Source organism: Pseudomonadales bacterium, from assembly GCA_024234615.1.
GTDB lineage: Bacteria > Pseudomonadota > Gammaproteobacteria > Pseudomonadales > IMCC2047 > JAJFKB01.
The window spans coordinates 635,514-1,096,886 of record JACKNY010000001.1 but is presented as its reverse complement, the minus strand read 5'-3'; the positions used below and the strand labels follow the sequence as shown (position 1 = coordinate 1,096,886).

The 461,373-nt window shown below is 47.0% G+C and carries 415 protein-coding genes, 10 tRNA genes, 4 pseudogenes and 1 riboswitch (1 of these 430 cut by a window edge); of the genes and pseudogenes, 168 read left to right on the top strand and 261 right to left on the bottom strand.

What is annotated here, in order from left to right; all coding sequences use genetic code 11:
* Nucleotides 1–38 precede the first annotated feature (38 nt).
* The 9 genes from H6995_05185 to H6995_05145 form a co-directional block, all read right to left on the bottom strand.
* A complete protein-coding gene (locus H6995_05185) occupies nucleotides 39–1,040 on the bottom strand; it encodes a rhodanese-related sulfurtransferase (GenBank protein MCP5214381.1) in 1,002 nt (333 codons plus the stop codon).
* Between the two features lie 104 nt (nucleotides 1,041–1,144).
* On the bottom strand, nucleotides 1,145–1,456 hold the full coding sequence (locus H6995_05180; GenBank protein ID MCP5214380.1) for a BolA/IbaG family iron-sulfur metabolism protein: 312 nt from the start codon (nucleotides 1,454–1,456) through the stop codon (nucleotides 1,145–1,147).
* 58 nt (nucleotides 1,457–1,514) lie between these two features.
* Entirely contained in the window at nucleotides 1,515–1,829 is a 315-nt protein-coding gene (locus H6995_05175) for a hypothetical protein (protein MCP5214379.1), read from the bottom strand.
* A 135-nt stretch (nucleotides 1,830–1,964) separates the two neighbouring features.
* Entirely contained in the window at nucleotides 1,965–2,549 is a 585-nt protein-coding gene (locus tag H6995_05170; protein ID MCP5214378.1) for a uracil-DNA glycosylase family protein, read from the bottom strand.
* Between the two features lie 18 nt (nucleotides 2,550–2,567).
* Nucleotides 2,568–2,828 carry a DUF5062 family protein gene (locus H6995_05165; GenBank protein MCP5214377.1) on the bottom strand — a complete coding sequence of 87 codons (261 nt, stop codon included), beginning with the start codon at nucleotides 2,826–2,828 and terminating at the stop codon, nucleotides 2,568–2,570.
* A gap of 82 nt (nucleotides 2,829–2,910) precedes the next feature.
* Nucleotides 2,911–3,507: a DJ-1/PfpI family protein gene (locus H6995_05160; protein MCP5214376.1), complete on the bottom strand. Its 597-nt coding sequence runs from the start codon at nucleotides 3,505–3,507 to the stop codon at nucleotides 2,911–2,913.
* Between the two features lie 24 nt (nucleotides 3,508–3,531).
* Entirely contained in the window at nucleotides 3,532–4,509 is a 978-nt protein-coding gene (locus H6995_05155) for a GlxA family transcriptional regulator (protein ID MCP5214375.1), read from the bottom strand.
* A gap of 313 nt (nucleotides 4,510–4,822) precedes the next feature.
* Nucleotides 4,823–5,287, bottom strand: a complete 465-nt coding sequence (locus tag H6995_05150; protein ID MCP5214374.1) for an Rsd/AlgQ family anti-sigma factor — start codon at nucleotides 5,285–5,287, stop codon at nucleotides 4,823–4,825.
* Between the two features lie 150 nt (nucleotides 5,288–5,437).
* On the bottom strand, nucleotides 5,438–6,892 hold the full coding sequence (locus H6995_05145) for a YdiU family protein (GenBank protein MCP5214373.1): 1,455 nt from the start codon (nucleotides 6,890–6,892) through the stop codon (nucleotides 5,438–5,440).
* 84 nt (nucleotides 6,893–6,976) lie between these two features.
* Here H6995_05145 and H6995_05140 point away from each other — a divergent pair, with 84 nt between their 5' ends.
* Nucleotides 6,977–8,080, top strand: coding sequence for a 3-deoxy-7-phosphoheptulonate synthase (locus H6995_05140; protein ID MCP5214372.1), 1,104 nt, complete (start codon nucleotides 6,977–6,979; stop codon nucleotides 8,078–8,080).
* 35 nt (nucleotides 8,081–8,115) lie between these two features.
* On the opposite strand, the gene sthA is transcribed toward H6995_05140, so the two are convergent.
* From sthA to H6995_05090, 10 genes are all read right to left on the bottom strand, one after another.
* On the bottom strand, nucleotides 8,116–9,570 hold the full coding sequence (gene sthA, locus H6995_05135) for a Si-specific NAD(P)(+) transhydrogenase (GenBank protein MCP5214371.1): 1,455 nt from the start codon (nucleotides 9,568–9,570) through the stop codon (nucleotides 8,116–8,118).
* 107 nt (nucleotides 9,571–9,677) lie between these two features.
* Nucleotides 9,678–9,896: a (Na+)-NQR maturation NqrM gene (gene nqrM / locus H6995_05130; protein MCP5214370.1), complete on the bottom strand. Its 219-nt coding sequence runs from the start codon at nucleotides 9,894–9,896 to the stop codon at nucleotides 9,678–9,680.
* A gap of 32 nt (nucleotides 9,897–9,928) precedes the next feature.
* On the bottom strand, nucleotides 9,929–10,960 hold the full coding sequence (locus H6995_05125; GenBank protein ID MCP5214369.1) for an FAD:protein FMN transferase: 1,032 nt from the start codon (nucleotides 10,958–10,960) through the stop codon (nucleotides 9,929–9,931).
* Nucleotides 10,960–12,189: an NADH:ubiquinone reductase (Na(+)-transporting) subunit F gene (gene nqrF / locus H6995_05120; protein MCP5214368.1), complete on the bottom strand. Its 1,230-nt coding sequence runs from the start codon at nucleotides 12,187–12,189 to the stop codon at nucleotides 10,960–10,962. Before nqrF ends, H6995_05125 begins: the two co-directional genes overlap by 1 nt.
* A gap of 33 nt (nucleotides 12,190–12,222) precedes the next feature.
* Nucleotides 12,223–12,834 carry an NADH:ubiquinone reductase (Na(+)-transporting) subunit E gene (gene nqrE, locus H6995_05115; protein ID MCP5214367.1) on the bottom strand — a complete coding sequence of 204 codons (612 nt, stop codon included), beginning with the start codon at nucleotides 12,832–12,834 and terminating at the stop codon, nucleotides 12,223–12,225.
* Entirely contained in the window at nucleotides 12,834–13,505 is a 672-nt protein-coding gene (locus H6995_05110; GenBank protein MCP5214366.1) for an NADH:ubiquinone reductase (Na(+)-transporting) subunit D, read from the bottom strand. Before H6995_05110 ends, nqrE begins: the two co-directional genes overlap by 1 nt.
* Nucleotides 13,506–13,507: 2 nt before the next feature.
* Nucleotides 13,508–14,278 (bottom strand): Na(+)-translocating NADH-quinone reductase subunit C, encoded by a 771-nt coding sequence (locus H6995_05105; GenBank protein MCP5214365.1) that lies wholly within the window; start codon nucleotides 14,276–14,278, stop codon nucleotides 13,508–13,510.
* Complete coding sequence (locus H6995_05100; GenBank protein MCP5214364.1) at nucleotides 14,271–15,467, bottom strand: NADH:ubiquinone reductase (Na(+)-transporting) subunit B; 1,197 nt, start codon at nucleotides 15,465–15,467, stop codon at nucleotides 14,271–14,273. The genes H6995_05105 and H6995_05100 overlap by 8 nt, the downstream gene beginning before the upstream one ends.
* Nucleotides 15,468–15,470: 3 nt before the next feature.
* The gene (locus H6995_05095; GenBank protein MCP5214363.1) at nucleotides 15,471–16,820 is read right to left on the bottom strand and encodes a Na(+)-translocating NADH-quinone reductase subunit A; all 1,350 of its coding nucleotides are present in this window, start codon (nucleotides 16,818–16,820) and stop codon (nucleotides 15,471–15,473) included.
* Between the two features lie 203 nt (nucleotides 16,821–17,023).
* On the bottom strand, nucleotides 17,024–18,481 hold the full coding sequence (locus tag H6995_05090) for a glyceraldehyde-3-phosphate dehydrogenase (GenBank protein MCP5214362.1): 1,458 nt from the start codon (nucleotides 18,479–18,481) through the stop codon (nucleotides 17,024–17,026).
* 501 nt (nucleotides 18,482–18,982) lie between these two features.
* Here H6995_05090 and mfd point away from each other — a divergent pair.
* Complete coding sequence (gene mfd / locus H6995_05085) at nucleotides 18,983–22,420, top strand: transcription-repair coupling factor (protein ID MCP5214361.1); 3,438 nt, start codon at nucleotides 18,983–18,985, stop codon at nucleotides 22,418–22,420.
* Nucleotides 22,421–22,479: 59 nt separating this feature from the next.
* Nucleotides 22,480–23,607: a hypothetical protein gene (locus tag H6995_05080; protein MCP5214360.1), complete on the top strand. Its 1,128-nt coding sequence runs from the start codon at nucleotides 22,480–22,482 to the stop codon at nucleotides 23,605–23,607.
* Here H6995_05080 and H6995_05075 read toward each other — a convergent pair.
* From H6995_05075 to H6995_05055, 5 genes are all read right to left on the bottom strand, one after another.
* Nucleotides 23,564–24,310, bottom strand: a complete 747-nt coding sequence (locus tag H6995_05075) for an S-methyl-5'-thioinosine phosphorylase (GenBank protein ID MCP5214359.1) — start codon at nucleotides 24,308–24,310, stop codon at nucleotides 23,564–23,566. The genes H6995_05080 and H6995_05075 overlap by 44 nt on opposite strands.
* Before the next feature lie 19 nt (nucleotides 24,311–24,329).
* The gene (locus H6995_05070) at nucleotides 24,330–25,451 is read right to left on the bottom strand and encodes a mechanosensitive ion channel family protein (protein MCP5214358.1); all 1,122 of its coding nucleotides are present in this window, start codon (nucleotides 25,449–25,451) and stop codon (nucleotides 24,330–24,332) included.
* Nucleotides 25,452–25,515: 64 nt separating this feature from the next.
* Nucleotides 25,516–26,523: a beta-N-acetylhexosaminidase gene (gene nagZ / locus H6995_05065; GenBank protein MCP5214357.1), complete on the bottom strand. Its 1,008-nt coding sequence runs from the start codon at nucleotides 26,521–26,523 to the stop codon at nucleotides 25,516–25,518.
* Nucleotides 26,524–26,709: 186 nt separating this feature from the next.
* On the bottom strand, nucleotides 26,710–27,201 hold the full coding sequence (locus H6995_05060; GenBank protein ID MCP5214356.1) for a L,D-transpeptidase: 492 nt from the start codon (nucleotides 27,199–27,201) through the stop codon (nucleotides 26,710–26,712).
* Between the two features lie 20 nt (nucleotides 27,202–27,221).
* The gene (locus H6995_05055) at nucleotides 27,222–27,878 is read right to left on the bottom strand and encodes a TIGR00730 family Rossman fold protein (protein ID MCP5214355.1); all 657 of its coding nucleotides are present in this window, start codon (nucleotides 27,876–27,878) and stop codon (nucleotides 27,222–27,224) included.
* A gap of 182 nt (nucleotides 27,879–28,060) precedes the next feature.
* On the opposite strand from H6995_05055, the gene lexA reads away from it, so the two are divergent.
* Nucleotides 28,061–28,675 carry a repressor LexA gene (gene lexA / locus H6995_05050; GenBank protein ID MCP5214354.1) on the top strand — a complete coding sequence of 205 codons (615 nt, stop codon included), beginning with the start codon at nucleotides 28,061–28,063 and terminating at the stop codon, nucleotides 28,673–28,675.
* A gap of 93 nt (nucleotides 28,676–28,768) precedes the next feature.
* Here the strand turns inward: lexA and H6995_05045 are convergent, their stop codons facing one another.
* The 3 genes from H6995_05045 to topA all read right to left on the bottom strand — a co-directional run bounded on the left by H6995_05045 (nucleotide 28,769) and on the right by topA (nucleotide 33,727).
* The gene (locus H6995_05045) at nucleotides 28,769–29,005 is read right to left on the bottom strand and encodes a hypothetical protein (GenBank protein MCP5214353.1); all 237 of its coding nucleotides are present in this window, start codon (nucleotides 29,003–29,005) and stop codon (nucleotides 28,769–28,771) included.
* A gap of 303 nt (nucleotides 29,006–29,308) precedes the next feature.
* The gene (locus H6995_05040; GenBank protein ID MCP5214352.1) at nucleotides 29,309–30,757 is read right to left on the bottom strand and encodes a tryptophanase; all 1,449 of its coding nucleotides are present in this window, start codon (nucleotides 30,755–30,757) and stop codon (nucleotides 29,309–29,311) included.
* Nucleotides 30,758–31,090: 333 nt separating this feature from the next.
* Nucleotides 31,091–33,727 (bottom strand): type I DNA topoisomerase, encoded by a 2,637-nt coding sequence (gene topA, locus H6995_05035; GenBank protein ID MCP5214351.1) that lies wholly within the window; start codon nucleotides 33,725–33,727, stop codon nucleotides 31,091–31,093.
* Between the two features lie 371 nt (nucleotides 33,728–34,098).
* Between topA and H6995_05030 the strand changes: the two genes are divergently transcribed.
* From H6995_05030 to H6995_04985, 10 genes are all read left to right on the top strand, one after another.
* Nucleotides 34,099–35,529, top strand: coding sequence for a nodulation protein NfeD (locus tag H6995_05030; protein ID MCP5214350.1), 1,431 nt, complete (start codon nucleotides 34,099–34,101; stop codon nucleotides 35,527–35,529).
* Nucleotides 35,526–36,272, top strand: a complete 747-nt coding sequence (locus tag H6995_05025) for a slipin family protein (GenBank protein MCP5214349.1) — start codon at nucleotides 35,526–35,528, stop codon at nucleotides 36,270–36,272. Before H6995_05030 ends, H6995_05025 begins: the two co-directional genes overlap by 4 nt.
* 173 nt (nucleotides 36,273–36,445) lie before the next feature.
* Entirely contained in the window at nucleotides 36,446–37,399 is a 954-nt protein-coding gene (locus H6995_05020) for a Gfo/Idh/MocA family oxidoreductase (GenBank protein ID MCP5214348.1), read from the top strand.
* A gap of 19 nt (nucleotides 37,400–37,418) precedes the next feature.
* On the top strand, nucleotides 37,419–38,516 hold the full coding sequence (locus tag H6995_05015; protein ID MCP5214347.1) for a DegT/DnrJ/EryC1/StrS family aminotransferase: 1,098 nt from the start codon (nucleotides 37,419–37,421) through the stop codon (nucleotides 38,514–38,516).
* Between the two features lie 93 nt (nucleotides 38,517–38,609).
* Nucleotides 38,610–39,341, top strand: a complete 732-nt coding sequence (locus H6995_05010) for a DUF1499 domain-containing protein (protein ID MCP5214346.1) — start codon at nucleotides 38,610–38,612, stop codon at nucleotides 39,339–39,341.
* A gap of 27 nt (nucleotides 39,342–39,368) precedes the next feature.
* Nucleotides 39,369–39,767: a hypothetical protein gene (locus tag H6995_05005; protein ID MCP5214345.1), complete on the top strand. Its 399-nt coding sequence runs from the start codon at nucleotides 39,369–39,371 to the stop codon at nucleotides 39,765–39,767.
* 5 nt (nucleotides 39,768–39,772) lie between these two features.
* Nucleotides 39,773–40,390, top strand: a complete 618-nt coding sequence (locus tag H6995_05000; protein ID MCP5214344.1) for a class I SAM-dependent methyltransferase — start codon at nucleotides 39,773–39,775, stop codon at nucleotides 40,388–40,390.
* 238 nt (nucleotides 40,391–40,628) lie between these two features.
* Nucleotides 40,629–40,838 (top strand): cold-shock protein, encoded by a 210-nt coding sequence (locus H6995_04995; protein MCP5214343.1) that lies wholly within the window; start codon nucleotides 40,629–40,631, stop codon nucleotides 40,836–40,838.
* Nucleotides 40,839–40,855: 17 nt separating this feature from the next.
* Nucleotides 40,856–41,335 carry a peptidylprolyl isomerase gene (locus tag H6995_04990; protein MCP5214342.1) on the top strand — a complete coding sequence of 160 codons (480 nt, stop codon included), beginning with the start codon at nucleotides 40,856–40,858 and terminating at the stop codon, nucleotides 41,333–41,335.
* A gap of 294 nt (nucleotides 41,336–41,629) precedes the next feature.
* Nucleotides 41,630–42,907 (top strand): aminotransferase class I/II-fold pyridoxal phosphate-dependent enzyme, encoded by a 1,278-nt coding sequence (locus H6995_04985; GenBank protein ID MCP5214341.1) that lies wholly within the window; start codon nucleotides 41,630–41,632, stop codon nucleotides 42,905–42,907.
* Nucleotides 42,908–43,164: 257 nt separating this feature from the next.
* Here H6995_04985 and H6995_04980 read toward each other — a convergent pair whose 3' ends face one another.
* The gene (locus H6995_04980) at nucleotides 43,165–43,923 is read right to left on the bottom strand and encodes a sulfite exporter TauE/SafE family protein (GenBank protein MCP5214340.1); all 759 of its coding nucleotides are present in this window, start codon (nucleotides 43,921–43,923) and stop codon (nucleotides 43,165–43,167) included.
* A gap of 102 nt (nucleotides 43,924–44,025) precedes the next feature.
* Between H6995_04980 and H6995_04975 the strand changes: the two genes are divergently transcribed.
* From H6995_04975 to H6995_04945, 7 genes are all read left to right on the top strand, one after another.
* The gene (locus H6995_04975) at nucleotides 44,026–44,790 is read left to right on the top strand and encodes an alpha/beta fold hydrolase (protein ID MCP5214339.1); all 765 of its coding nucleotides are present in this window, start codon (nucleotides 44,026–44,028) and stop codon (nucleotides 44,788–44,790) included.
* 105 nt (nucleotides 44,791–44,895) lie between these two features.
* Nucleotides 44,896–44,971: transfer RNA gene (locus H6995_04970), tRNA-Gly, on the top strand.
* 49 nt (nucleotides 44,972–45,020) lie between these two features.
* A tRNA-Cys gene (locus tag H6995_04965) sits at nucleotides 45,021–45,094 on the top strand.
* Nucleotides 45,095–45,128: 34 nt separating this feature from the next.
* A tRNA-Leu gene (locus H6995_04960) sits at nucleotides 45,129–45,215 on the top strand.
* A gap of 199 nt (nucleotides 45,216–45,414) precedes the next feature.
* On the top strand, nucleotides 45,415–46,644 hold the full coding sequence (locus tag H6995_04955; GenBank protein ID MCP5214338.1) for a tyrosine-type recombinase/integrase: 1,230 nt from the start codon (nucleotides 45,415–45,417) through the stop codon (nucleotides 46,642–46,644).
* A 125-nt stretch (nucleotides 46,645–46,769) separates the two neighbouring features.
* Nucleotides 46,770–47,018 carry a type II toxin-antitoxin system ParD family antitoxin gene (locus H6995_04950; GenBank protein ID MCP5214337.1) on the top strand — a complete coding sequence of 83 codons (249 nt, stop codon included), beginning with the start codon at nucleotides 46,770–46,772 and terminating at the stop codon, nucleotides 47,016–47,018.
* The gene (locus H6995_04945; GenBank protein ID MCP5214336.1) at nucleotides 47,015–47,302 is read left to right on the top strand and encodes a type II toxin-antitoxin system RelE/ParE family toxin; all 288 of its coding nucleotides are present in this window, start codon (nucleotides 47,015–47,017) and stop codon (nucleotides 47,300–47,302) included. Before H6995_04950 ends, H6995_04945 begins: the two co-directional genes overlap by 4 nt.
* Nucleotides 47,303–47,333: 31 nt before the next feature.
* On the opposite strand, the gene H6995_04940 is transcribed toward H6995_04945, so the two are convergent.
* Nucleotides 47,334–47,516, bottom strand: a complete 183-nt coding sequence (locus tag H6995_04940; GenBank protein ID MCP5214335.1) for an AlpA family transcriptional regulator — start codon at nucleotides 47,514–47,516, stop codon at nucleotides 47,334–47,336.
* 1,195 nt (nucleotides 47,517–48,711) lie between these two features.
* Here H6995_04940 and H6995_04935 point away from each other — a divergent pair.
* From H6995_04935 to H6995_04920, 4 genes are all read left to right on the top strand, one after another.
* Nucleotides 48,712–49,080, top strand: a complete 369-nt coding sequence (locus H6995_04935) for a hypothetical protein (protein MCP5214334.1) — start codon at nucleotides 48,712–48,714, stop codon at nucleotides 49,078–49,080.
* Nucleotides 49,081–49,143: 63 nt separating this feature from the next.
* Nucleotides 49,144–50,184: a hypothetical protein gene (locus tag H6995_04930; protein ID MCP5214333.1), complete on the top strand. Its 1,041-nt coding sequence runs from the start codon at nucleotides 49,144–49,146 to the stop codon at nucleotides 50,182–50,184.
* A gap of 175 nt (nucleotides 50,185–50,359) precedes the next feature.
* Nucleotides 50,360–51,217 carry a hypothetical protein gene (locus tag H6995_04925; GenBank protein ID MCP5214332.1) on the top strand — a complete coding sequence of 286 codons (858 nt, stop codon included), beginning with the start codon at nucleotides 50,360–50,362 and terminating at the stop codon, nucleotides 51,215–51,217.
* A 267-nt stretch (nucleotides 51,218–51,484) separates the two neighbouring features.
* Nucleotides 51,485–52,687 carry a toll/interleukin-1 receptor domain-containing protein gene (locus H6995_04920; GenBank protein ID MCP5214331.1) on the top strand — a complete coding sequence of 401 codons (1,203 nt, stop codon included), beginning with the start codon at nucleotides 51,485–51,487 and terminating at the stop codon, nucleotides 52,685–52,687.
* Between the two features lie 508 nt (nucleotides 52,688–53,195).
* On the opposite strand, the gene H6995_04915 is transcribed toward H6995_04920, so the two are convergent.
* On the bottom strand, nucleotides 53,196–53,513 hold the full coding sequence (locus H6995_04915; GenBank protein ID MCP5214330.1) for a multidrug efflux SMR transporter: 318 nt from the start codon (nucleotides 53,511–53,513) through the stop codon (nucleotides 53,196–53,198).
* Between the two features lie 593 nt (nucleotides 53,514–54,106).
* Nucleotides 54,107–54,183, bottom strand: a tRNA-Arg gene (locus tag H6995_04910).
* A 333-nt stretch (nucleotides 54,184–54,516) separates the two neighbouring features.
* On the opposite strand from H6995_04910, the gene H6995_04905 reads away from it, so the two are divergent.
* From H6995_04905 to nhaD, 6 genes are all read left to right on the top strand, one after another.
* Nucleotides 54,517–55,743, top strand: coding sequence for a hypothetical protein (locus tag H6995_04905; protein ID MCP5214329.1), 1,227 nt, complete (start codon nucleotides 54,517–54,519; stop codon nucleotides 55,741–55,743).
* A 172-nt stretch (nucleotides 55,744–55,915) separates the two neighbouring features.
* Nucleotides 55,916–56,806, top strand: coding sequence for a protease HtpX (htpX, locus tag H6995_04900; GenBank protein ID MCP5214328.1), 891 nt, complete (start codon nucleotides 55,916–55,918; stop codon nucleotides 56,804–56,806).
* A 122-nt stretch (nucleotides 56,807–56,928) separates the two neighbouring features.
* Entirely contained in the window at nucleotides 56,929–57,891 is a 963-nt protein-coding gene (gene arsS / locus H6995_04895) for an arsenosugar biosynthesis radical SAM protein ArsS (protein MCP5214327.1), read from the top strand.
* An 18-nt stretch (nucleotides 57,892–57,909) separates the two neighbouring features.
* Nucleotides 57,910–58,617, top strand: coding sequence for a TIGR04283 family arsenosugar biosynthesis glycosyltransferase (locus H6995_04890; GenBank protein ID MCP5214326.1), 708 nt, complete (start codon nucleotides 57,910–57,912; stop codon nucleotides 58,615–58,617).
* A complete protein-coding gene (locus tag H6995_04885; GenBank protein ID MCP5214325.1) occupies nucleotides 58,614–59,279 on the top strand; it encodes a TIGR04282 family arsenosugar biosynthesis glycosyltransferase in 666 nt (221 codons plus the stop codon). The genes H6995_04890 and H6995_04885 overlap by 4 nt, the downstream gene beginning before the upstream one ends.
* 220 nt (nucleotides 59,280–59,499) lie before the next feature.
* Nucleotides 59,500–60,882 (top strand): sodium:proton antiporter NhaD, encoded by a 1,383-nt coding sequence (gene nhaD, locus H6995_04880; protein ID MCP5214324.1) that lies wholly within the window; start codon nucleotides 59,500–59,502, stop codon nucleotides 60,880–60,882.
* A 50-nt stretch (nucleotides 60,883–60,932) separates the two neighbouring features.
* Here the strand turns inward: nhaD and H6995_04875 are convergent, their stop codons facing one another.
* The 4 genes from H6995_04875 to flgA all read right to left on the bottom strand — a co-directional run bounded on the left by H6995_04875 (nucleotide 60,933) and on the right by flgA (nucleotide 63,541).
* Nucleotides 60,933–61,685 (bottom strand): flagellar brake protein, encoded by a 753-nt coding sequence (locus H6995_04875; GenBank protein ID MCP5214323.1) that lies wholly within the window; start codon nucleotides 61,683–61,685, stop codon nucleotides 60,933–60,935.
* Between the two features lie 133 nt (nucleotides 61,686–61,818).
* A complete protein-coding gene (locus tag H6995_04870; protein ID MCP5214322.1) occupies nucleotides 61,819–62,298 on the bottom strand; it encodes a flagellar protein FlgN in 480 nt (159 codons plus the stop codon).
* 53 nt (nucleotides 62,299–62,351) lie between these two features.
* On the bottom strand, nucleotides 62,352–62,657 hold the full coding sequence (flgM, locus tag H6995_04865; protein MCP5214321.1) for a flagellar biosynthesis anti-sigma factor FlgM: 306 nt from the start codon (nucleotides 62,655–62,657) through the stop codon (nucleotides 62,352–62,354).
* A 152-nt stretch (nucleotides 62,658–62,809) separates the two neighbouring features.
* A complete protein-coding gene (flgA, locus tag H6995_04860) occupies nucleotides 62,810–63,541 on the bottom strand; it encodes a flagellar basal body P-ring formation protein FlgA (protein MCP5214320.1) in 732 nt (243 codons plus the stop codon).
* A 466-nt stretch (nucleotides 63,542–64,007) separates the two neighbouring features.
* Between flgA and flgB the strand changes: the two genes are divergently transcribed.
* The 11 genes from flgB (at nucleotide 64,008) to flgL (ending at nucleotide 74,235) form a co-directional block, all read left to right on the top strand.
* Complete coding sequence (flgB, locus tag H6995_04855) at nucleotides 64,008–64,403, top strand: flagellar basal body rod protein FlgB (GenBank protein MCP5214319.1); 396 nt, start codon at nucleotides 64,008–64,010, stop codon at nucleotides 64,401–64,403.
* Between the two features lie 3 nt (nucleotides 64,404–64,406).
* Nucleotides 64,407–64,838 (top strand): flagellar basal body rod protein FlgC, encoded by a 432-nt coding sequence (flgC, locus tag H6995_04850; protein MCP5214318.1) that lies wholly within the window; start codon nucleotides 64,407–64,409, stop codon nucleotides 64,836–64,838.
* 72 nt (nucleotides 64,839–64,910) lie between these two features.
* The gene (locus tag H6995_04845; protein MCP5214317.1) at nucleotides 64,911–65,582 is read left to right on the top strand and encodes a flagellar hook assembly protein FlgD; all 672 of its coding nucleotides are present in this window, start codon (nucleotides 64,911–64,913) and stop codon (nucleotides 65,580–65,582) included.
* Between the two features lie 23 nt (nucleotides 65,583–65,605).
* Nucleotides 65,606–66,904, top strand: a complete 1,299-nt coding sequence (gene flgE, locus H6995_04840) for a flagellar hook protein FlgE (protein ID MCP5214316.1) — start codon at nucleotides 65,606–65,608, stop codon at nucleotides 66,902–66,904.
* 44 nt (nucleotides 66,905–66,948) lie between these two features.
* Complete coding sequence (locus H6995_04835) at nucleotides 66,949–67,686, top strand: flagellar basal body rod protein FlgF (GenBank protein ID MCP5214315.1); 738 nt, start codon at nucleotides 66,949–66,951, stop codon at nucleotides 67,684–67,686.
* Between the two features lie 52 nt (nucleotides 67,687–67,738).
* Nucleotides 67,739–68,524, top strand: a complete 786-nt coding sequence (gene flgG, locus H6995_04830; GenBank protein ID MCP5214314.1) for a flagellar basal-body rod protein FlgG — start codon at nucleotides 67,739–67,741, stop codon at nucleotides 68,522–68,524.
* A 14-nt stretch (nucleotides 68,525–68,538) separates the two neighbouring features.
* Entirely contained in the window at nucleotides 68,539–69,315 is a 777-nt protein-coding gene (gene flgH / locus H6995_04825) for a flagellar basal body L-ring protein FlgH (GenBank protein MCP5214313.1), read from the top strand.
* A gap of 35 nt (nucleotides 69,316–69,350) precedes the next feature.
* Complete coding sequence (locus H6995_04820) at nucleotides 69,351–70,451, top strand: flagellar basal body P-ring protein FlgI (GenBank protein ID MCP5214312.1); 1,101 nt, start codon at nucleotides 69,351–69,353, stop codon at nucleotides 70,449–70,451.
* Nucleotides 70,451–70,834 carry a rod-binding protein gene (locus tag H6995_04815; GenBank protein MCP5214311.1) on the top strand — a complete coding sequence of 128 codons (384 nt, stop codon included), beginning with the start codon at nucleotides 70,451–70,453 and terminating at the stop codon, nucleotides 70,832–70,834. Before H6995_04820 ends, H6995_04815 begins: the two co-directional genes overlap by 1 nt.
* 30 nt (nucleotides 70,835–70,864) lie before the next feature.
* On the top strand, nucleotides 70,865–72,883 hold the full coding sequence (gene flgK / locus H6995_04810; protein MCP5214310.1) for a flagellar hook-associated protein FlgK: 2,019 nt from the start codon (nucleotides 70,865–70,867) through the stop codon (nucleotides 72,881–72,883).
* A 101-nt stretch (nucleotides 72,884–72,984) separates the two neighbouring features.
* Entirely contained in the window at nucleotides 72,985–74,235 is a 1,251-nt protein-coding gene (flgL, locus tag H6995_04805) for a flagellar hook-associated protein FlgL (protein ID MCP5214309.1), read from the top strand.
* Nucleotides 74,236–74,316: 81 nt separating this feature from the next.
* Here the strand turns inward: flgL and H6995_04800 are convergent, their stop codons facing one another.
* From H6995_04800 to H6995_04780, 5 genes are all read right to left on the bottom strand, one after another.
* Nucleotides 74,317–74,643, bottom strand: a complete 327-nt coding sequence (locus H6995_04800; GenBank protein ID MCP5214308.1) for a hypothetical protein — start codon at nucleotides 74,641–74,643, stop codon at nucleotides 74,317–74,319.
* A 2-nt stretch (nucleotides 74,644–74,645) separates the two neighbouring features.
* On the bottom strand, nucleotides 74,646–75,068 hold the full coding sequence (gene fliS, locus H6995_04795; GenBank protein MCP5214307.1) for a flagellar export chaperone FliS: 423 nt from the start codon (nucleotides 75,066–75,068) through the stop codon (nucleotides 74,646–74,648).
* 21 nt (nucleotides 75,069–75,089) lie between these two features.
* Nucleotides 75,090–76,526, bottom strand: a complete 1,437-nt coding sequence (gene fliD, locus H6995_04790) for a flagellar filament capping protein FliD (protein ID MCP5214306.1) — start codon at nucleotides 76,524–76,526, stop codon at nucleotides 75,090–75,092.
* A gap of 103 nt (nucleotides 76,527–76,629) precedes the next feature.
* Nucleotides 76,630–77,010: a flagellar protein FlaG gene (locus H6995_04785; protein ID MCP5214305.1), complete on the bottom strand. Its 381-nt coding sequence runs from the start codon at nucleotides 77,008–77,010 to the stop codon at nucleotides 76,630–76,632.
* A gap of 82 nt (nucleotides 77,011–77,092) precedes the next feature.
* Nucleotides 77,093–78,976: a hypothetical protein gene (locus H6995_04780; protein MCP5214304.1), complete on the bottom strand. Its 1,884-nt coding sequence runs from the start codon at nucleotides 78,974–78,976 to the stop codon at nucleotides 77,093–77,095.
* Nucleotides 78,977–79,179: 203 nt separating this feature from the next.
* Between H6995_04780 and H6995_04775 the strand changes: the two genes are divergently transcribed.
* The 10 genes from H6995_04775 (at nucleotide 79,180) to katG (ending at nucleotide 91,218) form a co-directional block, all read left to right on the top strand.
* On the top strand, nucleotides 79,180–79,785 hold the full coding sequence (locus H6995_04775; protein MCP5214303.1) for an alpha-ketoglutarate-dependent dioxygenase AlkB: 606 nt from the start codon (nucleotides 79,180–79,182) through the stop codon (nucleotides 79,783–79,785).
* A gap of 132 nt (nucleotides 79,786–79,917) precedes the next feature.
* Entirely contained in the window at nucleotides 79,918–82,515 is a 2,598-nt protein-coding gene (gene alaS / locus H6995_04770; protein ID MCP5214302.1) for an alanine--tRNA ligase, read from the top strand.
* A 164-nt stretch (nucleotides 82,516–82,679) separates the two neighbouring features.
* Nucleotides 82,680–83,912, top strand: coding sequence for an aspartate kinase (locus H6995_04765; protein ID MCP5214301.1), 1,233 nt, complete (start codon nucleotides 82,680–82,682; stop codon nucleotides 83,910–83,912).
* Nucleotides 83,913–84,022: 110 nt separating this feature from the next.
* Nucleotides 84,023–84,220 carry a carbon storage regulator CsrA gene (gene csrA, locus H6995_04760; protein MCP5214300.1) on the top strand — a complete coding sequence of 66 codons (198 nt, stop codon included), beginning with the start codon at nucleotides 84,023–84,025 and terminating at the stop codon, nucleotides 84,218–84,220.
* 61 nt (nucleotides 84,221–84,281) lie between these two features.
* Nucleotides 84,282–84,372, top strand: a tRNA-Ser gene (locus tag H6995_04755).
* Between the two features lie 23 nt (nucleotides 84,373–84,395).
* Nucleotides 84,396–84,472 (top strand) — tRNA-Arg (locus H6995_04750).
* A gap of 279 nt (nucleotides 84,473–84,751) precedes the next feature.
* Complete coding sequence (locus tag H6995_04745) at nucleotides 84,752–85,174, top strand: HIT family protein (protein ID MCP5214299.1); 423 nt, start codon at nucleotides 84,752–84,754, stop codon at nucleotides 85,172–85,174.
* A 196-nt stretch (nucleotides 85,175–85,370) separates the two neighbouring features.
* Complete coding sequence (locus tag H6995_04740) at nucleotides 85,371–87,926, top strand: phosphoenolpyruvate carboxylase (GenBank protein MCP5214298.1); 2,556 nt, start codon at nucleotides 85,371–85,373, stop codon at nucleotides 87,924–87,926.
* Between the two features lie 87 nt (nucleotides 87,927–88,013).
* Nucleotides 88,014–88,685, top strand: a complete 672-nt coding sequence (locus tag H6995_04735; GenBank protein MCP5214297.1) for a 2OG-Fe(II) oxygenase — start codon at nucleotides 88,014–88,016, stop codon at nucleotides 88,683–88,685.
* A gap of 271 nt (nucleotides 88,686–88,956) precedes the next feature.
* Nucleotides 88,957–91,218: a catalase/peroxidase HPI gene (gene katG, locus H6995_04730; protein ID MCP5214296.1), complete on the top strand. Its 2,262-nt coding sequence runs from the start codon at nucleotides 88,957–88,959 to the stop codon at nucleotides 91,216–91,218.
* Nucleotides 91,219–91,412: 194 nt separating this feature from the next.
* Here the strand turns inward: katG and H6995_04725 are convergent, their stop codons facing one another.
* The 4 genes and pseudogenes from H6995_04725 to H6995_04710 all read right to left on the bottom strand — a co-directional run bounded on the left by H6995_04725 (nucleotide 91,413) and on the right by H6995_04710 (nucleotide 93,240).
* Complete coding sequence (locus H6995_04725; protein ID MCP5214295.1) at nucleotides 91,413–91,862, bottom strand: EVE domain-containing protein; 450 nt, start codon at nucleotides 91,860–91,862, stop codon at nucleotides 91,413–91,415.
* Between the two features lie 8 nt (nucleotides 91,863–91,870).
* On the bottom strand, nucleotides 91,871–92,401 hold the full coding sequence (locus H6995_04720; protein ID MCP5214294.1) for a hypothetical protein: 531 nt from the start codon (nucleotides 92,399–92,401) through the stop codon (nucleotides 91,871–91,873).
* Nucleotides 92,402–92,427: 26 nt separating this feature from the next.
* Nucleotides 92,428–92,775 carry a nucleotide pyrophosphohydrolase gene (locus H6995_04715; protein MCP5214293.1) on the bottom strand — a complete coding sequence of 116 codons (348 nt, stop codon included), beginning with the start codon at nucleotides 92,773–92,775 and terminating at the stop codon, nucleotides 92,428–92,430.
* Between the two features lie 219 nt (nucleotides 92,776–92,994).
* A pseudogene (locus H6995_04710) lies at nucleotides 92,995–93,240 on the bottom strand (Fic family protein).
* Nucleotides 93,241–94,052: 812 nt separating this feature from the next.
* Between H6995_04710 and H6995_04705 the strand changes: the two are divergent.
* Entirely contained in the window at nucleotides 94,053–96,485 is a 2,433-nt protein-coding gene (locus H6995_04705) for an acyl-CoA dehydrogenase (protein ID MCP5214292.1), read from the top strand.
* 198 nt (nucleotides 96,486–96,683) lie between these two features.
* A complete protein-coding gene (locus tag H6995_04700; GenBank protein ID MCP5214291.1) occupies nucleotides 96,684–98,345 on the top strand; it encodes a DUF885 domain-containing protein in 1,662 nt (553 codons plus the stop codon).
* Between the two features lie 79 nt (nucleotides 98,346–98,424).
* Here the strand turns inward: H6995_04700 and H6995_04695 are convergent, their stop codons facing one another.
* From H6995_04695 to H6995_04640, 12 genes and pseudogenes are all read right to left on the bottom strand, one after another.
* Nucleotides 98,425–99,519 carry a chemotaxis response regulator protein-glutamate methylesterase gene (locus tag H6995_04695; protein MCP5214290.1) on the bottom strand — a complete coding sequence of 365 codons (1,095 nt, stop codon included), beginning with the start codon at nucleotides 99,517–99,519 and terminating at the stop codon, nucleotides 98,425–98,427.
* Between the two features lie 14 nt (nucleotides 99,520–99,533).
* Nucleotides 99,534–100,154: a chemoreceptor glutamine deamidase CheD gene (locus H6995_04690; GenBank protein MCP5214289.1), complete on the bottom strand. Its 621-nt coding sequence runs from the start codon at nucleotides 100,152–100,154 to the stop codon at nucleotides 99,534–99,536.
* Nucleotides 100,151–100,987 carry a protein-glutamate O-methyltransferase CheR gene (locus H6995_04685; protein ID MCP5214288.1) on the bottom strand — a complete coding sequence of 279 codons (837 nt, stop codon included), beginning with the start codon at nucleotides 100,985–100,987 and terminating at the stop codon, nucleotides 100,151–100,153. Before H6995_04685 ends, H6995_04690 begins: the two co-directional genes overlap by 4 nt.
* Complete coding sequence (locus tag H6995_04680; GenBank protein ID MCP5214287.1) at nucleotides 100,984–101,451, bottom strand: hypothetical protein; 468 nt, start codon at nucleotides 101,449–101,451, stop codon at nucleotides 100,984–100,986. Before H6995_04680 ends, H6995_04685 begins: the two co-directional genes overlap by 4 nt.
* A 45-nt stretch (nucleotides 101,452–101,496) precedes the next feature.
* Nucleotides 101,497–101,847, bottom strand: coding sequence for an STAS domain-containing protein (locus H6995_04675; protein ID MCP5214286.1), 351 nt, complete (start codon nucleotides 101,845–101,847; stop codon nucleotides 101,497–101,499).
* Nucleotides 101,828–102,364 carry a purine-binding chemotaxis protein CheW gene (locus H6995_04670; protein ID MCP5214285.1) on the bottom strand — a complete coding sequence of 179 codons (537 nt, stop codon included), beginning with the start codon at nucleotides 102,362–102,364 and terminating at the stop codon, nucleotides 101,828–101,830. Before H6995_04670 ends, H6995_04675 begins: the two co-directional genes overlap by 20 nt.
* Nucleotides 102,365–102,385: 21 nt before the next feature.
* Nucleotides 102,386–104,553 (bottom strand): annotated as a pseudogene (locus H6995_04665) (chemotaxis protein CheA).
* A 10-nt stretch (nucleotides 104,554–104,563) separates the two neighbouring features.
* On the bottom strand, nucleotides 104,564–104,929 hold the full coding sequence (locus H6995_04660) for a response regulator (protein ID MCP5214284.1): 366 nt from the start codon (nucleotides 104,927–104,929) through the stop codon (nucleotides 104,564–104,566).
* A gap of 7 nt (nucleotides 104,930–104,936) precedes the next feature.
* The gene (locus H6995_04655) at nucleotides 104,937–105,422 is read right to left on the bottom strand and encodes a hypothetical protein (GenBank protein ID MCP5214283.1); all 486 of its coding nucleotides are present in this window, start codon (nucleotides 105,420–105,422) and stop codon (nucleotides 104,937–104,939) included.
* A gap of 5 nt (nucleotides 105,423–105,427) precedes the next feature.
* The gene (locus H6995_04650) at nucleotides 105,428–105,790 is read right to left on the bottom strand and encodes a response regulator (protein MCP5214282.1); all 363 of its coding nucleotides are present in this window, start codon (nucleotides 105,788–105,790) and stop codon (nucleotides 105,428–105,430) included.
* A gap of 122 nt (nucleotides 105,791–105,912) precedes the next feature.
* Entirely contained in the window at nucleotides 105,913–108,021 is a 2,109-nt protein-coding gene (locus tag H6995_04645; GenBank protein ID MCP5214281.1) for a nitrate- and nitrite sensing domain-containing protein, read from the bottom strand.
* 332 nt (nucleotides 108,022–108,353) lie between these two features.
* Complete coding sequence (locus H6995_04640; GenBank protein MCP5214280.1) at nucleotides 108,354–108,758, bottom strand: hypothetical protein; 405 nt, start codon at nucleotides 108,756–108,758, stop codon at nucleotides 108,354–108,356.
* A 227-nt stretch (nucleotides 108,759–108,985) separates the two neighbouring features.
* Here H6995_04640 and H6995_04635 point away from each other — a divergent pair, with 227 nt between their 5' ends.
* The 4 genes from H6995_04635 to H6995_04620 all read left to right on the top strand — a co-directional run bounded on the left by H6995_04635 (nucleotide 108,986) and on the right by H6995_04620 (nucleotide 113,561).
* On the top strand, nucleotides 108,986–110,032 hold the full coding sequence (locus H6995_04635; protein ID MCP5214279.1) for a lipid A deacylase LpxR family protein: 1,047 nt from the start codon (nucleotides 108,986–108,988) through the stop codon (nucleotides 110,030–110,032).
* Nucleotides 110,033–110,058: 26 nt separating this feature from the next.
* Nucleotides 110,059–110,649: a pyridoxamine 5'-phosphate oxidase family protein gene (locus tag H6995_04630; protein ID MCP5214278.1), complete on the top strand. Its 591-nt coding sequence runs from the start codon at nucleotides 110,059–110,061 to the stop codon at nucleotides 110,647–110,649.
* 106 nt (nucleotides 110,650–110,755) lie between these two features.
* Nucleotides 110,756–112,774 carry a DNA helicase Rep gene (gene rep, locus H6995_04625; protein ID MCP5214277.1) on the top strand — a complete coding sequence of 673 codons (2,019 nt, stop codon included), beginning with the start codon at nucleotides 110,756–110,758 and terminating at the stop codon, nucleotides 112,772–112,774.
* Between the two features lie 76 nt (nucleotides 112,775–112,850).
* Nucleotides 112,851–113,561: an SIMPL domain-containing protein gene (locus H6995_04620; GenBank protein ID MCP5214276.1), complete on the top strand. Its 711-nt coding sequence runs from the start codon at nucleotides 112,851–112,853 to the stop codon at nucleotides 113,559–113,561.
* Nucleotides 113,562–113,577: 16 nt separating this feature from the next.
* Here H6995_04620 and H6995_04615 read toward each other — a convergent pair whose 3' ends face one another.
* The 3 genes from H6995_04615 to H6995_04605 form a co-directional block, all read right to left on the bottom strand.
* Nucleotides 113,578–114,774, bottom strand: a complete 1,197-nt coding sequence (locus H6995_04615; GenBank protein MCP5214275.1) for a Bcr/CflA family multidrug efflux MFS transporter — start codon at nucleotides 114,772–114,774, stop codon at nucleotides 113,578–113,580.
* A gap of 143 nt (nucleotides 114,775–114,917) precedes the next feature.
* Nucleotides 114,918–115,397: an LEA type 2 family protein gene (locus H6995_04610; GenBank protein MCP5214274.1), complete on the bottom strand. Its 480-nt coding sequence runs from the start codon at nucleotides 115,395–115,397 to the stop codon at nucleotides 114,918–114,920.
* Complete coding sequence (locus tag H6995_04605) at nucleotides 115,398–116,108, bottom strand: glutathione S-transferase family protein (protein ID MCP5214273.1); 711 nt, start codon at nucleotides 116,106–116,108, stop codon at nucleotides 115,398–115,400.
* A gap of 140 nt (nucleotides 116,109–116,248) precedes the next feature.
* Between H6995_04605 and msrA the strand changes: the two genes are divergently transcribed.
* The 4 genes from msrA to msrB all read left to right on the top strand — a co-directional run bounded on the left by msrA (nucleotide 116,249) and on the right by msrB (nucleotide 119,214).
* Entirely contained in the window at nucleotides 116,249–116,854 is a 606-nt protein-coding gene (msrA, locus tag H6995_04600; GenBank protein ID MCP5214272.1) for a peptide-methionine (S)-S-oxide reductase MsrA, read from the top strand.
* A 90-nt stretch (nucleotides 116,855–116,944) separates the two neighbouring features.
* Nucleotides 116,945–117,670 (top strand): carboxy-S-adenosyl-L-methionine synthase CmoA, encoded by a 726-nt coding sequence (cmoA, locus tag H6995_04595; protein ID MCP5214271.1) that lies wholly within the window; start codon nucleotides 116,945–116,947, stop codon nucleotides 117,668–117,670.
* On the top strand, nucleotides 117,667–118,641 hold the full coding sequence (gene cmoB, locus H6995_04590) for a tRNA 5-methoxyuridine(34)/uridine 5-oxyacetic acid(34) synthase CmoB (GenBank protein MCP5214270.1): 975 nt from the start codon (nucleotides 117,667–117,669) through the stop codon (nucleotides 118,639–118,641). The genes cmoA and cmoB overlap by 4 nt, the downstream gene beginning before the upstream one ends.
* A gap of 138 nt (nucleotides 118,642–118,779) precedes the next feature.
* The gene (msrB, locus tag H6995_04585; protein ID MCP5214269.1) at nucleotides 118,780–119,214 is read left to right on the top strand and encodes a peptide-methionine (R)-S-oxide reductase MsrB; all 435 of its coding nucleotides are present in this window, start codon (nucleotides 118,780–118,782) and stop codon (nucleotides 119,212–119,214) included.
* On the opposite strand, the gene H6995_04580 is transcribed toward msrB, so the two are convergent.
* Nucleotides 119,204–119,614, bottom strand: a complete 411-nt coding sequence (locus H6995_04580) for a nuclear transport factor 2 family protein (protein MCP5214268.1) — start codon at nucleotides 119,612–119,614, stop codon at nucleotides 119,204–119,206. The genes msrB and H6995_04580 overlap by 11 nt on opposite strands.
* Before the next feature lie 250 nt (nucleotides 119,615–119,864).
* Between H6995_04580 and H6995_04575 the strand changes: the two genes are divergently transcribed.
* The 4 genes from H6995_04575 (at nucleotide 119,865) to H6995_04560 (ending at nucleotide 123,773) form a co-directional block, all read left to right on the top strand.
* Nucleotides 119,865–120,398, top strand: a complete 534-nt coding sequence (locus H6995_04575; protein MCP5214267.1) for a YkgJ family cysteine cluster protein — start codon at nucleotides 119,865–119,867, stop codon at nucleotides 120,396–120,398.
* 46 nt (nucleotides 120,399–120,444) lie between these two features.
* Nucleotides 120,445–121,878: a UbiD family decarboxylase gene (locus tag H6995_04570; protein MCP5214266.1), complete on the top strand. Its 1,434-nt coding sequence runs from the start codon at nucleotides 120,445–120,447 to the stop codon at nucleotides 121,876–121,878.
* On the top strand, nucleotides 121,869–122,186 hold the full coding sequence (locus H6995_04565) for a GIY-YIG nuclease family protein (protein ID MCP5214265.1): 318 nt from the start codon (nucleotides 121,869–121,871) through the stop codon (nucleotides 122,184–122,186). Before H6995_04570 ends, H6995_04565 begins: the two co-directional genes overlap by 10 nt.
* 219 nt (nucleotides 122,187–122,405) lie before the next feature.
* Nucleotides 122,406–123,773: a UbiD family decarboxylase gene (locus tag H6995_04560; GenBank protein MCP5214264.1), complete on the top strand. Its 1,368-nt coding sequence runs from the start codon at nucleotides 122,406–122,408 to the stop codon at nucleotides 123,771–123,773.
* Between the two features lie 13 nt (nucleotides 123,774–123,786).
* On the opposite strand, the gene H6995_04555 is transcribed toward H6995_04560, so the two are convergent.
* The 5 genes from H6995_04555 to H6995_04535 form a co-directional block, all read right to left on the bottom strand.
* Nucleotides 123,787–125,100, bottom strand: a complete 1,314-nt coding sequence (locus H6995_04555) for an MATE family efflux transporter (GenBank protein MCP5214263.1) — start codon at nucleotides 125,098–125,100, stop codon at nucleotides 123,787–123,789.
* An 80-nt stretch (nucleotides 125,101–125,180) separates the two neighbouring features.
* On the bottom strand, nucleotides 125,181–126,053 hold the full coding sequence (locus H6995_04550) for an NAD(P)-dependent oxidoreductase (protein MCP5214262.1): 873 nt from the start codon (nucleotides 126,051–126,053) through the stop codon (nucleotides 125,181–125,183).
* A gap of 68 nt (nucleotides 126,054–126,121) precedes the next feature.
* Entirely contained in the window at nucleotides 126,122–126,541 is a 420-nt protein-coding gene (locus H6995_04545; protein MCP5214261.1) for a regulatory protein RecX, read from the bottom strand.
* A 44-nt stretch (nucleotides 126,542–126,585) separates the two neighbouring features.
* Nucleotides 126,586–127,617 carry a recombinase RecA gene (recA, locus tag H6995_04540; GenBank protein MCP5214260.1) on the bottom strand — a complete coding sequence of 344 codons (1,032 nt, stop codon included), beginning with the start codon at nucleotides 127,615–127,617 and terminating at the stop codon, nucleotides 126,586–126,588.
* Between the two features lie 74 nt (nucleotides 127,618–127,691).
* The gene (locus tag H6995_04535) at nucleotides 127,692–128,189 is read right to left on the bottom strand and encodes a CinA family protein (GenBank protein ID MCP5214259.1); all 498 of its coding nucleotides are present in this window, start codon (nucleotides 128,187–128,189) and stop codon (nucleotides 127,692–127,694) included.
* Nucleotides 128,190–128,330: 141 nt separating this feature from the next.
* Between H6995_04535 and mutS the strand changes: the two genes are divergently transcribed.
* Together mutS and H6995_04525 are read left to right on the top strand one after the other, a co-directional pair.
* On the top strand, nucleotides 128,331–130,877 hold the full coding sequence (gene mutS, locus H6995_04530; GenBank protein ID MCP5214258.1) for a DNA mismatch repair protein MutS: 2,547 nt from the start codon (nucleotides 128,331–128,333) through the stop codon (nucleotides 130,875–130,877).
* A gap of 83 nt (nucleotides 130,878–130,960) precedes the next feature.
* On the top strand, nucleotides 130,961–131,284 hold the full coding sequence (locus H6995_04525) for a ferredoxin family protein (protein ID MCP5214257.1): 324 nt from the start codon (nucleotides 130,961–130,963) through the stop codon (nucleotides 131,282–131,284).
* Between the two features lie 120 nt (nucleotides 131,285–131,404).
* On the opposite strand, the gene rpoS is transcribed toward H6995_04525, so the two are convergent.
* The 41 genes from rpoS to rpsB all read right to left on the bottom strand — a co-directional run bounded on the left by rpoS (nucleotide 131,405) and on the right by rpsB (nucleotide 180,370).
* Nucleotides 131,405–132,361, bottom strand: a complete 957-nt coding sequence (gene rpoS / locus H6995_04520) for an RNA polymerase sigma factor RpoS (GenBank protein ID MCP5214256.1) — start codon at nucleotides 132,359–132,361, stop codon at nucleotides 131,405–131,407.
* Between the two features lie 157 nt (nucleotides 132,362–132,518).
* The gene (locus H6995_04515; protein MCP5214255.1) at nucleotides 132,519–133,274 is read right to left on the bottom strand and encodes a peptidoglycan DD-metalloendopeptidase family protein; all 756 of its coding nucleotides are present in this window, start codon (nucleotides 133,272–133,274) and stop codon (nucleotides 132,519–132,521) included.
* Nucleotides 133,258–134,175 (bottom strand): DUF368 domain-containing protein, encoded by a 918-nt coding sequence (locus H6995_04510; GenBank protein ID MCP5214254.1) that lies wholly within the window; start codon nucleotides 134,173–134,175, stop codon nucleotides 133,258–133,260. The genes H6995_04515 and H6995_04510 overlap by 17 nt, the downstream gene beginning before the upstream one ends.
* A 138-nt stretch (nucleotides 134,176–134,313) precedes the next feature.
* Nucleotides 134,314–134,949, bottom strand: coding sequence for a protein-L-isoaspartate(D-aspartate) O-methyltransferase (locus H6995_04505; GenBank protein MCP5214253.1), 636 nt, complete (start codon nucleotides 134,947–134,949; stop codon nucleotides 134,314–134,316).
* Nucleotides 134,950–134,978: 29 nt separating this feature from the next.
* Entirely contained in the window at nucleotides 134,979–136,019 is a 1,041-nt protein-coding gene (locus H6995_04500) for a tRNA pseudouridine(13) synthase TruD (protein ID MCP5214252.1), read from the bottom strand.
* An 18-nt stretch (nucleotides 136,020–136,037) separates the two neighbouring features.
* Nucleotides 136,038–136,526, bottom strand: a complete 489-nt coding sequence (gene ispF, locus H6995_04495; GenBank protein ID MCP5214251.1) for a 2-C-methyl-D-erythritol 2,4-cyclodiphosphate synthase — start codon at nucleotides 136,524–136,526, stop codon at nucleotides 136,038–136,040.
* Nucleotides 136,527–136,532: 6 nt separating this feature from the next.
* The gene (ispD, locus tag H6995_04490) at nucleotides 136,533–137,276 is read right to left on the bottom strand and encodes a 2-C-methyl-D-erythritol 4-phosphate cytidylyltransferase (protein MCP5214250.1); all 744 of its coding nucleotides are present in this window, start codon (nucleotides 137,274–137,276) and stop codon (nucleotides 136,533–136,535) included.
* The gene (ftsB, locus tag H6995_04485) at nucleotides 137,269–137,574 is read right to left on the bottom strand and encodes a cell division protein FtsB (protein MCP5214249.1); all 306 of its coding nucleotides are present in this window, start codon (nucleotides 137,572–137,574) and stop codon (nucleotides 137,269–137,271) included. The genes ispD and ftsB overlap by 8 nt, the downstream gene beginning before the upstream one ends.
* Before the next feature lie 37 nt (nucleotides 137,575–137,611).
* Nucleotides 137,612–138,907, bottom strand: coding sequence for a phosphopyruvate hydratase (gene eno / locus H6995_04480; protein MCP5214248.1), 1,296 nt, complete (start codon nucleotides 138,905–138,907; stop codon nucleotides 137,612–137,614).
* A 117-nt stretch (nucleotides 138,908–139,024) separates the two neighbouring features.
* Nucleotides 139,025–139,870 (bottom strand): 3-deoxy-8-phosphooctulonate synthase, encoded by an 846-nt coding sequence (gene kdsA / locus H6995_04475; protein MCP5214247.1) that lies wholly within the window; start codon nucleotides 139,868–139,870, stop codon nucleotides 139,025–139,027.
* Nucleotides 139,871–139,878: 8 nt separating this feature from the next.
* Nucleotides 139,879–141,516: a CTP synthase gene (locus tag H6995_04470; protein ID MCP5214246.1), complete on the bottom strand. Its 1,638-nt coding sequence runs from the start codon at nucleotides 141,514–141,516 to the stop codon at nucleotides 139,879–139,881.
* A 256-nt stretch (nucleotides 141,517–141,772) separates the two neighbouring features.
* Nucleotides 141,773–145,933: a tandem-95 repeat protein gene (locus H6995_04465; protein ID MCP5214245.1), complete on the bottom strand. Its 4,161-nt coding sequence runs from the start codon at nucleotides 145,931–145,933 to the stop codon at nucleotides 141,773–141,775.
* A 517-nt stretch (nucleotides 145,934–146,450) separates the two neighbouring features.
* Nucleotides 146,451–146,687 carry a hypothetical protein gene (locus H6995_04460; GenBank protein ID MCP5214244.1) on the bottom strand — a complete coding sequence of 79 codons (237 nt, stop codon included), beginning with the start codon at nucleotides 146,685–146,687 and terminating at the stop codon, nucleotides 146,451–146,453.
* 1,454 nt (nucleotides 146,688–148,141) lie between these two features.
* Nucleotides 148,142–148,369: a hypothetical protein gene (locus H6995_04455; GenBank protein ID MCP5214243.1), complete on the bottom strand. Its 228-nt coding sequence runs from the start codon at nucleotides 148,367–148,369 to the stop codon at nucleotides 148,142–148,144.
* Between the two features lie 336 nt (nucleotides 148,370–148,705).
* Entirely contained in the window at nucleotides 148,706–148,792 is an 87-nt protein-coding gene (locus H6995_04450; GenBank protein MCP5214242.1) for a hypothetical protein, read from the bottom strand.
* 1,418 nt (nucleotides 148,793–150,210) lie between these two features.
* Entirely contained in the window at nucleotides 150,211–150,330 is a 120-nt protein-coding gene (locus H6995_04445; GenBank protein MCP5214241.1) for a hypothetical protein, read from the bottom strand.
* A 631-nt stretch (nucleotides 150,331–150,961) separates the two neighbouring features.
* Entirely contained in the window at nucleotides 150,962–151,270 is a 309-nt protein-coding gene (locus H6995_04440; protein MCP5214240.1) for a hypothetical protein, read from the bottom strand.
* 427 nt (nucleotides 151,271–151,697) lie between these two features.
* Nucleotides 151,698–152,414, bottom strand: a complete 717-nt coding sequence (locus tag H6995_04435) for a hypothetical protein (GenBank protein ID MCP5214239.1) — start codon at nucleotides 152,412–152,414, stop codon at nucleotides 151,698–151,700.
* A gap of 457 nt (nucleotides 152,415–152,871) precedes the next feature.
* Nucleotides 152,872–153,270, bottom strand: coding sequence for a tRNA(fMet)-specific endonuclease VapC (vapC, locus tag H6995_04430; protein MCP5214238.1), 399 nt, complete (start codon nucleotides 153,268–153,270; stop codon nucleotides 152,872–152,874).
* Complete coding sequence (locus H6995_04425; GenBank protein ID MCP5214237.1) at nucleotides 153,270–153,500, bottom strand: antitoxin; 231 nt, start codon at nucleotides 153,498–153,500, stop codon at nucleotides 153,270–153,272. Before H6995_04425 ends, vapC begins: the two co-directional genes overlap by 1 nt.
* A 170-nt stretch (nucleotides 153,501–153,670) precedes the next feature.
* Complete coding sequence (locus H6995_04420; GenBank protein ID MCP5214236.1) at nucleotides 153,671–155,071, bottom strand: HlyD family type I secretion periplasmic adaptor subunit; 1,401 nt, start codon at nucleotides 155,069–155,071, stop codon at nucleotides 153,671–153,673.
* Complete coding sequence (locus tag H6995_04415; GenBank protein ID MCP5214235.1) at nucleotides 155,071–157,254, bottom strand: type I secretion system permease/ATPase; 2,184 nt, start codon at nucleotides 157,252–157,254, stop codon at nucleotides 155,071–155,073. The genes H6995_04420 and H6995_04415 overlap by 1 nt, the downstream gene beginning before the upstream one ends.
* 132 nt (nucleotides 157,255–157,386) lie before the next feature.
* Complete coding sequence (locus tag H6995_04410) at nucleotides 157,387–159,732, bottom strand: EAL domain-containing protein (GenBank protein ID MCP5214234.1); 2,346 nt, start codon at nucleotides 159,730–159,732, stop codon at nucleotides 157,387–157,389.
* Between the two features lie 127 nt (nucleotides 159,733–159,859).
* On the bottom strand, nucleotides 159,860–161,209 hold the full coding sequence (gene tilS, locus H6995_04405) for a tRNA lysidine(34) synthetase TilS (protein MCP5214233.1): 1,350 nt from the start codon (nucleotides 161,207–161,209) through the stop codon (nucleotides 159,860–159,862).
* 154 nt (nucleotides 161,210–161,363) lie between these two features.
* Entirely contained in the window at nucleotides 161,364–162,317 is a 954-nt protein-coding gene (gene accA / locus H6995_04400) for an acetyl-CoA carboxylase carboxyl transferase subunit alpha (GenBank protein ID MCP5214232.1), read from the bottom strand.
* 124 nt (nucleotides 162,318–162,441) lie between these two features.
* The gene (gene dnaE / locus H6995_04395) at nucleotides 162,442–165,930 is read right to left on the bottom strand and encodes a DNA polymerase III subunit alpha (protein ID MCP5214231.1); all 3,489 of its coding nucleotides are present in this window, start codon (nucleotides 165,928–165,930) and stop codon (nucleotides 162,442–162,444) included.
* A 23-nt stretch (nucleotides 165,931–165,953) separates the two neighbouring features.
* Nucleotides 165,954–166,562, bottom strand: a complete 609-nt coding sequence (gene rnhB / locus H6995_04390) for a ribonuclease HII (GenBank protein MCP5214230.1) — start codon at nucleotides 166,560–166,562, stop codon at nucleotides 165,954–165,956.
* Complete coding sequence (lpxB, locus tag H6995_04385; protein MCP5214229.1) at nucleotides 166,559–167,704, bottom strand: lipid-A-disaccharide synthase; 1,146 nt, start codon at nucleotides 167,702–167,704, stop codon at nucleotides 166,559–166,561. Before lpxB ends, rnhB begins: the two co-directional genes overlap by 4 nt.
* Nucleotides 167,705–167,793: 89 nt before the next feature.
* A complete protein-coding gene (gene lpxA / locus H6995_04380; GenBank protein ID MCP5214228.1) occupies nucleotides 167,794–168,564 on the bottom strand; it encodes an acyl-ACP--UDP-N-acetylglucosamine O-acyltransferase in 771 nt (256 codons plus the stop codon).
* Nucleotides 168,561–169,004, bottom strand: a complete 444-nt coding sequence (gene fabZ / locus H6995_04375) for a 3-hydroxyacyl-ACP dehydratase FabZ (GenBank protein MCP5214227.1) — start codon at nucleotides 169,002–169,004, stop codon at nucleotides 168,561–168,563. The genes lpxA (H6995_04380) and fabZ overlap by 4 nt, the downstream gene beginning before the upstream one ends.
* 2 nt (nucleotides 169,005–169,006) lie before the next feature.
* A complete protein-coding gene (gene lpxD / locus H6995_04370) occupies nucleotides 169,007–170,044 on the bottom strand; it encodes a UDP-3-O-(3-hydroxymyristoyl)glucosamine N-acyltransferase (GenBank protein ID MCP5214226.1) in 1,038 nt (345 codons plus the stop codon).
* Nucleotides 170,045–170,056: 12 nt separating this feature from the next.
* Nucleotides 170,057–170,503 (bottom strand): OmpH family outer membrane protein, encoded by a 447-nt coding sequence (locus tag H6995_04365; GenBank protein ID MCP5214225.1) that lies wholly within the window; start codon nucleotides 170,501–170,503, stop codon nucleotides 170,057–170,059.
* A 109-nt stretch (nucleotides 170,504–170,612) separates the two neighbouring features.
* Nucleotides 170,613–172,946, bottom strand: coding sequence for an outer membrane protein assembly factor BamA (bamA, locus tag H6995_04360; GenBank protein MCP5214224.1), 2,334 nt, complete (start codon nucleotides 172,944–172,946; stop codon nucleotides 170,613–170,615).
* A 45-nt stretch (nucleotides 172,947–172,991) separates the two neighbouring features.
* Nucleotides 172,992–174,347 carry a sigma E protease regulator RseP gene (gene rseP / locus H6995_04355; GenBank protein ID MCP5214223.1) on the bottom strand — a complete coding sequence of 452 codons (1,356 nt, stop codon included), beginning with the start codon at nucleotides 174,345–174,347 and terminating at the stop codon, nucleotides 172,992–172,994.
* Complete coding sequence (locus H6995_04350; GenBank protein MCP5214222.1) at nucleotides 174,348–175,535, bottom strand: 1-deoxy-D-xylulose-5-phosphate reductoisomerase; 1,188 nt, start codon at nucleotides 175,533–175,535, stop codon at nucleotides 174,348–174,350.
* 6 nt (nucleotides 175,536–175,541) lie between these two features.
* Complete coding sequence (locus tag H6995_04345) at nucleotides 175,542–176,357, bottom strand: phosphatidate cytidylyltransferase (GenBank protein ID MCP5214221.1); 816 nt, start codon at nucleotides 176,355–176,357, stop codon at nucleotides 175,542–175,544.
* Nucleotides 176,351–177,118, bottom strand: coding sequence for a di-trans,poly-cis-decaprenylcistransferase (gene uppS, locus H6995_04340; protein ID MCP5214220.1), 768 nt, complete (start codon nucleotides 177,116–177,118; stop codon nucleotides 176,351–176,353). The genes H6995_04345 and uppS overlap by 7 nt, the downstream gene beginning before the upstream one ends.
* 91 nt (nucleotides 177,119–177,209) lie before the next feature.
* Nucleotides 177,210–177,767: a ribosome recycling factor gene (gene frr, locus H6995_04335; protein MCP5214219.1), complete on the bottom strand. Its 558-nt coding sequence runs from the start codon at nucleotides 177,765–177,767 to the stop codon at nucleotides 177,210–177,212.
* Between the two features lie 22 nt (nucleotides 177,768–177,789).
* Complete coding sequence (pyrH, locus tag H6995_04330) at nucleotides 177,790–178,515, bottom strand: UMP kinase (protein ID MCP5214218.1); 726 nt, start codon at nucleotides 178,513–178,515, stop codon at nucleotides 177,790–177,792.
* Nucleotides 178,516–178,590: 75 nt separating this feature from the next.
* The gene (locus H6995_04325) at nucleotides 178,591–179,457 is read right to left on the bottom strand and encodes an elongation factor Ts (protein ID MCP5214217.1); all 867 of its coding nucleotides are present in this window, start codon (nucleotides 179,455–179,457) and stop codon (nucleotides 178,591–178,593) included.
* A gap of 139 nt (nucleotides 179,458–179,596) precedes the next feature.
* Nucleotides 179,597–180,370, bottom strand: coding sequence for a 30S ribosomal protein S2 (rpsB, locus tag H6995_04320; protein MCP5214216.1), 774 nt, complete (start codon nucleotides 180,368–180,370; stop codon nucleotides 179,597–179,599).
* A gap of 431 nt (nucleotides 180,371–180,801) precedes the next feature.
* On the opposite strand from rpsB, the gene map reads away from it, so the two are divergent.
* Genes map through dapD form a run of 4 tightly spaced genes read left to right on the top strand, consistent with a single transcriptional unit; the run spans nucleotide 180,802 to nucleotide 185,705 of the window.
* Nucleotides 180,802–181,578 carry a type I methionyl aminopeptidase gene (gene map / locus H6995_04315; protein MCP5214215.1) on the top strand — a complete coding sequence of 259 codons (777 nt, stop codon included), beginning with the start codon at nucleotides 180,802–180,804 and terminating at the stop codon, nucleotides 181,576–181,578.
* A gap of 3 nt (nucleotides 181,579–181,581) precedes the next feature.
* On the top strand, nucleotides 181,582–184,293 hold the full coding sequence (locus tag H6995_04310; GenBank protein ID MCP5214214.1) for a [protein-PII] uridylyltransferase: 2,712 nt from the start codon (nucleotides 181,582–181,584) through the stop codon (nucleotides 184,291–184,293).
* A 9-nt stretch (nucleotides 184,294–184,302) separates the two neighbouring features.
* On the top strand, nucleotides 184,303–184,662 hold the full coding sequence (locus tag H6995_04305) for an ArsC family reductase (protein ID MCP5214213.1): 360 nt from the start codon (nucleotides 184,303–184,305) through the stop codon (nucleotides 184,660–184,662).
* A 2-nt stretch (nucleotides 184,663–184,664) separates the two neighbouring features.
* The gene (gene dapD / locus H6995_04300; protein MCP5214212.1) at nucleotides 184,665–185,705 is read left to right on the top strand and encodes a 2,3,4,5-tetrahydropyridine-2,6-dicarboxylate N-succinyltransferase; all 1,041 of its coding nucleotides are present in this window, start codon (nucleotides 184,665–184,667) and stop codon (nucleotides 185,703–185,705) included.
* A gap of 50 nt (nucleotides 185,706–185,755) precedes the next feature.
* Here dapD and H6995_04295 read toward each other — a convergent pair whose 3' ends face one another.
* Nucleotides 185,756–186,445, bottom strand: coding sequence for a lamin tail domain-containing protein (locus H6995_04295; GenBank protein MCP5214211.1), 690 nt, complete (start codon nucleotides 186,443–186,445; stop codon nucleotides 185,756–185,758).
* A 451-nt stretch (nucleotides 186,446–186,896) separates the two neighbouring features.
* Between H6995_04295 and H6995_04290 the strand changes: the two genes are divergently transcribed.
* On the top strand, nucleotides 186,897–187,328 hold the full coding sequence (locus H6995_04290; protein MCP5214210.1) for a nuclear transport factor 2 family protein: 432 nt from the start codon (nucleotides 186,897–186,899) through the stop codon (nucleotides 187,326–187,328).
* A 62-nt stretch (nucleotides 187,329–187,390) separates the two neighbouring features.
* Here the strand turns inward: H6995_04290 and H6995_04285 are convergent, their stop codons facing one another.
* From H6995_04285 to H6995_04235, 11 genes are all read right to left on the bottom strand, one after another.
* Nucleotides 187,391–188,221: a hypothetical protein gene (locus H6995_04285; protein MCP5214209.1), complete on the bottom strand. Its 831-nt coding sequence runs from the start codon at nucleotides 188,219–188,221 to the stop codon at nucleotides 187,391–187,393.
* Nucleotides 188,218–189,258: an LLM class F420-dependent oxidoreductase gene (locus tag H6995_04280; GenBank protein ID MCP5214208.1), complete on the bottom strand. Its 1,041-nt coding sequence runs from the start codon at nucleotides 189,256–189,258 to the stop codon at nucleotides 188,218–188,220. Before H6995_04280 ends, H6995_04285 begins: the two co-directional genes overlap by 4 nt.
* A 156-nt stretch (nucleotides 189,259–189,414) precedes the next feature.
* Nucleotides 189,415–190,593, bottom strand: a complete 1,179-nt coding sequence (locus H6995_04275; protein MCP5214207.1) for an acetyl-CoA C-acetyltransferase — start codon at nucleotides 190,591–190,593, stop codon at nucleotides 189,415–189,417.
* A gap of 138 nt (nucleotides 190,594–190,731) precedes the next feature.
* Nucleotides 190,732–192,684: an acetate--CoA ligase gene (gene acs / locus H6995_04270; GenBank protein ID MCP5214206.1), complete on the bottom strand. Its 1,953-nt coding sequence runs from the start codon at nucleotides 192,682–192,684 to the stop codon at nucleotides 190,732–190,734.
* 161 nt (nucleotides 192,685–192,845) lie between these two features.
* On the bottom strand, nucleotides 192,846–195,341 hold the full coding sequence (locus H6995_04265; GenBank protein MCP5214205.1) for an FtsX-like permease family protein: 2,496 nt from the start codon (nucleotides 195,339–195,341) through the stop codon (nucleotides 192,846–192,848).
* 329 nt (nucleotides 195,342–195,670) lie between these two features.
* A complete protein-coding gene (locus H6995_04260; protein MCP5214204.1) occupies nucleotides 195,671–196,867 on the bottom strand; it encodes a hydrolase in 1,197 nt (398 codons plus the stop codon).
* Nucleotides 196,868–197,031: 164 nt separating this feature from the next.
* The gene (locus H6995_04255; GenBank protein MCP5214203.1) at nucleotides 197,032–197,523 is read right to left on the bottom strand and encodes an aromatic-ring-hydroxylating dioxygenase subunit beta; all 492 of its coding nucleotides are present in this window, start codon (nucleotides 197,521–197,523) and stop codon (nucleotides 197,032–197,034) included.
* On the bottom strand, nucleotides 197,520–198,827 hold the full coding sequence (locus H6995_04250) for a Rieske 2Fe-2S domain-containing protein (GenBank protein ID MCP5214202.1): 1,308 nt from the start codon (nucleotides 198,825–198,827) through the stop codon (nucleotides 197,520–197,522). Before H6995_04250 ends, H6995_04255 begins: the two co-directional genes overlap by 4 nt.
* Before the next feature lie 144 nt (nucleotides 198,828–198,971).
* The gene (locus H6995_04245; protein MCP5214201.1) at nucleotides 198,972–199,298 is read right to left on the bottom strand and encodes a DUF1330 domain-containing protein; all 327 of its coding nucleotides are present in this window, start codon (nucleotides 199,296–199,298) and stop codon (nucleotides 198,972–198,974) included.
* 163 nt (nucleotides 199,299–199,461) lie between these two features.
* Nucleotides 199,462–201,297 carry a feruloyl-CoA synthase gene (locus H6995_04240; GenBank protein ID MCP5214200.1) on the bottom strand — a complete coding sequence of 612 codons (1,836 nt, stop codon included), beginning with the start codon at nucleotides 201,295–201,297 and terminating at the stop codon, nucleotides 199,462–199,464.
* A 138-nt stretch (nucleotides 201,298–201,435) separates the two neighbouring features.
* Complete coding sequence (locus H6995_04235) at nucleotides 201,436–203,772, bottom strand: TonB-dependent receptor (GenBank protein ID MCP5214199.1); 2,337 nt, start codon at nucleotides 203,770–203,772, stop codon at nucleotides 201,436–201,438.
* Between the two features lie 306 nt (nucleotides 203,773–204,078).
* On the opposite strand from H6995_04235, the gene H6995_04230 reads away from it, so the two are divergent.
* Nucleotides 204,079–204,528 carry a MarR family transcriptional regulator gene (locus H6995_04230; protein ID MCP5214198.1) on the top strand — a complete coding sequence of 150 codons (450 nt, stop codon included), beginning with the start codon at nucleotides 204,079–204,081 and terminating at the stop codon, nucleotides 204,526–204,528.
* Nucleotides 204,529–204,534: 6 nt separating this feature from the next.
* Here the strand turns inward: H6995_04230 and H6995_04225 are convergent, their stop codons facing one another.
* From H6995_04225 to H6995_04185, 9 genes are all read right to left on the bottom strand, one after another.
* Nucleotides 204,535–205,902: a hypothetical protein gene (locus H6995_04225; protein MCP5214197.1), complete on the bottom strand. Its 1,368-nt coding sequence runs from the start codon at nucleotides 205,900–205,902 to the stop codon at nucleotides 204,535–204,537.
* Between the two features lie 87 nt (nucleotides 205,903–205,989).
* A complete protein-coding gene (locus H6995_04220; protein MCP5214196.1) occupies nucleotides 205,990–208,005 on the bottom strand; it encodes an enoyl-CoA hydratase/isomerase family protein in 2,016 nt (671 codons plus the stop codon).
* A 22-nt stretch (nucleotides 208,006–208,027) separates the two neighbouring features.
* Nucleotides 208,028–209,236 carry a thiolase family protein gene (locus H6995_04215; protein ID MCP5214195.1) on the bottom strand — a complete coding sequence of 403 codons (1,209 nt, stop codon included), beginning with the start codon at nucleotides 209,234–209,236 and terminating at the stop codon, nucleotides 208,028–208,030.
* Between the two features lie 210 nt (nucleotides 209,237–209,446).
* Nucleotides 209,447–210,463 carry an AraC family transcriptional regulator gene (locus H6995_04210; protein MCP5214194.1) on the bottom strand — a complete coding sequence of 339 codons (1,017 nt, stop codon included), beginning with the start codon at nucleotides 210,461–210,463 and terminating at the stop codon, nucleotides 209,447–209,449.
* Nucleotides 210,464–210,582: 119 nt separating this feature from the next.
* A tRNA-Glu gene (locus tag H6995_04205) sits at nucleotides 210,583–210,658 on the bottom strand.
* Nucleotides 210,659–210,772: 114 nt separating this feature from the next.
* On the bottom strand, nucleotides 210,773–211,441 hold the full coding sequence (locus H6995_04200) for a DNA-3-methyladenine glycosylase I (GenBank protein MCP5214193.1): 669 nt from the start codon (nucleotides 211,439–211,441) through the stop codon (nucleotides 210,773–210,775).
* On the bottom strand, nucleotides 211,441–212,445 hold the full coding sequence (locus H6995_04195) for a ferrochelatase (GenBank protein MCP5214192.1): 1,005 nt from the start codon (nucleotides 212,443–212,445) through the stop codon (nucleotides 211,441–211,443). Before H6995_04195 ends, H6995_04200 begins: the two co-directional genes overlap by 1 nt.
* The gene (locus H6995_04190; GenBank protein ID MCP5214191.1) at nucleotides 212,438–213,769 is read right to left on the bottom strand and encodes a M18 family aminopeptidase; all 1,332 of its coding nucleotides are present in this window, start codon (nucleotides 213,767–213,769) and stop codon (nucleotides 212,438–212,440) included. Before H6995_04190 ends, H6995_04195 begins: the two co-directional genes overlap by 8 nt.
* On the bottom strand, nucleotides 213,762–214,466 hold the full coding sequence (locus H6995_04185) for an FKBP-type peptidyl-prolyl cis-trans isomerase (protein MCP5214190.1): 705 nt from the start codon (nucleotides 214,464–214,466) through the stop codon (nucleotides 213,762–213,764). Before H6995_04185 ends, H6995_04190 begins: the two co-directional genes overlap by 8 nt.
* A 215-nt stretch (nucleotides 214,467–214,681) precedes the next feature.
* On the opposite strand from H6995_04185, the gene H6995_04180 reads away from it, so the two are divergent.
* The 3 genes from H6995_04180 (at nucleotide 214,682) to H6995_04170 (ending at nucleotide 217,530) form a co-directional block, all read left to right on the top strand.
* Complete coding sequence (locus tag H6995_04180) at nucleotides 214,682–216,733, top strand: carboxy terminal-processing peptidase (GenBank protein MCP5214189.1); 2,052 nt, start codon at nucleotides 214,682–214,684, stop codon at nucleotides 216,731–216,733.
* A gap of 20 nt (nucleotides 216,734–216,753) precedes the next feature.
* Nucleotides 216,754–217,071: a heat shock protein HspQ gene (hspQ, locus tag H6995_04175; protein ID MCP5214188.1), complete on the top strand. Its 318-nt coding sequence runs from the start codon at nucleotides 216,754–216,756 to the stop codon at nucleotides 217,069–217,071.
* Between the two features lie 213 nt (nucleotides 217,072–217,284).
* The gene (locus tag H6995_04170; protein MCP5214187.1) at nucleotides 217,285–217,530 is read left to right on the top strand and encodes a hypothetical protein; all 246 of its coding nucleotides are present in this window, start codon (nucleotides 217,285–217,287) and stop codon (nucleotides 217,528–217,530) included.
* An 83-nt stretch (nucleotides 217,531–217,613) separates the two neighbouring features.
* On the opposite strand, the gene H6995_04165 is transcribed toward H6995_04170, so the two are convergent.
* The 4 genes from H6995_04165 to H6995_04150 form a co-directional block, all read right to left on the bottom strand.
* On the bottom strand, nucleotides 217,614–218,546 hold the full coding sequence (locus H6995_04165; protein MCP5214186.1) for an NAD-dependent epimerase/dehydratase family protein: 933 nt from the start codon (nucleotides 218,544–218,546) through the stop codon (nucleotides 217,614–217,616).
* Nucleotides 218,547–218,692: 146 nt separating this feature from the next.
* Nucleotides 218,693–218,971, bottom strand: coding sequence for a hypothetical protein (locus tag H6995_04160; GenBank protein MCP5214185.1), 279 nt, complete (start codon nucleotides 218,969–218,971; stop codon nucleotides 218,693–218,695).
* Nucleotides 218,972–219,197: 226 nt separating this feature from the next.
* The gene (locus tag H6995_04155) at nucleotides 219,198–219,620 is read right to left on the bottom strand and encodes a hypothetical protein (GenBank protein MCP5214184.1); all 423 of its coding nucleotides are present in this window, start codon (nucleotides 219,618–219,620) and stop codon (nucleotides 219,198–219,200) included.
* 100 nt (nucleotides 219,621–219,720) lie between these two features.
* The gene (locus H6995_04150; GenBank protein MCP5214183.1) at nucleotides 219,721–221,049 is read right to left on the bottom strand and encodes a TIGR03013 family PEP-CTERM/XrtA system glycosyltransferase; all 1,329 of its coding nucleotides are present in this window, start codon (nucleotides 221,047–221,049) and stop codon (nucleotides 219,721–219,723) included.
* Nucleotides 221,050–221,473: 424 nt separating this feature from the next.
* On the opposite strand from H6995_04150, the gene tviB reads away from it, so the two are divergent.
* On the top strand, nucleotides 221,474–222,751 hold the full coding sequence (tviB, locus tag H6995_04145) for a Vi polysaccharide biosynthesis UDP-N-acetylglucosamine C-6 dehydrogenase TviB (GenBank protein MCP5214182.1): 1,278 nt from the start codon (nucleotides 221,474–221,476) through the stop codon (nucleotides 222,749–222,751).
* Between the two features lie 101 nt (nucleotides 222,752–222,852).
* On the opposite strand, the gene H6995_04140 is transcribed toward tviB, so the two are convergent.
* The 26 genes and pseudogenes from H6995_04140 to H6995_04015 all read right to left on the bottom strand — a co-directional run bounded on the left by H6995_04140 (nucleotide 222,853) and on the right by H6995_04015 (nucleotide 250,934).
* Nucleotides 222,853–223,866, bottom strand: coding sequence for a glycosyltransferase family 4 protein (locus H6995_04140; GenBank protein ID MCP5214181.1), 1,014 nt, complete (start codon nucleotides 223,864–223,866; stop codon nucleotides 222,853–222,855).
* Nucleotides 223,859–224,821 (bottom strand): SDR family oxidoreductase, encoded by a 963-nt coding sequence (locus H6995_04135; protein MCP5214180.1) that lies wholly within the window; start codon nucleotides 224,819–224,821, stop codon nucleotides 223,859–223,861. Before H6995_04135 ends, H6995_04140 begins: the two co-directional genes overlap by 8 nt.
* A 13-nt stretch (nucleotides 224,822–224,834) precedes the next feature.
* Nucleotides 224,835–225,584: a glycosyltransferase gene (locus H6995_04130; protein ID MCP5214179.1), complete on the bottom strand. Its 750-nt coding sequence runs from the start codon at nucleotides 225,582–225,584 to the stop codon at nucleotides 224,835–224,837.
* A gap of 5 nt (nucleotides 225,585–225,589) precedes the next feature.
* A complete protein-coding gene (locus tag H6995_04125) occupies nucleotides 225,590–226,561 on the bottom strand; it encodes a GDP-L-fucose synthase (GenBank protein MCP5214178.1) in 972 nt (323 codons plus the stop codon).
* Between the two features lie 4 nt (nucleotides 226,562–226,565).
* On the bottom strand, nucleotides 226,566–227,696 hold the full coding sequence (gene gmd, locus H6995_04120) for a GDP-mannose 4,6-dehydratase (protein ID MCP5214177.1): 1,131 nt from the start codon (nucleotides 227,694–227,696) through the stop codon (nucleotides 226,566–226,568).
* A 74-nt stretch (nucleotides 227,697–227,770) separates the two neighbouring features.
* The gene (locus H6995_04115) at nucleotides 227,771–229,042 is read right to left on the bottom strand and encodes a glycosyltransferase family 4 protein (GenBank protein ID MCP5214176.1); all 1,272 of its coding nucleotides are present in this window, start codon (nucleotides 229,040–229,042) and stop codon (nucleotides 227,771–227,773) included.
* A 49-nt stretch (nucleotides 229,043–229,091) separates the two neighbouring features.
* The gene (gene wecB, locus H6995_04110; GenBank protein MCP5214175.1) at nucleotides 229,092–230,156 is read right to left on the bottom strand and encodes a UDP-N-acetylglucosamine 2-epimerase (non-hydrolyzing); all 1,065 of its coding nucleotides are present in this window, start codon (nucleotides 230,154–230,156) and stop codon (nucleotides 229,092–229,094) included.
* Nucleotides 230,153–231,232, bottom strand: a complete 1,080-nt coding sequence (locus H6995_04105; protein MCP5214174.1) for a hypothetical protein — start codon at nucleotides 231,230–231,232, stop codon at nucleotides 230,153–230,155. Before H6995_04105 ends, wecB begins: the two co-directional genes overlap by 4 nt.
* Before the next feature lies 1 nt (nucleotide 231,233).
* Complete coding sequence (locus H6995_04100) at nucleotides 231,234–232,778, bottom strand: MBOAT family protein (GenBank protein ID MCP5214173.1); 1,545 nt, start codon at nucleotides 232,776–232,778, stop codon at nucleotides 231,234–231,236.
* Between the two features lie 527 nt (nucleotides 232,779–233,305).
* Nucleotides 233,306–233,992 carry a hypothetical protein gene (locus H6995_04095; protein MCP5214172.1) on the bottom strand — a complete coding sequence of 229 codons (687 nt, stop codon included), beginning with the start codon at nucleotides 233,990–233,992 and terminating at the stop codon, nucleotides 233,306–233,308.
* Between the two features lie 123 nt (nucleotides 233,993–234,115).
* Nucleotides 234,116–234,838 (bottom strand): annotated as a pseudogene (locus H6995_04090) (ISL3 family transposase).
* A gap of 53 nt (nucleotides 234,839–234,891) precedes the next feature.
* Entirely contained in the window at nucleotides 234,892–236,421 is a 1,530-nt protein-coding gene (locus tag H6995_04085) for a glycosyltransferase (GenBank protein ID MCP5214171.1), read from the bottom strand.
* A 148-nt stretch (nucleotides 236,422–236,569) separates the two neighbouring features.
* The gene (locus H6995_04080) at nucleotides 236,570–237,568 is read right to left on the bottom strand and encodes a hypothetical protein (GenBank protein MCP5214170.1); all 999 of its coding nucleotides are present in this window, start codon (nucleotides 237,566–237,568) and stop codon (nucleotides 236,570–236,572) included.
* Between the two features lie 621 nt (nucleotides 237,569–238,189).
* Nucleotides 238,190–239,137: a Gfo/Idh/MocA family oxidoreductase gene (locus H6995_04075; protein MCP5214169.1), complete on the bottom strand. Its 948-nt coding sequence runs from the start codon at nucleotides 239,135–239,137 to the stop codon at nucleotides 238,190–238,192.
* 173 nt (nucleotides 239,138–239,310) lie between these two features.
* Nucleotides 239,311–239,387 (bottom strand) — tRNA-Pro (locus H6995_04070).
* 161 nt (nucleotides 239,388–239,548) lie between these two features.
* On the bottom strand, nucleotides 239,549–239,905 hold the full coding sequence (locus H6995_04065) for a MerR family transcriptional regulator (GenBank protein ID MCP5214168.1): 357 nt from the start codon (nucleotides 239,903–239,905) through the stop codon (nucleotides 239,549–239,551).
* The gene (ihfA, locus tag H6995_04060; GenBank protein ID MCP5214167.1) at nucleotides 239,886–240,188 is read right to left on the bottom strand and encodes an integration host factor subunit alpha; all 303 of its coding nucleotides are present in this window, start codon (nucleotides 240,186–240,188) and stop codon (nucleotides 239,886–239,888) included. Before ihfA ends, H6995_04065 begins: the two co-directional genes overlap by 20 nt.
* 2 nt (nucleotides 240,189–240,190) lie before the next feature.
* Nucleotides 240,191–242,569, bottom strand: a complete 2,379-nt coding sequence (gene pheT, locus H6995_04055) for a phenylalanine--tRNA ligase subunit beta (protein ID MCP5214166.1) — start codon at nucleotides 242,567–242,569, stop codon at nucleotides 240,191–240,193.
* Between the two features lie 95 nt (nucleotides 242,570–242,664).
* Entirely contained in the window at nucleotides 242,665–243,681 is a 1,017-nt protein-coding gene (gene pheS, locus H6995_04050) for a phenylalanine--tRNA ligase subunit alpha (GenBank protein MCP5214165.1), read from the bottom strand.
* Between the two features lie 140 nt (nucleotides 243,682–243,821).
* Complete coding sequence (gene rplT / locus H6995_04045) at nucleotides 243,822–244,181, bottom strand: 50S ribosomal protein L20 (GenBank protein ID MCP5214164.1); 360 nt, start codon at nucleotides 244,179–244,181, stop codon at nucleotides 243,822–243,824.
* A gap of 31 nt (nucleotides 244,182–244,212) precedes the next feature.
* The gene (gene rpmI / locus H6995_04040) at nucleotides 244,213–244,407 is read right to left on the bottom strand and encodes a 50S ribosomal protein L35 (protein ID MCP5214163.1); all 195 of its coding nucleotides are present in this window, start codon (nucleotides 244,405–244,407) and stop codon (nucleotides 244,213–244,215) included.
* Between the two features lie 47 nt (nucleotides 244,408–244,454).
* Nucleotides 244,455–244,982, bottom strand: coding sequence for a translation initiation factor IF-3 (gene infC, locus H6995_04035; protein ID MCP5214162.1), 528 nt, complete (start codon nucleotides 244,980–244,982; stop codon nucleotides 244,455–244,457).
* Between the two features lie 39 nt (nucleotides 244,983–245,021).
* A complete protein-coding gene (gene thrS, locus H6995_04030) occupies nucleotides 245,022–246,941 on the bottom strand; it encodes a threonine--tRNA ligase (protein ID MCP5214161.1) in 1,920 nt (639 codons plus the stop codon).
* A 101-nt stretch (nucleotides 246,942–247,042) separates the two neighbouring features.
* The gene (locus H6995_04025) at nucleotides 247,043–248,137 is read right to left on the bottom strand and encodes a malate dehydrogenase (GenBank protein MCP5214160.1); all 1,095 of its coding nucleotides are present in this window, start codon (nucleotides 248,135–248,137) and stop codon (nucleotides 247,043–247,045) included.
* A gap of 359 nt (nucleotides 248,138–248,496) precedes the next feature.
* The gene (locus H6995_04020; protein MCP5214159.1) at nucleotides 248,497–249,282 is read right to left on the bottom strand and encodes an alpha/beta hydrolase; all 786 of its coding nucleotides are present in this window, start codon (nucleotides 249,280–249,282) and stop codon (nucleotides 248,497–248,499) included.
* Nucleotides 249,283–249,347: 65 nt separating this feature from the next.
* The gene (locus tag H6995_04015; protein ID MCP5214158.1) at nucleotides 249,348–250,934 is read right to left on the bottom strand and encodes an AMP-binding protein; all 1,587 of its coding nucleotides are present in this window, start codon (nucleotides 250,932–250,934) and stop codon (nucleotides 249,348–249,350) included.
* Nucleotides 250,935–251,299: 365 nt separating this feature from the next.
* On the opposite strand from H6995_04015, the gene H6995_04010 reads away from it, so the two are divergent.
* The 3 genes from H6995_04010 (at nucleotide 251,300) to H6995_04000 (ending at nucleotide 256,400) form a co-directional block, all read left to right on the top strand.
* Nucleotides 251,300–252,217 carry a helix-turn-helix transcriptional regulator gene (locus tag H6995_04010; GenBank protein MCP5214157.1) on the top strand — a complete coding sequence of 306 codons (918 nt, stop codon included), beginning with the start codon at nucleotides 251,300–251,302 and terminating at the stop codon, nucleotides 252,215–252,217.
* 331 nt (nucleotides 252,218–252,548) lie between these two features.
* Nucleotides 252,549–254,900 (top strand): TonB-dependent receptor, encoded by a 2,352-nt coding sequence (locus H6995_04005; GenBank protein ID MCP5214156.1) that lies wholly within the window; start codon nucleotides 252,549–252,551, stop codon nucleotides 254,898–254,900.
* A gap of 351 nt (nucleotides 254,901–255,251) precedes the next feature.
* Nucleotides 255,252–256,400: an MFS transporter gene (locus H6995_04000; protein MCP5214155.1), complete on the top strand. Its 1,149-nt coding sequence runs from the start codon at nucleotides 255,252–255,254 to the stop codon at nucleotides 256,398–256,400.
* 2 nt (nucleotides 256,401–256,402) lie between these two features.
* Here H6995_04000 and boxA read toward each other — a convergent pair whose 3' ends face one another.
* From boxA to H6995_03980, 4 genes are all read right to left on the bottom strand, one after another.
* A complete protein-coding gene (gene boxA, locus H6995_03995) occupies nucleotides 256,403–257,617 on the bottom strand; it encodes a benzoyl-CoA 2,3-epoxidase subunit BoxA (protein MCP5214154.1) in 1,215 nt (404 codons plus the stop codon).
* A 138-nt stretch (nucleotides 257,618–257,755) separates the two neighbouring features.
* The gene (gene boxB / locus H6995_03990) at nucleotides 257,756–259,219 is read right to left on the bottom strand and encodes a benzoyl-CoA 2,3-epoxidase subunit BoxB (GenBank protein MCP5214153.1); all 1,464 of its coding nucleotides are present in this window, start codon (nucleotides 259,217–259,219) and stop codon (nucleotides 257,756–257,758) included.
* Between the two features lie 15 nt (nucleotides 259,220–259,234).
* Complete coding sequence (gene boxC / locus H6995_03985) at nucleotides 259,235–260,884, bottom strand: 2,3-epoxybenzoyl-CoA dihydrolase (GenBank protein MCP5214152.1); 1,650 nt, start codon at nucleotides 260,882–260,884, stop codon at nucleotides 259,235–259,237.
* 229 nt (nucleotides 260,885–261,113) lie between these two features.
* Entirely contained in the window at nucleotides 261,114–261,587 is a 474-nt protein-coding gene (locus tag H6995_03980; protein ID MCP5214151.1) for a hypothetical protein, read from the bottom strand.
* A gap of 187 nt (nucleotides 261,588–261,774) precedes the next feature.
* Here H6995_03980 and H6995_03975 point away from each other — a divergent pair, with 187 nt between their 5' ends.
* The 3 genes from H6995_03975 to H6995_03965 all read left to right on the top strand — a co-directional run bounded on the left by H6995_03975 (nucleotide 261,775) and on the right by H6995_03965 (nucleotide 264,540).
* On the top strand, nucleotides 261,775–262,272 hold the full coding sequence (locus H6995_03975; GenBank protein MCP5214150.1) for a DUF4863 family protein: 498 nt from the start codon (nucleotides 261,775–261,777) through the stop codon (nucleotides 262,270–262,272).
* 67 nt (nucleotides 262,273–262,339) lie between these two features.
* The gene (locus H6995_03970) at nucleotides 262,340–263,248 is read left to right on the top strand and encodes a helix-turn-helix transcriptional regulator (protein MCP5214149.1); all 909 of its coding nucleotides are present in this window, start codon (nucleotides 262,340–262,342) and stop codon (nucleotides 263,246–263,248) included.
* Nucleotides 263,249–263,349: 101 nt separating this feature from the next.
* The gene (locus H6995_03965; GenBank protein ID MCP5214148.1) at nucleotides 263,350–264,540 is read left to right on the top strand and encodes an ISL3 family transposase; all 1,191 of its coding nucleotides are present in this window, start codon (nucleotides 263,350–263,352) and stop codon (nucleotides 264,538–264,540) included.
* A 101-nt stretch (nucleotides 264,541–264,641) separates the two neighbouring features.
* Here the strand turns inward: H6995_03965 and H6995_03960 are convergent.
* The 18 genes from H6995_03960 to gyrA form a co-directional block, all read right to left on the bottom strand.
* Nucleotides 264,642–264,718: transfer RNA gene (locus H6995_03960), tRNA-Val, on the bottom strand.
* A gap of 117 nt (nucleotides 264,719–264,835) precedes the next feature.
* Complete coding sequence (locus tag H6995_03955) at nucleotides 264,836–265,843, bottom strand: NAD-dependent epimerase (protein ID MCP5214147.1); 1,008 nt, start codon at nucleotides 265,841–265,843, stop codon at nucleotides 264,836–264,838.
* Nucleotides 265,844–265,942: 99 nt separating this feature from the next.
* On the bottom strand, nucleotides 265,943–267,955 hold the full coding sequence (uvrB, locus tag H6995_03950; GenBank protein ID MCP5214146.1) for an excinuclease ABC subunit UvrB: 2,013 nt from the start codon (nucleotides 267,953–267,955) through the stop codon (nucleotides 265,943–265,945).
* Nucleotides 267,956–268,089: 134 nt separating this feature from the next.
* A tRNA-Asn gene (locus tag H6995_03945) sits at nucleotides 268,090–268,165 on the bottom strand.
* 76 nt (nucleotides 268,166–268,241) lie between these two features.
* Nucleotides 268,242–269,111: a UTP--glucose-1-phosphate uridylyltransferase GalU gene (gene galU / locus H6995_03940; protein MCP5214145.1), complete on the bottom strand. Its 870-nt coding sequence runs from the start codon at nucleotides 269,109–269,111 to the stop codon at nucleotides 268,242–268,244.
* A 49-nt stretch (nucleotides 269,112–269,160) separates the two neighbouring features.
* On the bottom strand, nucleotides 269,161–271,104 hold the full coding sequence (locus H6995_03935; GenBank protein ID MCP5214144.1) for a polysaccharide biosynthesis protein: 1,944 nt from the start codon (nucleotides 271,102–271,104) through the stop codon (nucleotides 269,161–269,163).
* A gap of 152 nt (nucleotides 271,105–271,256) precedes the next feature.
* Nucleotides 271,257–272,693, bottom strand: coding sequence for a mannose-1-phosphate guanylyltransferase/mannose-6-phosphate isomerase (locus H6995_03930; GenBank protein MCP5214143.1), 1,437 nt, complete (start codon nucleotides 272,691–272,693; stop codon nucleotides 271,257–271,259).
* Nucleotides 272,694–272,706: 13 nt separating this feature from the next.
* Nucleotides 272,707–274,353, bottom strand: coding sequence for a glucose-6-phosphate isomerase (gene pgi / locus H6995_03925; GenBank protein MCP5214142.1), 1,647 nt, complete (start codon nucleotides 274,351–274,353; stop codon nucleotides 272,707–272,709).
* Nucleotides 274,354–274,495: 142 nt separating this feature from the next.
* On the bottom strand, nucleotides 274,496–274,783 hold the full coding sequence (locus H6995_03920; protein MCP5214141.1) for a ComEA family DNA-binding protein: 288 nt from the start codon (nucleotides 274,781–274,783) through the stop codon (nucleotides 274,496–274,498).
* A gap of 79 nt (nucleotides 274,784–274,862) precedes the next feature.
* The gene (pyrF, locus tag H6995_03915) at nucleotides 274,863–275,573 is read right to left on the bottom strand and encodes an orotidine-5'-phosphate decarboxylase (GenBank protein ID MCP5214140.1); all 711 of its coding nucleotides are present in this window, start codon (nucleotides 275,571–275,573) and stop codon (nucleotides 274,863–274,865) included.
* 58 nt (nucleotides 275,574–275,631) lie between these two features.
* A complete protein-coding gene (gene lapB / locus H6995_03910) occupies nucleotides 275,632–276,810 on the bottom strand; it encodes a lipopolysaccharide assembly protein LapB (GenBank protein ID MCP5214139.1) in 1,179 nt (392 codons plus the stop codon).
* Between the two features lie 11 nt (nucleotides 276,811–276,821).
* Nucleotides 276,822–277,121, bottom strand: a complete 300-nt coding sequence (locus tag H6995_03905; protein ID MCP5214138.1) for a LapA family protein — start codon at nucleotides 277,119–277,121, stop codon at nucleotides 276,822–276,824.
* Between the two features lie 221 nt (nucleotides 277,122–277,342).
* The gene (locus H6995_03900; protein ID MCP5214137.1) at nucleotides 277,343–277,627 is read right to left on the bottom strand and encodes an integration host factor subunit beta; all 285 of its coding nucleotides are present in this window, start codon (nucleotides 277,625–277,627) and stop codon (nucleotides 277,343–277,345) included.
* A gap of 85 nt (nucleotides 277,628–277,712) precedes the next feature.
* Complete coding sequence (gene rpsA / locus H6995_03895) at nucleotides 277,713–279,404, bottom strand: 30S ribosomal protein S1 (protein MCP5214136.1); 1,692 nt, start codon at nucleotides 279,402–279,404, stop codon at nucleotides 277,713–277,715.
* Between the two features lie 136 nt (nucleotides 279,405–279,540).
* Nucleotides 279,541–280,239: a (d)CMP kinase gene (gene cmk, locus H6995_03890; protein MCP5214135.1), complete on the bottom strand. Its 699-nt coding sequence runs from the start codon at nucleotides 280,237–280,239 to the stop codon at nucleotides 279,541–279,543.
* Nucleotides 280,236–282,482, bottom strand: a complete 2,247-nt coding sequence (locus tag H6995_03885) for a bifunctional prephenate dehydrogenase/3-phosphoshikimate 1-carboxyvinyltransferase (GenBank protein MCP5214134.1) — start codon at nucleotides 282,480–282,482, stop codon at nucleotides 280,236–280,238. The genes cmk and H6995_03885 overlap by 4 nt, the downstream gene beginning before the upstream one ends.
* Before the next feature lie 42 nt (nucleotides 282,483–282,524).
* On the bottom strand, nucleotides 282,525–283,634 hold the full coding sequence (pheA, locus tag H6995_03880) for a prephenate dehydratase (protein MCP5214133.1): 1,110 nt from the start codon (nucleotides 283,632–283,634) through the stop codon (nucleotides 282,525–282,527).
* Nucleotides 283,635–283,656: 22 nt separating this feature from the next.
* Complete coding sequence (gyrA, locus tag H6995_03875; GenBank protein ID MCP5214132.1) at nucleotides 283,657–286,242, bottom strand: DNA gyrase subunit A; 2,586 nt, start codon at nucleotides 286,240–286,242, stop codon at nucleotides 283,657–283,659.
* A gap of 294 nt (nucleotides 286,243–286,536) precedes the next feature.
* Between gyrA and H6995_03870 the strand changes: the two genes are divergently transcribed.
* From H6995_03870 to H6995_03850, 5 genes are all read left to right on the top strand, one after another.
* Nucleotides 286,537–287,883, top strand: coding sequence for a TRZ/ATZ family hydrolase (locus tag H6995_03870; GenBank protein MCP5214131.1), 1,347 nt, complete (start codon nucleotides 286,537–286,539; stop codon nucleotides 287,881–287,883).
* Between the two features lie 30 nt (nucleotides 287,884–287,913).
* A complete protein-coding gene (gene ubiG, locus H6995_03865) occupies nucleotides 287,914–288,660 on the top strand; it encodes a bifunctional 2-polyprenyl-6-hydroxyphenol methylase/3-demethylubiquinol 3-O-methyltransferase UbiG (protein ID MCP5214130.1) in 747 nt (248 codons plus the stop codon).
* 26 nt (nucleotides 288,661–288,686) lie between these two features.
* A complete protein-coding gene (locus H6995_03860; protein MCP5214129.1) occupies nucleotides 288,687–289,343 on the top strand; it encodes an HAD-IA family hydrolase in 657 nt (218 codons plus the stop codon).
* 41 nt (nucleotides 289,344–289,384) lie between these two features.
* The gene (locus tag H6995_03855) at nucleotides 289,385–290,125 is read left to right on the top strand and encodes a YciK family oxidoreductase (protein ID MCP5214128.1); all 741 of its coding nucleotides are present in this window, start codon (nucleotides 289,385–289,387) and stop codon (nucleotides 290,123–290,125) included.
* A gap of 227 nt (nucleotides 290,126–290,352) precedes the next feature.
* Nucleotides 290,353–291,267 (top strand): GGDEF domain-containing protein, encoded by a 915-nt coding sequence (locus H6995_03850; GenBank protein MCP5214127.1) that lies wholly within the window; start codon nucleotides 290,353–290,355, stop codon nucleotides 291,265–291,267.
* Here H6995_03850 and H6995_03845 read toward each other — a convergent pair.
* The 9 genes from H6995_03845 to H6995_03805 form a co-directional block, all read right to left on the bottom strand.
* On the bottom strand, nucleotides 291,264–291,731 hold the full coding sequence (locus H6995_03845; protein ID MCP5214126.1) for a MaoC family dehydratase N-terminal domain-containing protein: 468 nt from the start codon (nucleotides 291,729–291,731) through the stop codon (nucleotides 291,264–291,266). The two genes, H6995_03850 and H6995_03845, sit on opposite strands and share 4 nt — an antisense overlap.
* 35 nt (nucleotides 291,732–291,766) lie before the next feature.
* Nucleotides 291,767–292,216 (bottom strand): acyl-CoA thioesterase, encoded by a 450-nt coding sequence (locus H6995_03840; protein MCP5214125.1) that lies wholly within the window; start codon nucleotides 292,214–292,216, stop codon nucleotides 291,767–291,769.
* 26 nt (nucleotides 292,217–292,242) lie between these two features.
* On the bottom strand, nucleotides 292,243–292,749 hold the full coding sequence (gene tpx, locus H6995_03835; protein ID MCP5214124.1) for a thiol peroxidase: 507 nt from the start codon (nucleotides 292,747–292,749) through the stop codon (nucleotides 292,243–292,245).
* A 53-nt stretch (nucleotides 292,750–292,802) separates the two neighbouring features.
* Entirely contained in the window at nucleotides 292,803–293,621 is an 819-nt protein-coding gene (locus H6995_03830) for a pseudouridine synthase (GenBank protein MCP5214123.1), read from the bottom strand.
* An 83-nt stretch (nucleotides 293,622–293,704) separates the two neighbouring features.
* Entirely contained in the window at nucleotides 293,705–294,388 is a 684-nt protein-coding gene (gene scpB, locus H6995_03825) for an SMC-Scp complex subunit ScpB (protein ID MCP5214122.1), read from the bottom strand.
* Between the two features lie 35 nt (nucleotides 294,389–294,423).
* Nucleotides 294,424–295,290, bottom strand: coding sequence for a segregation/condensation protein A (locus H6995_03820; GenBank protein MCP5214121.1), 867 nt, complete (start codon nucleotides 295,288–295,290; stop codon nucleotides 294,424–294,426).
* A 14-nt stretch (nucleotides 295,291–295,304) separates the two neighbouring features.
* The gene (locus H6995_03815) at nucleotides 295,305–296,519 is read right to left on the bottom strand and encodes a tryptophan--tRNA ligase (GenBank protein MCP5214120.1); all 1,215 of its coding nucleotides are present in this window, start codon (nucleotides 296,517–296,519) and stop codon (nucleotides 295,305–295,307) included.
* Nucleotides 296,520–296,661: 142 nt separating this feature from the next.
* A complete protein-coding gene (locus tag H6995_03810; GenBank protein MCP5214119.1) occupies nucleotides 296,662–297,282 on the bottom strand; it encodes a threonylcarbamoyl-AMP synthase in 621 nt (206 codons plus the stop codon).
* Between the two features lie 136 nt (nucleotides 297,283–297,418).
* Nucleotides 297,419–298,246, bottom strand: a complete 828-nt coding sequence (locus H6995_03805; protein ID MCP5214118.1) for a PHP domain-containing protein — start codon at nucleotides 298,244–298,246, stop codon at nucleotides 297,419–297,421.
* 117 nt (nucleotides 298,247–298,363) lie between these two features.
* A riboswitch (cobalamin riboswitch) is annotated at nucleotides 298,364–298,548 on the top strand.
* A gap of 106 nt (nucleotides 298,549–298,654) precedes the next feature.
* Between H6995_03805 and H6995_03800 the strand changes: the two genes are divergently transcribed.
* The 14 genes from H6995_03800 to pntB all read left to right on the top strand — a co-directional run bounded on the left by H6995_03800 (nucleotide 298,655) and on the right by pntB (nucleotide 312,324).
* On the top strand, nucleotides 298,655–300,493 hold the full coding sequence (locus tag H6995_03800) for a TonB-dependent receptor (GenBank protein ID MCP5214117.1): 1,839 nt from the start codon (nucleotides 298,655–298,657) through the stop codon (nucleotides 300,491–300,493).
* Nucleotides 300,494–300,518: 25 nt separating this feature from the next.
* A complete protein-coding gene (gene cobO, locus H6995_03795; protein ID MCP5214116.1) occupies nucleotides 300,519–301,139 on the top strand; it encodes a cob(I)yrinic acid a,c-diamide adenosyltransferase in 621 nt (206 codons plus the stop codon).
* Between the two features lie 14 nt (nucleotides 301,140–301,153).
* Entirely contained in the window at nucleotides 301,154–302,650 is a 1,497-nt protein-coding gene (locus H6995_03790; protein ID MCP5214115.1) for a cobyric acid synthase, read from the top strand.
* Nucleotides 302,643–303,170: a bifunctional adenosylcobinamide kinase/adenosylcobinamide-phosphate guanylyltransferase gene (gene cobU, locus H6995_03785; GenBank protein ID MCP5214114.1), complete on the top strand. Its 528-nt coding sequence runs from the start codon at nucleotides 302,643–302,645 to the stop codon at nucleotides 303,168–303,170. Before H6995_03790 ends, cobU begins: the two co-directional genes overlap by 8 nt.
* Nucleotides 303,170–304,234: a nicotinate-nucleotide--dimethylbenzimidazole phosphoribosyltransferase gene (cobT, locus tag H6995_03780; GenBank protein MCP5214113.1), complete on the top strand. Its 1,065-nt coding sequence runs from the start codon at nucleotides 303,170–303,172 to the stop codon at nucleotides 304,232–304,234. The genes cobU and cobT overlap by 1 nt, the downstream gene beginning before the upstream one ends.
* Nucleotides 304,231–304,860, top strand: coding sequence for a histidine phosphatase family protein (locus tag H6995_03775; GenBank protein MCP5214112.1), 630 nt, complete (start codon nucleotides 304,231–304,233; stop codon nucleotides 304,858–304,860). The genes cobT and H6995_03775 overlap by 4 nt, the downstream gene beginning before the upstream one ends.
* 11 nt (nucleotides 304,861–304,871) lie before the next feature.
* The gene (locus tag H6995_03770; GenBank protein MCP5214111.1) at nucleotides 304,872–305,615 is read left to right on the top strand and encodes an adenosylcobinamide-GDP ribazoletransferase; all 744 of its coding nucleotides are present in this window, start codon (nucleotides 304,872–304,874) and stop codon (nucleotides 305,613–305,615) included.
* 69 nt (nucleotides 305,616–305,684) lie between these two features.
* Complete coding sequence (locus tag H6995_03765; protein ID MCP5214110.1) at nucleotides 305,685–306,539, top strand: cobalamin-binding protein; 855 nt, start codon at nucleotides 305,685–305,687, stop codon at nucleotides 306,537–306,539.
* Nucleotides 306,540–306,732: 193 nt separating this feature from the next.
* Nucleotides 306,733–307,314 carry a septation protein A gene (locus tag H6995_03760; GenBank protein ID MCP5214109.1) on the top strand — a complete coding sequence of 194 codons (582 nt, stop codon included), beginning with the start codon at nucleotides 306,733–306,735 and terminating at the stop codon, nucleotides 307,312–307,314.
* Nucleotides 307,315–307,323: 9 nt separating this feature from the next.
* On the top strand, nucleotides 307,324–307,623 hold the full coding sequence (locus H6995_03755; protein MCP5214108.1) for a YciI family protein: 300 nt from the start codon (nucleotides 307,324–307,326) through the stop codon (nucleotides 307,621–307,623).
* Nucleotides 307,624–307,633: 10 nt separating this feature from the next.
* Nucleotides 307,634–308,296, top strand: coding sequence for a TIGR04211 family SH3 domain-containing protein (locus H6995_03750; GenBank protein ID MCP5214107.1), 663 nt, complete (start codon nucleotides 307,634–307,636; stop codon nucleotides 308,294–308,296).
* A 48-nt stretch (nucleotides 308,297–308,344) separates the two neighbouring features.
* The gene (locus H6995_03745; protein ID MCP5214106.1) at nucleotides 308,345–308,974 is read left to right on the top strand and encodes a peptidylprolyl isomerase; all 630 of its coding nucleotides are present in this window, start codon (nucleotides 308,345–308,347) and stop codon (nucleotides 308,972–308,974) included.
* 377 nt (nucleotides 308,975–309,351) lie between these two features.
* Nucleotides 309,352–310,908 carry a Re/Si-specific NAD(P)(+) transhydrogenase subunit alpha gene (locus tag H6995_03740; GenBank protein MCP5214105.1) on the top strand — a complete coding sequence of 519 codons (1,557 nt, stop codon included), beginning with the start codon at nucleotides 309,352–309,354 and terminating at the stop codon, nucleotides 310,906–310,908.
* A gap of 12 nt (nucleotides 310,909–310,920) precedes the next feature.
* Complete coding sequence (gene pntB, locus H6995_03735) at nucleotides 310,921–312,324, top strand: Re/Si-specific NAD(P)(+) transhydrogenase subunit beta (protein ID MCP5214104.1); 1,404 nt, start codon at nucleotides 310,921–310,923, stop codon at nucleotides 312,322–312,324.
* A 100-nt stretch (nucleotides 312,325–312,424) separates the two neighbouring features.
* Here pntB and gloA read toward each other — a convergent pair whose 3' ends face one another.
* The 3 genes from gloA to H6995_03720 all read right to left on the bottom strand — a co-directional run bounded on the left by gloA (nucleotide 312,425) and on the right by H6995_03720 (nucleotide 315,093).
* Nucleotides 312,425–312,823, bottom strand: coding sequence for a lactoylglutathione lyase (gene gloA / locus H6995_03730; protein MCP5214103.1), 399 nt, complete (start codon nucleotides 312,821–312,823; stop codon nucleotides 312,425–312,427).
* A gap of 12 nt (nucleotides 312,824–312,835) precedes the next feature.
* Nucleotides 312,836–314,056, bottom strand: a complete 1,221-nt coding sequence (locus H6995_03725) for an argininosuccinate synthase (GenBank protein ID MCP5214102.1) — start codon at nucleotides 314,054–314,056, stop codon at nucleotides 312,836–312,838.
* A 137-nt stretch (nucleotides 314,057–314,193) separates the two neighbouring features.
* Entirely contained in the window at nucleotides 314,194–315,093 is a 900-nt protein-coding gene (locus tag H6995_03720; protein MCP5214101.1) for an OmpA family protein, read from the bottom strand.
* A gap of 211 nt (nucleotides 315,094–315,304) precedes the next feature.
* Here H6995_03720 and pyrC point away from each other — a divergent pair, with 211 nt between their 5' ends.
* Complete coding sequence (gene pyrC / locus H6995_03715; protein ID MCP5214100.1) at nucleotides 315,305–316,342, top strand: dihydroorotase; 1,038 nt, start codon at nucleotides 315,305–315,307, stop codon at nucleotides 316,340–316,342.
* Nucleotides 316,343–316,352: 10 nt separating this feature from the next.
* Nucleotides 316,353–317,015, top strand: a complete 663-nt coding sequence (gene rnt, locus H6995_03710) for a ribonuclease T (GenBank protein ID MCP5214099.1) — start codon at nucleotides 316,353–316,355, stop codon at nucleotides 317,013–317,015.
* Between the two features lie 99 nt (nucleotides 317,016–317,114).
* Here the strand turns inward: rnt and H6995_03705 are convergent, their stop codons facing one another.
* Nucleotides 317,115–317,720, bottom strand: coding sequence for a peroxiredoxin C (locus H6995_03705; GenBank protein ID MCP5214098.1), 606 nt, complete (start codon nucleotides 317,718–317,720; stop codon nucleotides 317,115–317,117).
* 126 nt (nucleotides 317,721–317,846) lie between these two features.
* Entirely contained in the window at nucleotides 317,847–318,182 is a 336-nt protein-coding gene (grxD, locus tag H6995_03700; protein MCP5214097.1) for a Grx4 family monothiol glutaredoxin, read from the bottom strand.
* 304 nt (nucleotides 318,183–318,486) lie between these two features.
* Between grxD and H6995_03695 the strand changes: the two genes are divergently transcribed.
* From H6995_03695 to H6995_03685, 3 genes are all read left to right on the top strand, one after another.
* Nucleotides 318,487–319,728 (top strand): aspartate aminotransferase family protein, encoded by a 1,242-nt coding sequence (locus H6995_03695; GenBank protein ID MCP5214096.1) that lies wholly within the window; start codon nucleotides 318,487–318,489, stop codon nucleotides 319,726–319,728.
* Nucleotides 319,729–319,735: 7 nt separating this feature from the next.
* On the top strand, nucleotides 319,736–320,653 hold the full coding sequence (gene argF / locus H6995_03690) for an ornithine carbamoyltransferase (protein ID MCP5214095.1): 918 nt from the start codon (nucleotides 319,736–319,738) through the stop codon (nucleotides 320,651–320,653).
* A gap of 185 nt (nucleotides 320,654–320,838) precedes the next feature.
* Nucleotides 320,839–321,726, top strand: a complete 888-nt coding sequence (locus H6995_03685; GenBank protein ID MCP5214094.1) for an HDOD domain-containing protein — start codon at nucleotides 320,839–320,841, stop codon at nucleotides 321,724–321,726.
* Nucleotides 321,727–321,835: 109 nt separating this feature from the next.
* On the opposite strand, the gene H6995_03680 is transcribed toward H6995_03685, so the two are convergent.
* Nucleotides 321,836–322,027: a hypothetical protein gene (locus H6995_03680; protein MCP5214093.1), complete on the bottom strand. Its 192-nt coding sequence runs from the start codon at nucleotides 322,025–322,027 to the stop codon at nucleotides 321,836–321,838.
* Between the two features lie 365 nt (nucleotides 322,028–322,392).
* Between H6995_03680 and H6995_03675 the strand changes: the two genes are divergently transcribed.
* From H6995_03675 to H6995_03665, 3 genes are read left to right on the top strand one after another with little or no spacing between them, the layout of a single operon-like run.
* A complete protein-coding gene (locus H6995_03675) occupies nucleotides 322,393–323,208 on the top strand; it encodes an ATP-dependent zinc protease (protein ID MCP5214092.1) in 816 nt (271 codons plus the stop codon).
* Complete coding sequence (locus tag H6995_03670) at nucleotides 323,205–324,746, top strand: inactive transglutaminase family protein (protein MCP5214091.1); 1,542 nt, start codon at nucleotides 323,205–323,207, stop codon at nucleotides 324,744–324,746. The genes H6995_03675 and H6995_03670 overlap by 4 nt, the downstream gene beginning before the upstream one ends.
* Nucleotides 324,733–325,671 carry an alpha-L-glutamate ligase-like protein gene (locus H6995_03665; GenBank protein MCP5214090.1) on the top strand — a complete coding sequence of 313 codons (939 nt, stop codon included), beginning with the start codon at nucleotides 324,733–324,735 and terminating at the stop codon, nucleotides 325,669–325,671. Before H6995_03670 ends, H6995_03665 begins: the two co-directional genes overlap by 14 nt.
* Nucleotides 325,672–325,712: 41 nt before the next feature.
* Here H6995_03665 and H6995_03660 read toward each other — a convergent pair whose 3' ends face one another.
* Nucleotides 325,713–326,474 (bottom strand): AsmA family protein, encoded by a 762-nt coding sequence (locus tag H6995_03660; GenBank protein MCP5214089.1) that lies wholly within the window; start codon nucleotides 326,472–326,474, stop codon nucleotides 325,713–325,715.
* Nucleotides 326,475–326,668: 194 nt separating this feature from the next.
* Between H6995_03660 and H6995_03655 the strand changes: the two genes are divergently transcribed.
* The 5 genes from H6995_03655 (at nucleotide 326,669) to H6995_03635 (ending at nucleotide 331,447) form a co-directional block, all read left to right on the top strand.
* A complete protein-coding gene (locus H6995_03655; GenBank protein ID MCP5214088.1) occupies nucleotides 326,669–327,346 on the top strand; it encodes a GNAT family N-acetyltransferase in 678 nt (225 codons plus the stop codon).
* A 92-nt stretch (nucleotides 327,347–327,438) separates the two neighbouring features.
* Nucleotides 327,439–327,849 (top strand): PilZ domain-containing protein, encoded by a 411-nt coding sequence (locus tag H6995_03650; GenBank protein MCP5214087.1) that lies wholly within the window; start codon nucleotides 327,439–327,441, stop codon nucleotides 327,847–327,849.
* A gap of 92 nt (nucleotides 327,850–327,941) precedes the next feature.
* Entirely contained in the window at nucleotides 327,942–328,586 is a 645-nt protein-coding gene (locus tag H6995_03645) for a DUF502 domain-containing protein (GenBank protein ID MCP5214086.1), read from the top strand.
* 136 nt (nucleotides 328,587–328,722) lie between these two features.
* On the top strand, nucleotides 328,723–330,129 hold the full coding sequence (locus H6995_03640; protein MCP5214085.1) for a M48 family metalloprotease: 1,407 nt from the start codon (nucleotides 328,723–328,725) through the stop codon (nucleotides 330,127–330,129).
* Between the two features lie 112 nt (nucleotides 330,130–330,241).
* A complete protein-coding gene (locus tag H6995_03635) occupies nucleotides 330,242–331,447 on the top strand; it encodes an NnrS family protein (GenBank protein MCP5214084.1) in 1,206 nt (401 codons plus the stop codon).
* 130 nt (nucleotides 331,448–331,577) lie between these two features.
* Here the strand turns inward: H6995_03635 and H6995_03630 are convergent, their stop codons facing one another.
* The gene (locus tag H6995_03630) at nucleotides 331,578–331,928 is read right to left on the bottom strand and encodes a DMT family protein (GenBank protein ID MCP5214083.1); all 351 of its coding nucleotides are present in this window, start codon (nucleotides 331,926–331,928) and stop codon (nucleotides 331,578–331,580) included.
* A gap of 309 nt (nucleotides 331,929–332,237) precedes the next feature.
* Between H6995_03630 and H6995_03625 the strand changes: the two genes are divergently transcribed.
* The 3 genes from H6995_03625 (at nucleotide 332,238) to H6995_03615 (ending at nucleotide 338,073) form a co-directional block, all read left to right on the top strand.
* Nucleotides 332,238–335,165: an EAL domain-containing protein gene (locus tag H6995_03625; protein ID MCP5214082.1), complete on the top strand. Its 2,928-nt coding sequence runs from the start codon at nucleotides 332,238–332,240 to the stop codon at nucleotides 335,163–335,165.
* A gap of 395 nt (nucleotides 335,166–335,560) precedes the next feature.
* Complete coding sequence (locus tag H6995_03620; protein MCP5214081.1) at nucleotides 335,561–337,033, top strand: glutamate--cysteine ligase; 1,473 nt, start codon at nucleotides 335,561–335,563, stop codon at nucleotides 337,031–337,033.
* Nucleotides 337,030–338,073, top strand: a complete 1,044-nt coding sequence (locus H6995_03615; protein MCP5214080.1) for a succinylglutamate desuccinylase/aspartoacylase family protein — start codon at nucleotides 337,030–337,032, stop codon at nucleotides 338,071–338,073. The genes H6995_03620 and H6995_03615 overlap by 4 nt, the downstream gene beginning before the upstream one ends.
* A 144-nt stretch (nucleotides 338,074–338,217) precedes the next feature.
* Here the strand turns inward: H6995_03615 and H6995_03610 are convergent, their stop codons facing one another.
* From H6995_03610 to H6995_03595, 4 genes are all read right to left on the bottom strand, one after another.
* Complete coding sequence (locus tag H6995_03610; protein ID MCP5214079.1) at nucleotides 338,218–339,276, bottom strand: histidinol-phosphate transaminase; 1,059 nt, start codon at nucleotides 339,274–339,276, stop codon at nucleotides 338,218–338,220.
* Between the two features lie 132 nt (nucleotides 339,277–339,408).
* The gene (locus H6995_03605) at nucleotides 339,409–340,017 is read right to left on the bottom strand and encodes a response regulator (GenBank protein MCP5214078.1); all 609 of its coding nucleotides are present in this window, start codon (nucleotides 340,015–340,017) and stop codon (nucleotides 339,409–339,411) included.
* Nucleotides 339,929–341,227 (bottom strand): sensor histidine kinase, encoded by a 1,299-nt coding sequence (locus H6995_03600; GenBank protein ID MCP5214077.1) that lies wholly within the window; start codon nucleotides 341,225–341,227, stop codon nucleotides 339,929–339,931. Before H6995_03600 ends, H6995_03605 begins: the two co-directional genes overlap by 89 nt.
* A gap of 12 nt (nucleotides 341,228–341,239) precedes the next feature.
* Nucleotides 341,240–341,449: a hypothetical protein gene (locus tag H6995_03595; protein MCP5214076.1), complete on the bottom strand. Its 210-nt coding sequence runs from the start codon at nucleotides 341,447–341,449 to the stop codon at nucleotides 341,240–341,242.
* Nucleotides 341,450–341,617: 168 nt separating this feature from the next.
* On the opposite strand from H6995_03595, the gene bioA reads away from it, so the two are divergent.
* The 3 genes from bioA to H6995_03580 all read left to right on the top strand — a co-directional run bounded on the left by bioA (nucleotide 341,618) and on the right by H6995_03580 (nucleotide 344,114).
* A complete protein-coding gene (bioA, locus tag H6995_03590) occupies nucleotides 341,618–342,922 on the top strand; it encodes an adenosylmethionine--8-amino-7-oxononanoate transaminase (protein MCP5214075.1) in 1,305 nt (434 codons plus the stop codon).
* Nucleotides 342,923–343,084: 162 nt separating this feature from the next.
* Nucleotides 343,085–343,723 carry a phosphoadenosine phosphosulfate reductase family protein gene (locus tag H6995_03585; GenBank protein ID MCP5214074.1) on the top strand — a complete coding sequence of 213 codons (639 nt, stop codon included), beginning with the start codon at nucleotides 343,085–343,087 and terminating at the stop codon, nucleotides 343,721–343,723.
* A gap of 142 nt (nucleotides 343,724–343,865) precedes the next feature.
* The gene (locus H6995_03580) at nucleotides 343,866–344,114 is read left to right on the top strand and encodes a GlsB/YeaQ/YmgE family stress response membrane protein (protein MCP5214073.1); all 249 of its coding nucleotides are present in this window, start codon (nucleotides 343,866–343,868) and stop codon (nucleotides 344,112–344,114) included.
* A 45-nt stretch (nucleotides 344,115–344,159) separates the two neighbouring features.
* On the opposite strand, the gene H6995_03575 is transcribed toward H6995_03580, so the two are convergent.
* Both H6995_03575 and H6995_03570 read right to left on the bottom strand, forming a co-directional pair.
* Nucleotides 344,160–347,216, bottom strand: coding sequence for an efflux RND transporter permease subunit (locus tag H6995_03575; protein MCP5214072.1), 3,057 nt, complete (start codon nucleotides 347,214–347,216; stop codon nucleotides 344,160–344,162).
* A complete protein-coding gene (locus H6995_03570) occupies nucleotides 347,203–348,357 on the bottom strand; it encodes an efflux RND transporter periplasmic adaptor subunit (GenBank protein ID MCP5214071.1) in 1,155 nt (384 codons plus the stop codon). Before H6995_03570 ends, H6995_03575 begins: the two co-directional genes overlap by 14 nt.
* A gap of 166 nt (nucleotides 348,358–348,523) precedes the next feature.
* Between H6995_03570 and H6995_03565 the strand changes: the two genes are divergently transcribed.
* Nucleotides 348,524–349,186, top strand: coding sequence for a class I SAM-dependent methyltransferase (locus H6995_03565; protein ID MCP5214070.1), 663 nt, complete (start codon nucleotides 348,524–348,526; stop codon nucleotides 349,184–349,186).
* 67 nt (nucleotides 349,187–349,253) lie between these two features.
* Here the strand turns inward: H6995_03565 and H6995_03560 are convergent, their stop codons facing one another.
* Together H6995_03560 and H6995_03555 are read right to left on the bottom strand one after the other, a co-directional pair.
* Nucleotides 349,254–350,126, bottom strand: a complete 873-nt coding sequence (locus H6995_03560; protein MCP5214069.1) for an alpha/beta hydrolase — start codon at nucleotides 350,124–350,126, stop codon at nucleotides 349,254–349,256.
* Entirely contained in the window at nucleotides 350,119–351,732 is a 1,614-nt protein-coding gene (locus tag H6995_03555) for an AMP-binding protein (GenBank protein ID MCP5214068.1), read from the bottom strand. Before H6995_03555 ends, H6995_03560 begins: the two co-directional genes overlap by 8 nt.
* A gap of 422 nt (nucleotides 351,733–352,154) precedes the next feature.
* Between H6995_03555 and H6995_03550 the strand changes: the two genes are divergently transcribed.
* Nucleotides 352,155–354,560, top strand: a complete 2,406-nt coding sequence (locus H6995_03550; protein MCP5214067.1) for a TonB-dependent receptor — start codon at nucleotides 352,155–352,157, stop codon at nucleotides 354,558–354,560.
* A gap of 23 nt (nucleotides 354,561–354,583) precedes the next feature.
* On the opposite strand, the gene H6995_03545 is transcribed toward H6995_03550, so the two are convergent.
* Nucleotides 354,584–355,966 (bottom strand): sodium:solute symporter family protein, encoded by a 1,383-nt coding sequence (locus H6995_03545; GenBank protein ID MCP5214066.1) that lies wholly within the window; start codon nucleotides 355,964–355,966, stop codon nucleotides 354,584–354,586.
* A gap of 199 nt (nucleotides 355,967–356,165) precedes the next feature.
* Here H6995_03545 and H6995_03540 point away from each other — a divergent pair, with 199 nt between their 5' ends.
* The 6 genes from H6995_03540 to H6995_03515 are packed head-to-tail and all read left to right on the top strand — an operon-like array spanning nucleotide 356,166 to nucleotide 360,079.
* Nucleotides 356,166–356,828, top strand: a complete 663-nt coding sequence (locus tag H6995_03540) for a TetR/AcrR family transcriptional regulator (GenBank protein MCP5214065.1) — start codon at nucleotides 356,166–356,168, stop codon at nucleotides 356,826–356,828.
* Nucleotides 356,829–356,852: 24 nt separating this feature from the next.
* A complete protein-coding gene (locus tag H6995_03535; protein ID MCP5214064.1) occupies nucleotides 356,853–357,479 on the top strand; it encodes an HAD family phosphatase in 627 nt (208 codons plus the stop codon).
* 55 nt (nucleotides 357,480–357,534) lie between these two features.
* Nucleotides 357,535–358,326 (top strand): acyl-ACP--UDP-N-acetylglucosamine O-acyltransferase, encoded by a 792-nt coding sequence (gene lpxA, locus H6995_03530; protein MCP5214063.1) that lies wholly within the window; start codon nucleotides 357,535–357,537, stop codon nucleotides 358,324–358,326.
* 18 nt (nucleotides 358,327–358,344) lie between these two features.
* Nucleotides 358,345–358,884, top strand: a complete 540-nt coding sequence (locus H6995_03525) for a hydrolase (GenBank protein ID MCP5214062.1) — start codon at nucleotides 358,345–358,347, stop codon at nucleotides 358,882–358,884.
* Between the two features lie 31 nt (nucleotides 358,885–358,915).
* A complete protein-coding gene (locus H6995_03520) occupies nucleotides 358,916–359,083 on the top strand; it encodes a rubredoxin (GenBank protein ID MCP5214061.1) in 168 nt (55 codons plus the stop codon).
* A gap of 9 nt (nucleotides 359,084–359,092) precedes the next feature.
* Nucleotides 359,093–360,079, top strand: a complete 987-nt coding sequence (locus tag H6995_03515) for an oxidoreductase (GenBank protein ID MCP5214060.1) — start codon at nucleotides 359,093–359,095, stop codon at nucleotides 360,077–360,079.
* A gap of 1 nt (nucleotide 360,080) precedes the next feature.
* Here the strand turns inward: H6995_03515 and H6995_03510 are convergent, their stop codons facing one another.
* On the bottom strand, nucleotides 360,081–360,947 hold the full coding sequence (locus tag H6995_03510; protein ID MCP5214059.1) for an alpha/beta hydrolase: 867 nt from the start codon (nucleotides 360,945–360,947) through the stop codon (nucleotides 360,081–360,083).
* Nucleotides 360,948–361,018: 71 nt separating this feature from the next.
* Nucleotides 361,019–362,161 (bottom strand): tetratricopeptide repeat protein, encoded by a 1,143-nt coding sequence (locus H6995_03505; GenBank protein ID MCP5214058.1) that lies wholly within the window; start codon nucleotides 362,159–362,161, stop codon nucleotides 361,019–361,021.
* Between the two features lie 111 nt (nucleotides 362,162–362,272).
* On the opposite strand from H6995_03505, the gene H6995_03500 reads away from it, so the two are divergent.
* From H6995_03500 to H6995_03480, 5 genes are all read left to right on the top strand, one after another.
* Entirely contained in the window at nucleotides 362,273–363,004 is a 732-nt protein-coding gene (locus H6995_03500; protein ID MCP5214057.1) for a YceI family protein, read from the top strand.
* A 117-nt stretch (nucleotides 363,005–363,121) separates the two neighbouring features.
* Nucleotides 363,122–363,889, top strand: coding sequence for a hypothetical protein (locus tag H6995_03495; protein MCP5214056.1), 768 nt, complete (start codon nucleotides 363,122–363,124; stop codon nucleotides 363,887–363,889).
* A 17-nt stretch (nucleotides 363,890–363,906) separates the two neighbouring features.
* Nucleotides 363,907–364,500 carry a YceI family protein gene (locus H6995_03490; GenBank protein ID MCP5214055.1) on the top strand — a complete coding sequence of 198 codons (594 nt, stop codon included), beginning with the start codon at nucleotides 363,907–363,909 and terminating at the stop codon, nucleotides 364,498–364,500.
* Nucleotides 364,497–364,691 carry a hypothetical protein gene (locus H6995_03485; protein ID MCP5214054.1) on the top strand — a complete coding sequence of 65 codons (195 nt, stop codon included), beginning with the start codon at nucleotides 364,497–364,499 and terminating at the stop codon, nucleotides 364,689–364,691. The genes H6995_03490 and H6995_03485 overlap by 4 nt, the downstream gene beginning before the upstream one ends.
* On the top strand, nucleotides 364,692–365,711 hold the full coding sequence (locus tag H6995_03480; GenBank protein ID MCP5214053.1) for an aminopeptidase: 1,020 nt from the start codon (nucleotides 364,692–364,694) through the stop codon (nucleotides 365,709–365,711).
* Between the two features lie 7 nt (nucleotides 365,712–365,718).
* On the opposite strand, the gene H6995_03475 is transcribed toward H6995_03480, so the two are convergent.
* The 4 genes from H6995_03475 to H6995_03460 all read right to left on the bottom strand — a co-directional run bounded on the left by H6995_03475 (nucleotide 365,719) and on the right by H6995_03460 (nucleotide 371,841).
* On the bottom strand, nucleotides 365,719–366,498 hold the full coding sequence (locus H6995_03475) for a hypothetical protein (GenBank protein MCP5214052.1): 780 nt from the start codon (nucleotides 366,496–366,498) through the stop codon (nucleotides 365,719–365,721).
* Between the two features lie 99 nt (nucleotides 366,499–366,597).
* The gene (locus H6995_03470; protein MCP5214051.1) at nucleotides 366,598–367,608 is read right to left on the bottom strand and encodes a PEP-CTERM sorting domain-containing protein; all 1,011 of its coding nucleotides are present in this window, start codon (nucleotides 367,606–367,608) and stop codon (nucleotides 366,598–366,600) included.
* Between the two features lie 276 nt (nucleotides 367,609–367,884).
* On the bottom strand, nucleotides 367,885–370,611 hold the full coding sequence (locus tag H6995_03465) for a PAS domain S-box protein (protein ID MCP5214050.1): 2,727 nt from the start codon (nucleotides 370,609–370,611) through the stop codon (nucleotides 367,885–367,887).
* A 153-nt stretch (nucleotides 370,612–370,764) separates the two neighbouring features.
* Nucleotides 370,765–371,841 (bottom strand): AraC family transcriptional regulator, encoded by a 1,077-nt coding sequence (locus H6995_03460; GenBank protein ID MCP5214049.1) that lies wholly within the window; start codon nucleotides 371,839–371,841, stop codon nucleotides 370,765–370,767.
* Nucleotides 371,842–372,025: 184 nt separating this feature from the next.
* On the opposite strand from H6995_03460, the gene H6995_03455 reads away from it, so the two are divergent.
* From H6995_03455 to H6995_03395, 13 genes are all read left to right on the top strand, one after another.
* Nucleotides 372,026–373,492: a TonB-dependent receptor gene (locus H6995_03455; GenBank protein ID MCP5214048.1), complete on the top strand. Its 1,467-nt coding sequence runs from the start codon at nucleotides 372,026–372,028 to the stop codon at nucleotides 373,490–373,492.
* 26 nt (nucleotides 373,493–373,518) lie between these two features.
* On the top strand, nucleotides 373,519–374,376 hold the full coding sequence (locus H6995_03450; protein ID MCP5214047.1) for a TonB-dependent receptor: 858 nt from the start codon (nucleotides 373,519–373,521) through the stop codon (nucleotides 374,374–374,376).
* Nucleotides 374,377–374,430: 54 nt separating this feature from the next.
* A complete protein-coding gene (locus H6995_03445; GenBank protein MCP5214046.1) occupies nucleotides 374,431–376,014 on the top strand; it encodes a long-chain fatty acid--CoA ligase in 1,584 nt (527 codons plus the stop codon).
* A 104-nt stretch (nucleotides 376,015–376,118) separates the two neighbouring features.
* The gene (locus H6995_03440; GenBank protein MCP5214045.1) at nucleotides 376,119–376,748 is read left to right on the top strand and encodes an NAD(P)H-dependent oxidoreductase; all 630 of its coding nucleotides are present in this window, start codon (nucleotides 376,119–376,121) and stop codon (nucleotides 376,746–376,748) included.
* Nucleotides 376,745–377,164, top strand: a complete 420-nt coding sequence (locus tag H6995_03435) for a VOC family protein (GenBank protein MCP5214044.1) — start codon at nucleotides 376,745–376,747, stop codon at nucleotides 377,162–377,164. Before H6995_03440 ends, H6995_03435 begins: the two co-directional genes overlap by 4 nt.
* A gap of 62 nt (nucleotides 377,165–377,226) precedes the next feature.
* On the top strand, nucleotides 377,227–378,243 hold the full coding sequence (locus H6995_03430) for a DUF2235 domain-containing protein (GenBank protein ID MCP5214043.1): 1,017 nt from the start codon (nucleotides 377,227–377,229) through the stop codon (nucleotides 378,241–378,243).
* A 289-nt stretch (nucleotides 378,244–378,532) separates the two neighbouring features.
* A complete protein-coding gene (locus tag H6995_03425; protein MCP5214042.1) occupies nucleotides 378,533–379,105 on the top strand; it encodes a DUF4202 family protein in 573 nt (190 codons plus the stop codon).
* 31 nt (nucleotides 379,106–379,136) lie between these two features.
* The gene (locus H6995_03420) at nucleotides 379,137–379,613 is read left to right on the top strand and encodes a hypothetical protein (GenBank protein MCP5214041.1); all 477 of its coding nucleotides are present in this window, start codon (nucleotides 379,137–379,139) and stop codon (nucleotides 379,611–379,613) included.
* Between the two features lie 9 nt (nucleotides 379,614–379,622).
* Nucleotides 379,623–380,327: a hypothetical protein gene (locus tag H6995_03415; GenBank protein ID MCP5214040.1), complete on the top strand. Its 705-nt coding sequence runs from the start codon at nucleotides 379,623–379,625 to the stop codon at nucleotides 380,325–380,327.
* Between the two features lie 25 nt (nucleotides 380,328–380,352).
* Nucleotides 380,353–380,955, top strand: coding sequence for a DUF3365 domain-containing protein (locus H6995_03410; protein ID MCP5214039.1), 603 nt, complete (start codon nucleotides 380,353–380,355; stop codon nucleotides 380,953–380,955).
* Nucleotides 380,956–381,056: 101 nt separating this feature from the next.
* On the top strand, nucleotides 381,057–381,524 hold the full coding sequence (locus tag H6995_03405; protein ID MCP5214038.1) for a hemerythrin domain-containing protein: 468 nt from the start codon (nucleotides 381,057–381,059) through the stop codon (nucleotides 381,522–381,524).
* 26 nt (nucleotides 381,525–381,550) lie between these two features.
* Nucleotides 381,551–382,504 carry a DUF1722 domain-containing protein gene (locus tag H6995_03400; GenBank protein ID MCP5214037.1) on the top strand — a complete coding sequence of 318 codons (954 nt, stop codon included), beginning with the start codon at nucleotides 381,551–381,553 and terminating at the stop codon, nucleotides 382,502–382,504.
* Nucleotides 382,501–383,004: a hypothetical protein gene (locus H6995_03395; protein MCP5214036.1), complete on the top strand. Its 504-nt coding sequence runs from the start codon at nucleotides 382,501–382,503 to the stop codon at nucleotides 383,002–383,004. Before H6995_03400 ends, H6995_03395 begins: the two co-directional genes overlap by 4 nt.
* Nucleotides 383,005–383,113: 109 nt before the next feature.
* Here H6995_03395 and H6995_03390 read toward each other — a convergent pair whose 3' ends face one another.
* Both H6995_03390 and H6995_03385 read right to left on the bottom strand, forming a co-directional pair.
* Nucleotides 383,114–384,259 (bottom strand): DUF1570 domain-containing protein, encoded by a 1,146-nt coding sequence (locus H6995_03390; GenBank protein MCP5214035.1) that lies wholly within the window; start codon nucleotides 384,257–384,259, stop codon nucleotides 383,114–383,116.
* Between the two features lie 81 nt (nucleotides 384,260–384,340).
* On the bottom strand, nucleotides 384,341–385,132 hold the full coding sequence (locus tag H6995_03385; protein MCP5214034.1) for a M48 family metallopeptidase: 792 nt from the start codon (nucleotides 385,130–385,132) through the stop codon (nucleotides 384,341–384,343).
* 30 nt (nucleotides 385,133–385,162) lie between these two features.
* On the opposite strand from H6995_03385, the gene H6995_03380 reads away from it, so the two are divergent.
* The 5 genes from H6995_03380 to H6995_03360 all read left to right on the top strand — a co-directional run bounded on the left by H6995_03380 (nucleotide 385,163) and on the right by H6995_03360 (nucleotide 391,605).
* Nucleotides 385,163–385,861, top strand: coding sequence for an ABC transporter ATP-binding protein (locus H6995_03380; protein ID MCP5214033.1), 699 nt, complete (start codon nucleotides 385,163–385,165; stop codon nucleotides 385,859–385,861).
* A gap of 8 nt (nucleotides 385,862–385,869) precedes the next feature.
* Complete coding sequence (locus H6995_03375) at nucleotides 385,870–388,440, top strand: ABC transporter permease (protein ID MCP5214032.1); 2,571 nt, start codon at nucleotides 385,870–385,872, stop codon at nucleotides 388,438–388,440.
* Between the two features lies 1 nt (nucleotide 388,441).
* A complete protein-coding gene (locus tag H6995_03370; protein MCP5214031.1) occupies nucleotides 388,442–389,602 on the top strand; it encodes a carotenoid 1,2-hydratase in 1,161 nt (386 codons plus the stop codon).
* A 348-nt stretch (nucleotides 389,603–389,950) separates the two neighbouring features.
* On the top strand, nucleotides 389,951–390,304 hold the full coding sequence (locus H6995_03365) for a helix-turn-helix transcriptional regulator (protein ID MCP5214030.1): 354 nt from the start codon (nucleotides 389,951–389,953) through the stop codon (nucleotides 390,302–390,304).
* Nucleotides 390,301–391,605: a type II toxin-antitoxin system HipA family toxin gene (locus H6995_03360; GenBank protein MCP5214029.1), complete on the top strand. Its 1,305-nt coding sequence runs from the start codon at nucleotides 390,301–390,303 to the stop codon at nucleotides 391,603–391,605. Before H6995_03365 ends, H6995_03360 begins: the two co-directional genes overlap by 4 nt.
* 153 nt (nucleotides 391,606–391,758) lie before the next feature.
* On the opposite strand, the gene H6995_03355 is transcribed toward H6995_03360, so the two are convergent.
* From H6995_03355 to dinB, 5 genes are all read right to left on the bottom strand, one after another.
* Nucleotides 391,759–393,030 (bottom strand): hypothetical protein, encoded by a 1,272-nt coding sequence (locus tag H6995_03355; GenBank protein MCP5214028.1) that lies wholly within the window; start codon nucleotides 393,028–393,030, stop codon nucleotides 391,759–391,761.
* Between the two features lie 69 nt (nucleotides 393,031–393,099).
* Nucleotides 393,100–393,732: a thiopurine S-methyltransferase gene (locus H6995_03350; protein ID MCP5214027.1), complete on the bottom strand. Its 633-nt coding sequence runs from the start codon at nucleotides 393,730–393,732 to the stop codon at nucleotides 393,100–393,102.
* A gap of 12 nt (nucleotides 393,733–393,744) precedes the next feature.
* Complete coding sequence (locus H6995_03345) at nucleotides 393,745–394,692, bottom strand: ABC transporter permease (GenBank protein ID MCP5214026.1); 948 nt, start codon at nucleotides 394,690–394,692, stop codon at nucleotides 393,745–393,747.
* Between the two features lie 79 nt (nucleotides 394,693–394,771).
* Nucleotides 394,772–395,656: an ABC transporter ATP-binding protein gene (locus H6995_03340; protein MCP5214025.1), complete on the bottom strand. Its 885-nt coding sequence runs from the start codon at nucleotides 395,654–395,656 to the stop codon at nucleotides 394,772–394,774.
* A gap of 149 nt (nucleotides 395,657–395,805) precedes the next feature.
* Complete coding sequence (gene dinB / locus H6995_03335; GenBank protein MCP5214024.1) at nucleotides 395,806–396,885, bottom strand: DNA polymerase IV; 1,080 nt, start codon at nucleotides 396,883–396,885, stop codon at nucleotides 395,806–395,808.
* A gap of 302 nt (nucleotides 396,886–397,187) precedes the next feature.
* Between dinB and H6995_03330 the strand changes: the two genes are divergently transcribed.
* Nucleotides 397,188–397,334, top strand: a complete 147-nt coding sequence (locus H6995_03330; GenBank protein ID MCP5214023.1) for a hypothetical protein — start codon at nucleotides 397,188–397,190, stop codon at nucleotides 397,332–397,334.
* Between the two features lie 50 nt (nucleotides 397,335–397,384).
* Here H6995_03330 and H6995_03325 read toward each other — a convergent pair whose 3' ends face one another.
* Nucleotides 397,385–398,230: a LysR family transcriptional regulator gene (locus tag H6995_03325; protein MCP5214022.1), complete on the bottom strand. Its 846-nt coding sequence runs from the start codon at nucleotides 398,228–398,230 to the stop codon at nucleotides 397,385–397,387.
* A 254-nt stretch (nucleotides 398,231–398,484) separates the two neighbouring features.
* Here H6995_03325 and H6995_03320 point away from each other — a divergent pair, with 254 nt between their 5' ends.
* From H6995_03320 to H6995_03305, 4 genes are read left to right on the top strand one after another with little or no spacing between them, the layout of a single operon-like run.
* Nucleotides 398,485–399,975, top strand: coding sequence for an aldehyde dehydrogenase family protein (locus H6995_03320; protein MCP5214021.1), 1,491 nt, complete (start codon nucleotides 398,485–398,487; stop codon nucleotides 399,973–399,975).
* 51 nt (nucleotides 399,976–400,026) lie between these two features.
* Nucleotides 400,027–402,249 (top strand): MFS transporter, encoded by a 2,223-nt coding sequence (locus tag H6995_03315; protein ID MCP5214020.1) that lies wholly within the window; start codon nucleotides 400,027–400,029, stop codon nucleotides 402,247–402,249.
* 11 nt (nucleotides 402,250–402,260) lie between these two features.
* The gene (locus H6995_03310) at nucleotides 402,261–403,307 is read left to right on the top strand and encodes an ACP S-malonyltransferase (GenBank protein MCP5214019.1); all 1,047 of its coding nucleotides are present in this window, start codon (nucleotides 402,261–402,263) and stop codon (nucleotides 403,305–403,307) included.
* Nucleotides 403,308–403,358: 51 nt separating this feature from the next.
* On the top strand, nucleotides 403,359–404,204 hold the full coding sequence (locus tag H6995_03305) for an alpha/beta hydrolase (protein ID MCP5214018.1): 846 nt from the start codon (nucleotides 403,359–403,361) through the stop codon (nucleotides 404,202–404,204).
* 215 nt (nucleotides 404,205–404,419) lie between these two features.
* On the opposite strand, the gene H6995_03300 is transcribed toward H6995_03305, so the two are convergent.
* Together H6995_03300 and H6995_03295 are read right to left on the bottom strand one after the other, a co-directional pair.
* The gene (locus H6995_03300) at nucleotides 404,420–404,665 is read right to left on the bottom strand and encodes a cytochrome C oxidase subunit IV family protein (GenBank protein MCP5214017.1); all 246 of its coding nucleotides are present in this window, start codon (nucleotides 404,663–404,665) and stop codon (nucleotides 404,420–404,422) included.
* On the bottom strand, nucleotides 404,665–405,261 hold the full coding sequence (locus tag H6995_03295) for a cytochrome c oxidase subunit 3 family protein (GenBank protein ID MCP5214016.1): 597 nt from the start codon (nucleotides 405,259–405,261) through the stop codon (nucleotides 404,665–404,667). Before H6995_03295 ends, H6995_03300 begins: the two co-directional genes overlap by 1 nt.
* A gap of 138 nt (nucleotides 405,262–405,399) precedes the next feature.
* On the opposite strand from H6995_03295, the gene H6995_03290 reads away from it, so the two are divergent.
* Entirely contained in the window at nucleotides 405,400–405,852 is a 453-nt protein-coding gene (locus H6995_03290; GenBank protein ID MCP5214015.1) for an SUF system Fe-S cluster assembly regulator, read from the top strand.
* A 97-nt stretch (nucleotides 405,853–405,949) separates the two neighbouring features.
* On the opposite strand, the gene rnk is transcribed toward H6995_03290, so the two are convergent.
* From rnk to H6995_03260, 6 genes and pseudogenes are all read right to left on the bottom strand, one after another.
* Nucleotides 405,950–406,381 carry a nucleoside diphosphate kinase regulator gene (rnk, locus tag H6995_03285; GenBank protein MCP5214014.1) on the bottom strand — a complete coding sequence of 144 codons (432 nt, stop codon included), beginning with the start codon at nucleotides 406,379–406,381 and terminating at the stop codon, nucleotides 405,950–405,952.
* A gap of 76 nt (nucleotides 406,382–406,457) precedes the next feature.
* A complete protein-coding gene (locus H6995_03280; protein MCP5214013.1) occupies nucleotides 406,458–406,808 on the bottom strand; it encodes a hypothetical protein in 351 nt (116 codons plus the stop codon).
* A 91-nt stretch (nucleotides 406,809–406,899) separates the two neighbouring features.
* Nucleotides 406,900–408,252 (bottom strand): NADP-specific glutamate dehydrogenase, encoded by a 1,353-nt coding sequence (gene gdhA / locus H6995_03275; GenBank protein MCP5214012.1) that lies wholly within the window; start codon nucleotides 408,250–408,252, stop codon nucleotides 406,900–406,902.
* Between the two features lie 134 nt (nucleotides 408,253–408,386).
* A complete protein-coding gene (locus H6995_03270) occupies nucleotides 408,387–410,219 on the bottom strand; it encodes a cation:proton antiporter (protein MCP5214011.1) in 1,833 nt (610 codons plus the stop codon).
* A 244-nt stretch (nucleotides 410,220–410,463) separates the two neighbouring features.
* The gene (locus H6995_03265) at nucleotides 410,464–411,459 is read right to left on the bottom strand and encodes a cytochrome-c peroxidase (GenBank protein MCP5214010.1); all 996 of its coding nucleotides are present in this window, start codon (nucleotides 411,457–411,459) and stop codon (nucleotides 410,464–410,466) included.
* 167 nt (nucleotides 411,460–411,626) lie between these two features.
* A pseudogene (locus H6995_03260) lies at nucleotides 411,627–411,806 on the bottom strand (hypothetical protein).
* A 620-nt stretch (nucleotides 411,807–412,426) separates the two neighbouring features.
* Between H6995_03260 and H6995_03255 the strand changes: the two are divergent.
* From H6995_03255 to H6995_03245, 3 genes are all read left to right on the top strand, one after another.
* Nucleotides 412,427–414,709 carry a TonB-dependent receptor gene (locus H6995_03255; protein MCP5214009.1) on the top strand — a complete coding sequence of 761 codons (2,283 nt, stop codon included), beginning with the start codon at nucleotides 412,427–412,429 and terminating at the stop codon, nucleotides 414,707–414,709.
* Nucleotides 414,710–414,874: 165 nt separating this feature from the next.
* Nucleotides 414,875–415,624 carry a cytochrome b/b6 domain-containing protein gene (locus tag H6995_03250; protein ID MCP5214008.1) on the top strand — a complete coding sequence of 250 codons (750 nt, stop codon included), beginning with the start codon at nucleotides 414,875–414,877 and terminating at the stop codon, nucleotides 415,622–415,624.
* Between the two features lie 255 nt (nucleotides 415,625–415,879).
* Nucleotides 415,880–417,526, top strand: coding sequence for an NAD(P)/FAD-dependent oxidoreductase (locus H6995_03245; protein ID MCP5214007.1), 1,647 nt, complete (start codon nucleotides 415,880–415,882; stop codon nucleotides 417,524–417,526).
* 122 nt (nucleotides 417,527–417,648) lie between these two features.
* Here H6995_03245 and H6995_03240 read toward each other — a convergent pair whose 3' ends face one another.
* The 18 genes from H6995_03240 to H6995_03155 form a co-directional block, all read right to left on the bottom strand.
* Nucleotides 417,649–418,299 carry an MBL fold metallo-hydrolase gene (locus H6995_03240; protein ID MCP5214006.1) on the bottom strand — a complete coding sequence of 217 codons (651 nt, stop codon included), beginning with the start codon at nucleotides 418,297–418,299 and terminating at the stop codon, nucleotides 417,649–417,651.
* A gap of 12 nt (nucleotides 418,300–418,311) precedes the next feature.
* Entirely contained in the window at nucleotides 418,312–419,709 is a 1,398-nt protein-coding gene (gene der / locus H6995_03235) for a ribosome biogenesis GTPase Der (GenBank protein ID MCP5214005.1), read from the bottom strand.
* A gap of 138 nt (nucleotides 419,710–419,847) precedes the next feature.
* A complete protein-coding gene (gene bamB / locus H6995_03230; protein MCP5214004.1) occupies nucleotides 419,848–421,017 on the bottom strand; it encodes an outer membrane protein assembly factor BamB in 1,170 nt (389 codons plus the stop codon).
* On the bottom strand, nucleotides 421,017–421,688 hold the full coding sequence (locus H6995_03225) for a tetratricopeptide repeat protein (protein ID MCP5214003.1): 672 nt from the start codon (nucleotides 421,686–421,688) through the stop codon (nucleotides 421,017–421,019). Before H6995_03225 ends, bamB begins: the two co-directional genes overlap by 1 nt.
* 25 nt (nucleotides 421,689–421,713) lie before the next feature.
* Nucleotides 421,714–422,991: a histidine--tRNA ligase gene (gene hisS, locus H6995_03220; GenBank protein MCP5214002.1), complete on the bottom strand. Its 1,278-nt coding sequence runs from the start codon at nucleotides 422,989–422,991 to the stop codon at nucleotides 421,714–421,716.
* Between the two features lie 86 nt (nucleotides 422,992–423,077).
* Entirely contained in the window at nucleotides 423,078–423,977 is a 900-nt protein-coding gene (locus H6995_03215) for a helix-turn-helix domain-containing protein (protein ID MCP5214001.1), read from the bottom strand.
* A gap of 8 nt (nucleotides 423,978–423,985) precedes the next feature.
* Nucleotides 423,986–424,771 carry a type IV pilus biogenesis/stability protein PilW gene (gene pilW, locus H6995_03210; protein ID MCP5214000.1) on the bottom strand — a complete coding sequence of 262 codons (786 nt, stop codon included), beginning with the start codon at nucleotides 424,769–424,771 and terminating at the stop codon, nucleotides 423,986–423,988.
* 27 nt (nucleotides 424,772–424,798) lie between these two features.
* A complete protein-coding gene (gene rlmN / locus H6995_03205; protein MCP5213999.1) occupies nucleotides 424,799–425,920 on the bottom strand; it encodes a 23S rRNA (adenine(2503)-C(2))-methyltransferase RlmN in 1,122 nt (373 codons plus the stop codon).
* A 34-nt stretch (nucleotides 425,921–425,954) separates the two neighbouring features.
* Entirely contained in the window at nucleotides 425,955–426,380 is a 426-nt protein-coding gene (ndk, locus tag H6995_03200; GenBank protein ID MCP5213998.1) for a nucleoside-diphosphate kinase, read from the bottom strand.
* A 185-nt stretch (nucleotides 426,381–426,565) separates the two neighbouring features.
* Nucleotides 426,566–426,766, bottom strand: a complete 201-nt coding sequence (iscX, locus tag H6995_03195; GenBank protein MCP5213997.1) for a Fe-S cluster assembly protein IscX — start codon at nucleotides 426,764–426,766, stop codon at nucleotides 426,566–426,568.
* 24 nt (nucleotides 426,767–426,790) lie between these two features.
* Entirely contained in the window at nucleotides 426,791–427,132 is a 342-nt protein-coding gene (gene fdx / locus H6995_03190; protein ID MCP5213996.1) for an ISC system 2Fe-2S type ferredoxin, read from the bottom strand.
* A gap of 26 nt (nucleotides 427,133–427,158) precedes the next feature.
* Nucleotides 427,159–429,060, bottom strand: a complete 1,902-nt coding sequence (hscA, locus tag H6995_03185; GenBank protein MCP5213995.1) for a Fe-S protein assembly chaperone HscA — start codon at nucleotides 429,058–429,060, stop codon at nucleotides 427,159–427,161.
* A gap of 42 nt (nucleotides 429,061–429,102) precedes the next feature.
* A complete protein-coding gene (gene hscB / locus H6995_03180; protein ID MCP5213994.1) occupies nucleotides 429,103–429,642 on the bottom strand; it encodes a co-chaperone HscB in 540 nt (179 codons plus the stop codon).
* A 64-nt stretch (nucleotides 429,643–429,706) separates the two neighbouring features.
* Nucleotides 429,707–430,030: an iron-sulfur cluster assembly protein IscA gene (gene iscA, locus H6995_03175; protein ID MCP5213993.1), complete on the bottom strand. Its 324-nt coding sequence runs from the start codon at nucleotides 430,028–430,030 to the stop codon at nucleotides 429,707–429,709.
* Nucleotides 430,031–430,091: 61 nt separating this feature from the next.
* Nucleotides 430,092–430,481, bottom strand: coding sequence for a Fe-S cluster assembly scaffold IscU (gene iscU, locus H6995_03170; protein MCP5213992.1), 390 nt, complete (start codon nucleotides 430,479–430,481; stop codon nucleotides 430,092–430,094).
* Between the two features lie 33 nt (nucleotides 430,482–430,514).
* Nucleotides 430,515–431,729: an IscS subfamily cysteine desulfurase gene (locus H6995_03165; GenBank protein MCP5213991.1), complete on the bottom strand. Its 1,215-nt coding sequence runs from the start codon at nucleotides 431,727–431,729 to the stop codon at nucleotides 430,515–430,517.
* Between the two features lie 56 nt (nucleotides 431,730–431,785).
* Entirely contained in the window at nucleotides 431,786–432,280 is a 495-nt protein-coding gene (iscR, locus tag H6995_03160) for a Fe-S cluster assembly transcriptional regulator IscR (GenBank protein MCP5213990.1), read from the bottom strand.
* Between the two features lie 172 nt (nucleotides 432,281–432,452).
* Complete coding sequence (locus tag H6995_03155) at nucleotides 432,453–432,980, bottom strand: class I SAM-dependent methyltransferase (protein ID MCP5213989.1); 528 nt, start codon at nucleotides 432,978–432,980, stop codon at nucleotides 432,453–432,455.
* 163 nt (nucleotides 432,981–433,143) lie between these two features.
* On the opposite strand from H6995_03155, the gene hemN reads away from it, so the two are divergent.
* Complete coding sequence (hemN, locus tag H6995_03150) at nucleotides 433,144–434,535, top strand: oxygen-independent coproporphyrinogen III oxidase (GenBank protein MCP5213988.1); 1,392 nt, start codon at nucleotides 433,144–433,146, stop codon at nucleotides 434,533–434,535.
* Between the two features lie 10 nt (nucleotides 434,536–434,545).
* Here hemN and H6995_03145 read toward each other — a convergent pair whose 3' ends face one another.
* The 12 genes from H6995_03145 to H6995_03090 all read right to left on the bottom strand — a co-directional run bounded on the left by H6995_03145 (nucleotide 434,546) and on the right by H6995_03090 (nucleotide 449,787).
* Nucleotides 434,546–435,799: a molybdopterin molybdotransferase MoeA gene (locus H6995_03145; protein MCP5213987.1), complete on the bottom strand. Its 1,254-nt coding sequence runs from the start codon at nucleotides 435,797–435,799 to the stop codon at nucleotides 434,546–434,548.
* Nucleotides 435,796–436,362, bottom strand: a complete 567-nt coding sequence (gene moaB / locus H6995_03140; GenBank protein MCP5213986.1) for a molybdenum cofactor biosynthesis protein B — start codon at nucleotides 436,360–436,362, stop codon at nucleotides 435,796–435,798. The genes H6995_03145 and moaB overlap by 4 nt, the downstream gene beginning before the upstream one ends.
* Nucleotides 436,363–436,457: 95 nt before the next feature.
* Nucleotides 436,458–437,351 carry a U32 family peptidase gene (locus H6995_03135; GenBank protein MCP5213985.1) on the bottom strand — a complete coding sequence of 298 codons (894 nt, stop codon included), beginning with the start codon at nucleotides 437,349–437,351 and terminating at the stop codon, nucleotides 436,458–436,460.
* 60 nt (nucleotides 437,352–437,411) lie between these two features.
* Nucleotides 437,412–438,407: a U32 family peptidase gene (locus H6995_03130; GenBank protein ID MCP5213984.1), complete on the bottom strand. Its 996-nt coding sequence runs from the start codon at nucleotides 438,405–438,407 to the stop codon at nucleotides 437,412–437,414.
* Between the two features lie 12 nt (nucleotides 438,408–438,419).
* Entirely contained in the window at nucleotides 438,420–438,896 is a 477-nt protein-coding gene (locus H6995_03125) for an SCP2 sterol-binding domain-containing protein (protein ID MCP5213983.1), read from the bottom strand.
* A 31-nt stretch (nucleotides 438,897–438,927) separates the two neighbouring features.
* A complete protein-coding gene (locus tag H6995_03120; GenBank protein MCP5213982.1) occupies nucleotides 438,928–439,752 on the bottom strand; it encodes a peptidylprolyl isomerase in 825 nt (274 codons plus the stop codon).
* Nucleotides 439,753–439,859: 107 nt separating this feature from the next.
* The gene (gene narI / locus H6995_03115; GenBank protein MCP5213981.1) at nucleotides 439,860–440,543 is read right to left on the bottom strand and encodes a respiratory nitrate reductase subunit gamma; all 684 of its coding nucleotides are present in this window, start codon (nucleotides 440,541–440,543) and stop codon (nucleotides 439,860–439,862) included.
* Between the two features lie 27 nt (nucleotides 440,544–440,570).
* The gene (narJ, locus tag H6995_03110) at nucleotides 440,571–441,308 is read right to left on the bottom strand and encodes a nitrate reductase molybdenum cofactor assembly chaperone (protein MCP5213980.1); all 738 of its coding nucleotides are present in this window, start codon (nucleotides 441,306–441,308) and stop codon (nucleotides 440,571–440,573) included.
* Nucleotides 441,309–441,314: 6 nt separating this feature from the next.
* Nucleotides 441,315–442,853: a nitrate reductase subunit beta gene (gene narH / locus H6995_03105; protein ID MCP5213979.1), complete on the bottom strand. Its 1,539-nt coding sequence runs from the start codon at nucleotides 442,851–442,853 to the stop codon at nucleotides 441,315–441,317.
* A 12-nt stretch (nucleotides 442,854–442,865) separates the two neighbouring features.
* Nucleotides 442,866–446,645: a nitrate reductase subunit alpha gene (locus H6995_03100; protein ID MCP5213978.1), complete on the bottom strand. Its 3,780-nt coding sequence runs from the start codon at nucleotides 446,643–446,645 to the stop codon at nucleotides 442,866–442,868.
* Nucleotides 446,646–446,767: 122 nt separating this feature from the next.
* Nucleotides 446,768–448,444, bottom strand: a complete 1,677-nt coding sequence (locus H6995_03095) for an MFS transporter (GenBank protein MCP5213977.1) — start codon at nucleotides 448,442–448,444, stop codon at nucleotides 446,768–446,770.
* Nucleotides 448,445–448,539: 95 nt separating this feature from the next.
* On the bottom strand, nucleotides 448,540–449,787 hold the full coding sequence (locus tag H6995_03090) for a NarK/NasA family nitrate transporter (GenBank protein MCP5213976.1): 1,248 nt from the start codon (nucleotides 449,785–449,787) through the stop codon (nucleotides 448,540–448,542).
* A gap of 252 nt (nucleotides 449,788–450,039) precedes the next feature.
* Between H6995_03090 and H6995_03085 the strand changes: the two genes are divergently transcribed.
* Together H6995_03085 and narL are read left to right on the top strand one after the other, a co-directional pair.
* Complete coding sequence (locus H6995_03085) at nucleotides 450,040–451,950, top strand: type IV pili methyl-accepting chemotaxis transducer N-terminal domain-containing protein (protein MCP5213975.1); 1,911 nt, start codon at nucleotides 450,040–450,042, stop codon at nucleotides 451,948–451,950.
* A complete protein-coding gene (narL, locus tag H6995_03080) occupies nucleotides 451,947–452,591 on the top strand; it encodes a two-component system response regulator NarL (GenBank protein MCP5213974.1) in 645 nt (214 codons plus the stop codon). Before H6995_03085 ends, narL begins: the two co-directional genes overlap by 4 nt.
* A gap of 23 nt (nucleotides 452,592–452,614) precedes the next feature.
* Here narL and H6995_03075 read toward each other — a convergent pair whose 3' ends face one another.
* Nucleotides 452,615–454,153 carry an amidase gene (locus H6995_03075; protein ID MCP5213973.1) on the bottom strand — a complete coding sequence of 513 codons (1,539 nt, stop codon included), beginning with the start codon at nucleotides 454,151–454,153 and terminating at the stop codon, nucleotides 452,615–452,617.
* Between the two features lie 455 nt (nucleotides 454,154–454,608).
* Here H6995_03075 and H6995_03070 point away from each other — a divergent pair, with 455 nt between their 5' ends.
* The gene (locus tag H6995_03070) at nucleotides 454,609–455,829 is read left to right on the top strand and encodes an alginate export family protein (protein MCP5213972.1); all 1,221 of its coding nucleotides are present in this window, start codon (nucleotides 454,609–454,611) and stop codon (nucleotides 455,827–455,829) included.
* 281 nt (nucleotides 455,830–456,110) lie between these two features.
* On the top strand, nucleotides 456,111–458,081 hold the full coding sequence (locus H6995_03065; protein MCP5213971.1) for a hypothetical protein: 1,971 nt from the start codon (nucleotides 456,111–456,113) through the stop codon (nucleotides 458,079–458,081).
* Between the two features lie 44 nt (nucleotides 458,082–458,125).
* Here the strand turns inward: H6995_03065 and H6995_03060 are convergent, their stop codons facing one another.
* From H6995_03060 to H6995_03050, 3 genes are all read right to left on the bottom strand, one after another.
* Entirely contained in the window at nucleotides 458,126–459,151 is a 1,026-nt protein-coding gene (locus H6995_03060) for a zinc-binding dehydrogenase (protein ID MCP5213970.1), read from the bottom strand.
* A gap of 47 nt (nucleotides 459,152–459,198) precedes the next feature.
* Nucleotides 459,199–460,125, bottom strand: a complete 927-nt coding sequence (locus H6995_03055) for a DMT family transporter (protein ID MCP5213969.1) — start codon at nucleotides 460,123–460,125, stop codon at nucleotides 459,199–459,201.
* A gap of 138 nt (nucleotides 460,126–460,263) precedes the next feature.
* A complete protein-coding gene (locus H6995_03050) occupies nucleotides 460,264–460,416 on the bottom strand; it encodes a hypothetical protein (GenBank protein ID MCP5213968.1) in 153 nt (50 codons plus the stop codon).
* A gap of 106 nt (nucleotides 460,417–460,522) precedes the next feature.
* Between H6995_03050 and H6995_03045 the strand changes: the two genes are divergently transcribed.
* On the top strand, nucleotides 460,523–461,373 hold the 5' portion of the coding sequence (locus H6995_03045; protein ID MCP5213967.1) for an IS4 family transposase. It continues 301 nt past the right edge of the window; only the first 851 of its 1,152 coding nucleotides appear in the window; its start codon is at nucleotides 460,523–460,525; its stop codon lies beyond the right edge, outside the window.

Here is a 461,373-nt window from a genome sequence, read left to right as displayed (position 1 = left end):
TCTAGGGATTGAGATACGGGCAAACTACCCTGAAAAACCTATCTCTTTGTTAACTGACCGGCTTTAGCACGCTCCGCCAAAGCAGCCTTGCGCTGCTGTTTTTCCGCCTTTGTCCGCTGAATTTCCGCGCGGGAAACACCAATATGTACCCGTTCACGTTGCTTACCCAATTCAACCTGTTTCTGGCGCTGGCTAAAACGTGTTCTATCTTTATCTGTATATTCTTCAATACAGCGCGGACAAGAAACCCCCGTCTGGTAATGCTCAGAGGCTTTATCCTTATCTGAAATGGGGCGACGGCAGGCATAGCACATATCATAACTACCGGGCTCCAATTGATGGTTTACCGCAACTCGCCGATCAAAAACAAAACATTCTCCTTGCCAGAGGCTTTCCTGTTCAGGCACTTCTTCCAAATACTTAAGAATACCGCCCTGAAGGTGGTAAACTTCTGTAAATCCCTGCTGTAGCATAAAGGCGCTCGCCTTTTCACAGCGAATGCCTCCAGTGCAATACATAGCTACCTTTTTATGCTTCGCGGGGTTTAGATGGGTCACCACATAACTTGGAAAATCTCGAAAGCTTTCCGTATCAGGATTAATCGCCCCGGCAAAGACACCGATATCCACCTCATAGTCGTTACGGGTATCAATCAGAACGACATCAGGATCGCTAATAAGCTGGTTCCAATCCTTAGGCTGCACGTACTTTCCAACTTTCTGATTCGGATCGACACCTTCTATTCCTAGAGTCACTATCTCCTTTTTCAACTTCACTTTCATGCGTAAAAATGGATTGGTTTCACTCACGGATACTTTGTAGTCGATATCGGATAAACGCTTATCCTGCCGCAAATAATTCAACACTGTTTCGACGTCTGATTGCGTACCAGCGATAGTACCATTGATACCTTCATACGCTAGCAGCAACGTGCCGGTTACCCGCCGTTCGACGCATAAACTGAATAAGGGCTTACGCATTTTTTCGAAGTTATCAAGGGTGGCAAACTTATAGAGTGCCACAACTTGGTATTCTGCCATCGGCATCACCATCTACTGTATTGGTAGCGTCTTTTACGCAATATATAAAAAGTCCCCAGCAAAATACACCAGGGATTCACCATGAATGAATCGGAGCTTCCGCCTTATTTCGAACCGCCCCGGCAAGCAGGTGACTCAGGCTCTATTCCCCCTTTAGCACGCCATTCCTCATCTGTATAAAGATGTAGAGCAAGCGCGTGGATACCGCTGTTAAGTTCATCAGCCAAGAGTTTGTATACCATCTGATGCCGCTTGACCGCAGAACTCCCCGCAAACTCCTCGGCAACCAAAGTCACTTTAAAATGTGATTCTGAGCCAGGTGGTACGCTATGGCGAAAACTCTCATTGACTACCTGCAAATAAGTGGGCTGAAAGGCCTTGTTTAGCTTCATTTCTATAACATCTTTAACCGACATAAATTTACCCAACGAAATCATAAGAGCACGTTATTATGCCTGATTTTATTAAGATGCGTCAGCGCAAAACCTTTTCAGTGCCGACAATTTGAGTGATGTCGATGATTAAGTCGATAACTATATCGATCACCTCGGAAATGCCGGGGCTCATCATAATAACGAAAATAACTGAAGCCAAAATAATTATGATGCTGGCGATTTTTGTAATACTGCCGGTTCTGCTTGTGGTGGTAGCCACGGTGTTTGAAGGCCTTATGCCGGTTATGATCTGAACGATAATGCCGGTTGATGCCATCATTGCCGTGCGTCCATTGAAAGTCCAAGTGGTGACCATTATTGGCATGCCTGTGCTTACTGGCAAAATCGCCAGCAATTGACACACCACTGAGGCTTAACGCAACCAAGGTTAAAAAAATTGATGCTGTTAATTTCATATTGAATTCCTCCGTTAGGCTGTAGAGAAAGACTAACCGAGTAATGATGAATAGAAACTGAACGTTGGGGAAACCTATAAAAGAATCTGAGAAACCTGACGCCTCAATGCGACAACCACCTCTTCAAACCAAGAGTTTTTACGTAACCAGATATTATTGCGCGGCGAAGGATGAGGTAGCAGTATATAAGAGGGCAGATAATGGCGCCAATTCGAGACCCTTTGGGTCAATGTCAGAGCGTCTTTACCTAGATAATATTGCTGTGCATATTGACCAATTAATAGCGTTAATTCAATATTTGGCAAGCATTGATGAATTTTATTCCGCCACAATTGCGCGCACTCTTTGCGCGGGGGCAGGTCTCCCGACTTGCCTTTACCGGGATAGCAAAAACCCATCGGGACAATCGCGATTTGTGATGGGTCATAGAATGTTTGACTATCTACGCCCATCCATTCACGTAGCCGTTCACCACTTGGGTCATTCCAGGGAATTCCGGTTTCGTGGACCCTGATACCAGGTGCCTGTCCAACCACTAGAAGCTTGGCGTTGGCAGCGAACTGTAATACCGGCTTGGCACCCAGTGCTAAATCAGGCTCACAAATCTTGCAGGCGCGTACCTCCTGAAGCAACGCAACCGTATTGTCGAAGGTGTTCAATTCAATGCCACAGGGCTGCTAGCGCAGTAGTTCATGATCTTCTGGTAAGCGTTTGGAAATCCAAATTGCCAGCTTATGCTTAATATTTACGTTATCTTCATGTGCTTTCGGTAATGGCTGAATCAACTTATCCATGACCAAGAGCGTGTAAATTGCTTTAGCCTTAAAACCGACATCATCGGTAGTATCGAAGTGATCTACTCCTCTTTTCTGTAAATAGATGGTACCCACTCGAATGGCCTCTTTGAATAAGGCACTTTCGTTCTTTATTTTCTTCATGGCAGTATCCGAGATTGGTGATATCCCAGATACACTAATCCATCCAGCCGGCAAGATAAAGGTAATTATGGGCTTGCTAAAACTATACCTCGGCAGTATAGGGTGGTGCTGGATCATACTGCAGTAATTTGCGCACTTCACGTGCGTGAGCGGGGGAATGCAGTTGACCAACCAACCAAAGTGACATATCAATACCCGCAGAAATACCCTGTGAGGTAACTATATTACCATCACACACGTAGCGCATATCGGCCATCAGCTCGATACTGGGATCCTGTGCCAGCGCTTCGGTTAGCATCCAATGGGTGGTCGCCTTACGATTTTTCAACAACCCCGCTTTTTGCAGTAATAATGCACCAGTGCAAACGGCGGTCATGTATTTTACCTGACCCGCCTGCGACTTAACCCAAGCAATCGCGCTATCCATGGCCAACAGCTCATCAACACCTTCAGTCCCCGGTACTAGTACCACATCAACGGGCGGAGCATTTTCAAAGTTGTAATCCGGTATGACACGCATGCCGGAAAGGCAGGTGACGGGTTCTGTACTAGCAGCGATAGTAATTACTCTACCTTCGCCTTTCAGGAAGTTTGAGACCGTGAAAGTTTCGCTGGGTCCGACGAAGTCGAGCGCTGCTACTTTATCGTATATAAATATTCCGTAGGTGTAACTCATCATGTTCTCCTGTTCAAAAATAAAGTTCTATCTGCCGAAATGACTTTGATACAAGCCGGGAGTTACCCCTAACTCACGTATAAAAGCGCGGCGCATGCGCTCCTCGCGCCCAAAACCGCTCAGTTGTGCGACTCTGTTGATTGGCGGCTTTCCGCTTTCCAACAGCTCTCTGGCACGCTCCAGCCGTATCGATTCAACGTATTTTCCTGGCGTTATACCTGTCATCTTACTAAACACACGGGAAAAATTGCGTGGGCTCATATCCACCTGCTCCGCCATATCCTCAACAGCCACAGGCTGATCTAAGTTTTGTAACAGCCAAGAATGTAGTTTGCTAAAACGCTCGCCAGCCTTCTTTTCCAATTCAAGCGGCGCGCTAAACTGCGTTTGACCACCGGGTCTGCGTAGGTAGACAACTAAACAGCGTGAAATTTCTATCGCTAATTCGGCTCCGTAATCTTCTTCTACTAAAGCCAGTGCTAGATCGATACCGGCAGTCACACCGGCACTGGTTGATATCGCGCCGTCTCTGGTGTAGATAGCATTCGGCACAACCTTTATCCTAGGATAGCGCGCTGCTAACAGATCAGTCTGTAACCAATGCGTGGTTGCTTGGCGTCCATCAAGCAGTCCACACGCCGCCAAAATAAAGGCACCCGTACAAACAGATACTATTCGCTTTGCCTGTTTTGAAGCGTGCTTGACAGCATTGAGAAAAGCAGAGTTTTTGATGATTAATTCGGGATCAACAGTACCGGGGACAATCAAAATATCTGACTTCATGGCTTCGCCGAGGGCATGATCCGCTTGCACACAAAGACCCGAGCTTAACCGAACCAACCCTACGCTCTGTGCCCAAAATCTGGCGCGATACGCTTGCTCAATCACGCCGTTTTGGCGCAATAGTATCGACGCAGTATTTAATACTTCTAACGGTCCGGTAATGTCCAAACCGACTGCGTCATCATAGAGCAGGAAGTCCACATATTGCGTCATTCTATTTATACCTCTGACAGAGAGACTAGCAAAGCTTGAAGAAATATAGTCTGACAGGAAATTGTCTGCAATGACAAAAAACAAGCATTTTATGCCATAACATTGGGATTTAAGTAATCAAGTGCTGCTGCAAATTGAGGGCCATTAGACGATGGCATCGCTTAGGTGGGTAGCACTTAAAAATCTAACGAGGCCAAAAAAGCTAAGAGCCCCAGATATTAGCCTCTAAAGGCTTTATCTGGGGTACTATTAAGCTCATAGGGAGGAATGGATAAACCTGTTAAACCAGTATGCCAACAATGACAACTGAGGGCTCGCCAGTTTAGCCGTCACGTCTTTCGCTGCGCATTGCCTTTATCACTTTATCTTCGCATTGAATACGATCAGCTAGAATTTCGCCAATTTTAGAAAGGTCTTGCTCAATCTGATCCGCCTGTTTACGGAGGTCGGCTTCGTCACCGTAACGGTCATTAAAGGCTAAAATTTTATCGGTGGTTTTGGCAATCAAGGGATAAACGTCATCTGCCACATTGGTTACCGGCTTACGCCGCTCTTTATTTTCCGCTAGGTGTTGATAAAGGCGGAAATGTGCACTCGCTGTGTAGTCGATAAGGGCTTCACAGAAGTGTTTCAATTCCTCTTCAAAACGTTCGTTTTGGATAAATGGGCGGTGTGCCGCTAGTTCAGTATAAAGTGATAATGCCTCGGATCGGGAGGCAACAAGTGCACTGATATCCGATTGAGACTGTATTCGCCGATCAACTCCTGTTCGATTTATCTGACCCATAGTAAACCTATTTTTATTATTAACTCAGACTTCCCACCCACAAAATTATGAATAGGCAATAATTGTACCAACCCAATACTAAATCATCCGACACTAAATCGGAATATTTTAAAAGTAAATTTTTCACTATGCTCTATCGTTGAATCAGTATTAAGATGAACAACTTACCTCGAGCTCCTTTCCCCATTGCGGAGAAGCAACAGCGTATTGTTCAAACTCAGCATGTTCGTCAAATGGCGCGCTCAGTATTTGCATAAGGCGATCTATCTCACCGTAGTTTCCTTGCTGTGCTTCTGTAATCGCCTGATGCGCCAAATAATTTCTCAGAATATATTTTGGGTTAACCCGATTCATTGCTGTCGCACGCTGGCGATCCGACCCGCCCTCAACCGCTAACCGGGTCTGATAAGCACGAAACCATTCATAAAAGCCCTGCTGGTCTTTGAACAGAGTATCAATTGGGTGCGAAGAATCCTGCATCGACACCTGACTAAGCTGGCGCAGGAAGATACTGTAATCGACCTGATTGGCATGCAGTAATTCCAACATATCGGCGATAAGCCTATCATCTCCCGCCATTTCCTTAGCCAAACCAATTTTTTTGCGCATTAAGCCTTCATAGTATTTGAAATAAAGCCTTTCATATTTTTGCAGTGAAACCTTCAGCTGCTCAACGCTGAGCATCGGAGTGAACGCGTGCGCCAAGCAGTTTAGATTAAACAGGCCAATCATCGGTTGACGATTGAACGCATAACGCCCTTGCACATCGGAATGATTACAAATATACCCGGGGTCATAATCCTCCATAAACCCAAATGGGCCATAGTCCAGGGTCAACCCCAAAATGGACATATTGTCCGTATTCATAACACCGTGAGAAAACCCAACCGCCTGCCATTGCGCAATCATATAAGCAGTACGATCTACCGCTTGCTCAAAAAGCCTCTGATAACGGTCGTCTGAATTTCGCCACTCGCTAAAATGTTGGTCGATGACATAGTCCGCCAATAGTAGCGACGCGTGCGGCTGCTTGGTGTAATAAAAGTATTCAAAACTGCCAAATCGTACATGGCTCGGCGACAAGCGCGTCATCACCGCCGCCGTTTCAATTTCTTCACGATAAACCGGATCTTCACTGCCAATAATACAAAGCGCACGTGTCGTCGGGATGCCCAGTCCGTGCATTGCTTCAGAACAAAGATATTCACGAATACAGGAGCGTAACACGGCACGACCATCAGCCATGCGTGAAAAAGGGGTAGCACCAGCGCCCTTTAACTGCACATCCCATTTTTCCCCAATTTGATTTATCGTTTCCCCGAGCAGGAGCGCACGCCCATCTCCCAGTTGCGGCACGTAGACGCCAAATTGGTGCCCGGAGTAAACCATGGCTAAAGGATCAGAGCCTGGCGCAAGTTCATTACCACAGAAAAGGTCAGCAAAATTGCTCTCTTTATCCGCATTTGCTGCCAAACCTATTAGCATTGCAGCATTGGCATTAAAACTAACCACCTGTGGGTTACTTAAACCTTGCGGGGTCTTACGTCGATAAAATATCTCCGGCAACTGGCTGAAGCTATTATTGAAATTTAAACAAATGCTCATTAACCATCTATATCAAGTTAGCGTTATACTCAGCATACCAATTTTGACTATAGAATACTCACCTAACACGGAGACTTTTACTTAATGCTCGTAATTTTACACCCCAACACTGATGAGAACGGTGAAGCGTTCAAAGAAACCTGGCGACACCTTGAATCGTTACAGGGCGTTAAACTGAACAAACATGATATCCAGGGCGACAAACAAAAGCTCACTGAAATCTATTTATTGGGTGATACCCACACGGTAACAAAAGAGGATATCGAAAGTCTTCCCGCCGTAGAACGTGTTATACGTATCTCGGAAGAATACCGTATTCTGGGTCGTCATAAGGATAACCAACGCACCTTCGGTTTCGATTATAACGGCGTACACTTTGACCAAAAAGGATTAAACGTCTTCGCTGGACTTTGCGCAGTCGATAACCCTGAGCATGTGGAGCTGACACTGCGTGCGCTGCAAGAGAACAATCAACAATGTACGCGTATGGGTGCCTACAAACCGCGCACCAACCCTTATTCATTCCAGGGCCATGGTGAAGCCTGTTTGCCCTATGTATTTGAACTGGCAGGCAAATATGGCATTAAGGTCATCGCGATGGAAATTACACACGAATCGCACATCGAAGAAATTCATCGCTGCCTGGAAGCTTGCGGTAATCCTACGGGCGTTCTGTTACAGGTAGGTACACGGAATATCCAGAATTTTGAACTATTAAAATCTATCGGCCGCCAAAAAACCTACCCAGTACTACTCAAAAGGGGCTTTGGCATTACCTTAAATGAGTCATTAAACGCCGCTGAATACTTAGCCAGCGAAGGCAACTCAAATGTTATTTTTTGCTTGCGCGGTATGAAAAGTGAGTTTGGCTTACCGCATCGTAATCTGGTCGATTTCGCTCAGGTTCCAGTGATTAAACGCCTGACCCGTATGCCGGTATGTATCGACCCCTCACACTCAGTAGGTACCCGTGAAGTCGCTCCTGATGGCTTGCTGGACGTAATGCATGCCACCGCGCAAGGCATTATCGCTGGCGCCAATATGGTGCTAGTGGATTTCCATCCGGCACCAAGCAAAGCCTTGGTAGATGGGCCCCAAGCGCTATTACTGGAGGAATTACCCTTATTCCTGGAAGATGTTCAAATCGCGCATGATGCTTACAAGAAACGCTGCGCCTTGATCAGCTAGAATACGAAAAACGGCAGGGACACAAATTCTTGCCGTTATTTTCCTTTAGGCCCCGTTAAATCAATATCCCACTTATCCGGCACCCGGTGACGAATACGGTTTAACCCATCTAATGCCGCCGTACGGTAGGCTTCCGCCATCGTGGGGTAGTTAAAGGTATGGCAGGTAAAATACTTGATGGTATTACCCTCCCCCTTTTGACTCATGATAGCTTGGCCGATATGGATAATCTCCGCAGCTTGATCACCAAAACAATGAATACCGAGAATTTCCAGTGTTTCAGAGTGAAAGAGAAGCTTTAGCATACCTATTTTTTCTTCAGAAATATGACCACGCGCAGTATCTCTGAAATTGGCCTGCCCGACTTCATAGGGAATTTTTGCTGCCGTCAATTCCCGTTCATTTTTACCCACTGAGCTAATTTCAGGGATGGTGTAGATGCCGGTTGGCACATAATCCCCTTTCCAATAACTCACTTTACCCAGGATATCAAAAGACGCGGCACGTCCCTGATCGTACGACGCGCTGGCCAGACTGGGCCAACCGACAACATCACCGACCGCATAGATATTGGGTACCTTAGTACGAAAACACTTGTCGACCTTGAGCAGGCCACGTGAATCGGCCTCCAATTCGACATTCTCGAGCCCCAAATTCTGCGTATTGCCAGTCCGGCCATTACACCAGAGTAACGCATTGGCTTTAATCACCTTACCTGATTTCAGCTGTACCGCCACATATTCGTCGGCCACTTCAACCTTTTCGTATTCTTCATTATTACGAATACGCACCCCGCTACGACGCAACTGGTAGCCAAGGGCATCAGATATCTCATCATCAAGAAAGGAAAGCAGGCGATCACGGGAATTGAGCAAGTCTACCCGCGCACCTAATCCGGCAAATATCGATGCGTATTCACAACCAATCACGCCCGCACCATAAATAATCAAGCTACGGGGTGTGAATTTCATACCAAGAATATCATCGCTACTGTAGACTCGCGCATGCTGAAAATCTACATCTGAAGGACGGTAGGGGTGTGAGCCAACGGCAACAACAAAGGTATCCGCAGTGATTTCAAATTGTTTCACCTTATCTTCGGTCTGAATGTTAAGAGTATTCTGATCGACAAAGCGTGCGTGCCCACGGATTAGCTTAATACGATTATGAGGATAGAAATCAGTGCGTAAATCCACCTGCTTTTCTATCACTTTTTCCGCCCGGTTTAGCACTTCCTGATAGGTAAAAATCCGGGGCTCTCCGATACTACGGAACATTGGGTCAGTATTAAATTGAATAGTTCTTCGCACTGAATGGCGTAAGGCTTTGGAGGGTATCGTGCCGAGATGAGTACAGGCGCCGCCGACAAATTTATGACGTTCAACTACTGCGACCCGGCGACCATGCTTGGCCAGATTAATTGCCGCAGCTTCACCACCCGGTCCACTGCCGATGACAACCGTATCATAATGTGTATCTGCGTTTCCCACTCTTCCCCCTTGCTGTTTGAGAACGCTATAACGCTAAAGGTTATATGCTCATTTTTGTGCTTAAGTCACAATAACACTGGCTTGCGAGGTGATTGAACGCTGACAACTTAGGCATCATCTTCCAGTTGGCGGAGTTTGATTTTATTTTGTTGTTCTTTTTCACATTCATCATCCTTGCCGCCACAAACATCGCACGCCGACTTCATGCCAAGCGCACTGAGTCCGCCGCAGGAACCTTTAATGGCTTTACCGGTAAATAGCACACCAACCGACATCGCCAACACAATGAATAACATAAAAACAAAAACGGCAATTACGACAGACATAGAATACCTCGGATAATACTTATTGCTGCCGGCTAGTTAATCCAGCCCGCAAAGGCATCAGATGCAACTTCCGTAAAACCTGATGCTTGCTTAACAATTAAAAAAACCGGTAATTTATGGCTATTGGCAAAGACCAGAGCCCGTTCTGGCCCCATCACCATCAGCGCCGTTGCTAATGCATCCGCACGCGCACTTGTCTCTGCCAAAACGGTCACTGAGGCCAGCGCATGAGTAATCGGATATCCGGTTACCGGGTCAATGGTATGCGAATATCGCCGACCATCTTTTTCAAAATAATTCCTGTAATCACCAGATGTCGCCACCGCAATATCGGTCAGTTCTATGACACGCTGAACCGCCCTCTGTGTAGGTACTGGCGACTCTATTGCAATGCGCCAGGGTTGTTGCTCCGGTTTCATGCCCTTGGCCCTAATCTCTCCACCAACTTCAACCATGTAACTGTCAATACCAGCCAGGTTGAGCACGTCCGCCACACGATCAACCGCATACCCTTTGGCTATTGCAGATAAATCCAGCGTTAGCTCCGTAGTTTTTAACAAGGCTGAAGCGGCTTGATCAACCTGTAAAGAGGTATATCCTACTTTATCTAACTCTGCGGCAATCAATTCAGCGGAAGGTGGCTCTGGCGCTCGCTTGGTCGGTCCAAACCCCCAGAGATCAACCAAGGAGGCGACTGTCACATCAAACGCTCCCTGCGTCTGCGTGCTAATTTCTAACGCTAGGTCAATCACTGTTACCGTTTCCTTTGATACTGGAAACCATTCATTCGTTTTCGCGCGATTAAAGCGACTTAATTCCGAATCCAGTAAGTAGGTCGACATCAGCTGATTAATGTTGGCTAGCTGCGCCTCGACTCTAGATTGAATTTTCTTTGTAGAAATCGATGCAGCGGAAGGCAGAAAATATTTAATATTAAACTGAGTACCCATAGTTGGGCCGGAGATACTAACCAACTCCGACCCATTTTCCCTAGCTGAACAGCCAACCAGTAGCAATAACAGCGTTATTGCATAGAGTATTGACCTAGGCACGCCAGTGCGCATTAACCACCAAAATCGTCCAACAATATATTTTCCGGCTCTACACCCAAATCCTGCAGCATTTTAATCACCGCGGCATTCATCATCGGAGGCCCACACATATAGTACTCACAGTCTTCCGGCGCGGGGTGGTCCTTGAGGTAATTCTCATAAAGCACGTTGTGAATAAAGCCTGTGTAGCCAGTCCAATTATCTTCCGGCATCGGATCAGACAAAGCAACATGCCAGGTAAAATTCTCATTGTCCTTGGCCAGTTGGTCATATTCATCCTGATAGAACATCTCACGCATACTGCGCGCGCCGTACCAGAAAGACATTTTACGTTTACTACCAAGCCGCTTGAGCTGATCAAAAATATGTGAACGCATCGGTGCCATGCCTGCACCGCCGCCAATAAACACCATCTCAGCATCAGTTTTCTTCGCAAAAAACTCTCCGAATGGACCGAACACATCGATTTCATCGCCCGGTTTCAAGCTGAACACATAGGATGACATTTTACCGGCTGGGTAGTTAGTTCCCGGCGGCGGCGATGCAATCCGAATGTTGAATTTTACGATGCCCTTTTCCTCTGGGTAGTTCGCCATTGAATAAGCACGTATCACCTTTTCTGTCACATGGGACTCATGCTGCCAAATGTTGAATCGATCCCAATCACCGTGATACTTCTCGTCAACGATAAAATCTTTGTATTTGACGTGATGTGGTGGCGCTTCCAGCTGAACATATCCCCCAGCGCGGAAATCAACACTTTCGCCCTCTGGCAATTCCAGCACTAACTCTTTAATAAAGGTTGCTACGTTGTCGTTCGAACGAACCTTGCAGCGCCAGTGTTTAACACCAAATACTTCTTCCGGCACTTCAATTTTCATATCCTGCTTAACTGCCACTTGGCAAGATAAACGCTCTCCGGCGCGTTTTTGTCCGCGTGTGAAATGCCCTTCTTCCGTCGGCAGCATGGATCCACCACCCTCCAGCACAGTACATTTACACTGCGCGCAGGTACCGCCGCCGCCACAAGCAGAAGACAGGAAAACGCCAGCACCCGCAAGGGTTTGTAATAGTTTATCGCCCGCCGCAACCTTAATGGTATGCGCTGGATCACCGTTGATTTCAATAGTAACCGCGCCGGAGCTAACAAGTTTCGCCCTGGCCATCAGGATCACCACCACCAAAAACAGCACGATGGCGGTGAACATTCCGACCCCTAAATAGATGTCTGATAAATTCATGGTTAAATCTTTCCCATTTGCCCGTTCAGTTGATTAGAGTTGAATGCCAGAAAATGACATAAACCCAAGCGACATCAATCCAACGGTAATAAAGGTGATGCCTAGTCCACGCAACCCATGAGGTACGTCACTGTATTTCAATTTCTCCCGAATACCGGCCAACGTGGCAATAGCCAACGCCCAGCCGGTACCAGAGCCCAAGCCATACACCACGCTCTCGGCAAAATTGTAGTCACGTTCCACCATAAAGAGAGAGCCACCCATAATTGCGCAGTTCACCGTGATTAAGGGCAGGAAAACCCCCAGCGCGTTATATAGCGCGGGTACATAACGATCCAAAAACATTTCTAGAATCTGTACTAACGCCGCGATAACACCGATATAACTCAACAGGCCCAAAAAGCTCAAATCTGCTTCGGGAAAACCCGCCCAAGCCAAAGCGCCATCAGCCAGCAAGTAGGTATAGATTAAATTATTAACAGGAATTGTGATGGTCTGAACCACCACCACGGCAACCCCTAATCCAATTGCCGTTTGCACCTTCTTGGAAACTGCAAGAAAGGTACACATACCGAGGAAAAAGGCTAACGCCATGTTTTCTACAAACACAGCCTTCACGAATAGACTTAAGTAATACTCAAACATTAGTGTGCCTCCTGCATGCCAGTGGTTTGCGGTGCTAGCTCATATTCCTTTGCTTCCACTTGATTCGGTTTCCAGCTACGCAATGCCCAGATCAACAAGCCGATAATGAAAAATGCACTTGGCGGCAGTAACAACAGACCATTGGGAACATACCAACCGCCGTCATTCACCAATGAAAATATTTCTATACCAAACAACTTACCCGCACCAAATAGCTCTCGAATTACCGCCACGGAGATCAGCACGACGCTATAACCTAAACCATTACCAACCCCATCCAGAAAACTCAGTCCAGGAGGATTTTTCATGGCAAAGGCTTCGGCACGACCCATGACGATACAGTTGGTAATAATCAAACCAACAAACACTGACAGCTGTTTGCTGATGCTATAGGCATAAGCCTTAAGAATCTGGTCCACCACTATTACCAAAGAGGCGATAATGATCATTTGCACGATAATCCGGATACTACTCGGAATATGGTGACGTATTGCAGCAATCGACAGGTTTGAAAAAGCCGTTACCAAGGTCAGCGCGATACACATGACCAGGGTAACCTGTAAACTGCTGGTGACCGCAAGCGCAGAACAAATGCCAAGAATCTGCAGCGCAATCGGGTTATTCTCAAATATGGGTGTTACTACTACTGATTTTGCGGTGACTTCTGACATAATCACACCTCTCCCGCACGTAAATTAGCCAAATAGGAACCAAAGCCTTTCTCACCAATCCAGAAACGAATGAGGTTTTCCACACCGTTACTCGTTAGCGTTGCGCCAGAAAGCGCATCAACTTTGTATATTGCTCTTGGGTCGCTTGGATCTACAGACTTAACCAGCTCGATCTGAGCCTGCCCCTGCTCATCAAAAATGTGCTTGCCAACCCATTGTGATTTCCAGCGAGGATTATCCACCTCACCGCCGAGCCCAGGTGTTTCAGCATGAGAATAAAAGCCTAACCCCGCAACCGTGTTGCCATCTCCCTCCAAGGCCAGAAAGCCATAGAGGGTCGACCACAAGCCATAGCCGTGAACGGGAATGATGATACGATCCACTTTACCTTCTTTTTCCAACAGGTAGACCGTCGCATAGCGCTCACGACGATTAATACTCGCAGTATCATCAGCATCACTTAACGCGTCGGACAGTTTCGGATCTTTTGCAGCCTTGCGCTGATCATAGGTTTCCGCATCTACAACAGAGGTATAAACCCCAGCGTCCAAGTCCACGACCTTCGGCGTAAACTGATGGAACAGCGCGTCAATATCCTGGCCTTTTGTTTCAAAGCCTGCTGCAGCGAGAATATTGGTTTTACGGTCGAGCGCCTTATTGGCCAGTTGAATTGGTTTTAAGATTACCGCCGCACCGGACACCACGATCGAACACACTAGACAAAGTAGCAACGCTACTTTGACGGTTTTTTGAACGGTATCATTACTAGACATTGCGCAATGCCCTCCGCTTGATATTGGCCTGAACCACAAAGTGATCAATCAAAGGCGCAAACAGATTACCAAAGAGGATCGCCAGCATCATGCCCTCTGGAAAGGCCGGATTGACGACACGAATCAGCACCACCATCACGCCTATCAACGCACCGAAAACCCATTTACCAGTATCCGTCATCGCCGCCGAAACCGGGTCAGTTGCCATAAACAGCATACCGAAGGCAAAGCCACCCAGCACCAAATGCCAGTCCCAAGTCATGGCAAACATCGGGTTACTATCAGATCCAATCATATTAAAAATCAATGACATTGCGATCATGCCGAGCATGACTCCGGAAACAATACGCCAAGAAGCAATCTTCGTGTAAAGCAACACAGCACCACCGATAAAGATTGCCAAGGTTGAAGTTTCGCCGATCGAACCAGGAATCATGCCGATAAAAGCATCCATCCAACTGTAATTAATCGCCTCAACACCGCCTAGCGCAGCGAGACCCAAAGGCGTCGCACCGCTAAAACCGTCAACCGCTACCCAGATAGCATCGCCGGACATCTGCGCTGGGTATGCAAAGAACAGGAATGCACGACCAGCCAACGCTGGGTTAAGGAAGTTTTTACCGGTACCGCCGAACACCTCTTTTGCGATCACAACACCGAATGAGATACCCAGCGCTGCCTGCCATAGAGGAATATCGGGAGGAACAATCAGTGCGAACAAGATCGACGTGACGAAAAAACCTTCGTTCACTTCATGGCCACGAATCATGGCAAATAGCACTTCCCAGAAACCACCAACGATGAATACCACCAAGTAGATCGGCACTAAATACGCAGCGCCGTGGATAGTATTATCCAAAATGCTGTTAGGGTCATAGCCTGCGAACAACTCAATCAAGCCACCTCGCCAGCCTTCAACGGCAGCAATACCCATGCTTGCCATCGCTTCATTAGCCAGATGACCTAGATTCCACATCCCAAAAAACATGGCTGGGAATGCACAGAGCCAAACGGTGATCATGATGCGCTTAAGGTCTATGCCATCTCTAACATGCGAGGCATTTTTAGTGACCGAAGGCGGTGTGTATAAAAAGGTATCAGTCGCTTCGTATAACGCGAACCACTTTTCGTATTTGCCGCCTTTGGTGACATGCGGCTCAATTTTATCAAGTATCTTTCTTAAGCCCATGTCCTAACCCTCTTTCTCAATTCGATCAAGATTGCTGCGCAAGATCGGCCCGAACTCATATTTACCCGGACAGACATAGGTGCAAAGCGCTAAATCTTCTTCATCAAGCTCTAAGCAGCCCAAGGATTGCGCCATTTCAATATCACCGACAACCAAAGACCGCAGCAAATGTGTCGGCAAGATGTCCAATGGTACGACCTGTTCGTAGGCGCCAACAGGAACAATAGCCCGTGGACTACCATTGGTCGTCGTCGTCATGGCGAACTTCTTATTCTTGAGCAGCTTGGAAAGGTAGATATTCATGACCGAGTGCTTGTTGGCACCGGGGCTCATGTAGCCCAATAAATCACGGGTTCTATTTTCCTGAACGACTGACACTTGATTGTGATAGCGCCCCAAATAAGCCAATGGTCCACGAGCCGTGCGGCCAGAGTGGATCGAACCGGAGATAGGACGATTTTCCTGACCTGACTGTTCACACTGCCCGGCAATCAGCTCTTCCAAGTTAGCGCCAATACGGGTGCGAATAAGGCGTGGTTGTGCCACTCTTGGCCCAGCTAAGGCAACCACGCGGTCCGTATAAAGCTGGCCGGTAGTGAAGAGCTTACCTACGGCAATGACATCTTGATAACCAATATGCCACACGGTTCTTTTTTCAGAGGCTGGGTCTAAAAAGTGGATGTGTGTGCCAACCAATCCCGCCGGGTGCGGGCCAGCAAACTCTTCAACCTGGATCGAAGAGGCGTTACCACTTGGTATATCTGCACCGGGCGCTTTACACAGATAAAGTGGGCCAGACGTTAACTTCGCCAACAAATCCAATCCTGCCACGAAATCAGCCTTGTGTTCGGCGATAATAGCCTGTGGATCAGCCGCCAGGGCGTTGCTGTCCATCGCAGTAACAAAAATTGAGATCGGTTGTGTTCCTGGCTGAGGCACCTTACTAAAAGGTCTGGTGCGCAGTGCCGTCCAAAGCCCGGAGTTAACCAAGTTTTGTTCAACTTGAGCCGCTGTCAAGCCAGCAAGCTGAGCAGCATCATAACTCTCGAAAGTCTCAGCATCGTCGCCGTCAATATCAATAACGACCGACTGTAGCACACGCTTTTCACCGCGGTTAATAGCGGATACTGTGCCCGCTGCAGGTGCTGTATATCTGACACCTTCGGTTTTTTTATCCGTGAATAATAACTGCCCTTTTCGAACCCGGTCGCCTTCCCTGACCTCCATCGTGGGCTTCATGCCCACATAGTCGCTACCGATAATAGCAACGGTTCTCGCTGTTACGCCGTCATAAATCTTTTGTTCCGGCTCTCCAGCGATAGGCAGATCTAAACCTCTTTTGATCTTGATCATAAGCTTCGCCAATTATTAAATTAAAAGTAATAAAACATACATCGCACCACTACAGCCTCAGACCGAATGGCGCAAAAATCTCTTTTTGCATCAGATATTGGAGTTTATTTCAACACGTTAACGCTGTTGAAATGGAATCACCGCACTGCTTTGCCCCCACGGGGTTCTATCACTCTAACCTTAATCGCCGACCTTTCTGACGACTATTGTTCTACCGGGTATACCGGCAAGGTCGCATGAGTAATCTGTCTTAAAATCCTTACCACTTGGCACGCATAGCCAAATTCATTGTCGTACCAGACATAGAGCACACAATGGTTACCGTTAGCAATAGTCGCTAACGCATCAAAAATGCCTGCCGCTCTCGACCCTACGAAATCGGAAGAAACCGCTTCCGGTGAATTCGAGTAATCCACCTGCTTTTGCAGTTCAGAGTGCAGAGCAATATAGCGCATATAATCATTAATCGTTTCTTTATCGACTGCTTCTTCGAGGTTCAAATTTAAAATAGCGAGGGAAACATTCGGGGTCGGTACACGCACCGAGCTACCAGTCAACTTACCTTCCATTTCCGGCAACGCTTTCGCTACCGCTTTTGCTGCTCCGGTTTCAGTCAACACCATATTCAAGGGCGCGCTACGACCACGACGGTCGCCTTTGTGATAGTTATCGATTAGATTTTGATCGTTAGTATAAGCATGCACTGTTTCAACATGGCCATTAATGACGCCAAACTTTTCATGCATTGCCTTCAGTACTGGCGTGATCGCATTAGTGGTACAGGAAGCCGCCGATAAAATCTTATCGTCGTCACTGATAATATTGTTGTTGATACCGTGCACAACATTTTTAATACTGCCCTTGGCTGGTGCTGTCAGCAACACTTGTGCAGCGCCTTTCGCCTGCAAGTGCAACGAGAGCCCCTCTTCGTCGCGCCACTTTCCGGTATTATCGACAACAACCGCGTTATCAATGCCATAAGCCGTATAGTCGATAGCATCGGGGGAGTCAGAATAGATTACTTGGATTTGTTGGCCATTGACGACGAGGGAGGTATTTTCTTCATCAATATTCACGACCCCCTTAAAAGCACCGTGAACAGAGTCTTTCATGAGCAAGCTAGCGCGTTTCGCCAGATCGTTACCTTTGCCTTTGCGCACAACAATAGCCCGCAGACGAATCCCCTTGCCACCGCCGGAACGATCACAGAGCAACCGCGCCAACAAACGACCGATACGGCCGAAGCCATATAGCACCACATCTTTAATCTCAGCAGCCTCGGCTGCTCCTTCGACAAAAGCATCTGCTAAGGTATCATTTAAAAACTCCGGTAACGATTGCCCTGAATCGCTGTTCTGATAATTAACAAATAACTTGCCGATATCTATATGGGAGGGGCCTAGCGGTAATGCCGTCAGCGCTTGCAGGACTTCGAGCGTATCAAAAGGTGAAACCGTTACCTTCTCAACCTGTTGAACAAATTCATGCGCCACAAGAATATCATGCACGGTGCGCTTGACGATGAGCCGCCCAAAAATCGAAGTTTCGACCGAACGGTCTCGATATAAAGCACCAACCAATGGCACCATTGCCTCTGCAGCGCGTTCACGTTCTTCCCAGTCTTTTGAGCATGAGGTCAGTATCTCTGGAGTCACTAGCATTACCCTATATTATTGACATTTGCCAACGAAACATCATTTCCCTGGCATTAAGAATGAGTGCCTGACGAGCCATCTTTTAATCAATCAAAATCCATCAAGAAGCGCCCGATTTTTGGCGCGCGTATTCTCTCATAGAACAAAGCCATTCTCTAATATTTTTTGCCATGCAAAGCCTGTTTTTTAAACAAAATTAACTTTTCAAATACAATGATTTACATTCCATGATCTAAGTCAGTTTTCAAGCCATCTCCAGAGAACATTTTAACTTTTAAATTTACCATTTATTTAAATATAACGCCTGATCTTAAATAACCATTTTGAATCTCATTATAGATGATTTAATCTGAATATAAGTATTCACTCCATCGATATCGACTATAAATACTCAGGATCACTTTGGGCGGAAGCCTATCAATTCGAGCCCAGCTAGACTTACTCATAGACGCCCTTGTAAACTAGCTGGCTTTTCAAAGCTGTCAGGTAACCCAAGTGCCCGCAAAAATGCTCCTTAACCCGCCTCCTATCAATCAGAAACAACAAGCTTGGCACGGTCTAGTTGATGCCGCGACGGCTCTTGCGATTGCTGAGGCGACTCATAACTATGCAGGATTTTGTGTCGTCATTACACCAGATACGGAAAGTACCGAAAGACTCCATAACGAACTGGCATTTTTTTGTGACGAGTCGTTACCCTTGCTTGCTTTCCCCGACTGGGAGACTCTGCCTTACGATAGCTTTTCTCCGCACCAAGACATCGTTTCTGAACGTTTAAAAACACTCTACCAACTGCCATTCCTGAGCAGAGGTATCTTGGTCGTGCCGGCGACCACCTTAATGCACCGCATTGCGCCAAAAGAATATGTCATCAGCAATAGCCTGCTGCTGGAGCCGGGGCAAAAATTTGACCTTCAATCGATACGCACCAACCTGGTCGATAATGGCTATCGCCAAGTAGACACCGTTTATGAGCATGGCGAATTTGCAGTACGCGGTGCCATCATTGATATATTTCCAATGGGAAGCAGCACTCCCTATCGAATTGATTTATTTGACGAAGAAATCGACCAACTGCGCACCTTTGATCCAGAATCTCAGCGTACAATCGAGCGCATTGATAAAGTAAGTGTTTTGCCTGCGCATGAATACCCCTTCGACAAAACGGCTATCCAAAAATTCCGTCAGAATTGGCGTACGCACTTTGATATCGATCCACAGATTTGCAGCATTTATCAGGATGTCTCTTCAGGCTTAAATGCACCAGGCATTGAGTATTATCTGCCTTTATTTTTCTCCGAGTGCGCTAACCTGTTCGACTATTTCCCCGAATCAACGCTGCTGTTCTCGATCGGCTCGATAGACCAAGCAATGTCCGAACAATGGCAACAAATCAGCCAGCGTTATGAAGAGCGCCGGCATGATCCAGAACGGCCATTACTACCGCCCTCTTCACTGTATTTACCCGATAATGAGTTGTTCGGCGCAATTAAACGGTTCAGCCGCATCAAACTGGATCATACCTCCGGCAGTAATAAAGATCAGTCCGGTGCCTACTTCAATAGCAAAGTTACACCGAGCTTCATGTTGGATCACCATACAGATAACCCACTAGCCGTGGTAAAAACCTATATCGAGCAAACCTCCGCAAGAATACTTTTTTGTACCGAATCAACCGGTCGAAAGGAAGCTCTGCTGGCGATGCTCAAAAAGATCGATCTTACCCCAGTTGAGCAACCGGACTGGGAATCTTTTTTATCCAGCACGGCCCCGCTTTCGATCACCACGGCAAATATCGACAGAGGCTTGTATTTACCCGAATCAGGCATCGTGATCATTACCGAATCTCAACTCTTCGGTCAGCAGGTTATGCAACGGCGGCGACGCAGCCAAAGCAAGGATTATCAAGATCAAATCATTAAAAACCTGGCTGAACTGCAAGTTGACTCGCCAGTGGTGCATATCGATCATGGCGTCGGTAGATACAGGGGCCTGGAAACTATCGAGGTTAACGCTCAAGCGGAGGAATTTCTCACCCTCGAGTATGCAGGTAATGCCAAACTCTATGTCCCTATAGCGTCATTGCATTTAATCGCCCGCTACACCGGAAACGATGAGGCCAATGCGCCATTGCATACGCTCGGCAGTGACAAATGGCAAAAGGCTAAGCGCAAAGCCGCCGAGCAAGCCAGAGATACCGCCGCAGAATTATTAGAGATTCATGCCCGGCGCGCATCCAGAGAGGGCATCGCGTTTGAAATTCCTGAAAAAGAGTATCGACGATTCTGCGCAGATTTTCCGTTTGAAGAAACGGAAGATCAGCTATCGGCTATTGCGGCGACGCTGAACGACATGCGCTCGGCACAACCAATGGATCGTTTAATCTGCGGCGATGTCGGTTTTGGTAAAACTGAAGTAGCCATGCGGGCAGCCTTTATCGCCGCTCAAAATAGCACCCAGGTTGCGATACTAGTGCCTACTACGTTATTGGCGCAGCAACATTTTGATTCCTTCAGCGATCGCTTTGCAAACTGGCCGGTCAATGTCGCGGTCATTTCACGCTTTCAAACCCGGGATGAGCAGGAACGTATACAGACGCAAGTGGCCGCCGGACAAATTGACATCCTAATCGCCACCCACAAATTGATAGTCGGTAATTTTGTCTTTAAAAACCTCGGCTTATTGATTATCGATGAAGAACACCGTTTTGGCGTGCGTCAGAAGGAAAAAATTAAATCCCTCAGATCGGATATAGATATTCTCGCACTGACCGCAACACCAATTCCACGCACCCTCAATATGGCCATTGCCGGCATCCGCGATATTTCAATTATTGTCTCCCCTCCCGCCAAGCGCCTTGCCATCAACACCTTTATTCATCGCCAGGAAAATGGCGTACGCCGTGAAGCCATCAACCGTGAACTTTTGCGTGGCGGGCAGGTATACCTGCTTTATAACGATGTTAGCAGCATAGCACGCAAGGCCAAGGAAATTGCTGAGCTCGTGCCACAGGCGCGCATTGGCATTGCACACGGTCAAATGCGCGAACGCGACCTCGAAAAAGTCATGTCTGATTTTTACCACAAGCGTTTTAATTTGCTGATTTGCACCACCATTATTGAAACGGGTATCGACATCCCTTCCGCCAACACCATTATTATCGAGCGCGCAGACAAGTTCGGACTCGCTCAACTGCACCAACTCCGTGGCCGCGTAGGTCGTTCTCACCATCAAGCCTACGCCTATTTACTCACCCCACATCGCAAGAGTATGACCGCCGATGCCATCAAGCGCCTGGAGGCAATCGCTAACGCTCAAGCCTTGGGCGCTGGCTTCACTCTCGCAACGCACGATATGGAAATTCGTGGTGCGGGCGAATTACTCGGCGATAACCAAAGCGGACACATTCAGACGGTTGGCTTTTCGCTCTATGCTGAATTAATAGAGCAGGCGGTAAAATCACTGAAACAAGGTAAGGCCTTTAATCTTGAGCAACCGATTCAACACGGCACGGAAGTTAACCTGCATTTCCCCACGCTAATACCGGAAACCTATTTACCCGATGTCCATGCCCGCCTCGTCATGTACAAACGCATCGCCAATGCCGTTAATAAGAACGCGTTAAGAGAATTGCAAGTAGAGATGATTGATCGATTCGGCCTATTGCCAGATCCGATAAAAAATCTTTTTGAAGTTACCGAACTTAAACTGCTGGCACAGGCGATGGGTATTCGTAAAATTGATCTGCATACTCAGGGTGGGAAATTGGAATTTGAAAATGATACGCAGGTACAGCCTCAACAGCTGGTTAAACTGATACAAATCCAGCCTCATGTCTTTAAACTCGAAGGTGCCAACCAACTCAGAATTAAAATGCTGATGGATTCTGCACAAGCCCGAATTAATAAAACTCACGAGTTACTAGACCAATTGGCTTACCGTTAGCATAATAGCGCTTTCGGCAACCGGCACCCCGGTCACTCATGGAAAAGCCTTTACTAACGATGAGAACAAACAGAGCCGTCACACTGATTACCACTCTTATTACCTCTGTGCTGGTAATGGTCTGTCACACAAGTCACGCAGCAACCTTCAAACCCGAAAATACAGAAACCTGGTTTCAGGTTGAGGTTGTCATCTTTGCCCAAGAAGCAGGCCTTTCGACAACCTCAGAGCAATGGCCTGATAAAATTGACATCACCTACCCAGAAAATTTACAGGTGTTAAAACAGCCCCAGCTCCCAACCGTTTTACAAAACAAGCCCGAGCCAACCGGATCCTTTGTCGCAGAGGATGCCATGGTTTTTGATATCGAACCATCACTCGACGAAGAACCAGAGACCAGCAACGATACGCCATCTGCCGAACCACCAACTGCGCACAACTTTTCACAGTTTGACCCCATGCCCAGTGCTGACATTGAATCTACCCAAGCGGAGCAAACCCTGTCGCCGATGTTGACAGAAATTACCATCGCCTCATTGCCCCAAAAGCTGGCAGAACCAACCGATTTAAGAAAGACGTCATTCATGTTTTTACCGGAAAGCAAGTTCCAGCTGAACGGTATCAAGCAACGTATTGATCGCGCTTTAGATATGCGCTTACTTGCCCATTTCGCCTGGCGACAACCTGTCAAAAGTGAACTGGCTCAGCCGGTATTGGTGCAAGTCGGCAAGCAGTATGGTCTATCTTTTGAACTCGAAGGCGTCGTGACACTGTCGAAAAACCGATATCTGCATTTTGACAGTAATTTATTTTACTCAACCTTCAAGCAAGGGTTAATGCATGACCGCATGAATTGGGGAATATTTTCCGAAAACCAAGCGGCAACAGATGCAATCAACGCTGAGCATTTTAGTGCTGAGCGCGAACAGTCATTTGATTTGTTCAGACCGGTCGACACGGGCTTCGAACGAGAGTTAACTGCTAACTATAAGTCCATGCGGCGTATAAAGGAAAACGAAATTCATTATCTCGATCATCCGCTGTTTGGCGTGCTATTTATTGTCTCGCCCTACCAGCTCCCCGACCCGGTATTGGAAATGCCTGATTTTGACCTGGACGCATTACCGCTCAGAAAGCCGCTGCCTAAAGTATCGGAATTACCGCTAACAACAACTCTCGGACGTTAACCATTCCGGCATCAAGATGTACCTTGAGAGAATTGAGGGTTAACACCTCATCGCTCCTGCCTGCAGCCCAGTTAACCACTAAACTCAAGCTCGCGTACTCCAAACCCAACTCACGCGCTAAACTGGCCTCTGGCATACCGGTCATACCGACAATGTCACAACCATCTCGTTCCAACTTATTAATTTCAGCGGCGGTTTCTAAACGAGGCCCTTGAGTCGCTCCGTAAACCCCACCGGAATTGATACGCATATTTAAATTAGCGGCAGCCTCGATCAATTTATTTCGCACATTGGGATGGTAGGGCATCGTTAAGTCAATATGACTGACCCGATCCTGAGAACCATCAAAATAAGTGTGCTCGCGCCCGTAGGTATAATCGATAATTTGATCTGGCACGCACAGCTGCTGCGGCGCCATTTTTGATGTAATACCGCCTACCGCGTTCATCGCCACTATCGATCTGACCCCGGCCTGCTTTAAGGCATAGAGATTCGCACGGTAGTTAATCGTATGCGGCGGCAGATGATGATCCTTACCGTGACGCGGTAAAAATACCAGTTCACGCCCTCTGAACTTACCAAAAATGAGAGGTGACGAGGTTTCACCAAAACGGGTAGTTGGCCATTTGCTTTCGAGAATCTCAATTCCCTCCAGGTCAGCTAACCCCGTACCACCAATAACAGCAATTTCAGGTGTACGGATCATTCGCTTTGCTCCTTATTCAATTTTGTTGCGCGCCTGATTGATTCAACGACTGAGCATCCAGCCTAATGGCATCCGGCAAATGCACCGTTGAGGTAGGATAAGCCACATCTGCGTTATGATCACTGATAATAGCCAGTATCTTCAACAGTACATCCTGTTTAATTTCATGAAACTTGATCCAGTTCGTAGTCTTCGTAAAGGTATAAATAAAGAAATCTAACGAGGAAGCTCCATAGGCGTTAAAGTTTACAATGAGCGTTTGGTCAGTATCAATTTCCGGATGCTGGCTTAGCATCTTCTTAACTGCCGACACAATATTTTCTACTTGGTCAGCATCTTGATAACGCAATCCAATGGTTTCATAGATACGGCGATTGGTCATACGCGAAGGATTTTCTACAGTAATGCTGGCAAAAGTAGCGTTCGGTATATACAAGGGTCTTTTATCAAAAGTGCGAATACGCGTCAGTCGCCAGCCGATATCCTCGACTGTACCTTCAATTTGCCGGTCTGGAGAGCGCACCCATTCACCCACCGCAAAAGGTCTGTCCATATAGATCATTAAGCCGCCAAAAAAATTGGCTAGCAGATCCTTCGCAGCAAAACCTATCGCAATCCCGCCGATACCACCAAAGGCCAACACCCCTGAAATGCTATACCCCAGCGTTTGCAGCATCACCAGAGCAGCAGTAATAATGACGGATAGCCGAATCAACTTCCCAATCGCCATAACAGTCGTGGCATCCATCGCGCCTTCGGGACGATCATCCGATGACAGCGCAATTTCGGCGCGTTTGACAAAATCAACCACGAACCAGGTAAGAATGATAATCACCGACATCTTACGAAAGGGGTCGATGGCCGTAAAAATGGCCGCCTCGGATTGAGACGCCACCAACTCTGCCGCCCAACTCAAACCAAATAACCAAATAACCAGGCTCAGCGGTCGGCGTGCCGCAAGCACAAAAACATCATCCCAAAAACTGTTGGTTTTTCGAATGTGGTGGACAATTCGGGATAATAACTTCAGCGCAATAAAGTTCGTTAGCAACGTGATAAACACCAAAGCAAACACTTGCACTAATAGCAGCCACTCTTGCGTTAAACCAAATTCAGACAAGAATTCTTTTATATCCATTCAGTATTCCCAAAATCTATCTTTAAAATCGTTCACTATTCACCGTCAAAGGCATGATGGCATTTTAACCTAAAGCCAATAACGCGCTACGCGCCTCTCGCCAATGCGTATTCGCTGATAGGTTTTTCCCCATCTGCGCCTTGTGCTTTAACTGCTCCAAACGCTTCGATGGGGTTATTCCGCAGCGATTGAGGGAGGCCAACACTTCCAAGGCTCCTTTTCTATCATTACAGACCAACACCATATCACAGCCAGCTTCCAAAGCCGCCTCCGCGCGCTGGACAAACCCTCCGGCGACCGTTGCTCCCTGCATACTCAGATCATCACTAAATATTACACCCTCAAACTTTAGTTGTTGCCGTAATACCTGTTGCAACCAAATTCGCGAAAACCCTGCCGGCTTATCATCAACTGAGGGGTAAATAACATGTGCTGGCATTATCGCATCCAATGTCTGCGCTAGCCGGGCAAAAGGCTCCAGATCAGTACGCTCCAATTCGGCCAAGCTTCTATCATCAATCGGAATATCCAAGTGCGAATCCGCCACAACACCACCATGACCAGGAAAATGTTTTCCCGTCGCTGCCATCCCCGCCTCGTGAAATCCATCGATAAACGCCTGCGCCAGCGCAACGATAATGCCGGTATCGTTGGAAAAAGCACGATCACCTATCACCTGGCTTATACAATGATCTAAATCCAACACCGGGGCAAAACTAAGATCGATATCATGCACCAACAATTCAGCCGCTAATAACCACGCTACTTGTTTAGCTGTTTGTATCGCCTCTAACTGATCCTTAAGGTATAGCTCGCCTAACCGGCGCATTGCAGGCAATTGAGTGAAGCCCTCACGGAAGCGCTGTACTCTACCCCCCTCATGGTCAACCGCAATAATAAGCTCCTGGCGCAGGCTCCTAATTTCACTAATCAAATCATCGAGTTGATGTTTAGTACTGTAATTACGCGTAAAAAGAATGATCCCTCCGAGCTGGGGATCAACCAACAGTTCACGCTCTTGCGAAGTGAGACTAACGCTGGACAGATCCAACATCAAGGGCCCAATAGCCATGTATTTTCAGTCCTCATTACAATCGTTCATTTTTATCCATCGGCTATTCTAAAGACAGCAGCATGGAGAGCCAAGCTCATAGAAAAAAATAGGCATAATTGAAAAGTTAAAGATGTATGAATTCCGTCGGTTCAGATAAATTCACCTTGGGAGTCTCTGTGCAAACCATAAATTGTTAGAAGCTCGCTAGCTCTCACTAATTTCAACCGGACAGCCAATTGATACGAGTTCAAACAACTCAATGACATTACGATTACGCATACGAATACAACCATGGGATTTCGGTACGCCCATAGGCTCAGAATCGGGGGTGCCGTGGATATAAATGTAGCGGCGCATACTATCGACACTGCCTAATCGATTCCTGCCAACCTCGCGTCCACAGAGCCAGAGAATTCGAGTTAATATCCAATCTCGTCCGGGAAACCGCTGTTTCAAATGCTCACTATAGATCTCACCACTAAAACGACGACCGACAAACACAGCGTTAACAGGCCGACCAGCCCCAACTTTGGCTCGGATATAATGCTCGCCGCAAGGAGTCTGCTCACTACCTCGATGTTCTCCAGCACCCTTTGCAGCAGACGAAATCAGATAAGCATGCTGGCAAACACCATCTCGGTAATAGCGTAACTTTTGCTCTTTAAGGCATACTTTTATCAGTTCTCGAGAAGCCATTATTAATTGAGACAGTTCCTTTAGTTATTGATCGTCAAGGCTCGATGGGAAAGTATAATTTTCAGCACGTCATCCACATCATCAACCACCGTAATCAAATCCCGATCATGCTGATCAATACAGTTTTCCGCCATCATTGTCGATTCGATCCAACCCAACAAACCTTGCCAATAATCGTAGCCGACCAGAATAATAGGTATCTTGACAATCTTTTCCGTCTGCACCAGCGTCAGTGCTTCAAACAGCTCATCAAGGGTGCCATAACCGCCGGGAAATATAACAAAGGCAATCGCATGCTTAACAAACATATATTTACGTACAAAAAAGTAACGAAAATTAAGCGACAAATCCTGATATTTGTTGGCACTTTGCTCAGCTGGCAGCATGATATTCAAGCCTATCGACTCACCTTCATCTGGCCCATCCGCGGTCATGGCGCCAATGTTCGCCGCCTCCATAATACCGGGGCCACCACCCGTTATCACCGGAATACCCTCTTTGGCAATGCCGTAGGCCAACTTTTCCGCTTGGTGGTAATAATCTGAATCAGCGCCCAGCCGAGCGCTGCCGAAAATAGTCACTGCACGACTAAATTTGATTAGGCTTTCAGTGCCAACTACTAACTCCGACTGGATGCGCAAGACACGCCATGCTTCACGTACTTTATTCTCGTCCATCTTAACTCCATTGCCGCTCACAACACACAAATTTGCGTCACGTTATTGGTACTTCTGTTATTGAGTGTAGCGCTATCCGCAACGCCTCGCATTAGTATATTCCGGCAAGACGACTGATTTATTGCCTTCACCAACTCTTCCTGTATATAATCACAGCCTGTTTAAATAAACAGAGGCTCAGTATGGTTAAGCTAACCGTTCGTCAAAATGAAGTGCTTGCTTGCATCAAAAAGCATATCGACCATACAGGCTACCCCCCCACTCGCGCGGAAATTGCGCGAGATTTAGGATTCCGCTCCGCCAACGCCGCAGAAGATCATCTAAAAGCTTTGGCGCGTAAAGGGGTCATCGAAATGATCAATGGCGCATCACGGGGACTTCGCCTAGTTGTCGATGAAGAAACCATACCACAAGGATTACCTGTAATTGGGCGTGTAGCCGCTGGCTCACCGATTCTGGCGGAACAACATATTGAGCACTATGCCAATATTAACGCCAACTGTTTCTCCCCAACGGCCAACTATCTATTAAAGGTGCAGGGCGACAGTATGATCGATGCGGGTATCTTTGACGGTGATTTGGTTGCAGTAAAACAACAGCAGGATATCGCCAATGGGCAGATCGTGGTTGCGCGAATTAATGATGAAGTCACGGTAAAACGCTATAAAAAGGAACCGAAGCAAATTTTACTGATTGCAGAAAACAAGGATTTCCAGCCTATCAAGGTCGATGCACAAAGCGGAGAGTTTGCCATTGAGGGCTTGGTGGTGGGTGTTATACGGCAGCGGGTAAGCTGAGATTATTATTTGGATGTCAATCCACGAGCCCACTCAAAAATTCGCATGAGCGTAGTTCAACGATGACTCATCGAATGGATTGCTGAAACCGACCTAATGTAAAGTCCTGCCGGAATCCTCTTCCGGCATATCCTCTTCCTGAATCTGCCCGACGATCTTTATGCCCGTGTTGATCATTGCCTTGGCAACATCCACACACTGCTCCTGCAGGTAAAACTTCACCTCATCGGAAAAGCTCACTCTCACCAAGGGCTCGCCATCACCATCAACGCGCTGTAACGCTATTTCACCATCGGCTAGCTCTACGATTTCATAGTAGGAATTGGACATACAACAGACTCTTTGGAACGAAACTGCGTATCATTCTACCATTCTTTGTCTGATCTGTTGATCTTTATTTCCTATTGGCCAAAATCGCAAGCTGTGCAGGAAGATAGGGAAAAAGAAGGTCTGCACCTTTTTATGGTGAGGGTGAAAGTCGCCTCATAGCAGACCATTACTGTGCGGGCTGATAGCAAAATATCACTTAATTAAACCCCTATTAGATAAAAAAATCAGGCCTTGCGATAAACAGGGCCTGATTTCAATTTAACCGCAGTGGTAATAACCCAGCACTATTACCAGGGGCTTTTATTAGGGACTATCACCAAAATCTTGTTTGAACTTGGTGACCAATTGGCTTTGCCAATTGGAAGTGGTGGCTAGTTTTCCGAAGAAGAATCGCAAAATTTTCGGTTCTTCAACAAAGGTCAAACCACCGATAAGATTGCGGTTCTCATAGAGCCAGGCAATTCGATCAACGGCGTATTTAATATGCGACATGGTGAATACGCGACGTGGCATTGCCAGTCGTAATAGCTCAAGGTGTGCTAAAGTTTCTTCACCATTTTCTTCACGCTGCTCGGACATAGTCCCACGTTCCATACCGCGGATGCCACTGACCAAATAAAGTGCCGAAGCCAGTGCCCCGGAAGGATACTCGGTGCGCTCTAGATGAGGCAGGAAGGCCGCCGCATCGATGTGACAGCCTAAACCACCGGCAGGAGTTACTACAGGTACTTCTCTCTTTTGCAACTCTGAGATCATAAAGTCGATAAACTGCGGCCCTTGATTTACCATATCGTCGTCCATGGTCTCTTCCAAACCGACAGTAATAGCTTCCATTTCGCGCACAGACATACCACCGTAGGTGAGAAAGCCTTCCAGTAATGGAATAAGCTCGCGCATTTTTAAATACACTTCTTCATTATTGGTACAGATACCGCCACCGCGCGCGCAACCAAGTTTACGTGCCGAGAAATACATGATGTCGCAGAGATCAGATATTTCGCGAGTAATCTCACGAATGCTCTTCTGCTTACAGCTCTCCTCGCGAGCTTTAATAAAGTAGAGATTATCCGCCAACAGACTCGCATCCAGTACCAACAATAAACCCGCCTGGTCACAAACTCGGCGAATCTCACGCATATTTTCCAGTGAATGTGGTTGTCCACCAATCAAGTTCGTGCCCGCCTCTAGGCGAACAAAAGGAATTTTATCAGCGCCATGCTGCTCAATCAGCTGTTCGAGTTTAGTGATATCCATATTGCCTTTAAAGGGATGGCTGCTGGTTACCTCTAGCGCTTCGTCGATAAAGATTTCCTCGACTCTACCACCATTAAGCACGATATGCGCCTTGGTCGTTGTGAAGTGATAGTTCATCGGCACAATGGAGCCGGGGCTAACAAAAACCTGACACAGAATATTTTCACAGGCACGCCCTTGGTGGGCGGGTAAGAAAAACTTCTTGTTGAAGAGATCCTGAATTTTACTCTCCATGCGGTAGAATGTTTCAGACCCTGCATAGCTGTCATCAGCAATCATCATGGCCGACAACTGTTGGTCGCTCATTGCATTGACGCCACTGTCTGTCAGCATATCCAAAAAGACATCTCGGTTTTTCAGCAGGAAAGTATTGTTGCCCGCTTGCGAAATCGCTTCCAGTCGATGATCAATAGGGGGAAGATTTAATTTCTGGATGATTTTAGCTTTGTGCATCTCCAGTGGGATGCTCTCTCCAGAATAAAGTTTTACATCAGTCATGATTGATTACCCTCATTTGGTTAAGCGAACCTTATCCCCAAAAAGCAGTCAGCACCGGGAACGCTTCCCACATACCCTTATAAAATACATGCCTTTAGGTCAGCCGGATTTTACCCTAAAGACCTTCTGTGTTCGGGATATATTCGATATGCACTGCGATCATTCAACATTTTCTTGATGAGAGTCAAATATCTGTCAGAACAAAATAACCATTTTTAGATTGCTGGCGAATCACATCGCAGTTTCTTAGACCACGAGCCAGAATTAGAAAGGAAAGTGGAACGACGCAGGAAAGATACTGAAAAAAAGCTCTTCAGAGTGATTCACTTCATATTACTTTTTCGTCGCCTTGTGCTCTTTCCATTTGCCATCGACGTAATAGGCTTGCCAGCCGGTAGCCTTTTTATCAACTTCGCTCATCACATATTGCTCTTTCGTTTTACGGCTAAAGCGAATAATGGCCGGATTACCTGCTGGATCTTCAATCGGCGCAGACATGAGAAAATGATACTTAGGATCAATTTCATCCCGATGCGGAATCAACTCGCTCACCAATGGCGCACGGGTTTCGCGGTTTTTAGGAAATTTGCTGGCAGCGAGGAACATCCCAGCGGCGCCATCTCGCAACACATAAGTATCTTCAACTGATTCGCAACTGAGTTCTGGCATTGGTACAGGGTCCATCTTAGGCGGAGCCGCTTCACCGTTACGCAAAAGTTTTCGGGTATTTTTGCAGTTGCTGGAGGTACAACCAAAATATTTACCGAAACGACCTGATTTCAACTGCATTTCGGCGCCACACTTATCACACTCGATAACTGGGCCTTCATACCCTTTAATCTTGTAACTGCCAAATTCCACTTCAAAACCCGGGCAATCCGGACCATTACCGCAAACGTGCAATTTACGCTCAGCATCGAGCAGGTAACTATCCATCGCTGTACCACAGCGCTTGCAGCGATGCTTTTTACGCAGTAGCTTGGACTCACCTTCCTCGTCCTTCTCGACATCAACCGCTTCGTCACCTGGGGTGAGATTGATCGTTTCTTTACAACGCTCCTTAGGTTCCAAACCATACCCCGAACACCCGAGGAAAACACCAGTGCTAGCGGTTCGAATCTGCATATTGCGGCCACAGGCGACGCACTTAATATCCGTTTCCGTCGGCGAATTGGGTCGCATACCGCCTTCACTTGATTCGGCGTCGTCTAAGCGCTTCACAAAATCATGGTAAAAATCATCCAATACCTGCTGCCAATTCTTCTGACCGTTGGCAATTTCGTCGAGGGAATCTTCCATGCGCGCGGTAAAGCCATAATCCATCAGGTGGTCAAAATTTTCCACCAAACGGTCGGTCACAATATCACCCATTTTTTCGGCATAAAAACGGCGGTTCTGCTGCGACACATAACCACGATCCTGAATGGTAGAGATAATTGCAGCATAGGTGGAAGGTCGACCAATATCACGTTTTTCCAATTCTTTGACCAAACTAGCCTCGCTATAACGCGCTGGCGGCTTAGTAAAATGCTGTTTCGGCAACAACTCAACGAGACTTAAGTTACTACCAACTTTTAAGTCAGGTAGCTCAACGTCCTCATCGCTTTTATTCAGCGGCATCACTTTTAGATAACCGTCAAACTTCAAGATACGACCCTTTACTTTGAGTTCGAACTCGCTGGCTTTAACCGTAATGGTTGAGCTTAAGAACTCAGCTTTCGGCATTTGGCAGGCAACAAACTGTCGCCAGATGAGTTCATACAGACGCTCTGCGTCCCGCTCCATCCCGCTTAACTGCGTTGCCTTGACCTGCACATCGGAAGGACGAATTGCCTCATGTGCTTCCTGTGCGCCTTCTTTGGCGCTATAAGAAATCGCTTTTTCCGTCAGATATTTTTTGCCAAAGCTATCGGTAATATAATCTCGACAAGCACTAACCGCATCCGCACTAAGATTAGTCGAGTCAGTACGCATATAGGTAATGTAACCCGCTTCATACAGACGCTGCGCCATCATCATGGTTTTTTTCACACCAAACCCCAGCCGGGTGCTCGCTGCCTGCTGTAAGGTAGATGTAATAAAAGGCGCACCGGGTTTGGAACTGGTTGGCTTGTCCTGTCGCTCCGCGACGCTATAACTGGCCTGTTGCAGTAGCGCCAGCGCCGCATCTGTTTGCTCTTGGCTAGTCGGCCGGAAAGCTTTACCCTGTTGCTTGGTGACCTGAAAACGCAGTGCATTATCGGTCTGCGGCTTAAGATCCGCATGAACCTCCCAGTATTCCTCTGGAATAAAAGCGCGAATCTCGCGCTCCCGCTCCACGACCAGTCTTACCGCTACCGATTGCACTCGGCCTGCCGATAGACCACGGGCAATCTTCGCCCACAACAATGGCGACACCATAAAACCAACGACGCGATCGAGATAGCGCCGGGCATGCTGCGCATTGACTCGATCCAGATCTAACTGGGTTGGATCCTTGAATGCTTCTTGAATCGCATTTTTGGTAATTTCATTGAATATCACGCGCTTATAGCGTGATTCATCGCCACCGATAACCTGCTGCAAATGCCAGGCGATAGCCTCTCCTTCTCTATCCAAATCCGTCGCCAGATAGATAGTATCGGCATCCTCTGCCAATTTTTTCAGTTCTTTAACAACCTTTTCCTTGCCCGGTAATATCTCATAGCGCGCTTTCCAGCCATGCTCCGGATCAACCCCCATACGGGCGATCAGTTGTGTTTTCGCCTTGAGTTTTTTGTATTCCTCCTTCTCTGCCGGTGCCATTTTACGGGTTTTAGCCGCCTCCTGAGCCCGCGCCTTAGCGTCCACCGGTTTATTTTTGGCGTTGCCGCTCACCGGTAAATCACGAATATGACCAATACTGGATTTCACCACAAACTGGTTGCCCAAGTATTTATTAATAGTTTTTGCTTTTGCCGGAGACTCGACAATGACTAAGGATTTACCCATATATTAGAATTCTTCTTTTACGCAGCGGATCAATTAAATTCAACAAAACACCTATCAAGACAGAACGCCGATTCTTTCAGCACCTGCGCTTACAATAAAAACTTCTTGAAAATTAGGAATAGCAAAGATTCTAAAAATAGCGACTTATTTCCTTTACTTTCTGCGGTAATAGCGGGATTTCAGTTGAATTTTCACCGCGTTTCCTTTTTTAGCCTAAACCAGCTAAGAATCGAAACACAATAGCAAAGCTTAAAAAATAACGGATATTGAACCCATCCAGCACGGCCACGACAAATAACCTGCAATCAGTAAATTTGCATCCGTTGATCTAGAGGAGTAAGTTTTCTAACAGGCCAACAGAGCAACGGATTATGAAAATCTCATCATCTCAATGGCAAACATTCACCACCCTGCTGTTGCTATCGCTACTATTTTGTATTCCTGTCAATGCAGCTCAATACAGCGTCGATAAGATTCGGGTGCTCACCGTAAAAGGAGCCATCGGCCCCGCTACCAACGATTATATAAGCCGTTCCATTGCGACTGCAGCGTCCAACGCAGTGGATTTAATTGTCATCCAGATGGACACTCCCGGTGGCCTCGACAAATCCATGCGCAGTATCATCCAAGCCATCTTGGAATCAGACGCCCCTGTCGCCACCTACGTGACACCCCATGGCGCGCGGGCGGCCAGCGCGGGCACCTATATTCTTTATGCCTCTCATATTGCAGCGATGGCACCAGCGACTAATCTGGGTGCGGCCACACCGATACAGATTGGCGCTCCCGGCATGCCTGGCACGCCCACCAAGAAACCCATCCCTGACTCCGAACCACCAGAAACAGATAACGCCAAACCCGAAACCAAGACAACCCCCAGCGATTCGCTGACCACACTAGAGCGCAAACAGATTAACGATGCCATCGCCTACATTCGCGGCTTGGCCGAGCGACACAATCGTAATATCGAATGGGCGGAACAGGCGGTACGCTCGGCGGCAAGTCTAACTGCCAGCGACGCACTGGCACAAAATGTCATTGACCTCATTGCCGAAGATTTGAATGACTTAATCAAGCAGCTGAATGGCCGCAGCATTAACCTCAAAGGCGAGCCGATGCAGTTAGTGATCGATACGCCACAAGTAGAATATCTCGACCCTGATTGGCGCAACCAGTTTTTGGCGACGATAACCGATCCAAATGTCGCCTATATTCTAATGTTGATTGGAATTTACGGATTAATCTTGGAGTTTTACAACCCTGGCATGGGCGTCCCCGGCATTGCCGGAGCCATCTGTCTTTTGGTCGCGCTCTATGCATTTCAGGTATTACCCATCAGTTATGCCGGGATGGGACTACTCCTGCTCGGCATCGCTCTGATGATAGCGGAAGCCTTTGTCCCTAGTTTCGGTGTGTTAGGTATCGGTGGCGTCATTGCTTTTATTTTTGGCTCGGTGATTTTGATGGATACAAAACTGCCTGCCTTTCAAATAGCGCTGCCGCTGATAGCCGCGCTTGGCGTGATATCCCTTCTCATCATAGTGATAATTGCGCGAATGCTAATGCGAACGCGCCATCAGCAAAGCGTTACCGGTGCCAGTGCAATGCTAGGCCAGCTCGTTGAGGTCGCAGAGTATGAACAGGGACAGGGCAAAGTCTGGCTACATGGCGAACTTTGGAACGCTCACTCCAAAGAACTATTTAAGCCAGGCGATCGAGCCCGCATTGTAAAAGTGAGTGGCCTGAACCTGGAGATTCAAGCACAGAATTCTGAACTAAAGGAGGCAAAGGAGGACGCATGAACTATTTTCTATTGGCACTGATCGGCGGTATTTTCTTAATTTTGGTAAATGTATTCCACGTCACTCGCGAATACGAGAGAGCAGTGGTATTTTTGCTGGGTCGACTGCATAAAATCAAAGGCCCAGGACTTATTGTTATTGTTCCGATCATTCAGCAAATGGTGCGTGTCGACCTGCGCACCATCGTACTGGATGTCCCCACACAGGACGTAATTTCCAGAGATAATGTGTCCGTTAAGGTCAACGCCGTTATTTATTACCGCGTCGTCGACCCCCAAAACGCAATTATCAATGTCGAGAATTTTCATGATGCCACCAGCCAACTGGCGCAGACTACCCTGCGCTCCGTATTGGGCCAGCACGAACTGGATGAAATGTTGGCGTCGCGGGAAAAACTCAATGCCGATATTCAATCCATACTGGACAAGCAAACCGATGTTTGGGGCATTAAGGTCATCAACGTTGAGATCAAACATGTCGATCTGGATGAAAGTATGATCCGTGCTATCGCCAAACAGGCTGAAGCGGAACGGGAGCGCCGCGCCAAAGTAATTCACGCCGACGGTGAATTGCAGGCATCGCATAAATTACTCGAAGCGGCTCAAGTGCTGGCGAAGCAGGAGCAAGCATTGCAATTGCGTTATTTACAAACACTCACCGAAATTGCCGGAGAACATAGCAATACTATCGTTTTCCCAATTCCGATGGATTTGCTGAACAAACTTAAATCCAGCGGTGAGTAACACTTACCCTAGTCCTTGCAGGCAAATGCGCATATGCCTGCAAGGTGGGTTTTGAGTCACGCCGCGCGTCGGTCTTTTTGCCGATATACAAGCGCCACCATAAACCCTTATACTTGCCGCCTTAACCAGCTGCCGAAACTAGCTGTCGACGTAATGAGCCAGAATCAAGCAAAATGACGAGTCACCAATCCATTCGCACCGCTGTCGTGGGTGTAGGCTACCTGGGCAAATTCCACGCTGAAAAATATGCCTCCATTACTGGTAGCCATCTGGTTGGGGTGGTCGATCCTAACCTAGAGCAAGCCAAGGCAGTAGCCGCCCAGCATGGCGTAAAGGCTTTTGATGATTATCACGCTTTATTGGGCCAAGTCGACGCAGTCAGCATAGTGACACCCACTACCTTGCATCATGGCATTGCCAAAGCATTCCTCAATCAGGGCGTGCATGTTTTAGTAGAAAAACCGATCACGGTCAGTATTGAAGATGCCCAGGATTTAGTCACCATTGCCAAGGCCAAAGACTTGATTCTCCAGGTCGGCCACTTGGAAAGATTTAACGCGGCTATGCTCGATCTGGATCAAGTGCTGACCGAACCAAAGTTTATCGAAACCCATCGACTCGCGCCCTATAAACCCCGGGCAACCGATGTGGATGTCATCCTCGACCTGATGATTCACGACATTGATATCATTCTGGCGACAGTACGCTCCGAGTTGATTGATATCGCGGTCAGCGGCACCAGTGTGCTATCCAGCGCAACGGATATTGCCAATGCTCGCCTAACCTTTGCTAACGGCTGTGTCGCGAATGTTACCGCCAGTCGTATCAGTTTAAAGACTGAGCGCAAAATGCGGATATTCCAAACTAACGCCTATATCTCCATCGATTTTCAAAATCGAATCTTTAGCTACCACCGTAAGGGCGAGGGGGAAATGTTCCCTGGCGTCCCTAACATCGACAGCAAGGAAACTATTTACGAGGATGGCGATGCCCTGTTAGCCGAAATCACCGACTTCATCGACTGCGTTCGTCAGCATCGGCAACCTTTGGTGTCCGGCGAAGCGGGACTGAGAGCACTGCAAACAGCAACCCAAATTAGAGAAAAACTTCAGCTTAATAACCCATAGATAGAAGGACAACAAATCAATGATTCCAATGGTCGACCTCAAGCAACAATATCAGACGCTGAAACATGATATTGACCAGGGTATTAGCGACGTCTTACAGAACTGCCATTTTATTCAGGGCCCCAACGTTTCTGCTTTTGAAACCGAAGCCGCTGAATATCTCAATGTCAAACATGCCATAGGTTGCGCCTCCGGGACTGACGCCCTCCAACTCGCCTTGCTCGCGGCGGGCATTGGCCCCGGCGACGAGGTAATCACCACCGCATTTACCTTTATTGCCACAGCGGAAGCCATTGGTGCGGTGGGCGCAACACCAGTATTTGTGGATGTCTTACCGGACAGTTTTAACCTGGACCCTGCACTGGTTGAACAAGCAATAACCAAGTCGACTAAAGCCATTTTACCGGTACATTTGTTTGGCCAACCGGCGGATATGCCAAAACTAAAAGCACTCTGTGAGGCCCACCAATTGCTACTGATCGAGGATTGCGCGCAGTCCTTTGGTGCGGCCGTCAATGGGGAAATGACCGGTGCTATCGGCGACTTCGGCTGCTTTAGTTTCTTTCCCAGTAAAAATCTCGGCTGTTATGGCGATGGCGGCATGATCACTACACAATCCGACGCCATGGCCGATCGTCTTCGTATGTATGGCAATCATGGCAGTCGCCAGCGTTATCATCACGATGTAATTGGTGTGAACAGCCGGCTGGATGAAATTCAAGCGGTGATCTTACGTACTAAATTAAAACATATCGAGGACTACAACCACGAGCGTCGCCGTGTCGCCAGCACCTATCGGAAGCTATTTGCCGGCACCAAGGTGGTCACACCCCATGAAGACGGGATCGGCAACCATGTCTACCATCAATACACTACGCTCATGCCTGATCGCGCAATTGTCATGGAACACTTGCAACAACAGGGTATTGCCTGCGCTATTTATTATCCGATTCCCTTGCACCGCCAACAGGCTTTTAAGGATACATCGCAACCAACCTTGCCGGTGACAGAATCACTCGTCACACAATGCCTATCACTGCCGGTATTTCCAGAAATGACGAATGAGCAGGTCGGCCTAGTGGTCGGTGCCGTTAAGGAAGCTATAAGGAATCTCTAAATTAACGTCTTAACATAGAGAACGGCCAATTTAATGACAAGGCTAGTATTCAGTCGAAAAATGAATACTAGCCGCAACCTTTGAGGGTTAGCTATGATCAAGCAAACACTCGCTAAACTTTGTCTATGGGGAAGCATAGCTTGCCTGTTGGGCTTTCCTGTTGCTGTCACAGCCTATCGCTGGGAGCTTTGGTCGCTGGGTCAATCCTTCTTATTAATTCAAACGACCTTTTTTATTGGATTGGCGCTACTGACGCTGGCGCTTATTATATTATTGGTAGCTTGGCTTCGAAAAGACCCAACGGCGCTGCGAACCAGTACTATCGCGGTACTACTGTTGTTGATTCCTTCCATCGCCTTGTCACTACAGGTGATTAAAGGCAAGTCGTTACCCGTAATCCACGACATTAGCACCGACACAGCCAACCCACCTGAGTTCGATGTCATCATTGCATTAAGAGGAAGCGCCAGCAATCCGCTCAGCTATGAAGGCGCATCAATAGCATCACAACAGCAAGCCGCTTATCCAAAAATTCAGCCCCTGCTAACCCCGCTGAGCACTAACCAGGCATTTGCAAAAGCCCTGCTGGTCGCCAACCAACTTCATTGGGAAGTGGTTGGCCAAAACCCTGACCAAGGTAGAATCGAAGCGGTAGACACCACCCTCCTGTGGGGGTTTAAAGACGATGTAGTCATACGTGTGCAAACAAGCGAATCAGGTAGTCGGTTGGATTTACGCTCCGTCTCGCGCGTCGGCAAAAGCGATCTAGGCGCCAATGCGGCGAGAATTACGCGCTTTATCGAGACATTTAAATCCGCTAAATAATGCGGCAAACCAAGCGAGGATTCAAGCATGAATGATAGGCTCTATTTCCTTCTCGGCGATTTGTTCTCCAACATGTTAGTCGGCGCAATCGTCGCCAGCCTATGCGCCTGGATGGTGAGTACCGAATGGAACATGCTGGTAGCCATGCTGGTTGGTATGCCGTTGGGCATGCTGCTCGCACTGGTCTTGGGCCTAGTCTTACTATTCCGCTACTTTGGCGCCAATGAAGTTATGGTGCCGACGATGCTAACGGGCATGTTCACGGGCATGCTGGTATGCATGATTGCCGCTATGCAAACGCTACCCATTGGCTTATCCGCTTTGCTCGGCGCTTTGATTGGTGCATTTACGCTGTGTTTCTGTAATTACAGCGACTATTTAATCCGCGGTGCGAAAATCTCGCAAAGTCAATCCGAGCAGGAGTAACCAGTATGGATATGATCACCAAAGGCAAATGGGATCGCGCCGCCAAATCATTCGACTACATGGCTGGTATCGGTGCGGAAAAACGGTGGGCGCCGAAAAAACGGGAACTCTTCAGCCACATGGATGGCAAAATATTGTTCCTGGCACTGGGCACCGGATTGGATATCGAGTTTTTCCCGCCAGGCAAAGAGATAACCGCCATTGATATCAGCTCGGCAATGCTAAGTTTTGCTCAGCCTCGCATTGAAAAATATTCAGGAACAATAGAGGCACTGGAAATGGATGTGCATGACCTGACCTTCCCAGACAACCACTTCGATCAAATCTATACCTCCTGCACTTTTTGCTCGGTGCCAAGGCCGATAGAAGGACTCAAAGCTTTGCACCGTGTTCTCAAACCCGGTGGCGAATTACGCATGTTCGAACACACCGGCAGCCGTTATCAACCCTTTAAGCTGATGATGGACATTATGACGCCAATCAGTGGCAAACTTGGTCCAGATATGAATCGAGACACCACCAGCTATGTTGGCAAGGCCGGGTTTTATATCAAAGCCATCGACTACATCTACATGGATATCGTAAAAACCATTCTTGCAGAAAAGCCCAGTACAGCGATCTAAGCCACGCATTGTAAGCCTTCGGCCTTTAAATTTAATCAATGTGCTGTCTTCAATTCAGCTGAGACTAGACATATAATGCCAGCAGGAATCGGTGGCGTTTTACCTGCAACTATCAGCAATCCGTCAGTTTATACCTCTCGCCTTGCTCGTGTTTCTCTAAAATTTCCACTGGTTCTTCAACCAGAAAAAGCAACAACCAGACTGCATAGCTGCAGTTAAGTTAATTAGGATTTGAAACATGTCAGAGAAGCAAACCGGCACCGTAAAGTGGTTTAACGACTCCAAAGGTTTTGGATTTATTCAACGCGATGATGGCCCAGATGTATTCGCTCATTACACCAACGTAGTGGGAGAAGGATTCCGTTCTTTACAGGAAGGTCAAAGGGTTTCATTCACCATCGGTGAAGGGAAAAAAGGTCCTCAAGCGGAGAACATTGAGGCAATTTAAATTTGTTGGAAAATACTATGGTAATTAGCGAAAACTGCGTCGTCAGTATCCACTATACTCTGACCGATAAAGATGGTGATGTGCTGGATTCTTCCGAAGGACAAGAACCTTTGCACTATTTGCATGGAGCATCAAACATCATTCCCGGTCTGGAAAAAAAGCTCGTAGGCAAGAAAGTCGGTGACCAACTGAATGTGGTGGTCGAACCCGCTGAAGGCTACGGCGAACATCAAGCGCAATTGGTGCAGAGCGTTCCTCGTTCCGCATTTGATGGAGTGGATGAAATAAAACCCGGCATGCAGTTTCAGGCTCAGTCCGACCAGGGGCCGATGCACGTCATAGTGACGGAAATCAGCGATGAAACCGTCACAGTGGATGGCAATCATCCTCTGGCGGGCCAAACATTGCATTTCGATGTTACGGTTGAGCAAGTGCGTGAAGCAACCGCAGAAGAGCTTTCGCATGGCCACACCCACGAGGGTAGCCACGCCCACTAACTACCAGGTAACTCGCCGCTATCACAGGAGGCACCTGAGTAGCCACTTGTGTACTAGCTGCAATTGGGTTGGTCAGCAGGAAATCATTGAGGCTCTTCGCTGTGATTTCCTATGGCATTTGTTGCGTCAAATTAGTAGCTAAATCTTGGCATGGGCTTACGTTGTCCAAATTTATGTTGCCTGAAATAGCTACCCCCGATCTTTAGCCTATCCTGGAGAACCGCTATAATACAGCGCCCACGACCAGCAGGCACAGCATCAAATTTATTCACTTTTGTTTAGAGGACTTTCATCTTGCAACTCAATAACGCCAGCAAAGAACAACTCAGCCAATGGCAAGAGGAGCTCAAGGCGAAGCACCAGAGCTTTAAAAACCAAAACCTAAAACTTGATCTGACCAGAGGCAAACCCTCTGCGCAACAGCTTAATCTGTCAGATGGGTTAGATGGTATTCTTAATGGCAATTACAAATCTGCTGATGGTACCGACACCCGCAACTATGGTGGCCTGGACGGCATCGCTGAAGCGCGTCAATTGGGCGCTGCAATTCTTGGCTTGGAGCAAGACCAAGTCCTCGCAGGCGGCAGCAGCAGCCTGACCATGATGCACCAGACCGTTAGCTTCGCCTATTTCTTCGGTCTAAACGGCACTGCTTGGAAAAATGAAAGCAGCGTAAAGTTTCTTTGCCCTGCCCCTGGCTATGACCGCCATTTTTCTATATGCGAAGATTTCGCTATTGAAATGATTCCGGTCTCCATGACTGAAACCGGCCCGGATATGGATCAAGTCGAATCCTTAATCAAAGCAGATCAAAGCATCAAAGGAATCTGGTGCGTTCCCAAGTACTCCAATCCAACCGGGATCATCTATAGCGATGAAACCGTAAAGCGGATTGCCAAACTCGGCTTGATCGCCGCTAAAAATTTCCGCGTGTTCTGGGATAACGCCTACGCAGTCCATGACCTCGTTGATAACCCAAAACCACTAGCAAATATTATGGCGGCCTGTATAGCTGAGGGTACCGAAGACAGCGTCATCCAGTTTGCCTCAACCTCAAAGATCACCCATGCTGGCTCCGGTGTCGCGTTCCTGGGCGCATCAAAGAGTAATCTCTCCGCCTTTAAAAAACACCTGGGTATCTCCTCCATCGGCCCGGATAAAGTCAATCAACTACGCCACATGCGATTGCTTCCAGACATCAACGCCTTGAGCGCCCATATGCAACAGCATGCAGCAATACTCAAGCCACGGTTTGATACCGTATTGAATCACTTACAGGCTAATTTTTCCGATAATGACCTAGGTGAATGGCAAGCTCCCGAAGGCGGCTATTTCGTCTCTTTTGATTCTCTCCCAGGGCTTGCGAAAGAAATTGTCCGTCTAGCCGATGAAGTCGGCGTCAAATTGACTCCGGCCGGTGCTACCTTCCCCTACGGTAAAGATCCGCAGGATCGGAATATCCGACTCTCACCATCTTTTCCCAGTGTTGAAGATATTGATGCTACGATGCAGGTCTTCGTAAACTGCGTGAAGCTTGCTTCAGTCAATCAAAAGCTAACAATAATTTCCTAGCCGAACAGCAGGACTACCCCCCTTTCCTGTGGGGGATGTCGCGAAAGGCAAGAAAGAAACTCTTCCTCTCTTTATGGGAGAGGATTGAGATGAGGGAAAAGCTTGTAATATGTTGATGTGTTTGGTTTTTATTTTACCCCTCACCCTAGCCCCCTCCCCTAAAAAAAGGGGAGAGGGAACAGTGATCAGACTTTCGCGACAGCCTCTGCGGGAAACGGCCAGGGTGAGAGCTAACGATTGAGAACAGAGAAAAACACCTAACTCAACAAAGCAATGCCACTCACCACCAAAGTCATTGTAAATAACAACCACTTTAAAACCTGCTGGCTGACATTTACCGCAAACTTAACGCTATAGTGACCACCCACCATCATCCCCAACGCTAGAATCAATCCGGGCAGCCAGCTCACCTGTCCGCGCGCAATAAAAATCAGCAAGGCGGCGAAGGTGAAAGCGAGAACACAGAGCATCTTAAACGCATTGGTGCGCACCAAGTCATAACGCAAGGTCCCTGCAATCGCACCAATCAACAGAAAGCCCACCCCCGCATGCACAAACCCACCATAGAGGCCCGCAATAAACAGACCGCCCCAGGCGCCAGGCTTTTCCCTGATACGAACAATCGGCGTACCCGGTGGTGGCACAATGACAGACGGCTTTAGCAAAATAATCAAAGCCATCGTCACCATCACACCGAGCAAAATCGGTTTTAGATAGAAGTTTGGTAGGTAAGAGGCGATGACTGCACCGGCAATACCACCAACAATGGTGATGCCTACAATAGCAAATGCATCCGCAGAGTTAATCTCAATCTGCGCGCGCCGAAACCCTATGGTCGACACAATGGAGTGCATCAGTACACCAACCCGGTTAGTGGCATTGGCGATATCAGCGGGCATGCCTAAAATCATCAGCGCAGGAATGGTTAAACTGGAACCGCCACCTGCGATGGTATTAACGAACCCTGCAATCAGTCCGGTGAATACCAATAATGGGTAATAAAATATGGGGTCCATCGGCTAGATCCGTCTCAATTGCTTTATAATCACCAACCGACGCCCCACGTTTAGGATTTCTGTTGATTTCAATCACGAAAACGGATCATAGCAACAACCAAGATGAAACTGAATTTTATCCATCAAGGCCAAGGCGAACCGGTCATATTACTGCATGGCCTGTTTGGGTCGCTGCGTAACCTGAGCCAAGTCAGCAAAGCCCTGGCAGGACACTTTTCCGTATACCTTTTGGATATGCGCAATCACGGCGACTCACCGCATCATTCAGACATGGCTTTTAGTGATATGGCCGACGATGTCATTGGTTTCATGAACGCTCAGCAGATTAAGCAGGCGCATCTGCTGGGTCACTCTATGGGTGGTAAGGCCGCCATGCAGTTAGCACTGAACCACGCCGAGCGTGTCAATAAACTAATTGTGGCCGATATCGCCCCCGTCACCTACTCACGCAGACATGATCCTGTACTCAAAGGACTTACCGAAGTAAAACAAGCCCAACCAGAGTCACGCCGCGAGGCTGATCAACTCTTGGCAAAACATGTGTTGGAACCAGAAGTACGTGCATTCCTGCTAAAGAGCCTGACAAAAAATAGTAGCGGCAATTACCAATTAAAATTTAACCTCAAAGACATTGCTGCTAACTACGAAAATATCATTCTAGCGCCCTCCGGCAATCCCTTCCATGGCCCTACCCTCTTTATCAAAGGCAGTGAATCTGCTTATATTCAAGCCAAACATAAAGAAACCGTCTTGACGTTATTTCCCAACGCTAGCGTCAAAATAATCGCCGGCACAGGACACTGGCTACATGCCGAGAAGCCAGCTATATTTAACCGTATCGCCCTTAATTTTTTATTGAATGGCTAGTATTGCTAACAAAACGTGAAAGAAAGATCACCGCTAAATCACCTAGAACCAAAAAGCGTCTTGACACGAAATAGCATATGGCTACAATAGCTCACCTTGTTTTAAGCGGGAATAGCTCAGTTGGTAGAGCACAACCTTGCCAAGGTTGGGGTCGCGAGTTCGAGTCTCGTTTCCCGCTCCAAATTCAGCCTCGGTTGATCACCGAGGCTTTTTAGTTTGACGATCAAGATGGCGCGGTAGCAAAGTGGTTATGCAGCTGACTGCAACTCAGCCTACGCCGGTTCGATTCCGACCCGCGCCTCCAGCTTTAAAAAAGGCTAGCTTAGCCTACCCACCCAGCCCGGGTGGCGAAATTGGTAGACGCAAGGGACTTAAAATCCCTCGATGGCAACATCGTGCCGGTTCGATTCCGGCCCCGGGCACCATTGACATCTTCCGGTAAAATCCGAAGAAGTCCAATAAGCTGCATTAAACAAACAAAAACAATAAGTTACGACAACCCTATCTTTCTATTACGTTCAACAGCGTTTATTGACAGCCGAACCATTTGTCGGTACTTTACACGTGATTTCGTTTCAATTAAGGAATATACCGTCAACGGAATTCAAGGAAAGGTGACGTCACATGGCTCTGGTGAATATCCACATCAAGGATGCAAAACCCCGCGACAAAGATTACAAATTGTATGATGGCGGCGGTATGTATTTGCTGGTCAAAAAGAACGGCAACAAGTACTGGCGTATGGATTACCGCTTTCGCGGCAAACGCAAAACCATCGCCCTGGGCATCTATCCCCAGGTCAGCCTCAAGGACGCACGGGAAAAACTTCGCTCAGCAAAAATTCAAATCAGTAACGATCAAGACCCCAGCGCCGTGCGCAAAGAGGAAAAGCGCGCGCAGAAAATGTACCACTTTGAGGCAGTCGCCCGCCAATGGTGGGATCATTACCGCGCTACCTGGACGCCTACCCACGCGGCCCGAGTACTCAAGCGTCTTGAAGACAACGCCTTTGCTGATCTGGGATATCTGACCATCGATGAAATTACTCCCATGCAGGTAATAGCAACCATTCGAAAAATTGAAGCCCGAGATGCTCTCGACGTTGCTAATCGCGTCAAGCAGGCCATTAAAGCTATTTGCCGATTTGGGATACAAACGGGCATCGCCACCCGTAACCCAGCTAGCGATCTGGACGGCATTGTTAGACAAAGGAAAGTGCAACATCACCCTTCCCTACCCAGGGAGGAACTTCCTCAATTTCTTAGGGAGCTGGAAACCTACGGTGGCCGCTTGCTGACGAAACGAGCAATCAAACTCCTATTGCTTACCTTTGTCCGTTCCGGCGAGCTGCGCGGCGCACGCTGGGTCGAGTTCGACTTCGAAAACAAAGTATGGCGAATCCCCGCCGCCCGTATGAAGATGAGTACCGAACACCTAGTTCCCCTCGCCCCTCAGGCGTTGGATCTACTCGAACTACTGCAGGGCATGACCGGTAAATACGAACTGATTTTTCCATCCGAGCGCTACCGCGACCAACCCATGTCCGACAACACCATGCGTCAGGCCATATTTAAGCTTGGCTACGACGGCAAACATCCTGGCAAGAGTAAAGCTGTTCCCCACGGCTTTAGAGCCACCGCCTCTTCGATACTGAACGAATCTGGCTTTAACCCGGACGCTATCGAGCGCCAACTGGCCCACCAGGAGCGGAACGGCGTAAGAGCTGCCTATACCCACCACGCTCGTTACCTGGAAGAACGATACAAGATGATGCAATGGTGGGCCGATTATCTAGATGAAATGCGGGTTACCAATAAGGTGGTGCCGCTTTTTTCCAGGGTTAATAACCTTTGATTGCTGCATGCTTTGTTTGTATCGAGCTTTCTTTGATTATGAAGGGATAAAACGATTGTGGCTTTTATGGTGCATAAATGGTGTAATATTGATACATTTATACACCAACTAACTGGAGTCATATCATGCCAAGACAAAGCATCACAATTACCGAGCCCAATGCTGATTGGCTAAAAGCGCAGATAGAAAGTAAGGAGTACGGTAGCAATAGCGAAGTTGTAAACGACTTGATACGGCAAGCGAGGAGAAGAGAAAGTTCGGAAGCAGAAGCGATCCGGGCCCTGCTGCAGGAAGGTATCAAAAGCGGTTTGTCGGAGTTAACCCCTGCTCAGATCAGGCAGGATATCAGGGACGGAAAGCGGACAGGTGAATGACCTATAAACTGACCAATAAAGCAGCAGCTGATTATGCGAGACTTTATCAATATGGAATAGAGAACTTTGGCTATGAGCAAGCGGAATGTTACGCCGAAGGCATGGAGCAGCGATTCGAGGCAATAGGGAATAGCCCTTTTATGTATCCCCTCGCTGACCAATATTTGGAGGGATGCCGCCGTAGTGTGTACGGCGTGCACTCGATCTATTACCGACAGAGCCAAGCTTGTGCTGAAATTGTGCGAATAATAAGCCGTGAAGATATTGAGGAGGCATTAAAGTAAAACCGGTCGAAAGGCCAAATGTTGGAGGTGCTTACACCTGCCGCCGGGATTCAACCCACTGCACAATAACACTTTCAGGCCAACCGACAGAGCGAGCACCGGTGAGTTTCACCTGCTTGGGAAATTTACCTTTGGCGATTTCGGCATAAATAGTTGAACGGGATAATCCTGTCACCTGCTGGACCTCTTTTAACCTTAAGATTCTGAAACTCATATACGTCTCCTTGCTTTTGTCTAGCGTCTCTATGCTAGGCAATAACAAGGAGAAAACAACGGCAAAAGCCTACACAGACCGAAGCGGTTTCGAATGACTTTTGCTACCCAACAAAACAGGCGAAAGTAAATCCATGCTTTGATTGTTCGTTCCCTACAGGATCAATAAGCGGATACAGTAGCGATAGCCGGTTGGCTTGACTGTCGTAACTGTCGCTGTGGATACTACTGCACAGCGGCTTCAATTGGTGATTCAGATCTTCTCGTGTGGTTGCTTTCTGGTGAGTGTTTATGACCAATCGCAGGCTCGTAGCCTACTGACCCGCTTTCGCGGAATGGCCTCGGGACACGACTCCCGTTGCAATCTGAATATGCCTGATTTCAGGCGACATCCCCGTGCTCCTGTTGGAGCCGGTAGGATGCAAACCAATTGACTCATTAAAGAGTCCACTGTCATGGTGAAGTAATCACCTCCTCTTAAATAATGCGGAACCAACGGCCCGCTGAGTTAAAGAAACCGTTAAAACGGTGATGAGAAATATGGGCAATCAGCCTTTCGGCTGATGCATCAATGATGCCCTATAACGCCGTTCCCGTTTCGCCAAAGCAAGGGCGGGAGCCCCTTGCCACATTTCCGCTGTGGCGTGCGGATAGATTCGATAGATAGCACCAAGTATAAGAACAGAAAACTTATCCGTAACTAGGAAATTCGAGCGGCACCTGTCGTGGTTTCTGGCACGGGGCCATCGTCACTACCCCGCTGCGCTCGGCAGTGACGATGGCGCAGAGCGGAGTCTCAGCCAATAATAGCGGACACCTTGCGGATTAAATATAGTTAAAGCGATCATTCAGAACGGAAAACCTGACCACAGGATCCACAACGACGTAACCTAAACATCATCGTTCGGGCTGCGCGAGCAATGGGGTTCACTTCGCAATAAGGTAAGGGTTGTGGACTTGTGGACAGCTTTTTTCAACAGCACGTACAAACACTTGTAGCAGAACACCTATAAACCATATCACGTTGGTCAATGCTAAAATGATCTTGTACTATAGGATCTCAATTATCGAGGTATATAGGGAGGTAACCTGGTAGTGTTTCCCAAACCCCCTCCTCCCGTACCTTATAGACAAAGACTAAGTTTTGCTTTTTGACTGCAAGGGCCAGTTCTATCACGTTTTATGAGTACTAAACAATGAGTACGGAAGTTCCGACACAAGAAGGAAAAATTGTAACCACTTTGCTAATTTGTGGATTGCTTCTTTTGGGCGCAGTGGCAATACCTACTCTTGCTTATATCGGTATTTTAATGCCTGCTAACGAAACCATAGCAACATGGCTTCAACGTAGTGGCTCTATCATGGTCTTTCTTGCCCTCCTATCAGAATATATGCTATTCACCATTCATGGGCTTATTTATATGTCGGGCATATGGGATGAGCATCTATGGCCAATGAGAATTAAGTATGGCAAGTTGCATACAGCCTTATCTTTAACATCTTTTACAGCAGCAGCTATAGGCACAATTATATGGGGTTACGGTGATCTTATTAACTTCTCATAACAATGCAGGTAAATACGCACGCGAAAACGCAGCCGTTTGCTACGGCGTGAACTAGGCTGACGTATGGATAGTCTCCAAAGCATATTTGAGAAGATATTAGACGATGCACTCAAGAATGCGAAGAAAGATTTGTCAGAAAAGGAATTGTATCCCCTTGTTTCAGATGTGATTCGCGACACTGTTCCAGAAATAGCTGACGGCATTGTTGATTCACTGCAAGAAAATGCTCAAGAGACACTAAAGTTAAACCGTGACGACGCAGATGGTTTCGTAGATAGAAATATTGAAAGGTGGAAGAAGGGTTTTGATGCCATTGAAATATTGATTTCCGTATGCCTCGAGGCAGGTAGTGAATTCAATAACACGAATAGAGAACTTGCAGTCAAAGAGCAGAACATACAGTTCGATCTAGTAGTTCGCTTGCATGCCAGGGCTTGTCATATCTCTTCGGAAATACTCTGGCTTCTTAAAGGCGGTTTTGCTGATGCAGCGCATGCGAGATGGCGTGCTTTGCACGAGGTGGTAGTCACTGCTTTATTTTTAATTGATCATGGGAATGAACTTGCTATTCGGTATTTTGAGCATGAAGTAATTGAATCTTATAAAGCTATGGTCCAGTACAATAAATATGAGCCAAGATTAAATGTTGAAAGGTTTTCCGAAGTAGAGCTGCGCGAGTGCAAATTGGCACGTGACGAGGCGCTTAATAAGTACGGAAAAGATTTTAAAGAGAGCTATGGGTGGGCAGCAGAAGCATTGAACAACAAAAGACCTAATTTTTCTTGCCTGGAAGAAGCTGTCGAGCTTGATCACTTGCGCCCTTATTATAAATGGCCGAGCCAAAATGTTCATGCAAATGTGCATGGAATTAAAAATAAGCTTGGCTTGGTTGAAGCAGAGGAGGAGGTTCTATTAGTCGGCCCAAGCAATTCAGGAATGACCGACCCTGCCGACCTGACAGCCCTGTCTCTAACTCAAATTTCAATTGGATTGTTAGAAATCTACCCCAATATTGATTCACTCGTCATGCAGCATATTATTCAAAAACTATCTAAAGACGTTGGAGCATTATTTTGGGAGATTGAATGCAAAGAACGTTCATAACAAACCGCAAAAAGTGCAGCTGCTGCACTACGGCTCTTTAGCGGCTCGTTAGGTATTCTAGGGACAAGTACCTGAATTGCGTAAAGATAATTTAGTTTCAGTTACCGACAGAGCTATTTCTGGAAAATATAATTGTTGGTGTGAAAGGTATTTATCGATAAGGAGAACAATACCAATGACTGAACACCAAACCACAGCAACAGAAAAATGTGAAGAAATCCTTCGCAAATCTATGGCTTATAATATCGCGCATTCCATTTTACCTAGTGAGAATGGCGTCATCGATCGGCTGCTTAATAACAAGGAAAACATGAAATATGTATATGCCGAATTGTCCAAATCACTTAACGAGCAACAAATTGAAGTATTTCTATCGTTAGTTTTGTCTTGTGCAGCGTTTTGGAATCCGAAAAAAGCAGCCACTTACAGAACTGAAAGGAAAGAACTATTTGAAGTAAACAGACAAATTGCTAAAGTAGCACAACAGCTAGTCGGCCTATTAGAGAGGCGTGATGAACTCCATAATCATTCAGGTTTTTCTAGTGGCACCCACTATAGCATTATTAATGTTATAGAGAACGCGTCGAAAGATAATTTCTTGTACCGTAGCTACATCAAAAAGCCATTAAGTCATATAAAACACCAATTTGATCTAAAGTACTGGCCTAGTATAGAGGAGGTAGTAGCAGAAGTAGGTCTGGATGCTGGAAGTGCAGATATTTACGCTACCGATTCACTTACAGAAGCATCAACTGCTTCGAGCAGGCCATCTAAGATAGATTTTCTACGGGCTCTGTTTTCCGCACTCCAGGAGAATAGTGGACGTAAATTTGGTTTAATTCCAGAAAACTTTGAGCTTTCGGATAATTCGATCTCAGAAGTGATGAATTGTGCTCTACAACTGGATCATGAAGAATTAGTTGATGCGAGCTATGTTAAAAGAGAAAGGCAGCGACAGAGAGAGCAACAAAAGAAAATGCCTAACAAGTCAAATCGTTCGGGGTCAATCGTTCGGGGTCAGAGTAAAAATTAAATGTCTGCTCCCCGCCGTTAACTGAAGTATTCAAAAAAAGACTTTTGTTAAGGTTTTATATACCGCATTCGCTACTTTCTGGATGATCGATTTTAGTGAAGTGAAATAGCGCTATCGGTTAATTGTGAACATTCATGGACAAGCCTGTGAATATCAAGAAGGTTTTAACAACAAGAAATGATAGGCATATTTCTTTAAGAAACGTGAATGGAACAGTACATGTTTCTTTCGGTTTATAGGTAATTTTACGGAGCTGGTTACTGAGTTATGTTGACTTTTAACGGTAAGAAATTTAACGCTGGCGACTTTCAAAAAAGCATAATAGATAGAGTTACACAAATAGCTAAGGTTGAGTTTGCGGAACGCCTTCGGTCTATTCGTCATCCTAAAACAGAAGAATTCCCAACGGTTGTAGTTTATGGAAACGACTTGAATAATTTGTCTGTGAAAGTTGAAGGTTCAAAAGAGCTTATTCAGCACGTACGCAGTAAAATACCTGAAGAAGAGCTTAAAAGTGTGAATTTTGTTGAGAGGAGAAAAGTATTGTCACCAAAAGTATTCCTTAGTTTTGGTTGGGAGGATCATGATCTAGCTGGAAAAATTGCTAATGAACTTATGAGTAACCGGATCGATACGTGGTGGGCTGAATGGGAAATTGCTTCCGGTGATAGCCTTCGTCAGCGTATTGATGACGGGTTAGGTACTTGCACGCATTTTATTGTTTTGTTATCGCCAACAGCTATTCAGAAACCTTGGGTTAAACAGGAAATGGATGCAGGTTTAGTGCGCATGCTTGACAAAAAGTGCAAATTTATTCCATTACGTTTTAATCTTTCTCACGAAAAATTACCAGCTCTGTTATCGGGACATTTTAGTCCTGAGGTCACTGAAGAACTCGACCTATCTCAGTTGATAAACGATATTCATGGAATTTCAAAAAAGCCCACCTTAGGGAAAGCACCTATAGATGAAGAATTGCCAGATACCGGTTTTAGTGTGGCTGCAACAGCTATTGCTAACGTTTTTTGTTCAAAGTCAGAAACAGGAACCAGTCATGACCCAATGCTTGAGATGGATGATTTAGTTCAAGAAACAGGGCTAACCCAAAAAGACATAGAAGATGGGCTTTATGAATTGAGACCATTTTTCAAAGAAGAGCACTACAGTATTATCCCTGAAAATGAGTTATTTGTGGAGTTTGATAAAGCATTTATGGGGTGGGAGCCTGACAAAGACGCTCTAAGAATGGCCTCAGCTATTCTAAATGATGAACGTTTTCCAACAAGTCTAACTGAAATTGCAGAAAAGTTTGATTGGAGCCCCAGACGGATAAACCCTGCTGTCAATTATCTCATAAATAGAAATATATGCCGAGACGATGAAATAATGGGCATCCACCCTTGGGCACAGCACCGCATTCAAGAAAAGCAAAGTGGTTCAATTCGACGATTTGTAAAAAGTAGGTCCTAACAGAGCTAAAGAATTGATTTATAACTTCACTAGAACGTCCGCTTATGGCCGAACTGAGACACTCAGCCCCCCAATTGCCATACATAAGCTCAATAAATAAAAATCACAAGCGAAAGGTTATAAAACTACGCAATTCGATTCCCAAAAATTATTAAAATATTATTTTGACGGTATAATTGTCAGCACAAAACAATGGAAATTTTAAATATTTATCTTTTATTTCAACAAGTTGAAGTGATTTTCAAATCCGGCCCCGGCCTCTTCCGGCACCATATAAATCAATTTTAATTGTAGGCGCATAGTAGACAGATTTTTTCGTTTAGCTCCATTTTACTTTAAACCAACCCTTGCCCTAGAATCTGAAGGCCCACCAGTAATGCCCCAAATAGAGGACGCAAAAATTCGACATAGCTTTTTTGCGAAAGCAAAAGGTGTTACGGTTCGTGGAGTCCGCTGCTTTGCTTATTAACGAGGGGCGGCCATACAGAAGTTAAGTGTGCGCTTTACATCAGTGTGCCAGCTTTAATGTAGCAACGCCTGTAATGATTAATATTATGCCGAGATAGCGGGCCAAGCTGGTCGGATCACCATAGAAAATTATACCAACCAGGAACGTACCTGCAGCACCAATACCAGTCCAAACTGCGTAAGATGTCCCAATAGGAATTTCTTTCTGCGCCAACCACAAAAGTAAACCACTAGCACTCATAAAGACAATTGCTAGGAGTACACCCGTAATGCGTGTACCGTCTTCTTGAGCCATTTTTAGGCCTACAGGCCAACCTATTTCAAATAGCCCTGCAAGTATTAAATAAATCCAAGCCACACTGACTCCATTGAACACTTAACTCCTTCGGCAGAGATGTGGAGATAGCCACATCTTGCGACCGACTGGAGCAACTTCCCCAACTGATTACATGCATGTCCACACATACTAGCTGGCACCCATACCGCGAAGTATTCCAAAGGTCAAAACGACAGCATGAGCATCCGCTGCCTTTGTTTATATAAATTTTTGGTTTATTCAGCTATACCAGAGCGGTACTCACCTTATACTTAATGATTTCAAACCCTCCGTCGGTGAAAGTGGTTTCGGTTGGGTGCCTAACGTGAAACCACTTCATCTTTATGGGTAGTACCCTTTTTAAATTTCTCTGTAATTGAGTCCTTATTTTCATGGCACAGAGATTTGTTTCCAGTAGCAGCGCAGCTTGTTGCCACAATTGTGCAAAGTATTATCCTAATTTATTCTTCATTGCACTTCCTTTGACTTAGGTTTAAAAATTCATAACGAGACTGCAGGGAAAATAGGCTGCTAGTTTTCCTGCAGCTTGGTTAGTTTAAATATCAATGGATTTAATAGGGACTTAAATTTTTTGCCTGACATCCCAATTAAAAAATGTATAACCTCGATTTAATTGGCGCCCCGGGCAGGATTCGAACCTGCGACCTGCCCCTTAGGAGGGGGCTGCGCTATCCAGCTGTGCCACCGGAGCGATGCGGTAGATGAGGCGCTATTCTACTGATTCGCTTCGCTTGTCGCCACCCTCATTTTCTATTTATCGCCCTGACCAAAACCTTCCACTGCGGACACAATAATCCGGGTTAATTTTATTTCACCTTGAATGCATTATTTTGCATATAGACAACAAGCAAGATGCATTATATTATCCAATCCTCTTAAACAGCTGTCTCCAACAAGAAACCATTATTACCTTTTCAGCGTATTGGTCATAAAAAGCCATGGAGGCGGCTCCCGGAGGGATTCAGTGCTGACCTACCTTAAAAGAATAAACTGCCTATCATAAAAATATTAAAGGAGGTGTTTAGTGGAGCACTACGATGTGAAACGTGTTTTCCAAGGCAAGCTTGCAACCGGTTTTACGGCGTTGGCTTTGAGCTTTGTTGCCGCCAATTTGATTTGGCCAATTTGGTCGTTGGCAATGCAAAAGTTGTATTTAGCTATTGCCGGACCGACGCTTACTTTGCTCGATGCTCATTTAACAAGCAAGTTGACGAGCGTAGTAGCCGAGGGGACTTTTTTCTGGATGGTAATTAATACCTGGATTTGGATGACGCTGGTGATGAACAATTACGGAAAAACTTATTTCACAGACAAACAACCCTGGGCAGGTATTTGGTACACACTACTGGCTTGGTTTTTGGGCGTAGTTGCTTTCTTAGTACTAATTAGCCTGCTGGGTCTTTGGTGGAAGCCATTTAGCTTGACGCTCATGTTCACGCCTCAGTCGGTTGATGAGATTCACTTGGCCATTGAAGGATGGGAGACTTCTAACTTCTACGCGCTATCAGTCATTATCGCGCAAATCCCCTTGGTCTCGCTGTTGTTAAAATGGCCCTTTGCGGGGAAAGCAGAAAGCCCTACGGATGGTTATGGTGTGCTCGCGATGGGTATCGCTGTCACTTGGATAGTATGGATGGCGATGATCGTGCCGAGTTGGATGAATCTTAGCCTAGGACATCATGAAATAGTTGCTCCACCTTTTGGTAATTGGCCAGCTTTCATCGCCTTCTGCCAGGCTTATGTCATTTTCGCCATTATGCCAGTGGAGGGTGGAGAGCTTTACCCAATGCGCTTCTTTGCGAAAAGGCAACCCTGGATGGGTATTGCCGGATTTGTAATTGCGGTTGCCGCAGGCTTTGTGGTGCCGCCAGTCGTGCGCGCTATTATTGAACCAATGAATCTGGTAACAGGACCACCTATAGATGTGGTGGTGTCGTCTTTGGAGTTATCGGTGATCGTCTTTATGTTAGCTTGGCATCACCTGTTTGATGATTATCCTAGCTCCGAATTAATTACCAACCAGGCCGCGCGGGTGCTGATCCGTATTGCAATTTGGTTTATCGGAGGCACCATTTATGGTGTGATCTGGATTAAAACCTATACCCTCATTCCTTATGGCTCGAATGACCTTGGCATGGGCGTTTCTCCTCTTGGCATTTTAGCAGGGCAATTTGCGTTATTGATGACGCTACTATTTTTTAATACTTTCTTTGATAAATGGCCGTTAGTGCGAAAAATCGCTGTTCGTTAAAATATCTCTCGTTGTAACTCTCTTCCTAATTTGGGAAGAGAGCACAGCTCTCGCAACGGGTTACCCTATCGCCACAAAAGTAATTACAGGCTATCTGCAATTGAAAGGGATAGAATTGGCCGCATATTGTGTCAAAGGGCTTGATCATTTATCTGTGGAGTAAAGGGCTGTTATGCGCATATTACTATTCATCGCGACCAACTTGGCTATTCTATTCGTTGCCAATATTACTTTAAGTCTGCTGGGGTTTAACTCCATCATGGCAGCTAACGGTATTGACCTTGATTTACAGGCTCTGTTGGTATTCTGTGCGATATTTGGTGTTAGCGGCTCATTAATTTCACTCTTTATATCCAAGTGGATGGCCAAACGTTCGATGGGGGTAAAAATTATCGAACAGCCCGCTAACGAACCCGAGCGCTGGCTGGTGAACGAGGTTAAGCGATTAGCGGAGCAATCCGGGATCGGCATGCCAGAAGTAGGCGTGTTTCCATCGGAGCAATCTAATGCCTTTGCTACCGGCTGGAATCGAAACAGTGCTCTAGTCGCGGTTAGTACCGGGCTCCTCAGCCGATTCGATAAAGAAGAGGTCAGGGCTGTATTGGCACACGAAATCGGCCATGTCGCCAATGGTGACATGATCACACTAACCTTAATTCAAGGTGTCGTTAACACTTTTGTGATGTTTTTTTCACGCATTATTGGTCATACCGTCGATCGTGTCATCTTTAAAACTGAACGTGGGCACGGCATTGGTTATTACATTACGACCATCATTGCCGAGCTAGTTCTGGGCTTATTAGCATCCATGATTGTGATGTGGTTCTCCCGTTGGCGCGAATACCGGGCCGATGCTGCGGGTGCAAAGCTTGCTGGGCGTGGTGCCATGATCGGTGCTTTGGCGCGCTTAAAATCAGAATACGATGCCCCTAGCCAAATGGCGGATACGTTGGTAGCCTTTGGTATTAAGGGAGGCGGCATTAAGCAAGGCTTCATGCGCCTGTTTATGTCACACCCACCGCTGGATGATCGGATCAGGGCGTTGCAGCAATCCGCCAATTAACCCGGCCGACAGCATTACCGGGAATGAATAGGTCGCTTGCTGTTCATAATAAGCGAGGTGCTCTATTATGGATCTTTTGGCGACCTTAGTTCGCTCTTTTCATCATCCAAAACGGGTTTCTCATGCTCGATACTCGACCGCTTTTAGCGACAACTACATTCCCTCCACTACAGCGCAAAAAGCTGGAAACCCTCCAAGTCAACCTCGGTTATCTTTGCAACCTGAGTTGTGTGCACTGCCATGTGAACGCTGGTCCTCGACGTACCGAATTGATGGATCGAGATAATATCGATAGGGTGTTGGCTTTTATCGAACATCGCAACATTCGGTTATTGGATCTGACTGGCGGCTCGCCGGAAATGAACCCTCACTTTAAATATCTGGTGACACAAGCCCGGGCCAGAAATGCGCAGGTAATGGACCGCTGCAACCCAACCATATTGCTGGAACCAGGTTACGAGGATTACGCTCAGTTTCTCGCTGACCAGCAGGTGATTGTGACGGCCTCGTTACCTTGCTATTCGGAACAGAACGTGGATCAACAGCGTGGCAAGGGTGTTTTTAAGGATAGTATCGCCGCGCTACAGCTCTTAAACCAGCTCGGCTACGGAATGCCCAACTCTGGTCTAGTGCTCAATCTGGTTTATAACCCGACCGGGCCATTTTTGCCACCACCTCAGCAAGTTTTGGAACAGGACTACAAAAGAGAGTTACGTGAGCATTATGGTATTGAGTTTAATCAACTATTCGCGCTGGCTAATATGCCCATCAGTCGTTTCGGCAGCACACTAATATCCAAACGACAATTCGATAGTTACATTCAATTGCTAAAAAATAATTTTCAACCCGCTAATTTACCAACGGTGATGTGTCGAAGCTTAATCAGCGTGGATTGGCAAGGTTTTGTATACGACTGCGATTTTAACCAAATGTTGGATATGCCACTGTTGGCGTCAGATCGCACCAAAATCCACCTGCAAGATCTTATGAATAAAGATATCCGCGGAGCAGCCATCGCGGTCGCCGATCATTGTTACGGCTGTACCGCCGGACAGGGCAGCAGCTGTGGCGGCGCACTTTCCTGAGACACCATTGCCGACCTTATGCAGATTAGCTTCATCATCCCCACTCTTAATGAAGCGGCAGTATTAGCACAGACGCTTGCTAGCCTGCGACAAAGTACAGAGGCTCTCAATAGCGAAATCATTCTGATTGATGGTGGCAGCAAAGACCAAACCATAGCGATAGCAGCACCATTCACGGATCGAATTATTCAAACCAAAGCCGGACGTGCACTACAAATGAACGCTGGAGCACAAATCGCGCAGGGTGAATGGCTGATGTTTTTGCACGCGGACACCCTTCTACCCCAAAATATTGAATCGATTTGGCGGGATAAAATAATGCCTGCCAAGCAAGCCTGGGGGCGCTTCGACGTTCGGCTGAGTGGTTCTCACCCGCATTTGCGATTGGTTGCTCACTTAATGAACCTGCGGTCGAAAATGACAGGGATTGCCACTGGTGATCAGGCAATTTTTGTACGCAGAGCGTTATTTCAAACTATTGGTGGGTATGCCCAGATTCCCTTGATGGAAGATGTTGAGTTGAGCAAACGATTGAAACGCCTAAGCCGCCCACTTTGTATTGGCTCACCTTTAGTGACCTCAAGTCGACGCTGGGAACAACGTGGTATCTGGCGCACCATTTTGCTCATGTGGAAATTACGCTTCTTATATTTTCTGGGTGTTAGCCCTTCTCGTTTGGTTAAACAATATGATAACTCCACGAATTACCAGGGAAATTTACCGTGAAGTATCCGCAGGGCTGTATCATTCAGTTTGCAAAGACTCCGGAACTAGGTAAGGTAAAGACGCGTTTAATTCCTTCAATCGGTGCAGAAAAAGCATTGGCGCTACATCAGCATTTTTTAGAAAAAACATTAGTTACTTGTCTAACAGCCAACCTTTGTCCCGTTGAACTCTGGTTAAGTGATCCCTCCTCGACAAATGCCAGTATTGCCGCAATCGCTGAGAGATATCAGCCAGACATTCGTTGGCAACAGGGGGAGGATCTTGGTGAGCGCATGATGCATGCGATAGCAGCAGTTCTGGAATGCTATGACTTCATCATTCTTATCGGTAGTGATTGCCCTACGCTCGACAGGGCATATCTGGAAATAGCAGTGGAGCAACTTGTTACGGGTGAGCCTGAAAGTAAAGCCGTCATTGGCCCGGCGGAGGACGGCGGTTATGTCCTGATCGGACTTCGCCAAATTGACCCTTTAATCTTTTCAAATATAGATTGGGGCTCGGCTCAGGTATTTGAGCAAACCCGCCAAAGACTGATGCAGATAGGTTGGAACGTTATCCAACTACCGACGCTATGGGACTTAGATCGTCCAGAGGATCTGGCACGGCTCCTGCTGCCAACAAAAGAGATCATCGGCCTAAATAATTTTTTCGATGTGACCTAAAATGTCCAGCATAATTTATATGAATAGGTGGTGGCTCCCTCATTAGGATATATTTACGGCTTATTTCTGCCTTACAAAATACAGCAAGGATTTTCAGCCAAAGGCTTTCTTTTGTATGCTAGATTTTGGATTTTTTAACTATTTGTAAAAGGAAAATATCGTGAGATACGGGCTTTGGTTCTCGTTGTTCGGTTTACTTTTTGGTTGGTCAGATGCTTCAATGGCCTCAGAGACAGCTCAAACATTAAATCTTACATCCCACCCTGCCGGTTATTTTGCCCTCGTGATATTTGTCCTAGCCTATCTTTTGGTGATGACCGAAGAACTGACCCATTTACGGAAATCAAAACCTGTTTTGCTCGCGGCCGGTCTCATTTGGGCAGTTATCGCCTTGGTCTATGCAGAACATAATTTGCCCCATCTGGTAGAGGAAGCGGTTCGCCATAGTCTGCTCGAATATGCAGAGCTTATGCTGTTTTTATTGGTTGCCATGACGTATATCAGCGCGATGGAAGAGCGTAAGGTGTTTGACGCCCTGCGGTGCTGGCTGTTGCAACGGGGGTTTAGCTTCAGAGCACTATTTTGGATGACGGGTGTTTTATCCTTTTGTATTTCACCGGTGGCGGATAACCTGACCACAGCCTTGCTGATGTGCGCCGTAGTGTTAGCGATGGGTGGCAACAATCGAAAGTTTGTCAGCCTGGCCTGCATTAATATCGTGGTTGCCGCAAACGCCGGAGGTGCATTTAGCCCATTTGGTGATATTACGACCTTGATGGTTTGGCAAAAGGGTGTAATTGCCTTCCAGGACTTCTTTGTTTTATTTGTGCCCTCCTTGGTTAATTTCCTGATACCAGCCGCTATCATGCACTTTTTTATTCCTAATGAGCGGCCTTTAGCCAGTGCTGACAACATCGTAACAAAGCCTGGCGCGAAGCGTATCGTATTACTATTTCTTTGCACAATAGTGACCGCTGTTATCTTCCATTCAGCCTTAGGCTTACCTCCCGTCATAGGTATGTTGACGGGCCTTGCCTATCTCCAGTTTTTTGGTTATTACCTAAGTAAAACCTTACCGAAAGCTATTGCCAAGCAAAAAGCAATCGCGCGGGCAAATGGCGACGCTGTCTCCTTGGAAAGGCTGGGAGAAGCAGCACCATTCGACGTTTTTAGTGAGGTCGCCTCTGCCGAATGGGACACGCTTTTATTTTTTTGCGGTGTCGTACTCTGTGTCGGTGGCCTTGGTTATATGGGTTACTTGGCAATGATGTCGGAAGTGATGTATATACAGTTGGGAGCAACTCAGGCGAATATTTTGGTCGGCGTTCTTTCATCGGTTATAGACAACATTCCTGTGATGTTCGCGGTTTTGACAATGCAGCCTGAGATGTCCACTGGACAGTGGTTATTGGTAACAATGACTGCCGGAGTCGGAGGTAGTTTACTCTCCATAGGCTCTGCAGCTGGCGTGGCGCTGATGGGCCAAGCGCGAGGGCAATATACTTTTTTAAGCCACCTGAAATGGACACCTGTCATTGCACTGGGTTATGCCGCTAGTATTGCGGTCCACATGTGGATCAATGCATCGCTCTTTGTTAGCTAACTGGCCCGCTTTTAGTACCAGGAAACAAGCAGGTAAGATTTCCGTTACAATTATTTCGTCTCCAGACGGCGAGCTTCACGCTGTAGAAAATAAACAAACCGGTCAATGGGTTTTTGTGATGCTTTATCCAACCCTTCAAACTTAAAGCCACAGGTGGTTTCGCCCCAGTCGCGAACATAGCTGGCGTGCTTCAATGTAACCGGTACATTCAGAGTAAAATCATTGAAAAAGAAGCTACATTCCTCAAAGCTGTCGCCACGAATCAAGGCAGGTTTTATCTCGCCTTCAAAATTAATCCGACAGCCGCTAATGGATAAATCATAGAGCCTTCCAACCAGCATTTCGTCACGCTGTTTAGAACGGACAGCCACCTTAATTTGCAGCGCTCGCGCCACTGGCGCTCTGAATGCACTGCGGCGCTGCTGGTAGATCATTTCTTCAGGAAACTTTATTTTATAGAAAGCAATATCTGATTGGATGCCAGAGCCGGAAATAACGTTTGGTCGAAAAAAGAGGCTAACCCCGCCGTGGCTACCCCGAATAGAGAATGGCAGCTTACTCATGGCGAGCAAATGGCCGTCTTCAGGAGCGATCTCATCAATGATCATATAGGCTTCGTCCAGCTCAGTTCTCAGTATCAGGCTGGTATAATAACGCTCTCGGTTTTCGAACTTAATTGAGATTGGTGTTCTTGCTTTTTGTACAGCGCTAAGAATGCTAAAAATCTGATGTCTATCAGAAATCGTGCGGATTCCGATAACATCTTGGTTGTTGGTTTCAGCGATGTCGGATTCAATGACCATTGAGCCACCTGCAACTAATTGATTTTAATAATAAGTTTAGTTGGTGTCCGAAATTTTACCAGCCTAATGCTAGGGAGCCTCTAATTAATTCCTTAATATCTCTGCAAGTCTTCGGCGCGCCGGGCAATGGTTTTTAGACTTCCGCCAACGGATGGTGGCGGTTCACTGATTTGGCCTGCCCGTTCTCCGTATAAATCTTGCTTGCACCGCTATTGCCCTGAAGCAAGTTGAGCAGCACATCCACTTGCTGCCGTGAGCGATGAATAATTTTACCATTGATTAGGTTTTCGGCTTTGCAATTCTCTAGTTTTTCCTCCAAAACCTGCCATTTTTCAGCATATGATTTCGCTACATTTTGTGGCAAGGATTTGAAATAAGCTTGCACGCCACTGTCATCCGCCGACAGACCTTGGCTGACTAAGAGCTGGTTACGCTGCTGGCTGTTCTGCTCCAACAATGCCAATAGCTCAGTTTTTCGTGTAAGAATAGGTTGAGTCAGTGCAGCATTATTTTGAGATAAACTACTTCGTTCCTCCTGTAGCAGGAGAATAAGTTGGTCGAGTAGAATAGCTGCTTCCTGCATCAACGAGGAAAAGCGTTCCTGGTGAGTCATGGTCAATCTCCAGTCTGGTAGTGCTTAAGGGCAGCAACAAGATACTGCGACCTTTATTTAAACTCAAAATTGATAATATCCTGAGCTAGACTGAAGCTATCTATATCGAAATTTCCGCTGTTTATAGCATCGCGAATGGCATTCACACGGTCTTGGTCAACTTCGGGCAAACGGCTGATCGTAGCTTCCAGTTTGCTTAACAACTGCGCCTGTGTGCTTAGCTCAAAGTTATCGCTCGGCGCGTCGCTGGCGGCCTCTGCTACCGACTGAGTGTCTGCACCCACGGAATCCACGCGGCCCGATTTTTTTCCGGTACCGGTGGTGATCGTTGAGGTAAGCCCGTTTATTTCGTTAACCATCTCGTTTCTCTAGATTCCCCTAGTATGAATGCTATCGGCTGCGCCAAGAATAACTTTAGCAGAATTCAAGATAGCTGCGTCCTATATTATCAATATGCCTTGGTAATTCAAATTTTCAGTCTCGCGGCAATCAAGGGTGTACTTGGGCAGAATTAAATGGTGACCTGAACCAAGCCTTTTCGCTTTACTCTTGCCTTTACAATGCGCTTCGTTGCGCTGTTTTTAACACTGATTTGTTGACCAACACGGCCGTCGCTGAGCGCAACGCCAGGGCTCCTTACAGATAATGCCCCCTTGGTAGCGACGATCATTACCTCATCTCCTTTTTTTACCACCTTTGGTTCTTCAATCATCCTTGGTGTAATAACACCATTCATTGTTATCGAACGTTTCAATAGCTTGTTTGAGACTTGCTTGATTTGGGTGAAGTAGCCCTGCGTTAAGGACGACACTTCCTGCTCACTCAGCTGCAAATCGTTGTGCTCTAATAGCTTTCCGGCAGTGGCAGGAGCGCGAATAGTGACCACTTTCTTGAAGACCTGAATCGTCAGCGGAACATAGATAGTCCAGGGTGACGGACTTTTACACTCAACCTTGGCAGTCACACGCCCCAACAACTTGCCTGTACCTAAATCGACAGTGATGGGCGCTCCACAGTCGGCAAGACGCAGCCTTGGGTCAATTTGAGAAAGTTGGAAACTAACCCTTTGACCCGGCCGCTGCCGGATATGTTGAACTTCCAATTGTCGGGTTACTTCACCTTCCACCAATTGTTCGATGAGCTGTGGACTGGTGGTGCCCGATGAGAGAGAGGGAAGCCCCAGCAGTGCTAGCATTAGCGTGACTATTAAAGATGGGTAACCGCTTCCTTTTAGATATCGCATTGGCTTTGATAATTCTCGCTGAGCTTCATTCGCAAATTCTTTTACGCGCACTGGTGTTGGCAATGACGCCGAAAGCGGCAATATATTGGCGCTTTCTCTCCATAATTATTCATGCACTAGTGTAGAAGCAATATCCATGCCTATTAAAAAGCACCCTTTAAAACGATGCTGCTAAGCCGCTAAGTGCGCGCTAAACCGATGAGAGAGGTAAATCGGGACTTTCGATCATCGAAAAATTAGATTTCGAGAATATTGAATATTAACTCAAAAAAGCGGAAATAAACTGGCCAAAAGGCGGAAACGGCTTGCCGCTCTTATCCCATATCAAACCAACAAATCACGTAAGCATATGTTTTTAAATAAAAATAAAAGTTGGCACGCATTCTGCTTTTAGCTTCGGTGAGAAGAGTAAATACAGCCATCGAATGTAGATAGCTGAATAAGTCGATCAGTCACGAGAGCAACAATGCCAATTAACTTCGAATCAGCATTAGGAATACATGACCAAGCTCTGGCGTTGCATAGCCGTCGAGCGGAAATTCTGGCTAACAATATTGCGAACACGGACACGCCTGGATTCAAGGCCCGTGATCTCAATTTTAGTGAGCTACTCAACAGTGAAATTAAGCAGAACATAAAGCTAGCCGCGACCAATAGCCAACATATTTCGACAGCAACCCGTTCCATCGGAAATGAACAATTACAGTATCGCGTGCCAATGCAGCCCTCGCTAGATGGCAATACAGTAGAGCTGCAGATAGAACAGGCTGAGTTCGCCAAAAACGCTTTACGATTTCAAACCAGCATTACCTTTCTTAGTGGTAAATTTCAGGGCCTGAGCAAGGCTATCAAAGGAGAATAATCTATGTCGCTCTCAAATATTTTTGATGTTGCCGGATCCGGCATGACAGCGCAGACAATCAGACTAAATACAATCTCCAGCAATATTGCCAACGCCGAAAGCGTGAGCAGCAGTACTGGGGAAACCTATCGGGCAAGGCATCCTGTGTTCTCGGTGATTAAGGCGCAGTTCGATGATTTTGACTTTAGCAACCAGGGGGATGCTGGCAGCGGTGTGCGAGTCGATGCCATCGTCGAGAGTCAATCGCCGTTGCGCCAACAGTATCAACCAGATCATCCGATGGCAAATAAAGAAGGTTTCGTGTTCTACCCCAACGTTAATGTGGTCGAGGAAATGGCGGATATGATTTCTGCATCGCGCTCGTTTGAAACCAATATAGAAATGATGAACACCGCCAAGCAGTTGACGCAGCGAATACTGACCTTAGGGCAGTAACTCTCGTGATAAAAATAAAAGCCTTTTGAATACATAAAATACTAAAGACCTTTGTTGTGGAAGGATCAACTCATGAATGAAACCAGCGGCATCTCAACCCAATCAATCATTGATCAGGTAAATCAACGCTCGCAAACGGATAAAAGCGATAGTGGGGAATCGGATTTTCTTAAATTGCTGGTGGCACAGTTGAATAACCAGAACCCACTTTCGCCACAGGATAATGGCGAATTTCTCTCGCAACTCGCTCAGTTCAGTACGGTTGAGGGAGTAGAAAAGCTTAACCTCACCATGGAGAAATTCAGCTCCAGCATGCTTTCTAGCCAAGCATTGCAGGCAACCGCCCTAGTTGGGCGTAGCGTTTTGATTCCCAGCGATACCGGCCGTCTTAATTCAGGATCAGCACTGACGGGTATGGTTGAGTTACCTGCCAGTACCGGAAATCTGGCGCTCAAAATATATAACGAATCGGGCGAACTGGTACGGCAGTTACCCTTGGGCGCCCATGGCGCGGGTACGGTTAAATTCAGTTGGGATGGCATAGGCTCCAATGGGCAGGCAATGCCATCCGGTTATTATCGCATAACCGCTGACGCTAACCTGGGTGAGCAGTCTGAACAACTTGCGACTCGGGTCAACGCGAATGTCGATAGCGTTACCATGGGGCAATCGGGCGGCGTCATTCTTAATCTCGAAGGAGCACTGGGGTCAGTGGCTCTGAACGACATACTACAAATTAATTAATGGTTGAAAAATAGGAGAATATCATGGCATTTAATACCGCAATTTCAGGTTTACGAGCCGCCAGCTCCGATCTTAATGTTATCGGCAACAATATCGCCAACGCGAGCACGACGGGGTTTAAATCCTCGGTAGCTGAGTTCGCCGATGTCTACGCCTCATCGGTTGTCGGCGGCGGTCAAAACTCCGCTGGTAGCGGGGTGTTGTTAGCAGATGTGGCGCAGCAATTCAGTCAGGGAAACATTTCCTTTACTAATAATGCGCTGGATTTGGCCATTAATGGCACCGGCTTTTTTATCACCAGTGCGCAGGGTGAGCGAGGCTATACACGTTCAGGTTTGTTCAGCTTGGACCGTGAAGGCTATATCATCAGTAATAATGGTGCAAATTTACAGGGGTTTTCTAGTACTGGGGCGGGAGGCTTGGATAGTGATCTTTCAAATATGCAGATTCAGACCGGCAACCTTGAACCCATTCGTACCACAGAAATAAGAAGCCTGCTCAACCTGGATGCCTCAGCTTTACCGCCTACGACAGCACCTTTCGATCCGCAAAATACCGATACTTTTAATAATGCGACCTCAATCAGCGTGTTCGATAGTCAGGGTAACTCGCATGTAATGACACAGTATTTTGTCAAGGAAGCAGCGTTAAATACCTGGACGATGAATGTCAAAATTGACGATCAGGATATTGGCCCAGGCTCTCCAGCCACACTGCAGTCATATACTTTGGTATTCAATGATGATGGTACGCTCAGCACCACTCAACCATTAGCGGCAGTCACTAATTGGACCCCTGTCAATGCCAGCGGCAACCCCAATGGTTCCGCTGTAGGAGATGGGGCGCTGACCGCTTTTCCCTTTCCCGACCCTCTCACCAGTTCTAACTTTGTGATAAACCTTACCGGTACGACTCAGTTTGGTGGCGCGTTTTCGGTCAATGATCTGACCCAGAATGGATTTGCACAGGGTCGTTTGGCTGGTATTGATATCTCAGCGGACGGCTCATTATTCGCACGTTATACCAATGGCCAATCACGTAGTTTGGGCAAAGTGGCGTTAGCGGCTTTCAATAACGAGCAAGGATTATCACCTCAGGGCAACTCCTCCTGGGCGGAGACCTTTGAATCGGGATCGCCTAAAGTAGGCGTGCCATCGACGGCTGCGCTGGGTGTAATTCAGTCAGGCGCTTTGGAAGACTCAAACGTCGAGTTGTCGGAAGAACTTGTGGCGCTGATTGTGGCGCAACGAAATTTTCAGGCCAATGCAAAAACCATTGAGACCGAATCTGCAGTGACTCAATCAATCATCAGTCTCCGTTAATCGATTCGTCGTTAGCTCACTAGGGTATTGAGGATTTAGCTGAAATGGATAGATCACTTTATATTGCCATGACTGGCGCTGGACAGAATATGTTGGCGACAGCAGTGCATGCGAACAACCTTGCCAATGTCTCCACGACGGGGTTTAGAGGCGATTTTGCACAGGCTAAGGCAATGCCCGTCTTCGGCGGTTTAGCCAGCCGAGCCTATGCACTTACCGAAACACCGGCTACTGACATGGCTCCGGGTACGCTCCAAGAGAGTGGTCGTGACCTAGATGTTGCGATTAACGGCGAAGGCTGGATCGCAGTGCAAGCACCGGATGGTTCCGAGGCATATACCCGCGCTGGTGATTTAAGAATCGATACTAGCGGGCTACTGCTTACCGGCAGCGGCTTGCCGGTGATGGGCAATGGTGCTCCCATTTCTTTGCCACCAGCGCAATCAGTCAATATCGGTATTGATGGCACAGTTTCCGTCAGGCCCTTGGGAGCCAGTGCTCAGGAAATTGCTGAGGTCGATAGAATCAAGCTGGTTAAGCCGGAACCCCGCCAGTTGTTTAAGGGTGAAGATGGGCTAATGCACAGCCGTGATGGCGCGCCAATATTGGCGGACGCCAATGTCCGGCTCGAATCCGGCTTTCTGGAAAGCAGCAACGTCAACGCAATCTCTGCACTCACAGATCTTATTTCGTTATCCCGTCAATTCGAAATGCAGATTAAGTTAATGAAAACAGCCGAACGTAATGCGCAAGCATCGGCACAACTTTTGCAGTTTAGTTAATAGGCTAGGTTAATAGACGCGTGTTTTAGGCAGCCGTTTTGGAGTAAACAATATGTTAGCATCGCTTTGGATTAGTAAAACAGGTTTAAGCGCACAAGATACCGCTCTAGCCACCATTTCTAACAACCTGGCTAACGTCAGTACTACTGGCTTTAAACGTGACAGAGCTGTATTTCAGGATCTCCTGTACCAAGTAGAACGCCAGCCGGGAGCACAATCATCCCAGTCGGATGAGCTACCGTCAGGATTACAAATAGGTACCGGTGTACGCACCGTTGCAACCCAGAAAATACACACTAAAGGGAATTTTCAAGTCACAGAACAACCCTTGGATTTAGCCGTTAATGGCCGAGGATTCTTCCAAGTATTAACACCAGACGGAACTATTGCCTATACCCGTGATGGTCAATTTCAAACCAACTCTGATGGCCAAATCGTGACGTCGATTGGTCTGCCGTTGGAGCCAGCTATTACCATCCCCGCGGACACTATTCAGCTAACCATTGGTAGCGATGGTGTGGTTAGCGCGACCGTTGCCGGTCAAACAGCGCCAACGCAAATCGGTGACCTTCAGTTAGCTGATTTTATTAACCCCGCGGGATTACAGGCGATCGGCGGTAACCTGTTTCGTGAGACTCAGGCGAGCGGCACACCAACCATTGGTACGGCGGGCTTAGATGGTTTGGGGACATTGGAACAGGGTGTACTAGAGGGCTCTAATGTCAGCGTTGTAGAAGAATTGGTCAACCTGATTACGACACAGCGCGCGTACGAAATGAATACCAAGGTAATTGCAGCATCTGATCAAATGCTGCAATTCGTTGGACAAACACTGTAGTTGAGTGATCTGCCATGAAACCTACTAGAACTTACCAGTCCGCCGCTTCAAGTGGAGCATTCGGTAAACAACCTCACCCTGCCACCAGAACGATTCTGCAGGCTTGGTTACAGAATTTGGTGGTATTCGGGGTGTTGGGATTATTGGTCAGTGGTTGTTCTATGCTACCGACTGAGCCGAAACCGAATGACCCCGCTTATGCACCAGTCGAGCCTTCCGCCCTGGAAGCAGCGCGCTTGATTAACGGTTCTATTTACCAAGCCCCCTTACCTCGCGCTTACAGTCAGGCGACCTTTTTTGAGGATCGTACAGCGCGTAATGTTGGCGATATATTGACGATTAGTTTAGTAGAAAGCACTACCGCGAAAAAAGAAGCGGATACGGAAATCAAGAAAGATTCCACATTAACCGCACCAGAACCGACACTGTTTCAGCGCTTCACGGACTTGGGGCTGGAAACTAGCGCAAGCAATAAGCTAAATTTTAAAGGTGAAACCGATAGCGACCAGAAAAATAGTTTACAGGGCAGTATTAGCGTTACGGTCATTGATGTGTTGCCAAACGGTGTACTAAAAGTACGCGGTGAAAAATGGATGACCTTGAATAAGGGTGATGAATATATCCGAATCAGCGGACTGGTGAGGCCGGAAGATATCGCACCTGACAATACCGTGGCTTCGATTAAGCTCGCCGATGCGCGCATTGCCTATAGTCAAACGGGAACCTTGGCGCACGCCAATGGCATGGGTTGGTTTTCGAAGTTCTTTAACAGTCCGCTGTGGCCTTTTTAATCAAACCGGCCCAATGTTGCAGAAAGAGGTTTAGGATGAAAAATTATGGTTTGCTGATTATGAGTCTTGTCTTCGGATTGACCTGCCAATGGGCACAGGCGGATCGGCTCAAAGATATCAGCTCGGTAGCTGGCGTACGCACCAATCAGCTGATTGGCTATGGTTTGGTCGTTGGTCTTGATGGCACGGGCGACAAAACCCCTTTTACCAAGCAAACCTTTCGTAACATGATGGCGCAGTTCGGCGTGATTATCCCAGCCAATATTGACCCAAAGTCAAAAAATGTTGCCGCCGTGACCGTACACGCCGTGCTACCCTCCTTTGCTAAACCAGGCCAGACCATTGACGTTACCGTTTCCTCCTTAGGCGATGCAAAAAGTCTGCGAGGCGGTTCCCTACTCATGACACCGTTAAAAGGTTTGGATAATCAGGTTTACGCAATTTCTCAGGGCAATTTGGTCGTTGGTGGGTTTGGCGCCGACGGCGCCGATGGCTCCAGAATTACGGTTAACGTACCCAGTGTTGGCCGCATACCCAACGGGGCGACGGTGGAGCGTTCAGTACCCAATGCCTTTGCTCACGGCGATAGCCTTACCTTCAATTTGAATAGCCCAGATTTTACCACCGCAAAACGGGTCTCCGATAAGATGAATCTGCTATTAGGGCCTGATACGGCACAGGCACTTGACGCGACGTCCATCCGGGTCAGCGCCCCCCGCGATGCCGGGCAACGAGTGGCGTTCCTGTCTGTTCTGGAAAACCTTGAGGTCACGCCGGGAGAAGCCACCGCAAAAATCATTATTAATTCACGTACCGGCACGATCGTCATCGGCAAACACGTACTGGTGAGCCCGGCAGCGGTTACTCATGGCAGCTTAACCGTTACCATCACGGAAGATTTTGATGTGAGTCAGCCCAATGCTCTGTCTGAGGGTGGCACAACGCAAGTAACGCCGCAGACTAATATTGAAATTAATCAGGAGGCAAACCGCATGTTCGTGTTCAATCCCGGTACCTCACTAGATGCTATCGTGCAGGCGGTGAATCAGGTCGGTGCCGCTCCCGGTGATTTGATGGCAATTTTAGAAGCACTCAAGCAAGCCGGTGCGCTCAATGCTGATATCGTGGTGATCTAATGGATAATCTGGCTCTGCGTACTCACAACCCGTTACAACAGGCGCAGATATATACTGATTTTGTCGGCCTGGATAAGCTGCGCGGTGAGGCGAAAACCAATAGCAGCGAGGCACTAAAACAAATTGCAGGACAGTTTGAATCCATTTTTATCGGGATTGCGCTTAAAAGTATGCGTAGCGCTAATGAGGCATTTGCAAAAGACAACCCGTTCAACAGTCAGGAGTCACGGCTATATCGCGATATGCTGGATAACCAGCTTAGCCTCACCTTAACACAAGGTAAAGGTATTGGTTTGGCAACTACGATCGTTAAGCAGCTAAGCGCCTATTTGCCGGAAAACCAAAAGTCAGCAGCGCTACCCAAGGTGGACATTAGTCTTTAAGTAACAGCCTCTAAATAACGGAAGAGTAGTATGCCAAGTATACTGGATATTGGACTATCGGGTTTAACAGCGCACCAACGATCGTTGGCGGTGACCGGGCACAATATTGCCAACGCGTCGACCGAGGGTTTCAGTCGCCAATCCAGTGTGGTGCAGGCTCGCACTGCTGATTTTCTCGGGGGCTCTTCTTTTGGTACTGGCGTAGAGGTCACCGGTGTTCGCCGTAGCGTCAATGATTTCTTTATCAACCAGTTACGCAGTGATATCTCGGCGTTTAGTTATTCTGACAGTTTACGTGCGCAGCTGGATCAGCTGGATGCCATTTTTTCTGGCGTTAGCACAGGCCTTGCCGCTAACCAGGAACGATTTTTTAGTGCTTTGCAAGCGGCGAACGATGATCCAACCTCCATCACCGCACGTCAGGTATTTCTGGATGAGGCACAAAGTCTGGTAAAGAAATTTGAAACGCTCTCAAATCAGTTATCCGATAAAGGAAAATCACTGAATCAATTAATCGTTACAACCACTGGAGAGATCAGCGGATTAGCCAACCAAATTGCGCAAATCAATGTAGCCATTATTGAAAAATCCGGTGGTGGTAATATCGGTGAACTTCCTAATGATCTCTTGGATGAACGTGATAGATTGTTGGCTCAACTGGCAGAGTTAGTGGATATACGTACCACTCCCCAAGTGGATGGCGCTATCAATGTATTTATTGGCACAGGACAAGCACTGGTGGTAGGCGGCGAAGCGATGCAGTTGGTGACGCAGGCATCTTCATTTAATGCTGAAGTACCGGAACTTGCCATCAGAACGAAGACGGCAACGGTTGGACTAAATAATGCGATCAGTGGCGGTGTTCTTGGGGCAATGCTCGTTACCCGAGATAAGGTAGTTGGCGATACCGCAAACGAGCTTGGCCGGATTGCTATCGCCATCGCCGACACTGTTAATCAGCAGCACCAGTTGGGCATGGATCTCGATGGGAATCTCGGTGGGAATTTTTTCAATGACGTTAATAGCCCCAGCGCAGTGCTATTACGCACCAAAGCATCCGGCAATAATTCGCTACCACAGGACCAGATGGTGCAGGTCAGCATCGATAACATTAATGCGCTGAAGGTAAGTGATTATCGGGTAACCTTTACCTCGCCAACAACCTATGTGCTGACTCGTCTTAGCGATCAAAAAACCAATGCAGCGATTGATCCCAGCTTGACGGGGACCATCGGTGCCTTGCCGGCGACGTTACAGTTTGATGGCTTATCTGTGGTGCTTGATCGAACCTCAGGTAACTTTGCGACCGGCGACAGCTTTCTGTTGCAGCCCACCAAAAATGGCGCATCGGATATCGGTATAGCGATTGAGCGGCCACAGGAGATCGCACTGGCGTCGCCAATACGAACCAGCTCGAATATTAATAATCAAGGTACGGGGGCGATCGGCCCAGGGCTGGTGACCGATACAAACGTGGCGCTCTTTACCACCACACCGGGGCAGCTCAGCCCTCCTTTGCTCGTGCGTTTCACCAGCGCCACAACCTATGACATTCTTGACAATAGCGGTGGCACGCCGGTGGCGCTGGCACCACCACAAACGGGATTAACTTTCCCGCCGGTGCCCGCTAATGCCTTAATACCCTCAAGTTTTGGTGTGCAGCTTGAGATAACCGGACAGCCGCAGGCCGGGGATACCTTTACGCTCGATTTTAACAGTAATGGCTATCAGGATAGCCGTAATGGTTTGGCAATGAATACCTTCCAAACAACACGGGTTTTGGATAATGGCGCCACCACTCTACAGGGCGCCTATGGTCTGCTCATCCAAAATGTGGGTACCCAAGCAAACCAGGCGCGCTTGAATACAGATGCAGGAAAGACTTTGTTAGAACAGTCCCAAGCGAGGCGGGATTCAGTTTCAGCCGTGAACTTGGATGAAGAAGCCGCCAACCTGATAGAGCTTGAGCAAGCATACAACGCATCGGCGCAGGTAATAAATATCGCCATTTCTATTTTCGATACGCTACTAGGTGCGGTTCGACGCTAATTAAACGGGCTATATCGGTAGAGGAAAACAAAGATTATTGATCAAGCTGTGAAGGTGCTTCAAACAGTTAAAATAATACGGTTAACCAATTAGGCAATACGATGCGCTTATCAACACAACAAATATTTTTAACCAGCCTGAATGGCGTTCTCAATGGCCAGAGTAAACTTGTCGATTTGCAACAGCAGATCTCTTCCGGTAAAAAAATTGAGACACCGGCGGATGATCCGATTGCTTCTTCACAGGTGATTGCCGTCAATCAGCACATCTCCCTGACCCAGCAATATAGCAATAACGCGTCGCTGGCCGAAGGCCGGTTACACTTTGAAGAGTCTGCTCTCAATAGTATTGAAGATGTGCTTCAGCGCGTACGCCAGTTAACCGTTCAGGCCGGCGATGGCGCACTCGCTTTGCAAGATAGTAAGGCCATTTCAGTTGAAATAAAACAACGTCTGGAACAGCTAGTCAACTTGGCAAACTCTCGCGACAGCAACGATCAGTTTATATTCGGCGGCTTTCAATCGGGGCAATCCCCCATCACCAAAGGGAGCACCGGAGGCTATAACTATCAAGGCGATGAGGGCCAACTTTTTATCAAAGTTGCAGACAATACCAATGTTGCTGTTTCCGATTCCGGTAAGTCGCTCTTCATGGATATCGATGAGCCCCTCAATTTTAGTGCAACCCCGAACGGCGGCAATACCGGGTCTGTCGTCGTAAGCGATCAAGCCGTGCTGAATCAAAAAAGTTTCGAGTCGTTTCATCCCGATGGTGCCACTATCACTTTTGATACAACCGGGCCTATCACTACCTACACAGTAACCCGAATTTCTGATGGCGGCGTAATTTCCGGAGGCGACCCTGCAGCGCCCCTATCGAATGTGCCCTATGTCGCTGGTGAGGCCTTAACGTTCGAAGGGATGCATATTGAATTAAGTGGTGCCCCTGCTAACGGTGATAGCGTCAATGTGACCAGCCTTGTTGCCACAAAACTGGATGTGTTCTCGGCTATTGAAAAGCTAGCCATTGGGTTAGAAGGAAGCTCTGCCACACCCCTGACTCAATTAGGATTATCAGAATTGGTTGCCGATTCATTAATCAGCCTGGATAGCGCACTGGACAATGTACTCCAGACTGAAGCGCAAATTGGTAGCCGCTTAAATGTGATCGACGATGCCGTGGCAGTCAATGAGAATATTAAGTTAATCGGACAGCAGACTTTGTCTGATTTAGAAGATATTGATTACGCAGATGTTTTGAGCAAGCTATCACTACAAAGTTTTATTCTGGAAGCCACACAGAGTAGTTTCGTCAAAATCACTAACCTTTCCCTGTTTAATTTCCTGCGTTAAGTGCTTAAAATCGGATAAAACTGGCTCGTTTTGATTTAGCTTTAGTTAAATAGCTGCAAGAGTATAGGGTTCGAAAGTTCCTTAGCTTTGATAAGCCCTGACAGCGCTAGCGCCAGTCTGTAGGTTCTTCAGAATACCTCGTGCTTGCTCTTGTCCCCGGCGGGCGATACCAAGCACCTGTTCATCCATCGCCATGATTTGTTTGATTTGATCCTGAATACGTAGTGCATTTTCGACCGTGAGTGGTTTTGAGAAATATTCACGAATCAGTTTATCGCGATACTGCGCTTGTAGAGGCAAATCAGTCCACCGCGCTTCCTGCGCGGCATCAACTAATTCTTGGCTGGCCAGGAGAATAGCACGCCATTTTAATTCCAACGCCAATTTGCTAGAAGATTGTACTGTCATCTTTAGATTGCCGCCGCAGACACAGCGGCTTGATTGTTATGAAATTCAGTAGGAATGCCATCCCATCCGGTTTTAATTTCACGTAATAGCGCAATCACTTCATCCACGATTTCCATATTGTTATTTACACTTGCCTCCGTCAAACGACGCACCATGTAGTCATAGAGCGCATCTAAATTGGATGAAATCTGACCACCGGATTCCATGTCCAAGCAACCTTGTAGGCCACTGATAATATCAATACTTTTTCCAAGCAGCTCACCTTTGCCCGCAAAGTCCTTGCGTTCGATGCAGCCTTTGGCGCTGGATAAACGTGATAAAGCACCGTTAATCAGCATAGCAATAAGTTGATGAGGGTTTGCGTCGACGATACCAGACTGGGTGTTAACACTTTGGTACTGTTTTATCGCTCGGCGATCATTCATCGAATTCTCCAAATAGAATTATTAATTGTTTGAGGTATTGCCAGTGACGATACGGTTAGTATTCGCCAACTGTTGTGTTAAAAATTCACTGGTCGAGTTTAATTGGCCTAATAAAATATCCAAAGCGGCAAACTGTTGCCGGGTTCTTGCCTCTATGGTGGCAAGTTTTTGGTCCAACGCGACACGGTCAGCTGAGATTTCCTTCAACGTAGCATCAAAACCATCTTCTCTTACACTGATGATGCCCGTGGTGGAGAGAAAGCCTGTCGTCAAATCATCCAGTTGTTTGGCTAAGCCATTGGTACCGGCGAAAAACTCACCAATATCATTGAAGTTGGTTTCCAAGGCGCTATTCAACATGGTTTGATCCAGTTCCAATTTACCCTTTTCTCCGGTAGTGATACCTAATTGAGAGAGGTTGGTATAGGCGCCACTGCCGTCACTTATGGAGCCATAGAGTATTCTTTCCAGTTGTCGTTCAGCTGTACGAATTGTCGCATCGCCATTGAGTAGCCCTGCTTCGCCTGTGGCGGCGTTATAGTCTGATAATAAGTTGAAGGTATCTTTGAGGGCATTAAAGACAGTAACGAAAGAGGAAACCTTGCCTTGAATCGCGGTTTTGTTGAGAGCGACCGTGAGTGTCTCAGGAGGGTTATTGATCGGATCGACAGATTGCTTTAACGCGCTAATCGTAACCCCTTGGATGGCATCCTTAAATTCATTCGTAGAACTGCTGACGGTAAAACCATCGACAGTAATTTTACCATCGGTGGCGGCAGTTAATTCAGTTAAACGATTATTACCATTACCTGCCTGAAAAAATAACTGTGATAAGCCTGCCGCGTCATCATGAGTACCGTCATCATCAAGTACAGTAATTTCTATGGCGTTGCTAGCCCCTGTATTGATTGTGCTAATCACTAATTTGGATTCGCTACCACCGTTCCCGTCATCAACGGTGAGGATATTCGCTGAGACTTTTTCCCCGGCGCTAGAATTATTGATAGCGTCTTTGATGGCGCTGACAGAACCCGTGGGGATATTGATATTATAAGAACTGCCGCCAGCTTCGATAGTGATCGAGCCCGTGCCGACAATGCTATCCGGTGTCTCAAAAGCCGTTGTGGTCAGCTTATGGGCGGCGGCCAAGTTGAGTACATTAATGTTTGTCGTGCCAACGGAAGCCGTGCTATCGGCAGTAGCAGTAAATGTGTCCGGGTCGCTAGAAGTGGTCGAGCGATCTTGAAATTCAGAAAGAGTTTTAAGGTCTTTGAGTGTCGTTTGGAAATCCGATAATGCACTCTTGAAAGAGCCGAATGCAGAAATCGAAGCCTGAGTTTCTGCTTCTTTCAGATCAAGGCGATTGGTGGTAGGCCCACGTTCCGCCTGAATCAGTTTTTCCAGAATTGAATTGAGTTCCAATCCCGATCCAATACCCAATGATGTGACTGACGCCATAATTAAGCCTGCTTATCTGGTTAAACCTGCATAGTGTCTTGTCTAATAAAACACCTGTTAGTCAATAACTATGCAGGTTTCTTGCCAGCTACTGCGCAAGGGTCTAGATATTTATTTTAACGAGCAAACCTTCGCTTACCTGGGCCGCAATCGCCTCTGAAATGCGCTGCATTTCTTCGGAAGGTATTTCGCGTATCAGCTCATCGGTTTGGGCATCATAAACTTCAATAATTGTGCGCCCAGAAGATTCAGAAACACTAAAGTGAATGCTGCGCTGAATATTCTGTACAAAATTATTGACGTTATTAACTACGACTTCCAGTTCCTGTTGGTTTGGCTCATTGGTTTGAGCTTGAACAGTTGACGACGAAATGGAATCTATCGTCGGTTTTACTGCTGCATCCTTGCCTGCCGCTTCCCGGGTTTGTGATCCCTGAACCTGGTTAGAAGATAGCGAGGTAGCATTGTTAATTTGAATCGCCATAACGTGCACCTATCTAAAATATGGTTTGTAGATGAAGCCAAAGCATCCTAACTTTGGCTTCAAGCCTACTAACGCCTCGGGCTTACTGCAGCAAAGATAGTACTTGCTGAGGTAAAGCATTGGCCTGGGCCAGAATCGAGATACCCGCCTGTTGCAGAATGGTCGCACGAGTCAGATTTGCCGTTTCCGCAGCAAAATCTGCATCCAAAATCCGAGACCGCGCAGCACTAAGGTTTTCAGCGGTAGTGCTCAGGTTGGCAATGGTGGATTCAAAACGGGTTTGAACCGCACCTAGGCCAGCGCGAATACTATTTACTTGACTGAGTGCGCCGTCGAGAATCGAAATGGCATTGTTAGCACCCGTAACGGTTGAAATGTTCACGGTATTGAGCTTAGACAGTGCCGGGGACGCACTGGATAAACCGGCAAAGGCCAGATCAGCACCACCCAGAGTAAAGTTGGAAGCCGAGCTCAAAGTCAGCGTACCACGGGTGGTTTTACCATCCGCATCATCTGCTGGAACAACACCGGGTGTGGTTATTGCTGAAGTGATAGCAGCAGCATTCGTGGCCACCTCAACTGGAACAGCACCTCCAGCAGTCACTGTGTTAATACCTAAAACATTTGACGTCAATGTCAGCGTAGTGGCAGTCGTACCGCTGGTATCCACAGTGCTGCGGCCGGCCGCAACCTCCGCATCAATTGCTGCTTCAAGTGCGGTGATTGCTGCGCCATGAGCAGCCCCGCTAGCAAGCACTACAGCGACATTACCGGATGTCACATTAGCCGCATCAGTTACAAATTGATAGGTTTGACCGCCAATGACAATTGTGTCGCCAGTACCTGCCGTGTCACCGGTAACAACACCTGTTCCAGCTGGTGCGCTAGCAGCGCTTGAAACGTTTGCATCAAAAGTGAGTGTTACAACTTCATTAACCGTCGCCCCTACACCGTCCGAAGCATCCAAACCGGTGGCGTTTTGAATATTTTGAATAGCGACCTGCCTAGTTGCCGCATCTGTACCACTAGTGGTCAATGTGATATCTCTACCGTCTGCTGCGGTTAAGGTCAAAGCACCAGTGCTTGAATCGGCAGTTGCAGTAACGCCTGTTTGAGTACTAACGGCATTAATAGCGTCACGCGCGTTACGACCCTGAGTGATGGCGCTTGTGCTGGAAGCAACCGAGCCCACAGAAATACCGTTGATCACCAACTCTCCATTGCTAAGGCCAACACCCACCAAGGGTGCGCTGCCAGTAACTGAATTAGTTGCCGTTGCAGTAACACCGGTTTGGTTGGTGACGGCATTAATAGCGGTTGCTTTTGCCGCTGCACTGGCTGCAGTAACGCCAGCGGCTGATGTTTGTGCCGAAACACCGACTTCTATACCATTGATAGTGAGTCCATCGCCATCAAAAGCGCTGCTTGAGACCGCAGAGCTGGTTACCTGAAACGCACCTAAAATATCGGTTGTCGCACCGGCGACAGAAAAATTAATAGTTTGGTTCGCATTGGCCCCTACTTGGAATTGAGCGGATGAAAATGATCCATCCAGAATATTCGTGCCGTTAAATTGCGTGGTTTGACCAACACGGTCGATTTCAGCCAATAATTGCTGAACTTCCGCATTCAGTGCGGCCCGGTCTGAAGCTGAGTTGGTGGAGTTAGCGGACTGCAAGGCCAGTTGACGAATACGTTGCAGCGAATCACCACTTGCATCAAGCGCACCTTCAGCGGTTTGCGCCAGAGAGATACCGTCATTGGCGTTACGAACCGCTTGGTTCAAACCGTTAATTTGGGTGGTGAATCGTGAAGAAATTGCTAAGCCTGCAGCGTCATCCTTAGCGCTGTTGATACGCAAACCGGACGACAACCGCTCCAGCGAAGTATTCAACTGACTTTGAGAAGAGTTTAAATTTCTTTGCGCGTTAAGAGATGCAATATTGGTATTAATTACCTGTGCCATTTTAATGCTCCTTCTTTCTTACGGTCTTCTGCTCCTGTTAGTTTGAGTTAGGAGCGACCGATGAAAGTGGTTGATGAAAAGGCGATAAAATCGCCCTGCCAAACTGTTATCGACGTCAGGAGGGGAAACTTTAATAAAAAATATCAGTATGAGCGGATAGTTTTTGGTAGGGATTACAGCGCCAAATTGGTAGGCTACCAACTATGTATATAACAACGCCAATTACGACTGAAAATATCCCTGTGGAAAACGGGGCACTCACGCTTTTGCAGGGTGTTTTTCCCGAGTGGGAATCACAAAAACTGTTTGTACGGTTGCTCGATGAAATCAGCTGGCAACAACCTCTTATCCACGTTGCCGGAAAAAAACTGAGAATTCCTCGCCTGCAAGCCTGGCACGGAGATACTAAGGCTCGATACCATTACTCTGGGCTGTCGCTCGACCCAGTCGCATGGACAGAATTATTATTGCTGATTAAGACGCGGGTGGAGCAGGTTTCGAATACTGTATTCAACAGCCTGTTGCTGAACCGATATCGCGACGGTCGGGACAGTGTTGGTTGGCATAGTGATGATGAAGTGGAGTTGGGAAGAAACCCCACTATTGCATCGCTTAGCCTGGGTGCAACCAGATCATTTCGATTGCAGCATAAAAACCGACCGGAATTAAAAGTAAAGTTGGAATTGCAACAGGGTTCAGTATTAGTGATGGCAGACGAGCTGCAGCACCATTGGCGGCACCAGTTGCCAAAAACGCAAAAACCTGTGGGAGAGCGGGTAAACCTCACCTTCCGAAGAATTTATGCCTAAAGCTTGATTAAAATCCCTATTCGGGAAGTTGAAAGCAAATATTTTTGCTGAAAAATTGGATTAGCTCGATATACTGGCTCTCCTGAAAATAACGCGAAACCCTAATATAAATAACCTTTGAACAGACTCGCTATGAAAACCGCCGTCATCAGAAAATTATTTTTAGATTATTTCGAAAGCCAGCAACATGAAGTAGTCGCCAGCAGTTCGTTAGTGCCGGGCAACGACCCTACCCTGCTATTTACCAATGCCGGGATGGTGCAGTTCAAAGATGTGTTTCTGGGCAAAGACAAACGCAATTACGTGCGTGCGACCAGTTCACAGCGCTGCGTGCGCGCCGGCGGCAAGCACAATGATTTGGAAAACGTCGGCTATACGGCACGTCACCACACCTTTTTTGAAATGCTGGGCAACTTTAGTTTCGGTGATTACTTTAAAAAAGAAGCCATAGAGTTCGCCTGGGACTTTTTGACCAATGTGCTCAAATTACCGCAGGAAAAGCTATGGGTGACCGTCTATAAAGATGACACGGAGGCGGAAGCCATTTGGTTAAAAGAATTAGGCGTGTCCGCCGAGCGCTTTTCTCGGCTTGGAGAGAAAGATAATTTCTGGTCGATGGGCGATACCGGCCCCTGTGGACCTTGCTCGGAAATATTTTACGATCACGGCCCAGATGTCGCTGGCGGTCCACCAGGTAGCCCGGAAGAAGATGGTGATCGCTATATCGAAATCTGGAACCTGGTATTTATGCAGTATGACCGTTCCGCTGATGGTACTTTGGCACCCCTGCCGAAACCTTCAGTTGATACCGGCATGGGGCTGGAGCGCATTGCGGCTGTGATGCAGTCTGTACACAACAATTACGAAATTGACCTGTTTCAAAAACTGCTGCAAGCCGCCGCGGATATTGCTGGATTGGGTCAGCTAGCGAATACTTCATTGCGGGTCATAGCGGATCATATTCGTTCCTGTAGCTTCTTAATTGCTGATGGCGTTGTTCCCTCCAACGAAGGTCGTGGCTACGTATTACGCCGCATTATCCGCCGTGCAGTTCGGCACGGTAACAAGCTGGGTATTAACAAACCCTTCTTCCATCAACTAGTCAGGCCATTAGCGGCCGAGATGGGCGAAGCTTACCCCGAGCTTATAAAGATGCAGGCTCAAGTAGAAAAGATTTTGTTACAAGAAGAGGAGCAATTCGCCAAAACCTTAGATCAAGGTCTGCGTATTCTGGAGCAAGATTTGGAAAACCTGGCGGGCACACAAATTCCGGGAGATACTGCTTTCCGCCTCTACGACACCTATGGTTTTCCGGTCGACTTAACCGCCGATATTGCACGTGAGCGTGGTCTTAGCGTTGATATGGAGAGTTTTGAAAAAGCAATGTCAGCGCAGCGAGCGCGAGCGCGGGCGGCCAGCCAGTTTGATGTAGACTTGCGCAGTGATCTGGCGCTTGAAGGAGTGACAAGTTTTTCTGGCTATGAACACTTATCCGGCCACGCTCAAGTGCAATCTCTCATTCTCAACGGTGAAAATGTGGCACGGCTCCAGGCTGGCGACAAAGCAATGGTGCAGTTAGATCAGACCCCCTTCTATGCTGAGTCAGGCGGCCAGGTAGGTGATACCGGGCTGTTGAGCTGGCCCGAAGGCTCCTTTCGAGTGGACGACACCACCAAACAAGGCGATGTATTTTTACACCGAGGTGAAGTGCTGGACGGCGAGCTGCGCATAGGCAGTACAATCAACGCCGAAGTGGATCATGTCAAACGTAAAGCGACCGCACTGAATCATTCAGCAACCCATATTCTGCACTCGGCTCTACGCCAAGTGCTGGGTGACCATGTGGCGCAGAAAGGCTCTTTGGTTGACCCCGAAAGGCTAAGGTTCGATTTTTCTCACTTTGAAGCAATGACCGCAGACCAGGTTAATCAAGTTGAAGCTATAGTCAATCAACAGATACAAGCGAATACTCCGGTGGAAACGCAGGTAATGGCATTGGATGACGCCATGGAAAAAGGTGTGATGGCGCTATTTGGAGAAAAGTATGGCGAGAAAGTTCGTGTGCTGTCCATGGGAGACGGTTTTTCGGTAGAACTCTGTGGAGGAACTCATGCGGCCCGAACTGGCGATATCGGCCTGTTTAAAATTGTCTCGGAAAGCGGTATTGCGGCAGGTGTACGCCGGATAGAAGCTATTACAGCCCAGAGTGCTTTAACTTACCAAAATGAAACGGAACAAAACCTACAGGCGGTAGCCAATTTAGTCAAAGGCTCGCGTGACGGCACGGTCGAAAAAGTTCGTCACTTAGTCGCCAAAAATAAACAGCTTGAAAAGGAAATTGCTGAGCTAAAAGCTAAGCTTGCCGGCAGTGCTGGCAGCGATTTAGCGTCGCAGGCACTGGATATTCAAGGAATAAAGGTGTTAACACACGCATTCAATGGCATTGATAATAAATCGTTACTGAGCACCATGGATCAGCTAAAATCAAAGCTTGGCACTGCAGTTGTCGTTTTAGCTGGCGTCAATGGCGATAAAATAAGTCTAGTAGCGGGTGTCACCAAAGATACCACTGACCGGATAAAAGCCGGAGAGCTGGTAAATTTGGTAGCCCAACAAGTTGGTGGTAAAGGAGGCGGCAGGCCAGACCTGGCCCAGGCGGGTGGAAATAACCCTTCAGCATTGCCTAAGGCCTTAGCTAGCGTTGTTGACTGGGTAGAGCAGAGACTGTAGAACGCTATGCCAGACAAATATCGACTCTTGTAATTAATTGGCTAACTAGTAATCATTTACCACTGCTTCGAATAAAATCAATTTATTGAACAATTTATGTTCAAATTAGATAGCATTTGTTGTTAAATGCTGCCTTTTAATTTTGCTGTAAAATACAACTTAATATGGCACTTTACGTACAAAAATTCGGCGGCACCTCAGTAGGCTCAATTGAGCGTATCCAAGCTGTCGCCGATAAAATTATTAAATTCCGACAGGATGGGCATGATATCGTGGTCGTGGTGTCTGCTATGAGCGGAGAAACCAATCGGCTCATTGAGCTTGCCAAAGCCATCGACTCGGATCCATCAGCGCGAGAGCTGGATGTCTTGGTATCCACCGGGGAGCAGGTTACTATTGCCCTGCTCAGCATGGCACTCAATAAAAAAGGCTGCGCCGCCCGTTCCTATACCGGCGGCCAGGTAAAAATTCTCACCGATAATGTATATTCGAAAGCGCGTATACTGTCCATCGATGAAGAAAATATGCGAAAAGACCTGGAGGCGGGGCGTGTTGTTGTCGTCGCTGGTTTCCAGGGGGTCGACGAAGAAGGTAACATCACGACTTTAGGACGCGGCGGTTCAGATACCTCCGCTGTGGCATTGGCGGCTGCGTTAAAAGCCGATGAGTGCCAAATATATACCGATGTGGACGGTGTCTACACAACGGACCCCCGAGTGGTCGACAAAGCACGCAGATTGGATTGCATTACCTTTGAAGAAATGCTTGAAATGGCGAGCCTCGGTTCTAAAGTTTTACAGATTAGATCAGTAGAGTTTGCCGGGAAATACAACGTGCCGTTACGCGTACTCTCTAGTTTTGAGGATGGCCCAGGCACACTGATAACATTAGAGGATAATGATACGATGGAACAACCCATTGTTTCCGGAATTGCTTTTAATCGTGATGAAGCCAAACTTACGGCGCTGGGTGTGGCCGATGTACCGGGCGTGGCAGCGCAAATAATTGGCCCCATCAGCGATGCGAATATCGAAGTCGATATGATTATCCAAAATACGGCGCGGGATAAATCAACGGATTTCACCTTTACCGTTCATCGAAATGATTATGAGCGCGCCAAAAAGATTCTTGAGCAACAAGTCACTAGATTAAATATTCGTGAAATTATTGGTGACGATACCATCGCCAAGGTGTCTATTGTTGGAGTTGGCATGAGATCACATGCTGGCGTTGCAAGTAAAATGTTTCGGTGCCTCGCTGCAGAAGCAATAAATGTACAGTTGATTTCTACCTCGGAAATTAAAATTTCGGTAGTCATTAATGAGAAGTATTTGGAGTTGGCGGTAAGAGCGCTACATAGTGCTTTTGGCTTGGATGCTATGGAAACGGATAAATAGGCTAAAATTACGGAAATTAGGTGATCGAATAATTTTATTACGTATAACCGATGTAGCCCTTTTAATGAATTAACTGGTATAGTTACTGTGGTAACCGGGGAGAGATTTAGATGTTAATATTGACGAGACGAGTAGGTGAAACGCTAAAAATTGGTGACGATGTAAATGTCACCGTATTGGGCGTGAAAGGCAATCAAGTCCGCATAGGTGTTGATGCGCCCAAGCACGTATCTGTTCATAGAGAAGAGATTTACGACCGCATTCACAAAGAAAACCAAGCGGCCGATGGTCAGGACGAGCAAGACTAAATTTTTATTATATTACCGCTTTGAATTTTCCCTAAACATGGTATTATCTCGGCCCTTAATTGGAGAGGTGGCCGAGTGGCTGAAGGCGCGCCCCTGCTAAGGGTGTATGGGTTAATAGCTCATCGAGGGTTCGAATCCCTCCCTCTCCGCCACGACTAAAAAGTTTACCTAATACGCACTCGTAGCTCAGCTGGATAGAGTACTCGGCTACGAACCGAGCGGTCGGAGGTTCGAATCCTCCCGAGTGCGCCATCTTTTAAGGGTGTATACCGAGGACAAGGTTTACACTTTATACCGGAGACATAGTTGAGGTCGGTTCTACCCGGCCCTAATCCTCATCAAAGAATCCTAAATCATATTTCATAAAGCTGACAAGCCAAATCTTATCGGCAACTTCTGGCTCTACCCCAGGCTCTACCCCATTATCGGGGGATCGGCACTCATCAAACTCGGTTGATAATACCATCCCACCCGCAGTGGGCGGACTTTTGGACGATTTGGTAAACTGGTAATTTTTAAGAGAATTATAATATGGCATACGATTCAGAGAATATTTTTGCGAAAATTCTACGCGGCGAAGCACCAGCGTTTAAGGTCTACGAAAACGAATTTGCTTTAGCCTTTATGGACGTTATGCCGCAAGTTGATGGGCATACGTTGGTCATACCCAAGGATAATGCCGAAAATCTTTATGATGCAGACCCGCTGATTCTAGGCGAAACGATACAGATGGTGCAGATGGTCGCGCGTGGCGTAAAAAAAGCGTTCAAAGCCCCCGGCGTGATGATTGCTCAGCTTAATGGCTCTGAAGCTGGGCAAACGGTTTTCCACTTACACTTCCACATCATGCCAAGGTTTCAAGGGCTTGAGTTTAAAATCCACGCTCGTGATATGGCAGACTTTAGCCTGCTGGAAACTCACGCGCAAAAAGTTCGTGAGGCGTTAGGTAAGTGAAGGTTGGGCGCCAACAAAGCTGGAGTCTCAAAAGGTCGGTGAAGACTTGATATACTCAACAGCCTAACCTAGCAACATGGATTTACCCATTAAATGCACTTGATAACCTTTTCTGTTTTCAAAGCAATATTAGTTTAAAATCCCTACAACAAAATATTTTGATCTTTTCGCGTAAATCGAGAGTAGAAAGGCCAGTATGACATCTCTTTACAATCAACAGGTCGGCACCAAGTATCATATCTATAACAGCCTATTTTTAAACCTGCCATTTCGCAACGTTTATGAGACTGGCACCTTGCTACCCCTATTTCATCGGCAGTGTGAGGAAGGGTTCAGTAACGGTTTGGACGCTACCGAAATTATCGAAGGATTTTTTCGCGACTATACGCAGGATAACCTGAAGTACGAGCATATCGACCTGCTCTTCAAGTTCATTCAGTATGTCGAGCGACAAATTGCGCTATTTGATTCCATTGAAGATTCCGCTTTTGAGCAGATAAACGATATCAGTGGCAAAGGATCACTAAAGGCATTATTAACCCAAGCCAGCCAAAACGGGACCGAGCTTAAACTGAAGGAAAAGTTGCAGCACTTTAGCCTGCGCGTAGTGCTGACGGCTCACCCGACTCAATTCTACCCCGGCCCGGTGTTGGGTATTTTGACTGATTTAGAACAAGCCATTCGTGAACATGATTTAGCAACCATCAATCTGTTGCTGCAACAGCTAGGGAAAACCGGCTTTATTAAAAATGAAAAGCCGACGCCTTTCGATGAAGCTGTCAGCCTTTGTTGGTTTCTGGAAAACGTTTTCTATGGAACTATCGCAGATATCGTGCAGAGTTTGGGAAATCAATTACAAATACCGCTGGAAACCTGGAACAACGAGGGGCTGATTAAAATCGGCTTTTGGCCGGGTGGTGACCGCGACGGTAATCCGTTCGTGAATAGTGAAACCACTCTCAAGGTAGCCGCCCGCCTGCGTGAAACGATTTTAAGATGCTATTACCGCGACGTTCGCTTGCTCAAGCGTCGACTCACCTTTGCCGGCCTTGATAAAGCACTTAGTAACATCGAGCAGACGCTCTACGCCATGACCTTTGCCGGTGAAACAGGTTACAGCACAGCCGATGCGCTGCTAGAAGAACTGGGTAATGTGAGGCAACAGTTGATTGCGGAGCATGACGGTTTGTTTCTTAACTTGCTGGATGAGTACATGCTCAAAGTAAACCTCTTTGGGTTTCACTTTGCGACGCTAGATATTCGTCAGGATAGTCGTAAGCACGAACAAGTGTGGAAGGTACTGTTGGATCACTTGGACAGCCCTAACAGCGATGACTTTGAACAACTGCCTGATCAGGAAAAGATTAACCACCTGCTATCGCTGCAGCATAGCCCAGAAGATTTACAAACCCCGGATGCGTTTGCCAATGACACTCTCGCTAGCGTCGCTGCTATCAAACAAATTCAGGAAAATAACGGGCGCTCCGGTTGCGAACGTTATGTCATCAGCAACTGTCAGGCGGCACTGCATGTCATTCAGGTATTTGCGCTGTGTAAGCTCATGCATCAAACCGAACATCCCCAGGTGGATGTGGTGCCGTTATTCGAAACTATCGACGACCTCAGTCACGCCGAGAAAATAATGGCGGAGTTATACTCGCTTCCCGAATACCGCAAACATCTGCGCCAGCGAGATAACAAGCAGACCATCATGTTGGGTTTTTCAGATGGCACTAAAGACGGTGGTTATCTACGTGCGAACTGGTCGATTTTCCGAGCAAAAGAGCAGTTAACCCTTCTTTCCAAACAATACGGCATTACCACGCTGTTCTTCGATGGCCGCGGCGGCCCGCCCGCGCGCGGCGGCGGCAATACCCATGATTTTTATGCTTCTCTCGGCAACACCATTGAGCAGGATGAGGTGCAAATAACCATCCAAGGGCAGACCATCAGCTCTAACTTTGGTCGCGCAACTTCCTGTAAGTATAACCTCGAGCAACTGCTGTCGGCTGGTTTACAGAGCGTCGTTGAGACAGGTGCAGACTCCAACCTCAGCGAAGCCGACAAAGCCTTACTTGACGCCTTGGCTGATGCCGGTTATCAAGCCTATCTCGACCTTAAACATGACCCCAAATTTGTTCCTTATCTGGAAGATATCACGCCGCTAACCTTTTTTGGCGACACCAATATTGGCTCGCGCCCGGTGAAGCGGAATTCCAGCGAAGGTTTAAAATTTGAAGACCTGCGCGCAATACCCTTCGTCGGCGCCTGGGCGATGATGAAACAAAACATTCCCGGATTTTACGGTGTCGGCTCAGCCCTCGAAGCACTGCAAAAGAAAGGCCAGCTAGAAGAGTTAAAAGCCTTATACCAACGCTCTCTCTTTTTTCGCACGCTGATTGGTAACAGCATGATGTCTTTGACTAAAACTAACTTTGCAGCCACCCAAGGCCTACGGCACGACGCTGAGTACAGTGAATTTTGGCAAAAGATGCATACCGAATTTGAACGCTCGGTGCACATGGTGCTGGAAGTCTCCGAACTATCGGAACTGATGGGTAATAACCTGTTAAAACGGGATTCAGTACAACTTAGGGAATCAATCGTACTTCCTGTCGTCACCATTCAGCAATATGCACTCACCAAGCTGAGAACCCTGGGGCCAGATGAAAAGGCGGATGAATCGCTTTACCGCAAACTGATTATCCGCTGTATGTTTGGCATCATTAATGCTGCACGCAATTCTGCATGATCGCCTTACTAACCACACCTGTTGTATGATGCTTGCGGCTTTCATTTAGACCGTAATTACCGCTTAATTTTCTGAGTCGACACTCACTTGATACAAAGACTTTCCGATGGTATTTCCCAGGTTCCGCCAGCGGACGAAGACCTATTCGAGCGCATCGCCAATGGTATCGAAACCCAAGGCTACGTCATTCTGCCCACGACACTGCCCTCCCCAGTTGGCGACAGCCTGCTGCAATACCTAAGCATATTGGAGGAAGAGCGTTTTCACCAAGCCCAAATTGGTCGTGGTCAGGAACAAACGCCAAATCAATTTATCCGACGCGACAAAATCTATTGGATGGAAGAAACCCATCCCAACGCCAAAGTTTGGTTCGACTGGACACAACGACTCAAGACTTATCTGAATCGCCGCCTGTTCCTGGGTTTATTCTCCTTCGAAAGCCATTTCGCGCTATACCAACCGGGCGACTTTTACAAAAAGCACCTCGATGCCTTTCGCGGCGAATCCAACCGAGTGCTGACCCTAGTGACTTATCTGAATATGGGCTGGGAGCCAGATCAGGGCGGCGAACTGGTGCTTTACAACCCCCAAGATGACAGTGAAATCTGTAAAGTAGTACCTACCTTCGGCACCTTGATTTTATTTCTCAGCGAAGAGTTCCCTCATGAAGTCCTGGCCGCAAACCGAGACCGCTACAGCGTTGCAGGTTGGTTTAGGGTGAATACATCGATCAATCATCAGATAGATCCGCCTAGATGAGATAGGTTTATATCTTTCATCATTCTGCCCTATACACGAAAACCTAGGGTTATCTAATATTTATCAGCGCTAATTTTGCCAAGTGAATATTTTCGTTTATTCCTCGCTTCTCTTCTAAAGTAACCCAACACTGCCATAGATAAAAACTATCGACCCAATCAAAACTATTGATTGGATAGTAATAAGTTACCCTGCAAGAATGCCATCGTAACAAGTAAAACCGACTGAAAATCGGTTAATTCTGACACGAGAATATTATTAGGAGGCATCAATGTTTAAGAAACCAATACCCTTAATAGCCCTACTGGTGGTCGGATTATCTCCGATTGCTCCTATCCATACTGCGTTTGCCCAAGACAAGGCCATGGCAGCTATGACAGAGGTAACGACCAATGAATACTGGTGGCCCAACCGCTTGGATCTCAAACCACTTCGTCAACACTCACCGGCATCCAATCCGCTGGGTGAAGAATTCAACTACGCAAAAGCATTTGCAAGCCTGAATCTGGATGCCGTGAAGCGAGATCTTGAGATACTGATGACAACCTCACAGGACTGGTGGCCGGCAGACTTTGGCCACTATGGCCCATTTTTTATTCGCATGGCCTGGCACAGCGCGGGCACCTACCGCGTCAGTGACGGCCGCGGCGGTGCCGATGCCGGTATGCAGCGTTTTGCTCCGCTCAACAGCTGGCCTGACAATGCTAACCTGGACAAAGCCCGGCTGCTGCTCTGGCCGATCAAACAAAAGTACGGCGCAAGCATTTCCTGGGGAGACCTGATGGTGCTGGCCGGAACCGTGGCGATGGAATCGATGGGGTTCAGAACCCTGGGCTTTGCTGGCGGACGTGTTGACGGCTGGGAACCCGAAGTGATCAACTGGGGCGCTGAACGTAAATGGCTCGCGGACAACAAACGCTACGAAGGCAAAAGAGAACTGAAAAATCCTTTTGGCGCCGTGCAAATGGGTTTGATCTATGTGAACCCAGAAGGTCCTAACGGCAACCCTGATCCCCTTGCCGCCGCCGAGGATATTCGTCTGTCATTCGGACGCATGGCGATGAACGATGAAGAAACGGCTGCGCTGATTGCCGGCGGCCACACCTTCGGTAAAGCCCACGGTGCAGCGGACCCTTCCAAGTACGTCGGCAGAGAACCGGAAGCGGCAGGCATCGAAGCACAAGGCACTGGTTGGCATAGCAGTTACGGTAGCGGCAAGGGCGCTGATACCATCACCAGTGGTTTAGAAGGCGCCTGGACCAGTAATCCTGCGGCATGGACACACAACTACCTGCAAAACCTCTATGCTTTCAACTGGGTCAAAACCAAGAGTCCGGCAGGCGCGACCCAATGGATTCCGGACGATGATTCGGTAGCAAACCTCGTACCGGATGCCCACGATCGGTCAAAACGGCATGCGCCCATCATGTTCACCACTGACCTGGCGCTGAGGTTCGATCCCGTATATGGCAAGATCACTAAGCATTGGCTCGACAATCCGAAAGAGTTCGAAATAGCCTTCGCTAAAGCCTGGTTCAAGTTAACCCATCGCGATATGGGTCCAAGGACGCGCTATCTTGGTTCTATGGTGCCCAAGGAACAAATGATTTGGCAAGATAACATTCCAGCGGTGGACCATGAGTTAATCAACGCAGAGGATATGAGCCAACTCAAAGCCAACATCCTTAAATCAGGACTGTCCGTTTCTGAACTGGTCAGAACCGCCTGGGCATCGGCGTCAACCTTCCGTGGCACCGATTTCCGCGGTGGTGCTAATGGCGCACGTATTCGCCTTGCGCCCCAGAAAGATTGGGCAGTTAACCAACCAGCCGAATTGGTAAAAGTACTGAAGAAGCTGGAAGGAATCCAAAAGAACTTCAACAAAGCACAATCCGGCGATAAAAAAATATCGCTTGCCGACCTGATTGTGCTGGCCGGTTCCGCTGCGATTGAAGAAGCGGCGAAGAAAGCTGGGTATTCGATTGAAGTTCCCTTTACTCCGGGCCGTATGGACGCGTCGCAAGCACAGACCGATGTCAACTCCTTTGCTGTGCTCGAACCCACCGCAGACGGTTTCCGTAACTACTTCGCCAAAGGTCATTCCAGATCACCGGCAGAGATGCTAGTCGATAAAGCCGACATGTTGTCCCTGACCATTCCTGAGATGACCGTACTAGTCGGCGGCATGCGTGCTTTAAATGCTAATGCCGGAAATACCAAACACGGCGTATTCACCGACAAAGCCGGAACCCTTACCAACGACTTTTTCATTAACCTGCTCGACCTGTCGACCCAGTGGAGCAAGTCATCCAAGTCCGCTGGTATTTACGAAGGCCGTGATCGGGCAACCGGCAAAGTGAAATGGACTGCCACACCAGTAGACCTGATCTTTGGTTCCAACAGTGAATTACGCGCTGTCGCTGAAACCTATGCCTTCGACGACTCGGGTGAGAAGTTTGTCACCGACTTTGTCAACGCCTGGACCAAGGTGATGAATCTCGACCGCTTTGACCTACTTTGGGTCAAAAGCTGAACTGGTCTAAGGCTATTTAAAGTCGGAACATCAGGAACGGCGGCATTGAATTGCCGCCGTTCTTTTATGGTCTGCTTTGGCGGTTAGAGAAGGCGGCCACTAAAGGCATAATGAGTTCGCGAATTGTTGGGCTTAAGCGCTGCGTCTCGGTAAAGACGCTCAACTTATCCGCTATAAGCCTAATTTAGGCCGTATCAGCCAGCAAGAGCTTCGATCACTCGCCATTGCTCAGCCGTGACTGGCTGCACTGACAACCGCCCCTGCTTCAACAGCACCATATCCTCTAACACCGGCAATTGCTTCAATCTAGTCAATGATAACAGCTCGGGAAAAGTCGCCCGCCAACGAACATCCACGCAAAACCAACGCGGAGCATCCTTTGTTGCCTTAGGATCGTAATAACGACTCTCGGCATCAAACTGCGCCGGATCCGGGTAAGCGGTTTTAATCACCTCAGCCTGACCAGCAATCCCCGGACGGGCGCAACTGCTGTGGTAAATGAAAACGCTATCCCCCAACTTAACCTGATCACGCAGAAAATTGCGCGCCTGGTAATTACGGATGCCATCCCAGCGCGCAGTGCCGTCAGCTTTTAGATCATCGATACTGAATTCGTCAGGTTCGGTTTTGAATAGCCAGTGCATGGTTGCTCCTATCTACAAAGATTTGAACTACATTGATAGCGCTGAAATGCAAAAAGCAAATTTAAGCCAATAACGTTGGAACTGATGAGTAGCACATGTTCATCCAATAACCGCCACAAATTCGCCAATAACGTGTAACTCACCTTCACTATTCGCATCAAATTGACTTCACGTCGTCCCCTTCCTAAATAAGTTTCGACAATTGCGTCTTTGCCTGTTCGCTTCACATCAATCCATTGCTTGAGTTCTACTATAATTGCTGTATCGGTTTTGTGCTGATCATTACCAGTAAGTATAAAATCGATGCGATTAGAGGTTTGGGGAATTTTGTATTCGATGGTTACTCCCGCACTACTGAGTATATCTTTGTCACCAAGGATATTATCCATGTACATCATGGAGTTTTTCCATGAATCGATTTCTTGTTTGGTGGTCGTGTGGCCCAGTTTTTCCTGGAATTTATTCAGTATCTTGTCTGCGATGGCATTTGTTATGACATCACTATTGAATTCCGATTTTGTTGCTGAATAAACTATCATAAATTTCCCGTGGTTTGCGGTGACTTCTAATATTCAGTATATTTTTTAGGACTACCTTTTACTTTTTCTGGAGGATATTTTTTCTCGTTTATTTCGATTTTCCTATTTGCCGCACTCAATAAGTCAATATTTAACTTATCTGCGATTCTGACGAGATAAATCTGTATGTCTGCTAGCTCCTCTTCTACTTCACCCAATTTATTTTCGGACAATTTGTATGACTGTTGTTCTGTCAGCCATTGAAAATGCTCAACAAGCTCAGCCGCTTCCGCTATTAGCGCCATCGAAAGGTTCTTTGGAGAGTGAAACTGATCCCAGTCACGGTCTTCGGCAAATTTACGGAGTTTCAACTTAATTGACTCTAACTGATGCATACAAAAATCCTTTATTTCTATATTTCAAGGAGGCCAAAAAGCAGTTTTTGCCGTAGGCACCGAGGGTGACTTTGTGCGGTTTGTCGCGCTTGAATAGCAAAGTAGGTTTGTGCAAAAGCAATTTCCTGCTTCTTAAAGCCTCCGTTTTAGTCCACCAGATAACAGGCGTAGCGTGTCAACATGATATCTTCTACTTCACGGTGTCCACCAGAACCAAATTCAATTAGGGACTGCCAACATATTCATAATTAAGCGAATAATCGTTTCTTTTTGATCCGGCGCAGATTCTGCCACTAGAAGCGTGAGTGCAGCTAGGCCAGTATCGTTGATGTAGGGTTCATCATTAGCATTGAGCAAACGCCTATTCTTGTGCAAAAAATCCACGAACAGGAAGGCTCCACTGCACTTGTTACCGTCGGTAAAGGGATAGTTTTTTATAAAAAAATAGAGCAAGTGTACAGCCTTAACAAAATGGTCTGAAATAACATGTTAAGCCATTTCAAAAGCCGGCGAACCCAGCTCGCCCCAAAAGCACTGAACTACCGAGCAATCCTCTGTAGTTGGCGAGGATTCCTTGATAATTGATTCCTGGTGCTTGAAATTGGTAAATCTTTCGTTCGATTTTACCGGCACCTAGTGCGTCACAACTAACCAAACCCTTAGTTTCCAGTACTCTATTTTTGATCATCGGTAGTTGTCCGGATTTTCCGGACAACTGCATTTTTCAGTAATTTTTCTTGTTTAAAGATATTCCTTATGTGCTCGGAAATGGTTCTGCTAATTTTATCAAACTACTCAACCAGTTGTGCCGGTGACAGCCAAACTGTTTCATTGTCAAAACGTGTTATATCTCGGGTTTTAAGAATCTAGCTCCCTCTCCCGCAGGCGGGAGAAGGTTGGGGTGAGGGGTAAAATAAAAGCCAAATACATCAATATATTACAAGATTTTCCCTCACCTCAATCCTCTCCCAGAGGGAGAGGAAGCTTTTCTTTGTTGAATAAGGCAGTGCCATTCGAATAGAGCCCTTTATTCGTTTAAGCTTTAACAAAATGTCTTTAGAGCGACATTACAGCAAACCAAATCCTTTGTTTTTCTGTTTTTATCAGGTAATCGCACTATCGCCAATTTTGACCACTTTGTCGAGAGCACTCAAAATCAATGGCCACAGAATGACTACCCCTATTCACTCACCTTGCGGTATAGTCTGAGTTCAATTTTCAGCCGTACGCACTTAAGTGCTTACTCAGCCATTATCAGCTAACAGGGAAATCTCAACATGTTAATTGGCATTTTTTGGTTTTCGTTGTTTTTCATCACCTTTTTCACCCTTGCTTATCAACGCGTCGAATTGTTGCGCGCAACCACTATTATTGCCGCGCTGCTACTGGCCTATACCGGCTTTGGCAACGGTCACCCGGCGTGGCTGGTGGTGCTGTGGTTATTATTTGCGGCCTTTGCTCTGCTCAATGTTGCGGAGCTTAGACGCCAATGGATAACGCAACCGTTGATGCAGTTTGCTCGCAAAGTAATGCCGAGCATGTCGACTACGGAGCGCGAAGCGCTGGAAGCAGGAACAGTCTGGTGGGAGGGGGAACTGTTTTCCGGTTCGCCCAATTGGGCCAAGTTGAATGACACGCCTGCACCGAAATTAAGTGCAGAAGAACAGGCTTTTCTCGATGGCCCTACGGAAGAATTATGCACCATGCTCGACGACTGGGAAATCACCCATGAACTGGGGGATATGCCGAAGAATATCTGGGCCTATATGAAAAAGGAAAAGTTCTTCGCAATGATTATTCCCAAGCAATATGGCGGGTTGGAGTTTTCGGCCTTTGCGCAATCTAAGGTACTGGCGAAGCTGTCCAGCCGCAGTACGGTGGCGGCATCCACAGTGGGCGTACCTAACTCGCTGGGGCCAGGTGAGTTACTACTGCACTATGGAACGGAAAAACAAAAGAAGTATTATCTACCTCGCCTCGCAAAAGGCTCTGAAATCCCCTGCTTTGCGCTGACCTCTCCACGCGTAGGTTCCGATGCAACCGCTATTACCGATACGGGTGTCGTGTGCAAGGGCATCTATGAAGATAAAGAGGTGGTCGGTATCCGCCTAAACTGGGATAAGCGCTACATTACCTTGGCGCCAGTGGCGACCGTGTTAGGTTTGGCATTTAAGCTTTACGACCCCGATCATCTGATGGGCGATAAAGATGAATATGGCATCACCGCCGCTTTAGTTCCAACCAAGTTGGCAGGTGTGACCATTGGCCGTCGCCATTTCCCGTTGAATATTCCTTTCCAAAATGGCCCGACTCAGGGCAAGGATGTGTTTGTGCCCTTGGATGCGATTATCGGCGGCCCAGAGATGGCGGGCCAGGGTTGGCGCATGCTGGTGGAACAGTTGTCGGTAGGGCGCGGCATTACCTTGCCCTCCAATGCCGTCGGCGCAAGCAAAGCAGCGGTTTATGCGTCCGGCGCTTATGCGCGTATTCGCCGCCAATTCGGTTTGCCAGTGGGCAAGTTTCATGGCGTCGGTGAAGTCCTCGGGCGTATGGCAGGCAACACCTATATGATGACAGCGGCGCTGGAGACGACTCTGGCAGCGCTCGATCAGGGTGAAAAGCCTTCAGTGCCATCAGCAATTCTGAAATACCACAATACTGAAATGGGTCGGCAAGTCGCCAATGATGCCATGGACGTGCAGGGTGGTAAGGGCATTATGCTGGGACCGAAAAATTACCTCGGCCGCAGTTATCAATCAATTCCAATTGCGATTACGGTGGAAGGCGCAAATATTCTGACCCGTAGTTTAATCATTTTTGGGCAAGGCGCTATCCGCTGTCACCCTTTTGTTTTCAGTGAAATGCAAGCACTACAAAACCCCGATGATCAAGCGGCATTAGAAGATTTTGATAAAGCGCTGTTCGGGCACATTGGCTATGCGCTGAGTAACGCGACTCGCTCCATGCTATTGGCGCTGACGCAAGCCCGGTTTGTCGATGTCCCAGCCACAGGCACAACACGTCGTTACTATCAGCACATTAATCGCTACAGCGCCTCATTCGCACTGACCTCAGATATTGCCATGCTGTTTTTGGGTGGAGAGTTAAAACGCAAGGAATTGCTATCAGCACGTTTGGGCGATGTGCTGAGTTCGATTTATCTGGCATCGATGGTGTTGAAGCATTATGAAAACCAGGGGCGGCCAGCCGAAGATTTACCGATGGTGGAATGGGCATGCCGTAAATTACTGTATGGCGCACAGGAGCAATTACACGGCTTTTTACGTAATTTTCCGAACCGCTGGGTAGCGGGTTTATTGCGCGTAATGATTTTTCCGCGTGGCCGTACTTACTCCTCACCCGCCGATGAATTAGCCCAGGAGATCACTGACCTGATTATCAATCCGACAGAGGCACGCAACCGCCTGTGCAAGGATATTTACACTCTTTGCGAATCCAATAACCCCTTAGGCTTGTTGCAGGAAGCCTTGGAGTTGACTGAAGTAGTGAAACCGCTTGAGCGTAAAGTATTCGATGCGCGCAAATCGGGTGTGGTGACGGCGGAGGATACCCCGTCGCAGATAAATCAAGCGGAGGAAAAAGGTATTTTAACGGCGGAAGAAGCTACGCAGTTACGTGATTTCGATGATAAGGTAATGACGCTCATTGCGGTGGATGATTTTACGGCGGATGCGCTGGGAGCTAAGTAGTAGCAAAGACTAAAGAGCCTCTGATTTATGAACAGCAAAAATCGGTTTATCTATTTAAAATTAATATTTTACTCATTTATATTCATAACATTTTCGACCCAAGCGTTGATGCTTCACGCCAAAGAAAAACAAGATGATAACCAACGCTTAAATATTTTTTTTGAGGATGTTTTCAAGCAGTATTTGTCGCGTAGCCCAATGAAGCAGTCAACGCTCGGCATCAAAGATGACTACGATAAATGGGATGATATTAGTGAAAAGTTTCAAACAGAAAATTTAAGCCTAGCAGTAAATAATTTAGCGTCCCTGAGAAATAATTTCGATTACGAAAAACTGGATGAGCAGTCACAGCTTAGTTATCGATTGTTTGAACAAATGGTCGAATCTCAGATTGAAGGTTATCGCTGGCGGCATCACAACTATCCTGTTAATCAGATGTTCGGTCTGCATTCTGAAATTCCTGCTTTTCTTATTAATATTCATCAAGTGAATTCAGTCGCTGATGCTCAAGCCTATATTGCGAGACTTAAGGGCGTTCAAACCTTGCTCAGGCAATTGGTGGAAGGTTTGGAAATACGTGCACAAAAAGGCGTACTGCCACCCAAATTTGTTTTTCCTCACGTTTTGAGCGAGATTCAGAATATATTAACCGGCGCGCCCTTTGAAAAGAATCAAACCGATAGTCCGCTGCTGGCAGATTTTCGCGCCAAATTAGAAGCGCTTAAACTGCCGGAAAAGCAGTCGCAACGACTACTCGCAGAAGCAGAGCGCGCACTTTTATACTTTGTAAAACCAGCCTATCTGGCTTTGTCCGCGCTACTCAAGCAACAGCAAAAATTAGCCACAACGAAAAGTGGCGCCTGGAAATTGCCGAATGGTGATGAGTACTATAGGTTCCAGCTCCGTGAAACAACTACCACGACGTTAACTCCGGAGGAAATCCATCAATACGGCCTCAATGAGGTTGACCGTATTCATGCTGAGATGCGCGCCATCATGAAGCAGGTCGGCTTCGTAGGAACATTGCAGGATTTCTTTCAGTATGTTCGTAAAGACAGCCGTTTCTTTTACCCCGATACAGACGCGGGGCGACAAGCCTATTTAGATCGTTCTTCAGAAATTATTGAACAAATGAAACGGCGCTTAGATGAGGTATTTAATACCAAACCAGAAGCGGACATTACCGTTAAAGCCATTGAGCCGTATCGGGAAAAAACCGCTGGCTGGGCATTTTATATGCAGCCCGCTTTGGACGGCAGTCGGCCCGGAATTTTCTATGTAAATCTATATCGTATGTCGGATAATCCCCGCTATTCGGAAGAGGCGCTGGCCTACCATGAAGGCATTCCTGGACACCATATGCAAATTGCTATTGGCCAAGAATTGAAAAACCTGCCTAAATTTCGTACCGAGATGATGGAGCTTACTGCCTTTGTCGAAGGCTGGGGCTTGTATTCGGAGTATTTACCCAAGGAGATGGGCGGTTTTTACCAGGATCCCTATTCCGATTTTGGTCGACTCTCTATGGAGTTATGGCGGGCGATTCGTTTAGTGGTGGATACCGGACTGCATTACAAAAAATGGACCCGTGAGCAAACTATCGAATATCAAGTACAGAATGCGCCAGCACCACCGGAGCAGGCAATTCGTGCCACCGAACGCTATATTGTGATGCCGGGGCAGGCTACCGCCTATAAGATTGGCATGCGTAAAATATTGGCTCTGAGGGAAATGGCGAGATCCAAGCTAGGGGTGAAATTTAACTTGGGGGAATATCATGATGTTGTGCTGACAAATGGGCCTTTACCCTTGTCAGTATTGGAAGAACGCGTCAACCATTGGGTCGTTTCAAAAAACTAATCTGACGCAAAGCTGAGATTGCTAAGAAATCTTTCCGGACTGACGAAAGGTTTTTCCTTGTGGCGGTTTTTTAACAACATTACACGGCCGTACGCCTTGTTGCATTACAGCCTAAATCCGATATCAACTGAACAACGGCTCTTGGAATATCTGCTTCCGATAGCACCATGTCGGCCCCACCTAACTCCACCGCCGCGCGGGGCATACCCCAGACCACACTGGAGTTTTCATCCTGAGCGATAGTAACCGCGCCGGCCCCGTGTAACTCTAGCATCCCGTTTGCGCCATCATTACCCATTCCCGTCATTAACACGGCCACACATTGTTCTGCCGCAACTTGAGTAATCGAACTAAATAAAACATCGACGGAAGGTCGATGTCGATTAACAGGGCCCACAGAGGATAGCATGCAGATAAACTGCGCCCCCTTTTTCCTTAAAAGTAGGTGCCGCCCCCCCGGCGCCACATAAACATAACCCTTTTTAACCACTTCACCGGGCTCAGCTAATTTCACGATCATTCTGGACGACTCATTAAGCCGCTTAGCAAATGTTTCACTAAAATATTCCGGCAAATGCTGCACAATGAGTACACTGCTATTTGGGTCGTAAAAATTTTTCAACACTCTTTGTAGTGCGGGCGGCCCCCCTGTTGAAGCACCGATCGCAACGATTCGATGAGCAGTATCCGGCAACCGGTTACTGAGCTTTAACCCGTCTATTGCCGCATTGACAGGGCCCGACTTCGTCATAGGATCTTCCCTGTTGCTAGCAGGAATTTTCGCCTGTGCTGCTTGTTTCACTGCACGCAGAATCTCCCTACTATACAATTTTATATCTTCCGGTGAGGCTAAGTTCCGCTTCAGTACAAAATCAATTGCCCCACTATTCAACGCTTCTAATGCGGCGGGACTATTGGTAGCCGTGAGTGTGGATATCATTACTACCGGTAGTGGGTGCAAGCGCATTAAATTTTTCAGAAATGTGATGCCATCCATCCGCGGCATTTCCACATCCAGGGTTAAAACGTCCGGTTTCAGCTGTTTAATTTTTTCGCGCGCATCATAGGCATCTTCCGCTGAACCTACCACTTGAATGTTTCTATCCGTACTGAGTAATCGGCTTAGCAGAACACGTTGTGATCTTGAGTCATCTACTATCAAAACCTTTATCATTTCCGCATCCCTTGTTAATCAAAAAGTTCTACTTCACCGCCGACAGGCTTTTTATTAATGCTGAGTAAGTGTTGCTTCTCTTCGCGTACAACCTTATTGGTATCAATCAACCCTAATTTTTTCACTAGTACAATCCCGTCTTTTAAGCGATAAACTATGCGACGTGAAAAATTACCCCCAAGATCCTTAGCTAGCACTAACATATTTTCCGCACGCAAATAATTTTCGACAAATTCAATATTGTGCCTACCGACATCATATTTATCCTTAAACAGATTACTGCCACCAAAAAGCTTTACCTCCAAACGGTTCTTCTTACCACCCAATTTCAATACTTCATTGATCAAATGCTCCATCGCATAGTTGCCATAGCGGTTTGCATCGCTCGGATTTAATACGCTTAAGGAAGGATTCGCTGCACACTGACTGAGGGGTAACATAAAATGATTCATCCCTGCCACACCAGCATAGGGGTCTCGAATACAAGCGGCTATACAAGACCCTAATACCGTCACAATATGCTCGTCTTGGCTGGAAATGTAATAGTCACCCGGTCCGACTTTAACCATCCGTTTGCCTGTTTTATTGCAGGGCATACGATGCAGCCTTTCAAAATACGCATTTTGTCGTGTCATACTCTTCGATACGCCGTCGTATGTATCATTTTATAGGCATCGCTATATTTGTTGAGTGTTTCGGAATGGCCAATGATGAAATAGTCATTTCTTTTCTGTAATCGAGCAAACTGTTTGAACATAGTCTTCCGGTACTCCGGGTCAAAATAAATCAGAACATTACGACAGAAAATTAGATTGATATTGCCCATCTGCGGCCAAGGCTCGTTCAGGTTAAGCTGAAAAAATTTGATTCGTTCTCGTAGTTCAGGAATTACCCTTACCATGCCTTGATTGCCACCTTTACCCTTAAGAAACCAGCGTCGTAAGCGCTCTTCACCGATTCCCTGAACACGATCCAGGTGATAAGCGCCGCGCTCAGCGGTATCAAGCATTTGGGTATCAAGATCAGATGCCATGATCTCGACATTCCAGTTATCCGTCTTACCAAAAAATTCCGCCAGGGCTATGGCAATAGAATAGGGTTCCTCTCCAGAAGAACAGCCTGCGGACCAAATTCGAACCGGCTGTCTACCGCTACGTTGATGCTCTAATAAGTTGGGCATAATTTCGGATTTAAGCAGCCGGAAGTGATGGTCTTCTCTAAAGAAGGCCGTCAAATTAGTGGTTAGCGCATTGATAAAAAGCTGAAGTTCTGGGGTGTTTCTATCCGCCAGTAGATCGCAGTATTCTTTAAAACTATCTAGGCCCAGTTTGCGTAAACGTTTGGATAAGCGGCTGCGCACCATGGCGTGTTTGTGCTCATGCAGTGATATTCCCGCTTGATCCTTTAATAGCCTCGCTATTCGATTGAAATCGCTGCGTTCCAATTGAAAGGCAAGACTGTGATTCATATGTTTTGCCGACTATTTATTTGTGTTGGCACATCTTCATCATCAAACAAAATCACACTACCTTCAACACCATCAATAGCATCTACGGACGCCCCCACCCTTTCAGGCCGTTGCGTATAAAAACGACTATCCGTTGATACTGGTGACATTCTGGCTAGGTTCAGCATCATTTCATCTAAGCTATTGGGGTAATCTTCTTGGCCACCATGCTCAACCAGCTCACTGACTGAATAAAGTGCTTTTCTTAAGAACTGTAGTCGCTGCTCCATCGCATCCAAGCCTTGATAAGCTTTTACCAGAGAAGCATTTTTTACTACTGCCGGGCTGCCACACTCCTGTTCTATTTGAAGCTCCCATTCTTCCAAAGCTTCAATCAACACGCGTGAATTTTGTTGATGCTGCGAAGTTAATAAATCCATATGGTCGACCAGTGCCGCCAACAATTTGGCTAACGATTGCTTCATATAAGCACCACAATTTGGATTGTTAGTCGATTCATCCTATTTTGATCAACCCCGCTTAGGCAGCCCCAGCTCAGCGCTTAGGCCTAACCGTTGAGCACTCGCCAAAAAATCTTTCGAGACTTCTGTCCAGGTCAGAGGCCGCCCTGAAAATCTTCCGGTAATAACCGAGGCAAGCAGTACCTGTAAGATCGCAGTATCAACACGAGCTACCTCTCCGGCATCAATACGAACGGGAATTTTGTTGATGCTGCAATCTGCCAGTTGCGCTTGTAATTTTGTCGCATCAGCAATACTAAGGCTGTGAGCTAAAATGATCGTGCCTTTTGTAGCCTTCGCCTTTACGACTTTCGCTTTTGCTGCTTGCGCTTTTGTCGCTTTAGTGGGTGATATCGACACTGGACACCTCGATTGAGTCCGCCTGTTGATCGATTACGCCAAAAATACTCTCAGATATCAGCTTATCCACATCCAAGAGAATAACCATTCCATTAGGCATTGAAACTAACGACCGAACATAGTTAATGGAAACTGTCGTACCAAAATCCGGTGGTGGCTTCATATCTTCACTATTCAAGTCATACACTTCCGAAATCGCATCGGCCACCATACCCACAGTACGATTGCCAACTGCACAGTTCACCCGAACAACAATAATCACTGTCTCATCATTAAATTTCACCGGATCGGCCCCGAACCGAATACGAAGATCAACCACAGGCACGATAGTGCCACGTAAATTAATAACGCCAAGGACATAATCCGGGGTACCGGGAATAGGCGTCGTTGCAATCCAGCTTTTCACTTCCTGAACCTGTAGTATATCTACGCCATACTCCTCACCACTAAGCATAAAAGTAAGCTGTTGATTTCCATGGGTTTCATCAACCATTGTTTGAGAAAGCGCATTTTCCATAATCAGAATTCACCTCTGCTATTAGTTATGTCCGTTGACGACAAAATCATCGCTGAATTGTCTTTTCTTCGCAGATAATAACGATTTAACCTGCCAATCACCGGACAGATATTTTTTTATCAATCCGGGAGTATCAATAATGAGCGCAACAGTGCCATCACCAAGAATTGTTGCGCCTGTGACGCCTGGCACCGCCCGAAAATTCTTTTCAAGACTTTTAATCACTACCTGCTGCTGTCCTAACAATTCGTCGACCAGGATACCGACGCGCTGACCTTCACCCTCGACAATCACCAGCAATCGATCTGCGCCGGGGCGATCAGCGGGCAATTCCGCAAAGTCGGACAAATGAATAATGGGAATGTGTTCTCCGCGCAATCGATATACGTCTACATCGCCGGCAATATTATTAACAAGCGAATGGTCAACGCTGACTGTTTCGATAATTGACAACAGGGATATGATAAAGATTTGATTACCCACTCGAATCAACTGGCCTTCAAGTATGGCCAGGGTCAGGGGCAAACTGATGGTAAGGACGCTGCCCTGACCTGGGACGGATTTGACATCCACACGACCGCTAAGCTGTACAATATTGCGCCTGACGACATCCATGCCAACTCCTCTGCCGGAGACATCTGACACCGCTTCCGCCGTTGAAAACCCAGGTTTAAAGATCAACTGATCTATCTGCTCGTCAGTCAATTCCTCCGTCTCAGACACAATACCCTTTTCAATCGCTTTCGCTAGAATTCTGGTACGGTTCAGTCCCGCGCCATCATCAATAATTTGAAGAACGACGTTAGCGCCTTCGTGAAAAGCTTTCAGCGTGATAGTGCCCGTTTGATCTTTACCCGCTGCCAAGCGATCATTAGGAGACTCAATACCATGGTCCAGTGCGTTACGCACCAAATGTACCAACGGATCGGAAATTTTCTCCAGTACGGTTTTATCAACTTCGGTATTTTCACCAACCATTTCGAGATTGATTTTCTTACCCAGTTTCGCGCTCATGTCATGTACCAAACGGGGAAATCTCGCAAAACAAAAACTAATGGGCAGCATGCGTATCATCATGACACTTTCTTGAAGCTGACGGGTGTTACGCAGTAATTCTGAAACACTGTCGCGAAGTGCATCCTGATCCACTTCGCTGGCTTCTTCACCAAATCGCCGCAGCATTGATTGAGTAATCACCAGCTCACCGACCAAATCGATGAGCTGGTCAATTTTATGTGTACTAACACGAATAGAGCCTGCTTCAGGATTTGGCTTTGCTTGTTTCGATGATGACGCTCCCACTGTGACAGTTGCGCTCTTGACCACCCCACCTTCTTTACATTCATTTTCCTTTGCGCTTGTGCCAGGATTCAGTTCTGACCTCTGAACTTTTGCATTAATAGTTTCAATTTCCGGACTGAGCTCCCGGATACCATCTTCTGCTTTAATTTCTAATTCACAATCAAATTCAACCCAATCAAATACTTCAGCAATTTGATCCTCGCTAACCTCACCAATTAACTTAAGTTCCCAGTGAATAAAGCACTGATGAGGGTCAATCATCTCGATGTCCGGCACTTTGCCGGTCTTGGCTTTGACGGTTAACGTACCCAGTTTTCCAGCTCGTGGAAGAGGTTTAATGGGTCATTCCCAGTTTCCAATAAATGGGGTTTTGGCTTAAAGCGTATTGTCCAAACACGTTGAAATGCGCCTACTTGCTCTAACTCAGTTGGTAATAACCCAGTTGGTAATCCTGTCGGCAGTTGCGACGTAACCTGCTCTTCATTTTTAGTAACGCCGACACCAATTTGCCTTAACTGGTTGATATGATTTTCGATCTTGGATTGCTCCACCGCAGCGCCACCATTGGATTCCTCCATCATGGCCCTGAGCACATCGACACAGGATAACAGGATGTGGACGCTTTCAGACGAGGGCTGCAGGTTTTCATTACGCATTTCATCCAACAGGGTTTCCATATGGTGGGTAAATTCAGAAATGGGTATAAAACCGAAGGTCGCAGCACCCCCTTTAATGGAATGGGCGGCCCTAAAAATATTGTTCAGAAGGTCTAAGTCTGTGATACCCGTTTTGAGTTCAAGCAGGCCTGCTTCCAACACGTCAAGATTTTCCGCGCATTCCTCCAGAAAAATCTCATGTATATCTGCAAAATCATTTGTATCGTTCATCTTTATCAGATCAGCTGAGGATTTTATCGATGGTTGCGAGTAATACTTGCGGGTCAAATGGCTTTACTATCCATCCCGTGGCGCCCGCTTCCCGTCCTTTCATTTTTGATTCTTTACTGGATTCAGTCGTTAATATCAGTATCGGTTTGAAGCGAAATCTTTCATCCTGCCTCAGCTTTTGCACAAGCTCGTAGCCATCCATTCGCGGCATATTCACATCGACTACTGCCACATCAAAATTATGCTGATCCGCCACCTCTAACGCATCAAAACCATCGACCGCTTGGACCACATCAAAACCAGCGGAACCAAGCGTCAAGGACAACATTTTTCTTATAGATAACGAATCATCTACGGTAAGAATACAGGCCATTATTTTCGCCTCAGAACGTGACTAGTGTGATGGCGCCAGTACCATAGCCTGGCACATCGACCAAAATTCCCTTTTTATGAACACTTCCCGCAACTGCCTGGCTCATTGTTCCAGGCAGCTCACTAGGCCGATAGACTTTACTCAACCGCAAATGCGCAGACTTATCACACATAAAGGTAGTAGAAACGATATTCATGATTTCATTCAGGTTCTCAAGCACAGCCGGGAAAAAATCCTTCGTTACTACCATTTCTCGGGCGCCCCCAACCGGCAACATTGACAGGGATGCCCCCGCGTAGGCGGCAAACGCTGTATCACAACTACAGGTGGCAACCAGCTGGTCGTTATCATCCACATAGGTAGCCGTAAAGACATCGCCATCACTGGGATCTAAAACACCAGTGTCACGGGCTTCGGTAGAATTGCCAAACAACATGCCAAGAACATTTCTTAACTGCTCAGATTGCGGCAAATGGAAATTATTTGTGTTCATCATTACTTTTATCCTAAATAAGGGCTAAGAATTTGCTCAAACGACTCAGTCGTAAATGGTTTTGCGATAAGAAACTTGGCTCCCGACTCCCTCGCTAGTTCTCGCATTGGCGCTGTCGACTCCGTAGTGACAAAACCAAAATCCACATCAATTTCCGCCTCGTTGAGTTTTTCCAATAATTGTATGCCGGTCATATTTGGCATATTCCAATCACAGAGGATTAAATCTGGTACCGACTTTTGAATAACCTCGAAGGCTTGCGCACCATCCGAAGCTTCAACAAATTCCAAATCCTCAAACCCAGCACCACGTAGTGTTTTTTTAACGATCAACCTCATTGCGGTACTGTCATCTACTATCATTACTAGCATTCATTCCCCCCCGATTAACTTTGTTACTGGCAGCTAAGTTGCCCCGTTGCGGGTCAACAAGGAGTCCTAATTAACCCGTTAACCAGCCTCTTCTTTATTATTAATAGCGACCAAATCTAATACTAAAAACTTTCCCATTCGTCATCCGCCCCTCCCCCAGCAGCAACTTTTAAAGATGGCGCGCTTGACACAGGTTGAGTCTGTGACTTGCCTTTTTCAGACCAAGGTCGTTGCTGAGATCGTCGTTCTTTCGTCAAGTTTTCGTATTCTCCAAAATAGCCAGAATCTTGCTCACGCCCCTCCTCATAGCTATTGTTTACGTCAAAGAAATTCATAATTTCCGCAAGGGTGACTGATTTCCTATAGATGGCCTCACTGGTAGCAGCAGCTTCTTCGGCCAACGCAGCATTCTGCTGCGTTACGCTATCCAATTGCGTTAACGCATCATTGGTTTGCTCAATACCCAGCGCCTGTTCACGACTGGCGACAGCGATATCACTGACAATTGACGATACCCTTTTCACTGCCGTGACAATTTGCTCCAACGACTCACCAGTCTCATTCACCAAGCGAGTACCATCCTTCACCTTCTGTACGCTATCTTCAATCAGTGCTTTAATCTCTTTCGCCGCGGTTGCGCTACGACCGGCCAAGCTCCTCACTTCATTGGCAACAACCGCGAAGCCTCGCCCCTGATCGCCGGCTCGAGCAGCTTCCACAGCGGCGTTAATGGCTAACAGATTGGTTTGAAAGGCAATATCATCGATAACATTGATAATCGCCGCAATTTTCTCGCTAGAAGCGTCGATTTCCTTCATTGCATCAACCGCTTGAGCGACAACCTTGCCGCCTTTATCTGCGGAGTCGCCGGTATTATTAGCCAGCTCATTGGCATCTGCTGCATTCTCAGCGTTTTGCTTCACTGTACTGGTCATTTCTTCCATGCTCGCAGCCGTTTGCTCGACATTCGCGGCCTGTTGTTCAGTACGCTCACTTAAACCACGATTGCCTTCGGACATTTCCTCGGCAATTTCCCGCACTACAGTGGTCGCTGCCTTGGCGTTACCAATCAATTCAGCCAGCTTCTCGCGCATACTGACCATTTCACCATAGGCACCCTGAAGCTTGGCTTTCGGAATATTACTCGTGGAATAATGCAGATTGCCCCGCGCCACATTGGTAACAATTGAGAGTAATTCCCGCGGATCGGCACCTAACTGCCGTAAAGTATCTCGGATGACCCAGGCTGCGAATAACAGTGACACCAGGATTCCGAACACAGATACAAATAGCGACAAATAGAGTCCACGAATGGCATCTGTATAGCCTTTTTCTGCTACAACCATCACGTCACTGGCAAGTTTGTCTTCAATTGATTTCATGAGGTTAATTTTTTCTGTTTGGATTTGTTCCCAATGATTGGGATCAACCCGGAATAACCCGGTCCAGACTTTCCGCAGAGCCAAAGCTTCAAGGCGTGCGGCCTCAATAACAGAAGGATGCTCCATTGTCTTTTTGTAAAATTGCTTCTGCTCCTCAGTCGCTGTTGCCAAAAATGAGTTTTCAGAATTAGTTTGTGCAGAAATCAATTCCACCACTGTCTTAAACTGATCATCCTCAAAGGCGTCTTGAGCAAATACCAAAGCCAACACCGCACGCTCAACTCCGGCACTTTCTTTAACGTACATATAGTTTTTGTATGCCATGGATAAGAGGGCTATCTGTGACGAAGGGCTTGTTTTAGCGATAGCCCCGACCGCTTCAATCAGGGCATTATCCAACTCTGTATAGAATGCAATTCCATCACTATTTTTAATGTTCTGCGTAATAACTGCCGAGCGATGTGAATTAAGCTGTGCTATTTTTTCCTTAATAAAGCGCCTTGAACGCTGAATATCAGGAGTAAACAACGTAGCATCCAAACTTTCAGCGTACTCAGTAAGCGCCAGGTGCGCCTCGTCAGTCAAGCGCCGTTGAGACTGCAATTCAGCTGCAAACGATTTACCTTTTGAGCCTAAATAACCTGCTGTCATACCACGTTCAATCTGTAGCTCATGCACCAAACTACCAATACGAATGGTCAACTGCACCAAATCGGTCATCATTTTGGCGTTGTCTTTTCCCTTGGCATAGAAGCTCATACTATTCATCGCAAAGTAACTCATTGCGATCATTGGAATTGATAAGCACAAAATCAGCTTCCATTTAAGTGCTAAATTTTTCAGTTTCATAATTTATTCTCTTGGCTATCTACGTGGCCTGTATTGGCGAATACATTTATACAATGCATCGTGCTCGGAAAATCAGCATATATATGCTCTCCGCTTTAAGCATAGCTGGAATCCTTGCAGCTGCAAGTTGGGGTAGATCAGTTAGTTAGATTGTGGTAAGCGACATAGAATGGCCGCCTGATCGAGTGACAGACGAGCGTTATTATCGTCTGTTTTCAATCAGAGAAACTTCTAGAGAAGCAGGCTATTTTTCAATGAAGGGGGCGAGTCGAGTATGGACTTTAACCACGCGAAATAGAGGAAATTCACTCTACCTGATGCAACTCATTTGATTAGTACTTTGAAACCATATGTTTAACAATAAAGCCCACCACTTCCCGCCAAGCCAGCTCGACTTCTTTTGTATATTCATTATCACACTCGACAACCGTTTTAAGTAAGGATTCCAACCAATAGTCGTAGAGTTCCGGCTTAACATTCAGGTGATGTCGGTCGTGGGAAATTGCACGCTCATTTAATTGATGAACTGCCTCGGGAATACCCTCAATCGCGAGCACAATCATCTCTAAGGACTTTAACAATTTAACTTTCTGAAGGTTGATATTCGTATGGATGAACATCATCTTCACTTCATCGGCGGTGGCGAAAAACCGCGTATAGAATCGATCGATAAAATCATCATTTTTTTTGCAGCGCCTCAAGCTTTGCAAAAAAACCGTTTTCGACGTCTTTGTCATGGCTTACTTTACCACCCGCTTAACCATTCAACCGGCATCATTGCCACGAAAGTATACTCTACCATTTTATTAGCCCACGCAAGTAGTTTGTGGGGGGCTCGATATTTCAACTATTCCGGTAACACCGCAACTATTTTACGCTTAATCAAAATATTTACCTGCCTCTTTTTTCTAAGAGCCCTATAATAGGCCGCCATCACTACCAACAACGGAGTCAGATTACAGACATGAAGTTAGCTCAAAGACTCGTCATTGTGCTCTTGCCTGTGCTTTTTCCTACCTATGGTCATGCCATCGAAGACCCAAAAGATAGCTGGACTTTTAGTCTTTATTTTGAAAATGACCTATTTGCAGAAACTGACCAAAACTACACTAATGGCGTGCGACTTTCCTGGATATCCCCCGACCTGACCGATTACATAAAAGATCCGACACTACCGAACTGGATCCGTTCTGTTAACAAACGTCTAAAGTTTTTTCACCCCAAATCAAGACGACTCCAACGTAATTTAATATTTTCCATAGGCCAAACTATTTATACGCCAGAAGATATCGATGCGACGCTGATAGTGGAAGACGATCGCCCCTACGCCGGTTGGCTGTTTACCCGCTTTGCCTACCAGAGTAAAAGCCAGCGTCAACTCGATACTCTTGAAGTTAATATCGGCGTGGTCGGCCCATCCGCCTTGGGCCAAGAAGCTCAGGATTTTATTCACGACCTCCGGGGTTTCGATAAATTTAAAGGTTGGGATAACCAACTCGATGACGAACTCGGCCTCATCTTTCTTTACGAACATCGGCGTAAGCTATTTAGACATACCCCCCACGACGGTCGTTTCGGCTACGATTTTATTGGTCATGCGGGGGTCGCCTTTGGCAACGTAGCCACCTATATTAATATGGGTGGCGAAATTCGCTTGGGCTGGCTGATTCCCAATGATTTCGGGACTTCGGCAGTAAGGCCGGGTGGTGATAACAGCGCGCCAGGGGCGGTGTGGGATCCACGCATCAGCGCACCGGGTAAGATTGGCTTTCATTTTTTTACTGCCTTTGATGTCAGGGCGATAGGCAGGGATATTTTTCTCGATGGCAATACTTTTGAGGGCAGTCATCGTGTCAGTAAAAAAGAATTTGTGGGCGACGCATCCATCGGCTTGAGCACTGTATTTAAAGGCGTCAAGCTTTCAGTCGCGCAGGTCTTTCGATCGAAAGAGTTTGAGCAGCAAAAAGATGCGCACTCCTATGGTTCTATATCGATCTCTTTCAGTTACTAACAACATCTATACTTCGGGAGCCACCTATGAGCAACGATCAATCTATTGACGAACCAAGTTATCGCGCACTGTATGGCACACCGGCGGATTATGTAGCGCAAGCTCATGCACCCTGCTTGGAAGAAACCAGTAAAAATTTTATCCGCGCCAGCACCTTTATGGTGCTATCGAGCAGCAATGAAGCAGGCTATATCGATATGAGTCCTCGCGGTGGTGAGCCGGGCTTTATTCATGTACTTGACGATAAGCACATTGCCTTCCTGGATGAAATGGGTAACAAAAAACTGCACACCATAGGCAATCTTGTAAATCGTAGCAAAGTTGGCATGCTCTTTATCATTCCCAGCGTCAAGGAAGTCTTACGCGCCTACGGTGTCGCCCAGGCCATTCATGACGAAGAAACCATTCTAGCGATGGGAGGCAACCTGAAACGAAACAAATCCTTTATTCGAATCAGAATTGAAAAGATCTTCCCGCACTGTTCAACGGCACTTAGCAAAGCCAGCCTATGGGACAAAGAAAATTGGCCGCTAGCGCTTGCTAAGGAAATTCCGAGCATCCGTGAATTAGGGGCAAGTATCGCAAATGCAAGAAAGCGTATTGAGTCTTCAGATTAATTTAGGCGTCTCTGACTAATTTTTTTAATTTCAATTAGAGTGCTTTCACCGCCCACAGTGCGTTGTTACAATCGCGCACTTTTTAGCAACTGTCCTTAGAGGTTTTGTGTCTCGATTAAACACGCAGCAACAGCAAGCCATTCACCTGATTGATCGACCACTCTTGGTGCTGGCGGGCGCTGGCAGCGGTAAAACTACCGTGATCACCAACAAAATCGCCCATCTAATTAAACAATGCGATATTCAACCAAAACATATTTTTGCAGTTACCTTTACTAATAAGGCAGCGCGGGAAATGAAAGAACGCGTCGCCAAACAACTCAAAGGCGATGCCGCTAAAGCACTCACGGTGAGCACTTTCCATAATCTTGGCCTCAATATTATTCGACGTGAGCACAAATTGCTGAATATCAAACCAGGCTTTTCAATTTTTGATTCGCATGACACACAAACACTGATTAAAGAACTTATTCCAAGCAGTGAAAGTATCGACAAAGAATTGATCTATTTTATTCAACAACGCATTTCCAATTGGAAAAATGCTATGACCACGCCCGACACGGCGTTGACTCTAGCTGCCAATGGCAATGAAATGATGGCGGCGAAGGTTTACCAACTCTATAACCGTCAGCTGCGGGCCTATAACGCGGTGGATTTTGATGATCTGATTTTACTGCCTACCGAGTTATTTCAAACAAATCCAGAAGTACTGGATCGCTGGCAAAACAAGATTCGCTATCTCTTGGTCGACGAATACCAGGATACCAATGCCAGCCAGTACCTGCTGGTAAAGTTGCTGGTCGGGGTGCGCAGAACCTTTACAGTAGTGGGCGATGATGATCAATCCATCTATGCCTGGCGCGGTGCGGTGCCGGAAAATTTGTCACTGCTACAGCAGGATTTTCCTGGACTAGAGGTCATCAAACTGGAACAAAACTATCGCTCTTGCGCCCGCATCCTCAAAGCGGCTAACCAAGTCATTAGCAACAACCCCCATGTCTTTGAAAAAAAGCTCTGGAGTCAACTCGGTGTTGGTGAGGAAATCCGTATTTTGCAGTGTGACGACGATGAAGCTGAAGCCGAGCGTATTGCTGCGGATATCGTTAGCCAACGCTTGCAGAAACGTACGCAGTTTAGAGATTTCGCTGTTCTCTACCGAGGTAATCACCAAGCACGAATGCTCGAACTTAAACTGCAGCAGTTTCAAGTACCTTACAAAATCAGCGGTGGTAATTCTTTTTTTGATAAGGCGGAAATCAAAGACATTATTGCCTACCTGCGGCTGATCGTTAACCCGGATGATGACACTGCATTTTTACGTATTGTTAACGTCCCACGACGACAAATCGGCGCAACCACCTTGGAAGCGCTTGGCTGCTATGCCACAGATCGAAATATCAGTCTCTTTTCCGCCTGCAGCGAACTCGGCTTGGAGCAACAACTCAAACCCCAACAGTTGGATAAAATTCGGCGCTTTAAACACTGGCTTGAATCTATCACGCAACGCTGTTTTCAGCAAAGCCTGGAAACCGCTATGCGCGACATGATCGCAGAATTAGATTATGAAGAGTGGCTGGTGCAGAATAGCAGTAGTCGTCAAGCGGCGGAAAAACGTATGTCCAACATTTGGTTTCTGCTCGACTCATTACTGAGGAATCTACCCGACGACGAACGCAAAGAAAACGACGCTTTGCTTGCCGACGCACTGGCAAAACTGGCGCTTCAGGATATGATGGAACGCCAGCAACAGGAGGATGACGCCAACCAGGTACAACTGATGACATTACATGCCTCCAAGGGTTTGGAGTTTCCCCATGTGTTTATTATGGGTTTGGAGGAGAATCTATTGCCGCACCGCAATAGTATCGAAGCGGAAACTATCGAAGAGGAAAGACGCCTGTTTTATGTGGGCATCACGCGCGCGCAGAAATCACTGACGCTGACGTTAGCCACCGAGCGCAAACAATATGGCGAAACACATAACACTGACGCCAGCCGGTTTTTACAGGAACTCCCAGAGGAGGATCTCGCCTGGGAAGGTGGCATGAACATCTGTCCTGAGGCCAAGCGTAAACGCGGCAAGTCAGCCATTGCCGGATTGCGTGATTTAATGGGCTCCGTATAAAAGCCTCCAAATTACTGGAACTCCTTAGCGAATGTCATCTCTAACCACAGCCTACCAAGATAGAAGGATGCATCTGATGAGAAAAATATTAGCGCCAACCACTCTCTTACTTTGCTTATTTGCATTTTCGGAATTTGCTGCTGCCGACGCAAGACTACCCCCACCATTGCGACAGGTTGAAGTCAGCGGCATGGGGAAAATCACCCAACAACCCGATATGGCCACTACCTCGTTCACGTTTTCACAACGCGCCAACCAAGCTGCGCAGGGCAAAACCCTCATTGATACCCAGGTAACCAATCTGCTGAAACTCTGTCAAAAACTGGGCATAAAAGAGGCGGATATTCATGCCGCCAAGCTCAACGTTTACCCGGAATATGATTACAAACGTAATCGTGAGCTGATCGGTTACAACGTCAGTCGAGCGGTTGAGGTGAAAGTACGCGACCTACAGCAATACCCACGCCTGTTAGATGGCGCAGTTGGCATCGGCGCCAGCCATAGCGGCAGCCTTACACTGGATTTCAGTAATCGTGAGTCGCTCGAAAATGACGCCATGCTCAAGGCATTTCAAAATGCCAAACAAAAAGCCACACTGCTAGCACAGCAGGCTAACAGCAAGCTCGGCGAGGTACTCTGGATTAGCGAAACAGGTAATGCCCCGCCAATGCCTATCCACACGCCAATGCGCATGGCTGCGACGGCGGAGAGTTCGGACGCCGCCTACCCGACGGGTGACATCGAGCTAACCAAACACCTATTGGTTAGATTCAAGCTTGAGGACTGATCAGCCGGAGGATTGATTAGGGAGTCTGGCGAAAAGAACGCACTCCCGCCAGCAGTACTAGTGCGCCCAAAGAAACTAACACGCAAAAGAGCATCACGCCAGGCATCACCAGATTGCTGCCATCATGCAGAAAGCCAACAGCCGCTGATGCAATTCCGGCAATTCCAAAACGGCTAACGCTTAATACACCGGATGCCGTGCCTGTCGCTATAGTGAAGTAGCTCAACATTGAGGCGGTGGCATTCGCGCTAATCATCCCAATCATGCCGACACAGAGGATAATAGGGATAAGTGTACCAACCACACCGCCGAAATGAAAAAGACTGATGAGCATCAAACAACTACAGGCCACGACCTGAACCAATACGCTACCCAGCAATAGTGATTGACTGCTGAATCGTCCAATCAGTTGGCTGTTCAAATAGGCACAGATCATTGTCAGGACAATATTACAGCCAAATAGGTAACCATAAAACTCAGGGGATATGCCAAAGTATTCAATATAGAGGTACGGCGAGCCCGAAATAAAAGCAAACAAACAACCATAACTAAATGCTGAGCAAAGATTAAAACCCATCGCCTTTGAATGTGACAGTATATGTCGGTAGTTACTCAGCACACGGCCCAAACTTAAAGATTGGCGACGTTCTGGTGGGTTTGTCTCCGGTATTATCGCTACCACTGTCCAAGCGCAGATAAAGCCCAAGCAGACCAACAGCCAAAAAATTGCCCGCCAGCCGAGCCATATCAGCACATAGCCGCCAATAAGCGGCGCAAGTAACGGCACCACCATCATCACCATAATAACGTAGGACATAACACGTGCCGCCTGCTGTCCCTGGTAAAGATCGCGCACGATAGCGGCAACAATCACACTACCAGCACCAGCGCCTAACGCCTGCAGCCAGCGCAAATGTATCAGTTGATCGATATTAGTGGACTGCGCGCAAAATGCACTCACTAAACCAAATACGCTGACTCCGGTAAATAACACCCAGCGCCGACCAAAACGATCCGAGATAGGACCATAGAATATCTGACTGAAGGCAATCCCAATCAGAAAAACACTCAAAGTTTGTTGTACTAGCCCAAAATCAGCCTCTAAATCCTTGGCGATCTGCGGTAGGCTCGGTAGGTACATATCCATCGCCATGGCAACCAGCGCCGATAGCATGCCTAAAGCGGGAATAAAAAAGCGGCTGTTCTGAGACATTCTCGTCACAACTTCAAATACAAGTGAGCAATGGTAGGAAACTTCAGGTTAATACAATGCAAGGGAATCTCTTTATTTTAGGAGCCAGATTAGCGCCTGGCCAACGTTAGTAAACATCGTTGAAAAACAACTGCCAAAATTAATTATTGAGTCAACGCGATGTTACCCTTTTCAACGAGACGAATCGTCGGAAGCAGCCGTGAATCAAGCGCCAGCTTAGCCGCCAATTCATATTGAATCGTGCTTTGTGGTGCGGTCAGAATGGTGCGAATAAAGCGCAAGCCATTAAGCATATTGACAGTCGCTTTGACCTCAATTGGCACCTCCGAATAGGCTGGAATTTCAGGGATATTGTTGGCAACGCCATCCAGTAGATCATAGCCCTGTAGGCGGAGACTATAACTCATCCCAACAAGATTGAGCGCAAATGCATTCGGATTGGAAATACGCAATCCGATCGCAAAGCTTTGCTCCATTCCCTCCGCCGGCAAGGCCTGTAGTGAGACCACTTTAACACGAGGATCCTCAAAATCCGTACGCAAGTGGCCACAGCCGCTAACGGCCAGCAACGCCCCAACTAGAAACACCATGTAGCGAATTTTTTTAGCGCCAGTAAATCTCATTTAGCTCTCTATTGAATAGTAGGTTTTTTGAATACGGTGGCAAAAACTCACTAAATTGGGGTAGCTTTTGACCATTTTCGTCAAGGAAGATTGTAACGGCGCAAGCGCCAGCTCAGCTAGAAACCCATAGGCGACGGCATCCAAAGTCGTGGCCTGACCACCGAAGAAGAAAGATTTATCGCCCAGAAAGTCCGACAATGCCTTAAGGTCGGCCGCCAAAATCTGTTTGATTTCCTGTTCAGAATGCCGCCCTAACCCTTGCCCACGCAAACTTTTGATGACATCTTTTCTGACCTTTTTCGCCACCATATCCTTAAGAAAAAAGGGTAGCTTACCAAAGAAACTTTCTTTTAATTGAGGCCAAATTTCATTGCTGGCCCAGCGTGACCAAACCAAACACCAATAGAGATTCTCATCCATCATCTTGACAAAAGCATGTGCCGTCGCTTTTTGCTCTGGGTTTAAATGCCCATCCAGCGCATCGCCATAACGCTCCTTGAGGTAAGCAATAATAAACTCTGAATCTGCTACTATCTTTCCCTCATCTTCGATAAAGGGCAACTTTCCCTTCGGCGCCTTTTTTAAATTATCTATACCGGATACGCATTCAAAGTTGAGCCCCGCCATGCGTAAGTAAATATCGACCTTTAAGCAAAAAGGACTGGGGTCAGGTAACTCGCCAAACTGACCGAAATTGTATAGTTTGATCACGCTTGAGTCCTGCAATAGTCATAATAATCAGCCACACATGATTCAATCTTTTTCCAGTGATTGCAACTAATAGTTAGCGATGTAGTCCCATCACAGGTAACGTTATTTTAACTTGGCCAGAGCCGATTCCGGAAATACGAATGGACGTCATCAAATCAATTTGTTTCCTACTTGCCCTCACCTGCGCCGGTTTATATCCAACCCTTACCTCAGCGCAAACAAACCTAGTCAAAGCGACATTTGCCGGGGGCTGTTTCTGGTGCATGGAACCGCCTTTCGATAAATTGGAGGGGGTGGTTAGCACGACTTCCGGCTACACCGGAGGTGAACAGAAAAACCCAAATTATGAGCAAGTTTCTTCCGGCCGTTCCGGCCATGCCGAAGCAGTGCAAGTCCTCTATGACCCCGACAAAATAAGTTATCAAACATTGTTGGAAACTTTTTGGCATAACATCGACCCCACTGTTGTGAACCGGCAGTTCTGTGACAGCGGTAGCCAGTACCGTACGGCTATCTTTTACCATAATGACACCCAAAGAGAGCTAGCCGAGCAATCGAAGCAGTCTTTAATCACTAGGAAGCCCTTTACCGAGGATATTGTCACTGAAATTACCGCAGCGGATATCTTTTATCCAGCAGAAGACTACCACCAGGATTACTACATAAAAAATCCGATCCGCTACAAATATTACCGCTATGGTTGCGGTCGAGATAAACGATTAGAAGCACTTTGGGGTAAAAAGTAACCTATCAAACACTTGGCTTTTCCTTCCGCTCGGCTGTTCTGCTACAATCGCGACCCTATTGAACGCTAAGATTGAGCCGTTAAGACAACTGTGAAAAAAGACCAAATTTACGCATCACCACGTGATCAAATAGATGCCTTCCGTTTCGATGATGCGGTCGCAGAAGTGTTCAGCGACATGATCGTTCGTTCGGTGCCCGGTTACCGCATGATGCTCGAAATGATTGGCGTTATTACGCGCGAATTTGTCCGTCCAAATACACAGTGTTACGACCTCGGCTGTTCACTCGGTGCAGCCACTTTGAGTGTTCGCCATAATCTTCCCGATAGCTCCTGCAAAATAATTGCCGTCGACAATGCCCAAGCGATGACGCTGCGGTGCCAAGATATCATTAACGCCGATACCGCTGTCACACCCGTTGATATACGCTGTGAAGATATTCTCACAACAGAGATAAGTAACGCTTCCCTGGTCATCATGAATTTCACTCTGATGTTTATTTCTCCAGATCAACGCTTACCATTGCTATATAAAATATTTAATGGGCTGAACCCAGGTGGGGTTTTAGTTTTATCTGAGAAAATGAAAGAGTCGGAATACCAAGACCAGGAGATGCTGACGGACCTCTATCATCACTTCAAACGCATCAGAGGTTATTCGGAATTGGAAGTAGCACAAAAACGTAACGCTTTAGAAAATGTCTTGATCCCGGAGCCCATTGAAATTCACCAAGAGAGATTAGGACAAGCCGGTTTTCAACAAATAACCAGCTGGTACAAGTGCTTCGGATTCACCTCGCTTATCGCTAGAAAATGATTGATTTTAAAGATTTTTATAAGCGCGCCTTAGAAAATGGTTTAGGCCGATTTGAGGATGAATTTCGTTGTATTCTTGATACACGATTCCACCAGCACTATCACGGTGAGCTTAGCCATTGGCTAGAAGCAATTGCTGCGTTACCAGCAATTGCCGCACAACCGATTCAGTTTGGCGACAGCATTAGTATCTCCTCCACCAAACCAATTGAACCGCAAAGCAAAGACCAGCTGCTTGACTGCCTCAAATTGTTTCACCCCTGGCGGAAAGGGCCGTTTAATTTGTTTGGCATTGAGATCGATACCGAGTGGCGTTCTAACCTAAAATGGCAGCGAGTGCTACCTCATATTCAATCGCTCAAAAACCGTAAAATTCTAGATATCGGTTGTGGTAATGCCTATTACGGCTGGCAAATGTTAGCAGAGCAACCTCGCTGGGTATTAGGTGTCGATCCCTCGCAAAAATTTATGATGCAGTTTTTAATTATGAAGCGTTTTGCAAATAACTATCCTATCGATTACCTTCCCTTGCGGGGCGAAGACCTACCTGCTCGCATGGCTGCCTTTGATACGGTTTTTTCCATGGGAGTGCTATATCATCGCCGTTCTCCTTTTGATCACTTGGAGGAACTCAAGCAATGCCTGGTCGCGGGTGGAGAATTGGTGCTGGAAACACTGGTAATAGAAGGCGGCCAAAACCATGTTTTAGTTCCCGCCAACCGTTATGCGCAGATGCGCAATGTCTGGTTTATTCCCAGCACTACCACCCTCGCTGGATGGTTAGAGCGCGTGGGTTTTGACGAGGTAAAACTAGTCGATATAAGTCAAACGACAACTACCGAACAAAGAACTACAGACTGGATGAGGTTTCATTCGCTTGAGGACTACTTGGCCCCTGATAATCCTCATCTTACTATCGAAGGCTACCCCGCTCCGTTACGCGCAACTTTCGTTGCTCGCAATCCAAGGTAAAGGAGTTTTCGGTAATTTAATGCTGGAACTTACTGGCGCCAGACGCATCTTACTGTTACTCCTTCAACCTGAGGCTTATATGTGAATCGTCGACAGTTTATTATAAAAGGAATACTCGTTGGATTTTTACCATGCCTCATGCCGATGGGCACCTTCGCTCACCATGGAAAAATTCAGCCTATAACACTTTCGAAAGAACAATGGCGAAAAAAACTTACTCCTGAACGGTTCAGAATTCTACGCGAAGAAGGAACAGAATACCCATATAGCAGCCCTTTAAATAACGAAAAACGCGAAGGAACCTATCATTGTGCTGGTTGCGATCTGCCACTGTTTGAATCCTCTGCAAAATATGACAGCGGCACTGGCTGGCCTAGCTTTTTCCAATCCATTCCTGGCCATATGGAAACTAAAACTGATTATCGAATTATCTATCCACGCACAGAATATCACTGTGCACGGTGCGGCGGTCACCAGGGACATCTGTTTGACGACGGCCCGCGACCAAGCGGTCAGCGCTGGTGTAATAATGGTTTAGCTCTTCATTTCAAGCCAAAAGAAACTAGCGAGTAGACTTCTTTGCGCCAGCGTGTATTTGGTTCAAGTCAAAATAATCACGCCAGCTTCTAATCATAGTATTTTCAAACTCGAACACACCCATGACGGGCAACTCTATCCATTTATGATCAATTAAAAACCGATCCAGCCGCTCCACTAAAACCACGCCCATATTGGTTTCAGCCACATGCTTAACTACCCAGTCAACCCTCTCGGTTTGTAAAAAAAAGGGTTCCAACACCGCCCGAATCGCCACCGCTCCCAGGATAGGCTCAAGCGGAATGTTGTGATAGCAGCTGTTATCGTCAAAAAAAGACATCATTTTATCCGTATCACGGGCATTACAGGCCGCGATAAAATCCAATGCAAGTACCGAATTACTACCAAGCCTGCTATTTCTCAGGTCTTTATCCATTGATTTATATGCCTTATTATCGAGTTAATCTGGATCAAGTTAAGCATAGATAACAATTAAGGCAACTAAAATATGGCAGTGTATAACTCATGGAGGATACCTAAAAACGCCCCTCCAATCACAACATCATGCCTGATATCTTCTGCCAGACCCCACACAACACTCATTTGTTAACGCTATGCAAAGAGGTTAGAGTAGCCATAGATCAATATTAAGTTCCATTCCGACCAAAGTATAACAAGCTATGAGGATGACTATGCAGGTAGATGCCATTATCGCAAAAGAGATCGGCACTCTAAAGGTAGACTGTCAACCAGGTTGCTCCTGGTGCTGCCATCAATTAGTCGTATTAACCCATGCCGCCGACGGTGACGCTATTTTGGATCTTGCTCGACAACGAACGAGCGATAAAGAGTTTGCACAAATCGTACGGAAGATAAAAAATCAGGCTCGGGAAATCAACGCTCTACCACATCACCTCGCCGAACAAAAAGCATGGCCCTGCCCCCTGCTCAAAAACAAAAGGTGTCTCGTTTATGAAGTCCGTCCTATCGCCTGCCGATCAGTTGTCAGTCCTGATAACAAATGCTGTAAGGCCATGTTGAATGCCTCTGATTTTGACGAGTTACCCGTTGAATATCAGCGTATCGCCAGCGATATCATGGAGCGCGCGATCAACATTCAACTTCGTGTTAATAATCAACGTCCCATCGACGGAGCTGTCGAGTTACGCTCGCTACTTGTGTCGATCCTAGACCAAAAAAATCAGCCTGACTTACATTAACATTAACTAAAATAGCGACGCATTTTAAGATTCCGGAGGTATTTCGATGGATTATCGTCAAGCAGATTTAAGAAGTTATCTGGCGGATGTCGCAGCATTGGATAAGATAGATTCCGTCTCCAAACAAGTGAGTCTTGATACCGAAATTCCTGCGCTTTGCTCAGCGGCCAGACGACCTCTTTTGTTTAATAATATTGATGGTTATCCGGGCTGGCGTCTAGTTGATGCCCTACTGACTAATCGTACCCATCAAGCGATCGCATTAAACTCGAAACCTGACCGGGTCATGCAGGATTATGCGGCGTGTCTACTTAAAGGGCCGGGAGAGACTGTTCAAATTGCAACAGGGCCCGTTAAAGAAACCCTATGGCTAGGCAAAGACGCCGATTTGACACGTTTGCCCGCACCAACACCCAGCGAGGGTATAGAGGTTCCTCACCTAAACCTAAAGCCCTCTGACTTTCATATACCAACGATAAGTGGCGCCATTATTATTACTAAAGAACGAGGGGCGAATATACACAATTGTTCCTACTCGATGGTGCAAGTGGCAGGCCCTCAGCGCGGACAATGTTACCTATTATCGTCACACACTTGGCGTAATATCGAAAGTTACCAAGCTCATAACGAACCGATACCAATGGCTATGGTAATCGGCTGCCATCCCGCCTATGAGCTGGCCGCAGTCTATACCGGTCCGCACCCTGGGTTTAGTGAGTTACATATGGCCGCCACATTACTGGGTGAGCCAGTTCCATTGGTTAACTGTGAAACAATAGATATGCAGGTGCCGGCCTACGCAGAAATAGTGATCGAAGGTTACCTAGACCCGAATCCAGGGCCATATATCCACACATCTGCACACACGGACACCCATAGCCCGATTATTGGCGAAGAAATTTTTTTTGATGTTACTGCGATCAGTATGCGCAAAGACCCTATCTATCGACATATTCAACCCACACGATTTACCGATCATCACGGCATTTGTGAGTTTTATATCGCGCCTCTGCTTTACAACATGCTACGCAGCAAAGGTATAAACGTACATGATGTAGCCGTCCCCATGCATTCAGCCATCAACTGCGCCGCCATTCAGATGACTGCAAATTGTCGTGAAGAAGTACGTGATGCCTTACTCACAGCATTGTCGATGCCATTCCTGCCGAGAATGGCTATTGCAGTGGATCAAGACGTCAATATTCAAGACGCCAATGAGCTTATCTATGCCCTCTCTATCAGAGCCGATCCAGCCAAGGATCTCATTGTGTTGGAGGATATGCGATCTTTTGACTTGGAACCGCTAGGCAAAATGATTACCGGCTTAGAAAAAACCAAGCTTCGCTCCGGTAGTCGCTGGGGTATTGACGCCACAAAACCTCCATTGAATAAGCCTGAACAACGAATTCAGTTTGAACGACTCCGTGCCAGAGGCGAGGGTAAAATATCATTAAAAGACTTCGTTGACCCATCCCATTGAAACGTTGGTTTATTTATCTCATTAAATGCGGCAACGGTAGTCTCTACACAGGCATTACCACTGATGTCGCGCGGCGACTGTTGGAACATCAGAGTGACAGCAGCAAGAGTGCCAAATACCTTAGGGGCAAAGGCCCCCTTGAGTTAGTTTGGCAACAAGAAGTCGACGACAAGAGCACTGCCTTAAGGGCAGAGCTTAAAATTAAAAAGCTCTCCAAAGCCGATAAAGTACGGTTAATAAAAAACCAGCTTTCAGTGCAAGACCTTCAGATAAACCAACGAAAGCGGATAAGAAAAGACAATAACTGACAATAAGAGCATCTATTTAAAAATCGCTACGTTTTAGGCATAGCAAGATAAATGCCGACTCTTGTATACTCCGTTATATTGAAACAATCCCCTTAGTTATCAATCTGATACTAACTCAGCGCCAAGTTACTCCTGTCTCAGGAAAAAAGTTTGGCAGCTAACCAGAAAACTAAGGATCATTTCGCTTTAACCGCATTTAGGTATAGCAGGATAAAAAATATGGATCTCGCAGCAAGAAACCTGATAGACATTCAATCCTATATAGAATACCTCGAACAAAACAATCATCTCATGCGCGTCAAATCTGAGGTCGATCCTGTCTTTGAGTTAGCCGGAATAGCAAAGAAATTCGAAGGTGGTAAAGCGATTTTATTCGAAAAGGTAAAGGGCTCCCAATACCCTCTGCTACTCGGCCTCTATTGGAACCGGGCGATGATGGCGCAATTCTTTAATACTGATAGCGCCAAACTTCCTTTTGTGCTGGCCGACGGTATTAAGCAGTGGCGGCAAGCACCGATGGAACCCATTGTTCTAAAAAACGGCCCAGCCAATGAAGTCATCGAGGCAACACCTGATTTAACCAAGCTACCTATCCCTCACCATGCAGAAGGCGATGGCGGACGTTACCTGACCTCGAGCGTGGTTATTGCTAAAGATCCAGATACTGGTGTTCGTAACCTTTCGATTCACCGCATGATGCTGGTCGGCGAAAACAGAATGACGCTCCTACTCGAAGAGCTAGGTCATTTGATGGATTATTACAAACGCGCCGAAGCCAAAGGCGTTCCACTTGAAATTACCGTCAACAACGGTGTTGATTTTCCTGTCTGTATGGCAGGCGCTGTACCCGCTTCGGCCGCCCCGATTGAAATGGACGAGCTGGGTATCGCCAGCCAGCTTCGTGGTGCGCCCGTCGAATTAATAGAAAGCCAAACTGTCGGCGTTGAAGGTATCGCCAACGCGCAATTTATTATTGAGGGTAAAATTCTACCCAAACTGAGGGAGGAAGAAGGCCCCTACGCTGAAGTCACTGGTTATTACGCAGAACGTGACCAGCGTTGGGTTTTTGAAGCCACCGCAATCACGCGCCGTGCAAATCCGGTCTTCCACTCGATTTTGTCCGGTAAGGAAGTGGGAAATGCTTATGGCATCATAGCCGGTGCTGGAGCTTATGACAAAATTCACAGCCTGATACCAGAAGTTACCGCCGTACATTTTTCCGATGGCAGCGTACCTTACCATCTTGTTGTTCAAATCGATAAGAAATTTGAAGGCAGCCAGCGTAACGCCATGATGGCCGCTTTCGTTTCTCTCGCCTTTGTAAAAACCGTCACTGTTGTTGATACCGATGTGGATATATATAACGTCGCCGATGTCGATTGGGCTGTGGCAACACGCTGTTGTTACGAAACCGATTTACTAAAAATTCCAGACTCTATCGGCCACCGTTTAAACCCCATGGTCCAAAATGACAAGTGGTGCCGTATGGGGGTGGATGCAACCGTTCCGTTGCCGCGCCCTGATAAGTTTAAACGTGCTACGATGGCTGTGGTGGATTTGAGCAATTACGATATCGAAGGGGCTTAACAGCAGCCTTAAGCTAGCCAGTCTCAAGTGCTGTGATTCCCTGCTCACGAAATACCCGGCGAATAATCGCATAAGCGATTAAGCCTGCAATAATGTTGCCGCAGGCTGCGCCGATAAATAGTCCATTGATGCCGCCTAGCAGTGAACCAATATAGGCCAACGGCAGATAAAGTAGCAGCAATCTCACGACCGTAGTTAATAGCGCCGTGCGCGGTCGCCGCAGTACATTCAAAGACACCATCACCAAGATAACAATCCCGTGAGCACCGTAGGTTAAGGGTAACACCAACAAAAACATCTTAATGACCCCGACCACCTGTGAGTTATCGCTGAACACACTCGCGATATAGCCTGATGTGGCCAGTAGCAGGAGATAAACCCCCGTTTGAAAAATCAAAGAGAACTTTAAACCACCCATCAAAGCCCGGTAAGCTCGATGAGGCTTTCCCGCACCGATATTTTGACCAATAAACATCGGCAGGGTCGAGGATAGCGCAAACACCACTATCAAACTAATAAACTCAATCCGCGCCCCAACTCCAAAACCAGCTACCGCCTCAACGCCATACCGAGCAATCATCGCCGTGAGCACCGCCGCCGCTATCGGCGTCATAATGTTTGCAGCAATAGCTGGTACTGCAATCTTGAATAACTCGAACCAATTCGGCAGCAGATGCGAAAAACTGGGGCGTGTAAATTCCAAAAGCTGCTCACGAAAAGTCAATATCGCAATAGAGCAAAGCCAACCTGTCATGCAGGCAATCAGCGTCGCCCAGGCCGCACCAGCGACCCCTAGTTTAGGAAATGGGCCAATACCAAATATTAGCAAAGGGTCAAAAATCAGATTAATCACAGACAGTAGCGCCATAATGCTGGCTGAAAGTTTTGTGTCGCCAATTGCCCGTAGTGCATTATTACCAATCATCGTGAGCATCCACATAGGGGCAGCAATAAACCAGATACTCATGTAGCTTTTAATAAAGGGCATTACCTCTTCCGTTGCACCCAATGCTTTAAATAATGGATCAATCGCAAGAAAACCAATAAAGGCAGCAATCACCGCTATTAACGCCGCAATGATTTTGGTATCCGTAATAAAGCGTGCCGCCTTTTGATGCTGACTTTCACCGATCAGACGCGACAATAAAGCGCCTAACGCCATACCTATCCCCAGCGCTACGCTAATCAGAATATTAGCGATAGGTTGGGAAAAACTTACTGCAGCAAGCTCATGGGTACCGAGCATACTGATAAAATAGGTATCCACAACCCCCAATAGCATCATCGAAATCATGCCGAATATCATCGGCACAGTAAGACGAAACATCAAAGGGCCAATTGGCTCCGATGTAATGGCTTTGGTTCTCTTACTGGTTTTGCTATTGATATAAAATCCTTAAAAACTAACTAGGAAGTTTTTGATCGAAGTCGCGCAATCAAGCTGGAAGTATCCCAGCGATTACCCCCCATTGCCTGCACCTCAGCATAATAGCCATCCACAATCTTCGTCACTGGCAAAGACGCTCCATTAAGACGCGCCTCAGCCAAAGCAATCGCCAGATCCTTTCGCATCCAGTCAACCGCAAACCCAAAATCAAACTCGCCCTGCAACATCGTCTGATACCGGTTTTCCATCTGCCAGGATTGCGCCGCACCTTTTGCAATAACTTCGACTACCTGAGCACCATCCAGACCAGCGGCCTGGGCAAAATTTAACCCTTCCGCCAGTCCCTGAACAAGACCAGCGATACAAATTTGATTAACCATTTTAGTCAGCTGACCACTACCGGGAGGGCCCATTAGCTTAGCTAATTTGGCATAGACATCGAGTACGGGTTTAGCTCGCTCAAAATCGCCCGCGTTGCCCCCTACCATGATTGCCAACAGACCATTCTGCGCCCCCGTCTGTCCGCCCGACACGGGGGCATCAAGGAAGGCAAACTCACGACCCTGAGCTTGCTTGAATAATTCACGCGCAATATTTGCAGATGCCGTGGTATGGTCGATGAAAAGACTCCCCTTAGACATTCCTCCAAATGCACCATCTTCACCCAGAGTAACCTGGCGGAGGTCTTCATCATTTCCGACGCAGGTGAATACTATCTCAGCACCAATAGCGGCTTGCATTGGCGTCAAGGCAAGGCTTCCCCCATACTGTTCAACCCATTGCTCTGCCTTTGAAGTCGTGCGATTAAACACCACTAACTGGTGCCCGGCCTGGGCTAAATGTCCTGCCATGGGGTAACCCATCACACCCAAACCAATGAAAGCTAAATTCATGGCGTTCCTAAATTCTCAATATCAGTCAATGGAAAATTCGATTATTCTACAGACATACTAAACCTAGATCACTCGGGATAATTTCTCCGTAACACCCAATTGATCTGCTCGTAAGTATAACCCCGCTGCTGCAGGAAACGCTGGCGTTTCGCAAGAGATTTTAAGTCCTGAGTGACACCGGAACCAAATTTACGCTTAGTTAATTCCGACAACCGTTCTAACCAGCCTTCTGCTTGAGGATCCAAATATTTCGTCACCCATTGCTCAGACACACCTCGCGCTTTAAGTTCAGACATAACACGAATTGGCCCATATCCATTATTCATTCGCGAACGAATAAACGCCTCGCAAAAACGCTCATCACTAAGCAGATTATCCATAACGAGCGAGTCGAGTGACTCTTCTAATAGTGCTGGTTTTTCAACGCGTCTTTGTAGTTTTTGCAGAAGTTCCTGGCGGGAATGTTCGCGGCGGGCCAACAAGTCCATAGCGGCCCGCCGTACATCGGAAGCTTTACTCAGTTTTCCTGATTTCAGGTTTCGACCTCAGCCTCAATATCATCAGCATTCGCTGCGGGGCTACCTAACATCTCAGTACGAATTCTTGCTTCAATCTCCTGCGCAATCTGTGGGTTTTCTTTCAAGAATTGAGCAGCGTTGGCTTTGCCTTGACCAATTTTATTGCCCTGATAAGCGTACCAAGCACCAGATTTATCGATATACCCTTGTTTTACACCCAGATCAATAATCTCCCCTAACCGGAATATTCCCTTACCGTACATGATCTGAAATTCGGCCTGCTTAAAGGGCGGAGCCATTTTATTCTTCACAACTTTGACCCGGGTTTCGTTACCAACGACCTCTTCGCCCTCTTTAATCGCGCCTGTGCGTCGAATATCCAAACGTACAGATGCATAAAACTTGAGCGCATTACCACCCGTCGTTGTTTCAGGATTACCAAACATCACCCCAATCTTCATGCGGATTTGGTTGATAAAAATAACCATGCAATTGGAGCGTTTCACATTTCCGGTTATTTTTCTCAAAGCTTGAGACATCAGACGAGCCTGCAAGCCCATGTGAGAATCACCCATGTCTCCTTCAATTTCGGCCTTTGGCGTCAGCGCAGCAACGGAATCAATCACTAACACATCCACCGCACCAGAGCGCACCAGCATATCGGCAATCTCGAGGGCCTGTTCACCCGTATCTGGCTGAGATACTAAAAGGTCATCAACATTAACACCAATTTTTTCAGCATAGCCTGGATCCAAAGCATGCTCGGCATCGATAAAGGCAGCGGTACCACCAGCCTTTTGGGCCTCTGCGATGACCTGTAAAGTCAACGTGGTTTTACCGGAAGACTCGGGCCCATAAATCTCCACAATTCTTCCTTTGGGTAAGCCACCCAGGCCAAGTGCAATGTCCAGCCCCAATGAACCGGTCGATATTGAGGGGATATCTGGACGCTCTTGATCCCCCATGCGCATTACCGAACCCTTGCCAAACTGGCGATCGATTTGTGCTAACGCCATATCTAACGCTCGTTTTTTGTTTTCGTCCATCAGTTCACCTCGAAAATTAGTTTTACCGATGCAAAGACTACTGAATTTAACTGTATAAAACAACAGTATTTTATTTATTTCAAAGATTTATTTTGCAGCAGTGCTAAGAGCCCCTGATAAGCGCTGACGACAGTCAGCCAACGTACCTGTTCACGATCTCCCTGAAAATGAAAACGGTTGGCTATCGTCGGCTGTCCTTGTTTGCCCCAGGCAATCCAAACAGTGCCAACAGGTTTTTCCTCACTTCCCCCCGCCGGCCCAGCGACACCACTAACAGCGACCGCCACTTGCGCTCTTGAGGCTTTAATCGCCCCCGCTACCATTTCAATCACCACTGCCTCGCTAACAGCGCCATAGCGACTGAGCGACTCTGACGTGACCCCCAGCATAGTCTGTTTCGCTGCGTTGGAATAACTCACAAAGCCACCGTCAAACCATTCAGAGCTACCTGACAGTGTCGTTGCTTGTTGTGCAATCCAACCCCCTGTACAGGACTCGGCTGTCACCATCGACAGGCCCTGATCAAGCAAGGCTCTGCTCGTTGCTATCAACAATGGCGTGATATCATTCATTGTTTTCTTCTCTTCACATTTAACGCTTATATCTACATCATTTATCACGTAAAATCGGCTTTTTTTGCTCAACAATATTCGCTTAACAACATGGGAACAATGGTAACCGCAGCCGACGCTAAAAAGCTAGAACACACGCCGATGATTCAGCAGTATTTAAAAATCAAAGCGGCGCACCCTCATGATTTGGTATTTTATCGCATGGGTGATTTCTATGAGTTGTTTTTCGACGACGCCAAGCGCGCGGCGGATCTGCTGGACATTACTCTGACCGCACGCGGCAAAACCGCCGGACAACCGATCCCAATGGCAGGCATACCCTATCACGCTGCCGATGGTTATATAGCGAAGATCGTCAAAGCCGGTAAATCCGTGGCGATCTGCGAACAAATTGGCGACCCGGCAACAGCCAAGGGCCCGGTCGAGCGCAAGGTGGTTCGCATCATTACTCCCGGCACGCTAACTGACGAAGCCTATTTAGACGAGCGTCGCGACAGCCTATTAGTCGCTATTTATGCTAATTTAGCTGCTGCCGAACTCTATGGTATCGCCATACTCGATATCAGCACTGGCCGCTTTAATCTGCTCGAAGTCAAGGGTGCTGACGCACTCATCAGTGAGTTAGAAAGACTAAATCCCGCCGAACTGCTCATCAGTGATGATGCGGAAATTCACCCATCCATTAGCCGCCGTTCTGGTATTAGAAAACAACCGTCCTGGAATTTTGATTTTGATGCGGCTTATCGTGCGTTAACACAACAATTCAAAACCAATGATTTGGCTGGCTTTGGCTGCGATGAACTCAGCGTCGCTATCCAGGCCGCTGGTTGTCTCATGCAATACGCACGTGAAACGCAGCGTACGGCATTGCCACATATTCGCGGACTGAACGTAGAAAAACGCGAACACAGTGTTATTTTGGATGCCGCAACACGGCGTAACTTGGAGTTAGATACAAATTTATCCGGAGGCAAAGACAAAACCCTTGCTTCGGTGATGAATCGCACAGCAACGCCTATGGGTAGTCGACTCCTGTTACGTTGGCTCAACCGCCCTTTGTGCAATCAAGGCATATTAATCCAACGACAGGAATCCATCGCCGCTTTACTTGAAAATTACTGCTATGAATCCATCCATATAGTGTTGCGCCAGATCAGTGATATTGAACGCGTGTTAGCACGTGTCGCGCTAGCTTCAGCAAGACCCCGCGATCTCATCAAACTCCGGCAAAGCTTTACCCAACTTCCAGAAATTCAGCGATTGCTCAGGCTGGTGCGTGCGCCATTAGTACAAAGCCTCGCTCGACAAATCAGCGAATTTCCTGAATTAGAGGAACTGCTACAAAAAGCTATCGTTGATAATCCACCCGTTGTTCTTCGAGAAGGCGGTGTGATTGCTCCTGGCTTTGATGTCGAATTGGACGAATTGCGCGGTATTAGCGAAAACGCCGGACAATACCTCGTTGACCTGGAAACCAGAGAAAAGGAACGTACCCGTATTAGTACGCTAAAGGTGGGCTATAACCGGGTGCATGGCTACTATATCGAAATTAGCCGTGCGCAAGCTGAACAGGCACCCGCCGATTACATTCGCCGCCAAACATTAAAAAATGCAGAACGTTTTATTACTCCAGAACTCAAGTCTTTCGAAGATAAAGCACTCAGCAGTAAAAGCAGAGCATTAGCCCGTGAAAAAGCCCTCTATGAAGCATTAATCTCACAGGTGGCGGAGTATTTAGAGCCACTACAGGATTGCGCGACCGGTTTAGCCGAATTGGATGTGTTGACGAATCTTGCCGAGCGCGCAGAAGCCCTAAATCTAACACCGCCAACATTAACCCAACAGGCAGAAATTCTTATCGACCAGGGTCGTCATCTCGTGGTGGAACAGGTACAGGATTCAGCTTTTGTACCCAACGATCTTAACCTGACGGCACAACAGCGTATGTTGATTATTACCGGCCCCAATATGGGCGGCAAATCAACCTATATGCGACAGACCGCACTGATAGTTCTATTGGCGCATATTGGTAGCTATGTTCCTGCGCACAGCGCCATGATAGGACCTGTTGATCGTATTTTTACGCGCATGGGATCATCCGATGATTTGGCTGGCGGCCGCTCCACCTTCATGGTAGAAATGACAGAAACCGCCAATATACTCAACAATGCGACCCCCCAAAGCCTAGTGCTGATGGATGAAGTGGGCCGCGGCACCAGCACCTTTGACGGGCTCTCCCTGGCCTGGGCCTGTGCACAGCATTTAGCGACCCATGTTAAACCCTATACTTTATTTGCCACCCACTATTTCGAGCTGACGACTTTACCTGAATTGGCGCCAAGCGCAATTAATGTACACCTTGATGCCACCGAATATGAAGACCACATTATATTTTTGCACAAGGTACAGACAGGGCCTGCCAGCCAAAGTTATGGGTTGCAAGTAGCTCAGCTTGCAGGTGTTCCCCATGATGTTATTAGCGAGGCCCGCCAAAAACTTAGGGTTTTGGAGCAGGGAGAAACGCTAGTAAAACAAAGCAAACGAACAACCAGTGCTCGACAACCGGATTTATTCAGCGCACCAACCCCGCATCCAGTCATTGAACAAATCAAATCACTAAACATTGATCGCTTAACACCATTGCAGGCGTTGCAACTGCTCTACGATTTGCAACAATCTGTGCGCTAAAAAATAGCTTTTAACTTGTGTAATGCGGCAGTGGAAACTAGAATGTCGCGTTATTATGTCGTGCGCTATGGAGACCTTACCATATGACCTTTGTTGTCACTGAAAACTGTATTAAATGTAAATACACAGACTGTGTGGAAGTTTGCCCGGTAGATTGTTTCTATGAAGGCCCCAATTTTCTCGTGATTCACCCTGACGAATGTATCGATTGCGCACTGTGTGAACCGGAATGCCCGGCAGAAGCCATTGTCTCGGAGGATGAACTGCCTACCGATCAATCGGAATACCTGGAATTAAATGCAGAACTGGCCGAGGTATGGCCTAACATCACCGAGCGCAAAGATGCACCGGAAGATGCTGAAGAGTGGGACGGTGTGCAGGGTAAGCTCCAATACTTAGAACGCTAATTTTCTATACCTGTTTTTACCGACCGCTAAGAAATACAAAAATTTTCTATAAAAAAAGGGTGGTTCAAACCACCCTTTTTCACGTTTTCTGACAACGAATCTGCGAATCTAATTAAAGACTTAACTAAAGACAGTTTCTCCGCTTAATCCTTCTTTCTCCATAATACTACGTAGACGTTTTAGAGCTTCCACCTGTATTTGCCTCACTCTTTCCCGCGTTAAACCAATTTCCAGCCCTACCTCTTCAAGCGTACTCATTTCATAGCCCAAAAGGCCAAATCGTCGAGCTATCACTTCTCGCTGTTTATCGGAAAGCTCACAAAGCCAGTCAGTTAAGCTGCCTTGCAGATTACTATTTTGCAACAGCTCCGACGGATCAGTGATAGCCTCACCAGTGACACTTTCGACCACGGAACGATCTGAATCCGGCCCCATGGGAACATCAACAGAAGTCACTCGCTCGTTCAAGCTCAACATTCGCTTCACGTCCTGCACTGGACGGTCAAGCATATCGGCAATCTCTTCTGGAGACGGCTCGTGATCTAATTTTTGTGTTAGTTCTCGGGCGGCCCGTAAATAAACATTCAACTCCTTAACCACATGAATTGGCAGGCGAATAGTCCGTGTTTGATTCATCAAAGCACGTTCAATCGTTTGACGAATCCACCAAGTCGCATAGGTCGAAAATCGGAAGCCTCGCTCAGGATCAAATTTTTCTACCGCTCTAATCAAACCCAGGTTCCCCTCTTCAATCAGATCGAGCAGGGTTAAACCACGGTTAACATAGCGTCTCGCAATTTTAACCACCAACCGCAAATTGCTTTCAATCATACGCTTACGCGCTGCCTCGTCGCCTTTGAGCGCCAAGCGTGAAAAATAGACTTCTTCTTCCGCGTTTAAAAGTGGTGAAAACCCGATTTCATTGAGATAGAGCTGAGTGGCGTCAAAGGTTTTCTTATTGTCCATTCCAGCATCAATTTCGATCTCTTGCTCTTCGACCTCTTCCGTGACATCAGCGTCAGAGTCGTCAAGGATATCTTCTTCTATTACTATTTCATCCGACTTAGCCATCGCCATTCCTCTCTTATTATCAATCAAAGCACTTGCGCGATCTTAATACCTTAAGGGTGAGATGTGAACTATTTATTAAATTATTTTTTGAAAAACTTATTTTTTTTCACAAACTTATCTAACCCACTTAAAGTAACTTCCATGAAAATTTCTATCCCAAACATCAATTAACATGCTTCGGCAAGTAGTTTAATGGATTGACCGGATTACCGTTTTTTCTAATTTCAAAATGTAATTTTACATTTTTACTTCCCGTAGAACCTATCTCGGCAATTTTTGCCCCAACTTTAACATTATCCTTCTCTGATACCAGTATTCTCTGGTTGTGCGCATAAGCACTCAAATACTGTGCGTCATGTTTGATAATGACCAAATTCCCGTACCCAATCAGCCCATCACCCGCATAGACCACGGTTCCCGGCGCTGCTGCCAACACAGGCGACCCTTTCGGAGCAGCAATATCAATACCTTTGTTATCGGTCCAACTGGAAAACGTGCCTACGAGCTTACCTTGAGCGGGCCAACGCCATTGCAGAGGGCCCGCTACAGCGACTTTGACTGGCTCCACATTTTTTCTTACTGGGCTGTTGCCGCTGTTCTGCTTAGGTTTGGGAGGGGTCCACTTCCGTTTGGGGGCTGGCTCATTATTTTTTGCTACATGAAGCCGAATAATCTCACCCGGTTTTAGTAGGTAGGGAGCACTAATGCGATTGATTGTTGCCAAATCGCGATAATCACGACCATAGCGCCAGGCAATCGAATAAAGGGTCTCGCCTTTCTCTACCTGGTGCTTGCCCCAGTTGACAGTTTGCGGCCTTTCTAAGTCGCGTACTGGCGCATGGTTATGACTGACACAGGCCGATAGAAAGGCGAGAAAGATCAGTATCGCACAAAATTTTAAGTTAGGAAGACTTCGCATTGCCTACATAATTAACAACATAGACAGTCCAAACCCCAAATACCAGCATCAACAATACCAGAATCAACTGAGGATCTGCCTGCACCACGGCAAGATATTCACTGGGCCATAAATTTTGCTCTTTTAAGCGGCCGGATATTTCGGTTATTTGCTTCCATGGCCATACCTTATTTAAAGAGCCCAGCATAAAACCGGTCAGCAATGCTAACATCATGCCGTGATAACGATGCAGCAACCAAGATAAAAGATGGGTAAAGCTCAATAAGCCGGTGATACAACCCAAGACAAAAAAGCTGAGCAGACCCACATTGAAATCCTTAAGTGCAGTAATAATAGGTTGATACATACCCAAAATCACCAAGATAAAACTCCCCGATATTCCGGGTAGAATCATGGCGCAAATCGCCACTGCGCCTGCGGCAAAAACAGTAAAGATGGTTGGCGCAATCGATATCGTCGACATACCAGTAATCACATAAGCCACTACCACCCCTATCACAAAAAATAATAGATTGTGCCAATCTGTTAGCCTAACTTGCCGGCCAATCAAAACTACTGAAGCTAAGATTAAACCAAAAAAATAAGCCCAAATAATTTTGGGGTGATTTTCCAATACCCAGGAGATTAATTTCGCCAGGGAAATAACGCTGACCAAAATTCCAGAGAACACCAACAGCAGAAAAGTCCCGTTAATATACTCCCAGGCTTGGGTAAACTTCCCAGTAACCAGCAGCTTCAGCGCATGCAGATTTGCCGCACTAATCGAATCAATAAGCTCCTCATAGATTCCGGTAATAAAGGCAATCGTACCACCGGAGACGCCAGGCACCACATCGGCAGCACCCATCGCCATGCCTTTACAAAAGAGCGCAATATTTTTTTTATATTTTTGTTGCTGCATGAGATTTAGACTTTAAGTTAGTCACAATGAAATAATCGAGCATAAACTGTGGATAACAGCCAGCTATAACCAAGATTTACAGCGAAAAAGTGGTCGATTTTAAGCAACGAAAAATAATTCATAACTTGAACGGGTCCCTTAATTGATAGCCCCACTCAGCAGCGGCACAAAACGCACTGCCTCCAGCACGATTCGTTTAACGCCTTCTTGATTTTTTGTGACTAGCACTAATTCCTGCTGCTCATCGGGCCCCACCGGAATCACCAGTCGTCCGGGGTCAGCCAATTGCAACAGCAGATCTTCTGGAAGTTCACGCGGCGCCGCTGTCACTATAATGGCATCAAAGGGGGCTTTCTCTGGCCAACCCATACCACCGTCGGCGTGCTTCATTTTGACATTACGCAGGTCAAGCAAATCAATACGTGCGCGCGCCTGCTCCTGCAATGGCAATATCCGCTCAACGCTAAACACCTGATCCACCAATTGGGCTAGAATCGCTGTTTGATATCCTGACCCTGTGCCAACTTCCAAAACCCGTTTGACAGGCCCATTCGCCAATAAAGCTTCCGTCATGCGCGCTACGATATAGGGTTGTGACAGGGTTTGATTAAAACCGATGGGTAACGCGGTATCTTCATAAGCTCGGTGCGCCAAGGCTTCATCCACGAAAAGGTGCCTGGGGGTATTGCGGATCACCTCTAATACCGTTTCGTTTTTAATGCCTTCTTCGCGCAACCGATTAATGAGCCGATCTCGGGTGCGCAATGAGGTCATACCAATGCCCGTCACATCTATATTATTATTCAACCTTCCCCCACGTTTTCAGTCTGAGCCTGCCACCGGCTTCTATCCTCATAGATACATATTTCACGAATCACACTGGTGGCATAACAGCCAACCGGAAGTTCAAAACTTAGCTGCAATTTCTGATTTTCCCAGAACCATTGAAAATTTCTCAAAAACAAACATAACGGGCGGCGCTCCTGTTGTAAACCGGAATGCTCAAGGCCATGACACCATTGTGCATATTCCCGCGCTAACTCATTCTCCAACTCAGCAATGTGTGCACTCGTCTTTATTCGTCCACGCCCCCAAAGCGGCCCAGTCGGGGCTTCAGTATTAGCGCCAGCTAGTGGGCAGGGCAAATCACCCTCTTCCACTCGCGCCCAGCTATTCTCCGCCACTCGCGCCGACAGCAATCGATTAAACAGAAACGAACGCGCTGTGGATAGATAGATGCCGCGCAGTTGTCGACGCGGCGGACGTTTATCCACAAACCAGCCTTGTACGCCTAGCAGGTTATTACCATTGATACCAAAACGCTGCGGCCCAAAATAATTCGGCACACCCTTGCTGGCAATTGCCGTCATCCGTTCGGACAGCAAATCCAAATTACCCGACAGCTGTGTCAACGTTATATTAAACCGATTACCCTGATGCTGTCCGCGCCTCAGTTTTTGGTGATGCCGTTGCGCCGCAATTAATTTAACCCCCTTGATTTGCGCCATATCCAGCCGGATTGACTCCAACTCAAGCTGAGGCTTTTTCGGCAGATAAAGACTAAACCATTGACGAGTTACTGCGTGCTTATCCTTCATGCCGGCATAACCAACATCGAGTGGTCGAACAGCAAAAACCGCTGCCAACTGCGTGGCAACATCAGCGGTATTTAAACCCTGCTTTTCTATTTGTAAATAGAGGTGTTCGCCAACCCCCGACAGTTCAAACCCCAGTAATTCATCCACACAAAAATAGTCAGGTTGCTCCTTTAACCAGCCTTGCAAGGGCGGCACGCCATAGGCATAGTTAAACTGCAATAACGAAAGGGGTGAAAATTCTGACATTATTCAAAACAGCTCAGGTTACCCCCGAGTCAAAAGTACCACGGCATGACAGGCGACTCCTTCTCTACGACCGGTATAGCCCAAACCTTCGGTAGTAGTTGCTTTAATGTTGATTTGCGCTGGCTCACAGGCTAAATCACTTGCCAATACCTTCAGCATTCCCTGCTTATACGGAGCAACTTTAGGCGTTTGTGCGACCAGCGTGATATCCGCATTACCAACCCGCCAACCTAAACCGGCCAACTCAGTCATGACTTTTCTCAGTAACAACCGACTGTCGGCATTCTGGTACTGGATATCGGAATCTGGAAAATGCTCACCAATATCCCCCAGCCCTGCCGCACCCAACAAGGCATCGCAGAGTGCATGAATCAATACATCACCATCAGAATGGGCCAGCAGTGGCTTTTCGCTGGCGATAGTCACCCCACCCAATTTAATTTCAGCTGTGCCTGAATGAGTATCATCAAAGCGATGAACGTCGAAACCATGACCAATACGCATCATTATTTTTTAGTGCTCCTTAGCCTCGGTCTTAAGAATCAACTCAGCCAGAATCAAATCCATTGGCCGAGTAATTTTAATATTCTGTTCACTGCCCTGCAGCATTTGCGGATGATAGCCACAATGTTCCATCGCAGAGGCCTCATCCGTCACGGGTAGATTCTTATCAATACAAGTCGTTAAGGCTTTCACTAACTCGCCTAAACGAAAAATCTGTGGCGTAAAGGCGTGCCAGAGAGTGTTTCGATCCAGAGTCGCCAAAATCCGAGCAGAGTCATCGGCTTGCTTCATGGTGTCACGCACTGGCGCACCCAATACCAAGCCATCCTTGGTGTTTGCCGTAGCCAGGATTAGGCTATCTAAATCCTCATGAGAAATGCAGGGCCGGGCCGCGTCGTGCACCATGACCCATTCCTGGGTTGAGATAATTTGCGCGAGCCTGTTCAAACCATTAAGCACAGAGTGCGATCTTTGCGCACCGCCCCGAGCGATTAGAATTCGGGGGTCAGAAGCAAGATATGATTCAGTCCAATAGAGATCATCAACTCCGAGCACCAGCACGATACCCACGACTTTCGGATGTTCCAGCAATCGGCTGAGAGTCTGCTCCAACACCGTTTTACCAGCTAACGGCAGATACTGCTTTGGTTGATCAGCCAACATCCGCGCGCCCACACCTGCCGCTGGCACCACAACCCAGAACTCTTGATGAGGTCGCGTTGCAACGTTTGCTTTGCTTTGCTCGTCAGTCACTAGTCCGCACCGGAGGGTCAGTATGTTTTTCTACTACTTGATAAAAGGTCTCACCTTCCTTGATCATGCCTAACTCATATCTCGAGCGCTCTTCAATAGCTTCCATTCCCTGTTTCAGGTCAACCACTTCCGCCTTAAGTTGCTCATTGCGCTCACGTAATTTTTGATTCTGCTGTTGCTGCTCCGCGATTTTACCCTTCAGCCCCCAATATTCAGCCAAGCTACCTTCTCCGACCCACAGACGGTACTGCAGGCCTAGAAAGATAAGCGCAAGTAATATCCAGAACCATTTCATCATAAAACCCCTTCAGGGTTCTGAATAATTAAAATAGAAACTATCCCTGCCCTTTGATTTCAGAGCGTCCATGATAGGATGCCATGCCATTGAGCTCCTCTTCGATACGCAATAAACGGTTGTATTTGGCAACACGATCAGAACGACACAGGGAACCCGTTTTAATTTGTCCGGCCGAAGTCGCCACCGCCAGATCAGCAATCGTCGTATCTTCAGTTTCACCGGAGCGGTGTGAAATCACTGCCGTGAAACCTGCTGTTTTGGCCATTTTGATGGCTTCTAGGGTTTCGGTGAGCGAACCGATCTGATTAAATTTAATCAAAATAGAGTTCGCCACACCCTCATCAATACCGCGCTTAAGTATTTTTGTGTTGGTAACGAATAGGTCATCGCCGACCAACTGCACGCGATCACCTATCTTCTGGGTCAGATTGGCCCAACCTTCCCAGTCGCTTTCGTCCATACCATCTTCTATAGAAACAATGGGATAGCGTTGACTTAACTCCACCAGATAATCGGCAAACCCCGCCGAGTCAAAGCTTTTGCCTTCACCGCTGAGCTGATACATACCCTCCTTATAAAACTCTGAGGCCGCACAATCCAGCGCCAAGGTGACATCCTTATCCAGCTCATAACCTGCTTGCGCCACCGCCTCACGAATCACTTCCAACGCCGCTTCATTAGATGGCAAGTTCGGGGCAAAGCCACCCTCATCGCCGACCGCAGTATTTAAACCACGCGCCTTTAATACTGAGGCCAAGGCATGAAATATTTCCGCACCACAACGCAGGGCTTCGGCGAAACTAGATGCACCCACTGGCTGCACCATAAACTCTTGAATATCGACATTATTATCGGCATGTTCGCCGCCATTGATAATATTCATCATCGGCACCGGCATAGAATAAACGCCTGGCGTGCCGTTCAACTCCGCGATATGCGCATAAAGAGGTACGCCCTTCGCCAGAGCAGCGGCCTTGGCAGCGGCAAGCGATACAGCCAGAATCGCATTGGCGCCGAGATTGGCCTTGTTTTCAGTGCCATCCAGATCAATCATCACGCGATCAAGCTCCGCCTGTTGCGTCGCATCCATACCCAGCAGAGCTTCACGTATGGCCGTATTCACATTCGCGACGGCTGTTAAGACGCCTTTACCACCATAGCGTTTCGGGTCTTTATCCCTTAACTCCAGGGCTTCTCGCGATCCAGTGGAAGCGCCCGAAGGTGCGCAGGCCGAGCCAATCACACCACTGGCTAAAATGACATCGGCTTCAATGGTGGGGTTACCACGTGAATCCAAAACTTCTCTTGCTTTAACATCAATAATTTCTGTCACGATGACCAGAACTCCTATTATTTAACAAAAATTTTCACCTAGAATGCCGCCCCAGCAATTATTCCACCCAAATGATGACGCGCCTTATAGCTGTCAGTTACATTTTTGGGATGACAACTAAGCGGTATCCAAAGGACTAAAACTCTTTACCAACTCATCCATCGCTTTGACCTGCGCCAAAAACGGCTCCAACTGACTCAGTCGCAATGCGCAGGGGCCATCACACTTGGCCTCATCCGGATTGGGATGTGCCTCCAGGAATAAACCTGCCAACCCCTGTGACATGCCAGCTCGCGCCAATTCCGCCACGGCAGCACGCCGACCACCGGCGGAGTCCGCACGGCCACCGGGGATTTGCAGGGCATGGGTAACATCAAAAAATACCGGATAACCGAATTGCTTCATGACACCAAAACCGAGCATGTCGACCACGAGGTTGTTATAGCCAAAACTGCTGCCGCGCTCGCATAGGATCAATCGATTATTCCCCGCTTCTTTACATTTCTGCAAAATATGCCCCATCTCATGGGGTGCTAAAAATTGCGCTTTCTTGATATTAATGGCCGCTGACGTCTGCGCCATCGCCACCACCAGATCGGTTTGACGAGACAAGAAAGCCGGTAATTGTAATATATCCGCCACCTCCGCGACTGGCGCGGCTTGATCCGGCTCATGCACGTCCGTAATGATGGGAACTGAAAAAGTCGTTTTGATTTCTTCGAAGATCCGTAACCCCTGCTCCAGGCCCGGGCCACGAAAAGAAGTCACTGAGGAGCGATTGGCCTTATCGAAGGATGCTTTAAATACGTAAGGTATTCCCAGCTTGGCGGTAACCTTCACATAGGACTCAGCGACCCGCATCGCCATATCCCTTGATTCAAGCACATTCATGCCACCAAAGAGTACAAAGGGCAAATTATTCGCTATGCGAACATCGCCAACCTGGACTATTGTTTCTGTCATCGCCGCGCTCAATCTTTATTTTTAGAACTATGCTGGGCTAATGCTGCCTGGATAAAACCGGTGAATAACGGATGTCCTTCACGTGGTTTCGAGGTAAATTCCGGGTGGAACTGACAGGCTACAAACCAAGGATGGTTGGGTACTTCAACCATTTCCACCAAGCTATTGTCTTCGGAACGTCCGGCAACTCGTAACCCAGCCTGTTCCAGCCGTTCGACATAATTATTATTCACTTCATAACGATGCCGGTGACGCTCAACGATTTTTTCTTCGCCGTAACACTGGTAAGCAATTGAATCTGGATGCAAACGACAAATCTGGCCACCCAGACGCATGGTGCCACCTAAATCGGAGTGCTCATCACGCGTTATAAGTTTGCCATCTGCCTCTTTCCATTCGGTAATCAAGGCGATGACTGGATGCGGCGTGCTGCGTTGAAACTCGGAACTATGCGCCCCCGTCAGCCCCGCAACATTACGGGCGAAATCAATAACAGCCACCTGCATGCCCAGACAAATACCCAGATACGGGATATTATTTTCACGTGCAAACTGAGCACTCATCACCTTGCCTTCAATACCACGTTCGCCGAAGCCACCAGGCACTAAAATCGCATCTGCCCCACGCAGGCAATCAATACCCTCATTTTCAACATCTTCCGAATCGAGATAGAGTACTTTAACCCGAGTACGCGTTTGAATGCCCGCATGCACCAATGCTTCGTTGAGCGACTTGTAAGCATCAAGCAACTCCATGTATTTACCCACCATCGCAATCGTCACTTCTTTGTCAGGATTCAGGTGTGCATCGACCACCCGTGCCCACTCGCTTAAATCCGCTTTAGGGCATTCGAGATGAAACTTCTCCACGATGATCTCGTCCAAACCCCGCTGTTTTAATAGTCCGGGAATACGATAAATTGTATCCGCATCCTCAAGCGCAATAACGGCTTTTTCCTCAACGTTGGTAAAGAGTGAGATTTTACGGCGCGCACCATCGTCAATCTGATGATCGGAACGGCAAACCAGAATATCCGGCTGAATACCAATTGAGCGTAACTCTTTCACCGAATGCTGCGTCGGTTTGGTTTTGGTTTCCCCTGAGGTTTCAATATAAGGCACCAGTGTGAGATGCATAAACAATGCACGCTGCGAGCCTAGCTCAACCTTCAACTGCCTTACCGCCTCCAGAAACGGCTGGGACTCGATGTCACCCACCGTACCACCAATTTCCACCAAAGCGATGTCGTAGCCTTTTGCACCCAGCAACACACGGCGCTTAATTTCATCGGTAATATGCGGAATCACCTGTACCGTTGCGCCTAAATAATCACCCCGGCGTTCTTTCTGCAACACATGTTCATAGACCCGGCCTGTAGTGAAATTATTGAGCTGGCTCACCTTAGTACGCAGGAATCGCTCATAATGACCAAGATCAAGATCGGTCTCCGCACCATCCTCCGTGACAAACACCTCGCCATGCTGGAACGGGCTCATAGTACCGGGATCAACATTGATATAAGGGTCGAGCTTTAACATAGTGACGCGTAGACCTCGCGCCTCAAGAATTGCACCCAAAGATGCCGCAGCAATGCCCTTCCCAAGGGAAGACACAACGCCGCCGGTGACGAAGATATAATGCGTCATTGAAGAACCGTATGTAAGCTATATGGAGGTTGAACAAGTCTCCTTTCCGGCTATCGACAGCCAACCAGGAGACCACTTGAGATGGGAGGATAGATTACCAGTTTAGCCTGCCCACCACAATCTAAGATTGGGGGGAATTGCTGGGAAAAAGCCGGAATCAACTGGTACTGGCTCCGGCTACTACCACAAGCGTAGATGCAACTTTATTCGCACGATCCGTGCTAAAACCGAAGTCTACAGGTTCGGCCTCGTCTTTTTACTGCCAAGCGACCGCCAGCGCTGTGCTTAGATCTTCCTGGTGCTGCGCGGTTAGGTTTTCAATATTGGCGGGTTCTCCGCCGCTGATGGTAGCCATAGCCTGCACTAATTGATCGACTTGGCTGGCTAGCAATATTTGATCGCCCGCATAAATTTCATCCAGTTGGTGCTCAGCACTTAAAAACCAATCTTCGATATAAACTCTATCATCTGAACCGATATGATTAACAACCAAATCATCTCCCTGTTGATGCAACCATAGCTCGTCTCGGTCAAAATCCTCAAATAGCAGCCTATCTACCGCGATCTCCGCATCTGCCGCGTAATTCTTAATCGTATCCGAGCCGTCCCCGCTCGAAAAGTGGTAGGTATCACTACCAGACCCGCCGGACAAGGTATCAAATCCTTCGAACGCCCTAAGTTCGTCGTTACTTGACGACCCAGTAATTGAATCTATGCCGGGAGTCCCCTGTATCTCATCAATATTCAGAAGCTCAGTCGCACTAAAATCGAGTGTCAGGTAGTTGCCGGTGGCATAATAGCCTTTAATAGTGTTAATCCCCTGACCACCATCAATGCGCTCAACAGAGTGGGTTGGGGAGAAATATCTTAGCTCGATACGATCGTCAGACAGGCCGCCGGTTATGCTATCGAAACCATCTCCGCCATTATAGACTGAGTAGCCCGCATAACTGTTATCGACAACAAAGCGATCGTCTCCCGCTTGACCATACAAGAGATCATTGCCGCCCCCACTTAAGAATAAGTCTGAGCCATAGCCGCCGTAAATGGTTTCGTTCGTCTCGGATCCGACAAGGGCTCCTGCTGGAGCGTTAAGTGTAAACTCAACATTTTCAACACTCAAATAGCCCTCAGCATCTATAACCCGAACCGCTATGTTATGCGTACCCAAATACAGGCCATTCAGATCGACCGTTGCGCCGCTACCTACAACACCGCTCTTGTCAGAAACCCATTCGATTTGCTGACTGATGTCCCTGCCTTGATTGTCCCAAGCAGAGCCGATCAGCGTGATAGTTCCGCCAAAGGTACTTTCCGAAGGATTTGTCGAATCAACCATGATACTCGGCTTAACACTACCCTCCCAACGGGTAATCTTCAGATCATCCAGGCCCGCCTCTAACAATTGCCCTCCGGCATTATCGGCTGCCTCAACAAGTAGGTAGATATCTTCCCCAGAAAACTCATCTAATCCATGAAAAGACTGCACTGAGTGCCATTTTGCAGGTATTTGATCGCTATTACCTCTCTGCTCGAAAAGTATCTTGCTTTTAGTATCACTCACCGCCGTTATCCGAAAATAATCCGCTGACGTAGCGTTGCTGTACTGTGAAAAATAGTAGTTAAATGAAACACCCAGTGATGCAGTCCCAGAAACCTCCGGCAGAGAAATTAATTGCGACCGAATGGAGGTTCCCAAGTCAATGTCATTACTACCCGCTGAATACCCCGCCTCCAACCCGGTAATCAATGCATTTAAACCACTCGCAGCGGCTCCTAATTGCATCGTCACGCTATTAAACTGCGTCATTTCAGGTGCCCCTCTTTCCCACTGTCCCCCTGTTGCATTGTCGGTCGAATCGGGATTCACCACCCAACCAAGATCCGCTTCAAAAGCGTCCTCAAATACCGTATTTGCCGTGAGCTTTTCAATATGAATATCGTCGATTCCCGCTTCCACGTAACTTTCCGAGCCATGATCCGAAGCCTCGATCAAAATGCTAATCGTCTTACCGGCGAAAGCATTTAAACTACTGGAAAACTGTTCCCACGCCGCATTGGCAGAAGCAAGAAAATCTGCTCCCGTTTTTTCAAAAATCACTTGGCTTTCAGACTCACCTTGAACCGTTACCCTTAAAAAGTCACCTGAACTCGCATTGTATAAATGGGTCTGGTAGTGAGAAAAAGATAAATTTATCACTTCATTAAGTGCAACCTCAGGTAGCTGAATTTCCGGCGATATAATGGAGGTGACACCGCCATCCAAGTCATAATCCCCGGCATGCGCCCCAGCCTGAGTACCGGTAATCAACGCAAAGTCACCACTGCCGACAAAACCAAGCTGTGATAGCTTTCCATCATAGGAGATCGGTTCAGGATGACCCATTTCCCACTGGCCGCGCGTCGCTGTATCAGTCACATTTGGGTTAATGATCCAGCCATTATCCGCTTCAAAGTTATCGCTAAAAATAGCTGCTGGAACAATAGAAACTGATGCGATAACATCAGCGCCTTGAGCATCACCGACAAGGTAATCAAAAGAACTGGTTCCGGTGAAATTAATATTAGGCGTAAAGGTAATAACTTTCGTCTGGCTATCCAAAGCAACACTGCCATTTACTGCGTTTAATACGCTCAAAACACTTAACGTATCACCATCGACATCCATATCATTGGCTAGCAAATCTGAGGTACTGATTTCAATCACACCATTAGTTTGATTGGCAAAAACCTGATCGTCTTGTGCTTTTGGCGCATCGTTACGCGCCGCGATATCAACGGAAACAATATTACTCTTCGTGCCTAATCCATCAGAAACTGTATATTCAAATGAAGCATCTCCGTTGTAATCCGCACCGGGTGTAAAAATTACCATCCCAGAGGATTGGTCTAGCGTTACCACCCCATTTTGGGCATTTGAAACACCGCTAATCTCAATATGTCGGCCCTCCAAATGGGTATCATTTCCGAGCAGCTCCTCAACGCTAATCGATAGCGACTCATCCTCAGCAACAGTAAAGCTATCCTCAAAAAACACAATGGGACTCGATGTTCCGCTCTCAATAGCATACGGCGCCAAGTTGAAAAAATACTTGCCTTTGGACTCATACTCACCATCGGACACAGTAAACTCAAAGCCCTGGCTCAAATTATAAAGTGCCGCACCATTCGCCTGATATGTGATGACGCCGGTATTTTGATTGACACTAACCGTGGTGCCTGCGGGCGAAGCACTGACACTAGCAATAGCAAGCGGGTCACCCTCCGGGTCAACAACATACTGGTTAATGATATCAATACTATCGATCAATACTGCTTCATCAACTTCCCCTAGTGGCGTCATATCGAGAGTTAACGCAGAAGGTGGAAGCACCATAGGCGCATCATTAATATTGTTAACTGGCAGCACCATAACGGTTACTGTTTCATAATCTGAAAGCACGCCATCGGAAACAATATATTCAAATGAAGCGAGCCCCGAGTAACCCGGTTCCGGCTCAAATAACACGCCCTCGGCAGTTAATGACGCAGCGCCATGTTGGGGCAAGCGGACATCCGTGATACTCAGCCCTGGATAAGCCGGATGGTCATTCGCCAAAAGAATACTCCCATCAATGACAAGCGGAGTATCCTGATCGGCAACGACAACATCTTTTTGCGCCAACCATTGCGGGTTCAGATAGACAGTTGCTGTCGAGGTATCCACGCCATCAGAAACCGTGTAGTCAAAAGACGCACCCAATCCCAGCAGGTCTATTTCTACATAGGTATTCTGTCCCTCTTCGAAAACCTCCATATTAACATTCTGTCCATTGCTTACCCCAACAAAGGCAATGGAATCACCTTCCGTATCAAAATCATTTTCTAGGAAAACGTTAACGTTAAAAATGGCTCCTTCGGAAGCACCAGACCAATTTAGCTTATCCCAATTTGGGGTGGGGGCGTCGTTAACCGAATTGACGGTAATATTTACTGTTGCGAAAGAGGAGCCAGTACCATCTGACACTTCATAATCAAAGGAAGCAGGGCCATGGTAATTTGCGTTGGGGGTAAAGGTGATTTCTCCTAATTGCGCATCAAATACAACCCCCCCATTAACAGCATTCAGAACGCTGAAAATACTTAGGCTATCACCTTCAACATCAGAATCGTTAGCTAGCAAATTGATCACGTTAACTACTACTGAGGCGTCCTCAATAGTAACCACCTCATCGTCAACAGCTAAAGGTGCAGTGTTACTGGTCGGCCCAACATTGATATTTGCCTTTCCAAGTGCAATGTCAGCCCCCCCAGATACGAAATACTCAAACGTCGCTTCACCAACATAACTAGCGTCGGGTATAAATGTAACCGTCTCCGCTTGTATATTTAAAATCGCCTGCCCATTGGCTATGTTTCCTAAAGATACAACCCGCAAAGTATCGCCTTCAGAGTCTACATCATTTCCTATCAATTCTGAGAAGGCTATAACTAATTCGCTATATCAATCCAGGGCAACAAAAGTATCATCATTTGCAGTTATTATTATTTCGGAAGAGACAAGACGACAACTCTCTGCTCTTCTCGCCAAATCCTTGCCATCCCACTCATTGTATAAATCAGAGTTGTCCCATAAAAGTCCTCTTTGGTGCTTATGACCGAATATCCTTACAATTGCTTGTCATAAATCACACTACCGTTTTTTGTAGCAATACTCCAATAACAAGGTGCCTGCGGAATATAAAGTTCTATTGTAACTTTCGATATAAATCGCATAACATTATTCCCTTGTAACGTACGTTGCATGCGGAGCAACAGAGAAAACTACAATACAACCACTCCATAAATTTCTTCTAACTTCGGATTAGTCCAGATGTGACGCTATTGGGTGAACTAGCCCTCACTCTCCCTACCCTGATTGCTCCAAACCCAAGTTTCATTGGTATAGATAAATATCAATAGTAGTAAAATTTTGCCTTGCCCAGAATGGGTGTCATTAAGCGTACCGTATAAGGTTTTTTGTTTTCTGGATCGTAATTTATATACCTCTGCTTAAGCCTCTCCTCTTCAACTCCCCTGAAGTCATCTGATGGAGACAATTTCATTAAATCTGCGAGCAGTAAAGGAAAATCAATAATACCAGATTTCAGGCTTTGCTGCCAGACCAACCTTGATACGATATCAATTGTCATAGGGAATCTTAAATCGCTCACCTCTCAGAGCTCACAACCCTGATCTTTAAACTCAACTCGAGGATCTATTTCTGGACGATCACTTTTACCCCAATATCCAATAGAAAAAAATGCCTTGCCTTACGCTCAAACCCTGTGCTCCAGAAGCCTTAGGTAAAATAGGATATTACCCACCTCAAGAGGTGTGGTGCACTTTCGAATGCTTGCTCCAACAAAGGATCAATATTCCAGGCAACCATATTAACCAACACCTAATGCTTCAATTGAATACTACCTCAGTGGATCCCCTTTAGCGTCGTGATCAACAATCGTTCCGTTCGCAAGCTGAAACGATACGTTTCAGTTGTCCAAGTTAACTTCAAAATTTGGGATTATAACCCTCTAATGTAGGGACAGTGTTGGTTTCAATTTGATTTAGAATATCCCGTAAAAGGTATTTCCATTTGCCCTTTGTGACGAACGTTTCAATTACTGTTATTCTCACCATTGAATTCATATATACATCTTCGACATACATATTATTCGCATTGATATTAGAATCATCGTGCCTCCGTTAACACCTTTCGAGAAATACATATCCTCTATGGCAAGCTTTTCGAAATGAATATCTTGACCACCATCATCTCTTGCATATACGAAATTGTACGTTAATAACCTTATCTATCCTTCACCCTCTCCACCTCTCAACCCAACTGCATAGGATTGACTTCAAATCATTTCCATTACTGCCATCTAATCCCATTCACCCGCCACCTATTAATTGATCATTTCCCATCACTCTCCACGTATATAGACTATACGACCCAGGCCCACCGTTTAGATAATCGTTCCCGCACCACCGCCCACAAATAATCACTTCCTCCCGGAGCCTGCCTAATCTATCTCATCCTCCACCGCCATAAATCTGTTGTGTGTCCCAGTTAAATTGTTTGCAGCCGAACCGTGTGTTGATTCGAGTTGCTATTAAATCCGTACGAAATGACCGACTCTTCAGGGTATATGTACCGCCGTTAAAACTGATCCCAGATATTCTTGCTCCTACACTGTTGAAACCAATCGATCAAATGCAAACTCTTGGCTACCACGTCCGGTGAGGCTATTTATGTCACACTATCATCCAGTGAAATAAGCATATATAAGATTCGTATCAGAGTGTACCCGTCAATATTAATGGTTTTCAAACAACCCCATTTAGATATCGGTCTGCTATTAACACGTAGCTAAATCATTATCCTGACCAAATGATTAATGTCATCTACCGTCACCGAGCCCAAGTAACAATAATATCAGTAGGTATTGACATACAGACTATCAAAGTCCGTCTGCGAAAACTCTCTCCCGTTAGAAATTGTGTCTCCTGCTGCCAGCTCAAGATGACATTTGACAGAAAAGGGCTATTCAGTGAAAACAACATAGTCTTGTAAATTTCACCAATATGACCGATAACCGTATTGTCACTCACCTTGTATTTTATCCCAGAAATGGGCAGAGACTCCATTAAAACCAATGTTGGTCGTCAGCAGATACATCTTGCCATGTTGCATAATCGCCGTGAGAAAAAACATAACATTGGTCATTCCCCAGCGCCACCCTCTAGATAATCCAAACCCAGCACCTGGCGCTAATAATATCGTCACCTTCTTGCCAAAGATCGTCGTCCCCAGCCCCACCGCCGTGATCATTATCAAGCTCCTCCTAAAAAGAGTATCCCCACCTTACCTGTGTCACCAAAAAAGCTTATCCTCCCCCACCTTGGCCCGTAAGCGTAACTCATTTGCCTGCGTCTCAAAGACAACATCGTTACCGTGCTGCTCTGCCAATACCATCGCTCACTGTGATGATGTCGTTATCGTCGCCACCATGCACGTCCTTATCGTCGTCTGCGCGCCGTTACCAACGCGATTGTATCGCCACCATCGCCACCATAAATTTCATCAGCGGCACTACCGTGATACAGCCATCAACACTGCTGTCGCCACCATCTATAAAGTCTGCTCCCTCGTCGCAAAAGCTGATCGTCATTGCATCACCGGAATGGTGTCTACACCGGCACCGCCATGGACAGTGTCTTTTCCGTGATGTGCTTGGGCAAGTCTCCACTGAATCTGGTCATTGTCCGCACCACCATAATAGTATCATCGCCACCATTACCCTCAACATAATTCTCATAACCATCTCGGCATCGATAATGTCATTGCCGCATTGCGCATCCAGTTCTGATAATAACCAGTTGAGCTAGGTCTAACTCAGCGAAACCGCAAATCCCGTAAATTCGTAAGAAACGCGCTAACAAGTCTGAAACCAATGTCTGTCATTACGATTCACCAAAATGTCTTCACCCTCCACCGCTAATGGTGTCACTACCGTACTCGCCCAAATAAACATCAATGCCTCGCCTCCGTAAAGAATGTCATCGATCTCTAGTGGAAGGCATTTCTTGTAGTCACCAATCGTCTAAATATAAATTAATAATTTCCCCCTCTCAGGCCATGTAACCCAAATCGTGAGAAAACCGGGTCTCCAAGAATCAAGTCGTCGTCACCACCGCTGAATATCGTTGACACCACCAATAACATCACGATCAGCGCCGCGATATATGGTCAATCATTCAGGGAACCGGCGATATAATCAGAATCAGCATTTCCCTTCAAAATAGTCGATAGCGTTAGGATCATGAGGTCGACCAGCGAACATCGACAATAACCCCCATTCACCTCTGACCTATACGCCCCGAACAAGAATGTCGTTTCCTTCTCCACCGTAGAGTCAGGGCCCTACCACCATGAAGAAAGTCAACTCATCACCACCTTCTAATCAGATCGTCGCCGTCAGCCCAAACCCGTCTGCAATCACACACCACCGATCAACAGGTCGTTCGCACCTGATCCGCAGAAAAAGTAAACCCCCAAATTATGCACGCATCGTACTCCAGGAGAATAAGTTCAGGTTTTGTTGCCACTCTTGTAAACCCAGCATACCTTTCGGCCACACATGTTCTGTCACAAATAGTCAGCCGAATAGTATGAGCCCGCCAGGAGATTTCAGGCCCGCGTATACTCTCGTCAAAGCTAGCGGCGGCTCTTCGTACTGTCAAGAACCATCCTCGCCTGGCTAATCCTGAGTTTTTCGTACCACTCGGCGGTATCGCTCTCGCCTCAGCTGAATCTGCTGCAACTAAATCAATCCCAATCCCATCACTACCTGTTCAGGTGATGCAAATTGCGTCTTGCCCGTGTTGATGAGCGAAGCACCTGGGTAAAATAAACATCTGTTACTCGCATGTCCGGCGTCTTCACCGTTGTTGGCGACGCCGTGTACCATCTGCTGTTTGATGCAATGCGCCCAAAGGACAAATCCGCTTCGTCACCGATACCCGGCACATCAATCACCAATACGATCGTATCCCCAGGTCACATCGGTTATATAATCGGCCCCATCGCCTAACTCGAAAATGCATTGTCGTAGCGTTGTCATTATAGCGCCACCGGAAAGCTTATCTGTCTTTTGCACCATAAGCTTATCCTCACCTGCGCCGCCAAAAAAGGTAATCACGCCCCGCGTCACCATACAGTTCATCGTTACCCCGTTGCCTTCTACCACATGGTCTGGCCTTCCTCCACGCAGAGGTGTCTTCACCGCCCATGCCGTAAAGGTAGTCGTCACCGTTATGGCTTTCATTACTGCAATAGCGGTAACGTTAACGCCATCGCCAAAATAGATTCTATCGGTCGTATCAGTCACGCAATAAGTGAAATGGCGCCCGTGGTGAGTTTTGAGGTTTGTCTCTGATCGATGTAGGCCTTCTGATTTGCATCGAGGCTGTCAGGGTGGTGATGTCGATGTTGCAGGTAATGTGGAAATAATTCGAGGAAGACGCGTTTGCGCGCGGTCGGTAAAGGTACTCCGAGGTAAAATTGTCCGCGTCGTATGTCAGATCATCTGCGGCGGTACCCTTGAATTGGAAGTGAGGCAAAGGCAAAGTGGCTAGAGCGTAGCGGTATTGCTCTGCCAGGGTCGGTGTGTCTTGGTATGCGAAGGAGGCGATGGAATTACCTGGAATACTTTCTCTATGTCATAAGTCTTGGCAGGCCGCAATCTCTTGGTAAAAAAACTCGACATCCGATTTGATAATCCCAGCGCTAAGTTGCCGCCAAGTAAATCGCCCAACTTGTCGATGTGGTTTCTAATAGCGATTGATCAGAGGATATTAGACACCGCATCAGAATATAGATATTCCCAAACCACGCATCGATATCGAGTCCAGGAGCAAGTACTTAAGCACACAGTAGACGGAAGAGCTTTTTAACGATTTTATCAATTCCGTGATTAACTACGGCGACACCCTCTTCAATAAAGACAGGTTGGTAGGCACCAGGATAATGGAAACCACAGATTGTGGTCAACCCAGCAGCGGTCACTTCTACGCCTTTGTCGGCGAAATGTTTACATAACCCAGTTTTCAACAAGTCACTGCACAAAGTATTCCTTAAGGTTTTTTTGACACCTAGTCCCAACCATGTAACCGCACCATTGGGTGTGCTTACCTGTTCAACCAAACCTGCAAAATGCTGGGCTGCAATCATGATGTCCACGCCAGGGAATGGCCAACAAGTCTACTGAGTTTACGCTACCAATGAGTTACCTGCGGTATCTACCCTAATAATCCCACTTTGCGACCAAAGCTCAATACTATCGTTTGTCCACTTCGCGTCAGCAAAGGCTTTGCTTACCCCCAAAAGACCCAATACTTATCGATAATATCACAGAGTCTAATGAACAGTACCTCTAAATGAGACATTTTTTGCCCGTAAAATTATTAGTAGATACCATAACGCTTAAAAGCCGTTGTCCAGATTATCAATTCTACAGTATAATCAGATTCATTGTATTATTGTGGCTGTTAGTAAAGCCTTTCTTTTTCACTTAATATCGTATCTGGGTTGTCTCCAATTCCCCAATCAGCATAAGCCGCCGCTGACAAAAGTGCTTCTTGATATACAGGTTCAATTGTCATAATAAAATTTCCTTATTTAATACGATTACCTTTTTTATAAAGGCCTTATACAAACTTGGATTCTTAACGGTTACTCGTTCACCCGTTAATAGCGATGAATCACAAACATGTTGCGCCCCACCAACTGTTTTAATAACTAATGAGTAATTGATGAATTTCCCGTATTCATAATTGCTATCAAGGGATTTGATCCCATATTCATAACGGGAAATACTGAAGTCCCTTTCTATTACCATTCCTTCATCTTTGTTCAGAAAAAGCCCTAAACCCTCGGTAGGTTTTTCAATGGATTCAGCTCTAATACACTGCTCTTTTTTAAACGACACAAAAGGCTCGATGACCCGCTTAGCTATATCCTCGTCTATTTCAACATGACATTGTCCCGAATCTCTGCTGACTTTGGTTAACCGGTAACAACCCTGTTCTTTGATGGCGTTCGTCAATGGATGTCGTTCTGACTCAAGATCACAAAATTCAATGTACTTGAAAGGGCTGTTTAACAACCCATGCCAACAGTGATGACACAGTGTTGTATCATCATAATAACCATCCGCCTCAACTGTTTTATTGATAGTCAGGCCAGCATCTTTTTCACACAGCCTTTTCAGCTCCCTTAACCCGACTTTTTCCGAATCGCAGCCCGAGCAAGCTAACAAAAGAATCAAGATGATTAATTTTTTGGAGCGCAAAAAAGAAACGCATTTATTTTTCACAAACAAACTCCCGCCAACCGAGCTGGCCGTAACGAATTTGAAAGGTAAAGTTTTGCTGCACCAAGTTGAGCAATGGCGCTGAAGATTTTTGAGAGGCTGAGTTGGTTTTGAGGCTTCATGTGCATGTCCTTTGCTCAGCTTCTATGCTCAGTTGAATGGTTGTGATATAGCGTCCCTGCGGTGCAATACTAACGCTATGCCCATTAAACTGACAAGCTGAAATCTTTGATTCCTGCGCCAAATTGCTCAGTGCGACACATGGCGTCATAAAAAAATACAATATCGATTTTCTCCATCCGCTTCCTGGCAACAATACTTCTAAAGCCCCTCATCCTAGCCTTTTATTATGCCCTTTGGGTGCTCCCCAAGGAGAAGGAATTGGGTTGTTGGCTTAGCTTAAAGCAGCGCCATTTGATGTGACCCTCCCCTTTTTTAATTCTTCTTTTCGCGGTCTTCTTCATACCCAGTTGACAATCCTTAACCCCGGCACCCGCTTAAACTCATTCATGTTATTAGTCACTAGAATCAACCCCAGCGAACGCGCATGACCAGCAATCATTTGATCATATGGCCCTATCGGTTTACCCGCTTTCGCCAACTCCGCTCGTAACTGCCCAAAATGAGCAGCCGCCGTTTCGTCAAACGCCAACACTTCAAGCCTTGCTGCGAATGCTTCTACATCCGCTAGGTTGCGTTCCGGCTGGGCGGACTTTTCTGCGCCATAGATCAACTCTCCAAGGGTGATCGCGGATATCGCCATCTGTCCGGCATGTTGCTTAAATACTTTCCTGACTTTCTCCGGCCGGTTCTTGATCGTATAGATAACGATATTGGTATCCAGCATATATTTGAGCATTAGAGATCATCTCTTTCCTGTTCATTTGGCTGTTGCCGATCTTCCATGAAATCTGCCGATACACCTTCACCGTCAAACCAACTGTCCCAGGCTTCTCCCGCGGGGGTGATTAAACGGGCTTTGCCGATTTTGACGATATCCACTTTCTTTACCGAGTCCGGCAGGGCAACCGGTTTGGGCAGCCTTATCGCCTGACTCTTGTTTGTTTTAAATACTGTTGATTGTTCCATTATTAACTCCAGGTATATACTTTTGGTATATACAAATATACGCCCGCACAAAGGATATATCAATGGTATATCCCTATCGTGAAGTAGCCATTATGCGGTCACGATCTCACCTCATCCTAACCTTTCATTATGCCCTCGGGTGCTCCCAAAGGGAGAAGGGACAACGAATATCACCGCTCCCTGATGCTCTCCTGCTTATACCTAAGCAACGGACTCAGGAAGTACTCAATGATTCGCCGCTTCCCCGTCTTCACCTCCACTGTCACCGACATACCGGGGCTGAGGTTCACCAACCTTTCGTTCACCTGCATCTGCGTTGTTTCGATCAACACTTTAGCCATATACACCAACCCAAGTGTTTCATCACTGATGGCGTCGTTGGACAGGTGGATAATCTGAGCGTCGATAGTGCCGTACTTGGTGAAGTTAAAGGTGTCGATTTTCACTTCAGCAATTTGGCCCTCTTCGACAAAGCCGATGTCTTTGTTCAGTATCAGCGCTTCAACTTCCAAGGTGCTTTCTTTGGGGACAATCAGCATCAGTTCTTGCGCTGGGGTAACGACACCACCGACGGTATGCACGGCGAGTTGTTGCACTGTGCCGTCTATCGGCGAGCTAACGATCTGTTGCCGGTTGCGCTGTTTGGCTTTGATCAGTTCCTGTTCGAGTGCGGCGATTTGTTGAGTGGTTTCGTTGAGTTCGGTCAGGTTGTTTTTTTGCATTTCGGCGTTGAGTGTATTGAGCTGGGATTGGGTCGCTTTAATGGCAGCACTGAGTTCTTGATACTGTGCCTGTAGGGCGATCAGATCCTGTTCGTTTTCGATACGTTCCTGCTCCAGTTCCAGGTATTGATCTCTGGCGACCATGTGCTTTTGCATCAGCTTTTCCAACGATTGGGTACGTTCGCTGATCAGGGGTAATGTGCGCTCAAGCTTGGTCATGGTGGCCTTGGCCCGTTGCTGTTCCGCTCGGCGTTTGCTGAGTTCGTTTTCGAGGCTTTCTTTGCGATATCGGTATTCGTTAATTTGCTCGATGAGCAAACGCTGTTGAGCGGCCACTTCTTTTAGTTCGGCAAGAGGGCTGAGGCTGAGCTGCGTTTGCGCTTGACTGTGCCAATCCTTGGGGAGTGTTTTTGCCTTTAATAACTGATGAAAAATTTTCTGGCGGGCTTGTTGCAGTTCGGCGGTGTTGAGTTGTTGTTGTAGCCGATCGCTATCGGCTTGGGTGGCGGTGCCGTCGAGGGTAATCAGGGGTTCGCCAGCGCTAACCGCCTGCCCTTCTTGCACATGGATGGTTTTGACTTTGCCGATCTCCAGCGGTTGTATCGTTTTTACCCGCCCACTGGGGATGATTTTACCCTGCGCAACAGCCACCACATCCATTTTGCCGACAATACCCCAGACCACAGCAACGATGAAGACAATCACGATAGTCCAGATGATAGCCCGGCCTATTGGCGACGGTGGGGTTTCCTGTACTTCTAGCGCGGCTGGCATAAAGGCGTAGGCGCTGCGTTTGACCTGATCGGGGCTTTCGAAGCGATCAGTTAACCATTGCCAGGGCATCTGCATCAAGCGACCTCCCCTTGGCTTTCGGTCTGATGGTAATGCAGTTTGGCGTAAAGACCGTTGTGTTTCAGCAAAGATTCGTGATTACCCTGCTCGATGATTCTGCCCCGATCGATAACGATAATACGGTCGGCGTTTCTGACGGTGGAAAGGCGGTGCGCAATGATAAAGGTGGTGCGCTGGTGCGTTATCGCCTGCATGTTATTTTGAATGATGCGCTCGGATTCGTAATCCAGGGCGCTGGTAGCTTCGTCGAAGATAAGAATACTGGGATTCGTCAGCAATGCTCGGGCGATGGCGATGCGCTGTTTCTGTCCGCCGGAGAGGTTGCTACCCTGCTCTTCAATTCGGGTGTCGTATCCCTCGGGCAGTTCGAGGATAAACTCGTGGGCTCCGGCGAGCTTGGCGGCCTGAATCACGCGCTCGACCGGCATACCTGGGTCGGCCAGGGCGATATTATCCTTCACCGAGCGGGTAAAGAGGAAGTTCTCCTGTAGCACAACGCCCACTTGCCGCCGTAACCAGACAGGCTGAACCAGTGAGAGATCAACGCCGTCTATTAATATACGCCCGGACTGGGGCACAAAGAGCCTTTGAATCAGTTTGGTCAGGGTGCTTTTGCCGGAACCGGAGCGACCGACAATGCCGATCACTTCACCGGGCTTTACACTCAGACAGATATCATTCAACACCTGGGGTTGGTCGGGATGATAGCGGAAGCTGACATGCTCAAACTGCACATGGCCTTTGATTTGCGGCAGAGTGGTGCGGTTGGGGTTGTGGCTCGGCTCGGTTGGGGTGTTGAGAATATCCCCCAGCCGTTCGATGGAGATACTGGCCTGTTGAAAATCCTGCCAGAGTTGCACCAACCTGAGAATGGGGCCAGAGACTCTGCCCGCTAACATATTAAAAGCAATCAGTTGACCGACGCTAAGTTCGCCGGTAATGACTAATCTTGCGCCGAACCAGAGAATCAAAACGGTGACGACTTTGTTAATAAATTGTGCCACCTGACTGGCGATATTACCCAGGTTTTGGCTGCGGAAAGAGGCGGAGACATAACCCGCCAATTGCTCTTCCCACTTGCGCTGCATTTGCGGTTCGACGGCCATGGATTTGAGGGTTTCCACACCGGATACGGATTCCACCAAAAAAGCCTGGCTTTCAGCACCACGTTTAAACTTTTCATCCAGCCGTTTGCGGAGGATAGGTGTAATGAACGCAGAAAGTACAATATAGAAAGGTATCGAACCTAGCACCACCCAAAACAGCACGGGGCTGTAATAGTACATCACGGCAAAGAAGACGAAGGTGAAGAACAGATCAATCACCAGCGTTAGCGCGGAGCCGGTAATAAAGTTGCGGATGGTTTCCAGTTCGCGCACCCGTGCGACGGTAGTTCCCACTTGGCGCGATTGAAAATAGGCAATAGGCAGGTGCAGTAGATGCCGGAATAAACTACTGCCCAGGGTAACATCCACTCGGTTGGTGGTGTGGGAAAACAGGTAGGTGCGCAGGCCGTTGAGCACCACATCGAAGATTGAGATGGCCAATAGGCCAATGGCGAGTACGTCCAAGGTGGTTAGGCCTCGGTGCACCAACACTTTGTCGATAATGACCTGGAAGAACAGCGGTGTGACTAATGCGAATAGCTGGATAAAGAAAGAGGCTAACAGCACTTCACCGAGCAGTTTTTTATGTTTGACGATGGCGGGAATAAACCAACTGATATCAAACTTACCCGTCATGCCCGGCAGCAATGAGCGTTTGGTGATAAGGATTAGCTCGCCAGACCAGCTTGTTTCGAAATCTTCAATGGAGAGTGTTTGTGGGCTTCTTGCCGTGGGATCTTGGATTAAGACTTTTTTGTTTTCGATATCAAAGCGGCCAAGAATCAGATAGTTACCCTCCTTGTCCTTGGCAATTGCCGGTAACGCAATATCCTTGAGCTGGTCGGTACTCGGTTTAACTAATTTGGCTTTGAGTTTTAAATAGGCGGCGGCGCGCAGGATATCGGTATCGGTAAAGGTTTTACCGGATTCCCCAAATTCATGGTGCAGGGCCTGGGCGTCAGCCGCAACCTGATGAAAGCGCGCTAATAGACAGAGACTTATGCACCCTGTATCTAATGCAGTGTTTGTACTATGAGTTTCTTGACTATTGTTGTTATTTTGCTGACCTAGCAATCCATGCTTCCTTGTCAATTTTTTTATAATCAGGCGCTATAGTAAAGCCAGTCGTTAAAAGTTAAAACCCTTTTTTATTGTGGTTTATGACAAGGTAAAATAAAGGAGGCTGGACGAACTTTTCCACGACATCTAGAAGGAGCCACCCCAATCGGCAGAGCTTACCAGTTTGGGCTTTATGGCAGGAGCGGGGATATCATCTAGTAATTGATCAAACCGGTGGCTACGTAGCAATTCTTCAAACTGTTCCGCAGGCACGGGACCGCTAAAGAAAAACCCTTGAATGACCCTAACGCCCTTACTCTTTAAGAACAATAGTTGCGCGTTGGTTTCAACACCTTCGGCGACTAAGCTCAAATTTAGGCTTTTGGCCATGGCAATAATTGCGATGACCAAACCCGCGTTGTGCTCCCCTTTCTCGACATCAACTACAAAACTTCTGTCGATTTTTAATTTATCCAGCGGGAATTGACTCAGGTAATTCAACGACGAATAACCAGTGCCAAAATCATCAACCGATAAACTGATACCCATCGATTTAATCACATTTAACGCTTCAATGGTGGTTTCCGCATCCTTCATAATGACACTTTCCGTGAGTTCTAACTCTAAGGATTTAGGGCTTAATCCAGTTTCCTTTAGCAGCTGCCCCGTACGCTCAATAAAGTCCTCATCATCGAACTGAAGTGCCGATAGGTTAACCGCAATTTTCGGAATATCCAGCCCTTGCTTTTGCCAGATTTTCGTTTGTTTACAAGCCTCACGTAATACCCAGTCACCCAGTTCGACGATCAGCCCCATTTCTTCGGCAAGTGTAATGAAGTTGAGCGGCGGCACCAGCCCGTGTTCCGGGTGTTGCCATCTTACCATGGCCTCAGCGCCAACAATTTTACCCGTGCTGATATCAACCTGCGGTTGGTAATGCAACACCAGTTCCTCATGCTCCAAAGCCCGGCGTAAATCAGTCTCTAACTTCAGTCGATGCACGCCCATTTCATTCATAGAGCTCGCATAATATTGGAAATTGTTCTTGCCATTATTTTTGGCATGATACATCGCCGTATCCGCGTGTTTGAGCAAACCTTCCACATCCTCACCGTCGTTTGGTGAAATAGCGATACCGATACTGGGGGTAATGACCAATTCATGCCCCTCGATAAACATCGGACGTGCTAAAGATGTCAGTAGTCGTTGCGCCACTTTCGCTACCGTTTCACGGTCTTCGATGCGATTCAATACCACGGTAAACTCATCGCCACCAAGCCTGGATACGCCAATTTCCAATTGGTCGTCCATATAGCGTGAAATCAGATCACTGTCGCGAATACAATGGCTCAGTCGGGCCGCAACCTCCCTAAGCAGCATATCGCCTGCACTGTGTCCCAGCGAATCGTTGATGCGCTTGAAGTTATCCAGGTCAATAAACAACAGCGCAAGCTGATAGTCTTCACGCTTGGCCATGCTGAGCAGCAATTTAAGCTGTTCGGTAAAAAACTGGCGGTTGGGTAGCACCGTAAGGCTGTCGTAATAAGCCAGTCGGCGCAGGCGTTCTTTCGCCAAACTGGTTTCCTCCACCGCTTGCTTCAATTGTTCGTTGCTTTCGGAAAGCTGTTTGGTGCGCTCTTCCACTTTCATCGTCAGCAGTTGCTGATTAACATCGAGCTCGGTTTTGTAGTTGTTAAGACTACGCACAATGAAATTCAGCATCGAGGCAATTTCACGCACCTCATCCGAACCACGAACCCGGAAAGTAGTATCCAACTTGCCATTGGAAACATCATGGGCAAGCTGTACCACTTTCGCCAATGGCTCTGTTATCCGACGGATGAACACCAAAGAAATGAGTGAACACATCAGTATAAATAGAGTGGATGCCGCTATGATCCACTTGCTATATTCGACCAAATGTTGCTTCAGCGGCGTTTTACTGAGGACAAGGCGAACATAGCCCATTAAATATTGGCTGCCCTGCATACGCGGTTGCGCCAATTCGAGTATAAAATTTTCTTGCTCCACCCCCTCATAAAAGGGATTCATTGGTGAAAAAACCGGGATAGTCACATCCACAAATTTTTCACCGGATTGAAGGTTTACGTATTCATACTCACCCTGCTCCAGCGCCCCGAGACCCTGCCTGGCACTTTCTAAATCAGGGATGCCATGCAGGCTTTCCCCGTCTCGCTCAAGCCCGAAGATTCGCTTGCCATTACGATCATAAATTGCGCTATATTTGAGTGCGGGCTGGCTAAATAACTCCTGTAACAGAAGCCGGGTATTTGCATGCTTTTGATAATAAATAGCAAACTGCTGCTGGACAGAAGAGCGTTCCACCAACGCAACGCTATCCTTGATTAATTGCTGGTATGAACGTTGATACTCTTGATGAATCAGATGATAGGATACTGTGGTCGCTGCTAGAATTGACAGCAAGATAATGACACAATTTAGTTTTACCGACACCGTCAGACGCGCACGCATTTACTATTCCTTTAATATGATATCAATGCCGCTGATATATGTACTTGAATTTTCAGAATAGTCGGTATTTAGCAAAAAGCGAATTTGTAGCTGAGGCAGATAGACCAGCCCCAGACAGGACATGCTATCAGTTTAAGACCAAACGACGCCCCTGTTCGCCAGGGCTCGCGGTAAATCCTTCGCAGACCCAAAGGTCTCCGGCGGCAACCAGCTGTTCTCCACAATAAATCAATGGCATTCGGTCTCTTAACCAAGGAGGGACTTGATATTCCTGAAATAGTTTCTTTAAAGGATGAGAACCAACTCGACCTGCCGGTTGGCAGCGCTCCCCACCTTGCCGGAAGCGCACACTTAAAGGGGCCAGAGCCAGTTTAAGTACAGGCCAGCCTTCTCCATTATCCGCTTTTACAACCTCCTCATTTACAAGCTCAAGCGCCCCAACACCGGGAATATCCAAAGGTTGATCCGGCGTTAGCTCATAGACCTTCTGTTTATCAAATGCGGGTAGTGGCGCGCTCGCGTAGAGGTTATTCTGAAAACGCCGCACCGTGGCACCGCGCCAATTTACCTGCGGTTGCGCATCTTCCCTCGCCACTATGAGACCTTTAACTATTTGTTCTAATTGCTGATAGCTGGGAACCGGTAAAGCCAAGGATGCTATCCAAGCACGCACAAGGTTTAGCTGTACCTCCTGCGTATATGCCCGTAGGAGTGAAAGATTTAATTTCCCCTCATTACCAACCAGCTGCTCAAGCTCTCGTGCGAGAAAAAAATCCATGCTGTGCTGGAGTTGCTGATTGATTCGAGCGTGTCGCGTCAGCGAGTTACCGAAACCGGGCCAGCGTTCGGTAATCAAAGGTAGGACGTTCTGTCGTAGGAAGTTCCGGTCAAATTGTACGTCTACATTGCTATCGTCTTCAATCCAGCGTAGTTGTTTGGTAATCGCGTAATGCGCTAGTTCCTGCCTGGTATAGCCAAGCATGGGGCGATATAGATATGCGTTACCTAATACTCGACACGCTGGCATACCCGATACACCCTGAGCCCCAGCGCCACGTAACAGGCGTAAAAAAATAGTTTCTGCCTGATCATCGGCATGATGCGCGAGCAATAGTACATCCTGCTTGTTGAGACTTTCAGAAAAGGCTTGATATCTGGCGTTGCGCAGCGAGTTTTCCAGGCTGGCCTGGGTTCGGTCAACCTTAATTTTCTTGATGTTGAGCGGCACATCCAATAAACGACAAGTCTCGACACAGTGCTCCACCCATGCATCCGCTTCCGGGCTGATGCCATGATGAACATGTAATGCAGCGACTTCCGCGCCGCCTAGCCGTCCCCTCAGGACCGACATCGCTGCCAGTAGCACATGGGAATCCATCCCACCGCTATAAGCAACAACAAAACGCTTGGTTGTTTGGTTGGCACGTAATTGGTCGTGACTCAATTCCGCGAGTAGATTAGTTTCATTGAATGTCATGACGGATCGACGACTCGTCTGCGCGGGTAATTTGTTTTCAAAAGGCCCACCATAAGCACGAAGCGACACAACGGTGGAATCGAATTCAGAGTCCCTTGCTAGCTAAGGGTCAGCATCGCACCCATAAAGTGAAAGGCAGCCTTACTATCTCGAATCACTGACCAATTCCATAGGACATATAACGCTGGTAACGCCGCTCCAGCAGATCCTCTGTGTTATATTTTTTTAGCTTATCTAGGGCTTTCAGTATGCTCGCTTTCAAAGTATCCGACATGGTTTCCAGGTCACGATGGGCACCGCCTAGCGGCTCGGGAATGACACGATCAGTCAGTTTCAGCTCATACAGTCTGCTCGCAGTAATACCCATTGCCTGCGCGGCATCTGCGGCTCGCTCAGCACTACGCCACAAAATTGAAGCACAACCCTCGGGCGAAATGACGGCATAGGTTGAGTATTGCAGCATCATGAGTTCATCGCACACGCCAATCGCCAGCGCACCGCCGGAACCGCCTTCACCGATGACGGTGGAAATAATGGGCACTTCCAGACGTGACATGACCGCCAGGTTGTAGGCAATGGCTTCACTTTGGCCACGCTCTTCGGCACCAATACCGGGATACGCACCGGGTGTATCGATAAAGGTAATGATCGGCATTTTGTAACGTTCGGCCAGTTCCATCAGGCGACAAGCCTTGCGATACCCTTCAGGCCTCGGCATGCCAAAGTTTCTCAGAACCTTTTCTTTGACTCCTCGACCCTTTTGATGTCCGATCACCATGACTGGTTTATCATCCAGGCGCGCCAGACCGCCCACAATTGCCGCATCGTCGGCATAATGACGATCACCATGCAGTTCATCAAAATCGGTAAATATGGATTGGATATAGTCCAGTGTATAAGGGCGTTGCGGATGCCGCGCCATCTGCGCTGTCTGCCAAGAGTTAAGGTTGGCAAATATACTTTTGGTCAATTCTTTACTTTTACCTTCCAGCTTAGCGACTTCTTCACTAATATTGAGGTTGTTATCGCTGCTTACCAGCCGTAATTCTTCAATCCTCACCTGCAATTCAGCGATGGGCTGTTCAAAATCTAAATAATTGGGATTCATCGGTGATTTCGATTTTACCTTTTAACATAACGCGAAAGAGTCAATTTGACGCAATGGTATTGATATTTACCCATAATGACAAGCAAGAACGATTCATTCGAAGACAATCCTGAGCCACCGACTCTTAGTAACAAAGCGTAGCCCGATCTTCACCGAAACCCTCTTTAAGACTTAGTAGCAGTTCATCTGTGGGAAGCACTCGCCAGGTTTCACCAAAATTCAGCATACCCTGAGCCCGTTGATTCTGATAAAGCAAGGTGACAGGGCAACCTCCCCCCAGATAGGGTTTGAGCAATTCTGCAAGCTTTTCCGGTAATTGAGCATTGATTTGAGTCTGCGATGGTGAGAGCAAGATACGCTTCGCAAACCGCTGCCGGGCTTCAACAACATCATAGATAGTTTTTGCCCGCACTTTAATTGCACCAGAATAATCATCATTACCAACCTCACCTTCCACCACCAACAGGTTGTCCTTCATCAACAATTCTCTATGCCTTTCATAGGTTTCCGCAAAGACTGAAACCTCTACCCGACTGCTGCGATCGTCCAATGTAACAAAGGCTATCGTGTCGCCGCGCTTGCTTTTCATGGTACGAATTTCAATCACCAGGCCAGCGATTATTTGGTCTGTTTTTTTTGCTTGTAGTGCCACTAGCGGTTCCTTGGCGATATAACGCAGTTCCTTTTCATATTCATCAATAGGATGTCCTCTAAGGTACAAACCGAGCGTTTCTTTCTCAGCTAGCAGCCTAGCCTTTTCAGTCCAGCAGCGAATGTGCTGATAATCCGCATATATCTCTTCATGACTCTGAGCTGTATTGACCCCAGGTAGCCCACCGAACAGGTCGGTCATACCACTTTGCTTATTTTGACTATGCTGCTCTGCCGTCTTAATTGCCTCTTCAAGACAAGCCATTAAGGCCGCACGATGGAGCCCGATATCGTCCATCGCACCAGAACGAATCAAGGCTTCCAACGCACGTCGATTAACTTTACGCAAATCCACCCGTGCACAGAAGTCAAACAGATCAGTAAAGGGGCCGCCCTCATTGCGCGCCTGCACAATGGATTCAATCGGCCCTTCACCCAACCCTTTGATGGCGCCAAGTCCGTAGACTAATTGGTTTTTCTCATCGACGGTAAAACGGTATTCACCAACATTCACGTTAGGCAGCACCAAAGGTAATTCCATTTGCCGACAATCTTCGAGCAGGATCACTACCTTATCGGTATTTTGCATATCTGCAGACAACACCGCGGCCATAAAGGGCGCGGGGTAATAGGTTTTCAGCCAGGCGGTTTGATAGGACAATAACGCGTAGGCGGCAGAGTGTGATTTATTAAAACCATAACCGGCAAACTTTTCCATCAGGTCAAAAATATTACGCGCTAATTCTTCACCAAAGCCCTGTTTGCCAGCGCCCTCCATAAATATCTGCCGCTGTTTTGCCATTTCCTCGGCTTTCTTTTTGCCCATAGCCCGGCGTAACAAATCCGCACCACCAAGGGTGTAGCCACCCATAGTCTGAGCAATCTGCATCACCTGTTCCTGATACAGGATAATACCGTAAGAAGGCTCCAACACCGGCTTTAAACATTCGTGCTGATACTGCGGATGCGGGTAGGCAAGTTCAGCCTTGCCTTTTTTACGGGCGATAAAATCGTCCACCATGCCAGACTGCAACGGGCCGGGCCGGAACAATGCTACTAGGGCGATAATATCTTCAAAGGTATTGGGTTCCAACCGACGCAGCAGGTCTTTCATACCCCGCGATTCAAGCTGGAATACGGCGGTGGTATTTGCCGCCTGTAGCAATTTGTATACCTTAGCGTCTTCGAGATCGATATTACTAATGTCCAGCCGCTGTTCGCCTGCCTTTTCGCGCAACCGGTTTACATTCGCCACCGCCCAATCGATAATCGTCAGAGTTCGCAAACCGAGAAAGTCGAACTTCACCAAACCTACCCGCTCGACATCGTCTTTATCGAACTGGGTGACTAGATTACTACCGGTTTCATCACAGTAGAGCGGAGAAAAATCGGTCAACCGGGTAGGGGCAATCACCACACCACCGGCATGTTTGCCGACATTTCGGGTAATGCCTTCGAGCTTGAAGGCCATCTCCATGATTTCGGCTACTTCCTCGTTTTGCTCGACGAATTCGCGCAATGGCTTTTCCTGCTCCATCGCTTTACTTAAGGTCATACCGACCTCAAAGGGAATCATTTTCGATAGCTTATCCGCTAAGCCATAGGGTTTACCCTGCACCCGTGCCACATCCCGCACCACCGCTTTGGCAGCCATGGTGCCGAAAGTAATAATTTGCGACACTGCATCACGCCCGTAAGTTTCCGCGACATATTCAATTACCCTGTCCCGGCCGTCCATACAGAAATCGACATCGAAGTCGGGCATTGAAACACGTTCCGGGTTAAGGAAGCGCTCGAACAGCAAATCATATTCCAACGGATCGAGGTCGGTAATGTCCAGTGAGTAGGCTACCAAAGACCCAGCACCTGAGCCTCGACCCGGCCCAACGGGCACCTGATTTTGTTTGGCCCATTTGATGAAGTCCATAACGATCAGGAAATAGCCGGGAAACCCCATTTGAGTGATAATGTCGAGTTCAAAGTTCAAACGGTCAACATAGACTTGACGCTGCTCCTGGTAGTCAGGTGCTGAATTATCCAACAATTTATTCAGCCGTTTGGCTAAACCATCAAACGACAGTTTCCGAAAATAATCATCCATTGTCATGCCCGCAGGCACTGGATAATTAGGCAGATAATTTTCACCCAGCTCGATTTCCAAACTGCAACGTTTGGCGATTTCTAGAGTGTTCTCAATAGCCTCTGGAATATCTTGGAACAGCTCACCCATTTGCGCACTGGATTTAAGGTACTGGTGTTCGCTATAAAGCCTGGCGCGACGGGGATCATCTAAGGTGCGGCCATCATGTATACAAACACGCGCTTCGTGGGCCTCGAAATCCTCCGCGTGGAGAAACCGCGTATCGTTAGTGGCAACCACAGGCAAATCATAGGTTTCTGCCAAGCGTATGGCCTGCTCCAAATAAGACTGCTCACCTTCACGCCCGGTACGCTGTAATTCAATATAAAAGCGCTCAGGAAAATATTGAATCCATTGCTTGACCAACTGTTCCGCGACCTGCGGGTTATTCGATAGCAGCGCATGTCCAATGTCGCCTTGGCGGGCGCCCGACAACGCAATTAAACCCTCGCTTGCCTCTCGTAACCATTCGAATTTAATCAGTGCCAAACCTTGGCGTTGCCCCTCTAAATGCGCCCGGGAAATCAGTTTGGTCAGATTCGCATAGCCAGCCCGGTTTTGCGCCAGCAGAGTAAAGACCGCAGGTTGCGCTTCATTGAGTGGGTTTTCTAGCCAAAGATCGGCACCCAGGATAGGCTTAATACCTGCGCTAATCGCTGCTCGATAAAATTTAACCAACGCAAATAAATTTGACTGGTCTGTGACCGCTATGGCTGGCATCCCGTCTTCAACCGCAGCGTCCACCATCGAATTCACCCGCAGCAAACCATCACGTAATGAGAACTCCGTGTGATTGCGCAGATGAATAAAGGTTGCTGTCATAGACTCACTTGCTTTGTATGTTTTTAGATAATGTTAAGCTGCTCAGGCGTCATCAATAATTTTTTTACAGGTGCAAAAGAGCGGCGGTGAATGGCTGTTGGTCCGAGTAAGGACAGTGCTTTCAAGTGTGCAGCTGTCGGATAACCTTTATGGACGGCAAACCCGTAACCCGGATAAACCGCATCCAAAGCGTACATATCCCGGTCGCGCTCCACTTTGGCCAAAATCGAAGCCGCGCTGATAGCGGGTACTAGCGTATCGCCTTTTATAATGGCTTCAACTGAATATTCCAATTGCGGACAGTGATTGCCGTCCACCAGTACTTGGTCAGGCGCTATCGTCAACCCCAACACAGCCCGTCGCATTGCCAGCAGGCTGGCCTGCAAAATATTGATACGATCAATTTCTTCTACTTCCGCCTGGGCAATCGACCAGCATAGGGCTTTTTCTTTTATCTCAGCAGCCAACGTCTCGCGTTTCTTTGCCGATAATTTTTTAGAATCCATCAGTCCTTGAATGGGCCTGCTCTCATCCAAGATTACGGCGGCGGCAACTACCGCTCCGGCTAAGGGGCCACGACCTACCTCATCAACCCCGGCAACCCGTGCTATTATCGCGTCATTGCCTTTCATCTTTGCAGCAACTCCAGCACGGCCTGAGCCGCTTTTTCACTCGCATTTTGTCTGAGTTGTCGGTGGATATCGAGAAACGCTTCCGTTTGCCGGTGATAAACTGCGTCAGAAGCCAACAATGGGACTAGCGCATCGCAAAGCTTCTCCGGCGTAGCCTCATGCTGAATAAATTCAGGTACCAATGCTTTGTCGGCAAGCAAATTAGGCAACGCAATATAGTCCGTTTTCACTAGTTTTGTTGCGATGGCATAGGTCAAAGGCGCCATTTTATAAGCCACTACCATCGGTCGATTCACTAGGGTAGCTTCGAGAGTAACCGTGCCGGAGGCCACAAGTAACGCATCAGCTGCAGACATCACATTCCTGGCGTCACCCACAATAATCTGTATCGATTCCAAATCAGAAAAGGCCTTTAATTCAGCGCTCATGGCGTCGGCAATCTGGGGGTTGGCCGCCGCCACAAGGATTTTGCAATCTAAGATTTTCTGTTGCACACAGACAGCGGTAGCCAAAAAAGTCTGCGCCAACTTTTTGATCTCACTCATGCGACTACCCGGCAATAGCGCGAGCACCCGGTCTTGCGGAGATAGTGAAAAGCAGTCGCGCGCTGGCTGCTTCGGGGTTTCTAGTGGAATCTCGTCCGCTAAAGGATGGCCTACAAATTTAACGCCCAGCTGATGTCGTCGATAGAATTCCTGCTCAAAGGGAAAGAGCGCAAGAATCATATCCGCACACTGCGCGATATGCTTCACCCGTCCTTGCCGCCAAGCCCAAATCTGGGGACTAACATAATGGACAGTCTTGATATCGGCCGCTTTCAACTGCTTTTCCAGTGCTAGTGTAAAATCAGGTGCATCAATGCCAATAAATAAATCGGGAGGGTTATCGATAAAGTACTGACGCAGCTGTCGACGTATTCTCAATAATTCGAATAAACGACCAAGGACTTCGACCAAGCCCATGACAGAAAGGCGCTCCATTGGCACAAATGAATTACATCCCTGTGCGATCATACGTTGCCCGCCAATCCCTTCAAATATTGCATCAGGATAGCGACGCTTAATCGCCGCTATCAAGCTGGCGCCTAAGATATCTCCTGAAACTTCTCCGGCGACAATGCCAATGCGCAGCGGTTTCAATATCTCAGAAAACCTCTCAATGAATCTCAATTAAAGGAATGACAAAAAATAACAACATGCTTTGCTCGGAAATGTCTTAACCCTTCCGACAATCACCGTACCACGCCGCGTGAAGAGGAGATAATGGATTCAATAAACATTTCCAGCTCTCTACATTGGTGATCCAGCTCCCGCACTTTTGCCATCGCATCTTTCACCGTCAAGCCCTGCCGAAAAACAATTTTGTAGGCTTTTTGTAAGACGCTAATAGTCTGCTTGGAAAACCCGCGCCGCCGCAGGCCTTCCAGGTTAATACCATGAGAAGTTGCCGAGTTGCCGCTCACCGTAACAAACGCGGGCACATCTTTGACAATAACACTCCCGACACCGCTCATGCTATGAGCGCCAATATGGCAGAATTGATGGACTCCGGCGAAACCGCCCAGCACAGCGTAATCACCGATATGGACATGCCCTGCTATCGCGGCATTATTCGCAATAATACAGTGGTCACCCACTAGCACATCATGGGCGATATGCACATTGACCATCAGTAAGTTATCGTTACCTATGCGAGTAACACCTTGATCCTGCACTGTGCCACGGTGAATTGTGCAAGCCTCTCGAATGACATTATTATCACCTATCTCCAGCCGGGTCGGTTCGCCGTTAAACTTTTTATCCTGGCAGTCCTCGCCAATACTGGAAAACTGATAAATTTTGTTATTTCGCCCGATCCGGGTTGGCCCTTTAAGAATTACATGTGGGCCAATCTGAGTACCTTCTCCCACCGCCACATCAGGACCGATAATACTCCAAGGCCCGACTGAAACCCCTTCTCCCAATGACGCTTTGGGATCAATTAGAGCAGCGCTATTAATCAATATTGTCTTTCCCTATCTGCACAAATAATTACGCCTGAACACACCATCTCGCCATCCACAGAAGCCTTACAATCAAACTTCCAAATCCCACGTTTTTCGGCAAGCACCCTGGCTTCGAGCTGCAGCCGATCTCCCGGTTGCACCGGTCGTTTAAACCGTAGTTTTTCGGTACCTACAAAGTAATAAATAGAGCCGTCAGCTGGTTTTTTGCCCACTGTTTTAAAGCCCAGAATACCCGCCGCCTGTGCCATGGCCTCAATTATCAACACACCCGGCATCACTGGAAAATCAGGAAAATGTCCATTAAAAAAATCTTCATTTACCGTTACATTTTTGTAAGCGAGAATGGACTTTCCCAATTCCAACTCAACCACACGATCCACCAAAAGAAAGGGGTACCGGTGCGGTAAATATTCTCGAATTTCATTGATATTCATCATATCTAATTGCTCTTCAAATCCTTTAGCTGCTTTTCCAGCTCTCTGATGCGTTTGCTTAATTCATCCAAATGTTTTATCCGCACTGAATTTTTTCGCCAAAGACCGGTCGGCATCATTGCGGTGCCGGATGAGTAACTTCCGGCTTGATCGATGGATTTTGTCACCATGGTCATACCCGTCACATGCACCCGGTCTGCTAGTTTAATGTGCCCGACCAAACCCACACCACCGGCCAAAGTACAGTTACGGCCTATTTCAGTACTACCCGAAATACCGACACAGGCGGCTATCGCGGTGTGCGCCCCGATTTTAACGTTATGAGCAACCATCACCTGGTTGTCAATTTTGACACCTTCCTCAATAATTGTGTCAGCTAGCGCGCCTCGATCCACCGTGGTGTTAGCACCAATTTCCACACGATTACCAATCTGCACTCCACCTAACTGAGCAATCTTCACCCACTGCTCGCCATCATGGGCAAATCCAAATCCATCGGCACCAATCACGACGCCACTGTGAATAATAACATCCTCTCCAATTACCACACGGTGATGGATCGTCACATTTGCGGCAATGCGCGAACCTTTGCCAATACGAGAACCAACGCCAATACAGCTCCCAGCCCCCAGCTCAACTCCTTCTCCAATCATAACCTCATCAGCAATAACCGCATGCGGCCCGACGGAAACACTCTCATGAATCTGCGCACTATCGGCAATTATAGCGCTACTATGAATGCCTGAACGCGGCATTGGTCGGTTTTCAAATAGCTGTGAAACTTTGGCGAACCCTAAATAAGGGTTGCTCGAAATTAAGGCATTGCTCACTTGGTCTGCATATTGCGGCTCAAGAATAACCGCGGAAGCCTGGGTATCAGTCAGATCTGGTTCATACATCGAGTCCGACAGGAAACTTATTTGACCTTTGCGCGCTTCCGACAAACCCGCTATGCCAACAATCTCGCACTGCGGATCTCCCTTTAGCTCGGCATCAATGTAGGTCGCCAAGTCGCCCAGCAAATAACTGGAATTCCCCCTCATAAGCTCCCAACACTAGCGTTTCAGGTTTAGTTTCTCGGTAACTTTCTTAGTAATATCGTACTCTGGCTTGGCAAAAATTAACGCCCGACGTTCCAATATAAGTCCGTAGTCACCTTCTTTGATAACGGCTTGAATCGCTTCCTCTAATTTCGGGCCAAGCTCTGCTAACAACTCTTGCTGGCTTTCATTTTGCGATTTCTGTAGTTTTTTCAGGTTAAATTGATAATCAACGGCCTTATCTTCAATATCCTTGCCGAGCTTCTTCTTCTCGCTTTCGCTCATGACCGCTGCATCCTGCTCAATTTTAGCCTGTAGCTTTTGAATTTGCTCGGCTAGATTCTTAAGTTCATTTTGATCCGGCGCATATTGCTTCTTCAACTCTGCAATTTTTTCTTTCGCTTCCTCAGAACTTAAAATTGCCGTCTGCACGTCAATAACTGCAATTTTAGCCTCTGCCATCGCCATTGATCCGGCGAATAACCCGCTAAGAAATAATCCAACCAGTACTTTCTTCACTCTTTTGTTCCCCTTAATGGTCAATTACAAAATGTTTTCGATAATCTAACAATTAAAAAGTCTTACCAAAAGAAAATTGGAAAAACTCTGTATCATCCAATGGCCCTTCATTAAAGGCCTGAGCAATGCTAAAGGTGAGCGGCCCAAAACCAGATAACCAGGTCGCGCCGAGCCCCACCGAATAGCGAATTTCACTTACATCAAAATCCAGACAACTCGTACTAACTGACGGACATTCAGTATTAAAAACGTTACCCGCATCTACAAATATCGAAGACTGCACGGACCGCTGATCCTTTAAGAAAGGCAGCGGAAAGATAATATCCAAGCCACCGGTGACCAATAGATTACCACCAAAGGGGTCCTGATCTCGATCAGGGTTGATTGGGTTTGGCGTACTGCGTGGCCCAAGCTCATTATTTTTAAAGCCACGAATTGAATCAAAGCCGCCGGCAAAAAAGTGTTTATAAAAGGGTAGCGTATTGGTGTCGCCGTATGAGTCCCCATAACCTAAATCAGAGCGTAGCCGCAACGTGAGGGAGCGAGTTAATGGGAAAAATATCTGTCCTTTATAGGTAAGCTTATAATAGGTTAGATCACTACCGGGAACCGCCAACTCCAATGATAATCCCTGAGAACTACCGCGCGTTGCAAAAACACCTCGATTTAAACGCGACTGGCGCCAGGACGCGGTGAACAGAAACTCATTATAATTCTCGCCTTCCTCCGATAAAAACTCCGAGATTTCCAGTGCCGGAAATACCCCCTCGGTTATATCGGTGGCTTCATAACCAAAGTTGAACGAAATAGATTGAGTTTCGGAAATTGGGTAGCCAAAGGAAACACCACCGCCATAGGAGTCTGTAGTAAAGCTGGCGATGTTATCTTCGTCATAATCCAGCTCCCGATAGAACATATTGAAGCCACGGGTTACACCATCAACCGTGTAATAGGGGTCTAAATAGGAAAAGTTATACGCGGTCTGAAAGCGTGATCGATTTAAGCCAATGGAGACTCGCTTGCCCGTACCCAAAAAGTTATTCTGGCTCACACCAGCACCTAAAATCAAGCCACGGCCCTGGGCGAAGCCTAAACTTGCAGTGACACTGCCTGAAGGTTGTTCTTCAACCGAATAATCGACATCAATTTGATCTTCAGTCCCTGCCACCTTGGGCGTTTCAACATTGACCTCTTTGAAAAACCCTAATCGCTCAAGACGCAATTTTGATAGCTCAATCTGCCGATTCGAGGCCCAACCAGACTCCATTTGCCGCATTTCTCGCCGCAGTACTTCGTCAACAGTTTTAGTATTCCCTCTAAAATTAACACGTCGCACATAAGCCCGTTTACCGGGATCAATAAAGATGCTGACATCCACAATTCCATCTTCTTTCGGCTGCGGAATCCCATTGACGTTAGCAAAGGTGTAGCCTTCATTACCCAGACGATTGGTCAGCGCTTCCGTCGTTGCCGTTAGCAGTTCGTTAGAAAAAATATTGCCGCTTTTTACGAGCACATACTTATTCAGTTCTTCTTCATCGAGCACTAAGTCTCCCGCAAAATCAACTTCGCCGATGGTAAATTTCTCACCCTCGACAATATTGACGGTAATATAGACATTCGATTTGTCCGGCGTAATGGATACCTGTGTCGATTCAATATTAAAATTGATGTAGCCATTGTCGAGATATTTGGACTTTAATCGCTCCAGGTCACCGGATAATTTCTCCTTCGAGTATTTATCGTCATTTTTATAAAAGCTCAGCCAATGGGTGGTACGCAGCTCAAATAAATCAAGCAATTCATCATTATCATAGACACTGTTGCCAACAATATTAATTTGTTTAATTGATGAGGGCGCGCCTTCCGTAATATTGATGGACAACGCCACCCGGTTACGCGGCTGGTTTTCAACATCAGTTTCAATTTCAACACCGTAGCGGCCCTGTGAAATATATTGACGCGTCAGCTCCTGTTCCAAACCTTCCAGGGTTGCGCGCTGAAATATTTCACCCTCATCCAAACCGGCTTGACGCAAACCATCCTTCAGATCTTCGGTCTTAATCGCTTTGTTACCGTCAATTTCTATACTACTGATCGAAGGACGCTCGACCACAGTCACTACCAAGACATCGCCATCACGACCGATTTGAATATCGTTAAAAAAGCCTGTCTTAAAGAGGCTACGTGTTGCTTCCACCAGGGCATCTTCATCCACCACATCCCCTAAGCTGATCGGAAATGCGCGGAATAGGGTTCCTGCCGATACGCGCTGCAGACCTTCTATACGAATGTCCGCCACCTTAAATTGCTCGGCGAATGCTTGCTGACCTAAAAGCGTCAGCGCCAAGAGTAAACACAGGGGTATTGTTCGAAGTCTATTCATATTTTTCTTGTATGTTGATTATTATTACTTAATCTTTCGCCGACGCTAAAGCCGCGCCAAATCGTTGTATAACGCCAACAGCATCAGCGCCATAATAATGCTCATGCCAATGCGCAGGCCCATCATCTGTACTTTTTCCGATACCGGTCGGCCGCGCACAAGTTCCACGAGATAATACATCAAATGTCCGCCATCAAGTACCGGAATAGGCAGAATATTAATCAGCCCCAAGCTAATACTTAGATACGCCAAAAAGTTTAAAAAGGGCTCAATTCCTTTATCCACAGAAGCGCCCGCCACTTTAGCAATGGTTATCGGTCCACTCAAGTTTTTAATTGAAATCATGCCAACCAGCATCTTTTTTAGCGATGCTAGGGTTAACGCGGACATCTCCCAAGTTCTGCCAAGAGCGGGTGCCCAGGCAGAAAATACGGAATACTTAATGTCTCGCCGCATCTCGGCTGGCCACTCGAAGGCTTTGGCGCCAACGCCCAAATACCCGACCACTTCACCAGTTTCTAGCTGTTTAGCGTCTGGGGTTACGGTAATTAACAAGGACTGGTTATCCCGCTCAACTCCCAGGAGCACGGGCTGCTGTGGATGCGCCTTGATCTTGGCAACAAAGGTTTGCCATTCATCAATGGCATCGCCATCCAAAGTAGTAATTTTATCCTGTGCCTTTAAGCCTGCGCGCTCGCCTGCGCTTTGCTCTAAAACTTGCCCTACTATAGGCGGTATTGGCGGCACATAGGGCTTAACGCCCATATCCTCGAGTGGATCGGGTTGCTCTACGCCTCTTAACCAATTATCGAGCAGCAGTGTCGAGCGTTGCTCTATCTCACCATTGAGTGCTCGGGTTGTTAACAGCAATTCGCCGCTATCGCCAATATAGCCTAACAATTGAATATTGATGGCTTGCCAGGTAGTTGTCCTGACATCACCCACAGCGGTAATTTCCTGCCCTTTCTGTAACCCCGCACGCGCCGCCATCGAATCGGGCTTAACGTCGCCAATAACAGGTACTACCGTATTAACCCCCACAACAAAGAGCAACCAATACGCGACTATTGCAAAGAGAAAGTTCGCTAGCGGTCCGGCGACTACGACAGCGATGCGTTTCCCAACCGATTGGCGATTAAAGGCATACTTCGCATCCTCCGGTGCGACATCCCCTTCACGCTCGTCGAGCATTTTGACGTAGCCTCCTAACGGAATCGCCGCAAGCACGAACTCTGTGCCGTGACGATCACGCCAGCTATAGAGGGCGCGACCAAAGCCGACGGAAAACCGGAGCACTTTAACGCCACAGCGACGCGCCACCCAAAAATGGCCGTACTCATGAATAGTGACCAAAATACCCAGCGTTACCAGGGTGGCCAATACTATTTGAATAATATTCATTTAATGTTGCTCTATCTGCCGTAACGCCAACTCGCGCGCCAACTGATCCTGCTCTAATATATGCGCAATACTATCAGCTTGCCGCCCCTGGTACTGCTGCAACACTTCATTAACTACCTGAGCAATAGCCGGAAAAGGGATACGTCGGTTTAAAAATGCGGCTACTGCAATTTCATTCGCGGCATTGAGCGCGGTGGTAACTGTGCCACCCTCAGCGATCGCCTGTTCGGCCAGCTTCACACATGGAAACCGCACCCGATCGAGCGCCTCGAAATCCAATTGCGCTATCTGCACCAGATCCAGCGAACTGACGCCCGACTCAATACGATCCGGCCAACCTAACCCATAAGCAATCGGGGTTCGCATGTCGGGGTTACCCATTTGCGCCAACACAGAGCCATCATGATATTCAACCATTGAATGAATTACGCTTTGTCGGTGAATGAGAATCTCAATTTGTTTATAGGATGCGTTGAATAACCAACATGCTTCGATCAGTTCAAGCCCCTTATTCATCATAGTGGCGGAATCTACTGAAATTTTCTGACCCATCGACCAATTCGGGTGAGCACATGCCTGTTCCGGGGTAACATCCACGAGTGCTGTTAATGGCAAATCTCTGAACGGACCACCTGAGCCGGTAAGCACTATGCGTCTAACACCTGGCGCACTGAGACCCGACTGGTAGGTTGCTGGCAGACATTGGAAAATCGCGTTATGCTCACTGTCGATAGGCAGCAGTTCTGCTCCCGAGTCACTGGCAGCCTGCATAAATAGCTCACCAGACATAACCAATGCTTCTTTATTAGCAAGTAAAACCCGTTTACCTGCTTTGACCGCCGCCAAGGTGGGTAGCAAACCAGCACCACCTACTATTGCGGCCATCACGTAATCTACTTGTGCATCTGCCGCCACCTGCTGCAACGCTCCATCACCCACCAACAACTCTGTATCAGAGTCCGTATTGGACAAACGCTGTTCGAGAAGTTCAGCTGATTCCGCATCCCGTAACACTGCATATCTAGGACGAAAAGCAATAATTTGTTCGGCCAGCTTTTCTACGCTGATATTTGCCGTCAGCGCGAAGACCTGATATCGATCAGGATGGCGCGCGATAACATCGAGCGTACTAAGGCCAATAGACCCCGTAGACCCCAGAATCGTTATCTGTTTTAGGATGCGTTGCATTCGCTATCAGCCTATCTGTATCATGAGTAGTGTGTAGAAAGGAAGTCCCGCAACAAGGCTATCAATACGATCCATTATGCCACCATGCCCCGGCAATAACGCACCGCTATCCTTAACCCCCTGCTGACGCTTCACCATACTCTCGGTTAGATCCCCCACGATAGAAACAGTTGCTGTTATAAATGCCAGTAACGCAAACCATAACCAGTCCGTTAACCGTTCGCTCTGCATCACACCAAATACCGTCGCAAAAAGCCAGCACGCCATGAGCGCCGACAGCAAGCCGCCATAAGCACCGGCCCAAGTTTTACCCGGACTTACCCGAAACGCTAGCTTTTTCCCGCCCCAGGCGCGACCACTAAAATAAGCACCAATATCCGCGCCCCAAATAATGAGCATTAATAGCAAAATCAATAGACCATCCATACGCATCTGCTTCAATAGAGTCAGACTCGTCCAGGCGGGTAATAAAATTGCAATACCTAACAACGCCCTTCGCAAAGAGCTAGCCCAATAAACCGCACTATCCGGGTATCCAACTACCCAATAACCGATTAACAGCCAAATAGGTACCGCCACATAGAGCACCCAAAGCTGCATCTGATGATTAAATTCCGCTATCAAAAAACAGCCTACCGTCACCAGAACAAGGTAGACTATTTTCTTATAATTCGAGAAGCCAGATAATCCTGCCCACTCCCAAGCGCCCAGCAGTATTACTACCAACGCAGCAACGCTAAACATTTTAGGTGACAGGTAAATAATTCCGGCAATGACAAGCGGAGCGAGAATCAGCGCAGTGATAATTCTTTGCTTTAACACGTAGCAGTATCCGTGTCGCTGGTGCGACCGAAACGACGATCCCTGCTGCGGTAGTCCTGTAGTGCTTTTAAAAACTCGTCCTTATCAAAATCTGGCCAGAGTATGTCGGTAAAATACAGCTCGGTATAGGCCATCTGCCACAGCAGAAAATTACTGATACGCTGTTCACCTCCGGTACGAATACACAGGTCAGGTGCTGGCAAATCACCAATGGCGATTTTTGACTGGATCATCTCGGCATTAATCTCCGATAACTGCAGCTCTCCAGAGACAACCATCGATGCTATTTTCTGGGTCGCCTGCGTAATGTCCCACTGACCGCCATAATCTGCGGCGATCACGACGGTAAATTGGCTATTATTTGCAGTTAACTTTTCAGCTTCCGCCATATGTTTCTGAATCGTCTCGCTAAAACGATCGCGATTACCTATCACGCGCAGCCGGATATTATTTTTATTGAGCCGCTTTACTTCCCGCTTAAGCGCGTTCAGCAGCAAAGACATTAGGGTACTGACTTCAGCTTGCGGTCGTCGCCAGTTCTCGCTACTAAAAGCAAAGAGTGTAAGTACTTCTACCCCTTGCTCGGCACAGGCTTCCAGAACCCTGCGTACCGACTCAACACCAGCTTTATGGCCAGCGCCTCTCGGCAAGCCTCTTTTTTTTGCCCACCGATTATTGCCGTCCATAATGATAGCAACATGGCGCGGGGGCCTTACGCTAGGGGGTGCTTCTGCGGTCTGGGTAGAGGTTGTACTACGCATCGTATCCCTTTGGCTCTAACAAACACGAAACCCAGGCATAACCTGGGTTTGAAGAATTAATTTTGTTTTGTTAATTGCTTCTGATTCCCGACTAGATCTCTAGCAAATCAGATTCCTTTTGTTTCAGAAAATGATCAATTTCTGCGACATACTTGTCGGTAAGTTTTTGTACATCATCCTGTGCCCGACGTTCCTCATCTTCCGTAATGTCACTTTCCTTCAATAGTTCTTTTAGATCGCTGTTCGCATCACGGCGCGCATTTCTCACCGATACACGCGCATTCTCAGCTTCCAAACGCGCATGACGAACAAAATCTTTACGCGTTTCTTCTGTCAGGGCTGGCATGGGAACACGAATAATACCGCCGGAAGACATAGGGTTAAGCCCCAAGTCCGACTTCATGATGGCCTTTTCAATTTCCGGCACCATTTGCTTTTCCCAAGGCACAATGGCTAGTGTCCGTCCATCCTCTACTGTCACATTGGCGACTTGACCGATCGGCGTCGCAGTACCGTAATAGGATACCTGCACGCCATCTAATATACTGGGGTGCGCACGTCCTGTGCGAATTTTATTGAATGCACCGGTTAAGGCTTCTATTGCCTTGTGCATGCGTTGTTCCGCTTCCTTTTTTATTTCATTAATCATCGCTTATCTCTTTTCCATCCGGCTACTCTATCAGCGTACCTTCATCACCACCAACCACCACCGTCGCCAGCGCACCTGATTTTTTCATATTAAAGACACGTAATGGCATATTATGATCTCGCGCCAAACAAATCGCAGTCAAATCCATCACGCCAAGCTGTTTTTCAATAACCTCATCATAAGTCAGGCGGTCATACTTCTTGGCATCGGGGTTGGTCATTGGGTCATCCGTATACACGCCATCAACCTTAGTGGCTTTGAGCACCGCATCCGCATTGATTTCTATGCCACGCAAGCAGGCCGCCGAATCAGTAGTAAAAAATGGGTTACCAGTGCCAGCAGAGAATATTACCACATCTCCAGAGCTAAGGTAGCGCATTGCATTACGCCGATCATAATGTTCAACTACGCCACTCATGGGAATGGCTGACATAACGCGGGTAGCAATATTGGATCGTTCTAAAGCATCGCGCATTGCTAGCGCATTCATTACGGTTGCCAACATGCCCATGTGGTCGCCGGTCACACGATCCATGCCCGCCGCATTCAATGCCGCCCCGCGAAAAAGGTTACCACCACCGAGCACCAGCCCAACCTGCACACCGATACCCACCAGCTGCCCAATTTCCAACGCCATCCGATCAAGCACTTTTGGGTCAATGCCAAAGGCTTCGTCCCCGGTTAGCGCTTCACCACTGAGCTTAAGCAATACTCGTTGGTACTTAGCTTGGCGCTCTTGATTTGGCATAGCGTAAAAATCTCCTTTTTAAAAAATTTTTAATTCTCGGATAGAATTCGGGCAGCTCTAGCTGCCCGAAATATTTTACATACCTGCCTGAGCGGCCACCTCAGCGGCAAAATCAATCGTTTCCTTTTCTATGCCTTCACCCACTTCAAAACGAACCATGGCGAGCACATCGGCGTCGGCCTTTTTCAAAAGCGCACCGACTGTCACGTCAGGGTCTTTAACGAAAGGCTGCTCTACCAAGCTGACTTCAGAAAGGAATTTACGCATTCTACCGTCAATCATCTTTTCAATAATTTCGGCAGGCTTACCACTATCCTGAGCTTGTGCTGTATAGATTTCCCGCTCCTTGGCGATCACTTCCTGTGATACCTGATCAGCTTTCACGACCAGCGGATTAACTGCCGCCACATGCATCGCCACATCTTTGCCTAAAGTCTCATCACCCGCGCGCAAGACAACCAGCACACCAATTCGGTTATTGCCATGCACATAGGCAGCTACCACACCGCTATCCGCAGTAAATGCCTGAATTCGACGTACACTGACATTTTCACCAATTTTTTGCACCAACGCTTCTCTCGCGTTTTCCAGTTCACCAGCCATTAAAGCTGCAACATCGGTTTGCTTATCAGTAAAGGCCTTTTCCAGCACCGTGTTGACAAAGCCCTTGAAGTTATCGTCTCGCGCGACAAAATCTGTTTCGCTATTCACTTCAACCAGTATGCCAAAGCTACCATCATCGGCGACTTTTGCTGCGACAACACCCTCTGCGGCGACACGAGACGCTTTTTTCGCTGCTTTCATGCCGCTCGATTTACGCAGATGCTCAATTGCTTGTTCGATATCACCATCATTTTCAGACAGTGCTTTTTTACAATCCATCATGCCGAGACCAGTACGGTCACGTAATTCTTTCACCATTTTGGCTGTTATTTCTGCCATTTGACTCACCTCTTAGTCTTTCCAGAGACCTTCTTTTTTCACCTCGCGTCAAGCGAGTGTCCGGCCTACCTATACTTATTTAAAAAAAGGGAGCATCACCGCCCCCTTTTTTGAACCTCAACTTACTGCCCACTTAGCGTTAGTTAGCAGTAACTTCAACCTCTTCACCATCTGAGCCAGCTTCATTCGCATCTACCGGCACTTCAATAAACTCGTCAGTACCACTCATGTCAGCCGTAAGGCCATCTAGAATAGTGCCAGCAACTGCCTTAATGTAAATTTGAATAGACCGAATTGCATCGTCATTACCTGGTATCACGTAATCCACGCCATCAGGGTCACTATTCGTATCGACCACGCCAATGACCGGAATTCCCAGTTTGTTGGCTTCGTTAACGGCGATCCGTTCATGATCAACATCTATCACAAATAGCGCATCCGGTAAGCCACCCATATCCTTGATACCACCAATGCTGCGCTCAAGTTTTTCCATTTCGCGCATCCGCACAAGCTGCTCTTTCTTGGTGATCTGTTCGAAAGTACCATCTTTCTTTTGTGCTTCTAATTCTCGATAGCGCTTGATCGATTGGCGAATTGTTTTGTAGTTGGTGAGCATGCCGCCCAACCAACGATGATGCACATAGGGCATACCTGCGCGCTCAGCTTCTTCTTTAATAATTTTACTCGCCGCACGCTTAGTGCCCACAAAAAGTATTTTATTTTTGTTAGATGCGAGCTTTTGCACTACATCAAGCGCTTCATTCAGCGCCGGAACAGTGTGCTCCAGATTAATAATATGAATATTATTGCGGGCACCAAAGATGTAGGGAGCCATCTTTGGATTCCAGTAGCGCGTTTGGTGACCAAAATGCGCACCTGCCTTAAGCAGGTCTCTCATTGAAACTCTAGACATAATTACCTTCTTAGTTTGGGTTAAGCCTCCATATATCCCATACTTCCAACCACTCGCCCAAAGTCGGTGGCACCCGGAATTATGTGTCGATATATGTGTGTTTTAATAGAGCGGAAAACCGCTCTGGGTTAGTGCGCAAAAAGCCTAAAGAATAAAAATGCTTTAGCCATTCTTGGGCGGGCAGTGTTATACCACAAATACCCCGCAAGGAAAAGACATCAGACAACAAATCTCTCACCGCCCAAGCGTTTACCGCCATGCGAACCGGCCCTCCATTGAAGCGGAGAAGGCGCTACGTTATGGGTTATTCAATCCAGACAACACGATGAGTGCTTCAGCGCTCAAAAAAACGGTTAAAATGACTTCCAATTTATGGTACAAAGGTTGGTTTTTCCTGTACGACAGTCTATTTACCGGGCCCGTAAGAAGCTATGTCCATCTCAATCAAGACACCCGAAGAAATCGAAAAAATGCGCAACGCTGGCCGCTTGGCTGCAGAGGTGCTGGAAATGATCGCAACTCATGTTCAGCCTGGCATTTCCACTGGCGAATTAGACAAAATTTGCCATGACTACATAGTCAATGAACAGCAGGCCATTCCAGCACCATTAAATTATCGAGGCTTTCCCAAGTCAATTTGTACTTCGGTTAATCAGGTCGTTTGTCACGGCATTCCGAGTAATACCAAAATTCTTAAGCAGGGCGATATCGTTAACATCGACATTACTGTCATCAAAGACGGTTATCACGGCGATACCAGCAAAATGTTCTTTGTGGGTAAAAGACCGCCTCATGCCGAACGCTTGGTAAAAGTTACCCAGGAATGCCTGTATCTTGGTATCAAATTGGTCAAACCGGGCATTCGCTTGGGAGATATCGGCCACGCCATTCAGACTTATGCCGAAAGTAATCATTTTTCTGTGGTTCGCGAATATTGCGGCCATGGTATTGGCAGGGTGTTCCACGAAGATCCTCAGGTCCTCCACTACGGCAAACCCAACACTGGCATTGAATTAAAAGCTGGCATGACCTTCACTATCGAGCCCATGATTAATGCGGGCAAACGCCATGTCAAACTATCAACGCGTGACGGCTGGACCGTTGAAACAGTGGACAAACGTCTTTCAGCGCAATGGGAACATACTATTTTAGTCACACATTCCGGTTACGAAGTATTAACGAAACGTAGCGAAGAACTCAACCTATAATCGATGTCCGAACCCACAAGCCTTAGCAGCATTCAGGCGGAAATTTTCAATAACGAAAAATTTACCCGGCAACTCGCCGAGTCAGTTTCGCCTATCGCTACGTTTAAAGAGGTGCTTAAAAATTCCCAGTCTATATTGGATCAACATTTTCGAAACGATACTCCTACACGACTGCTCGTTTTCGCACGCGCCTGGTTAGTTGATCAACTGTTAACTCATGCCTGGCGTCAATTTTCATTTCGTCAGAATGATATTGGATTGATTGCGGTTGGTGGTTATGGCCGCGGCGAATTACACCCCCATTCCGATATCGATATCCTGATTCTCTACCGCGGCTTCCGTTTTAAGTCTCAGCATAAACATATTGAAAAGTTCGTAACGCTGTTATGGGATATTGGCTTAAAGGTCGGCCATAGCGTCCGTTCCACGCGGCAATGTATTGACCAAGCGCGCAACGATATCACCATTGTCACCAGTTTAATGGAATCACGCCTGCTAGTGGGTTCACAGGAGTTGTTCGCACACATGCAAAAGCGGGTCGGCCCTAAAAAAATCTGGTCAGCCAAAGCTTTCTATGCCGCAAAACGAGATGAACAAATCTTCCGACACCGCAAATTTGACGATACAGAACATAATTTAGAGCCGAATGTAAAAGAGTCCCCCGGCGGCTTGCGCGATCTACAAATGATTGGCTGGGTCGCGAAAAGACATTTTGGCGGTGACAACCTGCGCGATTTAGTCACCAATCATTTTTTAACTGAAGCAGAATTTGGCTTGTTGAGTGAAGGGCAGAATTATCTTTGGAAAATCCGTTATGGCCTGCATATGCTAGCGGGCCGAGCCGAAGATCGGCTACTTTTCGACTATCAGGAGCGGTTGGCAAAATTATTCGGCTTCAAAGACACCGAAGAGTCCCTTGCAATCGAGCAGCTCATGCAGAAATACTATCGCGTCGCACTGCGTATTCTGGAGCTGAACGATATGTTGCTACAACATTTTGACGAAGCCATTTTACGAGCGGACGAAAGTTTTATCAGCCGCCCCTTGAACACCCGATTTAAAATCACTAACGACTATATCGAAGTGGTGGATAATCAGGTCTTTCAGCGCACCCCCTTTGCGCTAATGGAAATATTTCTTTTAATGGCGCAGAACAGAGAAATACAGGGGGTTCGCGCATCCACTATTCGGCTGATTCGGGAACATCGTCACCTTATCGACCATGAGTTCCGCCAGGACATTCGTAATATCTCTATTTTCATGGAGCTACTGCGCTCGCCGGATGGTATCGTCACGCAGCTGCAACGCATGCGTCGTTACGCCGTTTTGGGTAGATACCTGCCGGAATTCGGTAGAATTATCGGCAAAATGCAATATGACCTGTTCCATATATACACGGTTGATGCCCACACGCTATTGTTATTGCAGTATCTGCGTCGCATTTACCTTGGCTCAGAGGCTGAAAGATTTCCACTTTCGGCTAATGTCATTCGACAGATTCCTAAGTTGGAACTGCTCTATATCGCCGGGCTTTACCACGATATCGCAAAAGGCCGGGGCGGTGATCACTCTTCCCTGGGTGCAGAAGATGCTCGAGCTTTTTGCGAACGTCATCGTCTTAGCGCATGGGATACTGAGCTAGTTAGCTGGCTCGTGGAAAATCATCTCATTATGTCAATTACCGCACAGCGCATGGATATATCCGACCCCAGCGTAGTACAGCAGTTTGCAGAGCGTATGCAGGACCAACTGCACTTGGATTATCTCTTTGTCTTAACCGTTGCAGATATTAATGCCACCAATACCAAGCTGTGGAATAGCTGGCGTGCATCACTTTTACACGATCTTTACCTGGAAACCAGGCGCGCATTAAGCCGTGGACTTGAAAACCCGATAGATCGTGAAATAGAAATCTCCACCAAGCAAGACAAAGCGTTGGCTCTGCTGCCTTTCAATCCCACAATAGTCACGGCACTTTGGCAGCAGCTTGGGGACGATTACTTTATTCAACACTCCGATGAGGATATCGCTTGGCACACGCAAGCCATTCTAGAGCATACTGAACCAGGCAAACCTCTGGTGATGATTAAAGACGTCTCGACGCAGCACCATGCTAGCGGCACTCAGATATTTATATACTCACAAACAGGGTATCACTTGTTCGCAACCACGGCGGCCATTTTAGAGCAACTTGAGCTTAATATTGTGGATGCCCGCATTAGCACATCACCCAATAACTTTAACCTCAACTCCTATATCGTTCTGACCGAAAATGGTCAACCTCTCGGAGAGAACCCCTCTTTAAGAGAACTCATCAAACAGACGCTGACGCAGGCGCTATTAACCCCACAGGAATACCCCACCATTATCAAGCGTCATACGCCCAGAAGATTGCAACATTTTACCATGCCGACGCAGGTCAATATTTTCAGCGATAACCACCAGCCCTATACCGTTGTCGAAGTGGTAACACCAGATAGACCCGGATTGCTAGCACGTATTGGTAGAATCTTTCTTGAAAATAGCGTGGTTTTGCAAAAAGCTAAAATTGCCACACTCGGCGAGCGCGTCGAAGACGTTTTTTTCATCACAACCAAAAATAACGAACCCATCGCCGATAACGAGCTTTGCGAAAAACTCAAGATGGCTATTTGTTCACAGCTTGATCAATGGGCTCAATTACCGCCTAATCATCAGGCAACCACGACATTATAAGGCAATCTCATGATCACGCTTTTTGGTATCAAAAACTGCGACACTATTAAAAAAGCCAGGAACTGGTTAACACAATCAGCAATTACATATCGTTTTCACGATTACCGAATAGATGGACTAGATGAGCTACAACTCAAACAGTGGAGCACCGAGCTGGGTTGGCAACAATTACTCAATACCAGAGGCACAACCTGGCGCAAACTAGCGGACGCTGAAAGGGCTGACTTGGATGAAGCAAGAGCAATCCAGCTTATGCTAACTTATCCAGCCTTAATCAAAAGACCATTACTCGATACAGGAACTGCGCGTTATTTAGGTTTTGACGCCAATACATACGAACAAATTTTTAATGAAATGAATAAGGTTTAATTATGAACAAGAATACCTACTTTAGTTTTGCAATGGGTGTCGGCACGCAATCAGGCAGCGGCGAGTGGCTGGAAGTTTATTATCCCGCGCCGCTAATTTCACCCAATTCCAAATTGATAGCGTGCGTAAAACAAACCTTAAATATTGCTACCGGCAACCAGGTAATAGCCCCTTCTGCATCACAGCTCAACCAGCTTGCCAATGCGCTGACCGAACTGGGTATGACTGAGCAGGCCGCGCTGGCGCAACAATTGAGCAAGTCCCAAAGACCAACAGCAATCATCCTCCTTGAAACTGACGAGGCGCCACAATCGACACCAGAAATATACCTGAAACTCCAATTACTTTCTCACCGTTTGCTGCAACCTCACCAAGTAGATTTGACTGGTATTTTTGGCAAACTGCCTAATGTGGCATGGACCAGCGCTGGCGCTATCGCCGTCGACGAGCTGGCACAAAAACAATTCGAGGCACGCTTGCGTGGAGAGCTGCTGGAAGTGATGGCCGTAGATAAATTTCCGAAAATGGCGAATTACGTGATTCCTTCAGGCGTCCGTATTGCGGACACCGATCGAGTAAGACTAGGCGCTTATCTAGGCGAAGGCACTACTGTCATGCATGAAGGCTTTATCAATTTTAATGCGGGCACCAAGGGAGCCAGCATGGTTGAGGGTCGCATTTCTGCTGGCGTCATGGTTGGCAACGGCACTGATCTCGGCGGCGGCTGCAGCACCATGGGCACCTTATCCGGTGGCAACTCTATCGTTATCTCTGTTGGCGAAGAATGCCTCATCGGTGCGAACGCCGGTATCGGTATTCCCTTGGGCGATCGCTGTACTGTCGAAGCAGGACTCTATGTCACGGCAGGCTCTAAAGTGGCGTTACTCGATGATAAAAACCAGTTGGTCAAAATTATCAAGGCTCGAGATTTGGCGGGTAAATCTGATTTACTGTTACGCCGTAATTCTGAAAATGGCCGAATTGAATGTAAAACCAACAAGTCGGCTATTGCCTTAAACCAAGAACTACACGCCCACAATTAGTCCTCACGAAAACCGGACGCCACAGTTTTGTGGCGTCCGGTTCGTTCTACTCAGGAAGGTAGCGTCGGCAGTGAGGACAGCTGCCGCGACCGCCCACCAGATAACGGCATTAGCAGCGCAAACAACCAAAGCATAATACTACTCGGTATCGGTACGGTCGGAACCGGGGCAGCTTCCTCTCCACTTGAAAATCGCTGCTCACTATTAATCGCTCCGAAGCTTTCCGGTAAGCTTGCTCCCCACTGAAAATCCTCGTACGCAGACCCTACACCGGATAACTGAAGTGATGAGCCAACTAAGGTATTAGCTGGTTCCTGTACCAAAATATCGATACTGCGCTGTCCTGCGGCCACCCCGGAATTAGCCTCAATCACACCTTCGTAACTTAAAAACTGTATTAACTGATTAGTGCTATCGACCAGGGCAACACCATCAGGCGAGCCGTTCTGTATACCGCTGTAGGCAAACGATAAAACACCAAAACCGCTCATCAAATCAGAGAAAATCCCTGCAAGCGAAATGGTTGAATAAGGTTGTCCATTGCCACCGTTGTACAAGACCAACTGCCAACCGCTTAAATCGGTATTGGCCGGTCCAGCAATTTCAACGCCCTCGTTCAGATCCGAACCGGCGTTATCATAGTGAATTTCGTTAATAAAGACGGGCGTTGCATTGACGGTTACGACTAGGGACAAACCGATGATGATATAGAGAAATGAAAAACGAAAAAGCTTTGGCATACTAACCTCCTTGTTAGTTAATATCATGATTTCTATCCGCTGAAATCAGTTGCCTACTATAGGTAATTTTTTGAGTAATGCAACCCCTGCTATGGTCGGAAAAGCACCGATTTATCACAGAAAAACCAACAAGCTGTGAAATCTGTTAGCCTTAGAAAGGGCCGGAATTATTGCTCGATACGTCCGTTATTTTTACAGCCTTAAAAAATCAAACGCCTAACCCATTGATTTTAAAGGCTGGCATAATGTTTGCTACCTAGTATATGGAATATTTCAAAATTATATCCACTCCAATAAAGAAAGCACTATAAAGTGCTCGTGTAGCCCGATTAAGCCCGCCTAGCGCGGGCTTCTTTATTGTATACTTTGGTAAAATTCTATTGATAACAACTCCAACCAAACCTTATACCGATGCCTTATGTCGATAAAGGGTCCTTCAGGAGAATTTTCCATGTCAGACAACCTAAATCGCCTTGAGATACTCACCGCAAACGACCGTTTTTACCTGGCATTATCGCAAGCAGATCCGACATTGATGTCTCAAGTGTGGAGACAACACAATGAGGTCTATTGTATTCATCCCGGCTGGGATAGATTAGAGGGGTGGGACGCGGTCTTCCAAAGCTGGCAAGCCATCTTTAACAATCAAGGCCCATGCTCAGTCATAGCGAGCGCGGTTAAAGTCAGTGTTTGCGGTGATATGGCATGGGTCAATTGTTTTGAAAATATAACTGCGTCAAATATCGATCTACAGATAATACGCACTATCTGCACAAATGTTTTCCAGCGTTTTGATAGGGCTTGGAAATTAGTAATACATCACTCATCAATAGCACCTCTCGCTACGCAAACATTTGGCTCGTCCGAATCAGCAGTCCACTAGCAGGCTGTTAGACCCCCATTAAACATCAGGGAGTATCTAATTGATTCCTTAATACCTTTGGCTCAGTCTGACCCGATGATGCCGACACTCCTCCGATAAAGATAATTTCTGCCATCAACGACACAGGCTATCAGCTGTTGATCTAGCAAACCACAATCACTGATGCGCAGGCCACTAGGTGTTGTTATTGTTTCGCTCACATTAATGCTTTTTTTGTCCTGCTTCAGATAGCGATACATGGTTTCAAATCGTTTATTAAAATCAACCCCTTTATCTCGTAAGTCATTGAAAAGATATTCAAAAGTACCGTAGGACATGGTCGCCCCTGCCAATCCAATATCCATCATTTTATTCACATAATGCCGGTAAGCTTTGAGTAAATAGGGCAAAAGCTTATCTCGATTCAGTGAATCGCCTGTATATTCAGGCAATTCCAATCGGCTCGATTCCTCTAATGAGCCCGGCTTGAGACGTTGATTAGATAAATTACCAAGCATTTGATAGCGCCGCGTTCCACATTCAATTAACGCATCCTGAAGCACGCAGTCGCTCATAGCGCTCGTTTTAGTTGCAGTGAGCGGAGTGGTTTTAATCGGGGATTTGATATTGGCTTCGTTTGATCTCTTTGGCATGATTACCGTTAATCCGGCGCTTTTTGCAGGGTGCTTTAACAACAACGCCTGAGTTATTTGACTATTCCTTTTAAACTCATCAAAGCGCGGCAACTTACTGCCTTTACCCTGCGCCTTCACCTCACAAAAAAGCTGCTCGTAGTAGCTCTGCGCTTGCGCAAAACAAAATCGATCTGCCAGACACAGACTGCTCAGAAACATGCCTGCAACCAGTCCTGCAATACGCATCATTAGCAACCCGGTATTACTTGTTGGGCTCATAATAATTCATCAGCCAGTAGCGACATGACCTCCGGTTGGTGAGTCCTAATCAGCATCGATCCAACATAATTTCTATGGCCTGCTTGTTTCCATACTTCCAGGCGCTCTTTGATGCGCTGTTTCGGCCCCAGCAGAGCCACCGCATCCATCAGCTCAGCTGGCACCGCAGCAGCCGCTGCCTGCTTTTTACCGGCCAAGTATAATTCCTGTATTCGATGTGCGGCCTCCTCATACCCGAGGGCTACCGTATAGTCATAATAAAAATTTTTACCCTTCGCACCCATGCCGCCTATATAGAGCGCTAAATGTTCTCGCAGCGGAGCGCGACATTGCTCCAGGTCATCCCCCATAGATACCGATACAAAGGGAGCAACGTCAAAATTTGATAAGTTTTTGCCGCCACCCGCTTTAGCGAAACCCGCATCAAGATGAGGAGCCAACAGATCAAAACGCTTTGGATCCATCCAAACAGGAAACACACCATCGGCCACTTCTGCGGCTAAGCGCAGCCCTGCGGGAGTAATTGAAGCCATATAAATGGGGATATCAGGCGCCGCTGACAGTATGCTTTTGAGAGGCCGTCCAAGACCAAGACTTCCTTCGCCTTGGTACGGCAACTGATAGTGCTCTCCGTTAAAACAGACTGTTTGTTCACGCGCCATAATTTGACGCACGATAGCAATGTATTCTCTGCTACGACTTAAGGGCTTAGCGTAGGGTTGTCCATGCCAACCTTCTACCACCTGTGGCCCGGAAGCGCCCAACCCTAAAATAAAACGACCACCAGAAAGTTGCGCCAGCGACATGGCTGTCATGGCACACATTGCAGGGGTACGGGCAGGTATTTGCATGATAGCGGTGCCCACTCGAAGGCGTTGAGTGCGTGCCAAAATCCAGCTGGCGACAGTGACGGCGTCTGAGCCGTAGGCTTCCGCTGTCCAAATCGAGTCAAACCCTAACTGTTCTGCCTGTTCTATCAGAGCAAAAGGCAAAACAATACTTTTACCGGAATAACCTAGTATGAGGCCAAGTCGCATGTTTGCTCCTTATTCAATCAGTCAAGAGCTTTGCATTGCATAGCGAGCGGCGCCAGGATAAGGCGGCCACCATGCGCAAAGCTTAAAATCAGCTGATTATGAATGCTGGATCAATACAATACCAAATGAGGTTATCGAGTAATCAGAGATCCTTAATTATCGCTCCACTGCCAGAGCGACGCCCATGCCGCCACCAATACAAAGCGTAGCCAGACCTTTTTTGGCATCTCGCTTAATCATTTCATGAACCAGCGACACAAGAATTCGACAACCTGATGCGCCAATCGGATGTCCGAGCGCAATTGCTCCACCATTCACATTGACTTTGTTAATATCCCAGCCCATTTCTTGGTTAACAGCGATAGCTTGTACAGCGAAGGCTTCGTTAGCTTCGATTAAATCCAACTCTTTCGCCTTCCAACCAGCTTTTTTCAAACACAGCTTACTCGCAGGAATGGGACCAGTGCCCATAACTTCTGGATCGACCCCAGAATTGGCATAGGCTTTAATACTGGCTAATGGCTTTAATCCCAGTTGTTTGGCTTTTTCTTCACTCATTAAAATTACAGCAGCTGCGCCATCATTAATTCCAGAGGCATTACCGGCGGTAACTGTGCCATCTTTTTTGAAAGCTGGTCGTAATTTTCCGAGAGACTCTGTTGTAGTGCCATGTTTAGGGTATTCATCCACAGCAAAAATTATCGGGTCTTTTTTGCGCTGCGGGATGCTGACTGGAATAATTTCTTCCGCAAACCGATTTGCCTGTTGCGCAGCTTCTGCTTTCTGTTGTGAGTTGGCGGCAAACTCATCCTGTTCACTACGAGAAATATCATAGCGTTGTTGAATATTTTCCGCAGTGTTGCCCATGTGGTAATCATTAAAGGCATCCCATAAACCATCGTTGATCATCGTATCAACTAATTGCCAGTTGCCCATCCGCTGACCTTCGCGTGACTTAGGCAGTACATGCGCCGATTGACTCATGCTTTCCTGACCGCCGGCAATAATCACATCAGCATCACCGAGCGCAATCGCTTGAGCCGCTAGATGCACGGCCTTCAGACCAGACCCACAGACTTTATTGATCGTCATTGCTGGGATGTTGCTGGGTAACCCGGCATTAATCGCCGCTTGGCGTGCTGGGTTTTGCCCACAGCCGGCAGCAAGAACCTGCCCCAGCAAGACCTCATTGATTTCTGAGGCGTCGATACCCGATCGTTCGAGCAGTCCCTGAATCACTGCACTGCCCAGCTGATCCGCCCTCAGCGATGCCAACATACCATTAAAACTACCAATTGCGGTGCGCCCAGCGGCGACAATGACAACCTTATGCATATTTCTTTACACCTTATTTTTGTAAGTACCACTTAATAATATTTTGCGTTGCATAATTTACACCGAAACAACCCCAGTTGGCAAATCAGTCATTCTTCTCTGCTTAGCTATTATTTGCCAAGTGTAACGCCAAGAGTGTCATACCTTGCCGTTTAAGCGATTAGCTATTAAGTCTTGAACAACTGATGGGTCAGCTAGTGTAGAGGTATCGCCCAGCTGTTCATAATCATTCGCAGCAATTTTACGTAAAATCCGGCGCATAATTTTGCCGGAACGGGTTTTTGGCAGCCCTGGCGCCCATTGAATCAAATCGGGGGTGGCAATTGGCCCAATTTCTTTACGCACCCACTGTTTCAGTTCATTTGCTAACACATCACTCGGCTCTTCCCCGTGATTAAGTGTTAGATATACATAGATTCCCTGCCCCTTAATGTCATGGGGAAATCCGACTACGGCAGCTTCGGAAACTTTTTCATGCAGAACCAGCGCACTTTCTACTTCCGCAGTTCCCAGCCGATGTCCGGACACATTCAAGACATCATCCACCCGACCGGTAATCCAGTAATAGCCATCCTCATCGCGACGAGCGCCGTCACCAGAAAAGTATTTACCCGGAAAGTCAGAAAAATAAGTCTTCACAAAGCGGTCATGATCGCCATACACGCTGCGGCTTTGCCCTGGCCAGCTATCCAGCATCACCAAATTCCCTTCCGCCACCCCTTCTAGAATATTACCTTCGCCATCCACTATTGCTGGTTGTACCCCGAAAAACGGTAAGGTCGCAGAACCGGGTTTCAAATCAGTCGCGCCCGGCAGCGGCGACAATAGAATACCTCCGGTTTCGGTTTGCCACCAAGTATCTACTATCGGGCATTTACTATTACCGATGGTTTTGAAATACCACTCCCAGGCTTTAGGGTTAATGGGCTCTCCAACCGAACCTAACACTTTCAGGCTGGAACGATCTGTGCCTTCAACTGGCAAATCACCGTCAGCCATCAGGGCCCGAATTGCCGTTGGCGCAGTGTAAAGAATATCCACTTGATGTTTGTCTACCACCTGGCTCATACGGTTGACACCTGGCCAGTTAGGCACTCCTTCAAACATTAAAGTGGTTGCGCCGTTAGCCAATGGGCCGTAGATAATATAGCTATGCCCGGTTACCCAGCCGATATCCGCAGTACACCAATAGATATCACCATCATGGTAATCAAACACGTACTGATGGGTCATGGCCGCAAATACCAAATAGCCGCCAGTAGTATGCATCAAGCCCTTGGGTGCGCCTGTTGAACCCGATGTATAAAGAATAAACAATGGGTCTTCCGCATTCATTTCCGCCGCCGGACAATCGCTTGAGGCCAGCGCCACGATATCCTGATACCAGACATCCCGACCTTCCTGCCAGCCCACCTGATTTCCGGTGTATTTTACTGTAATCACTGTTTCTACGCAGTCCATCCCTTCCCGACTGAGCGCAATGTTTACATTTTCCTTCAGCGGAATGGTTTTCCCACCACGCACACCTTGGTCGGCCGTGATCACTGCGTTGCTATGACAGGTTTTTATACGAGTGGCGATGGCCTCCGGCGAAAAACCACCAAAGATCACTGAATGAATAGCGCCGATGCGGGCACAGGCCAGTATCGCCACCGCCGCTTCTGGAATCATCGGCATATAAATAGTGACTACATCGCCTTTTTTAATACCCCTGGCTTTCATCGCATTGGCGAACTGGCAGACCTGCTTATGTAGTTCACGGTAAGTGATTTTCTTATCAATAGAGGGGTCATCACCCTCCCAAATGATCGCCACCTGATCACCACGCTCAGCCAAATGCCGATCAAGGCAATTAATGCTAGCGTTGAGCGTGCCATCTGCAAACCAGCGAATATCGACATTATCTTTAGCGAAAGAAGTGTTTTTTACTTCGCTATAAGGCTGTATCCAATCCAGCCGCTTGCCCTGTTCGCCCCAAAATTGCTCTGGATTTCTAATCGACGCCTTATACATTTCATCGTATTTATTTTTATCAATCCAGGCGCGTTGCGCTACCTCGGGCATGACCGGATGAATGTGCACTTCTGACATAGGTATCCCCCTTAAATAACCACCCTAACCGCCCAAATCGGGACAATATTAGGATCTTAGACAATAGTAATATTGGTGCTGTATCAGGCGGTTAATCATACTCGTAACCATCCTATAAAAACAAATAACCATGTTTAAAATCATACCGCTACGCTAAAGCACTACTCATACTGTTGCAGAATAGATTTCGGGCTTTGGGTGATAGTTCGGCGTGTCAAAAAATAGCCTACTAAGGAGATTAAAAACGCTGCCATCAACGGAGCCACTATCCACACCTTGATAACAAGCTGTCGTTCAATTTGAAATACTTGGTGATAGAGATAGGTATTGATGGCTTCTGCGCCGAGAACCGCAAGCACACCACTGATGAAGCCAAGCAAAGCAAATTCAATCAGATTATTCTGCTCTAAATATTGGCGTTTTGCACCTAAGGCACGCATCAGCGCTCCCTCTCGCAACCTTTCATCCAAGCTCGTTTGGACAGCGGCAAATAGTACAGCGAATCCAGCCAACAACACGAATAACAGCATAATCTCCACCGCCATTGTCACTTGTCGTAAAACCGTCCTAAATTGCTGAATAATCACCTCTACTTCTAATACCGTCACCGAGGGAAACTGGCTAACCAACTCCGCGAGCAAAGCCCCTTGCTGCCCGTGCAAACGAAAACTAGTGATATAGGTCGTAGGCATTCCATCCAAAGTACCAGGCGGAAATATCATATAAAAGTTCGGGGAAAAGCTTTCCCACTGCACCGAACGTAAGCTAGTGATATCCGCCAGTAATTTTTCACCGCCAATATTAAATGTCAATTCGTCTCCAAGTTTTAGACCCAGCCGCCGCGCCAGCTCCAATTCTACTGAAACTTCCTGTTTCTGCGTTTCTTGTTTATGAGTTCCATCCAACCAACGCCCTTCAATAATGCGGTTATCATCGGGCAGTCTATCCGTCCAGGTTAAATTTAGTTCGCGATTAAGCGCCTCATCAGTTTTATCCTGGCGTTCATTCTGAGGCTTTACCGAAACCCCGTTGACCTGGGTCAAACGACCACGCACCATCGGGTAAAGGGGTTGAGCCTCTATTCCCTCCTTCACTAACCACCGTTGAAGTGCATCCTTTTCCTGCGCCAATATATTAAAGGCAAAATGGTTTGGCGCATTTTCCGGTAGCTGAGTGCGCCAATTATCCAATAATTCCGTCCTCAACAGCATAATGACCAGCATTAGCATCATAGTGACAGCAAAAGCGATAATTTGTCCGGCGCTGCTACGGGCGTGCCGGGATAAGCTAGCGAAACCGCGACCCAACAAAGACCGTCGTGAACGACGATGATGAAGTTTGACGCGCATCAGAATATAGATGGCCAGGTAAAGCAGCAGAACAATGACTGCAACAACAACAAAAATGACAAGGGTTAACCAAACATCCTGTGACAGCAACAGAATCAGCAGACAAATAGACACGGCCGCCATCAGATAGACAGACCAGATCCGAGCCGACAATGGCGCAAGGTTGCGCCGAATAACACGTAACGGCGAAATGTTTTTCAATCGCAATATAGGTGGTAACGCCGTACCCAACAGGATAATCAGCCCGGCCAAAAAACCCGTCACTATCGGTCTTATTCCGCTGGCAGGTAAGCCTGCTGGTATGAGTTCATCCAGCACTGACATTAGCAGCGCCTGCGTGATCCAACCGAAAAAACTCCCCAGCAAACCAGCCACACAGGCAATGATGGCAAGTTGCCCCAAATAAATATTAACAATGGTTCTTTGTGTTGCGCCAAAACAGCGCAGCATCGCGCTCACATTATAATGGCGCTCGCTATAGCGTTGGGTCGCGACGGCAATCGCCACAGCAGCCAGCATGATTGCCATCAAAGAAATCAAACGCAAATAGTGCTCAGCATTATTTAACGCCTTACTGGCACCGCCCCTTTCAGACTTCACCGTCAACAATCTTTGACCTGGGCCTAATTGCGGTTTCAACCAAGCGGTAAAATCTTCGATTTTTGCTCCAGCAAATAAATAGCCATAACGAACACGACTGCCCGGCTGCACCACACCAGTGCTATCAAGATCCTGGTAATTCATCAAAACGCGAGGTGATAGGTTAAAAAAATCACCACCTCTATCAGGCTCAAAGGTTAAGACTTTAGCGACTTTAAAGGATTGCCGTCCAATTTTAACGCGGGCTCCCAGCGCTAGATTAAGTCGATTCATAACTCGTCGATCCACCCAGATTTCCCCAGCTACAGGTGGTTCTTGTATAGAATAATCATCACCATACAGGCTGTCGGCAACACGTAATTGGCCACGTATCGGATATAACTGAGACACCGCTTTTATGCTGACTAATAGAATTTCCTCAGTGTGCATCAGGACACTACCAAACTCCGCTAGCTCAACCGTTTCAAGGCCTACCTCTTGCCCATGATGCAGCCAACCCTGGGGCAACGGACGTGAGCTGCGCAACACTAAATCACCGCCGATGAGTTCAGCAGACTGGGTCAGTAGAGCGATTTTTAAACGTTCCGTAAAAAAACTAATAGTCGTGGTGGCAGCTATTGCGGTAATCAAGGCAAACAAAAGAATCCGTAACTCGCCGGAGCGCCATTCGCGTTTTGATAGTCGCCAGGATAACTTGATACTTTGCATATTTACTTGTTATATCGTGGACCAGCCACTGATACTCAGGTCATTTTCCGTTTCTTAACATTGTCTCTATTTGTCGTCACATTATCATCAACGCACATAATATTCATAAAAACCGACCTTGGTTATGTCTGATGATATTAAGAATGACAGCTTTGATGAGGTCGAGCTTCATGCACAACCCAGGAAGGGGTTTACATAGAAAGGGACTCTCACTCTGGATTTAGCTACACCCGAGCGCCCTCTTACACAGCCGCGCCAACCTCTTACGCGAGAGGTGGAGTGCAAACACATCGGTTTCGAAATATATGGAGGAACTTCTGATTAATTTCTTAGCTCCAGTCACCCCAAAGTTGCTGCTTTAACTCCTGCCAGGAAGGTTTTTGTAGATCCTCCTCGTCCTCTGCTAATCGAGCACCATCGTATTTCATTGCAGGTCGCGTCCAAGTGCCTCGTTGATAGAGCTTTTCGATATTTTCCCGGTAGATGTCGTCAACTTCAGCATGGTGCTTGGGTTCCTGGTTCAGCCAAAGATTCTTTGGATGGATAGGCTGTTCGTACATACGCTTGAACAGTTCCGTGCGTAAATCTTTCAACCAATTGCTATTGAGGTTCATCGCGCGAAACTGCCGCAATGCTTCAATATCAATCACTGCAGAAATCATTGTGTTATTTGTGGTCGCACTGTAAGCCGCAATATTGCCGCGATAATCAACAATATGAGAATTCCCTCCCGCTATGTCTACTGCATGTTTAGAACTTGCCGATAAGTACACCGGGCCAGAGTTAGGGCAAAGCATATACAACGAATTAAACTCAGCATGGCCTCGGTTCTGTACCATCCAGCTACCGCCACCGGGATAACTGGAGTTAGTCATTGGTGCCGCCTCGCTGGGGCGATAGACCACCTCCGCACCGTTGAAGGTCAATGCCCGCACCGCCTCCGGGTATTCGCCGTCGCTACAGCAAATAGTCCCGATATTGCCAATATCCTCAGTTTTAAGAACAGGATAAAATGCCTCAATACCGTCACCAAACAACTCCACCCAGCGATCATAAATATCGTGCGGCATACAGGAACGCTCACGACACCAAACATGGTTTTTTGCCGCCTTATGCACTACTTCTCCATTAGGATCAATCACGAATAACGTATTAAAAAAGCGATCCTTCATCACCTCCGGCCAGCGCGCTTTGCATTGTGCAATGATATAAGTGCGATACTGCTTCGCCAGCCGCCCTAACCACTCGGATTCTTCACCGGGAATATCGATAAAGAGTTCTTTTGCCGCCAGTTTGTGTGGTAAGTCAAAAATCTCATCGGTGAAACCCGTCAAAGCGCCTTCGGTCAGTGCAATGATTTTTACTGGCATATTAATACCAAGAATGGAAACAGCTGCATGAATCGCTTCTTCAATAGTTTCCAGGTTATGCCGAATATGCTTGCGTTCAGCAATGCCATAAATGGGGGTGGATAAACCAACCGCCAAATAGGGTGCAATGGGTTTCGTGGTTTTTGATTTCGCCATAACCTGCTCTCCAAAAATCGATACGATGACAAGTTACTAGCTTAGCAGGTTTAATTTTGCTTTTGATCAACCAAAAGGACTAGAAATAGCTCACCAAGTAACAATGACATGAGTGGATTTATGGGGCGATTGTGTCTTTCCAAAAGCCAAATAACACCCAGGGATTAAATATAAATCATAATCGGCAACAGCGGCATATCGGCATTCAGCAGATCGACACGCTTTCGTTTAATCAAATAACCTACTTCGCTTTTAACCAAGTGATGCTGGCACGTGCCCGCATAGAGCGTTTGTTCTTTATAGAGAATAACCGCCTGAAAACTCGAATTGACGATAGTGATATTGGTATCAGGGTCATGTCGCTCCAAATGTACATCAGAAATAATCCGTGAGGAACGAACAGGGTACTGCATAGACAACGAAAGTTTATGGCCGAAGTTTCGCCTGCGTATTGCCATGAGCGTCCGATCTTCATAAAAGATAGAATCGTGCGCCTCCGGGTCGGTCTGCTCAGCATCCAGAGGCATCCAGTAAATTCCATCTTCAGTATAGAGCTGCATCCAGCTTTCCAGATCAGCTTTATTCAAATAGCGCGCTTCCAGATTAAGCAATTCCCGAATGGCGCCCATGTCAGGCACGGACTGATGATCGCTCATACTGCTTTGCTCATATAGTTCAACCAAGCTTTATACTGATTGCGAATCGACAGGTCGCTGGTACCAGGCGCAGTCACCTTGCCATTAGCTTCGTCTTCTTGGCCCAAATAACGGTGCAGATCAACCCATTTAATTGAACCTGTTTTAGCAGACTCCTGAATACGGTAATAACAATCGAGATCATCCGGTCCTACCATGGAACCCGGTGAATTAATCAATCGGGAATAGCGCAAGGTACGTTGCAGTAATTTCTCCGGCGCGCCTTTAAGGCGGAAAGTCCAGGATTCAAGAATAGTGCTATCCACCGAGACGGGGCGCATCACCCGAATCGACTGGACTGCATCGCGAATCGTACAGGAGGGATAACAACAGGCATTGTGCCGATTAAAGGATAAAATTTCCTGTGCACCCTCTTCACCATAGGCCGCTCGCATCGCCGCCAAGTATTCCGGGTACATTTCGTAATGGCTGAAAATACTTTTCTTACCACCCATATAACCGTGCCCATACTCTAGCGCGGTAACACCCATGCCATCGAAAAACTCATAGCTGCCACTAAAAGGATCGATAACTTCCGCCTCCGGCGACGCGGCGGTACCTTCCGGTAAACTCGATAAATAACTTTGCACCGCCGCACTGGTACCCGCGTGAGCGCACATAGGGTGCATTGCGTCATGCAGGTTTTCAATAAAAAATTTCCAGTTACAGGGGTGTAAAAAGCGATGGCAGTTTTTCCCGGTCACTTCCACCTCACCCTCTGGTGAGCGATCACACATGTTATCAATGGTGTCTTTGATCTCGCCCAAAAATTCAAATAGATCGGGAACATCATCCGTTAAACAAGCAAAAACAAAACCACGATAAGTCTCAACACGCGGTAGTTTTGGCATTGAATACTGCGCTTCGCACTTATCAAAGCCAGTATCCTCATAGCCCTTGGGATGGGGAATAGCATGGATACCACCGTCAGTGCGATAGGTCCAACCGTGATAAGGGCAACGCAACAATTTGGCATTACCATACTGCTGTTGCGCGACAATCGCACCTCTGTGCCCACAGCGATTCTGAAGCACGTTTATTACTTTTGATTTGGCGTCACGAATCATAATAACGGGTAAAGTAGCTAAAGTGGTGGTGTAAAAATCGCCGGGGTTTTTAACCTGGCTTTCGTGACCGACATAGATCCAACTGCGCCCCCAAATACGCTGCATTTCCAGTTGGAATATCTCTGAATCCACATAGACGCTGCTATGCACCCGTGCTGGCTCAACCAGACTTTGAATTTGTTCAACGCTTAGGCTCATGGCTAATCTGGATATCCCATAAAAAATTTCTTGGCGGTTGGCATTGACCTTGATTATCCAACATTACCGCCATCAAAAATCTAGAAACTTAGACTAAACGCCCTAATTTTTTTAGACAAAAAGTCACACACCAACTCTTGGATTCTATCCCTTACCCAAATAGGCAATAGTCCCTGCCACATCTGTATCATCAATAACATTGAGTTTACTCACACTTCCCGCTTGGCGCGCCTGCGCATATTTGGCGTAGTCGGGATCGTCGGCAAAGGCTTTGACTGACTCCATAGAGGGGAATTCCAGCAAAGCGATGAGCGTCGTGTCCAAAGGTTCGCCTTCAACATTGATGATGTTACCGCTACGAGAAAGGTATTTACCGCCGTGCCGGTGCACAATTTCATGCACATGTGCGGCGTATTCTGGAATCCAGGAGTCATCGGTTACTTTAACATCAGCTATCACGTAAACGGCCATCGTTTTTCTCCAGTTTTAGATGGGGTTAATATATAAATGCCTTTTGCACGAAGCCGCCCACCGAGCTTGTTTCGGTTTTGCCAAAAAGGCGAACGGAACGATAAAAGAGCCGAGCACCGTAATGCGTCCAAAGCTAAACCTAAAAGCCTGTTGAATCGACCCTCTAAATTGAAATAACCTCCTCCGCACAATTTGCAGCATACAACTTCATGACATCTTCTGCACGATGCGTCAACACCCCACGCTGGTTCAAATAGCCTTTATCCGTAATTTCGTTGTCATCAAAGGATGGTGGCGAAGCCAGTAGCAGCGCCTTTCTAATCTGCTTAGATGACCCAGAATTTTTTAAATTATGTGCAGTTAACCTAGCGATGATTTCTGCCTGTAATTTCTGGTTGAGTATTAAGCTGCTCCCACCAGCACCACCTATCAATTTTTCACATTCGGCCACGTTAGGGAAAATCAGCACAGCAAGATAGTATTCGTTATGCCCGCAGATAACCACATCTGTCGCCAATGGCGACAGCGCTTCAACAACTGCCACCCGTAGTTCACCCACGTTTACCCAGGTGCCGGTGAGTAGTTTGAAATTTTCATTAACCCTACCCTTAAACATCAACCCCAGCATTGGATTATTGCGATCAATCAGTTCGACCGCATCGCCGCTACAGAAGTAGCCCTCCTCATCAAAAACTTCCTTGGTTTGTGCCTCATTTTGAAAATAGCCCGGCATGATGTTGGGGCCTTTCACTCTCAGTTCGATGAGATCGCCGACTGGCGCCAGTTTGACATCGGTACCGGGTACGGGCAGCCCAATATTTCTCGCTAATTGATTAGAAAAATAAACGGAGGTACAAAGTGGTGAGGTTTCTGTGGCACCCCAACTACTGGTAATCGGAATTTCGCAAGAGGCGTATTTATCGATTAAAGCTTGTAGTCTGTTCCAGGTCGAATTAGGTAACGCTGCCGCTGCGAAAAAAAGCAATTTCAGTTGGCTAAAAAACTTTACTGCCAGCACATCGTCCTGCTCCAACTCGCTGACTAATAACTCATAGCCCGCCGCTACGTTAAAATAGAGGGTGGGAGATATATCGGCCATATTACGCAGTGTCGTTTTTATACCTTCGGAGGTGGGTTTTCCACCATCAATATACAACGAACCGCCATTGCGCAGTGCCATATTAAAGTTATGGTTACCGCCAAAGGTATGATGCCAAGGCAACCAATCGAGAAAAACTTGCCCAGGTTGCTGAACAAAAGGCCAGATTTTGGCGATAGCTTCCTGGTTGCTGACCAGCATTCTATGGGTATTCATAACGCCCTTGGGCATGCCGGTCGAGCCGGAGGTGAAGAGTATTTTTGCCAAGGTATCGGGGTTGATCGTTGCGGCTCTAGGTAAAAACTCAGCCCCCTCCTGCGACGCTATTAATCTGGCCAAATTAAGCACACCATTGCCAGATAATGCTGAATCGGCGGTAATCACTGGAGTGCCCATACCCTGGAATAATTCCAACACCGGTTTGAATGCCTGAAAGTTCTCCGCAAACACCAGGCCGGGGGTAATCAGTTGTTGTATGTGTTTTACCTTGCTGAAATCCTTTGATAGCAACGAATAGGATGGTGAAATGGGTGCCACTGGCACGCCAATCATCATGCAGGCCAGTGTCATCAATCCAGATGAAATACTGTTACCACTAACAATCATCAGCGGCCGCTCGGCCGAAAGTTCTGTGCCACTTAACGCCTGCGCCAATTGGCTGACCCGCTGGAGTGTTTGCGCATAGGTAATGCAATCCCACCGAGACGGATCGAACGGGTTACGCTCGGCAAGAAAAACAGTATCAGGGCGTTGCTGTGCCCAGCTTTCTAGATAAGTCAAAATGGAGGGAGGCAAAGTACCGAGCGGCTGATTCGAGCTCAGGTAAATGGCACCCTCCTCCGTTTCTACGAAGCGTATATCCGGTGTTAAAAATAACGGCTCGGAAGACTCAGGGCGCATAATTATTCCTTATGGAACAAGCTGTTAACAATGAAGTGTTTTGAATAAATTTGCAACAATTTCAGTTGCGTAGGCTCTTTTATAATCCATCGCCAGGGGTATTGCTTCAGCGATACCCCTGGTTGATTTCAGCCTTGTTTAAAACTCATATTGTAGATTTAGGAACCAAGTGCGCGGCCGCAGATAGGCAATCTCCGCATAGCCTGTTGCGGTCGTCAACGATGAATTCCCCGCCACGGGATAAGTCTCATCCGTGAGGTTAGTCACACCGGCAACTGCCCGCCAGGTTTGGTTGGCACTTTCCAGAGTTAAGGAGAAATTGAGCAACCCTTCTGCGTCCGACTGGGCAATTTCTGCCGTATTACCGGCATCGAAAAACTGCTCGTCGGTATAAGAATAATCCAGGCGTGGCGTCAACCTCATCCCTTCCAAATGAAAGGCATAGCCAACACCCAGGTTTGCGGTTACATCGGGCGTGTAGGGTAGCGAGTTACCCGCCGTCACCACCGCTGTGACGGCTCCCGCGGAGCTGGTGATATTCGACACCGAATCCACCGACGCATCCAAGTAGCCTAGGCTGCCTTCGATAATCAGGTTTTCATTGGGCGCGTAGGTAAACTCCAGTTCAGCGCCGTCTATTGAAGCCTCTCCAGCGTTAAACAACAGCGGCACGATGCCAACCCGGAAGGTAAATTGCAGATCGGTATAGTCCGTTGAGAATATCGCACCGTTAACCCGCAAGCTGTCAGAAATATCGGCTTTAAAACCAAACTCCAACGTTTCCGCCGTTTCCTCGTTAAATGCAGTCGGCTCCAGGTTCGGCTGAACCGCGTTATAGAGAGGATTCCAACCGCCACTCTTAAAGCCTTCGGAATAACTCAGATAGGTCATAAATGCTTCCGTCCATCGGTACTGAATACTCGCGGAAATGGACGCATCAGTAAAATCCAGTATCCGTTCATCCTGGGTGACAAAGCGCTCGGAAAAGCTAATCGCTCCAACTTCCTGGAATGCGTTTAACTTTACGGCTTTAGTTTCGTCGGTATAGCGTGCCCCTAAGGTAAGTGAAAGCTGATCGTTAAAATCATAGGTAAATTGCCCGAACACCGCCCAGTTTTCGTTATCGAGTCGAGCATTGTTAGTGACATCAACAAAATAGGGGGTGGCAGCGAACGGCGGCGGAGTGTAATCGACAAAGAGCGTTTCGTCGTATTCGTCTTCGTAGTAGAACAAACCCAGAACGCCATTCAGACCTTCGCTCGAATAGTTAAGCTGAAGCTCCTGGCTGAGCTGCTCACCTTCACTTTCCATAATGGTATGCAGTATGAGAAAGCCAGTATTATCAGCATCACGCTTACCACCCCAATCCAGTTCACGATAAGAGGTGATGGATTTTAAAGACCAGTTTTCACTCAACTCCCAATTGGCAATAGCCGCAAAACCCCAGCTTTCCAAGGTGCTTTCCAGTTCTGCTGTACCCGCATTTTTGAACTCCCCGCGTTGCCAGGTTGCATCGTTGGCACAGCGAGAATCAACCATCCCTGTTGGTACTGATGGCGGGGGAAAAGTTGCACCAGGACACCCTGCGGCAACACTCAAGGCGGCAGGAAATGCAGCATTTTCATTGATCGCCGCAAACACCAGCGGCACGCCGTTCTCATCCTCTTCAGAGTAGTCTAGTTTGATGGTCAGGTTAAAATCATCAGACGCTTCCCACAGCAATTTACCGGTTAGGGTGTAGGTATCGTCATCACCCAGATCAGTACCGTCTTCACGAAAAACATAGCCCTCTCGTTTTCTGGTGCCGTAGGTAAAACGTGATTTCAGCGTATCCGTCAGGGGGATATCCACCGCTCCGGAGAATTCGATCAACTCATCTTCTCCGAGACCCAGCTTCACTTTGCCGCCGAAATCATCACCTGGTTGCGCGGTGGTCAGAAGCACAGCACCACCAATGGTATTACGGCCAAAAAGCGTACCCTGTGGGCCGCGTAGAATTTGTACATTGGCGATATCCCGGAAATCCATTGCACCGCCCACCGACTGCCCGATATAGACATCATCAATATAAAGGCCAACACCAGGATCAACCGAGGAAGTCGCATCTGTTTGCCCGATACCCCGGATAAACACCTGGGACGCCGAACTATTACCCGTAATCGGGCCATAGGTCGCAAACTGCAGATTCGGTGAAACTTGGTCCAACTGTTCAGTGCCGCCAATCATTCGGCGATCCAAAGTCTCACTCGACATAGCGGTAATGGCAACTGGCGTGTCTTGCAAATTCTCCACCCGTTTTCGTGCAGTAACAACGACTTCCTCAATACCAAATCCAGCGGATTCGGCGGCGCTCAGACCGGGTGTAACGAATACAGCGGTAATGCCTAGCTGAATAGCATTCTTCGCAAATACTTTAAGATTAAATACCTTATCCTGATTTCTCATATAATTATCTCCCATAATTTTACAACTCATTTTTGCTTCCTCTCTTTTTCAAATCTCTTATTTCGCTTGAAAAAACCAAGCTTCTATCTACTTACTTGCCCCTATCAAATCCCCCTCCTCTACTCTGTAATTTAATACTTTTCCATCACAACCCAGCACAACAAGTTAATTATGTTTATTAACTATTTATGCTGTATCACCACCTATGATCTATACCTATTTAACGCGTTAAATTCGTCGTGCTCGTGTTTTATAGGCCGTTAGAATATACTGCCGACTAACGCCGTTGCGACTCGATTCCACCTGTTTGCTCGCCTAGAGACTGCCACCACTAGCATGAAAAACTCTCCACTTAACGATATTGATTATGGTGATTTACCCAACCATCTCGGTTTCCATATTCGTCGCACTTATACTGCCTATTTGCGGGTATTTACCACGCTTGTCGGCAGGCGTTTCGCCCTAAAAAGTCAGCAGTATTCAATTCTGGTGCTGACTAAACACAATCCCGGCATTACACCCTCGGCCATTGCCAGCGCCATTGAAGTTAAACGCTCCTTAATTGCCGTGCTAACAGAAGATTTACGCCAACGTGGTTTTATCAATATCAAAACCTCTGCTACCGACGGGCGCGAAAAACGTCTGCACCTGACGAAAAAAGGCCACACTTTCATTGACGAAGTCCGGCAACTGCTTCTCACTGAATTCGGTCCAGCACTTGCCAAAAAACTTTCTGCCAATGAAATCGCCACGCTGAACAAGATTCTTCCCAAGATTTATTCATAATAAACCTCATAGCTCATCTGCCTCTCTTTCCTGCTGAATATCCTCAATCCCTATTAGCAATATCGCACCCATCACGCCAACCAGTATGCCAACCCAAGGCATATTGAAGGTCACTAAGCTAAAGGCGGTTATTAGCGCCACTCCCATCTGTATCGATTTGCTCACCAGCCTGATAGCAATGCTGGCGCAGCCGAAAGCCGTCAAGGTTAGGGTTAGCGCTAAGGCAATTTTCATCAGTGGTGTTAACAGCGTGATCGCCGGCAAAAAGAAAAAGAACACGGGAAATCCAAGCAAGTAGAAAGAAGAAATACCGCTGTAAATCGAATCCATTTTCGCTCGGCCTTCACGCCAGCGTTTCAGAACAATGACCTGGGTCCCCGTCCACAGAAAGCCCTGCGTCGAGAAGAAAGGTGATGTTAAGGCCATCAACACATTACGCACCGCCAACGCTAAATGTGAGCGATTATTATTAATGAGAACCTTCTCGTCTGGCCGACTGGGAGCTGCGTCCTTGATTAACTCTGTACCGGTAATCAAATCGCCAAAGGTAGCGATATAGGCGATAAAAACAATGGGTAGGCCCTCAATGAACATATCCAGACTCGGCCATCCGATATAGAAAGGTGACACCTTTTGCCAAAGGCTGACGAAAGGTAAGCCAGTAAAACCCCAGGCTAGGTCAAATTTTAACTCACCGATCAGATACCCTGCGATCGCTGCCACCACGAGTGCTGGTAGCAAACCATAAGACCCAATAAAAGCCAGATACGAATGCTGACGGCAAAGTTTGATAAAGGGATGAGAAAAGGCGACGATAATACAGAGCGCTAACGCCAAGGTCATAGCGATAGGTTGGGATAGGTACGTTTCCCAATCCGCCACAAAGATACGATCTAAGGCCGCTAAACTGGCGCCCAATAACACGCCCGCCTTCACACTTAAGGGTATCAACTCAACAAATTTTTTGCCCAAGCCGGTAATGCCGAGCACCCCCACCAACAACGCAAAGTCGAGTGACATCGCCGTCATTGCCTGAAACCGCTCGTCGTAGCTATCGTAGGTTGAGAGGCTGAACGCCAACACAAAGGGCAAAGCTGGCGTCGTCCAGCCCGGACTAAAGGGTTCGCCAAATAAGATTGGAGACCAGTAGATCAACAGGGCGTGAATAAAACACATCGCCAGCGCTTCATTAAAGCTCAACCCAAATGACGCTTGCAAAATAGGCACCAGGGCGAACCCGATCGAGGTAGTTATAAAACTACCCTGCACCAATTCTGGCCATTCCACGCGGGTATGAATTAAGGGTATCCGGGCCGTAAAAGGGCCCCATTGATAACCTGGATGAACCTGGCCTTGATTACGCTGTTTGGGCATTTTTATGCTTCTCTGTATCACCACTAAAGGGATGTTAGCGCCAACAAACTACCGTACTTCAATAACCACTTTGTTAGTGGTAAAACTTTATTCCCCAATAAAAACCGCTGGTTTGCCAGTAATTATTCCGGTCAAGCCGACATAGGCGTCTTTGCTGGAAAAAATATCGAACAACCCATCAAGCTCTAACTGCAAAGCCCGATCAAGAGGAAGTTCGGCACCCTGATCAATTAGTTGCATGGATTTTTTAAGCGCCAAAGGTGCTTTGCGCCGCAACACCTTTTCATACTTTTGAAACATCGGATCGGCGAACAGCTCGGAGGACAATTCACCGTCAAAACGTTCAAATGCTTGCTCTTCAATAGCCATGGCTGGGGCTGACTGCTTGCTCACCACTAGCGCCGCAATTTCTTCCAAACTATTTGCTTCTGCTGCGATTGCATCCACCAGGCCATAACCTAGAGCGGTTTCAGCATTCACCATTGCACCAGTCGCAATCAGGTATTTTGCGAGGCCTTTACCAATCAGTCGCGGCGTACGCTGGGTTCCCCCCAAACCTGGGTAGATGCCGATACCGGTCTCTGGAAATGCTACAGCGAGACGTTGCGTCGCAATGCGATTGTCACAGGCCAGCGCCAGCTCCAAGCCACCGCCTAGCGCTAAACCGTCCAAAAATGCGATAGTCTGCTTTGACGAGTTGGCAATTTTGGATAACAGCGACTGCCCTGCCACCGTGAAATCGTAGGTCAACTGCAGATTCTGTTGCTCAATGTTATCGACAAAAAACTTAATATCCGCACCGGCCACAAAAGCTTTGCCACGGCCGAATAAAATAATTTTTTCTATAGCCGGATCCGAGTCCAACGTTGCAAAAGCCTTAGCCAAACAGTCGACTACCGCCGGATTGAGTGCATTCATGGCATCAGGACGGTTAAACTCAATCAAGCCAGTCGCGCCGATAACATGGGCTTTAACATGTTCAATCGTAAAACCTTTGGACTCATCTATTGCTGAAAATATCTTAGGCAGTGGTTGATCCCACCGCGCAAATACCCGCGTAATGATCTCTTGGCTTTTTGCCACCCCCAACTGATTCATTACTTCAAATGGGCCTAACGGCCAACGTAACCCTAATCTCGCGCCAAGGTCTGTATCAGTAGCGCTGGCAACACCTTCGCTTACTAGCTGTGCAGCTACACCCAGTGACATGGCTAATAGCCGGTCGGACACTTGCTGTTCGTCGTCCACTTTGCTCAAAGTCGAACTACAATCCCAATCTACAGCCTTGGCAACCTGGTCCTTTAGCGCTATTGAGGGCGCGTACATTGGTCCAAAGCGATCGGCCAGCGTTCGCGCAGAATGCATCGCAATAGGCACACCCGTGGCATTCATCAACGCAAAGGGGCCCATGCCGATATTGAATAGTCGCATAGCAACGCTATCGATAAACGCAATACTGCCCAGTCCTTCTTCCCATAACCGAGTCGCTTCGTTCAGCCAGGGCACAAAAAACCGGTTTACCGCAAAGCCGTCCACATCAGCAACCACAATCGGTGCCTTATCCTTGGCGTAGTAAAAATCAGTTAGCTGCGCTACTTTCGCCGCAACGGTATTCTGCCCCGGAATGATTTCAATTAGCTTGTTTTTTGCCGCATGATAAAAATAGTGAACCCCCAAAAAGCGGCTCTGGTTTGCCAACACGGAACCCAGCTCCGTTATCGAAAAGGAGGAGGTGTTGGACGCAATAATACAATCTGGCGAAACATTGGCCTCGATGTCTTTAAACACCTTCTGTTTGACGGCCATATCTTCAAACACAGCCTCGACCACAAATTCGCTCTCCTTTAAATCAGCATAATCAGTGGTGCAGTTTAGATTACAGATCAATGCGGCTTGTTTTTCCGCAGATAAAATGCGCCGCGTAACTGCCTCCTGCAATGAGCTGTCGATATTCGCTAACCCTCTATCCAAGCCCTGCTGGTTCATGTCCAGCAAAGTCACCTGCAGCCCTTTCATTAAAAAATGCTGACTGATCGCTGCACCCATCGTGCCCGCACCAATCACCGCAACCTTTGTTATTTCACTCGTCCTACCTAAAGACATTCTCATCTTCCTTCGCAATTATTTAGCTACGGCTATCGACTTGAATCACCACCGCCATCGCCGAATCTCCGGCAGCACAGCCTTCAAACAATCCATAACCACCGCCGCGCAGCACTAACTCTTCAATCATTTCAATAATGGCGCGTAATCCGGTCGGCGCCTGTGGGTGCCCCCAAATCAGTGAGCTGCCATAGTTATTCATGCTGTTCACATCCACACCCATCTGCTGAGCAAACAGGATATCGTTCACCGCGAAGGGATTATGCGACTTAATCACATCTATTTGCTGGATATCCAATTGTGCATTAGCGAGAGCCATGCGCGCCGCCGGTACCGTAGCTTCCGGCATATGCGCCAACTTTACGCGGGCGGCGCCAAAACCTAACAAACGAATGCGAATGGAGGGGTCTCGACTTAATCGTTGTGCAGTATCTGGGGATGCCAGCAGTAGCGAGGCGTTGCCGTCCGCTGGATGGGTTTGGCTACCAAAGGTGACCGTGCCATCCGCTTTAACCGGGCGTAGCGATGCCAACCCTTCAGCGGTCGATACAACAATACCTTCATCTCCCTCTATCGACGCAACAACCTTCTTGTAATTAGGTGTAGGCACTTCGAATGGCAAGCTCATGTAACGTTTCTGAAACGCGCTGTCATCAGCAAGCGCCATGGCATATTGCTCCTGTCGCCGTAGTACTAGATCATGCTGCTGCTCTTTACTAATACCATGCTTTTTAGCCACGTTCTCAGCCGTATCCAGCATTGCGTGCCGTCCCAGCGGATCACAGGAGAAATTATCCATCACCCAGTTTTCCTGATCGCCAGTACCACCTGGCCCTTTCGGGTTGGGATAATAGAGATGAGGACCATTAGAACAACGGTCTGCGGTAACGACCAAAGAACAATCCGCCATACCGGATTCAATTTCCTGCGCGGCATTCAACAGCGCCCTTGCCCCGGTCGCGCAAGCCTGCCCGATAGTCGGGCCACTGACTTGATGCGCGCCCAGCATCCCCATCAACCAGGGCACCCCATAAAATGAATGCTTTTGCGGAACCGAGGTACCTAACACGGCATGGTCAAAGATTTCCGGAGCAATCTCGCGTTTAGCTAACTCGCGCTTGGCCACCCAGGCAGCAAACTCCAGGCTATGGAGTGAGGACAGGCTACCCTGCCATTTACAAAAAGGAGTGGACCAGTAGGCTCCGTAAGGAATTTCGGCTTGAAAAGACACTTTGCACCCTCATTTAATCCAAATATCTAGCGCCGGAATAACCAGCACAATTATAAGCGACAGGGTGATTTTGTTGGTTTTATGCCGTAATAACAATGGCATAAAAGAACTGATAAATTAGCAAAAAAGATCACTACACACTTGGCATTGGTGCAATCAAAGGGATTATGAACAGGTAGCCTGTAGCATGAAGAAGTGCAAAAAGTACATCTACGCTACAACCGAATGACGGTATTCACCAGGGGTAACCCCCGTCCAACCTTTAAACGCGCGCACAAAGACACCAGGATCAGAATAGCCTACCAACTGCGCCACTTCGCTGACCGAAAGGGACTGTTGCGTTAAATGGTAGATAGCGACATCACGTCGCACCAGGTCCTTAATGCGCTGATAGGAAGTGCCCTCTGCTTTGAGTTTACGCCGCAGCGTTTGCTGGGTCAGATTCAGTCTTTGCGCGACCTCTTCCATTTCAGGTAAACCACTGTTGACCCTTTTTTCCAACAACAAACGAATTTGCTTGGTAACACTATCATCGGTGCGATGGCGCAAAAATAACTCAACCGGACAACGTGAGACAAACTCCTTCAAACTTGCCTCATTCTGAACCACGGCACGACTTAGATATTGTCGATTAAAACTGAAGCTAATTCGTGCGTGATCAAAGCGATGCAGCGTTGGAAACAGGAAGCGGTATTCATCGACATGTTCCGGAGGCGGATAGCTAAAGGTCGCTTCCTGTAGCAGCAGGTTCTCACCAATAAGCCAAGAGCTGTAACGGTGCCACGCCAACAGGATCAACTCAGTTAAAAGATGATCGGCATCGCGTTCCAAATCCTTTTGTTCCAACAGCAAGGTTGCTCTATTTTTGTCAACGATCAAAGACAGCTTATAGTCATCAAGCATCAAATCATAAAATCGAAAGCCTAATCTTAGCGCCTTCTCCAGATTTGGCTGAAACACCGTGAGTTTCCCCATCATATAGAAGGTACCCGGTTTACAGGGTGCACGACTTATGCCCAGGTTTTCATCCTGCAAGGCGCCCCACATTAACTGTACCAGACGAGCTAAGTTTTCTGTTCTAACTTTGGCCCCCGGCGCATCGATGACACCTGGGTCTATTGCTGATTCAGACAATAACGCATCAGCGTCGATACCACGTTTCTTGGCCTGATTGATAAGTGCCGAGACGTAATGATTGGTGGTGGTGTATTTTTCGATGGCATCCATTCGTGCATTTTACTGGCAAGTGCTATTAATTGGGAAATAACTGCGCCAGTCGCAGACGGGGTCTACTTAGAACTATAAGCTTGAAAAAAAAAGCCCAGCACATGGCTGGGCTTTCGAAATGGCGTCCCCTAGGGGGTTCGAACCCCTGTTACCGCCGTGAAAGGGCAGTGTCCTAGGCCTCTAGACGAAGGGGACGTTGTGACAAAACGGTGGTAAACCTTCAAAGAGGCGCGCATTGTATGAATACAATTCTCCAAGGTCAAGCTGTAGCGCATAAAATCCAAAATTTTTGCGCTTACCATAACCTTTTTAGCCGACACAAAAGGCCAGCATGCGACTAATCTGACAAAGTGGTCGCCCACTTTGCTCTTGCCACTGATTAAAAGCGGCTTGTACCAACTGCAAATCTGTCTGGCTGGTCGGCTTTTTGTCAACAATCCCCTGCGCTACCAGGGCCGCCACCACATCGTTAGTCAGCACAAAGGTATCTTTGCCCACCATCCGCAGAAAATAGGGGCCGGAGTTGCCGCCCAATTGCTTTCCCTGCTTGACCAGCCACTTCCATAAACCCACGATATCAGTTGTTGGCCACTGCGCCAGAAACTTTCCGAAGCTGCCGTATTGCTGTGCTACTTCAACGAGCATGAGTGCATTGTGGCGAATTGATTTAATTTTCCCCCAATGCCGAATAATACGTTTATCCTGCAAAGTGTTTTCCAACGCTTCGTCACTCATTAGCACCAGTTTATTGGGCTCGAAGTTGTAAAAGACTTCCTCAAACGCCGGCCACTTTTTATCGACCATTTCGTGTTTGAGTCCGGCGCGGAAGACGCGGCGGGATATTTCCGACAAATAGCGATCATCGCTGACAACAGCCAACTCTGCGGCTGACTTTGCTTGTGGTAGCAAAGCCTCCAACGCTTTTACGCCACCCTTTTGCTCCAGCGCGTGCTGATAAATCCATTCATATTTTCGCATCACCACCCTCCACTGTTGTTTTCCACCAGGGAAGCCAGACATTGTATAAACGCAGCGCGATCATTGAGTGCTGGAATATAACGGTACTCTTTGCCCCCCGCTTCGAGGAAAAAATCACGATTTTGAATCTTAATTTCTTCCAGGGTTTCCAAGCAATCCGCAGCAAATGCGGGGCAAATCACATCGACACTTTCGACACCCTCTTTGCCCCAGGCTTGCAAAACTTTATCCGTATAGGGTTTCACCCATTCCGCCGGGCCAAAGCGGGATTGGAAACTGCACAGCCATTGATCATCACTCAGGGCTAATTTGTCGGCGAGTGCTTGTGCCGTTGCTCGACATTGCCCAACGTAGGGATCACCCGCATCAACATAGCGCTCAGGCACACCATGAAAAGACATCAGCAAACGCTGAGCCTGCCCGTTTGACTGCCAGTGCTCTTGCACCGACTCTGCCAACGCTTCTATATATCCATCCAACAGGTGATAATCCTTGATAAAGCGCAATCCCGGTATATCCGGCTGCTGCCGTAAAGCTTTCGCTACCGCATCATATACAGCAGCAGTGGTGGTGCCGGAATATTGTGGATACAGTGGCAGCACCAATATTTTTTCACAACCTTGGTCACGCAAATCGTCAAGCGCCTGGGACACGGATGGGTTGCCGTAAGTCATGGCTAACACCACGGGGATTTTTGCTGATGTGCGCTGCTCAAGCTCCAACTGTAGTGCTTGCGCCTGGCGCTTACCGATGGCGAGCAAGGGCGAACCCGCTTCTGTCCAGACGGCCTGATAGAGTTTTGCCACCTTAGCCGGGCGCACCAGTAAAATTATGCCATTGAGGATAAACCACCAGAGTAGTCGGGGAGTATCGATCACACGCGGATCGGAAAGGAATTCACGAAGGTAACGCCGGACAGCGGAACTGGTAGGCTGATCTGGCGTCCCTAAATTAACCAGCAGCACACCAACGTTAGGCGTTCGCTGCTCGCGCTGCTCAGACACAGCTGCTCCGAGGAATACTATCGAGCTGATAAAAGGCGCTAAGTGCTTTGAACAGGTGAACCGTATCCTGACTACCGGCCAGCTCACGAATGGAGTGCATGGCAAAAGTGGGGATACCGATATCCAGCGTTCGTACGCCAATTTCAGTGGCAGTGATGGGCCCAATGGTAGAGCCGCACCCCATATCCGACCGTACTACAAATGACTGTACTGGCACTTCTTGACTAGCACACAACTGCCTAAACACTGCGCCCGTTTCACTATTCGTGGCATAGCGCTGCGAGGCATTGACCTTGATCACCGGCCCCGCGTTAAACAATGGGCCGTGATTATCATCATATTTCGCGGCATAGTTCGGATGAATACCGTGAGCGTTATCCACCGAAACCATCATTGAGTTAGCAACGGTTTGATGACGAGATTGCGACTCGGGGGCCAGGCGCTCTAACACGGTTTGCAACAAATTACCGCGTGCGCCCGCAGCAGAGCCACTACCGACCTCTTCATGGTCAGAGCAGACTAAAAGACTGGGACGGCACTGTTCATTACTCTGTGCCTGTAACAGCGCCTGCAATCCCAGATAACAGCTCAACAGGTTATCTAACCGAGCGCTCGCGATAAATTCCTGATTTAATCCGGTAATTGCCGGAGCTTCGGTATCGTAACAATAGATTTCATAATCCAGCACATGACTAGCTTCCAGACCATCCTTTGTTAACTGTTCTAGAACGAGCTCCTTAAAACTCCAAGGCTCATCCTGTGGCCACAGCCCAAGCACGATCGGTATATCGGTCTGCGCATTAATACTGCGCGCCGTGTTCGCTTCTTTATCCAGATGGATGGCGAGACTAGGTATAGTTGCGACCGGCTGCTTAAAATCAATCAGAGCATTTTTGATCGCGCCCGTTTTATCTGCATAAGTAACCCGCCCGGCTAAAGATAGATCACGATCAAACCAAGGATTTAATAGCGCACCACCGTACACTTCAACACCGAGTTGGCGGAAGCCTTTAATACTCATTTCAGGATTAGGCTTGATTTTTAAACAGGGGCTATCGGTATGCGCACCAACCATACGCAAGCCCGACTGACGCAGGTCTTGGCCGCTAAGATTAAATGCGATGATCGACGAGTCGTTGCGCGTCACATAATATTTACCAGCAGCCGACAATGCCCATTCATCCTGCTCGAATAGGCGCTGATAGCCCACCTGAGACAAGGTTAACGCCATTTCCCGAACCGCATGAAATGGCGTCGGTGATGCTTGTAAAAAGCGAATTAAGCCTTGATTTAACTCCGCTTGATTTAATGCGTTTTTATTCACTAGCGGCGGTTTTCTCTGGTTTCACAATTTCCAGTAACTCCACGTCAAAGATAAGCGTTGAATTTGGCGGGATAGCTGCGCCAGGACTCATTTCGCCATAGGCTAACTCGGCGGGAATATAAAGGCGCCATTTACTACCAACTTTCATGAGTTGTAACGCTTCGGTCCAACCTGGAATAACCTGATTAACGGCAAACTGTGTCGGCTCTCCCCGGTCGACAGAACTGTCGAAAACCGTACCGTCAATCAAGGTGCCATGATAATGGGTTTTAACTAGGCTATCTGAGTTGGGTTGAGCACCTTCACCAGCGGTGAGCACTTCATACTGAAGTCCGGACTCAGTGGTTACCACTCCTTCACGAGAGCCATTTTCAGCTAAAAAGCTAGCGCCCTTAGCCGCATTTTCTTCTGCCACCGCATCAAGTTTAGCTTGTTCTCTGTCGCGTAGGCGTCCTAACACCTGCTCCAATTCTTCTTGATTAACCATCGGTTCGGCGCCGCTCAAGGAATCTCTAATGCCTTGAAATATGGCCTCGCTATTGATGCCGGGCAACCCCTGCTGCACCAAGCCACCACCGATGTTGAGGCCAACACCATAACTTAATTTGTCTTCATCCGACGCCAAGGTCAAGGCTTCTTCAGTCTTGGTCGAATCGGTATTTTTGTTATCACAACCAACCAGAGTGAAAACAAGCATTGCTAAAATAAGATAAAAAGTGCGAATCATGAGATTATTCCCTAAACTTAATAACGCGAAACCGCTATGATCATTTTGGTAGGTGGGTTTTATCTTACATTCAGCAATAACGACAAGTGCTGTTTTAAAGACAATGAACTCCCATTACCGGCGAAAGTCCTAAAATAGGAGCGGGCTATTGTAGCGCGAGCGTCAGCGTAACTGGAACAGGATTTATGGCTATTTTTAATTTTTATAAACGTAACACTAGGTTAAGTCTTTTATTATTCGTTTTTACAACACTAATATCGAATAGCCATGCGGCTAATTTATCAGCCCTTGGCAACGAATCGCTCAAGCAAACCAGTATTGAAATAGTTAATCAGCTAAGATTGCACCACTACCGCTATATCAGTATCGACAATGATTTTTCCGCCAAATTATTGGATAAGTATTTAGCTCGTCTTGACTCTACCAAAAGCTATTTACTGCAAAGTGATATCGAGCAATTTGAAATTTATCGCTATGGTCTTGATAACGCCCTTAATAAGGGTGATCTCGAGCCCGCTCTGGCAATTTTCAACCAATACCAACAACGTGTCGCTGACCGACTCAATTGGCTAATCATCCAATTAGAAACAAATAACCCTAAAATTTTTGATTTCAGCACTCAGGATGATATAGAAGTTGATCGTAAAAACGCCAGTTGGGCTAATACCAAAGTCGAGCTTGACGAACTCTGGTTTAAACGTCTAAAGCACGCAGCGCTGAACCTCAAACTCGCCAAGAAGGAACCAAATGAGATCGGAGAGCTATTGATCAAGCGTTATCGCAACCAATTGCACCAATTGGATCAAACTAATTTAGAGGATGCTTTTCAGCTATACATGAATGTTGTTACGCAAAGCTACGACCCTCATACCGAATATTTTGCGCCCAGACGTTCAGAGAGCTTCAATATTAATATGAGCCTTTCGTTAGAAGGTATCGGTGCGGTGCTGCAAGCGGAGGAAGAATTCACCAAGGTGGTGAGGCTTGTCCCTGGAGGCCCGGCAGATCTGACCAAGCAATTAAACCCTGCCGATCGTATTGTCGGTGTCGCCCAGGATCAAGAAGAAATGGTTGATGTTATTGGCTGGCGTCTGGACGAGGTGGTCGATCTAATCCGTGGCCCTAAAGGCACTACCGTTAGACTGGAAATCATTCCTAAAGACGCCGAGAATGAACAGCCTAAAGAAATCGTGATTGTCCGTAACAAGGTGCTATTAGAGGAACAGGCAGCTAAGAAGCAAGTTTTAAATATTAAATCGGGAGATGCCAGCCATAAGATTGGTGTCATCGATATTCCAACTTTTTACGCTGATTTTGACGCTTATCAAGCAGGCGATCCAAACTACAAAAGCACCACACGAGATGTTAAGCGGTTATTGAAAGAGCTAAAGGAAGAACAGGTTGAAGGAATTATTATCGATCTTCGCAATAATGGTGGAGGTGCTTTGAGCGAAGCTAATGCGCTAGTCGGGCTATTCATCAAAACCGGCGAGACAGTACAGGTACGGAGCGCCCGTGGCCAGGTTAACGTTTTAAAGGACTCCGACCCGGAAATTGTTTACAGCGGTCCACTAGCTGTTATGGTTAATCGGCTCAGCGCCTCGGCTTCTGAGATTTTTGCCGGTGCGATCCAGGACTATCAAAGAGGCTTAGTTATTGGCGGGCAAACCTTCGGGAAAGGTACGGTACAAACCTTAGTACCCCTCAAAGAAGGGCAGTTAAAAATAACTCAAGCTAAGTTCTACCGCATATCGGGAGAAAGCACACAGCACCAGGGTGTCATTCCCGACATATCTTTCCCTTCAATAATTGATCAATCAGAAATTGGCGAGGATGCGCTTGAAGACGCGCTGCCCTGGGATACGATACGTCCCGTATTGTATAAAAAAGCTGGTTATGTCAGCCTGTTAACAGCGGATCTTAAACAGCTACACGCAGCCAGAGTCGAACATAATCCGGACTATATACATCGCTTGATACAAATCGAACACTTGCAGGAAAATCGTGCTAAAACACGGGTTTCACTGAATGAGGCACAGCGTCTCGAGGAAGAAAAGAAAATTAAAGAATGGCGGCTAGCCAGCGAAAACAAGAGACGTCAAACCAAGGGCCTGGCGCCGATTGATAATCTTGAGGACATCACACAAGACGAAGAGGAAGACCCATATCTTACCGAAAGCGGCCAAATTCTCATTGATTACATTAATTTATCCGGTAGGCAGCTGGCACATCAATAACCAACTTGGACTATTAGAAGATGTCTAAACAGGCCAAATTCTTTGTCGGCCAACTTGTCGAGCACGAACTGTTTGACTATCAAGGCGTGATTATCGATGTCGATCCCTATTTCATGCTAACAGACGAATGGTATCAATTAATGGCGAAAAGCCGACCACCCAAAGATCACCCCTGGTACCGCGTACTCGTTCATAACTCAAATCACGAAACCTATGTTGCAGAGCAAAATCTGAGAATTTACCCTGCACCAGAACCTATCAATCATCCGGATATTGACACCTACTTCAGCCAGTTCGATGGAAGTAAATATTTACTGTATGAAACTAAATCCAATTAATCTCCTCATTCGCACTCAAAACACTAAAATTATCGATTGTAGGATATATATTACGTAAATATAGCTATTTACTTACATGTGGTTGAGATACAGAACAATATTAAGTAATATCTATCTGAACACGCGCTTTCATGTCTAGATTGAGAGTGATTGTGTAATAAAGCAGCATTAGACAAACGAAGTTTCATGTTTAGATCGTTAGAGGGATAGAAAATGAAGGTGAATCGCCAAGGCGAAATAGGTCAACCTCCTCCTCGCTCCACCAGGATTTTCAACATGGAAAGTCATTGGTATTTTTCCACACGCGAAGGAACCGATGTTGGCCCTTTTGATAGCCGCGACGAAGCCAGCAGTGGATTACAGGATTTTATTCAGTTCATACAGCTCGCAAATCATCGTACGCTGCATAACTTTTTAAACACCCTGGCTAGCAATCGCAGACATAAACTAACCGCTTAATATCAGCCGGATAGTCATTTTGCTGAAGCAGGCAAAGGGGTATTTTTCCCTCTACTTTTACCCTTCTGACTAGGCCAACTAGCTCAAGACAACCACTCTTTAAGCTTGCAAAGCCCTTCGTTTAGTGAGGTTTCTGGTTTATCTCCCAGTATATTTTGTAGCATTTTTATATCCGCACAGGAATATAAAATATCACCCGCACGCGCGGGGAGGTGTACAACAGGAGCATCTCTGTCATAGACAATTTTCATTAGCTCTGCTAATCGATTAATGGAAATCGCGGTACCCGTGCCAATATTAAGCACGCCTTGATAAGAGCTGGCGATACCCTGACGAAGCATTTTTACCAGATCACCGACATAGACAAAATCCCTTACTTGCTCACCGTCACCATATATACCAATCTGCTCTCCTCTCGAAGTTCTATCCATGAAAATGGAAATCACTCCTGAATAATCAGAGCTCGGATCCTGCCGCGGCCCGTAAACATTGAAAAATCGAAATCCGAGAGTACTCAAACCAAAAAGATCTGCATACAAATTGGCATAGAGTTCATTCGCATATTTGTCCACCGCATAGGGAGAGAGCAGTTGCCCAGGCGCATCAACCTCTCTTAATGGCTGTGCTGTTCGTTGTTCCCCTCCATACACTGCAGAGCTGGAAGCATAGATAAAACGACCTTTAAAGTCTTGTGAACGCAGTTGGTTCAATACATTTAAAAACCCTAAAAGATTAATTGACGCGGACTTGGCTGGCTGCTGAATTGACACGGGCACCGACACAAGAGCGGCCAGATGCACCACATCGCTTACATTAATACAGGCCGTCTCTACGCAATTACAGTCCTCGATGGAACCTTGCATGAATTCAAGCTTGGGATTGTCTAAAGGGAGATTATCAATTTTTCCGCTACTCAAATCATCTAATACCCTTACCTCACGGCCATCGTGCAATAAAAGATCAACTAGGTGAGAGCCTATAAACCCAGCACCACCCGTCACTAAAACTTTAGCCATAAGATAATCCTAAAACTTGCACCCGAGATAGATGAGTTTAATTTATTAGAACGGATTGAAAGGAAACATGCTTAATGAGCGACTAAACGAAATTACTCGCTTGTCATAGTAAATCAAGAATGGCGGGCGTAAAGCCTACCATATCACTAAGCGCTGACCGCTCGGCGATCGGTCGCGCTACGCCTATCAAATCGAACTACCTCCCCTGTTGGAAGGGTTATGGGGAACTTGGTGTTCCCAGTAAATTGTCTACGATCATGGTGAGTGCGCACGACATATAATCTTTTTTGACCTTCGTCTTCAACCACCTCTAATGAAGAGTTTGAATCGGAGATATAATTTCGGGCTGCAACGGTAAACACATAAGCCGCAATCAGGATGGCACCAATACCTAGAATTCCCAGTATTAATAGCACTGTATTCATTAATTTTATTCCTCGCAGTGATTACCTGTCTGCTCAACTCGAATGCTCTTTTCGTTCATCCTAACCCTCATGCTCTGACCCTTTTATAGTTGTACGCAATTTTCGCGCCAAAAAAATATGTGGTCATTTAACAATGGGTTACTAAACTAGTATCAAATACAAGCACCAAACGGCAACATTATTGTAATATTTTTTGACAGTCCTATCTAATATATCTTACAAAGGATTAATCTAATTCCTGTTGCGATGATTCGGTGTTGCTAATTTTTGGCACTCCCTCGTTTGTCACCACCTCCACACATCTATCATCCCACAGGCAAATCATGCCAAAATCCTTCTCATTAGTCACTCTTAAACTGCGCAATCCTTGCTTTTCCAACCATTGTTTTACATAGGGCACGTACTCTGGCACTGATGCTCTCGCTGTAAAAATGCGCACCTCTACTCCTTGCGCCAACCATTCGTTTACACGTCGCAGCATTGGCTCAATCGGCTCGCCTATATATGCCGGACCATACCATCCATCATAACTCGCTAAAGTGCCGTCTAGATCCACTCCTATCCAGCCTTTACTAGTCTCAGCCAAAGCAGGGCCTTCTTCTAACAGCATGCTTTTATTGAGTAACTTTTTAAATAAGCGCTTAACCATCCGCTAAACATCTCTTCTCAATGGAATACAGTAAAAACTTTCCTGCCACCTTTTAACCGCACTTTACTAGGTGACACAGGTAAATTATTTTCCTCATACGCTACCGCGCACCCTTACCAAATAAAACAACTTCAACAGTTTGGAGAAGTATCATAAAGTCGAAAATCAAACTATGGTTTTTTACGTAGTAAAGGTCATATTGAAGCTTCTGCTCAGCGTCCTTATCACTTGCCCCATAGGGATAACAAAGCTGAGCCCAACCCGCAATACCTGGCTTTACTTGATGACGAGCGGCATAGTGAGGAATCCGCTGTCTCAATTCGTTGACAAATTCAGGTCTCTCGGGTCTAGGGCCTACAAACCCCATATCTCCCGCTAACACATTGATAATTTGTGGTAATTCGTCAATACGAAACTGTCGAATAAATTTACCTACCCGAGTAATTCTATTGTCATTTTTCTGGGCCCAAACCGCCTGCCCATCTTTTTCTGCATTAACATGCATACTGCGAAATTTGAGCACGTCAAACTTTTCTCCATTTAAACCTATACGCTTTTGACGATAAACCAGAGGTGCGCTGAAACCGTCTTCAAACCATATAGCCAGGATAGTAATCAGCATTATCGGCCATGTGCCCATCAATAAAATAAAGCTCGCTACCAAATCAAAGCAACGCTTGCTCATCGAGCGAAATGCGCCAAATTGAAATCCATCCGAAAAAACCATCCAGCCAGGCGTAACAAACTCCAGCATGATTTTACCGGTTTCGCGCTCAAAAAAGTTGACGACATCCACAACGTCAATAGCGTTTAATTTGCATTCGAGTAAATCATTTATGGGTAACCCGCGCCGACGATCATCAACCGCTACCAGCACCTCATCAATCTCATGCTCCAGCGCATAGCTATATACTGAGCCATTTAGTCTGATAATACTGTTAGGATCAACCACTTCCTCATCTCCAGGAACAGGCGCGAATCCAACAAATTTAAACCCACGTCGATCCGATTTACGGCGCAATCGACTCAACACTTGGTTGGCGCGATGCCCAGCACCAAAAACCAACACCCGCCTTTTTAGGCGATCTTGATCCACCAGATGTTGGAATATCGAACGCGATATCAGAACAAATAAAAATGCAGTGGCGACAATAAATGCCAAGGCTCCACGCCAAAGCAATAAAGCAGGGAATAAATAAAATATCGCCGACATCACTAAACTCATGGCGATAAAAGCGCCCATCAATCGAATCAGAATGCCACCCGACCCCTCTCGCATTCGAGGCTGGTAAAGACCCATTGCGGCCATTGATATGGCCAGCACGGCAGCGAAAACTAATGCTCTCGGCAGGATAGGACCGATGTGATCCTCAACTGAAGAATTATCCCCGTGAAAGCGTAAATAAGAGCCTATCAGTACTGATAGCATAAAGAGCACTACTTCAACACTGGCCAGCCAGATGAAAGCGGTGTGCACATGATGTTTAAATAAGCGAACGGTGCCCACTAATTATTTCCTTGTCGGAAGGGATGGCATATATAAAAATTTGAAAATTGAACCGATAGAACAGGATTGACCACATTAAATTTTTCTACGCAAGCACCCATATACTCTGTCAGTTTGTAATAACCATAGTCCAATTTTTCTCTTCGAATTTAACAATAGTAGCACAGAGACCTGTACACGCTAGTATCGATAGCCAGTACGACCGCCATTGTAAGTTACCACCCCAAGAAAAATAGCGGTTTAATGTAATCTTGCGTCCTCTCAGACTTTTTATTCACCGAATCAGTGACTACACTATAAGCCAACTATTTACCTGTTGTTGAAAATGATCGAATAAGGACACTGAATGCGCGATATCACTACCTCCAAAATTGCCATCATCGGGCTGGGCTATGTGGGACTTCCTCTGGCAATAGAGTTCGGCAAAAAATTCTCGACCCTGGGGTTTGATGTAAACTCCGCGCGAATCGGTGAATTAGAAAACGGTGTTGATAGCACACTTGAAGTTGGCTCTGGCGACTTCGCCTCGGCAAAAATGCTCCGTTTCAGTGATGACCTGGAAACACTTCGCGAATGCAATTTTTATATCGTGACCGTTCCAACACCGATCGACAAACACCGGCAACCGGACTTATCCCCATTGCGCGCCGCCAGTAAAACCATCGGAACAGTCATCTGCCCTGGCGATATCGTAGTGTATGAATCAACGGTTTACCCCGGCGCCACGGAAGAAGTCTGTATTCCGATCATTGAACAAACATCAGGGTTAACCTTCAATCAAGACTTCTATGCAGGCTATAGTCCTGAGCGCATTAATCCCGGCGACAAAGAACACCGCGTTTCCACTATTATGAAAGTCACCTCCGGCTCCACTCCCGAAATAGCCGATTTTGTTGACTCAATCTACGCCAGCATTATTACCGCTGGCACCCATAAGGCCAGCAGTATTAAAGTCGCCGAAGCAGCAAAAGTCATTGAAAATACCCAACGCGATTTGAACATTGCATTAATCAACGAACTCGCCCTCATCTTCAACCGGCTCAATATCGATACGCTGGAAGTATTGGAAGCAGCGGGCACCAAGTGGAATTTTTTACCCTTCCGCCCTGGTTTAGTTGGCGGCCACTGTATCAGTGTTGACCCCTACTACCTTACCCATAAAGCACAGGAAATAGGCTACAACCCTGAAATTATTCTCGCGGGACGACGTATCAATGACGGCATGGGGGCCTATGTTGCCGAGCGGGTTATTAAGTCATTAACCAAAAAGCGTGTACATGCCGTCGGCTCCAACATCCTTATTATGGGACTCGCCTTTAAAGAAAACTGCCCTGACTTACGCAATACCCGCGTCATTGATGTTATTAACGAACTGAATTCCTACCATGCTAACGTTGATATCTATGACCCCTGGGCCGACCCGGAAGAAGCCATGCATGAATATGGGTTGCACTTAATTGACTCACCCAAAACGAACCATTACGACGCCATTATACTGGCTGTCGGACATAGAGAGTTTAAGGAATTAGGTACTAAGGGAATTCGGGCACTAGGCAAACCCGATTCAATCCTGTTTGACGTCAAATATGTACTGCCCAAAAATGAAGTTGATGAACGCCTGTAACCTTTAACTAAAGGTTACACAAGCAGGAATGTTGAGTTCTAACAGCAAGTTATTTTTCACTAAGGGATGGGCCTATATAAAACCCATCTCTCGGTTGAACCTCAATCATTAGTCGTCCCGGCCCCTAACTTAACAATAATAAAAATAAGGGGTAGGTAAGCCAAAACTGCCAAGCTAAAACCCAATGTTGGCCAGTGTGTACTAAGTCCCGCTAACGGAAGTAACCAGATAACATTAACCACAAGAACAACCATCGACACTTTTGCATGGGAGCACCAGCGCCGGGATAAAATCTGATAGCCGTGGCTGCGATGCGGCTGATGAATTTTCTCTTGCCGTAAGGCCCGTCGTATCAGCGTTACTGTTGAATCGGCAATAAATACCCCTAACAGAATAACCCAACTCCAAATATTAATTGCACCGGAGGCCGAGGTGGTAAGAGCAAATCCCCCCAGCATGAAACCAAGAAAACCGCTCCCGATATCACCCATAAAGATCTTCGCGGGAGCCCAATTTAAAATTAAAAACCCACCGACACTAAACGCTAAAACAATCAGGTAGTTAATATATTCCTGTTGGTTGTTCATCCATAAAAGTAAGGCAACCCCAAACAGAACGGATACCGCTTCAATGCTAGCAATGCCATCAATGCCATCCATAAAATTAAATAAATTGATCAGCCAGACTAGCCCCAATATATAGAGTCCCGTTAGTAACGCCTGATTCTCAATCGACCAGCCAGAGAAATTGATTGTTGGCAAAAAACCTAACTCTGTCACGAGCACCATCGCTGCAACAAAATGTATTAGCAGTCTCCAGTGCGGTGCGACAGGTGATCGGTCATCGATGAACCCCAACAACCCGATCAAACCGCCAAGGCCGACCAGCATTATAATTTCTCCATTTAGCTCAGCATGAGCAAAATAACGCCAACAAAGGAAGGCAACATAAGCGACAAGAATGGCAATACCACCCGAAGTAGGCGTCGGTTCTGAGTGTGAGCTACGTTCATTCGGATTCACTAAAAGCGATCGCCGATGCCCATAGGCAACCAGCGCAACGGCTAGTAACCCACTTATCAGGGACACAAATATTAAAGGCAAAAGTTCAGTCATCTGTAGTTCTATTTAGCTCACTATCCAAAGCAAAAGCTTTCAATACACCCGCCTCAAAAGCCACTGGTGGTTCCCAGCCTAGCACCGCCTGGGTATCCGTCATCTCAATTCTTAGGTCGCCGAACAGACGCTCACAGAGACCTTGCTTGCCAACAATAGACAATAACCTTACTAATATCGTCGCTGGCAATTTAAATAACCGAAGCTTCTTACCCCGTGCCTTCGCAATCCATGTTATCAACTCTGATGTGCTGACTGGACAGCCATCACTACAGAGAAATGTATGTCCGCTTGCCCTGGGATGATCCACACAGGTCACAATCAAATCCGTTAGATTATATAAACTGATTAAATCGCGTCGGTTCGTAATGCCCCCCAAGGGCAACGGTAACCCTGAATCGATTGCCTGTGTTAATTTTTGCAAATTCCCCTTAACCCCAGGGCCATAAACCAAAGGAGGCCGAATGATAACCAGCTCCATTTTCAACTCTTCACAGAGCTTGTTAAGCCCCTGCTCTGCCTCCCATTTGGAAATCCCGTAGTGATCTTCAGGGGCTGGCACATCATCACAACGAAAAGCATGATCGGAGGTTCTCTCGCCATTGACTTTAATTGAACTCAGATAAATAAAACGCTTGGCACCCGCTTCTGCTGCCTGCCTTGCTAGGTTCAACGTTCCCTCCACGTTTACCTTTCTATATTCAGAAAGTGCATCAACCGCTTTATGATTAAAGCTGTGCGCACGATTCGCAAGATGGATCACAACATCCTGATTCGCGACAGCCGGAGTCCAGTCAGTGTCGTCAGAGATAGCACCTACAGAGAAAGTCAAAGGATCAGTATTCTTTACGGGATAAGTTCTTGAGGCCAGGGTCGTCACATGACCGGCTCTTTTTAATGCGGGCAAAAGTCCTCTGCCTATAAATCCGCTGGCTCCAGTGACAAGGCATTTCACGAGCTGCACTACGCTAGATTTTTAAAATCAGGCCCAATATCTTTCGAGGATATTTGGACAATACTTTTAACCAGTTTGTTTTTATTCCCTGTGCTTTGCAAATTTTAATAATCTCTGAATTTAATTCAATATTACTTCTCAGCCCTTGCGTACTTATGCCTCCAAGCCTCATCTTAACCATCAGTTCAGGGTTATAGATAGACCGAAGCTGATTGTTTTTATAAACTCTGGCGACAAAATCAAAATCTGCTGCTATTCGGTATTTGCAATTATAATTTCCGTATTCATCAAAAACAGTTTTTCGAACAAACATTGCTGGATGGGCTGGCATAATGCCTCTTGAAATATTTTTAGGTGAAAACTGCCCTGAACTGTAATACCTAAAAATTTTATTGAAGTTACCATCTCTATAAAAGGCTACATCACCATATAAAATATCAAAGCCCTTAATCTTCATTACCACATTTGAAATAATACCTTTATTAGCAAAAACATCATCAGAATTAAGTATTGCTATTACATCACCAGATGACACGTCAATTCCTTTATTCATCGCATCATACAAACCTCTGTCGGGCTCGGAAATAATTATATTTATTCCACGGTATTTATGCTTATTGATGATATCTAACGTCCGGTCACTTGAAGCTCCATCGACAATGATGTATTCGATGTTGTTATAGTCTTGCTGCAAAACAGACTCAATGGTATCCCTAATGGTCGACTCAGCGTTAAAACATACTGTAATAATACTAACCTTCATTAAATCTATTTTCTCACTGGAGATTTATGTTTTACGAACCACTCGTAGGTTTCTCGCAATCCATCATCCAGCTGAATCTTTGCAACCCAACCCAAATTATTTATTTGTGATATATCCAATAATTTTTGTGGTGTCCCTTCTGGCTTTGATGTATCCCATTTAATTTGTCCCGTGTACCCAATAGTTTTCTTTAAAGTATCAGCCAGTTCAGCAATAGTGATGTCTACACCGGTTCCAATATTAAGATGGGAATTCATCGGTTGGACTTTTTGAGAATACAGCTCTTTATCTAAAAACAAAATATGGATACAAGCCTCAGCCAAATCATCCACATGCAAAAACTCCCTACGTGCCAAACCGGTCCCCCAAACATCAACCGAAGGAGCATCGTCGATCTTAGCATCATGAATTTTTTTCATCAGAGCAGGGATAACATGACTACTTTCTAGATTAAAGTTATCACCAGGGCCATATAAATTCGTGGGCATCAAAGAACGATAATCAGTACTATACTGGCGATTATAGGACTCACAGAGTTTAATCCCTGCTATTTTAGCTATTGCATAGGGCTCGTTTGTTGGTTCCAACTTTCCAGACAGCAGTATTTTTTCACCAATCGGTTGTTCCGAGTACTTTGGATAAATGCAGGAACTGCCAAGGAACAAAAGCCTATTTACGTTGAATTGATGAGAGTAATGAATAAGATTTGCTTCAATCATCAAATTTTCGTAGATAAAATCAGCGGGGTAACAATTATTAGCTTGAATACCGCCCACTTTAGCTGCCGCGATAATTACGTATTCTGGCAAATTTTTCTTAAAAAAATCTTGTACGTTAGATTGAGATGTCAAATCCAAACTACTTCGAGAAACTGTTAGAAGATTATTAAAACCTTTAGCTTTTAAGTTACGAACAATAGCAGACCCCACCATGCCTTGGTGCCCAGCTACAAAAATCCGCTTATTCTTAACATTCATTGTGCTATTCATTGTAGCTAAATGATTTGAATCCATGCCTTTGCACTAACGCATCTCTTTTCGCCAACTCAAGGTCATGCTCCATCATCTCGGATACCAATTCAAAAAATGTGATTTTAGGCTCCCACCCGAGATTCTTTTTAGCTTTTTGCGGATCTCCTAATAAAGAATCAACCTCAGCCGGTCGGTAATACCTGACGTCCACTCGTACCAGTGTTTTTCCAATAACATCTTTATTGATACATGGACTATCCTGATCCAGTGCTACAATAATTCCAACCTCATTCTCATTGCTATGCTCCCAACCTATATGAATACCCAAAAATCTAGCAGCTTTCTCCACAAAGTCTCTAACGGAATACTGGATTCCCGTAGCTATAACATAATCATCCGGTTGTTCTTGCTGCAGCATTAACCACTGTGCCACCACAAAGTCTTTTGCATGCCCCCAGTCACGTTTGGCATTTAAATTACCCAGATATAAACAGCCTTGAAGCCCCTGGCTAAAACGAGCAAGTGCTCTGGTAATTTTGCGGGTAACAAACGTTTCACCCCGAACCGGAGATTCATGATTAAATAAGATTCCATTACAAGCATAAACCCCGTAAGCCTCTCTATAATTTACCGTAGTCCAGTATGCAAACTGTTTGGCAATCGCGTAGGGGGATCTTGGATAAAAAGATGTCGTTTCTTTCTGTGGTACTTCTTGCACCTTTCCATATAGTTCAGAGGTAGATGCTTGATAAAACCTCGTTTTATTCTCTAAACCTAAGAGCCTAATCGACTCCAATATTCTTAATGCTCCCAAAGCATCAACTTCAGCCGTATATTCAGGCTCTTCAAAGGAAACTGCCACATGAGATTGAGCACCCAAATTGTAGATTTCATCAGGTTGTATACTCTGAATAATACGCGTGAGATTTAAACCGTCCGTTAGGTCTCCATAATGAAGGATCAGTTTCCTATCTTGTTCGTGGGGGTCTTGGTACAAGTGATCAATCCGATCGGTATTGAATAGAGAGGAACGTCGTTTTATGCCATGAACTGTATAACCCTTTTCCAGCAAAAATTCCGCCAAATAGGCACCGTCCTGGCCTGTTATTCCTGTAATTAAAGCTACTTTATTTTGATTCAAAGCACGTTTCCTATAAGTTCATTTTCTGCTCATGGATCAAACCTTAGTCACAAATAAATCGTAATGCTAAGATTTCATACTCCAACCGATCGCGCGCATGAGTTAATAACTTCGTTATATATGCTGATTATTTTTTTTGTGTTTGTACTGCAATTGAAGTTTTTATTCGCCAACTCATATGCGATTTGCCCCATCCTTTCACGCTCTTGCGGATGCCAATATAAATATTTCATCGCATTAGCAAGGTTTTCCGGCTTTTTGGGGGGGACGGCTAAACCTGTCTCATTGTGTTTAAAGGTATCCGACGTGGGATTTAATATCGCCACAATGCTGGGCACCTTAAAAAAGGCTGCCTCAAACACGGGTCTCCCTACAGCCTCCAAATGCGAAGGAAAACAAAGAATATCAATGTCACGGTAAATACGTTGAACATCAAAACTAAAACCCATTAATTTTATATTCTCCCCAAGCTCATGTTCAGCAATAAACCCTTCGCACTCACTATAAACATCTCGGGAATACCCCATTTTTCTTAATAAAAACCCTTTTATTCCTGGTTCATTTCTAACGTTTTCACCAACAATGACAAATTCAATATTTAACCCCGAATCCAAGCAGATTTTTGCTGCCTGTAGAAAATCAAATATTCCTTTAAGCTCTAACAAGCTACCGATCATTGCTATCTTTATCTTATTGTCCTTTCGCTGTTTGGGCTTTTGTTGAGTATTTTCAACAGAATCGTAGTTAAAACTGTTATGTACTACTTTCACATCGCAAAGATAGGATAGACTTTGCTTAACCGTTTCATCTATGGCAACAACTTGATTGATAAATCTGCGAATTAAATAACCTAAAGTTCTGGTTCGCAACCTGGTTAACGCAGGATCAGCTTGAACGGATCTGACATGTAAAATAATCGGTGCACTAAAAAGCATTCTAGCCAACAAGGCCGGAAGCAATGCAGTAATTTCATTGACATGAATGCAATCGACCTTTCCTATTTTACATTTAGCTTGGATTAAAGCTGTCATAAAGAAAGGCATATAAAACAACTCTCTAACCAAGATTAACCATCTCTGCTTTCGGTAATAACCAAACCTCGTATTATCAAATTGTGGCACTCCTTTTGTCAGAAAAGTTCTTTTCGATATACCACGAAAATAATCTATGGATTTACCATTAGGCGAGATGATGTAAGGTACAACGGTGTTTTCTGGAATAGCCCTGATTAGCTCTATTAAGCTACGAGACGCTCCTCCCAAGACACCTATGGGGACAATATAAAGAACAGTTTTCTTTATCAATTTTACTAACCAAGTTCCTTTACCAGAGAGAAGTACTCTCAAACAGCAATTTAACTTCCCTGGCACATAAACAAAATATTTTAAATCGATATTATTTAACTATAGATTCAACAACCCACCGAGCAGCACTACCACCACCATATGTATCTTTGTTATAAGCGATATCTTTGGTCAGCATACTATTAACCTCTGTAATAATAGAGTCGACACCGGCACCCACCAGCACGTTAGCTTGTTGATCAATCAGTTCTGTCCACTCCGTCTGATCCCGCATAGTAACGCAGGGCTTTGAAAAAAAGTAAGCTTCTTTCTGTAACCCCCCACTATCTGTGAGGACTAAACTAGCTGCTTTGAGCAAATAAAGCATTTCAAAATACCCTACCGGTTTTATGATATTTGCATTTAATTTAATTTTGGCCTTTTCTATAGCTTTTTGTGTTCTAGGGTGCAAAGGAAGAACGACATGATATCGCTCCGACAATTGGGATATAGCGTTACAAATATTTTCTAATCGTTTTTCATCATTTGTATTTTCAGCCCTGTGCAAAGTACAAAGAATAATTTTTTGTGATTTATTAGCGAATAACCCTTCTGGTTTTACGGACTTATCTGCAAAATAATAGGCAACGTCCTGCATGACATCGCCAGTATTAACAATTTTCACATCCTTAGTAAAAAAACCCTCATTTTTAAGATTTTTTATTGCCGTTTCTGTGGGGCAGCACAAAAGACTACTGACTTGGTCGGTTAATATTCTATTAACTTCCTCCGGCATCGCCATATTGAATGATCTAAGCCCCGCTTCAACATGGACAACCGGTACATGTAATTTAACTGCCGCAAGAGCACCAGCAAGTGTAGAGTTTGTATCTCCATAAACCATAACCTTATCAGGATTTTCTGAATTAATTATCTTTTCTATATTCTCTAGCATACGACCGGTCATAGCCCCCTGAGACAAACCTCCAGTTTCTAAACGGTGATCAGGGTATGGAATTTCCATTTGCCGAAAAAAAATATCACTCATATTCGTATCGTAATGTTGTCCGGTATGGACTATCGATTCCTTTATGAATGGATATTGCCTGAACTCTCTACTAACCGCTGCAGCCTTAATAAATTGAGGGCGAGCTCCCAATACCGTTAAAATTTTCATATTCCAATTATCCTCTCACATCGTTTATGGTATTCTGAAATAAATTCCTGACTCTCTAACCTCATCAGGATTAATTGTTTATATTGCTCATAACCCATTGATTTAATGTCTACAGCCAGGACTTCAGCCCCAGCCTTTTTAGTTAAAATTTTCCCTATTTTTTCATAGGTGGCAGATGAGAAATGACTTCCATCATAGGTCAAGTCACCATCGTTTGTTATGGTACTTGGTAACGAAAAATCAAAGAACACATCAAACAATTCCGCTGTCTCATAAATATTATTCAGATAACCCTCCAACGTCCCTAATAAATAAATTTCGAAAAGGCGATCTACTGATATTGGAGGGACAAAACCAATTGTTCTTGCACTGGGAAATTCAGCTATTAATTTTTTATAATATTTAATATTGTCTGGAGAAAAGTTTTTCCCTAACCTTATCGGTTTCAAGTAATTACAACCTTCAATATTCTCAGCGATTACTTTGACCTGTTTATCTATAGATAATCTCTTATTTGTATTAAAGACTGCTTCAAAATTTTGATTATAAACTCGAGGACTCTTCCTGCTTTTTGAGTTTTTATTGGCAACTTTATGTGTAAATTCAATGGCTTCTAAAGATATGTAACGGCTATACCAGGGTGGAGGTTTTTTTAGTTGCCTAACAAATTCCGGTATATTTGTTGAGGGGGGTCCTTGGAAGTTAAATTCCTCCACCCCAACTATTAATAATTTAGGCACCGAGGAATATTTATTAAAATAACGACCAAAATAATATAGTTCTCCTACCTGCCCCACGCTAGCGGATACAGCCATATTAAAGCAAGAATAGCCGTTGATATACCTTGCTGCCAAAAAGGTAACTCTTGAACTACCTAAGATCAGACAATCATATTTCTGAGGAGACTTTAAAAATAAATTTATCTTCGTTTCTCTTTCATTAAAATAGGGATTTACTTGGTCTAAAATATTTCCATTAAAGTACCACCAAGGGTCATATAAGATATTTGGAATGGTGACAGCACCCAGCAACATAGCTGCCAAAAAACTACTCGCTATTAAATATTTTTTATACATATCAAAACTGGAAATATAAAAATTCAGAACTGTTTTCAGCCATCATTAATAAAGACAAAACAAAAGCACTTGTTATCAATATCGACCATCTTAGATTTGGTGTCCAAGTCAGCAAACTTATCTTTCGATTCTCAAATAATTCAATTACGGGGTTATATTTTGCAAATATTTGTTGTGTATTAGGCAACAACAAGGCAATTACCCCCGTGGACATAATCAAAATCCATGACCCAATTTTCAAACTATTTAACTTGGGCAAGTCCCAAATCGAATTAATATCTAAAATTGGAGGCCATTGAAATACTAAATACTTATCCAGGTCTCCATCGGAAATTGTTAATTGGCTAAAGTCGAACATTGCATTCAATATCAGAACCGCACCGCTAATACTGTCCGATCTAAAAAACACCCAGCCAATAACGACAGCAGTAAAAGTAAGCAGCCATGAAAGTAAGCGCCACAGTAATATATTTTTTATCGTGGAGCATAGCTCTGTTTTATGCCACAAGTGATTAATTACCAGATAAACACCATGCAGCCCTCCCCACACAACAAACCCCCAACCTGCACCATGCCATAACCCACCAATCACCATTGTAATCAGTAAATTTCTATAACGTAGTAATGTCCCGTTTTTATTTCCCCCCAGAGGTATGTATAAATAGTCTTTTAAAAAGGTGGATAGTGTTATATGCCATCTTCGCCAAAACTCCACGATAGAACCAGCTTTGTATGGCGAATAAAAATTTTCAGGCAACACAATTCCAAATATTCTTGCCAAGCCTATCGCCATATCACTGTATCCCGAAAAATCAAAATAAAGCTGAAACGTATATGCTAGAACTCCCGTCCATGCTGAGAGAGTATCCAAACCACTTGGAGATATATCCCCATCAAAAAGAGCCCTAGCGTAGACAGAAAGAGAGTCTGCAATTACTACTTTTTTTAAAAGACCAATAATGAATATGGAAACACCAATAGATAGGTTTTTACTGATGCCAACTAAAGGCCTTTCAAACTGAGGCATCATTTGTGCGTGATGGACTATTGGCCCCGCAATTAACTGAGGAAAAAAAGTTACAAATAATACGTAGTTTACTAGTGAATAAGGTTCTGCAACCCGCTTATACACATCCACTAAAAATGCAATTTGCTGAAACGTAAAAAATGATATTCCTATTGGCAAAATCACCTGAAAAACTGGAAATTTTGTCTCCCAAACACTATTGATTGATGCAAGGAAAAAACCCGTATATTTATAGTAACAAAGCAATACCAGATTAAAACTGACACCAAATATTAAAAAGAGATGCCTATTTCCTGGCGTTTTCGATAAATAGAGATTTCTTGCAATAAAATAGTTGGTTAAGATCGATACCACTATTAAGATTAAATACTCGACTTTCCAATAAGCATAAAAATAAAGAGACGCGAACGCTAAAAAAATAAATGCACTGGATGCTAGCTTTAACTTTCTGAAAAGATAAAAAATTATTAATACTAAAGGTAGAAATAAGAATATAAATTCGTGGCTATTGAACAGCATGAACTACTTACTTTTATTATGAGTTTTAGAAGTTAGAGCTTGTTCTTTGATGTTCAAAATAAACTCAGCAAGTATATTCGTAAGGTCAGGAACACCTTCACTCAAACCCAGTTGAATAAAACGGCGAAACAATAAATCTCGCACTAACTGATTCTCTAACGCCGGGTCGCTGAGTCAGTACCCGCTTTGCAGCAGCAGCGCCTTGAACATCATGAGTGGTGGCTAGGCCTGTACCTCGGCTTTTGTCGTGTATGTCCTTGAACAACCGCTCAATTTCGGACTAGTCAATGAGGGCTTCAACATCATCCAGCTCTTCCAACACTTCGGGATGTCCGGTCAGCCCATCGGCTAAGCTATTTTGTGAAAGATTTTTCCAGGCCATAACTGTTTTCTTTTTTTTACCAAAAGTGCGGTAGCATTATCACATTGAGCAGATTAACTTGTCCGCTTACAGTTTTGTGCAAAAGCCTCAATTAAGACAAAAAACCCTTCAAAAAAGTAAGTTTAGGATTAAATACACTAAATTATCACTTAAACTCTTGGCCATAAATCCTTTTATATTCCACCAATCTACTTTCCAATTCTACCTCTCTCTCTTTTGGCATTCTCATCCTTGGCTCTGACGGTTCTATATTCACATATAGATTTTGTGGGGCATTTAAATAAATATCAAAATCAGCAAACATTTCAATTTCATTTTCATAATGTCTACGAGATAAGGTATTCAAGCTATCGGTTTCATAAACATTTGTGGGTTTTACAGAGATAATTTCTCCGGCATCTACTTGTTCATTAATATAATGCAGTGTTACTCCTAAAGGCTTTAAATCTAATATTGCCCATTTAAATGAATCGAGCCCTCTACTTGTTGGTATAACACCCGGATGACAGTTAATGACATCTTTACCTTTCAAACATTCTGGAGAGAGAATACCAGCGCCTAGCACTAAATATACATCGCAAGAATTATCAATATCTTTATCGGAATCACATTTGATATACGTAATATCATGCCTTTTTGCAATAACTGCTGGCTCAATAGCATCCATTTGATTTGGACGATGGTTTACTATACAAGCTCGGTCTGGGCGTGGATTGAAAGGCAGAGCATAAATTTTATACGCATAATTTTTACACAATAGTCTCTGTAGTATCTGCTCTGTCTTCAGATGCGGGTGTTGGTATGTTATTAACCCAACATTCCTAATTTCCATATATGTATTCCTTAATATAAGCTTCACTACTATTCGAAAAACTAATATTTGTGAATGTTAATTGATTGTATTTCATAGTAAAAACTCCTGTTCATTGGTTCTTCTCCGCTTTGTTGAGTGAGATTAGGCAGCCAAATAGAACATTGATTGATCATCGGGGACCGATGACTGCCTGATCTTAAGCTTGGAATATTCCGTATCTCTGATCCCTCTTGCGTGCTTGCAGATCATTCCTATACTAATATTACCCGCTTCGATTCTTGCGCTGGTGAGCTTGTGCTTCGCATAATTACAAATGCCCACACAGTGCCTTCTTAACGACTTGGCAAATTTTCTTAGATAAAACATGCTTGATTGATCGGATATCCGACACCAGGCTTCTAATCGCTCCTGCATCAGTTCGACCGTCTCTGAATCCCACAATGCCTGAAGCTGTTCCTTCAGAATATACAACGTATTGAGATTGGCATTTGCATCCAGTAACCGTTGTAATTTTTGAGTCTGAGATTGGTCCAGTTTATCCTCATTTTTCAACACCAGATAATGCGTCCCTTTTAACAATTCTTTACCCGATTTATTGGCCTTTCTAAACTCCATTCGTCGCTGGTTACTCAGCGCCTTGCTATAGTTCTGCATAACGTGAAAACAGTCAAATACAAGGTCAGCATTAGGTAAACAGTCCCGTACTGACTTCTGATAGGATGGCCCCATGTCCATCGCCACAGCTTCTATTTTTGCCGCAGTGTCTGACGGCAGTTGCTTTAAAAATCCAGAGAAAACATCCGCCGTTCGGCCCGTTTCCACCCCAATTAAATGCCCCTCTACCATGTTGTAAATCACCGTCATGGGCACACACATCGTAAAATTTACCTCTAAAATTTCGCTTACCCATTCATTATTTATACTGACTGACTTGTACTCCTTAACAAATTTCTTGCCGAAAAATTATTTACCTGTATTTTTTCATATTCTTGTTTTAGTACGATCTTATTTTTCTCCCAAGAATTTTCTTCAACAAACCTAATACAATTTTTTTTATATTCTGCATGATTCTCACTAATTTTTTTGAGAGCACCAATTAACTCTTGCACGGTATAATTATCTTCGATTATTTCTCCGTGTCTGTATTCATGAATCATGTCTTTCATCACCACCCTTGGTGTAGCTATAAATGGAACGCCAGCCGCGGGAAACTCCCAAAGCTTATTGGGGGTGCAATACTTATGATTTATACCTTCATCTTCGTATGGAATAATTCCTACTGTTGCTCCTGCGGTCCACTTCATCAATTCATCCTGAGGAGCTGGAGGCAAAAATTTTACGAGATTATTTCCATTGTTAGATAACATCAACCTTTGTTTCATAGGCTCTTCCAAGCGCCCCCACCCCATCATAACTAAGCACCAATCCTGTGGAAGTTTAATTGCCGCATCAATTAACCTCTCAATTCCTCTATGCAAAGTAAAGCCTCCTTGAAATAACAAAATTTTTGTATCAAGTTTAAGACCTGCGGCATGATGCAACCTACCATCGTAATCTATATTCATAGGTTGATTCAGGGCGTTCATGACTACTACAGGGCTATTAAATCCTCTGTATTTCTTTTTATAGAGTTCCCCAAAATATTTATTTACTACAATAAACAAATCAACCTGTTGGTTGCATAGTGTATGTATTATTCGATATAACTTTCTATGATTACTAGGCAACCCAGCAGTGTCTTCATAATACTCATGCGCATCGTAGACTAGCTTCGCTTTGGTCTTAGCTTTTATTTTTACACCGGCTCTCAAGGTAGTTATATCGTGACAATGAACCACATCAGGTTTAAGTTTTATCGCAAAAGATGAGAACGCATTATCTCGAAACCTTCTTACTAGAAGCTGGACACCTATCGACTTAAATCTTGAGAGGAAAACTCCCCAAAAATTTGATTTATCTGCGACCACATCTTCTCTTATTGGTAATTCCTGCTCGAACGTCCTCGCATACCGCATAGAAATATTTTTATAGGCTTTGGATACCCGTAGTGCTTTCAAACAAATTAAACCGCCGAAAATTATAAATATATGCCCAATAGCTCCCATTTCTAAAAATGCTGTAACCAGTGAATTAAAAAAACTGTAAAGTTGATTATTCAGACTCTCAATTGTTTTGTTTTCCAATAACTTGTAAGCGATTACCATGGCCACCAACATGGCAAACCCTACCCAGAGAGCAAACCTGGCAACTCTTCTATAAGCATATGATTTCCAAGGTAACCGGTAGTACTCCACACCATTTTTATTTTTCTCATAAGCAACATTATTATTTTTATCCTGCAGCCCCACAACAATAACTTCATGGCCAAAATCTTTTATAGCGTTAGCCTCTTTCTGGACGCGCGCATCTTTACTAATTGGATTCGCTACTAGGCATACAACTTTCATTACTCTCACCCTTTATTTTAACAATCATAAAATTGAGCACCTACATTAATATCACAGCCCTTTCAACTCGAAGTTAATTCAATATCTCTGTGCCGCACTACAAAAATTAAATTAATATAGAGATGCATTTTTCTGCAATCTGTCTTTATTAATGCTTAATAAGAGAAAAATATTCTTTTAATTTAGGTACGAGCAAATTGAAGTTCGTTACTGCCAATACAATTGTTACGGCACTATTTAGGCTATATCTCAACGTTATAAAATATGCAATCAATAAAATAAATTGAAATTCATTTTCCTTTAATCTCAATCCAATGTATAAAATTAAAAAAGCAAAAGATAAAGCGACAAACCCTTGCATTGTAGAACGTGATTTTTCTATAGATTTGAGTCTCTCCTTAAATATTATCAACGACTTAGAATAACTCTCCAAACTAGGCTCTACCAACTCTTCTTTAATTGAAAATAAATTTGCAATTACTTCCTTTTTTTCCTTATTGGCTAGAATATTATTTTTCTCCAATTCACCCGCAGCTGCAATCCCACGCTGATTAAACTTGTATATTATTGGTAAAGCAATCCCTAAGAAAAATAAAATAATAACTGTCACAACTGAATCAATTAATAGCGCTATACAGATACAAGTAATAAACATAAATACAGGTTGGACAGAGGTAATTAGAATTTTAATAGCTCGCCCTGCTACTCTTGAATTTATATTTACTATATTAAAGAATTCCGATTCCTTATAAGGCAACTCTTCAATTATACTTTTGGCATTCAAAAACTTAATCGCTCTAACAAAACACAGCTTTTCATATTTAGTTGAAACATGAATAGAAAGTATTCGAGACAAATATCCTAACCAACTAGCGAAGCCCAGAGTTAATCCTAGAATAAGCGCCACCACCGATACTTCATATAAATAGTTATCAACTCCAAAAAGAACGACAAATAAATGACCAATCCCTTCTTGATGCGCATAAGCAAAGTACCTTAGTGATAACCAAAAACCAACAATTTGTAGCGCAACCGACAAAATAGAGGTTAATACAATCGATAAAAAAGATTTCAGATATAACCGCCGTATATCCAACAATACATTTCCAAGCAATATCACATAACTGTGAAGCTTTTGACGGATCATACTTATCGAAAGATTAATTTTGAAATCCTAAAATATGGAAAGAATTCTGACAAACATCTTATCATATGAGTTACCCTAACCACCTATTTGACCGTGTACACTAATCCAGCACACCAAACTTAATTGCCAAGCAATTCCTTTTGCTCACTTAACTTATTGTTCTGATCAAGTCCAACCGAGCACTTTCACTTGAGACAGTTAATAGTTAATCGGCGACAGACCAAGATTGACATTGTGAAACCGATCATTGTTGTAGTAACAAAGTAATCCTTTACATCTTGGGCTATATGCTCCCGTGTCGGCTTAGCAATATAAATAGCGCTCTTCTCGTTATAGCTATCACTTGAATAAAAGTATCTTTTGGAGGAATCAACATCAGTTGGACAGAGCCCACCATCACTGGCTTTGGAATTTTTTCCTAATTTCCACCTAATATTATCAAACCCTAGATTTCCCGATATTTAAGAATGATTAACTCATAATACTCTCTCTTCTAAAAATTTAAGCCACTCTTCTGCATAATGTTTGGTGGCTCCCGCCTTGGAGTTACTTTGGAACACCTATATATGTAGAATTATGAAGGCCGCAAGTCAAACAAGGGCTGCCTTTTACATGCATAAGTTAAGCAGAAACTCTCTTTAAGAATGGATGGTATTCTCCTTTTGGCCCTTGAGGTTTGAGATTTCGGATATCGGCAACTGTTTCGATAGCTACGCGATTATCCTCAAGCCCAAAACCCTTTCCGGCTAATATTCCTTCATAGCTACGGTTGTGGAGATCCGTAAAACCACCGGAAAACTCGATTTCTTCATTATTGACCGTAATACTTCGATAAGTACGCTGACCCGTCATCCTAACTTCTGCAGGAACATCATCAAGATCAACAGATAAGAACCATCTCACACGTGCATGCTCGTATTCCAGGTAGCCTGCTGTCTTGGTTTCACTGGAGTGGTGTACAACATTGCTCTGAAGTTTGCCAAAAATAAAGTGCAGCATGTCATAAAAGTGCACCCCTATATTTGTGGCGATGCCACCCGACTTCTTTTGGTCTCCTTTCCAGGATACGTTATACCAATTACCGCGTGACGTAATATAGCTCAAATCAACATCATATTTTTTATCTTTCGGTGCTCTTTCAACCTTCTGTTTAAGCTCGATAATACTTGGGTGTAAACGTAACTGCAGTATCGTGTTGACTTTTTGCCCAGAGTCTTTTTCATCATCTATTAAGACATCAATATTCCATGGGTTTAGCACCAGCGGTTTTTCACAGATAGCGTCGGCACCTGAACGTAAGGCAAAGCGAATATGAGAATCATGAAGGTAATTGGGGGAGCAGATGGATACGTAATCGATATATCTGGCTTTTCGTTGTAGTTTATCAATATGCCTATCGAAACGTTCAAACTCCGTAAAAAAATTGGCATCAGGAAAGTAGCTATCAATAATACCAACCGAGTCGTTTGGGTCGAGCGCAGCAACCAGATTATTCTGCGTTTCTTTGATAGCTTTCATGTGACGAGGTGCGATATAGCCTGCAGCACCGATCAGGGCAAAGTTTTTCATTCTATCCTTCCTGCGATAACGCTATTGTAAATACTTGATCTTTGTCGAACAGACTCGTATTAATAGTCTTAAAGCTTATTTCGCATAGAAAGTTTTGTTTTGCCAATATTTATCCAACTTAACAACACCTTCCATAAGCTTAAAATTCAACCTTCCTTTTTTATTAGAAAAATTGGTCGGGACGACAGGATTTGAACCTGTGACCACTACACCCCCAGTGTAGTGCGCTACCAGACTGCGCTACGCCCCGATATGTAACTGCGCCGCAAAGGCGGGCGCCATGATAACCTAAGATGTACTGCTTTGGAATAATTAGCGGGGAGATAAACCCAGGTTTTTCGGGAGGTCTTGTGCAAGAACGGCAAAACTCTCTAGGCGCAAAAATAAAGACAACTTAATAAGGGGTGACTATCAAGATTTCAAAACGCCTAACACGTCCTCAAGTTCGCTGATCATCTGGCGGATCATTTGCTGCGTCTGATTAGTATCTTCCTTGCTGTCTTCGCTGGTTAAGCGCAGTCGCGCACCGCCAATAGTGAAACCTTGATCATAAAGAAGGCTACGAATCTGTCTGATTACCAACACGTCCTGGCGTTGATAATAACGTCTATTACCCCGCCTCTTTACTGGCTTTAGCTGTGGAAATTCTTGCTCCCAATAGCGCAACACGTGTGGTTTCACGCTACAGAGATCGCTGACTTCCCCAATGGTGAAATAGCGTTTCCCAGGTATTGGCGGCAACTCGTCGTTATGGCTTGGTTCCAGCATAATCTTCTACTTTTGCTCTTAATTTTTGACCGGGCCGAAAAGTAACCACGCGCCGCGCCGAGATGGGAATATCCTCGCCAGTTTTTGGGTTTCGTCCCGGACGTTCTTTCTTATCGCGCAAGTCAAAATTACCGAAACCGGATAATTTTACCTGTTCATTATTAATCAAGCACTGGCTGATTTCACCAAAAAACATCTCAACAATTTCTTTTGCTTCGCGTTTGTTAAGACCCAATTCATCAAAAAGCTTTTCCGCCATTGCGGCTTTGGTTAGAGCGCCCATGACTAGCCCCTCAATTCTGCATTAAATTGTTTTTCTAAGTTGTTGATAATGCTATCAACGAGCTGAGAAATTTCATCATCCGTAAGAGTGCGTGATCTGTGCTGCCACGTCAAGCCTAAAGTAAGGCTTTTTCGATCTGGATCAATCCCTTTGCCCTGATAAAGGTCGAATAAGGTCAGATTCACTAATGACTCTCCTGCATCCTGTCGCACTTGTTTATCAATCGCCAACAGTTGTATTGATTTATCAACAATTATAGACAAGTCTCGACGAACTTCAGGAAATTTGGACAGCGGCTCAAAATAAGCGATGACACCCAACTCAATTTTTGTTAGTTCTATTTCAAACAGATAGACTGGCCCTTTTATACTCAGAGCTTGTTCTATAGACGGATGCAACGCCCCTATCCTGCCAACCGCTTCGCCTTCGCGCATAATTACAGCATTTTGACCGGGATGCAACGCATGATCTGTGGAAGGTATAAATTCATAGGAATCGATATTCCCTCCTAAACTTAAAACCGCCTCCACATCACCCTTAGCGTCATAAAAATCGCTAGCTGCTTTTGCATTCGCCCAACTTTCCGGCGCTTGACCACCAACAATTACTCCGCCCAATTTTGCAACTTGCTCGATACCCTTTTCTGATTTTCTGAACACCAAGCCCGACTCGAACAGGCGAACACGCTCCTGTTGCCGGTTTTGGTTATATTGCAGTGCTTGAATCAGGCCCGGCCAAAGCGATGTTCGCATCACCGACATATCAGCAGAAATAGGGTTAGCCAGTGTTATTCCTTGATCGCTATGATCAAACTGAGCCTGTAATTTAGGATCGACGAAACTATAGGTGATGGCTTCAAAATAACCTCGCGCTAACAGCAGGCGACGCATTTGGCTTAAGCTAGTCACAGCTTCGCTTTTGGGACGAGACTTTAAGGAAACCTGTGGCAATTTGACCGGAATAAGGTTGTATCCATAGACACGTGCAATTTCCTCTATTAAATCGGCTTCTATAGACAAATCAAAGCGGTAAGAAGGAACAAGCACACGCCAGCCTTCACCATTTTTTGTCTGAATCACCATTCCTAATCGCGTCAAGATACCTTCTATTTCATGATCTGGAAGCGCCAAATCTAATAGGCTGGTGATGCGCTGTTTTCTTAATTCGATAACTGCCGGAACCGGAAGATGCGCGTCGGATGAGACTTCAGAGACCGGCCCCGGTTCACCACCCACTATATCCATTAGTAACTGGGTGGCCCGCTCAATGGCTCTTGATTGGACTTGAAAATCCACTCCACGCTCAAAACGATGCGAAGAGTCAGTATGCAACCCATAACTACGGGCTTTCCCTGCGATTGTTAGAGGTGCGAAAAAGGCGCTTTCAAGAAATATATTCTGCGTCTTTTCTGATATACCACTATTAATACCGCCCATAATACCTGCCATCGCCAACGGCCCCGACTCATCGGCAATTAATAAGGTTTCAGCGTTCAACGCCACTTCCTGACCATCAAGCAGGGTGAGTTTTTCACCAGGCTCAGCCATTCTCACTCGAATGCCTTTTTGCAACCGCTCAAGGTCAAAAGCGTGCATGGGCTGGCCCAGTTCCAACATGACATAGTTAGTCACATCCACCACCGGATCGATGCTGCGTAATCCGCTACGACGCAAGCGCTCCTGCATCCAAAGAGGCGCACTGGCATTGACGTTGATATTACGAATCACTCGACCGACATAACGTGGGCAACCCTCCGGCGCATCAACCACCACGGGAAAGCAGTCATCAATACTTGGCGCAACCGCTGGAATATCCACTGCCGCAACCGGCAGTTTATTCAGCACTCCTAGCTCTCGCGCTAACCCTGCGATAGACAAACAGTCGCCCCGGTTTGGCGTCAGATCAATATCGATACAGTTATCATTTAAGTCTAAATAACTTCGAATATCCTGACCAACTGGCGCATCATCCGCCAGCACGATGATGCCTTCATGATTGTCGCTCAACTCCAGTTCTTTTTCGGAACAGAGCATGCCATGTGATTCCACACCGCGTAATTTTGCTTTTTTAATCTTAAAGTTACCGGGCAATATGGCGCCAACTTCCGCCAAAACAACTTTGGTGCCAGCACGTACATTGGGCGCACCACAAACTACCTGATACTCCTGCCGGCCGGTAGAGACTTTACAAAGGCTTAATTTATCTGCATCTGGATGCGCATCTTTTGTGACAACTTCGGCAACGACAACACCTTCAAACTTACCAGCAACCGACTCGATACCATCCACCTCAAGACCAGCCATCGTCAATTGTGCGACCAATTGCTGGCTATCGATGTCGGGATTAACCCATTCCCTTATCCACTTTTCACTGAATTTCATTTCTTAACCTAATGATATTGATTAACACAAGACGGACTTGTATAAACAATTTTCTAATACTGATCCTGTGTCAGCAGGTCTTATTTACATCGTTCTCAATTGAACTGCGACAAAAAGCGCAAATCATTTTCAAAAAACAAGCGTAAATCATTAACGCCATAACGTAGCATCGCTAACCTTTCCGCTCCCATACCAAAAGCAAAACCTGTGTACTTTTCAGCATCAATTCCCGCCGAGGTAAAGACATTGGGGTGCACCATGCCGCACCCCATAATTTCAATCCATCCGGTGTGGCTGCAAACACGGCATCCTTCGCCGCCGCAAATCACACATTCAATATCGACTTCTGCGGAAGGCTCTGTGAACGGAAAGTAAGAAGGCCGGAATCGCACCGCCAGTTCTTTTTCAAAAAATACCTTTAAAAACTCGGCAACCGTTCCTTTAAGGTCAGCAAAGCTAACACCTTCGTCGACTAGCAAACCTTCGACCTGATGAAACATGGGGGTGTGCGTTAGGTCCGAATCACAGCGATATACCCGACCAGGACAAATAATACCGAAAGGCGGCTCGCCGCTTTCCATCACCCGAATTTGCACGGGCGAGGTGTGAGTCCGCAACAGTGTGTGCGCGTCAAAGTAAAAGGTATCGTGCATCGCTCTGGCGGGATGGTGCGCGGGAATATTTAAGGCTTCAAAATTATGGTAATCATCTTCAATCTCCGGGCCCTGAGCGACTTCATAACCCAAGTGAGAGAAGAAGGCCTCAATACGGTCAAGCGTCTTCGTGACGGGGTGTAAATTCCCAGATTGTTGACCACGACCAGGCAAGGTCACATCAATGGTTTCTGCAGCGAGGCGCTGATTTAATAGCTGATCATTAAGACCATTTTTGCGCAAGTTGATAACTTCTTGAAGCTGTTGTTTTGCTTCATTGATCTTTGCACCTGCCTGAGGTCGTGCCTCGACAGACAGGTGACCTAAGCTCTTCAACAACTGGGTTAGCTCGCCCTTTTTTCCCAGGTACTGCACACGCACCTGATCCAATGCCTGAGCATCGGCTGCGGCATCAATTGCCGATTTGGCTTGTGCAACCAGGGATTCCAGGTTTTCCATTCATTTTCTCCGAAAAAATAGGGGGAAGAGCGACTGCCCTTCCCCCTATTCAACACAGTAGATTAGTTTCAGTAGGCTCTACCAAAATCGAACCTTATTAACACCTAAACCAATGCGAATAAAGTCGCACCTACACTCAACTAGGCGGCCAGAGCTGTTTTCGCTTTCTCAGCAATGGCGCTAAAAGCTTCTTTTTCGTAGACGGCTAAATCTGCCAGCACGCGCCGATCAATCTCGATCGATGCTTTCTTTAGACCGGCAATTAAGCGGCTATAAGACAAGCCGTTATCTCTGGCGGCAGCATTGATACGGGTAATCCAAAGCGCGCGAAACTGTCGTTTACGCTGACGACGATCGCGATAGGCATACTGACCCGCTTTAATAACGGCCTGCTTGGCGACTCGGTAAATACGACTACGCGCGCCATAATAACCTTTAGCCTGTTTTAATATCTTCTTGTGACGCTTGTGTGCCGTCACACCTCTTTTAACACGTGGCATTGATTAGTCCTCTAATTGTGTTAGCAAAAAATTAAGTATTGGGCAGCATACGCTTAATTAAGCCAACATCTGCACCATGAACTTGCAGCATTGGACGTAATTGACGCTTACGCTTAGTACTTTTTTTCGTCAGAATGTGACTTCTGAAGGACTGTTTGTGCTTAAAGCCATTCGCCGTTTTCTTAAAGCGCTTGGCGGCACCTCTGTTTGTTTTAATCTTAGACATCTTATTTAACTCGCATTTTCACTTTAGGTTAAAATATGAAACGCTAACTAGCGCCTCTTCTTAGTTGGGGTGAGCACCATTGTTATCTGACGACCTTCCGGTTTGGGCTGCAATTCGACTGTGCCGTATTCTTGCAAGTCTTCCGCCACCCTCTTCATAAGGTTCATACCGATATCCTGATGGGCCATTTCCCGGCCACGGAACCGGCAGGTTACCTTGGCCTTGTCCCCGTTTTCTAGGAAACGTATCAGGTTGCGTAGTTTTACCTGATAATCTCCCTCTTCCGTCCCTGGTCGAAACTTGATTTCTTTTACCTGCGTCTGCCGTTGTTTTTTCCGGTTAGCCGCCTGCTGCTTCTTTTCATCGAATAGCTTTTTACCATAATCCATTACTTTACAAACCGGAGGCTCCGCATCCGCCGCTATTTCAACCAAATCTAAACTTGCCGCTTTTGCCGCTGCGATTGCTTCTGCCAGAGGTACGATACCACCTTGTTCTCCGTCCGCAAGAACCAACCTCACGGTTGAAGCTTCGATCTCTTCGTTAATCGCGGCTTTATTTTTTCGGCTTTTCATATTGATGAAGCAGTACTCCTATAAAATTAACTAACAGGCCTAAGCGATCCGGCCACGACGCTCAACTTCCGTCGCCAACCGCTCGCAAAAGGCGTCTATATCCATTATTCCCAGGTCTTCACCTGAGCGGGATCGCACCGCAAGAGTTCCAGATTCCAGCTCTTGATTCCCCGCCACCAACAAATAGGGGATGCGCTGAATCGTGTGCTCGCGAATTTTAAAGCCGATCTTCTCGTTTCTCAAGTCCGAAATGACTCTAAATCCTTTATTTCTTAAGGTTTTTTCAATATTTTGGCAATATTCGCTCTGATTGTCGGTAATATTCATCACCACAGCCTGCTGCGGAGCTAACCAAACCGGCATTGAACCCGCATAGTTTTCAATTAAAATGCCAATAAAGCGCTCAAAGGATCCAAGTATTGCTCGGTGTAACATCACTGGGATCTGTCGACTGCCATCTTCGGCAACATATTGCGCATCCAATCGGCCTGGCATCGAAAAATCCACCTGAATCGTACCGCACTGCCAAACCCGCCCCAGGCAATCTTTCAGCGAAAACTCAATCTTAGGTCCATAAAATGCACCTTCGCCCGGCTGCAAATCCCATTCCATACCTTTATTATTGAGCGCCAACTCTAGTGCGTGCTCGGCCTTATCCCAAACCTCATCCGCACCGACCCTTTTTTCAGGGCGAGTAGAAAGCTTAATCAGCACCTCGTCAAAACCGAAGTCGCGATAAACGCTGTAAAGCAAGTCAATAAAGGTAGCCACTTCCTCCTGAATCTGATCTTCGGTGCAAAATATGTGCGCATCATCCTGCGTGAAGCCGCGCACTCGCATTAAGCCTTGTAAGGTTCCTGACGGCTCATTTCTATGACAAGAACCAAACTCCGCCAGACGCAAGGGCAAGTCCCGGTAGCTGCGTAACCCTTGATTGAATACCTGCACATGACAAGGGCAGTTCATTGGCTTCACGGCATAATGACGGTTTTCAGACTGAGAAGAGAACATCTCATCACCAAACTTATCGGCATGCCCGGACTTTTCCCACAGCGAGTAATCTACCAGTTGCGGCGTTCTAATTTCCTGATAGCCGTTATCTTGCTGGACCTTACGCATGTATTGCTCAACCGCCTGATAAATGGCCCAACCTTTGGGATGCCAGAAGGCCATTCCCGGTGCTTCTTCTTGAAGATGGAATAAATCCATCTTCTTCGCCAGTTTGCGATGATCACGTTTCTCCGCTTCCGCTAAAAAGTTCAGATAGTCCTTAAGCTGCTTCTTATCCGGCCACGCGGTGCCATATATGCGCTGTAGCATCTGGTTCGACGAGTCTCCACGCCAATAAGCACCAGAAACTCGCATCAGCTTAAAGTGCTCACAAAAACGCATATTCGGCACATGGGGGCCACGGCACATGTCAATGTATTCTTCGTGGTGGTAAAGCCCGGGAGAATCATCTTTGCTGATATCCCGCTCCAGAATTTCCAGCTTGTAAGGCTCGTCCCTCTCTGCAAAGGTATCGTAGGCTTCTTGCCAGCTGACCTTCTTTTTAATCACATCGTAATGGGTTTGCGCCAGCTTTTTCATGCGCTCTTCTAATAGAACGATATCCTCATCAGTAACCCGCCGCTCGAGATCAATATCGTAATAAAAGCCATTATCGATGACCGGGCCAATCGCCATTTTTGTGTCCGGCCACAACTGTTTAATCGCGTGACCTAGCAAATGCGCACAGGAGTGCCGGATAATCTCAAGCCCCGCTTGATCTTTTGACGTATAAATAGTCAAACTCGCATCTTCATGAATCAAATCATGGGCATCCACTGGCACGCCATTCACAGCCCCACCTAAAGTTGCCTTAGCCAGCCCAGGACCAATATTTGACGCCACCTCATAAACGGAAACAGGCTGCTCAAAAACTCGCTGAGAACCATCGGGAAGTGTAATAACAGGCATGATATTTCCTTACTTCAGTGGTGACCCCTACCAAAGGCCACATGAAATAAGGCGCGTATCTACGCGCCTTATTAATCGATAAATTTATGGTCGAGGCTATTCTAGCAAATACGGTCTGTTTGTACGACCGGATTGTTAATACGCAGACACTCAGCATCTAAATCATTGGTTGCATTAGCTCGACCAAAGGGATCCGCCATGCGTGCAGCCGTTTCTGCGGGCAGTAAGTCATTGATAGCCGCGCGCTCTTCCAATAATTCTTTTTCAGTTGCTTTCATTTTGCCACGCGAGAATTCACTAACCTCTAATCCCTGCACGATTTCATAACGACCATAGTTACAACGCACAGGGAAGGAATAAATGATGCCAGTTTCGACACCATAGCTACCATCACTCGGAATTGCCATACTCACCCAGTCATCACCAGTTCCTAACGCCCAGCTACGCATATGATCAATCGCTGCCTGCGCCGCCGAAGCAGAACTAGAGGCGCCTCGCGCATTAATAATGGCAGCGCCACGCTGCTGAACCAATGCAATAAATTGTTCTTTGTACCAAGCTTCATCTACTGCTTCGAGAGCGGGCGTACCATGAATAGACGCATGATGCAGGTCAGGATACTGTGTTGCTGAATGGTTGCCCCAAATAATGACGCCTTTTACATCACTCGAGTTGGTCGCCAGCTTATTACCCAAAATACCTTTTGCGCGCTGATGATCTAAACGTGTCATTGCGGTAAATTGCGCTGGACTTAAATTAGGTGCATTGCGTGAAGCAATAAGAGCGTTGGTATTAGCCGGATTACCCACTACCAACACACGCACATCAGGATTGGCATTATCATTTAACGCTTTACCTTGAACTGAAAAGATTTTTGCATTTTCAGTCAGCAAATCTTTGCGTTCCATACCGGGTCCACGAGGCCGCGCGCCTACTAATAACGCATAATGTACACCAGCAAAACCTGCGTTTGGGTCGTCATAGACATTGACCTGCTGAACCAAAGGAAATGCGCAATCTTCCAACTCCATGGCGACACCGCGCAGCGCTTTCATTGCTTGGGGAATTTCCACCAAATGCAAAATAACGGGCTGGTCAGCGCCCAGCATTTCGCCAGATGCTATTTTAAAAATCAACGAATAGGCAATACCTCCGGCCGCACCGGTTACCGCAACTCTCACCGCTGGTTTCACAATTTATCTCCTTTATTTAGAGCGCTTCTTAAATAGCGATTAAGGTTGACCACCGTTGGCTCGCCTTAATAACATCAATAAGCTATAGGTTTATTAAAGCAGAAGGGGCAGTTTGGTGAGTAGTCTAAAAACGAGGCAAGTAGCCTTAAATCCCGCTTATGCCGTCGTCACCAAACGCCGCCTTCCAGCTAAAATTCAGGGCCGTGAATTATAATGTATTTGCAAAAGAAACGCACAATAATGAAGAAAAAACTCGGACATATAAATCAATAAGTTAGGCTGGTTTAGCAAGTTAATAGCGGATATAAGAACCATGAATACTTTACGCGCCTAATCAAATAAAAAAGGTAAACTGCTTATCTTTAGGTACCAATGAGCCTCGATATATAGCGCTGCATTACACGCAATGTCTCGGCTTCCTGTTCACGATGCGGTGAATGTCCGCAGTTTTTCAACAGACAAATTTCCACTTCCGAACCCGCTTGAGAATTAATCGCCGTGAGTTGGGCCTGTGTTCCATACTGATCATCCAGCCCTTGAATTGCTAACATCGGCACCGTAATTTTTGGCAAATATTCTTCAATGTTCCAATGCATGAAATCAGGATCCAACCATGCCCTATTCCAGCCCCAGAATGCGCAGTGGGTATTTTCGTGATGGTATTTTTGTAACTTTAAATCAAGTCCATTCTGCTCAAAAGCGCGCTTAGCCGCAGCAATTGATTGCACCGAAAGTGTTTCACAAAAAACATGCGCAGACTCCGTTATGATGCCTAGAAGTCCGTTCGGCTGAGCGCCTCCAGCATTGATAATAGCAATCGACCCACCATCGGAGTGGCCGATTAAAATGTGTTTTTGTACCCCCGCTGCTATTAATACGTTTGGCAGCACTCGTAAAGCTTCGTCGTGCATATAGCAAAGCGGGCGCGGAATGGCACAGGGGTCCGAGCCGCCATAACCCTGCCGACTATAGACCAGCGCGCTACAGCCCGTCAGCTCAGCCAGTTTGCGCGGAAAATCGTGCCACATCTCGACACAGCCCAAGCCCTCATGCAGAAAGATTAGTGTTGGCGCTTGATTTGCTTGCGGCCCATGCCAGACAACCTCAAGATCGATTCCTGCAACAGAAAGACAAGGCTTCGCCGTCATATTGATCCGTATCCTAAGAGAAAATATTGCTAAAACACGTGTTGTGACGATAACCGAGCCTAGTCTTACTCACCCGCTTGAGACTCTTTCGCTAGTTCACGAAGAACAAAGTGCTGCACCTTACCTGTTGGCGTTCGTGGCAGTGCATCAATAAACTCAATCGAACGTGGATATTTGTAAGGGGCGGCATTCTGCTTAGAAAAATTTTGGATATCTTTGACTAAGGCTTCACTAGCTTCAAAACCTTCTTTCAACACCACATAGGCTCTGACGATATTACCCCGATCAGGATCAGGCACCCCGACTACCCCGCATTCAGCGACTGCCGGATGCTGACTGACCACACCTTCCACCTCTGGCGAGACAATATTATAACCAGAGGAAACAATTATTCCGTCATTACGCGCTTGATACCAAATGTACCCCTGAGCGTCCATTTTTGCCGTATCGCCAGTAATATTCCAACCATCAACCACATATTGAGCCTGCCGATCATCGCTCAGATAGCGACAACCTGTTGGACCTCGCACCGCCAAATAACCAATTTCATCAACGGGGCTATCCTTCCCATTATCATCCAGGACACGAATCTCATAACCCGGCACCGCTTTACCCAAAGAACCGATAGGGTCATCGGGATGCTGAACCGCAAGGAACACATGTAGCAGCTCCGTGGCGCCAATACCATCAATAACGCGTACTCCCGTTTTATCTAACCAAGTTTGGCTAACAAATCCTGGCAAAGCTTCTCCTGCCGACGCACATTTTTTTAATGAGGACAAACGTGGGTCATCACAAATATCAAGCAATACCTTATAGACGGTCGGCGCAGTAAAAAAAACCGTCGCTTTATATCTATCTATCGCCTCAAGCAATGCGTTAACTCGCACATCCTCCAACAGTGCAACAGCGGCTCTAGCATGCAAAGGAAATAGCAATAAGCCGCCAAGTCCATAGACAAAAGCCAATGAAGGTGTGCCAACGAAGATATCCTCCGGCACTGGTTTTAACACCTGCTTGGAAAAGGTTTCACAGACCGCAAGAATGGCATGATGTGAATGCAATGCGCCCTTTGGCTTACCCGTCGTACCCGAGGTAAACGCGATCATAGCGATGTCAGAACCTTCTGTTTGAGCATTTTCAAAAGTGACCGGATGCTTCTGCATCAAAAACTCTAATCCATTACTAGCATCCGCATCGTTAAAATAGATGACCTCCTCTAGCTCTTCAGAGAGTTTTAGTGCTGCATGCATGTCATCCTTTAAACGGTGATCACAAAGCGCAAAACGCGACTTACTTTGCTCCGCAATAGTGGCAATTTCCTTACCTCGAAGCATTGCGATTGTCGTCACAACGACACCGCCAGCTTTCACCACCGCAAGCCAGCAGGCAGCTAACATAGGATTATTCATCGAGCGCAGTAAGACACGATTGCCCGGCGCTAAACCTAAATCGTTCACGAGCACATTCGCGATTTGGTTACTCCTTTCCAGCAATTGCTGATATGTCCAATTACCAAAATCAGAGTAAATTGCCACCTTTTCTGCGTACCCTTCCTCGATGCTTCGATCTAACAGTTGCACAGCACAATTATAAGGGCTTGGAAGTTTCAACTCATGGATAAAGTCGGGCCATTGATCCCTTGGTGGCATATGGTTCGCTACAAACTGATCATTTATTATCTCTCGGGTTCCCACAGCATATCCTCTCGTGTATTTGTGTCTAGTCTTTGGCTTGCTACGCCCATCCCCCGATAGGCCACCTTAAGACTAATTTTTATAAAACCTGCCCACCATTACATGAACATATCCAGCAAAATATTAGTGTATTATATTACACTATCGTTTTAAGATAAACATCGCTATTTTTGCATTATTATGCAGATTACATACTTATAATCACTATTTATTAGGTTGATTTGACTATCTCTAACACAAAGTACGTGTTTTTGTAGACAAGCATGTACTATAATACCGCCGACTCATACGCTTAAATTTAAATATAAGATGCTTTCCTCATGCCAGAAAATGCCCTGATGCCACAAAATAATCAGCCGACCGACGCGATATCCTACACGGAATACATGTCTCAGATTGCCGATCTCGTGCGTGAAATGAGGGCGCAACGTGGCATGACACGAAAAGACTTATCAAAGCAGTCAGATATATCAGAACGATATCTCGCTCAGGTAGAAACGGGCAAGGCCAATATCTCAATTGCCCTACTATGGCGATTAGCGGCATCAATGGGTGTCACCTTTAACAGCTTTTTGCCTAAAGAAAATAGTCCCGAAATAGAACTCACACCCTTAAAAAAATTCCTAGCAGGACTTTCTCTTGAGCAGGAAAAAAATGCTTACGAAATGCTCCTTAAGCACTTTGCTAATAACAAAGGTCCAGTGCATGGTGTTGCCCTTATTGGACTGCGTGGTGCGGGTAAATCAACTTTAGGTCGGTTACTTGCCAAGGAGGTTGGGATTCCTTTTGTTTCTCTAGCAGAGGTGATCGAAAAACTTGCTGGGGTAGAACTACAGGAAATCTTATCCATGTTCGGACAGCGCGCGTACTGTCGGCTGGAGCGTGAAGCATTGGATTATGTTTTGGACAATTACGACACCATGGTGCTGGAAGTCGGTGGAAGTCTTGTCTCAGAGAAGGATACCTTTGACCATCTCCTCAGTTCTTTTTATACCGTATGGGTACGCGCCAAGCTTGAGGATCACATCAGCCGAGTGTTAAAGCAGGGCGACAACAAACCGCTTAGAGACAGCACTCACGCTATGGAGGATTTAAAACTAATCCTAACTGAACGAGAACCCCACTATATGGCGGCCAATTGGGCCATCAATACTTCCGGACGTTCGATCGATGAATGCGTAAAGGAACTGACGGCAAAATGTAAATGCTACTGCTGCCAATGGCAATGGGGCCAATAATCCGCTGGCAACATTAAAACGACTACTTCCAACTTTTATTTAGCAGCAACCCAATATCCTACCACCACTCTTCGGGTTGCGCGAAACCACACCAAGTTAACTAAAATCAAAACTTCAGGAAAGCTTCCCTCCAGTAACAATGCATTAAAATGCATTGTTACTTGATCTATGACAGGATTTATAGTTCATTCCAATTGACTAGCCCACCTTCAAATGTATAATAATGCCATTCCTTACTAGGAATAAAAAGAATTTGATGACAAAAAGTGTATTATAATACATATAAATCAGTTTGACGCATTCTAAAACATAAAACTATAGGGGCAAACCAATGATAAAGCTAAATTTGCTATCATCTGCGTTTAAAAGGGTAGGAAAAACCGTCGTTTACACCAGCGCTGCTGCCGTCATTTCTCCGGGAATAATGGCTGCTGAAAATACATCCAAAGGATTTGGCATTGAGGAAGTCGTCGTTACGGCTCGGAAAAGGGAAGAAAACCTACAGGATACACCGCTGTCAGTTGCCGCTTTTACCGCCAATGAAATGAAGGTTCGCCAGATTCACTCCTCTGACCAACTTTCACAAATTACACCTAACCTATCATTCTCATCACAGGCGCCATCATCCGGCAGCAATGCTTCATCTCAAATATTTATTCGAGGCATAGGGCAAACTGAGTTTTTACCTTCGACTGATCCAGGTGTTGGTCTCTATATCGATGGTGTCTACATGGCACGCTCCGTAGGCGGCACTTTAGATTTTGCCGATTTGGAACGCATCGAAGTACTGCGTGGCCCACAGGGAACACTGTTTGGCCGCAATACGATCGGTGGCGCCATTGATATCCATACGCGCAAACCCAGTGAAGAGTTTGGTGGCGAAGTTGAAATTAAAGTAGGTAGCGATAATCAACTCGAGCTAATGGCAGATATCAATTTGCCTATCAGCGAAAACCTCCTCACTAAAATATCAGTGGGTAAACGCGACCGTGATGGTTATGTAAAGCGCCTGGTTGATGGTGATGATTTGGGTGATGACAATACGGTTGGCGCCAGAGCCGCAGTGCTTTGGACTCCTAGCGACGATGTTAGGTTATTCTGGACCGCAGACTATAATAAAGAAGACGAAAATGGCTCCCCTCAAGTATTTAACTCCATCGCCAGCGGTAATTTGTTTGCGCTTGTTTCAAGTCAGCGTGCAGGCTGCCCGGCTCCAGGCACAGAACTGGCTGACCCACGTTGTGCTAACAATCAATGGGATGCCGGCCCCTACGCTAACAACGGCACATTCCCAGTCGCTTCCGAATTAGAGGGCTGGGGTACGCAGCTAACCGTGGATTGGGATTTAGACTGGGTAAGTATTAAATCTATTACCGCTTATCGAGATATGGAATGGTATGCATCTCGTGATGCCGATAATACACCCTTCACCATTTTGCATACTCAAAATGATGATACCCAAGAACAATTTAGCCAAGAGTTACAGTTCTCTGGTACCGCAATGGAAGATCGTCTGCAATGGCTGGTTGGTCTCTATTACTTTGAAGAAGAGGCGACAGATGATTATTACGTCCCCATCACCTTCGGAGATTTTAAAACGGGCGGTGACGTCGATAACGATACGCAAGCGATATTCGCCCAAGCTACCTATAACTTTAGCAATGCACTAAGTCTGACTATCGGCTTACGCAGTTCTGAAGAAACAAAACGGTTTACGCCGGACCAAGGTGCTTTAACAACTTATGTGTTTCCAATAGCTGATAGCGAAAAATCTGGCGGCATGTATCTGCACCCTGTTACTGGTGAGCTGTTCCCCATAGTTGCTGCCGGAGCGGCAGCGGCAGTGCCGGCCGGCACTCCTTTCTTCCCCGCAGGAGAAGTGGAAAACGATATTACAGAAACGACACCGATGATCAATTTATCCTATCGCTGGAACGATCAAATAATGACTTACGTCAGCTATTCAGAGGGTTTTAAAAGCGGTGGTTTTAATGCACGAAACGTGAAGCCAGGCCCCGAGGTTCGAGAATTTGATCCAGAGTTCGCCGAAACGATAGAAGTTGGCTTTAAAACGGATCTGTTTGACGGCACACTACGCTTAAATGGTGCGATCTTCACAACCGACTATACAGATTTACAGTTCATTATCCGCGAAGACTTCTCCCCGATCACCTTTAACGCTGGCGCAGCCACGATCGATGGGTTTGAACTGGAGTGGACCTGGGTGCCAACCTCGCAACTTCATGTCGTTGGCGGTCTTGGCTATATTGATGGCGACTATGATGAACTCAGCCCTGAACTCATCGCCAATGGTGGTGTGTTTCTCAATAGTGCGATGCCGCACTCACCTGACTGGTCAGGAAATCTTGGCGTTGCCTACTCAATTGAACTTGGCGATATGGGATCACTAACGCCACGGGTTGACTGGTCATATCGCAGTAAAGTTTACTTTAACGCGGAAAATACCGAAGAAATCGCTCAGGGCAGTTATAGTGTGGTTAACGCTGCACTTACCTGGTATTCAGCTGATGAGGCCTGGCAGGTGATAGCAGCAGTGAATAACCTGACTGACGAAACCTATCGTGTGGCGGGAAACTCCTCACTAACGGCTAGCGCCGCATATGCTGAGTCAACCTATGCCAGAGAACGTGAGTACTCCCTAAGCGTTAAATTTAACTACTAGTACAGAAAGATAGTTACTGATAAGGCCAGCAGAGTATTCTGCTGGCCTTTTTTGTGGGCACTCATTCCTGACAAATATCATGCCTACTCAGATTGCTGGTTGATTTGTAAAAAAAATCCAGTACGATCAGGAACGCTTCCAGATTCGGCCAACGCTTAATTTCACCAATTTTATCGAGTGATCCATCTTTGCGGCATAAATCATTCGACAAACAACCTTTAACCTGAAGAGAAACCTTTGGATATAAAAAATATCTCCCACAAACTTCCGTTTCATTATGGTTGGATTATTGTGGCTGCGGGCACGCTGACTATTCTGGCCTGCTTGGGTTTCGGTAGATTTGCTTTGGGTATGCTGTTACCTGCGATGGGTTCAAGTCTTGGCCTGGATTATGCTGAAATGGGGCTGATTTCCACCCTTAATTTTGTCGGCTATCTCTCCGCCGTCTTAATCAGTGGCTTACTGGTTGGCTATCTTGGCGAAAAGCGTCTTATTGTATTAGGACTTCTGCTTGTAGGTATCTCAATGATAGGTGTTTCTCAAGCGCAGGGATTTTGGGGTGTATTGACGCTCTATCTGATTACTGGCTTTGGTGCGGGAGCCGCCAACGTGCCCATTATGATTTTGGTTTCACATTGGTTCTCTCAGACGTTAAGAGGCCGAGCAGCTGGCTTGATTACCAGCGGAAGTGGACTGGCTATCGTCATTAGCGGTTGGTTAATACCATTGGTCAACCATCGTCTGGGTGTCGATCAAGGCTGGCGCTCAAGCTGGCTAATTCTTGGCGCGATTTCAATTTTAATTATGCTAATTGCCATGTTTGTTATTAAAAACCGTCCCCAACAAATTGGGCTCTCGGCATTGGGCGCGCCCCGTTCAAAGGTGGCCGGAAAACGTTTCTCCGATAAACCCCGGGCCGCTACCACCAAAATTATATACCATCTAGGCAGTATTTATTTCTTGTTTGGTTTTACCTATGTAATTTATGCCACCTTCATCGTCACAATGTTAGTCGGAGAACGCGGATTCAGTGAATCTCTCGCTGGTGAGTTTTGGATGTGGGCAGGCGCATTCAGTATATTGTCTGGACCGTTATTTGGCTCAATTTCTGATCGCTTGGGACGAAAGTGGGGGTTAGTCATCGTATTTTTACTCCACACCATCGCTTATCTATTGGTTACTCTTAACCTACCCGAAGCTTTTACCTACCTCTCCGTATTTTTATGGGGTATCTGTGTTTGGGCTGTGCCAACTATCATGGCTGCCTCGATGGGTGACTATTTTGAGCTGAAACATGCCGCGGCAGCTTTTGGTACCATTACGCTCTTTTTTGGCGCTGGACAAATTACCGGACCAGGCTTAGCCGGAGTACTTGCAAACTGGATGAATAGCTTTTCTTGGAGTTTTGCAATGGCGGCCATCATGACGACCATTGCTTTAGTACTGAGCTGGAGGCTTAAAAGACCTGACGCAACCGAACATGCTATTAGCAACAAATAAAACTAATAGGTCTCAACATGATACCGGCCTGATTCTTTCATACTTTGTTTGAGTTCCGGCCATGAAATTCCGATATCGGAGCAAATATCAGCAAACGCTTCATCAACGCCTATTTCCATATCTTTCAAACCGCAGATAAAGACATAGGTTTCGCTCGACTTCAGTAACGGCGCGAGATCGGTGGTATTTTTTCTCATGCGATCCTGCACATATTCTTTGGGCTGATCCGGTAATCGCGAAAACACTAACTGTTTATCGATAAACTCATCTTTAAGTTTTATCAGTGGCCCAAAGTAAGGCAGTTCGCCTGGAGTGCGCGCACCAAAATAAAGCTTCAACTTACCAGTGGCTTTATACATGTGGCGACGCCGATACTCGGTCATAGCTCTGAAAGGCGCAGCACCTGTGCCGGTACAAACCATAATGATATTTGCCGAGGCATGATTGGGCATTAAGAAAGTTGCTCCAAAAGGCCCGGTAACTTTGACTTCGTCACCCTTCTTTAAATCACAAACGTAATTTGAAGCAACCCCATAATTGGTCTGCCCTCCTTCCTCGTATACCACGCGCTTCACCGTCAAGGAGGCGTTGTTGTGGCCAGGGCGCTCCCCGTCTCTTGGGCTGGCAATGGAATACAGCCGCATCAGGTGCGGTTTGCCTTTGTCATCGACGCCGGGCGGAATAATCCCAATGCTTTGCCCTTCGAGTAACGGGAACGTTTTGGTATCAAAATCCAATACCACATGATGTATATCGGATTCCACCTCATCATCGGTAATACGATAGTTGCCAGCCACTTTAGCGATCAGAGGACGTTCGCGGTTATAAATATTGATATAGGGGTGCGCAGCAGAAAACGGCGGAATGACCTTGCCACTTTCTCCGGTATGAGCAATCTCCAGTATGTCATTCGCTTCCTGTTCACTGGCTTCCTGGACGGTTTCAACCACCTCATCTTCCGCAATATCCAATTCTTCAGGCAGCTCTTCCCAAGAAAATTGTTCCTCTAAGGTATAGGCCTTGTGCACAACTCGCCAGTTATCGATAGCCCCGGTCGGACAGGGCGTAATGCAATCTAGACAGGCTTTACAAATATTGACGTCTACCACATAGTTTTCGCTATCGTGAGTAATGGCATCAATAGGGCAAGTTTCTTCGCAGGTATTGCAACGAATACAGATTTCCGGGTCTATTAGGTGCTGACGTATTGCGCTCATAACTTTATCTACGTTGAGTTTTTATATCTTTCTTTAGTTAATGCGGAGCTTTCCCCGGAGCAGGTTTTGCTGACAAACCCGCCAACCTACCCCAGGGAGTGTATAAAAATACGAGAGGAATTCAATAGCCCCGTCGATTTAATCGATTTTTACATACTCAAAATCACCTGCCTGATTATTGATTCCGATCCTTGGCTCAGCAATCCAATTGGCGTATTTACCAATTTCCGTGCAGGGTTTCATCAGTGACTGAATATAGTCGCCATCGGCATCGGAACACAACCATTCTTCTTTTTTGGCGTTCCACTCTTGTTCTGACACTATTTCGCCATCAACGGTCACGAAAACAGACTCAAACTCACCTATGCGACGATTAAATGCCTTATGTGGCTGGGTGATTTCAAAATCAATATTGGCTTTTTGAATGATTTTGTTCCAACGGTTAATGCCGCCCTGACAGTCAGCAATGTAATCATCCAACAAGCGGGCATTAATGGCACTCAAGGCAGGTACCTCTTCGTCAACAAATTTCCCATCGACCACCCGAGTAACCTGATAGGTATCATTAGTCAGTTGATGATCATCGTCTATCTTGGTTTCCGCGAAACGCCCTTTCAACCCCGCATTAAAAGAATTAGCCGCATTGGTAGAAATTTCCGCACCAAATAGATCCCGTGTTACCGACGTGTGGAAATTCACTTTCTTCTGTAAGGTAGGCAAGTCAATTACGCCTAGATTACGTACCGCCTGAATATCATACGGGTCGGTAATGCCCGCTTCGTTCATCAGATCACAGGTTCGCTGAATAACCCGGCCAACACCGGTTTCACCGACAAACATGTGGTGCGCTTCTTCAGTTAGCATAAAGCGACAGCTACGCGACAAAGGATCAAAACCGGATTGCGCGAGAGACTCCAGCTGCATTTTGCCATCACGATCCGTAAAGTAGGTAAACATAAAGAAGGACAACCAATCAGGAGTCTCCTCATTAAATGCACCTAGAATTCGCGGTCGGTCGGCATCTGCAGAACGACGTTCCAGTAAACCTTCCGCCTCTTCCCGGCCATCGCGGCCAAAATATTTAACCAGTAGATAAACCATTGCCCAAAGGTGACGGCCTTCTTCCACGTTTACCTGAAACAGATTTCGCATATCATATAAAGAAGGTGCCGTTTTGCTTAGGTAGCGCTGCTGCTCTACTGAAGCAGGTTCGGTATCTCCCTGCACCACAATCAGACGACGCAGTAACGAACGGTATTCACCTGGAACTTCCTGCCACACTGGCTCGCCCTTGTGCTTACCAAAGGGAATGGTGCGCCCTTCTTCCTTAGGTGCCAATAAAATACCCCAGCGGTATTCCGGCATTTTCACATGGCCAAACTTCGCCCACCCTTTTGGGTCAACGCCCACCGCAGTGCGCAAATAAACTTCAAAATTCTGGGTATGCTCAGGACCCGCCTCATTCCACCAATCGATATATTTTGGCTGCCAACTTTCCAATGCTTTTTTTAACCGTGCGTCACTGGCCAGATCAACGTTATTTGGAATCAGTTCGTCGTAGTTAACTTCAACAATTGCGTCGTTACTTGTTTGTTCAGTCATTGCAAAATCCCCTTATTAAACTCTTTTCAGATCATATTCAGGACGGCCACCAGTGCCATAAAGCTGTAACGCGCCGGTTTGACCCACCGCATTAGGACGCTGAAATATCCAGTTTTGCCAGGCAGTCAGGCGGCCAAAAATTTTGGTTTCCATGGTTTCTGGACCAGCAAAACGTAAGTTTGCTTCCATACCGGTCAAGCAATCTGGCGAAAAGCTTGCGCGCTCTTCAATCAGCATACGCGTTTCGTCATCCCAATCGATGGCATCCATGCTGTAGGTAATCAATCCTAATTCTTGAGCGGCGTCAGAATCTAAATCTCGGCCAATCTCTGCCTTTGCCACATCAACCGACTCGGGCTCACCCAGGAAGCGTGTTTGTAGCCGGGTAATTCCATTAGACATAGGATAGGGGCCGAAATTAGCCTGCGTTAAACGTATTGCGGGAGCGGCTCGGTCATCATTATCGAACTGCCCTTCTAGCATGTAAGTACGATCGACAGAAAACAGTAGTTCAGCAAGCACGCCAACAAAACAACTACCGGGTTCAATCATCGCAAATAGCGTTCTGGAGGTCAGGTCGATACGCTTTAGCGTACGACGCCAGTACAGAGAAACCTCTCGCATCAGCCAATTACTCCGGTGCTCCGCTAAAAACTGGTCGTATGCTTCAACCGCATCAGCATCGCCTTGGGTTTTAAAAATTAGTGTGCCGACTTCTAATTCGTTGATCCGCAGATGTAAAATCGCTTCATCCAAATCCCGACATAAAGCCAACCACCAGAAATCAGCACCTTGTGCTACCGCCTCATCTAAGCTTGCTGGCACTGCAGTTTTCGGCCCTAGCAGAGTGATAGTTGCGACTCTATTGGCACGATCAAACTCCACCGTCAGATTATTATAAGCTATCGTATTTTCACCAATCTCACGCTGCAGTGGCGGCAATGAAACACCCTTTGCGTTCTCTGGGCGATCAGAGGTGCTCGCAATTTCCAGCGCTCTTGCTTGTACCGCATCATTAAACTTCGAGCCAGGTAGCACTTCATCAACCAAGCGCCAATCAACCGCACGCTGCCCTCGTACTCCCTCTTCCACGGTACAGAAAACATCTGCCAGATCCCGACGCACTTTGCGCTTATCCACCAATCGTGTCAGGCCTCCGGTACCAGGCAACACCGCCAACAAAGGCACCTCTGGCAGGGAAACGGCTGAATATCCGTCATCCGCCATCATAATGTAATCCGTCGCGAGCGCGAGCTCATAGCCACCACCGGCCGCTGTTCCTCGCACCGCACAAAGATAGCGTTGTTTAGAGTTTTCACTGGCATCTTCGATCGAGTTACGCGTTTCATTGGTAAACTTACAGAAGTTCACCTTGTGGGCATGCGCAGCACCACCCAACATACGAATATTCGCGCCAGCGCAGAAAACTTTCTCTTTACCTGAATCCATTACCACCGCACGTACTTCAGGATGCTCAAAACGCAGTCGCTGTACCGCATCATAAAGCTCAATATCTACACCCAAATCGTATGAGTTTAGCTTTAACTCATAACCCTCAAATAGGGTCTGTGACGCATCAACATCCATCGTTAGATGAGCGACTGGGCCGTCAAACGATAATTTCCAATGTTTATATTTTTCCGGGTTGGTTTGAAAATCAATCATGCTAATAATCCCCTTTCGATGTCGGTTCAAATCTGGCCAAAGCTAAAGTGTAATATATTACATAATAAGATAATTCACAGCATTATATTTCATTTCAAATAAAAGTCTAGCATTATCTTGCGTTTTAGTTGACGCTTGCTCTTGCAATTTTGAAAATACTCTGATCCATCGAAATGATTCGATATCAATATTTACCAATATAACCCCGAAGCTATTTATGCTAATTTGGCTAACCAGCCTCAGCCTGCATTACGTTTTTATATGCGTGAATTTTCTCCAAAGATTCTACAGGGATGGGAATCGATTTATTCTCACTCGTATCAACAAAACAAAATACAAACTTGGCATTAAAAACCGAACTACCGCCCCCGCCCTGACTCGGCCCTCGTGAACCTACAAGCTTTAAGGTTAACGTTGACCGCCCGATTTCACCCACTTCAAGCGTAATCCCCAATTCATCACCACCAATCAGCGGGCCGGTAAAATCAAGCTCTAAATGAACTACCGGGGTACCTCTTTGGTCACGCACGTTGATCCAATACCAATCGATACCGATATATTGTTTGAACCAGACTTCAATCGCTTCCATACAATAGTCGACAAAGCGCGGGGTATAGACAATGGCGGCAGCGTCAGTATCACCAAAGGGAATTGTGCGAAAGTGAGTAAAAGGGATTGTTTCAAAAACTTCCGTTCGATGCATAAGAATGACCCAAATTAGTACTAAAAGAGGAGAAGACTACCACAACTTATTAGCGGTATAGGCATAATCTCACCTACGTTGTAGTTCATGTTTAAATGAATTATATTACATCACTTAGTTTTATATCGGCACTCTTATGAGTGCCCCATAAATATCACTGCTCGACAAAAATGCTGTCCAACATTTCATGAGGTTATTTATCGTGAGCAATTTCTCTATCGCAGAATTTCAATCTTTACTACAGAACGTAACTAACCTGATTACCGGCCAAGCCCTAAATAAGTCATTGGAGCAACAACTCAATAACGAATTTTCTCCAAGTAGTAAATTATTTGCTGCCATTGTGGATGCTTGTCATGCAGGTATTGCCGCTGGAGCCATGTGTCAGCATGAAGCAGGTGGAATCAAATATGGCCGTGTGATTAAGCCAACTCCCGAGTTAGCCGGTTATAGTGTTGATCTGGTAGAAATGCATGATGTGAAAGGCCCGCACCACCGCCATCCTCTGGGTGAAATTGACCTCATTATGCCGATAGACAATAACGCTAAGTTTGATAACCGTGGTGCCGGATGGCTAGTTTACGGTCCGGATAGCTCTCATAGCCCTACTGTCACTGAAGGCAAGGCGCTGGTACTTTACCTCTTGCCTAATGGCGAAATTGAATTTACCCGCACTGCCAAATAACGAGCTGCGTTCCAGCTTTTCGTTTTCCAAACCAGCACCCGGCTAACAACAATAAGACACCGTCTTCATGAATAAGAAAGCTCAATCAATCAAACAAAGCGCTGACCAGTTTTTGTTGCAAGTGGGTGATAAAGTACGAAGTTTACGTGCCCGTCGCGGCATGACGCGAAAGAATCTGGCCCATGACTCAGGGGTATCCGAGCGCTATCTCGCGAATCTGGAACAGGGCAACGGCAACATATCCATTAGTCTACTTCGACAAATTGCTGGTGCACTAAACACCGAGGTTTCCGATCTGGTCAGTTCAAATGCCCAACGGAGCCCAGAACTTTCCCTTATTACACAATTTGTCAGCGAGCTGCCCCCTATGGAGCAACAGGCAGCGCTGCAACTATTGTATGAAAAATTCACAGTGCGCAGCGGTGCGCAGAAAAGAGTCGTCCTAATCGGCTTACGGGGGGCTGGCAAAACCACCTTAGGAAAACTACTCGAACAACGATCCAATCATCCCTTTATAAAGTTGGTGGATGAAGTCGAAAAGCTGGCGGGCATGAGCATCTCTGAAATATTTTCTCTCTCAGGTCAATCCGGCTATCAGCGCTTAGAAGAACGCGCGCTAATTAATACCCTGGATGAATACCAAAGCTGTTGTATTGAAACCGGTGGCAGCATCGTTTCAGAACCCAAGGCATTGAATATCCTGCTAACCAGCTGCTTTGTCGTCTGGGTTAAAGCAACACCAGAAGAGCATATGCAAAGAGTAATCAATCAAGGCGACATGCGACCCATGGCCAACAACAAAGAGGCAATGGCCGATTTACGACAAATACTGTCAGAGCGGCGACCCTTTTATAAAAAAGCCAGTGCGGTTCTTGATACCTCTGGCAAAAGTGTTGAAGAGTCCTACCTTGAGCTTGAGCAGATGATTCAGAAAAACACCCAATTTTTTAGTGCCAACCTCACCGTCAACAGTTAGTTAGTCTGATACAACGGGGCTTTTTGGCTCTTCATCATTAACGGGGGACACCGGCATTCATTAAACTGATTTTGCGACAATCAATTTAATGGAGAACACCGATGTCCCACGCAGGAAACATTATAGGCCTACCTGGCCTAGAGATTGAACGGGTAGCCCGAAATCAAGGCATAGAGGTGTGGGCAAAGCCCATCCGCAGACCGCCCTGTACCTATTGCCACGGCAATCATTTGAAGATTAAAGCTACCCACCACCGAACTATTAAGCACACGCGCCTGGGCAATCAGGTGATGACCTTGCACCTGCGGGTGCCCAAATACCATTGTCCGTGTTGTGGTAGATACTTCCGTCATGCCTTTCCCGGAATTCGCCCTCGTTTTCGTGCGTCTGAAGCCTATCGGCTGGAAGTTTTTGAAGCGCATGATGGTGGTATTACTCAGCGAAAACTGTCCCGAACACACCATATCAGTCCGGCGACGGTTGAGCGGTGGTATCAGCACCATATTGGCCAGAAGTGCTCCGAGATGAGCCATCGGCCCTGTCCTCGGGTGTTAGGCATTGATGAACACTTTTTTACCCGCAAGCAAGGCTACGCGACCACCTTCGTGGATCTGAAGAATCACAAGGTGTTCGATGTGAAGCTGGGACGATCAGAATCCAGCTTACGCCGCTACTTACGGGCACTGGAGGGGCGCGATAAGGTGCAGGTGGTGGTAATGGATATGTCCGAAACCTATCGCCGTATTGCCAAACGTTACTTCCCCGAAGCAACCATTGTGGCCGACCGGTTTCACGTTGTAAGACTAATCAATCAACACTTCTTAAAGGTGTGGCAACAATACGATCCAGAGGGCCGAAAGAACCGCGGATTAATCAGTCTGATGCGCCGGCATCAATGGCATTTAAGCGATGAGCAACACGCAAACCTTATGGTTTATCTCGCTGAATATCCGGTTTTACAAACGCTGTATGTCGTCAAACAAAAACTGATTCGTTTGATGCTTTTGAAAACGCTAACCGCTCAACGAGCAAAAAAGAAATTACCGCGCTATGTGAAGCTTCTAGAACAACTACAAGACAGCCCCTTACGGGCGTTGGCTCGGACATTAAAGTCTTGGATGGGGCCGATCATTGCCATGTGGCGATTCAGTAAAAGCAATGGAATAACGGAAGGTTTTCACAACAAGATGGAAATGATCTCGAGACGAGCGTATGGTTTTAGAAACTTTGAGAATTACCGATTAAGAGTGCTGGCCCACTGCGGGTGGGATGGTATTATCAACCGGGTTTGATGAGTGCTATCCCCCGATAATGGGGTAGAGCCGGCTTTTTGAGAATTACCGGCTAAGAGTGCTGGCCCACTGCGGGTTATGCAAGTATATACTGAGCGAATTGGTAGGCGCGATTGGAGTTGAACCAACGACCCCCACCATGTCAAGGTGGTGCTCTAACCAACTGAGCTACGCGCCTAATTCGAGCTGCGTAAGATACCACCAGAGCGGCACTTGCTCAAGCTAAAATAGATACAATCTCGCGGTATTATTGATCTTGTGGAACAAAGCCTGAGCAGATACGGTTCAGGCCTATTCAACAATGGTAATATTCTCGATACCATTCTACAAAATTAGCGATGCCTTGCTCGATTGGTGTCGACGGTTTATAACCGACATCCTGAACTAGCGCATCAACATTGGCATAGGTATCAGGCACGTCACCCGGCTGTAGCGGTAACAGATTTTTTTCCGCTTTCTTGCCCAAACAGTCTTCCAAAACCTCTATATAGCGCAGCAATTCGATCGGGTTATTACTACCAATATTGTATAAGCGGTAAGGTGAAATACTGGTAGCCGAATCAGGTGCATCACCATTCCAGGCGGAATTAGGCTCTGCGACCTTGTCGAGAGTACGGATAACGCCTTCAACAATATCATCGACATAGGTAAAATCGCGTCGATGATGCCCAAAGTTAAAAACATCAATTGGTTCGCCCGCTAAGATCTTTCGGGTGAAAATAAAGAGCGCCATATCAGGTCGCCCCCAGGGGCCATAGACCGTAAAAAAGCGCAGGCCCGCTGTAGGCAACTGGTAAAGGTGACTATAGGTATGCGCCATCAACTCATTGGCTTTTTTACTTGCCGCATAGAGGCTCACAGGATGATCCACATTGTCTGCTACAGAAAATGGCATCTTAGTATTTGAGCCATAGACAGAACTACTGGAAGCATAAACTAGGTGCTCAACACCGTGGTGGCGACAACCTTCAAGTACATTCATAAAACCCATAATGTTCGAGGATATATAGGCATGCGGGTTAATGAGTGAGTAACGAACACCGGCCTGCGCAGCAAGATTGACGACACGCTGTGGCTGGTATTTTTTGAACACTACGGACATCGCCTCCTGATCTTCGATATCAATACGTTCTTCGTGAAAACCTGCATGATCTAATAGCCGCGCCAAACGGGCCTGTTTGAGGCTGACATCATAATAATTATTCAGATTATCAACACCGATAACCTCATCACCACGCGCCAACAAGCGTGCTGAAAGTGCTGAGCCTATAAATCCTGCTGAGCCGGTAACCAATACTCTCACTAACTTTATACTCCCTTAACTTATTAACCTGGCATTGCAGGCATCTTCGCTGCTTCACGATTTTTCAGAGCTCTAGTAACTTTAGTCTAGATCAGATAATCACCCAAGTAATGCAGAATGTATTTCTGAAATTTCATCCCTATATTTGGCTGCCTGCTCAAATTCGAGGTTTTTCGCAGCTTCATACATCTTGTCTTCTAATTGGCCAATCAGTTTACCCAGCTCCTTTGGCGACATCTTTTCATAATTAACCCGATAGCTCACCGTGGTTTCTGCAACTCGCTTGGCAGCGCCTCGTGATTTACCGCCGGGTGTATGTGCACCCTCTAAAATATCTTCCACCGACTTTATGATACCCTGGGGCGTGATCCCATGCGTCTCATTAAATGCTCTTTGTTTATTACGACGTCGTTCAGTCTCGTCCATCGCCCTTTGCATTGATCCGGTAATTTTATCCGCATAAAGAATTGCCGATCCATTAAGATTGCGCGCCGCCCGGCCGATGGTTTGTATCAAAGATCGCTCGGAGCGTAAAAACCCCTCTTTATCGGCGTCCAAAATAGCGACCAATGATACCTCAGGAATATCCAGCCCCTCTCTTAGCAAGTTGATTCCAACCAGAACATCAAACTCACCAATTCTCAAATCCCGAATAATTTCAACTCTCTCGACCGTATCAATATCTGAGTGCAGGTAGCGCACCTTTACGCCATGCTCTGCATAGAACTCCGTCAAATCCTCTGCCATTCGTTTCGTCAAAACTGTGACTAAAACACGTTCACCGCAGGCGGTACGCCGATTAATCTCTGACATCAAATCATCCACCTGGGTCGATGCAGGTCTCACCTCAATAGCCGGATCTATTAATCCTGTAGGCCTAACCACTTGCTCTACTACCTGGCCAGCATGATCAGACTCATAGGTGCCGGGCGTAGCGGAAACAAAAATCGTTTGCGGCGCGCTTCCTTCCCACTCCTCAAAACGCATGGGCCTATTATCCAACGCCGAGGGTAACCGGAAACCATATTCAACCAGTGTTTCCTTGCGCGACCGGTCACCCTTATACATTGCACCCAGTTGGGGGATGGTCACGTGAGACTCATCTACGACTAATAGCCCGTTAGCGGGTAAATAGTCGAACAGAGTCGGCGGAGATTCCCCTTCGGCTCGACCGGATAAATAGCGTGAATAATTTTCAATTCCCGTGCAATAACCCAGCTCTAAGATCATTTCTACATCAAAATTGGTACGCTGCTCTAAACGTTGCGCCTCCACCAACTTATTGTTACTCCTAAGCTGGGCAAGCCGCTCCGTCAATTCCTCTTTTATCTTACCAACAGCGTCGAGGAGCGTTTCACGTGGCGTCACGTAATGGGTTTTGGGATAGATGGTAACACGTGGAATTCGCTGCAAAATTTCCCCAGTCAAGGGGTCAAACATAGCAATGGACTCAATCACATCATCAAATAATTCAATGCGTACGGCTTCTCTATCTGATTCGGCAGGATAGACATCAATCACGTCACCCCTGACTCGATAACTCGCCCGATGGAATTCAACATCGTTACGTCGATATTGTAGTTCTGCCAAACGCCGTAAAATAAAACGCTGATCGACGCGGTCACCTCGATCCAAATGTATCACCATATTTAAATACGCTGTAGGATCACCTAAGCCATAAATTGCAGAGACCGTGGCAACAATAATGGTATCCGGGCGTTCTAATAAGGCCTTAGTCGCCGAGAGGCGCATTTGTTCGATATGCTCATTGACCGAAGCATCCTTCTCAATAAAAGTATCAGATGCGGGCACATAGGCTTCAGGCTGGTAATAGTCGTAATAAGAAACAAAATACTCCACTGAATTGTGAGGAAAAAATTCCTTAAATTCACCATAGAGCTGCGCTGCCAAAGTTTTATTGGGTGCCAGTACGAGCGTTGGCCGCTGCGTACGTTCGATAAGATTGGCAATTGTAAAAGTCTTTCCAGAACCCGTCACACCAAGTAGGGTTTGATAGGCCAAACCAGCCTCAATCCCCTGGTATAATTTTTCAATAGCTTCCGGTTGATCGCCTGCAGCTTGAAATTTAGAAACGACTTGCAAGGGGTGCACTAAAATTGCTCTCTTCTAACTTCGGTGGCAAATCAGACGATTATATTGTGATCTGATTTATTTTTTAGAGGGGAAGATTTTGCCCTGATAGAAAGCAAAAAAGCCAGCAATAAATTGCTGGCTTTCACAAATATTGGCTCCCCGACCAGGACTCGAACCTGGGACCCAATGATTAACAGTCATTTGCTCTACCAACTGAGCTATCGGGGATCAGTTCAACTGAGGCGCGTATATTAATGACGTTTGCCATGGAGGTCAACCATAAAAACAGTGAAATTCGAGAGGGCTAACGATAGCGTTCCTTAAGGTATGCATCGAATTCTTCACTCAATTCGGGATGCCGTAATCCATATTCCACGGTTGCCGTTAAATAGCCCAGTTTACTGCCGCAATCATAGCGCTTACCCTCAAACTCATAGGCTAGAACCTGCTGCTTAGCCATCATCGCTGCAATTGCATCGGTTAATTGAATCTCGCCATTGGCGCCAGCCAGAGTTGACTCTAATAACGAAAATATTTCTGGCATTAATACATAACGGCCAACCACAGCCAAATTGGACGGAGCGTCCTCTTGAGCAGGCTTTTCCACTATGCCTTGCAACCGGTGTAATTGTTTTCCCATCGGTTCCGATGCAATAATTCCGTATTTCTTTACATCATTAATCGATACTCGCTCAATCGCCACGATACTGTTTTGGATATCTTCAACGATTTTCACCATGGAGGAAAGGCACCCCACACCCGGGGAATAAATAAGATCATCGGCTAACAGAACAGCGAACGGTTCTCCGCCTATTAACGGCTTGGCGCAGAGTACGGCATGCCCCAAGCCGAGTGCTTCCGGTTGACGAATATAGGCACATGACACATGCTTTGGAATGATATTACGGACAACTTCTAGAAAACGCTCTTGGCCTGCTTTTTTTAACTTATCCTCTAGCTCATAGTTTGTATCAAAATGATCTTCGATGGCCCGTTTAGTAATACTTGTGACAAAGATCAGTTCCGTAATTCCAGCCTCTACCGCTTCTTCTACCGCATACTGAATGATGGGTTTATCAACTACTGCAAGCATCTCTTTAGGGCTGGCTTTCGTTGCAGGTAAAAAGCGTGTGCCTAAGCCCGCTACTGGGAAGATTGCTTTGCGAATTCGCATCTCTGGTATATAGCTATCATTTTTAAGCGGTGATTGTAATGGGGTTTATTTAGTTCTTTTTTGGATAAAGTTGGGAAACCTTCGAGCCACCCTCAGGCTTCAATTCTACGGGTAGCATGGACTGAACAAAAATAGAATCCACAAAAGCATGACTTGGTTTAAATCCAATGATTGAGTTGAGCAGTATCTCTCTAATTTTTTTGTAATCAAACTCGTCACAGGCTTTGTTTAACTGAGACAGAATAATACTGACTTCTTCCCATGACATCTTAATCTCTTCAGCACGTAAAATTTTGCTGTGCTCAGTACCAATTAAGTTATCACCTATCAGTAACTCTTCTCTTAATTTTTCTCCCGGTCTCAAACCGGTAAATTTAATATCAATATCGCCGTGCGGGTTTTCTTCATCTCTAACTTCCAGGCCCATTAAATGAACCATCTTGTGCGCCAATTCAAGAATACTAACGTGTTCCCCCATATCCAGGACTAACACATCTCCCCCTTCCGCAATCGAAGTGGATTGGATCACTAACTGTGCGGCCTCAGTGATCGTCATAAAATAACGACTGACTTCTGGATGGGTCACAGTGATGGGGCCGCCATCGTTTATTTGTTTTCTAAACAAGGGTACGACCGACCCAGAAGACCCCAACACATTACCAAAGCGCACCATACTAAAACAGGTATCTTTAAATTCATCCGCTAGCCCCTGTAAAATAAGCTCTGCTAAACGTTTAGTTGCACCCATCACATTAGTAGGCCAAACAGCTTTATCGGTTGAAATGAGTACAAAAGACTTAACTCTCGCTTTGGCGGCGGCCTTCGCCATCATCAGGGTTCCAAAAACATTATTCCGAACACCCGCAACAATATTATGCTCCACCAGTGGGACATGTTTGTACGCTGCCGCGTGAAAGACCACATCCACTTTAAAATGGGTCAAGGCCTTCTCGACCAGCCCGCCATCCTGAACAGAACCCAACATGGAAATCACTTCTGTCTTTAATTTTTTTTCCTCCATGAAGGCTTTTATTTCCTTTTCGATGTTATAAAGCCCATACTCTGAAATCTCAAAAAGCAAAAGTCGTCGAGGTTTAGCCGTCAATATTTGACGGCATAGCTCCGAACCTATTGAGCCCGCCGCACCAGTCACCATGACATTCTTATTCTGTATGGCGCGCGCCAGTAAATCTTCGTTTGGTGGTACGGCATCGCGCCCCAGCAAATCTTCTAAATCCACATCCTGAATTTGATCCAGCGTTACTTTCCCAGAGACGAGATCAGGCATGGAGGGAACGGTTCTAACATAGAGCGGAAGATGCTCTAGTTTTTCCAGTATCGCCTGCCGTTGCGCACGGCTAATCGAAGGAACCGCCAGCAGCACTTGTTTTATCTTTAAATTATTGACTACCTGACCTAAATCATCGGGCGAGTAAACCTGGATACCATTGATGACACTACCTTGGGCTGAGCGACTATCATCGATAAAAGCAACTGGCAGATACTCGACCCCATTCGTTAGCGCCGAAGCTAGCTGCACCCCGGCACTCCCCGCTCCATATATCGCCACCAATTGACGTTCCAAATAGGTTTTTATTAACCAGTGAAAATAGGCTCTAATTAGAAAACGACTGCCTCCTACATAAAGCACAGCAATCAACCAGAATATGCCTATCACCGAACGTGGAATTCCCGGTATCCGATATAAAAAAGTAGCGACTATCAGAGCAAGTGTAACAAAGGTAACCCCTTTTAAAACGGCAAAAGCCGCTTGCGGCCCCATATAGCGAACTACCGCCCGATAAAGTCCAAGCCTCATAAAAATGGGAATGCTGATAACTGGCGTTGCGATAAACAACCACCAATACGGGGACATGTCGAAAGAAATAGAACCTAGACGCAGCGCAAAGGCAGACCAGAGTGCGAAGGGAATCATCAGCCCATCGGCCAACATCATGATAATCCGTTTCGTTCGCCGATGCAGATGCAGCATCCATGTGTGAGCAATTTTTGACACGCAAACTCCCTGTAGGTTAAGCCTCTTTGGGCAGCAATTATATACCCCTAGATAGCAAACAAACTACGCATATATATCAAAAGATAGATATTTTAGAAGGTTTTTAAATTTACAGGATCATCGGTGTTTTAACTCGTACGCCCATATTTATCATCAAAACGAATAATGTCGTCTTCACCTAAATAACTTCCTGTTTGTACTTCAATAATTTCCAATGGAATTTTCCCCGGATTCCGCAATCGATGCTTGACACCAATCGGGATATAGGTCGATTCATCTTCATTGAGTCGAAATTCTTCTTCCCCGCGGGTCACCAACCCACAACCTTTGACAACCACCCAGTGTTCCGAACGATGATGATGCAGCTGTAACGATAAAGAAGCCCCGGGGTTGACAATAATTCTTTTTACGTGGAAACGCTGTGCGTTGACGATCGATTCATACGAACCCCAAGGGCGATATACTTGGGTATGGTCTATGACCTCTGGGCGAGATTGCTGCTTCAGCTGGTCAACCACCGCCTTTACATGTTGAACCTGATCCTTATTCGCCACCAATATGGCATCTGCCGTTTCCACCACCACTAGGTTATCAACACCCACCGCTGCAATCATTCTTGATTCTGAGCGCAAATAACTATTGTGGACATTCTCTAGTACGACATCCCCGATTGCCACATTGTCCTGCGCATCGTGCTCACTGACATCCCAGATCGCCGCCCAAGCGCCAACGTCATTCCAGGTGGTCGCCAAGGGTACAACCACAGCCGCTGCCGTATGTTCCATCACGGCGTAATCAATTGACTCGCTTCTACAGGCATCGAACGTTTTACCGTCAACCCGGTAAAAATCCAGATCTTGCTTAATGCTGGCAAAGGATTTTTCACAGGATTCCAAAATATCTGGTGCAAATTTACCTAATTCCTGCAAATAGCTTTGAGCACCAAACATAAACATGCCGCTGTTCCAGTAGTAATCGCCGCTGGCAATATAGCTTTGTGCTTTAGCGAGATCGGGTTTCTCTACAAATTCCGCAACACCAAAGACTTGGCCTATGCTTTTTTCATTAGGAGTATCATTTTTTTGCTGGCTCCGAATATAGCCATAACCAGTCTCCGCTCGCGTTGGCGTTATTCCAAAGGTGACCAAGCGGCCATTATCTGCTTGCGCCCCACCCACCTTAATCGCCTGATGGAACAGATTATTATCTGCGATGAGATGATCCGCCGGCAGCACCAACAAAATCGCTTCTTGGTCTGCCGCTAACGCCTTAAGAGCGGCAAGCGCTACCGCTGGCGCTGTATTTTTTGCAGAGGGTTCTAAGATAATAGTGGGTGAAATAATCTCTAACTGACGCAGCTGTTCCGCCACCATAAAACGGTGCTCTTCATTGCAAACAACAATGGGAGAGCTGACGTCTGGAGCATTTACCAATCGCTGAAGGGTGGTTTGTAACAGTGAAAACTTCTTATCAATCAGCGGGATAAACTGTTTTGGGTAATGCTCTCTGGAAAGTGGCCAGAGCCGACTACCGACACCGCCCGCCAAAATAACCGGCACTAGCATGCTGTTAACCTCTTCATTTATTTTGTTGCTTATGATGATATCCCGCGAACTCTAGCAATCCATGGGTCGAGCTATCGAAGCGAACCTCATCTGTTAAAAAACACTTATTCCCATTATTCCGTAATTGTCCTGCCAGCTTTTTGCCCAATTCAACGCCCCATTGATCAAAGGGGTTAATATTCCAAATAACACTTTGCACAAAGACCTTATGCTCGTAACAAGCAATAAGACTGCCAAGCGTTCGTGGTGTGAGTTCCTTCATCAAAATAGTAGTGCTGGGTTTATTGCCAGGATAGTTTTTGATCAGGGCGTCCTCTTTATCCCGACCTTCAGCGATCGAGCCGCCAAACATCAAGGCTCTTGATTGCGCCAAGCAGTTGACCAGCGCCAATTCACGGTGCTTCTCCGGCACCGATGCGTTATCAGCAACAGCAATAAACTCAATAGGCACAAAACGGGTGCTCTGATGCAGTAACTGGTAAAACGCATGCTGTGCATTGGGGCCAAATTCACCCCATATAATCGGCGCAGTTGCATAATCGACGAACTTATGATCAAGAGTAACACTTTTCCCGTTACTCTCCATTTCCAACTGCTGTAAAAAAGCTGGTAACACATGTAAGCGGTGATCATAGGGCAGTACCGCTTGCGTATCCGCCTGCCAGAAGTTGTTATACCAAATACCAATTAATGCTTGGACTACCGGGATATTGCGTCGCCATTCGGTATTTCTAAAATGCTGATCTGCCGTATTAGCGCCCGCTAAAAACTGCTCAAAATCGTGCATACCAAGACTAATTGCGATCGAGATACCAACCGCCGACCAAACCGAATAGCGTCCCCCAACCCAATCCCATAACGGAATCTGGTTTGCCGCATCGATACCAAAATCTGACATTTTTGGAGCATCGGCGGATACGCCAATAAAGTGATTTGCCAATGACCTTGTATCACCTAAATTTTCACGCAACCAGGACTTGACTGTATCGGCATTCGCCATCGTATCTGTCGTCGTAAAAGATTTAGAAGATATAATAAAAAGTGTCGTTTCCGGATTCAGGTTACGTAAAGTGGCCACCACTTCATTACCATCAATACTCGAAACAAAAAGTAATTCAACATGGTCTGACGCCTTATGTTTAAAGGCCTCACATACCATGCGTGGCCCTAGATCAGAACCGCCAACACCGAGATTAACCACTGTTGTAACCGGTTTCCCTGTAGAACCCAGCCACAAACCAGCCCGTAAACGCTCAGATATCTCCCTCATTTTTTCTTTGACGGCAGAAATACCCGGCATAATATCTTGACCATCGACATAGATTGTTCCGCCTGCCTCAGCGCGAAGAGCCGTATGCAAAGCTGGTCGGCATTCAGTGGTATTAACCAAGTCGCCAGCAAACATTGCATCGATTCGTTCCCCAAGGTTTGCCGCATGGGCAAGATCAATTAGAAGAGCTAACGTCTCTTCAGTGAGGAGATGTTTGGAAAAGTCATAAAGCAAGCACTCAAATTTTAGCGAAAAATTTTCGAACCGTTTAGGATCACATGCAAATAAATCCGTTAATACGAGATTCGCTTGAGATTTACGTTGCGACTGTAGTTTTTTCCAAGCTAAGGATTGAGTTAGGCGTTGATGGGGAATTTCGGCTTGTTCCATTTTCTACCTATAAATTCATCCGCTGCATTAACAACCAAATGCTGAGTTATGCCGTGCGCAAGCAAAAGTATAATTGCCCCGGGCCAGCTTGCAATAAAAAAGGCGCATTAACTGCGCCTTTATAATTCTGACAATAGAGATTTCAGAATTTAATTCTATCGATATTTTTCTGAATGATTGCTGCACTCACCCCTTTGACTTTTTGCAAATCTTCAACACTACCAAAAAACCCATTGGCATCTCGGTAGGCAACTATCGCATTCGCTCGCTTCATCCCGATGCCTTTTAGGGTATCTGCTAAAGCTTGCGCGTCTGCACGATTGATATCCACCTGCTGCGACTCAACACTCGCCGGGGCTAGGCTAACATTATCTTTCGCAATTAAGGGGGAAGAACTGAGAACAAGAAAAGTGGCAAAAACCGCACACATCCATTTAATGCTATTCATAACAACACTCCTTTGTTGGTAATTTAAAGCTTGTCCATGCTAACAGGAGACTTTTGCCAGTTCAAGTTGAATCAATTGAAACCTCTTGCATGATGGCTTCTAAGGCTTGCAGTGGCTCGGGGCTTTGCGTAATGGGCCGACCAACAACCAGATAGTCACTGCCTTCACGGATAGCTTCTGACGGTGTCATCACCCGCTTTTGATCGCCTACTTCGGTATTAGCGGGCCGGATACCAGGTGTAACCAAGAGGAAATCATCGCCCATCAAGTTTCGTAACCGCCTGACCTCTTGAGAAGAACAGACCACACCATCGAGCCCGCAATTCTTTGTCAGCAGCGCAAGCCGCTCCACTAACTTTTCAGCACTAGTGTTAAAACCGATTTCCTCTAAATCCTTCGTTGCCAAGCTGGTCAGCGCGGTAACCGCTATCAAATAAGGCCTTCTACCGCTGCTACTGTCCAGCGCCGAACGGGCCGCTTCCATCATTGCCCGCCCACCCGATGCGTGCACATTGACCATCCAAACATCAAGTGCTGCTGCCGCTCGAACAGCCTGGGCGCAAGTGTTGGGGATATCATGAAACTTGAGGTCTAGAAATATCTCAAATCCCAACTCCCGAAGCGCCCTCACCAAAACCGGGCCGCAGCTCGTAAACAGTTCTTTTCCTACCTTTAAATGGCACTTGCTAGGATCCAACTGTCTGGCCAGCGTTAACGCTGCGTCAGCATAATGATAATCAAGAGCGACAATAATTTTTGTAGTGGTCATCATTAAGATACATCCCTGCTATCAAAAGCACCAATCTGAATAAAAGCCGTGGCCAATTTCATTACTCTCCCTCCTGCCCGTAAATAGGCTTAATTTTTCCCCATTGCTGGCACCCCGGGCACAACCAGACTAAGCTGCGGCCCGAATAACCGCAAACAGTACATCGATGTACGGGTTTCGTTTCAATGAGTTGCGCCGTAACACTACGTAATTCAGATAAATCCTCATTGCTCTGCCCTACTTTTGCCGAAGCCTCAATTTGCATATCAATTAAACGTAACAGCCCGCGTAATGACGGCCGAGATTTTAACTGCTCTTTGATCAACCGGTTCGCCTCCTGCTTTTGGCCCGCAATTCCCTGCAGTATATCGACAGCCGTGATCACCAGTGTAATTGAAGGGTTTTGCGCTATGCAATCCGTTAAATAGCTCATAAAAACGTCTTGTTTACCTAGCTGCTTATAGCAATGAGATAATTGTGGTATCGCCTCTGGCAAATAACTTATATCTTGATCTTTGACCCTTCGCAGCGCCTTGATTGCTTCCTTAAAATTACCCGCATCGGTTTCGATACGTCCTTTTAGCAAGCTTGCACGAACTGAATTTTGGTCATAGCTCAGAGCACGTTTTAATGCTCTGCGGGCAAGGTTTATTTCATTCTCTGCCAACGCTTCGAGGGCCTTCTCACAACTATAGTGTGCGAGAACGGGACGAATTTCTGCTGCTTTTCTCGGCAATAATACCAGTGCAGCCCCAATCGCTTTATCCCATTCTTTTTCACGCTGGTAAACTTGCATGAGCAACTCAGTGCTGCGCCATTTCACCTCTCCAGACTCTCGACTCAGCTCTTCAAGCAAACGTTCGGCGCGATCTAATAAGCCCGCCACCATATAATCATTTGCCAATTCAAACTGTATCAGTAATAACTTATCGCGCGGCAGGTCTGAACGCGCTAATAGGCCCTGGTGCAGATGTGTCGCTTTATCAACCTCGCCTCGAGTTCTAAACAGCCGTCCTAAAGCAAGATGAATATCGGCCGTATTTCCCTGAGGATCTAATGCGTTTAAAAACTTTTCGATGGACTCATCAGACTGCTCTTTAATAAAAATATCAAGCCCACCTAAATAGCCTTTAGAAAGCGCTAAACCACTGCGAGCCTTCCTCTTGCCTTGCTGAGAACCAAGCCACCAACCACAGCCGACGGCAACAAGCAATGCAGTTAATAGCAGTAAATCAGGCATCCCCGCACTCGCTATTCCCCTGGAGTTCCCGCTCGCAATTTCGCTAGCTGTCGATGACACTGTTCAAGTTGACGTTTCGAGATTAACAGTTGCGCTTTTTGTTTTGCAGCCAAAATTGAACTTAGCAATAAACTCAACCCAACCCCAAAGGCAAAGGCTATAACCATCCAAACCGATAAGCTGGCCTCTGGCAAGGTAAAAAACACCAGGGATAAAGGTACTTCCGACGTGTTTTCAACTCGAAATAGAAGACTCCAATAAAAGACTGTAATTAAAATTAAAGCTGTTACGATGCGCTTAATCCATCTCATAGCAAACCTTTATTTTTTGATGAAAGCCACCCCTGTAAAGCAGAGCCAATCTTACTAAAACACAGTCGTCTGCTATTTTACAGACCAGTAGGCGAACATGCGTCACAAAAAGCGCATATAACAAAACGGCACGCCAATAAGCGTGCCGTTTAGGTCTATCAAGTATCCACTTTTCGAGACTATTTTGCTAGGCCAAATGCAGCGTACCCAGCAGACAGAGTCTACTTACTGACATCTACCTGCTCTCGCAGCTCCTTACCCGGCTTGAAGTGGGGCACATACTTACCCGACAACTGCACTGAATCTCCCGTTTTTGGGTTACGGCCAGTACGTGGTGATCGGTAGTGCAACGAGAAACTCCCGAAGCCACGAATCTCAATACGCTCACCGCTAGACAAACTATGAGCCATCATGTCTAAAATCGCCTTGACCGCCAATTCTACATCTCTCACCGACAGCTGCGATTGCTTAGCCACAATATACTCTATCAATTCAGACTTCGTCATAGCTTCTTCCTGATACCTGTTTCGTAGAATACCAATAGTATAAACCAGAATAGACTGCTTAACCCAACGGGTTAAGCATTTCTATTTACTCGCTATCCTGACCTTGGTTTTCCATTTGCGCTTTGATCAACTCACCAATAGTGGTAGGTCCAGCACGCTCAGCAGGACGTTGGCGCATTTCCTTCATCGCCGTTTTCTCTTCCTCTACATCTTTGGCTTTAATCGACAGACTGATGGTACGGTTCTTACGGTCAACATTGACAATTTTACATTCAACCTGATCACCTTCCTTCACTGCCTCACGGGCATCATCGAGCTTCTCACGGCTAATTTCTGATACTTTAAGCGTACCTTCAACACCTTCCGCCAACTCAATAGTGACCAGTTTAGTATCAACCACTTTAGCGGTACCAGTGACGATGCTGCCCTTATCGCTAACTGCAACGAATTCTGCGAATGGATCGTTATCCAATTGCTTGATGCCTAAAGAAATACGCTCTCTTTCAGGATCAATTGACAGGATAACGGTTTCAATTTCATCGCCTTTCTTAAAGCTACGCACCGCTTCTTCACCGGTATCATTCCATGAGATGTCCGACATGTGCACCAGACCATCAATACCACCATCCAGGCCGATGAAAATGCCAAAATCAGTAATAGATTTGATGGTGCCAGAAATTTTTGTTCCCTTGGCATGGCCCGCAGCAAATTCTTCCCATGGATTAGGCACACATTGTTTCACACCCAGAGATATACGACGACGTTCTTCGTCGATATCCAGGATCATCACTTCAATTTCTTCACCCGCTTGTACGAGCTTTGAAGGATGCACGTTTTTATTAGTCCAATCCATTTCGGAAACGTGAATCAAGCCTTCGATACCTTCTTCAATCTCCGCAAAACAGCCGTAATCAGTAAGGTTAGTCACTCGCGCCTTGACCTTGGTATTTTCAGGATAACGCGCTTTGATTTCACCCCATGGATCGTCGCCCAGCTGTTTCAGGCCTAGGGATACTCGGTTCTTCTCTTTGTCGAATTTCAATACCTTAACTTTGATCTCATCGCCAATAGCAACGATTTCGCTCGGATGCTTAATCCGTTTCCAGGCCATATCGGTAATGTGCAACAGACCGTCAACACCACCCAAATCAACAAAGGCGCCGTAATCGGTAAGGTTTTTCACGATACCGTCGACACTCATGCCCTCTTCCAGCGTCGCCAGAAGTTGATCACGATCAGCACTGTTTTCTTTCTCTAGTACTGCACGGCGTGAGACTACGACGTTATTGCGTTTTTGGTCTAGCTTGATAACCTTAAACTCAAGCGCTTTACCTTCAAGGTGAATCGGCTCGCGAATCGGTCGAACATCGACCAAAGAACCCGGCAAAAAGGCGCGCACTTCATTTAAATCGACAGTAAAGCCGCCTTTTACTTTGCCATTGATCACACCGGTAACCATTTCGCCCGCTTCATAGGCTTTTTCCAGCACTTCCCAAGACTCGGCGCGGCGGGCTTTTTCACGGGAAAGACGGGTTTCACCGAACCCATCTTCTAAACTTTCCAGGGCAACTCGTACTTCATCGCCAACATTTAACTCTAATTCACCGGATTCAGTGATAAATTGATTCCGCGGAATAAATCCTTCTGATTTTAGGCCCGCATTAACGGTGACCCAATCGTTATCTATCGCTACCACAACCCCAGAAATAATGGAGCCTGGTTTCATTTCAACTGACTTTAAACTTTCTTCAAATAGGTCTGCAAAGCTCTCGCTCATCATATTTACCTGTATCATTACGACATAAATGACGACTAACCGCCACTTACTTAACCATGCATCCAGCTATCTGCATGGGTCTATTGGTCAATGCCCAGACGCGCACAGCTGGTTTAATTGCGCTATCCAGACCATCTTAAATAGTGCTGATTAAGACTTTTTTCTTCACCTCAATCATCACCCGTTCAAATACTTCTTCAATCCCGAGATTCGTACTATCCAACACTAGAGAATCGGGGGCAGGCCGCAGTGGTGAAACGCTCCGATTCGCGTCTCTTTCATCGCGTTTTTGGATATCCTCGAAAAGATCGCGAAGGCTAACATCAAAACCCTTTTCTTTCAACTGGTTATGACGCCTTTTTGCTCGTTCCCCAGCACTTGCCGTTAAAAACACCTTAACCGCCGCATCGGTGAAAACCACCGTGCCCATATCGCGCCCATCGGCTACTAATCCTGGCACCTCCCTGAATGCTCTTTGCCTTTCCAACAACGCCGCTCGAACCTTGGCAAAAGCCGCAACTATCGAGGCATTGTTACCACAGCCCTCCTCGCGAATATCCTCGCTGACATCCTCACCTTCTAAGATGACGCGACAAACGGGTGTATCAGTCACCGCTAAAAACTGCACATCCAAATGAGCAGCCAAAACCTCTAAAGCAACTTCATCCGTCATTTGTACTGCATGCCATTCAGCGGCCAGAGCGAGTACGCGGTAAAGTGCCCCGCTATCCAATAAATGCCAACCCAACTCCTTTGCCAACAAATAACTAATAGTTCCCTTACCAGAACCACCAGGCCCGTCAATAGTAATCACTGGTACTAAATTTTCTGTCATGCGTTTTTTGCTTCCCGAATCTGCATACCTACGCGGTTCGCCAATTCCACAAAATTGGGAAAAGAGGTGGCGACGTTGGCACAGTTACGAATGACAATCTCTCCGCTCGCCATCAACGCGGCTACCGAAAATGCCATCGCAATACGATGATCACCATGACTATCCACCATTCCACCCTTTATAACACCACCCTTAATCCGCATACCATCAGGGGTAGGCTGTGCATCAACCCCCAGCGCCACTAGGCCATCAGCCATCACCTGAATGCGATCACTTTCCTTCACTCTTAACTCTTCAGCGCCCTCTAATACAGTCGTGCCTTCAGCGCAGGCTGCCGCAATAAACAATACGGGAAACTCATCAATTGCCAAGGGTACTTGATCCTGCGGGATAGCAATTGCTCGTAACGGGGCGTAGCGCACTCGAATATCTGCGACGGGCTCACCGCCAGCGATACGGGTGCTTAAAAATTCAATATCGGCACCCATCTGCTGTAAGATATTTATTACGCCTGTGCGCGTAGGGTTGATGCCGACATGCTCCAGGGTCAAATCAGATCCTGGCACAATACTCGCTGCCACTAAAAAAAACGCCGCCGATGAGATATCCGCCGGGACATCGATAGCACCACCTTTGAGCGTCCCACCACCCTGCAAGCTAATTTCCCGTTGCGTGTCCGACAGTTGTTTAATATTTACTTTATAACCAAACCCCGTCAGCATTCGTTCGGTATGATCTCTGGTAGGTGCGGGTTCTATTACGGTGGTAATGCCTTGTGCATATAGGCCCGCCAATAATAGGCTAGATTTTACCTGCGCACTGGCAACCGGCATATCATAGTGAATGCCATGAATTGTACTGCCGCCTTTAATCCTCATCGGAGGTTTACCCGCTTGGGTGTCAATGATGGCCCCCATTTCACGCAGAGGTTTTGCCACTCGCTCCATTGGTCGAGCGGAAAGGGACTCATCCCCAGTTAATTCAACCGTAAAGGATTGAGCCGAGAGTAAACCTGCTAGCAGCCGCATGGAGGTGCCTGAATTACCTAAATAAAGCGCGCCCGGAGATTTTTTCAGACCATGTAATCCAACACCATAGATTTTCACCTTGCCCTGGTGCGGCCCTTCGATAACCACACCCATGTCACGAAAGGCTTGCAGTGTTGCCAGGCTATCTTCGCCTTCCAAAAATCCTGTAACCTCGGTTTCACCCTCGGCGATCGCGCCCAACATAATAGAACGATGAGAAATAGATTTGTCGCCCGGCACACGAATACTGCCGCTGAGGGGACGGCCTTGCTTGGCAAAAAAGGTGGTATCGCTTGCTGTCATAGACTCTACATAGGCCCGATGAGCCAATAATTTAGTGAAATGATCGCGCGCTGCTTTGGCGCGGGTAAAAATGCCCATCATGGCTTTGCTGTCTTGTTGCTCTAGCGCAACCCGCAACTCAGCCACTCCTTGCGAAAACTTATCCAGACTATGTAGCACCGCCTGCCGATTGGCCAGAAAAATATCATGCCACATGGTCGGATCACTGGATGCAATACGGGTAAAATCTCGAAAACCACCAGCGGCGTAACGGAAAATCTCCTGATTTTCATCTTGCTTAGCCAGGGTATCCACCAACGAATAGGCTAATAAATGCGGCAGATGGCTGGTCGCTGCTAATATCTGGTCATGCTGCTGCACATCCATTTCTAACACTTGAGCCCCGACGGCTTGCCATAACTCTTGGACCATGGCTAACGCATGCGCCGAAGTGTTGGGCAAAGGCGTTAAAATAACTTTGTGCCGTTGATAAAGTGCTGCATCAACTGCATCAATACCACTTTTCTCTGAGCCGGCAATGGGATGTCCCGGCACAAAGTTATCCGGTACGGTTTTAAACACTTGCTGCAGCGCCTCAACAACGATGCCCTTTGCGCTACCGGCATCGGTCACCACAGTTTGCTCACCCAGTACATCAGCAATCTGTCTTAAAACTTTTTCGATACTCAGTACAGGGGTCGCAATCACCACCAGATCAGCATCCACCACGGCATCTTTAGGATCAAGCGCATAAGAATCAATTACCCCCAGCTCAACTGCCCGCTTTAGGTTAAACTCATTGCGGCCCACACCAATGACGGTCTTCGCTGCTCCGACATGACGTGCAGCCTTCGCCAGTGAGCCGCCAATCAGCCCAATACCAATAATAACCAATCGGTTCAGGGGTAATGATGAAATAATTTCTTGAGTCATAGAACTGCGAGATATTGGCTACTATAAAATACCGCTTACGCGCTAAAGCACGGCAATGGGGTAAGAACCGAGCAGTTTGAGTTCGGCCGCTTCGTCGGCAATCTTATCCAATACCGTCTTGATCTTTGGATCCTGATAATGCCCTTCAAAATCGACAAAAAAAACATAAGTCCAGGTGCCGGTACGCGAAGGCCTAGTTTCCACCCGGGTCAACATAATGCCTGCTTCCTGAAATGGCTTAAGCACTAAATACAGAGCACCGGGTTTATTACGCATGGCAATAATCACGGAGGTTTTATCGCTACCACTGGCCGCGACTGATTGCTGTCCGACAATTAAGAATCGCGTTGCGTTATCCGGCTCGTCTTCGATATTCATCACCAGTTTATTGAGGTGATAAGTTTCTGCCGCCATATCGCCTGCAATCGCTGCCGTCAACTCCGACTCGTCGCTATCTGCCACCAGTCGTGCGGCTTCAGCATTGCTGCCAACGCTAATACGCTCAGCATTTGGCATGTGCGTATTCAACCATTTCCGGCACTGGGCCAAAGATTGTTCATGCGAATAAATACGTTTTATGTTACCGATCGTCAGATCCCGCTTAACCAGAAGATGATGATGAATGCGTAATTCAACCTCTCCACAAATTTTCAACGAAGACTTCATAAAACTATCAAGCGTCGAATTCACCATACCTTCAGTGGAGTTCTCTACCGGCACCACACCATAATTGGCAGTACCCGATTCCACTTCTCTAAATACGTCATCAATAGCCGCCAAGGGGGCGCTAACCACGGAATGGCCAAAGTGTTTAAGCGCCGCAGCCTGAGTAAATGTCCCTTCTGGCCCCAGAAAAGCAATTCGTAGCGGCTGCTCCATCGCCAGACAGACCGACATCACTTCCCGAAAGATGCGGGCCATTTCTTCGTCCGCTACCGGCCCGGTATTACGCGCCATGATTTCCCGCAGCACCTGCGCCTCACGTTCAGGACGGTAGAATACCGTTGTTTCCTTCTTGGCGTTCATCTTCACTTCTGCGACCTGCTGTGCGCAGCTTGCTCGCGCATTGATCAGACGCTGAATTTCAGCATCAATTTGATCAATCTGCTGACGTATTTGACTCAGTTGTTGTTCAGAATCAGCTTTACTCATATAGCTTCGTTCTAATTACCCGTTATTCTGTCGCGTTCGCGTCGTCACTGACGACGCCCTCAGCTGCATTTTCATCTTCTTCAGGCTCTTCGATACGCTCCACACCGACCAGCTTTTCATCTGCACTGACTTTAATCAAAGTGACGCCCTGAGTATTTCTGCCCAACACTGAAATTTCATCGGTACGCGTGCGCACCAGCGTTCCTTTATTACTGATCAACATAATTTCATCGCCATCCACAACCGGCACCGCACCCACCAGTTCACCGTTACGCTTACTGGTTTGCATGGCGATGACGCCGGACCCACCGCGATTATGCACTGGGAACTCTTCCATGTCAGTACGTTTACCGTACCCCTTCGCACTCACACAAAGTACTCGTACATTTTCTTCTGGAATAATCAGTGATATTACCCGCTGCCCTCCTTTTAGACGAATACCACGTACACCGCGGGCTGTTCGCCCCATCGGCCTCACATCGGCTTCGTTGAAACGCACCGCTTTACCGGAATTACTACACAGCATAATATCTTTGTTGCCATCGGTAATCGCAGCACCAATCAGCGTATCATCTTCATTGAGATCAACTGCAATCAAACCGGAGCTGCGCTGTCGTGCAAAATTCATCAATGCAGTTTTTTTCACAGTACCACTCGCCGTTGCCATAAAGATGAAGTGATTCTCGGTATACTCGTGCACTGGCAATACGGTAGTAATGCGTTCATCTTCTGCTAACGGCAATAAATTCACCATCGGTCGCCCCTTGGCGGTTCTGCTCGCCACCGGTATCTGGTACACCTTCAGCCAATATACTTTGCCTCGATTCGAGAAGCACAGAATAGTGTCGTGCGTACTGGCAACCAAAATGTGTTCGACAAAATCCTCATCTTTCACCGCTGCCGCCATCTTACCTTTCCCGCCACGACGCTGCGCCTGGTAGGTATCGACTGGCTGAGTCTTAGCATAGCCGCCATGCGACAGGGTAACCACCATATCCTCTTCTGTAATCAAGTCTTCCAAAGTCAGGTCTTGCTGGCTATGCATAATTTCTGTGCGCCGTTCGTCGCCAAACTGCTCTTTGACCTCCTCCAGCTCTTCACGGATCACCTGCATCAAACGCTCACGACTTTCCAATATTTCGAGCAACCCAGTGATTCGGTCTATCAGCTCTTTATACTCGGCAACCAGTTTTTCCTGCTCCAGACCCGTCAAACGATGTAAACGTAAATCTAGAATGGCTTGCGCCTGTTCCGGGCTCAGATAGTATTTGCCATCACGATAGCCATACTGAGGCTCCAGCGTGTCAGGCCGGCAAACATCCGCTCCAGACCGCTCCAGCATGTCCATTACCGCGCCAGGAGCCCAGGCTTCCGCCAATAATTTTTCCTTCGCTTCTGCAGAACTAGGCGAGGCTTTAATCAATGCGATAACCGGGTCGATATTGGACAGCGCCACTGCCTGCCCTTCCAAAATATGCCCCCGTTCACGCGCTTTACGTAATTCATAGATAGTACGCCGTGTCACTACCTCACGGCGATGGCGTACAAAAGCATTGAGTAATTGCTTGAGATTAAGCGTTTTTGGTTGCCCATCCACCAGCGCCACAACGTTGATACCAAACACGTTTTGCATCTGGGTTTGCGCATACAAATTATTCAGTATCACTTCCGGCACTTCACCACGGCGTAACTCAATAACAATGCGCATACCATCCTTGTCGGACTCATCTCGTAACTCTGAAATACCCTGCAGCTGCTTTTCTTTGACCAGGTCAGCAATTTTTTCGATCAAGCGCGCCTTATTCACCTGATAAGGTAACTCCGTCACCACCAGGGTGTGCTTGCCGCTTTTGTCGTCAGTTTCAATATGGTGTCGTGCCCGCAAATAGATACGCCCACGCCCGGTACGATAGGCCTCGACGATACCGGCGCGACCATTAATAAAAGCCGCCGTCGGAAAATCAGGTCCGGGAATATGCTCCATTAATTCCATCAGCTCGATATCGGGGTTATCCATGATGGCCAGACAACCGTTAATCACTTCGGTTAAATTGTGTGGTGGGATATTGGTCGCCATACCAACCGCTATACCGGAGGAACCATTAACCAATAAATTGGGAATACGGGTGGGCATGACCTCCGGAATCATTTCCGTGCCATCATAGTTAGGCACATAATCCACGGTTTCTTTATCCAGATCGGCCAAGATCTGATGAGAAATTTTGTCCATGCGAATTTCGGTGTATCGCATCGCCGCTGCCGAGTCACCATCCACCGAACCAAAGTTACCCTGCCCGTCCACCAGCATGTAGCGCATAGAGAAGGGCTGCGCCATGCGTACGATGGTGTCATAGACGGCAGTATCACCATGCGGGTGATATTTACCAATCACATCACCCACCACCCGTGCTGATTTTTTATAAGGCTTATTGAAATCGTTGCCCAACACGCTCATCGCGAATAACACCCGACGATGCACAGGTTTCAACCCATCGCGCACATCCGGCAAAGCCCGCCCGACAATTACGCTCATTGCATAATCGAGATAAGATTGCTTCAGCTCGTTTTCGATATTGACGGGTAAAATTTCTTTGGCTAACTCGCCCATAGAGGTCGGTATCCTGTTCCACTGATTCTTTTTAATATCCGGCTAGTAATTAGCCGATGGAAGCGGCCCACAAGTCTCAATCCGGGCCAGCTCAAAAGGAAGCGATTCTAGCATAGAAAGCGTTAAGATTTCATAATAGCCTGCGCTAAAAACTGAAATATCAAGATGCTGTTGGCATCCGTCGTCACAGGAAGTCCTGAACAGCATATTCACAAGTCTGCTGGACAGAATAATCCCCAGATGAAACAATCGCTCGCTGCCATTCCAGAAGAGCAACCAAATACGCTAACCGCAATGCCAAAGCAAACAGTCGACAATCTAATTCATGCCAAATGGGTGATCCCAGTCAACCCCAGCAACCGGATTTTAGTCAATCACGCCATTGCCATTAAGCAAGGGGTGATTTTGGATATTCTCGATTCCACCCAGGCGGAAAAAACCTATAAATCCAGTAAAACCTATCGGTTGGATTCTCACGCATTGATTCCAGGTCTGATCAATGCCCACGGCCATGCCAGCATGACGCTATTCCGAGGCTTGGCTGATGATCTACCCTTAATGAGCTGGCTGAACAATCATATCTGGCCCGCCGAACGACGCTGGGTTAGTGAAGAATTTGTCGCTGACGGCACGGAACTGGCAATTGCGGAAATGCTACTCAGCGGCACCACCTGTTTCAGCGATATGTACTTTTATCCCAATGTAGTCGCAAAAATGGCTCATAAGCATAAAATACGCGCGCATATCATGATGCCCATTCTCGAATTTCCCAGTGCCTGGGCCGAAAATGCAGAAGAATACATACACAAGGGCCTAACGATTCACGATGATTATCGGCACCATGATTTGATTAATATCGGCTTTGGGCCGCACGCTCCCTATACTGTATCGGACGAATCTTTGGAACGAATCAGAATGCTCTCGGATGAGTTGGATGCGTTTATTCATATTCACCTGCATGAAACCAGCCATGAAATAGAAGAATCAATACGCCAGTTCGGTGAACGCCCCTTGCAACGTCTCCATAGGCTTGGCCTGCTGTCACCACGGCTGCAATGTGTTCACATGACACAAATTAACGACGACGACATACAGCTGTTAAAGGAAAATGGCTGCCACGTCGTGCATTGTCCTGAATCAAACCTGAAACTGGCTAGCGGTTTCTGCCCCATCACTCAGTTAAACGAGGCAGGTATTAATGTAGCGCTTGGCACCGATGGCGCGGCCAGCAACAATGATCTGGATATGCTCGGTGAAGCCAAAACAGCAGCGCTTCTCGCCAAGGGAGTATCACAGAACGCCACATCAATTCCTGCTCATCAAGCGTTACGCATGGCAACCTATAATGGCGCGAAAGCCTTGGGTTTAGAGGCCAGCATTGGCAGTCTGGAGCCCAACAAAAGCGCCGACATGATAGCCATCGATCTAAGCCATCTTATCGACCAGCCGATCTACGATCCTATCTCACACCTCATCTACAACGGCTGCGGCCAAAAAGTGTCACATGTCTGGGTTAAGGGTAAAATGCTAGTAGATCAAGGCGAACTGATATCGATCGATATCAAAACACTGCAGTTTAAAGTATCCCAATGGCGCGACAAAATCAGAATCGCCGAGAACCAACAAAGTATGAGTTTTTAGCGACGCATAACTTTTGATAGGTAACAATCAATGCCAAAAATCCAAGCTAAAATCCAACCTGTCCGCAGCGAAAATGTTGATCGCGCCGAAATAGCCAAGTTTGAGGCTATCGCCAACCGTTGGTGGGATGCCGAAAGCGAGTTCAAGCCGCTGCACCAAATCAACCCGCTTAGACTTAACTTTATCGATCAAATTGTACAATTAAGCGGCAAAAAAGTGCTCGATGTAGGTTGTGGGGGCGGTATTCTTTCCGAGTCTATGGCTGAGCGAGGTGCTCAAGTGACCGGCATTGATATGGGCGAAACACCCATCAACGTGGCAAAACTTCACAGTTTGGAATCCGGCACGAAGGTCGAGTACTTACAAATCAGCGCCGAATCCCTCGCCGAGCAACGCGCTAATAGCCCCGATCAGCAGTTTGATGTCATCACCTGTTTGGAAATGCTCGAGCATGTTCCTGATCCCAGCTCGGTCATCAATGCCTGCGCGAGCATGCTCAAACCCGGCGGACACTTGTTCCTCTCTACCATTAACCGTAACCCTAAAGCCTATATGTTCGCCATCGTGGGAGCGGAGTACGTACTCAAACTACTACCACGCGGCACTCATGATTACGCAAAGTTTATTCGACCATCTGAGCTTGCGACCTGGGTCAGAGAGGCCCAGCTAGACCTACAGCAAATGATAGGGCTCGTTTACAACCCCCTCACGCAGCACTATAAACTGGCGGACGATGTCGATGTGAATTACATGATGCATGCGACCAAAGCCGAATGAACCATAAACCAACGTCACTCGCCAACCTGAAGGCAGTGCTTTTCGATTTGGATGGCACGTTGCTCGACACGGCCCAAGATCTCGCACAAGCACTTAATAGACTTTTGCAACAGGAAGGCAAGCCTACGCTTGCTTACGAGCAAATTCGCCAAGTCGTTTCAAATGGCGGCAACGCAATGGTGTCATTGGGTTTTAGCACCAGCCCAGGTACTGCGGAACATCAGGCACTTTATCAAAGACTACTGGATATCTACGAACAACAGCTCACAGCGCAGACCGCCCCCTTTCCCGGTATCACAGCGTTATTAGCTACGCTTGGTCAGTTTGGTCTGCCTTGGGGAGTGGTGACGAATAAACCAAGTCTTTACTCGGTGCCGATCATGGCGCAAATGAATCTCGAACCACCCTGTTCAGCATTGGTCTGCGCCGATCAAGTAGCCGAGCGAAAACCACATCCTGAATCAATGTTGCTGGCGTGCCAACAGCTTGGTTGCCCCCCCGAACAAGCTCTCTATGTGGGCGACCACCAGCGTGATATTGAGGCCGGTCGTAACGCTGGTATGATTACTGTCGCGGCATTATACGGCTATATCGAGGCCAACGATGACCCTCAGAGCTGGGATGCGGATTACTACATTAACCACCCAGACGAATTAACTGAATTGCTTCATAACTATTTATAGTGGCTTATCACTTCTCCATACAGGACTATATTTTGACTGCAATACGTGACTACCAACCTAGCAAAGAACTATTAAAAAGCCGTGTCATTCTCGTTACTGGGGCAGGTGATGGGATCGGACGCGTAGCCGCTAAAACCTTTGCTGAATACGGAGCAACCGTTATATTACTGGGCCGTACCAGCAAAAAATTGGAGGCCGTGTATGATGAGATCGTCGCACAGGGTTCGCCACAACCTTTGATTCACCCTCTCGACCTTGAACTTGCCACTCCCGATGATTATGACTTGCTCGCCAGCGCTATCAGCGACGAACTGGGGCGACTAGACGGAGTTTTGCACAACGCCAGTATTCTTGGTAAAAGAACACCTATCGCCAATTACGACATCAATAGCTGGTGTCAGGTGATGCACGTCAATGTCACCGCGCAGTTTATGCTGACCCAGGCGCTGCTGCCGCTCCTAGAAAAGTCCGAGGATGCCTCTATTATCTTCACCTCCTCTGGAGTCGGTCGCAAAAGCCGTGCATTCTGGGGTGCCTATGCCGTTTCCAAATTCGCCACAGAAGGCTTAATGGAAACACTGGCTGACGAGTTGGATGGTGTCACCAATATTCGCGTGAACTGCATAAACCCTGGGGCTACCCGTACCCGCATGAGAGCTCAGGCCTACCCCGCCGAAGATGTAAAACTCAACCCCTACCCAGAGCAGATTATGGGCACCTATCTTTACCTGATGGGGCCAGACAGTAAAACAGTACAAGGCCAGTCACTTAACGCGCAATAAAGTCCTGATGTGTGGCGACAATATTTTGTCGCCACACATCAGGACTGCTCGTCTGCGAAACGAAAATTTCTGTCAAACTATTGACAATACATCTATCCATTTGTTTTTTATGATTATTTTCTAGCATAAAAAGCTGGCACAAAATTCGCAATACCTCCTTAGACGTAACATTTAGCACTTCACACAACAATCGTTTTCGCTAAATCAGGATGGATAAAGGAATCAATATGGCCAGCTCGCTACACAGTGACAACGTTTTTAATCTCACCCAAAGATTAGAACCGGCTCGCGCCCAGTTCTCCGAAAAGCAAATGAAGAAGCGCGAGATGTTACTTAGCCTGACACGCGACCTGCAAACCTCTTTGGAAATCGATGAAATCTTACCTTTATTTCTAAATCGATTGCGTACGCTGATACCTGTTGACGGCCTAAGTTACACCCAGAGTGATTCCTCAATTCGATTTACTTCTGCCATTCAGGGTAAGCATAAAATCAGTTACCAACTCAACGCTGATCAGGGAGACTTAGGCACCCTGGTATTCACACGCCACCGCCCCTATCAGCAAAAAGAACTAGACGTGTTAGAAAACCTAATGCCATGCCTGCTCTATCCATTGCGTAATTCTTTGAAATATCATCAGGCAGTAACCGCCGCCTCTACCGACGCCTTAACCCAGTGCGGAAATCGACAAGCTCTCGACTCGGCATTGCACAGGGAAATCGATTTAGCCCAGCGCGACCAAATACCATTGTCGGTGATTCTATTCGATTTTGATCACTTTAAGCAGATCAATGATAAACTCGGGCATCAGGGCGGCGATCAGGTTCTCAAACTTGCTTGCGCGAACATTCAAAACAGTATGCGAAAAACTGATTTACTGTTTCGCTATGGCGGTGAAGAGTTTTTAATTCTGTTACACAAAACCGACCAAGAAGGCGCGCTTAAAATCGCTGAAAAAATTCGTGAGCAGATAGCAACCGCTGATATGAACTTTAAAGACCAGCCCGTTGCCGTAACCATCAGCCTAGGCGTAGCGACACTGGCAGAATACGACGGCATCAGCTCATTAATAGAGCGTGCCGATAAAGCCCTTTATAACGCCAAGCGGCGAGGCCGAAATCAAGTTTGTTTTGGCAGCTAGGCTGGCCTACAGCGCATAAACCAAGTCGAAGAAAGCTGCGAAACCAGCTCTTCGCCACGCAGAATCCGGTTATCGAGCTTGATCATGCCCTCGTGATCCCGGCTTTTGAGTTGCCGTGCTTCGGTTATTTCCGTTTCTGAGCGCAACACATCGCCCGCATAAACCGGCTTAAACCAACGGATACTATCCCAGCCCGGCGATACAATGATCTGGGCATTGGGAAAGGCATCCTTACTCATTCTGCGCCAGATCGCTGATATTTGTGGCCCTGAGGCGATAACCCCATCCCAACCTAACGCTCTTGCTTTGATTTCATCCAGATGGAATGGCTCTGGATCATAAAGACGCGCAAATGCTAGCATATCCTCTATTTTCATTTCCCAGCAACCATACTCAAAGCGGTCGCCTAGAGAAAAATCCTCTAACCATTGATGATTCAGAAATGGCGCTGATATTGTCTTCATTGTTCCCCCATCATTGACACCGACCTTAGCACCACTCACAAAGGCTTAAAGATACGCCCCAACGGTTTACGATAAACATCTGGTATAGGCTGACTTTTGAGTTTATCCGCATCTATACAGGTGGTCTTGGTTTTTGCGTCAACACAAATAACACCATTGACATCAAATACATAACGAATACCCAACGAGCTGCGGCCCAGATGAAAACAGGTAACCTTGATCACCGGACGGTCGCCAAATCGCAGCGGAGCGCGAAAATCAATTTCTGTATGCACCATTGGGAAGGCGATACGCTTTTCCTGAATTAACAGATAATAGCGCTCGCCAATATATTCTTCCCAAAGATTTTCAAAGGCCTCATGGATAAAGTTATTAATCCGCGGATAATAAGCAATTCCCGCCGGATCAACATCACCGAAGCGTACCAGCCGCCGCGTAATAAAGACTTCACCGCCGCCTTGCTGTGACTGCTCAGAATTCAACATGTTCGTTGCCTTTGACATCCTCCTGGTTAACTCGCTGCTTTCAATGCTGCAATCGCCGCTTCATAGTTTGGTTCCTGTGTGATTTCAGGCACCAATTCGGAATAAGCCACTTTGCCCGAAGAATCTATCACGACCACCGCACGTGCACATAGGCCGCGCAAAGGACCTTCAGTCAGCAAGACACCGTAATCTTTCGCAAATTTACGGGTACGCAACATTGATAGGGCGACAACATCTGGCAAACCTTCAGTGGTGCAAAACCGTCCTTGCGCAAAAGGCAGGTCCATCGAAACCACCAATACTTTGGCATTATCAACGCTCGATGCTAAACGATGAAATTCGCGCGTGGAGGATGCACAGACTGGCGTATCCAAACTCGGCACTATATTGATGAGACGTTTGCCTGGGAAATCCGCTAAACCACGGTCTGCCAGATCCGTCGCTACCAATTCAAAATCCGGCGCGACACTACCGACCGCTGGCAAATCACCATACGTATTTATTGCTGTTCCTTTAAAAGTCACTGTTGCCATAACTATTCCTCTTTTGTTGAGTTCAGATTAAAAATGTCCTGCAACCACCCCTATTAACGTCTCGGTTTGCGCCGCTGCTGCCGCTCTTGATCAGTTTTTTGCTGCTTCGATGGCAAGGAGACCTTGCGCTTCGGCAAACCCACCAAGTCATATATTACATCAACATCCTTTTGCTCCAAGTATTCCCATTGTCCAACCTTCAGTCGCGATGGCATAAATACAGGGCCGAAGCGTACCCGTTTGAGCCGGTTTACCTTAATACCTTCGGACTCCCAAAGGCGACGCACTTCGCGATTACGCCCTTCCATCAAGCAGACATAATACCAGCGATTCGCGCCTTCACCCTGCGCCTTAACAATATCGGTAAATTGCGCGGTTCCGTCTTCCAGTTCTACACCAGCCAAGAGTCGCTGTTTGGCCTCTTCTGTCACATTGCCCAGCACCCGCACCAAATATTCACGGTCAATTTGGGATGATGGGTGCATAAGTTTGTTCGCCAATTCACCATCCGTAGTAAACAATAATAATCCCGAAGTATTAAAATCCAGTCGCCCAACGGCAATCCAACGACTGTCTTTGAGCTTCGGTAAACGACTGAACACACTGGGTCTTCCCTCGGGATCTTTGGTAGTACAAATTTCACCTTCGGGTTTGTTATAGAGTAATATTTTTGTGCTCGGTTCGGCATCAGTATTTAACTTGACAAGATGGCCGTCCAGGCTAATTCTTTCATCCCCCTTCACCCGGTCGCCTAATTTTGCGACCTGACCTCCCACCCGTAATCTGCCTGCTGCAATCCAGCCCTCGATTTCGCGGCGTGAACCTAATCCCGCTCGCGCCAATACTTTTTGTAGCTTTTCGCCTTCCGTCATGAATTCTCTCTGCTGTGCTTACTGTTAGGGAGCCTTTGAATAGATACGTGTACAGCGTTTTTAGACGCCCGCCAACACAATTTTCAGTCAAGCACTTGTGGCTGTGATGTCATATCATTGTCTTCATTTTCGACAATTTCAAAGGGCTCTTCAATGTCAATCATGGCACCCTGCTCGTGCTTGGACTCTGCCTGATCCATCGCCATGTCCGCAAAATTCAATTCCGCATTAATTTTATCGAGGTCGCGAATTTCTGCGAGTGAAGGTAAATCGGATAATGTCTTCAAATTAAAGTAATCTAAAAAAAGCTTGGTGGTGACATACATTGCCGGACGTCCTGGCACATCCCGATGGCCAACAACCCTGATCCACTCTCGTTCCAGCAACGTACGAATGATATTTGAGCTGACACTGACCCCCCGCACCTCTTCAATTTCACCCCGCGTTACCGGTTGGCGGTAAGCCATCAGGGCTAAGGTTTCTAATAGTGCCCGGGAGTAACGCGCAGGTTTTTCTTCCCACAGTCGACTCACCCAGGTACCGAGATCCTGACATACTTGAAAGCGCCAGCCACTCGCCACCTCTTTCAGTTCAAATCCACGTCCTTCGTACTCTGTTACCATCTCCTTCAGCGCCGCACGAATATCTGGATGAGCGGGACGTTCGCTATCGGCAAATAACATACTCAAGCGCTCCACAGACAGAGGCTCGCCCGCCGCTAACAGCGCGCCTTCAATGATACGTTTTAACTGTGCCTGCTCGCTCATAATCAATTACTCACTATATTCTCTCATCACCCCTGTTAGCGTGCTTTAATATGAATTGGTCCAAACATCTCATTCTGGACAATTTCAATTAAAGATTCCTTGATCAATTCCATCATCGCCAAAAAAGTCACCACTACACCACGCCGTCCTTCTTCAACAGTAAACAGACTAATAAAGGGCACAAACTGATTTCCCTGCAACCGCGTAAGAATATGCGACATGCGCTCACGTGTGGAGAGCTTTTCCATCTGCACTGAGTGACTTTCAAACATTTCCGCACGTTTTAGCACCAAGGACAAACTGAGCATTAACTCCTTCAACGTCACATCTGGCAACGGCTTATTGCTCTCGAATGGCGGCACTTCGGCGCTCGCCAGGAACAGATCTCGTTCGAGGCGCGGCAGCTCATCAATGTCTTCAGCAGCCTGTTTGTAGCGCTCATATTCCTGCAATCGGCGAATCAATTCCGCACGCGGATCACCCTCGTCTTCTTCCAGAATGGCATGACGAGGCAATAGCATTCTGGATTTAATTTCCGCCAGCATCGCCGCCATCACCAGGTACTCCGCCGCCAGCTCCAACTGAATCGACTTCATTAACTCGACGTACTGCATATACTGATCCGTAATCTTAGAAACATTGATATTGAGAATATCAAGGTTCTGTCGCTTGATCAGATAGAGCAGTAAATCCAACGGTCCTTCAAAGGCCTCCAAAATAACTTCCAGCGCATCCGGCGGAATATAGAGATCCTGGGGGATTTGGGTATAGGGTTTGCCCTCAACGATCGCAAAGGGCATCTCCTGTTGTTTCTGTGGATGGGCGGCAGATAACCCCACAGCAGCCTCAGCATTTTCAACTAACTCTGTTTTTTCTGTGGAATCCTGTGCCGCACCAGTCATGGTTAATAGCCGCCTTAACGGTAAAGAAGCCCCATGGCCGCCCGTACTGTTTCCATGGTCTGGCGAGCCTCGTCCCTTGCGGCTTCACACCCCTCTGCGAGAATACCTCGTACTATATCGGGATTGTCTTCATATTCCTTCGCCCGCACCCTCATCGGCTCCAACTCCGCATTAATCGCTTCAATCACCGGCTGCTTACAATCGATACAACCGATACCCGCACTGCGACACCCTTCCTGCACCCAGTTTTGGGTCTTTTCGTCGGAATAAATTTCATGTAACTGCCATACCGGGCATTTGTCCGGATCGCCGGGATCGGTTCGCCGCACCCGCGCTGGATCCGTCTGCATGGTGCGAATTTTCTGTTCAACCATATCCGGTTCTTCACGCAAAGCAATTGTATTACCATAGGACTTCGACATTTTTTGCGCATCCAAACCGGGCATTTTAGACTCCGGGGTCAGTAGTGCCTTAGGTTCCGGTAAAATCACCTTACCACCGCCTTCAATAAAACCAATCAAGCGTTCGCGATCACTCAGAGAAATATTTTGCTGCTCCTCAACTAACGCAGCCGCTCTCTCCAGCGCCTCCAGATCGCCCTGTTGCTGAAATTGCTTTTTCAGCTGTTGATAGGCTTTGGATGCTTTTTTACCCATCTTTTTGATGGCGGCCTCCGCCTGCTCCTCAAAACCGGCATCACGGCCATACAGGTGATTGAAACGGCGTGCAATCTCGCGACACATTTCCACATGTGGCACCTGATCGGCACCCACCGGCACTGAGCCCGCACGGTATACCAGTATGTCGGCCGCCTGTAACAAGGGATAACCTAAAAAGCCATAGGTGGCGAGGTCCTTATCCTTGATCTTCTCCTGCTGTTCTTTGTAAGTCGGCACCCGCTCCAGCCAGCTCAGCGGTGTAATCATTGACAATAACAGATGCAGTTCAGCATGTTCCAATACACGGGATTGAATAAAAATAGTTGCTGAACCGGGATTAATCCCCGCTGCCAACCAGTCAATCGCCATATCCCAAACATGCTGTTGGATATCGTGCGGATTATCATAATGCGTCGTCAAAGCATGCCAATCAACGATGCAGAAAAAACATTCACTTTCGTGCTGTAATTTGACCCAGTTTTTGAGGACGCCATGATAATGGCCTAAATGTAGCTTTCCGGTCGGTCTCATACCAGATAAAACGCGGTGTTTAGATGGGGTAACGGACAAACTTAACTCCTAACCTATTAAGATATTTCGGGTGACAATTTTGACTGCCGCATTATACCGAGGATTACGTTGAATGAGCAAAGTAACTGCATCCGACAGGCGCTTTATTTAGCAGAGCATTGCGACGTAGTGCACAAAAGGACTATTCAAAAGGACTGGGGTCACCAACACCAACCCGCACCAGAGAGGGGATTTCCTCGATCAAATTCACTACCGTTGTTGCCTCCATACCGCAGTATCCACCGTCAATCACCAAATCGACGGAATGCTCCAGCACTTCTCTAATATCGTAAGGTTCAGTCAAAGGTAGATCCTGTCCGGGCAAAATTAACGAGGAACTCATCATGGGTTCGCCCAACTGTTCAAGTAACGCCTGTGTAATTCGATGATCTGGAATACGTAAACCAATAGTGCGCCGCTTCGGATGTAACAGGCGACGCGGTACTTCGCTGGTGGCACGTAAAATAAAGGTATATGCGCCGGGAGTATGAGCTTTCAGCAGACGATAAGTTGTATTGTCCACCTTGGCATAGGTTGAAACATCTGACAAATCACGACAGATCAGGGTGAAGTTGTGTTTGTCATCCAATTTGCGAATTCGACGGATACGATCTACTGCGGACTTATCACCAATATGACAGCCCAGCGCATAAGCGCAATCAGTCGGATAAACGATAACACCGCCACCATTAATAATCTCCACCGCCTGTGTAATCAAGCGGCTTTGCGGGTTATCGGGATGTATGGTGAAGAACTGGCTCATAAACGTTGATTTTCCAATTGGGCTGGCAATCTAACGATTTCGGACAATTCTGGCAAGCGCTAATTACGCAGATTTTTGCCTAAGTTAGCAGGAATTTTTTACCCCAGCAGCACCTTTGATCAAGACAACCGTGAATTTAACGCCAAAGATCCCATATCGGGACACAGGACGTGGGTATAACGGACATCTTTCCCAAATCATGCCAGGAGGAAACTGGACCATGAAAATCACTCCCGCAGGACGCATAAAAAGAGTATTTTTTACACAGCTGTTCATGATAATCGGTTACATCCTTGGTTTGCATACCAGACACTACCTCTATGCCATCACCTCCCGCGTCCTTAAAATCCCGGCAAAGCGTGTCGAGTTTGCGTCGCGTTAATTTATATTTCGCCGGATGCGCCAGAACCGCATAGCCGTTGGCAGCATGTATCCAATCCACAACCTCCTCCAGCTGTGGCCAAAAACTCTTCACATCACCAGCCTTGCCCACCCCCAAATATCTTTTATAAGCGGTCTTTAGATCCTTAACCTGTCCGGTTTCTACCAAGTACTGTGCGAAATGTGGGCGTCCAATCTGGCTCTCGGCAGCGATAGCTTTGGCCTGCGCGTAACTATCTTCGATGTTTAATTTCGCTAGACGCTCACCAATTTCCTGTGCTCGCAATTCTCTCGTTTGTGTTTGTCTTGCTACCACCTGTTGTAAAACCTCACTGTCGAGCGCGACCCCTAGCCCGACAATGTGAACTCCACTTTTGCGCCACTGACTCGACAGTTCAATACCAGCGATCAACTGGATTGACAGCGATTGTGCGATGGCACTTACCTCTGGCAATATATCAGCTCGGTCATGATCGGTAAGTGCCAGCATTTCGATATCCAAAGCGCCCGCATAGCGTACTAATTCTGTCGGCGATAACACCCCATCTGAAAGATTTGTATGACAATGCAAATCAACTTTCATATCCATTATTTTCGCTACCAACAATAGTTATAGGGCTATTGAAACATGTGACACTATGCTGGCCTAGCGATTAATTTCAATTCTTGTCATTGCTAAGCCAAAGTAGAACCTGTTATATTCACTGTCCCTGTATAAGGTGCTTAACGCTCTATTTGCCAAATTAGAGCGCTGAGTTAAACGGGAAGTTTGGTGCGCACTGGTCTGTGATTGGCTGACCTACTGCTAAACCAACGCTGCCCCCGCAACGGTGAATCGCAATATTTGTGAGAAGCCCGGAACCGGCCTTGAACAGTTCTCGAACGATGTAGCGGAGGGCTTCATCTGTAGCTGATCATGCCTTCTAAGCTTCAGCTTCAAACGATTTCCCCTCCCTCGATCGCTTAATTTTTACAGCTATTGAGGATTCTCATGAAAAATTTAATTGCAGTCGCCGTTGCCACAGCCACGGCATTTACCCCCATCATAACGCAAGCGGAACAGCGGTTGGATGATCATATTCTGGTCACCGCTACTCGCTCTGAACAAGCACTGAAAAACAGCCTTTCATCCGCGGTAATTTTATCCGAAGTTGAGATAGATAGAGCACAGGCGCAAAGCCTACCGGAACTGCTCGATCATATTCCCGGCCTCGATATCGATCACAGTGGCGGTCTAGGCAGCCTCACCTCGTTGCGCCTGCGCGGCACAGAGAATGACCACGTCTTAGTCTTGATTGATGGCGTCCGTGCTGCCAGCGCTACCAGCGGTACCACCGCATTAACACACTTGCCCGTCACTCAGATTGAACGGGTTGAATTAGTGCGCGGGCCACGCTCCAGTCTCTACGGTAGCGATGCTATTGGTGGTGTCGTGCAGATTTTTACAAAAAAAGGCAAAGGAGAATTCAAACCCTATCTCGACTTCAGCTACGGCTCACATGATACCCACATCAGCCAGGCCGGAGTGCGCGGGCTATACGGTAACACGTCCTATAGCCTGAACGGATCCTATACAGAATCGGAAGGCTATGACCGTACCTACGACAACAGTGGCGCCGACACCGACAAGGATGGCTACCGTGAATCGGCCCTATCAGCCAATATTCAACATGAGTTCGCTAACGGTATCTCCCTGGCAATGAGCTATCTGCGTAGCGAAGGCAATACCGAGCTTGACGGCAGCAATGACTCAACCGATTTCATCAACGAAAGTCGTGATCTATCGATTTCACTTCCCATCCGGGATGACCTCAAGCTTAAAGCTCAATTCGGACGCTACCGCGACAAAACCTATTCCTTCGGATTTTCCCCCGCCCTGTTCGAAACCACCCGGGATTCAGCCACGCTACAATTGGACTACTCTATGGCGGAAAACCATCAGTTAAGTTTCGGTTACGATTACCACATCGATGATGTCAGTAGCAGCGCAAACTTTATTGAGAACGAGCGCGATAATCACTCCTGGTTTGCTCAGTATCTCGGCAAAATCGAACGCTGGACCCTCGAAGCAGGATTACGCACCGATGACAATGAAGCCTTCGGCAGTTACGAAACCGGGAACCTCGCTATCGGCTATGACCTGACGGATGATATTCTGGTGAGCCTCTCCTATGGCACGGGGTTTAAATCCCCCACCTTTAATGATCTCTATTTTCCCTTCACCGATTTTGGCTGTTTCTTCGGTTCGTGCTTTACCTTTGAGGGCAACCCGAATCTCACACCAGAAGAGTCCGAATCCGTGGAGCTAATGGTGCGCGGCCAAACCGGCAACATCGGTTGGTTCGCCTCTCTCTATCAAACCGATATTGATGATCTCATTAGCCTAAGTAACGATTATTCAACTGTTGCCAACGTCGCTGAAGCCGAGATATTAGGTGGTGAAGTTGGCGCCAATCTTGATCTGTTCGGCTGGCGTACAGCAGTGACGCTAACTTACACCGACCCACGCGATAAGAGTGACGACAGCCTACTAATCAGGCGTTCACGCGCCAGTGCCAATCTGGACATCTCTAGACAATTTGGCAAACTCGATTTTGCGTTGTTTTGGCAGGTACAAAGTTATCGCCTGGATCAGGATCAAGATTTCGACGGCAGAAAAGATCGGCTGAGCGGTTATGGAACAGTCGATCTGCGTGCCCGTTATCAAATCAATAACGAACTAAGCCTAGCATTGAAGATTAACAATCTATTCGACCAAGAATACCGTTTGATCCAGCCTTTTGAAACCGAGGGAATGACAGCGGCAATTTCGGTACGTTACGAACTATAAAACAATCTCTGACCTGGAAATGACCATGACCAATGAGAAAACCAGCAAAGCCAAAGCCGACAAGCACAAACGCGCCATGCAAAAGCAAAAAGCCAAGGTCGATCAGCACATTGAAGAAGCCGCAGCAGAACGTGGTGTGCTCATTCTGCTGACCGGCAATGGCAAGGGTAAGAGCAGCTCCGCCTTTGGCATGGTGATACGCGCGCTGGGCTATGGTTTCAAAGTGGGCGTGGTTCAATTTATCAAAGGCCAGCAGCTATCCGGCGAGGAAATCTACTTGCGGGAACAATGCCCGCAGGTAGATTTTTATCAAATGGGCACAGGCTTCACCTGGGACACTCAGGATCGCGACGGCGACATTGCTGCCGCGAAAACCACCTGGGCTAAGGTCGAGCCAATGCTAAAGGATGACAGTTACCATTTGGTCGTACTGGACGAGCTCACCTACATGATTGCCTACAAATACCTGGATGAAGAACGTATTCTCAAGGCACTAAAAAACCGCCCCAAAAATCAAAGCGTGGTCATCACCGGTCGCGGCGGCGGCAGTGCTCTGCAAGAACTTGCTGATACGGTTTCTGAAATCAAGGAAATCAAACATGCTTTCAAGGCGGGAGTGAAAGCCCGTCAGGGGGTTGATTATTAACTCCTTTAGTCAATATGGGTATCAACAGCACTGTGAACGCTGAACAGCCATCCTTTACCCTAATGGTGCAAGGCACCACTTCCGATGCGGGCAAAAGTGTATTAGTTAGTGGCCTGTGCCGAGCATTAGTCCGCAGAGGTGTGTGCGTCGCCCCCTTTAAACCACAAAATATGGCGCTCAACAGTGCCGTAACTGAAGACAGCGGTGAGATAGGCCGCGCTCAAGCCGTGCAAGCGCAGGCTTGCAGGCTTGAAGCCAGCGTTGATATGAACCCGATATTACTCAAACCCAATAGCGATACGGGTGCGCAGGTTATCATCCAAGGCAAAGCGCTGACGGAAATGGACGCCATTGCCTATCATGACTACAAAGCCATTGCTAAACAGGCTGTTTTTGAGTCCTATCACCGTCTTAAGCAACGCTATAAAGTGATTATTGTTGAAGGTGCGGGTAGCCCGGCGGAAATCAATCTGCGTGACAACGATATCGCTAATATGGGCTTTGCTGAGGAGGCTGATTGCCCGGTTATTCTGATTGCCGACATTGATCGCGGCGGCGTGTTCGCTCATTTAGTGGGTACGCTCGCGCTGCTCCCCGCTTCTGAGCAAAATCGCGTGTTAGGTTTTGTGATCAATAAATTCCGTGGCGATCTGGCGCTACTGAAACCCGGCCTGGACTGGTTGGAACAACGCACCAGCAAACCCGTTTTTGGTGTCTTACCCTATTTACAAGACTTCCATTTGGAGGCCGAAGACGCCATTAGCACCCAGCAATTGATCGATCATAGCAAGGCTCAGCTTAAGGTTATTGTCCCGGTACTTTCTCGCATCAGCAACCATACGGATTTCGACCCGCTACGCCTGCACCCACAGGTAAACTTAACCTTTGTCGGGCCTGGACAAGCTATTCCCGGTGCTGACCTAATCATACTTCCTGGCAGCAAAAGTGTGATTCGCGACCTGCAATGGCTGCGCGATAACGGTTGGGAGTCCGCCATCCAAAAACATCTACGCTATGGCGGCAAACTGATGGGTATCTGCGGCGGCTTTCAAATGCTTGGTACACTCATTGAAGACCCCTTGCACATAGAAGGTTCGGTTAGCCGCGCCGAAGGACTCAGCCTTCTCGACATGAAAACCCTACTTGTCGCCGAAAAGCAATTACATCGTGTGATTGGCCGCTTAACTATTGTCGGCGACACTCCGGTGGCTGGCTATGAAATACACTGTGGTGTATCCACCGGTCCTGCCCTTAACTATCCCGCCATCCGGCTTCCCGATCGTTACGATGGTGCGGTCTCTGACGACGAACAAATCCTAGGCACTTATATGCATGGACTATTCGATAATCGCCAAGCCTGTGAAGCGCTTTTAAGCTGGGCGGGACTCAAGGCCACTCAAACACCGGATTACTTTCTGCGCAAGGAGGTTGATCTCGAAAGGCTAGCCGATACGCTGGAGGAGCACTTGGATTTAACAAAAATATTCGACTTAGCGGCAACCCATGCTTGAGCTAATTCTAGGCGGCGCGCGCTCAGGCAAAAGTCGACTGGCAGAGCAGCACGCCATCGCTAGTAAAAAACAACTGGTTTACATCGCAACCGCCGAAGAGGGAGATGCAGAAATGGCGCAACGTATCAGGCAACACCGCGAACGGCGTGATAATCGTTGGTTAGTGATTGAAGAACCCCTTGAGCTAACTGTGGTGCTCAGTCGCGAGGCTGCGAAAGACCGTTGTGTGGTGGTTGATTGCTTGACGCTCTGGGTCAGCAATCATCTTGTAAATCCAGCTGTTTGGCGCAAAGAGCGTAAGGCGTTATTTGAAACTCTGCCCAGCCTGCCGGGCGACATTATTCTGGTTGGCAATGAAGTCGGTTCTGGCATCGTCCCACTCGGCCATCTAACCCGTCAGTTCGTCGATGAAAATGGTTGGTTACATCAGGGATTAGCGCAAATTTGCGATCGCGTCACCTATGCGGTGGCAGGACTGGCGCATTGTCTAAAAGATACATCCATTTTGGAGAATAGTTAATGGGCACTTGGTTACAACTTCCGGCTAAAACAATTAACGTCGATCTGGCCATACAGGCACGACAACATCAACTAACCCTCACCAAACCTGCTGGCTCCTTAGGCCAACTGGAAGAGTTGGCAATACAACTAGCTGCCATGCAAAACAAACTCTCTCCAAATATCCGGCATATCACAATTCGTATTTTTGCTGCCGACCATGGTGTGGCTACAGAAGGGGTTTCCGCCTTCCCTCAAGCCGTGACGGTAGAAATGATTCGCAATTTCGTCCATGGCGGTGCTGCAATTAGTCAGTTAGCCGAGGAGCTAGAAGCCGATTTTGCGGTTGTGAATTTAGGTACTGCCAACTCCGCTCCCACACATGCGAAGGTGCTAAATTATATTGTTGGCCCCGGCACCAAGAATTTTTGTGTCGAACCCGCCATGTCATCGGAACAGCTTGCACAGGCTCTCAAAGCAGGGCAAACCATTGCCGCAGAAGCAATGGCCAACGGCGCTGATATTTTTATCGGTGGCGAAATGGGCATTGGTAATACCACCACGGCTGCGGCTCTAGCCTGTGCTGTATTACGCGAGCCTGCATCAGCGCTGGTAGGATCAGGCACAGGTGTTGACAATGAAGGCCTTGCACGCAAAATAGCGGCGGTAAGAAGAGCTTTGGAAAAGCACCAGGCATTATTGGCTGAGCCTATATCAATATTAGAGTGTCTGGGCGGATTTGAGATCGCCGCTTTGGTTGGCGCTTATACCCATTGTGCCCAGCTTGGGCTAGCGGTTCTGGTCGATGGTTTTATCTGTACCGTCGCAGCATTGTTAGCCGTTAAAATAAATCCCGGCGTAAGAGATTGGTTAATCTTCTCCCATCAGTCAGCGGAACAGGGCCATCAAAAGGTTTTGCAAGCATTGAACGCTCACCCTCTACTTTCATTGGGAATGCGCCTTGGCGAAGGCAGTGGCGCTGCAGTTGCCGCCCCCTTGCTGCGCATGGCTTGTCGACTACATAACCAGATGGCTACCTTTGAAAATGCAGGTGTTAGTGATAAGTCCCATGGGGCAAGCGAATGAACCTAAACAGCTTCACAACTATTGATTTATTACGGCACGGAGAATGCGAGGGTGGAGAAATCTACCGCGGCCATACCGATGTTGCGCTAACGGATTCTGGTTGGCGACAGATGCGCGAAAGCCTCTCGCTGGTAGAGCAGCCCTTACCGTGGCAGCGCATCATTACGTCACCGCTGCAACGCTGTCAGCGGTTTAGCGATCAATTGGCCGAGGAGATCGGTATCCCCGCAGAGGTCAATTCATTCTTCCGCGAAATGCACTTTGGCGACTGGGATGGCAGACCAATACAGGAGGTCTGGGATAATTATCCTGAACATGCTAAGCAGTTCATGCTTAACCCCGCCAAGCTATCACCTCCTGGTGGGGAAAATATGAGCGATTTTCAACAGCGCGTTTTGGCTGGCTGGCAGGAAACAATTAACAGCTACGAAGACGAACATATTCTTTGCGTGCAGCACGGCGGCACTATCAGAATTATTTTGGCACAGGTGCTAAATATGCCGTTAAATGCAATCGGGCGCCTGCATGTGCCCTATGCCGCGCTCAGCCGTATTCGGGTTTATCATGGCGCCGACAGTCGCCACCCTGTTCTTGTTTTTCATAACCCTGTCATTACAATTCAATGATAGCTCAGAGCCTGCGCCCGTTCCTACTGGCCTGCCAATTTTTAACGATTATTCCACTCCCCACAACAGCGACACCCGATGGGGAAGATATCGGGCAATCGTCACTCTATTACCCGCTGATCGGATTGCTGCTGGGGTTATCGCTTTCTGCAACCGCCTATGTATCAAACCTGCTGTTTACACACATACTCAGCGCGGTTCTGGTGCTCACTATTTGGGTAATACTCACTGGCGCACTGCATCTGGACGGCTTTGCTGACTCTGTCGATGCCTGGGCCGGGGGCTTAGGTTCTGGCGAGCGCACTCTCAGAATAATGAAAGACCCCCACTGTGGCCCAATGGCTGTAACCGCGTTGGTGCTATTGCTTTTAATCAAAGCGGCCACATTAGCTGCACTTCTTATGCTGAGTGGTAATTTATTACTGCTGCTAATACCTCCGGTACTGGCCCGATTGAGCATACTGGTATTGTTTCTCACAACCCCCTATGTCCGCCCCCTGGGCTTAGGTGAAGTTTTGATTAACCACTTTCCTCGTCGCACGGCCCTCGCTATTTGCCTTCTGCTTCCCACCTTCCTATTACTGGCAGCCTTTTCACTCAGTTTAAAAATAATACTGGTGAGCGGGCTATCTTTCCTGATGTTGCGAAGGATGATGATTACACGTATTGGCGGTTGTACCGGGGATACTACGGGTGCGCTAGTGGAAATGCTTGAAGTCGGAGTACTGTTAACGATGGTCGCTCATTATGGCTAATAGACAATCACTTAATAGCTCTGTGCGGACAACACTCAACTAATGCGACACCTGCTTTTTATCGCCTGTATGCTTATTATTCGCATCTCGCTTGCGCAATCAGGCTCAATTCAGGTGACTGATGACCTCGGTCATTCCATTCAGACCAGCAAACCGGCAAAACGTGTGGCGAGCCTAGCGCCACATGTCACGGAAATGTTATTTGCGGCCGGGGCCGGTAGTCAGGTAATAGCAGGCGTTAGCTACAGCGATTACCCACCTATTGCGAAAACTCTGCCACAGTTAGGAACCTATACAAAAATTGATTTCGAAACCCTTATGGCGATTAAACCCGACCTAGTGGTTGCTTGGCTTAGTGGCAATGGTGCCAACCAGATTAATCGACTTAAAGAACTAGGCCTTCCTCTCTATACCACTAACCCAGAAATTCCTGAAGATATCGCCACCAACCTCATCAGACTCGGTCGTCTGACAGGAAATACCTCCGTCGCTGACAAGGCCAGCGCTGCCTTTCTCAATGAATTACAGCAATTGCGCTTTACCTATTCCCAGCGTCGCCCGGTAACCACCTTCTATCAGGTATGGAATAATCCGCTGGTCACACTAAATGAGCGTCATTTGATCAGCCATTTAATCAAGCTCTGCGGCGGCAAAAACGTATTTTCTGATCTGCCAAATCTGACCACACAGATCAGTATCGAGGCTGTCTTAACACAAGACCCAGAAGTCATCATCTCCAGCGGCATAGATGCACAACGCCCGGACTGGCTGGATAATTGGTTAAACTGGCCAACCCTGAAAGCGGTTAAACACGGCCACCTTTTCTTTATTCCCCCAGACATCGTGCAAAGACATTCACCACGCGTGCTAGAAGGCGCTCGGCTTTTATGTCAACAACTTGAACAAGCACGAAGCGTGCGCTGAGGATATGTTAATCGGAGTTTCATCCATATCTTGCCGATAAATTTTTGTTACACATTGAAGCCACTTCCGCTATCCGGCTTTTTTTCGCTCCAAATCAGAAATTCCGCAAAAGTTGCTTTATAATACGCCGCTTTATTTCAGCGCTCAGGCTATACTTGGGCTTGTCTAAACTTCATCTGCATGTAGCCAACCCATGAAAAAACTGTTGTTCGATTTCTTTCCCATCGCCATATTTTTTGCAATCTATAAATACACCAATGACATAGTGACCGCGACCGCCATCCTGATTCCCGCTACTGTGTTCCAGGTTATTTATGCCTACTGGCGTACCCGTAAGATTGAAAAAATGTACCTGGTGACGCTATTTTTGGTCGTCACCCTTGGCGGCGCTACAGTAATTCTCCAGGACAAGGTGTTCATTCAGTGGAAACCAACCGTCGTTAACTGGTTGTTTGCGGTGGCATTTTTAGTTAGTGAATTTATCGGCTCAAAAAATATTCTTGAACGCATGATGGGCGGCCAACTTGAATTACCCAAGTCAATCTGGAGCAAACTCAATTATCTGTGGATAGGCTTTTTCCTCCTGTCAGGTTTAGTTAATATTTATGTGGCGTTCAGTGGTCACTTCACCGAAGAACAATGGGTCAACTTTAAGCTATTCGGCATGCTTGGATTGACTATTGTTTTTGTTGTCCTACAAGGACTCTACTTGAGTCGACACCTTAGCGAAGGACAAATTGAACAAATTAGCACCAAGAAAGAAAACGAGGAGTAAGTATTTAGCATGCTCTATGCCATTATCAGTGAAGATGTACCTAACAGCTTAGCGCTGCGCCAAGCCAACCGTCCAGCCCACCTTGAAAGGCTCGAGCAGTTGAAACAGCAAGGCCGGCTCATCCTGGCTGGACCACATCCGGCTATTGACTCAGAAGACCCTGGCACAGCGGGCTATAGCGGCAGTCTAGTGGTGGCCGAATTTGACTCTCTGGATGCGGCGCAGGCCTGGGCGGACATAGACCCCTTTGTGAGTGCGGGGGTGTACCAAAAAGTTACCGTAAAACCCTATAAAAAAGTTTTACCCTAAGGAAGTCAGAATGAAGAATGCTTGGTTAACTCTTACTGCTTTGCTGCTAAGTACTACGCTACAGGCAGAAACTTTTTATGTGACAGATAGTTTTCGTGTCCCATTACGCAGCGGCAATACCAACGGTTACCGTATTGTGGCAGAGCTGAAAACAGGCACCTCGGTCAAGCTTTTAGAGGACGACAAGGCATCGGGTTACAGCAAAGTTGTCACTAAAAAAGGTACCGAAGGTTGGATGTTGACCCGTTATTTAGTGTCACAGCCCATCGCTAAAGTACGGCTCGAAGCGGCGGAAGCCAAATTGAAAGAACTCTCCGAACAAAGAAACGCCTTAAAAGGCAGCCAATCAGAGCTGGAACAAATGGCTGAGAAGTTGCAACAGGACAATCAGGCGCTGAAAGAATTTAATACTAAAATTTCAGACGAACTCGCCTACATCAAGCAGGTGTCTGGCAATACCGTCGCTATCAATCAACGTAATCAGGAGCTGGTCGAAGAAAATCAGCAGTTACAAAACCAAATTGAATTAATGACGGCAAAAATTGATCGCCTAAAGGATGATACTAACAAAGAATATTTCCTCTACGGTGCCGGGGCTATTTTAATCGGTATCTTTTTAGGGCTGACCATACCCTCCATTCGCCGCAAGCGAAAAGATCCTGGCTGGGTCTAAAACACAGTAACAATTCAGTTCTTGGAAAATATCAAATAGGCACGATATATGATTTCATCCCTTCGAATTTGGCTACTTATTACAGTGTGTACAGCATTCGCTGCACCAAGCACTGCGGATTCAAACAACGCCGACTCGAACAATCAAGCCAACAATAATCCCCTGATCACCATGGAAACCAGCATGGGCACCATTCAGTTGGTACTCTACCCAGCGGCTGCTCCCATCACGGTCGCTAATTTTCTGGATTACGTCAACCAAGGCTTCTATAACGGCACGCTGTTTCACCGTGTGATTGCCTATTTTATGATTCAAGGCGGCGGTCTGGACCAAGAATTACAACTCAAACCCACTGGCGAGCCGATTGTCAGCGAAGCCAATAATGGTTTGAATAATGAGCGTGGCACCATCGCCATGGCGCGCACTCAAGATGTCAATAGCGCCAGAGCACAGTTCTTTATTAATGTAGAAGACAATACCCACCTGAACTACAGCAAAAGTAGCGGTGGCTATACCGTATTTGGTAAGGTCATAACAGGTATGGAGGTAGTTGATAAAATCAGCAATGTCGACACCACCAACTTCGAACGTAACTATGATATCCCCGTAGAACCGGTATTCATCATCTCAGTACGCGCCCAAAACCCAGAATCAAGCGCCCAGCCCAATAACCCCTAAGATCACTAAAATTAGTGCAAGGCTTTGCAAATAAATTCATTGTGGTTCATTATCACTTGGCGCTGATATTGTTGGGGGCGATACTGGCTGACGGGGCAACCTGTTAACAACTCACTTTTCGAATGTTAAAAACCTAGAAGGGCTGCACCTAAAATCAATAGGTTACACATTCACAGGCAAGACAATCATTCCCCGCAACATTATCATCTCGTCGGTCAGTCAATAAACCCCGTCACAAGGGGTGACGAAAAACAGTCCGGCAGTTTTACTTACTCGGTATTCGGTGGCCGTTGTCAATTAGCGCTGGCATTGTTCCGATGTACTCAGCGCAGTAAAAACCAAGGGCGGAAGTACTCACATTTGAGGAGAAATTAAAGATGCGAATTGGGATACCTAAAGAGATCCATGAAGGGGAGAAAAAGGTTGCTACCACCCCTGAAGTGGCGGAGCAGCTGATTAAGCTGGGGTTTGACGTAGCTATAGAGTCAAATGCCGGTCAGGCAGCTAACTTTTCTGACGATGCCTATCGAGAATCAGGCGTGACTATCGTTGAGGACACAAAAAAGCTCTGGGCAGAATCGGACATCATTTTTAAGGTCCGTGCGCCAGAGACCCATCCTGAGCTTTGTATTGACGAAGTCGAGTTGCTACACGAAGGGCAAACCCTACTGAGCTTTATCTGGCCCGCGCAAAATGAAACGCTGATGCAACGTTTAGCTGAGAAAAAAGTTACGGTGCTCGCCATGGACAGCGTACCGCGTATTTCCCGCGCGCAGAAAATGGACGCCTTAAGTTCACTAGCCAATATTGGCGGCTACCGCGCCGTAGTCGAAGCTGCCCAGCATTTTGGACGCTTCTTTACCGGCCAGATTACCGCCGCTGGTAAAATTCCTCCCGCAAAAGTATTGGTGATCGGCGCAGGTGTTGCCGGTCTTGCCGCTATCGGCGCAGCGAAAAGCATGGGGGCAATTGTCCGTGCTTTCGATACCCGCCCGGAAGTGAAAGAACAGGTCGAAAGTATGGATGCTGAATTCCTTATGCTGGAATTCGAAGGTGATGATGACGGTACTGGTGAAGGTGGTTATGCCAAAGTCATGAGCGATGAGTTTATCAAAGCGGAAATGGAACTGTTCGCAAGACAAGCGATGGATGTCGACATTATTATCACCACGGCATTGATTCCTGGCCGACCAGCACCGGAGTTAATCACCGAAGCCATGGTTAAAACCATGAAGCCCGGTAGCGTAATTGTCGATTTGGCCGCTGAAAAAGGCGGTAACTGTAAACTGACCGAAGCCGATAAGGTTGTGGTCAAGCACGGCGTGACACTAATAGGTTATACCGACCTGCCAAGCCGTTTGGCGGCACAAGCCAGTCAGCTATATGGCACCAACTTAAGACACCTGTTAACCGAATTAAGCCCCGAGAAAAATGGTGAAATTTTCGTCAACATGGAAGACGAGGCTATCCGTGGTGCGACTGTAATCAACAGCGGCGAAATCACCTGGCCACCACCGGCACCGAAGCTCTCCGCAGCACCAAAAAAAGCGGCTGAGCCAGCACCCATGGTGAAAGCAGAACCAAAACAACCCAGCAAGTTAGCGAGTTTATTGCCCTTTATAATTGGCGTTGCCGCTCTGTATGGTTTAGGTGCAGTCGCTCCTGCCGCCTTTATGGCGCACTTTACCGTGTTTGTGCTGGCTTGTTTTGTCGGCTATATGGTGATCTGGAACGTTTCTCCCTCGCTGCACACCCCCTTGATGAGTGTGACTAACGCGATTAGCAGCATCATCATTATCGGCGCTTTAATTCAAGTTTCATCAGATCAAAATTGGATCATGATCCTGTCTGGCGTCGCCATATTAATCACCAGCATTAACATCGTGGGCGGCTTTGCCGTGACCCAACGCATGTTAGCTATGTTCAGAAAGTAAGGGGAGAGAAACATGTCTACAGGAATAGTAACCGTATCCTACATCGGCGCCTCGATCCTATTTATTCTGGCATTGGGTGGCTTAAGCAACCAGGAAACCGCACGTCGTGGTAACCTTTACGGCATGATCGGCATGACCTTAGCTTTGATCGCAACACTGATCGGCATTGTCACCGCTAACTATGTGGTATTGATTGCCGGTGCCGCGATCGGTGGCTTAATTGGCTGGGTGTTAGCCAAGAAAGTTGAAATGACGCAAATGCCAGAGCTAGTGGCAATTCTCCACAGCCTGGTCGGTTTAGCCGCCGTGTTAGTCGGTTATGCTAACTTTATGGATCATAGTCTAGCCATTACCGGTGTTGAAAAGACCATTCATGATGTTGAAACTTATCTGGGTATTTTGATCGGTGCCCTGACCTTCTCCGGCTCCATCATTGCCTTCTTAAAACTGAGCGCAAAAATCAGTGGCAAACCGTTAATGTTACCGGCCCGTCACTGGCTCAACCTGGGTTTATTAGTACTGGCCGTCTGGTTTGGTAATGACTTTTTAAACCAATCCGCTACCGGCGGCGGCATGATGCCACTGATGCTGATGACTTTAGTTGCTTTGCTCTTCGGTATCCATATGGTTATGGCTATCGGCGGTGCTGATATGCCCGTAGTGGTTTCCATGCTCAACAGCTATTCCGGTTGGGCTGCAGCAGCCACTGGCTTTATGCTGAACAACGACCTGTTGATCGTGGTCGGCGCACTAGTAGGTAGTAGCGGCGCCATCTTAAGCTACATCATGTGTCGCGCTATGAACCGTAAGTTCCTTTCGGTAATTGCGGGTGGCTTTGGCACATCGGGCGGCTCCGGCGCGCCAGCAGGGCCTGCGGGTGACGTTGGTGACGTGGTTGCGGTCCAGGCCGAAGAAGTGGCCGAGATGCTGCTTGACGCTAAAGAGGTCATGATTATTCCAGGGTACGGAATGGCAGTAGCGCAAGCGCAACACACCGTGTTTGAACTGACTAAGCAACTGCGCGATAAAAAAGTTAATGTACGTTTTGGTATCCACCCGGTTGCAGGACGTATGCCAGGTCACATGAACGTACTTTTGGCAGAAGCGAAAGTTCCCTACGATATCGTGTTCGAAATGGACGAAATTAACGAAGACTTCCCTGATGTGGACGTGTCTATTGTTATCGGCGCCAACGATATTGTAAACCCAGCGGCACAGGAAGAGCCCAATAGCCCCATCGCGGGCATGCCAGTGCTGGAGCCCTGGAAAGGTAAAACTACAGTCGTATTAAAACGCGGCATGGCCACTGGCTATGCGGGCGTGGATAATCCACTTTTCTATAAAGAAAATACCCGTATGCTGTTTGGTGATGCCAAAGATAGTATTGATGCAGTACTTAAAGCAGTAACCAGTTAAGCTCTTTGTTAGCGGGCTGGTTCAATTTTCGCCAGCCTAAATCCAAAATTAAAAAAGCTGCCATTTGGCAGCTTTTTTGTTTCAAAAGAAAGTTTACTATTTAAATCTTCGCTTCCTGCCCCTTATTAATTAACTCAATCGCATAACCATCCGGGTCTTTAATAAAAGCCAGCTGCGTAGTACCACCTTTGATCGGGCCGGGCTCGCGCGTGACGACACCGCCCTGCTGCTTTACCCGATCACAGAACTGGTAGATATCATCCACTTCCAGGCAGATATGGCCGTAAGCAGTGCCATGGTCATACTTATCCACATCCCAGTTATAGGTCAGCTCAATCAATGTACCTTCGTCAAACTCATCATAGCCGACGAATACCAGCGTATATTTATACTCTGGATTTTCCATGCGCCTAATCTCGCGCATGCCCAAAATGTTAATGTAGAAGTCAACCGAGCGCTTCAGGTCGGTGACCCTCAACATGGTATGCATGATTCTCATTGGTAGACGCCTCTATTTGAGTAGATTGCGGTTCTTTTTCGCGGCAATACGCATACGTAGCGCATTCAGTTTGATGAAACCTTCCGCATCTTTTTGATTATAGGCACCCGCGTCGTCCTCAAAGGTGGCGATACTAGCATCAAACAAGCTATCTTCAGACGCCCTGCCAACGACAGTCACATTGCCTTTGTAGAGTTTGAGTCGCACCCGTCCATTGACATACTCTTGAGTTTGATCGATTAGCGCCTGCAGTGCTTTACGCTCCGGTGACCACCAGAAGCCGTTGTAAATCAGCTCGGCGTAGCGTGGCATCATTTCATCTTTGAGATGTGCGGCTTGACGATCCAGGGTAATGGACTCAATCGCCCGATGGCACTTTAACATAATGCTGCCGCCGGGGGTTTCGTAACAACCTCGCGCCTTCATGCCGACAAAACGATTTTCTACAATGTCGGCACGGCCAATGCCGTTCGCGCCGCCGACCTTGTTTAAATAAGCCAATACCGTAGCGGGCGACATGGCTTCGCCGTCAATCGCAACGATATCGCCGCACTCATAGGTAAGTTCGATGTAAGTCGGCTGATCCGGCGCCTTTTCCGGCGAGACACTCCACAACCACATATCCTCTTCCGGCTCTGTCCAAGGGTCTTCCAAGATATCCCCTTCGTAGGAAATATGCAGTAAATTAGCATCCATCGAATAAGGCGATTTGGTACCACGTTTTTTCTCGACCGGAATATTGTGGGTTTCACAGTAGGCGAGCAGAGAATCACGAGAATTCAGCTCCCACTCACGCCAGGGTGCGATAACCTTTACCCCAGGTTTAAGTGCATAGGCACCTAACTCGAAACGCACTTGATCGTTACCCTTCCCGGTCGCGCCGTGCGCAATGGCATCGGCCCCGGTTTCATTGGCAATCTCAATGAGCCGTTTCGCAATCAACGGACGGGCAATGGAAGTGCCTAACAGGTACTCACCCTCATACAAGGTGTTGGCACGAAACATGGGAAAGACAAAATCACGCACAAATTCTTCACGCAAATCATCAATATAAATTTCTTTGATGCCCATGGCCTTAGCTTTCGCTCTGGCTGGTTCAACCTCTTCACCTTGACCCAGATCGGCGGTAAAAGTCACCACTTCACACTGATAGGTTTCCTGTAACCATCGGCAGATCACCGAAGTATCTAGACCGCCAGAATAGGCTAGTACAACTTTTTTGATATCAGACATTTTCACCCCGAAACTTGGCCTCGAATCACTATCGAACGCTCAACAAATATACAAAGGGCGCTATTTTAAACCGCGACGCCATGCATTAACAGCGCCACCATAGATTAAATTAGGCTTTGAAGAGGGTAAAAAGAGTACTATTTGCGTTCTAAACGGATCGTCACTCGGCGGTTTCGCGCCCGATTTTCATCTGATGTGTTCTTGAGGGCCGGGTATTTGTCACCATGATAACGCAGCATCATTAGCTTGTTATCAACACCGGCTTGTTTGAAATAATTTTCTACTGCCGCCGCTCTAACTTTGGATAAATTAACATTATTACGCTTATCGCCTACGTCATCGGTATGACCGTCAATATAAATACGCTGGATTTTTTTATCCGCTTTGACATAACGCACAATCAAGTCCAGTTGTTGCTGGATTCCCTCGCTTAACGAGGTATCATTCGTATCAAAAAAAATGGCAGAGCGCGCAATCTGCTTATAATTAACCGGCAATAATTGTGACAAGCAACCCACATAGTCCCGATATGCCTGCTGAAAATTCACCGCAGACATCACCACCTTGACCTGCTCACCAGCAGTGATGGAGGCATCACTTAGCGCCGAAATAGTCGGCATCATACCCTGATTCAGCTGCGCTAACATAATTGAGGAGTAAGGTGTTCCTATTTGTACTGGCGTCGTGTGATCAGTCACTTCCAAAGTTGTAATTGTGCGCGCCTGTGTGTTGGGTTTCCAAGCGGGGCCCTGTGCGATCAAGGAAGCCTCACCGGGCTTCAAAATACGGCTATAGGACTTCAATCGGAATTCTAGATTTTCCCCGGCTTTTTGTAAAAAGATCCCTTCTCCAAATTCCGGAATCTGCTGGGAAAGACCACACTCAAGCTCAGAACCGGTTGTCTTCCACTCGCTATCCTCAATGTACGCGCCATAAGCACGGGCATCTCGCATAGCGTAACTGTGACAGGAATAACTAAACCCTATCACAACTAGAAAGGCTGTGAACCATTTAATCCGGTTGTTTTTTTGCTTCATATTTTGAGCGACTTAAATAATTTGATGGACTAAGAAGCGTGTCGACCGTTCGCCTAAAAACTTTAGCTGGAATATCAAAACCCTAACCAAACCAAACTGCTCAACATGACCGAATTGATCTGATAAGTAGGTTACCACTACTATCTATAAATTCGATGATAGGTTAGGATGCTGAAACGGTTTCTCTAAATAATTTAACATATAAAATTGCATGGATAAGTTAACCATTACGCGCCCCGACGACTGGCATATACACCTTCGTGACAACGAATTTCTCAATACTACCGTCGCCGATGTGGCGCGCTATTTTGGTCGCGCAATCGTCATGCCCAATCTTAAACCACCGGTCACTTCCTGCGTGCAAGCAATGGCTTATCGGCAGCGGATATTGGCGCAGTTAGATTCGTCCAGCCATTTCGACCCACTCATGACCCTGTATTTAACTGACAACACCAGTGCAGAGGAAATTACTCGTGCCTGCGATGACGCCAATATTTACGCCATCAAATATTATCCGGCGGGAGCCACGACCAATTCGGACTCCGGCGTTACGCAATTAGAGAAATGCTACCCGCTGCTGGAGATAATGGCAGAGCGCGGCTTACCGCTTTTGCTGCATGGCGAAGTGACTGACGCCGATATCGATATTTTCGATCGCGAACAGGTGTTCATCGAGCGTACCCTTGCACCGCTCGTGCGGCGTTTTCCCAGTTTAAAAATCGTCATGGAGCACATTACCACCGCAGAGGCCGTGCAGTTCGTGCAGGAATCCCCAGCCAATATCGCCGCCACCGTTACGGTTCAGCACTTACTGTTTAACCGAAATGACATGCTGGTCGGCGGCATTCGCCCGCATTACTATTGTTTACCCATACTCAAACGTAACCGCCACCAACAGGCATTACTGCAAGCGGTTACCAGTGGTAACAGTAAATTTTTTCTCGGCACCGACTCCGCGCCACACAGTCAAGAAACCAAAGAAACCAGCTGTGGCTGCGCTGGTTGCTACACGGCACCAGCGGCCATCGAATTGTATGCCACGATTTTCGAGCGGATGAATGCGCTACAGCACCTGGAGGGCTTCGCTAGCCATCATGGTCCTGACTTTTACTCATTGCCACGCAATTCAGATCAAATTACCTTAGTCAAACAGCCTTGGCAGATGCCTAAGCAGGTGACTGTTGGCGATCAACAGCTCATACCATTACTTGCCGGCGAGACCATCCATTGGCAAGTCTCCAACGTATAAGGAACTACGCTTGTCTGAACATAACAACAGATCAACCACGATCATCGCTCAGCGCTTTCGCGGCTTTCTTCCCGTAGTGATTGATGTGGAAACTGGCGGTTTTAATTCAGCAACTGACGCGCTCTTGGAAATTGCCGCTGTACCCTTGGAAATGGATGAACAGGGCATCATCTATCCGCACGAAACCGTGGCCTTTCATGTGCAACCGTTCGAAGGCTCAAATATCGAAGAGGCTGCCATTAAATTTACCGGCATCGACCCCTACCACCCGCTGCGTATTGCTCATCCAGAGTTAGATGCGCTACAGGAAATATTCAAGGTAATTCGCCGTTCGGTTAAGTCCAGTGGCTGCAAGAGGGCAATACTCGTGGGCCATAACGCACATTTTGACCACGGTTTTATCAACGCGGCGGTGCAACGCTGTGATATCAAACGCAACCCCTTTCACCCCTTTTCCAACTTCGATACGGTAAGTATGGCTGGCCTAGCCTTTGGGCAGACCGTACTATCGCGTGCCTGCGAAACCGCGGGGATCGACTTTAATAGTCAGGAAGCACATTCAGCACGCTATGACGCGGAGAAAACTGCTGAACTATTTTGTACCATCATCAACCGCTGGCAGGAATTAGGTGGCTGGGAGCAAACAGGAGGTTGGCAGCAGAATTTCGATTAAGAGGCTCTTACCGCTGACTGTATCCTTAAAAAACCAGTGCGCTTAAAAACAAAAACCCCAGCCGAAACTGGGGTTTTTTAACACCATATTAGCAAGATACTACAGGCTATCGGCATTCTCGGCTAAATAGGCCGCTACGCCATCAGGGGAAGCATTCATACCCTTTTTGCCCTTATTCCAACCCGCCGGGCAAACCTCGCCATGCTCTTCATGGAATTGTAGTGCGTCAACCATGCGAATCATTTCATCCACATCACGCCCCAATGGTAAATCATTCACCACTTGGTGGCGCACCAGGCCTTGTTTATCGATCAGGAACGAACCGCGAAAAGCCACGCCCGCCGCAGGATGTTCAACCCCATAAGCCTGACAAATACTGTGCTTAACATCGGCAACTAAGGTGTATTGCACTTGGCCGATACCACCCTTATCCACTGGCGTATTTCGCCACGCATTATGGGTAAAATGTGAATCGATAGAAACGCCAATCACTTCAACACCGCGCTCCGCGAATGCTTGATAACGGTGATCAAAGGCAATTAATTCAGAGGGACAAACAAAGGTGAAATCCAACGGATAGAAAAATATCACCGCATATTTACCATTGATTGCTTCAGATAAATTATAGCCGTCAACAATTTCACCACTGCCTAGCACGGCTGGGGCGGTAAAATCGGGGGCCGGTCTTCCTACTAGAACGCTCATGATACAAAATCTCCCTTCAGTTCTGTGTAAAGTACACCCATTGTATTACAACCTTAAACGGGGTCAACCGCTTCTCGGTAACAATTACTTTTTCGATTACGTAAGGGCTACTGGTCTACCAATTCCCTACTCGCCGCTTGCCTTCGACTCAGATACAGCGTCTTTAATCATGGTTTGTAATTCACCTTTCTCAAACAGCTCGACAATAATGTCGCAGCCACCAACCAGTTCACCATTAATAAACAGCTGAGGAAAGGTGGGCCAATTCGAATAACTCGGTAACGTCGCACGGATATCTGGGTTATCCAGAATATTAACAAAAGCAAACCTTTCACCACAGGACATCAGTGCCTGTGTGGCTTGCGCTGAAAACCCACACTGCGGCTGCTGTGGCGATCCTTTCATGTAAAGGATAATGTTGTTTGATTCGATTTGTTCTTTTATGGTGTCTAATACATCCATAATTCACCTCGTGATTAACGCTAGTTGAAATTAGGGGCGGCATTTTACAGTGATCTCAGCGGATTAGATAGTCTTTACCCCAAGTAGTCATATCGCAGCGTACGGCAGTTCACCCAGCCAGTTCGCCGATGATAGCGCTCAATAGATAGCTGAATATACCTTTAGTTCCGTTAAGATCATGTGAACAGGCTTAAAAGCAAGGATAAAGTGCGAGATCGTAGACTTCATCACGGGTTCCTATTATTATTTGCCTTTTAGTTTGGCAGCCAATGCTGCCTTTTTGCGTTTTGAGGACCCTTGAAACATGGCCGATCAACATTTAATGGCAACCTATAACCGTGCAGCCACTGAATTTGAACAAGGACAGGGAGCTTGGTTATTCGACACCGATGGCAATAAATACCTTGATCTCATCAGCGGTATCGCTGTCTGCGGGCTCGGACACTGTCACCCCACCGTGACCCGGGCGATACGCGAGCAGGCTGGACGGTTAGTTCATACCTCCAACCTGTATACTATCCCGTTACAGTCACAGTTGGCTGATCTTTTGTGTGACGTATCCGGCATGGACAACGTCTTTTTCTGCAACTCCGGCGCAGAAGCCAATGAAGCAGCCATCAAACTGGCTCGACTATACGGTCACCAACGTGAAATTTCTTCTCCAAATATTATTGTGATGGAAAATTCCTTTCATGGTCGCTCCTTGGCAACCTTGTCGGCAACCGGCAGTCGCAAAGCCCAGGCAGGCTTTGAGCCTCTGGTCGGCGGTTTCATCAGAGCCCCCTACAATGACATTCAGGCACTTGAGTCTATCGCCAAAAACAATCCCAATGTCGTTGCGATTTTACTCGAACCTATTCAGGGTGAAGGTGGCGTTAAAATCCCCGATACCGACTACCTGAATCAAATTAGAACGCTTTGCGACACCAATAATTGGCTGATGATGCTCGATGAAGTACAAACTGGAAACGGTAGAACTGGTGCTTACTTCGCCTATCAGCATAATAATATCGTACCGGATGTTGTTACCACGGCTAAGGGCTTGGGTAATGGATTTCCTATTGGCGCTTGTTTGGCGAAAGGCACGGCCGCAAAGGTTTTTCAACCAGGCAACCATGCCTCCACTTTTGGCGGTAACCCGTTAGCCTGTGCTGCGGCTATCGCAACCGTCAATACTATTATCAGCGAAAACCTAACGGCTCATGCTGCTAAATTAGGTGCGCAGATGCTCGCTGATCTAAAGGAAGAGTTAAAATTTGCCAACTACGTCAAGGACATACGTGGCATGGGAATGATGTTTGGCATCGAACTCGACGCACCTTGCACCGAGTTATTGGTACTTGCCAAAGCGAAAGGCTTGCTGCTGAACGTCACAGCGGACTCCGTTATTCGTTTACTACCGCCTCTTAATCTGACAGAAGACGAAGCCAAGCTGGCCATTAAAACCGTCGTCAAATTGATTAAAGTGTATGCGGCTGATGAACGCAGTACCGAAAGACGTGCCGCAGCACGTGCAAGTAGTGACCGGCGCAAATCATCCGACTGATACTACGATGAGCATTCGACATTTTCTTACTTTGCACGATCTCAGTGAGCTGGAGTTCAAACAGCTTTTGCTGAGGGCAACCGAGCTCAAGCAGATGCTGCATGCGGGAGTTTCCTACCAGCCTCTAAAAAGTAGCGTCATGGCGATGATATTTGAAAAATCATCTACCCGTACGCGCATTTCATTCGAAGCTGGTATGACTCAACTGGGCGGACATGCCATGTTTTTATCACCGACTGATACGCAATTGGGCAGGGGTGAACCGATCGAAGATAGCGCTAGAGTAATGTCACGCATGGTTGATATTATTATGATTCGCACCTTCGAACAAAGTAAAATTGAACGCTTTGCACGTTTCTCACGGGTACCGGTGATTAACGCTTTGACCGACCAGTTCCATCCTTGTCAGCTGCTGGCCGACATGCAAACTTATCAGGAGCATAGAGGTTCCATCCAAGGTAAAACAGTCGCTTATATCGGTGACGGCAACAATATGTGCAACTCATATATTAATGCCGCCGCGTTACTCGACTTCCACTTAAACATTGCCTGTCCACAAGGCTTTGAGCCGATGACCTCATTGTTAGAACAGCACCGGGACAGAATAACGCTGGTGCGCAACCCTCAAGAGGCGGCACATGCTGCACACCTTGTCGTTACCGATGTTTGGGCCTCAATGGGACAGGAACAGGAACAGGCTGAACGTGAGAAAAAATTTGCTGGCTTTCAGGTCACGCCAGCACTAATGGATACAGCCGATTCAGCAGCACTCTTTATGCACTGTCTACCCGCTCACCGAGGGGAAGAGGTGAGCGAAGATATGCTGGATGACCCACGCTCTGTCGTTTGGGATGAGGCCGAAAACAGGTTACACGCACAGAAAGCGTTGATTGAATTATTACTTCAGCACAGGCTGGCCATTTAAGCGTCAATTTAGTTTGGCTGGTCAAGGATCTACTCTTAGCACGACCGCGCTCACTTGGCTTACAATTCCCCCTCACTATGGCCCCAACTTATCTAAAAATTATCTTAAAGTTTCAGGAATTTTTTGTGAAAGCGTCTATGCTTATGGAAGAAACTGCCAATTAAATCAAGTAAGCGGTAATAGCCATGTTAGCAAGAGAATTAGAATTGTTCGACGAGTCAGAACACGCGAGTGACAATATCCTTTCTGAGATCGAAGATGCTCTCAAAAAGGAAGAAATCAAACTTCCTGCGATCCCCGATATAGCAATGAAAATTCGCGAGAGTTTTAAAGATGAGCAATACGATGTCGCCCAGATCGCCAAAATCGTTCAGACTGAGGCTGGATTAGCGGCTTATGTGCTAAAAATTGCCAACAGCCCATTGCATCGCGGCCCAATCCCTATCAAAACGGCAAAACACGCGATTTGCCGCCTCGGCCAGCATTCGGTACAAAATATCGTGTTGACCTATACAGTCAGATCCCTGTTTAAGTCACCCTCAATTGCACTCAAGGATCTGTTGCAGGAACAATGGCAGCAAAGCACCACGATTGCCGCCATTAGCGCGATTCTGGCGGAACGTTGTGAAGAATACGATTCCGATCAAGCACTGTTAGCTGGATTACTACAGGATATTGGATGCCTACCGCTTATTGAATGGCTAAAAAATAATCAAGCTCCTGGCGACAACCTAAAGGCTGAGTTCGAAAAACTGAAAACTCGCTATGCCGCGAGCATAGGAGAAATGATTTTGCGTTCCTGGCAGTTCGATAAAGAACTAATCGAAGTAGTGAAGTCACGTGAAGACTGGAAACGAATTTCTGATACGGAATTCGACACCGCTGATATCGTGATGATCGCTAGGCATCATTATTATATGGGTGCTGGCAACAAGAAGCACTGCCCTAATATTACGGATATCGGTTCCTACCATAAGCTTCCTTTTAAGGAACTAACGCCAGATCAGAGCTTAGCCATTTTAGAGGAATCAAAGGAAGAAATTGCCGACCTCAAACAGATGCTACTGTCCTAACCAGCCTAAATTCAAGCACTCATTAAAATGGCCAATACTCGATGTGGTATTGGCCTTTTGCTTAAACAGGAATATTCTCACCCAACTAGTTAAATTACTCCATTTAAGCTTAGGCGGCCTTAGTTCTCGCATCCTGCATCCCGGTTTCCGATAAAACCAATTGAATCTCTGTCGATGTTGCACCCCCGGCGCTAATCACAATATAACCTTCAGGGTAGTCAGGCATAATCTGGCCGAGCTCATCTGCCTGCATCAGGTCGCAAAGCTCAGTCTCCATAAAATAATTTGAAGCCGTATTCATAACCTCAACTGATAAACTGGAATAACACATAAACTATGTCTCTAAATACTGGTGAGTGATGACGCTGAGTTTAATAGATCAATATGACTAAATTATGAAATTCTATCACCAACATAGAACGCTAAAGTGACGCCCCGACAAATAGGCAACCATATGAGTATTACTGCTAAAATCACCATAAAAATTACATTTTTATCAATCAATGTCTTTGCAAAACGCTCCCCCCTAACATTTTCAAATTCTAAGCTGATGCTTATCTGCAAATATCTATGGTATCTTATGTACTTTAAGGAGCCACTGATTAATTCCTTAATGTCTAAGATGCCTTAAGGGCATTAACTCAACAGCATTGAACAGATTAAGCTATGTCGAAATTATATTTTTATTCTTTCACAAAAACCGCTTACCTAATCGGTTTGTCGCTACTCTTCAGTGGTTGCGCCTCACAATATCGAATTGATCAGGAAGCTCAGCGCAACCAGCTCCAGCAAGAACAGCAAGCACTCGAACAATTAAAAGCGGCATTGGCTGAAGAGCGCAGAGAGCTGGATCTTAAGCTCGCTCAGCTTGATGAAGAGAATGAGCAAATAGCGATAGAACGAGAGCAGTTAGAACAGAGCCAGCGAAAATTGGAAATACTGAAAACACCCTTGCACCCTCACACCAATTCAAAGCCCGTCGCCCCCCTAAAAAATACCAAACAAGCAAGGCTTCCTGCACCGAAGAAATCCTTAGCCCCTGAATACAATCAAATATCCCACACGGTTATCGGACAACTTGAGAAGGTTTACTTGGAACCGCCAGGCCTTACCTTTACCGCCAGGGTGGATACCGGCGCTGAATCTTCATCGATCAATACCCTCGATATAACTAAGTTTGAACGTGATGGTAAGCCTTACGTTAGGTTTCATGTTTCACACCCTCGTACTAGCGAACCCGTTGAGCTGGTGCGACGCATAAGGAAACACAAGCGCATTAAAGAGCCGAATGATGAGTCCCCAAAAAGGCCGCTGGTGAGAATGCGCGTCGTTATGGGCGGAATTGATCAACGTATTGACTTTTCACTGGTTGATCACGTTAATCCCGAATATTCCGTCGTCATCGGTCGCAATTTTCTTAGCGATTTCGCTATCGTGGATGTTAGCAAACAATTCCTCACTAATCCGGAAATTAATCAATGACGCCTAGGGCTAAGCTCGCTATTCTAGTGGTAATTCTGGTCAGCTCGGGTATAGGTCTCATACTCTATAAGCACTATTCTTTAGGTTTTCCGCTCTGGCCTGGCGAAAAACAACAAGTCTGGACCATTGAGGCTAAGGTGGAATTCCTTGCCTATGGGGATCCGGTGTTGATATCGTTCGCCTTGCCGGATAAACCACCGCATTTCATTAATCTAAAAGAAAACTTCGCCTCTGCCGGGTATGGATTTTCGCAGGAACAAATTAACGGTGAAAGACGCGCAAAGTGGACATCGCGTGCAGCATCTGGCAAGCAGACACTTTTTTACCGTTTGGATGTTTATGGAAAAACGGGAACCAACTTAAAAAAATCCTTCGATCCGGCTACGCCCTTAATTCCGGTTGAGCTCGAAGAGCCTTATAAAACAGCAGCACTGAACCTTATTGCCGATGTACAAAAACGCTCTGTTAATGCGGAGACCTTTGCGGCTGAACTGATAAAATCACTTAACTCTCCGAATCTTGAACAAAGTGTTCAGCTACTATTGGGCGAAAACTACAGCGAACACTTCAAAGCTCAACTGTCCATTGATTTGCTGTCGTTAGCAAAGATACCCGCTCGCATTGTACGTGGGCTTTATTTAGAAAGTGGTCGCCGCAGACAATCCTTGGTGAGTTTTATTGAAGTGCATGAGGGCGATCAATGGTTATTATTCAATCCCGTCACTGGCGTACAAGGTATACCGAAAAATTTTGTGATCTGGCAGCGCGGAGGTCAATCTCTATTAGATGTCACCGGCGGCAGCCAGTCGGTTGTACATTTTTCTATGATAAAAAATGCACGGGCATCGCGCGATCTTGCCCTGCGTTATGGTGAGGACACCAAGGCTCCGCTGATTGATTTTTCCATCTACTCTCTACCAATTGAGGAACAAAACGCCTTTAAATACATATTGCTCATTCCTATTGGCGCATTAATTGTGGTCATCATGCGCATTCTCGTAGGCATACGCACCTCCGGTACCTTTATGCCAATTCTTATCGCCCTGGCATTTATTCAAACGACACTCATTACTGGCGTAATAATCTTCTTGCTCGTGGTCGGAACCGGGCTAATCATCCGTTCCTATCTGTCACACTTAAATTTACTGTTAGTGGCAAGAATATCATCCGTAATTATCGTGGTGGCTGCACTGATGGCGGCAATTAGCATTATCAGCCAAAAACTGGGGCTAAGTCAGGCACTGACCGTTACTTTCTTCCCAATGATCATTCTCGCTTGGACCATTGAACGGATGTCCATTTTATGGGAAGAGGACGGACCTCATGAGGTTCTCATTCAAGGTAGCGGCAGCCTGATTGTGGCGGTGCTCGCATACCTTTGCATGACCAACCCTGTGGTGGAGTATTTCACCTTCAATTTCCCAGAAATGCTACTTGTTAACCTGGGCTTAATCATGGTGTTAGGACAATATACCGGGTATCGATTATCCGAACTGAGACGCTTTCGAACCTTGATGAATCAAGATGTTTCTCGCTAACCCTAGAAAACTTCGAGAGATGGGAATACTGGGCATGAATGGCCGCAACTTTAGTTATATTGCGCGCCATAACCCACGACACCTATATCCTCTGGTTGACAATAAGCTGAAATTTAAACTCCTGGCTCAAAAAGCAGGCATTGCTGTACCAGAGCTGCTAGGCACCGTAAGTGAACAGCACGACATAAAAAAACTTCGCTCAATGCTGGCTCCGCATGCCCAATTTGTCATCAAGCCCGCCAAGGGTAGTGGCGGAAAAGGTATCTTGGTCATCAACGAACAACGCCACGACCTTTATTTCAAGCCCAGCGAAGAAGCTCTAACCAATGCTCAAATTGAGTTACACGTTTCCAATATTTTGAGCGGCCTATACAGCCTGGGTGGTACCCCTGATGTGGCTATGATCGAAGCAATGGTGCAGCTGGACCCGGTCTTCACGAACTATAGCTATGAAGGTATCCCAGACCTGAGAGTAATTTTATTTCGGGGTTATCCAGTGATGGCCATGCTCAGACTGGCAACGCATGTGTCCGACGGTAAAGCCAACCTGCACCAAGGCGCTGTCGGTGTGGGCATTGATCTCGCCACCGGTACAGCGTTACGCGCCGTGCAATTCAATCGCCCTGTCTCTAAACATCCTGACACAGGCTATGCCTTTACCGAGTTAACAATTCCGCATTGGAATAATATTCTGCCCTTAGCCGCATCCTGTTATGAGCATACTAGCCTTGGCTATCTAGGGGCTGATATTGTCCTGGATAAAAATCTTGGCCCTTTAATTATTGAACTTAATGCGCGCCCCGGTTTATCTATCCAAGTTGCTAACGGCACGGGACTTGGCAATCGACTAAAAAAAATTAATACCATCGCTAATCCCAGCCAGAGCCCCGAGGAAAGATCAAAAATAAGTCAAGAAATCTTCTGAGCTGGCTAATTTTGTCCCTCAGAAGATTTCTTTGTCTCGCCTTATTTCTTTTTATCAAACAATCCCCTTAGCTTGTCGCCAGCTCCCTTAATTTTCTCTTCAACCGCTTTATCGACTGTTTCTTTAATTTGATCAGTAGGAACTATTTTACTTACCGCACCAGCCACATTTTTGGTAATCGCACCAAATACTTTTTTCGCCGCATCTGCCGGAGAGGCACCATCGCCGTCTTTACCAATATCTTCTAAATGAATATTTGGTATGCTCGCGCTTGTCCCCTTTCCACCCAACAAACTGGCGACCAGATTAACTTTGGTGCCATTGATAAAAACATCATCAATCATCAGTTTAGTATTTGAAGTATCCTCAGTTTCGAAAGAACTACTGCTGCTCCCCGCTAATGCCGCCGTACGCTCTTCAATATTGCGCTGCAGTGCGCTAATGTTTGATCCGTTTTTTCCTAACTCATAGGTTAGTTCAGCGCCTTCAACCAATATTTTGCGAATCGAAATTTTATCGGAAAAAAGGCTTTTAACATCCAACAGGATCGCCACCTCACCAACTTTAACAGCACTTTCAGACTTAAATCCTTGCGGATTACCAATCACTAAGTTCTTAATACTCGCCGATCCCGAAAGGATCGATACATTAACGTCGCTTAATACCACTTTGGTTCCGGTGATTTCCGGTCCAAACTCCTCCACTGCATGTCGAATAATTGTGCCCGACTGTGACGCGACTATACCGGCAGCGATGGCAATCAATGCAACAATAACAAGAATTACTAAAATTATTTTTTTCATCATTTTTTTCCTTCCGTGCACTATGGTGGTCAATTACTCTTTATGAGCCTAGCAACTTACTTTCTTTCTATATGCCAACCCCTTTCAATAGTCAACCTTCGAACCTTGAAATTCAACCGTGACATTCAATTGATATTGATCAATTGAATGTCTTCAGGTTTAATGCCTGTCATACAAAAATCGGGGGAATGCTTATGCCGCTTGATGATTTACCAGCTGTACGTGTCGTGAGAATTGGAAAATCAAATACAACACAGGCCCAATCAATATTTTTTCACGCCTATCGCGAAAATATTTTTTTACGCTATATGCTCAACGCCAAGCGACGCGGTTACGAGCAGCGACTCAGAGGCTTTATCCGCGAGCAACTCATGGCGCATTACAGTGGCTCAAATCTATCACTGGCCATTGCTATCAAAGATCAGTTAGTTGGCGCCGTCATGGTAAGCCGCGCCGATGACCCTAGAAATTTTACCTCAAATTGGCGCTGGCGCCTGCGCATGTATTCCATTGCTGGCATTTATTATACGGAACAACTGCGCGACTACTACGAAAGGCTTCATCACGCATTAGAACAGATAGACCATTATTGGATATCACTCATTGCCTTACACCCTAACCATCAACATCGAGGTTATGGCCACGCGCTGGTGGAAGCCGTACACCGGGAATGTGAGCAGGATAATCTTTTCCAAGGTCTTAGCATCGACACCAGCGACACTCAATCAAAAGCTTTTTTTGAGTCTCTTGGTTACTCTAAGGTTGCCGACGTACCCATCAGAGATTTTTCAATGAATGTCCTGTTTCACCCAAAGAATGGCTCAGAATGCCCATTTGTGTCGGCACCGGAGCAATGCGATAGCAAGGGTTAACTCATCGTCTCTGCCACTCGTAAAGCAGAATTTATATCCAGTGCTATACTTTTCAGGTATTTATATCGGATAGCACCTGACGAGAAACCTTAGTGCCAAGTGATAGCAGAATAGATCCCCGCGTTAAAGCACGGATTCCCACCCAGCTCAAGATAAGCGGTGGCCCTCAATTGGAAATTTGGATGGACAATATTTCCATTACTGGCCTCATGCTGGAAGCTAGCCGAGATGACTTTCAGAAAATCCTTGTTAACAGCAAAGGCCTGCATATACATGAACCCGTTGAAGTGGATTTGAAGTTTAGCTTGCCGGGCAAAGCCGTAGCACAGGTCACAGTTAACGCCCATTGTCGTGCGATCTATGTGCGCCGGCAATCCCAGAACAAATACTATATCGGTTTTAAATTTCTCAAAATCACACAGCGAAGTAAGATGGCGGTGAATCGCTACATCAACCATAAGTTGGCGCCTACAATCAATCCCATGACTTGCAGCGAAAAATAGATAGGTTTAGATTAGGCTGTGAAAAACAGCTAACTAACTGTTGCAAACAGCAATATCATCCCACCCTTTTTTCTTGCTACAAGGTGAAACTCATGCCCAAAATAAAGGCATTTATCAAACGGTCACTAATCGGCGGCGTGCTTGTTATACTCCCCATCGCCATTCTCGTATTTTTTTTCCGATGGATTTTCGATCTGGTTACTGAGTTACTCACCCCATTATCGGATCTATTGATTAAATCCTACGGTATGCCTCATTTAGCGGCAGACTTGCTGGCCGTCCTGATAATTATCCTACTGTGTTTTGTTCTCGGCACTATTATCAGCACCGGCGTCGGCAAATGGGCTCATGACCGTTTTGACAGTTATCTTGCGAAACTCGCCCCCGGTTACCGAATGATCAAAGAAATCATCAATCAATTCTTTGGCGACAATGACGACTCACCTTTTAAAAGCGGGCAAGTTGCCCGTGTTAGGTTATTTGGCAAAGCGATAGAAACCAGCGTTACCGCTTTAGTTACCAGCCAGCATACCGACGGAACCTTTTCTATTTTTATTCCCACCGGCCCGAACCCAACTTCAGGAATGATTTACCATGTCGCGCCTGATCTGGTGGAGCTTTTACCCAATATTAAAGTGGATTCTGCAATGCGTACTATCATCTCCTGCGGCGCCGGATCTAATGAACTATTCAGTGCCGCACGTACCACTAAAATTAACGAGGCAATCTCTGATTAAATCCTTAATATCTCTGCGCGCTGCATTGGAACCAACGGCTTACCACAGGATCAAAAAACCATCCTTGCAAAGGAGCACCTTGATAATGGCTAACTTGAGAACAGCATTCGCCCTCACCTGCCTTATTTCGACTGTTATGACGATGTTTGGCTGTGCCGTCAACCCCGCGACCGGCGGTTTAAATACCGTCCTCATGTCAGAAAAAAAAGAAATCGAAATCGGCAAGGAAAATCATGAGGAACTCCTTAAAAAAATGCCGATTTACAATGATCCTGAAATCACCGCTTACGTCAATTCAGTCGGTCAGAAATTAGCCGCTAACAGCCATCGTAGCGGACTTAATTACAGCTTCACAGTGATCGACAGCCCAGACATTAACGCCTTCGCCCTACCCGGTGGTTTCATCTATATTAATCGTGGCCTCTTAACCTACCTAAACTCAGAAGCGCAACTAGCCGCAGTGCTCGGCCACGAGATCGGGCACGTCACCGCACGTCATTCGGTAAGACAGCATAGTGCCGGCACAGCGGCCAGCATCGTATCGACAGTGTTAGCTGTCGGCACAGGCAGCAGCGCCATTGGTGATCTTTCCAATGTTGCTGGCGCGGCCTTAGTCAGTGGCTATGGTCGCGATCACGAACTTGAAGCGGATAGTCTTGGCGCAGAGTATCTATACAAAAGCGGATACGATCCGCAGGCAATGGTAGAGGTGATTAGTATTCTCAAGGATCAGGAACAGTTCGCAAAATATAGAGTGCGCGAAGAGGGTGGCAAAGTGCAGAGTTATCATGGGCTTTTTGCATCCCATCCACGTAACGACACTCGTCTCCAGGAGGTAGTCGGCAAAGCTGGCAAGTTGGCCGAGACTCAAAAACAAACCTTTACCGGCACTTTCAGAGAACATATTGAGGGTATTGAGTTCGGTGAAAGCGACAACCAGGGAATCAGACGTGGCAGTCGTTTTTATCACAAACCCATGAACTTTTCTCTCGCCTTTCCAAGTAATTGGAAGTTACAAAATTCACCTAATTCGTTGGTCGCTTACCCGACCAATCAGACAGCTTTTCTACAAATGCAGGTGCAAGGAGATCTTGGTGCCTTGACACCAGAATCTTTTATCAAAACTCGCTTAAAAATAGACAACCTTAAAGAGGGCGAGGTTCTCGAACAATATGGACTGCGCGGTTACACGGGCACTGTCGCCGCCACCGAAAAACGCGGCCCGGTCAGAGTTGCAGTAATCTTTCATAAGGACCAAGCATTTTATTTTAGCGGCGTTAATCGCATGGCTAAGACTAAATTAAATTTTGACCCATTCTTCCTCGCCTCCATCAAGAGCTTTCGGCCAATGAACCCGGACGAATTCAAACTCGCGGCTGGCATGAAAATCAAATATATTCGCGCCACCGCAGCCACCAGCTACGCCTCTTTAGCGCAGAATAGTAAAATTGAAAAGTATGCCGAGCAGCAGTTACGTTTGTTAAACGGAGATTATCCCAGGGGTGAACCAGAGCCTGGCCGGTGGATAAAAATTGTAGAATAATCCTTGAGCCTCATCAAAATTTAGGCGATTTCACTCAATTCGATAAAACCACCCCTGTTACCCGATAGCAATATCCTGCACAATGAGCGCTTTTAATTAGTAGGATTTACTCATGTCGTTGAACATTGATGACAATCGTATAGCACTCGCTATCTTCCCTCTTTTTCGTTTAGCGTTTCGCCCTTTATTTCTCGGCGGCACGCTTTTTTCGATCATCGTTATTGCCTGGTGGTCGTATTTTTGGCTAAACCCATCCGACTGGCAGCCCTACGGCGGCCCCATTTGGTGGCACGGTCATGAAATGCTGTTCGGTTTTGGCGTCGCCATTGTCGTTGGTTTTTTACTGACCGCCGTGCAAACCTGGACTGGGGTTCTGGGCATCAGAGGAAAGCCGTTGATTGTGCTGGCTGCTGCCTGGCTGCTCGGCCGAGTACTACTAGCCTTTGGCGCCGGTTTACCCTTCTGGCTTATTATGATCGGCGACCTGACATTCCTAGTTCTTTCCGCTATAGCAATGGCTTACCCCGTCATCCGGGCACGGCAATGGCGTAATCTAATGTTTGTCCCAATTCTGGTGCTTTTAGCCTTGCTGAACGGTGTCAGCCATTGGGGTGTAGTCACCGACCAACCCTTGATTGCACAGACATCATTGCATGGCGCAATTATGATGTTCGTGTTAATCATCTCTATTCTCGGCGGCAGAGTCATTCCTTTTTTCACCGCTAATGGCGCAGGTGTGGAAAGAAAGGCTCCTCTGAAATGGCTGGAAATCAGCAGCATCACCAGCACGATTCTACTTGTCTCCGTCGCTTTTATCGGCTTCACCCGAGTTCCGGCAGCACTGTTAGTTGTGCTTAGCACGGTTGCCGCAATCACCAACGGTTGGCGCTTTATGCGCTGGGGCGGACAACACTGCGCCAGTATTCCATTGCTATGGTCATTACATCTAGCCTACGCTTTTATTCCTTTGGGCTTTATCGCGTTGGCTTTGTACGGTGCCGGATATATGGGAAATTTAAGCGCAGCTCTGCATTGTTTTACCGCTGGCGCTATGGGCGGCATGATTCTCGCCATGATTTCCCGCGTTACCCTCGGCCATACCGGCAGGCCGTTGAAGCCACCAGCATTAATTTCGCTCGCCTATATCCTCGTACTAAGTGGAGCGTTAATCAGAGTCATATTACCCGGCTGGTTTCCCGAAACTTCCGGCTGGGCCGTAGGTACGGCTGGCCTACTATGGATTCTCGGCTATGGCATCTATTGTTTCTATTATGCACCAATGCTGGTAACTACGCGCGCCGATGGTCGTCCAGGCTAATTGCGTTATCTTCACAGGGGGTGACAGCACGGTTACCCCTTCCAATCACTATCAAGACTAATTTGCTGAACTAAAATCGAACCAGCGTTTTGCCGCTAGTTGCAGGGAATTAGATCTCCGTAGCAGGGCTCTACACCAACTTGCTTCTAAACATAAAGTAGGCAGCGCCAACCATGCACAAAGCCGCCCACAGATAATCCAGTTTAAGCGGCTCCTTCAGATACATCACTGAGAAGGGGACGAAGATACTCAGGGTTATGACTTCCTGCATGATTTTGAGCTGTCCAACATTAAGCACTGTATAGCCAATGCGATTCGCCGGAACCTGAAACAAATATTCCAGCAACGCGATTCCCCAGCTCACCAACGCGGCAATAAGCCAAGGCTTGTTGTTCAACTCCTTAAGATGCGCATACCAGGCAAAGGTCATAAATACATTACTACAAATCAACAGCAGAATGGATATTAATATTGGATGCATACTCAGCCCTAAACACGATTCTAATTATTAATTTTCACCAGACAGATTCTAAAAGGAAAGCTCTCGAAGCATATTTCGCATCGCAGAAATATAAAGATATAGCTGATCTCAATCAATTTTCAGAAAGACGTTCTAAGATAATATCCTGATCCACCACTAAGTTGCCCAACGACTCTCTTGAGAGCCAAAATCCTACGCGGCAAACGCCAATGCATTTTATTTTCTTTCGAAGGACAGGATGCTTGTACTCTATCTCAGCAATGCTATCTTTAGTAGTGATAGCTTTTAAAGTTGTGGTGACTTAAGCGTATGAGAATTCTTATCGTAGATGATCCCCGAGCGGCAAAGTCTCTGCAATCTACATTACTCGAAACAGCTGATCACAACATAAAAATCTGTAGCACCGACAGTGACGCATTGGCGCTGACCTATTCCTGGCAACCAGATTTAATAATCTCCAGTATTGAAATGCCGCATCGTGATGCCTTCTCTCTCTGCCTTGAAATCAAATCCGATCCAGCACTTAATCAGGTAGGCTTCGTTTTCTATAGTGATGTGTATACTCACCCCGATGATAAAAATTTCGGCCTGGACTTAGGCGCCTCTCGTTTTATCACAACCTCCGTGGATGATAAAAATTTTCACCAGGAAATCCAGCATATTATTAATGACCAAGCAAACCGTCGAAATACCGCTAAAAACCATCTTTCGAAAGATATTATCAAGTTAAGTCGACGTCATGTGCAATTACTCTCGCGACGACTGGAAGAAAAAATATATGCGCTGGATCGAGAGCGTAAGGCGCTGCGTGAGAGCCACAATCTTAATAAGGTAATTCTCAATACCACTACCGATGCGATTCTCGCAGCGGATGAGGAACACAGAATACGTTTCGCCAATAAAGCGGCCGTTAAGATGTTTGGGCGCTCTGAGGCGGTGCTTACCAATATGCGAATCATCGATGTCTTAGCAAACCCCTCTCGAGATGATTATCAAAGAAAACTGAATGCGTATCTCAGCAGCGGACAGCTTGAGGCAAAAGAATGGCAGGCTGTCCCCATGTGCGTTATCAATCATGAGGGCAAAGAAATTCCGGTTGAAGTCTCTTTTGGCGGACATATTGGAGCCTCATCCCGCCTCTTTATTGCCACCATACGTGATCGCAGCGAACAAAAGGAAGCCGAGCAAGCCCTTCTGCTTTCGGCTAAAATCATCGAGACCAGCAACGACCTGATCTCAACGGTAAACAGAGATTTCGTTTATACCATGGTGAACGATGCATACCTGAAAACCTTTCACCTCAAACGCGAAGAGATCATCGGTCATAGCGTCAGAGAGGTACTTGGAGAAGACAACTTCGAGCAGATTGCCAAACCTCACTACGAACGCTGCTTTGCCGGCGAAACGGTCGTCTACCATTCCTGGTTTCAAATTAAAAACGGCGCTAAGCGGCATATGGAGGTCTATTACTACCCCCATTATGATACCGAAAATAAAATCCAAGGCGCCATCGTCTGCGTGCGGGACATGACCAAACAACGCTTGGCGGAGGATACCCTACGCTTAAGGGATCGTGCGGTCGAAGCCTGTAATAACGGTATCGTCATCACAGATTCACGACAGGAAGATAACCCCATTATCTATGCGAATCCGGCATTTTGTGCAATGTGCGGCTATAGCCTGGACGAAGTGCTTGGCCAGAATCCACGTTTTCTATTCAATAATAATCTGGATCAGCCCGGACTTAACGGCATCAGAGATGCACTTCGCAACAAAGCTGGCGGCGATGCTGTTTTGCTTAATTATCGCAAAGATGGCAGCTCGTTTTGGAACCACACCCATGTCGCTCCCGTATTCGATGAAAAAGGCCAACTCACCCACTACGTGGGAATCTCCAATGACGTATCCGAGCAAGTGAGTTACGCAGATGAGCTTCGTTACCAGGCAACTCATGACACCCTCACTGGCATTGCTAACCGCAGCCTGCTCTATGATCGACTACAACAAGCAATATCCAACAGTGATCGTCGTAAGGGCAATCTCGCCGTGTTGTTTATCGATATCGATCGATTTAAACAAATTAACGATACCCTTGGCCATGGCTTAGGTGATGAGCTACTCAAACAAATTGCCGAGCGCATTGAGCACCGTTTACGCAAAGGCGATACGGCGGCACGCCTCAGCGGAGATGAGTTTGTGGCCATCTTAAATGACGTCAACGACGATAATGCAGCCAAACAGGTAGCACAGAATATTCACGACGCCATCCTCAAACCCTTCCGGTTGCAAGGCCATGAAATTATCACTACCTGTTGTATCGGTATCAGCCTTTACCCCTCCACCAGCAATGATCCAGAAACGCTGTTGCGGCACGCGGACATTGCCATGTATCGCGCGAAACAAAAAGGACGTGACGCAATCGAACTCTTTACGCAAGAAATGTCATCGGCAACTACGGAGCGTATGAATTTGGAAACGGGGTTGCGCCGAGCCATGGAGCGCAACGAGCTAAGACTCGAATATCAACCCCAGTATGAACTCGGCAGTAACCGACTGATTGGCGCGGAAGCCTTGTTACGCTGGTATAGCCCGGAATTAAACCATGTTTCTCCCAGTAAATTTATTCCGGTTGCCGAAGATACTGGCCTAATCGTGCCCATCGGGAAATGGGTATTGGAGCAAGCTTGCCTTCAGCTCAAGCAGTGGCAAGACGCAGGTTATGACATCCCCTCGGTAGCGGTTAACGTATCTGGTGTACAAATCCACCGTAGTCATTTCCCGGAGACGGTGCGCGAAACACTAGCAAAAAGCGCTTTGTCAGCAACCCATCTAGAGCTCGAAATTACCGAAAGTGCGCTGATGCGCCAGGTCGAAACAGCCATCGACGTCCTGGATGAACTCAATCAACTGGGTATCTCATTAACGATCGACGATTTTGGTACTGGCTACTCCTCGCTGAATTATCTAAAACGATTGCCGTTGAACAAACTCAAGATTGATAAATCATTTGTCATGGGTATACCCGATGATACCAACGACGCAGCGATTTCACGCTCAATTATTGCACTGGGTAAAAGCCTGCAAATGCAGGTGATTGCGGAGGGAATTGAGACCAAACAGCAGTATCAGTTTATGTCGGAATCGGGGTGTAATGAAGGACAAGGCTTTTATTTTAGCGAACCTATAAGCGCTACCGAATTCGAGCGCTTGCTATTACCTCAAAAAAGCAATTTGTGACGAGTAAATTCATTCGCACAAAAATGGAAATATTAGTGATCTCAGTCAAATAGTTTAATCTCGTAATAGGTTACCCTTTGGCACTAAATTACACTTTCTAATCAACTAATAGGAATCTACTATGAGCTGCTGTGGTGGTTGTGGCGGTCAAGCGACTGAGCCAAAAAAAGATCAGGAACAAAAGCAAGAGCAAAACAAAGCGCAGGAACAACAGCCTGCTAAATCAGAGAAGTAACTAAAACACCCCTGACTCAGGGGTGTTTTTTTATGTGTCGTAAAACGCTTAAAAATTTCTGGTGAACTCCTTATTCTGCTGTTCTCCTAGTGCACAATCCAAGTGATTTTCTTTGCGGGCTAGGGTATAACATCTCCTGTCTAACGCTTGGAAAACCGCTATGGGATCATCCATTCAGCAGCGCAGCTACAGCCCAGAAGACCGCAAAAAGTTCTCACTTCGACTGCAGCAAAACCTCAAGCAACTGTCGCAACTGCTTGCACAGCCTAACTTTGGTGTTGGTAAACCCTCTCTGGGCGCCGAACTTGAACTTTCTCTAATTGATCCGCAAGGTAATTCCAGCTGGGTTAACGCTAAAATTATCGATCTCGCCGATGATCCACAGCTAACCCTGGAGCTCAACCGCTACAACTTGGAAATTAATCTATCGCCTATCGCCGCGGCCGGTTCACCCTTCAGCACCATTGCTGAAGAAATGACTCAGAAGTTAACACAGCTGAACCAGATCGCCGCGCCACTGAATACCCGTACTGCGTCTATAGGTATATTACCTACCCTAACCCAGCGGGATGTCAGCCGCGCTGCCATGAGCGACTTCCTGCGTTATCGTGTTTTAAGTGATGCCATCAAAGACTTGCACCAAGCGCCCTTCGAAATTGATATCGGTGGCGAAGAGCCGTTATTAATGGGCTTGACCGACCTCAACGCTGAAGGCGCCAATACCTCCTTCCAACTTCATTTGCGCGTTAACCCCGAAGCCTTCGCCGATTGTTATAACGCGGCACAAATGGCTACTGCATTGGGGTTAGCTATTAGCACCAATTCCCCTCTATTTCTTGGTCATCGACTCTGGGAAGAAACCCGCATTCCTCTGTTCAAACAGGCGGTGGAAACCCGAAAAACCAACGAGAAAGCAGAACACAGAGTAGCCCGTACCGGATTAGGCAGCGACTGGGTCAAGGCCAGTGCTTATGAACTCTTTCAACGATCAGTCGATGATTTTGCCGTACTGCTGCCAGAATGCGCCACCGAGAGCAATATTACACCCGACGCGGTCCCAGAACTGTTTGAACTACGTCTGCATCATGGCACCATCTGGCATTGGAATCGCGCCATTTATGACCCGGCGGCTGGAGGCCACCTGCGTATTGAGTTTCGTGTGTTACCGAGCGGCCCAAGCCCAATCGATATGGCGGCAAGTGGCGCATTTTTAGTTGGTCTGACGAAAGGCCTAAGCCATAAAATGGCCAAATACAGTAAACTCATCGAATTTGGTCGTATCAAAACTAATTTCTACCGTGCCGCAGAACTAGGGCTTGATGCGATGATTCTCTGGCCAGATAAAAACAATCGACTGAAAGAATCATCGGCGCAGCAATTAATTCAAGAACTGTTACCCTTGGCGAAACAAGGGCTACAAGAATTGGCGGTCAGCCCTAATGAGATCGAATCAATGCTTGGTATTATTCAGCAGCGCCTCAATAAGCGCATCACTGGCGCACGCTGGCAATTACAAACACTACAGCATTTTGAAAAAAGCATGACTAGAAACGAGGCTTTACCCGCCATGTTGAATAGCTACCTGGAGCAGGCCGATAGCGGTAAACCAGTCCACCTATGGTGCAGACCATGAGCGGCACCGCCTATCCCATTCGCTACTGGGAAGCCCCTCGCAGTGATGAGATCGGTTCAACTGTCGAACAATTTCTGGAGCAACTGGAAGGCCCAACCTGGATCTATTTTCCCGGACAAGATAATAGCCGCTGCCGCGTCGTCACCACCCTGCTACATGGTAACGAGCCCTCAGGCCTGTACGCAATGCACCAATGGATACTAAGTAACGAAACACCCGTCACCGACCTCTATTGTTTTATCGGCTCAGTGAGCGCAGCCAAGCATCCTCCCGGGTACTTCCATCACCGAATGATTCCAGGTAAACGCGACCTCAACCGCTGTTTTAGACCACCCTATAATGATGAGGAAGGAGTAGTCGCCGCCGACCTGCTGCATCGCATCACCAGTGTGCAACCGGAGGCCGTGATCGATATTCACAACACCTCCGGTGCAGGCCCATCCTTCGCCATTTGCACGGAGCTCAACCCGAAACACTTTGCCATTAGCTCGTTATTCACTCACCGCCTGATTATTACCGATTTAAAACTGGGTGCGCTCATGGACTACGACGACGGAACTTTCTCCGTAACCACCATTGAATGCGGCGGCGCGCATGATCCACAGGCCCATGCCTTGGCCTACCAAGGTTTTAAACGTTTCGCCATAACCCCGTCGTTATTCTCGGAGGCGCTGGATCAGACCATTTCCGAATATCCCGGGCTCGACCTTTACCAGCACCCAATTCGAGTCGAGCTCATCCAAGGAGCCGCATTGGCCTTTGCCAACACCGTCACAGAAGGCGCGGATTTAACTCTACACCAGGATGTCGAACGCTATAACTTCGGCTTGGTGACCAAGGGCACTAACTTAGGCTGGCTAGGCGCTGGCGGGTTATCGGCACTGGTAGCGCGAGATACCCAAGGCTATGATCATGTCAGCCACTACTTTACCATGGTGGATAATTGTCTGGTCACAACGCAGGATTTAAAGCTTTTTATGATCACCAAAAATATCCCCATCGCGCTGTCGGATTGTCTGTTTTATCTGGTCCCAATTTAGTGGTGGAATATTCTTTGTGGTGGTAAGTTATGTCGTATTTGGCAAGGTATCAACATAGTTCTTCTGGTACGGCAAGGCATCGAACAAAGCTGATAAACAGATAGGCCGCCTCACCCCATACTCACTACTCACGGCCAGAATTGATTAGCCAAGTACTTGCTCCAACACTTCCACCAACCGTTCACACTCATTCTCCGTGCCGATAGTAATTCGCAGAAACTGGTTAATTCTCTGGTGCGAGAAGTGACGTACAATGATAGATTCCTGCCTTAAGGCCTGACTTAATCTTGCCGCGTCTCGATCTGCATGACGAACAAACAGAAAATTCGCTTGGGAGGGTAAAACCTCAAAACCCAGGCCAGTTAAATTTTTCGCCAGCTTGTCGCGGGTCGCTATTATTTTATTGCGGGTGGCGTCAAAGTAGGCTTTATCCTGGATTGCCGCCACTGAGCCTGCAATTGCTAGCCTATCCAGCGGGTAGGAGTTAAAGCTATTTTTTACCCGTTCCAGCGCTTCAATCAGCATTGTGTCACCCATAGCAAAGCCAACTCGCAACCCCGCCAGTGAGCGTGATTTCGACAGGGTTTGAATCACCAGCAAATTGGGAAATTGATTGATCAGGCTGACGGCAGATTCTCCGCCGAAATCGATATAGGCCTCATCAACCACCACCACTGACTCGGTATTGTTTTCCAATAGTGCAGTAATTGCCGTCAATGGCAAGCCACACCCGGTCGGAGCATTCGGGTTTGGAAAAATAATGCCACCATTTGCTTGCACGTAGTCTTGCAGATTAATCATATAGGAATCGGTGAGCGGCACCGTCGCGTATTCAACCTGGTACAGACCACAATAAACCGGATAAAAGCTATAGGTAATATCCGGAAATAAAATTGGTAGTTCGTGCTTAAGTAGCGCCTGAAACACATGCGCTAAAACCTCGTCGGAGCCGTTACCGACAAATACCTGTTCGGTTTGTATATTGAAATTATCGGCAATGGCACACTTCAGAGCGTCTGAGTTAGGGTCGGGATAAAGACGCAGGGCGTCTGTAGTTTCTCCTAACAAAGCGGCCAACACACTAGGCGCCGGCCCATAGGGATTTTCGTTAGTATTTAATTTGATTAAATTCGACACCTTGGGCTGCTCACCGGGCACATAAGGCTCTAGCTTGCTGACAATCGAACTCCAATAACGACTCATAGAAAAGGTCCGGTAAAATTTAGCTACTTTTGGGATAAGGGGTAATATCGTAGCAGGATTTTATACGCTATTCCTGCAAATATCGCATCCTGTAACGAATGCCAGTTGCTGATAACTTAGGCGTATCAGATCCTAACGCTGCACTGGCCGCTTTGACAGTTTGCGCTGTAATGTCCGCCGGTGCATACCAAGCGCCCTCGCTGTCGCGGACACATTGCCATCGTTCTCAGCGAGCACTTTTTGAATATGCTCCCACTCCAAACGATTGACTGAAACCGGATTGTCGGCGACATCGATATCCGCGGCTGCCTGTGCGCTGAACGCTGCCAAAATATCCTCAGCATTCGCTGGTTTACACAGATAGTTCGATGCGCCTAACTTCATTGCCTGTACAGCGGTGGCAATGCTGGAATAGCCAGTCAGCACGACAATATTAAGCGCTGGATTGAGTTTCAACAGCTCCGGCAATAGCTGTAAGCCCGACTCATTGATCATCTTTAAGTCCAGCGTGACTCGATCAGGTTGAAAATCTCTGACCAACTGCAAAGCCTGCCGCGAGTTATGCGACTGCTCGACTTCCAGGCCGCGCTTGCGCAACGAACGCGCAAGCACCTGGGTAAACACTGGGTCATCATCAATCACTAATACTCGGTTATTCAAACTTACTCCAAAGTTCCAGCGGCATACTGAGTTCGGCCAAGGTACCACCTTCCTCGTGATTATAAAGCGCAACCTGGCCATTAAAGCGTGCTACCGTTGCATGGGATAAAAATAGCCCCAAACCTAGGCCCTTGCGCTTGGTAGTCACGAAAGGCTTACCCATTTTATCTGCTAACGCTAAAGGGATACCGGCACCGTAATCGCGAATGGTTAAGAGCATGTTCTGCTCATCCCAGGACAGCTCGATATCCACATGCTCAGGGCTGGCGTCACCGGCGTTGTTGAGCAGGTTGATAATGGCTTGATTCATTGTCTCATCGACACGCAGATGAGGACTGGCTCCGCTTGACTCCAGACGGAACTGACTGCAAACATCCGGACGCATCAACTGCCAGCGCTCCAATATGGATTGGATATAGTCCACCAGCACAACCTTTTCACCGGTTTCGCTTGTGCTGGCGGCGGATTTTTCCAGCATATTTTGCAACGACCGCGTACAGGCTTGTACCTGACTCTCCAATATCTTCAAATCCTCCAGCAACTCCGCATTATTTGCCTGCTCGTGTAGCAGGTCGTCGATAACGACCGCCATCGTGGACAGTGGCGTATTCAACTCATGCGCCGCACCTGCCGCCAGGGTCGCCACTGCCAGCAACTGTTCATCATGTAAGGCTGATTCCCGGCTTCGTACCAGCACATCATCCTGCTCGCGGATGGCCTGTGCCATTTTCACTACAAAATAAGTGATTAAGAGCGCGCTGGCGACAAAAGTAATCCACATGCCTAAGATATGCAGACTAAAAAAACTTTCTCGTTGCAGGGTATGGTCCATCACCATCGCATTTGTGGCAGCGGTAAGTGGTTGATAAAAAAATACCAGAAAGCTATAAGCAGCGATGGTTGAGGCGGCGATCAACCAAGTATAAAGCCAAGGTAATGTCGCCGCAGAAATGGTAAGCAAGACCAGATAATAGGAAATAAAAGGGTTCGTCGACCCCCCAGCGAAATAAAGCAATAAAGTTAAGGCAAACACATCCAGTGCTAGCTGAATAAAATACTCTACATCAGTAACCGGCCAGGGTAACCGGAGTCGAAATACGCTAACCACTGCCACCAACAGCATAAGACTGATGATCAGCACAAGCAGGTGATAGTGTAACGACGCACCCAGATAACTATGAGCGTAGTAAACCCCAGCCATCAAAACCAGCAACGCAAGTGCTCGAATGGCTATCAGACGACGTAAATTTTCCTTGGCGGCGGAGAGTGGTAGTTGTTTTGAAAAACGCATCGAATAAAATAGTTATCCGCTATGACTCATGGGCCAGTTCATATGGTATAGCCGCAGCAAACAGGCGAATACCATCCCCGCGACTCCCACTAGAAAAACGGTATCTATATCGTAACCAAAAACACTACCCCAGTTCGTCAAACCCAATATTCCAGCGGCCAGACAAACCAAAAAACCTAACAGCGCGGCGACATGACTACCCCAACCAAACAGCTGTTTCATACGGACTCCTTTTTATAGCCCATTTTTGTGCTCCCGTTTAGAAAAGAGACAACGGCACATTCTAACCCAATAACCGACAACAACACATCCGGCTAAACAATCGCTGAGTATTATTTCGTTGGTTGGCAGGATAGAATGCGATTTTTCCGAATCTATAAGCTGTGTTCTATGGATAACGTTACCATCAATCATTTACTTCAGCTCGACCAGAAACATACTTGGCATCCCTATGCGTCAATGATGCAGTCGCCGCCGATTTATCTGGTGGAGTCGGCGCAGGGGGTAAGGCTGAAGCTAGCAGATGGCCGAGAACTCATTGACGGCATGTCTTCCTGGTGGTCGGTGATTCACGGCTACAATCACCCACAACTTAACCAAGCAATTCGTGAGCAACTGGATAAGACAGCTCATGTCATGTTCGGCGGTCTCAGCCACGAACCGGCCATACGCTTGGCGGAAAAGCTCGTCGAATTAACCCCTGCAGTACTACAGCAAGTATTTTTCAGCGATTCGGGTTCGGTCGCCGTCGAGGTAGCACTGAAAATGGCAATTCAATATTGGCATGCTCAGGGGCAACCTCAGAAAAACAAAATGTTAACTATTCGCTCCGGTTATCATGGTGATACATTCGCCGCCATGTCCGTCTGTGATCCAGTCACCGGCATGCACGAATTATTTACGGATGTTCTCACACCACAATTTTTTGCTGACGCGCCCCAATGTCGCTTCGATGAAACTTGGAATGAGGGCGATATTCAGTCTATGCAACAATTATTACAATCACATCATGGCGAAATTGCCGCCGTTATTATGGAACCCATCGTACAGGGTGCTGGCGGAATGCGGTTTTATTCACCGCATTACTTAAGACGTACGCGCGAACTCTGCGACGAATATGATGTGCTTTTAATTCTGGATGAAATTGCCACTAACTTTGGTCGTACCGGCAAGCTATTTGCCTGCGAACATGCCGCAGTGACACCCGATATTATGTGTCTGGGCAAGGCGCTCACGGGTGGCTATATGACCTTAGCCGCCACCCTGACCACCGACCGCGTGAGCCAGGGCATCTGTAACGCAAAACCCGGCGTTTTTATGCATGGCCCAACTTTTATGGCTAATCCCCTCGCCTGTAGCGCCGCCCTCGCCAGTATCAATTTGTTGCTTGCCAGCCCTTGGCAGGAGCAGGTGCAACATATTGAAGACCAACTCAAACAGTTGTTGGCACCCACGCTAGCTTACGATCATGTCGCAGATGTGCGTGTGCTCGGCGGTATTGGCGTAATCGAAACCCAGCGCCCAGTTAAAATGCAGGAAATTACTGCTGCCTTTGTTAATGCAGGGATTTGGGTTCGACCATTCGGCAAACTGGTCTATCTGATGCCGCCATTTGTTATTGAAGATGCCGATTTGACGTTGCTGGCTAATGGCTTGGTTAAAGTGCTGGCGGATGAATCACTGCTGATGAATTAGATAGTGCAAACTCAATAGCGCAGCCAAGCCGTAATATCCTAATAGCATAATATTCCTAAGCTGGGATGCCGTAATATTAAGATTTCCCTTATACTTGCAGGCCACTTTGATAAACCACCTGTATCGACGACGGATAATTGCGTGCAAGAACAAACCACCACTTTGGACAATACGTTAGCAGACCTGGACCTAGACAAAATCAATACCGAACTTGCGGGTAAATCTGCGCAGGAAATTATTCGCTGGGCGATTGATTTAAACAGACGCACCATTACCACCACCACCTTTGGCGACCACTCGGCCGTGCTGCTACACATGGTTTCGCGCATTCAGTACAACATGAAGGTGCTCTGGATAGATACTGGCTACAACAGTTCTGCCACCTATCGCTTCGCCAACAAAATGATCAATGAGTTAGACCTTAACATTGATGTCTTCACTCCGCTTATTACTACCGCACGGCTTAATGTCATGATGGGCGGTATCCCCGACGTTGGTGACCCACTACACGAAGAATTCACCGAACAGGTAAAGCTGGAACCCTTTAAACGTGCTACGGACACGCTTAAACCAGAAGTTTGGATCACCGGTATTCGCAAGGATCAAACGGAGTTTCGCCAATCGCTAAACATCGTCACTCGCAGCAAAGAGGGCTTTATCAAGGTAGCGCCTTTATTAAACTGGTCGGAAGCGGAAATGAATGAGTATTTGACGAAGCACGACTTGCCCAACGAACCCGACTATTTTGACCCGACCAAAGCGCAAGAAACACGCGAGTGTGGGTTACATACCCGGTTTTAAAGACCTTAGCCGCTAGATATCCATTCTTCCATCATCAACCTCAGAGCAAGGTGCCATCTTAGAACTGGCAAACTGCCACCATTTGTTTTAGGCTGGTTTCGCTCATCAAACAAATGTCTTTTAGCCTGAGAGGAGATTTATTATGGGACTGTTCAGTTGGATTATTTTTGGTTTAATCGCCGGTATTCTAGCGAAGTGGATTATGCCAGGCAAAGATGCCGGTGGCTTTATCGTCACTAGTATCATCGGTGTGGCGGGCGCTTTTACCGGTGGATTTATTGGTTCCTTTTTCGGCTTCGGCGGTGTCGACGGCTTTAATCTTGCCAGCTTTGCCACAGCCGTTTTAGGGGCAATTTTATTACTCGTTATCTATCGCGCCATCAAATCTTGAAAGATTGCTGCCCATAAGTGCTGCGCGCACTCAAGGTACACAGCACTATTGAGAAACCGCTGGAATCGCAACTGAGTTTTGATGATCCTTGGCGACATAACTGTAGACGACGGGCACTACAAACAAGGTAAACAGGGTGCCTACAGTCATACCGGTAGCAATGACCAAACCAATATTATGGCGGCTCACAGCACCCGCACCTGTGGCGAAAATCAAGGGTACCACGCCTAACACCATCGCAGCGGTGGTCATTAGTACCGGTCGTAATCGTACTGCCGCCGACTCACTAATAGCATCGATGCGTGACATCCCTTCTCGCTGTAATTGATTAGCAAACTCAACAATCAGTATTCCGTGTTTGCTGATCAGCCCGATCAGTGTAATCAGGCCTATCTGACTATAGATATTCAGCGTCACAAAACCCAGCGTAATGGGGATCAACGCACCACAAATTGACAACGGCACACTGATGAGAATAACCAGTGGATCACGAAAGCTCTCAAACTGAGCCGCTAACACTAAAAAAATAGCGATCAGGGACAGGGCAAAGGTCACATAAAGCTTGCTACCTTCAGTAATAAATTGTCTAGACTGACCATCGTAATCCACTGAAAACCCTTCCGGAAGTATTTCCCGTGATTTACGTTCGAGGAATTGCAACGCATCACCCATGCTCACTCCCGGTGTCATCATGCCCTCTAGTTTGACGGAGTTAAGCTGTTGAAACTGATTCAGGCTTACTGGCTGTGCGATTGTTTGCATACTGATTACAGTGCCTAGGGTAACCTGTTCGCCACTCACCGTTCTGACATAATAATGATTCAGCCAGGACGGATCTGTCCTCGCACCCGCAACCGCCTGTGGGATGACTTTATAACTTCGACCCTCCACCGAAAAACGGTTAAGCCAACCCTCACCAAGCAGGGTTGACAACGCTGAGCCAATGGCCTCCATACTGATCCCCATCTGAGCGGCTTTATCCCGGTCAATGGAAATACGGACTTCCGGCTTGGAAAATTTCAGATCGCTATCAATAAACATGAAAAGACCGCTTTTCCGCGCTTCTAACGCCATCTGATCCGCCAATTGTGCTAGCGAAGGATAATCGCTGGTGGTATTAATCACAAATTGGATTGGTGCGCCGCCACCCGCGCCAGGTAAGGATTCTCGGGAGAAAATAAATACATCTATGCCGGGTATTTTATCCACTTCAGCCTGCACTAAAGGTTGAATTTCCATGGCTGTCCGTTGCCGTTCATTCCAAGGGGTGAACCCGAGCACACCAAAAGATGAATTTTGCGCACCAGACTGGTTGACTCTCACCGACACTTCAAACTCGGGTAATTGTTCAAAAATCGCATCAAAATTTTCAGTATGCCGGTTGAGGTAATTGATGTTGGCGTAGTTAGGCGATTTAGATGCCAGGAATAATGACCCCTGATCTTCCTGAGGCGCCAGTTCACTACGTGCGAACATCATCAAAAAGGGAATACTGACAAACACCAATAAGGCGAACACAACCACGACAGGACGATAGTTCAGCGTACCCTGCAAAGTCCCCAGATAGCTGTTTTTTAACTTACCAAAAATAATATCCAACTTCTTTGCCAGCGCACTCTCCTCCGTCCCGCCGCGCATGAGTTTTGAACACATCATGGGGGACAGGGTCAACGCCACCACACCGGAAATGATAACTGCTCCCGCCAATGAAAAAGCGAATTCGCTAAACAAGGTTCCGGTGATACCCGTGAGAAAGCCTATGGGCGCATACACAGCGGCCAAGGTTAGCGTCATGGAAATGACAGGCGTGGCAATTTCCCGTGCTCCCTGAATCGCCGCTTGCAGAGGCGCTAACCCCTCTTCAATATGACGGTGAATATTCTCAACCACCACAATGGCATCATCCACCACCAGACCAATGGCTAATACCAGCGCCAATAAGGTAAGCAGGTTAATAGTGTAGCCCAGCGTCCACATCAGGAAAATCGTACCGACCAGCGAAAGTGGAATCGCCACCACCGGAATCACAACGGTACGAATTTCACCCAGGAACAAAAACACCACCAATATGACAATTAATGCCGCTTCCAGTAGCGTTTTCGCCACTTCGTCGATGGATGACTGAATAAACTTGGTGGAATCATAAATCACTTCCACTTCAGTGCCCCTGGGCAGCTCCGACTGCAGCTTGGCCAAAGATGTTTTGACTCGCTGACTCACCTCCAACGGGTTAGCGGTGGGCGTCGCCGACACACCAATAAAGACCGCAGGATTACCATTAAAGAATACACCACTATCAAAATTTTCTGCGCTGAGCTCAACCTTTGCAATATCTTTCACTTTCACCAATACATCGCCTTTCTGAATGACGACGATATTTTCAAATCCTGCCACCGTGCTCAGATCTGTATTGGCTTTCACTTGAGTCGCGATCCATTCGCCTTTAGTTTGTCCTGCGGTAGAAAGGAAGTGATTACGCTGGATGGCCGCATTCAGTTCATCGGCAGTGATATCATGTGCCGCCATTTTCAATGGGTCTAACCAGATTCGCATGGCAAATTTACGCGCACCAAAAATCTCGGCACTGGCGACCCCTTCCAAAGTCGCAAATTTTGGTACGACTACGCGGGTCAAGTAATCAGTGACCTGCTCATCCGTCATTGAGTCGCTATTAGTCCTGATATACATCAGGGCAGAACCTCTGCTGGTTCCCTTTTTAATAACAGGGTCTTCGGACTCCTTTGGCAATTCACCGCGAACCTCTGCAACCTTCGCCATAATTTCCGTCAACACCTGGTCAGAATCGTAGCTAGGGTTAATATGTGCAACAACACTGGAGCTGCTGTTCACACTGCTGGAAGTGATATAGTCAATACCCTCTGCACCAGCAATCGCCTGCTGCACCGGCGTAGTGATAAAGCCCTGCACCAGATCCGTACTAGCACCGACATAGACGGTTGATACTGTCACCACCGCTTCTTCAATCTTGGGATATTGACGAATACTCAGCTGGTCAAAGGCATTCATGCCCAGCAATAAAATAAAAAGGTTAATAACTGTGGCGAGTACCGGTCTTTTGATAAACAGATCAGTGAACTTCATAAGACGCTTCACCGTTGGCTGTTTCAGGGATAGCGCTGTGACTCTTCAGAGCTTCACTATTGGCAAGCGCAATCGTAGTACCATTTTTCAGTTTGACCTGCCCGTCAATCACAATCAAATCACCTGCCGCAACCCCTGACTTAATGGCAACTCGATCGCCCCTGGCATCGCCACTAACGATACTGACACGCTGTGCGATCAATTGTGGCGCACCCTTTTCGTCCGCTCCCTGTTGATTCACCTTGAATACTGATTCGCCATAAAGGGAATAGGTCACCGCCGTTTGCGGTAGTGTTACCACCCTGTCATTTTGCTTAAGCATCAATTTTACGGCGGCAAACATTCCCGGCAATAATAGTCCTTGCGAATTATCAAACTGGGCTCGTACCAGAATGTTGCGGGTGCTGGCATCGACCTTGGCGTTAAGCGCTTTGACTCTGGCTTTAAACGTCTCTCCAGGATAGGCATCGACAGAGAATATTAACTCCTGGTCCAGATAGATCTGTGTGTAATCCTGTTCGGGTAAACTAAAATCCAGATAAAAGGCATCCATCGCCTGCAAGGTCGTTAAGGCATCACCCTTGGATAGATACTGCCCCAAATTCACCCTGCGAATGCCCACCTTACCGGAAAATGGCGCCCTGATTTTCTTCTTGGCAATAGTCGCTTTGGTTTGCTCAACCAGAGCGTAGACTTCGTCCAGCTCCGCACGACTGCGGTCACTCTGCTCCTGAGAAGTCAGTCGTTTTTGAATAAGCTTTTCATCGCGCTGGAAGTTTAATTGGGCTAATTTCAGACGCGCCTGAAAACTTTTTAAATTCGCCTGCTCCACCTCATCATCAATTTCCAGCAGTAACTCCCCCTGTTTCACAAACTGGCCCGACTGAAAGTGAATTGCTTTTACCTTACCCTCTACTTCGCCGCTCAGATCAACACCATTGACAGCACTTAAGGTGCCAATGGCTGAAAGATAGGGCTGCCAGGTTTCTTCGCGGGCATACTCAGCGGACACTACTCTGGGCGGAGGCGTAAAGTTGGCAAAATACTCACCCATAAAATGTCGTTCAACTAGTTTGTATCCGAAGATGCCGCCAAATACCAAGGCAACGCCCAACAACATCAAAACCATCCGCTTTAACATAACTAATTCCGATTTAACCTCTAGTGAACCAAAACAACTGTGAACCAAGACAAATTGCTGTAAAGCCCGACATTCTATATGCTTTGAGGCTAAACCAAAAACCCTAAGACTGAGTAATTTTGGATTAATTCACTATTCTGTATATATCTACGCGCGGTACGTTTTTATGAGTCACTTCACCATTCAAGTAACATCAGAGCTACACCAATATCTTCAATCCGTTTCCGTCAGAGACAATGATCTGCTCAAAGCATTGCGCGCAGAGACGGCGAAGGAAAAACTGGCACGCATGCAAATTTCACCCGAACAAGGCCAATTCATGGCGTTGCTGATTAAATTGTTGGGGGCACGAAGAACTATTGAAGTCGGTGTTTTCACCGGTTATAGCGCGCTAAGTGTGGCTTGTGCTTTGCCTGAAAACGGCCAAATGATAGCCTGCGATATTGACGAAGGCTGGACCAATATCGCTCAGCGTTATTGGAAGAAAGCGGGCGTTGCTCACAAGATCGATTTACGCCTAGCCCCTGCACTAGAAACGCTAGACAATCTGTTGTTGGAAGGCCAGCAGGGTCAATTTGATTTTGCCTTTATCGATGCGGATAAGGAAAACTATCAGAACTATTACGAGCGTTGTTTAAGCTTGATTCGCTCCGGTGGTCTGATCGCCGTCGACAATGTGCTTTGGGGAGGCAGCGTCATCAAGCCGGAAAAACAGGATATAGACACCGTCTGTATTCGCACCTTTAATGAACAATTGTTGCGCGATGAGCGCGTCGATATCAGTTTGATCCCCATCGGCGACGGCTTGACCTTAGCGCGCAAGCGGTAATAGGGATATCTCAAATCCGCAACATGACCGCTTCCCCGAAAGCAGATGGCGCTTAGCAGGTTATAAATTAGCGAAATTCACTCTCGATCTTTTCTAAAAACCTATCGATGGCGGCAATTGCCTGCGGTTCATCCAGCATCGGCGTATGTCCTCGATTGGCGATTTCTGCCAGCTGCAAATCCGGTTTGCGCCGCTGCATTTCTTCGACGCAAGCTTTGCCCAGAATATCCGAAGTTTCCCCACGCACGACTAGGCAGGCAGTGTTTTTTAGTGCTTCGAAAGCAAACCATAAATCGGGCGAAACTGCCTGCGTTTGTGCTTCATTCATTGGCACCGCAATGGCTGGATCGTAATTTAGCACCGGGATGCCCTCGTCGTTTTCACGATAGAGTTTACGGGTAAAATTACGCCAATCCTGTTCACTATAATCCTGTAACGCAGCACCGTTAATTGCACGCGCCTGAGCTATCGCTTCATCCCAATTCGTCACCGGAGCACCTTTACCGACATAACCCTGAATGCGGGCAATACCCGCCGCTTCGATTACCGGGCCGACATCATTCAACAGCACGCCTTTAAATTTTCCCGGTAACAGGCTCGCCATAATCATGGCCATCAAACCGCCCATGGAAGTCCCGACGAGCACTAAATTATCAAGACCCAGCTGCTGAATCAGATTGAACATATCCTTCACATAAGTGCCGGGATGATAATTAGTCGCGACGGGATCATAGTCCGAGCGACCACGGCCCCGCTGATCCGCCACAACTAAGCGAAAACGCGGGTGTAAATGACGACACAGTGTTTCAAAATCTGCTGAATTACGGGTCAGCCCATGCATACAAAGGATATTGATTGAAGAGTCCTTATTGACATAATCCCGGGCGTAAAGCCTTAAGCCATCTTCCGATTGATACCAAACATCCTGATAATCAGTCATAAATTTTTTCTCCGTACTCCCGGCGCAATTCACGCTTGAGTATTTTTCCGTTAGGATTGCGTGGTAATGCGTCGATAAAAATCAGGTCAGCAATACGTTGCTGCTTACCGACGCGCTCATTGCACCATTCCAGAATTTGCGCGGATGAAAACGCTGAACCCAACTCCGGCACGACAAATGCAATCGGTGTTTCTCCCCAACGTCGACTCTCTGCACCGATCACCGCCACCTCGTTGACAGCCTCATGCTGAACCAATACTGCCTCAATATCCTGTGGGTAAATATTTTGGCCACCGGACAGAATCATGTCCTTCTTGCGATCGACAATATAAAGATAACCCTGCTCATCGATACGTCCGATATCTCCCGAACGTAACCATTCTCGTCCGGCCTGATCCCGCCAAATCGAAGCTTCCGTTGCATCGGGTCGATTGAGATAACCGGGCATACTGATCCTTCCCCGCGAAACAATTTCTCCGCTCAATCCTGCTGCTACTTCAGCGTCGTCATCATCAATGATTTTAATATCCGTACCGATCAGTGGTTTACCAACCGACGTCCAGCGTCCTTCAGCTTCTTCCGGTTCGAGCGTCGTGATAATACCTTCGGTCAGCCCGTACAGCTCGATAATACCGCAGGGGAATACTGCAAAGATCTCCTTTTTTAAGGATTCAAACAACGGTGATCCACATGCCATCATCGCCTGCATTGACGAAATATCATGGGGTTGCTCGCGATAAGCCTCAACCACCCGCTGAAACTGAATCGGTACCATGGCGGTATGGGTAATGCACTCGCGTTCTACTGTTGCCAAAAACTGCTTGGCGTCAAACTGTTTGTGGATAACCAGAGTACCACCCGCCAATACCGTCGCCAACATCGCTACCCAGGAGATATTGGAATACAAGCCGATGGTAAAGAGTGTTTTCGCCCCACCGTGATAGCGCAATGCAATTGCCAAATCATAAGCCCAATCACGACGTCCTTGATGGGTATGCACAATACCTTTCGGTGAGCCGGTAGTGCCAGAGCTATAAATCACATTCAGATAGTCACTCGGATGAATCGCTACATTAGGGAATGTAGACGAGCCGGAAGCAACAAACTCCTCATAATCGAGCCAACCTGAAAGAATTTCTTCTTCTAAGTTTCCACGCGCCAGGATACGGTTTGTACAGAGCTGGCTTGGCAATTGTGCACGAATGGCTTCAACACGCTGACACTGATCGCAGGTAACCATGATAAATTCAGCAGCCGCATCCTCAATCATATTGGTAAGGCCTTCATCTGACACCGACAAATTGATGGGAACTGAGACGCCGCCCGCTGTCATTATGCCAAATAGCGCTTCCAGCATCGGCAAGCCATTGCTCATGAGTACGATAACGCTATCGCCGGTCTGCAACCCTCGATCGATCAAACTATTAGCGACAGCATTTATGCGCTCACCAAATTGCGTCCAACTCAAACGCTGCTCGCCGCAAATTGCCGCCTCCTTATTCGCTAACCATTTACTATGCAAGGCCATAATTTCTGGTAACAAGGGGGCCGGAGCCTGTATTGATTTCACGCGGACTGTCTCCAAAAAAAGCAGGGAATCACTCATCTTAAATTCAACGCTTGTTGAAATTTTAATCTACATTATGCAAGGACTATTAAAATGTCAAGCCACAAGTACAGCCTGCCAAATTAATTTTCACTTTTTGTCTCAGCATTTATGGTCAATTGACCCGCTTAACTCAGGCATATTTAACTTCAAGCTTTACTCGATAGTCTTTTTGATGTGTCCTTTTGTGAGCCAACAGAAAAAAGGAAAGTCATGAATAATTTGCTATAAAACTTGACATTTCAACAAGCGTTGAATATCGTTCCTTGTAAATTTTCAACAAGCGTTGAATATTTTGAGTTAGAGTAGATGCCTTTGGCGCTCAACGAAAAGCTGCGGATATCTACTTTTGCGAGGGGGGCTTCGCTACAGAAATCGAGTAGCAAGCGAGTTAACATATCAGGCTCGAACACGGGTGCATTATGAAAAATTCACATTTCAGCAAGAAACCACTTGTCATTTTTATTGCTACGGTCAGTATCGCAGCAATTGAGCCAGCTGCCAGCTGGGCCAAAGAAGCCGGTAACGCCAGTCTCGAAGAGATTATTGTTACCGCGCAAAAACGCGAACAAAACCAGCAGGAAGTGCCTGTTTCTATTACGGCCTTCAGTGCTTTAGAACTCGAAAATAAGGGTTATACAAGCATTATCGACCTGGAAAAAAGTTCACCGAATACTCAGCTACGCGCGAGCCGGGCTACGAATTCAACCTTGACAGCTTATATCCGTGGCGTTGGCCAACAAGATCCACTTTGGGGATTCGAACCCGGCGTGGGCGTGTATGTTGATGACGTATACTATGCTCGCCCCCAAGCTGCCGTACTGGAGGTATTTGATGTCGAGCGCATCGAAATATTACGCGGTCCCCAGGGTACTCTGTATGGGAAAAATACCGTAGGCGGCGCCCTGAAATACATCACCAAAAAAATGAGCGGCGATGCCACTGCCAAGGTAAAGCTTGCGGTGGGTTCTTATAGCCAGCAGGATGTTATGCTCTCCGGTCAATTACCCCTGATCGAAAATCAACTCTATATCGGCGGTGCTGTGGCAAAGATGGATCGCGACGGTTATGGCGACGTCGATACAGGTTACGATATTGCGACGGGTGTTTTTACCGATAGCGAAGAAAACTACGAAAAAGACGTGATGGTTTACCGTATTAATGTTGAATACACACCCACTGAAAAATTATTTTTACGTTTCGCGGCCGATAAGACAGACGATGAATCCAATCAACTTTGCGGTTCTCAATCCAGCCAAACGTTGTTGACCCATCCCGCGACCGGCTTACCGTTTCTAGCATCCAGCGATCCATTCGATGGCGCTTGCGGTACTACGCACAAATCCAATGTTGAAAACGAAGGCTTTTCTATTACCGCGCAGTACGATATTAGCGACGCACTTTCCATAAAATATATCTACGCCGACCGCGAAGGTGAAACCCAACAGTTTATTGATTTTGAATCGACCCCGTTAGATGCCTTTGATGTTCCCGCCAAATATTCGGATGAGCAACAATCGCATGAATTCCAGGTCAATTACACGGCTGACCGTTTTGCCCTGGTAGGTGGTATTTACTATTTCGAAGGCAATTCAGCTGGCGCTTTTGATGTAGTTTTAAACGGCACCCCCTATATGGATGGTGACCATTTTGATCTAGCCATTGGCGGTGATGTGGATACAGAAAGTTTATCCGCCTACTTTAACGGCAGCTTTAATCTTACCGATACCATTACGATTACTGCCGGCGCACGGGTGACCAAGGATGATAAAAACTCCAACATTCAGCGCATTTCCTATAACACCTCGCAATCTTTTCCCTATAGCACCACCCAGGGCTCTGGCTTTACCTTTGGCGATCCAGCCAATGATATTTTTCTCGGCGCATCTACTGACATCAGCGATGATCAAGCCGATGAAGAGTGGAGCGAAGTCAGCCCGTCCATTAAGGTCGATTGGAAAATCAACGAAGATATCATGGTCTATTTGAGTTACGCCGAGGGCTTCAAATCCGGTGGTTTCGATATGCGTGGCAACGCAGCAACCAACCCGAATGTAGCAAACGGCTATGACCCAGAAACAGTAGAAACCATAGAAGCAGGTATCAAAAGCCAATTATTCAATGACCGCCTGCGTCTCAACGTGACCTGGTTCGAAATGGATTATGAGGACATGCAACTGACCGTGCAAACAGCTCAACCTGCACCGGTTTTCTTCTCATCCGATGTGGTAAATGCCGGTACCGCCGAAATCAAAGGCTTTGAAATCGAAGCCCTGGCGCAAGTCACTGAAGCATTCAACATTGCATTATCAGTCGGCCATATGAACGCTGAGTTGATTGAAGTTATTTCAGCTGGCGTCGATGTTTCCAGTACGTGGGAAATGCTCAATGCGCCGGATTGGACCGGACAACTCGCCCTAAGCTATGACCTGGATCTCGGTAGCGCGGGTACGCTGGCAATCAATACAGCAGCCTCCTTTCGCGACGCCTCACGTAACTTTAATAATGTGACCTGTAGCTGTGACCAAGATGACTCCTACACATTATGGGATGCCAGTGCCAACTGGCTTTCTGTTGATGAGCACTGGCAGATCAGTTTATACCTGAAGAACATTGAAGATAAGGAATACAAAACCGGTGGTTACAACCTTGGATCGGTGAACTGGCTTTCTACGGCCCACCCAGAACATGGACTTTGGGAGTTTCCTACCAGTTCTAATATCACCCGCAAAAAACCAGAGGGGGCTTACCAAAGCCCCCTTTTTTTGTCTTGTGAATTGTTATCGATTAGTTATCGGCCAGCTATTGAAAATAAGGGACAAATATAAGGGGCTACTTGAGTGGAAGTATTCTATTTCACCATTTTAGGCGCTACGGATTCTGTCATAAATTGTCGCAGCCAGAGTGATATCAATCCCAGCCCCAGCGAAAATAGAATCGCATAACTAGCCGACACCGCCGGATTCGCAACACCCATAAGCAGATTGAGAACAAGATGGATGCCAAGCGCGGAAAATGCACACATAGCAATAATCCATAGCGGTAATTCGCGTTTCATCATAACACCAAACAATAGCGGCACCAGCGATGCTGCCGCCAACCCATAAACACCCTTTTGCGCGAATAGCCCAACCAGTTCAGGAGGATTCCACGCCAACAACCCGGCAACAATACCAACCAGCACCAGTACAATACGCGACAGTAACAGCCCATGCTGACCACTACTACCGCCGAACAGGGGCTGATAAATATCATTGACCACCATTGCCGACAAAGAGACCAAAATTCCATCAAGTGTGCTCATACCGGCAGCGAGCAAGGTGATAAAAATAAAGGTCAAAATATATTGCCCCCAGGCTGAGCTGGAAAATTCAATGAGCAAATATTCCGTCACTACTCGATCCTGGCTCGATACGTCCACCCCTGCCATTTGTGCATAAAACCCCAACATCAGCATCAGCGCAAAGCAAAAGCCAACCACCACTGTAGTAAGAATGAATTTGCTGATATCCCCTTCATTGCGCAGATACAGGGTTTTGGTCAAAATATGCGGCTGCAACATCAGGGCAAAGGTAATAATAAAACCACTGCCAAATACCGAGAAAAAGTCGTAATAGAGATTGCTATCCGGGTTGTATACCTTAGCGTAATTGGCCCCCAGCTGTTCAAGCGAGGCAAAGACGCCAGAGTCGAAATACTTCAGCCCATTAGCAAATAAGAACAGACTGATACCCAACATCATAATACCCTGCAAGGTGTTGGTATAAGCATGCGCGTAGGTACCGCCCATGAGCACGTAAGAAAATACAAAGAGCAGAATCAGTACTAAGGCTGTCTCCCGTTGGATACCAAAAAGACTCATCATCAACAGGCTGCATCCCACTAAAATCAGCACGACAAACGTAATAGAGAGCAAATTGATAAAAGCGAAAAACAAACTAAAACCACGATGCTGATAACGATGGTAAATCCATTCAGGAATAGTTAACGCACCATGTTGATCTCCTAAGCGCAGAAATCCTCGAGTCAGGGTTAAGAAAGCCACTAAGATGCCTGATGATGCCGCCACACCGTAGTGCAGGAAGGCTGAAAGCCCATGGATGTAGACAAACCCCGGGTTGATCACAAAGGTGGCGGTGGAAGCGATCGACGCGGCCAAGGTAATGCCGATCAAATAAGGGTTCATGTCTTTATTACCAATCGAAAACCCGCGTAAATCCTTGGTACGCCGCATACCAATCCAGGAAAGAACAAAAGTGGCAATGACATACAGGCCAACGACAAGATACTTAAACAGTTCTGGAGACACCTTCTTCGACCTCTATATCAGTTGTGGTATGATGTGAGAAACCCAGTTTTCAACATTTGTTGAATTTTGTCAACAAATGGTTCGTGTCTGTATCCCAGATTCAGCAAAACTTTTGGAAAACCCGATGAACGACCCTAAAAAGATTTCAAAAAAAGACCGTATTCTTGACGCTGCGGAAGCGCTCTTTGCTCGCCATGGTTTCGATGGCGTCACCATCCGCCAGATAGCAGCTCAGGCCGAGGTGGATGTTGCGCTGGCCAGCTACCACTTCGGCAAAAAGCGCGAACTGTTTGATGCGGTATTCCTGCGCCGCGCCGAAATACTCAACGAAGAGCGTCTCGAAGCTTTACTCAAGTGCCAAGCCGAATCAGGCTCGCAAGGGCCCAGTGTGGAACAGATTATTGAGGCCTTCCTGCGACCGCTCGAAATGGAGCAGGAGAGCGCCGATCCGGGTTGGAAACACTACTTGGCCCTCGTTGCCTATATCAACAACTCTCCCATCTGGGGCAAGGAATTGATGAGTAAATATTTTGATCCTCTGGTAACGCGCTTTATTGAAGCACTTAAAAAAGCGTTACCCGAAGCCAGGGATGAGGATATTTATTGGTGCTATCACAGCCTCTCAGGAGCACTTACGCTTACCTTTGCGCAAACAGGACGTATTGATAAGCTGTCCAAGGGGCTTTGCAAATCCACCGACTTCAAGGCCGCCTACGACCACATGATTCCCTTTATCGCTGCTGGCTTTCAGCGTGTATGCAGCAATCCTTCACCCCATAATCATTAACCAAAGAGAAGCGAAAAGCGTTAAATGAATCAAACTAAGTTAAAGCCTGCCACTATTAAAAATACTGTTTTTGATCTCGGTGCCGTACTCTTCCATTGGAATCCGGAAGCCATTGCACAAGAATTTGCAGAAGATGTCACCCAGCGGCAACTGCTCTTGGATCAAGTGTTTCATCATCAAGATTGGAAACGCCTGGACTTGGGGGAAATAACCGAACGCCAAGCTATCCAGTCTTTTGCCAATAACACCGGATTACCACTCGCCAGGATGGAAGCACTGATCGACAGCATCAAAGCTTATCTAACCCCAAAAGAGGACACTGTCGCGTTACTCCTAGAATTACAGCAACAGGGGCACCGGCTATTTTGCCTATCGAACATTTGCACAGAAATATACCAGCACGTCGCCACGCGCCATACCTTCTTTGATGCGTTTGAAGATGTGATTGTTTCAGCCGAAGTTAAGCTCGCCAAACCCGATCCCAAGATATTTCAATACATGCTAAAGCGCTTTAATATCTTGCCGGAAGAAACACTTTTTATTGATGACATGCCTGCTAATGTAGCTTCTGCGAGCAGCCTCGGTATCCAAGCGATCCAATTTACAGAAATAGCCGATTGCCGACGCGCAATTGCGCGCATTATTGGTTAGACTTAATGGCGTTATCATTAACCCCCAGTCAATCCTTAGGCCAAATATCACAGACATGACATCCTCCGCTATTCACCCCACTGCCCTCGTCGCAGCCTCCGCCAACATTGGCGAAGGAACCAGCATTGGCCCTTACGCTATAGTTGGCGAACAGGTAACTGTCGGCGAGAACTGCCAACTCGATGCGCATGCAATCATCCACTCACATGTACGCATGGGCGCACACAATCGCGTTCATGCCCACGCTGTGCTAGGGGGATTGCCACAGGATCTCAGTTTCCAGTCAGAAACGGTTAGTTGGGTCGAGATAGGTGACCACAACGAATTCCGTGAAGGCGTCACGATCAGCCGCGCCACCAAGGAAAACCAAGCCACCCGTATCGGTAATCACTGCTACTTCATGAACAATGCGCATGTTGCGCATGATTGTCTGGTTGGCGATAACAATATCTTTGCGACCAGCGCTACCCTCGGCGGTCATGTCGAGGTGGGTGATCGAGTGTTTTTTGGCGGCGGCGCCATGGTGCATCAATTTTGTCGTATTGGCTCCTTCGCCATGATCGCAGGCGTGATTGGTATTCGCAAAGATGTATTACCCTATATGCTCATCGGCGGCACGCCGGTACGGCATTACCGCCTCAATAGCGTTGGGCTGCGCCGTGCCGGCATTAGCGGAGAACGTTATAAGGCGCTGTCCCAAGCATTTCGCTGCCTCAAAGAAAATAAACCCTTGTCCGGCATCATTGAAACCGTAGAAACAACCCATTTACGAGATTGGCTCGGCGCCAGCTCAAAACGTGGTATTTACGGCTTTATAGATGCCAACAGGGTAAAAGATGTAGATTAACTCACCCGCAGGTTTGATATGTTAGCACCGGAAAATTCACTGTTATTAATAGTCGACGTACAGGGCAGGCTCGCCACTCTGATGCATGAACGTGAACTCTATTTAGCCAACCTTAAAATTATAATCCAAGCCGCCAAAGTCATGGATATCCCTATACTTTGGACAGAACAAATTCCGAAAAAATTAGGCGCTACTCTGCCGGAAATTACCGAACACCTCAGCGAATTAAAACCCATTATAAAAACTTGTTTTAGCTGCTTTGGCAATGACGAATTAGTGCAAGCACTCGCCGCCAGTGGCCGGAATCAAATATTGCTCACTGGCATCGAAACTCATGTCTGCATTTATCAGTCTGCACTGGACTTAATTCGCCTACAAAAAGAAGTTCACGTCGTGTGTGATGCCGTGTCCTCACGTATTTCGGATAACAAGCAGTTGGGTTTGGCGAAAATGAAAGATGCTGGTGCCCACTTGACCAGCACAGAAACCTGCCTATTTGAGTTAATGAAAACTGCGGAGCACCCAAAGTTCAAGCAGGTGGTCTCTCTATTCAAATGAAACTTCTCAATAACACGGGTCCAAGCAAACCATGAAAAAATGGCAATGTATCGTCTGCGGCTGGATTTATGATGAAGCCAAAGGCTGTCCTGAAGAAGGCATAGCCCCAGGCACCACCTGGGAAGATATACCGGAAGATTGGCTATGCCCTGACTGCGGTACGGGTAAGAAAGACTTTGAAATGATCGCCATGAGGTAACCAGCACCAATGTTTAGAGCACTAGTCGTCAACAAAGTGGGTGGCCGGCATAGCGCCACTTTTGAAAACTGGCAGGAAGATCAACTTCCAAACAAGGCCGTGCTGGTAAAAGTGGATTACTCCAGCCTTAATTTCAAGGACGGACTTGCCGTCACTGGCAAGGGGAAAATATTGCGTGACTACCCGATGATACCGGGTATCGATTTGGCGGGAACGGTAATCGAATCTAAAGTCAGTGAGTTTGCCGCAGGCGATGATGTAGTGTTAACCGGCGCTGGCCTAGGCGAAGATTATTGTGGCGGCTATGCCCAAAAAGCACAAGTGGATGCCGATGCTCTCATCAAACTACCGCCAACTCTTAGCGCGCACAATGCGATGACCATCGGCACCGCTGGGTTCACTGCGATGCTTGCCGTGGCCGCGTTACAAGAAGCCGAGGTCACCCCAGAGCAAGGGCCTATCATAGTCACCGGTGCGGCCGGTGGCGTTGGCAGTATTGCGATCGCCATCCTCGCCAGACTCGGTTATTCCATCACGGCTGTAACCGGCCGCGAACAATTACATCAATACTTACGAGATTTAGGTGCCACGGATATTATTAGCCGAGCGGAAATGGCTCGGAATGCGCGCCCGTTGGAATCACAAAAATGGGCTGGCGCAGTAGATAATGTTGGTGGCCAAATCCTAACCAGAGTTATTGCCGAAACCAAGAGCAATGGTTCGATAGCAAGCTGCGGCCTTGCCGCCAGTCACGAGCTACATACCACTGTCATGCCCTTTATTTTGCGTGCTATTAAATTATTAGGGATAAACTCTACGCTGGTAACACGACAACATCGCTTGCATATGTGGAGCCAGTTGTCCGATCTTTTTGATACCTCTTTTTGGCAAAGTATCAGTGAAACTATTGGCTTTTCGCAAATTCCCGAGTATGCGGAAAAAATCACCAATGGCGAAATACGCGGGCGCGTCGTGGTGGACGTTAACGCCGAGTAATTTATTCCAAAAATTTATTTACGACCTCCATAAACAGCTCAAACTGATCGTGATGCACCCAATGTCCGGCACCAGGGATATTAACTGCCTGTGCGTTTTGGAAGAATTTTATGCGGCCATCTTCTACCGGATCGCTCGCCCAACTCTCCTGTCCCCAGACCAGTAATAACGGACAAACGATGTTTGACCATAATTCACGGCTGTCCTTTGCGGACATATCAAAGGGTGGGTGCACCCCGACATAGGGATCATACTTCCAGCAGAACTTACCCGCTTGATTTTTACGAATACCGCAGAGCGCCAGATGGCGCGCTCGCTCTTCCGATAGATGGCCATTCGCCTGCTGCATACGCACTATAGCAGTCTCCTCTGTGGCAAACTCTCGTAGCGGTTTTGTCGCCAGACGCTGAAACTGTTTCGCCAAGGATTGCATTTGTTCAGCAGTGCTCATCGCCGCCTCCTTTGCCAGCATCGCAGGTGCCGAGCCCAGGCCTTCAATACTCACTAGCTGACTCACCTTTGCTGGGCAAACTCCGGCATATTTGGTGGCGATACCACCGCCTAAAGAATGGGCAATGATGCTTAGCTTTTCCAATTTTAACTGATCGACCAATTCCATCAGATCATAGACATAGTCGTACATACTGTAGGCATTACCGATCGCCCAATCGGAGTCACCATGTCCACGTAAATCTGGCGCGATAATATGGAATCTAGGGGCTAACTGACGTGCCACCCAGTCCCAACTGCGGCAGTGATCCATGCGACCATGAATTAATAATAATACCGGAGCGCCCTCATTACGCCATTCGACATAATGCAATTTTAATCGTGCGGAAATATACTGATTCGAGGTCGGTTCAAGCATGGCTTCGCCTTATCCTTGAAAGAGGGTTTGCAGTGTAAATGATGATACCCTGCTGATAAACAGGTGGCACCTCAAATATTAGGCGCAACCAGCTCACCTAAACCCTTGCTATAGACACTCCTTAACACTGGGTCAGGAGCAAGCTCCTTCGCCCGCTGATAACTATCTTCCGCTTGCTCAAGCTGCCCGGCTAAATAAAATGATTTCGCTAGCGCAAAATGTAAGCGGTGCTCATTGTCCTTATGACGAATGGCTTTTCGTAAGATTTTGATCGCCTCCTGATAGCGCATATCCACCAAGGCTTTTTGGCTCAGCATCAACAGATAATAAGGATTATCTTGCCGATAGGCTTCAACCTTTTTCAACAGTGCTTGCGCCTTGTCTTGGTAACCTTGCTGAGCATAGAGGCTGGCGAGATTACTAATCGCCATTAAGGCTCGACTATTGATTCTCAGGGCTTGATGATAGGCCCAGATCGCCTGTTCGGGCTGGCCATTGCGATTGTAAAGTACACCGAGATTTGACCAAAGGTAATCCGATCCGGAATCAGCGTCGAGCGCACGCTCAAAATACCCGAAAGCGGTAGCAATTTGATTGCGCAAAAGTGCTTCCACACCCAGGTTATTATAGTACTGAGCCTTGGCGTATTGATCAGAAACAATATGCTGATCAATACTTTCTCCCACCCGCCTACGACCAATATCAACAACATAATCTCCAGATCGGAGCCGCACCAGTACATTGATATGTTTGGCTAGCAAATACGCATTGTTTTGCTCATCCCATTCCGGTACAACTCTCGCATCCTGGTAATAGGCTGTTAGTCCCGCTTCACGCGCCAGAGCAATGAACATGTTGGTAAAGGCCAGACAGTTACCCGCCCCTTTTTCAAACGCCCGTTGAGCGGTTAAAGTTTGGCCAGCATCATACTCAAAGCCTAACATACCCGGATGCACCACCGCCTGCGTCAATAATCTGAGCCTCTGCTCAGGACTTTGCTGACGATTGACATATTTTTCGACAAAGCGTTTCATTTCTGTGGAAACCGCTAAGGTATCCTGTTGGGGCACCGTTATGGTTTGGATATTTTTTAACGCAGGGAGAACACCAGGCGGCGCAGCCGGGTAAGTGGCACAGCCTGCTAGCAGGAAACTCAATAGCGCGCATAGAAATAAACGATCAGCGCGCTGCATCTTACTTATCATGCTGATCATAACGCTGGTTGGCTAAAAAATTTTATATGCCGCACATGAACGTCTTAAGCTAAACTCACTGAGTCTAGTAATTCTTTCGATAACAAATCAAGGAGTTAGTGCCCTAACACTATGTCACTCCAGCTTTCATTCCGGACTTTTCTATTCACAAGCCTCGTTCAGGTTTGTATCGTCGGTTGCACCACCGGCCCTACTCCGCAGGCCCAGCGAGAGCCATCGCCGCTTTTCACCAAAGGCGAATTACCATTTCCAAAAACGACACAAACAATTTACCTTAACCCAAAATCAATCCATATTGCCCTGAGAGTATATGCGGGAGGGCATCTCGCAAAATTCGGGCATAACCACATAATCACCGCGACGCAGGTCCGCGGCATAGTCAAACTACACCCGGAAATAACCAAAACAGGTTTCACCCTTATTTTCCCTGTTTCCGGTTTAGTGGTTGATCAACCCGCAGTGCGAGAAATGGCCGGGCCGGATTTCGCTAAAGCCGTCAGCGAAAAGGATCGGCAGGGTACGCGCCGTAATATGCTGGGCTCGAAAGTGCTGGACGCTGAAAATCATCCTTTTATTGAAGTTACCGCGCTGCAGCTTTCGGGAAAGCCTCCGAACGTCAGCGCAGAGATCGCAATCATTATCAAAGGGGTGACGCAGCGTCTAACTACGCCAATAACCTTACGTCAAAGTAACGGAGAGATCATCGCCATCGGCCATTTAAAATTATCCCAGCAGGCCTTTGGCATCACCCCGTTCAGTATTCTCGGAGGCGCCATCGCCGTGCAGGATGGGATAGGTGTAGACTATCGCTTAAGCTTCCAAGCACAATATGGAGAAGATTGACCGACTGTTAAAATCACCTAATTATGTGCTTAATTACATCACGGGTGGTTTTTCCAGATGGGCCTCGTTAGAATAAACAGCCTCTTTTATCAGCCTTAAAATAACTGGGAGTCAACCTTGCGTCATTTCATTATTGTGCTTAGCCTAATGTTCCTCGCTTCCTGCGCATCAACCGTTTCGGTTGATAGCGATACACTATATCGTTATCAGATAGATGAGGACGCTACTAATCAATCTAAACTCAAAAAAATAGTGATCGCCAGTGTTAACTACGCACAGGAAAGTCCCTCTTACCTGCGCTATGAAGAATCTCGCGTAGATACGGTGGTTGCTAACTATTTACAGGAAAACGGCTACGAAGTGGTCACCGGAAATCAATTTGATACCGTCTGGGCTAACGCCATTGACCAACATGGTGACTATTATGACCGCACTACTGCTAGCTATCGACGCGATCGATTCAATCAGATTTTAGGCGACTCTCTTACCGAGCTAAAAGATAAATATGGGGTCGACGGCATTCTGTTTACTGATCTCATCGTTCGCAAAGTTAATTTCTCCTATAAATCACCTCACTATGCCGCCTGGGATGGTGTCAAAAGAAAACCTCGATTAAAAGGCGGCAACGGTGTCCCTCGCGACTACAATTGGGCTAAAAGCTTCCGCGTTTCCTCCATTAGTCTGACGTTATTCCGCTCTGACAAAAAATTCCTTTTCAATAGCGTTGGCGGTATCGAAGTCATCGATAATTTGAACATGAAAACCGGAACGCCTAAAGCAACGCGCAACTCTAACCTATTTGACGACGAAGACATGCTGGAGGAAGGAATCAAAATTGCCTTTCATCCCTTTATCCCAATGCTTGATTACCCAGGTAAAAAATAGCACTCCAAAACTCTGCCATGAGGTATCTATCCACATTTCTGACTATCTTTTTCAGCGTTATTTTTCCAGCCCTCACAGTGGCCGACAACTGGCAGGTAGACTACCCGCAAAGTAAGCTGGAATTTATCGCCATACAGGAAGGCAGCCCTATGAGGGGTAGCTTTAAACACTATCGTGCCGATATTAACTTTGACCCTCAACGGCTGAGTAAAAGCCGCTTCCAAGTATGGGTTGAAACCAGTAGCGTGGATACCGGAGCGGACGAAAGAGATCAGATTCTTCGCTCGGCAGAGTTTTTTGATAGCACTCGCTGGCCGCAAGCAGAATTTAAGACCACCAGTATCTCGCATCTACAGGGGGCTCGTTATCAGGCCCTGGCCCTGCTCAGCATTCGCAACATTGAAAAGCCTCTGCTATTTCCATTCAGTTTAGAGATTATTAAGGAACCACACCAATCAAGACTAATGGGTAATGGCCAGATTAGCATCAACCGCTTTGATTTCGATATGGCTCAGGGTGATTGGGCAGATACCAGCCTGTTAGGGAAAACTATTACAATTGAGGTCACTATTCAAGCTACACGTGCATCTACGGTGGAGGCAACTCAATGAGCACTTGGACTAAAAATGAATTTGTCTACGAATGCGCAATGCGCGGATTTCAGGGCAGCATGGCTAATCCTAGCCAACACTCTTCCATTGCTTCTCTGGTTCGTGACGCTGAGCGATTATGGGACGAATTGCAGGAATGGGAAGTGTTGCAAGAGCAAAAGCAACATCCAACTGAACGCCAGGCCGATTAGTTGAATTACCGCAACACTTCCTGGCTTTTCATTTTATTACTGGTGTTAGGCTTAAGTGGCTGCGAGACGCTGTCATATTATGGTCAGGCTGTCGATGGGCATCTAAGGCTGTTACGCCAGAGCAAAGAGGTTAGTCATTATATTGCATCCGTAGATACGCCGACTCAGTTAAAAATCCAGCTGAAAAAGGTTATGCAGCTACGTGTCTTTGCCGAAGAGCAGCTGCTGTTACCTGTCAATAAGCAATATAGCCGCTATGTTTCACTTGATAGAAAGTATGTTGTTTGGAATGTCTTTGCGACACCAGAATTTTCCCTGCAACCCAAGACTTGGTGTTATCCCATCGCCGGCTGTACCAATTATCGAGGCTATTACGCCGAACAAAATGCCCGCAAATACGCCGCAAAATTAGTTGCGCAGGGCTATGATGTCTACGTCGCCGGTATCGCCGCCTATTCCACTCTGGGCTGGTTTAGAGATCCAATTCTCAGCAGTTTCATCCAACGTTCGGATGCAGAACTCGCCAATCTGCTTTTTCATGAATTGTCTCACCAGCTTCTCTATGTAAAAGACGACACTGTCTTCAATGAAAGTTTTGCTACTGTGGTAGCGCAGGAGGGGGTGAAACGATGGCTACAGCAACAGAATAACCCCACAGCCTATCAAGATTTTCTAGAAGATCAGCGGCAACAACGGGAATTTATTGACCTAGTGATTAGTTATCAGAAAAAACTGGCGACACTCTATGCGTCAAGCGCAATAGACAGCGATAAACGAATCCGGAAAGCCACTTTAATCGCGCAACTCAAACAAGACTACCTGGCGTTAAAAACAAGCTGGGACGGACAGTCCGACTACGACCACTGGTTTCATCAAGAGATTAATAATGCGCAGCTAAGCACGGTATCGACCTACTTTGATTTGGTTCCTGAATTAACTGCGCTGCTCTCGGAAAATGATGATGATCTAGCCCGTTTTTATGCTGCCTCCAGGGCGCTGGCGGAACAGCGAGGCGAGTAAGAATGGGCTATGGCTTCACTAAAATCGCGCGCATCAGGCACTGCCAGCCATTATCGGCTAACGCTTGTTTACCGGAAAGAAAAAACATGGAGGGCTGTTCAACAATTGGCAGTTCAATCTCCAGTTCGACAGAATGTCTCTGACCAACCCGCTGTTGTTTAGCCGCATGAATAATGAATTGATCATCAGAGCGATCAACGCTTAGTGTATCGGAACGCGCCTGCAACAGTGACAACTCTCTACTCTCGTTGGTGCCCGGACTTCGGCTAAAATAGAGCGTCGACACACCATCACTCATAAGAGTAATTCGCACTTTCTGCCCCGACTTGCCCCATATACTTTCCTGCGCAAACCAAAGTTCGGCAACATTGCAGGAGCCGTTGATTCCCTTAACACTAATGACTTTCTGCTCTGCTACCGGCAGTTCAGGACGTTGTGGGCCATTGAGCAGGCCGAGCCGCGCTCCTGAATTCTGTTTAAACTGTATCAGCCTTTCGCCGACAACCGCCTGCGCATCAACACAGCGCGTAGCCCCCGCCGCCACCACCCATTGCAGGAGGGGTTTAGCATCCACCACAGGCCAACGTCCTACCTGGATTTCACTATCCACAGATGTTCCATTTGCAACGCAGTATTGCGCTTTGCCTGCCTGCCAATACTCCTGTACAAAAATATCACTTTGCCAATTTATCCCTAGGGGAATCTTTTTAGCATACAACGATGATGCGGGCGCTAAGCTCAGGAAAAATACGCCGATCGAACCCAAAATAGTAAGCAAATTACGCATCGCTTCCCTTAAAGTAAAAGAGCCAACAAAATTGTCGGCTCTTTTATGACATCCCATCACCCAACTAATTTCAGGCGATGACTGCCCGCAGCATGTAATTTAAGAATACTGACGACGACGTACACCCAACAACAGCAACCCAGCTGTTAGCAGATAAATAATAGCAGGTTCAGGAACATCATTGGTCACAGTACGGCCAAATTCGCTATAACCGATATCACGGAACATACCGACTTCCACAGCGCTGATAGTGCGTACACCTAAGCCATCGATGGTTTGAGCTTCCATCATATAGGTGCTGACATTACCAGGAATGGTGTAACAGGCGTCATCCATATGCGAGCCGGAACTTCCACCTTCCCAAGGATTTGGGGAGTATATTTCAACTGCATTACCACCGTTTGCAGCCATCGCATTCGCACCAGTAAAGAGTAAACCTGTACCACAGGTGCCTCCTGCTACGGAAACAGCACTCCAGCGAGCCCCGTCCAATGCAAAGGTAACATCGTTAATCAGGTCACCGCTAGCGTCCGCGATAAAGTTATCAAAGGGCGTCCAGTTACCGGTTGTCCCAGCAGCATTACCATATGCGTCATTACCGTTTTGCTGGATTTCCGATGCAAAACCTAATGCGTGTAATATCTCATGTACGGCGGTAGAGAAAAAATCAAACTCTCCGGCCTGGAAATCATTCCCTAATTCCCAAGCAAAATCTTCGAAATTCCAAGTGACTGTGCCATCCGCAGCTGATGCATTCGGATCGGCTGCATCGCCACCAAGAATTTTTCGCTGCACGTCACCGGCATTACCAAAACCAGAAGCACCCACCGAATTAAAATTTGACCCGGCCGCAGCAAGCGTACTATTACCTGTCTCCGCACCATTCACATCCATAAAGATATTTGCTGTATAGCTAGTAAGAAAGGTGCTGATATAGTCACCAGCACTTTGCAATGCACCCCTTCGATCAACGCCGGTAGAACCAGCTGCATTGAAACCAATACCCGCTGCGTCAGTATAGTTAAAATTAAACATCACCGCCGAATGGGCGGGTGTGCCAATACACATTGCCAGTGTTGCCGATGCACATAAAGTCCTAATTAATTTCATGCAATTTCCCTTGTCCTATTTAGATTAAGATGACTGAGCCGCTCCTTAAAAAAAGCAATGCCAGCCTGGATAAAGCAAGCTTCATGCCGGATTACAATTATTGTTTATTTTCAGCAAGTTATATTGCTATATCATTGGGTTAAACATTCGACTGTAAATATAGCCAACAGTTGGCGTGAGCAATAACTTACACGTGGTTTGGGCAGTAGCGGACAGGATATTTCTTTGGATTTTAATAAGGGTAAAACACGACAGGTAATAACCAATCAAGACATTTTAAAAAAGCCCAGCCGGAGCGCTCTGCTGGTCATCCTCAGCATCGTCGCCTGCTTGTGTATTCACCGGTAATCGAATGATGAATTCCGTTCCTTTTCCCAATGTGCTTTCCACGTTAATACTGCCGCCATGATTCTTTACTATCACCTTATGCGCAATACTCAAGCCCTGGCCCGTACCTTTGCCCACTTCTTTGGTAGTAAAAAATGGATCGAAGATTTTCGCCTTGACTGACGCTGGCATTCCGGCGCCATTATCTGCAATACGTATCTCAGCAAAACCATGCTGATACGCCGTGCTAACGCTGATAACACCTTTCTCTTCACCTTTCTTGGCATCGCCAATAGCGTGCGCGGCGTTCACAATAATGTTCAACACCACTTGGTTGATTTCACCCAGTTCACAGTTCACCAGCGGTAGACTTTCATCGAAACTGGTCTCCACTTGCGCTACGTATTTCCATTCATTGGCAGCTACTGTGATCGTGCTTTCTATTGCTTTATTCAAATCCGACGGCGCTTTTTCTTTCGATGGATGTGAAAACTCTTTCATTGCCCGTACGATCTTCGCCACACGCGCCACACCTTCCAGACATTGCTCTATCGCCAGCGGTATTTCCTTCTGCAAATAGCTGATATCCGCTGTTTCCAGCAACTGATTAATTTGCTCTTTCGATACTTCGCCTGGGGGTAACGCTTCCAGCTTTTCGATCAGCTTACTTACATCGCCATGGGCTTCCTTCAAAAACTTGGTGTTATCCCCAATGTACTGGATGGGCGTATTAATTTCGTGGGCGATACCGGCTGCTAATTGCCCGATCGACTCTAACTTTTGTGCACTCTGGAGCTGCTGCTCTAATGCTACCCGCTCGGTAATATTGCGTTTCACTTCAATAAAGTGCGTCACCTTGCCCTGGGCATCTCTGATCGGTGATATGCTGACGTCTTCTTCCAGTATCATCCCATCCTTAGTTTGGGTACGCACTCGTCCAGACCACATCTTGCCGACATTCACCGCTGCTAAAATTTCCTGCTGTGCCGATAAGTCCGAGTGGAATCGATTTAGCTCCATCGGGGTTTTACCCAATACTTCTTCCTTACTGTAACCCGACTGCTGTTCAAACATGGCGTTGACGTACTCTATTTCCAATTTCTCGTTGGCAATCATGATACTTTCAACCGCATGTTCCATCGCCGCTGTCAGTAAGCTGCGCTCATGCACTTCACGCTCCAGATCAACGGTACGCCGCTTCACCATGCTGTCCAGATTGGCATTTAAATGGCTCAGCTCATCAGTTTGTTTTTGCAGGGCTTCTTCCGCTCTGGTGCGCTCTTCGATTTCTTTGTGCAACTGTGCGAACTGTTCGTCAATCGTCTCCTGCAAACGCATAAATTCCCGCGACAGACTACCTACTTCATCTTTGCGGTTGGCAAAATCTGCAAAGAACGCTTGAGTTCGTTTTAATTTCCATGAATGTGCAGCTAGCCCTAACTGTTCTAATGGACCTGAAACCTTACGTCTCACGACCATAAAAAGGACGATAAATTCGACCACCAACAGAATAGCTCCCAACACCAATACAGTGCGCGCTAAGTAGAAAGCCTCCCGCGAAATCAAGCTGCGCGGATACTCGGTAATCATAATCCAGCCCATTTCACCCATTTGCGTCGCTACCAGATAGCGGTCAAAAGCCTTATCCTCAACGACTACTGTGGCTATTTTATTTTGTGCAGTGTTAGCTATTGGCTGCTCTACCTGTTGTTTGCGAATCAACCTATAAATTGTTTTGAGATTTTCATCTCCGGACTGATCAATCGCAATAGCGTTGCCACTCTCAGCGATAAGTCCCATGTATTGCGGATGTGAGATTAACTCCCCCGTATTGGTAATGAGCATGTTAATTGCACCATCGGGATGGTTTCCAATAGTGCGCGCCATCAGCTCATCAAGATAGATATCATGGCCAAAATTTCCCACAAATTGATTATCGATATAAAGCGGCATAATACTGCTCACCATCAATTTGTGACTGGTGTCATCCAAATAGATCGAAGTCCACCTGTTTTCGCCTGACGGATTGTATTTGGGCGTACCTACCAAATAATAGGGCTTATCCATATGAGTAAAGTCAGCGGGTAGTCCTAAAATAAATGACTCTTCATACCAAAGTACTGTTGAGTAGTTTTCGGTGCCGATAAAATAAAGATTGGGGAACCGATTCCGCCATGCCAACCCGTATTTTGCGACTAGCTTGTCGGTCACTGTTAGAGCACGTTTTGCCTGGGCGCTAAGTTCAACATTTTTGGCAATAAAAATCTGTGTCTCGCTGTGTGTGTCAAAGTCCTCAGCACGCGTTCTTCGGGTTCCGTCAGCCAACAACTCAGTGGTATTTTGGATATATCGATCCGACTCTTCTAAAGAGATTTGCTGAAACTGTTCAATCGTATCAGCTTTGAGAGTCGCTAAGTTATCTTCCGCCAACCGAAAGATTTCCAATTCATAATTAACCCTCTGCTTTGAAAATAGTGCAAGCTCGTCAAGTTGCTGCTGTTTGATAGAGGCAAAGAACAGCGCATAAGCTAGCAGGGTTGTGATTATAATTGCCAAGGTGATGGGAGCCGCAGAACTGCGTAGCGCAACGGCTGCCAAGGAGTGCCTTACTTTAACGCCAGCATCGCTAACTGGTTCAGAATTCCAGTTTTCTAGTTTTTGAACTGCTTTATTCATAACAATACACCACCACCCCATCGGCTTCAGCGCCATGGCGCAAAGGATACTCCTTTCAGTATAGTAGGGGTTTGCTAAAACAGTAATGAACCGGACACACTAAAACATCTGCTAATGTCAGCAAACATCAAAACGGATTATCGTCATATTAAATCAATCGAAGATCTTAGTGTTTTCGCTAAATTTCTTACGATAATCTCCCGGAGTAGCACCGACTGATCGTTTGAAGGCATGTCTAAAGTTGGTCGTATCGCTATAGCCAATACGTGCGGCAATCGCATCAATCGTTAAGGCGGTTTTGGCTAGATATTTCTGTGCCAGTTCTGCTCGCAGATCAGCTACCACCTCTCTAAAACTAATACCACGTTCGGCCAGACGCCGCCTTAATGTTCTTGAAGTAATGTTGAGGCGAGAGGCGACCAGTTCAGCACTAAGGTCACCATCCAAATTCTCAAATATTATCTTACGTACAGTAATTAAAAGCCCGTCACCTTTACAAAGCTCATTCAACTCCTGTTCACAGGCCTTGAGCAAAATCTCTAAACCAAAGGGGTTACTACGAGGCAGTGGATAATCAAGCCAGGATTTCTCAATGACATATTCGTTTTCCGGCTGGGAAAATATGACGGGGCAACCAAGCAACTCGGTGTAAATTGACGCATGTGCGGGAGCATCATAAGTAACTCGCGCCTCTTTGAACGTAATGTTCTGCTTCCCAAGCATATCTCGGAACAGGGCTAGCACAATACCGAGCTGAAATTCGATATTGAAGTGAAACAAACTAGGCACTTTTAAGAGATCATTAAACCGCAGGTAAGCCAGCTCGGAGTTCGTAGACTCCACCAACTCCATCCGCACCGTGCGTGTCACCATACCGTGAAAATTTATTGAGAACATCAACGCTTCACGTATGGTGCGATAGCTGAGCAAGGCATGGCCATAAATACCATAGCAGGAAGCGTTAATTTGCTTACCTACCTTAAGAGCGATGGCCGGGTCGTTTGAATACTTTTGTACATTGGCGTAGACCCTGATCAGATCCACCATGGAAACACGTGTTTCCGCTTGCTGTAGCAACTCCACCTTTAACGCGGTATCAGCCAATACCAAATCTGGAGCCACACCCTGCGCCAGCATAGCTCGTACCAAAAAATCTACTTTATAGGCTGGCCTGACGCTATATTTATAGCCTTCCAGGTCTTCGAGACTAGTTTCTTTCCGGTCTGGCAAACTTAAGCCTCCAGTGAAAAAAAGGCGCGAATTGATACAGCGCAATCCTATCATCTTGTGTCCGAAAATCACATAATTTTGTCCACAACTCACTTCGACAACCCCATTTCATCGGCGTACATTAGGCAACAGGGATTTGTATATTAATAAGACAGAACAGGATCGCAATACAGAGGGAGTGAACATGGCCATAATCAATAAAATAGTCAGTGGTAAATATTTTGCAGTTCTAGCGATTACAATCTTTGTCACAACAGGAACAATAAATGCCGCGGAGCTTGAGGAAATTATCGTCACGGCACAAAAACGGGCGGAGAGCTTACAGGATGTCCCCATATCGGTAACCACATTAGCCGGCGTCAAAATGCAACAAGCCGGCATCAATAAGATTGAAGATTTACAGCAGTTTGTTCCCAATCTGCAAATGACCGAAACCGGCATCAGCACACAGGTTTATATCCGCGGTATCGGTACCGGTAATAGCCAAGGCTTTGAGCAATCTGTCGGCCAATATATTGACGGCATTTATTACGGTCGCCAACAGCTTATTCGAGCACCATTTCTGGATTTAGAGCGAGTGGAAGTGCTGCGCGGGCCGCAGAGTATTCTGTTCGGTAAGAACAGTATCGCAGGTGCGCTGAACATGACTTCCGCCAAACCCACCGAGGAGCTATCGGGCTATATCCAACTTAACTATGAATCAGAGTATTCCACACGCGAAGCGCTGGTTGCCGTGTCTGGAGCCCTCACTGACACTGTCAAAGGCCGGTTGGCAATACGCAGCTATGACACCGATGGCTATGTCGAAAATACCTTCCTCAACTCAGATGAACCGGAACGCGACGATCTCGCCATACGGGGCATTTTACAATGGGACGTCACTGACGATCTCGACATGACGTTAAAACTGGAGCGCGACACTTTCGATACCACTGGACGTCAAATCGAAATTATCAGAGATGATCCGGCACTGGCTGGCTCACCAATTCCTGGCGCCAATTACAATGTGATTCTAGGCTTACTCGGCCATCCTGGGGCGATTACAGAGTCGAAACTGGACTTCGAACGTCAAGCCGGTGGCTTCGGCGTGAAAGAGTCCAGTGATAACGAACTTGAGAACCTGACGCTAACTATTAACTACAACCTGGGCAAAAATACCCTCACCAGTGTAACCGGCTTCGTCAGCTACGAGTTTTTGGAGCTCTGTGATTGCGACTATGTCGCCGCCCCGGTATTCAGCGTAGTGCTCGATGAAGAGTACGATCAGTTTAGCCAGGAATTTCGTTTAACTTCGCCCGGTGGTGAAAATATCGACTGGGTCGCAGGTGTATTTTTTCAAACCAGCGAGTTGGATTTTGCCGATCGTATTGTGATACCTAGCAATAGCGTATTGGGTCTAGTCAGTGGCGGTGCCTTAGCGCCCATTAGAAGCACTCAGGTAGCGCGTGATTTTAGCTCGGATTCTGATCTTTGGGCGGTCTTTGGACAACTTACCTGGAATATTCAGGATAATTTACGATTAACGTTAGGCGCACGCTTCACTAGTGAGGAAAAAGATGGCTCACGAAAGGTGAGTGTCATAGATACCGCCACCGGCACCCCATCGAACCCTCTACTCGGTGCACCAACAATCTATGAAGCAGTTTTTTAATCATTAATGAACAGCGTAGCGGCCATATGGTTGCGAAGGATAGGGATGAGTCATCATTCACTCCGTTGATTAACCTGCAATGGGATGTGAATGAAAACATGATGGCCTATGCCTCCTATACCACCGGGTTTAAATCCGGCGGCTATGATCCACGGGCAAATAATCCAGCTTCCTTTGAGTTTGAAGAGGAAGAAGCCAGTGCCTTTGAGCTGGGTCTGAAAACCACATTTTGGGAAGGCGCGGCAGAACTAAATATTGCGCTCTACCACACCAATTATGAAGATCTGCAAATCAGCCAATTTGATGGTGCCTTTGGTTTTAATGTCAACAACGCTGCCGAAGTGACTATCGAAGGCATTGAGGTCGACGGACGAATCGCATTCACCGACAATTTCAATATTCGCTATGCCCTGGGTTTCCTCGACCACGAATTTGATAAATATACGGGTGGCAACTGTTATAATCGTCAAGTTCCTGACGGCGATTTTGGCGCCGCTGGCAATCAGCTGTGCGACTACTCCGGCAAATCCGGCCAATACACCCCGGAAGTCACGGGTAGTATCTCCTTCAATTACCATCAGCCTATTTCTGATACATTAAATATTGCGGCAACGCTTGATCTCAACTATACCGATGAACAAAACGTGCACGGCAGTTTAGATCCATTATCTGAAATCGACGCCTATACACAGGTTAACCTACGCGTTGCGTTGGAAACAGAAAGCTGGGAATTGGCTATTCTAGGCCGTAATTTGTCTGATGAGGAAATACTAACCTATGTAGATAACGTGCCACTTTCGGCTGGCACCTTTAAAACTAACACCTTCTATGGCTTCACTTTGCCACCACGCACGGTGACTTTTCAGGCGGCTTATCGATTTTAGATAACCTGTTTACCGATAAAAATAACATGGGGGTACCGAGATTTGATGGGAAATATGATGAGCATGCCGCTGACGATCACGTCAATCATGCGGCATGCAGAGCGAGTATTTGGTCATGTTGAACTGGTCTCGGTCAACCTGGATTTATCACGACATAGGTACAGTTACAAAGAATGTTTTCAGCGCGCCGCGCAACTCGCTGGTGCGCTAACAGGGGCTGGCTTAAAACAGGGTGATCGTGTTGCCACATTGGCCTGGAATGATCATCATCATCTCGAAGCTTATTACGCGATAAGCTGTGCGGGTGCCATTTGTCATACCATTAATCCTAGGCTGCACCCCACTCAAATTAAAAAAATTATTGGCAGCGCAAATGATCTTTTTTTGCTGATTAGCGCAGATCTTTATGCTGCACTTGGCAGTGATTTAGTGGCATCATCTCAGTTTAAAAAAATTATCGTATACCAATCTAAGCTTGCATTACAAAACGACAACCACGCCGATTACGAAGATTTTATCAAAGCCTATGATGGCAACTTTTCGTGGCCCGACTTGGACGAAAACCAAGCCTGCGGACTTTGCTACACCTCGGGCACCACCGGCGATCCTAAAGGCGTACTCTACAGTCATCGATCCACGGTTCTGCATAGCTATGCCATGGCTTTACCGGATTCTCTTAATATGTCGGTCATGGAAAAAGTAATGCCCGTAGTGCCGATGTTCCATGTCAACGCCTGGGGTATACCCTATTCCGCCCCTATGGTAGGCAGTCCGCTAGTATTACCCGGACGTTTTATGGGCGACGGCAAAGTACTCGCCGAACTCATTGAGCAGGAGGGCGTCACCGCCGCTGCCGGTGTGCCGACCTCTTGGATCAATTTACTCGATCAATTCAACAGTAAAGAGGATGGTATCAAAAAATTACGCTCCCTCAAGATGGTGGCGATTGGTGGCGCAGCGGCACCGGCTAAACTGGTAGAGGATATTGAAATACTCGGCCCGCTGGTTCGAACCGCCTGGGGCATGACCGAAACCTCCCCGTTAGGCTGCGCTAACGCAAATTCACCAATGCAGCCAACAACTATGAGTGACCACACCAAGGCTGGGCGACCAGTATTCGGGATCGAGTTTCGTATCGTCAATGATACCGGCGATGAGCTACCTTGGGACGGAGAAGCAACCGGGCATCTAGAAGTCAGAGGTAACTGGGTTTGCCGTCAATACTACCATCAGAAGGCCGATAATTGGGATAACCAGGGTTGGTTTAATACCGGCGATATTGCCAAGATAGACACCGAGAGCCGCATCGCCATTACCGATCGTGCCAAGGACTTAATTAAATCTGGCGGCGAATGGATCAGCTCGATCGAGCTGGAAAATATTGCCTCATCCCACCCTGCTGTGCGAGAAGCTGCTGTGATTGCTCTTCCAGACCCCAAATGGGATGAACGACCGGTATTACTGGTCGTACCGAATGCTGGCAAGAAAATAGAGGTTGAGAAATTACTGAGCTTTTATCAAGGGAAAGTCGCTAAATGGTGGATTCCAGACCGCGTTATTGAGATTGCTGAACTACCCTATACCGCCACCGGCAAGGTAGACAAAAAGCGACTTCGAAAACAGTTTGAAAATCCATAGACCTGAACCATAGACCTGAACCATAAAACCATAGCATTGGAATAAATGAGGCTTCATCATAGAATACCGACTGATACAGCAAGACACACAACAGGAGGTACTCCATGAGTAAATTGCTTTATATTGAATCTTCACCGCGCAAAGATCGATCAGCATCCATTGAGGTGGCCAACTCTTTTATCCAGGCCTTTACGCAAGCCAACCCTAATCATCAAGTCGAAACGATAGACCTTTGGAATTTGACGCTGCCCGAGCTGAACGGTGAACTGATTAATGCAAAGTACCGTATTTTGCATGGTGAGGATCACTCTCAAGCAGAAGCACAGGCATGGCGTGAGGTAGAAGAAATTACAGCAAAATTCATGGCGGCAGATCAGTATTTATTCAGCATTCCCATGTGGAATTTTTCTATCCCCTACAAGCTTAAACACTATATCGATATCGTCACACAACCCAGCCTGACCTTTAGTCATTCTCATCAAGATGGCTTTAAAGGCCTGGTAACCGGTAAGCCAGCAACCCTAATCTATGCTCGCGGCGGTGATTATGAAAGTATTGAAGCCAGCGCCATGGATTTTCAGCAGCCCTACATGGATATGATTCTTGGCTTTATTGGCTTTGAGGAAATTAATTCCGTCTTTATCGAACCGACATTAACGAATCCTGAAGCCAAAGCACGAGTGATCGCCGAGGCCAAAGAGCGAGCCATCGCATTCGCCGGAGCCTTAGCATGAAACCCCGTATTAGCATGATCTGCCTTGGCGTAAACGATCTTAAGGCCGCTATCGCTTTCTATCAAAATGGCTTAGACCTACCCCGTAAAGAACCTTTCAGCGAAGACATCGCCTTCTTTGACCTCAAGGGTAGTTGGCTTGGCCTCTACCCCTGGGACAAACTAGCGGAAGATATAACCATTGCCCAAGAGGGCTCTGGATTTAGAGGCATAACCCTCGCTCATAACGTCACCTCTAAAGAAGAGGTTCGCAGCGTCATTGAGCAAGCGGTAGCGGCTGGCGCAACCTTGCTCAAGCAACCCCAGGATGTTTTCTGGGGCGGCTATTCCGGGTATTTTTCTGATCCTGACGGCCATATCTGGGAAATTGCCTGGAATCCTTTTGACTGGATTGGCCCATTGGACACCGAAGATTAATCACCTTTTCTCAGCCTAACCGGCTACCATGGACAAATATTTTCTTTAACAAAGAGAAAAAGATGAAACGCATCGTGATCTGTGCCGATGGCACCTGGAACTCACCCGAACAAGGTGCCGCAACCAATGTATTAAAAATCGCCCGTGCCGTTCGCCCTCAGGCCAGCGGCATTGAACAGATTTGCTTTTACGACTGGGGAGTCGGCACTGATCGTAAAAAGATTGCTGGTGGCATATCCGGGGCAGGCATTGATAAGAATATTATGGATTGCTATCGCTTTATCGTACACAACTACGACCCTAACGATCAGCTCTTCTTTTTTGGCTTTAGTCGCGGTGCTTACACGGTAAGATCGCTTGCTGGTTTTATACGCAATTGTGGACTGCTCAAACGCGAACACGCTGACAAAATACCAGAGGCATTTTTACTCTATCGCAAACGCACTAAATCCAGTAGCCCCAATCAAGCCACTGCCGTTCAATTTCGCAAAAATTACGCAGTGGCTGATTTGACTCCTATTGAGTTTGTCGGCGTTTGGGACACCGTCGGAGCCCTAGGCATACCTGTCCCCTTCTGGGGCACATTGGGGGAACGCGAGTTTCTCTTTCATGACACCGAACCCAGCAAAATTATTCAGCACGCACGCCATGCGGTATCCATTGACGAAAACCGTGAAGATTTTGAACCCGCACTTTGGAGCAAAAAACCCGGCTTTGATATCAAACAAGTCTGGTTTGCCGGTGTTCATTCAGATATTGGCGGCGGTTACAAAGAGTCCGGGCTCAGTGATTGCGCCAATGACTGGATTATTAAACAAGCCTCAAGTTTCGGCCTGGAGTTCGAACCACATTTACTGAACGCCATAAAACCAGATCCTCTGGATAAAGCGCATGATGAGCGTAAAGGTATTTATTTAGCGCGCAAGAATTTTGTACGTAAAGTCAACGGGCCTGTGCATATAAGCGTCAAACAACGCTGGGATCAAAATCCGTATAACTATCAGAATAAGAGTAAAGCTTTGAGCGAGCTGCTCACATCCGTTAATCAGGTTTGGTCAAACGTTGAACTGGAAGATTAATCTAATTCTCTATTCCCACCATCAGAAAATTGTCATTCCACTTGACCTGGTCTTTGACATCAGTCTTATTAAAGGCCGTAAAATTAGCGTGTGTTCGAGTATCACTCGTTCATGTGATGCCATATTTCGGTTGGGAAGCGACGACTGCGTCTTTTTGTTGATTGAAACGAATTTGGCTCAAGCCTCGATTATCAAGAAAAATACCTGGAATCTATACAAAACAATACGCTAGATGCTCTAAACAAATCCTGCTAAATTCTCAATACTTAGTCTTAGGTTCAACATAATTATGTCTTTGTATACCTTGGTACATCAGTTCGTCACAACAGCGTTTAGCTCGGAGCCAGCGATTATCAGACATCTGGAACGAACCGAGTATTGGGCGCGAACGCTTCGCCCTAATGCCGATGAGGCCTTGCGTTGTGCTGCTGTTGCACATGACATCGAAAGGTCTGAACCCAATTCTGAGTCAAATTTGGTCTTTCGAAAGCGCCCTTTCCAAGATGCACAAGCACTGCGTTACCATCAACGCAGAGGCGCCGAAATTATTGGCGACTATCTGACCCAACAGGGTGTCGATAAAGTACAAATCCAGCGTATTCAATCCTTGGTTGCGACGCATGAAGTCGGTGGCACAGCAGACCAAAACTTTATCAAGGATGTTGATAGCTTGAGTTTTTTAGAAAATAATCTAGCGTATTTTGTAGAGAAACTCATCGGCTCACACGGCGTTACTGATGTGATTGCTAAGTTTCAATGGATGCATGGTAGGATTACTGATTCCACTATACGAAAATTAGCACAGCCTTATTATCTTGACGCCATCGCCACGTTAAATTCTGTACAGAACGCTCACCCATAAATATTTAACTCACCATTCAGGCCATCAACTTATGAAAAAACTGTTACTCATCCTCACTTGTCTATTTTCTTTTGCGCTAGCAGCCGAACCTACCACTGATCATTCACAACATCAGCATGGGGCATTACCTCTGCCTGAAGATATCCGCCCTTTGATTCAACAAGAAATGAATGAATTAAAACAGGCCATGGAATCCTTGGTATTTTTAGTAATCTCAGCACAATGGTTAGAAATTGAAAAGCTCGCGACTAGCATCGAAAATACCTTCATTATGAAAAAGACTCTCAGCAAAAAACAGATGCAGCAATTACATTCCGTGTTACCCCTCCCCTTTAAACAGTACGATAAAGCCTTTCATGGTTATGCGGGGAAATTAGCTGTCGCTGCAAAAGATCACAATATCGAGCTGGTTCAGTTTTATCGCTACAAAATGAATGAAGTCTGTACCAGCTGCCATGCGGCGTTCGCTAACCACCTATTTACTGGATTTAACCAGCCCGTGCAATAAAGCAACGCAATGCCAGACGATACTGGGGTGATTACCGCAAATAGTCTGATTTGCTGGCAAATATGTCAAAAATGCCGATTGGTTAGTTTTAACCAAGATTCGTTTGAGCGCCAGCACGCCAACACTCCCGGTAATGATAGCGAAATAAGTTGCCCAGCTTGCCATGCTGACCCAAGCCAAAAGCGTCCGTATTTCGACAGTTCGCTATCCGTTGCCCTTAGTTTTATACAGCACGCCTATCAGACGAAACAAAATCTTGAAGTGGTTGATACCTTAGCCACACAGGCTACGAATCAGTATCCAGTTTCAATCCTAGTATTTTTGGGTGTTCTACAAGAGCTTTTGCTGGATCACCTCCTGAGCCAATTAGCTCAAACACAGGAAACACCAAAAACAAACAGGTTACTCACGCAATACCAAGGCTACGAGCAAAAGCAACGTCTGCTATTTCCTCAGTTAGCCGGTATGAATTGGGAAACAGCTATGAGAAACATTCAAGAGAAGGCCACTTTCAATTGTTTAGAACTCAATCATAGACTCAAGCAACTGAATCATCTAAAACAACGTTTTATCTACCTGGCTTATGGATGGAATATCAGCCATCAACAGGCACTAGATTGTCTCAACTCGGTAGAACCTTTAATCAACTTACATGTATTATTGCATAACCATTTGGTTCACCCCTGCTACCCATCAAGTTTATTGCAGGAATGATTAATAGATTAAGCCGGAATAACCCATGACCCAGCCTTCGTTCAGACTACTAACTACACTCAAGTTAACGCTAACCTGTAGCTTACTTGCTTCCCTCATTGCCACTCCGCTGTCATTTGCACAACCGCAAAAAGAGGATATGGCGCAATTACAAACACAGGCTAAGATACTGGTACAGAAATTTAGCGGCGAGCTAAAACCCCAACTCAAAAAGGCATTACAAACAGGTGGGCCGCTCCAAGCTATTGAAGTCTGCGCAACCAGCGCACCTGAGATCGCACGCACTTTAAGCCAGGCAACGGGCTGGGATATTAAACGCGTAAGCTTGCAGCCACGTAACGATGAAAGCGCCCGACCAGATACCTGGGAGCACAACGTTTTACAAGACTTTAACCAGCGCCAGCAGGATGGCGAAGCTGTCGTCGAAATCAACTATTCTGAGCAGATAGATGGGCGCTTTCGGTTTATGCAAGCTCAGGCTGTAGAGCCAATTTGCTTGGCCTGTCATGGTCAGCATTTGTCGCCCGAAGTCGAACAGTCGCTAAAGAAGTACTACCCAAAGGATCAAGCGACCGGCTATTCGCTGGGGCAAATAAGAGGCGCATTCAGTCTGTCGAAACCGTTATAATATCTTGCGCGGGTGATACCTTACTGAGCGTTATTGACAACGACAAACGGCATAATCGCACTATTAACTCAGCCCCCAATATTCATTAGAAGACTCACCTTATGACAAACTCAGATAATTGGTTGGTACATGATCACTCAATGTACGAAGAGTTACTCTCCCAGTGCCAGGATGCCGTTGGCATGGAAGACTGGCGTAGTGCTGAGACCGCCTTTGGTGAACTGGTCTGGCATATGAAAGGCCATATGGCGATGGAGGAAGAGGTGCTCTACCCTGCCTATGACGCCCGAATCCCTACCCCTAACGGCCCCACCGACGCCTTACGGGATGAGCACGACAATATTGTTCGCTTAGTCTCTGATATGTCTCGTTTGCTTAAAAGTCACGATTCAGAGCATGTGTTTGAGTGCCTGACACATTTAGAAAACCTAATGATTAAACATCATGAAAAAGAAGAAGATATTTTTTTACCCATGGCAAGCCTGTTATTAGAGGAAAATCGCACTGACCTCATGCAGCAACTAAGCACCTTCGACGCCACTAAATCCAAAAGAAAGTGGAACGTCTAACAGGGCTGTATCTTGACAGAAACAAAATGACCCGCAGTTTACAAAAAATACAAATTGGTATCAGCAGCTGTCTACTCGGGGAGCAAGTACGTTATGATGGCGGCCATAAGAATAATAGCTATATTGTCCAAACCCTTGGCCAATACTTTGAATTCCATCCTTTCTGTCCCGAGGTATCAATCGGTCTTGGCGTACCCAGGGAAACCATCAGGCTGGTAGAGCAGCAAGAGCGCATTCTCTGTGTAGGGACAAAAACACCTGAACTGGATGTGACCGAAAAACTAATCCAATGCGCCAATGAACAGCAGTCCTGGCAACAATCTCTCTGTGGCTATATTTTAAAAAAGGACTCTCCCAGTTGCGGCATGGAAAGGGTAAAAGTTTATCGCAATGAACAACCGCAAAAGATAGGGGTCGGGTTGTATGCCAAGCAGATGATGAGTAATTTTCCACATTTACCAATAGAGGAAGAAGGACGACTCGGCGACCCCGTTTTACGTGAAAATTTTATTCACCGGGTTTTTATCTTTCAGCGCTGGAAACAAATGCTCAGCCAAAATGTTAAAGCTGCTGCCATCACCGAATTCCACGCCCGGCATAAACTGATACTAATGAGTCACGACCAGCATCAGTATCGTCGTCTAGGCCAGTTAGTCTCTACAATCAGCCAATGGGATATTGGAGAATTCTGCGCTCGCTATCTGACGACTTTAATGACGATATTGAAAATACCCGCAACTAGAAAAAATCATGTCAATGTCTTACAACACATACAGGGTTACTTAAAGCGCGACCTGGACAAAGAAGATAAAAAGGAGCTGAGTGAAACCATTGAACAATATCGGAGTGGCCTGTTACCCCTGATTGTCCCCATCACCCTGTTGCGACATCATTTTAGAAAATGTCCCAACGAGTATATTAATAATTCCTACTATATGGCTCCACACCCCGCTGAACTGATGCTACTCAATGATGTATGAGAAAAATTATTGTTAACGACCGGATGCAAAAGGGTTACGTCTATTACTTAACCGCACCGACGGGTGAGGATTTTGATGCGGAATTTAGGCCACAATTAAGCCCGCAACAGATGTTGGAACTGGGGGTTTTCGGCGGCAAATATTTGACCGATTGCAGGGCAGAGTTTCCTGCTGACTGGTTTAAACAGGCTAAACTTTCACCACGCCAAAAAAACCCTTCACTCAATTATTTTGGCGTCGATGCTTCACTACCACTGCGCGATTGGCGCAAAAAGGGTTGGATATACGCAGATGATCCACGCGGATGGTTTCAATGGTATTGCCGATATTATCTTGGCCGTCGCCTTGAACTGGAAGATCAGCGCCAGATTAAAAGATGGAAAGCGATACGCCGGCATGAAGGGGCTATACGGAAAAATTGCGAACCTTTTGATCACAACTGCCGTAAAAAGCAGCGCCAGGCCTTATTGCATTGGGCTTATGATTCCAGGCTGATTTGATCTCTGTCCCTTCTCCCTTTGGGAGAAGGCTAGGATGAGGGCTCTCACTCACTCTCTCCCTCACCCCAGCCCTCTCCCAGGGGGAGAGGGGGAATAAAGGGTACAAAACTTAGTAACGATGTGGCTGCGGCTCCTGCTCCAGCCATTTGCGCCAATCCGCTTCCAAGCCAGCCAATCCGCCGGGATAACTCTGCTCGATATAATCAACTGACGAAAACTGCCAGCAAAAATTCTCCGCTAGCTGATTCATCATACCCTGTAGCAGCTGCTTACCAGTATCTTCGGACATAAGAAAGTAAACCAGTGCCCAAGCCTGGGCATAATGATTTTGGAGATTACCGCTATACCATTGATCCGGCTTGAGCTGTATATAGTCTCGCCACGGCATCAATTGCCCGCCATTCACCAACTGGCGCAAATGTTCGACATGAAAAGTAACCGGTTCTACCTGCCGAAGCTGCCCACTAATATGCATGTGTTCAAAATATTCTGCCAGGCCCTCGTTAAACCAAACCGGTGTGTAACCATAGAGCCCCGCGACTATCACATGGGTTGCTTCGTGCCGCACCACCGCCAGCGTCTGCTGCTCGTTGTCGCCCTGAAAGACCACCGCTTCATTATGTTTGCTCGTATAAAATCCAGAGTTAGTCGATATTTGCGGCGCCACCTCGGCGCGATAGGCCTGGAATGCCTCCTGGCTGTCGATCAGTCTCACATTGAGCATTACCTGACGTAGGTGATCGAGCTGCATATCGCGCGATAAAATACCGTAAATTTGGCGCATGTCGGCGCTGACTTTGTCGCGAGTGAAAGCTGGCAGCGACGCGTTATCTTCAATCAGCTTTAAATTGAAATAGCGTTTGCGATTCGGATAGTGGACAGACATCTGTTCAGTGTTCACCAACTTTCCCGGTTCCTTATCGCTGAAATGCACCTGCCCGGCTTCATCCACCCAGCGATAGACCTTGCTACTGCTCGCTTCTTCTACCGCCAAAGTCTCAGTTTTACCGCAAGTATCGATCTGCTGAAAACCCTCTGCGCTTTGGTTGAATCTAGCCATCAACTGCTCGGCAGTAACCTGCTCTATTTCTTGCCGGACTCTAGCCACCGATTCCAACAACGGCATATCAGAGCGCTGCTGTAGCCAAGCGATATAATACGCACGCTGCTCTGGGCTGGAATAATAGAATTTCACCGCCAAAGGCAATATGAGCAAAAACACCAACACCAGAATATTTTTAATCAGCCGAAACAAACTCGCTCCTAGAGGTAGGCCCTCGCAAAGAAGAATCTCTCCCTAATTCTAGAAGCTTTATGAAAGTTTTCATCTTCGCCTTCAAAGAAAAGCACCGTATGTTCGTAACCAAGTCCTGGCGGCACGGTAATCCGGCACAAGTTGTTCGACCTCTCGCCAAAAGGCAGGACTGTGATTCATTATCCGGGTATGCGCCAATTCATGCAGGATGACATAATCACTCACATGAATCGGTGCTTTGACCAATTTCCAGTTCAGTGAAATATTTTTCTGCGCACTGCAGGAACCCCAACGCGTTCGTTGCGCACGAATAAATAGACGACTGAAGCTATAGCCATGCGTGTATGCCAGTTGTTCAATCTGCTCAGAAAGATAGGCTTTGGCAAGTTTTCTATACCAACTTTCCTGCTGTTGCTGTTGCGCCAAGTTGTATCGGCTAGTGATCATTTGCTGATCGTGGTCGATCACTTCCTCACTCGCCCTGATATCGGACAAATCATAGCCGCGACCAAACAGCAGCAGCTGACCCTCTTTAATACCTAATACCTCATGTGCAGGGCGTTGCATGCCAGCCCGTTTTTGCTCTATCCAGTGTTGTTTTTGCTGGAAAAAATGGCTGATGTCTCGCTCGGTATAGTGCAGAGGCACGACCATCTGCACCTTGCCATCGGCATGCACCTGAATTCTTGCCCACTTCACTTTGCGACGATTGATCACTAGATAGTCAGGGTATCCAACAGTGTCCGTAGGAGTTTTAAATAGAAATTTGAACAACTCAATAACATCCGTTTGAGAGAAAAATAAATCGTCACGCCGACCATTGCACAGATCATTGCACAGAAGGTGCAGTGATACCAGATTGAAGGTTATCATAGGGAACCCAGAGATCATGAGCCTATACGAATGACGCAAGCGTTAGTGGAAATCGAAAAGCTAGTTTATAGCCTGAAGGAAGGGGATATCACTCGCACCATCCTTGACCGTGTCAGTCTCGCGGTACAACCCGCTGAATCCGTCGCGTTACTCGGTCGTAGTGGCTCCGGCAAGTCCACCTTACTCAACCTTATCAGCGGCATAGACAAGGCAACCGAGGGCCGAATCCATATTGCTCAGCAAGAGATCACCCAGTTAGGCGAACCCGCGCTCACGCTGTTTAGGCGCCAACAGATCGGGGTGATCTACCAATTTTTTCATTTAATCCCCACCCTGACGGTAGCTGAGAATATTGCTTTAGCTTTGGAGTTGAATCGCTGGTCAGCGCAGGATACCAAAGCAAGAGTGGCCGAGCTATTAGAGCAGGTCGGCTTAACCGCTTATGCCCAACGCTTCCCCGATCAACTCTCCGGCGGCGAACAACAGCGAGTCGCTATTGCCCGCGCACTGGCGCACAAACCACCGCTATTGTTGGCGGACGAACCCACTGGCAATCTGGACGCACAGATTGGCCGCGACGTGATGGCGTTGCTCAATCGTCTGGTGGCGCAGGAGGGCGTAACGCTGATTCTGGTCACCCATAGTCAGGCGGTGGCACAAAGTGCAAACCGTATTTTGACCTTGGAGCAGGGCCAATTGGCGGAACGTGCCGGTGATTTCGCGTGGTAAGAACATTATTGCCAAAAACATTATTACTAAGATCATTGCTGACACGCACCAGCACCCGCCATTTAACACGCCACCCTTGGCAGACTTGGTTAGCCATATTGGGTATCGCTCTCGGCGTCGCGGTGGTGGTCGCCGTTGATCTGGCAAACGTCAGCGCCAAACGCTCCTTCGACCTCTCCCTAGAAATGGTAACCGGTAAATCCACCCACGCAATCTTGGGCGGCGTGCAGGGAATTCCAGAATCCTTTTACAGCCAATTACGCACCCAGCACGGCATCCGTCACATCGCCCCAGTCGTTTCCGGACAATTATTAATCAGCGACAGAAGCTATAGCCTGCTCGGCGTCGATCCCTTTGCGGAACAACAGTTTCGCGCCAGCGCCATTAATCTCTCGGCGCAAACGGGGCGTACTTTACTGTTAAGCCCCAATAGCATTGCGATATCCCAAGCCACTGCGGATATCTTGCAGCTTCGCGCCGGCGACCAGGTCGAGGCCAGGCAGGGCAATCAAATCCATAGCGTGCAAATTTCACGGTTGATTCCGCTCAGTCATCCGCTCGCGGCACAGGGCCTTGTCGTTGCCGATATCGCCGTTGCGCAGGAACTATTAAATCGTATTGGTTTTTTAGATCGCATTGATTTGATTGCACACAGTGACGAGGAATTAACGCGTATCAAAGCCCTGTTGCCGCCGACATTGGAAATCGTCGAGTCCGGTTCGCGTAATCAAGCCATCACCCAAATGACCCGCGCCTTTCACACCAATCTCAGTGCCATGAGCTTACTCGCGTTGCTGGTGGGCGGCTTCCTCATCTACAACACGATGACCTTTATGGTATTACAGCGACGCGCAACCCTGGGCACCTTGCGCACTCTCGGAACGACGCGGCGCCAACTCTTTGTGTTGGTATTAACGGAAGCGGCCATGTTGGGACTGGTTGGCGCCCTGCTCGGCTTAGTGCTTGGCATTCTGCTCGGTCAGGGCTTGGTACAACTGGTCACCCGCACTATCAACGACCTCTACTACAGTTTAGAGGTAACGCGTTTCATTATTTATCCCGGCTCTTTGTTGAAAGGCTTCTGTTTGGGGCTGCTGGCCAGCTTGTTAGCGGCGACACTACCGGCTTGGGAGGCGGCGCGCTCACAACCGGCCAGCGTACAACAGCACTCTAGTTTACAGCTCCGTGTGCAACGTTATTTACCTTTGCTGACTGGCTGCGGGCTAGTGTTAATCGCGCTCGGTCTCGGCCTCGCTTATGGCTCTAACACCAGCCTATTTGTCGGCTTTCTTGCCCTGGCGCTGACCATCCTGGGTTTTAGTCTCATCGTGCCGCTGCTAGTCAAGCTACTAGCCCTGGGCGTGCAAAAATCACTTGCCACTGATCGCACCGGCCCCATCGCACGCATAGCCATGCGCGGTATTTCCGCCAGTTTAAGCCGCGTCGGTTTAGCGGTGGCCGCACTGAGCATTGCCATCGCCACCACCATCGGCGTCGGTGTCATGATTGAAAGTTTCAGGGGTTCCGTGGCTGACTGGCTGGATCAATCCTTGAACAGCGATATTTATATCAGCTCTGCGGGCCGAGCGAGCAACCGCACCGATGCCGGTATACCGCAGGGGTTGACTCAAGCTATCGAACAGCATCCGGGAGTTGCCTCAGTTTGGCTCAACCGGGCAACCAAAGTCGAAAGTCAGTGGGGACCGATGCGTTTGATGGCGGTTTCCGATAACCCCGCCAATACACGCGGTTTTAATCTCAAGGCTGGCAAACCCGACCAGGTGCGCGCTGATTTTTTTGCGGGCAAAGGCGTTTTGATATCCGAACCCCTAGCGTTCCACCGCAAATTGGCGGTTAACGACCAGATTGAACTTAGCACTCATAGCGGCAAGGAATTATTCTCTATTTTAGGCGTGTTCTACGACTACACCTCCAGTCACGGTTTAATCCTTATGCCGCTTTCACTGTATCAAGAGCGCTGGCAGGATGGCGCCATTTCAGCACTGGGGGTCTATCGAAAAATATCGATAGATTCGCAACAACTAGCCGATCAAATCAGACAATTAAGCAGCCGTTACGGTATTGCTGAAAATACGGCGCTTACTGCTCAACACAGCCTGCGCATTACCGCCAATCAGGAAATCAAGGAGATTTCGCTCGCCATCTTCGACCGTACCTTTACCATCACCCATGTACTGCGCCTGCTTTCGATACTGGTGGCTTTTATCGGTATTCTCAGCGCGCTAATGGCCTTGCAGCTAGAACGTAGTCGCGAGTTTGCCCTCCTACGTGCAACCGGCGCCACGCCGAATGAGGTCAAACGCATCATCTATTTGCAAACTGGCGCTATGGGAATCTATGCCGGTATTTTGGCGATCCCTCTCGGCTACCTGATGTCAAGGTTGCTCATTGATGTGATCAACCTACGCTCCTTCGGTTGGAGCATGCAGCATCAGCTGTCGGTCACCGTTCTGCTGGAAGGTGTCGCGCTCGCCCTCGTCGCCTCACTGCTGGCGGGTATTTATCCAGCACGGCATGCTGCACGCCTTAGCATCGCACAGTCATTACGGGAGGAATAGCATGTCGTTCTCCCGCCACCATCCCCTACTCTGCTCGCCCGGAAATCCTATTACGCGGCTATTCGCTTTGCTCTGCGTCAGCTTGCTTTTGTTTGGGTGTCAGCCAACGGCGGAAGACAATTCACTACAACGTGCGCTGAGCAACAACGACATCGCCGGTTTTCAGCGTGCACTCAATCCCCGTGCTTTCACATTCCCACAGGATCATGCCGCCCACTCCGGCTACAAAAACGAATGGTGGTACTTCACCGGCAATTTAAATACCGCTGAAGGGCGGCGCTTTGGTTATCAGGTCACTTTTTTTCGCATTGCCCTCTCCGCCGAAATACCCAAACGACAATCCGCTTGGGCCGCCGATCATATCTGGATGGCGCACACCGCTGTCACCGATATCGATTCCGGGCAGCATTGGCATGATGAAAGATTTTCTCGAGAGGCTGTCGGCTTGGCGGGAAACACATCGACACCATGGCGGGTTTGGTTGGACGACTGGCAACTGTTAGCTAATTGGGATAAATTCCCTTGGCAACTGGACATCAACACTGATCATTTTTCTCTCGCATTAACCATCAGCCCCGACAAAAAAATAGTTTTACAGGGCGAGCAAGGCTTAAGCCGAAAAAGCTCCGAGCCAGGCAATGCTTCCTACTATTACTCCATCACTCGACTTGCGACCTCTGGAACAATCCGCATCGGCAAGGAAAGTTATCCGGTAACCGGCGCCAGCTGGCTCGACCGCGAATGGGGCACCAGCCTGTTAGCGCCGGATCAGCAGGGCTGGGATTGGTTCTCCCTGCAATTCCATTCCGGCGAAGAAATGATGTTCTACCAGCTACGCAAAAAAGATGGCGGCATCGATACCAACAGCCAAGGCAGTTGGATCAGCCCATCGAGCGAAAAAACCACTATTCAGCCCGAACAGATCGATCTTACCCCGCTCGATTGGTGGCAAGCGCCTAACGGCGCAAACTACCCAATTCGCTGGCGCATCAAACTTAATGCCCCCTCTGGCCTGCCCGCGAAAGAATGGATTGTTCAAGCCGCTATCCCTCGGCAATGGATGAACACCAGCATTAAATATTGGGAGGGTGCCGTGATTATTTTCGATGGTGAGGGCAAACAAGAACTGGGCCGTGGCTATTTGGAAATGACTGGGTACTGAGTGGCACTGGCTTAAGCTTAAGCTAATTCAACTACAAAATTCCTTCTCCTTGAGGAGAAGGCTAGGATGAGGGGGGGGGGTGGATTAAAGGCTCTACACAGGACTGTTTCCACCCTCACCCCGGCCCTCTCCCACCAGTGGGAGAGGGAGGTAAACTCTTAAAGCAGTGCCATTCACTGGGTATTTAGCCATTTTATCTTTAACCAGATAAGACATCATTATTGATGCCTTATGTAAAATTAGATCGTTAACCAATCATTTTTGATATCTAAAATAAAATTGCATAATTACTCATTAGTGATATATTAAAGCGTGAAATTAAACTAAACAAATCAATTTTGATGCCTTATGAATATTTCAAAAGATATGTCCGATAAAGCCACCCTGCTGGAACTAGGCGCCAGAATCTCCCGCTGTCGGCTCAATCAAAATATGACGCAGCAAGCATTGGCCATAGAAGCCGGTGTCTCCACACCAACCATACAGCGGCTGGAGCAAGGTCATTCTACCCAGCTTGCCAATTTCATTCGCATTCTGCGCGCACTGGATATGCTGGAGCAGTTTGATAGCTTGATTCCTGAGCCTAACATTAGCCCTATACAGCAGCTTAAAATGAGCGGAAAAATACGCCAACGCGCTTCTCTACCCGCCAAGGGAAAACCTACAACAACACCGACCTGGGAATGGGGAGATGAAAAATGACCATCGCCCGCGTTGAACTTTGGGGTCGCACTATCGGCGCGGTGAGTTGGGATCGGGATAAAAACTGCGGATACTTCGAATATGAACCGGCCTTTATCAATAGCAAAATCGAAATCGCGCCAATTCGAATGCCGCTCTCTAAACAAATCTATTCTTTCCCTAATTTGGCCTACCAGACATTTCATGGCTTGCCCGGCCTGCTCGCGGACTCCTTGCCGGATCGCTTCGGTAACGCCCTGATCGATACCTGGCTTGCCAAGGAGGGGCGTAGCCCTGAGAGTTTTAATCCAGTCGAGCGCCTTTGCTATACCGGAAAACGTGGTATGGGTGCGCTTGAGTTTAGTCCCGCCATAGGCCCGTCACAACAGGATTCACAACAGGTCGAGCTACAAAAACTGGTTGAACTGGCGGGGGAAATACTTACCCAGCGCAGCGCTTTGGATGGTTCCTTCAACACCCCCACCAGAGAGAAGGCATTGTTGGATATTTTGCGCGTCGGCACGTCCGCCGGTGGTGCAAGAGCCAAGGCCATTATCGCCTGGAACCCGGACAGCAACGAAGTCCGTTCCGGACAGGTGGCGGCTGGCGAAGGTTTCTCCTATTGGTTACTCAAGTTCGACGGAGTTTCTGGCAACAAGGATAAAGAACTGGAAGACCCCAAAGGGTACGGGTTGATTGAATATGCCTACTATAAAATGGCGCTGACTGCGGGTATTGAGATGAATGAGTGTCGTTTACTCAGGGAAAACGGACGCAGCCATTTCATGACCAAGCGTTTTGATCGCAGCGATAGCGGCCAAAAAATACATATGCAGTCACTCTGCGCCATCGCCCATTACGACTTCAATCAAGCGGGCGCCTATTCCTATGAACAGGCACAGCGTGTCATCCGTCAGCTTGATCTACCTATGGCGAGCATCGAGGAACAATTCCGGCGCATGTGCTTCAATATTCTGGGGCGCAACCAGGATGATCATGTAAAGAATATCGCCTTCCTGATGGACAAGGCCGGCCAATGGTCTTTGTCGCCCGCCTTTGACCTCACCTACAGCTACAACCCCAGCGGCAACTGGACCGATTCTCACCAGATGTCGCTCAACAGCAAGCGTGATAATTTTATGTTAGAGGATTTTATCGCCTACGCGGAAAATGCCGCGATGCGACGCGGCAGAGCGCAGGAAATATTAGATCAGGTTCAGCAGGCTGTGCTGGCATGGCCGAAATTTGCTCAGGAAGCCGGTGTACCAGAACAGAATAGCGCCCGTATTGCGGCAACACATCGAACCGACATCCTTAATTAATCCGACTTCAATTTTTTGAATATTCAAACACTTAAGCCGCACGATCAAACCAGCTCACCAAGAACACATCCAAACAAAACAGCGACAAGAATAGCAAAACTGCCGACACGGCAGCTTCCGTTGGTGATATGAATACTGAAGGGATAAATAACGTTACTGAATAGCCTTTGCGGCACGTTGTGTAATAAAAACCACCACCAGGGTCTCTATCGAAAAGCTTAATACCATTACCAGTGGTGCGGTCCAACTGTTGAGCCAACCCAACATCAAAAATAGCCAGCAGCAGAGCAATACAGTAGTAATTCTAAAGGCACTGCCCACCGCAATACCCTTGGTTTGTTTATACACCAGCAGAAGTCCATGGTAATAGTTTCGTACCGCAAGAATCGCTGGAGTTAACAGCACTACCATCAATGTTTGTTTAACATGAAGGTATAACATATCACTCAAGCCTAACCATTGCTTAAACACCACTTGATCCAACGGAGTGAAAATCAAACTGGCCATAACCAATGAAAAAACAACTGTCACAAACGCTATGAAACGGCGCTTTTCGCGCAGATTTTCCAACCCCAAGGACGGCAGAAGACTCCGAAATTGATTTAATGCCATCTGTGAAATCATAAAGAAATCCAACCCTACGCGCAGTGCCGCAATGGTAATCAACGCATCGGGGGTACGGCTGACGAAAGCATAAATCAACGGCCGACCCAGACCAAAGGTCATACCGGTAAAACTCACTGGCCAAAAATAGCGGAACAAATCAAGATACCTGGGCTCGGTAAAACCTTGTTCTCGCTCAGGAATATAAAATTGAGAATAGGCGAGCATGGCGCAAATCAGCATACCCGCAGAAGCACTTAGTTGGGCCGACACTAACGTAAGGTAGGCAGGCCAAGCTTCTCGATAACCGTAAAGACAGACGACTACACCTAGCCCAACGCCAACAAAGGCGCAAACTGAAACCAAGCGGGTTTGATCATTTTGGGTTAGCAATCCGGCAAAATAATGAAACAACGTGCGCAGTAATATGGTCGGAAACAAATAGACTAAATAGCGGGACACCTCAGCTAATATATCGCCCTCTATACCATAGGCTGCAGCAATCCATTGCTGCCCTAGCGCAGTGACGCCAAGAAAACAGGCAAAGGCTGAAAATAACACGCCCGTGCTGAGGCAAAAACGTAGCACCCGCCGCCGGGCTTTACGGCTACGCGCGTAAACCATCACCATCTGCGGCATAAAAGCCATGGCGACTTCGAGGAAATGGATAAAACTAATCGCGTAAGCGAATACCGCCAGCTCGCGCTCGGCATTGGGGTAGCGCGCCAGCACCGCATTGAAAACCTGTAACCCCAACAACAGAAAACAGGCGGTTAACGCCAACGGCCAATAAAATGCCCAATAGCGCCTATAAAGATGCATTTAACAACTTACCAATTGCATACGACCCAGCAAACACAGTGGGAAAAGATAGCCTGATAAAACCCAGGGCTAGCGGTAACTCAGATGAAACACATGCTCCGTTGCATCCGTACCACGCAAATCAAAATACTGGCTATCGAGAGTTTGAACCTCACAGTCATTACCAAACAAACGCGTCACGTCATCCTCACTGACAGAAAAAGGAGGCCCTTCCGCAGCGCCGGGGAGGTATTCAAAGGTAATCAGCAAGGTTTGTGCCTGAGCGGGTAGCAGTTCGGCAAGCAACCGGACGTAATCCTCGCGCATCTTAGGTGGCAACGCAACTAACGCCGCCCTATCGTAAACACCAGCCACGCCTGCCAAATCAGCGGCCGTCAAAGCAAAAAAGTCACCAACCAATAACTCTATATTTTCCATCTGGTAACTTTTGAAAGCGCCCTTTTGACTAATCTCGGGCGTCACACCAAATTCTTCGAAAAACTCCCGCACTGCAGTTTCGCTCAGCTCTATGCCGAGTATGCTGTGGCCACGCTGCGCCAACCAAAGCATATCTTTAGATTTACCACATAGCGGCACCAGCACTCTACCGCCGCTGGGTAGTCCAAGTAATCCCCAGTAATCGACAAGAAAACGATTGATTTCCATCTGATGAAATCCAATTTCCCTAGCTGACCAACGCTGATGCCAAAAATCCGCTTCCACCTTGTTTCCTCCTTACTTTTCATTCCATCTAAATAGAAAGGCTGCCACGCCAAGAAAAATCAGACTCATTGCCGCTAGCACCCAAAGGTGGTGACTGACCGCCACTATGCCTGCGCCATTAATCATAATCTCCCGCGCCGCCTTCACCATATGGGTTAAAGGCAGCAGGTTGGAAACGCTAACCAGCCAGTCGGGTGCATCATCCAACGAAAACCATACCTCCGACAACAGCATCATCGGAAAAGATAAAAAATTCAGCAGGCCATTGGCCAGTTCTTCACTGGCAATACGACTGGCCACAATTAATGCCAAAGAAATCATCGAAAAGATACCCAGCACAGCGACCAGAATAAGCGTCAAATAATTACCTAGCATCAAGAAATTCAAAAAATAATTACAGCCGGAATAGACTAACACTGCCACGATCAAAAGCACTGTCAATCGCGATACCACCTGTGCCGTTAAGAAATGCATAGGGGTGATGGGAGTCGCTTGTAGGCGTTTAAGCACACCATTTTTGCGGTAACGAACGATGACAAAACCAATCCCGAACAGCGCACCGAACATGACATTCATTCCCAGCACGCCGGGAATCACCCAGTCAACATAGCGAATCTGACGGCCACTTACCGTTTCGCGCACAAAGACTGGATCAGCGGTTGCCAGTAAAAGTTTTTCCAGCACATGGGCTTTAGTGGAGGTTTCATTAATCCAGTAGCGCTGCGGTTGCGTCGCCGAAAACAACATATCTAATTGATGATGCCTAATCCGCTCCAGTGCCTTATCAAAATCCTGATACTCAACGGTGCCGATAAATACTTCATCGGTTAACTGAAAATGATGGGTAGCCTGATCCGCCGGTTGGTAAATACCAACTTTAAATATTTCCTGATTATCCTTGGAAAAGGAAATGCTGATGGCAGCGACGACACAAACCGGAAACACCAACGCCCAAAGCATAGTGGTTCGATCGCGATAAAACTCCTTGGTACGCGCTATAGTTAACGCCCAAACCACCTGGACAAAGCTTAAGCTGGATCTAGTCACGCAAACTATGCCCCGTTAATTTTAAAAATAAGTCCTCCAGGGTAGGATTTCTGACACGTAAAGAGTGCAAACGAATATCCTGTTGGATCAAGTTTTGCAGAGTGGCTTCCACTGATTTGCTTTGAATTTCAACATGACCATTATGAGTCACCAACGGTTCGTCAAAGTAACCCTGCTTGGGATGAAAATCCTCTTTATCGATACAGACATAAAAATAGTCAAAATGAGTTTTCATCAATTTCTGCGGCGGACCTTCGGCGATAATTTTACCGTGATCAATGATCACCAGATAATCACAGAGTATTTCCGCCTCATCCATATAATGCGTCGTCAGTACGACATTTTTGCCCTTACTTTTGATGCGCTCAACCAATTTCCAGAGGTTACGCCGCGACTGCGGATCGAGACCAGTGGTCGGCTCATCCAAAAACACAATTTCAGGATCATTCACCAATGACAGCGCGAACATCAACCTTTGTTTCTGACCGCCGGAAAGTTTATCTGCGGGTGTCTTTAACAAGGGTTCCAAATCACACAGGTCAATCAGCTTCTGCATAGGGATGGTTTTCGGATACAGGCTGTGAAACAGCTCCAAAATTTCCCGCGAAGACAACCGCTCCATCACCGAGGTCGATTGAAATTGAATACCTGCCTCCAAGGTGAAGCTTTTATCCCTCGGTTTACCCCGGTAAATAATTTCACCGCTAGTAGGCTCAGTAATCCCTTCAATCATTTCAATCGTCGTGGTTTTTCCTGCGCCGTTAGGTCCTAACAAACCAAAGCAGATACCGGGCTCAATTTGAAAGGAAATATCATCAACCGCAACCAGATTCTTAAAGGTTTTTCTCAGGTTACGCACTTCTAATACTGGGGGCATTGACGAATGACTTAGTAGTATTTGGGAAACGGGGAAACAAATGTTTGCGCATTATGGCAATAAAACGAACAAAGAAAAACGGCTTTAGCCAAAATTCAGCGAATCAGCTCATAAAACCTACCCCTGGGATCGACTCTAATGGAGTCGCGCTAGCTAATCGCCAACGGTAACTCCAACTGCTCTGGATTTCCCTCTTCCTGTAAATCCACAAAACGTACGCCGACACCCAGCAATCGTACCGGTAATTCACCACGCCCGAAAGCCGTTGTCATTAACGTATGGTAATTCGCTTCATCTGCTACCGTGCTCAAACATTCAACCGTCGTCGACTGAAAATTATTAAACTTCATTTTCACATACTGCTTCGTCACCAAATAATGCTCATCCACCCGGCGCAAGCGCGAGCGCAATTGCAGCAACAGTTCCGGTAGTTGCTTTAAGCAGGCATCCAGGTTTGGTAAATCATCGTTATAGGTATGCTCTACGCTCAAAGACTTTCGGCTCTGACTCGGCTGCACCGCGCGTTCATCAATACCGCGGCACAACGCATAAAGGCTGGCGCCGAATCTACCAAAACCCTCGGCTAACTCAATAGCTGTAAAAGCCTGCAAATCCCCGCAGCTCTCAGCCCCAAAACGTAAAAGCTTTTCCGCAGTAACCTTACCCACACCGTAGATACGCCGCACCGGCAACTCCCGCACAAATGTCTCCACCTGCTCTGGCAAAATCACTGTTTCCCCGTCCGGCTTGTTCCAATCGCTTGCCACCTTCGCTAAGAACTTGTTTGGCGCCACCCCAGTGGAGAGTGTAATGCCTACCTCCTGCTTTACCCTCATCCGAATTTCCCGCGCCATCAACGTCGCACTACCTTTACACTTATCCGATTCCGTCACATCCAGATAAGCCTCATCCAGCGAAAGCGGTTCCACCAAATCCGTGTAGGTAAAAAATATCTCGCGAATACGCCGAGAGGCTTCGCGATATTTATCAAAATTGGGGGGCAATATGACTAACCCGGGACAGAGTCGTCGCGCATAAGCTGAAGGCATCGCCGAACGTACGCCCTGCTCTCTCGCCGCATAGTTACAGGTGGCGATAACACCCCGCTTATCCGCTGCACCACCAACCGCAACCGGCAACGACTTTAACGACGGATCATCACGCATCTCTACCGACGCGTAAAAGCAATCGCAGTCACAATGGATTATTTTACGAGTTAAAGCCGTCATGAAGCAGCATAGCAACCAGAGTAGAATGAACAGGAGCTGTTGTGAGTCGGCCAAAGGTGGCACCAGGACTCCTTACCCTTCAAAAACTGTACAAACAAACAGTATATTTATTCTCAAAAAAATCAATTCTTTTTATTGAAAGATTGTGGTGCCGTGTGGAATATAAGGAGATTAACCTGAACGGACAAAATGTATTTAACCTCACCATGGTCGATCGAGTGGCATTGTTGGTTTCCTTTCCATTGGAAATGACTCGGTTTATAGAACCAACCCCCTTTTCAGTATGAGCGCATAATGAATTAATGAAACATAATGTTGAAGTCGACGAAATAATCAATCTGGGAGAGTGGGTTCGATTGGCGTTTTTCAAAGATCCTGACGGTAACATTCTCGGCCTGCGGCAAAATCATGCCAATCTTCCCAAAGCGGGGAAGATAAACGCGAAATAGCAGCACATTTGGAAATATGCAGCACTCCTCGGAAGAGCTAAGGGTTTTCATTAGACAATCAACTTCATCTGTTCCTTGGCCAGTTCAATCGCGTTGATCAGTTCTAAGGGTAGTGAACGGTCGATTTTATAGGCGAGGCCTACTATGCGCTCCAATTTCAAATCTTTAACCGGGCGCGTCACAATATTCAAGTGATTCGTGGTTGAGTGGCTGGGCACGACTGAAATTCCAAGGCCAGCGGCCACCAAATCGAGCGCATACTCTTCATTTTTCACAGTCGCTTTGATGTCCAGAGTAATACCCTGTTTCTCCGTGGCAAACTTCCAAGCGTCGTTAACATCACATGGCTGACGGCTGATAAAGGGAACGCCGTTTAACTCTTTTAAAGAGATCGATGGTTTGATTGAAAGCTGATGTCCCTCTGGCATAGCAAGCACATACTGATCACGCCAGAGTTTATGAAAAATTTCGTCTTGATGGGCTTGCGTCTCGGAAATAATGCGCGCATCCGCCTGTTCTGTTAGATCTACCACCGTCAGATCAAGCCCCGGCACCGATGCCAGTAATACTTTGATGATCAAACTAATGCGTTTCCCGGATAAAAAAGGCATGAGGGCTATATTGAGTGATATTTGCGGCGAAGGCTCTTTAAACATGTGCTTAATCGCTTGCATATCATCAAATACTTTACAGGCATAGGGATAAAGACTTTCTCCACTTGGCGTAGGCGTTACCCCTTTGGTATGCCGTAAAAATAATTGGCTCTCCAAGTCTGACTCGAGCTGTTGAATAGCAGAGGATATCGATGGTTGCGCAACAAAGCATCGTTTTGCCGCCCCGCTCAGACTGGACTCCTCATAAACAGCAATAAAATAACGAAGTGCGCGAAAATCCATTGATATCATCCCTCTCTATGGTTGAGCTAAGTTATCCGCTCACGCATGGGCTGGCTAATGTTATATGCCAGCCATAGTTTACGCCTATATCCATACCAGGAAAACTATATTTTACCAATGGATGATGTTGCAATTAATATAGAGGAAATCTCGTATTAATAAGATGAAGCTAAGGGTTATCGCGAAGGGTGATGGAGTACTGGCAAGCCACATTATGACCGTTGTTAACAAAAGTCGATTTAGAGGATACCTATATGACACTGACACAAATTCTATCGCGTCTTGGAGTTGATGAGAACATCATTCAAGGCGGCGAACTCGTTGTGCACAGCCCGATTGATGGGGCTGTTCTCGGTCAGATTAAAGTCTGTTCATCCGAAGAAGTCGAGAGTGCCATTAGTGAAGCACAGGCAGCCTTCCATGAATGGAAAACTGTACCCGCACCCAAACGAGGTGAGCTGATTCGCGTCCTGGGAAATAAACTCAGGGAACACAAAGAAACGCTGGGCGAATTGGTGACCCTGGAGAGCGGGAAGATTTACCAAGAGGGCCTGGGTGAAGTACAGGAAATGATTGATATCTGCGACTTTGCTGTTGGTCTTTCCCGCCAACTCTATGGCCTGACAATTGCGTCTGAGCGCCCCGGTCACCGCATGGCGGAAACCTGGCACCCGATAGGTCCCATTGGCGTTATATCTGCCTTTAATTTTCCCGTGGCGGTATGGTGCTGGAATACCGCCTTAGCCATTGTCTGCGGCAACAGTGTTATTTGGAAACCTTCCGAAAAAACACCCATCACTGCGATTGCCTGTCAAAAGCTCTTTGAAGACGCCGCACAGGAAGTCGGCAACATCCCACCAGGATTATCACAACTGTTGATCGGGAAAGCTGAGACTGGCGCTCAATTGGTGGCGGATAAACGAGTCCCAGTGATCAGCGCAACCGGCAGCACCGCCATGGGCCGCAAGGTGGGTCCCGCTGTCGCACAAAGATTTGGGCGATCCATTCTTGAGCTGGGTGGTAATAACGCTATTATCGTCTGTCCTTCCGCCGATTTGGAGATGGCTGTTCGCGCCATTTTATTTGGTGCCGTGGGAACCGCCGGACAGCGTTGTACATCGACTCGACGTCTGTTTGTGCATGACAGCATCTATGACACATTAGTCCCCTCTCTTAAAGCCGCTTATCAAAGTATCCGTGTCGGCAATCCGATGGACCCTAAGACGCTGGTGGGTCCGCTGATCGACGAAGCGGCCTATAAAATGATGCAGCAGGCACTTTCTAACATCAGTACACCGATAATGGGCGGCAACCGCGTACTGGTTGATGAGTACGCGGAAGGCTACTATGTGACGCCAGCCTTAGTTGAAATGCCGAAATCGGACCGAACTGTTCAGGAAGAGACCTTCGCTCCAATACTTTATATTTATCCTTATCAAGATCTGAACGATGCGATCAAACAACACAATGATGTGCCACAGGGATTGTCTTCTTCCATCTTTACTAACGATATACGAGAAGCAGAGTTGTTTCTTTCCGTCGTCGGCAGCGATTGCGGTATTGCTAATGTCAATATCGGCACCAGCGGCGCTGAGATCGGCGGAGCCTTCGGTGGTGAGAAGGAAACTGGCGGTGGACGCGAATCGGGCTCCGATGCTTGGAAAGGCTATATGCGTAGAACTACATCAACGATTAATTACTCTAGCGAGCTTCCTCTAGCGCAGGGTATCGAGTTTGATCTCTAGAATTCGCTGATGAATAACTAAATGTTCTTGCGGTAACTACAGAGCAACATTATGAATCGTGCTGAAATCATCCATCAGAACTTTACCCAACGGGTACGCGCCGAGGATTTTCCGCAACCATCGGTCGTATTAACCCCCCAGGATGTCCATCTAGCATCCTGGGAAGTCGTTGACCTGTTTGAAAGTCAGGTCATGAGCCGTCTACTGGACCTGACCTCGCGCCGTCTGAGCGCACGTAAAGAAAGTTTTTATACCATCGGTAGTGCTGGCCATGAAGGTAATGCAGTTTTTGGCAAAGTCTTTCGTCATACCGATATGGCATTCCTGCATTATCGCAGCTGTGCCTTAATGATTCAGCGCAGCAAGCAGGTAATGGGGCTGGCGCCACTTTATGAAACACTATTATCCTTTGCCGCCTCATCTGAGGACCCTACCTCAGGCGGTCGACATAAGGTATTGGGAAGTAAAGTGTTATTAGTGCCACCACAGACCAGCACCATCGCCTCCCATTTACCTAAAGCGATGGGGGCTGCCCATGCGATCGGTTTGGCCTCTAGACTCCGGTTGGTTGACGCTACCATGCCCCATGACTCCGTAGTAATTTGTAATTTTGGGGACGCCTCAGCAAATCATTCCACGGCGCTGGGCGCAGTCAACGCTGCCGCCTGGGCCGCGTATCAGGGCTCTCCTATGCCGGTCATCTTTATTTGCGAAGATAACGGTATCGGCATTTCCACACAGACTCCAATGGGCTGGATTAAAGCAAAATATAGCCAACACCCAGGCCTTAAATACATCACCTGTGACGGCTTGAACATGCTCGACACACAGCGGGCGGCAACTGAAGCCGCCGGCTATGCCCGGAAAACCAAAAAACCCGTTTTTCTACATTGTCGAACCATTCGGCTGGCGGGACATGCCGGTTCAGATGCGGAAACCAGCTATTTAACACGAGAGCAACTTGAAGCCACTGAAGCACAAGACCCGCTCCTGCACTCAGCACGGATTATATGGGAAAACAGTTTGATGACGGCACCTCAGATCTGCGAGTTCTATAACAATCTTGAGGCACGAATCGAACGAATTGCCGAAGTAGCCATTCAACGGCCAAAGCTGTCAACGGCTACCGATGTCATGGCATCAATTATACCGAAACCAGCCCTCCCTGCACCTCTGCCGATACCAACCGAGGAGATGCGGCAAGCACTCTTTGGCCGGGACGTACGCTTATTTGACAAGCCCCAGCATATGGGGCGTCTGATTAACCTCGCTCTGGCGGATATCATGCTGCAATACCCCACCACCGTCATTTGTGGTGAAGATGTCGGCAAGAAGGGCGGAGTCTATGGAGTCACCCAAGGGTTACACCAGAAATTCGGTACAGCGCGAATGATTAATACCCTGCTCGATGAGCAAACCATTCTCGGTCTTGCGATCGGAATGGCGCACAATGGGCTTCTCCCAATTCCCGAAATTCAGTTTTTGGCTTACGTGCATAACGCCGAAGATCAAATTCGTGGCGAGGCCGCCACACTATCCTTTTTTTCGGATGGACAGTTCACCAACCCAATGGTGATCAGAATTGCCGGTCTAGCCTACCAAAAAGGCTTTGGTGGCCACTTTCACAATGATAACTCCTTTAATGTTTTTCGTGACATTCCTGGGCTTATTGTCGCCTGTCCCAGTAACGGTAAAGATGCCGTTCAGATGTTGCGAAGCTGCATTAAACTGGCCCATGAGGAAAAACGCGTCGTGGTTTTTCTTGAGCCCATTGCACTCTATATGACACGTGATTTACACGAAACAAACGACGGATTATGGACTTCTCTTTATGAACCCCCTGGCACTGGACAACCTATTGTGCCAGGGCAGATAGGGATTTTCGGAGCGGGTAAAGACATCGGCATCTTGACTTATGCCAATGGTTACCACCTAAGCCTGCAGGCCGCCAAAAAATTATTTGATGAACACGGAATTAATTGCCGGATTGTGGATTTACGTTGGTTGTTACCACTTAATGCAGCCGCCGTTGTCGAGGCCATTGCTCCTTGCGACTCCATATTAATCGTCGATGAATGCCGACGTACTGGGTCAATAGGTGAGGAATTAGTCACACTGTTGGTTGAAGCCAACATTACTGTTCCTATACAGCGAGTAGCCGCCGAGGACTCCTTTATTCCTCTGGGGGCAGCCGCTAACTTAGTCTTGCCCAGCGTAGAAAGCATTATTGAAAACGCACTTAAACTAGTAGTTCCCGTGTGCTGCGAACAGTGAGAATGCCTTCAATGACAGAACGGAAAAAACAAAGCGCCATTGTGGTCTGTCCTGGCAGGGGCACCTATAACAAACCGGAACTAGGATACCTCAAAAAGTATCATGCCAATAAAACTCATTTTATAGAATTGATTGATGAGTATCGCACTGAGCAGGGTCAAAAGACGGTTTCGGAATTAGATTCCGCTGACACATTTCGCGCATCGCAGCACACTACTGGAGATAACGCCGCCTCGCTTATTTACGCCTGCGCCTTAGCCGATTTCCTGACGATTAACTTGGATAAATTTGATATTACTGCAGTGACCGGGAATTCAATGGGCTGGTATTTGGCTCTCGCCTGCGCTGGCGCCTTGTCTCCTCCATCCGCCATCCATGTGGTAAACAGCATGGGGAGGCTCATGCACAAGGAAGCGAGCGGTGGCCAGGTTATCTATCCGCTGGTGAATGACCAGTGGCTACCTGATCCTGATCTCAAGCGAAATTGCGAAAACTCAGTTGAGCTTGTCTCCCGTGAGGCAGGAGCTGAAATTTATACCTCTATACATCTTGGCGGCATGCTGATACTGGCAGCCAATGATGTCGCCGTTAAACTATTATTAAAAACCCTCCCTCAGGTCCAAGACAGGTATCCCTTCGCTCTGCCCAATCATGGTGCTTTCCACAGTCCATTGATGCAGGGTATATCCGAGCAAGCAATGCAACTGTTACCCATTGATTTGTTGCAAAAACCTGTGCTTCCCATAATCGATGGGCGGGGACATATCTGGCAACCCTATGCCACTGATTTAAACGCATTACATGGCTACACGTTCGGTCATCAAGTGACAACAACCTACAACTATAGTTGCGCTATTGAAGTCGCCATCAAAGAATTCGCGCCGGACATACTCATTATTCTGGGGCCAGGCTCAACCTTGGGTGCACCGACAGCTCAAACATTATTAAAGCATACCTGGCTTGGCATGAAGACCAAGGAAGATTTTAAACAAAGGCAAAATGATAATCCTTTTATTCTTAGTATGGGAATTGAAGAGCAACGGAACCTGGTAGTTTAGTATTTAAGAATAAAACCACCGGTACTGAACACAGCTACGGAAATAAACAATATGGAACAACCTACATTTTCCAAGCCCCTACGCCGACTACAACTCAGGTCGGCCAATATCGCTTATACCGATGAGGGAGATGGTGATCCGATCCTCTGTATTCATGGATCCTGGGACGACCACCATAGCTGGGGTAATGTCGCTTTTCTACTCCGTAAGCAATACCGTGTGGTGACCTACGATCGTAGAGGCCACAGTGCCAGTACTGCACCGCCAGGACAGGGCCACCTCAGAGATGATGTCACCGATGCCCTCGAATTAATGGATAAAATTGGCCTAACGCCTGCGCACATTATCGGTCACTCCTATGGCGCTAATGTGGCCATAGCTCTTGCGATACAGGCCCCCGCTTCAACCCAGAGCCTATTTGTACTCGAGCCCCCACTGTTTGCGTTATTAAAAGGAAACCCAGAGCTTGAATATCTGCGAGAGAAAGCTTCTAAACTTATGAAACGGACGGCAAAATTGATTGAAGAAGGAGACATCGAAGAAGCGGCCAAGCTATTTATTGAGCAGGTTGCATTTGGCGAGAATAGCTGGGAAAACCTCTTCGATAAGACCGCGCGCACCACAATTTTGTCGAACGTCGATACTTGGCTAGACCAATTCCGTGATCCCGAACGACTCGCTATCGATATCAATGCCTTACATAACTTTCCTCAACCCATTACCCTTTCTACAGGTACGAATACCCTACCCGCCTATCAAGAAGTTGTACAACAGCTTATAACCGCTCTCCCCAGCCTTAAGGTTAAAAAAATTACCAATGCTGGGCATGGTGCTCATATCTCCCACCCTGCTGATATTGCTTCAGCCATTCGAGCACATATACGAGAGGTACACTGAAATACCTTGGTTATAAATCACACCTTATAAACAAAACTTATGATAATCTTCGTTTTAATTCAAAACTAGACTTTAATTGTTGTTCGAAATACTGCGGTTTGTGGCCGACTTGGTCTTCTGACTGCCAAGCTTGAAGCCCATCGCTGTTACTCACCGACTTACGAAGTAATGGTTATCGACAAAAATTCCTAAAACCCTGAAATTTTTCCAAACTGCTAATGCTTTACCAATAACCAAATAAACAAACTTAAAATGGGACAATATAAGTTCATTGCGTAGCGCATATAGCCTTTATATCCATAAAGTTCCATAAAACCGTCAATGATTAAATAGCCCTTGATGGCAGCTAAACCCAAAATAATAGCGGCAATCCAAGGCAGTGTGGAAGCGTCCGCCAGAGTATAACTACCTATCGTTAACAGGATGAGAACAAGCCAGATGAGAGGGACACGATTGATCATCAGTGAATCACATACACTATTGGAAAAAGCATAACCCAGAGTAAATCAACCATATGCCAATAACATGCACCACTTTCCAAACCTAAGGCGTCGTCAGGGCCGTAACCACCACGCCTTAATTTACGCGCGATGATGATGAGGAAAGACAGACCCAATAACACATGTAATAAATGAAAGCCCGTCAGCAAAAAGTAAACCGTAAAAAATTGATTACTTTCTAAGCCATAGCCGGCACTACCCAGTTGCCAGTATTCCCAGCACTTAACCACAACGTATACCAGCGCAGACGCAATACCTGCAAAAATCCAAAGCGCGGCTTGATTCTGTTTATTACGCCGGTTATCGACTACGGCCTGCGCCACAAACCCGCTGGCAGTCAGCAGCGCAATCGTATTAATAAGACCGGCTAAAGGATGCAGTATTTGTTGTCCGGCTAAAAATAATTCTTTGTCGTAACTTCTCACCCAGCTAAAAGCAAGAAACATCAAGGCGAAAGTCGTGATCTCCAGTAGGATTAAAAACCAGATAACCAGATCGCCAGGGAGCTCAATATTTACCGTGACTTGAGAATTATTGTTTGCGATTTGTGAATGCATTTTTATTCATAAACGGTTGTTAATACAAAGTGATGATTCGAATAATATACTGTATTGGTATAGTATTATAAAATATCAATCTCGAAAAATTCATATAATGTATATCTGATATGCTTTGAAGGAATGTGTGGAGTTATTATGTTAAGAATCAGCCGGTTTGCAGACTACGGGTTACTTGTCATTAATGCGTTATGCCAAGTAAATCAGCTGACAACACTGGAGCAGCTCTCAGAAAAGACCAAGTTGACTATGCCAACTATCTATAAAATCATGCGCTCATTGGTGAAATCCGGGCTCGTAATCTCATTACGCGGAGTTAACGGTGGTTACAAAATCACAAAAAGCGCCGACCAAATATCCATCGCCGAAATCATTGAAGCGGTTGACGGACCTATTGCTCTAACCGACTGCACAAAAGGACTAGGTTGCCAGTGTGTCCTGGAAGGTAATTGCCAGCTCAAAGGTAACTGGCAGTTGGTCAATCAGCAGGTTATCAAAACGCTTGGCAACATTACGCTCGACATGATGAACCAACCCGTCAGTCAAAACATGAATGCCGGCACGCATAATATTGCTGCCATACTGATTTGAAAGGATGCTGAGTCTCTGAATTATCGGTAACAAAAAGCTCACCTTTCGGGGAAACATTCTCCATGTTCAGCATCCTTTAATTTACTTACTATCGGCTTTAACGATGATAATCACCGGAACGCTCCGGCTGATAGATAACCTCTTCAATCCGAACTTTGAGCATTCCTCCACCGGGCTTCGGCCATGAAATTTCATCTCCTTGCGACAAGCCCAAAAGAGCACTGCCAACCGGCGCTAGAATGGAAATTGTGTCGCCCTTCTCATTGACATCTTTTGGGTAAACCAGGGTGAGGGAAAACTCTTCGTTCGAAGATGAAACTTTAAATTTTACCCGCGAGTTCATCGTTACGACGGAGGCTGGAATTTTTTTTGAATCAACTATTTTAGCTCGTTCTATTTCCATTTCTAACTCCGCTTTACCCGGAAATGCCTTTGCCGGGAGAGACTCTAAGAGTTTTTCCAATCTTTCGACATCACTCTTAGTGATAATTATCTTTGGTTTTTTATCCACTGAACCTTTTCCTATCATTAGTTAATTTAAAAATACGCAACCCACGGATATCAGAATCCGGTCAAAGTGCCACCGTAAATACTGTAAAGCTATTTTAAGTTTCTACTTTTACAATGCATTGCTCGTATTGACCATCTTTTATGAACACCCATCTGCCAAAGTAGATGGGTGTTATTCCAAGTGCTTTTAATTTTTCCGCCAGATAATCCGTAAACCCTGCCGAAAAGTGTAGGTCCTTATCAAATAGAAATACCCTTGTTCGCACATTCTTGTCTCCCAGGGGACTGGTCTGGGTGATATCTAACTTGAAATCCAATAAATCACCCGAGAGCCACTGCCAGCAAACCCCGGAATCAAAGTTAATATTGGTTAATCCTAATTGGTTGGCAAGCTCCTTAAGCCCAATATCAGCAACAAACCAAATATCCGTAATAACGGCACTCATTGTATATGACCCAATAACCAGTTAGTAGATTGTGATAAATTGCCTGATTGACCTATTCCAGCGCTCTTTGTTTGCTATAGCGGGAATGTTGTTAAACAACACCCTGCTCAATCATGGCATCTGCCACTTTACGGAAACCGGCAATATTGGCGCCGAGCACCAGGTTGTGAGGCTCGCCAAATTCGATGGCGGTATCGCGCGTACTTCGGTAAATATTCGCCATGATGACTTTCAACTTCTTATCCACCTCATCAAAACTCCAGCACTGCATACTGGCATTCTGCGCCATTTCCAGCTGACTGGTAGAGACGCCTCCCGCATTAGCTGCCTTGCCCGGGCCATAACAAATTTTGGCCTTGAGAATGGTATCCACGGCATCTTGTGTGGAAGGCATATTGGCGCCTTCAGATATCGCCAGACAACCGTTAGCAACTAACGCTTCAGCGTCAGCATCGGTCAGTTCGTTCTGGGTTGCACAGGGAAAAGCTAGATTTCCAGGGATACGCCATACCGCATGGCCATCGGGCGGATACTCATCCACTGAAATAAACTGAGCTTCCGGATGAGCTTCCAGATAAACATCAAGCTTTACCTTTCGCACTTCTTTTAACAGCTTTAATGTATCTAGATTAATCCCTTTTGCATGGTAGATTGTACCGCTAGAGTCGGAGCAGGTAACCGGGCAGGCGCCCAATTGATAGAGCTTTTCAATGGTGTAAATGGCCACATTCCCGGCACCCGACACCAAACAGGTTTTTCCCGCCAAGCAATCGCCCTTGTCTTCGAGCATATATTGTGCAAAATAAACACAACCATAACCTGTGGCTTCCTTGCGCACGAGTGAACCGCCCCAGAGTAAACTTTTCCCCGTAAGCACACCTTCATAGCGTCCTGTGAGTCGCTTATACTGACCAAACAGATAACCGATCTCTCGAGCTCCTACGCCAATATCACCTGCTGGCACATCAGTCGTGGGTCCTATGTGACGATACAATTCATTCATAAAGGATTGGCAAAACCGCATGATCTCACTATCAGATTTACCTTTTGGGTCGAAGTTTGCTCCGCCTTTACCACCACCGAGAGGTAATCCGGTTAGCGCATTTTTAAAAATCTGTTCAAATCCGAGAAATTTAATAATGCTGGCGTTGACGCTTCGGTGGAACCGCAAACCTCCTTTGTAGGGTCCTAGCGCAGAGTTGAACTCGATACGATAGCCTTTGTTGACCTGTACGTTACCTTGATCATCGACCCAGGGTACCCGAAACATAATCTGACGTTCGGGTTCGACAATACGCTCAATAATGGCATGATGTTTGTACTTTTCATTAGATTCGAGGACGGGCTGCAAAGAATCCAAAACCTCTTCGACAGCCTGATAAAATTCTGCTTGCGCTGGGCTGGTCTTCTGGAGTTTGAGGATAGTGTCGTGAATGTAAGTCATAAGGGCCCTTATTACTCTTTCGCTAGGTGCATGATCAATTTGTGCCATGATAGCAAGCTCGCACATCAACGTCGCCAGTTCGATTATCTATTAGGGACAAAATGATATTCGTCACGACAAGAGGTATTAGGGTTCTAGCTTTTTTTCGAATCAACTCCTTGGCCAGCAACATTCTCTATCGTTTTGACATTATTCCCAAGCTCATCCTCCGAAAATAACCGTTCCAACTCTTGAGCGGACTCCCGTGATGTCTGGATCAGCATTTGTTGATCCTCCCGATAGGCAAACTGTTTGTCCAGGGTGGCGCAGTCATGCGCATAAAAGCGCTCCTTTGCTGTCGTAGCCTGTTCCGGTGTAAACCCCAGTGCAGTGAGTGTTTTCTCTGCAAGATACATACTGGACAACAGGGTATCCCTGATGATTACCTCCGCGCCAAGGGCCCGCAGGCGCATTTCGTGTTTGCGTGTCCTGGCCCGGGCGAATAATCGCACGTTGGAAAATTCACGACGAACCAGCTCAGCAATTTTAATAGAGTTTTCAACATTCCCCACCGCCAACACAAAAATTTCTGCTTTTTTGGTATTAGCGACTTCAAGTAATGTCTTATTAGATGCATCGCCATAGTAAACTTGATTTCCAAGCCGACGAACGAAGTCTACATGCCCCGGATCGATTTCAATGGCGGTGAAGCGGATATGTTGCGTACGCAATATTCTTGAAATAATCTGACCGAAACGTCCAAAACCGGCAAGGACAACTTTTGAATCAGCGGTTTCGGCAGTATTAATAATATCGTAAGCCGGCACTTCAGCTGGTTGTGAAACTTTCCGCATTATTTTTTCGTATAACAGCAGAATTAATGGTGTCATTACCATAGATAGTGTCACTGCAACGACAAGTAAGTCCCTTAACTCAGCGGTTAACAGCTGATAGTCCGCCGCCAGGGTAAATAAAATAAAACCGAACTCCCCTCCCTCGCTTAAATACAGCCCCAATAACCGGGCATTATTGCTTTGTAAACTCGCTAGCCTGGCAATAACAACCAGGATCATGAACTTAACCAGGATAAGGCTGGCAACAATGAACAAAATAGTAGCTGCTTGTACGGTAAACAAGCCTAAATTGGCGGACATCCCGACCGCCATAAAAAAAAGCCCTAACAACAACCCTTTGAATGGTTCAATGTCCGCCTCCAATTGATGTCGGTATTCGGAATCAGCCACCAGCACACCTGCCAGAAAAGCCCCTAACGCCATTGATATTCCTATTGATTGCATTAGCAAAGCCGATCCCAGCACTAACAAGAGTGCGGCGGCAGTAAAGACTTCATGTATTCGCGCGGCGGCAACAAAGCGCAAAGCAGGCCGTAGCAAAAAGCGGGCAAACAACCAAAAAACAGCAATAAGTGCGATCGTTTTGACAACATCACCCAACGAAATAACTTGTCTGCCAATATCCTCGACCGCGATTAATGGCATCATGGCCAAAACCGGTATGACCGCAATATCCTGGAACAGCAGAATATGAAGCGCGGATCGTCCATACGGCGTTCCCAGGCCTCGCCTTTCTGCTAAGAGTTGAAGTGCAAATGCCGTACTGGAAAGCGATAGACCGAAGCCGATTACACTCGCAGCCATCCAGGTAGCCACAAATTGTTTAGCAATGACCGTTATGATCAGCGTGGAGAGCAATACCTGCGCAGCCCCCATACCGAAAATTGCCTTTCTTAATACCCATAGGCGCGAGGGCTTTAGTTCCAACCCAATGATAAATAAGAGTAAAACAACTCCTATCTCAGAGAAGTGCAATATACTCTGCGAATCCCTGATTAAATTTAATCCCCATGGCCCGATGATAGTCCCGGCCAAAACATATCCGAGAATTGAACCAAAACCGAACTTTCTCGAAATGGATACCACCAGAACTGCCGCAGCCATCATAATGGTAACGGGATACAACATATCCATTGGCACTTTCCTTACGAAAAATTACTGACTGCATGAATATTTCCTGGCCAGGAGATACGCTCAACCGGAAAAAATCACACAATAATGACGTTAATTATCCACTTATTTTTTTATAAATGTCATAAAGGTTACGAGAAACCTTATTTCAGTCATTTCTTTTCGGATTTGTGTGCACTGTACCCGCAATCTCTTCTAGCTCCACCCCATAAATCATCTCCCGCCCAAACTTAGAAAAGGAGACAACTTATTCAAACGGTCGAGGCCGCGGCGTATGATCCGTTGACGGCGGCAGGAGAGGTAATGCAAAAGAGGGCTGCTCACCGGTCAGTGTTTTAAGAAATGCAACGATCGCTGCATTCTCAGTCGAACTAAACTTTCTACCCAACTGTAAACGTCCCATAATATCAACGGCTTGGCTAAGGGTTTGCGCTTCACCATCATGAAAGTAAGGATAGGTGAGCTCAACATTACGTAATGTTGGAACCTTAAATTTAAAACGATCCTCGTCTTTGCCGGTAACAGCACTTAACCCTTCAGCCGGATTTGCAGTCTGGTAAGCCTTAACCACACCCATTTTTTGGAAAGAGCTCCCCCCTACCGCCGGGCCGTGATGACAGGCAACGCAACCCGAATCCTTAAACAACTGATAGCCTGACAGCTCCTCGGTGGTGAGTGCGCTTTTATCACCCAGCAACCACTGATCGAAACGGGAATTTGGTGTGACCAGCGTCTTCTCGAACTCAGCAATTGCTTCTGTCACCTGGTCAATATCGAGGCCTTCTCTACCGAATACCTGTTTGAACTCCGTCACATACTCAGGGATTGAATGCAATACCTCCACTGCCAGGGTATGGGTAAATGCCATTTCACCCGGATTAGCGATAGGTCCGCCCGCCTGTGCTTTGAGGTCGGCGGCTCGACCATCCCAAAACTGAGCGATACTCAAGCTCGAATTAAGCACCGTTGGCGCATTAATGGGACCCTGTTGCCAATTGTGTCCAATAGAGGTTTTGAGGTTATCAGTACCACCCACGCTCAAATTATGGCACGAGTTACAGGAGATAAACCCAGACTTTGATAAGCGTGGATCAAAATAGAGCTTTTTACCCAATTCAACTTTTGCCAGATTAATTTCTTTTACCGGTGCTATCGGTTCAATAGGTTCCTTGGCAACCAGCGGAGCAGCGGTAGCCAGCAACATAAGAAAAGTCGACGCACGGGCAAATACTTTTATGGTCATGTGAATATCCGATTTTGGTAAATAAATAGGCGAAAACGTGTCTTCTTTCTTGCCTGTATTGAGGCATGGTGCCGGCTGATACCACATCAGCGCGCACGGCCCCCGCCGGAGTGTTTTCCACCACCTGCCCCCTTACGGTTTCCGTATTCCATCTTTCCCCCTTTGGCTGGCGGATTGTCAGGTATCGACACACCGCGTTCTTTGGCCCGCTCTTGCATAGCCTCATGGTGCTCCTTGCGGATTTGCTCCCGTTCTTCAACAGTATTTGCTGCGCGCATTTTTGTACGGAATTCCGTGCGTTCTTTTCGCGTCATCAATTGGCTACCGTAAATTGGCTCTTGCTTTTGTACTTGCACTCTTTCTTGATCGGTTACCGGTTCGGCTGCATGTGCCTGGCTCATAACAAAAAACAGCGACGACACCATAAGGGAAGTTAATAATGCGTGTTTCATTTCGATGCACCTCTTGTTCAGTACTTTAATCATAAGGACGGTCACTCAAAGAAATTAGGATAGCTCGTGAATAAATCAGGCTAAAGACCACTAATGAATGTGGCAGATTCAGCTTTAAAAAGTCATCACTAATTTAGTATATGCTAATATATTAAATGGAGGTAGCCTTAATATCAAATTAAAAATAACCATCTTGATTATTTCTCCTCGGGACTGTTAGGTTATCGACCCGAAAGATATCTTTACATCAATTTAACCTTGATTGGTTGAATCATAACTGTCGTTAAGGCCGTACTACTTTCAACCAAGATCGTCGCCAAGATCAGGTAAAGTTCTAACCCCGGCCAGAAGATGACCACCTTATTATTCTGCATTTCCCTGCGACAATATGTCACATTCTAACCCTGGTTGATCATCATTATACTGCGCCGTTTTAAGACATTGTCCGATGAATTTCCTTTCATAAATAACTATCGACATGCATTTTAGTACGTAAACAAATAAGGCACAGAGTAATGATTTATAAGAAAAGCGTCCTGGCTGCCGCTATCGCAGCTTTCACAACTTGCCAGTTTGTACAGGCATCTCAGGAAATGAACACTGACTCTCTCGAGGAGATTGAAGTCCAGGCCACGAGCATCCACTCTCCACATTCAAACAGCATGCATAGCCTGGATCAAAAGAGCATTAAAGCCATGATCTCTTCCACCAGCGATACCGCAAGTCTTTTAGGCAAAGTACCCGGTGTCAATCTCTATAGTGCGGGAGGTGTATCCAGTCTCCCTGCGATACACGGCCTAGCGGACGATCGTTTGCGTATCAAAGTCGATGGTATGGACTTGATATCTGCTTGCGGTAACCACATGAACCCGCCTCTCTCCTATATTGGCGCTTCCAACGTCGGAAGCGCCCAAGTGTTCACCAGTATTGTTCCGGTTAGTATCGGTGGTGACAGTATTGGGGGCTCCATACAGGTTGACTCCCTGGCACCCGAATTTGCTAGCAACGGTGAATCTCTTTTTAAAGGGGAGGCAGGTACCTTTTATCGCAGTAACGGAGATGCTCAGGGAGTTAATATTGCGATGACCTTTGCCGGAGAGAGACTCAACCTGAGCTACCAGGGTTCTATGGATCAAGCCGATAACTACAGTGCTGCTGATAATTTCAAACCGGCTGGCCCTGCCGCGGCTGGCAGGGGTTCACTGGATAATGATGAAGTCGGTTCAAGCATGTATAAATCGACTAACCAGTCGCTCAAGCTGGGGCTACGCATTGACAAAAACCACCTGGTTCAGCTCAAACTCGGGGTACAGGATATTCCCTACCAGGGCTGGCCAAACCAGCGTATGGATATGACTGACAACGACAGCAAGCAGGCGAGCATCAAGTATGAAGGCCAATATGGTTGGGGCATTCTGGAGGCCCAGGCCTATTACGAACAAACCCGCCATAAAATGCAGTTTTATGATGATAAGCTCTATTGGTATGGCCCGAACAATATACCCGGTTCTGATGGGACTGCCTGCATCCCAGCCGGCGGTATGAATGGCTGTGCTGCTGGAATGCCAATGGATACCGAAGGAGAGAATATCGGCTTTTCCATCAAAGGAAATATTACGCTAAGCCAAAATAATCTATTGCGTGTAGGAATTGAAAGCCAACAATACACCCTGGATGACTGGTGGGATCCTTCCGGTAAGGGTATGTGGCCCAATGTTTTCTGGAATATCAACAACGGGCAGCGTGACCGTCTGGCTCTGTTTGCCGAGTGGGAGTCCCACTGGAGCGACCAGTGGCTGACACAGTTAGGGGTACGGCACGAAGAAGTTAAAATGAATGCCGATGAAATTCAGGGTTATAGTCCTCTGTACAGCCCAGCTGCGGAAGCGGCTTTCAACACGGCTGACCGTGACAAGACTGATCACAACTTTGACATCACACTACTGGCCCGTTTCACACCATCGCCCCGCCAAAGCTACGAGTTTGGGCTTGCCCAAAAAACCCGTTCGCCTAATCTGTATGAACGCTACAGCTGGTCAACGCATGGCATGTCGATGCGCATGATTAACATGGTGGGAGACGGCAATGGCTACGTGGGTAACCTAGCGCTGGATCCGGAAGTGGCCTACAGAGCAAGCTTTACCGCCGACTGGCATGATGTCGATCATCAACACTGGGGGATAAAACTGACTGCATACTATACCCATATCGAGGACTATATTGATGCAGAGCGTTGCGCTGTTGCGCTGGGCGGCACCTGCTCAGCTGGCAACCTGACTGAGACCAGTGAGTTTGTTTATCTACAGTTTGTAAATCAACGCGCCCGGTTGTACGGACTGGATCTTTCCGGTCACCTGGCACTGGTTGAATCGCAAAAATATGGCAACCTGGAAGCAAGCGGTGTCATCGCCTACCTGGATGGCGAGAACGATAAAACCGGTGACAACCTCTATAACATCATGCCACTGAACGCTAAATTCGCTCTGCATCACCGTTTGGCGGGATGGACCACTACCGCTGAAATGGAATTCGTCGATCAGAAAGACGAGGTATCGCAGGTTCGCAACGAACTGAAAACCAGCGGTTTCGGGCTTTTCCACCTGCGCGGCAGTTATGAATGGAAACAGTTGCGCGTCGACATTGGTATTGAAAACCTGTTCGACAAGTTCTACAACGATCCACTGGGCGGTGCCTATACCGGTCAGGGCAAGACGATGTCGGGCACTGGTATTGCTTGGGGAACCCCTGTACCCGGCATGGGAAGGTCAGTCTATGCGGGGGTCAACCTGAAGTTCTAATACGCAAGCTATCAATTGATCCGGGTACGGAAAAGTATTTGACCGAACCCGGAGGTCCGCTAAAGTGTAGGCTAAACATCTCTTCGGAAAAGCTGATATTTGTCATTGCCTACAGTCAAACGAAGGGTTTTAATAAGCGGACTGACTGAACGAGAAAGCCGTGTTATGAGTGATTTGAAAACCTATCCCGTCTGGGATGCCAGTGTGCGCTGGTTTCATTGGCTTAATCTGTTATGTATTCTGGGGCTGATCGCCGTGGGTGTTGCCATTCTTAACGCTAAGGCGCTAGGCGTTACTAACGACGGCAAAATTCTGCTAAAAACCATACATGTCTGGATCGGCTATGTATTCGCGCTAAATCTGCTATGGCGCCTGATTTGGGCTTTCATTGGTGGGGCGCATGCGCGCTGGCGGGCGATCCTGCCTGGCGGCAATGGTTATTTGACGGAGTTACGTTGCTATATCTCCGATTTTATTGCAGGTCGGCCACGCCAATATATCGGGCATAACCCGCTTGGCCGAATTGCCGTTACCTGTCTGCTGCTCCTACTGGTGATACAAGCCATCACTGGTTTGGTACTGGCGGGCACGGATTTGTTTTATCCACCCATCGGTTCGTGGATCGCCAACTGGGTGGCCGCCGCCGAAGTTGATCCGGCGTTACTGGTTCCCTATGCTCCTGAAATGTATGATGAGATCGCTTATGAAGCGATGCGGGCATTCCGCAAACCCTTTATCACCATTCATTACTATGGTTTTTATGTGCTGCTTGTTCTCGCCTCACTCCATATTCTGGCAGTGGTAGTAACTGAGTTGCGCGAAGGCGGTAACCTAGTATCTGCAATGTTTTCAGGCCACAAGATACTGAGTGAAAAGCCAGCGGATCTATCTCAAAATGAAAAATCCAAAGACTGAAACCTTTGCATAACATTCGAGCGACCGGTGAGGCAAAACAAAAATAGGATGTTTTAGCGCTAGGTCGCTACCATAAATATCCCGCACCCAGAATTTGAGAAATAGAGAATAGCGCGCAGTAGCTTTAACACTTTCTTTCTGTGCAGTCTTTTAATTCATCGTTTGTTTTATCAATAGATTCTCACACGCACGCCTATCTTCTCATGCTAGACTTTCCTGCTCGCTCTTTCCAACCAAGGTGCCATCAAATCTGCCATGTTACGAGTCAGTGAAATTAAATTACCCCTTAATCATTCGGCTGCGGATTTGCCCGCTGAAATTATTAAATTACTGGCAATCTCTCACCAAGATCTACTGAATTTTAGCATCTGTAAACGCAGTATTGATGCCCGCAATAAATCCAATATCCAGTTAATTTATCAAGTGGATGTTGTTCTTAATAAACCATCCGAAACAAGGGTTTTAGAAGTATTTTTTGATCAGCCATTTGTCAAACCCAGCCCCGACACTGATTATCATTTTGTCACACCAATCAGCAAAGACTTCCCTTCGCCAAACCAACAACGTCCGATAATCATCGGCTTTGGTCCCTGCGGAATGATGGCGGCGCTAATACTGGCGCAAATGGGTCTGAAACCAATCGTGCTGGAACGAGGCCAGGAAGTCAGGCGGCGCACTAAAGCGACCTGGAATTTTTGGCGCAAAGGTATCTTAAATACCGAGTCGAATGTGCAATTTGGCGAAGGTGGTGCAGGCACCTTTTCCGATGGCAAGCTCTATAGCCAGATCAAGGATAAACGTCATTTGAGCCGAAAAGTCTTAGCCGAATTTGTCAAAGCAGGCGCGCCGGAAGAAATACTCTATGTCAGCAAACCACACATCGGTACTTTTAAACTGGTTAAGATGGTGGAAAATATACGCTCCAAAATTATTCGCCTCGGCGGAGAAATACGGTTTGATAGCAAAGTTGAAACCATTCAACTGGAAACAGGAAAACACCAGCATCAGCAAATTACCGGGCTGACCTTAAGTAACGGTGAAACCCTATATAGCAGACATGTCATATTGGCAGTCGGTCATAGTGCGCGCGATACATTCCAGATGTTGTTAGATCAAGGCATCTATATCGAAGCCAAACCCTTTTCCATTGGTTTTCGCATAGAGCACCCTCAAGCACTGATTGATCAAGCCCGCTTTGGAAGTCAGGCCGGTCATCCAATATTGGGCGCCGCCGATTACAAGTTGGTGCATCACTGCGCCAATGGCCGTAGCGTTTACAGCTTTTGTATGTGCCCCGGTGGCACGGTGGTTGCCGCCAGCTCTGAAGCAGGCGGCGTTGTCACCAACGGTATGTCGGAGTATTCACGCAATGAGCGCAATGCTAACTCTGCTATCGTGGTAGGCATTACGCCGGAGCAAGACTATCCAAAGCATGTGTTAGCTGGCATCGACCTACAGAGAACACTTGAAGCCAAAGCCTATCAATTAGGCGGCTCCAATTACAATGCTCCGGCACAGCTAGTGGGTGATTTCCTCCAAAACAGGCCATCTCAGCAACTCGCTGAAGTCTCACCATCTTACCGACCCAATATCACTTTGGGCGACTTATCGGCAGCGTTACCGGAGTTCGCCATCACCGCTATCCGTGAGGCCATTCTGGCCTTTGATAAAAAAATCAAAGGCTTTGCCATGGCCGACGCACTGTTAACCGGTGTGGAAACTCGAACATCCTCACCCATCTGTATTAAACGTGAGGAAAATTTCCAGAGCGTAAATACTAGCGGATTATTTCCCGCCGGAGAAGGCGCCGGATACGCGGGAGGAATACTATCCGCGGGGATAGATGGTATTAAAGTGGCCGAAGCTTTGGCACTTGATCTTTTGAAGGTAAAAGGCAAGTAAGCAACGGCGGATTTTATTACGCTAATACCAACCCTAACAACATTCAGCAAAGGTATTTTGCAACTAGATTACTTTCCTTTTAAACAAACCCTTCCATTCAAGTAACCTCTAAAACCCAAAACCTATTGATTAATAAAGGGGTTTTCGCGCAGCTCTTCTCCAATGGTGGTTGCCGGTCCGTGCCCAGTAATAACCGTAGTATCTTCATCCAAAATCATCAGGCGTTCCCGAATCGAGCGCATAATGGTGGCAAAATCCCCACCGGGAAAATCAGTTCTGCCGATTGAGCGCCGGAACAGTGTATCACCAGCTATGAGTAATTTCTGATCAGCAAACCAATAACTCATTGAGCCAGGTGTGTGGCCTGGTGTATGCAGTGTCACACCACCACAGCAGTGAAGATCCTGGTCGTCATTTAACCACTGGTCGGGGTCAGGAACTGGCTGATAGGGAACTCCAAAGGAATGACACTGTGATTCAAGGGCGTCCCAGAGAAATTTATCACCTTTATGTAGATAGAGAGGTGCACCTGTTGCCTTCTTGATTTCACCAGCCGCCAGGATATGGTCAAGATGAGCATGAGTGTGGATAATCGCAATGATTTTCATACCCAAGGCTTTTACTTCGTCCATAATTTTCTGAGCATCGCCACCGGGATCGATGATAATGGCCTTTTGCGTGAGCTTATCGCCAATGATGCTGCAATTGCACTGCAGTGGCCCGACCGGAAAGGTTTTACGAATAAAGTGTGTTTCTGCACTATCGGTATTCATTGCTGTTCATTCCTACTTTTTCTTTTTTACATGTTTCATCAGACGCTGCTTCTTCTTCACCTGTCGTCCGGTTAACTTGTTTTTACGGCCTTCGTAAGGGTTATCCCCTGTCTTGAATTCAATAAAAATGGGAGAACCTTCAACACGCAACTCTCGTCGAAACGTCCTTTCCAAATAGCGCTGATAACTATTTTGTACTGCTTCTGTTTGATTGCCGTGAATGATAATTCGCAGCGGATTGGAACCACCCTGGTGCGCATAACGCAATTTAATACGACGCCCTTTCACCATATGCGGCGCATGTTGAGCAACAGCCTTTTCTAATAGCTGAGTAAGCTGATTGGTGGGCCATTTGCTCATGGCTGAATGGTAGGCACGATCAATAGAGCCGTACAATTCCCCTACACCAGAACCATGCAGGGCGGAAATAAAATGGATTTTTGCGTAATTAACAAAATCTAAGCGCCGCTCAATTTCTTTTTTTACTTTCTCTTTATCGTCATGCTCCATGCCATCCCATTTGTTCAGCGCGATAACCAGAGAGCGTCCGGCATCCAGTACAAAAGACAGCATGTGTAGATCCTGATCAACAATTCCCTCACGTGCGTCAAACACCGCAATCACTACATTTGCATCCTGAATTGCCTGTAGTGTTTTAACAATCGAGAATTTTTCGACGGTTTCTTTAATATTCTTGCGTCGCCTTACCCCAGCGGTATCAATCAAAGTATAAGGTTTATCGAAACGCATATAGGGTATATAGATACTGTCTCGCGTGGTGCCTGGCTCATCAAAAACCACCACGCGATCCTCGCCCAGCATGCGGTTAACCAGTGTGGATTTACCAACATTCGGCCGTCCCACGACCGCTATCCGTATGCCACCCTCGGCGTTTTCGCCATGCTCTGCTTGCTCCGGCAAGTCGAAGTCGCTCAGTACCGCATCGATCAAACTGCGCACACCACGGTTTTGCGAAGCCGCAATGCAATGGAAATTAACCATTCCTATTTCATGAAATTCAGCAGCAGCGGCGTTTTCTTCTCGCCCGTCAGTTTTATTAACGACCAGATAGGCGCTTTTATCCAGTTTACGTAGATGCTTGGCAATCATCTGGTCCGCTGCGGTCAAACCGGCCTGTGCGTCAACCAGAAAGAGTACTGCATCTGCCTCTTGAATAGCCTGCAAGGACTGTCCGGCCATCATTGAGTCAATACCCGTTTCATCACCGCTGATGCCACCAGTATCAACCACGATATAGGGGTGCGAACCAACTTTACCTTCGCCATACTTGCGGTCGCGTGTCAATCCGGCATAGTTAGCTACCAATGCATCGCGAGATCGCGTCAGACGATTAAAGAGTGTCGATTTGCCCACATTAGGGCGACCCACAATAGCGATGACGGGGACCATGCTTATAAACCTACTGGGAATTCTTTATTAGACGAGCGCGCAAGTGCTCCGCTGGCAGCGACGCACTGACGCAAAGTGCTTTATCTTGAATACTCTAGACACCACAAGCGCGCCACAACTATCGTATTCAGTTAATTTTTACTTCTCAACAATTTTCAATGCAACAATTTTGCCGCTGTTACCATAGATATAGAGCATATCTTTTCTTGCTACCATGGTACTGCGAATGCCATCACCATCAATTTTCTTACGCGCCACAAATTGGCCATCTATCTGAGACATAAAATGTACATATCCCTCAAAATCACCTACTACCAGATAATTCCCGAAAGTGGTCGGCGCAGTAACCTGTCGGTGATTCAGGTCACTCTGCTTCCATACGTTGTCACCGGTTTTCTGATCCAAAGCATAAATATTATCTTCGGTATCAACCACGTAGAGATTGCCAAAGCCTTCGTCCGGCCCAAGATAACTGGATATTTCTTTCTGCCATCGCATCCGTGCAGTATTCAGTTCAATCGCGCTTACCTTGCCTTGAAAACTGGTGGCGTAAACTACATCACCCTGCAACAGCAAATCACCATCCACATCCGTCATACGCTCCAGTTCGGAGCGCCCACGAGGCACCGAAAGTCGTTTTTCCCAAGCGGCTCGACCAGAAGCGGCATCCAATGCCACCACTTTACCATTGGCGAGGCCAATCACGACGACATTGCCGGAAACCACCGGGCTGCTGCTACCTCTCAAAGTAAGGGCCGGTAGGATACTCTCGTAAAACCAACGTTGCTCACCCGTGGCCTGATCTAATCCATAGATTTTCTCATCAAGAGTTTGCACCACCACAATTTCGCCGTTAGTTTTCGGCACCGAGAGGATTTCACTGGATACATTGGCTTGCCATGCTCTGGAGCCATCCGCCTGATTCAGTGCAATGACTTTACCATCTTTGGTTCCTAGAAATAGGTAGCCGAAACCTGCACCAACACCACCGCTGACCGGCTCACGTAGCTTTACGCGCCAAGCGTTTTTACCCGTTTGACGATTTAATGCCAGCACTTGGCCACTGACATCGGCGATAAAAACCTTACCTTCATCAATACCAGGTACTATTTTGATGTACTTTTCACCTACGCCATCACCAACATTGGCGGACCATGCATTTTTTACCTGTAATTTTGTATCAAAATCAACTAGCGGCGCTGGTTTTGGGCCTTCATCGTCATCGGCAAAAATGCCTCCGAAAAAGCCGCAACCGGAGATGCTGGAAATCAACAACAGGGCTATCGTTAATCGCAATGTCGTTTTCATCAGCTATCCCCCTGAGCCAAATCATTTAATTTTATTTGTAGCAACGGTCGCTGGACACCACTGCTTTCGGCATCAGCGATGGCTTTTAGGTAAGCTGAGCGAGCTTCGTCCAAGCGTCCCAGGCTAACATAGATATCGCCTTTTGCTTCTTCATAACTGGCGCTGTGGCTAGCGGCAACGGGGCCCTCAAGCAAAGCCAATGCGCGTTTTGCATTATCTTCGCCACCCTGTGCAAAAATTACCCGCGCCAGTCGCAATTGCGTGATCAGATAGATTGAGGTGCCTTTTTCAGTCTTAGTTAAAGCCCATTGCAATTCCTGTTCAGCCGTCGTCAGCTCATCTTTCACGACAGCCTGCTTCGCAGCGATCAAGGCAGCATAGATAGCATAGGTGGAGTTGGTATAGTCGGTTTTTAACTGTGCCACCAGGTGGTTGATGGTCGCCGAATTCTCATCGTTGGGATTCTGCTCAGCAATTGAGACAGCATCCATGAGGTCAAAATAAATATTTGAAGCAGCCTCGCCCTCACTTTGCTTATGATTCTCCCAGCCCTTGTAGCCATAAACGGCCATCAGCGCCAATACGATACCTATCAGCAACGACTTGCCGTTTTCCTGCCACCAGCGCTTTAAGGCCTCAATTTGTTCTTCTTCGGTACGATAAACGTCCACCTACTTGCTCCTATTCTCACTTTTACTAATTCATCAAGGGTCTCAGATAATCTACTAATTGTTCGGCTTTCAGCCTTACCTGCTCACCATTTCCACGTAAAGGTTTCACTGATAATTCGGCGGCAGCTAATTCATCTTCGCCAATGATCAGTGCGTATTCGGCCCCGCTCTTATCCGCGCGCTTTAACTGCGTTTTAAAACTACCGGCTCCGCAATTCGTCTGCACCCGTATGTTGACCAGTGCATCGCGTAACTGCTCAGCGATTGTTAGCGCCCATCTTTGTGCGTCACCGGCGGCACTAACCAAGTATAGGTCGGCTACTTTATTGACATCAGCGGGTTGGCGCTGCAAAGTTTGCAACATTAACACTAAACGCTCAATACCCATAGCAAAACCGACCGCAGGTGTAGCCCTACCGCCCAGTTGCTCTACCAGACCATCATAACGCCCCCCGGCACAAACGGTGCCCTGCGCCCCGAGATCATCGGTAATCCATTCGAATACCGTTTTGCTGTAATAATCCAAACCCCTAACTAACCGTGGGTTAACCTGATAACGAATGCCGTTGTCATCCAAAATCTTCCTTAATTCACTAAAATGCTCGGCAGAATCCTGATCGATATAATCAGCGAAGTTAGGCGCATCATTAAGCAGTTTTTGTGTTCCAGCGTCTTTACTATCCAAAATACGTAGTGGGTTCGAGTTCAAACGGCGTTGACTGTCCACATCCAAATCTTTTTGATAGTCAGCCAGATAATCAACCAGTTGATCACGGTACTGTTTTCTTGCCTGCGCAGAGCCAAGAGAGTTAATTTCCAAACGTACACTATTGTCGATGCCCAACTCCCGCCACAGTCGAGCACTAAGCAAGATTAATTCTGCGTCAATATCCGGTCCCACCATGCCAAAGGTTTCCACACCGATTTGGTGAAACTGCCGATAACGCCCCTTCTGTGGGCGCTCGTAGCGAAACATAGGGCCGCTATAATAGAGGCGTTGAATTTGGTTAAAGGTCAGTCCGTGCTCTTCGCAAGCCCGTACACAACCAGCCGTTCCTTCTGGGCGCAAGGTCAAACTTTCACCATTTCTATCGTCGAAGCTATACATTTCTTTCTCGACAATATCCGTGACTTCACCTATAGAACGCTTAAATAATTCGGTTTGCTCAACAATCGGTAGCCTAACCTGTTGGTAGCCATAGCTCGATAACACCCGGCGAGTGCAATCCTCAAGAAACTGCCAGAGCGGTGTTTGTTCCGGCAGAATATCGTTCATACCACGTATTGCTTTTATTTTGCCCAAAACGGGGTTCCTTCGTCATTCATTGAATATTAGGGGGGCTATGTTAACCGATACAGGCGCCGCTTTATAGAATCGCGAATCCACATTTATTGCAGTTTGAATTTAGCGGTGGCGCGTCTGTCTATGTACTCCGTCAGATCAACCGGAGCGTCATTATAGGTTAATTCGAGCGCCGCTGGATTTCCTACCACCAAATCAAAAATATCTGTTGTCATGAGCTGTAATCTTTCCCCTGCTTTTTTTGTGCCGGTATACAGACGCCGACCGCTACCGTCTTTTACCTCGATCCAGCTATCCTGATTAAATACCGCCATCAAACGCCCCCCCTTAATGGTTGGAGCATTTCCATTCTCTGCAGACATGACCTCTTCGACATTGCCGATTTCAAGATGACTCTCTTGCATATCTGCCATTGGTGATGCATCTGTGGCTTCGCCAAGAAGACTTTCCTCCACAGCACTTAATGGCAAGGCATTCTTTTCGTCTCTAGCGGATTGAAGCCCCTCAGCAGTTGGGTTAAGGGTATTTTCTTGCAGCCCCTCCTGCCCCTCACTGGTTACACCTGACTGATCCTGTTGAGTACGCCACCAAAGCGTTGACAGAGCAAGTACCACTACAAGGATCGCAACGGTAACCCCTTTTACAACCGGATCACTCGGTTTTACCTGTTTAGTGACTCGCATAAAAGGGCCGTCTGGTGCGATCAAACCATCCACATAGACTTGATAACGCTCTAGCATTGCCGCCTCGGAAAGCGCTAAACATTTGGCATAGTTACGAATATATCCCTTTGTAAAGGTCGCTGTAGGCAGACGTTCGAACTGCTCCGTTTCGATAAACTCGATATAAGATATCGTTAAATTCAACCTAGCAGCAACGTCTGCACGACTGAGCCCGGCGGCTTCGCGCGCTGCCATGAACTTGGCGCCACAGTCCGCCGCTTGAATGCTTTCCCCATCCTTAGTGTGCAGTTTTGGCCCAGTCATTAAGCTACTTATTTTTGAATACGTCGATATTCATCTGAGTTGGGGAACATGTTTTTCAACATTAGGAGATAGCTTGCTTCTTCATTTTTATCGTTATTACTACGCGCCAACTCGACGCCGAGCGCGAGATTTCGTGGTGAGTTAGGGGTAAACCTAAAGCGCACCAGCTGTTGATGTTGACGATGATATTTTGTGCTGGCGGCAATATTACCCTGTTCAAAATAGATCAGTGCTGCCTCCAGCAGGGCGCGGGGCTGTGCGTCATTTATCGATATCGCGCGCTCAAAAGCCGTGAGCGCATCGTCCTTGCGGCCTAGCTCCAGATAGCACACGCCGAGGTTTTCATAAACAGCAGAACGATTATCATAGAGCGTATCTTCGCCCGCCTTTTCAAATTGATGACAAGCTTCCGCATACCGCTTTTGACCAAACAGGAATGCCGCGTAGTTATTGCGAAAGCTGGTTCGATCAGGTCCGTACTGCAACGCTTTCAAAAAATGCTGATCTGCCAAAGCCGATTCCTGCTCATTTTGAAATAATATGGCTAGTGCATGATGAACATCGGGAGATTTAGCATCAATCTCTAATGCGCGTTTGAGTGGTCGCCTAGCTTCCACTGTTTTACCCTGTTGAATGTAGCGCAAACCGAGCTCAGTGTACTGTTGCAGTGCTTTATCTGAGTCAGCGTTATCGCCAAAACGTTTGCTCTCGGTAGTAGTAACGCACGCGGTTAATAACAGTGCCGAAATTGTCCAGCAGAGTATTTTAGTCATGAGCTGAGCTTTGCGATTCATGGAATTTCCTGCCATTGTTCTAAATTGTTACAGGTTCGCCATTGCTATGTGGCGGGCGCTTCGTTTCGTTTTATCCTCTACCTGCCCCACCAATTGGCCGCAGGCGGCATCAATATCATCCCCACGCGTAGTGCGCATGGTCGCCGTATAGCCCGCGTTCGCTAAAATTTGCTGGAAGGCCAATACTACCTTTCGCGGTGGCCGCTTATAGCGAGTATTGGGAAATGGATTGAAAGGTATCAGATTAATTTTGCAGGGCAGACTGCGTAATAATTGCGCCAGTTGCCGTGCCTGCTCAGGCTGATCATTCACACCGTCAATCAGCGTGTATTCTATGGTAATGACACGTCGCTCACCCATCACCTTAAGATAGCGCTGGCAGGCAGCGATCAGTTCCTTAATGGGATATTTTTTGTTGATTGGCACCAGCTCGTTACGCAGCTCATCCGTTGGAGCGTGCAAAGAAATTGCCAATGAAACATCGGTCACCTCTCGCAACCGATCAATTTCAGGCACGACTCCGGCCGTGCTGAGAGTGACGCGCCGTTTGGAAATGCCGTAACCCAGGTCATCCATCATGATTTTGATCGCTGCTACGGCATTATCAAAATTCAGCAATGGTTCGCCCATACCCATCATCACGACGTTACTGATGGTTTTATAATTTGTACCCTTCACTTTTGCCAGGGCTTTGCTGGCAATCCAGACTTGACCGATAATTTCCGCCGCCGTCAGGTTGCGATTAAACCCCTGCTTTCCCGTAGAACAAAAGCTGCAATCAAGCGCACATCCAGCCTGTGATGAAACACAAAGCGTCGTCCGCGCGCCCTCCGGAATAAGTACCATCTCTACGCAGCTGCCACCATCAACCCGAATCACCCACTTGGTGGTACCATCTTCTGAACGTTGCTCGTGCACCACTTTTGGTCCGCGAATTTCAGCTACTTGAGCCAAACGTTCACGCAGAACTTTACCAACATTGGTCATTTCATTGAAATCAGATACGCCATGATGATGTATCCATTTCATGATTTGCGCGGCGCGGAAACGTTTTTCCCCGACCTCAAGAAAAAATGCCTCTAATTGCTCAAGGGTCATGCCTAACAGGTTGGTCTTACCTGCTTGTGCCGAACTAACTGTAATAGACATAGCCATTATTCGCGGGGGCCATCAATAATATGAATTAGCGTGCACAAATTTCATTGGGTTCAAAGAAATAAGCGACTTCGCGCGCCGCTGACGTTGGCGAATCGGAACCATGCACCGCATTAGCATCGATAGTTTGTGCAAAATCAGCTCGAATCGTACCAGCTGCCGCTTCTTTAGGGTTGGTCGCACCCATTAGCTCACGGTTCAGAGCTACGGCATTTTCACCTTCCAAAACCTGCACTACGACGGGACCCGAGGTCATAAAGCCAACTAAATCTTTGAAAAAAGGACGCTCGCGGTGTTCTGCATAAAAGCCTCCGGCTTTCTCGTCGTCCATATGCAACATTTTCGCAGCAACAATTTTTAAACCGGCTTTTTCAAAACGACTGTAGATTTCACCGATAACATTTTTGGCTACGGCATCGGGTTTAATAATAGAAAGCGTACGCTCAACGGCCATTGATTTTAAATCTCCTGGAAATAATTTAATAAAATGAGTGGATAGTATTCAAGATCGCGGATTATAAGGGTTTTTTAGTAGAAATAGTATGAAAAGTCTTTGCCCACACCGCACAAAGATCAGTTTCAATCGAAATGAGATAAGATGGCTCAGTTAACTACTGAGAAGGGATTGTCGTCCTATGCCTATTCGGCTTCTTCTATCCAAGCTGCTTGAATGGCCTCCAAAATTTTCTCGCCACAATGATTGGGATCGTCATCAAAATCCTCTAACGCCATCACCATGTCGCGCAAATCCACAAAATTGATGGTCAGAGGGTCAACATTATCATGCAAATCCACTAACTCTATTGCTATATCCTGCACATCAATCCACTTCAGACTCATGCTACACCTCTGTATTAGGGGTTGTTAAATTTTGGCTTCAGACACCTGATTGATGGTGTATTTCGGAATCTCAATCACCAAATCTTCTTCACCCACTGCTACTTGGCAGCTTAGGCGTGAATCAGGCTCTAGCCCCCAGGCTTTATCCAGCAAATCATCCTCTAGCTCATCCGACTCTATCAGTGAACCAAAACCCTCTCTGACAATGACGTGGCAGGTTGTGCAGGCGCAAGACATTTCGCACGCATGCTCGATTTCAATATCATTTTTGAGCGCAATCTCGATCAGGTTATCGCCGGTTTCAGCCTGAATCACAGCGCCTTCTGGGCAGATTTCGGTGTGGGGTAAAAATATTACCTGTGGCATTGGTTTATCCTACAAATTATCTATTGCTACTCTTGTTGGTCCCGTGCTTGTTTATCCAGCTCCAGGTTATTCAAAGATTTTCCCGATAACGCTTTTTTGATGCTTGCGTCCATACGGCGAGAGGCAAATTCACTGCTAGCATCACTCACCTGCTCTATTTCTCGGGTAATCTCGTTAAGATCTTGACTGGTGAGGGCGCGCATCAAAACAGCTATTTTGCCTGTCAGTAGCCCACGCTCATCAGGGCTAAGCAGTTCATCACCATCTTCAGCCAAGGCATTAGTCACGCTGGCCAGCAAGGCTTCTCCTTCCACTTGTTTTTCACGTAATTGCCTTGCGGCAACGTCATGCTGTGCATAGTCAATCGAGTCTTTGATCATCTGGGTAATTTCTTCGTCATTCAAGCCGTACGAAGGTTTCACCTGAATGCTACTCTCGGTGCCGGTACTTTGCTCTTTGGCGGAAACACTGAGAATACCATCAGCGTCCACTTGAAAGGTCACTAAAATGCGCGCTGCACCAGCTACCATTGGCGGAATGCCCCGTAATTCGAAACGCGCTAACGAGCGGCAATCACTCACTAGCTCACGCTCGCCTTGTAAGACATGAATTGCCATGGCGGTTTGACCGTCTTTGTAAGTGGTAAATTCCTGCGCCTTGGCAATCGGAATGGTGAGATTACGCGGTATAATTTTTTCCACCAAACCACCCATGGTTTCAATACCCAAAGACAACGGATTGACATCCAACAGCAGCATCTCTTCGCCGGACTGGTTACCCACCAGAACATCCGCTTGAATCGCCGCACCAATGGCTACCACCTCATCAGGGTCTATCTCTACCATCGGTCGCGAGCCGAACATTTCAGCAACCCGAGAGCGCACATAGGGTACCCGGGTTGAACCGCCGACCATTACGACATCATCGATATCCTGCTCCTTAAGTTTGGCATCTCGTAGAGCACGCTTACAAACTTTCAGCGTTTTGGCCACCAATGGCTCAATCAGCTGTTCAAATTCAGCTTTAGTAATATCGTACTGACAGGTTTCCTGACCCCAGCTAAAACTTAAACTGGTTGTTGCTTCTGTGGTCAGCCGCTCTTTCACCTGACAGGCCAGCTGCAACAGATCACGCGATTCGGAATGATTTAAATTTTGTGTTATGCCCGCTTTCTGCACCAGCCATTCGGCAATAGCGTGATCAAAGTCATCACCCCCTAAAGCCGTGTCACCCGCCGTAGATAACACTTCGAAGACACCTGCTTGTAATCTAAGAATTGAAACATCAAAGGTACCGCCACCCAAATCATAAACCGCAATAATGCCTTCTTCTTTTTTATCCAGTCCATAAGCGACGGCTGCTGCAGTCGGCTCATTCAACAGGCGCAGCACATTTAAACCGGCAACCTTTGCGGCATCCTTAGTTGCCTGGCGCTGTGCTTCATCAAAATAGGCTGGCACCGTAATCACCGCACCGTCCAGCTCACCGCCGAGCGCTTCGCCACCTCGCAGTGCTAGCACTTTTAATATTTCTGCGGAAACATTGACCGGACTGACATCGCCCGCGACAGTTCGAATATAGGGCATTCCGCCCACTTCTTTTTCAATAAACTCATAGGGCATCTGATCGCGAAAGGTTTTGACATCAGCCACACCTCGGCCCATCAATCGTTTCACTGAGCTAATAGTGTTTAATGGGTCCTGCTTGGCAGCTTGTTTCGCTTCCTCGCCAACAACCACACCATCTTTACTATAGCGCACCACCGAGGGTAATAATTTTCGCCCCTGCAAATCCGAGATCACCGCCGCACTGCCGCTACGCACCGTTGCAACCAGTGAGTTTGTTGTACCTAAATCAATACCCACCGCAAACTTATGCTGGTGGGGCTGAGGGCTTTGTCCGGGTTCAGAAAGCTGTAACAGGGCCATAGGTAATTCTCTAAATCTCTGCAGTGTCCATGGGTGAGCTAATTAATAATCGAGCAGCTCTTCCTCTAAGCGCTCCACTTCATGTTGCATTTTAACGATAAACTGCATTTTTTTAACCTGTTCGGCAGCTTTATCCAGTGTTTCTGGTGATATTTCTGCCAGCTGTTGCCTGAACAATGTCTCGTAATCCTGTAATTGCTCTCGTAGCTTACTCCCGATTTTCTCCAGCGCTGACTCAGGATCAGTGGAGTGGCGCGCTGTTTCGAGTTCCTCGCGTAGCTCAATTTGCTGCATTAGAAACGCCGGATCCATGTTGGTTGAATTGTCTTCACTCAAATCCATCCCTTTCAACTTGAGCAGATAACTGGCGCGCTTTAGCGGTGAAGAAAGTGTTTCATAGGCTTCATTAATGTTCGCGGTATATTGCATTGACAGCAGCTGATCACGTTTCGACGCATGCGCGTGGCGATCTGGATGAGTATTACGTTGGATATTGCGGTAAGTGCGGGAAAGCTGGTTTAGGTCGATATCAAATTGTTCGGCTAATCCGAATAATTGAAAATGATTTTGCGAGACTGACACAGAATATATACGCCTTCATAAATATCGCTTTTGCGCTGCGAATTAGGAATTTCGAACTGTATACCTAGATATTAAAACTCTCACCACAGCCGCATTGGCTACTGACATTGGGATTAGTGAATTTAAAGCCTTCATTAAGCCCTTCTTTGACAAAATCCAGCTCGGTGCCATCCAAATAGGCCAAGCTTTTTGCATCAACAATGACCTTGACTCCGTGTCCTTCGAACACTCGGTCGTCCTCTGCCACTTCATCAACAAACTCCAGCACATAGGCTAACCCGGAACAACCACTAGTACGCACACCCACGCGAATACCAATACCTGTACCACGCTGATTAAGTTGTCGCGAAACGTGCGCTGCCGCCGCTTCAGATACTGTTATCGCCATATAAATTCCTAGCAACTTTGGGTTGATTCAATTTTAATCTGCCTGAGTGCAGCGAGATACCTCAGGATTTAGTTTCTCGCTTTCGCCTCAGGTCAGAAATGGCCGCCTTGATGGCGTCCTCCGCTAACACCGAACAATGGATTTTAACAGGAGGTAACGCCAGCTCCTGGGCAATATCCGTATTTTTAATCTGGGTCGCTTGATCCAGGGTTTTACCTTTAACCCATTCAGTCAGCAACGAGCTAGACGCAATTGCAGAACCACAACCATAGGTTTTAAACTTGGCGTCTTGGATGATATCGTCGTCACCCACCTGAATCTGCAAACGCATCACGTCGCCGCAGGCTGGCGCTCCGACCATACCGGTACCCACATCATCCGCATCTTTATCCAAAATGCCAACGTTACGTGGATTTTCATAATGTTCTAATACTTTATCACTGTATGCCATTTTCCTAACCTCTCAATACTGTCTTTAGCTGGCTTAGTGCGCAGCCCACTGGACAGTTGATAAATCAATTCCATCTAGGTGCATTTCCCACAAAGGAGAAAGCGACCGCAGTTTTTCCACGGCCTCACGCACGTGGCCAATCACATAATCCACTTCTGCTTCGGTGGTAAAACGACCGATCGAGAAACGAATCGAACTATGCGCCATTTCATCACTTAAGCCCAGGGCGCGTAATACGTAAGAAGGCTCGAGGCTTGCCGACGTACAAGCCGAACCCGAAGATACCGCCAAATCCTTTAACGCCATCATCAACGACTCACCTTCGACAAAATTAAAACTCACATTGAGAATACCAGGTAAGCGCTGATTAGCATCACCATTAAGATAAACTTCTTCCATATCGGAAAAACTATCCCACAATTTGTTTTTCAATTTTAAAATGCGCGCATTATCTTCCGCCATTTCTTCCTTGGCAATTCGGAAGGCTTCGCCCATACCCACAATCTGATGAGTCGCTAGCGTACCCGAGCGCATACCGCGCTCATGCCCACCACCATGCATTTGTGCTTCAATACGCACACGTGGCTTACGTCTGACATACAAGGCACCAATACCTTTGGGGCCGTATATTTTATGTCCTGAGAAAGACATCAGATCGACTTTAATACGTTCCAGATCAATTTCCACTTTACCGGCGCTTTGTGCGGCATCGACATGAAAAATGACACCTTTACTGCGCGTAATTTCTCCAATTGCCGCGATATCAGTGATCACACCAATTTCATTGTTTACATGCATTAACGAAACCAGAATTGTATCATCGCGCATTGCCTCTGCTACTTTCTGCGGTTCGATAATACCCTGTGCGTCTGGCGTCAAATAAGTAATTTCGAAACCTTCTCGCTCCAACTGTCGACAAGTATCCAGCACCGCTTTATGTTCAACTTTCGAGGTGATGATGTGCTTGCCTTTTTTGCCATAAAAATGCGCGACACCTTTGATAGCTAAATTATCTGATTCGGTTGCACCAGAGGTCCAGACAATCTCCCGTGGATCGGCATTAATCAGTTCAGCCACCTGCTTGCGGGCATTCTCCACCGCCGCCTCAGCTTTCCAGCCGAAGACATGAGAACGCGACGCCGGGTTGCCAAAATTACCCTCCAACTCCAGGCACTCAATCATCTTTTTCGCAACCCGATGATCCACCGGTGTTGTTGCGGAATAATCCAAATAAATAGGTAATTGCATTAATATAACTCCAAACTCAGTCGCTTCATTCACACATTTAGACAACACTGCTCTACTTAAAGGCTTGCCTCTATATCAATCAAATCCGCAGACTGTCTTTGATTTGATCTTTGAATATCAATGGCCTGACGTTTCGCCACAGCCCGCACCTCATTCCGCCGCACTAAATCACCGAGGCTGATTTTACTTAAAAAATCATGAATTTGGCGGCTCAAATCACTCCATAAATGGTGGGTTAAACACTCACTACCATGCTGACAGTCGTTGTCGCCTCGACAAAGTGTTGCATCTACCGACTCGTTGACCGCATCCACCACCTCAGCAACACTAATAGCATTGCCTTCACGCGTTAACTGATAGCCACCACCAGGGCCACGTACACTTTGCACTAACTCCCGCTTACGTAGTTTTGCAAAGAGCTGCTCCAAATAGGACAGAGAAATATCCTGCCGCCCCGAAATATCAGCCAAACTAACTGGCCCTTGGGTGCTATGCAAAGCCAAGTCAAGCATTGCTGTTACGGCATATCTGCCCTTGGTGGTTAAGCGCATAACAAATCTCTCACTGCCTCTTATTAAATCATGAGCTTATTATGTTAAAACCAACCATTTTAGTCAAGTATATATCCGATTAAATTAGTAGGTTATTATGAGCCTGTAACTTTAATATAAACCGAACTCGACAGATGAAGCGCTTGCCTGGATAGCTCAACATCAATACGCATTAGTGTTTAATTGCGCAGATGGATTGCACAACGCGATCAGGATTTTCTAAAAATCCTTCTTGAAAATCAATCACTTCCATTGATTGCCCAAAAAAAGCTCTCAGTTCGCCCGGTGCGAGTAAGAAATCTGGATTGGCAGGCCGACCATAGCGCTCATTACCCTGAGCAAAGGTTCGATATATTAACACTCCACCTTTTTTAAGGGACTCTTCTAACCTAGCTAGAAGCGGTCGGTGTAAGTAATTAACCACGATAATACCGGAAAACTGGTCACTCTCGAACGGCCAGGGCGCCCCGTTTTCTAGGTCATACTCCAGAATTTTAGCATCTTTATTCACGCCTAAATCGGCGACCCTTGAAACATCCCGATCTAAAAAAGTTACCCTGTACCCTAAACCTAAGAAAAGACGTCCGTGACGACCTCCACCGCAGGCCAAATCCAATACCATCCCAGACGGAACCTGTGCCGCATGTTGCACAACCCAAGAGGATGGCCCATTCAATTCTTGCTGATTTTTCAAATTCATAGACTTTACTCTGTGTTGATGCTCATTCTCAGCCCCTGACACCGGCCTTAAAACGACATGAATTATTACCTCAATCCCTTATCGCTAAATCTTGATTTAGGTCATTAGTTAATTCAGCCATTACCCTATTATCTTCCCTACACCTTTCCAACTGGTAGTATCAATGAAGCAATGTGGCCAAACTGTTTGGGATAGTCGTTTAATTCAAAAATACAACTATTCTGGACCTCGCTACACATCTTACCCAACTGCTTTGCAGTTCTCGGGTGCTCTCGACATTGAAAAAATGCAGTGTTCCCTCGCCAGGATAGCCACGAGTGAGCAACCACTTTCTCTGTATTTACACATTCCTTTTTGTGCGCACCTTTGTTACTACTGCGCCTGTAATAAAATTGTGACTAAACGTCATGATAAAGCCGCACCTTATTTAGCTAGACTTTACCAGGAAATCGAAATCAAGGGACTAAGTTTCGAACGAAAACGTATGGTGGAACAGCTACATTGGGGTGGCGGCACACCGACCTTTCTTAATCAGGATGAAATTCATAACCTGATGACGCATTTACGTGCGTTTTTCAACCTACTAGACAATGATTGCGGTGATTATTCTATAGAGATTGACCCGCGCGAATGTACTAAGCAGAAATTGCACTTGTTACGTTACGAAGGCTTCAATCGTATTAGCCTGGGTGTTCAGGATATTGATCCGAAAGTGCAAAAAGCGGTGAACCGCATACAACCGATAGCAATGGTCGAGGACTTGGTTGAGCGCGCGCGACATATAAAATTTAAATCCATTAATATGGATTTGATTTATGGCCTGCCATTGCAAACGGCCAAGAGCTTTGAAAAAACAGTCGCGCGTATTATCGAACTGTCTCCCGACAGGTTATCCGTATTCAATTATGCACACTTGCCAGAGCGCTTTACATCGCAACGTCGCCTCAAGGAAGAAGACTTACCTACACCTGAGGTTAAACTAGCCATACTACAAAATACCATCTCCCAACTTGAAGAAGCGGGGTATGTCTATATTGGCATGGATCATTTCGCCAAACCGACTGATGAGCTAGCCATCGCCCAGCAACAGGGCCAACTGCACCGTAACTTTCAGGGTTACACCACCCACAAAAACTGTGACTTAGTCGCAATGGGCGTTTCTTCCATTAGTCATATTGGCCCTTACATATTCCAGAACAGCCCCAATATGGAAACCTACATCAAGGAGATTGACGCGGGTAAAATGCCTATCGTCAAAGGCCTAGAAGCGAGCCGTGACGATCAAATCCGTGGTGAGGTCATTATGACTCTGATCTGTCATTTCGAACTGGATAAAAAACAGATTTCCGACCAATTCGATATCGATTTTGACCAGTATTTCGCAGATGAAAACGAGCGACTAAAAGAATTCGCTGAGGATGAGCTTATTTATATTGAAGGCGACAGGATTAGAGTATCCCCCACCGGCCGTTTGCTGATACGCAGTATCTGTATGGTCTTTGATGCTTATCTGCCTAAGCAAAGCACAACTACGGCTTATTCGAAAATAATTTAGCTGCTTACGACTAGCGCAACAACTCAGCGTAATGTAAAAATTTAATCCGGTCACCACGCTTGACCGTTGCGCCTGGTGGTACAATAGCGAAACCATTCGCCCAGCAAGTCGATGACATCACACCAGAACTCTGATTATCAAACACCGACACCAGCGATTCACCTTGATCATTATTCTTTACCTGAGCTCGCAAATACTGCTTGCGATTAGAGGTTTTGGTGATTTCAAAATCCGCTGTCATCGTCATCTCTTGCGGTAACAAATCACTCGCTCCCTGATACTTCAGCAGGAAGGGTCGACCCAACAGTACAAAAGTAACGAAGGCAGATACCGGGTTTCCTGGCAATCCAATAATTGGAGTACCCAGCACCTCACCGAAGGCGAGTGGTTTACCCGGTTTAATCGAGATCTTCCACAGGTGTAACTGTCCTAGTTTTTCAACGATCGGCTTGACGTGATCCTCTTCACCGACCGACACGCCACCAGTGGTTACAATACAATCTGCTTCGGTCGCTGCCTTACGTAGTGCCGTCTCAGTCTCTTCACGGGTATCGCCAACGATCCCCATATCCAGAACTTCCATGCCGAGCGACTTGACTAAGCCGCCCAAGGCATAACGGTTGGAATTGTAGATTTGTCCCGTCCCCAAAGGATTGCCGGGTTCAACCAGCTCATCGCCAGTGGAGAGAATGGCGATACGCAGTGGTTTAACGACACTGACTTCGGCAATACCTATCGAGGCCAGCAAACTCAATAACTGTGGTGTAAGTTTAGCCCCCGCTGAGACGATTAAATCACCCACTGTTATATCATCGCCCTTGGGCCGGATATTTTGTCCCGGTTTTACATTTTCAGGAAAAATTACTTGTTCCCCGTCGAGAGTACACTCTTCTTGCATCACCACAGCATTCGCACCTTGCGGAACTTCTGCACCGGTAAAAATTCTTGCGGCCCCCCCCTGCGCTAATGGCTGCGGAACAGCACCAGCTGGAATCCTTTGCACCACAGGCAGGCAACCGCCCTTCGACAGGCTGGCGATGTTTATCGCATAGCCATCCATTGCACTATTGTCAGCAGGAGGAACATTGACCGCCGAAATCTGATCTTCGGCCAAGATCAAGCCCAGGGCATCTTCCAACCGAACCTTCATGGACTTGGTTTGTTTTGGCGCTGCGGCTAAGAGTTGTTCTAGTGCCTGCTCCATCGGCATGAGTTCAGACTTCCCTCCGGCTGGTGTTGCATCGCAACCGCTGCAACTACTCATGAGCGAGTCTCGCAAGCGGTAATTACCGGGGCCTCCGTTGCAACCTTCGCCAACACCATGGCGACAAAATTACAGGGTCGATGACGCGCATCCAGTTGCTCTTTGATGATGCCATCCCAAGCTGTCTTACAGGCATTGGGAGACCCCGGCATACAGAAAATAACCGTGTTGTTAGCAATACCAGCCAAGGCTCTGGATTGTACAGTGGAGCTGCCAATGTCCTGCGCAGAAATTTGGCGAAACAGTTCACCGTAACCCTCCACCGTTTTATCAAACAGAGGTTTCACGGCCTCTGGCGTGCTGTCACGTGCAGTAAATCCGGTACCACCTGTGACTAAGACCACATGAATTTGGCTGTCCGCAATCCACTGTGACAGGACGGAACGTAGCTGGTAAACATCATCCTTAACAATGGCTTTTGTCTGGAGTTTATGCCCGGTCTGCTGGAGTCGCACTACCAACGTATGACCGGAGCTATCGGTCTCTTCGGTGCGGGTATCAGAAACCGTAAGCACGGCAATATTCAGAGGTACAAATTTGGCGTTTTCTTGCGCATGTCCCATGTTTCAATTCTTCCTCAACAAATACTTTGAGCCAAACATTATAACAAGGCCCATTAATTTAAAGCTAAAATTCTTTGTTACGGCGATAACGAGAACTACCCGTCCTGTACAGTGCTCATGCCCGACTGACCAAACCAATAGCCATTGCAGTGCTGTCGGGCAATTAGGCCAGTATCTACTTTGCCTTTATCAAGGCTGTTTCGGAACTGTTGAACGACTTGCTCAGTACCCTCAAATTGCGGACTGATACGTACCACATCCACACCCAAATTGATCATTTCAGGGAGTTGTGGCAACAGGTTATAGCAATAGCCGGACTGAGTTTGAATACCGTTCAAAGTAAATAACTCTTGATCTTCCTGGGTTTCCATCACCACACCATCGGGATAATCGATACAGCTATATCGGCAATCGTCCTTAGGCAGGTTCTTCATCCGCGCCGTAAAGCACCGTGCGGAATAAGCCAAGGGCAATTTGCCATAGGCGAATACCTCTGTCTCAATCTGATCTAAATACCCCATCGCCTTTGCTTCAGTAAGAATATCGCTCAGCGTTTCTCGATTCAGCTCAACAGGCATTACCCAACGCTGCATACCCTGTTGCTGAAGAATTTTTAAGGTATGGGCGTTATAAATATTAATTGAAGAGCCGCTGACAAAAGGCAACCCCTTTTCGCTCAGCATTTGTACGGCCGCCATGTCATTCGCTTCCACCAGAATTCCGGCGTTATTGCTGCATATTTTTTGTAAACCGGACAATTCGGAGCGAGCTTCAATCAAAGCCAAGGTAGATAACACAACTTGCTTACCAGACTCATTTAATTTAACCGCAAGTTCAATCCAGTCTTCGATGCGCAGTTCATGCCGCTTCGAGCAAACCGCTTCGCCCAGATAGATAATATCGACGGAACTATCCAGCAGGCGTTGATAAAAATCCAATACCTGTTGTTTTGGCCAATAGTAAAGAATGGGGCCAACGGAAATTTTCACGGGTTAATTATCTCCAAATGTGTTGAACTGTCCGGCCTAGCCGAACCGACCAATTTCAGTTTATTGCCAAGGCCGGCTGTACGCACCCAGAGTAGTCTGGGTTCCTTCCGAGACCTTGGATAAGCTGTCCATCCACTCACTACGCGGAGTAAAATTATCTCTTTCAATTGCATAGGCATCCAAGGCTTCCCGCCAAACCCGCACAATTTGTTCGACATAGGCTGGGCTGCGTTGCCGTCCTTCCAGTTTAATTGCCTTAATACCCGCCGCACTTAATTCTGGGATTAAACGAATGGTATTCAGACTGGTCGGTTCTTCCAAGGCATTGTATACATGGTCATCCACTTTGAAGCGCCCCTTACAAAGGGTCGGATAGCCAGCATTTTCGCCTTCTCGATAACGATCGATCAGCACGTCATTGAGGCGCGACTCTCTACCCTCTGCGGTTTCTTCCCAACGCACCGCCTTCGCGGGCGAACAGGCGCCGCAGGTATTGGGTGATTCGTCGGTGACATAGGAGGAAAGATAACAGCGGCCCTCTGCCATAATACATAGGCTGCCAAAACCAAAGACTTCCAGATCAACCGGACTTTTCTCCGCCGCCAACTTCACCTGCGCTAAGGACAATACTCGAGGCAATACTGCACGACGGATACCAAAATTTTTATGATAAAACTTCAATGCTTCATGGTTTGTGGCCGAGCCCTGTACCGACAGGTGGAGTGCTAAGTCCGGATACGTATTACAGGCATATTCCAAAACCCCCATGTCAGCGACGATCAGTGCATTCACGCCCAGATCATAGGCGCGATCCACTGCTTCCTGCCATCGCTTCCAACCTTTGGGTTGCGCGTAAGTATTGATCGCAACAAAGACTTTGACCTTGCGATCAATGGCATAATCCAGTGCTTGCCGGGCTTTGCGATCATTAAAGTTCAAACCGGCGAAATGCCGGGCGTTGGTGTCGTCTTTAAATCCCATGTAGACAGCATCAGCACCACTATCAACAGCAACTCGTAAGGCTGGCAAACTACCAGCAGGACATACTAATTCCATCACCAAGGACCCTTAGGCGGCGTAGATAAAGCGACTGACGTGAGACACCGAATCTAGCAGCTGTTTTAGTGGAAAAGGTAGGTTTTCATGATCCAGCGCATCGAGGATATTTTTTACTTCCAGGCCCAACTCAGTATCCCCTTCAATGGTCAACCGACGTTGAAAAAATAAGGTATCCGGATCTTCCTGGCGGCTCACCAACAGAGCAAATTCTCTAGCATTGCCGCTGATAGTGACATCTGCCTCGCCCTCCACTCGCTCCACCTCTACCCTATTACCGCTCAGTGTAATGCGCCAACCAATCTGCATATCCTTCACATAGACTTTAAGCCAACGGCCTTCCAGGCAGTCTAAGTCACCCTCTGCAATCTCTAGTGCGAACACTTGAGACAAGACTTTTTCGAGACTGACCTTTTGGATCAAAAAGGGGCAAACCCGAGCCGACTGGCTAACCAGAGGTTCTACTATTTTTTGTATGAAGGGGTGCATATTTCACTCCGGTGTTCTTGTACTGTGTGCTTCAATGCGTCAACGGTGAATTGATTTCGTCGATATCAATACCTTCGATAGTCGCCTTTTCCATCAAGCCATGGATATACTGCCGCACTGCCCGCCGGTTACCCTGCTCGGTTAGATAACTCACTATTTTTTCTCTCACTTGCTCAAAAGGCAGTGGATCACCAGAGATTTTACGGTCTACCCGGACCACATGATAACCATAACGGGATTCGATTACATGAGCGGCCAACCCGGGATCGAGCATAAACAGCTGGCGTTCAAATTCTGGTGTTGTTTGACCTTTACTGAGCTGTCCCAAGTTGCCATCCGTTTCTTTCGAGGGACAATCCGAATACTGCTTGACCAAGGCCGTGAACTGACTGGAATCCTGCTGTAAAACGGCCAATAATTCTTCAGCTTGAATTTTAGCAGAATCACGTGCTTGCGGGTCCTGCGGATCAGCAGCCAGTAAAATATGACACGCCTCAACAAGATCAGGGCTACGAAAGCGCTCCCGGTTTTGTTCAAAATAGCGGCGACAGCTGATTTCATCCGTTTGCGGCGCTTCAACTTCGGCTTCAATCAAAGAGCGTATCAATGCTTCGCTCTTGGTTTCACTCTCAAATGGTTTGAGTTCCTGGTCCAACCCTTGTGCTACGGCTTCCTGCACAAATAACTCCTGAATGATCAGGGCTTGAGCCGCTTTAGTAATTGCTTCTTCCGCGCTTGCAGCAGGGTGATACTGTAATTCCAACGCTAATGTTTCTTTTGAAATGGTTGCGCCGTTGACGATAATATTTGGCAAATCCTTTTCTATCGCCTGTGTATTCAATGCAGAATTTGACATAGTCTTCACCTTAAAAAACCCCGCAGCTTTAACCGCGGGGCTTCTGTTTTATTCCACCGGAACGACCGACTAGTTGGTCAGATCCGACATTAAACGCTAAAACAGTTCTAAAATACTTTTTGTCTTACCAGTTGGTAATTACGTCCCAAGTACCAGATTGGTGCACTGATGACGTGAACCATCCGCGTAAATGGAAAGACGACAAAGAGCGTTAAGCCAAGTAACACGTGTAACTTATAGATGATATGCACGTTAGCTATCGCTGCTGCTGCTTCAACCGGCTGGAAGGTAACAACACTCTGTGCCCAAGTGCCCAACAGTAACATCACGGAACCGTCCATGTGTTGACTTGACGCAATAATTGTACAAAGCCCCAGTATCAGCTGGGCATAAAGCAGAAGCAAAATCATAATGTCTGATTTGCTACTATTGGCACGTACGCGATCATCTGTTAAACGTCGCTTGATCAGCATAGTCATACCGATCAACGCCAGAAAACCGAATACGCCACCGGATATCATCGCCAACATTTGTTTCGCTGGCGTAGAGATCACATAGTGATAAACAGATTCAGGCGTCAACAAACCAACGAAGTGCCCCATCAGTACGAATATCACACCGACATGAAACAGGTTATTGGCAAGACGAAAGTTTTTGTTGTTTAGCATCTGGCTCGAACCCGCCTTCCAGGTGTACTGCTCACGGTCAAAGCGTATCCAGCTACCGACCAAGCAGACCAGCAGCGCTATATACGGATAGAGACCGAATAATAATGTATTAAAGTAACTCATAGCTTATCTCCAACATCTACTGGCAAATTACAATGGATGGGTGCTTGTGTTAGGCCGCTGCGAGGCGTCCTTAACCCAATGCACCGGCTCCGCAAGATTCTCTTTGGCTGCAAAAGGCCGTGGATTCTGGGATGGGCAAGGCTGTTGATTGTCACCCATACCAAAGGTAATGGCTTCCTCCTCCCAAACTTTATCCAAGGCCTCCGGCGTATCATCTCTCGATTCATTCGCCGCCTTTTCCAGCATTGGCTGGAGGTCGAGCTTCACACCAGCAATCATCAGTAGTGCATCAAACAGACAGTGGTACGGACTTTCTCTTTCCTGCAACCTTGCACTCAGCATCGCCAGAATATGATGAACATCCGCCAAACCTTCGCGGGCATCCATCTCATCGCCTTGGGCTAAAAACTCCAGATATAGTGGAATGTAATCCGGTAGTTCCTTAACGCTGATATTGAACCCTTGCTCTTGATACAACCCCATGAGATCAACCATGGCTTGACCACGATCCCGCGATTCCCCATGAACGTGTTCGAATAACAACAGCGATAATGCCCGGCCACGATCAAACAGACCGACGTAGCATTCCTGTGCATCCATCAGTTCTTGTCCGCACAGAAATGCCACCAGCTCATTGAGTTGGCTGCGCATTGACGGCGAAATTTCTTTCGCCGTTGCTATCGCCGCCGTCAGCTCATCGGCATGAGCCAGCAAGTCCGCACTGGGATAGCTCATCAGCCTTGAGATAACTTTTAATATCTGCATGCTGTATTACTCCCAGACCTGAACGGTATCGATAATATCGCGTCGATTGGCTTTAGCGGCGCCAAACATGTTGATATCACTCTTACCTGTCGAGCAGCCGTTACCGAAGGTAAAGCCACAGCCACCGCGTTCTGCGTAGGCTTCAACCAATGCATCTTCACGGTGTGCCGAAGGAATGACATAACGATCTTCATAGTTGGCAATTGCCAGGTAGCGATACATCTCTTCAACTTGCAAACTGGTTAAGCCAACTTCTTCCAACACCGCCTGATCATCAGCGTGTTCAACAATTTGTGCACGCTTGTAGGCTCGCATTGCCAGCAATCGCTTGAGTGCCAATTTGACGGGCTTTTCGTCACCCGCCGTTAGCAGGTTAGCCAGATATCTCACCGGGATACGCAAGGAATCCACATCCGGAATAATACCGTTCATGCCGACATGGCCCGCATCTGCAGCATGCTGAATCGGTGACAGTGGTGGAACGTACCAAACCATTGGCAAGGTGCGATATTCCGGGTGCAGTGGTAATGCTAACTTCCAATCCACCGCCATTTTGTAGACTGGTGATTGGCGTGCGGCATCCATCACGGAATCGGGAATACCATCAGCTCTTGCTTGTTTGATAACTTCCGGATCAAACGGATCAAGGAAAATTTCCAACTGCTTTTCGTAGAGATCCTGCTCCGCAGGTGCGCTCGCCACTTCTTTGATACGATCCGCATCATAAAGCAGCACACCCAAATAACGGATGCGACCTACACAGGTTTCCGAACAAACCGTCGGCATACCAGATTCGATGCGCGGGTAGCAGAAAATACATTTTTCAGATTTACCTGACTTCCAGTTGAAATAGATTTTCTTGTAGGGGCAACCGGAAATACACATACGCCAACCGCGACACTTCTCCTGGTCGATCAGCACGATACCGTCTTCTTCACGCTTGTAAATCGCACCACTGGGGCAGGACGCCACACAAGCCGGGTTCAGACAGTGCTCACATAAGCGTGGCAGATACATCATGAAGGTATTTTCGAACTGGCCGTAAATTTCCTTCTGGATATTATCAAAGTTCTTATCTTTGCTGCGTTTGGAAAACTCCGTACCCAGGATTTCTTCCCAGTTCGGACCCCACTCGATCTTCTGCATACGCTTACCGGAAATCAGCGAGCGTGGACGAGCGACCGGCTGATGCTTTTGCTCTGGTGCGGTATGCAGGTTCTGATAATCAAAATCAAAGGGTTCGTAATAATCATCAATTTCAGGCAAGTCAGGGTTAGCGAATATATTCGCCAACACGCGGTATTTACCACCAATTTTCGGATTAATAGAACCGTCTTTATTGCGTACCCAGCCACCATTCCATTTGTCCTGGTTTTCCCACTCTTTCGGGTAACCGATACCGGGTTTGGTTTCAACGTTATTAAACCAGGCGTATTCCATCCCTTCGCGAGAGGTCCACACGTTTTTACAGGTAATAGAACAGGTATGACAGCCGATACATTTATCGAGGTTTAATACCATTCCTATTTGAGAACGAATTTTCACTATCGAATCTCCTTAAACATCTTGAGGAAGTGGTTGGGGCAAAGCATCTCCGCCGAGACCGCCGGTCTCAGTTTCATCCAGCCAATCCACCTTGTTCATTTTGCGTATCACTACAAACTCATCGCGGTTACAGCCTACGGTGCCATAATAATTAAAACCGTAGGATTGCTGCGCATAACCACCAATCATATGGGTTGGCTTCATGATGACACGAGTCACTGAGTTATGATGTCCGCCACGGGTACCGGTAGTTTCTGAACCCGGTACGTTAACGATTCTTTCCTGCGCGTGATACATGAGCGTCATACCTTCATTGACACGTTGGCTCACCACCACACGACAGGTAATCGCACCATTGGCGTTAAATACTTCAACCCAATCGTTATCTTCCAGGTCCGCTTTCTTGGCATCTACTTCTGATACCCAGATAATCGGACCACCACGGTTCAAGGTCAGCATTAACAGGTTGTCCGAGTAGGTGCTGTGAATACCCCATTTTTGGTGCGGGGTAATCCAGTTCAGCACAATCTCTTTATTACCGTTGGATTTTTTGCCCTTCACCTGATCAATGGTTTTGGTATTCACCGGCGGACGGTAGGAAATCATCTGCTCGCCAAAAGCCTGCATCCATTGGTGATCCTGATAGAACTGCTGACGACCTGTGATGGTGCGCCAGGGTATATACTCATGCACGTTGGTATAGCCAGCGTTATAGCTGACATGCTCATCTTCCAGACCAGACCAGGTGGGCGAAGAAATAATTTTACGTGGCTGCGCCTGAATATCACGGAAGCGAATTTTCTCTTCGTGCTTAGGTTCAGCCAAATGTTTGTGATCTCGGCCAGTGATTTTACCCAACGCATCCCAGGCTTTAACGGCAACATTACCATTGGTTTCCGGGGCCAGGGTTAAGATCATTTCCGCCGCGTCAATCGCACTTTCAATGCGCGGCTGACCTTTACTAACGCCCTCTTCGGTCACGCGATAGTTTAGGTCGCGTAGGAACTCGACTTCTTCGTCCGTATTCCAGCCAATCCCTTTACCACCGTTACCGGCTGATTCGAGTAACGGGCCAACTGAGGTGAACTTCTTATAGGTGTTCGGATAATCCCGCTCTACCACTACCATATTCGGTGCAGTTTTACCGGGAATCAGGTCACATTCACCTTTTTTCCAATCCAGCACGTCAATCGCCTGTGCTAATTCTCCGGGCGTATCGTGCTGCATCGGAATCGTCACGATGTCTTTCTCTATGCCTAAGTTACCCTCTGCAATTTCAGAGAACTTCTTGGCAATACCCTTGTAAATATCCCAATCCGAACGGGCTTCCCAGGCCGGATCTGCCGCTTTGGACAGCGGGTGAATGAAGGGATGCATGTCCGAAGTATTCAGGTCGTCTTTTTCGTACCAAGTCGCCGTCGGCAACACGATATCGGAATACAGACAGGTGGATGACATACGGAAATCTAAAGTCGTTACCAAATCCAGTTTTCCGGTGGCGCCATCGGCAACCCATTCAGCTTCCTTAGGAATAATGCCACCGCTCTTGCCGTTATCGTCATTCATGACACCGTTGTTGGTGCCCAGCAAATATTTGAGCATATATTCATGCCCTTTACCGGAGGAACCCAACAGGTTAGAACGCCAGATAAACATATTGCGCGGGAAGTTTTCCGGGCTGTCGGGTTGCTCTGCTGAAAAGCGAATTCCACCGCTTTTCAGCTGTTCAACCAAATACTCTTTAGGGTCTTTGCCTGCGGCTTCTGCATCACGAGTAATCTGCAGCGGGTTTTTGTTCAGCTGGGGCGCGCTCGGCAACCAGCCTAAGCGTTCTGACTTAATGTTGTAGTCCAGCATCGCTTCGGGATACTGTGACTTATCCACCATCGGCGACAGCACTTCATGAATATTGACCTTCTCATGGCGCCACTGCGAGCTGTGGTTATAAAAGAAAGACGTGGAATTCATATGACGTGGTGGTCGATGCCAATCCAAGGCAAAGGCCAGTGGCGTCCAGCCAGTTTGCGGACGGAGTTTTTCCTGACCCACATAGTGCGCCCAGCCACCGCCGGTTTGACCAACGCAACCACACATGATCAACATGTTGATCAAGCCACGGTAGTTCATATCCATGTGGTACCAGTGGTTCATCGCCGCGCCCACAATAATCATGGAGCGACCCTTGGTCTTGTTCGCATTATCAGCAAACTCACGCGCTACCTGAATGACTTTTTCTCGCGATACACCAGTAATGTTTTCCTGCCAAGCAGGAGTAAAGGGAATCAGGTCGTCATAGCTGGATGCGACATTACCACCACCCAAACCACGATCAATACCATAGTTAGCGATGGTTAAGTCGAATACCGTGGCAACCTTAACGCTAGTGCCGTCAGCCAGCTGTATCTCGCGCGCCGGGACATTACGTGGCAGCACTTCGTCATGTTCGCAGTAATTCCAGTATTCGTTACTTTGATCCGCCGCAAAATGCGGGAAGGATACGGAAACAGTATTTGCTTCACCATCAATCAGGGATAGCTGTAACTGGGTGTCTTTACCCTCTTTACCTTCACGGGCTTCGATATTCCACTTGCCCGCTTCACCCCAGCGATAACCAATCGAGCCGAGCGGTGAAACTAAATCGCCGCTGGTTTCATCATAGGCGATGGTTTTCCATTCCGGGTTGTTCTCCTGGCCGAGGTTATCCGCCAAATCTGAAGCACGGATAAAACGGGTCGGTTTCAGCGTACCGTTTTCATGTTCTTCCAGTAACACCAGCATCGGCATGTCAGAATAACGACGTACATAATCAGTAAAGTATTCACTCGGGTTTTCCAGGTGGAATTCTTTGAGAATCACATGGCCGAATGCCATACCTAATGCCGCGTCCGTACCCTGCTTAGGGTTGAGCCATAGATCGGTAAGCTTGGCCACTTCCGAATAATCCGGCGTTACGGAAACTGTTTTCGCGCCCTTATAGCGAACTTCAGTAAAGAAGTGAGCGTCCGGTGTGCGCGTTTGCGGTACGTTAGAACCCCAGGCAATGATGTAATTTGAGTTATACCAATCGGCTGATTCCGGTACATCAGTTTGCTCGCCCCAGACCATCGGTGATGACGGAGGCAAGTCACAGTACCAGTCGTAGAAGCTCATACAGACGCCGCCTATCAACGACAGATAGCGTGAGCCGGCAGCATAGGAAACCATCGACATTGCTGGGATTGGTGAAAAGCCAACCACACGGTCAGGGCCAAAAGTTTTGGTGGTATAAACATTCGCCGCCGCGATAATTTCGTTGACCTCATCCCAGGATGAGCGAATAAAACCACCGAGACCGCGTTTCGATTTATAAGAAGTCGCTTTCGCTGAATCTTCAACAATGGAGCCCCAAGCTTCAACTGGATTTGAATATGCTCGACGCGCTTCTCGCCAAAGTTTTAACAGTGGCTTACGTACCATCGGATAACGCAGACGGTTAGCACTGTAGATGTACCAGGAATAGCTGGCACCACGGGGACAGCCGCGTGGTTCGTGGTTGGGTAGATCATTACGGGTACGGGGGTAATCAGTCTGCTGAGTTTCCCAGGTAATCAGCCCGTTTTTAACATAAATTTTCCAACTACAGGAGCCGGTACAGTTAACCCCGTGCGTCGAACGCACGATTTTATCGTGCTGCCAACGCTGCCGATAGCTGTTTTCCCACTCCCGGCTTTCATTGGTGACGTCGCCATGACCATCGGCAAACTCACCCTGCTTTTTCTTAAAAAACTGCAATCTATCAAGAAAGTGACTCATAACTTAAATCTCTACTTAACGCTTATTTAAAGAGGATACTCTCCTCACACTCACTTACATTTTCAACAATTCGTCCGACGCTATCATTCCGCCATCGGACGAGCTGTTTTTACTTCAAGAATTTACGGGTTATAGAATTCGTTATCGCTTTTTAGGCTGAATTCTTCCTTACAATTAGGGCAGCAGACAAAAACTTGTTTTCTATCCTTACGCAAATAGAACCACCAGTTGATCAAAATACAAAGCGCATAGAAGGCGGCGAAACCATAGAGCGCATTTTCAGGCGTAGTTGCTTGAATCTGCTCACCAAACACTTTGGGGATGTAGAAGGCACCGTAGGCAGCTACTGCGGATGTCCAACCTAACGCGGGTCCGGCCTGCTCTTTATCAAATACCATGGCAATAGTGCGGAAGGTTGAACCGTTGCCAATTCCAGTAGCGGCAAATAATACCAGAAACAGCAGGAAGAATTGAACAAAGTATTCTTCAGGTGTGGCAGAATTATAGGCTGCTTTCATGTAATAACCGGCACCGATAGCCGTCACCACCATAACAGCAGAACATATGTGGGTTACCCAAGCCCCACCCATCTTGTCTGCAATCCAGCCACCTACAGGGCGAATCAAAGCACCGATAAAAGGTCCCATCCAGGCATACATCAATGCGCTTGGGCCATTCGGATTAATCGCATCGTGAACCAAGACACCGTCCGGCCCCATAACGTGGGTATAACCAAATATAACTTTAATTGCGAGCGGAAATGCAGCAGAAAACCCGATAAATGACCCAAAAGTCATGGTATAAATTATACTCATTATCCAGGTATGACGATTATCAAAAATCTTAAACTGTCGGTTCAAACTGGTTTTAATATCACCCGGAATGATCTTCAACAGAGAAACGGTCAACGCAACCACCGCTACCAACACCAACTCTTTCGGAACGTTAAATCCCGAACCATTTGCGCTAGCCGGCAAAATTAGCCAGAGTCCACCTGCAGCGGTAAACAGACCAATTGACAACATACCGATAATAATCGCAAAACTGGTTATGGGATTACCGATATCCGGCGAAACATGCTGTACCTTGAGATTATTCATACCAAACCAGCCGGCAAAGGCAAGTGGTATTAAAATCAGCAACCAGACAAAGCCAGCATTTTGGATGTAGGTTTCAGTACCTGCTGAAATTTTGCCTATCAAGGTACCACTGGAGCTTTGTAATACCATAGACTCGCCACCTAATCCGCCAAACAGGCCAAAGGTCATAACGAGTGGTACCAGAATCTGCATGGTGGTTACGCCGAAGTTACCTAACCCTGCGTTCAAACCAAGCGCCAGACCCTGCATCTTTTTCGGGAAAAAGAAACTGATGTTTGACATGGATGAGGCAAAATTACCACCACCAACGCCAGAGAGAAGCGCTAACACCTGGAACACCCAAAGCGGTGTTTTGGTATCCTGTAAGGCAAGACCGGTACCCAATGCCGGAATCATTAGTAATGCGGTCGTAAAGAAAATTGTATTGCGTCCGCCGCAGAGGCGAATAAAGAAGCTGCTGGGTATCCGCAATGTTGCACCCGTCAAACCGGCAATTGCCATCAGGGTAAATAACTCTGATTTTTCAAAATGAAATCCCAGATTCAACATCTGTACCGTGATAATCCCCCAGTACAACCAAATTGCAAAGCCGCACAGCAGGCTGGGGATGGATATCCACAGATTCCTGTTGGCGACTTTCTTACCTGTCGATTCCCAAAACGCGGGGTCTTCGACGTCCCATTTATTAATGTCGGACATAAGCCTCTCCAGCTCCTCTCATTTAAATACTTGTTAAAATTCCTACTGATCCAGAGTGATAATCCCCCAAAGATAACTCTGGGGGATGCACAGGATTACAACAGATCACTTTCTCGTTTCAATTGCAGAATTGCGTAGTTCATCCAGATCAGACAGACGGCAACGAGCCCGAACATCAGCATGAAACAGGAACTACGAATATTAAAGGCATCGGACAACATGCCGAAAAAGATGGGCAGGGTAAATCCGCCCAAACCGCCAATCACACCGACCATACCGCCAACAGAGCCCATATTGTCGGGGTAATAATCATGGATAATGCGGTAAACACTGGCTTTACCAAAACCTTGAGCAATACCGACGACAAACACCAAGGCAGTAAAAACCCAGACATTCAAGCCGACGGAAAAGGTAATATCACCATCGATACCATGAATAATCATGCTGGTTTGCGGGTAGGACAAAAAGAACAGACATGCAATGGAAATCCAGAACACCCACCAGTTGACGGCACGGGCACCCACCTTATCGGACGCCCAACCACCGGCGGCCCGAATTAATCCGGATGGCAAGGTAAACAGCATGGTGATAAAAGAGGCGGTTTTCAGATCCATGCCGTACTCGCCGACATAATACTTAGGCAGCCACAGCGCCAAAGCCACAAAGCCACCAAAGACAAAATAGTAATAAAGGCCAAAACGCCAAACCCGCAATTCCTTCAGCGGTGCCAATTGATCCGCCATGGATTTATGCGTTCCCGAACGTACGCGCTCCTGTTGATGAGGATCGTTATAGGTAAACAACCAGAATAGAACCGCCATCACCAACATAGCAATAGAATAAACCTGCGGCACCATTCTCCAGCCTGCCGCCACCACAATCATCGGAGCCACCAAGTTGGTTATCGCTGCACCGGCATTACCAGCGCCGAAGATACCCATCGCGGTTCCCTGGCGTTCTTTTTCAAACCAGGCGGAGGTATAGGCAATACCAATAGCGAAAGAGCCACCAGCTAAACCGACAAACAAACCGATAGTAACGTACTGCCAATACTCGGTCGCAAAAGCCAGTCCGTAAGTTGGAATGGCCACGAACAGCATTTGGATGAAGAAAACAATACGACCACCAAAGCGATCCGTTAACAAACCCAATGGCAATCGTGTCAGAGAACCGGTTAAAATCGGTGTCGCTACCAATACACCAAATTCCGTATCTGTTAACCCAAGCTCAGTTTTAATACGAATACCGATGATAGAAAACATGGTCCACACCGCAAAATTACAAGCGAAGGCCAATGTATTCATGGTCAATACCGACCATTTTTTAGAAGTATCAGCTACCATTTTTGCTCCCCAGACGAATCATCGTTAGATCGGTTTATTGCGATGCCGAATATATAGAGGAGCAAAATACGGATTATTGATCTGAATCAACGATACACAGATACAGGAATTACCCCGACTGGCTCAACTACCACCAAAGTGGTAGCATCGAAACAAACAAATAGACTTTTCAATCAGTGAGTTAGAACAAACAAGCATGCAAATTAAATTCACCCTGGCTACTACTAACTATTTAGTAGTAGCCAACATCTTTTGAGCGACCTGTTGGAACGCCAGGTTTTAAAGAAGTCCTTATCGCACCGGTTTGGCTTTGCCATCGCCAGCATTACCATACTTGCCTTCATTAGCATTGTTGCGGCTATCTTTGTGATTCAACAAGCGGGAACTCACGCAGCGGCAGTCAACGCTGCTGGGACACTGCGTATGCAATCCTACCGTATCAGCACTGCGTTACTCGGAATTCAGAGCAAGCTGGTAAACAATGGCGGTACTTACGATTACCGTCGTGGCGAAAAACGACTGGATGATTTGATTAATAACTTCTCCTTACAGCTGAGCAGCGAACAACTGTACGATGTGCGTCGATCTGACCAGAACATAGAACCGGGTAAGTCCTATAAGCTGGTAGATACTGAATGGAAAAGACGTATCGTTCCCATGCTCAACCAATTGCTGCAATTTCAGCCTGGTTCCGCGGAATACCAAGCGTTGAGCAACCAATACTTAGACCAAGTGAACACCTTCGTGGATCAAATTGATTCTTTTGTACTCGCACTGCAAATTGATTCCGAACAAAAAATCAGAATATTGGGGCTGATCACGCTGTTCTGTGTGTTTTGTACTGTCGGCGTGGCCTACGGTGTGATGTACCTACTGAACTCCTCTGTCATTATTCCTCTGGCGGAATTAGTCGAACTGGCAAACAAATTCAAACAGGGTAATTTTAAAGCTCGCTCTATTAACCCTAACCCCGATGAATTGGGTCTTCTAGCTCAAACCTATAATCAAATGGCCGAGTCTATATCCGATCAGTACAAAAGACTGGAAGACGCAGTAACCGAAAAGACTAGCGAATTAAGACAAAGTAATCTGACATTAGAGTTTCTCTATAACACCAGCAAGAGACTAGCCAGCAATGGCGATACGGAAACCGTCAGATCCATTCTACTGCAGCTGCATCAGGTGGCTGAGCTGAAATATTTATTGCTCAGCTATAAACCCACCATTGATAGTGACTATTACGAACAGATTGATTTTGGATCTACTGAAAATATTCACCCGGATCAGTTCGCCAATGCCCCTAGCCTACTGGCTGCCATGAAAGCCCGGCCAAACGAGCGAGTTCCTGCGATAATTTCAGAGCTAGCCGAGGGCCATAACCAATACGGTTATCTCTATGCCGAAACCATATCTCAACAACAGATTAGCCCCTGGAAACAACAACTAATACAAAATGTTGCCGATCAACTAGCAGCAGCCTACAGCCTACAGCACCAGGATGCTCAGGAGAGACTGTTGATGTTATTTGAAGAACGCGCCGTGATTGCCAGAGAGCTACATGATTCTCTCGCCCAGTCGCTCTCCTACCTGAAAATGCAAATTACGCGACTCAAGACACTACTGAACCGAAATGCTGAGGAAGAAGTAATCATGGGCGTCAGTAATGAGTTGCAGGAGGGGCTTAACTCTGCCTACCGAAATCTACGGGAACTTTTGAACACCTTCCGCCTAAAAATAACACATCCTTCTTTGCAGGCCGCATTAAAAGCAACCGTTAAAGAATTTACTCAGTTTAGTGGTATGCCAGTGACTCTCAACTACAATATCCACGTATCAAAGCTCACCCCTAATGAAGATATACACGTTCTACAGATAGTACGTGAAGCGGTTTCCAATGCGGTAAAACACGCCTCGGCGTCCAATATTGAGATTAATTGTGATGAAACCAAAAGCGGCGAAGTCACCTTTGCAATTATCGACAATGGCATTGGCATCCACGAAGATGCTTCAAAAAAACACCATTACGGCCTGTCTATCATGGCCGAGCGGGCAAAAAGCTTAAAGGGCGAACTCACGATCAGCGCTCAGCATGATGGCGGCACTATGGTTTCTTTAGCTTTTACGCCACAATTAACCCTGGAAAATAATACGAGAGCCGTATGACAGACAAAGCACGCATTCTATTAGTCGATGATCACCCTTTGCTTCGCACTGGCGTATTGCAGTTAATCGCGCTTGAAGATGATCTGGAAGCAGTGGGTGAGGCTTCTAGCGGAGAGGAAGCAATTACCCAGGCAGCAAGCCTCGATCCTGATTTAATACTGCTTGACCTTAACATGAAGGGTATGAACGGTATCGACACCCTCATCGCACTGCGCAAGGCAGAGGTGACTTCTCGTATCGTGATGTTCACGGTTTCCGACAATCAAGAAGACGTCGTCGCCGCACTCCAAGCCGGAGCGGATGGTTATTTATTAAAAGACATGGAACCAGATGACCTGATCCGAAAAATCAGACTCGCCGCTAACGGGCAATTGGTATTAAGCGAAGAACTGACGGAACTCCTCGCCTTGGCCATTCAAAGTAAGAGCCGAAAAGATACGAAAGTCGATATCAAAAGTATGACGAAACGCGAGCGTCAAATCTTAAAGCTCTTAGCGGCTGGCATGACCAACAAACATATCGCTCGCAAACTCGACATCACCGAAGGAACCGTTAAGGTGCATATCAAACACCTGTTTAAAAAGCTAAACCTGAAATCCCGCGTGGAAGCGGCAATATGGGCCATGGAGCATAAAATATAATCTGCCTCAGATTTTAAGCTTACTTAAGTATTCGGGTTAATTGGCGTAATCACCCCTAGACTGTTTTCTATCACCTCAGCCGCCTGTAAACAAAGGCTTTCATGGAAACGATCACCGATCACCTGAACGCTTTGTGGTAAACCTCCGGCTATTCCGGTAGGCAGGGTTACCACCGGCAAACCCAATAAATTCATCGAAACCACCATGCGCATTGACTGCAACACCGCATTAATCGACGCTTCCGAGCGAGCATCTTCGCCAACAATAAAGGGAGGCCGGGTAGAAACCGGCGCTAAAATCAGCGGATAACGTCCAGCAAACTCAGACCAACGTTGCGCTATTTCATGGCGCGCAGCAAATGCCGCTACGTATCCCTTATAATTCAGCTCGGGAACCACCTTGCTCATGTTTCGCGCCATTGCAAAGCCATCGGCAAAGGCTTTGTCCTCCATGGTTGCCAATAAATATTCACGAATTTCCTGTGTCATGACACTGGCCCAAAGATCAGCCGCTTCTTGTAACATTGGTGGTTGCACTTCCTCTACCAAGTAACCAGCAGCATCTAACGCATCGGCAGCACGCTTTACCCCGGCGGTAACATCTGCATCGGCGGCAATATTAGCCGGTTTCAAACAAAGCGCCACACGCACTGGAGTCTGAGTAGCACCATAGTCTATTGGAGCTGGCGTCCACCAGGGGTCACGTCGATCTTGCTGTGTTAACGTTTGATAAGCGAGACGCAAATCACGAACATGCCGCGCCATGGGGCCGCTGACGCCAAACATTTGATTAGAAATGGAGCCAGGACCCGCAAAATAATTCGATTGTGCGACTCGCCCGAGAGTTGGTTTTAATGAGCTGATACCGCAGCATTGTGCCGGATAACGTAACGAACCCCCAAGATCCGTCCCCATACCCAAGGGCGTCATACCCGTCGCCAGCGCAACGGCCTCACCACCACTCGAGCCACCGGTAGTATGACGACGGCTCCAAGGACTGAAGGTTTGTCCGTAAGCGGAACTATGAGTATGCCAGCGGACGACAAAATCAGGGCAATTAGTGCGCGCAAAGGGAATGGCGCCCGCTTTCCTTAAATTCGCAACTTCCGCTGAATCCTCCGGCGCTATATTGGCTTTAAAAGCGGCCACACCCACCGATGTAGATGATCCCGCCACATCAATATTTTCCTTAACCGACACAGGGACACCATGCAGCGGCCCTATCACCTTTCCTTTCGCAAGCATCATATCAGCCCGTTTGGCGGCTGCCATTGCCTCCTTTTCCAACACCTGAGTAACCGCGTTGACCTGGCCGTTAACTTCAGCAATACGACCTAAAAATGCTTGGATTACTTCCTGGCTGGAGACCTGTTTACTCTGAATTAGCCCAGCCAAGTCCGCCGCGCCCAGACTCCATAGTTTATCTTTGCCATGCATGGCAAGATCTACTGTACTCGATGCGCTACCGCGTTGAGCCGCCCCCGCTGTCGCACCGGCTAAACCGGCAGCTAACCCTGCACCCCATTTTAGAATTTCTCTTCGATTTATGTCCTTGCCCATCATTATCAAGCCCCATCTCTGCCATGTCAGCGACCAATATAGTCACTTGCTGTCACTCCTTCTATTCACTTCTCGCACTCTGTATTCAATACATGCATAAATCCGAAAACCTAACCGAAAGGGTTTTTATTGGCTGCCTTCAGCATGATTACCACTAATAAACTATCGCTACTCAAATAGTGGTGAGCAATTCGAAATTAAACGCTATCAATTTGAAACAAAAAGAATTTTTTTTATAAAACAGATACTCCATAAGTGGTATTCCTTGTGTTACGCCAATTTTTATTACTAAAAATAATTGATTTCGATCAATCAGCTGACATCACTCGACTACTATATTTGGGCCATGTTTTTAGCAGGCACAGATCAAAATAGGAAAAGACAGTGCTAACCCTCGTTTTTATCGATTTCAAATTAATAAATAACAGTTAATTCAATACAACATTAAGGAAGGTAAAATGAAAAAGCTCAATGCTCACCTACTTAGCACCTCAATCGCCCTGCTGGTGGCGGGCAGCAGCCAAGGCCTGCTAGCAGAAACGTCAGGGGCGAGTTCTTTAGAAGAAGCGCTGACAAGTGGTAAAGTCAATGTTGACCTACGTCTTCGTTATGAAAATGTCGATCAGGATAACGCCCTCGACGATGCTGACGCTCTCACGCTACGTACACTCCTGGGTTATACCACTGGCACCTACCAGGGTTTTTCCGCCAAAGTTGAAATGGAAGATGTCCGCACTGTTTTGGGCGTCGATGATTATTCCGTACCCCAATCCGGTGTTAAACCCGGCCAGTATTCCGTAATTGCCGATCCGGAAACCACAGAGCTCGATCAAGCCTATTTGCAATATCAGAATGGTGTATTAACTGCAAAACTTGGCCGCCAGGTTATTACCTATGACAACCACCGTTTTATCGGTCATGTCGGCTGGCGTCAGGACAGGCAGACCTTTGATGCTTTCACTTTGAACTTAAAACCATCTGAGAATATTACCCTGAGTTACAACTACATTGATGAGCGTGAGCGTATCTTTGCAGAAGATCAGGATATTGATTCCGACGACCACTTATTCAACGCCGCTTTGAAAACCCCTGTCGGTACGCTAACGGGTTACGCCTACTTATTAGAAGACGAAGATACTGACCAGGAAATTGATACCTATGGTGTTCGTTTCGACGGTTCCGCCCAGGCTGGCGATATTAAACTTCTCTACACCGCCGAGTACGCTTCTCAGGAGTTCGACCAAGGCGCCGCTGATTTCGACGCAGATTACTACAATCTGGTAGGCGGAATTGAAGTAAAAGGTTTCAGCGTAAAGGTCGGTTATGAAGTGCTAGGATCAGACGATAGCGCTTACGGTTTCGCCACACCGCTAGCAACTCTGCATGCACATAACGGCTGGGCCGACCAGTTCCTCAGCACACCAATGCAAGGTCTGGTGGACACTTCTATAAGCGTCGGCGGTAAATTAGCCGGTGGTAGTTTTCAAATTGTATATCACGATTTTGAAGCGGATGATGATACCCCTACGGTTGATGACTTGGGTGACGAAATTGATCTCGTTTACTCCAGAAAATTCGGTAAGCATTATTCCGCTGGGGTTAAATACGCTGCCTTCTCAGCTGATGATGTAGGCGTCGACGCTGATAAATTATGGGTTTGGTTTGGTGTAACTTTCTAAACCTTACTCAATAAAACCTATTCATAATCTCTCCCCTATAGATTAAGGCCCGCAGTAACTTTGGTTGCTACGGGCCTTTTTACGCTTATCAAGCTCTAATCTCAGCAGATTGTATAAACCCTAATTTTTGTCAGGTTATTTTACAGCTAGGCTTCCATACAGAACGCAGAAATTGATCATCTTATTGATAATTAAAGTAATAAATTTTTTGGCTTAAGTTATGCTTTACTTTTTTTGGTCGGTGTTTTTGGTTCTGGAGTTCCTAACGGAAGGATCTTCCTATGCAATCTCAGCATTCATTAGTTGGAAAAAATTCTTTTTTCTGTCGTTATTTTTTTGGCCAATTAACCCCTCTAATTAGTAGTTTTCACATACTTTTTGCTTTTCTCATACTCTTACCTAATACAGCCCCTGCCTGGGTTATCGACGATACGTCAACCGTTACTTTAAAGGACAACGAGCAATACGGGGCAGGCCAGCAAACCGTCGGTTTTAATGTTGTTAATATCTCCGACTCAATTCCACTGGGAGCTATTGGCTGCGTCGGTATCTGTGTAGGGCTAGAAGCAGAAGCCGGAGGCCATGCCAAGGTCAATGCAAACTTTAGTGTCGGTTTTAACAATACAGTGGATCTGCTGGCAAAAGCCAACACCCGCACCTTTATCTTTGGTGCCGATACCGCCCCAGAAGTCGGCAGTAGCTTTCATTTAATTAACCGCATCGAATCACAGGGCATCGACAAGCTTAATATAAATGCCGGAAACTACTGGGCGTCATCAAGCTTGGACATTAACATCGGCGCATTTGCACGTGCCGAGGCCTGCTTGGTTTTATGTATCAACGGTGACTTCTCAGTAGGTGCGAACCTTGGTTTACAACTGGCGGGCATCAGTAATAGCGGATTATCGTTATTGGGCAAACATGTCGACAGCAGCTCTCCCTATTCATACACTGAACCCTCTGGGCTCTATGGTGCATCCGCCGGTATCCCCAAATTTTCCAAAACCTTTACCAATTTAGCGCCCGGTCAAGCAGCCAATTTATCCCTACCGCCACAACAGATGCTGAATGCCTGGGTTGATGTCGCCGAAGTGATTGCACGCGCCTTTGGACTACCACCGCTCGAGGGCTCAGCACTGGGATTTGACTACGAATTGTTGAGCCTCAATCTTTTTGCCGGGCTCAATCTGCAACACAGTTTTAACCTCAATGTATTGGATGTGCAAACCTCGTACAAATTCTCTTCCCCTGTGCAAGTTTTTGATTCTGCTAGCAATAGCTGGAGCGACCCGGTCTGGGCTTTGATTTTGGGCGACAAAGAAGCCGTCACCTTGCGTAGCGAGGATGCCGCTTCTCTTGGCATCATTCGCACCCCCCGCTATATTTATCAAATTGATTGGGATTATGATTTGATCCTCAACGCTGGAGCAGAATTGGATGCCATTGCAGTTAACGGATACGGTCTCAATATTGGCCCGCTGCTCAACCCCGATCCCTGGAAAGTGGACTTAAAGAAATTTAACCTCGGGTCGAAGACAGAGACCCATGTGCTGTTGCAGCAGGATAATAATCTCAACATCAACTTTAACCTTACCCGCGTTATTCCAGGTGATGAAACCACCCCTACCACGGAAATCAGCCTCTGTGCTTTACTGCCAGACGGCTGTCAGCAAGTGGGCTATGTTGCGGTACGCACTGATCTCGGTGCTGGCATTATGGAGGAAACGGTATGGCGGGTATTCAATTTTGGCGTACCCGGCTGTGGTGAAAATGAAATTACCGATTGTGATATCGATTTCAGCGTGCTACCCCAGATCACCCGCTATCGCGTCAAAAACATACCTGACGCCTATAGCCTAGGTATAGACTTAGCTGATTTTTCAGATAACGCGCTGCTTCTAGGCGTACTCGCAGAACTGGGTATCGACCCCAGCTCCACCCTGCCTTTGTCACAGTTGCTCGAATACGCTGATGATTTTGAAGCCATTGACGCCTTCTTAGCAGAAGACCCGCTGCTGGGCGGCCCAGCCTCATCCGATGAACAGTTACTCGCTGCTTTAACGGCACTGGGCGTCGACTTAGATAATCCTTTTCCCAAGCAACCGCTGGGCTCTGGAGCACCAAAGCTAACGCAACCATTGACCGAAGAAGTAAGTTTTGCCATCACCGCGCAGGTTGCCGAACCCGCCGATTTAACACTCTATCTGTTGGGACTGACTACACTCTTGCTAGCACGTCGAAAACGTCACTGACCGGGAAAATTAAATCACTCTGAGCAATATATTTCCGCAAGCGCTTAGCAACGAATAATCAACTTACCGATATGCTCGGATCGCCCTAACGCGTCCAGCGCCTGAGGTGCATTCGCCAAATCAAAGCTTCCGGCGACGACGGGCCGTAGAGCCTCCGCGTTTGCCAGGCCAATATCAACCAAAGTGCTTAACAATTGGGGCGAGCTGAAAGGCCGAAATATGGTAAAGCCGTGAAAACTCAGATCTTTCATCATCATATCCATAATGCCAATGCTTGCCTGAGAACCGGTAATTGCTTCATAGCTGACAATATCACCGCTGCGCGCCATTGCCCCCAGCAACCCAGGATAGAAGGCCGCGCCTACTGGATCCAAAGCTAAATTAACGCCTTGTCCATTAGTTACCCTCTTCGCTTCCTTTGCCAGACTTTCGCTATCCTGACAAAGGATCACATGATCGGCAAAACCGCTCATTTCTTTTTGTTTTTGCGCGCTACGTGTGGTGGCTATAGTGGTAGCTCCCCATAGCTTCGCAATCTTCAAGGCCAACATGCCCATACCACTCGCAGCTGCAGTTATTAGTACCGTTTTACCGGCACCTGAATTCGCCGTGAAGCCCCCCATTTCCATTGCGCCACCCATGGTCAGCAACGCTGTCCAAAATGCCGCTCCTTCCTCGTCCGTATAGGTTTCGGGGACAGGTACTAAGGCAGCTTGATCATATAAACCGATATCCCTATACACGCCCATTCGGGCGCGATTCACCCTTGCGCTGAGGGTTCCTACCCGCGCGCCAACCTTAAGATCAAGCTGGGTTAGCGCCGTTAGACCTGACTCTGTCGGTTCACCCAGCGCAATAATTTCACCAACTGCCTCTGCCCCCAAACAACTGGGAAACACTTCAGCCGGAAAATATTCCCCTTGCACATAATTCCAATCGGCACGATTCATGCCGATTGCTTTTAGTTTCACTAACGCCTGCCCCGGACCAGGCTCGGGTAATTCCTGTTCTCGCCACACGAGTGTTTCGGGAGCGCCATAGGCGTCAAATTGCCAGCATTGTGATTTCATTTTGACCTCTGTTTTACTCTTGCCAAGCAACAAAAAAACTAATCGAGCTAAGCCGGTTTCTTACTTGGTCGCGTCACGACCAGACAACCAACAACGACAAGCAACGCACCCAATATACTCAAAACATTCAGTACATCCGCTGAAATATAACGGGGTAACATAATGGCGAAAAGGTTTTCGTAAACCAACGTTGCGATGGGAATAAAGGCCAATAATGCGCTACTTTTCGATGCGGGCCAATGTACCAAGGATTCTCCAAAACAAATGTAAGCAATCAATGAGGTCAACGTGCAGGCAGCTAATAACCAGAGTTGCGTGTTGTTCAGCTGCAATATCACCCCAATATCCGCTAGTGGAAACAGCACAATGGCACCCAAAAAGTAGCAGCAAAGCAGGATAAAAATAGGTGCCACAGTCCCTACCAGTAGTTTTTGTGCCAAGCCATAGAAAATCCAAATGAGGCAAGCCAGCGTCATATAGATAATGCCAAACGAATAGTCACTCGCGAAGGAAAAAATTTCCACTAAACGGTCATTAAAAAATAGGCATAATCCGAAAATAAAAACTATCGTTCCACCCCATTGCCTTAAGCTGAAGTCTTCACGAAAAAATAAAACACTAACTATGAGCAAAGTAATAGGTCCCAGTTGTGCGATAATCTGGCTCGTTCCTGCGGGAATATATTGTAGCGCATCCATGAACATCACATGGTTTACCAGTAACCCGATCACAGCGCTGGCCATCAACCCATAATGCTTTGGCTGTAACGCTGCTAATATTGGCGGCACCCCCTTTAAACTGAGGTATGTACCCAGCATTATAGTCGCAACAACAAAACGGTAAAAATTCAGCGTGTAGGCATCCACAGCATCAAGCAATCCCTTTGATACCACTGGTAATAAACCCCAAAATGCCACGGAGGTTATGGCAAGTGCCGCTCCGAATTTGTGGCTCGTTTCGATGTCATTGGACATCAGCAAAGCCTTGCGGAGGATATCTCATAAATTTAATACCGGCGTACTTTGCTCTTTCGCGTTCTTGCAGGAATTCATAGTGGCGAATCGAGGGATAAAAAAAGCCCGAACTAGTTCGGGCTTTCCATTTTTTTAAAATTAAATTTGATATTTAACTCTTAACCCGATGGTGCGCGGCTTTAAGATTAAAGCTGCTTTCTGTTCCTGATCGGCGTCAAGAATATCAATCGCCTCATCCTCGTCAAACAGATTTCTCACAAACAAAGTAACATGCCAATTATTAGTTTTCACACCACTGCTGTCCCGTTAAGGACTAAATAAAGAGGCCTGAAAACCGATTTGTTTTGTTACAATGAAATCACGACAAACCATTGAAAAACAAAAAGGAAATCAGGCCATGGCGCATAATAACACAGTCTTTTCTCAACTGCTTAAATTGGTATCGAGACATGAGTTTGAATCCTTGGCAAAACAACACCATTGTGGTCGTTCTTTTAGAAAGGCATCCCGTTGGTCACAGTTTGTCACCATGATGATGGCACAATTGGCGGGCAGAAACAGCTTGCGCGATATTGTCGAAAACACCTCCGCACAAGCGCACCGTCTGTATCATCTGGGCAGTGCCAAATTATCTCGATCCAACTTGTCCCGCCTCAATAATGATAAGCCTTATTCATTGTATGAAACCCTGTTTGGAAAGCTGTTAAGCCGTTGTCAGAGCACAGTGTCAGGGCATAATTTTCGATTCAAAAACGTACTCTATTCGCTGGATGCTTCGACCATTGATTTATGCCTATCGGTTTTCTCCTGGGCTGATTTTCGCACTACCAAGGGTGCAATCAAACTTCATGTTGGTTTAAATCATGCGGGTTACCTGCCCGAATTTGTCACGGTAACCGACGGTAGGACACATGATGTGACGGTGGGTCGCACGTTGCAGTTCCCCAAAGGGAGTATTATTGCTATCGATAAGGGCTACAACGACTATACGTGGTATAACCAATTGACGGATAAAGGAATATTTTTCGTCACGCGCCTTAAAACTAATGCTAAATATCGCACGGTATCACGTCGACCTGTGTTGAAAAGCAAAGGTTTGACCAGCGATCAGGCTATCGAGTTTACGGGCCCACAGACAGCAAAGAAATGTCCAACTCAATTGCGTCGCATTGGTTATCGTGATGCAGAAACGGGTAAGCACTATGTATTCTTGACCAATAATTTCCAGCTTTCTGCCAAGACCATTGC

Bases quoted from the DNA above. Each gene is read 5' to 3' on its own strand.
- H6995_05185 (MCP5214381.1), bottom strand. From the start codon at position 1,040: ATGGCAGAATACCAAGTTGTGGCACTCTATAAGTTTGCCACCCTTGAT.
- H6995_05180 (MCP5214380.1), bottom strand. From the start codon at position 1,456: ATGTCGGTTAAAGATGTTATAGAAATGAAGCTAAACAAGGCCTTTCAG.
- H6995_05165 (MCP5214377.1), bottom strand. From the start codon at position 2,828: ATGAAGAAAATAAAGAACGAAAGTGCCTTATTCAAAGAGGCCATTCGA.
- H6995_05160 (MCP5214376.1), bottom strand. From the start codon at position 3,507: ATGATGAGTTACACCTACGGAATATTTATATACGATAAAGTAGCAGCG.
- H6995_05150 (MCP5214374.1), bottom strand. From the start codon at position 5,287: ATGGGTCAGATAAATCGAACAGGAGTTGATCGGCGAATACAGTCTCAA.
- H6995_05145 (MCP5214373.1), bottom strand. From the start codon at position 6,892: ATGAGCATTTGTTTAAATTTCAATAATAGCTTCAGCCAGTTGCCGGAG.
- H6995_05140 (MCP5214372.1), top strand. From the start codon at position 6,977: ATGCTCGTAATTTTACACCCCAACACTGATGAGAACGGTGAAGCGTTC.
- nqrM (MCP5214370.1), bottom strand. From the start codon at position 9,896: ATGTCTGTCGTAATTGCCGTTTTTGTTTTTATGTTATTCATTGTGTTG.
- H6995_05125 (MCP5214369.1), bottom strand. From the start codon at position 10,960: ATGCGCACTGGCGTGCCTAGGTCAATACTCTATGCAATAACGCTGTTA.
- nqrF (MCP5214368.1), bottom strand. From the start codon at position 12,189: ATGAATTTATCAGACATCTATTTAGGGGTCGGAATGTTCACCGCCATC.
- nqrE (MCP5214367.1), bottom strand. From the start codon at position 12,834: ATGTTTGAGTATTACTTAAGTCTATTCGTGAAGGCTGTGTTTGTAGAA.
- H6995_05110 (MCP5214366.1), bottom strand. From the start codon at position 13,505: ATGTCAGAAGTCACCGCAAAATCAGTAGTAGTAACACCCATATTTGAG.
- H6995_05105 (MCP5214365.1), bottom strand. From the start codon at position 14,278: ATGTCTAGTAATGATACCGTTCAAAAAACCGTCAAAGTAGCGTTGCTA.
- H6995_05100 (MCP5214364.1), bottom strand. From the start codon at position 15,467: ATGGGCTTAAGAAAGATACTTGATAAAATTGAGCCGCATGTCACCAAA.
- H6995_05095 (MCP5214363.1), bottom strand. From the start codon at position 16,820: ATGATCAAGATCAAAAGAGGTTTAGATCTGCCTATCGCTGGAGAGCCG.
- H6995_05090 (MCP5214362.1), bottom strand. From the start codon at position 18,481: ATGCTAGTGACTCCAGAGATACTGACCTCATGCTCAAAAGACTGGGAA.
- mfd (MCP5214361.1), top strand. From the start codon at position 18,983: ATGCTCCTTAACCCGCCTCCTATCAATCAGAAACAACAAGCTTGGCAC.
- H6995_05080 (MCP5214360.1), top strand. From the start codon at position 22,480: ATGAGAACAAACAGAGCCGTCACACTGATTACCACTCTTATTACCTCT.
- H6995_05070 (MCP5214358.1), bottom strand. From the start codon at position 25,451: ATGGATATAAAAGAATTCTTGTCTGAATTTGGTTTAACGCAAGAGTGG.
- nagZ (MCP5214357.1), bottom strand. From the start codon at position 26,523: ATGGCTATTGGGCCCTTGATGTTGGATCTGTCCAGCGTTAGTCTCACT.
- H6995_05060 (MCP5214356.1), bottom strand. From the start codon at position 27,201: ATGGCTTCTCGAGAACTGATAAAAGTATGCCTTAAAGAGCAAAAGTTA.
- H6995_05055 (MCP5214355.1), bottom strand. From the start codon at position 27,878: ATGGACGAGAATAAAGTACGTGAAGCATGGCGTGTCTTGCGCATCCAG.
- lexA (MCP5214354.1), top strand. From the start codon at position 28,061: ATGGTTAAGCTAACCGTTCGTCAAAATGAAGTGCTTGCTTGCATCAAA.
- H6995_05045 (MCP5214353.1), bottom strand. From the start codon at position 29,005: ATGTCCAATTCCTACTATGAAATCGTAGAGCTAGCCGATGGTGAAATA.
- H6995_05040 (MCP5214352.1), bottom strand. From the start codon at position 30,757: ATGACTGATGTAAAACTTTATTCTGGAGAGAGCATCCCACTGGAGATG.
- topA (MCP5214351.1), bottom strand. From the start codon at position 33,727: ATGGGTAAATCCTTAGTCATTGTCGAGTCTCCGGCAAAAGCAAAAACT.
- H6995_05030 (MCP5214350.1), top strand. From the start codon at position 34,099: ATGAAAATCTCATCATCTCAATGGCAAACATTCACCACCCTGCTGTTG.
- H6995_05025 (MCP5214349.1), top strand. From the start codon at position 35,526: ATGAACTATTTTCTATTGGCACTGATCGGCGGTATTTTCTTAATTTTG.
- H6995_05020 (MCP5214348.1), top strand. From the start codon at position 36,446: ATGACGAGTCACCAATCCATTCGCACCGCTGTCGTGGGTGTAGGCTAC.
- H6995_05015 (MCP5214347.1), top strand. From the start codon at position 37,419: ATGATTCCAATGGTCGACCTCAAGCAACAATATCAGACGCTGAAACAT.
- H6995_05010 (MCP5214346.1), top strand. From the start codon at position 38,610: ATGATCAAGCAAACACTCGCTAAACTTTGTCTATGGGGAAGCATAGCT.
- H6995_05005 (MCP5214345.1), top strand. From the start codon at position 39,369: ATGAATGATAGGCTCTATTTCCTTCTCGGCGATTTGTTCTCCAACATG.
- H6995_05000 (MCP5214344.1), top strand. From the start codon at position 39,773: ATGGATATGATCACCAAAGGCAAATGGGATCGCGCCGCCAAATCATTC.
- H6995_04995 (MCP5214343.1), top strand. From the start codon at position 40,629: ATGTCAGAGAAGCAAACCGGCACCGTAAAGTGGTTTAACGACTCCAAA.
- H6995_04990 (MCP5214342.1), top strand. From the start codon at position 40,856: ATGGTAATTAGCGAAAACTGCGTCGTCAGTATCCACTATACTCTGACC.
- H6995_04980 (MCP5214340.1), bottom strand. From the start codon at position 43,923: ATGGACCCCATATTTTATTACCCATTATTGGTATTCACCGGACTGATT.
- H6995_04975 (MCP5214339.1), top strand. From the start codon at position 44,026: ATGAAACTGAATTTTATCCATCAAGGCCAAGGCGAACCGGTCATATTA.
- H6995_04955 (MCP5214338.1), top strand. From the start codon at position 45,415: ATGGCTCTGGTGAATATCCACATCAAGGATGCAAAACCCCGCGACAAA.
- H6995_04950 (MCP5214337.1), top strand. From the start codon at position 46,770: ATGCCAAGACAAAGCATCACAATTACCGAGCCCAATGCTGATTGGCTA.
- H6995_04945 (MCP5214336.1), top strand. From the start codon at position 47,015: ATGACCTATAAACTGACCAATAAAGCAGCAGCTGATTATGCGAGACTT.
- H6995_04940 (MCP5214335.1), bottom strand. From the start codon at position 47,516: ATGAGTTTCAGAATCTTAAGGTTAAAAGAGGTCCAGCAGGTGACAGGA.
- H6995_04935 (MCP5214334.1), top strand. From the start codon at position 48,712: ATGAGTACGGAAGTTCCGACACAAGAAGGAAAAATTGTAACCACTTTG.
- H6995_04930 (MCP5214333.1), top strand. From the start codon at position 49,144: ATGGATAGTCTCCAAAGCATATTTGAGAAGATATTAGACGATGCACTC.
- H6995_04925 (MCP5214332.1), top strand. From the start codon at position 50,360: ATGACTGAACACCAAACCACAGCAACAGAAAAATGTGAAGAAATCCTT.
- H6995_04920 (MCP5214331.1), top strand. From the start codon at position 51,485: ATGTTGACTTTTAACGGTAAGAAATTTAACGCTGGCGACTTTCAAAAA.
- htpX (MCP5214328.1), top strand. From the start codon at position 55,916: ATGCGCATATTACTATTCATCGCGACCAACTTGGCTATTCTATTCGTT.
- arsS (MCP5214327.1), top strand. From the start codon at position 56,929: ATGCTCGATACTCGACCGCTTTTAGCGACAACTACATTCCCTCCACTA.
- H6995_04890 (MCP5214326.1), top strand. From the start codon at position 57,910: ATGCAGATTAGCTTCATCATCCCCACTCTTAATGAAGCGGCAGTATTA.
- nhaD (MCP5214324.1), top strand. From the start codon at position 59,500: ATGGCCTCAGAGACAGCTCAAACATTAAATCTTACATCCCACCCTGCC.
- H6995_04875 (MCP5214323.1), bottom strand. From the start codon at position 61,685: ATGGTCATTGAATCCGACATCGCTGAAACCAACAACCAAGATGTTATC.
- H6995_04870 (MCP5214322.1), bottom strand. From the start codon at position 62,298: ATGACTCACCAGGAACGCTTTTCCTCGTTGATGCAGGAAGCAGCTATT.
- flgM (MCP5214321.1), bottom strand. From the start codon at position 62,657: ATGGTTAACGAAATAAACGGGCTTACCTCAACGATCACCACCGGTACC.
- flgA (MCP5214320.1), bottom strand. From the start codon at position 63,541: ATGCGATATCTAAAAGGAAGCGGTTACCCATCTTTAATAGTCACGCTA.
- flgB (MCP5214319.1), top strand. From the start codon at position 64,008: ATGCCAATTAACTTCGAATCAGCATTAGGAATACATGACCAAGCTCTG.
- flgC (MCP5214318.1), top strand. From the start codon at position 64,407: ATGTCGCTCTCAAATATTTTTGATGTTGCCGGATCCGGCATGACAGCG.
- H6995_04845 (MCP5214317.1), top strand. From the start codon at position 64,911: ATGAATGAAACCAGCGGCATCTCAACCCAATCAATCATTGATCAGGTA.
- flgE (MCP5214316.1), top strand. From the start codon at position 65,606: ATGGCATTTAATACCGCAATTTCAGGTTTACGAGCCGCCAGCTCCGAT.
- H6995_04835 (MCP5214315.1), top strand. From the start codon at position 66,949: ATGGATAGATCACTTTATATTGCCATGACTGGCGCTGGACAGAATATG.
- flgG (MCP5214314.1), top strand. From the start codon at position 67,739: ATGTTAGCATCGCTTTGGATTAGTAAAACAGGTTTAAGCGCACAAGAT.
- flgH (MCP5214313.1), top strand. From the start codon at position 68,539: ATGAAACCTACTAGAACTTACCAGTCCGCCGCTTCAAGTGGAGCATTC.
- H6995_04820 (MCP5214312.1), top strand. From the start codon at position 69,351: ATGAAAAATTATGGTTTGCTGATTATGAGTCTTGTCTTCGGATTGACC.
- H6995_04815 (MCP5214311.1), top strand. From the start codon at position 70,451: ATGGATAATCTGGCTCTGCGTACTCACAACCCGTTACAACAGGCGCAG.
- flgK (MCP5214310.1), top strand. From the start codon at position 70,865: ATGCCAAGTATACTGGATATTGGACTATCGGGTTTAACAGCGCACCAA.
- flgL (MCP5214309.1), top strand. From the start codon at position 72,985: ATGCGCTTATCAACACAACAAATATTTTTAACCAGCCTGAATGGCGTT.
- H6995_04800 (MCP5214308.1), bottom strand. From the start codon at position 74,643: ATGACAGTACAATCTTCTAGCAAATTGGCGTTGGAATTAAAATGGCGT.
- fliS (MCP5214307.1), bottom strand. From the start codon at position 75,068: ATGAATGATCGCCGAGCGATAAAACAGTACCAAAGTGTTAACACCCAG.
- fliD (MCP5214306.1), bottom strand. From the start codon at position 76,526: ATGGCGTCAGTCACATCATTGGGTATTGGATCGGGATTGGAACTCAAT.
- H6995_04785 (MCP5214305.1), bottom strand. From the start codon at position 77,010: ATGGCGATTCAAATTAACAATGCTACCTCGCTATCTTCTAACCAGGTT.
- H6995_04780 (MCP5214304.1), bottom strand. From the start codon at position 78,976: ATGGCACAGGTAATTAATACCAATATTGCATCTCTTAACGCGCAAAGA.
- H6995_04775 (MCP5214303.1), top strand. From the start codon at position 79,180: ATGTATATAACAACGCCAATTACGACTGAAAATATCCCTGTGGAAAAC.
- alaS (MCP5214302.1), top strand. From the start codon at position 79,918: ATGAAAACCGCCGTCATCAGAAAATTATTTTTAGATTATTTCGAAAGC.
- H6995_04765 (MCP5214301.1), top strand. From the start codon at position 82,680: ATGGCACTTTACGTACAAAAATTCGGCGGCACCTCAGTAGGCTCAATT.
- csrA (MCP5214300.1), top strand. From the start codon at position 84,023: ATGTTAATATTGACGAGACGAGTAGGTGAAACGCTAAAAATTGGTGAC.
- H6995_04745 (MCP5214299.1), top strand. From the start codon at position 84,752: ATGGCATACGATTCAGAGAATATTTTTGCGAAAATTCTACGCGGCGAA.
- H6995_04740 (MCP5214298.1), top strand. From the start codon at position 85,371: ATGACATCTCTTTACAATCAACAGGTCGGCACCAAGTATCATATCTAT.
- katG (MCP5214296.1), top strand. From the start codon at position 88,957: ATGTTTAAGAAACCAATACCCTTAATAGCCCTACTGGTGGTCGGATTA.
- H6995_04725 (MCP5214295.1), bottom strand. From the start codon at position 91,862: ATGCACTGGCTATTCAAAACCGAACCTGACGAATTCAGTATCGATGAT.
- H6995_04720 (MCP5214294.1), bottom strand. From the start codon at position 92,401: ATGATAGTTTATTCAGCAACAAAATCGGAATTCAATAGTGATGTCATA.
- H6995_04715 (MCP5214293.1), bottom strand. From the start codon at position 92,775: ATGCATCAGTTAGAGTCAATTAAGTTGAAACTCCGTAAATTTGCCGAA.
- H6995_04705 (MCP5214292.1), top strand. From the start codon at position 94,053: ATGTTAATTGGCATTTTTTGGTTTTCGTTGTTTTTCATCACCTTTTTC.
- H6995_04700 (MCP5214291.1), top strand. From the start codon at position 96,684: ATGAAGCAGTCAACGCTCGGCATCAAAGATGACTACGATAAATGGGAT.
- H6995_04695 (MCP5214290.1), bottom strand. From the start codon at position 99,519: ATGATAAAGGTTTTGATAGTAGATGACTCAAGATCACAACGTGTTCTG.
- H6995_04690 (MCP5214289.1), bottom strand. From the start codon at position 100,154: ATGACACGACAAAATGCGTATTTTGAAAGGCTGCATCGTATGCCCTGC.
- H6995_04685 (MCP5214288.1), bottom strand. From the start codon at position 100,987: ATGAATCACAGTCTTGCCTTTCAATTGGAACGCAGCGATTTCAATCGA.
- H6995_04680 (MCP5214287.1), bottom strand. From the start codon at position 101,451: ATGAAGCAATCGTTAGCCAAATTGTTGGCGGCACTGGTCGACCATATG.
- H6995_04670 (MCP5214285.1), bottom strand. From the start codon at position 102,364: ATGGAAAATGCGCTTTCTCAAACAATGGTTGATGAAACCCATGGAAAT.
- H6995_04655 (MCP5214283.1), bottom strand. From the start codon at position 105,422: ATGATGAACACAAATAATTTCCATTTGCCGCAATCTGAGCAGTTAAGA.
- H6995_04650 (MCP5214282.1), bottom strand. From the start codon at position 105,790: ATGCTAGTAATGATAGTAGATGACAGTACCGCAATGAGGTTGATCGTT.
- H6995_04645 (MCP5214281.1), bottom strand. From the start codon at position 108,021: ATGAAACTGAAAAATTTAGCACTTAAATGGAAGCTGATTTTGTGCTTA.
- H6995_04640 (MCP5214280.1), bottom strand. From the start codon at position 108,758: ATGACAAAGACGTCGAAAACGGTTTTTTTGCAAAGCTTGAGGCGCTGC.
- H6995_04635 (MCP5214279.1), top strand. From the start codon at position 108,986: ATGAAGTTAGCTCAAAGACTCGTCATTGTGCTCTTGCCTGTGCTTTTT.
- H6995_04630 (MCP5214278.1), top strand. From the start codon at position 110,059: ATGAGCAACGATCAATCTATTGACGAACCAAGTTATCGCGCACTGTAT.
- H6995_04620 (MCP5214276.1), top strand. From the start codon at position 112,851: ATGAGAAAAATATTAGCGCCAACCACTCTCTTACTTTGCTTATTTGCA.
- H6995_04615 (MCP5214275.1), bottom strand. From the start codon at position 114,774: ATGTCTCAGAACAGCCGCTTTTTTATTCCCGCTTTAGGCATGCTATCG.
- H6995_04610 (MCP5214274.1), bottom strand. From the start codon at position 115,397: ATGAGATTTACTGGCGCTAAAAAAATTCGCTACATGGTGTTTCTAGTT.
- msrA (MCP5214272.1), top strand. From the start codon at position 116,249: ATGGACGTCATCAAATCAATTTGTTTCCTACTTGCCCTCACCTGCGCC.
- cmoB (MCP5214270.1), top strand. From the start codon at position 117,667: ATGATTGATTTTAAAGATTTTTATAAGCGCGCCTTAGAAAATGGTTTA.
- msrB (MCP5214269.1), top strand. From the start codon at position 118,780: ATGCCGATGGGCACCTTCGCTCACCATGGAAAAATTCAGCCTATAACA.
- H6995_04580 (MCP5214268.1), bottom strand. From the start codon at position 119,614: ATGGATAAAGACCTGAGAAATAGCAGGCTTGGTAGTAATTCGGTACTT.
- H6995_04575 (MCP5214267.1), top strand. From the start codon at position 119,865: ATGACTATGCAGGTAGATGCCATTATCGCAAAAGAGATCGGCACTCTA.
- H6995_04570 (MCP5214266.1), top strand. From the start codon at position 120,445: ATGGATTATCGTCAAGCAGATTTAAGAAGTTATCTGGCGGATGTCGCA.
- H6995_04560 (MCP5214264.1), top strand. From the start codon at position 122,406: ATGGATCTCGCAGCAAGAAACCTGATAGACATTCAATCCTATATAGAA.
- H6995_04555 (MCP5214263.1), bottom strand. From the start codon at position 125,100: ATGTTTCGTCTTACTGTGCCGATGATATTCGGCATGATTTCGATGATG.
- H6995_04550 (MCP5214262.1), bottom strand. From the start codon at position 126,053: ATGAATTTAGCTTTCATTGGTTTGGGTGTGATGGGTTACCCCATGGCA.
- H6995_04545 (MCP5214261.1), bottom strand. From the start codon at position 126,541: ATGGACTTGTTGGCCCGCCGCGAACATTCCCGCCAGGAACTTCTGCAA.
- recA (MCP5214260.1), bottom strand. From the start codon at position 127,617: ATGGACGAAAACAAAAAACGAGCGTTAGATATGGCGTTAGCACAAATC.
- H6995_04535 (MCP5214259.1), bottom strand. From the start codon at position 128,189: ATGAATGATATCACGCCATTGTTGATAGCAACGAGCAGAGCCTTGCTT.
- mutS (MCP5214258.1), top strand. From the start codon at position 128,331: ATGATTCAGCAGTATTTAAAAATCAAAGCGGCGCACCCTCATGATTTG.
- H6995_04525 (MCP5214257.1), top strand. From the start codon at position 130,961: ATGACCTTTGTTGTCACTGAAAACTGTATTAAATGTAAATACACAGAC.
- rpoS (MCP5214256.1), bottom strand. From the start codon at position 132,361: ATGGCGATGGCTAAGTCGGATGAAATAGTAATAGAAGAAGATATCCTT.
- H6995_04515 (MCP5214255.1), bottom strand. From the start codon at position 133,274: ATGCGAAGTCTTCCTAACTTAAAATTTTGTGCGATACTGATCTTTCTC.
- H6995_04510 (MCP5214254.1), bottom strand. From the start codon at position 134,175: ATGCAGCAACAAAAATATAAAAAAAATATTGCGCTCTTTTGTAAAGGC.
- H6995_04505 (MCP5214253.1), bottom strand. From the start codon at position 134,949: ATGACCTCATTGCGCACCCGAGATCGGCTCATTAATCGGTTGCGCGAA.
- H6995_04500 (MCP5214252.1), bottom strand. From the start codon at position 136,019: ATGTCAGAATTTTCACCCCTTTCGTTATTGCAGTTTAACTATGCCTAT.
- ispF (MCP5214251.1), bottom strand. From the start codon at position 136,526: ATGATGCGTATTGGTCATGGTTTCGACGTTCATCGCTTTGATGATACT.
- ftsB (MCP5214249.1), bottom strand. From the start codon at position 137,574: ATGATGAAATGGTTCTGGATATTACTTGCGCTTATCTTTCTAGGCCTG.
- kdsA (MCP5214247.1), bottom strand. From the start codon at position 139,870: ATGACAGAAACAATAGTCCAGGTTGGCGATGTTCGCATAGCGAATAAT.
- H6995_04470 (MCP5214246.1), bottom strand. From the start codon at position 141,516: ATGACGCATTATATCTTCGTCACCGGCGGCGTTGTGTCTTCCCTTGGG.
- H6995_04460 (MCP5214244.1), bottom strand. From the start codon at position 146,687: ATGACAATTGATATCGTATCAAGGTTGGTCTGGCAGCAAAGCCTGAAA.
- H6995_04455 (MCP5214243.1), bottom strand. From the start codon at position 148,369: ATGATCACGGCGGTGGGGCTGGGGACGACGATCTTTGGCAAGAAGGTG.
- H6995_04445 (MCP5214241.1), bottom strand. From the start codon at position 150,330: ATGGGCGGTGAAGACACCTCTGCGTGGAGGAAGGCCAGACCATGTGGT.
- H6995_04440 (MCP5214240.1), bottom strand. From the start codon at position 151,270: ATGATTGCAGCCCAGCATTTTGCAGGTTTGGTTGAACAGGTAAGCACA.
- vapC (MCP5214238.1), bottom strand. From the start codon at position 153,270: ATGCTCAAATATATGCTGGATACCAATATCGTTATCTATACGATCAAG.
- H6995_04425 (MCP5214237.1), bottom strand. From the start codon at position 153,500: ATGGAACAATCAACAGTATTTAAAACAAACAAGAGTCAGGCGATAAGG.
- H6995_04420 (MCP5214236.1), bottom strand. From the start codon at position 155,071: ATGCAGATGCCCTGGCAATGGTTAACTGATCGCTTCGAAAGCCCCGAT.
- H6995_04410 (MCP5214234.1), bottom strand. From the start codon at position 159,732: ATGCGTGCGCGTCTGACGGTGTCGGTAAAACTAAATTGTGTCATTATC.
- tilS (MCP5214233.1), bottom strand. From the start codon at position 161,209: ATGACATTCAATGAAACTAATCTACTCGCGGAATTGAGTCACGACCAA.
- accA (MCP5214232.1), bottom strand. From the start codon at position 162,317: ATGAATCCCAATTATTTAGATTTTGAACAGCCCATCGCTGAATTGCAG.
- dnaE (MCP5214231.1), bottom strand. From the start codon at position 165,930: ATGACAGCAACCTTTATTCATCTGCGCAATCACACGGAGTTCTCATTA.
- rnhB (MCP5214230.1), bottom strand. From the start codon at position 166,562: ATGAAAGGCAATGACGCGATAATAGCACGGGTTGCCGGGGTTGATGAG.
- fabZ (MCP5214227.1), bottom strand. From the start codon at position 169,004: ATGATGAATATCAATGAAATTCGAGAATATTTACCGCACCGGTACCCC.
- lpxD (MCP5214226.1), bottom strand. From the start codon at position 170,044: ATGAGGGGGAATTCCAGTTATTTGCTGGGCGACTTGGCGACCTACATT.
- H6995_04365 (MCP5214225.1), bottom strand. From the start codon at position 170,503: ATGGCAGAGGCTAAAATTGCAGTTATTGACGTGCAGACGGCAATTTTA.
- bamA (MCP5214224.1), bottom strand. From the start codon at position 172,946: ATGAATAGACTTCGAACAATACCCCTGTGTTTACTCTTGGCGCTGACG.
- rseP (MCP5214223.1), bottom strand. From the start codon at position 174,347: ATGAATATTATTCAAATAGTATTGGCCACCCTGGTAACGCTGGGTATT.
- H6995_04350 (MCP5214222.1), bottom strand. From the start codon at position 175,535: ATGCAACGCATCCTAAAACAGATAACGATTCTGGGGTCTACGGGGTCT.
- uppS (MCP5214220.1), bottom strand. From the start codon at position 177,118: ATGCGTAGTACAACCTCTACCCAGACCGCAGAAGCACCCCCTAGCGTA.
- frr (MCP5214219.1), bottom strand. From the start codon at position 177,767: ATGATTAATGAAATAAAAAAGGAAGCGGAACAACGCATGCACAAGGCA.
- pyrH (MCP5214218.1), bottom strand. From the start codon at position 178,515: ATGCCAAATCAAGAGCGCCAAGCTAAGTACCAACGAGTATTGCTTAAG.
- H6995_04325 (MCP5214217.1), bottom strand. From the start codon at position 179,457: ATGGCAGAAATAACAGCCAAAATGGTGAAAGAATTACGTGACCGTACT.
- rpsB (MCP5214216.1), bottom strand. From the start codon at position 180,370: ATGTCTAGAGTTTCAATGAGAGACCTGCTTAAGGCAGGTGCGCATTTT.
- map (MCP5214215.1), top strand. From the start codon at position 180,802: ATGTCCATCTCAATCAAGACACCCGAAGAAATCGAAAAAATGCGCAAC.
- H6995_04310 (MCP5214214.1), top strand. From the start codon at position 181,582: ATGTCCGAACCCACAAGCCTTAGCAGCATTCAGGCGGAAATTTTCAAT.
- H6995_04305 (MCP5214213.1), top strand. From the start codon at position 184,303: ATGATCACGCTTTTTGGTATCAAAAACTGCGACACTATTAAAAAAGCC.
- dapD (MCP5214212.1), top strand. From the start codon at position 184,665: ATGAACAAGAATACCTACTTTAGTTTTGCAATGGGTGTCGGCACGCAA.
- H6995_04295 (MCP5214211.1), bottom strand. From the start codon at position 186,445: ATGCCAAAGCTTTTTCGTTTTTCATTTCTCTATATCATCATCGGTTTG.
- H6995_04290 (MCP5214210.1), top strand. From the start codon at position 186,897: ATGTCAGACAACCTAAATCGCCTTGAGATACTCACCGCAAACGACCGT.
- H6995_04285 (MCP5214209.1), bottom strand. From the start codon at position 188,221: ATGAGCCCAACAAGTAATACCGGGTTGCTAATGATGCGTATTGCAGGA.
- H6995_04280 (MCP5214208.1), bottom strand. From the start codon at position 189,258: ATGCGACTTGGCCTCATACTAGGTTATTCCGGTAAAAGTATTGTTTTG.
- H6995_04275 (MCP5214207.1), bottom strand. From the start codon at position 190,593: ATGCATAAGGTTGTCATTGTCGCCGCTGGGCGCACCGCAATTGGTAGT.
- acs (MCP5214206.1), bottom strand. From the start codon at position 192,684: ATGTCAGAAGTGCACATTCATCCGGTCATGCCCGAGGTAGCGCAACGC.
- H6995_04265 (MCP5214205.1), bottom strand. From the start codon at position 195,341: ATGCAAAGTATCAAGTTATCCTGGCGACTATCAAAACGCGAATGGCGC.
- H6995_04260 (MCP5214204.1), bottom strand. From the start codon at position 196,867: ATGGCGAAATCAAAAACCACGAAACCCATTGCACCCTATTTGGCGGTT.
- H6995_04255 (MCP5214203.1), bottom strand. From the start codon at position 197,523: ATGAGCGATCATCAGTCCGTGCCTGACATGGGCGCCATTCGGGAATTG.
- H6995_04250 (MCP5214202.1), bottom strand. From the start codon at position 198,827: ATGAGCCTAAGCGTTGAACAAATTCAAAGTCTGGTTGAGCCAGCACGG.
- H6995_04245 (MCP5214201.1), bottom strand. From the start codon at position 199,298: ATGGCCGTTTACGTGATAGCTGATGTTAAAGTAACCGATGACTCCTGG.
- H6995_04240 (MCP5214200.1), bottom strand. From the start codon at position 201,297: ATGCGCCCTGAGTCTTCCGAGCCGTTATTTTTAACACCGGATATACGC.
- H6995_04235 (MCP5214199.1), bottom strand. From the start codon at position 203,772: ATGAGTTGTAAAATTATGGGAGATAATTATATGAGAAATCAGGATAAG.
- H6995_04230 (MCP5214198.1), top strand. From the start codon at position 204,079: ATGAAAAACTCTCCACTTAACGATATTGATTATGGTGATTTACCCAAC.
- H6995_04225 (MCP5214197.1), bottom strand. From the start codon at position 205,902: ATGCCCAAACAGCGTAATCAAGGCCAGGTTCATCCAGGTTATCAATGG.
- H6995_04220 (MCP5214196.1), bottom strand. From the start codon at position 208,005: ATGTCTTTAGGTAGGACGAGTGAAATAACAAAGGTTGCGGTGATTGGT.
- H6995_04210 (MCP5214194.1), bottom strand. From the start codon at position 210,463: ATGGATGCCATCGAAAAATACACCACCACCAATCATTACGTCTCGGCA.
- H6995_04200 (MCP5214193.1), bottom strand. From the start codon at position 211,441: ATGCGAAAATATGAATGGATTTATCAGCACGCGCTGGAGCAAAAGGGT.
- H6995_04185 (MCP5214190.1), bottom strand. From the start codon at position 214,466: ATGCTTGTTTTCACTCTGGTTGGTTGTGATAACAAAAATACCGATTCG.
- H6995_04180 (MCP5214189.1), top strand. From the start codon at position 214,682: ATGGCTATTTTTAATTTTTATAAACGTAACACTAGGTTAAGTCTTTTA.
- hspQ (MCP5214188.1), top strand. From the start codon at position 216,754: ATGTCTAAACAGGCCAAATTCTTTGTCGGCCAACTTGTCGAGCACGAA.
- H6995_04170 (MCP5214187.1), top strand. From the start codon at position 217,285: ATGAAGGTGAATCGCCAAGGCGAAATAGGTCAACCTCCTCCTCGCTCC.
- H6995_04165 (MCP5214186.1), bottom strand. From the start codon at position 218,546: ATGGCTAAAGTTTTAGTGACGGGTGGTGCTGGGTTTATAGGCTCTCAC.
- H6995_04160 (MCP5214185.1), bottom strand. From the start codon at position 218,971: ATGAATACAGTGCTATTAATACTGGGAATTCTAGGTATTGGTGCCATC.
- H6995_04155 (MCP5214184.1), bottom strand. From the start codon at position 219,620: ATGGTTAAGCGCTTATTTAAAAAGTTACTCAATAAAAGCATGCTGTTA.
- H6995_04150 (MCP5214183.1), bottom strand. From the start codon at position 221,049: ATGCTATCAGTACTGATAGGCTCTTATTTACGCTTTCACGGGGATAAT.
- tviB (MCP5214182.1), top strand. From the start codon at position 221,474: ATGCGCGATATCACTACCTCCAAAATTGCCATCATCGGGCTGGGCTAT.
- H6995_04140 (MCP5214181.1), bottom strand. From the start codon at position 223,866: ATGACTGAACTTTTGCCTTTAATATTTGTGTCCCTGATAAGTGGGTTA.
- H6995_04130 (MCP5214179.1), bottom strand. From the start codon at position 225,584: ATGAAGGTTAGTATTATTACAGTATGTTTTAACGCTGAGTCGACCATT.
- H6995_04125 (MCP5214178.1), bottom strand. From the start codon at position 226,561: ATGAATGTTAAGAATAAGCGGATTTTTGTAGCTGGGCACCAAGGCATG.
- wecB (MCP5214175.1), bottom strand. From the start codon at position 230,156: ATGAAAATTTTAACGGTATTGGGAGCTCGCCCTCAATTTATTAAGGCT.
- H6995_04105 (MCP5214174.1), bottom strand. From the start codon at position 231,232: ATGTATAAAAAATATTTAATAGCGAGTAGTTTTTTGGCAGCTATGTTG.
- H6995_04100 (MCP5214173.1), bottom strand. From the start codon at position 232,778: ATGCTGTTCAATAGCCACGAATTTATATTCTTATTTCTACCTTTAGTA.
- H6995_04095 (MCP5214172.1), bottom strand. From the start codon at position 233,992: ATGGAAATTAGGAATGTTGGGTTAATAACATACCAACACCCGCATCTG.
- H6995_04085 (MCP5214171.1), bottom strand. From the start codon at position 236,421: ATGAAAGTTGTATGCCTAGTAGCGAATCCAATTAGTAAAGATGCGCGC.
- H6995_04080 (MCP5214170.1), bottom strand. From the start codon at position 237,568: ATGATCCGTCAAAAGCTTCACAGTTATGTGATATTGCTTGGAAATGTA.
- H6995_04075 (MCP5214169.1), bottom strand. From the start codon at position 239,137: ATGAAAAACTTTGCCCTGATCGGTGCTGCAGGCTATATCGCACCTCGT.
- H6995_04065 (MCP5214168.1), bottom strand. From the start codon at position 239,905: ATGCTGGAACCAAGCCATAACGACGAGTTGCCGCCAATACCTGGGAAA.
- ihfA (MCP5214167.1), bottom strand. From the start codon at position 240,188: ATGGGCGCTCTAACCAAAGCCGCAATGGCGGAAAAGCTTTTTGATGAA.
- pheT (MCP5214166.1), bottom strand. From the start codon at position 242,569: ATGAAATTCAGTGAAAAGTGGATAAGGGAATGGGTTAATCCCGACATC.
- pheS (MCP5214165.1), bottom strand. From the start codon at position 243,681: ATGGAAAACCTGGAATCCCTGGTTGCACAAGCCAAATCGGCAATTGAT.
- rplT (MCP5214164.1), bottom strand. From the start codon at position 244,181: ATGCCACGTGTTAAAAGAGGTGTGACGGCACACAAGCGTCACAAGAAG.
- rpmI (MCP5214163.1), bottom strand. From the start codon at position 244,407: ATGTCTAAGATTAAAACAAACAGAGGTGCCGCCAAGCGCTTTAAGAAA.
- infC (MCP5214162.1), bottom strand. From the start codon at position 244,982: ATGAAAAGCCGAAAAAATAAAGCCGCGATTAACGAAGAGATCGAAGCT.
- thrS (MCP5214161.1), bottom strand. From the start codon at position 246,941: ATGCCTGTTATTACACTTCCCGATGGTTCTCAGCGAGTTTTTGAGCAG.
- H6995_04020 (MCP5214159.1), bottom strand. From the start codon at position 249,282: ATGACGGCGAAGCCTTGTCTTTCTGTTGCAGGAATCGATCTTGAGGTT.
- H6995_04015 (MCP5214158.1), bottom strand. From the start codon at position 250,934: ATGCCACCAAGGGATCAATGGCCCGACTTTATCCATGAGTTGAAACTT.
- H6995_04010 (MCP5214157.1), top strand. From the start codon at position 251,300: ATGCCAGAAAATGCCCTGATGCCACAAAATAATCAGCCGACCGACGCG.
- H6995_04005 (MCP5214156.1), top strand. From the start codon at position 252,549: ATGATAAAGCTAAATTTGCTATCATCTGCGTTTAAAAGGGTAGGAAAA.
- H6995_04000 (MCP5214155.1), top strand. From the start codon at position 255,252: ATGCTGTTACCTGCGATGGGTTCAAGTCTTGGCCTGGATTATGCTGAA.
- boxA (MCP5214154.1), bottom strand. From the start codon at position 257,617: ATGAGCGCAATACGTCAGCACCTAATAGACCCGGAAATCTGTATTCGT.
- boxB (MCP5214153.1), bottom strand. From the start codon at position 259,219: ATGACTGAACAAACAAGTAACGACGCAATTGTTGAAGTTAACTACGAC.
- boxC (MCP5214152.1), bottom strand. From the start codon at position 260,884: ATGATTGATTTTCAAACCAACCCGGAAAAATATAAACATTGGAAATTA.
- H6995_03980 (MCP5214151.1), bottom strand. From the start codon at position 261,587: ATGCATCGAACGGAAGTTTTTGAAACAATCCCTTTTACTCACTTTCGC.
- H6995_03975 (MCP5214150.1), top strand. From the start codon at position 261,775: ATGAGGTTATTTATCGTGAGCAATTTCTCTATCGCAGAATTTCAATCT.
- H6995_03970 (MCP5214149.1), top strand. From the start codon at position 262,340: ATGAATAAGAAAGCTCAATCAATCAAACAAAGCGCTGACCAGTTTTTG.
- H6995_03965 (MCP5214148.1), top strand. From the start codon at position 263,350: ATGTCCCACGCAGGAAACATTATAGGCCTACCTGGCCTAGAGATTGAA.
- galU (MCP5214145.1), bottom strand. From the start codon at position 269,111: ATGCGAATTCGCAAAGCAATCTTCCCAGTAGCGGGCTTAGGCACACGC.
- H6995_03935 (MCP5214144.1), bottom strand. From the start codon at position 271,104: ATGCTGCATCTGCATCGGCGAACGAAACGGATTATCATGATGTTGGCC.
- H6995_03930 (MCP5214143.1), bottom strand. From the start codon at position 272,693: ATGCTAGTGCCGGTTATTTTGGCGGGCGGTGTCGGTAGTCGGCTCTGG.
- pgi (MCP5214142.1), bottom strand. From the start codon at position 274,353: ATGGAACAAGCCGAAATTCCCCATCAACGCCTAACTCAATCCTTAGCT.
- H6995_03920 (MCP5214141.1), bottom strand. From the start codon at position 274,783: ATGTGTGCGGTTTTTGCCACTTTTCTTGTTCTCAGTTCTTCCCCCTTA.
- pyrF (MCP5214140.1), bottom strand. From the start codon at position 275,573: ATGATGACCACTACAAAAATTATTGTCGCTCTTGATTATCATTATGCT.
- lapB (MCP5214139.1), bottom strand. From the start codon at position 276,810: ATGCCTGATTTACTGCTATTAACTGCATTGCTTGTTGCCGTCGGCTGT.
- H6995_03905 (MCP5214138.1), bottom strand. From the start codon at position 277,121: ATGAGATGGATTAAGCGCATCGTAACAGCTTTAATTTTAATTACAGTC.
- H6995_03900 (MCP5214137.1), bottom strand. From the start codon at position 277,627: ATGACGAAGTCTGAATTGATAGAGTATATTGTGGCTAAGCAATCGCAG.
- rpsA (MCP5214136.1), bottom strand. From the start codon at position 279,404: ATGAGCGAGAGCTTTGCAGACCTATTTGAAGAAAGTTTAAAGTCAGTT.
- cmk (MCP5214135.1), bottom strand. From the start codon at position 280,239: ATGACAGAAAATTTAGTACCAGTGATTACTATTGACGGGCCTGGTGGT.
- H6995_03885 (MCP5214134.1), bottom strand. From the start codon at position 282,482: ATGACTCAAGAAATTATTTCATCATTACCCCTGAACCGATTGGTTATT.
- pheA (MCP5214133.1), bottom strand. From the start codon at position 283,634: ATGAGTAAAGCTGATTCTGAACAACAACTGAGTCAAATACGTCAGCAG.
- gyrA (MCP5214132.1), bottom strand. From the start codon at position 286,242: ATGGGCGAGTTAGCCAAAGAAATTTTACCCGTCAATATCGAAAACGAG.
- H6995_03870 (MCP5214131.1), top strand. From the start codon at position 286,537: ATGCCAAAGCAAACAGTCGACAATCTAATTCATGCCAAATGGGTGATC.
- ubiG (MCP5214130.1), top strand. From the start codon at position 287,914: ATGCCAAAAATCCAAGCTAAAATCCAACCTGTCCGCAGCGAAAATGTT.
- H6995_03850 (MCP5214127.1), top strand. From the start codon at position 290,353: ATGGCCAGCTCGCTACACAGTGACAACGTTTTTAATCTCACCCAAAGA.
- H6995_03845 (MCP5214126.1), bottom strand. From the start codon at position 291,731: ATGAAGACAATATCAGCGCCATTTCTGAATCATCAATGGTTAGAGGAT.
- H6995_03840 (MCP5214125.1), bottom strand. From the start codon at position 292,216: ATGTTGAATTCTGAGCAGTCACAGCAAGGCGGCGGTGAAGTCTTTATT.
- tpx (MCP5214124.1), bottom strand. From the start codon at position 292,749: ATGGCAACAGTGACTTTTAAAGGAACAGCAATAAATACGTATGGTGAT.
- H6995_03830 (MCP5214123.1), bottom strand. From the start codon at position 293,621: ATGACGGAAGGCGAAAAGCTACAAAAAGTATTGGCGCGAGCGGGATTA.
- scpB (MCP5214122.1), bottom strand. From the start codon at position 294,388: ATGAGCGAGCAGGCACAGTTAAAACGTATCATTGAAGGCGCGCTGTTA.
- H6995_03820 (MCP5214121.1), bottom strand. From the start codon at position 295,290: ATGACTGGTGCGGCACAGGATTCCACAGAAAAAACAGAGTTAGTTGAA.
- H6995_03810 (MCP5214119.1), bottom strand. From the start codon at position 297,282: ATGAGCCAGTTCTTCACCATACATCCCGATAACCCGCAAAGCCGCTTG.
- H6995_03805 (MCP5214118.1), bottom strand. From the start codon at position 298,246: ATGAAAGTTGATTTGCATTGTCATACAAATCTTTCAGATGGGGTGTTA.
- H6995_03800 (MCP5214117.1), top strand. From the start codon at position 298,655: ATGAAAAATTTAATTGCAGTCGCCGTTGCCACAGCCACGGCATTTACC.
- cobO (MCP5214116.1), top strand. From the start codon at position 300,519: ATGACCAATGAGAAAACCAGCAAAGCCAAAGCCGACAAGCACAAACGC.
- H6995_03790 (MCP5214115.1), top strand. From the start codon at position 301,154: ATGGGTATCAACAGCACTGTGAACGCTGAACAGCCATCCTTTACCCTA.
- cobU (MCP5214114.1), top strand. From the start codon at position 302,643: ATGCTTGAGCTAATTCTAGGCGGCGCGCGCTCAGGCAAAAGTCGACTG.
- cobT (MCP5214113.1), top strand. From the start codon at position 303,170: ATGGGCACTTGGTTACAACTTCCGGCTAAAACAATTAACGTCGATCTG.
- H6995_03775 (MCP5214112.1), top strand. From the start codon at position 304,231: ATGAACCTAAACAGCTTCACAACTATTGATTTATTACGGCACGGAGAA.
- H6995_03765 (MCP5214110.1), top strand. From the start codon at position 305,685: ATGCTTATTATTCGCATCTCGCTTGCGCAATCAGGCTCAATTCAGGTG.
- H6995_03760 (MCP5214109.1), top strand. From the start codon at position 306,733: ATGAAAAAACTGTTGTTCGATTTCTTTCCCATCGCCATATTTTTTGCA.
- H6995_03755 (MCP5214108.1), top strand. From the start codon at position 307,324: ATGCTCTATGCCATTATCAGTGAAGATGTACCTAACAGCTTAGCGCTG.
- H6995_03750 (MCP5214107.1), top strand. From the start codon at position 307,634: ATGAAGAATGCTTGGTTAACTCTTACTGCTTTGCTGCTAAGTACTACG.
- H6995_03745 (MCP5214106.1), top strand. From the start codon at position 308,345: ATGATTTCATCCCTTCGAATTTGGCTACTTATTACAGTGTGTACAGCA.
- H6995_03740 (MCP5214105.1), top strand. From the start codon at position 309,352: ATGCGAATTGGGATACCTAAAGAGATCCATGAAGGGGAGAAAAAGGTT.
- pntB (MCP5214104.1), top strand. From the start codon at position 310,921: ATGTCTACAGGAATAGTAACCGTATCCTACATCGGCGCCTCGATCCTA.
- gloA (MCP5214103.1), bottom strand. From the start codon at position 312,823: ATGAGAATCATGCATACCATGTTGAGGGTCACCGACCTGAAGCGCTCG.
- H6995_03725 (MCP5214102.1), bottom strand. From the start codon at position 314,056: ATGTCTGATATCAAAAAAGTTGTACTAGCCTATTCTGGCGGTCTAGAT.
- H6995_03720 (MCP5214101.1), bottom strand. From the start codon at position 315,093: ATGAAGCAAAAAAACAACCGGATTAAATGGTTCACAGCCTTTCTAGTT.
- pyrC (MCP5214100.1), top strand. From the start codon at position 315,305: ATGGATAAGTTAACCATTACGCGCCCCGACGACTGGCATATACACCTT.
- H6995_03705 (MCP5214098.1), bottom strand. From the start codon at position 317,720: ATGAGCGTTCTAGTAGGAAGACCGGCCCCCGATTTTACCGCCCCAGCC.
- grxD (MCP5214097.1), bottom strand. From the start codon at position 318,182: ATGGATGTATTAGACACCATAAAAGAACAAATCGAATCAAACAACATT.
- H6995_03695 (MCP5214096.1), top strand. From the start codon at position 318,487: ATGGCCGATCAACATTTAATGGCAACCTATAACCGTGCAGCCACTGAA.
- argF (MCP5214095.1), top strand. From the start codon at position 319,736: ATGAGCATTCGACATTTTCTTACTTTGCACGATCTCAGTGAGCTGGAG.
- H6995_03685 (MCP5214094.1), top strand. From the start codon at position 320,839: ATGTTAGCAAGAGAATTAGAATTGTTCGACGAGTCAGAACACGCGAGT.
- H6995_03680 (MCP5214093.1), bottom strand. From the start codon at position 322,027: ATGAATACGGCTTCAAATTATTTTATGGAGACTGAGCTTTGCGACCTG.
- H6995_03675 (MCP5214092.1), top strand. From the start codon at position 322,393: ATGTCGAAATTATATTTTTATTCTTTCACAAAAACCGCTTACCTAATC.
- H6995_03670 (MCP5214091.1), top strand. From the start codon at position 323,205: ATGACGCCTAGGGCTAAGCTCGCTATTCTAGTGGTAATTCTGGTCAGC.
- H6995_03665 (MCP5214090.1), top strand. From the start codon at position 324,733: ATGTTTCTCGCTAACCCTAGAAAACTTCGAGAGATGGGAATACTGGGC.
- H6995_03660 (MCP5214089.1), bottom strand. From the start codon at position 326,474: ATGAAAAAAATAATTTTAGTAATTCTTGTTATTGTTGCATTGATTGCC.
- H6995_03655 (MCP5214088.1), top strand. From the start codon at position 326,669: ATGCCGCTTGATGATTTACCAGCTGTACGTGTCGTGAGAATTGGAAAA.
- H6995_03645 (MCP5214086.1), top strand. From the start codon at position 327,942: ATGCCCAAAATAAAGGCATTTATCAAACGGTCACTAATCGGCGGCGTG.
- H6995_03640 (MCP5214085.1), top strand. From the start codon at position 328,723: ATGACGATGTTTGGCTGTGCCGTCAACCCCGCGACCGGCGGTTTAAAT.
- H6995_03635 (MCP5214084.1), top strand. From the start codon at position 330,242: ATGTCGTTGAACATTGATGACAATCGTATAGCACTCGCTATCTTCCCT.
- H6995_03630 (MCP5214083.1), bottom strand. From the start codon at position 331,928: ATGCATCCAATATTAATATCCATTCTGCTGTTGATTTGTAGTAATGTA.
- H6995_03625 (MCP5214082.1), top strand. From the start codon at position 332,238: ATGAGAATTCTTATCGTAGATGATCCCCGAGCGGCAAAGTCTCTGCAA.
- H6995_03620 (MCP5214081.1), top strand. From the start codon at position 335,561: ATGGGATCATCCATTCAGCAGCGCAGCTACAGCCCAGAAGACCGCAAA.
- H6995_03615 (MCP5214080.1), top strand. From the start codon at position 337,030: ATGAGCGGCACCGCCTATCCCATTCGCTACTGGGAAGCCCCTCGCAGT.
- H6995_03610 (MCP5214079.1), bottom strand. From the start codon at position 339,276: ATGAGTCGTTATTGGAGTTCGATTGTCAGCAAGCTAGAGCCTTATGTG.
- H6995_03605 (MCP5214078.1), bottom strand. From the start codon at position 340,017: ATGGCCAGGTTGCGCTTTATAATCACGAGGAAGGTGGTACCTTGGCCG.
- H6995_03600 (MCP5214077.1), bottom strand. From the start codon at position 341,227: ATGCGTTTTTCAAAACAACTACCACTCTCCGCCGCCAAGGAAAATTTA.
- H6995_03595 (MCP5214076.1), bottom strand. From the start codon at position 341,449: ATGAAACAGCTGTTTGGTTGGGGTAGTCATGTCGCCGCGCTGTTAGGT.
- bioA (MCP5214075.1), top strand. From the start codon at position 341,618: ATGGATAACGTTACCATCAATCATTTACTTCAGCTCGACCAGAAACAT.
- H6995_03580 (MCP5214073.1), top strand. From the start codon at position 343,866: ATGGGACTGTTCAGTTGGATTATTTTTGGTTTAATCGCCGGTATTCTA.
- H6995_03575 (MCP5214072.1), bottom strand. From the start codon at position 347,216: ATGAAGTTCACTGATCTGTTTATCAAAAGACCGGTACTCGCCACAGTT.
- H6995_03570 (MCP5214071.1), bottom strand. From the start codon at position 348,357: ATGTTAAAGCGGATGGTTTTGATGTTGTTGGGCGTTGCCTTGGTATTT.
- H6995_03565 (MCP5214070.1), top strand. From the start codon at position 348,524: ATGAGTCACTTCACCATTCAAGTAACATCAGAGCTACACCAATATCTT.
- H6995_03560 (MCP5214069.1), bottom strand. From the start codon at position 350,126: ATGACTGATTATCAGGATGTTTGGTATCAATCGGAAGATGGCTTAAGG.
- H6995_03555 (MCP5214068.1), bottom strand. From the start codon at position 351,732: ATGAGTGATTCCCTGCTTTTTTTGGAGACAGTCCGCGTGAAATCAATA.
- H6995_03550 (MCP5214067.1), top strand. From the start codon at position 352,155: ATGAAAAATTCACATTTCAGCAAGAAACCACTTGTCATTTTTATTGCT.
- H6995_03545 (MCP5214066.1), bottom strand. From the start codon at position 355,966: ATGCGGCGTACCAAGGATTTACGCGGGTTTTCGATTGGTAATAAAGAC.
- H6995_03540 (MCP5214065.1), top strand. From the start codon at position 356,166: ATGAACGACCCTAAAAAGATTTCAAAAAAAGACCGTATTCTTGACGCT.
- H6995_03535 (MCP5214064.1), top strand. From the start codon at position 356,853: ATGAATCAAACTAAGTTAAAGCCTGCCACTATTAAAAATACTGTTTTT.
- lpxA (MCP5214063.1), top strand. From the start codon at position 357,535: ATGACATCCTCCGCTATTCACCCCACTGCCCTCGTCGCAGCCTCCGCC.
- H6995_03525 (MCP5214062.1), top strand. From the start codon at position 358,345: ATGTTAGCACCGGAAAATTCACTGTTATTAATAGTCGACGTACAGGGC.
- H6995_03520 (MCP5214061.1), top strand. From the start codon at position 358,916: ATGAAAAAATGGCAATGTATCGTCTGCGGCTGGATTTATGATGAAGCC.
- H6995_03515 (MCP5214060.1), top strand. From the start codon at position 359,093: ATGTTTAGAGCACTAGTCGTCAACAAAGTGGGTGGCCGGCATAGCGCC.
- H6995_03510 (MCP5214059.1), bottom strand. From the start codon at position 360,947: ATGCTTGAACCGACCTCGAATCAGTATATTTCCGCACGATTAAAATTG.
- H6995_03505 (MCP5214058.1), bottom strand. From the start codon at position 362,161: ATGATCAGCATGATAAGTAAGATGCAGCGCGCTGATCGTTTATTTCTA.
- H6995_03500 (MCP5214057.1), top strand. From the start codon at position 362,273: ATGTCACTCCAGCTTTCATTCCGGACTTTTCTATTCACAAGCCTCGTT.
- H6995_03490 (MCP5214055.1), top strand. From the start codon at position 363,907: ATGAGGTATCTATCCACATTTCTGACTATCTTTTTCAGCGTTATTTTT.
- H6995_03485 (MCP5214054.1), top strand. From the start codon at position 364,497: ATGAGCACTTGGACTAAAAATGAATTTGTCTACGAATGCGCAATGCGC.
- H6995_03475 (MCP5214052.1), bottom strand. From the start codon at position 366,498: ATGCGTAATTTGCTTACTATTTTGGGTTCGATCGGCGTATTTTTCCTG.
- H6995_03470 (MCP5214051.1), bottom strand. From the start codon at position 367,608: ATGAAATTAATTAGGACTTTATGTGCATCGGCAACACTGGCAATGTGT.
- H6995_03465 (MCP5214050.1), bottom strand. From the start codon at position 370,611: ATGAATAAAGCAGTTCAAAAACTAGAAAACTGGAATTCTGAACCAGTT.
- H6995_03455 (MCP5214048.1), top strand. From the start codon at position 372,026: ATGGCCATAATCAATAAAATAGTCAGTGGTAAATATTTTGCAGTTCTA.
- H6995_03450 (MCP5214047.1), top strand. From the start codon at position 373,519: ATGGTTGCGAAGGATAGGGATGAGTCATCATTCACTCCGTTGATTAAC.
- H6995_03445 (MCP5214046.1), top strand. From the start codon at position 374,431: ATGATGAGCATGCCGCTGACGATCACGTCAATCATGCGGCATGCAGAG.
- H6995_03440 (MCP5214045.1), top strand. From the start codon at position 376,119: ATGAGTAAATTGCTTTATATTGAATCTTCACCGCGCAAAGATCGATCA.
- H6995_03435 (MCP5214044.1), top strand. From the start codon at position 376,745: ATGAAACCCCGTATTAGCATGATCTGCCTTGGCGTAAACGATCTTAAG.
- H6995_03430 (MCP5214043.1), top strand. From the start codon at position 377,227: ATGAAACGCATCGTGATCTGTGCCGATGGCACCTGGAACTCACCCGAA.
- H6995_03425 (MCP5214042.1), top strand. From the start codon at position 378,533: ATGTCTTTGTATACCTTGGTACATCAGTTCGTCACAACAGCGTTTAGC.
- H6995_03420 (MCP5214041.1), top strand. From the start codon at position 379,137: ATGAAAAAACTGTTACTCATCCTCACTTGTCTATTTTCTTTTGCGCTA.
- H6995_03415 (MCP5214040.1), top strand. From the start codon at position 379,623: ATGCCAGACGATACTGGGGTGATTACCGCAAATAGTCTGATTTGCTGG.
- H6995_03410 (MCP5214039.1), top strand. From the start codon at position 380,353: ATGACCCAGCCTTCGTTCAGACTACTAACTACACTCAAGTTAACGCTA.
- H6995_03405 (MCP5214038.1), top strand. From the start codon at position 381,057: ATGACAAACTCAGATAATTGGTTGGTACATGATCACTCAATGTACGAA.
- H6995_03400 (MCP5214037.1), top strand. From the start codon at position 381,551: ATGACCCGCAGTTTACAAAAAATACAAATTGGTATCAGCAGCTGTCTA.
- H6995_03395 (MCP5214036.1), top strand. From the start codon at position 382,501: ATGAGAAAAATTATTGTTAACGACCGGATGCAAAAGGGTTACGTCTAT.
- H6995_03385 (MCP5214034.1), bottom strand. From the start codon at position 385,132: ATGATAACCTTCAATCTGGTATCACTGCACCTTCTGTGCAATGATCTG.
- H6995_03380 (MCP5214033.1), top strand. From the start codon at position 385,163: ATGACGCAAGCGTTAGTGGAAATCGAAAAGCTAGTTTATAGCCTGAAG.
- H6995_03370 (MCP5214031.1), top strand. From the start codon at position 388,442: ATGTCGTTCTCCCGCCACCATCCCCTACTCTGCTCGCCCGGAAATCCT.
- H6995_03365 (MCP5214030.1), top strand. From the start codon at position 389,951: ATGAATATTTCAAAAGATATGTCCGATAAAGCCACCCTGCTGGAACTA.
- H6995_03360 (MCP5214029.1), top strand. From the start codon at position 390,301: ATGACCATCGCCCGCGTTGAACTTTGGGGTCGCACTATCGGCGCGGTG.
- H6995_03355 (MCP5214028.1), bottom strand. From the start codon at position 393,030: ATGCATCTTTATAGGCGCTATTGGGCATTTTATTGGCCGTTGGCGTTA.
- H6995_03345 (MCP5214026.1), bottom strand. From the start codon at position 394,692: ATGCTTTGGGCGTTGGTGTTTCCGGTTTGTGTCGTCGCTGCCATCAGC.
- H6995_03340 (MCP5214025.1), bottom strand. From the start codon at position 395,656: ATGCCCCCAGTATTAGAAGTGCGTAACCTGAGAAAAACCTTTAAGAAT.
- dinB (MCP5214024.1), bottom strand. From the start codon at position 396,885: ATGACGGCTTTAACTCGTAAAATAATCCATTGTGACTGCGATTGCTTT.
- H6995_03330 (MCP5214023.1), top strand. From the start codon at position 397,188: ATGAAACATAATGTTGAAGTCGACGAAATAATCAATCTGGGAGAGTGG.
- H6995_03325 (MCP5214022.1), bottom strand. From the start codon at position 398,230: ATGGATTTTCGCGCACTTCGTTATTTTATTGCTGTTTATGAGGAGTCC.
- H6995_03320 (MCP5214021.1), top strand. From the start codon at position 398,485: ATGACACTGACACAAATTCTATCGCGTCTTGGAGTTGATGAGAACATC.
- H6995_03315 (MCP5214020.1), top strand. From the start codon at position 400,027: ATGAATCGTGCTGAAATCATCCATCAGAACTTTACCCAACGGGTACGC.
- H6995_03310 (MCP5214019.1), top strand. From the start codon at position 402,261: ATGACAGAACGGAAAAAACAAAGCGCCATTGTGGTCTGTCCTGGCAGG.
- H6995_03305 (MCP5214018.1), top strand. From the start codon at position 403,359: ATGGAACAACCTACATTTTCCAAGCCCCTACGCCGACTACAACTCAGG.
- H6995_03300 (MCP5214017.1), bottom strand. From the start codon at position 404,665: ATGATCAATCGTGTCCCTCTCATCTGGCTTGTTCTCATCCTGTTAACG.
- H6995_03295 (MCP5214016.1), bottom strand. From the start codon at position 405,261: ATGCATTCACAAATCGCAAACAATAATTCTCAAGTCACGGTAAATATT.
- H6995_03290 (MCP5214015.1), top strand. From the start codon at position 405,400: ATGTTAAGAATCAGCCGGTTTGCAGACTACGGGTTACTTGTCATTAAT.
- rnk (MCP5214014.1), bottom strand. From the start codon at position 406,381: ATGATAGGAAAAGGTTCAGTGGATAAAAAACCAAAGATAATTATCACT.
- H6995_03280 (MCP5214013.1), bottom strand. From the start codon at position 406,808: ATGAGTGCCGTTATTACGGATATTTGGTTTGTTGCTGATATTGGGCTT.
- gdhA (MCP5214012.1), bottom strand. From the start codon at position 408,252: ATGACTTACATTCACGACACTATCCTCAAACTCCAGAAGACCAGCCCA.
- H6995_03270 (MCP5214011.1), bottom strand. From the start codon at position 410,219: ATGGATATGTTGTATCCCGTTACCATTATGATGGCTGCGGCAGTTCTG.
- H6995_03265 (MCP5214010.1), bottom strand. From the start codon at position 411,459: ATGACCATAAAAGTATTTGCCCGTGCGTCGACTTTTCTTATGTTGCTG.
- H6995_03255 (MCP5214009.1), top strand. From the start codon at position 412,427: ATGATTTATAAGAAAAGCGTCCTGGCTGCCGCTATCGCAGCTTTCACA.
- H6995_03250 (MCP5214008.1), top strand. From the start codon at position 414,875: ATGAGTGATTTGAAAACCTATCCCGTCTGGGATGCCAGTGTGCGCTGG.
- H6995_03245 (MCP5214007.1), top strand. From the start codon at position 415,880: ATGTTACGAGTCAGTGAAATTAAATTACCCCTTAATCATTCGGCTGCG.
- H6995_03240 (MCP5214006.1), bottom strand. From the start codon at position 418,299: ATGAATACCGATAGTGCAGAAACACACTTTATTCGTAAAACCTTTCCG.
- der (MCP5214005.1), bottom strand. From the start codon at position 419,709: ATGGTCCCCGTCATCGCTATTGTGGGTCGCCCTAATGTGGGCAAATCG.
- bamB (MCP5214004.1), bottom strand. From the start codon at position 421,017: ATGAAAACGACATTGCGATTAACGATAGCCCTGTTGTTGATTTCCAGC.
- H6995_03215 (MCP5214001.1), bottom strand. From the start codon at position 423,977: ATGACTGGGCCAAAACTGCACACTAAGGATGGGGAAAGCATTCAAGCG.
- pilW (MCP5214000.1), bottom strand. From the start codon at position 424,771: ATGAATCGCAAAGCTCAGCTCATGACTAAAATACTCTGCTGGACAATT.
- rlmN (MCP5213999.1), bottom strand. From the start codon at position 425,920: ATGTCTATTACAGTTAGTTCGGCACAAGCAGGTAAGACCAACCTGTTA.
- ndk (MCP5213998.1), bottom strand. From the start codon at position 426,380: ATGGCCGTTGAGCGTACGCTTTCTATTATTAAACCCGATGCCGTAGCC.
- iscX (MCP5213997.1), bottom strand. From the start codon at position 426,766: ATGAGTCTGAAGTGGATTGATGTGCAGGATATAGCAATAGAGTTAGTG.
- fdx (MCP5213996.1), bottom strand. From the start codon at position 427,132: ATGCCACAGGTAATATTTTTACCCCACACCGAAATCTGCCCAGAAGGC.
- hscA (MCP5213995.1), bottom strand. From the start codon at position 429,060: ATGGCCCTGTTACAGCTTTCTGAACCCGGACAAAGCCCTCAGCCCCAC.
- iscA (MCP5213993.1), bottom strand. From the start codon at position 430,030: ATGGCGATAACAGTATCTGAAGCGGCGGCAGCGCACGTTTCGCGACAA.
- iscU (MCP5213992.1), bottom strand. From the start codon at position 430,481: ATGGCATACAGTGATAAAGTATTAGAACATTATGAAAATCCACGTAAC.
- H6995_03165 (MCP5213991.1), bottom strand. From the start codon at position 431,729: ATGCAATTACCTATTTATTTGGATTATTCCGCAACAACACCGGTGGAT.
- iscR (MCP5213990.1), bottom strand. From the start codon at position 432,280: ATGCGCTTAACCACCAAGGGCAGATATGCCGTAACAGCAATGCTTGAC.
- H6995_03155 (MCP5213989.1), bottom strand. From the start codon at position 432,980: ATGAATTTGAAAAATCAGCAAGAATTGAATGGGCCATCCTCTTGGGTT.
- hemN (MCP5213988.1), top strand. From the start codon at position 433,144: ATGAAGCAATGTGGCCAAACTGTTTGGGATAGTCGTTTAATTCAAAAA.
- H6995_03145 (MCP5213987.1), bottom strand. From the start codon at position 435,799: ATGAGTAGTTGCAGCGGTTGCGATGCAACACCAGCCGGAGGGAAGTCT.
- moaB (MCP5213986.1), bottom strand. From the start codon at position 436,362: ATGGGACATGCGCAAGAAAACGCCAAATTTGTACCTCTGAATATTGCC.
- H6995_03130 (MCP5213984.1), bottom strand. From the start codon at position 438,407: ATGGAATTAGTATGTCCTGCTGGTAGTTTGCCAGCCTTACGAGTTGCT.
- H6995_03125 (MCP5213983.1), bottom strand. From the start codon at position 438,896: ATGCACCCCTTCATACAAAAAATAGTAGAACCTCTGGTTAGCCAGTCG.
- H6995_03120 (MCP5213982.1), bottom strand. From the start codon at position 439,752: ATGTCAAATTCTGCATTGAATACACAGGCGATAGAAAAGGATTTGCCA.
- narI (MCP5213981.1), bottom strand. From the start codon at position 440,543: ATGAGTTACTTTAATACATTATTATTCGGTCTCTATCCGTATATAGCG.
- narJ (MCP5213980.1), bottom strand. From the start codon at position 441,308: ATGCAGATATTAAAAGTTATCTCAAGGCTGATGAGCTATCCCAGTGCG.
- H6995_03100 (MCP5213978.1), bottom strand. From the start codon at position 446,645: ATGAGTCACTTTCTTGATAGATTGCAGTTTTTTAAGAAAAAGCAGGGT.
- H6995_03095 (MCP5213977.1), bottom strand. From the start codon at position 448,444: ATGTCCGACATTAATAAATGGGACGTCGAAGACCCCGCGTTTTGGGAA.
- H6995_03090 (MCP5213976.1), bottom strand. From the start codon at position 449,787: ATGGTAGCTGATACTTCTAAAAAATGGTCGGTATTGACCATGAATACA.
- narL (MCP5213974.1), top strand. From the start codon at position 451,947: ATGACAGACAAAGCACGCATTCTATTAGTCGATGATCACCCTTTGCTT.
- H6995_03075 (MCP5213973.1), bottom strand. From the start codon at position 454,153: ATGATGGGCAAGGACATAAATCGAAGAGAAATTCTAAAATGGGGTGCA.
- H6995_03070 (MCP5213972.1), top strand. From the start codon at position 454,609: ATGAAAAAGCTCAATGCTCACCTACTTAGCACCTCAATCGCCCTGCTG.
- H6995_03065 (MCP5213971.1), top strand. From the start codon at position 456,111: ATGCAATCTCAGCATTCATTAGTTGGAAAAAATTCTTTTTTCTGTCGT.
- H6995_03060 (MCP5213970.1), bottom strand. From the start codon at position 459,151: ATGAAATCACAATGCTGGCAATTTGACGCCTATGGCGCTCCCGAAACA.
- H6995_03055 (MCP5213969.1), bottom strand. From the start codon at position 460,125: ATGTCCAATGACATCGAAACGAGCCACAAATTCGGAGCGGCACTTGCC.